We start from the raw sequence: 461,373 nt of genomic DNA on the forward strand, positions 1-461,373 counted from the left end.
TATAGGAGGCCACTTCGGCCCCGCCCAGCGAGATGCTGGGATGGCCGTGCGAAATAACGAGGACACGTAAATCAGTCAACGGCATTGTTGTGGCTCCGCAAATTTGAAACGACCAATGACCAGCGGCGATCAAACGCCCAGCGGTCAAGACGATTGGAAAGTTCCTCCCAGGCAGGGGCTGTGCTTATGGATTGTTCGCTGCCCAGTACTTCGACATCGGGGATCCAGTAGGATGGCGTTCCCGCCATGCGCAGTTTCAGCGCAAGATCGAGACTTTTTTCCCCCGGCCCGATATAGCCACGGGTAAAGCCGTTGCTGTCCTTGAAGGCCTTGCGCGGCAGAATGCAGCATTCCAGGGTTCCGGCACTGACTTCGCTGGGTTCGGCGTCAGCAAGCACCGCGCATGGATAGCCGACATACCGGTCCGACAGATACTGACCGCCATTGGCGTTGCTGTTGATCCAGGTCCCGGCCCAGCGGACAGAATCGTCTTCAAACAGAATGGTTGGCGAAACGAGAACCTTGCTGCCGCGTTTGCTGTAAGCGGCCAGCAACTGATCAAACCAGCCATCATCGCGCGGCAGAATATGCGCTGATACCAGCCCGACTGTTTCGGAGCTGGTGGCATCGACACCAACTTCGAGCGCATCGCAATAATCTTCGACGCCCTCGGCGAACACGATCCGGGTGTTGAGTTTGTAGAAGGCCGCAAGACGCAGGATTTCGCTGCCGACCTGATCGAAACTTTCGACCGGACCCGCAATGACAATCGGCAGATGCCGGGTCGCGCTATCAAGTCCCAGAAGGGCAATGGTGACGCCGATATCATTGATCGTGTCATCAACCCCGACCACAAGGGTCACCGGCGCGTTTTCGTCAAAATCCCCGATATCGTGAATATCGACCGCGTAGGGGCGTTGTGCTGTCATGGACTGCAACATCGGGCCAAATTGACGTTCGATGCTGTTTGATGCCGTCACCGAGCGCGGATCAAGCGATGGCAAAACCCGTGAAAGCGCCTGACGGGCAGAGGCCCGCGTCGGGTTCAGCGGACAGTAGGCCGGGAAAGCATCACGGATGCCCAGTTCAAGATAGGTTGCCTGATCGGAGGGCGGGGTGGCTTCCAGCGGACAAAACACCAGAAAACCGTGATTGTTGCGGGCCGGGTTCATCGCGGAAAACATCGGATCATTGGCAAAGGCATCGGTCACATCAGCGCGTGACTGACGCGTCCAGTGGTCATCAATGCGCACGACTTCACCACCGACACGCAGTGACACATCCTCGACGGCACGGTCGGGATCCAGCATCCAGCCGGAAATCAATATCCCGCTGCCTTCGATCAGAAGGGAGAAATCAATCCCGATGCGAACCGGGCGATCCAGTTCCGAAACTGTGTCGCGACCATCAAAACGATGTGCGGCCATTTTAAGGGTATGGAGGATTTTTTCCGGCGCACGCACACGATCAAGAACCGAACGAATATGGGCCGGGACATCGGGTGGGGCTACCAGAACGCGGTGCTGGTAAACTTCGATCGAGTACCAGGTTTCGCGCCCGCGGAAATAAACCCGTTTGAGTTTTTTCGGATTGATCGGCTTGTTACCGAGCAACAGGCCGGTGACACCCGATGCCTCGTCACCGAGATCATCGCGCTGGAAATCTGCGCTGGTCAGTTCTGCCAGCACCGGGGACTCTTCCATGGCGATGACACGGGTGCGCCCGGTGGGGAAGCCGCTTGACCAGCCCTGGATATAAACATCACCTTCTTCGAGCCCGCCCAGGACTTCGATAAAGCCGTTGCTACGTGCGGCACTTTGCACAAGTGCGGCCACCTTGCTCAGGCGTTTTTTATCCGGATCACCGGCAAGCAGGGCCTCGATCAAACCATCAATAACGGTGGCAAAAGCCGGGCCGGACTGATCTGCGACGGCGGACAGGATCGCTTCGATACGTTGCTGGCGGCTATCAATCCGGTATTCACGCGGTTTGCCAGCCCCACTGAACAGGGCGGTTTTCAAACGGCGCGCGGAAACATTTTTCATCGGTAAAAGCGCGACAAAGCCATAGGCGTTTTCGGGTTCCGCATCATGGCGGCGCCATGAAATGATGGATGCCTGAACTTTGGCGTCGGACTGACTGTTAAGGTAGATATCAATCGTTGCCGGCAGGGCATTCCCGACCCCGACCATCAGCGCCAGACTGTCATCGACCAAGGCGGCGACAACAGTTCTGCCATCAAGTGGCATGCCATTCTGTTCTGTCATTAACCGGCCTCCTTGTATTTGCGCATATGCTTTAAAGCGGATAGGTGCGATGCCATGGTGATCACCAGACGAAGGCGCCGATTGCCAACCCGGCCGTTACACCGATCAGGCAGGACAGGATTAACAACGGGGTTTTGAGATCATTGGTGTGGCGTGCGGTCAGGACGGAAAGGCGTTCGTCAAACCCGCCCAGCGATTTGTCAAAGCGCACCAGAAAGACTTCGAGTTCATCCACCCGGCTTGACAGTTCTTCCTGACCGGTACGGACCAGTTTCACGCCTGCTTCGATACCGTCATCGGCCGAGGCAAGTTCATCCATGCGTTTCGATGCACTGACCAGACGTTTGGCGGCTTCGCGTTGCCCGTTTTGCAGGATGTGCTGTGCCGCAAGAAGCCGGTCCAGCCGGTCCAGAATTTTGCCAAGCGGTGCATTCAGCGCAGTGTGGGCTTCCTGTTCGCTTTGGGTCGGGATACGCAGTGTGATTTCGTCCTTGGTGCCGGGCATGACGGCACAAACAGAAAGGCTGTCGACATTGGCAACAGCTGCATCGGGCAATTCCACCTCGAATGCGTGCTTTCCATCGCCGATACCATTGCGGCGCAAATCGACGCGTTCATTTTCGGCCGTCTCGCGCAGCAATGCATGGCCGTTAAGGCGCACGACCACCTCGATCCGGGCATCCGGGTTTTGCGGCGACCAGACCCAGCCATATAACCGATTCCGGTCAATGGCATCGACCCGCCCTTCCAGGGTCGGCGCAGGTTGCTCGGCGTCTTGTGTGACGCTTGGCGCCGGGGTTTCTTCCATCGTCTGTTTTTCAGCAACAGCCATAGCGGCCTCCTTGTTGAACGTCAGGCGGCAACAAAATCAGGGCGAACCATGCGGCGGATCATCGCCAGATATTCCTGCGCGACATCATCAATCCCAGCCGGCGCCCGGACATGGCCCGACAGTTTTTTCCAGAGTTTCGGATTGGTTGCGCAGTCTTTCATGACGCGGGCCAGCTCGGCCGGGTCATCGGGGTGCACATGGATACCGTCATGGCCATCGCGAACCATTTCGGCCATGCCGCCAATGGAACTGGTGATCACCGGACGTCCATGCTGGAAGGCTTCCTGAATGACCAGTGGCGCATTTTCCCACCAGATCGACGGCACAACGACCCAGTCGACCCGCGCCATCAGATCGGGAATATCTTCGCGCTGATAGGCGCCGATATGGTGCACCTGCGGGCCGCTTTGTTCGACCAGATCGGTAATGCGATCGGTAAACTGGTCGGTCTGATAAAGAGCAGCACCATGGATGCGCAGATTGAAATCGACCTGGTTTTCCGAAAGGATCCGACCGGCTTCAAGCAGAACATCCGCCCCCTTCCAGGGGTTGAGATTGCCGAAATAGCCAAAGACATTGGGCATTCCGGCAGCACCGATATCGCGTTTGGGTGCGGCCGGGACAGTTGGGCGACCATTATTGATCACCGAGATTCTGTCTGGCTCGATGCCCCAGTCGATATAACGATCGCGCAGGAATTCGCTTGGCGAGACAAAATGATCCACCACGCGCAGATGGTTGCGCAGATTGACCGCGCGCATTGCATGTTGATCGGGTGTAAACCCATCAAGCCCGGACAAACACCCGGTGGCGTCGGCCTTGGTATAGCGGTTTCTGGTCCTGCGATGGATCATCAGACCATCATTCGGGCAGATCTGATAATAGTCATGCAGGGTCATGACAATCCGACAGTTCGGCAGAACACGGCGGATCAGCATTGGCAATTCGATGCCCCACAGCACCAGATGATGGATATGCACCACATCCGGGGCCCAGCTTTTCAAAAGGCGTGTGAAATCCGGGGCCACCGCATAAAGATCGGTCTGGGACATGTTGAAGCGATCAAAATGCCCCGCCCAAAACAGCATTTCATCACCAGCATCATTGATGGCCTGAAAACTTGTGCCCGGGCGGCGTTCGCGATGAACATCGTTGGTCGCCCCGATGAACAGCGCTTCGCATTCCGCACGTTTGTAGGCATGAAACAGGTCATGGGCGAAAATTTCCGTGCCCCCCGGATGCAGATCGGGGTGATTGTGGGCAAGCACCATTATCCGCGGGTTCATGCGTTCCTCCGTGGTTTCCGGGCAATCAGGAAATCCTGATAATGGGCGGCTGCCTTGCCGCGCCATGCGCCAAAGCTTTTGGTGTGGATGTCAAAGCCGGCAGTCGTCAGGGCATCATCAAGAAAGGCATCGTCAAACCCGACGGCGGCCATCGGATTTTCGCCACGCAGATGCCAGCAGGGCTGACCGTCGGCCTTTTCGAATGCCTTAAGGCGGGCATCACGGTCCGGATGAGACGGATCATCGTCCGCGCACATGACAAAGGCGGTCAGAAACAGCCGCCCGCCCGGGCGCAGCACACGAAAGACCTCGGAACAATAGGCTTCGATTTCGTCTGGCGGCAGGTGGGTTGCCACCGAGATCATTGCGGTGAAATCGAATGTTCCGTCCTGAAAAGGCAATCGTATGCCGCGCCCGCTGATTTCGCCTTCCGGGTTGTAAAGTGCGTTCCTGATGTCGGCACATTCAAACCGGAAATTCGGATAGGCTGGCGTGATGGCACGCTTGCACCATTCAATGCCGTTGCGCACGGGATCCAGACCACGATAAATCGCCTTTTCGGGGTTCAGGAACTGTGTCAACGGGACGGCAATGCGGCCAATACCGCAACCGATATCAAGAACATCGTCAGTGGTTTTAAGCCCGCCCATGCGGACAAAATGATCAAGGAATTCCGCGCCGATGACCCGATAATCGCCATCGCCGACAAAGACGTCTTCTTCGGGGGGAACCGGAAGAAAACGGTTGGAAATGATTTGCTGGCACAACCAGGCAAGATGGGTTTCGCCAAAATCGGATGTCAGCGGGGATTGGTGTTCAGACAATGCAAGAACCTGGCTCATGCCGCTTCTCCGTCAGTGGTTTTTTGCGACCGGTATTGCGGCACACCGTTGGTGTGAATGTCTTCGAGCACATCCCCCCAGCGCGCAGCATGCAGCCAGGCGTTATATTCGGCAGCCACGCCGCGCATGTAATCAACATGGGTGGAGATGGATTTGCGTTCGAAGTGATAGAGGCTGACATCGGGGACGTATTTGATGTCGAAATCGGCCTTGCGAATTTTCAGGCAAAGATCGCTGTCTTCGTAGTCGCCAATCACATAATCCTCGGTGAAGCCACCGACCGCTTCAAAGGCATCACGATGGATCATCATGCAGGCACCGGTGACACCGGGGACCGAGCGTTCAATATTGGCATCCTTGAACTGGTCGGGCATGCCTTTGTGATAGTGGTAGTTCAGCCATTTGCCGCTTTCATTGCGGGCAAAATACATCCCGGCATGCTGGATCGAGCCATCTTCAAACAGGAGTTTCGGACCGACGACCGCGACTTCATCAGCACCGCCCAATTTGGCGGCCATGCCTTGCGCCCAGCCGGGCGTATGGGGGATGACATCAGAATTGAGCATGGCCAGAAAATGCCCGTGCGCCTGTTCTGCACCGGCATTGCAAGCCCGGGCATAACCGCCATTGCGTGTCATCACCACCAGGCGCATCGGAATGCCATACAGAATATGCAGACCGCGCAGCAAATGTTCGCATTCTTCGGCCTGTTCCGGGGAATCAAGCACAAAGACCAATTCACAATATCTGGCGACCCAGTCATCACAGGCAAACGCCCCGACCTGCGCACGCAAGAAGCCCAGAACACGATAGAGCGGCACAATGATCGACACATCCGGGTCGTCGTGCGGGGTGCCGATTTCAATGACCCGGTCAACCTTGACCGAGCCCATCAGCTTTTGCTGCAGATCCCCAATCACAGGTGCAAGGCAGTTTTCGATAATGTCTGCGGTCAGGTGTTGTGGGGGCACAGCGCGCAGAATGCGCGCGCGCGCCTCGGCGGGGTCGATCGGCTGGGCGGGCGGAACCATCAGATGCCGGTTACCCGATTTCAGGCGCATCAGGCTTCTGGGTTGAAGGATCGGGACCGGGCTTTGGATACCCTGATAGAACCCGACAAAGCCGGTTGCCGGAACTGTCCGGTCATCATCCTGCACGTTGCCATGATATCGATAAAATCCATCCCCGAACGGATGGGCGATACCCTTGCTGTCGAGAAGATCTATGCTGGCAATCATATCGACCGGATCGCGATACCAGCCGCCAATCAGGGTGCCGCGTGCCGTTGTGACCGCAAGATCAACCTCGCCACTTGGAAGCGATCCGCCACCCGACACGCGCTGGCTTGAAAGCGGACAGCGGAGCTGGAATTCAATCGCGGCCTTGCTGGACTTCATGTCAGCACGTGCGAGCGTACCAATGATATATTCGCGCAGATCGGCGTCCGATTTGCCCTGCTTTTGCCACCAGCGGGCCAGTGATGGCAGACCTGATGCATCGGGCAGATGACGCACAGCAAGAGTGCGCATACCGGTAACCACCAGATAAGCCCCTGTTTCGGTGCTTGCCCGATCCGCAATCATATAGGCAATCTTTTGACCGCGCGGTCCGGTCTGGCTGATATGGGGAAGCTGTGTCAGACGCTTGAAACCCGACGGGGCAACAATGAATACCGCCTCGATATCGTTAAAGGCATCAGGCAACGCGGTGGCCAGCAATATCTTTTCATCGGACAGTTTTGCGACAGCTTTGGCCGGCTTTGGCCGGTCGACAATCGCCGCGACGAGCTGACGCAGGAAATTGTTGTAGCTTTTGGACAACCGCAACCGGAACAGGCTTGCCCACATCCCCAAAAGTGTCGACACCAATGAAAGCCGACCGGCGGGCGTCACACCGTTCAAAAGCGTTGATGCACTGGCAAATTCAAAATCGCCATCGGGGTCAATTGTGATCTCGTCCTTGCGGCCCAGCGTTCCGGCCTCGGCCAGAATTGTGACCGGCTCATCCACCGGACGGCGGATGACGCGCAGCAATCGGGTACCGCCCCCGTCGAGCGGCAGACGCAAAGTAGCCTGCGGCGAAATCGCAGCACCATCAATCGTTTCAAGCTTGGGAACTTCCCACAAACGGGTGGGTGTATCCCAACTCAACAACAACGTATCAGGGTTCAGCAGGCAAACACCGGGCGCTTCGCCGGTCGTCCGCACTGCATCGGACGAGGCAAATTCAAGCATGACATTCTTTCACTTACTTGAAGATCAGGACGGGTAGCCCGCAGCCGAAGCTGCGGACGCCCATATTGGATTACTGAACGCTAAAGAAGCTGTCCGGATCGTCCTGGATGTCTTCTGCATCGACATTGTTAAGGGTAATGGAATCACCATTCCCAAGGTCGATGACAGTATTGGCGCCAACTTGCGTTGCACGTGCAGCAACGTCATCGGCGGTTTCAATGCCGGTGTCGTTGATATTGCTGCTAATGGAAAGCATGTCCTCGCCAGCCTGGAAGTCGAGCACGACATCGTTGCCGCCACCCCCGGAGAAGACAAAGGTGTCTGCGCCGGAACCGCCGGACAGAACATCGTCCCCTGCACCGCCTTCGAGGACATCATCCCCGGCACCGCCCAAGAGAACGTCGTCACCTTCACCGCCCTGGAGAACATCGTTTCCAGAACCGCCAAGCATGACATCATCACCGGCACCGCCGAGCATGATATCGTCGCCACCGCCGCCGATCATGACGTCATCGCCAGAACCGCCGTCGAGCACATCGTCACCTGATCCGCCAAGCATGATATCGTCACCCGATCCACCTGACAGAACGTCATCGCCAGAGCCACCTGACAGCAGGTCGCTCCCGGCACCTCCGATCAGTGCATCGACGCCCGACCCACCAAACAGAAGATCATCACCTTCGCCACCAATGGCGACATCGTCGCCTGATCCGCCGAACAAGGCATCATCGCCTTCTTCGCCGAACAGAACGTCGTCATCACCTTGTCCGAAGATTGTGTCGTCTCCGCCACGTCCAAAGATGACGTCACTGAAACGAGATCCGAGAAGCGCATCATCAAAGGCGCCGCCTTCGAGAGTTGCCATGTAATCCTCCTTCGTGTCCCAACATTAATGACATCGCGGGGATGTTTCCCTCGCGAGAGGATGGCCGTTCCCTCAGGGCGGTCTGAGCCCCGCGGATAACGGCCACTCAGAAAACCCTACATTTTTTTACTTATCTACTGGAGGGTATTGTTGTGATTTTATTTTGTCAACATTATGACTTACTTCGATATTGATTGCATATATTCGATAAATACTGTTTTTATTTTACTTATTATTTAATTCAAAATTTGATCTATACTTGCAAAGAAAAGGGTCAATCCCGGTTTTCTGCCGGATTGACCCCAGTTCCGCATCACGCGGGGAGGAATCACTCTTCTCGGAAGGCCTTGTCCATGCTCTGAACGATCGGATCGACCAGATAATCGATTGCCTTGCGCGGTGTTTTCAAAACCAGAATGTTCGCAGGCATGCCCGGGCGCAGTTTGATATCTTCATGCCGGGCAAGTTCCGCCGGATCGATGGCCGCACGCACGATGTAATAGGACGCATCGCGCTGTTCATCGACGGTTTGGTCGGGCGCGACATAGCGTACCTCGCCATTCAGGGGAGCTAATCGGCGCTGACTATAGGCGGTCAGTCGTATTTGCGCCTTTGAGCCGACCTGAACCGAGTCGATGTCCTGTCGGTTGATGCGTGCTTCGATCACCAATGGTTCATCTTCGGGAATGATATCCATGATCGGTTCAGCCGGACTGATCACACCGCCCGGCGTTCTGATCTGAATGTTGGCGACCGTTCCTGCCTGTGGTGCTTTTACCTCAAGCCGGTTCAGGACGTCCGTGCTGGCGCGCATGCGTTGGGTGACATCATTCAGCGCAAGCTGGGCTTCCTGAATTTCGGTCGCAATATCGCTTTGCCATTCCATTTCGATTGAAGCCAGATTGATCTCGGCTTCGGCCTTTTGCTGCTGTGCGGCGGCTTTTTGGGCCTTGAATTCGCCCATATCGCCGACCAGATCCGACCAGTTGTTTTCAATCTCGACCAGTTGGGTTCGGGTGGCAAAGCCCTTCTCGGCCAGTTCACGGATCCCTTTCAGCTGCTCGGCGACAAGCTTTTCCTGACGGGTACGGGCTTTGATTTGCGAATCGAGTGCCTGGGCTTCGGCTTCGAATTGATCGATCTGTTTGGCCTGGGCATCGCGTTTGGCTGCATAGACCTCGTTACGTTTGGCAAACAGGCGCTCCTCGTCACGCAGGATGTCGTCGACATAATCATCCTCACTGGCCATGAGTTCCTGCGGGAAAGTGATGTTTTGCAGACCACGCTGTTCGGCGCGCAATCGCGCAAGCTTTGCCATCAGGCCATAACGTTCACCCCGCAACTGACCCAGTTCGGCCTCGCTGCGCGTTCCATCCAGAAGCGCCAATACCTGACCTGCTTTGACTTTCTCGCCCTCTTCGACCAGAAGCTTTTTCAGGATGCCGCCTTCATAGTGATTAACGACCTTCTTTTTGGAATCGACAATCACCGACCCGGTCGCCACAGCCGCACTATCAAGTTCGGCGGTAAAACCCCAGGTCAGGAAACCGCCAAATCCCAGAATGATTACGGCGAGACCGGCCATGATCGGCTTGCGCAGGCTTTGGCGTGATGCTTCGCGTTCTTCGGACAGAATCTGGTGCCAGGCGACTTGGGGCTCCTCGGCCGGGATCGTTGCCCCGCCTTCATCAAGGTTAATGACACGGTTCATGCCGCACCTCCGTTTTCCTGCTTACGTTTGACCGAAGGCAGGCTTTTGATATCGTCATTTTCATTGGAAAGATTGCGGATCACGTCTGTTCGTTCGCCAAACTGTTTGACCCGCCCGTCCTGCATCACCAGAAGCTTGGTCGCGTATTGCATGATACTTTGACGATGGGCGATCAGAACCACCATGGCCCCGGAATCGGCGGCCTGGCGTACAGCACGGATCAGCGATGCTTCGCCTTCGGCATCAAGGTTGGCATTGGGTTCATCAAGAACCAGAAGCCGCGGCCAGCCATAAAGTGCGCGCGCCAATGCAATGCGCTGTTGCTGGCCACCCGATAGCGTATGGCGCCCGGCACCAATCGGCGTGTCATAGCCCAGCGGCAACCGCCCGATCATCTCATGAACACCCGCCGCGCGGGCGGCCTCGATCACCTTGCGGGGGTTGGCGTCACGCATGCGACTGATATTGTCGCGAATGGTGCCATTCAAAAGCGACACCGATTGCGGCAAATAGCCGACCATGTCGCCAAACGATCCACGTTCCCATAAATAGGCATTATGCCCGTCAAGATAGACACCGCCATTTGCAGGTTTTGACGCGCCAACCAGCAACCGTGACAGGGTCGATTTGCCCGCCGCCGATGGCCCGACAACACCAAGGATGTCACCCGGGGCGAGCTCGAAACTGATTCCGCGCAGAACCGGTACATTTGAACCCGGTGCGGCATAAACCAGATTATCAACAATCAGCGGGCCTTCGGAGCGCGGGGTGGGTTTGATTTCACGTTCAGACTGGCTTTCTTCGAGCATCGATCGGATGCGTTTCCAGGATGAAAATGCCCCGACCCAGGCCCGCCAATCACGCGTGACATTATCGAACGGCAACAACAGCCGTCCCATAATCACCGTGCCGCCGATCATCGCACCCGGTGTGGTTTCGCCCAGAATGACAAGATAGGCGCCCATGGCCAGCACGATGATTTGCATTCCAAAGCGCGCTGAACGCGTAACGGAATACATCCCCTTGCTGCGCATATTGCCGACATCAAGCAGCTCGCTCGCATGGATTTGGGCCTGCCGCCAGCGCAGGGCCAAGGCAGGCATCATGCCCATTGCTTCGATCACCTCGGCATTCGAGACGGTCGATCCGATATCACCGATATTGCGCAGATTGGCGTCGGTTCCTTCCTTGGTGACCTGACGGACCATCAGGTCCCCCAACAGGCTCAGCCCGATCAGGGTCAAGACCGCCACCAGACCGGCAATCCCGTAATAGGGATGCAGTGCAAACATCACAAACAGGAAGATCGGCGACCAGATGGCCTCAAGCGGGGCGGCGATGGTGGTGCCGGTGATGAAGTTGCGCAAATCGGACAGGTCCCGCAGCACCTGGGTTCCGTGCAGGGATCCTTTTTCAAGGGCCACCCGCATGGCCGCCGAAATCGCCGGCAGGTTCAGGCGACGCAAAAGTGACTTTGCCATTTCCTGGAACACAAGCGCGCGCAGGAAATCAAGAATGCCATACAGGATGATGGCCCCGATCGCGATCACCAATAACAGGATCAGCGTGTCGGTGCTTTGGCTGTTGATCACGCGATCATGGACCTGCAGCATGAAAAGCGGCACGGTCAGTTGAAGGATATTGATGAAGCCGCTCATTACGCCGGCCCAGCCCAATCCGCGAACAAAGGTGAATCGGGCTTCACGAATGACGGACCTTGCATCAAGTTCTGGTCGTGCATCCTTGGAAGCGGCATGTTTTGCCAGCTTTTTACGGCCAAATTGCATCGAAAATCATCCAATTAAGCAAAAGTCATAGTTTTTCCGCAATCTAATCACATAGTTGCGATGGCATGATGATCTACAATAAAATCAAATATGTCGATCTCATGTTGACGATTGGACAATGTAAAAACATTAACAACGGAAGTAATTCAAAAATAAAAATACTTTGGAATTACTTCTGAAAAACGAGCAAACTGTGGGAAGTAAAAGGCGTTCTGGAAAATTGTTCAAGAACAACGTCTTGTTATCTTCCCCAACACGAAAATTGTGTCCGGGAAAACCTTCCCTGGCATCAACTCTCGCTTGGGACCAGATAACGGATCGAAAGTTATGACCGTCACGCATCTTGAACTGGCAAATACCGTCGAGCGGATATATCGGCGGTTTGCGGATTTGTTACGGGTAGATCTTATCCGACTCGGAAAGGATGACATCAGCCCGGCGCAAGTGGCGCTGCTTTTTAACATTGGCGAAGACGAACTCTCGGTGCGCGATCTTTTGGATCGCGGCCACTATATGGGTTCAAACGCGTCTTATAATCTCAAACAGCTTGCTGAATCTGGCTATGTCGAACGACAGGTCATGGCACGCGACAGGCGATCTGCACGTCTGAAACTGACGGCAAAGGGTCATGAACTTTGTCAGGCATTGCATGAACTCCACGAGGAATATCACGACGCCCTGACCAGCAATCTTGAAGACCAGCAGGAAATGGAAACAGCGTTGCGTACCTTGCGCAGGCTGGAAGAATTCTGGACACAGACTCTCAGGTACGGGGGTGTTCCCGTCAACGGGTCCGTCGCTGTTCAGGAGGCACGAAACAGAAGATGAAAATTGTCCTCGTTCATCGTCATGGACCTGGACAGTTTGTACATCTTGCCTGTCATCTGGCCAATGCCGGATGGCAGGTATCGTTTCTGTGTGAAGCCATGAATGTGCGACTGCCCGGCATCCGGACACTGCGCCAACCAGCCACCCCACCGCCACCGGCCATGCCCTTTGCCCAATATCATCAGGAAGTGGGCCTGAAGGCTGCCAAAACGCTTGATAGCCTTGTGCGTGAGGAAGGCGTACCGGACATCGTTTACGGTCATATTGGCTGGGGCAGCATGATGTTTGCCCGTGATGTCCTGCCCGAAACACCCCTGATCGGGTATTGCGAACATTACTATCACGCGACAGGACGTGACGTCGGCTTTGCCCCAGATGAAGACATAACACTGGCCAAGCGGACCCAGCTTCGTCTGCGAAATGCCGCACAGTTGGCCACCCTTGACCAGCTTGATGCGGCGATCAGCCCGACACGCTGGCAGAAATCGGCTTTTCCTGTGGCCTATCACCACAAGATCGGTGTCTGCCATGAAGGTGTCGATACCCGTCGATGCCGCCCGAACCCGAACGCCAAGCTAACGCTTCCCGATGGAAGGGTGCTTGGCACTGGCGATCAGGTCATTACCTATGTCGCGCGCGACCTTGAACCATATCGCGGCTTTCCCACGTTCATGCGGGCAGCTGCAAAGCTTGCGAACGAAAACCCCGATGCTGTTTTTGTCGTCGCCGGCGGTGACGGGATCAGTTACGGACAGCCACGCGCCGATGGCCGGAAATGGCGTGATGTCATGTTAGACGAAACCGGGATCGATCGGTCGCGCATTCATTTTCTTGGCCAGATCCCGCATAACCAGCTGATCCGCATGTATCAGATCAGCTCGGCCCATATTTATCTGACATATCCGTTTGTGCTGTCCTGGTCGATGCTCGAAGCGATGGCGTGCGGGGCCCCTGTCATTGCCTCTGACACCGGCCCCTGTCAGGAGGTGATCCGCGATGGACAAAACGGACTTTTTACCGATTTTTGGGACAGCGACACACTGGCCGAAAAGATGGCCTTCTGCCTGACCCGACAAAATGATCTTGGCCGAATGCGTGGACAGGCCCGCAAAACGATTATCGATCACTTCGACCTTGAACTGTGCCTCGACAAACAAACCAGCCTGCTTGAACGCATGGTCTCCGCCGACATGGGGCCGAGTGCAAGGAAGCGAATGTGACTGATCTTTCGGGGATGCATCTTGGCCGATACCGGTTACGCTCCAGTCAGGAACACAAAAGCCGGAGATGAAGGGTGTCCTTCTTCTCCGGCTTTGTGATGTCAGGTCACGATTTTAATCGTGGACTTAATCCTCGCACTTACACGTCGAGGTTTGCGACCTTAAGTGCGTTGGACTGGATGAAGTCGCGGCGCGGTTCGACCACGTCGCCCATCAGGGTCGAGAAGACTTCTTCGGCCTCGTCAGCGTGCGCGACCTTGACCTGCAGGAGCGAGCGGACATTCGGGTCGAGCGTGGTTTCCCACAGCTGATCCGGGTTCATTTCACCCAGACCCTTATAGCGCTGGACCGAGATGCCGCGACGGCCGAATTCCATCACCGCATTGACCAGATCGACCGGGCCGTTGATCTTCCAGGTCTTGTCCTTGGCAACGAATTCCGCGCCCTTTTCAAACAGTTCGCGCAATTCGCCCAGAATACCGGCAATGGCGCGGGCTTCGGCCGAGCGCAGGATATTGCCGTCAATCACGTGGCGCTGTTCGACACCGCGCAACATACGCCAGATGACAATTTCATCGAGCGGTGCTTCACCCTGCCAGCCACGATCGAAATCTTCTTCGAGACTGTCGAGATGTTTGGCGAGAATCTGGGCGGCTTCGAGACGTTTGTTGTCATCATCAAGCAGGGCCGGGTTCAGCGCACCGGCAAGGGTTGCCTGTTCAAGAACCGAGATCGGCAGTTTGATCGACAGCGGCGCCAGGAGGCTTTTGGCCTTGCGCGAGAGTTCAACCACCCGAACCAGATCCGGCCCGGCAAGTTGCTGACCACCGTCAAGGGTCAGAACCGCTTCTTCGGTGCCCTGTGCGGTCAGGTATTGTTCCATCTCGCGGTCGTCCTTGAGATACTGGACCGAGTTACCACGCTTGGCGCGATAGAGCGGCGGCTGTGCGATATAGAGATAGCCGCGCTCGATCAGTTCAGGCATCTGACGATAGAAGAAGGTCAGAAGCAGGGTCCGGATATGCGCGCCATCGACGTCAGCATCGGTCATGATGATGATTTTGTGATAGCGGGCTTTTTCGATGTTGAAGTCATCGCGGCCAATCCCGGTGCCCATGGCGGTAATCAGGGTGCCGATTTCCTGACTTGAAAGCATTTTGTCAAAGCGTGCGCGTTCAACGTTCAGGATCTTACCACGCAGCGGCAGGATCGCCTGGAAACCACGTTCACGGCCCTGTTTGGCCGATCCGCCTGCGGAATCACCCTCCACGATGAACAGTTCGGCTTTGGACGCATCGCGTTCCTGACAGTCGGCAAGCTTGCCCGGAAGCGACGAGATATCAAGCGCACCTTTGCGCCGCGTCAGTTCGCGGGCCTTGCGCGCGGCTTCGCGGGCAGAAGCAGCTTCGACGACCTTGGTCACGATCTTGCGGGCATCGGCCGGGTGTTCTTCAAGCCATTGCTGGAGCTTGTCATTGACGATGTTTTCAACAACCGGACGGACTTCGGATGAGACCAGCTTGTCCTTGGTCTGGGAGGAGAATTTCGGATCGGGAACCTTGACCGAAATCACGCAAGACAGACCTTCGCGGGCATCATCACCGGACAGGGCAACCTTTTCCTTCTTGGCGATGCCGCTTTCCTGGGCGTAGTTGTTGATCTGACGGGTCAGGGCCGCACGGAAGCCGGCCATGTGCGTTCCGCCATCACGCTGGGGAATGTTGTTGGTAAAGCACAGCGTCTGTTCGTGATAGCTGTCATTCCATTGCAGGGCGACTTCGACGGTGATGCCGTCTTTTTCGCCTTCGATGCTGATGGCTTCTTCGATCTGGCGGGCCTTGTTCCGGTCAAGATATTCGACAAAGGCGCGAATACCGCCTTCGTAATGCAGTTTGGTTTCGACCGGATCGCCATGGCGTTCATCACGCAGGGTCAGGATCACGCCCGAGTTCAGGAAGGCCAGTTCGCGCAGGCGGTGTTCCAGGGTGCCGAAATCGAATTCGAGCTGGGTGAAGATTTCACCATCCGGATAGAAGGTGACTTCGGTACCGGAAAGCGGCGTTCCGTCTTCGGTCAGCGGGGCATCACCGACAACTTCCAGCGGCTTGATCGCATCGCCACCGGAAAATTCCATGTAATGTTCTTTGCCGTTACGCCAGATGCGCAACTTAAGCAGGGTCGACAGCGCGTTCACAACCGACACACCCACGCCGTGCAGACCACCGGAAACCTTATACGAGTTCTGGTCGAACTTACCGCCGGCATGAAGCTGGGTCATGATGACCTCGGCGGCGGATACGCCTTCTTCCTTGTGCATGTCGGTCGGAATGCCGCGCCCGTTATCGCGGATGGTCGCGGAACCATCGCCATTGAGCTGCACCCAGACAGTATCGCAATGCCCGGCAAGGGCTTCGTCAATCGCGTTATCGACGACTTCGTAGATCATGTGGTGCAAACCGGTTCCGTCATCGGTGTCACCGATATACATGCCCGGGCGTTTGCGCACCGCTTCAAGGCCCTTGAGAACCTTGATCGATTCTGCACCGTACTCCTGCTGTGCCGGTTCGGCAGTGTTCGGAGTTTCTGTTTCGTTGGTCATAGCGTCACAACCTCGGCATTCACGGAGTGGTTTCCAGGGACAGGGTGGCATCCTCCACACGGAAGAATTGCGCACGACCGTCCAAACCTTCAAACAGCGCCCGGTCCGTGCCTGTCATCCAGGCCTGGACGCCGAGCGCCACGATTTCATCAAACAGGTGCTTGCGCCGTTCTGCATCCAGATGCGCAACCACCTCGTCAAGCAACAGCAGCGGGCCAGCCCCGCGTGCCTTGGTTTGCAGGCGGGTATTGGCCATGATAATCGACAGCAACAACGCCTTTTGTTCCCCGGTGGAACATTGATCCGCCGACTGGCCCTTCGCATCGTGCCAGACCAGCAGATCACTGCGTTGCGGGCCGACAACTGCCCCGCCATAGGTCGCATCACGCGCACGTCCGTCGCGCAATGCAGCCCGCATTCTGTCTTCGACCTCGATCGCCGGATATTTTTCCAGCCAGTCTTCGAGATCCCCCGCCAGCGCCAGACGTGCGGCGGGAAACGGCCCGATGGCCATGGTGCCAGCCCGGCTTAACCGGGCCAGAAGATCGGCCCGGGCCACGGCAACGGCAATGCCGTGACGGACCATCGAATCTTCGATCGAGGCCAGCCATTTGTCATCACCCTTGCCTTCCTTGAGCAATTTGGCGCGTGAGCGCAGGGAATGCTCATAGGCGGCAACGCGGCTGCTGTGATCGGGATCAAGGCCATAGACCAGCCGATCCAGAAAGCGCCGACGTGCCGATGGCCCATCCAGAAACAGACGATCCATCTGTGGCGTCAGCCAGACCGCAGCACAGACCCGCCCCAGGGCAGCCTGCCCACGCTGGGACTGACCATCAATCCGGACAGCCCGGCGTTCGCGCCCCTGTTCAAGGGCAGCGGGATCAAGACCCGATCCGACCTGAAACACCCCGTCAGGGGTTTCGATTTCCGCAGCAACCGCCCAGGCCCGGGTTGCCCCGTTCGGCGCCGGCGGGACGCTGCGTGCGATATCGCCCAGTTTGGCCCGGCGCAATCCGCCACCCGGGGCCAGCAAGGATACCGCTTCGAGCAGGTTGGTCTTGCCCGCCCCGTTTGGTCCCGTCAGCACAACCGGCGCGCCACTAAGGGCCAGACGCAGGCTTTCGTAACAGCGAAAATCGCTGAGCTGGATGCGGGAAACGGCAAGACGGTTTGTCATGGACGCACCGTCTTTTGGCATGAGGTTATTGGCAAGAGCAGCCACAGCTTAATCGTGCTTACCGTCACACACGCATCGGCATCAGAACATACAATGCCGAAAGGTCGTCGGTATCACGCAGGATCGTCGGGCTTGAACCATCCGACATCAGAAGGTTGAGGGTATCGCCCTTGACCTGTTTGGCGATGTCGAGCAGATAGCGCGAGTTAAAGCCGATTTCGATGTCCTCGGCATCGTAGTTGATTTCAAGTTCCTCGGACGCGGTGCCGTGTTCGGGGCTTGAAGCCGAAAGTGTGAGGGTCGTCCCCGACAGCACGACCTTGACCGCACGCGATTTTTCAATCGAGATCGCCGAAACACGGTCAACCGCATCGGCAAAGGCCTTGCATTCGATATCAAGGGTCTTGTCATTGCCCGACGGAATGACGCGTTCGTAATCGGGGAAGGTGCCATCAATCAGCTTTGAGGTCAGGATCGCATTGCCGAATCCGAAGCGGATTTTGGTATCCGACAGGGCGATATCGACCGCTTCGCCGGTTTCTTCGATCAGTTTGCGCAATTCACCAACGGTCTTGCGCGGCACGATGACGCCCGGCATGTTTTCCGCACCATCAGGCAGCGGTGCCTCGACCCGGGCCAGACGGTGACCGTCGGTGGCAACAGCACGCAGGATCTTGGTGCCTTCGGCGTCGGTGGCATGGAAATAGATGCCGTTGAGATAGTAACGGGTTTCTTCGGTCGAGATCGCGAACTCGGCGCGATCAATCAGGCCGCGCAGTTCCGCAGCAGCAAGACCGAAGCTGACCGGAAGATCGCCACCGGACATGACCGGGAAATCATCGACCGGCAGAACCGCCAGATTGAATTTCGAACGGCCCGCAGCCAGAGTCAGACGACCGGCACCCGGTTCCAAGGCGATCTGCACCTGGGAACCTTCGGGCAGTTTGCGGACGATTTCATAAAGGGTATGTGCAGGCGTCGTGGTCGCGCCCGGTTCGGAGACCTCGGCCGTGGTGGTTTCGACCACTTCAAGGTCCATGTCCGTTGCCGTCAGCGAAAGACGATCATTCTCTGCCCGCAGCAAAATATTGGACAGAATCGGGATGGTGTTGCGTCGTTCAACAACACTTTGAACATGGGTCAGCGATTTCAACAGAGCCGCGCGTTCGATGGTCAGCTTCATGCCCGTCCTATCCGTCTGTCAGTATTAGTTTAACAAATTGATTTTTAATCAGTTTTCTCACCTGACCCCCACCCTTTCGGGCAAGGAAGGCGCATTATAACATGCATGACACGAAATCGAAGGATTTTTACGGCTTAAACCCAAGCAAATAAAAGGAGTCGGCACGCCAATTTACGCCTGAAACGCGCAAAGCGGCGCATACTGCGCGACTCGCAGTTTTGTTCATGTATTTCGGGGGAATTTTACCCGCCATTCCGACCCGGAATCCGGCGACCGAACCATGCGGAGTCCGGCCCCGTCAGCACCAAAATTCGATGGCACAGGCATCAAGAAAATCCACGATGCCAGATCGGTCAGACACCGAAACAATCAGCCTTCGAGCATCCGGCGCAGCAGATCGATATCTTCGGAAAGTGACGGATCGGAACTGTGCAGTTCTTCGATCTTGCGCACTGCATGCATGACCGTGGTGTGGTCACGCCCGCCGAATTTCCGACCGATTTCCGGCAGGGAATGGGTGGTCAGCTGTTTGGACAGATACATCGCCACCTGACGCGGGCGGGCAACCGCACGGGCACGGCGGGCGGAATGCATGTCCGACACCTTGATGTTGAAATGTTCAGCCACGCGTTTCTGGATTTCCTCGATGGAGACCCGGCGTTCAGATGCGCGCAGAACGTCATGCAGGACGTCCTGAACCATTTCCAGGCTGATTTCACGACCGACCAGCTGGGAATGGGCAATCACGCGGTTAAGCGCACCTTCGAGCTCACGCACATTGGCCGTGATCTTGTGGGCGAGGAATTCCATGACACGCTGGGGCAGCTCGACACCCTGACGTTCGGCCTTGGATTCGAGAATGCCCAGACGCAGCTCGTAAGTGGTTGCGTGAATATCGGCAACAAGGCCGGAGCCCAGACGCGACCGCAGGCGCTCTTCGATATCTTCGAGATCAGAAGGCGACTTGTCAGCCGAAACAATGATCTGGCGCCCCTGATCGACCAGCGCGTTAAAGGTGTGGAAGAATTCTTCCTGGGTCGAGTCCTTGCCCGAGATGAACTGGACATCATCGACCATCAGAACGTCCACCGAACGGAACTGGTCCTTGAAATCGACCGTGTTTTTGTCACGCAGCGCCCGGATGAAGCGATACATGAATTTTTCCGCCGACAGGTAGATCACCGTGCGGTGCGGCTGCGTGCGGCGGATATGCCAGGCAATCGCATGCATCAGGTGGGTTTTACCAAGACCAACACCGCCATACAGGAACAGCGGGTTGAACGGCACCGATTCGGCTTCGGCCAGACGGCGCGCCGCGGCATAGGCAAATTCGTTCGGCTTGCCGATCACGAAATTGTCGAAGGTGTAACGCGGATCAAGGGCAGCAGAAATGCCGTCATCGGACATGCTGGCAATCGCCGTGCGGCCGGCAGCCTGCGGCTGACAGGGGGCCTCGGCGACCGAGATTTTTCCAGCGCCCGGCTTGGCCTTGGCGGCCGGTTTGGTCGCGGATACATCGCCCGCAGCAGAACCCGATGCCGGGGAAGCGGCAGGGTCAACCTGATTGGCGGGTGCATTGCCATTGGAAACGGAGATGATGTTGATTTCGACGAAATGCACATTGGCATCTTCGGCATGCCAGAAGGCCTGGATCCGGTCGAGATAGTGCTGGGTTACCCAGTCGCGCATGGCACGGGTCGGCGCACCAAGACGCGCCACACCTGCCTCGACACCAATCAGGACAACCGGCTCAAGCCAGTAGCGATAGGCTGTGGCACCGAATTCGGCGCGCAGCTTTTCACGAACGACCTGCCAGATTGCGACTGTATGATCATCAAGTGCTGCCTGCTGGTCACCCTGCATCCCCCCGCTGGTCTGCCCGAGTGCCGATTGCGTTCCCCTCACGGCGTGCTGCACTGTTTGAACCTTCCCCGATATCCCAATTTCAACACATTCAAGACTGCAAAAGACAAAATAGTACTGTGCCGCGTTCATCACAGTAGTGATCAACACGCTGGTCTTCCGCAAAATCCTGGAAGCGTACTCGCGCCTTTTGTTTTTGGTTCTTCGTCACGGGCCACTTTGCGCGGCCTGCGAAGTCCAAACACTGTACTGATGCGACCCACATCAGGCAAGGCGATCTTTAACAGAACGTTAAAAGGATTTCGGCACCAAAACGTTCCTTATTTTCTGCGGTTTCTTGCACCCGCGGAATCAAGGAACAAAAGGTGATTCTCCGAAATCAGGGCAGCGAAAAGGCCGCACCAGAGGTGCGGCCTTCGACTCGCCATCCCGTAAGGGATAAATTAAAGCGCCTTGATACGAGCGGTCAGACGCGAAACCTTGCGAGCAACGGTGTTCTTGTGCAGAACGCCGAGCTGCGCGCCGCGCGCCATTTCCGGCTCGGCGATTTTCATCGCAGCCTGAGCAGCATCTTTGTCGCCAACGTTCAGCGCAGCTTCGACCTTCTTAACGAAGGTACGAATGCGACCGATACGTGCGCCGTTAACTTCTGCACGGGCGGCGTTGCGGCGAATGCGCTTCTTGGCCGATTTATGGTGAGCCATTGCGAACCTGTCTCTTCAAACAAATGTTACGTAATTCGGAGCGCGGCTTATAGCTCTGTCCGAAACCCTCGTCAACCCCCGATGCCGCGTCGATGCCCTAATTTCTGCGGTTTAGGACTCTGTTGGCCTGCAACACAGATATGCAGCGACGGAATCAGGGGTCAACTTACCCCGGGCACCGTGCAATCAACGGTGCTTGAAATCGGCTTTTCTCTTTTCTGTGAAGGCCTTCATGCCTTCGGCACGGTCTTCGAGCGCGAAGGTCGAATGGAATTCGCGACGCTCAAACATCAGACCTTCTGTCAGGGTCATTTCATAGGCCTTGTTGACCGATTCCTTGACCTTCATCGAAACCGGACCCGAGAAGGAGGCGATCTTTTCCGCCGTTTTAAGGGCTTCTTCCAGCAGCGAGTCGGCCGGGACGATTCGCGCCACCAGACCGGAACGTTCGGCTTCCTCGGCATCCATCATGCGCCCGGTCAGGCACATTTCCATTGCCTTGGCCTTGCCAATCGCACGGGTCAGGCGCTGCGTCCCGCCAGCACCGGGGATGGTGCCGATGGTGATTTCGGGCTGACCGAACTTGGCGGTATCGGCGGCAATCATGATGTCGCACATCATGGCAAGTTCACAGCCACCCCCCAGCGCGAATCCGGCAACGGCAGCAATGGTCGGCTTGCGGCAACTGGCAACACGGGTCCAGCCTTTGGTAATGAAGTCGTTCTTATAGACATCCATATAATCGTAATCGGCCATTTCCTTGATGTCGGCACCGGCCGCAAAGGCGCGTTCCGACCCGGTAATAACGATGGCACGAATGTTTTCATCGGATTCGAAATCATCAAGTGCCGCACCAATATCCGTGATCAGGGCAGCGCACAGCGCATTGAGCGCCTGGGGACGGTTAAGGGTGATCAGTCCGACATTGCCCTTTTTCTCGGCGATGATGTTTTCATATGACATGCCTGTAATCCTTATATCCGCGATCTGCCCGGTTTGTGCGGGGCCGATTCGTCTGAAACCATATTTTGATACTGTTTTACCGATTTTGATCCCGCCCCGCAACCGGCACCGCGTGAAAGCATCATGAAAGAAGGCAGGGATCAGACCGTCCGGCTCGCGATTTATGGCTTATGGCTTAAGACTTGTTGCTTATGGCCCGGATATGGGCGGCCAATAGCAGATGCAGCGATCAGGCAGCGAAAGTCGAAGGACGGAATATGACGGTTCCGTCCTTTTCCGGGCATTGCCGGGCATTGCCATGCCTGCGTGTGGGGCGGGCTTATTTCTGACAGGTCGGGCAGAAGAAGGTCGATCGTCCGGCCTGAACGATTCGTCCGATCGTGCTGTCACATCCGTCCGCCACACAGGTTTCGCCTTCGCGACCATAGACGCGGAAATTATGCTGGAAATAACCCAGTTCGCCATTGGTCTGGCGATGATCCTTCAGGCTTGAACCGCCTGCGGCAATGGCATCTTCCAGCACCAGACGGATTTCGCGATAAAGACGGTCAATTTCACCGGGCTTGAGATCCCTTGCCAGACGGTCCGGTGCAATGCCCGAGCGGAACAAAGCTTCGCAGACATATATATTGCCAAGACCGGCCACCAGTTTCTGGTCAAGCAAGGCGGTCTTGATCGGACTGCCGCGACGCGCAAGCCCGTCGGCCAGTACCGCGGCATTGAACGCATTGCCCAGCGGTTCGGGACCGATACCGGCCAGCATCTTGTGGCTGGCGACTTCGTCTGCGGCAATCAGGGTGATCACCCCGAAGCGGCGCGGATCGTTAAAGCGCACAACAGCGCCATCCTGCATGACGAAATCAACATGATCATGCTTGCCCGGTTCGGGAACGGCGACCGCCGGATCATTATGAATGGTCATGCGACCCGACATGCCCAGATGGATCAGCAATACCTGACCATCATCAAGATAGCCCAGAATGTATTTTGCCCGCCGGGTCAGCTGATCGATCTTGCGACCGGCCATGCGATCGACAAAGCCGTCGGGAAAGGCAAAACGCAGATTGGCGCGACGTTGCACCACGTGATCGACAATGCGGCCCTCCATGACCGGTGTCAGACCACGGGTAACTGTTTCGACCTCTGGCAATTCAGGCATATCTGGAACTCGTGCAAGTTAGGGCGACCCACTTTCTAGACCAGAATCGACCGTAAAATAAGGATCAATTTCGATGCTGTGTGCGGGCGATGGCCGGCCATGCGATCTTCGATCTGGACGCAGGCCGCCAAAACCATATGATTGCGGCGCCCGTCGGCATCCCGATGACCCATTCCACCGGATGCACCGGGATTTCCGGTTCCGCGTTGCCCCACCTTTGCGGACATTTCTGTTTTACGAAAGCCACCCGATGGAATTTGGTTTTGATCTTTTAGCGATCCTGTTTGGCGTTGCCGCGCTTGCGGCCTGTGTTGATGCGATTGCCGGCGGCGGCGGCCTGATTACCATTCCGGCCCTGCTTTGGGCGGGCGTGACACCGGCACAAGCACTTGCCACCAACAAGTTGCAGGGAAGCTTTGGCAGCTTTACCGCATCGCTTAACTTCATCCGCAAGGGTCACGTCAATCCGCGCGACATGGTTCTGGCGATTGTTCTGACCTTTGCCGGATCAGCACTTGGCACCGTATTGGTGCAGATGCTTGATCCCGGCATATTGATGACGATCCTGCCCGGTCTTTTGATCCTGATTGCACTTTATTTCCTGTTTTCGCCGCGCGTGGGCGATATCGATGCGCATCAGTTGATCAGCAAGGCGACCTTTGCCTTTACCGCCGGGTTTGGCATCGGGTTTTATGACGGGTTCTTTGGCCCGGGTACTGGGTCCTTTTTCTCGATCGCCTTTGTCGCGCTGCTTGGTTTCAACATGACCAAGGCAACCGCGCATACCAAGGTTTTGAACTTCACATCGAATTTTGCATCCCTTGTGATGTTCATTGCCGGGGGCGAGGTTGTCTGGGTTGTTGGCGGTGTGATGGCGGTTGGTGCACTGCTTGGTGCGCAGATCGGATCGCATCTGGTGATGAAGGTCGGCGCGCGACTTGTGCGGCCGCTTCTGGTGGTTACGTCGATCGCGATTTCGATCAAGCTGATCATTGATCAATATGGCCCCGTGATCAGCCAGACCTATGATCAGATCCGCCACTGGATCGGCTAGGTCCGATCAGAAAACCGCACACAGATATCAAAAACCCGTCAACCGCAAGGCTGACGGGTTTTGTTTTGCAAGGACGATTTTTCCGAGTGATCAGGCGTTGGCCCCACTTTGGGCAAAGACTTCATCGCCGCGATCAAGCAGGTGGCTCCAGACCGTAAACAGCAGCGCCAGCACCGCAATTCCGGCCCCAAGCCATGGGATATGCTGATAGGAAACGCCGTGGGTGATGGCAAGACCACCGAACCAGGCCCCACCGGCATTGCCAAGATTGAACGCCCCCTGATTAAGGGTCGATGCCAGATTGGGGGCCTCGGACGCCTCGTTGACCACACGCATCTGAAGCGGGGATACCAGGGCAAAGGCCACAACTCCCCACAGCATCACCGTGATCACCGCCGGGATGACTTCGGTCAGGGTTTCGGTGAACATGGCCAGAATGACAATCAACAGGACAAAGGCGATAATGATGGCCGGCATCAAACGCCAGTCCCCCAGTCGGCCGCCGATATAGTTGCCCACTGTCAGACCAACCCCGAACAGCAACAGCACATAGGTCACCTGACGCGGGGAGATGCCGGTAATTTCCTGAAGCATCGGGGTGATATAGGTAAAGACACTGAACATGCTGGCCGATGCCAGAACCGAAATCAGCATGGCAAACAGGACCTGGACCTTGCCAAGGGATTTGGCTTCTGCCCACAGGCTTCCGGTTGATGCGGCGATCTTGCGCGGCAAGGCAACATAAAGTGCAAGGGCGGCAACAATGCCAATGGCAACAACCGCCCAGAAGGTCGATCGCCACCCCAGTTCCTGACCAAGGGCAGTACCAAACGGCACACCAAGAACATTGGCCAGTGTCAGCCCCGAAAACATAAGCGCAATGGCCTGTACCCTTTTATGCGGTGCCACCAGGTTTGAAGCAACCACGGCCCCCAGACCAAAGAAGGCCCCATGGCAGAAGGCCGTCACAACGCGGGCCGCCATAAGAAGCCAGTAATCCGGGGCCACTGCACACAGGAAATTGCCGATGATGAAGATCGAAATCAGAAGCAAAAGTGCACGCCTGCGATCCATGCGCGCCGTTGCAATCGCAAGGAACGGCGCCCCGAAAGTCACACCCAGCGCATAACCGGTCACAAGCAACCCGGCATCGGGAATGGTGACACCAAGATCAAGCGCCACATCGGGCAGCAATCCCATAATGACAAATTCGGTGGTCCCGATGCCAAAAGACGCAAGGGCCAGGGCAAGAATCGGTAAGTTCCCGAGAAATCCCGGGCGGGTGGCGGTATCAGTCATGTCAGAAATATCCAGATAAACCCGGGCCGGTTCGACGGATCCGGATTTTGTGCAACTGCGAGATGGCCATATTGCACCAATTTTTGAAACGATTCAATTCTGAGATAAAGCGGGCGATAAAACCATCGCGAAATCCGCATGGCAGCATGCACGACATTCACAGCTGATCTTTATGGGCTGTCCCCCAAAAACAAAGGCCCGGACAATGCCGGGCCTTGATCGCGGGAGTCGGTCCTGTGATCAGGAAAGCTCGGCCACGATGCGTTTGGCGGCTTCGATCGGGTCTTCGGCCTTGGTGATCGGACGACCGATAACCAGAACGTCGCTGCCCATGGCAACGGCATCGGCCGGGGTAACGATGCGTTTCTGATCGTCACTTGATGCCCAGGCCGGACGAATACCCGGCGTGATCAGTTTGAAATCATCGCCAAGGGCACGGCGGACCGGGGTAATTTCCTGTGCCGAGCAGACGACACCGTCCAGACCGGCCTTTTTGGTCAATTCGGCCAGTTTGACGACGCGATCCTCGATCGGGCCTTTGAGCCCGACATCATCAAGGTCAGCCTGGTCCATGCTGGTCAGGATGGTTACAGCGATCACCCAGGGCACTTCGACACCGGCCTTGTCGGCCGCTTCGCGTGCGGCATCCCCGGCACGCTTCATCATCTCGATTCCGCCAGCGGCATGAACATTGACGATTTTAAGCCCCATCGGGGTCACCGCACGAATGGCACCGGCAACCGTGTTGGGGATATCGTGATATTTGACATCAAGGAAGATCGGCATGCCGGTCTTGGCGACCGCGCGGACACCCTGCGGACCGTGGGCAGCAAAGAATTCCTTGCCCAGCTTTGCCCCGCCAATCACGCCCGACAACCGCGATGCCAGATCAATTGCATGATCAAGGTCCGTGGTATCGATGGCACAGAATATGCGGTCTTTTGGGGAAAGGGTCCGGGTCATGATGTCCTCCGCTGCTGGCAATTGGGTCATGGCCCACAATCAGCTGCGCGGACCGGACATGGCTTAGCCGATTTATCCAGAAAGGCCAATGTCAAATAGTACGAGATGACTGCATGGCCCCATGCATCGGGTTCGATCACCGGAAACGGACCAGAAAAAAGGGCTCCGTCAGGAGCCCTTGGGATCAGCTGTGGCCAAGTGCCTTTTGATCGGACTTGGGGGTCGCATCGTCACTTTTGATGCGTTTGAGTTCACTGTCCATGCGCCGGGCAGCACGGCGGTGTTTGCCATGGATCAGCCATTCATAGGCAAATCCGATGCCCAGGCCGACAAGCAGGGCCACCATGATCGGCAGGAACAGCGGCAGGTCGACCTCGTAGGGCAACGGCCAGAGCGACAGCGTCACAAGCGCACGGTTGGACACGGCAAAAACGGCAATCAGGACCGCAAGCGGTATGGAAATAATCCAGTAAAGGATACGCATTCTGGGCTCCTTGTGCCTGACAGGATGGCGGCAGACACCCGACAGATCAGGCGTCCCCCGAATTCAGGCAACAGGTCACGTTCGGGGATTGATGCAACAGTATGGCGCAAAGCGCAGGCAAAAGCCAAGCCACCAGCGACACAGCATGCTGTGTCGTGGCGGTTTTGCGTGACGACCGGCAATCCGATCGTCAATCAATCATCCATCAAACGGAAATCAGTTCAGACGTTCACGGAGCTGCTTGCCGGTTTTGAAATAGGGAACCTTTTTCTCACCAACAGGGACCGCGTCACCGGTACGCGGGTTCCGCCCGACGCGGGCATCACGCTGTTTGACGGAAAATGCACCAAAACCGCGCAGTTCGACCCGGTCGCCACGGGCAAGCGCGTCAGTGATTTCGTCAAAAATCGTTGCAACAATCCGTTCGACGTCTCGCTGATAGAGATGCGGATTCAATTCAGCAAGCCGGGCAATCAATTCAGATTTTGTCATTTCCAGGCCCCATCCTGTTCGTGCTGACAGTCTCACTCAACCGCGAATTAGATTATTTGTTCGGTAACTATCACTCAGGTTGCCAGACAGCTAGCAAACCGTCAAGTTTAAGCCCCTCAGATGACAGCACTTTTCCAAGGTTTCCTTCAAAGAGTGCGCTCATCAAATCGTCCTCCGGGTACTCAATTTCAAGCGGCACGATGTCCGCTTCCGGCGTGACACCAGCTTCGTTTTCAAGCCAGCGCAAGGCTTCACGACGGCCTCCAATTTCATCAATCAAGCCATTGGCAAGTGCTTGCTGTCCGGTATAGACGCGACCATCTGCCAATGTTTTCACCGTGTCGACCGGCATATCACGCCGTTCGGCAACCATTCCGACAAACACGTCAAACATGTCGGAAATCAGGCCTTGCATGGCCGTTTTTGCAGCATCATCAACCGGTTCGAACGGATTCGGTGCCGCTTTGAGCGGTCCGCTTTTGACGGTAAGCGGCTCGACGCCAAGCTTTTCAAGCGTGCCGTTGAAATTCATCGACTGGAAAATAACCCCGATCGATCCGGTAATCGTTCCGCGCCGCGCAATGATATGGTCAGCAGCAATCGCGGTCATATAGCCGCCCGATGCGGCAACCGTGCCCATTTCGGCAACGATGGGGCGGGTTTCCCCGATCCGGCGCAACGCTTCATACAGCGTTTCGCCCCCGACCATGGTGCCGCCCGGGCTGTTGATATGGACAATCACACCGACAACGTCACTGTCTTCTTCGATGGCGGCCAGCGCATCAAGCAAATAGGGATCTTCGGTGATCACGCCTTCGATATTGATTTCAACGATTCTCGGACCGATGCCGCCCAGAACACTGTTCTGCACGCCGGTTCCGGCCAGACCGATAATGATCACGGCAATGACAGCAATGACGGCCACAACGCGCCAGCGGAAGACTGATTTCTTCAAGCGACGTCGATCAAGCAGGATGTCGGCATCAAGCGCCATTTACGGTGCCCCGGTTCTAATTGTTCAATCAAATACTTAGAAGGCTGTCCGCCCAAAAACCTGCCTTTTCAAATGGTTTTTCTCGGCCAAGAAGGCAAGGACAAAAAGCGTTTAAAATCAAAATTTTCGCGAAAAATGGCGAACAGGGCAGCACCGGGCACCAATCCGGGGTCAAAACTCGGATGATATACAATTTCAAAGGCCAAATCCGGCCGGGCTGCCAGCAGATACGAGCGCCCGGAACAACCCGTTTTCTCAACCCCCGCCCCAACCAGATCAGCCATGTCAGCAAGATAGAAAGATCATCAAACGCCCCCGGATCATGAGGCGCGCATCGTACCGGGCGGCTCACCCATATGCCGGTTGGCATGCGCCATCCGAGCGAAGGCCAAAAACAAAACGGGCCGCACAATGTGCGACCCGTCTGTTCGGTCCGAAAAAGATCAGACCGTATTTCGTCGGAGGGTGGCTTATTCGCCGCCTTCCTGCTTTTTGCGCAGAGCTTCGCCGAGGATATCGCCGAGCGATGCGCCGCTGTCAGCAGAGCCGTAATCCGCCATTGCTTTCTTCTCGTCAGCAACTTCAAGAGCTTTGACCGAGAGGGAAACTTTACGGGTTTTGGCGTCGATTGCGGTAACGCGTGCGTCGACTTTTTCACCAACTGCGAAGCGTTCCGGACGCTGTTCCGAACGCTCACGCGCCAGTTCAGCTTTACGGATGAAGCCTTTCAGTTCGGTGTCGCCAACAGCAACTTCGATGCCGCCGTCATTGACTTCGGTGATCTCGCAGGTGACGGTTTCGCCACGCTTGATACCGGTAACTGCTTCTTTGAACGGATCGCCAGCAAGCTGTTTGATGCCAAGCGAGATGCGTTCTTTTTCAACGTCAACGTCAAGAACCTTGGCTTTGACGATGTCGCCTTTTTTGTATTCTTTGATGACTTCTTCACCAGCACGGTCCCAGGACAGGTCCGAAAGGTGAGCCATACCGTCGATACCGCCCATGAGGCCGATGAACAGACCGAATTCGGTGATGTTCTTGACTTCGCCTTCGATCTCGGACTCGACCGGGTGAGCTGCAAGGAATGCATCCCACGGGTTCGAGGTGCACTGCTTGAGACCAAGCGAGATACGACGTTTCTGGGCATCGACGTCGAGCACCATGACTTCGACTTCCTGCGAGGTCGAAACGATTTTGCCCGGGTGGATGTTTTTCTTGGTCCAGGACATTTCGGAAACGTGGACCAGGCCTTCGACACCAGCTTCGAGTTCGACGAATGCGCCGTAATCGGTGATGTTGGTGACACGACCTTCGAATTTCGAACCGACCGGGTATTTGGCTTCGACGCCTTCCCACGGATCAGCTTCAAGCTGCTTCATGCCAAGCGAGATACGCTGGGTTTCGCTGTTGAAGCGGATGACCTGAACTTTAACAGTCTGGCCGATCTGCAGAGCTTCGGACGGATGGTTGATACGTTTCCAAGCGATGTCGGTAACGTGCAGCAGGCCGTCAACGCCGCCGAGATCGACGAATGCGCCGTAATCGGTGATGTTTTTGACAACGCCGTCAAGAACCTGACCTTCCTGAAGGTTCTGGATCAGTTCAGCACGCTGTTCTGCACGGGTCTCTTCGAGAACTGCACGACGCGAAACCACGATGTTACCGCGCGAACGATCCATTTTCAGGATCTGGAACGGCTGCGGGTTGTTCATCAGCGGGGTAACGTCACGGACCGGACGGATATCAACCTGGGAACCCGGAAGGAATGCAACTGCACCCGACAGGTCAACGGTGAAGCCGCCTTTAACGCGACCAAAGATGGTGCCGTCAACGCGTTTGCCTTCGGAGAACTGTTTTTCCAGCTCAACCCAGGCTTCTTCGCGGCGCGCTTTTTCGCGCGACAGAACGATCAGGCCATCTTTGTTTTCATAGCGGTCGACATAAACATCAACGGTATCGCCAATGTTTACTTCGCCTGCGCCAAATTCTTTAAGCGGAACGCGGCCTTCGGATTTCAGGCCGACATCGACGATTGCGTCATCGTCAGTTTTCTTAACGACCGAACCGGTCATTACGCGGCCGACAAAACCTTCGTCTTCAGAACCAAGGGTTTCAGCCAACAGGGCGGCAAAATCTTCGCCGGTCGAGAATTGTGCTTCTTCAGCGGTGGTCATAAACCAGACTTCCTTTCGAGTATCGTCATCATATTCTGGCCAACCGGTTGTGTCCGGTGGTCTTAAACCGCAAAATCGCGGCAAAAATGTCAGTCATTGGGCGAACCCGACATCCATGAAAGGCATGCCTTCCATACACGAAAAGGTGAACGCACAAGTCGTTCACCTTAGGGACAGGTCATATGACCGGCACCTCGGGATCGTTCATCGCCTGACGGTTAAAACGCCCTTTGATCAGTCATCCGCGCCCATATGGGTGTGGATATGTGCCATAACGGCATCGAACACTGCATTGGCATTCAGACGGTCCGTATCAATATGGATTGCGTCTTTTGCCATGGTGAGCGGTGCGACATCGCGAGCACTGTCTCGGGCATCCCGTTCTTCAAGCTCTTTGAGAACGCGCTCGTATATAGCAGCGGGATTTTTTTCCTGCAACTGTTTGAACCGACGGTTTGCACGTTCTTCCACCGAAGCCGTCAGATAAAACTTGATCGGGGCTTCGGGGCAAACGACCGTTCCAATATCGCGGCCATCAAGAACAGCACCGCGTTTTCCGCCAGGCGGCTTGGTTGCAAGGCTGCGCTGGAAATCAAGCAAAACGGCGCGAACCTTTGGAATCGCTGCAACTTTTGAGGCAGCGGTTCCGACTTCTTCGCTGCGGAGCTCTTCGCCGTCCAGATCGTTGGCCGTAAGATTTTCCGCTGCCTTGACGGCTGCTGCTTCGTCTTCGGGGTCGGCATTTGCAGCCAAAACTTTCGCACCGGTGGCACGATATAAAAGTCCGGTATCAAGGTAGGCATAGTCCATTGCGTCTGCGACTCGACGCGCCAACGTCCCCTTGCCCGACGCTGCCGGGCCATCAATGGCGATGATCATATGCTTCGCTCCCTGTCTATATCGCGACTATATATATTGGGTCAGATCGATCAGGAATGCAGCGCGAATTTTGCGCCCATTTCGCCCATCAGCTTTTCAAAGTTCGGGAAACTGGTGGCAATCGGATTGGCATCATCAACCGCAACCGGCTTTTCCGCGCCAAGACCCAACACCAGGAATGACATGGCAATGCGGTGATCAAGATGGGTTTCGACCATGCCACCGCCCGGAACAACACCACCGATCACAATCAGATCATCGCCTTCGATACGGTGAATGACGCCATTGGCTTCAAGTCCGGCGGCGACCGCAGCCAGACGATCCGATTCCTTGACGCGCAATTCTTCAAGATCGCACATCCGTGTTTCGCCCTCGGCATAGGCCGCGGCCACGGCAAGAACCGGATATTCGTCAATCATTGAAGGGGCGCGTTCGGCCGGAACAACGATGCCTTTCAGGCGGTTTTTGCCCGTCACCACCAGATCACCGATGGTTTCGCCGGCTTCTTCGCGTTCATTGGTAATCGTGATATCGCCGCCCATTTCAATCAGGGTGGTGATCAGCCCGGTGCGCAACGGGTTCAGGCAAACGTCGCGAATGGTGACATGGGAGTCCGGATTGATCAGGGCCGCAACCATCGGGAAGGCAGCCGAGCTCGGATCGGTCGGCACCACAATGTCAGCGGCCTTCATTTCGACCGGACCGGTCAGGCTGACGGTACGACCGCCATCGTCATTGACCTTCACATCCACATCGACCCCGAAATGACGCAGCATGCGTTCGGTATGATCGCGCGACGGTTTGGGTTCGATCACGGTCGTCGTCCCGGTCGTGTTGAGACCCGCCAGCATCACAGCCGATTTGACCTGGGCCGATGCCATGGGAAGGGTATAGGTGACCGGTTTGGCTTCGTCCGTTCCGATCACGGCCATTGGCGGGCGACCCCGATCGCGGGTGATGAATTGCGCCCCGAATTTGGAAAGCGGATCGGCAACACGGCCCATCGGGCGTTTGCACAGCGACGCATCACCGGTAAAGAAGGTGGTGATCGGATGGGTGGCAACGATGCCGGCCATCAGACGAATGCCGGTTCCGGCATTACCCATGTCAATCACGCTATCGGGTTCGCGCAGTGCACCGACACCAACCCCGGTTACATGCCAGGTGCCATCCTCATCACGGGTGACGGTTGCGCCGAGTTTGCGCATGGCATCCGCGGTTGCCAGAACGTCTTCGCCTTCAAGCAGGCCGGTGACCTTGGTCGTGCCGATCGCCAGACCGCCAAACATCAGGGAACGGTGGGAAATCGATTTGTCACCCGGCACCCGGATATCACCCGAAATTGGCCCGGTTTTGGCCGATGAAAGCGGGCGTTTGGTCTGCGAAGAACTCATGGAAGCGTACCTGTCCGTAACGATTTGGTTTTCTGTTTTTACGGCGTGGAACCCTGCATATGGTGCAGCCGGGGTTTGGGGCGCTCATGATGCAGGTGGGCCGATGCATCCTGCTCTAGCACAAGCGGTTGTCAGGCACCAGTATCGAACCCAAATTTTGACGTGGCGATTGTACCGATTGCGGGCCTGTTTCACATCATTGGCAGCTCAGATCGCAAAAGGATCAATTTCCTTTTGACAAGCCGCCAACAAGATGGCAATTGGGCCTTTCAGACATTACGCCTTGCGCTGCATCGCAGCACTTTGCGACGAACAGTCTTTTTCTTAGATGATAACGGTAATTAAGAGGATTTGCCGTAATGTCAGCACGCGGTAAGAAACGTCACTGCCTCGCCTGTGGTACCAAGTATTATGATCTGAACCGTACCCCGGTTGTTTGCCCGAAATGCGCTACACCTGATGGCGTGACAAAGGTCAAGAAAGCCGCGGTTGCCAAACCGGCACCGGAAGAAGACGAAGATATCGATGACGTCAACGATCTTGACGATGATGTCGATGCGGATATCGATGACGATATCCTCGAAGATGCTTCTGACCTTGGCGAAGATGATGATGATCTTGGCGAAGTTTATGAGCATGTCGAATCAGACGACGACGATCGCTAAGAATTTTTGAAAAAGGGTCTTGCCAACATTTGGCGAACCTTCTAAATATGCGCCGCGCCGCAGAGAAAGCATCAGCAAATCTGCGACGCGGACTAAAGTGGGGCCGTAGCTCAGTTGGGAGAGCGCTACAATGGCATTGTAGAGGTCGTCAGTTCGATCCTGATCGGCTCCACCATTCAAAACCCGTTGCCTTTGGCGACGGGTTTTGTCGTTTCAGGGTGTTTTTCCCTGAAAATCGCCGGGCAACAGGGCCCGGACACAAAAATATCCTCAAAAAACCAAATGCCCCGCATGGGCGGGGCACCGGAAACGGAAATATGTGCGGGCCTAACGTCCCAGCATATTCTTTTGAACCGTGATCAGATGGGCATGCATGGCATCGCGGGCCTCGCCAGGAAGGCGTTGATTAAGCGCATCGACGATACGGGCATGTTCATCGCAATAGTGCAGGCGACGCTCGTCGGAAAATGACCGTTTTTTCATTTCGAACCACGGCCCCTGATTGCGCAGGAAGGTCAGGATATTGTTGATTTCGCGCAGCAGCTCGTTGCGCGAACAATCAAAGACCAGCTTGTGGAATTCCGTATCCCATTGTTCGAATGTCGGCATATCGATCGCCGACGATGCCTTGAGATGGGCGGCTTCGATATCGGCAAGCTCGGCCGAGGTGGCATTGGTTGCGGCAAAAGCAGCGGCTTCGGGTTCGAGCAACAGACGGATTTCCATCATGTCGGCCGGGCTTGTGCCTTCCATCCGCGCAGCAATATCGGCAAGCGATCCTGATTTGGCCTGGGCCGTTACATAGGTCCCGCGACCGACATACCGCGCCAGAAGATTGTCCTGTTGCAGGATATCACAGGCCCGACGCACGGTATTGCGTGCCACGTCGAATTCCTTTGCCAGATCCCGTTCCGGCGGAATGCGTGCGCCATCGGGCCACAGCCCGCCCACGATCCGCTTGCGCAATTCTTTGGCAATGTCATCGGCACTGATGCCCGTCATAAAGAAATCCTTCTTCCCAACCAATTGTGATCCAATTAACAGATCACAGGCCACAGGTCCAGTCCGATTTGCCCGTTTTCAGCCATTTACCCCCTATAAAAGCCCATTTACCCCCACATTGGTTGACTTGGTTGGATTATTGGTATATCAAAATCGACGAAATTGGCTTAATTGGTATATTAATTTTGGAGATTTGGCTTGAAGATTGCAACGTTCAGGACAAATGGTGCAGTTGGCGTTGGCGAGATTCTTGAAGATCGCGGTGTCATTGTACCGTTCGACATTCCCGCCCAGGACGCCGCCCGCGGTGTGCTTAGCCTGATTGGTCAGGACACATTGCCCGGCCGCAAAGAGCCTGTATCTCTTTCGGATGTGACCTTGCTGGCACCGGTCCCGCGCCCGGTACGCAACATTTTCTGTGTTGGTAAAAACTACATGGAACATGCGCACGAATTTTCCAAAAGCGGCTTTGATTCAAGTGCCGCAGCCGGGGCCGTGCCGAAAAACCCCATCATCTTTTCAAAAGTGCCCGAAACCGTCGTCGCACATGAAAGTGATGTTCTGATCGATAGCAAGGCAAGCCAGGCTGTCGATTACGAGGCGGAGCTTGCCGTGATTATCGGCAAGGGCGGCCGGGCGATTTCGGCCGAGGATGCCTATGACCATGTGTGGGGTTACACCATCGTCAATGATGTCACCGCCCGTGACTTGCAGGGCAAATACAGCCAGTGGCTGATTGGCAAATCGCAAGACACGTTCTGTCCGATGGGGCCATGGGCCGTGACCCGGGATTCACTTGATATTTCCGACACCGCAATCCGTTGTCATGTGAATGACGAATTGCGCCAGGAATCGAACACGTCGCTTCTGATCTTCGATATCCCGACCATTATCGCAACCATTTCTGCCGGTGTCACACTGATGCCCGGCGATGTGATTGCCACCGGCACCCCGGCAGGGGTCGGGATCGGCTTTGAACCACCGCGTTATCTCAAACCCGGGGACAATGTCAGCATCGAGATCGAAGGCATTGGCACCTTGCGCAACAATTTCCGCGCAATCGGGGGCTGATCAACAGTTTCGGGACGGCCACGGCCGTCCCGTTCGGCGCTTCATGCACCGGCACCGGGCTACGACAAAAACAACATAAGCCCAAAACTCTTATAAATCGGGAGGAACATATGTTTCAGAGACTGGCAAATACATTGGCCCTGACCACTTTGGGCACTTTGATTGCAACAACCGCGATTGCACAGAACAAGACCGACATTGCCTGGGGCGGGTCAAACCCCGGTGGTGTGATGTATTACATGGTCGGTGTTGCTGGCACCGAACTTGGCAAGGATTTGCCCGATGTCAACATTACCCAGGTCACGACCGGCGGTTCGACGGAAAATGCCAAACGCCTGATCAAGGGCGAGCTTGATATGGGGATCGTTTACGGATCGCATGTCTATATGTCGCTTCAGCAAACCGGCCCGTTCGCCAATGACGACAAAGGCACGATGCTGCGCGGTGTTGCGATGGCCTATGAAGGGCCGACCTATTTCGTGACCCTTGAAGGTAACGACATCAAATCGCTTTCCGATCTTGCCGACAAGAAGGTTGCACTGGGTCCCCCCGGTTCGGGCACGGTGTTTAACTGCTCGAACATTCTGGGATCACTTGGTCTGCTTGAAGAAATCGAACCCCAGATGATGACATTTGGCGATGCCGGCCGTGCGCTTGCCAATGGTCAGATCGACGCATTCTGCCAGTCATCGGCCCCGGCGGCGGCCGTGACCGAACTTGCCGAAACCAATGATGTTGTCGTCGTGCCCTATAGCGACGAGGAACTGGGCAAGATCAACACCAAATATCCGTTCTATCATACCGGCACCATGCCAGACACGACCTATAAGGGCGTTCCGGCAACCGATATGCCCTATACCACCGTGTATTGGGTGGCCCATGAACGGGTGAATGATGATGTCATGAAGCGCATGCTGGCTGCTGCCTATGCAAAACAGGATGCACTGGCCGCAGGTCACAAAGCCTGGTCGCAGATGAAACCCGACACCAAAAACTTCCTTGGACTTGGCGCACCGATGCATCCGGGTGCCGAGGTCTATTACCGCGAAACCGGCCAATGGGCTGAATAACCTGTTGGCGTGAAATCTGCCCGGTATTGTGCCGGGCAGATCTGTTTTGTCTTGAAGTGGATTGCGGGACCAAATGACAGATACATCCTGGCTTATGCGGGTCGAGGGGGCGAAACGCACCCTGAACGGTTCTCAGGCGCTGGTTTTCAACCTTGTTGCGGCTGGCTTTGCCGGCTTTTATCTTTACACATCCGGATTTGGTCTTGTTTCGACCCAAAGCAACCGGGGCATCTATCTGATGCTGACCTCGGTTCTGGTTTTCATGCTGTTTCCGGCCACACGCAAATCCCCGACCGACCGGTTCAGTCTTTTTGATATCGGGTTTGTGGTTCTGACGGTTGCGGTATTCGGTTACTGGATTGACCAGTATGTCAGTTACGCGATGTTCCGGGTTTCATCGCCCAACCAGACCGATCTGATCATGGGGTCGCTGGCGATCGTGATCCTGCTTGAAACCAGCCGCCGTGCCCTTGGTCCGGTGATTTCGCTGATTGCCATCGCCTTTTTGCTTCAGCTTTTTTACGGGCAGTATCTTCCGGGGCGTCTGTCGCATCCGGGCATGTCGATCGAGCGCATTCTTGAATTCACCTACTCAACACAGGAAGCGATTTTCGGGGTGGTGACCGCGACCTTTGCGACCTTTGTGTTTCCCTTCATGATTTTTGGTGCCTTTCTCGAACGCAGCGGTGCGGGCAAGTTCTTTATGGATCTTGGCACCGCGGTTGCTGGGCGCTGGCGCGGGGGACCGGCCAAGATTGCCGTCATGACCTCGGCACTTTTCGGATCGATTTCGGGGTCCTCGGTTGCCAATGTGGTGACGACCGGGTCCTTTACCATTCCGCTGATGAAGCGCACCGGGTTCAAATCCCATGATGCCGGTGCGATCGAAGCCATTGCCTCGACCGGGGGCCAGTTCATGCCGCCGGTCATGGGGGCAGGTGTGTTTATCCTCGCGACCCTGACCGAGACCAGCTACCTGACCATTGCGCTGATGAATGTCATTCCGGCGTTGGTGTTCTTTATCTTTTTGCTATCGATGGTCGATCTTGAAGCCGCGCGGCTTGGACTTCGGGGCATTCCACGTGAAGAAACGCCGCGTGTACGCGATGTCATGGCAAAGGGCTGGCATTTCTTTATGCCACTTGTGATTGTCATAGGCCTTCTGTTTGCCGGATTTTCCGCAGAATTCTGCGCATTTTGGGGAACGGTATCAGCCGCAGCCCTTTCATGGCGGAACCGCGAAACCCGCATGGGGCCCAAAGCCATCATCCAGGGCCTTATTGGCGGGGCGCAAAGCAACAGCTCGGCCGGGGCAGCGATCGGGACGCTGGGCATCATCATTGGCGGGATTGTTCTTGGCGGGCTTGGCCTTAAATTCTCGTCAGTTCTCATCGATTTTTCGGGTGGGAACCTGTTTATCGCGGTCTGTCTGGTGACCCTGGTATCGATCATTATCGGTATGGGGTCTTCGACTACCGGATCCTATATCATCCTGTCGGTTGTGGCTGCGCCGGCCCTTATTCAGCTCGGTGTTCCGACGGTTGCCGCCCATCTCGCGGTGTTTTATGCGGCATGCCTGTCAAATATCACGCCACCGGTTTGCGTTGCGGCCTTTGCCGGGGCGGCCATCGCCAAGGCCCCGCCCATGCGCACCGGGTTCTCGGCCCTTAAATACGGGGCAACCATCGTTATCATGCCGTTCAGCTTTGCCTATGTACCCGAACTGCTTTTGATCGGGGAATGGCCGGACATTGTTTACAGCAGTCTGCTTTACATGACCGGGGCCATCATGATGGCCATCGCCATTCAGGGCATTGCACCGATTGGTCCGCGTCTTTCGATGCCCAACCGGATATTGTTCGGCGTTTCCGCCGCCCTTCTGGTCTTTCCGGCCAATCTGTGGATCGATGTTGCCGGCATCGCGCTGATGGGTTCGGCAATCCTGATGGCGTGGTTCATGGCCACGCGGCAAAATAACCGGGCGGTCCCGCACTAAGGCCGCCCCTGTCAGAACGGTGATCACATCCGGATGCTGATGGCATCCCCTTCGCGCCCAACCACGTTGATCACCATCCTGATCCACAAAACCCGTTGCCAAAGGCGGCGGGTTTTGGTGTTTGTGGACCAGCTTGTTGCACTAACATGCAAAATCGAACAATCCGTATGGGCCATTGAACCCATCACCATGATCAAACAGGGATAGAAACATGAGTAAGGTCTGGACCGTCTATTTGTCGGGTGAAATTCATAGCGACTGGCGCGAACGCATCGCCGCCGGGGTCAAGGAAGCAGGCCTTCCAGTCGAACTGGTCGCCCCGATCACCATGCATGAAGATTCCGATGATTGCGGTGTTGCCATTTTCGGAGCCGAGGAAAACAAGTTCTGGCATGACCGCAAGGGCGCGCAACTTAACGCCATGCGGACCAAAACCCTGCTGTCAGGGGCCGATCTTGCGGTTATCCGCTTTGGCGAGAAATACAAGCAGTGGAATGCCGCCTTTGATGCCGGCTATGCCGCCGCACTTGGCATTCCCTATATCACCCTGCATCCCGCCGAACATGACCACGCATTGAAAGAAGTTGACGGTGCCGCCAACGGCGTTGCCCGCGAACCCGAACAGGTAGTTGCCGCACTGGCCTATATCATCCGTGGTGACATGCCGAAGGGCTAGAACCGACGACAATGAGAACCGGTGACAACAGGACCGGGTCAGTTTTTGCACAGCGATCTTAATGCAAAGTCTGACCCGATGCCTGATCCGGGTCGCCCGGTGCTACCAGATTGCTGGTGACAAAGGCAAAATCGCTGATGGCACGGGCCACCAGAATGCGGCCTTCGACCGGGGTTCCTTTTTCCTGTCGCAGGGTGCCCAGCGCGTCGGAGACGATTTCAAAGCCGCATTCTTCCATCCATTCGGCGATTGCGCGCTGATGGTGGCGGAAACGTTGGCCCGGGCCGAGATCGAACGGAAAGACATTGCCATGTTCGAGGGTCAGGACCATCAAGCCGCCCGGTTTCATCCGGGCGTGGGCCGCGCGCAGCGCCGGGGCAAGATCGCCAAGATAATTCAGAACATCCGCGGCAACCACAAGCCCGTAGCCGGATCCCAGATCGTCAGGCATATCGGTGATATCGCCCGCCACCAGCGTGCGATAGATGCCCTTGGCCCGGGCGCGGTTGATCATGCGCGGCGACAGGTCGATCCCGTCAATCGCGTCATATTGACCGGCAAAAACTTCACCAACCAGTCCAGTACCACATCCAAGATCAAGAATTTCAAGCGGACGATCCAGGCTTGGCAGAAACGGTCGAACGGCCTCCGACAGAAGTTCCGGCCCGCGATAGGCCAGCCGATCGCGCAGGCTGATTTCAAAACGCGGCGCATAATCATCAAAGAGCGCGCGCACGTAATCTGGTGGCAACCGGTCGCGCATTGCAGCCGCCCCAAGCAGCGTCAGGCGCACTTCGGCCCCCATACGGTCGGACGGATCAAGAACCAGATATTGACGAAATGCTTCGACGGCATTGTCGTTTTCACCGGCCCGTTCATAGATATCGCCCAGGGTAAAATGGGCCTCGTCCCATTCGGGATCGGCAGAAAGGGCCGCACGCGCAACATCAATTGCCGCGACATAATCACCCTGCGCTACCAGCGCCAGCGCAACATCAAGTCGCCGACTGGCCGACAGACGATCCTTGCTCATTTAAGTTTTGAATATCCGAAAAACGGGTTGGCAGGAACAGCCGGAACCACAACCAAAGATGCTGCTATATCTTCCGGAATTGCGATTTTGGCAAGATAGATAAATTCATTTAATTTCAATGTATTAATCGGGATCACCATTTTTGTATCAGGACAAATGATCCGTTCCGGCCGCCGGGCAGCGAATCCGTGCTGCGGACTGGCCCGAATTTGACCGCTGATCGGGCCATCATCAGTCCCGGCAAGATGGGGCAAAGAGACACCGGTTCGTAAAACAGCCCACCTGTTTGAAATCTTGGAGTAATGGTCAGGTAACGCGTACTGGCGTGGGCGCGGATCGGTAAAATCCTATTTTACAGCGAACAAATGTCGATTTTGATTGATAAAATCAATTTATTATCATATTTGAATGTAAAGTCTTTTTATAACGGGAAGTCTGATGGAAAACTTTACCCCTGTCTCGGCCCTTCTGGGTGGCGGACTTATCGGTTTGGCATCGGGGCTGTATCTTTTGCTGAACGGCCGGATCGCCGGGATCAGCGGCATTGTCGGTGGTCTTTTGTCATCGTCAAAGGGCAGCACATCGGCATTTGAACGTCTGGCCTTTGTCATTGGCCTGATTGCCGGGCCGCTGGTTCTGATGACCGGTACGTCGATCGAAGCACAAAGCGTTGTCACAAGCCCGCTTCCGGTGATTGTGATTGCCGGTCTTCTGGTGGGTGTCGGCACCACCATCGGCAGCGGCTGCACCAGTGGCCACGGCATTTGCGGACTGTCGCGGTTTTCGTTGCGGTCGCTGGTCGCGACCCTGTCCTTTATGGCGGCCGGGTTTGTGACGGTGCTGGTTACCCGCCATCTGATCGGGGGTGCATGATGCGCATTATCGTATCGCTGATCTGTGGCACGCTGTTTGGAGCCGGGCTTTATATTTCGGGCATGATCGACCCGCAAAAGGTGCTTGGTTTCCTTGATATCTGGGCGATTACCGATGGTGGCTGGGACCCGAGCCTTGCCTTTGTCATGGGTGGTGGCCTTGTGGTTGCTGTGCCGATTTTCCAGTTTGCCAAATCGCGATCAGATGCGGTTTGTGGTGGTGGAATGGATCTTCCAAGCAACAAGAATGTCACGACCAAACTGATTGTCGGCGGGCTTATGTTCGGAACCGGCTGGGGTCTGGTGGGTTATTGCCCCGGTCCGGCCCTTAGCGCGCTGGCCTTTGGACAAATGGACACCATCATCTTTGTCGCCACCATGCTTGCCGGCATGGCCGGTGCCCGGGCATTGCGCCTGAACAGCTGATGTTTGATGGATAAATCCCCGTGTTAGCTCCCCGGGGGATGATCTGCTGATGACGCGGCCCTCCCGCAGCGGCGTGATCGCAGACCGTGCAACCGCCCGTGCAATTTGCCGGGCGGTTTCGCATTTCTGGCGAAAATTCACCTAAATTCTCGCAGCACCAGACTTGTTTTTGGCGCTAAAATCCCATAACTGACCCTAGAGCCTGCTCTGTTTAGCCTGAAGCGATTTTGTTCGTGTTTGGCGATGTTTGGCAAAGTGGTTCAAGCTAAGCAGAACAGGCCCCGGCGCCACTTTGAAGTCTATGTAAGGTTTCCGCATGAAGATCGGCATTCTTGAACCCGGGTTCGCCCCGGAAGAACTTCGCGACGAGTTTAAAAGTTATCCCAAGATGTTGGAAAAACTCCTTGGCGATGTTGACCCCGGCCTTGAGTTTGAAACCTGGACCGTTCTTGAAGACGAATTCCCAGATTCCATTGCCGATGCAGATGGCTGGGTCGTCATGGGATCCAAACACGGGGTTTACGAAAACGCGCCCTGGATGATCCGCCTGCAGGACTTCCTGCGCGAAGCCGTGGGTGCCGGTCAGCCGGTATTTGGCATCTGTTTCGGGCACCAGATCCTGGCGACAGCGCTTGGCGGCAAGGTTGTCAAATCCGACAAGGGCTGGGGCGTTGGCGTCCATGCATATGACGTCGATGCCAGCAATGCAGACTGGCTGGCTGACAGCCCGTCCACCATTCGCATCAATGCGTTTCATCAGGACCAGGTGGTCGAAATTCCCGAAGGCGCAACCGTATGGGCGAGTTCGGATTTCTGCCCCTATGCCGGTTTGCAATATGGCGCCAATGCCGCATCGATCCAGCCCCATCCGGAATTCATGCGCCCCTATGAGCAGGCGTTGCTGGAATCACGCCATGACCTGATTCCCGAAGATGTGCACAAGGCAGCAATGAAATCGCTTGAAACCCCGATCAGCAGTCCTGATTTCGCAAAATCGATTGTGAAATTCATGACCCGCCAACGGGTGCGCAACGCCGCCTGACATCCCAACCGGTCAGACAACTGAACTTCAGTCACGGGTCGCTGTTTGATACAGCGGCCCGTTTTGTTTGGGCGGTTTTGCCGGGCCTTTGGCGCGGACGCGCCGGATCACTATTTCAGGCAGGATTACAGACATAACTTGTTTATGATTGGACTTCATACTGTCAGGGTTGTTTGGTTAAAACCGTAAACCAAAAGACCGACACAGCATTTGCAACCAGAGTTTGGGCAACCGGCGGGACACAATGATCCAGAATTTGCGATTATATTCAGGGCTGACAATGTTCGCCTATGTCCTGACCCATCTGCTTAATCATGCCGCGGGGATTGTATCGCCCGAATTCATGGAAACGGTTGATGAATTCTCGACCGAGATCTGGCAATTCCCGCCACTTGAAATCCTGCTTTTGCTGTCGCTGATCACCCATTTCATCCTGGCGACCGGCCGCCTGACCAGTCGCCGGTCAATGCGGTTGCGCAAATCGGAATGGGCCCAGATGATCCTTGGTCTGTGCATTCCGTTTTTGCTGTTCCGTCACATTATTGCGACCCGGGTGATTGATCTGGGCTTTGATGTCGGATCACCATATGAACGGGTGTTGCTTGATCTTGCTGTTTTCATTCCGTTTCAGGGCATCCTTCAGGCAATCACGGTCATTGTAGTCTGGACCCATGGCTGTATCGGTATTCATTTCTGGCTTCGGGTCAAACCGTTCTATCCGAAATGGCGCAACGCGCTTGGCACACTTGCCATTCTGATCCCCACACTGTCGCTTGCGGGTTATGGTGCGGCCAGTGCCGAAATCATCCGCCGGGTCGAAGAAGGCGGGCGCAAATATGTTTTTGGCGTACTCGAAGCCGCCGACGTCAATCAGGCGGCCATTACATTTTATGAAAATGCCCTGATACCCTGCACGATCCTGACCATCGCGCTGGCACTGGCACCGTTCGGGGTGCGCCAGATCAGACAGACCATTGACCGGGTCAAGCGCGGACCGATGTTAAGCCTGCCCAACGGGCGGTCGGTGCGCGTGCCACCTGGGGCGACCGCACTTGAAGCCCTTCGCGATGCGGGCATCCCGATGGCATCGGTTTGTGGCGGGCATGGGCGATGCACCACATGTCGGCTGCATTGCGGTTCGGGACTGGATCAGCTGGCAGCACCCGGCCAGATCGAGGCCGCCGCCCTTAAAAGCATCCAGGCGCCACGCGGCATGCGGCTGGCCTGTCAGATCCGTCCGCAAAACGATCTTGCGGTTGCGCCATTGATGCCCCCCAACGCCACCGCACGCGACGGGCGACGCCCCGGCGGCCTTTCGGGCAGTGAAAGACAGGTTGTCTGTATCTTTATCGACCTGCGCGATTCGACCAAACTTGGCGAACGCAAGATGCCCTATGACGTGTTGTTCATCCTCAACCAGTTTTTTGCCGAAATGACCGAGGCCCTGCGCAGTACGGGCGGCTATTACGCGCAATTTACCGGTGACGGATTGATGGCGCTTTATGGACATGAAAGCGAGGATACAGAACAAACCATCCTTCAGGCGTTTGAAGGTGCCGCCGAAATGCTGCGCCGGATCGAGGGGCTGAACATTCATCTGGCGTCGGAATTGCCCCATCAGTTGCGCATCGGGATCGGCATCCATATGGGCAAGGCAATTGTCGGGGAAATGGGCCCGCCGGGCCGCGAAAATATCAGCGCGATCGGGGACACCATCAATACCACCGCCCGGCTTGAAGCCCAGACCAAGGGGCATGGTGTGCCGCTGGTGATTTCAAAGACCCTGTTTGATCATGGCCCGATTCCCTTGCCGGAAAATGCGGTTTTGCACGAAGTGGCATTGCGCGGAAAGGATCAGTCGGTGGCCTACTATGCGCTTGATGCAATGCCTGATCTTTCACAGGTCAGGCGGTGACTCCTTTCTTTCCTGCCAAAGCAGCCTGTGGGCTTCCTGTGTATAAGTTTTGGCGGGCTTGACAGGGGATGCAATGCAGCAGGCAAGTCTTGACTATCGCGCATAAAATCACATTTATTCGAATAGATGGATACGTTCGGTGCCGAACTCGTCGGGTCGAACAAAATGGATGCCCGAAACGCCAAAAGCGTGGGGTCTGAAGATTAATCACACTCGCTCTGACTGAGGAGGTGCTGCAAATGTCACGAATTTCTATGTTTAACAGCCCGTTGCTTCTGGGGTTTGATCAGATCGAACGCGTTCTTGATCAGGTGTCAAAAACCAAGGCAGAAGGCTATCCGCCCTATAACATCGAGCAGATCGGTGAAAACAAGCTGCGCATCACGGTCGCAGTCGCCGGATTTGCCGAAGAAGATTTGTCCGTAACCACAGAAGACAACCAGCTGATCATTCGCGGCAAACATTCCGAAGATGACAGCGAGCGTGTCTATATCCATCGTGGTATCGCGTCCCGACAGTTCCAGCGGTCCTTCGTTCTTGCCGAAGGAATCGAGGTTGTCGGAGCCCATCTGGATAACGGCCTGCTTCATGTTGATTTGAACAGACCCTTGCCAGAACCGGTCGTGCGCGAAATCGCAATCGGATCAAGCAAAAAGAAAGCTGTTCCATCGCGTACCATCGACATGAATGTCGAAGACGAAGACAGCACTGCCGACGATAATAACGGCAAGGCCTAACCAAGGAGTGGTTAACATGACAGACCGCACAGCAAACCACGATACCGAAATCAGCCAGCGCGACGCGCAGGATACCGGCCTGTTGTCGAATGTTGATTTTGCGATGCTTGGCATTCACGACTTTGCCTATGTCCGGCAGGTTCCCAATGCCGAAGAAGACAGTGACGAGCTGGTCTATGGCGTCTTTACCGCCGATGGTACCCATATCGCATCCTTTGAAAGCCACGCAGTGGCCAATGCGGCCATTCGCCAGCACGATATGGAACCGCGCGCGGTTCATTAAGCCCGGACCATCAGGACCGGCTACGCATATATTCCCATTTTCCGATTTGATCGGCGCCCGGACCCCCGGGTGCCGATCATTTTGTTTGGGCCAACGCCCAAAGAGAAGGCGGGATTTACGCGGTGCAGGGCATCGTTCAAGCGGTGTAACGCCGCAAAACATCGCCAAACCGAACCCTGCGGGCCGGCAGATTCTTTTGCCGCGCGGCGTCAAGGATCTTGACCGTAGCACCGCATCGCACGGCGATCCTTTCCTTGCAGGACAGAAGAATGCGCCCAGCAAACCCGTTTCAATCTAGACGAAAACGGCTCTAGCGAATTTCAATGACTTCGCCCGGCACAGCCATCCTGACCTGTTCATTGCCCTGAATGATCTTGGCCATTTCTGCACGGACATCGCGTTTGATGTGATAAAGCCAGAACCGCGCACCGGGCATGTCCGATGCCAGTTGCAGCACGGTTTCCAGATCACAATGCGCGGCATGTTGCGGATCGTGGCGGGTCAGATAGGTTTCCTGAAACACAAGATCCGCACCGGTAAACAGGGCCGCGGTATCGGCGGTGACATTGCCATCCCCGGAATAGGCAAACCCCTTATTGGCGTAGCGCAGCAAAATGGCATGGTTCTGGACGCTATGATCGGAACGGGCGAATTTGCAGTCAAACGGACCGATCATGTCGGTATCAAGAATCGAGTGCCAGATAATCGTAAAGGGCCAGGCCGATCCCAGTCCGGTAAATCCGAGCTCCATCAGTTTTTCAAGATGGGTGCGCAATTGCGGACTGCACAGGATATGCAGCGGTTTCGAACGACCATCATCGCGCCAGTTCAGCATGACCGGCACCAGTCCGAAAATGTGATCGGGATGCATATGGGTAAAATAGATGGCATCAATCGCATCAGGATCGGGAAACTTGCCCATCAGATGCCCAGCAATCGTTGCGCCGCAATCAATCAGCAAACGGAAATCGGCGGCGGTAACCACGACCGATGAATTTGCGAAGTTCGGGTCAAAGGCCTCGCCCACCCCCAGAACATCAATGCGCATGTAATCGCTTGTCATTGCCGTGACCGCCCCGCCTGTCTGTTCCACACAGCTTGCCAATTTCAGGCGGCTATTCTTGCGATTTTGCGCCCTGCAAAGCAAGTTGTTCCGGATTTAGCCCGATCGGCACTGGCAAATTGTCACAGAACTGCAAAGGCAGGGCACATTGGCCCTGCCTTTGATAAGGATTTGATATCAAATCGTATTTCAGTTATCGCGCCAGAACTTCGGCTGCTTCGCGGGTTTTGTAGACCGAGGATGCCACTTCGTCGCTGGTGGCACGGATCACTTCGAGATCACGGCTGAGACCTTCGACCGTGTGGGCCATATCCCGCATATTGACGCTGACATTATCGGTAACGGCGGTCTGTTCGGCCACCGCGGAAGAAATGTTTGTCACATCGTTGCGCACGGTTTCGACCGATCCGCGGATGACTTCAAGCGCGTGGGCAACCTCGGCGGAAATTGACTGGATGCCGGTAATTTCCTGGGAGATATCCTCGGTCGCGCGCGCGGCCTGATTGGCAAGGTTTTTGACCTCGTTGGCGACCACGGCAAAGCCTTTGCCCGCTTCGCCGGCACGCGCACTTTCGATGGTGGCGTTCAATGCCAGCAGGTTGATCTGTCCGGCAATATTGCGAATGACTTCGACGATGCTGCCCATTTCATCAACCACACCTGTCATGCGCTGAGTCATTTCATTGGCGGTTTCGGTCTGATCAAAGGCGCGTTCGGTTTCCGACTGCGATTGCGACATGCTGCGCGAAATTTCGGAAATCGATGCCGCCATCTGTTCGGCGCTGGCGGCGACCGTTTTGGTGAGTTCAAGGGTGTTGGCAGAAACATCAACACCGTTTGCCGTACGCTGATTAAGGTTGGCGATGTTGGTTTCAATCTCGGCAAAGTTGCCATCGATCATCTGTTTGAGGTTAAGCAGAAGTTTGGTCTGTTCGGTGATGTCGGTGGCGAATTTGATCACCTTGATCGGTTTTCCGACCGCGTCCAGAACCGGATTGTAGCTTGCCTCGATCCAGATTTCGCGACCGCCCTTGCCGACGCGTTTGAACTGGCCGGCCTGGAATTTGCCCTGATTAAGGTTCTGCCAGAAGGCCTTGTATTCGGACGATTTGCCATAGTCGCCTTCGACAAACATCGAGTGATGCTTGCCGCGGATTTCATCCATGCTGTAGCCCATCACCGTCAGGAAGTTTTCATTGGCCTTGAGAATATGTCCCTGAAGGTCAAACTCGATCACGGCCTGGGATGCGCTGATGGCTTCGAACACGCTTTGCAAAAGCGCACGTTCGTTACGGCGTTCGGTAATGTCGCTGGCAAATTTGACGATCTTGAGGACCTTGCCCTTATCGTCAAAGATCGGATTATAGGTCGATTCAAGCCACAGAAGCTGACCGTCCTTGCGTTTGCGCGGGAAGGCGCCGCTGGCAAATTCGCCCGCGCCAAGTTTTTTCCAGAACCCCTGATATTCGGCAGAGCGCACGATTTCTTCGGGCACGAACATGGAGTGATGCTGACCAACGATTTCTTCGAGCGAGTAGCCCATCACATTCTGAAAATTGTCATTGGCCCACAGGATGTTTCCCTTTGCATCGAATTCAATGCGCGCCATCGAGCGACTCAGTGCTGCCGAGACCTGTTCCTCGGCCAATGCATGCTTGTTGTCACCTTTGAAGATACCGAAACCCACTTTACACGTCCTTCCGCTCTGCCCAGGCGCATGTCCTGGGCCCCTCTTGCCCGTCCGTTCAGACGGGCAATTCCATAGGCCACCACCTTCGTATAGTTTGCCTGCGCCCGAAGGGCGTTGAATGAGCTGTCGTAAACCCGGATTTCAATTGATAGAAATTAGCCCAAATCCGGGAAAATTTCCTGTCCCAGCACGCAAATGCATAACGACGGAGTTAGCCAGACTGTCACAAGTGCCACGAGAACAACTTGGATACCACACACATACGTATTTGATTATCTAAGATTTGTTGCACGTTTGTTGCGCGTTTGTATGCAGATAATGCCCCATATCGCTGTCAAAGACTCTCTGGCGTCTGATACGCACGGTTTTTACCATCAGATCAAAATGAACAACCATTCATTGCGGGAATAATTGATCAAGGAAATCATATATATACGACAGGATAGCTCAACACAATTTTTTCGTAAAATGGTTTCCCGGCCGACCCGCAAGGCCCCGGATCAGGCAGGCCATTTCACGATATAGCGCGTCAGATCCGGATGGGCGTCATCTTCGGAAATCACCATTCCGCGTACCGACATGCCTGCCATAAATGTAGACTCCCGATTGCCGGTTACAAGAGGATGCCAGTCAGGCAGTCCTTTTCCTTCTGACAACAGACGATAGGCACAGGTCGATGGCATCCAGTTCAGGGTATCGACATTTTCCCTGGAAAGCTGGACACAATCAGGGACATGCACGGTGCGGTTTGGGTAGTCCTTGCACTGGCAGGTTTCGCAATCGAGCAAACGACAGGCAACCGACGTGTAATAGACAAAATCGTCGTCTTCATCCTGCAACTTGTGCAAGCAGCATTTGCCACAGCCATCGCATAGGGCTTCCCATTCCTCGCGCGACATTTCGGCAAGTTTTTTGGTTTCCCAATAGGGCTGTGACGGAAATGTGCCGGAATCGTTGTCGGTCATGGGTTCTCTCATGCGGGCGGTCTTATCTATGCGTGTATGTGCGGGACCATTGATAATACAGTTTAATACAGCCCGCTGCATCCCGCGAACTCACGATATCGGCGCAAATATTCAACTCTTGGCGATCATATGGAAGAACGATCCGAATACCCGCCCGGAAACAAGACCGGCCGGACCAAGATCAGTCCCCAGCGCATTGGTCATACGGCAAAACGGAATCCCGTCTTCCGACAATGTCGTGGCATAGTGAAATTCATGACCGCGCACCGTCATTCCGGCCGGGCCGAACGGGGTCGGAATGCCGATCTTTGCTTCGCGATATCCAAGATGCAGACGTCGGGAGGCAAAGCTGGTTGCCAGCGGCAAAAGACCCAGCATTTCATGATGTGTGCCACCCGCATCAATCAGTTCGGTGCCAAGCGTCATATAGCCACCGCATTCGCCATAGATCACAACATCACGGGCCGGGGCATCGCGCAGTGACGATTTGAACCGATCAGCCGCAGCAAGGGTTGCCGCATGCAGTTCCGGATAACCGCCGGGCAGATAAATCGCATCACATGCGGGGTCCGGGGCCTCGTTGGCAAGCGGGGAGAAAAAGCTGATTTCTGCGCCCGCTGCACGCCATCCATCCAGAATATGCGCATAGCAAAAGGCAAATGCCGCGTCGCGGGCGACGGCAATTTTTTGGCCGAGCGGTGCGATCAGCGGTGGCGTCAGTGGCGGGGTCAGTGGCGGGGTCAGCGTTGAGGTCTCGGCCGTAGTCCCGTCATGTTCACCACCATCCCGTTTCCCTTCGGCCAATGCGGCAAGGGCATCAAGATCGATATCTTCTGCGATAATGTCAGCAGCACGGTCAAGGAATGCGTCAAGTTCGGGATGTTCACCGGCCTGAACCAGTCCGAGGTGACGTTCGGGCAAGCTCAGATCATCGGATCTGCGCACCGCGCCGATGATCGGAAGATCCGGCAGATATTTGGCACAGGCGTCCCTGATCATTTTGGCATGGCGCGGACTGCCGACGCGATTAAGGATCACGGCGGCAACAGTGATATCCTCGCGGAAATTGGCAAATCCCGAAATCAGCGCCGCCGCAGAGGCCGACTGCCCCTTTACATCAACCACCAGCACCACCGGCCAGCCGGTCTGGGCTGCAAGATCGGCGGTCGATCCATCGCCGTTGGCCGCCCCGTCAAACAGACCCATGACCCCTTCGCACATCAGAAATGATTTTCCTGCCGCATGCCCGGCGGCAAGGGACGCGATCTGATCGGGGGTCATCGCCCAAGGGTCAAGATTGATACAGCGGTCGCCACAAGCCGCCGCCTGAAAAGCCGGGTCGATATAGTCCGGACCGGTTTTTGCCGCGGCAACAGATTGTCCCCGGCGGGTCAGCGCGCGCAACATCGCCAGCGTCACAACCGTTTTGCCGCTGTTTGACGACGGGGCGGCAATCAGGATGCCCGGAACGGGGTCTTGCATTTGGTGGTTCTCCGGCACGGATCGGGGCCGGTCTGGGCCCGGTGATCATTGGGTAACAGGGTGGCGACAATAGTCCACCCCGCCCAGCAATCATAGCATTCCGGAAAGATCAGCCGTTCTTTTTAACCGCTTCGGCAATGCCCTTGGCCATGTCTTCGGGGGTTGTGCCGTAATTGAAGTGGCGGATGAACTGGCCGTTGCGGTCCATCAGATAGACAAAGGAAGAATGATCCATCAAATAGGCATCGGTATCTTGCGGCTCGCCTTCGGGGATGGCTTTGGCGTAATAGACCCGGAAGGTCTTGGCAGCCGCCGATGTCTGCGCCACGGTGCCGGTAAGTCCGACCATGCGTTCATGGAAATTGGGGACATAGGCCTTTATGGCCTCGACCGTGTCACGTTCGGGGTCAACGGTGAAGAAGACCGGTGTGACTTCGCTCGCAAGATCGTCCGCCATCAGATCAAGAGCATTGCCCATGACCTGCAATTCGGTCGGGCAGACATCCGGGCAATAGGTATAGCCGAAATAGATCAGCATATATTTTCCGGCGAAGTCTTTTTCCGTGACCGTATTGCCGTCCTGATTGACAAGTTCGAACGGCCCGCCGATCGATGCGGCACCCGATGACTGGGTTTCTGTGCCCATCATCATCAGCCGATAGGTCAGACCGATCCCCAGAACCAGTGCAATCGCCAGAATTGCCAGAAGCGTCTTTTTGCTCACGCGTCCTACCTCTTTTATCGTCGACCGATCCCGATTGGCCGATCTTTAAGCATTCCAAACTGTCCGGGCACTATAAATGCCCTGTTCAATCCTGCAAGGGCAGCGACTGTGGGAAAGCTCACACCCCGGTGCAAAACCATATAAACCCGATGCATTTCGCCCCACCCACAGATGGCCGGAAATCGGGCAAGCATGGTCAAACCACCGCCTGTGCCGCCAGGGCAAACAGGATCAATCCATTGACGATCATCAAGCCACGCCCGACCGGCACCATCAGGCCGCGAAAACGCCGCGCGGCATATTGCCCGACAAAGCCGGTCACAAACAGCATCGGCACCGTGCCCATCCCGAAGACCAGCATCACCACCGCCCCGTTCAATGCGACACCGGTGGCAGCAGCCAGAACAAGGGCACCATAAACCAGCCCGCAGGGAATGAAGCCCAGCATCACGCCAAGGGCATATCCGCGAAACCCGAAAGGTGCGGCAAAAAGCGGACGTAAACGGTCACCAAAAACCCGGTTCCACCACCGGCTGTCCCCCGTCGTCGGCAATAGCCCGCCCAGATGCGGTAACAGGCCCATGATCCCGAAAATCAGGAAAAACACCCCGGCCAGCACCAGCAAAACCGGACCGATCCACCAGATGCGGGTCAATGCCGTGATGCCATCGGCAAAGAACCCGGCCAAGCCACCCAACAGGCAATAGGTCGTCAATCGCCCGAACTGATAGGGCAGTAATGCCGCCCCGGTCAGACGATGCAATTCGGTCATCTTGTCGACCGGCACCTGTTCCATCCGGCTGGTGACCTGTGAAATCACGAACGGCCCGCACATGCCGACACAATGGGTAACACTGCCCACCAAACCTGCGATCAGGGCAGACAAAATCACCCCGCCATCATCGCGCAGGATTTCAGCACATTGTGCCCAGCCGCTTTCAAGGATGCGGATCAATACCTGTTGTTCGTCCATGATCCATCCGGGTCAAATCGATTGGCGCGATTGTGACAAGCACGGGGCTTACGGACAACGATATATATCAATCCATTGGAACGGATTTAATCTGTGCCTTACCCCTGATCCTTTAGCGGATCGGACGGGGTCGAGATCAGTTCGAGCACCTGTTCAAACGGGACATTGCGCACCGATTTGACATCATCCTGGGGCGATAGCCAGTTCAGACGATCACGCAACCCGACCACCTTGCCAAGAATACAGACTGCCGGCGGTTCAACGCCGGCACGTTCGACATCGTCGGCGGCCTTTTCAAGGGTGGTGATCAAAATGCCCTGATCGGGTGTGGTTGCCTGATTGATCACAGCCAGCGGTTCATCCCCGGACCGGCCATTGGTCATCAGTTCGGCAGAAATCCGGCGCAGATGTTTCATCGCCATATACATCACCAGCACCGGTGCACCCTTGGCCAGCGCCGCCCAGTTGATATTGTCCGGCACATCGCCGCTTGATCCATGGCCGGTGACAAAGGTGACCGACGAATTGCAGTCGCGATGGGTGGTCGGAATACCGGCATAGGCCGCCCCGGCGATCCCGGCAGTAATGCCAGGCACCACACGGAAAGGCACATTGTGATCCACAAGGGTCATGCCTTCTTCGCCGCCACGGCCAAACACGAACGGATCGCCGCCCTTAAGACGCAGAACACGCAAACCCTGTTTGGCCAGTTCAACCAGTTGCAATGAAATATCGGTCTGTTTTGAGGACGGACGACCGCCGCGCTTGCCGGCATAGATGCGTTTGGCATCAGCCCGCAAAAGATTGAGAATCCGTTCATCAACCAGGGCATCATACACAACGACATCGGCCTGTTGCATGGCGTTAACCGCATGAAGCGTCAGCAAGCCCGGATCCCCCGGACCCGCACCAACCAGCCATACCCAACCCGGTTCAAATACCGGAAAATCAAGACCAAGAGCCGTCATTATATCATACTTCTGTGCATTGGAATCTGGCCCATCTGTGCAGGACCACTTTGAGAGAATATGTTAAACAGCAATCAAACGATACGTCCAACTTATTTCCGTAATTTTGTCGTATTAATTTTTAAACAACATTAATAATAATGTTTAATTGAATATCCCGTTGCGGCATTGCCCGCACCGATCCATACCGGGATCAGTAGTGAGATTGACAGGAAAAATCAACGTATGGCCAGAAAACCGGACGGACCGCTGCGCAAGGGATGGACAACGGGGGCCTGTGCCACCGCTGCGACCCGTGCTGCGTGGCAGGCTTTGCTGTCCGGGGATTTTCCCGATCCGGTGACCATTACCCTGCCGCGCGGGGAAACGCCGTCCTTTGCACTGGTCAAGGCCGAACGCGGAACGGGCTGGGCGCGGGCCAGCGTGATCAAGGATGCCGGGGACGATCCGGATGTGACCCATGGCGCGGAAATCATCGCAACCGTCCGCCATGGCACACCAGGAAGCGGCATTACATTTCACGCCGGGGACGGGGTTGGCACCGTTACCAAACCGGGTTTACCATTGCCGCCCGGCGAAGCTGCAATCAATCCCAAACCGCGCGAAATGATGATCGGCCAGATCACCGAACTGTGTGAAACGTTCGGGGCAACCGGCGATGTGGAAATCGAAATTTCGATCCCGGGGGGCAAGGAAATTGCAACCAAAACCTGGAATGGGCGGTTAGGCATTGTCGGTGGTTTATCGGTTCTTGGCACCACGGGGATCGTTATCCCGTTCAGTTGTTCGGCGTGGATTCATTCCATTCATCGCGGGATCGATGTGGCCCGTGCCACCGGGCGCATCCATGTTGCCGGGGCGACCGGCAAAACATCGGAGGCCGCCATTCGCACATTTTACGATCTTCCCGAAGAAGCCATTCTTGATATGGGCGACTTTGTCGGCGGGATGTTGAAATATCTGCGCAAGAACCCGGTCGCGTTCATCAGCATCGCCGGCGGCTTTGCCAAGCTGGTCAAACTGGCGCAAGGCCATCTTGACCTTCATAGCAGCCGATCCCAGGTCGATTTTGCCAAACTTGCAGAGACGGTCGGGCTTGCCGGGGGGAACGGTGACCTTCAGGAACAGGTGAAAACCGCCAATACGGCCAAACAGGTGCTGGAACTTTGTCAGGCGGCAAACGTTAATATTGCCAGGACCATTGCGCGTCTGGCCTGTGAGTCCGCGCGCGCCACCCTTGATGGCGCCGGTGCGGTCGAAATTGTCGTTACCGATCGCGACGGGAAGATTATTGCCCGTCACGGCATTGGTGACTTTGACCAGTTCAGGCCCAAAATAACCAACTGATCCATCCCGTGGACCGATCAAAAGAGAATAAGGTACTTGCCCATGTCGCTTTCCCGCCCTGCCAAACGCCCGAAACATATCCTTATTTTTGGGGGCACCGGGGACGCCAACCGCATTGCCGAAGACCTGATGCATGAATTCGGGCGTGACATCCGGTTGCAGCTTTCGCTGGCCGGACGCACCAGCGCGCCAAGCCTTCCGGACGGTGTACCGGTACGGATTGGCGGGTTTGGCGGGCCCGAAGGCATCATTTCCTATATCAGAAGTGAACAGATCGATCTGGTGATCGATGCAACCCACCCCTATGCCATCGAAATTTCCGGCAATGTCGCCCAGGCCTGTCAGGCGGTTGCCATGCCCTGCATTCAATATTACCGGCCGGGTTGGAAAAAAACCGATCGCGACAACTGGATCGAGGTCCGCTCGATCGAGGAAGCGGCACGTATTCTTCCCCATCACGGGACACGCGCGCTGATTGCCTGTGGGGCCAAAAACCTGCATGCGTTCGAAGGACTTGAAAAAACGTGGCTTCTGGTGCGCACCGTTGATGCACCGCGCGATCCGTTCGATCTGGCCTATGGGGAATGGCTGTTCGCCCGTGGCCCGTTCAGTATTGAAAGTGCAACCGAACTTCTTGAACGTCACGATATTGATGTGATCGTTTGCAAAAACAGCGGCGGCGACGCAACCTTTGCCAAGATCGAGGCCGCCCGCAATCTCGGTTTACCGGTCATCATGATTGAACGACCGGGTGCCGAACCGGTAACGCAAGCAACAAGTCGCGAAATTATACTCGAGAGCGTCCAAAAGTTTCTCGATAAATAATAATTTCGCAATATTGCAACGCAAACACCGCTGGACCATTAGTGACTTTGATTCAATAATGCCCGAAAGACGGCAACAAGCCGTCAGGGGCCGAATTCCGACTTAAAACGGGTTCTGACCTCATATAACCAGAACAATCCATAGAGTGGGAATATCATGACCGGCAAAGTTGGTTTGCGCGGTAGGTTAATGGCGGCGATTGTCCCCATTGCCTTACTTGCTGTTTGTGCCGCCGCACTGGCGGTTTTTTCTTTTCGAATGACGGAATCCCAGCAGCGGATCGTCACAGCCCAGGCAATTCCCGCACTTGTCAGCGGTCAGGAACTTTATGTCAGCAGTGACGCGATCATCCAGATTGCCCGCGCGGTTGCCAGCGCAACCAATCTGGACGAGGTCGCCGCTGCCACCGCGACACTTGATGCCGTTGAAAACCAGATGAATGATCGCATTGCGGGTCTGGCCGCACTTGGCGTTGATGGCGCGATCCTTCAGCAGTTTTCCGAACAGACCGGGCATATGATCGTCAATATCCGTCGCCTTGAAGAAACCATGGGTTCGGTATTTGCCAATCGCGACGAATTGAACGCGCTGCTCGACGAAGTCATTCGTGCAGCAAACGCCATTGAAGTCAGTTCGCGTGAATTGTCGACCAATGCGAATATGGCCCTGACCAACAATGCCGGCGAACTTTACAGCCTGGTTGGCAAGGAAGACAAAGAAGGCGAGATCTTTGACCTGCTTGATCAGTTGATTGACGAAGATGCCCTGACCGCACAAAGCATGTCCGAATTAAGGGCATTGGCGCTCAAAATCCCGGATCTGGCGCGTATTGCAAGTTCGGCAACCGATATTGACGGGCTTGACCGGGTCAAGTTCTGGTCCAATCCGATCATCACCCAGATGTCGGCCAGCATCGCCGAAATTCCGGTCGAGGACCTTAAGACCAAGTCGGAAGAAAGTTTTGAAATTCTGGCTGCCGGTCTTGATCCCAATGGGGATACCAACCTGTTTGCATTGCGCCAACGCGCCCTTGAGCAACAGGTTGCCCTGAACGATTTGCTGGCAGAAACCACAACGATTGCCAATGGCATCGGACAGACAGCCGACGAACTTCTGGCTGAAATGCGCACCAAGATCGATGTCGCCAATGCCGATGTCAGCAAAACCATCACGGTTGCAGAAACCGTGATGTTGGCGGTTGCCGCCGCGGCAATCATTATTTCGATCCTGATTGTCTGGCTGTATGTGCAGCGCAATCTTCTGGCCCGCCTGATCGGTTTGAACAGGGCGATGGACCGTCTGACCAATGGCGATCTGCGCACCCCGGTTGCCGACAAGGGCAGCGATGAAATTGCCGCCATGGCGCGCGCGGTTGAAACCTTCCGCGAAAACGCGCTTGAGGCCGAAGAACTGCGGGCCCAGAACAAGGCAAACGAAGAACGCGCCGAACAGAAACGCCGCGCAGCACTTCTGGAAATGGCCGACGGGTTTGAAAGTTCGGTCAATGGCCTTGTCACCGATCTGCTGAGCCAGATCACGGAAATGCGCAACGCGGTTGACCATATGGCATCGAATGCCGGTGAAAACGTTGCGCGGGCTACGGACGTCAGCAGCGCATCACACAATGCGTCGGCAAATGTCAGTTCGGTCTCGTCCGCGACCGAGGAGCTGTCTGCATCGATCGCCGAAATCGAACGTCAGGTCAGCAAGGCCGAAGAAGTTTCACGTTCCGCCGTGGAAGAAGCCCGTCGTTCGGATGTTACCGTGCGCCAGCTCTCGGATACGGCTGAAAAAATCGGCGAGGTGATTGATCTGATCAATACCATTGCCGATCAAACCAACCTTCTGGCCCTTAACGCAACCATTGAGGCCGCCCGTGCCGGTGATGCCGGCAAAGGCTTTGCTGTTGTGGCCAATGAGGTCAAAAACCTTGCGACCCAGACCCAGCGTGCGACCGAGGATATCAGCCGTCAGATCGATGAAATGCGCACGGTTAGCGCATCCGCCGTCGAGATGATTTCAGCCATTGCCGACACGATTGGCGAGGTCGATGCGATTTCAAGTTCGATCGCAGCTGCCATGCGCCAGCAGGGATCGGCCACCGCCGAGATCGCCAACGGTTCCGAAGAAGCCGCACGCGGCGTGCGTGATGTTTCCGAAAACATGACCGAAGTATCGCGCTCGGCCGAAGCCGTCCGGAACCTGTCGGGGAATGCACGCAGCACGGCCGAAGAACTTCTGACCAAGGCCCAGCGCCTTCAGGACGAAGCAAACGGCTTTGTCGCCCGCGTTCGCGCCGGCTAGTCCGTTCTGCCCCGATACCGGGTTTCGATCCGATGAAACAAATAAAACCCCGCCAGATTTCTGGCGGGGTTTTCGATTATTGATCCGGTTTTGATCCGGGTCTGTCATCATCATGCGGTGCCGGGTCGCTGATCCCGGATCCTGCGTCGACGCTGCGTCTTAGACGAAGCGGCGGAATTCGCCGGATTTGCGCGGCGGGCAGAACCGTTTCAGATAGGACGGTGCCACGGCCTCAAGACTGTTGGGGGTAATTCCCAGTTCGGCAAAGCCGGCCGCACCTTCGGAAACGACATTATCAACCTTGAGCAACCGGACCTGATCAGGGGTGATCGGCGGAACTGGCAGGAATTGCAGGAAGAATGCCTTGATCGATGCCAGCCAGAACGGCACGGGCATCAGGATCGCGCGCTGACGGGTGATGCGCAACATGTCGCGCAGAAGACCCATAAAGGAATAGGTTTCCGGCCCGCCCAGTTCAAAGGTCTTGCCCGCAAGGCTTGCATCGCAGACAGCAGCAACAAAGGCATCCGCCACATCGCCAACATAAACCGGCTGGAATTTCGGACCACCGTCACCAAGAATATCAACCTTGCCTTCGCCAAGGTCGACCTTGGGCAGGCCCGGCGCACCGATCACCGGCAGAACCGGCGAGAACCGCGCCATGGTCGCAAATTTGTTCAGGAAATTGTCATTCGGGCCAAAGATCACCGACGGGCGGAAGATCACCGCAGTCGGGAAAACTTCGCGCACCGCATTTTCGCCAGCAAGCTTCGAGGTCGCGTAATTGGCCGAGCTGTTCTTATCAACGCCCAGGGCCGACATATGCACAAAGGTTTTAACGCCGCATGCCTTGGCTTCTTCGGCGATGCGCTTGGCCGCCTTGACGTGAATGTTCAGGAAGTTGCTGCTGCCGCGTTCATAAAGAATGCCCAAAAGGTTGATCACGGCTTCTGATCCGTCAATCGCACCCTTGATGCTGTCTTCGTTGCGGACATCACAATGGACAGGAACGACTTGCCCCAGATACCCCATCGGTTTGAGCTTTTTGACCCGCTCGAAACTTCTGGTCGGAACACGAACGATAAAGTCACGTTCAAGCAGACGTTTGACGATATGACGTCCAACAAATCCGGTACCGCCAAAGACGGTTACGATACGACGTTCCATGCTTGCTCTCTCCTTGCCGGTGACACCAGGTCCGGGATTTTCAGGGACTTGCGGGTGCCAACTGCCGTGACGACCGGTTCAGCAGACCGGCCCGATCCGAATACGATCCTGTGGACAATCATATGGTGCCCATCGCGAAGACGATATGATTGTCCGCAGGCACTTGGGTTATATACGACCCTTAATCCGCGTCAACAATGCGGTTTTGTTAAACAATTTCCTGCTCGGCGTCGATTTTAGCCAATATTCCGTCCAAAAGAGCCATCAGACCCGCCCGGTAATCCGGATAGCGCAGCGTAACTCCCAATTCGTCCTTGATCCGTGCATTGGAGACACGTTTGTTATCTTCATAAAAGCTTGCGGCCATCGGGCTGAGCTTTGCGGTGGCAAAGTCTTCTTCGACCGGGGGATCAACACCCAGCAACCCGCAGGCATAGGCAATTACATCCTGTGGCGGGGCGGCATCGTCATCGCACACATTGTAAACAGCGCCACAATCGGGCTTTCTGATTGATGCCAGAACCGTCTGGGCGATGTCTTCGACATGGATGCGTGAAAAGACCTGACCGGGTTTGACGATCCGGCGTGCGCGGCCCGATCGCACTGTTTCAAGTGCATTGCGCCCCGGTCCGTATATCCCCGCCAGCCGGAAACTGTGCACACAAAGACCGTGCCGACGCCCCAGATCAAACCATGACTTTTCCGCAGCAACCCGGCGACGGCCGCGCTTGCCACTTGGCAGAAGGTCGTCTTCTTCGGTGACTTCGCCGCCATTGCGATCGCCATAAACGCCGGTCGTCGACAAATAGCCGATCCATGTGCCTTCGGGCAGGGCGGCAAGATCGGCGCCATGATGACGGATCACCGGGTCACCATCCCCGCCGGGCGGGGCCGAAACCAGAACATGCGTAACACCGTCCAGTGCCGACCTGATATCATCAACGGGCTGATCATCCCCAAAAACAAATGGCTCGATCCCCTGGGTTGCAAGCAATCTTGCCTTATCTGCACTGCGCGTGGTTCCGGCAATTTTCCAGCCATCTTCGCGCAATTGATCCGCCACAAGACGTGCGGAAAAACCCAGTCCGAAACAAAACAGCTTGTTGGTCATCAAGGCACCTGTATTTGATGGGTGATCGTCCCTGTGCGCACAGTAGCGATGCCAGGCCTGCTGTTCAAAACCTTTTGCCGGGATGTTTCGCGGCCTTGCGCCACAAACCATATACAAGACAATCATTATCTTGCCGTTTTCATCATGTTTGTTGGCGAGATGAGCATTCGGGCATGGTGGATCATTGCCATCGTGCCTATGCTGTTTTCGACCCGATCCTGCCAGAAACGGAGCTTTTGACGCCATGTCACATTTTCGCGGCCTTTCGACCCTTTCGCGCGCCACCGGCACGCTTTTCCTGGCGGGTTTCGTCAGCATCTGGGCGGCCCCGAACCTGTATGCACAATCTGGCAGCGGATCAGATACCAACGGAACATTGTCGCTTGAGGAAAAGCAGCAATATCAGGACTGCATCAAGCTGGCCCAGCTTAAACCCGAAGACGGATTTGAAAGCGCTATTGCCTGGCGCGACATGGGTGGCGGAGAACCGGCACGCCATTGCGTTGCCGTGGCATTGATATCGCTTGGCAAATATGAAGAAGCCGCAACCCGGCTTGATGCATTGGCCAAGGACAGCACGGCAGACCCCGGTGTTGTTGCCGGCATGCTGGCCCAGGCCGGTCAGGCCTGGATGATGGCAAACAATCTTGAATTTGCCTGGCGTGATCAGAGCCGCGCACTCGAACTGGTGCCCAATAACCCGCAATTGTGGGTCGACCGCGCGATGGCGCTTGGCCTTGCCGGGCAGTATTGGGATGCGATCGACGATCTGAACAAGTCGCTTGATCTTGATCCCAATCAGGCAGATGTCCTGATCTATCGGGCGTCGGCATGGCGAATGCTTGAAAGCTATGACCTTGCCATGACCGATGTTGAAAATGCGCTGGTGATTGAACCGAACAACGTTCAGGCCTTGTTTGAACGCGGAAAACTGTACCAGATTGCCGGGAAAAATGACCTGGCGCGACGCGACTGGCTAAATGTCATAGAAAATTCAAACGGAACCCCTGTCGCAGATGCGGCAAAAGCGAATATAGAAAAGATGGATGTTCGTACCGGTTCAGATTAAATGCATCATGCTCCGGGTTTGCCGAAACCAGCATCCTTTGTATATGTCTGGTGATCAGTGATCCCGGATTTGACCGGACACCATTTTGGGGGACGAAATGCGTCGCACGTTTGCCGTGACTGCCATGGCCGCATCTATTGCACTTGTTTCTGTTGTTTCAGCGGCACAGGCACGTGATCAGGTTCGTATTGTCGGGTCTTCGACAATTTTTCCGCTGACCACCAAGGTCGCAGAACATTTTGCCAGAACAACCGGCGAACCGGCCCCGGTGGTCGAAAGCACCGGATCAGGCGGCGGCTTCAAGCTGTTCTGTGGCGGTGTTGGCGAACAATATCCCGATATCGTTGATGCATCGCGTCCGATTTCCGGGTCCGAAACCGCGATTTGCGCAGCCAATTCGGTCCGCAAGATCAGTGAAATCAAGATCGGCTATGACGGTATTGTCTTGCTGGGATCGCGTGAAGCCCCGACCATGTCGCTTACCGCACGCCAGCTTTATCTGGCGCTGGCACGGACTATTCCGGTCAATGGCGCAAGCGTTCCCAACCCGAATGTCAAATGGTCCGATGTCGATCCATCGCTTCCCGATCTGAAAATCCGGGTTTATGGCCCGCCGCCGACATCAGGCACCCGTGACCTGATGGGGCAGCTTCTGCTTGATAAGGGCTGTTCGACCTTTGCCGATATCGCAAGTCTTGAATCATCCGACCCCGACAGCTTCCGTTTGTTGTGCCGGACCATCCGCGAAGACGGTGCCTATATCGAAGCCGGGGAAAATGACCGCCTTGTGATCAGCAAGCTTGAAAAGGATCCGACATCCTATGGGGTGATGGGCTTTAACAATCTTGAGCGTAACCGTGAAAAGCTTCGCGGCATTACCATCAACGGCATTGAACCGGATTATGAAACCATCCTTGATGGCAGCTATCCGGGGTCCCGCGCGCTTTATCTTTACGTCAAGGATGACCACGAACAGCTTGTTCGGTCATTGGGGGCGTTCGTATCGACCTATGTGTCCGAGGCCGTCATTGGCGAGGACGGGCTTCTGGTTGAAAACGGTCTGGTGCCGCTGACCGAAGAAGAACGTCAGGAAACCCTGGCCACATCAAAGAAATTTGCGGCCCACTAAGCGCCGGATTTATCCAAGCATCTCGAAACGGACGGGCATCAGTCCGGCCGTTTTGCCATCCAGACCTGATTGCTGGCATATCGCGGCGGACTGCCGTTGAAATCAGAAAATTCCGTTATCGAAACAAAACCTGAAAGTTCCAGCATCAGTCGCATTTCACTGCGTGTAATCCAGCGCAGATGATGCCAAGCCTCTTCGCGGCGCCGCACATCACCGTCAGGACCGATTTCCTCAAACCGCCAATGTTCGCTGAACCGCTGGGTCAGGGGATCATTGGTGCGTTCCATCGCAGTGATCCGCAATCGGCTGTCGGGCCTACCAACACCATCAGGCATCGGAAAGACCGGCAGTTCGACAAAATCCGGATCGCCTTCGGGCAGGCAATAGCGCAAATCCGGATCCATCAGATCAAGGGCCAGCGCCCCGCCAGGTTTGAGATGGGCAAAGGCACGGTCAAGTGCACGTCTTTGATCGGTGATATCGGTGACTTCCTGAAGCCCGCGAAACGGAATGATGACAAGATCAAAAACCCGGCCCAGATCAAAGTCGCACATATTGCCAAGATGCCAGTCAATATCGGGATAGTTCGCGCGTGCCTGATCAAGCATCGCCGGCGACAGATCAAGCCCGGTTACCGCAATCCCGAGACGCGCAATCGCGGCACTGATACGTCCGGTACCACAGCCCAGTTCAAGAACGCCATGCCCGGTCGCAAGGCTTTTTGCAAGACGGGTATAGAATGGAACGGGATCATCAAAAAACTTGCGATCAAGATCAGCACGATGATCGTAACTTGCCGTATTCAGGCTTCCCGCAGGGTAGAATTCATCTGAATTGGATGAATTCGTCATTCAAAATCCAGTTCGGCATAGTGACTGGATGGCGGGAAACTTGCCTGTCGGTCGGCAAGAATGTCGCGCATTGACGGGCGGCTTTTGATCCGCATGTACCAGTCCTTGGCACGCGGATGTTTGGACCAGTTGATATCGCCCATATAGTCGATCACCGATACCTGTGCCGCGGCCGCCAGATCGGCCATGGTCAGGTGATCGCCGGCAAGCCAGTTCCGGCGTTCAAACAACCAGCCGATATAATCAAGATGATAGGCTGCATTGGTGCGCCCGGCGCGCAGGACCTTGGTATCGGGGGTGCCAGTTGAAAAGAACCGCTTAAGCAGCTTCTCACCAAGCAGATGGTCGGTGACCTCGCGATTGAACTTGCCATCAAACCACGCAACAAGGCGGCGGATTTCCGCACGCTCCTTGGGATTTGATCCAAACAGTCTGGGTTCTTCGTCAGAAATCTCGTCGAGATATTCGCAAATCACGGTCGAGTCACACAGAACGGTGCCGTCTTCGTCCTCAAGCACGGGTACTTCGCCGGCCGGATTGAGCAACAGGAATTCGTCACGCCGTTCCCATACCGGTTCGGCTTTCAGTTCGAATTCTAGTTTTTTCTCGGCAAGGACCAGGCGCACTTTGCGCGAAAATGGTGAGAGCCAAAAATGATATAACTGACGCATAGACGTGAAGATACCCGACCAAGGATGAACGTTTTGCAAAGACCCGCCAGCACTGTGAGGGCATCGGCAATACGGCAATTCATAAAGTTCATTTCAGAACCGGAATTGCGAAATCTGTCAAACCACGCAACAGGGCGGAAGTAAAGGCCTTCCACGCAATTGTTGTGTGATTTTCACCCTTTTGCCAAACAGCACGGATCGAAAGTCCGACAAACGGCTATTTGGTCCGGCTTCTGGCCAATTCAAGCAGGCCATCAAGGTCAAGACAGGCTTCGAGATGATCGGCCAATTCATCAAGGGCAGCATCGACTCCGGCTTCGAAATCATGCAAGGCGACACGATCTTTCCCGCCAAGCGATGCCAGAAGGTTCTGACGAAAGGCGTCACTGCCAAAAAGGCCATGTAGATAGCATCCCATCACGCGCCCGTTCGTGCTGATTGCCCCATCGGGTTCGGAAATCCCGGCCAGTGCCAGCCAGCCCCGTGCCCGATCAGGACCATCGGTTCGGCCCATATGGATTTCATAGCCGGTTACCGCGATATCGGCAGAAAACAACGCCCCGGATGACGGGGCATGGGACATGACGGTCAGTCCATCAGTCTTGCGTAAGGTCTTGTCACCAGCCATGACGGTTTCAACATCAAGCAATCCCAGACCGGTTTCACTGCCCGGTTCGCCTTCGACACCGTCGGGGTCATGAACCATGCGTCCCAGCATCTGATAGCCGCCACAAATGCCGATAACCGCCCCGCCGCGCCGGTGGTGGGCCAGAATGTCGATATCCCAGCCCTGTTCCTTTAAAAAACGCAGATCGGCCATGGTCGATTTTGACCCGGGCAGCAGCACCAGATCGCAATCAGCCGGGATCACCTGACCCGGTTTGATCACCAGAAGTTCGACATCTGCCTCGGCAGCAAGCGGATCAAGATCGTCAAAATTGGCGATGCGCGGCAAATGCGGCACGGCAATGCGGATCACAGGACCAGACACACCATCTTGCTTACGTTGATATTTCCCGGCCTTTTCAAGCGCCACGCCATCTTCGGCGGGCAATTTATGGGCACCGGGCCAGTACGTTGCGATACCGTAACTTTTTAAGCCGCAGGTCTGTTCAATGATGTCGGTTGCCGATGCAAACAGTGACACATCACCGCGAAACTTGTTGATGACATAGCCACACAGCCATTCGCGATCACTATCCGACAGCAGGGCATGGGTCCCGACGATCGATGCAATCACCCCGCCGCGATCAATGTCGCCAACCAGAATAACCGGCACACCGGCGGCCTCGGCAAAGCCCATATTGGCGATATCGGATGCCCGCAGATTGACCTCGGCCGGGGAACCGGCACCTTCGACCAGAACAAGATCGGCATCATTTGCCATGATCTCGAAACTTTGGATCACCTTTGGCAGAAGATCGCGTTTAAGGCGGTAATAGTCGCGGGCCTTGGCACTGGTCAGCACTTTGCCCTGCACCACGACCTGGGCGCCAATATCGCTTTGTGGTTTGAGCAAAACCGGGTTCATATGCACCGTGGTCGGCACACCGGCGGCCCGGGCCTGAAGCGCCTGCGCACGGCCGATTTCCCCGCCATCGTCGGTGACCGCAGCATTGTTGGACATGTTTTGCGGTTTGAACGGACGCACACGAAGCCCGCGACGCGCAAAAGCACGGCACAATCCGGCCACCAGCATTGATTTGCCGACATCCGATCCGGTCCCCTGAAGCATCAAAGCAGGAACAGATTGCGCGTTCATTCCGGTTTCAAAACTTTCATCATTGCCGTTTGAAACGACAGATCATCACACTGCGGATCAGAATTCGACACCGATCTGCGCCTTGATCCCCTGTTCGCGGAACGGATGTTTGATCATGGTCATTTCAGTTACCAGATCGGCTGCTTCGATCAGGGTATCTGGTGCGTTGCGCCCGGTCAGGACAATATGCTGATCGGGCAGCTTGTTTGACAGCGCATCAAGCACATCATCAAGCGGCAGGAAGTCATAGCGCAGGACGATATTGATCTCGTCAAGGATGACCATGGAAAAGCTTGGATCACGCAGCATTTCCAATGCCTTGTTCCAAGCTTCACGCGCCAGTGCCACATCCTGTGCCCGGTTCTGGGTTTCCCAGGTAAAGCCCGCCCCCATGGCGTGGAATTCACAAAGATCGGGGAATTTTTTCAAAAGCTTTGCCTCGCCGGTTTCCCAGCCGCCTTTGATGAACTGCACCACGCCGACCTTCATATCATGACCGACACAGCGCATCGCCATGCCAAAGGCCGAGGATGATTTTCCCTTGCCCTTGCCGGTATGGACAATGATCAGGCCTTTTTTATCTATCTTCTGGGCCATCATCTTGTCGCGCGCGGCCTTGATTTTCTTCATTTTTTCATCGTGGCGCGCGTTGATATCGACGTCAGGCTGGCTTTTATCGGTCATGTTTTCTTCCCTTTGATATGCGCCCCCACAATGCGGCGAAAGCGCATCTTTGATCAAGGGCAGTTTTGCGGGGTTTGATCAAGTTCAAGACTTGCAATCACACCCTGAAAGCCATGGTTGCGGGCTGCCGGACAAAACCGGGCGGCATTGGCGCCTTCTTCGCGATATTCCACGGCAAAGACCGGTTTGCCATGCGCAATATAGGGATCAAACGCATCCATGAAGCCCAACCGAAAGGCCGATTCAAGGATGGCAAAATCCATCTGATCAACCAGATCACCGACCAGTTCGGGGGCATTTTTCTGTCCGATAGCAAGACCGCGCTGATGGGCAAGATCAATCAGCCACCGGGTATAGCGCAGCTGATCGGTTCGTTTCAGGTCAAACCCGGTTGCCTTGTTGGAAAGGTCGGCCTCGTAGCCGTCAATATTATCGGGTTCAACACCAAGAAACCCCTTGTCCCGGCACAGATCAAATCGCGCGGTCATGACATTGGCAAAATGTTCAAACCGGGCGATATCAAGCCAGTATTCCCCGTCCCATCCCCAATAAGCATTGCCGATCACATGTTCGGGAAAATCGACGTAATCATCGCGCCAGTCTTCAAGCGCACCAACATTGATATAACAGACCGGAAAAAGCCCGGCTTCCCGCCAGTCGCGTATTTGTGCTGCGGTGACTTCATAAAGATCCGCACCGATGATTTTTGAACCTGTGACATCATCGGCAATTTCGCCCTGCAATTGCCAGTGAAATGGCCCGAACGGAACAGCAGTCCAGCTGTTCTTTTGGGTTGCAACCGCATCAGATGCCATGGGTCCGATACCAGCCACCAGCAATCCCGACAGCCAAATGCCCAGAGTAAAGATTTTCAGGCCAAACATTTTATGTGCGCGCGTCATCCGGTGCCCCGTTGTGTCAGGCGCACTTTGCCCAGCAATGATCGGGATGACAACATCACAGCACATCGAACAGGATGATCATTGGAAGAATATCTGATGACCCACCATAAGACCCGACACAAGAAAAGTGCGGCCCGATGACCGCACTTTTCCGCTGCCTTTGGCAGCTTCCCCCACCCACGAGACGGCTTTGCCATCCAGGGCAATGTCAAAATCCCGGAAAAGTCAGCACATGGTGCCCTGATTGGGGGACAGGCCAAGGTCACCAGTTACCAGATCGGCCCATTTGTCGGGTTCGCGCATATCGATATTGCGCAACTCCGGGCGACGCATCCGGGCCTTGTTAAACAGTTGAAGCCGATCACCGGGGGACATGCGTTTCAGCCGCATCAGTGCCTTGCGCACGGTTTCATTTTGCAGGGAAACCGGGGCCTGGAAGCTGTGTTCAACCACTTCAAGACGGCGTTCAAGCCAATCACGACTGATGACGACTTCTTCGATCAGGGATTTGAATTCGCGGACCACCGGGAAATGGTCAAGCGCGATATGGGCAACTGAAATCGCGGTGCGCCAGACCTGACGTTCCACGCCCTGCAAATAGCGCCAATAGATTTTGACCTTGGCATCAATTTCAAAGCGGGTCTGGTCGGGACCGGGCAAATGATGGGCAAGCTCGGTCATGCCATCATGGAATTCTTCGAAGCTGACAGGGCGATGTTGCCCGTTAAAGCGTTCGCGGACATCCAGCACGGCGCGAATGGCCCCGCGGGCGGGACGATACCGGCCCTGACCGTGCAAATCTTCGCGCAGCCAGTCGGGCATGTCGCAATCAGCAAGCAGGAAGTCGATAATATCTGCATGCCCTTTGTGGGCAGGCAAGGGAGTTTGCAAATAGTCAGGCAAACGAACGTTTGTCTTGTTCTCCATCGCGGCCTCCTATCCTTGTGATCACCCTGCTTCCCGGCAGGTGATCCAACAGGGGTGCCCCGTCCCTCACAACTTATTAACAGTTGGTTAATTGAGATATGGTGCGAAAACGAAACGTTTCAACTGCCCGTCTTGTTCCGGTGGTAAAATTCTTGTGAATCAAAGGACACGGCAAGAAGTGCGTCACGCCCGATCAAGAAGGTCGGATGAAACGCTGTTGCGGCGCGGCTGCCAAAGCCCGCGTTCAATTGCCTCGCGCAGGCGATCGCGAATATCACGCAGCGCATCGGGGTTATGGGCTTCGATAAAATCACGAACCTTGGGATCATCAAGATAGGCATCATAGACCAAGTCAAAGTGATGATCGGCCACACAGCGTGCAGTCGCGGCAAAGGCAAACAGATAATCCACCGTTGCCGCCATCTCGAACGCCCCCTTATAGCCATGGCGCATCACCCCATTGATCCATTTGGGATTGACCACACGCGCCCGGACCACACGGGCGATTTCTTCTTCAAGCGTGCGGATTTTGGGACTTTCGGGGCGGGAATGGTCGCTGTGGTAAACCGTCGGCTGCTTGCCTGACAGGTTCCGTACCGCCGATGTCATTCCGCCTTCGAACTGATAATAATCGTCAGAATCCAACAGGTCATGTTCACGGTTATCCTGATTATGGATAATCGCATCGACATTGGATAACCGGGTTTCAAACAGCTTGCGCGCAGCAACACCTTCGGCCCCGTTGCCATAGGCGTAGCTTCCCCATGCCAGATAAGCATCGGCAAGATCGGCTTCGTTTTCCCAAAGCTTTTCGTCAATCATTGCCTGCAAGCCCGCACCATAGGCGCCGGGTTTTGATCCAAACACGCGGAATGCGGCCTGCTGGCGGGCCTGATCGGCTGTCATGCCCTGATCCCTGAGCTTTACGGTTTCACGGGCAATGCGCGCGGCAATCGGATTGATGTCTTCGGGTTCGTCTGTTTGATCCGCGACCGCCCGGACCGCACTGTCAAACAGGTCAATCAGGCCCGGAAAGGCATCGCGGAAGAAACCCGAAATGCGCAAGGTCACATCAACCCGCGGACGGCCCAGAAGCGATGCAGGCATGATTTCAAACCCGGTCACCCGGCGCGACGCACTGTCCCAGGTCGGACGCACCCCCATAAGCGCCAAGGCCTGGGCAATGTCGTCACCGCCCGTGCGCATGTTGCTTGTTCCCCAGACCGAAAGACCCAGCGCACTTGGCCATTCACCATGATCCTGAACATGGCGTTCCAACAACAATTCGGCCGATTTCCAACCCAACTGCCAGGCCGCAGGCGTCGGCACTGTACGGGTATCGACCGAATAGAAATTGCGCCCAGTCGGCAACACATCGGGTCGCCCACGGGTGGGTGCACCCGACGGTCCGGGTTCGACAAATTTGCCGGCAAGTCCCCGCAGAATGCCGGAAATCTCGGCCGGACCACAACCGGTTACGGCCGGGCGAATATTTGTTTCGATATCGGAAATAACATCCCTAACTGCACCCCATGACGGATCAACCGTGACGGTGCCATTGACCAGAGCCCGCGCCAGAAGCTCGATCCGTTCCACCGTATCGCCGGTTGTCCGCCACGGGCCAATATCGCTGTCATCCTTTGTGCCATAGGCAGCAAGGATATCGGGTTTGGCACCGGGCCAAAATTCAGCAAAGGCGCAATCAAGGGGATCAAATTCCGGGTCGGCCAGGATATCCTTGGCAATTGCGCGATGCAGGGATGCCTTCGGCCCGTGATCAGCACCACGTGGCAAGCGGGCCAGCGCGACCAGAAGATCGGTCAAAAGATCGCCTTCTGGTGCCTTGCCAAAGATATGAAGACCATCGCGGATCTGAAGTTCCTTAAGCTCGCACAGATAGTTATCAAGCTTTGCCAAGGCGCTTTCTTCGTCCTCATCCGCCTCGATCCCGCAATCACGATCAAGACCAATGCGAATGGCCAGCTCAAGAATGTCGCGTTTCAGGATCGTCAAACGGCGCGGATCGACCGCAGCAGCATCATAATATTCATCGACCAATGCTTCGAGATCTTTGAGCGGCCCGTAACTTTCCGCGCGAGTCAGGGGCGGGGTCAGATGGTCAAGAATGACCGCCTGGGCACGGCGTTTGGCCTGTGTGCCTTCGCCCGGGTCATTGACGATAAAGGGATAGAAATGCGGGGTCGGGCCAAAGACTGCTTCGGGGAAGCAATCCTCGGAGAGTGCCAGTGACTTGCCCGGCAACCATTCCATATTGCCATGTTTGCCAAAATGAATGATCGCATCGACGCCAAACACATGCCGCAGCCAGATGTAAAAGGCGAAATAGTTGTGCGGCGGCACCAGATCGGGCGAGTGATAGCTTTCAAGCGGATCAATGTTGTAGCCACGCGCGGGCTGCAAGCCCACGACCACATTGCCCATCGGCAGGATCGACAGGGCAAAGCTTTCCTGATCGGGCAGATAAAACGGATCGGTTTGGGGATCACCCCAGGCCTCGATCACCTGGCTTCGGATCGATTTGGGCAGCGCGGCAAAGGCGGTTTGATAATCCGCCAGGGACAGCGTTACCCGTATCTCACGCGTGGCAAGGGACTTGAAATCGTTGGTCGGCCCGGCCTTGATCGCGGCAATCAGGGCATCGCCGTCTGCCGGCAAATCGGTGATGGCGTATCCGTCTTCAAGCATGGCGCGCAGGGTTTCGATCATGCCAGCCGGCGTATCAAGCCCGACACCATTGCCCAGACGGGCATCCTTGTTGGGATAGTTGGCCATGACCATGGCGATCTTGCGATCTGACGGGGCAGATTTGCGCAACCTGATCCAGTTGGCGGCAAGTTTTGCGGTGAAATCGACCCGATCGCGCACCGGGATATATTTGACGAGATCGATCTGGGTCAGGTCATCCTTACCCGCCGATCCCTTGAACGAAACGGCCCGGGCCAGAATACGACCATCGACCTCGGGCAAGGCGACATTCATCGCGATATCACGGGCGGCAAGCCCGTTTACACCATCGCGCCATGCATCTTCGCTGCCACCGGACAAGACCACCTGAAAGACCGGCGCATCAACGGCATCAAACGGCCCGTCATATCGTTCCGATCCCGGAACGGAAAGCGCAAACCCGGTCGTATTCAAAATCAGATCGGCATTCGTTTCCGCAAGCCAGTCTCCGACCAGCGCACTTGCCACCGGGTCCTTGAGGCTGGCGACAAAAATCGGCAACGGATTGAGATGGTTGTCGCACAATGCAGCAACCAGCGCATCTATGACGTCAAGATTTCCCGCCTGGACAAGTGATCGATAAAAAATGATCGGGGTGACCGGCTGATCGGTTTTCCAGTTTGATCTGATATCATCAAGACCGGCCTGTGACATGCCCGGCCAATATCCGCCAGCCTTGACCAACGGAGCGGCTGGCGACCAGTTCCACCGCACATCTGCGTTCAGTTTTTCATAGATCAGACGCAGCAAATTTTCGGCATTTTGCGGGCCACCTTCGATCAGGTAGCGCCAGATATGCTGATATTCAGCACCCTTGACGGTGGATAGCGACAGAAGTTCGGCATCGGGTTGATCATCACCGGGCAACAGCACCATCGGGATATCACGCGACCGCGCCAAGGCGACCAGCTGCTCGACACCATATTCCCAATAACCGCGCCCGCCCAAGATCCGCACGATGATGAATTTGGCATCACAAAGCACATCATCGACATAAAGATCGACCGACATATTGTGACCAAGCTGCAAAAGACTGGCCAAACGCAAAGACGGAACATCATCACCAAACGCATCCGCCAGACGTGCCTGTGCCCCGGCAAGGCAGGCAAGCTCGGACTCGGCCGCAGACAGGATGACGACATCGCCCGGTTCCTGACCAAGATCGACCGCTTCGCTGCCATCGGTGACCATGCCGGGCTGTGCTGCCAAAAGATGCATTTGAAATTCCGTCTGTTCTGTCGTCAAAAGCACCGATACCGGACGCAAAACATCCGGTATCGGTCATATGGTTTTATGTGTGCCCAATGGGCTTAGGCTGCCTTGATTGCGGCCTCGATCGCGGCACGGTCCATACCATGCAAGCCGATCACCACCAGTTCGGAACGGCGGTTTTCCTTATCGGCCCAGGGACGGTCAAAGTAACGCTGGAAACGTTCGCCGACCCCTTGAACCACATGGCGCATCGGTTTGCCCGGAACATCAAGGAAACCCTTGATGCGCAGAACATCATATTGACGCACGATGTCGATCAGGCGTTTTTCAAGGACCGCCGGATCATTGACCGCATCAAATGAGACAACAAAACTTTCAAAATCATCATGATCATGTTCATGACCATCATCATGATGGCTCGGGCGGCTATCGAGGTCATCCTCGGCCGCAGCACCAAGGCCCAGCAAAATGGCGTTTTCAACACGGGAATGCTCGGTCGCGATGATTTTGACCGACGGCTTTTTAAGTTCAGCGCGGATATCGGCTTCGACCTTGGTGCGTTCTTCGTCGGTCAGAAGGTCGGTCTTGTTCAGAACCACCATATCGGCGCAATGAAGCTGTTCTTCAAACAGTTCTTCAAGCGGGCTTTCATGATCAAGGTTTTCATCAGCCTCGCGCTGGGCCTGAACCGCATGATGGTCATGGGCAAACAGCCCGTCGCGCAATGCCGCACCATCAAGAACCGCGACAACCCCGTCGACAGTCACGCGCGACCGTACTTCGGGCCAGTTGAACGCCTTGACCAACGGCTTGGGCAGGGCCAGCCCGGATGTTTCGATTACGATATGATCAGGCGGCGTATCGCGATCAATCAGGCCACGAATCGTTGGCAGAAAATCATCCGCAACCGTACAGCAGATACATCCGTTTGCCAGTTCAACCACATCATCCTCGGCACAGCCTTCGATACCGCACCCGTTGATGATGCCGCGATCAACGCCCAGATCGCCAAATTCATTGATGATCAGGGCAATGCGTTTGCCATTGGCATTTTCCAGCATGTTGCGGATCATGGTTGTCTTGCCGGCCCCCAAAAAGCCGGTAATGACGGTTGCCGGGATTTTACCCAATTGTGCCATTTTCAAATTCCTTGAAATTCAATCATTTAAATTGTCATTTGACCTGCATCGGAATGCCGGCAACGACAAGCGTCACCCGTTCAACCAATGCGGCAATACGTTGATGGAGACGTCCGGCATGATCGCGAAAAGCGCGCGCCATTGCATTTTCCGGTACAATCCCGAAACCGACTTCGTTTGATACCAGCAACACCGGAATACCCAGCCCAGGCAAGTGATCACAAAGCCGGTCGATTTCAGCATCAATATCGCGATCTTCAAGCATCAGGTTGGTCAGCCACAAGGTCAGGCAATCGACCAGAACCGGTTTGCCGTCCGGCTGATTGCAGGTGTCGAGTGCACCGCAAAGATCAAGCGGTTCCTCGATCGTTTGCCAAAGATCGCCACGCGATTGTTTATGAAGGTCGATGCGGTTGACCATTTCATCATCCCATGCCCGACCGGTCGCGATATATATGCCGCCGCCAGCCGCATTGATGATGTTTTCGGCGAACCGGCTTTTGCCAGATCGCGCACCGCCAAGAATCAGATGTGTCCCGCAAGGCGGGTCAGTCCGGGTCATATTCTATTCCTCGCCATGGCCTCCCACCGAGGCCCGATTGCGTCGCCATCATTTGAGATGATGACACCATTCGGCTGGTTTCCTGGCTGCGGGCATGAAAGCAATCCGCCTTCCCGGTTTCCCGGTGGCTGGTGAATGGCAATACATCCACCCGGATCACCCAACCCGATACAGTTGCGGGGGCAGCATCGGCATCGCACCGATTTCCCATCACCGAACGGTGCGCCGAACCTAACAGGTTTGCCCTTGAACCCAAAGGGCATTCTCTGTCCGAACGGGTCAGCTAACCGGAAGGTCAGTATTTGTAAGAATTGCCTGCTTGAGGCCGGCCCTCCTTTAAGGGAACATAATATTATCAAGCTGGAATTAGAGTGGTAACAAATCACCTTCCAGCAAGATCACCGGGACAAAAAACATCAAAACCGGTGGGCCGCATAATTGCGGCACCAAACTCTTGGGGTTAACTGGAATTTTGCAAAATCAGATGGCAGTTTCTGCACAACTATCGAAAATCCGAAATCCGAACACACCAACCTGGACCACATCCTCGCGCAAGGATATGTGGCTTGGTCTGCTTGAACGCCTGAATTCCGACAATCGGGCCTTTCAGACGTTTCTGGAAGAATATGCGACCGGTGCGGACATTACATTGTCGCGCCGCGATGTGCGCAGCATCTTTGCTCTTGATGCTTCCAAAGGGGTGATCGGCACCATCATCTGGTCCCATGCGCGTGGCATCCGCGTCAATGCGCTGTCGCTGCTCGTGCGTGATCTGCCGACGCTCATCACGTTGATGTCGATTTCGGATTTCGGCCAGGAAGAATTGAACGAATTGCTTTCCCAGCCGGGGATATCGGTCCCCACCGCCAGCAAAATGCTGTCAGCCTGTGGAAAGACCTATCGCAAGATGCCCGCAGCCATCATTGATGACAACGTCATCCAGGCGATTGAGAATACGGCTCTTTGTGAAGATTTCCCGCATGTCGCCAAATTGCGCAACAAGTCACGCAGCCGCCCGCTGCCCTATTACGAAGCCTATTTGAAAGACGTGACTGCGATCTGCGAAAAGCATGACATTACCGCAGATATGCTTGATCGCTATCTTGCTGAACATGCACTTGAAGATCTTCCCTTGAATTCCGAGCTGCAAACGGCCTGATTGCCGCGGACAGGGCGGTCTATGGCACGGAAATGGTCACGACATCCACATCCTGACGGCATCGTTCCACAGCGGGTCGATGCCGTTTTTATTTTCTGTCAAAATCATCCGAAGCTTTGATTGACCGCGGTCACACGCCAGCCGGGCTGATCCACACCGTCAATATATTCCAGTCTGGTCAGACTTAGCGTATCGATATGGAATGACAATGCCGCTTCAAGTGACAGTCCCAGCGCATTGGCCATGATCGCGCGGATGGTACCGCCATGGACCACTGCAACAATGTCACGGCCCGCCCAGTAGCTGGTGGCGTGGGTGAAAACCGGACCGACCCGCTCGACCATATCGGCAAAGCTTTCACCATTTGGCGGCTGCTGTCGGGCGAAATCGGTCCAGAATTGTGTGGTTTCGCCTTTCGGAAGGTCGTTCCAGCGCTGAAGCTCCCAGGCCCCGAAATGTTGCTCGGCAAAGCCGCTTTCGCGGGTCGGGGTGATGTCCTCGTCGATCAGTTCCTGAAGCTTGAGCGCGGTATCAAGCGTCCGTGACAGATGGCTGGTCATCCAGACCGCATCGCGGGGCAAGTGCCGCGCCACCGCACGCAGTTTTTTTTCATCAGACAGATCAACCTGCATGTCACTTCGGCCATAGACCAGACGTTCCGGGTTTTGCACCGGCGCATGACGCACCAGCCACCAGCGCGTTGTCTTGATTTTGGTCATGCTTTCCCCGGTTTGTTCGGACATTGGCAGTCAATCATGGTCGTTTTGAGCGATCAGCAAAGTTCCTGGCTATGCCATTACGGCAATGAATCCGATACCGGCAAACAGTTCGGCACAGATTTGGGTTGCCCCCAACACATCACCGGTCTGGCCACCGATTTGTGATCTGGCAACCATTGCGACGATCAGGATCGCGATCATCACACCGACGATTACCGCAAACATCGCACCGATACCGCCCAATACCAGAACAATGGCGCTGGCAATGGCAAACCCGACCAGAACCGGAAGCCATCCGGGCCGCCCGGCCCCTTTGCCCAGTCCGTTATCCCGCGCTGGCGGCAATATGCGCATAACAACCGGCATTGCCGCACGGGAAATAACCGCCATGATCAGAAACAGGATACCGGCCTGTCCGATATCCGCCGCAGCCGTAATCAGAACCAGCCGCAAACCCAGCGTCAAAATCAGCATGACAACCGCATAGGTCCCGACAGTGCTGTCGCGCATGATTTCAAGTTTGCGGTCGCGGTCCATCCCGCCGCCAAAGCCGTCAGCACAGTCGGCAATGCCGTCTTCGTGCATCGCGCCGCTCAGCAATACCATCGCTGCAATGGCAAAGATCGCATAGACAAGGGGGTTTCCCGTCAGAAAATCGACAAGCATCGCCGGCAGCAATGCCAGGCCCGCCAGAACCAGCCCGACAAGTGGCCAGCACCAGACAGATCGCGCGATCAGAGCCGCCCGGAAATCACCAACCGGGGGCAACGGCACCCGGCTGAGCAATGCCATGGCACGCCAGAAATCGGATAAAACCGACGCATCAACAGACGTTTTATCCGCATCATCATGCGGATCACCTGTCGGTGTATCTGTGCTTTGCATGTTTGTTTCGTTTTGGTTATGATCTTCGGACACCATGAAATTCCGATTTTCGAACTGGCAATCTGTTGCGCATAGGCCTAGTTTGGGGCCGATTTTATTGGGGTTCTTCAGTCCACCGCGAAACCGAAGCCATCCCGGATCCGGGACCGGCAGACCGTTGGCCGATACTGAAACACACCAATTGATTGGTTTCTGACCCTAATCCTTACCATTCCAGAAGCCAAGCGGAACACGCTTTTTGACGATTTGCCGCCAGCCGGAGACCACAATGTTCAATCCCAAGCACCCGCCCCAAAGCCTTGATGAAATTCGCAGTCTTCTGGCCGATTTGCCGGCCGTTGACGCAGAGGCACAGGCTGCTGTTGCCAACCGTGAGCCGACCCTGACCAAACCGGCCGGGTCACTTGGCCGTCTCGAAGATTTCAGTCTTTGGCTGGCAGGCTGGCAGGGAACATCACGCCCGCGGATGTCTCGGCCCCGCGTCACTGTCTTTGCCGGCAGTCATGGCGTTGTGGCACAGGGCGTGTCTGCATTTCCGCCAAGCGTAAACCAGCAAATGGTAGAGAATTTCATCAATGGCGGGGCTGCCATCAACCAGATTTGCAAATCGGTGGATGCGGAACTCCGCGTGATGGAAGTCGCACTTGAAATCCCGACCAACGATTTCAGTCAGGAACCGGCGATGGATGATGAGGGCTGTGCAGAAGCCATGGCCTTTGGCATGAGCGCGATTGAAAAGGGCCTTGATCTTTTTGTGCCAGGCGAAATGGGCATCGGCAACACCACCGCCGCAGCGGCAATTGCCCATGCACTTTATGGCGGCAATCCCGGGGACTGGACCGGGCGGGGAACCGGTATTGATGACGCGACCCTGACACTCAAGACCCGGGTGGTTGGCGATGCCATCATCTTGCATAAAAACCAGATGCATGACGGGCTTGATGTCTTGCGCTGTGTTGGTGGGCGCGAAATTGCCGCCATGGCCGGGGCGATTATTGCTGCGCGCTATTCACGGGTGCCGGTATTGCTTGACGGATATGTTTCCTGTGCGGCGGCGGCGGTTCTGGCCGCCATGCGAGCTGATGCACTTGATCACTGTCTTGTCGGCCATGTTTCAGCAGAGCCGGGGCATATTCGCCTGCTTGAAAAGCTTGGCAAAAAGGCATTGATCGATTTCGGCATGCGCCTTGGCGAGGGGTCGGGTGCAGCATTGGCGATCCCGCTGCTGCGCTCGGCTGCTGAATGCCATAACGGCATGGCGACATTTGAAAAAGCCGGCATTGACGGCAAGGAACAGGCTTAAGCGGCCAAATTGCTTTTCATCGAAGCTTTCAGACAACCATCACAGCGTCGGGCATCACACCGTCGGGAAGCCCGGCGCTATTTTTTTGTCCGCTCGCTCATCAATTGTTCAACGTGGCGACCCTGGAACATGGTGATGTTGATCGAATGGCCGAATTTGATCGCGCGTTCATCGTCGCAACGGCACAGAATCACACGTGTATCACCTGATTCCGCGACTGCTGCGCGCATGGCTTCGCGATGGGCATCATCCATGCTTTCCATATCCGGATCCCAGATCATCTTGATCATATCAACGCCCAGCTTGTTGCGGTTGATATAGGGCAGGGAAAGATGGCTGATACCGTCAATGCAAATGCGATAGCCTCGGTCACGGCAAAAATCGCGGGCAAAGAAGAAAGCACCCAGATCGGCAAAGATATCAATCTTTTGCAGTTCAAGAACGATGGTGCCCCGCTGACCGGCTTTGACATTGCTGTCAAAAGTCAGGAAATCGGGTGACAGCAAGGTCGACACATTAAGATTGATACTGACAGACCCGGTCACGGACGCATCGTTTGACCGGGTCAAAAGCGACAGCATCCGCCGATCAAGAATTTCCGTCAGATGCTGAAACAGCCAGCGGTTCGACAGAACATTGACATCGGGCAGAAGTGTTTCCTGCAAATCCTTGATTGAAATGAACAATTCATGGAAAACCGGTGTCGGGTTGGCATCCCCGACCACCGCACAGATCGCCTGGCGGCGCATCAGGTTTGACAAGTCGGCACGGCGCAGCGATTCATCAATCCGGCCCAGAATTTTCGGGGTCAGCGGGGCGCGATCATCCCCGTAATCGGGATGATCGTTATGGCGCTCGGCCGCCTTGCTGACCACCCGGGGGCGGTTGGCATTGGCACGCACCAGCATCTGAGTCAGATGCAGGAAGTCCTTATATTGCTGCCCGACATCGTAAAAGTCGGTGAAGCTTGCCGGCGCACCGCTTTCATCCTTGCCGTCACTGATCAGCGGATCATCGTTGAACAGGAATTTCAGACGAAAGATGACGGCATTGACCTCGTCAATCTCGGCTGCATCAAAAATGAAAATCAGGTCCTGATTGGACAGGGTAAAGATACGCCCGGTGACTTCCGGGGCGATTTCTTCAAAGGCAACGATCGCCGTGCGGATATGGTGGTCGCGACGGTTGAATGCCTGCAATTTCGAGAAATGCACATGGATAGCACCCACACCTTCCTTGCGCCGCTCAAGGCGTCGCACATAGTCGACCAGAAAGGCTTCGGGCGATGGAAGTGAGCTATCAGACATTAATGCAATAACCAGATTATTGTTTTACCGGAACCAACCCCGATACCAAGCCCGTTCCATAATAGAGCCTGTCGATTAACAGGTTATGTATTTATCATTCATACCTATTGAAACCAAACGTGAAAATCGGACAATTTCAGACATCGGGCAAAACAGATAAGTCGTAGCTTTCCGCCATCCAAGCTGCTAGTTTCAGCCCGATTTGACATGTCAGGTAAAAACATCAATCAACACATAGCGATGATGTAAAACCATTCCAGATTCTTGTTTGAACAAGGGACCCTGTTTAAACAGCCTGATCACAATACATGACCTACTGCGGGATTTCAGAGCGCAATGGATATCAAAGCCTTTTTCGATGCCGAGTTTGACGAGCATCTTGATCTGGTAAACAAAACACGCGAAGCCACCCGCGATGCGTTTGTCGAGCTTGTTGAAATTTGCACCGATGCGCTCAATGACGGTAACAAGCTTCTGTTTTTCGGAAATGGCGGATCAGCTGCGGATGCGCAACATATCGCCACCGAATTCACGGTTCGCTACATCCATGACCGTCGTGCACTGCCGGCGATTGCCCTGACCACAGACAGTTCTGCACTGACTGCGATCGGCAATGATTTCGGGTTTGACTACCTGTTTTCGCGCCAGATCGAAGCGCTTGGCAATCCTGATGATGTTGCGATCGGCATTTCGACATCGGGCAACAGCAAGAACGTCAATCTTGGTCTGGCCAAGGCCAAGGAAATGGGCCTGATTGCAACCGGCTGGACCGGCAAGACCGGTGGCGACATGGTCGATCTTTGCGATCCGCTGATGATTGTGCCCAGCAACACCACCGCCCGGATCCAGGAAATGCACATTCAGCTCGGTCAGATGCTTGTCGGTGCGCTTGAGCATACCCTTGGCCTGACTAAAAAATAATCGGCCAATAGGCTGCCAGAACACAATTTAGAACGACAGAACAAAGATACGAACAAATGACCGATCTCAGCCATCTGGCCCGACAGGTAGAACAACTGACCAACGCCAAGGTCCTGTGCATTGGTGATGTCATGCTTGATCGCTTTGTCTATGGGTCGGTCAATCGTATCTCGCCCGAAGCACCGATCCCGGTCATCCGGGTCGAACGCGAAAGTGCAATGCTTGGCGGGGCGGGCAATGTCGCGCGCAATGCCACCGCCCTAGGCGCATCGGTTCAGTTCCTGACACTTGTCGGAGATGATTTGCCGGGCCGCGAAGTCATGGAATATGTCGCCAATGACAAGGGGGTCGAGCCCTATATCCAGACCGAACGCAACCGGCCGACCACCATCAAAACCCGTTATATCGCAAGCGGCCAGCAATTGTTGCGATCTGATAACGAAACCACATCGGACATCACCCCGGCCACCATCAGCAACCTTTCCGCCCTCGCAGGCCAACTTGCACCGGATGTGGCGGCAATCATTCTGTCTGATTACGGCAAGGGCGTTTTGCATGCCGATGTGGTTGCCGCGGCGATCAATGCCGCGCGCAAGGCCGGAAAACCGGTCATTGTTGACCCCAAGGGCAGTGATTACACCATCTATCGCGGGGCAACCGTGGTAACCCCGAACCGCGCCGAAGCACAGGCAGCAACCGGGATTGCCGTCAATAGCGACGAAGAAGCGGTTGCGGCCGCCACCAAGATCATTACCGAATGCGGCATTGATAACGTTCTGCTGACGCGCAGCCAGGATGGCATGACCCTTGTCACCAAAGATGGCGAAGCCATCCACCTGCCGACCGAGGCCCGCGAAGTTTTTGACGTATCGGGGGCCGGTGATACCGTGGTGGCCTGCCTTGCATCCGCGGTTGCGGCGGGATCAAGCCTTGCCGATGCCGCGCGCATTGCCAATGTTGCGGCGGGCATTGTGGTTGGCAAAATCGGTACGGCCATTGTTTATCCAGACGAGCTGGTATCGGCCCTGCATCACCATGATCTGATGATTGGCGAAGCCAAACTGATGCCGCTTGATCGTATGGTGGATCGCGCAGAACGCTGGCGCCGCAAGGGCTATAAAGTCGGCTTTACCAATGGTTGTTTTGACCTTTTGCATCCGGGCCATCTCAGCCTCCTCAAACAGGCGCGCGCAAATTGTGACCGTCTGATTGTCGGCCTGAATTCCGATGCGTCGGTCAAACGGCTTAAAGGCGAAAGCCGCCCGGTCCAGTCCGAAGCCGCCCGCGCAGCCGTTCTCGGATCGCTTGAAACTGTAAGCGGTGTGGTGATTTTCGGTGAAGATACGCCGATCAATCTGATCGAAGCGATCAAGCCTGACATTGTTGTCAAAGGGGCTGATTACACCATCGACAAGGTGGTTGGGGCCGATATTGTGCAAAGCTATGGCGGCAAAGTGGTGCTGGCCAATCTGGAGGACGGTTTTTCGACCACCTCGACCATTGCACGGATGAATGAAGGCAATAGCTGACGTCCATTTTGATGGCTCAATCGTCGTCCATATCCGCATCGCCGCCCTTAGCCCACGGCATGACATCAAGATGCGGCCAGATGTTTTTCCATCTGGCAACTTTCGCAGCATAAACCGACGCGATGGGGAGCACCTTGTTCGGGATGACCTGGCCGTCAAGGGCAGCTTCAACCCCGAACGGCGCATAAAGTCGGTAATCGCCGTCAAGTTCCCTGCGAAGGCCGATCGCCGTAGTTTGATAGGCAAAGCGATCAATGCCGTCGCTTGCTGACTGAACCGCGCCATATTCCAGACCGAACTTTTGGCGATACCAGATCGGTACCCGGGCCTGGTTTCGAAGCTCGATCCGGATCGGGAGATCCGAAAACAGATGAGCGCATCTGGAAATCAAATGATCCTCGGCACCCCAACTTGTGTCGGGATCGAAATAAAAAAGATCATAATCCTCAATCCCGGTTTCAGGCGCCTTTCCGGCTTTGAGGTTCCAGATGGTCTGCGCCAGACACCCCGCCGTAAGCCACCAGTCGGTGAAGCCCAGCAATCGGGTACGGTCAAGGATTTCGGCATTAAAACGGTTTTGAAGCACGGCAGCCAAAAATTCCGGCCCCCTTGGGCACGCATCAATCGCGCAACCAACACTCATAACCCGATCCAAAATGCCTTGATCAGAACCGGCCAAGCCGCATTGATCAAACAGGCCCCGACATAAAGCGACAATGCCCGGTCAATATCAGCCGCCCCGGCATCGCGTCGACCAGACCCGATATAGGGATCATCAACGATTTCATCGCCATATTGGCGTGGCCCGGCAAGAGCCAGATCAAGGGCGCCGGCAAAGGCTGCTTCCTGCCATCCGGCATTGGGGGATTTATGTTTTCGGGCATCACGCCAAAGCGTCTGCCAGGCAGCTTTACCGCTGGTCTTGGCACCAAGCACGGCAGCCAGACAAATCACGCCTCCGGCAATCCGGGCCGGGATAAAATTGGCAACATCATCAAGCCGGGCCGCAAACCGCCCGAAATACAAATACCGCTCGTTGCGGTGACCGATCATCGAATCAAGGGTGTTGATCGCCTTATAGGCGCAAATACCAACCGGTCCGGCGACCACATACCAGAAAAGCGGCGCGACCACCCCGTCCGAGAAATTTTCAGCACAGCTTTCAATTGCGGCCCGGCTGACACCGGCTTCATCAAGCTTGTCCGGGTCACGGCCAACAATCATCGAAACCGCCTTGCGTCCGCCGGCAAGTCCATCGGTTTTAAGGGCTCTCGAGACCGCTTTGACATGTTGATAAAGGCCCTTTTGCGCGATCAGGATCGCCACAAGGAGGATCTCGAACAGCCAGAAGACACCGCCAAGGACCGACAGAATCTGGATTACGCCACCGGCCATCCCGGCCACGAAAATGACCGCCAGACTGGTGACCATGCCGCGCAGGATCAAGTCCTCATTACCAAGCCCCTTGCGATTAAGGCGCTTTTCGAACCACGAAATCAGATTGCCAATCCAGACCACCGGATGGGAAATGCGTGAAAACAACCATGGGAAATCGCCAAAGATCGCGTCCAACACCAGCGCCAACACCAGTATTGTGAAAAGTGGTCCGGAAAAGCCGGAAGCCGGAATAAGAAAATCTGCAAGATCGGGTTCCATCGGCGCAATGTGCGACCTGTACAGCAAACCGTCAATGCCAATGACACGGGCACGGGACAAGGCCCTGTTGCGACACCATCATTTGCCAAGCCTGACCCGATTTGATAGAAGAAATTCATACGATTTTTATTTTTATCATACGATTGATCGTCACAACAGCATGCATCCCCCGTAAGATCGCACCGCCCCACAAGATATTCGATATCAACGACCCGCCCGCCCACCATAAGTAGTATTTTCGCCTCTGATCCCGCCTTCGATATTTCTTCTGTTACCTGCCGCTTGCATTCCGCAGGCCAATCGGTGAAAACGGGGGTGGCATCGGGTACCGCGATGGCAAAAGTCATCGCGAAGAACACCAAAAGAGAGACAAAGGAGCAGCCTTTTATGTCCCCCAAAGGCGCAGTAATGATTTGCGGTCACGGTTCGCGTGATGAACGCGCAGTTTCACAGTTCAACGCCATGGTTGAAACGATGAAACAGACCCATCTGGCCGACTACGATGTCGAAAGCGGCTTTCTAGAATTTGCGCACCCGATCCTGCGTGATGGCTTTGAAAAGCTCAAAGCCATGGGCCACAAAAAGATCTATGCCCTTCCGGGTATGCTGTTTGCCGCCGGCCACGTCAAAAATGACCTGCCGAGCGAGGTAAACAATTTCGCCCACGACAATCCCGATATCGATGTCAAATTCGGTCGTGATCTGGCGATTGATCCCAAACTCCTGATCGCGGCCAAAGACCGTATCGAAGAAGCCCTTGCCGATGCGGATGACAGCGTATCGCGCAAGGAAACCCTTCTGATGGTCGTCGGGCGGGGCACCAATGACCCGGATGCAAATTCAAACGTTTATAAAGTTGCCCGCATGCTTCAGGAAGGCATGGGATTTGGCCGTACCGAAATCAGCTATTCCGGTGTTGCCCATCCGCGCGTGAATGCGGGTCTGCGTGAAGCCATGAAACTGGGCTACAAACGCGTTGTGGTTTTCCCCTATTTCCTGTTTGCGGGTATCCTGATCGACCGTATCTATACCCACACCGACGAAGTCGCAGCCGAGTTCGGCGATGTCGAATTCATCAAGGCCGGTTACCTTAAAGATCACCCGATGGTGCTTGAAAGCTTTGCCGAGCGCCTGGCCGAGATTGACACCGGCGACAACAACATGAACTGTCAGCTGTGCAAGTACCGCGAACAGATCATCGGATTTGAAGGTGATGTTGGCACCCCGCAGGTCGGCCACCACCACCATGTGATGGGGATCGGCACCGACGGGCACAGCCATGGTCATAGCCACGGCCATCATCACCATCATGGTCACGGACACAGTCACGGGCATCACCACGGCCATAGCCACGATCACGGTCATGACCACGCACACGATCACAGCCATAATCACGACCATGGGCACAGCCATTCTCATGATCATGGTGATGCGAACAAATCGACCGGTTCCTGACCGGTCGATCCCCGAGTTCTGAAAGGCGCGGCAATGTTTGACTATCTGCGTGATCCGCAGGAAATCTATGCCAAAAGCTTTGCCACGATTGAGGCCGAGGCAGACCTTGCGCGCTTTTCAGAGACCGAGCGTCCTGTTGCCATCCGTATCATCCATGCCTGTGGCATGGTCGAAATGGCGGGTCAGATCGCCTTTGGCGGTGATCTGTGTGGAGCCGCCACACAAGCATTACGAACAGGCAAACCCGTCCTTTGTGATGCGGAAATGGTCCGCCATGGCATCATTTCCCGCCTTTTGCCCGCGGAAAACCCGGTTTTGTGCACCTTGAATGATGGTGATACCCACGGCCTTGCAGCCCAGCTTGGCACCACCCGTTCTGCCGCCGCGGTCGAGGCATGGATAGATCATATCGAAGGCGCAATAATCGCGATCGGCAATGCGCCCACCGCCCTTTTCCATCTGCTCGAAGCCATTCATAAGGGCCGACTGCCAAAGCCCGCCGCAATCATCGGCATGCCGGTCGGATTTGTCGGGGCAGCTGAAAGCAAGGATGCCCTGATCGAACATGCCGGGGATATTCCCTTTGTCACCTTGCGCGGCCGGTTTGGCGGCAGTGCGGTGACCGCCGCCACAGTCAATGCATTGGCACGTCTGGCACGCGATGACGAAACGACACCCGATGGCACCCTTGATCGCAAGAAGGCGGGCCTGTCATGAATGAACAATCCCCGCTTAAAAGGCGCATCACAGTAATCGGCATTGGTGAAGACGGCTATGACGGCCTGTCACCGATGGCGCGCAAAATCATTGAAAATGCCCGCATCATTTTTGGCGGTACGCGCCATATCGCCATGTTGCCCGGGTCAAACACCGCAACCCAAAACAAATGGATCACACCATTTGAAGCCAACCTGCCGCTGATCGAGGATTGCCTTGATCAGAACCCGGTGGTTCTGGCCAGTGGCGATCCGATGTATTTCGGGGTTGGCAATACGCTGATTAAATATTTCGGACCCGAACCGATATATGCAATCCCGTCCCCATCAAGCATTTCACTGGCCGCATCGCGGCTTGGCTGGCCATTGGCGGAATGCGATGTGATTACCCTGCACGGACGGGAACCCGAAACCCTGCGCGCCCATTTGCGCCCGCATGGCAAACTGATTGCACTAAGTGCCGACGGGTCAACCCCGGCACTGGTCGCGGTCATGCTGTGCGAAGCCGGTTTTGATCAAAGCCGCATGTCGGTTTGCGAACGCCTTGGCGGCCCCGAAGAACGGATTACCACCCAGACGGCACGTACCTGGCAATCAACCGCCACTTCGATGCCTGATGTCAAATCGGTCGATCCGCTTAATCTGATCATGATTGATCTTGAAGCCGGCCCCAAAGCCAATCCGTTACCCATGGGACCGGGTTTGCCCGATGATGCATTCATTCATGATGGCATGATCACCAAATCGGAAATCCGTGCGCAAACGCTTTCTTCCCTTGCGCCGTTTGCCGGGGGCGTTTTGTGGGATCTGGGGGCCGGATGCGGTTCGATTTCCATTGAATGGATGCGATTGCAGGGCAAGGCGGTGGCGATTGAACGTGACGCTGAACGTTGTGCAATGGTCAAAAAGAATGCGCTTCGTCTGGGCGTACCGGGACTGGTCATTGAACAAAGCACGATTGAAGATGCAATCGCCTTTGCCGACCGCTTGCCAAGGCCTGACGCCATTTTTATTGGCGGCGGGATCACCGGCAACGGGTTGCTTGAAGCCTGCTGGAAACTGCTTCCTGCACATGGGCGGCTGGTGGCCAATACGGTCACGCTGGAAGGCGAAGAAAAGTTATTACGATTTTATAATGAAAACGGTGGCACGCTCTCGCGCCTGTCGGTATCCCGATTGGTTCCGCGCGGCAATTTCAGGGGCTGGAGCAACCTTGCCCCTGTCACCCATTACCTCGGAGTAAAAGCATGAGCAGTGCGGATCTTCCCGCATCAAACGGCCTTCCGGTTGCCGGAACCGCCTATGGGCTTGGCATCGGACCGGGGGAGCCCGATCTGATCACGCTTAAGGCCTATAACATCCTGCAACAGGCCGATGTGATTGCCTATCCGGCCCTGGAAGACGGTGTCAGTCTGGCCCGCCAGATCGTCGATCCGCACATTCCCGAAGGCCGGATTGAAATTGCCATCCGCATCGAAATGGGCAAACCCGCCGACCCGATCTATGACACCGCCGCCATCGAGATTGGCGAATATCTGGCAGCGGGCAAAACCGTTGCCGTGCTGTGCGAAGGCGATCCGTTCTTTTATGGCAGCTTCATGTATCTGTTTGGCCGCCTGGCCGAGGCCGGATATCCGGTCAAAACCGTGCCCGGTGTCAGTTCCATGATGGCCTGCGCCGCCCAGCTTGGCGCGCCGCTTGCCGCCAAGAACGACGTTTTGCAAGTCATCCCCGGTCCGCTTGATGCAGATCGCCTGCGCACCCAGCTTGCCAGTACCGATGCGGCTGCCATCATCAAGCTTGGCCGTCATTTCGCCAAGGTGCGTGATGTCATCAACGAGCTTGGCCTGACAGATCGGGCGCGCTACATCGAACGCGCCACCCTTGAAACCCAGAAAATGGTGCCGCTGGCCGATCTTCCGGCTGATGCCAAGGCACCTTATTTTTCCATGATCCTGATCCACCGTCGCGGAGACGCATGGCGATGACCGCCCATAACAGCTCGAACAGCCCGGCATTGCCGACCAACCCGATTGCCCCGATAGCGGTGATTTGCCTGACGCAGCGCGCCCTTCCGACCGCGCGCAAAATCGCCAGCAACCTTCAGGGTGCCAGCGTCCATGGCCTGCGCACCCGCGTATCGGTCAAGGATGTCGATGTTGCCTTTGATGATACCATTGCGCATCTGCAACAAACTTTTTCATCTGATCACGTGATCATCGGCGTCTGTGCCGCCGGCATTCTGATCCGCGCCCTTGCGCCGCTCCTGGCCGGTAAATGGCAAGATGCGGCCGTCATTGCCGTTGACGAAGCCGGGGATACATTCATCCCGCTTTTGGGCGGGCATCATGGCGGCAACCGCCTTGCCCGTGATCTGGCCGAACGGCTTGGCGGCAATGCTGCAATCACCACGCCGGGTGATGCGATGCTGGGTCTTGCCCTTGATGAACCGCCTGCGGGCTGGAAACTGGGCTCGCCCGAAACCGTCAAACCGGCCACCGCCGCCCTTTTGGCTGGCGCATCGGCACGGATTGAGGTCGAAGCAGGATCAAGCGCCTGGCTGACCAACAGTGCCATTTCCCAATCTGAGGATGGCAGCGTACTGATCACTGCGACCGCCCGCGAGGGCGCCGATGACGATGCGATCAGTGATGGTGCAGAAACCGCCATCACCTATCACCCGCCGGTTCTTGCCCTTGGGGTTGGTTGTGAACGCGGCTGCCCGACTGATGATCTTTATGATCTTGTCATGGAAACACTGGCCGGTCAGTGCCTGAGCCCCAAGGCCATCGCCTGTGTGAGTTCGATTGATCTCAAGGCCGACGAAGCATGCGTCCATGAACTGGCCCGTCGTCTTGGTGTTCCGGCCCGGTTCTTTGATGCCCAAACCCTTGAGGCCGAGGCAAATCGTCTTGTGATGCCCTCTGATGTTGTCTTTGCCGAAACCGGCTGTCACGGCGTTGCCGAGGGTGCGGCCCTTGCTATCGTCGGCCCGAATGGCAAGCTGATCGTGCCCAAGCACAAAACCAAGAAATCCACCTGTGCCATCGCCCTGTCACAGGATGACATCATCCCAGAGCAGGTTGGCAAGGCACAGGGCAAATTGTCGATTGTCGGCATTGGCCCGGGTCAGATCGGCTGGCGCAGTCCGGAAGCCACCGCCCTGATCGGTCGCGCGACCGATATCGTTGGTTATCAGATGTATCTTGATCTGCTCGGTTCGCTGATTGATGGCAAGGATTGCCACCATTCCGACCTTGGCGCCGAAGAAGCCCGTGCGCGCCATGCCCTTGAACTGGCTGCAACCGGCAAGGATGTTGCCCTGATCGGATCGGGGGATGCGGGTATCTATGCGCTTGCCACCCTGGTGTTCGAGTTGCTGGACCGCGAAGATCGCGCCGACTGGAACCGGGTTGCGGTTCAGGTTTCCCCGGGCATTTCCGCCCTTCAGGCTGCGGCATCGCGTATTGGTGCGCCGCTGGGGCATGATTTCTGTGCGATTTCGCTCTCGGATCTTTTGACCCCGCGTGAAGATATCCTGCGCCGTCTTAAGGCCGCGGGCGAGGGCGACTTTGTCATTGCCTTCTATAACCCGGTATCCAAACGCCGCCGCGACTTGCTGGCCGTTGCACGTGATATCCTGCTTGAACACCGACCGGCTGATACCCCGGTGGTTCTTGGCCGTCAGCTGGGCCGCCCGGACGAGGAAATCACGGTCGTTCCGCTTTCGAAACTTGAAGTCGATATGGTGGATATGCTGACCACGGTTCTGGTCGGATCAAGCAACAGCCGCCATATCACGCGCGGTGAAAACGAATGGGTTTATACCCCGCGCGGCTATGCCAAAAAGGGTCCGGATGCCGCCAAAGCCCCGGTTCTCAGCACCTCGAAAAACGACAAGGCAGAATAATGACTGTTCATTTTATTGGCGCCGGCCCCGGTGCCCCGGACCTGATCACCGTACGCGGTTTGCGTCTGATTGAAAAATGCCCGGTCTGTCTTTATGCCGGATCGCTGGTGCCCGAAGAAATCGTCACAAGCGCACCAGAAGGCGCACGCGTGATTGATACTGCTTCGATGCACCTTGATGAAATCATCGCTGAGATTGAAACAGCCCACGCCAAGGGCCAGGACGTGGCACGTGTGCATTCCGGTGATCCGTCGATTTACGGGGCAATTGCCGAACAGATCCGTCGCCTTGATGATCTTGGCATTCCCTATGACATCACCCCAGGTGTTTCGGCCTATGCCGCGGTCGCGGCTGAAATCGGTGCGGAATTGACCCTGCCCGATATTTCGCAAACCGTGATCCTGACCCGTACAGCCATGCGGTCATCGGCGATGCCCGACGGCGAAAGCCTTGCCGAACTTGGCAAAGCACGGGCCACCCTTGCCGTGCATCTGTCGATCAACAACCTGGCCAATGTGGTGCGCGATCTGACCCCGCATTACGGCGAAGAATGCCCGGTGGTGATTGCCTATCGCGCCACCTGGCCCGATCAGCAATATATCTTTGGCACCCTTGGTGACATCCGCGCCAAGGTCAAAGGAAGCGGCATTACCCGCACGGCACTTATCATGGTCGGAGAAGTGTTCGGACGAAAGGATTTCACCGATTCCCGGCTTTATGCCGCCGACCATACCCATGTGTTGCGCCCGGCCAAGGCATGACACCGCCCGGGCGGACGCCAAGTCCGCCCGTTTTTTGACCAAACACCCCAAGCACCGAGTTTATTTTTTCAGCACAACAGATTTTTGCCGAAAAATCTGTCATTTCAACCCTGAACATCCTTGACCATGCCACCCCCGGACGCCTTTAATCGAAAGGTAAATAAGGGGAGTATGCATGTTCAACGAGATGACGATGGACGACCAGGTTCGCGAACCTTATCGCGCGCTGGTTGACTGGATGGAAGCAAACGGCCCCGAGGTCCTCGAACAGAAGCGCCTTGAAGCTGAAACGCTGTTTCGCAAAATCGGCATTACCTTTGCCGTCTATGGCGAAGGCGGTGACCCGGAACGGTTAATCCCGTTCGATCTGATCCCGCGCATTTTTACATCAAGCGAATGGCGCAAGCTCGATCGTGGTGTCAAACAGCGCGCCCGGGCACTCAACACGTTTCTCTATGACGTTTACCACAATGCGGAAATCATCAAGGCCGGGATCATTCCCGCTGATCTGGTGTTTAAAAATGACGCCTTTGAACCGGCCGTAATCGGGATTGATCCACCGCGCAAGGTCTATAGCCACATCGTCGGCGTCGATATTGTCCGCACCGGCCCCGAAGATTTCTATGTGCTTGAGGATAACTGCCGCACCCCGTCCGGCGTGTCCTACATGCTTGAAAACCGCGAAATCATGATGCGGATGTTCCCGGAACTTTTCAAAAACCTGCGTATCGAGCCGGTTGAAAGCTATCCGGACATGTTGCTCAAAACCCTGAAAAGCATCGCACCGCCCAAATGCGACCGCGACCCCAATATTGTTGTCCTGACACCGGGCGCAATGAACAGCGCCTATTACGAACATTCCTTCCTGGCCGACCAGATGGGGGTCGAGCTGGTGGAAGGACAGGATCTGTTTGTATCGGAAGACCGCGTTTACATGCGTACCACCCGCGGCCCGGCCCGGGTTGATGTGATTTACCGCCGCATTGATGATGCCTATATCGATCCGCTGTGCTTCCGACCGGACTCGGTCCTTGGCGTGCCGGGACTGATGAATGTCTATCGATCAGGCGGGGTTGCCATTTGCTCGGCACCGGGTGCCGGGGTCGCCGATGACAAGGCGGTTTATACCTATGTGCCCGATATGATCCGTTTCTATCTGGGGCAGGAACCGATCCTTAATAACGTTCCGACCTGGAAGTGCGGCAAATCCGATGACCTGAAATATGTGCTTGAGCATCTCGGCGAACTGGTGGTCAAGGAAGTTCACGGTTCGGGCGGATATGGCATGCTGGTCGGACCCGCATCGACCAAGGCAGAACAGGCCGCCTATGCCGAACGCATCAAGGCCGATCCGGGCGATTTCATCGCCCAGCCGACATTGGCACTTTCGGCCTGTCCGACCTTTGTTGAAAGCGGTATTGCGCCGCGCCATGTCGATTTCCGACCGTTCTGTCTTGTCGGTGATGACATCCGCCTCACACCCGGCGGGTTGACCCGTGTGGCGCTGCGCGAAGGGTCGCTTGTCGTGAACTCGTCACAGGGTGGCGGGGTCAAGGACACCTGGATCATGAGCGATTAACAAGGGAAAGGGTTGAAAGATGCTTAGTCGTACCGCAGACAACCTTTTCTGGCTGTCGAGATATGTTGAACGGGCCGAAAACATGGCCCGACTGATGGAGATGGGCTATCGCATGGCGCTGATGCCCGCTGTTGGCGATGGCAACCGGTCCGAATGGGAATCGGTTCTTTCGGCGTCCGGCTGCATGGCGGGATATGATCCCGATGCGCCGTTGCGCCAGGAAGAAGTCGCCAATTACCTGATTTTCAATCGGGATAACCCGTCATCAATCATCAATTGTTTTGAATATGCGCGCGCCAATGCACGCGCCATGCGTACGGCGATTACCGCAGAAATGTGGGAAGCACTGAACAATGCGCTGATGGAGCTTCGCCGTCCGTCGATGCACAATCTGGCCAAGAATGAACTGCCGGAATTCATCGACTGGGTCAAAAAGCAGGGCGCGCTGTTTCGCGGGGCAACGGATTCGACCATTTTGCGTAATGATGGCTATGATTTTATCCGTCTGGGCACTTTCATCGAACGTGCCGATAACACTGCCCGCCTTCTGGACGTGAAATATTACGTGCTTCTGCCCGAAACCAGCATGGTCGGCGATGGTGTGGATAACTATCAATGGACGACCGTTTTGCGGGCGGCATCGTCGCTGCGTGCGTTCCACTGGGTTTATCGCGATGATTATTCACCGCACCGGATCGCGCATTTTTTGATCCTTAATCCGTTCAGTCCGCGGTCCCTTGCCCATTGTGCGGAACAGATCACCCAGCATCTGGAACGGCTGGCGCGCCATTATGGCCAACGCCACCCGGTGCACGGGCAGGCGGTCGAGATGTATTCGCTTCTGACCCAAAGCGAAATGGACGAAATCTTTTCGACCGGGCTGCATGAATTCCTCAATGATTTTCAGGCCCGCAATGGTGCGCTGTCCAATGCCATTGCCGACGCCTATTATTTCGGGGGGCAATAAGATGCGCCTGACGGTCGAACACAGAACCAATTACCGCTATGAAATGCCCGCACGTCACGTCGTGCAAAGCCTGAAACTCACTCCGGCGCAGTTTGACGGGCAAAAGATCCTGAACTGGTCAATCACCGCCGAGGGATGTGTGATCGGATCGGAATTCACCGATGGCAATGGCGATGTCATCAGCACGCTTACCGCTGGCGGCCCGGTCGACGCAATCGAGATTGTGGTTCGCGGCGAAGTGGAAACAACCGACACCGCCGGTGTTTTGCGCGGCCACAAGGAACGCGCCTTTCCGGGGGTGTTCCTGCGCACCACACCAATGACCAAATCCAGTGCGGCCATCCGCAAACTGGCCGACAAGGTCGCCAAAAAGACCAAGGATGTCGCGCTTCTTGATCGCGCGCATGCCCTGGCCAAGGCGATATCGGATGCCATCGAATATGCACCGGGCTCAACCCATGTGCATACAACCGCCGCCGATGCATTGGCCGACGGCAAGGGGGTTTGTCAGGACCACGCCCATGTTCTGATTTCGGCCGCCCGGCATCTGGGCATTCCTGCACGTTATGTGTCGGGATATCTGTTTGCCGATCAGGATGGCAACCCGCACGAAGCATCCCACGCCTGGGCGGAATTGTATCTTCCGGATTTCGGATGGGTCGGGTTTGACCCGGCAAACCGGTGCTGCCCGACCGATTATTATATTCGTCTCGGGGCTGGACTTGATGGCCAGGTGGCAACACCTATACGGGGTGTACATACTGGTGGCGCGAACGAAAATTTGGATGTAACAGTCATCATCGCGCAATCACAACAATAGCCGGGCCAAAACGAAAATGACCTATTGTGTCGGTTTGATGCTGAACGAAGGGATGGTTTTCCTTTCCGATACGCGGACCAATGCGGGGCTTGATAACATTTCGCGCTATCGCAAGATGTTCACCTGGGAAGTGCCCGGTGATCGCGCCATTGTTGCCTTGTCAGCCGGGAACCTTGCCATCACACAAGCGGTGATGAGCACCCTTTTTGAGGCCATCGACGACCCGAATACCGAACCGGGAAACTGCATCCTGAGTGCGCCCAGCATGTTCCGCGTTGCCGAACTATTTGGCGAAGCAATGCAAAAGGTTCAGAACAAATACCACGACACGCTTGAGCAGCATCACGAAAGCAGTGCCGCATCCATCATGGTCGGCGGGCAGCGCAAAGGCGGGGAACAGCGTCTGTTTCTGGTCTATGCGGCGGGCAACTTCATCGAAGCCACCACTGATACGCCCTATTTGCAGATCGGCGAACATAAATACGGCAAGCCGATCCTTGATCGGGTGATTACCCCGGAAACCCCGATTCAGGACGGGGTCAAGGCCGTGTTGCTGTCGATGGATTCGACCCTGCGATCCAACCTGTCAGTTGGCATGCCGCTTGATCTCGCCGTCCTGCCCGATGACACCTGTGCATTTTCAGAACTGCGCCGGATCGAAGCCGATGATCAGGGATTTCGTGCACTTTCCGATGCATGGTCGAATGCATTGCGCGACGCCTTTGCCGATATGCCAGACGAGCATTGCGACCTCGCGGCCGAATAGTCGGCCTGCATATACCGCCAAACCCGAAGCCGGGCCCACGTTTTTGGCCCGGCTTTTTCGCGACCGGGTTTGCCGTGTTTGCGGTTTGGATTGTTTGACCCGGCCACGAACTTTCCAGTGACAAATCCCGCCGGTCAAATTATCTATAAAATCATGACCCAAAAGACCGACACCACCGTTACCGGGCGGATCACCCGCGCCTTGGCCGATCGCATCATTGCCGGTGAAATTGCACCGGGCACAAAGTTGCGACAGGATCACTTTGCCGAGGAATTTGGTGCAAGCCACGTCCCCGTGCGCGAAGCGTTCCGCAGGCTTGAAGCACAGGGTCTTGTTGTCAGTGAACCCAGGCGCGGTGTCCGGGTCGCAAGTTTTGATATTGCCGAGGTTCGCGAAGTCGCGGAAATGCGGGCGTCACTTGAAGTTCTGGCCTTGCGCCATGCCGCCCCGAACCTGACCAGTGCGATCCTGGATACCGCCGAAGACATCAACCGGGCCGGTGAAAACGCCAGGGATGTCCGCGAGTGGGAAGACGCCAACAAGGCGTTCCATCGCATCATTCTTGCGCCGTGCAACATGCCGCGCCTGATGGCCAGCATCGATGATCTTCATGCCGCCAGTGCGCGATTCCTGTTTTCGGGCTTCCGGATGGAATGGGAAGCCCCGACCGATCAGGATCACCGCGCCATCTTGCGGGCCCTGCGTGAACATCAATTTGATGTTGCGGCCGCGACCCTTGCCCGGCACGTGAAATGGATCGGCACCAAGCCCGGCAAAAACAGCCGGAAATTGTCGGCGATCTGATCAAAAATCCAAAATTTCTGGTCTGATGATTGGCAATCGGGTGCTGCTGCGCCCCGATATCGCCTTTGCGCGTCTATAATTTCAAATTTTATAGATAATTTTTACATAATAATTACAGATACTTAACTAAAAATTGTCCGAATTCTTGTCCAAATCCTCCGATTTGATGATTTTTGGATTGCTTTTGATCCCGGATGACGTCGTAATTAATAGATCAGATTCAATTTTATAGATAATTATAAAACAACCGCCAAAGGAACCCGTCATCATGGTCCATCCTGTTACCCCCGACAGCCCTGCTGCGATCGACAATCCGGTTTTCAAAGCCGTCAAAAACAGCGTTGCGGTTTTGGCCGGTGTGGCCCTGATCACGGCAAGCGCCAAGACCACGGTTCCGTTCTGGCCGGTCCCGATGACGCTGCAAACCATGGCGATCATGGCAATCGCCCTTGCCACAGGCCCCCGCGTGGCAGTTGCCACCATGCTGACCTATCTTGCCGCCGGGGCCGTGGGGCTTCCGGTTTTTGCCGGAACACCTGAACGCGGCATCGGCATTGCCTATATGATGGGGCCGACGGGCGGATATCTGGCCGGTTACCTTGTTGCGGCCGGGTTGGTCGGGGCGTTGGCGCGCGGCCGCGGGGCATTTGGGCGCTTTGTTGTCATGATGGGGGGCATGGTGCCGGTTTACCTGCTGGGGCTCGCGGGGCTTTCGGCCTTTGTTCCATCAGAAAAGGTTCTGGCACTTGGTTTTACCCCGTTCATTCTGGGTGACACGATCAAGATCGCGCTGGTTGCACTGGGCTTTGCGACGATAAGCCGCCTGAAAAACCGCAATGTGGCAGGCTGATCCGATGGCGGTCACGCAATCCGATATGCCCCAACCCGATATGGTTTCGCCCGCCACGGGCACCATTCGTCATGACTGGACCGTCGAGGAGATCGAGGCGATCTATCGCAGTCCGCTTCTGGATCTGGTCGGGCAGGCCAATGCCGTGCACCGCGCCCATCACGATCCGTCACATGTGCAAAAGGCCAGCCTGCTTTCAATCAAGACCGGTGGTTGCCCCGAAGATTGCGCCTATTGCCCGCAATCAGCCCACCATCGCGAGGTCAAACTGGGCAAGGAACAGCTTCTTGACCCGGGATCGGTCATTGACATGGCCAAACGCGCCAAGGATGCCGGGGCTGATCGGTTCTGCATGGGGGCGGCGTGGCGTCGGGTGCGCGACGGGGCGGCGTTTGACGCGGTACTTGAAATGGTGCGCGGCGTTGATGCACTGGGGCTGGAGGCCTGCGTCACACTTGGCATGCTTGAACCCCATCACGCCAAGCAACTGAAGGACGCCGGACTGACGGCCTATAACCATAATCTTGATACCAGCCCGGAATTATACGGAAAAATCATCACCACCCGGACCTATCAGGATCGGCTCGATACGCTTTCTGCGGTGCGGTCGCACGGCATTGATCTGTGCTGTGGCGGGATCATTGGCATGGGTGAAACCATTCGTGATCGGGCATCGATGCTTGCGGTTCTGGCCGGATTTGATCCCCATCCGGAAAGCGTGCCGATCAATGCGCTGGTGCCGGTGGCCGGAACGCCGCTTGCCGGGCGTGATCCGATTGATCCGCTGGAGCTGGTGCGCATGGTGGCAACGGCCCGCATTACTATGCCGAGATCAATGGTGCGGCTGTCAGCCGGACGCACGGAACTGAACCGCGAGGCCCAGATCATGTGTCTGATGGCCGGGGCCAATTCGGTGTTTTACGGCGAGAAGCTTCTGACCACGCCAAACCCGGAAGAAAACAGCGACAGCGCATTGTTTACCGCCCTTGGCCCCATCGCGGCCTGAGCGACAAATACAAGTTCAACCCCCGAATCCGTGCCGCCCGCACGGGTTCAGAGCGTGCCAGGCGCACGCTTCCAACTGGCGAAGCTCTCTATCTGCGGGAGCTTCGCCATTTCTGTTTGCGGAATGCTGTGCTGGAAATGGCCTAGTTGGCCTGCGCAGTTTCTTGCGGCTGATAGATAAAGCCATGCGCAGGATAGACACTGCCAAATGTGCCAAGCGTATTCATCATGCGCACTTCCGACCAGTCATTGTTGGGCGAAACATCGACCACCGGCTGACGGTAATGGACCTTGCCACGGGTGCGCGAATCACTGCCCCAGTTGGCGTGATTGACCAGAATCTTGCGGTTATCAAGAATTGCCGAAACCACGGCAACATGGCCAAGCTTCAAACGCGACGTCTTGCGCAAGGCCAGAACAGCACCGACTTGCGGGCGATTGCCACGCTGGAAATTCTGTTTGCCGGCCTGTGCCCACCACGTCCATGCATCACCATAAATCTCGATCCCGGAAACTTCGCGGGCATAGGGTACGCATTGCAGGAATTTGTTGGTCGGCGCAAAAGAATTAAGCCGCGAGCTTGGCACATCGACGCTGGCAAGCACTTTGACCGTATCGCTTGGCATGGGGCCGGTTGACTGGGTTGCGGAATTGCCCGTGCTGAAACACGCGGAAAGCACCAAACATAGACCTACAATCCCCAGAAACCGCATCTGAAATTTTCCCCAAATGACTCGCGTTCGCCCACCATAGGGGGCCATGCCTTAATAATCCTTTACTGCACCGCATCCGAAGATGGCGCAGACCGGCGACCAGATGCACCAATCCGGTAAAGCCGCCACAGTCCGGCACAAGCCGCACACAGGATCAGAATGCCCGAACCGCGCGCGGTGTACTGGATGTTTCCGGCTTCGGATATGGCACCAAGCATGGTCCCTCCTAGCGCCATACCACCAAAACTCGTCGCACTCCAGAAGCTCATTACACGGCCGCGCAATTTATTATCGACCGTAAGCTGCAAGGCGGTTTGCGATCCCACACCGACCGCCGTCAACCCGAACCCGGTCAGCGCAATCAACCCCACCGCAAGCTCGTACCAGGGCGACCATCCAAGTCCGAACATGCCAATCGCGGCTGCAAAAGCACCGACAATGGTAATGCGTTGAAAATCAGCAGCATTTGATTTGACCCGCGACAACATAAAGGTCGATGCCACGGCCCCGATCCCGCCTGCCGAGGCCATCATGCCAAGTCCAGTCACCCCGCGTTCATAGACTGCTTCGGCGAAAACCGGCATCAGTTCGATCATGCCCGTACCAACCAGTGACACAAAGCATGATAGCGCCAACACCGAACGGATCATCGGGTGATGGATGGCATAACTGGCGCCATCAACAAGAGCGGCCAGGATTCGCCGGCTTTTGGCATCGGGGGCGCGGTCCTGATGAATGGTCACAACCGAAATGACAAACACCATCGGCAAATAGCTGATGGCATTCAGCATAAAGGCCGCCCCCGTCCCCCAGGTCGCAATCACCACCCCGCCAACCGCCGGACCGACAAGGCGCGAAATATTGAAATTCATCGCGGCATAGGCCACCGCACGACTCATGAATTCACGCGGGACAATCACCGGCACCAGCGACAAGCGGATCGGGGTCATTGCACTGCCCAATATCCCCATCGACGCCGCAAGCATGATCATCCAGGGCAAAGTCATCATCCCGGCATAGGACAAACCCATCAGAACAAAAGACACAGTGGCCTGCCCAAGATTGAGCAACATCGCCGTCCGGCGCAAATCAACCCGGTCGGCCATGACCCCGAAAATCGGCCCCAAAAAAAAGGCCGGCGCAAAATTCAGTGCGGCAATCAAACCGGTCCAGAATGCCGATCCCGTTAACGACCAGGCCAGCCAGGACATGGCGATTTTCTGAATCCACAGACCTTGTGTCGTGATGCATTGCCCGACCAGAAACAGGATGAAATTGCGATCCGAAAAGATCGAGCGCGCCTTTTCCTGCGATGGTGCGGGATTTTCGGACCGTTTCGGTGTTTGCGGATCTGGGGCGGTTGTCGACACGGGAGCTCCGGCGATGAGTCAGAGAGTCAGAACAGGAAGCCGGCCATCGGCCTGTCGGGAAATACAGGATGGAACGGCAGAAAGCCGTGATGGCAGACATTGGCAAGCGCGTGGCCAGACGAAAGTCATCAAGGCCACGACTGTCGCGACAGAGTTACACGCAGCACATTAATTCTTCGCAAATTACTTGTAGCATACCTTCCAAAGGCACGCATAAAGACACATATCAAAATGACAAAACAATCGGCACAGAACCGATAAAACGTCCTTGAAACCATTGCCTTAGGCAAACCGGGTATCGCATCACATGCCACATGATTTCCGCGATATCGAACGTGAAAAGTTCGCGATCAATGCCAAAACGTGCGAATGGACCATTCGCGCGATGACCGCCCTTAGGGCCAATATCGACATCAATATCAAGATGCACGGCCCGCGCGACCATCTCGCGCAAGGCGACATTTTCATGTTCAACCATTTTGCCCGGTTTGAAACCTTTATTCCGCAATTTCTGATCGCGCTTGAAACCGGGGTCTATTGCCGGTCGATCGCATCGGGCGAGTTTTTCGTGCAGGACAATACCTTTTCACGCTATTTGCGCGCGCTTGGCGGTGTTCCCAATGACTATGAACGCCTGTTGCCGTTTCTGGCCGAAGAAATCCTTCGTGGTGGCAAGGTGGTTGTCTTTCCCGAAGGCGGCATGGTCAAGGACCGGCGTGTCCTTTCGGAAGAACGCCCGCACCCAAAGCGCCCTGATTACAGCGTCTATTCCCGGTCGGCCGATACAAGACGCGCCCATCATACCGGGGCGGCGTTGCTTGGTCTTTGTATTGACGGTTTCAAAATCGGGCTGTCGACGCTGATTGAAAAGGGCAAGCGCGATGAATTGTCGCGCTGGGCCGAGATTCTGGACTGCAGCGAAGATGCTCTTCGAACAACCATTGCCAAACCGACACTGATGTTCCCGGCCAATATCACGTTTCATCCGCTTCGGGTGGATCAGAACCTTCTGGCACGGGCAGCCGACATGTTTACCGGTGGCTTAAGCCCCAAGATGGCCGAAGAACTGATCATTGAAGGCAATCTGATGTTCAAGAAGACCGATATGGACATCCGCCTTGGCGGTCCGGTCGATCCGCGCATGCATTTCAACTGGCTGGACCGGCGCATGCTGGCAAGACGGGTGGCACAGGCCGGCGCGATTGATGATCTGTTCAAACCGGCACGGACACTTGAAAAGGTGACGGATCGGGTGACGCAATATGCCCTGACCCGCCACATCAAGCCGCTGCGCGATCATTGCATGGCGGTGATGTATTCCAACCTGACACTCAATGTCAGCCATCTGGCATCACGCCTGATCATGATGTGGCTTGAAGACGGGGTGACCGAAATCGATATCGGTCATTTTGACAGAACCCTGTATCTGGCAATCAAGAACATCCAGCAGGCCGAAAACGTCCATCTGCATCGCGGCATGAAAAACCCGGCTGATTATGTCGGTATCTTTGAACTGAATTGTCCGCAAATCCGGTTCTTTATCGACAGTGCTGTTCAGCTTGGCCTGATCGAACGCCGGGATCAGAAATACTGTTTCCTGCCAAAATTGCAGGACCAGGCCCATTTCGACCAGATCCGCATGGACAATCCGATCATGGTCTATGCCAATGAAATGGCCCCGATTCATGCCGCCTGGCAGGCACTGGAGCGCGCCCGGGTCGAAGTCGATCATCTAAGCCCGGTCGACATCGCCCATCGCCGTTTTGATGATGAAGTCCGGGCATGGTCCTGGAACCGGGCCAAGTTCAAGGACCCGAAATACGACGCAATCAATCAGCAGGAAACCGCAACCGCGGACAGCCGTCCCTATTTGCTTCTGCCCAACGGGCAGACACGGTTTGCCTGCGGGGTGCTGCTTGTCCATGGGTTCCTGGCGTCCCCGGCCGAACTGCGCGAACTGGGTGATAAACTGTCCGCACGTGGCTATGCGGTGATGGGGGTACGGCTGTCCGGCCATGGAACATCCCCCCATGAATTGCAAAAACGTACCTGGTCGGATTGGCTGGCATCGGTGCGACGCGGATACGAAATTCTGTCACCATTTTGCGAACAGGTGATCATTGTCGGTTTTTCAACTGGTGGGGCCCTTTCGGCCATTCATGCGGCAAACCACCCCGAAAAGCTTGCCGGGTTGGTTCTGGCCGCAACACCGCTTAAATTCCGCAATCGCAATCTGATGTTTGTGCCGTTGCTATACGGGGCAAACAAATTGATGGGATGGATGCCATCAGCACAGGAATTGCTGAGTTTCCGGCCCAACGACTCCGAACATCCCGACATCAATTACCGCAACATTCCGATCGGCGGCCTGCATCAGTTGCGGCAAGCGGTTGCTGAAATGCAGCGCCGTTTGCCAGACCTTGAATGCCCGACACTTGTTCTTCAGGGCGATGGCGATCAGGTTGTCGACCCGGCCAGCGCAAGCATGATCCGTCGCCTTGCCTCCAGGGCAACGGAAATCGATGTTCAGATGGTCACATCCGGACGCCACGGTATCGTGACCGAAGATATCGACAACACCCAGAACCGGATCATTGATTTCATCACCGATCATTGCGCCATCCGCGAGGGCGAAGCGCGCGCCATCCCCGCAGAATAAACGCAACCTGATCAAATCGTACCAACCCCGCATTCAGACAAAAACCCACCCACGTGACGGGTCGGGAACAGGGAAAAATCGGATAACGGAGCAAACATCCGATAAGCTCAGCACGTTTCTGCGGCGACCCATTTTTCAGGGTGCAACCGCGGTTGCGGCTTGACTTTGCGATAAAATCCACACAGTTTGGATCCATGGATACAAACATTATCGCCCAGACCCTGGAAACCGAAATTCAGTCTGGCCATCTTGGCCCCGGAACGATCCTGAAACAGGAAGAACTGGCCGCCCGATTTGGCGTCAGCCGCCAGCCGGTGCGCCATGCACTTGAACGGTTGCGGACATCCGGCCTGCTTGAAAAGCGTCCTGACAGAAGTCTTGCCGTGGTCGGACTCCGGGCGAAAGACGTTCGTGAACTCAGCCAGATCCGCATTGCGCTTGAACAAAATGCACTGATGCTGTCCGCACCGAACCTGACGGCCAGCAATCTGCGCAAGGCGCGCCGCCTGAACGAAGACCTTTTCGAAGAAGAAGACCCCGAAACCCTTGCCGAGTTGGACCGCGATTTCCACCAAACCCTGTATGGTGGATGCGGCAATGAAAGGCTTTTGAAAATGATTGCCGATCTGCGCAACGAAGCAAGGCGTGCCTATGCCCTGCAACCGATCGGATCACAGCCACGCCGCGTCTTTTACGAAGAACACAACCGCATACTTTCCGCACTCGCAGCCGATGATATCGCGGCTGCCTGTGACGTTCTTTCAACCCATATCGGAATTACGGCCGGCACATTGATCCCGATCGACGGTACATCGGGGCAAAATCCGCATCCGACATCGGACAGGACCCCGTCATGAGCAGCTTTGGTGCAAATGTTGTCTGGCAACGCGCAGAAACCGAAAAATTCACTGACCGGCGCTATTCACGCGGCCATATCTGGCGGTTTGATGGCGGGCTTGAAATCCCGGCATCTTCATCACCGCATGTGGTGCCGTTGCCCTATTCGGTTGCGGAAAATGTTGATCCGGAAGAAGCCTTTGTCGCAACCCTTTCAAGTTGCCACATGCTATTTTTCCTTCATTTCGCATCCGATGCCGGACTGGTAATTGATCGTTATGCCGATGATGCTGTCGGCATCATGAAAACCCGCAATGGCAAAACCATGATCACCAGGGTCGTTCTGCGCCCTGACGTTACCTATGCCGGGTCGCGCCCCGACACCGACACCGAGGACGATTTGCATCACCGCGCCCATGAAGCCTGTTTCATTGCAAATTCGGTGATAGCAGATGTCGTCACCGAACCGGTGCGTCACACATAAGCGCGATCGTTAACCTGCAACCGGTTTTTGCGCGCAAATCGCATAGCGATGCTGCGCCCCGCGTTCCAGCCCCTTGGCAAAACTGATATGTTTTTTCTGGGCGGCATGGATCTGGCGCAGATCGAAATCGACAACAACCGGATCAAACCCGGTTCGGGCCAGCATGGCCGAAACATCATTGGCGCGCGCACCTTCGGAAAAATGCACACGGGCAAGAATGTCGCGATGGGTTTGCATATGCGCCACCGACTCGGTCGGCTTGCGCAACCCGATCGATTCGAGAAAACCCGACATCGCCTTGTTCAGTTTTGTTGCCCATGTCGGCGATACAAAATCACCATCGACAACAAGAAGCTTTCCACCCGGCTTTAAAACCCGGAACCATTCCGCAAAGGCCGCCGCCGGATCAACCAGCGTCCAGACGAGATGACGGGTGACAATCACATCGTAACTGTCATCGTCTTCCAGGGTATGTTCCGCATCCCCCAATAAAAACCGGATGTTCGATCCCCGAAGCCGCGATTTTGCCCGCGCCTTTTCAAGCATCGCCTCGGACCAGTCCATACCGGTCACGGCAAAGCCAAGATCATGCATCAGATGGCTGATCACGCCGGTACCGCTTGCCAGATCAAGTGCCTTGCGGCCATCGGCAACCCCGAAATGCCTTTCAAACAGCGCGTGCCAGGCACTGCGTTCAGCATCGGAAAAGATTTCGTGGCCGGGCTGTTCATCAAATGTTGCCGCCCGCATCGACCAATATTCCTTGATCTCGTCACGCAAATTGTAATTGCTGGCCTGGCTCATGATTTGTGGTTCTCTCTGGGTCTTCTCTGGCGGAGAATGGCAGTTTTCTGCGGTTTTTATCTAATTAAAAGGTGAATATGACACCTTTCTGATAAATCAATGATTTTATTTTTGCGAAAAATATTGATTTGCATTCTCAATAACTGATAATCCGTGCCTCGGGCAATCCTAATTTGAGGGAACGGGAATGAAATTTTATGGTGCTATTGCTGCCTTGGCCATGATGGTCGCGGGAACCGCACAGGCAGCAGACTCGGTCAAGGTAACGGATGTTGCCGGCCGTGAAGTGACCGTCGAACTGCCGGTCGAACGCGTCATTCTGGGGGAAGGTCGCCTGATTTATGGTCTGGCAACGCTTGATAGCGAAGATCCCTTTGCACGTGTTGTCGGCTGGAAAGACGATCTGAAAAAAGCCGACCCGCAAACCTATGACATCTATGCTGCGAAATACCCGCGCATTGATGACATCCCGACCTTTGGCGGCATGAAAGACGGCACGTTTGATGTCGAACAGGCCATCGCGCTCAAACCCGATGTCGTCATCATGAACCTTGAAGCCAAGGGCGCGACCGAAGATGGCGGCTATGATGACAAACTGGCTGCTGTCGGTATTCCGCTGGTCTATATCGACTTCCGCGAAGCCCCGATGAAAAACACCGAAACCAGCATGAAGATCCTTGGCCAGCTGACCGGCAAGGAAGACCGTGCTGCGGAATTCATCAAGTTCCGTGCCGATCACATCCAGAATGTGCTTGATCGCATCGCCAAGGCAAACCCGGAAAAGCCGCAGGTCTTTATCGAACGCGCGGCTGGCTATTCCGAAGAATGCTGCATGTCCTTTGGCAACGAGAATTTCGGCACCATGGTTGAAATGGCCGGTGGCGTGAATATCGCGGCCGCGATCATTCCGGGCACCTTTGGCACCATCAACCCAGAACAGGTTGTGGCATCCAATCCCGATCAGTTCGTTGGCACCGGTGCCAGCTGGGAAGCCTATTCCCCGGGCGGCGCATGGGTCGGTCTTGGCCCGGATGCCGATATGGTCGAAGCACGCCGCAAACTGGTTGGCCTGATGGAACGTCCGGCATTCACCGGCATCAAGGCTGTTGAAAACGGTCAGATTCACGCTGTTTGGCACCAGTTCTACAACAGCCCGTATCAGTTCGTTGTCATCGAAAAGATGGCCAAATGGTTCCACCCGGACCTGTTTGTCGATCTTGACGCCGAAGCGACCTTCAAGGAATTGCATGACCGCTTCCTGCCGCTTGATTACCAGCCGGGCTATTTCATCTCGGTTACGGATTCCGCGACAAACTGATGACCACCAAACAAATTTCTATTGAAGCCGGGAGCGCGCATTACAAAGCGCGCTCCTTGCGTCGTTTTTTGATCCTGGTTGCCATGGGCTGCGCACTGTTTCTGTCCTTTGCGATTGATCTGGCAACCGGACCTGCGAATTATCCGTTATCGGACGTGATTGCCACCCTGATTGATCCATGGTCGGCCAGTGATCAGCTGCGTGTTGTGATCTGGGATATCCGCATGCCGATCGCACTGATGGCCTTGACCGTGGGGGCGGCTCTTTCCACTGCCGGTGCCCAGATGCAGACCATTCTTGCCAACCCGCTGGCCAGCCCGTTTACGCTGGGCATTTCGGCTGCTGCCGGATTTGGTGCGGCCCTGGCGCTGGTGCTTGGCGTGGCTTTGCTGCCGGCATTTGTTGATTTAATTATTCCGATCAATGCCTTTGTCATGGCCATGGCAACCGCACTGATCATTCATTTCTTCAGCCGCCTGCGCGGGGTTACGGTTGAAACCATCGTGCTTTTGGGTATTGCGCTGGTCTTTACCTTCAACGCGCTTCTAGCATTGCTGCAATATCTTGCCAGTGAACAGGCACTGGCCGCTGTGGTGTTCTGGACCATGGGCAGTCTGGTCAAGGCAACCTGGACCAAGGTTGCGGTCACCGCGATTGCAGTTGCGATTGCACTACCGCTATTCGTGCGCCAGGCATGGGCCCTGACTGCCCTTCGACTTGGTGATGCCAAGGCAGAAAGCTTTGGCGTGAATGTGCAGGGGCTTCGTCTGCGCACCATGCTGATTGTCAGCATGCTGGCCGCAATTCCGGTTTCCTTTGTCGGCACCATCGGCTTTATCGGCCTTGTCGGTCCGCATATTGCCCGCATGCTGGTGGGCGAAGATCAACGCTTCTTCCTGCCGGCATCGGTTCTGTGCGGGGCCCTGATCCTGTCGGCGACGTCGGTTTTGTCAAAACTTCTGATCCCGGGTGCGATCCTGCCGATCGGGGTGATTACCGCCCTTGTTGGTGTGCCCTTCTTCTTCTCGCTGATTTTCGCAAGTCGGAGGAAATCATGGTAACGCTTCGCCTTAATGACATCGGCACCCGATATGGCAAGGTGCAGGTGGTATCAGGGATCACCACACCGGTCATTCAGCCAGGAACCGTTACCGCCGTGATCGGCCCGAATGCGGCAGGCAAATCAAGCCTGTTCAAACGCATTGCCGGTCTGGCAAAGGGGACGGGATCGGTTGATCTTGGCGCGATTGCCAAAGAACGCAACACGATCTGCTATATGCCGCAAGACACCGGATCAACAGCTGTGCTGTCGGTTTACGAGTCAATCATTCTGGCCGCCAAGCAGGGTTCCAGCCTGCGGGTAAAGGCCGATGAACTGGCACGAATTGATGAAATTCTGGCGGCCTTGCGCATTTCCAATCTGGCGGGTCGCAACCTTGGGGAACTCAGCGGCGGGCAGCGTCAGCTGGTCGCGATTGCCCAGACACTGGTGCGTGATCCCAAGATACTGTTGATGGATGAACCGACATCCGCCCTTGATCTTCATCGCCAGATGGAAGTCCTGTCTTTCATGCGCGACGTTGCCAAGGGGCAGAACATTATTGTTCTGATTGCCATTCACGATCTGAACCACGCATTGCAATATTGCGATCAGGCCATGGCCATCTGTGATGGCAGGATGGTTGCCTATGGCCCCTGTGCCGATGTGATCGACAGTGATCTTCTGCGTGATGTCTATCAGGTTGACGGCCATGTCGAGCTTAATTCGCTTGGTCATCGCCATATCGTTTTGCGTGGCCCCAGTGACCAAGCCCAAAGCCGCCACAGCACGGCAATCCTTCACGGTCCGGGAAATGAAACACCGCTTGCTGCCCAATAGGCAGGCGCTGTTTCTTTGTGATTAAAAACTTTGCATTTGGGGAATTTTCTGTTTCCATAGAAGCATCATGATCACCCGTTGCGGCATCCATTGGGATGATGCCGTAACCGCATGATAACAAGCATAAAAATATCATGTGATGCGATCGATGCTTCAGGAGACAGAACTTGCAGACCGGCGCGCCATTCAGTTTCGAACGCTTTACATTTCCCGATCTCAAGACCCTGTTGGCAAAGGCAAGCCCGCTTAGATCCGGCGATGTGCTTGCCGGGCTTGCGGCCGGGTCGGATGAAGAACGGGTTGCTGCGCGCTTTGCACTGGCGGATGTACCATTAAAACGCTTCCTGTCAGAAGCACTGGTTCCCTACGAGGATGATGATGTCACGCGCATGATCATCGATGATCATGATGCCGATGCCTTTGCACCGGTCGCATCCCTGACAGTCGGGGAATTTCGCGACTGGCTTCTGGGCGATGACGCAACCCCCGAAGTTCTCAAAAACCTTGCGCCCGGTCTGACGCCCGAAATGGTGGCGGCTGTTTCCAAACTGATGCGTAATCAGGACCTGATTGCCGTTGCCCGGAAATGCCATGTCGTGACGGCCTTTCGCAATACAATCGGGCTTCCCGGCCATCTGGCCGTCCGTTTGCAGCCCAACCATCCGACCGATGATCCGGCCGGTGTGGCGGCATCGATCCTTGATGGTCTGATGCATGGCAGTGGCGATGCGGTGATCGGTATCAATCCGGCAACGGACAGCCCCGAAGCCATGATCGATCTTTTGAAACTGATCGATGAAGTCCGCGAACGCATCGATATTCCCACCCAATCCTGCGTTCTGGCCCATGTCACGACGGCCATTGACGTGATGGCCCGCAATGCCCCGGTCGATCTGGTGTTTCAATCGATTGCCGGAACCCAGAAAGCCAATGAAAGTTTTGGCATTACCCAAGCCATGCTGGCCGAGGCCGAAGATGCCGCCAAGGGACTGAAACGCGGCACGGTGGGCAATAATGTGATGTATTTCGAAACCGGGCAGGGTGCAGCTTTGTCCGCCGATGCCCACGAAGGGGTTGATCAGCAAACCGTGGAAACCCGCGCTTATGCGGTTGCCCGCAAATATTCCCCCCTTCTGGTCAATACCGTCGTCGGTTTCATCGGGCCGGAATATCTGTTTGATGGCAAACAGATCACGCGCGCCGGTCTTGAGGACCATTTTTGTGGCAAATTGCTTGGCGTGCCGATGGGCTGCGATGTTTGCTATACCAATCATGCCGAAGCCGATCAGGATGATATGGATAACCTTCTGACCCTGCTTGGCGTTGCCGGGTGCAATTTTGTCATCGGGGTTCCCGGGGCCGATGACATCATGCTGAATTATCAAAGCACCAGTTTCCATGACGCGATGTATCTGCGTTCGGTTCTTGGACTCGAACCGGCACCGGAATTTGCCGCATGGCTGCACAAGATGGAAATTCTTGATCAGAATGGCCGTACGCGCCCGCAGCTTGACGGGCAGGCTGCCCAGAATCTTCTGGCATGGTCGGGGGCCGCGTGATGAGCAAGCTTGCCAACAAAAAAATTCCAAGCGGCCTCGACCCCTGGAACGCCTTGCGGGTTCATACCGATGCACGGATCGGTCTTGGCCGGGTCGGTGACGGGTTGCCAACAGCCCGGTTGCTTGAATTCCAGATGGCCCATGCGCGGGCCCGGGATTCCGTCCACATGGCGTTTGAGCCAGACCGCGTACGCAGTAAGCTCGGATCGCTTGACCTTCCCGTTCTTGATGTCCATTCCGCAGCCCCGGATCGGGCGACCTATTTGCAGCGCCCCGACCTTGGCCGGTTGCTTGATGATGCGTCGCACGACACCCTGTCAGGCCACAAGGGTACGTATGATGTTGCCTTCATTCTGGCAGACGGTCTTTCGGCGCGCGCCACCCATGATCATGGTGCCGGCACCCTGTCGCTGATCCTTGATCGATTGGGGGACAGCTGGTCGATTGCCCCGATAACCCTGGCAACCCAGTCCCGGGTCGGGCTGGGCGATGAAATCGGCGCGGCATTGGGCGCCAGACTGACCGTTATGCTGATCGGGGAACGGCCGGGATTATCAAGTGCAGATTCGCTTGGCGCCTATCTGACCTGGGGGCCAAAGCGTGGTAAATCCAACGCGGATCGCAATTGTGTGTCCAATATTCGCCCGGCCGGGCTGGTCCCGAAAAAGGCCGCTGAAAAGATCGCCTATCTGATGCTTGAGGCCCGCAAACTCGGCCTTTCCGGTGTGGCGCTCAAGGATAATTCATCCAATCCGGCGTTGATCGACGGATAAGCTGACCGGCACGGCAACCCTACGCGATCAGGTCCCCGAACCCGACATCCGTTCGAGCAACCGTTCAATGCGTTCGGCATGGGCGGCTTCGCCACGTGCCACACTTTCAAACCAGGCTGCAATGTCTTCAAGCCCTTCCTCGCGGGCAATCCGGGCCATTTCGGGATAGTGTTTTTCGGCTTCGTCCTTTTCCTGCATCAGGGCGGCCTCAAGATTGAGTTTGGTCGTCCCGAGCTCCTTGCCTGTCAGCGGGTCCCCACAGGTTTCAAGAAATTCCAGATGGCCGAAAGCATGGCCTGTTTCGGCCTCGGCCGCAGTTCTGAAAAGTTCTGCCGCGTCGCTCTGGCCTTCGATATCGGCCTGCTGGGCGAAATACAGATAACGACGGTTTGTCTGGGCTTCTGCGGCAAAGGCCGCACGCAGATTTTTCTCGGTCCGTGTACCCTTGAGCGCCATGTGCGCTGTCCTTTTTTATTGTTGGCGATCGGTTGTGAACTAACCACGCGAAAGGCGTAAAAATAAGGCGGCGGGACATGGCATCCCGCCGCCTTCTTATGTGTCTTGAAATTCGACATCGTCAACCGCTACAGGGGCAATTTGCACCGGTCAGAATGCGGATTTCATCTGCCTGTTACGCACCGGATTGCGCCGCCAACAGATCAAAATTCCGGTATCAGCCGGCCTATGCCGCATCCTGTGCAGAACAATTGCGCCGCAACCGGAAAACCAGATCAACCGATGCCAGCTCGGTGCCGTTTGGCATGTTCGGAATGCCTTCGATCTGTACCGTTTCCGCCGGAATATCGGACAAAAGCCCGTCTTCCTCGCAATAGAAATGGTAATGCGGCGCGGTATTGGTATCGAAATAGGACCGGCCCGGATCAATCACGATTTCGGTCAGCAATCCGGCATCGGTAAATTGATGCAATGTATTGTAAACGGTTGCCAGCGACACCTTGATGCTGTTGCTCATGGCTTCGGAATGCAGCTGTTCGGCCGTGACATGGCGATGCCCGTTTTCAAACAAAAGCCGCGCAAGTGCCAGACGCTGACGCGTCGGACGCAAATTGGCATCTTTAAGCCGGTTCAGGGCGTCGGTGAATGGACGCGATGTGGTTCTCATAGTCTGCCCCTATAGTTTCCCGGGAACAGGTCCACACCTGTTCCGTTAATTCCCACGATCAGACTAGAGAACCCGGGCGCACGATTCCTTGATTTTGATCAACTCCAATAAGATGGAGAAATCAGCCCTTCCCAAACAAAAAAGGGCCGGAAAACCGGCCCTTTTCAGATGTTATCGCGAAATCAATTCGGAGATTTTTCAGAACCGCTGAACATACCTGTCCCCCGCAAAATCGCGGCTGCACCACCCAAACCGTCAGCGCCATCACCCGAAACGTACACTTCGGGGACAAGCTTTGATACCAGCTCAACTAGCTGAGGTTTTCGTTCCAGTGTCGCCAGGAACTTCTCGAGAGCCTGCAACATAACCACGCGATCCTCGCCCAAAACCTGTGCTTGGGCCATCTGCCCATCAGCCAAAGCCGTCAGATAGCTTTTTTCTGCTTCGCCAAGGTTTTTGCGCTCAAGCTTTCGCTTTTCTGAAATCTCAACATCAATCTCTGCTTTGACCAGCTCTGACTGCTGATTGGCTGTAGCACGGGATTTTTCTGTCTTGATCCGTTCATCCTGCGACAGTTTTTCCTGCTGGTAGGCCGCGGCAAGCTGGCTTGCCAGCTGCTCTCGCTGACGTGCGACCAGAAGCTCGGGCGGGATAACCGGTTCGCCAAGCCTTACTTCCTTGATGTTGATGCCTGCCTTGTCGCCTTCGACACGGACCTTCCGCTCAATGGTATTTTGCAAAGCCTCTCGATTTTCAATCAGATCAAGAACTCGTGTTTTTCGAACGGCATATCCGCTGCCGCCATCGACCCTTGGCAACTGGATCGAGCCACCAGCAACATCGCGTACAATCGAACGAATTGTTGGGGTAAGGACCCGATCTTCTATTTCGCGCAAGCTGCCAACAGACGCGACAACATAAGGCGCGTTTTCACGTGTTACCTGAACAAGCACGCGAACTTCCTGCGGTATTTCCCAACCTTCGACCTTGACCACAATTGCACGGTCAGCGTCATCGTTTGGGTTAAATACAACCTTGTCTGTAGTTTCAGTCTGACCGATCTTGCCTTGTTGATCGACATTCAGCTTGATGGAACGCTTGACGTAACCGCCACGATATTTCCATGTCTGAACCCTCGTATCAACGAGGGTCACATCATAGGCCTCGCGGTTGATGTAATAAGCATCAGGGTTGAGAACGGACTCCCAGATTCCCTTGCATCCGCGAGGTACCAACGCGACGCTCAAAGCACTTACATCGCTATTTGTGATCTCCTTGCATTCAGATCCGGGACGTTCCTGAACGTTTGATTTGACCACACCAACAAACCCGGCAGGGATTTCAGTAATCAGGGTGTCGGTTGACCCGTCTGCATCGGTACGACCTTCAAGGTCATAAGTAACCTCGACATTTCCTTCACCTATTTTCACCCTGAAAAGATAAAGATTAAGCGGATAAACACCCGGTTTCAGGACAGTCGTCTGAAGACCTTTCTGCCCGCCATTTTGCAGAAAGTATGACGCATCAAGCATGTCCTTGACTTCATCTTCAGGCCAAGGGGCAGCAAAGGCCGCACCGGACGGCAACGGGTTCCCGTCGCGCGCTTCTATCAACCCGTAAAATCCCGGTGGAACCTCAACCATCGGAAGAACACTGACATCGTTGATAACAGTCAGGAGCGGCTCAAAATGGAAGCCCGGAGACAGAATTCTGGACTGAAAACCGTTTTCTCCCGAAAGTGCAATCAAACGGCCTGCTGGAAGCGAACTGCCACCATAAATGCGTTTTAAATGGGCAACCTGATTACCCCCGACATACACATAAGACGTCGAAGCAAAACAAATAAGAGCAACAAAAAGCAATGTCACTGATGCCACTTTACCGATCACCGGACGGCTTGGCGGAAGCCCTTTAACAAATATAACGACTGCAACAAGCAGAAAAATCAGACCAAGAACGAGCCAAATCATACATATCTCCCAAACAGAACGCTGCAATATCCCCGGTTAATGCAGCTTCGGTTTGCCATGTTACCCAAGATTGCAAGGCAGGCATGTGATTTTTCGCACAAATAGCAAAAAGGGGCCGGAAATCCGGCCCCTTTTTGGTTTGTTTTGCAGTCAGGCAAATCAGTCGCCAGTCATGATCCGATCGACCAGTTCCTTGACGGTCGGGATGTGACCATTGGCATAGAACGGGTCTTCGCCGAACTTGTAGGCATTGTGACCTGCAAACATCAGTTCGTTTTCAACCGCTGCGCCATGGGCGATGTTCTGAAGCGTCTTCTGAATACAGAAGGACCGCGGATCAGCACGCTTGCCGGTCGTGCCTTCATGCTGTTCCCAGTTGGAGAACTGGCACTGTGACAGGCACCCCATGCAATCGATCTGGTCTTTTTTGATCGTCAATGCGCTTTCGGGCGTGACAAAGACCATGGTGTCATCCGGGGTCGGCATGCCTTCGGTGTACCCGGCGTCAAGCCATGCCCGGACCTTATCCGCATCGTCTTCGCGCACATAAATCGGACGGCCACGACGACCCAGCGGAATACCGACATGCAGGTCGGCCTCAGCCGTACGGGAATAGCGGACCTGACGATCGGAACGCTGATGCAGATCTTCAAGGAAGTCGTTGCGCACAGCTGAGCTGTAGAAGCCCGTCGGACTGAATTTATGCAGCGACACATCACCGTTCTGAAGACGGGTCAGACGCTGTTTCCATTCGTCGGAAATCTCGCTTTCCTGGGTCAGAAGCGGACGGGTCCCGAACTGGAAGGCCACCGGGGCAACTTCCGGATTGTCGATCCAGTCTTCGAAATCACGCAGGAACCAGACCCCGCCGGCCATGATGATCGGAACATCATTCAGACCAACCGAATTCATGAATTCACGCAGTGCCGCGACACGCGGGAACGGATCTTCGGGCACCAGCGGGTCTTCGGAATTCGACAGGCCGTTATGGCCACCGGCACGCCACGGATCTTCATAGACCACGCCGCCCAGCCATTCCGGGGTCTTCTTGTATGACCGCAGCCACAATGCACGGAAGGCACGGGCCGATGACACGATCGGATAGTAATGGACACCATACTGGGCCGAAATCTGGGCAATCTTGTATGGCATGCCCGCCCCACAGGTTACCCCGTGAATCAGGCCTTTTGCACCTTCAAGCACACCATGAAGGATCGGTTCGGCACCACCCATTTCCCACAGCACGTTCATATGCAAACGGCCTTCGCCATTGCGCATTTCATGTGCGATCTGGGCCTGGGCAATACCGCCGCGGATACCATAGGCAATCAGTTCCTGATGGCGGTCACCGCGGGTTTTTCCTGCATATTCGATCGGAACCAGATTGCCGTTCTCGTCATACGAGTCGGCATTCACAGCGGAAAAAGTCCCGATACCGCCGGCAGCAGCCCATGCGCCGGAACTTTTACCCGTCGATACAGCAACGCCTTTGCCACCTTCGATAACCGGCAAGACTTCTTTACCCGACATGACGAGCGGATTAAGGGCTTTCAACTTCGTCTCTCCCATTCGGCATTTGCCAGCGACACCACGGTATCGCTCAGAGTGCCGGGCGACGTCTTGTTTTTATCGTCGCCCGGCATACCGTTCAGCTTATTCGGCGTCGCCTGCTTCGAGGTCGGCACCGGTTTCCTGATCGACACGTTTCATCGACAGCTTGATTTTGCCGCGATCATCGAAACCGATGACCTTGACTTTAACCTGGTCGCCTTCTTTCACGATATCCGAAACCTGTTTGACACGCTCAGGTGCCAGTTCGGAGATGTGAACAAGACCGTCGCGGGCGCCGAAGAAGTTAACGAACGCACCGAAATCAACAGCCTTAACGACCTTACCGTCATAGATATGGTTCAGTTCAGGTTCTGCAACGATGGATTTGATCCAATCCACAGCCTGCTTGCCTTTTGCACCGTCGGTATGTGCGACAGTGATCGAACCATCGTCTTCGATGTCGACTTTTGCACCGGTTTCTTCGCAGATTTCACGAATGACCTTGCCGCCCGAACCGATGACGTCACGAATTTTGTCTTTCGGGATCGAGAACTGGGTGATGGTCGGCGCATTGCCCGAAACTTCACCGCGTGCTTCCGGAAGGGCCTTGGCCATTTCGCCAAGAATATGCAGACGACCGTCACGGGCCTGTTTCAGCGCGATCTGCATGATGTCTGCGGTCACCGAGGTGATCTTGATGTCCATCTGAAGCGAGGTGATGCCGTTTTCGGTACCTGCAACCTTGAAGTCCATGTCGCCAAGGTGATCTTCGTCACCCATGATGTCGGACAGAACGGCAAAGTCGTCAGCTTCCTTGATCAGGCCCATGGCGATACCGGCAACCGGACGTGCCAGCGGAACACCGGCATCCATCATGGCAAGCGAGCTTGCGCAAACGGTTGCCATCGACGAAGAACCGTTCGATTCGGTGACTTCGGAAACGATACGGGTGGTGTAGGGGAAGACATCCTTGCTCGGCATCAACGGATGCAGGGCACGCCATGCAAGTTTACCGTGACCGATTTCACGACGGCCAGGCGAACCCATACGACCAGCTTCACCGACCGAGTAGGGCGGGAAGTTGTAATGCAGCATGAAGCTTTCACGGTATTCACCGTCAAGCGCATCAACGATCTGCTCGTCCTGACCGGTACCAAGGGTAACAACAGCCAGTGCCTGGGTTTCACCACGGGTGAAGATCGACGAACCGTGCGAGCGCGGCAGAACCGAAACTTCGCCCATGATCGGACGAACGTCAGCACCGGTACGGCCATCAATACGTTTGCCGGTTTTCAGGATCGCACCGCGAACGATGTCTTTTTCCAGATCCTTGATGATCGAGGAAACCTTGCCTTTGAGTTCGTCAGGAACTTCATCGCCAAGTTTCTCGACGATTTCTGCCTTGGCAGCGGCAACAGCGGCCGAACGTTCCTGTTTGACGACATTGGCATAGGCAGCGGTCAGGCTATCAGTGCCAAGGGCTGCGATTTTTTCGACCAGCGCATCGTATCCGTCCGGAAGTTCTGCAACTTCGCGCGGTTCCTTGGCAGCTTCCTCTGCCAGTTCGATGATCAGGTCAAGAACGCCCTGGAACTGGTCATGACCAAACTTGACAGCGCCAAGCATGATTTCTTCGGACAGTTCGGATGCTTCGGACTCAACCATCATCACGCCGTCGCGGGTACCGGCAACAACAAGATCAAGGTCGCTTTCCTTGATGGCTTCGGTCGACGGGTTCAGAAGGTATTCACCATCCTTGTAACCAACGCGCGCAGCACCGATCGGGCCGAGGAACGGCAGACCGGAAATGGTCAGTGCTGCCGAGGTACCGATCATGGCAACCACGTCCGGATCGTTTTCCATGTCGTGCGACAGAACGGTACAAACGATCTGGGTGTCGTTGCGGTATTGCGGGTGGAACAGCGGACGGATCGGACGGTCGATCAGACGCGAAACCAGGGTTTCCTTTTCCGACGGACGGCCTTCACGCTTGAAGAAACCACCCGGGATTTTGCCAGCGGCAAATGCTTTTTCCTGATAGTTGACGGTCAGCGGGAAAAAGTCGACATCCGGGCGCGGCTGCTTGGCGCCAACAGCAGTACAAAGAACGACGGTTTCACCATAGGTTACCTTGACGGCACCATCGGCCTGACGGGCAATCTTACCGGTTTCGAGAACCAGTTTGGCATTGCCCCACTGCATTTCCTTACGGACGACATTAAACATTATTTTCTCTTCCTCTTACAAACCTCTGGCGGACCCGGAATACTACACGAGTTCCGAACACATTAATTATGAGGCTTTGATAACAGCGTCATAATTAATGGGTCCGGCGCAAGCATCGGGTCGGCCCATCCGACCCTGCTTCTCGTGTCCCGATCCACCGGAACAATAAAAAACGACGGCGGAGGTCACCCTCCGCCGCAGTTTGAAATCAGCGGCGAATACCGAGGCGTTCGATAACGCTCTCGTAACGCGACTGGTCTTTGCGCTGCAGATACTTCAGCAGGCGGCGACGCTGACCAACCATCATGAGAAGACCACGACGGCTATGGAAGTCGTGGTTATGTTCTTTCATGTGCTCGGTGAGGTTCTTGATCCGCTCGCTCAGGATTGCAACCTGGACTTCGGGGGAACCGGTGTCACCGTCTTTCTGAGCGTATTCTTTGATCAGCTCAGCTTTGCGTTCAGCAGTAATCGACATCAGGCATCCTTTCGCCTTTAGAGATTAAAAACACGCACAGGCCGTATTTCGCCACCATTGATCTCCGCCAACGCAACCGCGCGGTCATGGAGCATGGCACAGACGATTTCGTCCTGCACGACGGGGTTTTCGAGAGCATTGCGCTTTGCGACCGGCAACAGCCCGACAGGCTGGCCAGACGAAAGGCGTTGCGCCTCGACTTCGGTCAAGGCCAGCGCCGGGATGTCGTCCAGCGCGGTCTCAACCGGAAGCATTTTCTTCATCACCTCTTCGGGGTCCATCTCCAGCAATTCCTGCAGGGGGATGGCGTTTTCCTCCGAAAACGGCCCCGCCGATGTCCGGCGAAGCGCGGCGATATAGCCGACAGTGCCAAGGCGCAGCGCAATATCGCGCGCCAGTGATCGCATATATGCGCCTTTGCCCGATACAACATCGAACACGGCGTGATCGCGATCCGGCATTTCGACCAGTCGAAGATCCTTGATCAGAATCGGACGCGGCTTCAACACCACGTCTTCATCGCGACGCGCAAGATCATAGGCACGCTTGCCATTGACCTTGATCGCCGAAAACTTTGGCGGCACCTGCTGGATTTCACCGATAAATTCACCCAGCACAGCCTTGATTTCGTCTTCAGTCGGACGGTGGTCGGAGGTTTCGATAACCTCGCCCTCGGCATCGTCCGTGCTGCGTGCCTCGCCGAATTTCAGCGTTACACGATAACTTTTGCTGCCATCCATGACATATGCAACCGTTTTGGTTGCTTCGCCAAAGGCAATTGGCAGAACGCCCGATGCCAGCGGATCAAGCGTTCCGCCATGTCCGGCCTTGTTGGCATCCAGCAGGCGACGCACCTGATTGACCACCGTTGACGAGGTGATCTCCAGGGGCTTGTCGACCGCCAGCCAGCCATTAATGCTTTTACCGCGACGGCGACGCGCCATCAGTCGTCCTCATCTTCCTGGTCACCAGACCGGCCATCCACCAGATCCTGCGCGACATGCGGATCACGCAGCAGGGCGCCAATATGGTCGGCGACATCAAAACTTTTGTCTTCGACAAAACGCAATGCCGGCACGTATTTCATGTGCACCGTATGGGCCACATGGTTGCGCAGGTGTCCTTTCTGACGCGTCAACGCCTTAAGCGACGTTTCGGCCTCACCGCCGCCAAGCGGGGTAAAGGATACCATAGCATTGCGCATATCCGGTGAAAGATTGACGCCGGTAATGGTTACCGGGCGACGGGTCAGGTCCGGATCGTAAATATCTCCACGCTCCAGCGCCTGCGACAGCGCCTGACGGATTTCTTCCGCCACTCGGAGCTGTCGCTGACTTGGTGCTTTGGCTGGTTGCTTCGCCATTTCAGTTCCTCACCGTCTTACAGTTCGACGGCAATTTCCTCGTTCTCGAAGCACTCGATCATATCGCCAACCTGGAGATCGTTATATTTGGCGAACGACATGCCACATTCATAGCCTTCGCGGACTTCTTTGACTTCGTCCTTGAAGCGACGGAGCGTGGACAGCTCGCCAGAGTGAATAACGACATCGTCGCGCAGCAGGCGGACACCCGCGCCGCGTTTGACAATACCCTCGGTGACCATACAACCGGCGATCTTGTTGCCAGAGATGGTGAAGATGTCGCGGATTTCTGCATAGCCCAGGAACTTCTCGCGAACTTCCGGAGACAGCATGCCCGACAGCATCTTTTTGATGTCATCAGCAACATCATAGATGATCGAATAGTAACGAATATCAACGTTGTCGCGGCGGGCCTGTTCACGGGCCTGCTGGTTTGCACGAACGTTAAAGCCGATGATCAGTGCATTGGATGCACGGGCCAGCGTCACGTCGGATTCGTTGATACCGCCAACACCGCTATGCAGAACGCGAACCGAAACTTCCTCGTTACCGAGTTTCTGAAGCGTCCCGATAAGGGCTTCGACAGAACCCTGCACGTCACCCTTGATGACGATCGGCAGCTCTTTGACGTCACCGCTCTGCGAGAACATGTTCTCAAGCGCGGATTTCTTCATCGCGGCAGCCTGGGTTTCACGAATACGGCGCTGACGGAAGTCGGAAACTTCGCGGGCCTTGGCTTCGTTTTCAACGACCACAAAGTCATCACCGGCAGACGGAACACCGTTCAGACCGGTTACCTCGACCGGCATGCCCGGAATTGCTTCCTGGACACGGGTACCGTGATCGTCAACCAGCGCACGGACACGACCCCATTCCGGACCGGTGACAAAGATGTCACCCGTACGCAGGGTACCGCGCTGAACCAGAACGGTTGCGACCGAACCACGGCCTTTTTCCATGCGGGCTTCAACAACAACACCGTCGGCAACACGCTGCGGGTTGGCCTTAAGGTCAAGAACCTCTGCCTGAAGAAGGATTGCTTCTTCAAGTTCGGTCAGACCGGTGCGCTGTTTGGCCGAAACTTCGACCGCCTGAACGTCACCACCCATTTCCTCGACCACGACTTCGTGCTGAAGCAGTTCGGTCTTGACCTTGGACGGGTTGGCACCCGGCTTGTCGATTTTGTTGATCGCGACAATCATCGGAACACCAGCGGCCTTGGCATGGCTGATGGCCTCAATCGTCTGCGGCATGACCGAGTCATCGGCAGCAACAACCAGAACCACGATATCGGTGACCTTCGCACCGCGCGAACGCATTTCGGTAAATGCGGCGTGGCCCGGGGTATCGATGAAGGTGATCTTCGAACCGGTTGCCATGGTGACCTGATAGGCACCGATATGCTGGGTAATGCCACCGGCTTCGCCGCCGGCAACGTCAGTTGAACGCAGCGCATCAAGCAACGAGGTTTTACCATGGTCAACGTGGCCCATGACGGTCACGACCGGCGGGCGACCGACCAGCTGCTCTTCGCTGTCATCTGCAACAACCAGTGCTTCTTCGACGTCTGCATCGGAAACACGTTTTACATTGTGACCGAATTCTTCGACCACGAGCTGTGCCGTATCGGGATCCAGGCTCTGGTTGATGGTCGCCATGACGCCCATGCTCATCAGAGTCTTGATCACGTCGGCTGCACGTTCAGCCATACGGTTGGCCAGTTCCTGAACGGTGATAACGTCCGGGATGGTCACGTCACGCACGATTTTCTCTTTCGGTTTCTGCGGGCCCATGGCACGGGCTTTGGCTTTGGCCTGCTGGCGCTTGATCGATGCCATGGAACGACGACGGCCACCTTCGTCACCGGTCATTGCATTGGCGATCGACAGCTTGCCACGACGGCGACCATCATCAGCCTTGCCACGGTTTGCACGGCCCTGGGCTTCTTCTTCGGCGCGCTTGCGCGCGGCCTTGCGTGCATCTTCCTCGTCCTGCTCCTTGCGGCTTTTCGGCTTGGCAGTCGCAGGGGCAGCGCGACGACGTTCTTCGGGAACCAGCGGTTCTGCCGGTTCGCCCATGATCACATCGTCTTCCTTGGCTTTCGGCGTAGCAGCCGGTTTCGGCTTCGAGGTCTTGCCTTTGGCTGTCGAGGCAGCAAGCTGCTTTTCAACATCTTCAACAGAAACTTCGTCCTTGTCCTTGGCTTCTGCTTCTGCGGCTTTGGCTGCTTCGGCAGCCTTGGCTTCCTCGGCCTTGCGGGCTTCTTCCTCTGCGGCCTTGCGGGCAGCTTCTTCACGCGCACGGATTTCGGCGTCGGCCTCTTCCTGCTTGCGGCGCTCTTCAGCAGCCTTCAAAGCAGCCATACGGGCAGCACGCTCGCTATCGGTCAGGTTGCCGTGATCTTCGGCAGCCGGGCGCGATTTCGGCTCTTCGACCGGTTCCTTCTTGGCTTCCGGTGCCGGCGTTTCAGCCGGTGCCTGTTCAGCAACGATATCCTTCTTCACTTCACGGAAGCGACCGGATTCGTTCTTTTCGAATGTACGCTTCTTACGCACTTCGACGGTCACAGATTTGGACCGTCCATGCGAGAAGTTTTGGCGAACCTGCCCTGCCTCGACCGTCTTGCTCAATTCAAGCTTCGATCTGTTGAGGCTCAGCGGTTTCTTCTCCTGATCGCGATCACTCATAATCCGTCCAACTTCCTCATTTCCTGCGGGATCGACTTCCAATGCCGACCCTGTCCTGTCCGTCCGGCGCCTGTCTGATGTCAGACTGCGCGAAATCCTTGCAGCCGTTTCAGGGAACGGCCCAGCCGTTTGGCCAGACCACCTGGCGCAACAGCCACATGTACTGCTTTTTCACGGCCAAAGGCCGCGCCGATTTCAGCAGCATCCAGAACGGAATAAATCGGCAGATCCCGGGCCTTGGCCTCGATCTTGGATTTTCCGTCCGCAGCACCATCGCGTGCTGCCAATATCAGAGCCGCACCCTCGGCAATCTGGGCGCGGGCCTTTTCAAATCCGGCAACCGCCTGACCGGCGCGGCGCGCAAGCGACAACAGATCAAGACATTTCTGCGTCAGCAGCTGTTCGATCCGGTCTGCAAGCGCGGCGTCGACCACGACTTTTTGCCGCGCCGCCTTGGCAAAAGCGTTTTTTGCACAGGCGGTATTTATCACATCCCGCGACGGGCACAACCATAATCCCCGTCCCGGTAGCCGTTCCTCAAGATCGGGTACAACCGAACCATCCGGCCCGATCACAACCCTGAGAAGATCTTCCTTGTTCCGGGTCTCGCCGGTGACAATGCACCGGCGTTCCGGAACCTCGGCTACCTTGCCGCCTTTGCGATGCGACATGGTGTCCTCCGATCGGCCTTAAGCCTCTTCGCCTTCGGCTGCTTCTTCGGTCTCTTCTTCAAGACCATCGAACCAGCCCAGCTTGCGACGCGCTTCCATGATCAGATCATTGGCCTGATCCATGGTCATGTTGTCGGCATCACCGATATATTCGATCAGCTCGTCACTTGCCAGATCGGCGAAATCTTCAAGGTTTTTGACGTCGTTTTCACCAAGGCGAACAACAACTGCCAGCGACAGGCCATTGAATTCGACCAGATCATCGGCAACCTTGAGCTCTTCACGACGCTTCTGAAGACGTTCGGCTTCTTCGGAAAGGAAGGTACGTGCACGGTTGCGCAGTTCTTCGGCGATTTCTTCCTCGAAACCTTCGATCTCGGCCAGTTCTGCCAGCGGCACGTAACCGACTTCCTCGATCGAGGTAAAGCCTTCGGCGACCAGGAGATGGGCGATAACTTCGTCAACATCAAGGGCCTTGATGAACATTTCCGCACGCTTGCGTGCTTCTTCCTGACGACGTTCGCTTTCGTCTTCCTCGGTCAGAATGTCGATATCCCAGCCGGTCAGCTGCGATGCCAGACGCACATTCTGACCACGACGGCCGATGGCGAGGCTAAGCTGATCGTCCGGAACGACGACTTCGATACGGTTGGTTTCTTCGTCCAGAACAACCTTGGTGACTTCGGCCGGGGCCAGTGCGTTCACAACAAAGGTTGCCGGGTCTTCCGACCACTGGATGATGTCGATTTTTTCGCCCTGCAGTTCGGCAACAACGGCCTGAACACGCGAACCGCGCATACCGACACAGGCACCGACCGGATCGATGGAGCTGTCTGACGACAGAACCGAAATCTTGGCGCGCGAACCCGGATCACGGGCAACCGATTTGATTTCGATGATGCCGTCATAGATTTCCGGAACTTCCTGGGCAAACAGTTTTGCCATGAAGGTCGGATGGGTACGCGACAGGAAGATCTGCGGACCACGCTGTTCGCGACGTACATCAAGGATCAGCGCACGAACGCGATCGCCCTGGCGGACGGTTTCACGCGGGATCAGTTCTTCGCGGCGCAGGATTGCTTCGGCACGGCCGATATCAACAAGAACGTTGCCAAACTCGACACGCTTGACGACGCCGTTGATGACTTCGTCGGTGCGGTCTTTGTATTCTTCGAACTGACGTTCGCGCTCGGCGTCGCGGACCTTCTGCACGATAACCTGTTTTGCGGTCTGTGCAGCAATACGGCCAAAGTCGATCGGCGGCAGCGGATCAATCAGGAATTCACCCAGATTGATGTTTTCATCACGAATACGCGCCTGTTCGAGCGACATCTGGGTGAAATCGTTCTCGATCTCATCGGTTACTTCGATGAAACGTGCAAGTTTGATTTCGCCGGTTTTGCGGTCGATATGGGCACGAATGTCGTGCTCATGGCCATATCTGGAACGACCAGCCTTCTGGATGGCCTGTTCCATTGCGCCGAGAACCTCGTCACGATCAATGCCCTTTTCACGGGCAACGGCATCAGCGACCTGCAAGAGTTCCGGCCGCGGCATTCCCGAAGTTGCTTCCATATCCAACCTCTATTCTGCGTTATCGTCAGAGCGGCGATTGCCGGTGACATGCGCGATCAATTCATCCGTCAGAACCAATTTCGACTTTGCGATATCGGCCAACGGCAACAAGACACGTTCGCCATCGACAATCAGGGCGACCGCATTATCTTCAATCCCATCCAGCAAACCGCTGAAACGGCGACGACCATTGATGGCCATCACCAGTTCGACCTTTGCCTCGAAACCTTTCCACACTTCAAAATGCGTGGCACGGGTCAGCGGGCGGTCGATCCCCGGAGAACTGACTTCAAGGTGATAGGCACCCGAAATCGGATCTTCGACATCCAGAAGGGCAGAAACCGTACGGCTGATTTCGGCGCAATCTTCAACATTGATGCTGCCTTTCGCGTCCGGGCGATCTGCCATGATCTGCAGGATATTGTGGTCCTGTCCCGTCATGGAAACACGGACCAGCTCGAACCCCAGCGCATTGATCGACGGCTCGATAATTGCCGTGATTTTCGCCATCAACGGGTCTTTCAACTGTTGTCCAATCAGCTCAGCCATAAAGCGATGCCATACCCCAAAAAGCACAAAAGAGCGGGCGCGAGGCCCACTCTTTGTCAGAATTTACAAAAAGCTTGGCGGCTTTATACAGCCGGTTTGCGCAGAAATCAAGTGAGGATACAGGGCTCCCGCGCCATTCAACCCAAGGATTCACAAAGACCTTACTGCAATGGCAGATTGCCCATCAGATTCCGGAAATAGGCAAAGGCCGCCACCGCACCATTGCGCACAGCGATCTCTTTGTCGTCGCTCAGCTCCAAGTCATTGACCTGTTCGACAAATTCGCGCCAATGCTTGCCCCGGCCATCCGGATGACCGGCCAGATGACGGGCCCCGAATGCATCCCCAAGTCCGATATTGGCAGCAGCCTTCAACAGGAATGCCGCGCCAAGCGACGACCCCTCGCAGACATAAAGCCAGCCGATCCGTTCGGCATCCTGTGCGGAAATCTCGAAGCGACTCCCGATTTCGGGGCGTGCGCATTCCAGATCTGCAAGATCGTCACAAACGGCCTTGTACCGGCTGCGCGCGGCCAGACCCGGAATGACACGGTTAAGGTCCTCGGCGTCATATAGCGGTTTCATCCGGGCGTGAAAGACATATTGCAGGGTCAAAAAGCGCATATAGTTGTCGCGGTTATCGAACGGCGCCATTTCCATGACCATATCATCAACCGACTGATGCGCACTGCGTGTAGATTGCCGGAGGTCTTCCATCCGGGTCACAGTGGCGGTGTCTGCCCCGTAAATTGCGTTCATTGCTACCTCGTTCCTGGTCAGTTCGTGCCGATATCGGACACGACTCATTAAGTCTGAAACGATCAACACCGCCCGATATCCGAAAATGTCCGGATTTCAATTTGATCAATCTTCGCGAAACGCGCGGGCAAACTGATCGGAAAGCGGCTTAAGAAGGTAGCTGAGCGCCGTGCGCTCGCCGGTCGCAAGGAAGGTTTCCACCGGCATTCCCGGCACCAGATCGCGACCATCAAGCTTGGCAACTTCGCCTGCCCCGATTCTGATGCGCACGATATAATATGTATCACCAGTCAATTCGTCGCGTTCAAGATCGGCCGCCACGAAAGAAACCCGCCCGAACAGCTCAGGGGTGGTTCGCTGATTGAAGGCGGTGAATCGCAATACCGCTTCCTGACCGGGAACGACCTGTTCGATATCGCGCGGATTGATATGGGCTTCGATCACCAGCTCATCCTGATCAGGCACAATACCCATAATGCGATCACCCGCACCAATCACACCCCCGACTGTATGCACGGCAAGCTGATAAACCGTTCCGTCATAGGGTGCGCGAATGTCAATGCGGCGCAGCTGGTCGCGCAGGGCAATCTGTTGCTGCATCAACTGGGCGATCTGCTGGTCAATATCGGTCAGTTCACCAAGAACTTCGGTTTGGCGCACACGATCAAGCTGCAATATCTGCATTTCCGTTTCCGATATTTGCATCCGGGTCGCGGCAATCTCGGCCGTCAGTTCCCCATGCGTCCCGTCAAGGCTTGCCCGTTCACGGCGCAGGGCCGCCACACGGGTAATCGGAACCAGTTGCTTGGCAAACAGACCTTCCAGCCCGGTCAATTCATCTACGATGTGGCGGCGTTCTTCTTCGTTGGCTGTTTTCTGGGCGGTCAGGCCGGTAATGGTTTCTGAAAGCTGGGCGCGCTTCTGAACAAGCTGCTGCTTTTCACCTTCAAGACTTTCGCGGCGCGCATTGAACAAATTGCGTTCCGCGGCAATCAGTTCGGCAATCGCCGGATCATCAAGACGATCCGCAAAGGCATCCGGAATGCGAAGCTCCGTCAGATTGTCCCTTTCCCCGGTCAGGCGCATGCGCCGTGCTGTCAAAGACGACAATTGCGTCTCGACAATGCCAAGACTGGCCCGTGCCATGGTGTCATCAAGCCTGATCAAAAGATCACCGGCCGACACCCGATCACCGTCACGGACATGGATTTCACCAACGATACCGCCGTCCGAATGCTGGACATCCTTGACGTTGCTTTCGACAACCAGCTTGCCCGATGCGACCACCGCACCGGACAGCTCGGCAAATGTCAGCCAAAGCATCAATCCGGCAAACAGGGCCACCACCACACCGCAACCAATGATGATATGGCGGCGCAAGGTTGCCTGTGCGGCGGATAAACGCGCACCGCGACCGGGTCTGATGGATGGTGCCATGCGCCCGCGTGACAGGAGTTGCAAGCTGGTCATGCGGATTCTCCTACCTGGCGAACGGTTCGGCGCAAAATATCGTCACGTTTGCCAAAGGCAATCTGATGGCCATCCTGAATCACGGTGGCCAGATTGACCGTGGCAAGGGCGCTGGGACGGTGGGCGATCAGCACAACAATCGCCCCGCGGGCACGTGCGGATTGCACTGACTGCAACAATGCCTGTTCGCCATCGCTGTCAAGGCTGGCATTCGGTTCATCAAGCACGATCAGGAAGGGATTCCCGAACAACGCCCGCGCCAGGCCGATCCGCTGGCGTTGGCCGCCCGACAAAACAACACCACCCACCCCGATACGCGTGTCATACCCGTTGGGCAGCGACAGAATCATATCGTGAACACCGGCCGACTTTGCGGCCTGAACGATGTCACTCGACGATGCACCGTTCTGCAATCGCGCAATGTTGCGTGCAACCGTATCGTCAAACAGTTCCACATCCTGTGGCAGATAACCGATATGCTTGCCCAGTTCGTCGCGATCCCAGTGGGACAATTCCGCCCCGTCGAGACGGATCTTGCCGCCACGCATCTTGCCAATCCCGACCAATGCACGACCCAGGGTCGATTTCCCCGATCCGCTCGGCCCGATAACACCCAATCCGTCCCCGGCACTGAGCGTCAGGGCATTGATCCGCAACAACACCTTGCTTTGGCCCGGTGCATTTCCGTCCTGCGTTCCGACCACAAGATTGGATACCGTCAGATTTCGTGACGGCGCAGGAAGACGGGTACGCGTATCTTCGCTTTGTCCTTGTGTGACCAGCATTTCATCAAGACGCCGCCGGGCCTGTCGGGCGGCAACAAAACCGCGCCAGTTGCCAATCGCCTGTTCTACCGGCGACAAGGCACGTGCAGTCAGGATCGAAGCCGCAATCATTGTGCCCGGCGTGACTTCCTGATGGATTGCCAGATACGCCCCCAGCGCCAGCACCCCGGACTGCAAGGCCAGACGAATGACCTTGATATAGGCCGAAAAGGTAGAATTGACGTCGCCAACCGCAGTGTTGTCGCGCAAATAGCGATTATTGAGTTTTGCCCAGCTTTGGGAAAAGGCCTTTTCCATGCCCATGGCCCGCAAGGCTTCGGCGTTGCGCCGACCGGCTTCGACCAGACGATCGCGCTGGACGGTCTGGCTGTTCATGGTGGCGACCTTTTTGCGGGTTACGACTTCGCTGATCAAAGTCAGGACAACCAGCAACGCCCCGCCGACAAGTGCCAGAACACCAAGCCAGGGATGGAAAACAAAAACAATGGCCAGAAATACCGGCATCCACGGCAAATCGCAGATTGCCACCGGGCCCGCACCCCCCAGAAATTGCCGGATCTGATCAAGATCATGCAAAGGCTGATTATTGGCGCGGGCATTGCGCAGTCCAAGGTCAAAGGTCTGCATCAATGCGTCCGGACCTATTTTTTCATCAACCCGCCAGCCAATCCGGATCAGCATGCGGGCGCGAAGGGCGTCGACACTGCCCAGAAACAGATACAGAAAACCCACAAGCCCGCTCAATGCGACCAGTGTGGGAACATTCTGGCTGGCCAGGACCCGGTCATAAACCTGAAGCATGAAAAGCGGGCCTGTGAGCATCAGGATATTGGACACACCACTAAGCGCTGCGACTGCAACAAACGCACGGCGCAAGGATGAAATTGCTTCAGAGAGCGGCCGGGATTTACCGGTTCGCATATCTGATTTCGAAGATGCCTGTCCAAACACGCTTTTTATATTCCAGAAAAATCGGGTAGGGTGAGGTGGGTGCTGCTGTTGCGCAGCACCCTGGATCAAAGACCTTGGGCCCGTTCCGCACCTTGCGGGATGGGCCGTCTTCGTTAAACGAAGTCGTTCTGGTCAATGTCGGCGTAATCGACACCGGTCAGCGTCACGGTACCATTGGCATGGGTGATCAGAGCATTGCCTGCACCGTCGTCAGAGACGGTCACTTCGCTGTAATCAAGATCAATCAGATCCGTGCCATCGGTGAAATCGATAACAGTGTCATCGCCAAAGTCCGACGCGCTGTCGAATTCAAAGATATCCGCACCGCCATTGCCGGTAAGAACATCATCACCAGCCCAGCCGCCAATGACGTCGTCACCGGTGCTGCCGTTGATTTCGACACCGGAATCAAGGACAGATTCCAGCGTGTCGGTGCTGCCCGAATAGATGTCAACAAGGACGCCATTGGTGTCACTGTTCGACAGGTTCAGTCCCGAGATATCAACAGGCGAATCGGTGAAATCAAATTCGGTTCCGTTGTCCGCAACACCAAGGGTGGTGCCAAAGGACAGTTTGTCGAGATTGCCCGTGATCGTGTGCGTGTTGATGTCGTAGGCAAAGTCAGAGCTTCCCGCAGTCGCAAGCACAGAACCGGTGTAGCTGCTGCTGCTATCCTGGTCGGTCGCCAGGAACTGCGAACCACCGTAATAGCTCGACGGTGCAAAGCCATCATAGAAAGTACCGTGGTTGCCCGAACCAAGCGAAAAGTTGTTGTTGAAGTCTTCAAGAACACCATGCAGGTCCACACCAGCACCCGAAGACGCCGCGTTGAGATCAATCGTAATAGTCATGTCAGTTTCTCCTGTCATTAAGCTACCCATTTAGCGAGTAGCATCATGAGAATGACTCTTATTATCTTTACGAGTCAATGGAAAAATTGTTTATTATCAATACGTTAATCTGAACAGCGCGAAAGCCCAACCAGGCGTATGCCTGGTTGGGTTCAACATCTAGCCGATGCGGCGTTACGTTAGAAATTGCCGCTAAAAGTCAGTATGGCGGTTCGTCCTGGTGCCGGAGCGAATGTTCCGCCTGTCCCCTGCACATAAGCTTCATCAAGCATGTTGTTCACCGCAAATCTCAGTGTGAGATTTTCGTTGATTTCATATGAGCTGTAGAAATCAAACACCCGGTACTTGAAATACTTCGAGACGATCGAGGACGAGTTGCTGCTGCCAAAGTTATCCTGCGGATAAACAAATGAAGCTCGCATTCCAAGAACCAGGTCCTGATCAAACAGTCTGAACCCGCCATCAACCGTGTATTTTCGCTTTGGAATTGCATAAATCCCGAAAAGCCGATCAGCGGTCCCATAATTTACATCGCTGTAGGAAAGATAGGTTGCACCCAATTGCGTATAGTTTACCGCAGCAAAGGGATCATATGCTGTGTCGAGAACATATGGGTTGTGGTTGCCTGACAGATCGGTATCGGAGATCGAAATCGTACCACCGAGATAGAATTCTCCAGCATCGTAAGACAGCTCGGCTTCGGTACCATTGATATATACCGGGTCAGTCAAATTGACGATTGCCTCGGCCTCGACAGAAGTATTCGTAATAACCCCAAGGTTCGTCCTTTTCGGAGTTGGCTGCGGGACATTGGCCAAGGTGATGTAGTTATCAATTGCGGTCCGATAGTAAGCAACCTTTGCCCTGAACCCGTCTCCTTGGCGAAGCACATTGTCAAAGCTGAAGTTGACACCAACTTCTTTCGTCTCGCTTTCTTCGGGCTTCAGGTTTGCGTTGGAGTAAAACGGCAACCCGGCATTGTCACCGATATGATCGCCCTTGATCATTGATTCCATGATGGTTGGGGCACGCATGTTCCGGCGATAATTTGCAAATAGCTGAATTCCCGAAGTCACATTGAAACTGGCACCAACCGATGGCGAAAACGCATCTTCGCTGAGATCAATGTTCAGTGGTGTGCCACCATCCTCACAGAGGTTGGCGGAGTTCTGTTCCTCGCACCAATAGGAATCGCCGGTCAGTGAGTACCGGTCATAGCGAAGGCCGCCCCGGAGCTCGAACATGTTGTCAAAGTCATAAGTGGCGGCGACAAAGCCCCCGGAAACGTCGCGTTCGCCAGCTGGCGTGCCACCTTCAATTTCATATGCTGCACCCGCGCCGCCAAGACCGCCAAGCTCGGCACTTGTTTTGGCCTTGTCCTGAAAATACTCGACACCGTAATCAAGACCGAGATGACTGGAGACATCGCTGCTCAGGTCAAAGTCAAAGCTGCTGCTGTTTGACACCTCACCACCCAACGTATCGAGCGTATATTGGTTATCAAAGGAGTCCGTCGTGACGGCACCGCCGGCATTGTATCGCGCCGGTCGGAACTGGTGGTTCTGTGTCCTTGTCCAGTAGACGCCGCTATTCATGGCAATCAGATCTGATTCCGGGTTCCAGACATGCTTAGCGGTTACGGTATGAACGTCAGTTTTATTGTGATCCTGGTAGTTGTTCGTCGAATCACTCGACTTTGTGTATGAAGTGCTGCTTCCGACGTAACCAAGATTTATCTCCTGATCTTCCGTCAGAAAAAGGTTCGCCTTCACCAGCCCCGATGTTTGCCGGACATAACTGTATTCCGGACGCGAACTGTAAACATCGACATACTTTGGTGTGCTATCGATTTCCTGATAAAGGCCCGGGTTATGCGTCCCCGGGCGATAGTCTCCGACGACTTTTCGGCTCACTGCGGCAGATAGATCAAACTTTGGCGAAACACGTGCACCAACGGCAACATCACCCGCAAAGTCATACTGGTTTGTACCGCGGCTAAGATTGACTTTGCCGCCCCATTCCTCGTCTGGATCGACAATATCCTGCGTATTGAGCGTCCGCATGGTAACGATACCGGCAGATGTACCCGCACCACCATTCTTGGCCAGATCAGACTTCTCGACCTCAACCTGGGCCAGAAGTGCCGGATCGACATAAACACGCGATGCCGTGCCATGGGTCAACTGATTGTAGTTCTGACGCGCACCATCAATATTGACGTTTACCCGGCCCATTTCCTGCTGACCACGCACATTGACCGTCAGACCAGGATCTTGCGCATCGTTTGCAACATCCACACCGGCAACATTGTTGAAAATCTCGCGTGCTTCACGTACCGGCGCTTTGCGCATGCTTTGCTGGGTGATGACCGATACCGAACCCGGGGTGGAGTACACTTCATCGGGAACCCCGTTTGGCCCCAACGCACGATTTGTGGCAGTGACGATCACCGGCAAGGTTTGCGCGCCATTTTCCCCCGATATGTCCGATGCCGGGATAATTACCGAGATGGTTGTACCGTTAAGCACGACCCACTGAAACGGGGTCTGCGATGTCAGGATATCAAGCGCAGCAGATGGCGACATGGCGCCTTTTACGGCCGGGCTGATTGTGCTTTCGGGCAATACGCCATCAACAACAACATCAATCCCGGAAATACGCGAAAAGGCAACCAGCGCCGCACCTATCGGCTGGGCTGCAATATCGAAGTCATAGATTTCGGAAGACAGCTTGACCTGTGCGACTTCCTCGGTCTGCACAACTGTCGCATTATCCCGCATTTGCGCCATTGCTCCGACAGGCATCATCGCAATCATGGCACTGCCGATTGCAGTGGCAGTGACAAAACGTACTCCCCCCAAGGAAGTAGCAGCAGGCAGTTTTTTGTTGGCCGCGAACATCGTGCGACCGCCCCCGTTAGACAGCATTTCATTCTTCTCCTGATTTCACGAAATGCAAATGCCTCGCATTCGTTTTTCGTTACTTTCTGAGACGAAGTGAAAATTCATTTATCTGAAAATAAATGGTTTTTTATGAAAATAATTTTTATTCGCATTAAACAGCCTGCACCAAGAGGCACGCAAAGAGACACACCACGACGTCAGGCGGCGCGAATAACCGTCAGATAATCGGTAAACTGGTCAATCTTTAGCGACAAGGCACCCGCAAGGGTTGGCAACACGTCGCGGGTGCGATCAAGATCAACACTCATGGTTACCTTGCGACTGGCGACATGGTCGCCGATGACAATGATCTTTCCGGATTGCCAGCGTTCAAGAATGCGCGCCACATCCCCCAGCTTGTCGCCAACAAAGACAAGCCGGCCATCGCGCCAGGCAAGGGCATTGGCGATATTGACATCATGAACCGCGCCCATTTTTCCATCATGATAAGTGACCGCCTGTCCCGGCGATACCAGTCGGGCCTGATCGGCGAGTTTCACCGCAACACTGCCTTGTTCAACCGTGACAGTCGCTTGATCATCGTATCGGGCCACATCAAAACTGCCGCCACGCGACCAGCTTCTTGCACCGGACGCAGCAACAAAGAAATCACGATTGCCTTTGCTGTGATCAAACCAGACTTCGCCTTCATGCAGTTCAACACCTGCAAGACCCTGTCCCGATACAAGCGACATGGTCGTCCCGCTTGCCAAAAGTGCCCTCATACCGCCAGGCAAAGTGAGTTCCCGCCGTTCACCGGTTGCCGTTCGGAAATCGGCTGCCGGGTGATAACGCTGCACACCCCAACCGGTCGCCAGAATACCGGCCACGACAGTGCCGCCCAAAAAGGCGCGCCGTCCGACCTTGTTATTGGCCGCCAGATGCAGACTTGAACTGCCGCTCCACAGCCGCTCCACCTCGTTAAAGGCCGTCATGTTGCGTGGGTCTTTTTCAATCCAGGACGCAAATGCACGGCGGTCTTCTTCGGTTTCACTGCCATCAAGAAGCAGCGCAAACCAGTACGCAGCCTGTTCTGTCGGCGTCTGAAAGCCACTGTCCGGGTTTGGAAAACGGGTCATATCAGCATGTCTGTCAATTACATGAATGCGGATGATCCCGTCCAGAATCCATGGGCAAACAGACGGGCTCAATCATAGGACGAACGGGATTTGGATTTATCTGATTGCAGATCTGTTTTTTTCGTCCTGCTCCATCGCTTCCTTTACGATGGTAAGCGCCTTGACCATGCGGCTGAACGCTGTCTGGCTTGGAATGCCGAGTTTTTTGCCGATATCGACATAGGTTTCCCCGCCCACACGCGCCAGTATGAAAACGTCACGCAAATGGCGCGGCAAAGCATCAAGAGCGGTCTGCAACCGGCGGAGCTCCTGCCTTGACCAGGCGATTTGTTCCGGATTTGGGGCGTCATCTGCAATCAGTTCAAACGCCATATCCGGATCCGACACAAATGACAGGATCCGTTCACGGCGGAAATGATCGATTACCAGATTGTTCGCAGTCCGATACAGGTAAGACTGCGCAAAACGCTGTTCGGGCAAAGATGGCGTTGCCACGACGCGTAAAAAGGTGTCCTGAACAATGTCATCGGCAAGATGCCACGACAATTTTCGGCGCTGGACAAATTGAAGCAACCGGCGCCGATAGGTTCTGAACAATGTATTGACATCCCAGTGTGTCACGGCTTGGACCTCTGGCTGTTTTCGCCTGTATATGCGCCGGAAAAGTGGGGCGTTTGGCGCGGCATTGTTGTGACTTCAAGTCATTAACGTGCTTGTTTTATCGCACATGACAATCATTCGCAATATTTTGTTATATTTCTGTACGTGAGTATAAGTCAAAACTGCAATTTAAGATTGCCGCATTTCCGATCATCATCGGCGTCCGGCCTTTGGATATGGAAATGCCCGACGCATCGATTACGAACGCCGGGCATTGATAAAATCCGAACCGGATCAGCAGGCAAACCTGTATGTCAGACCTGACGCGGCTTGCGACGGAACCGCAGATAGTTGCATTTCTTGCCCTGGCGAAGGGCTTTTTGTTCGTATCGGGTTTTGACCCAGTCCACGGGCGGGCTGCGCCAGTCATCCGGGCCTTCGGCCAACCATTCAAAGTCGGGATGGTTGTGCATATGCTGCAAGGTCCAGGAGATATATTGCATATCGTCACTGGCCACCCGGAATTCCGCCCCGTCTTTTAACAACCGTGCCAAAAGTGCCAGGTTCTTCGGCCCGATAAAGCGACGTTCGGCGTGACGTTTCTTTGGCCAGGGATCAGGGAACAACAGAAACGCGCGATCAAAGCAGGCATCAACCAGCTTATAAAGAAGCGGGCGCGAATCATCGGCCACCACACGCACATTTCCAAGGCCGCGCTCATCAAGATGGCGCAGCAGGCTGCCAACCCCATCCATGAAGGGTTCCGCCCCGATGATCCCGATATTCGGATTGGCTTCGGCCTGACCGGCAAGATGTTCCCCGCCGCCAAATCCGATTTCAAGCCACAGCTGATCCGGATCACCATCAAAATAGCTTTTGGGATCGACCCCTGCGACGTCCGGATAGCTGATCCCGATTTTCGGCAGCATGGTATCAACCAGCGCCTTGCGGGAGTCCTTGAGCGGTCGGCTTCCGCGGCGGCCATAGAAATTCGGGCGATCGGGTGTCGGAATCGGGCGTTCTTTGTTGCGCATGGTTGTATCAGTTGATCAGGGTCGGGACAAACTCGGTCAAAGTGACAGATCCGCAAGGCGAAACACGTCACGTAAATCAAAACGGGCGGCCCGAACATCCGGGTCGCCCGCCTCATATCATGTCGTGCGCATTTGGCAAATCGCACTTTTGCAATGCTGCTGCCTGATGATCAGGCGCCGAATACCGATTTCAGTTCACCCACAAGATCGGTACGCTCCCAGGAGAAGCCACCATCTGCGGTCGGCTGACGGCCAAAGTGACCATAAGCAGAGGACGGGGTGTAAATCGGACGGCACAGCGAAAGATGTTCACGAATGCCGCGCGGGCTGAGATCCATCAGCTGACGCAAGGTCGCGCCAAGCTTAAGCTCGTCAACATTGCCGGTATCGTGGTTGTTGACATACAGTGCCAGCGGCTTGGACACGCCAATCGCATAGGCAAGCTGAATGGTGCAACGTTCTGCCAGACCGGCAGCAACCACGTTTTTGGCCAGGTAACGCGCAGCATAGGCTGCCGAACGGTCAACCTTGGTCGGGTCTTTCCCCGAAAACGCGCCACCACCATGCGGTGCGGCACCGCCATAGGTGTCGACAATGATTTTACGTCCGGTCAGGCCGGCATCCCCATCGGGACCGCCAATGACGAAACGACCCGTCGGGTTGATATAAATTTCATCAGCAGCCGGCATCCAGCCTTCCGGCAGGGCTGCTTCGATATAGGGCAGTACCAGGCCGCGGACATCTTCCTGCGACAGGCCTTCGGCATGCTGGGTCGAAACCACAACCGACGTTGCGCCAACCGGTTTGCCATCGACGTAACGCAGGGTTACCTGGCTTTTCGCATCCGGGCCGAACTGTGCTGCTTTGCCGGAATGACGATCTTCGGCCATTGCGCGCAGAATACGGTGTGAGAACTGGATCGGTGCCGGCATCAGTTCATCGGTTTCGTTACATGCGTAACCGAACATGATGCCCTGGTCACCGGCGCCAAGGTCCTTCTCACCAGCGGAATCCACACCCTGTGCGATGTCAGCAGACTGTTCATGCACGTGGCATTCGATTTCAGCAGTTTCCCAATGGAAACCGTCCTGCTCATAACCGATCGCGCGGATGGCTTCGCGCGCTTTTTCGATCATGACGTCTTTGGTCACGCTTTCAGGACCGCGCACCTCACCGGCAAGAACCACACGGTTGGTGGTCGCAAGCGTTTCAACGGCAACGCGCGAATCTTCATCAGCAGCAAGGAACGCATCAACGATGGAATCGGAAATGCGGTCACAAACCTTGTCCGGATGACCTTCCGAGACGGATTCACTGGTAAAAAGATATTCGGAAAGAGACATTAAGACCTTCTCCGGTAATGGGTTTCCAAAACTGGACCGGAGGGCTCTCAACACCGGGTTGGTGTCGATAGCGCCCACTTAGCCTTTTTTTGTGTGGTGGCAAGCGGTCCAAATCCGTCCACATATCTCTGCCGTTATGACGGCTGCATGACGCTTTTGCCTGATCGGTTTTTACAGGTCAAGCATCATTGACGCAAAATGGTAACCGGAAAATTGCATAGCCCGGCCACCCGATTGCGCAGAAAGAAAAGGCGCATCCCGTCATCCACGAAATGCGCCTTCTTTAACGGCTTGTCAAAGCGCGATTATTTCTGGTCGGCATCGCCGGCCTGCAAGGCCCCCATCGACTTGACCAGCTCGAAGATTTTCTTGCGCTGGTTGGGGTCGGTGATCCGGTAATAGGCACGAACCAGTTCAAGGGTCTCGCGACGGTTCATCGGATCATTGTCAAACGGATCCGGGCTTTCGGACATTTCGCGACGTTCATGGACCGATTTCGATGAAATTTCATCAGGCATATCGTCAAAGAAGAACGAAACCGGTACTTCAAGAACACGCGACAAATCATACAGGCGCGATGCGCCAACACGGTTTGCACCGCGTTCATATTTCTGGACCTGCTGGAATGTAAGGCCGATTGCCTCACCCAGTTTTTCTTGGCTCATGCCAAGCAGGGTACGACGCAGACGGACGCGTGCGCCAACGTGAATATCAACAGGATTCGGTTTACCACTGGCAGTCCGGCCACGACCGCGACCACGGGTGTTTTTCACCATCGCGCTATCATCCTTGGGCGACATTGTTTTTTCCTTCTCTCACTCCGACCTACCCGTCCTTATTAACTGGGACAATTTGTGGACGGTTCGGTGCCTTTAACAGCCGCCTAGAGGGATTTTAATCGACGATTATATCCCATAACGAGAACGGCAAAGAAGGTAACAATACCGTAAAATAGAATATCACGCCACAAATAATATACTGTAGTATGGTTTTTATCACTCAAAAGTGGGTGAACCATGATATTACTTGCACTTAAGGGCAGGTCGGCCAGTTTACGCCCGTAGGAGTCGAAGAAAACCGATACTCCGGTATAGGCCGCACGCACCAATGGAAGCCCTTCTTCAACCGCACGAAAACGTGCGGCTGCCATATGCTGATATGGGCCCGCGCTTTTGCCAAACCAACCGTCATTGGTAACATTCAACAACCAGTCGGGACGATTATCAGGATCGGTCACCGCACCGGGGAAAATCACCTCATAGCAAATCAGCGGTGAAAATCCCGGCAGGCCATGCACGGACAAGGTCTGCGGACCGGGTCCGGCTGAAAAATCCGTCCGTCCGGCCGTCAGCTTGGGAAATGGCAGGATCGATCGGAACGGGACATATTCGCCAAACGGCACAAGATGGAATTTATCAAAACTTGCAACGATGCGCGCCGATGCATCAATCACCTGAATGGAGTTCCAGACCTTGTATTCATCGGTATCGCGCGGATAGGTGCGCGGGGCACCGGTGATCAGGATATCATCAGGGCCAAGGGTCTCGGCCATCTGCATGCGCGCGACATCCTGGGTTTCGACAAAAAACGTCGCCGCTGTTTCCGGCCAGATCACAATGCGTTTGCGCGCCGGATCCAAACCGGCGGGACGGCGCGACATTTCAACCAGCTTGGTGAAATGCTGACGCTGCAATTCCGGACGCCATTTGTCTTTTTGCGGAATGTTTGGTTGCACGATCTGAACAACCGGCACGTCTGACGGCAATTCCGACAATGGCAGGGTCGAGCTGTCCGGCCCCGCAAGTGACAGGCGCACAGCACCGCCGCCCCACAGCAAAACAGCAATCAAAACACCACCCAAAGCGGCCATTTTTCCACGGCGATCGCCAACCACCGCGGCAGGAAGGGTCGCAAATAGCGCCGTCACAAACGAAAGACCATAGACCCCGACAACCGATGCAAATTGCATCGGCGCAGCATCAATTGCCCAGACGTGACCCAGAAGATTCCAGGGAAATCCGGTCAAAAGATGCCCGCGCAAATACTCCGCCACCGCCCAGAACACGGCAAGCAATACCGCACGACGCACCAGCCCGTCTGTCAGACGCCACGAAGCCCAGACCGCAACCATCGGAAAGATCGCCAGTCCGCCACCAAGCCCCGCAAGTGCAAAGGGTATCATCCAGCCGTAAATTTCCGGCTGCACCAGAAACGCGTGACTGACCCAATAAAACCCGGCGGCAAAATGCCCGGTCCCGAACCACCAGCCCGCCGAAAGCGCACCTTTGTTGCAACGGACCCCTTCCAGGCTCCACAGCAGAATGGCAAAACTGATCGGCAAAACCGGAATAAAAAAGAAGGGCGGCAGCGCCAAAACCGCAACCGCCCCGGAAAGCAACCAGACAAAACGCCTGCGCCAGCCTGAAAGTCCGGCCAGGCGCGTCGCCATCGTCTTAATCATCCGTTTTTTCCTGATTTTTGGTGTCTTCGGCCGGGGCTTGAACTTCGCGGCGCACCATATGGATTCGCAACCGGCGAATTCTGCGCGGGTCTGCATCAAGGACTTCGAACTGAATGCCGCTTGGATGTTCGATCAGCTCACCACGCGCGGGAACCCGCCCGGCCAGCGAAAAGACAAGCCCGCCAAGCGTATCGATATCTTCGTCTTCATCCTCGTCCAGCAGACTGAAAGACAGTTTTTCTTCCAGATCCTCAACCTCAAACCGTGCATCGGCGATGTAACAGCCGTCCGAGAGCCGGATCAGTTTCGGCGTCTGGTCGATATCGTGTTCATCATCGATTTCGCCAACGATTTCCTCAACCAGATCCTCAATGGTGATCAGGCCATCGATCCCGCCAAATTCATCAACCACCAGCGCCATATGTGTGCGCGACAAACGCATTTCCGACAAAAGATCAAGAACGCGGATCGCGGGCGACACAAACAGAACCCGGCGCAAAAGCGCCTGAAGGCTGAATTCACGACCCGCTGCAACACAGCCCAGAACATCCTTGATATGAACCATGCCGGCAATATCGTCGAGCGTATCCCCATAGACCGGAAGGCGCGAATGGGCCTTTTTGACCATCACCTCGACCAGTGCTTCAAGTTCGATGGTTTTGGGAACAGCCACAATATCCGCACGCGGAATCATGACGTCTTCTGCCGTCATGTCACGCAGGGCAATGATATTTTCAAACAGGGAACGTTCGTGCAGCGAGACCGGTTCGTCGTCTTCTTCGGTCCGCTCAGCCAGTTCTTCAAGCGTATCGGAAAGAGAGGCCTCGCCATTGCGCGGCTTGCCACGCCGGAGCCCGAGGGCAGAGGCCACATTATCCCATAAGGAGCCGTTCTCGGTCTCCTGATTTGCATCCTCGCCGCTGCGAGGGCGCGTACTGTCGTGGTCGTCGTCGCGTTGACTTATGTCGTTCATGGGTCGGTTTCGACATCCTTTGATTCAAAAAAAGCCTTACGGCTAAACCGGCTCGTCTTCAATCGGTTCATAGGGATCATCAATCCCGAGTCCGGCAAGAATTTGACGTTCAAGTTCTTCCATCTCTTCGGCTTCATCATCAACCATATGATCGTAACCGACAAGATGCAGCGTGCCATGAACGGCAAGATGAACAAGATGATTTTTCAGCGACTTGTTCTGCTCGACCGCTTCGCGCGCACAGGTTTCCCGTGCAATCACAATATCACCAAGCATCAGCGGCATATCCGGTGCCATCATGAAAGCATCCGCATCATCGGCACTTTCAAGGGCGGCAAAGGACAGAACATTGGTCGGTTTGTCCTTGTCACGATAGTCGCGATTAAGGATGCGCACCGACGCATCATCAGACAAACGCACCCCGACCTCGATCACCGGGGCCACAGACAAAAGCGACGCCCCGTCCCCTTCATCAGGGGTTCCGTCGGTCGGATGTGCGTCATCATCCCAAAGCGCACCATCGTCAAGCGCACCATCAAGGGCCGCAATAATCGCGGCCTCGATCGCGGCTATTTCTTCTTGCTGCCAGTCGCCTGCTTCGACCTCAAGATCAAGATCAAGCGGTGCCGTCATGGTCGGTTTCCTTGTTTGCGCTATCCTTTTCGCCGCGATAGCCCTTTTTCAGCCGGTCGCGCAGCGCATCGGCCGCGTCATAGGCCTGAACGATCTTGGTCACCAGATGATGGCGTACAACATCGCGCTGATCAAATTTGACCGTCGCCACCCCTTTGACATCGCCAATGGTCTCAAGCGCGTCACGCAACCCCGATTTGGTACCATCGGGCAAGTCGATCTGGGTCATGTCCCCGGTCACCACCATGCGTGATCCTTCCCCAAGACGGGTCAAGAACATCTTCATCTGCATCGGGGTGGTGTTCTGGGCTTCGTCCAAAATAACAAAAGCATGCGAAAGCGTCCGGCCACGCATGAAGGCCAACGGGGCAACTTCGATCTCGCCGCTTTCCATGCGCTTGATCACGACATCCCCCGGAAGCGTGTCATGCAGCGCGTCATAAAGCGGGCGCAGATACGGATCGACCTTGTCTTTCAGATCACCGGGCAAGAAGCCAAGCCGTTCGCCGGCCTCGACCGCCGGACGCGACAGGATGATGCGATCAACCTGACCCAGGATGAAGGCCTGAACCGCCATCGCCACCGCCAAATAGGTCTTGCCGGTACCGGCCGGCCCGATGCCAAAGATCAGTTCGTTATCAAGGATCGCCTCGACATAATCCTTCTGACGCTTGGAACGCGGCGAAATACGACGCTTCTTGGTCTGGATGGTCAGGCGCGATCCGCCAAACATATCCTTGGTCTGTCCATTCCAGGGATCGGCATCATCAGGTTCGGAAAGACGAATGGCACCGTCGACTGTTTCGACATCGATATGTTCGATTTCCTTGTCACGCAGACGCGCATAAAGCTGCGACAGCACCTTTTTGGCCTGGGCAACCTTGGCAGGTTCACCATTAAGCATCACGACAAGGCCGCGGCTTGAAACCTGCACGCCGGTGCGTTCGGACAATCGCGTCAGGTTCTCTGCCTGCGGCCCGTATAAAAGCTGGGCCAGCGCATTGTCCTGAAACTCGATCTTATCGGAATCCTTGGGGGCGTGTTTAACTTTGGTGGTGGGTTTGTTCTTTGTCGGGGTGCCGCTCACGCAACGTTCCTTTCCGATTTCTGGCCGTTTGTGGTGGCATCGACCAGTTCGCCGCCAAGGGAATTAGGCAGCGCTTCCGTGATTTTCAACCGAACGATCTGACCAAGTGCCGATTCCGGCAGGCCGGAAACATGGACCGGCTGCATATAGGGGCTTTTCCCGACCAGCTGGCCTTCATATTTGCCACGCCGTTCAAGCAGCACATCCATTTCCTTGCCGACAGAATTGCGGTTGAATTCAAGCTGTTGCTCGGCCAATAGCGCCTGAAGGCGCATGATCCGTTCGGTTTTGACTTTTTCGGGCACCTGCAGTTCCATTGCCGATGCCGGGGTACCCGGGCGCGGGCTGTATTTGAAGCTGAAAGCCTGAATGAAGGTGACATCGCGCACGATATCCATCGTGTCTTCGAAATCCTTGTCCGATTCACCGGGGAAACCGACAATGAAGTCCGATGACAATGCCAGATCCGGGCAGGCATCCTTGAGCCGTTTGGCAATTTCGCGGTAGTCGGCGTTTGTATGTTTGCGGTTCATTGCCTGCAAAACGCGATCTCCGCCCGCCTGAACCGGCAAATGCAGGAATGGCATCAGCTTTTTGATGTCCCGGTGCGCAGAAATCAGATCATCATCCACATCGCGCGGATGGGATGTGGTGTAACGAATGCGATCAAGCCCATCAATTTCGGCCAGCTCACGCAACAGACGTCCAAGCGTCCATTCACCGCCATTCGGCGCGTCGCCGTGATAGGCGTTCACATTCTGGCCAAGCAGGGTCAGTTCACGCGTGCCATGCGCAACAAGCTGACGGGCTTCGTTGATCACATCCATGGCCGGGCGCGAATATTCCGCCCCGCGGGTATAGGGCACGACACAAAACGTACAGAATTTGTCACAGCCTTCCTGAATGGCCAGAAACGCCGAATATCCCTGACTTGAAACCTGTGCGGGCAGGTGGTCGAATTTTTCCTCGGCCGGGAAATCGGTATCAATGATCCGGTTGCGGCCAATCGCACGGTTGGCACGTGCCACCATTTCCGGCAAGCGATGATAGGTCTGCGGGCCAAACACCATATCGACCATCGGTTCGCGCCGCATCAGCTCGGCCCCTTCGGCCTGGGCAACGCAACCGGCAACAGCAACAATCATCTTGTCACCGCCATTGGCTTCTTTGGCTTCCTTGTGCTTGCGCACGCGTCCAAGATCGGAAAACACCTTTTCTGCGGCTTTTTCACGAATATGACAGGTATTGAGGATCACCATATCCGCGCCCTCGGCGCTGTCGACCGACTGGTACCCCAGCGGCGCCAGGACGTCCTGCATGCGCTGGCTGTCATAGACATTCATCTGACAGCCATAGGTTTTTACAAAAAGTTTCTTCGGTTCAGTCACGTAAGATCCGTTTCGCTCTCTCAAAACGCCGAAAAGCGGTGTGAATAAGTCACACCGCGCTTGAGTTCCGCATAATCGCCAGACCGGAACTTTCGGACATCTCGTTATCTGAATTTCCGGTCAGGTGAAACCCAATTTCACATCAACCGGTGCATTATACGGCAAAACGATCAGGAGCCGAACTGTCGATCGGGACCAAACAGTCGAAAATCCTCGGAAATGATTGCCAGGGGCGACCGCCCGATCAGTTCCCCGGACAGACCGCTGTCGATCAACTGGACCGGAACCCCCTGATGCAAGCCACGCAACGCTGCCTGATGTCCTTCGGCAACACGGGCTTCGCAAATCCGGGCAAGTTCCTTGCGCGATCCGGCCGCATCCGCCAGCGTGACCGGCGCATGGACAACAATCTCGACCGTCACCTTGCCGAGCGCGAGAAACTGCCACAAATGCGGGGCCAAGTCCATATCCCCGTACCAGGAATAGAATGCCCGCAAATCGCGCCCAATCGGGGCACCATCAAGACGGGTCGCGGCAATTGAAACCGGCTGGAATTTCACCGGCGATCCATCGGGCATCGCCCGTTCAGCCGATGCAAAAAGCGTCGACTTGAACGGCAACACCCGGTTGCCGTCATTGCTTGTGCCTTCCGGGAACAGGATCAGCTTGTCACCGTTTTGCAGACGTTCGCTCAGTTGTTCGTTCTGTTCGCGTGAACGGACCGCACGACGTTCGACAAATGTTGTGCGTGAAAGCTTAGCCAGCACGCCGAAAACCGGCCAGCTGGCGACTTCGGTCTTGGCAATGAAACTGCCATGGGTCAGCGCACCCAGAACCGGGATATCAAGATAGGACGCATGATTGGCCACAATCACGCCCGGCCCATCCATCAGATCAACACCCGATACCCGGACCTCGATATGAAGGATGCGCAGGCAAAGCGCGTGATAGAAACGCGGCAATTCATCTGCCAGACGCAACCGGCATGCAATCGCCACCACCTGAACAGGCAGCAGCACAACAGTCAGAAGCACATAGGCAATCAGCCGGATTGCGGCGCAGACATAGCAGTTCACGATACCCTCGCGGTCCGTTCGTAATGCTTGTAATAGCGATCGGTTACCTTTTCCGTCGGTAACACAATGCAAATGTCCGTGGTATTGAACTGATGGTCAACCACAGCCCCGTCCCCGACAAAACCGCCAAGACGCAGATATCCCTTGATCAGTGGCGGAAGATCACGCAGCGCCTGACGCTGGTCAATGCCGTCGATCTCGGCGCGCAGCATCGGCTCGTAACGTTCCTCAATCGCGCGCGGGCGCATGTCTTCGGGGGCAAGGTGGTTGTGATGCAGATAGGTCAGAACATCCTTGAAGGCATCCGGGTCGGTGCCATGGAACGATGCGCAACCAAACATCAGTTTGATGTCGTATTTGAAGACATAGGCAGCAATACCCTGCCACAAAAGCTGAAGGGTCGGCATCGTGCGGTAATCGGCTTCGACACAGGAGCGGCCAAGTTCCATGATTTCGCCGGTTTCCTTGACCGCATTGAGCATGGACTCGATATGATATTCATCGGCACTGTAAAAACCGCCATGCTCGTTGGCAACCGACTGGCGCAGCAGGCGATAGGTCCCGACAACCGCATCCGCACCGGCACCGCGATTGTGATCAAGCACCAGAAGATGGTCGCATAGCGGGTCATAATGATCGAAGTCGCGTTTTGCCGCGGCCATTTCGGCGGTCGGCTTCGCACCACGTTCTTCGTAAAATACCTTGTAGCGGAGTTTCTGGCTGGCGAGAATCTCGTCCTCGGTTTCCGCAAGGCGGACCTCAAGCCGTTGAAGCTGTCTTTCGTCGCGCATGACAACACCCTTTTGTTCATCTGCCCGGATTTTGCGCGTGAATTGCGTGAAGGGCGAGTGAAGGGTTTGTGAAGAACGCGTAACAAAAATATGAAGGCCACTTGCCCGAATGAGCAAGTGGCCCTGATTTTCGTCGATCAGCAGTGCGGTTGAAAACCGGACTTATTTTTCGTCTTTCAAAGGAACACCATAAAGCTCAAGACGATGACCAACCAGTTTGTACCCGAGTTCCTTGGCGATCTCTTCCTGAAGCTTTTCGATTTTCTCGTTCGAAAACTCGATCACATTGCCTGAACGCATATCGATCAGGTGATCGTGATGCTCCTCGGTCAGCTCCTCGTAACGGGCGCGCCCGTCGCCAAAATCATGTTTCTCGAGAATATCCGCCTCTTCAAAAAGGCGAACCGTACGATACACGGTTGCGATCGAAATCTTGGGATCGATATCGGTTGCCCGACGATAGACCAGTTCTACGTCCGGGTGATCTTCGGACTCTGACAGCACACGGGCGATAACCCGGCGTTGGCCCGTCATTTTAAGGCCCGCGTCGACGCATTTCTGCTCGATGGTTGATTCTGCAAGCATTGTCTTATCTCGTTTCCGTTTCCGGTTCCGCCTGTCCCCAGCCAGGACTTACCCCTAGGCTCTCTACTCTCTGTGGCTAAATATTGAAAAATCCGCCACATATCGCAAGGTTCAATTCGCGATAAATTCGTCAATCCGCGATCCTCAATGCCAAAGCACCGGAAATCGCCAAAAACCGGCTTCTGGTCGTGACCACTTGCCACCGCCGTACAAGGGCGCTACTTCACACTTGCGCACCAAGCCCGGAGACAGACATGGCCACCAGCACCCCCGACCAGAAAATCGACATCACATCCGATGTCTGCCCGATGACATTTGTTCGTACCCGGCTGAAACTTGAAACCATGACATCGGGTCAGGTTCTCGAAGTCATTCTGGGTGCGGGCGAACCGCTTAAAAACGTTCCGCGCTCGGTCACCGAGATGGGTGACGAAGTCATCGATCTGGTCGAAATCGCCGATGCACCTGGTACTTTCCGGTTAACCATCCGCAAGGCATAGCATAACCGCCAGCTCCAATGCAGGCTTACACTACAACAGGTTGATGCGCAAAACCACACTATTTATGTGGATATACCAGATTAAAATGCGTCCAACTTGCGTAACTGCATGACGGCAAAATAGATTTGCCGTCCAAAACAATTTTGTCTATTCGCCCCAGCCCAGTGCGCAATATCCAAGACTGCGTTCCATCACCAGCGCATCACATGTCCGCCCCGATTTGCGGCGATAGTAATTCTTGCGACGGCCGATCTCGGTAAATCCGGTTTGCTGATAAAGGGCAATGGCCGGGGAATTGTCTTCGGCGACCTCAAGCAGCAGCCGCCCGATGCCGTTTTCACGCAACCGGTCACTGACCGCTGCCAGCAATTTACGGGCGACGCCGCATTTGCGGGCCTGTTTGGCGACAACAATGGTGTTGATCTCGGCCTCATCAAGCACCGACTGGATCAGAACAAACCCCAGCGGCACATCATCACGGTTTTCCGCCTCGTCCCCTGGGGCATAGGCCAAAATGCCAAAGGCACCGGGCACATCAAGCAACCGGATAATGGAATCGGCATCCCAGCAATCCTCGAACCCTTCGGCATGCAGGGCTGCTGCAACCGGTGCAAAGGCCGCCGTCAGCGCGACCAGCTCAATTTGCGTTGCCGGGATTTGGGACGATTGCCGGGCCATTATTTTTTACGCGGCCCCTGATCTTCGATACGGCGCGCATCGGGCGCACGCAGATACATCGGAACCGGCGCCAGATTTTCACCGCGTTCCCACCGTTCGGCAGCAATTCTGGCGACATTGCCCGCGCGCGGCAAACCGGGCGCGGTACAGTCATAAAAGGCATCGGGCGCATGGGCCGCGGCCGTCAGAAGACGCGGGGTCGCATCCCCGGCAAGAAGCGTATCGCCCGGGGGCGCCATCATAAGCGCCTGGCGCGGTGCGACACATTCCGGTGAACTCAATGGACGTTTCTTGCCATCAAATGCTTGGGCAAAAATCTCGTTTCGTTTGCTATCAAGGGCGACCAGAATGTTGCGCCCCTGCTGATCGCGTTCGGACACGCCATAGGCCACGGCTTCAAGCGAACTGACACCAACAACCGGGATCTTGCGCGCCAGACCAAGGGCGCGTGCCGTTGAAAGACCGATCCGCATGCCGGTAAAGGCACCCGGTCCGACCGTGACCGCAATACCATCAATATCGTCAAAGGTAACACCGGCCTTATCAAGGGTTTCGCCAATGAATCCGATCAGATGTTCGGCCTGACCGCGTTCCATATCTTCATAAAGCTCGCCCTTGACCACACCATTGATCAGAACCGCCGTCGAAAGCGATGTCGAGGCCGTATCAATGGCCAGAATCGTCGGTCCGGACTTTTCCGCATCTGGCGAGGAAGTTTGCGATGCGTCATTTTCTGCGCTATCTGATGAGCGCGACTGTCCAGTCAGCATCTTCTTTATGTAATCGGTGAACGACAAGAACAGGGAGCCTCCGGCGATGGCGCTGGTCGAAATTACGCCACAAGAATATGATGTCGAAATTGATATCGTCTATGCCACGGATCGGAATATCACCGGGGCACCAATCTATACACGACCTGCCTGCTATCTTCACGCGGATGCGGCCGCCTGCCTGAAAAAAGCCGCTGCCATGGCAAAACGTCAGGGGGTAAAGCTGCGCATTCTTGATGCATTCCGGCCCCAGGAAGCCCAACGCGCGCTTTGGAACCATTCGCCAAACCCCGATTTCGTCGCCAATCCGGATTTCGGATCGCCACATGGTCGTGGTGTGGCCATTGATCTAACCCTGATTGATCAAAACGGCAAGGAACTGGATATGGGGGCAGGGTTTGACGAAATGCATAGCCGCTCCTATCACGGCTCGGAGCTGATCTCCAAACAAGCCGAAGCCAACCGTTTGCTGCTGCTGGGCATCATGGTCAGTGCCGGGTTCGAATATTACGATCATGAATGGTGGCATTATCAGCTGCCCGATGCGGCGCGCAAATACCCGCTATTTTCCGATAGCGCACTGGCACAGCCAATGATGCGCCGCTGATGACTAAAACCGGCAATGCAAAACGGCGGAGCATTTCTGCCCCGCCGCTGCAAGCTGTCATCACGTGATGCAATCGTGAAACAGCCCAGGGATTCTGTGGCATTTCCGGGAAAATCCCGGCCCATCGGGCCCGGTCAGGACCCAAGAAGCGCCTGACCGCTTTGCGGGTCAAACAGGGTCATGCGCGCCCCGTCGACCAGAATTCTGGCATCGCTTCCCGATTTGAAAATCTGTTCCGGCCCGCTGCGGGCTGTCAGTTCCGAACCGGCAACCGCAAGACGGACATATTGATCCGGCCCGGTCGGTTCGGCCAAAAGCACGCGCGATGAAATACCCGCATCATCAAACACCATATGTTCGGGACGCGCGCCCAGAGTCATCGGGCGCCCGATCAGATCACGAATTTCGGCCGGAACATTGATCAGCGGCAGGCACCCCGAACCGCTGTCAAAGACGACATCATCGCCATCGCACGTCAGCTTGCCATCGATGAAATTCATCGTCGGCGCGCCGACAAAACTTGCGACAAAGCGGTTTGCCGGACGCCGATACACGTTTTCCGGGGTATCAACCTGCTGGATGCTGCCCTTATCAAGCACCACGACCTTGGTCGCCAGTGTCATGGCTTCGATCTGGTCATGGGTGACATAAACAATCGTGCGGCCCAGCCGTTCATGCAGGCGTTTGAGTTCAATCCGCATGTCAGCACGCAATTTGGCATCAAGGTTTGAAAGCGGCTCGTCAAACAGGAAGACAGAGGGCTCACGCACCAGCGCACGTCCAATCGCCACACGCTGTTGCTGCCCGCCGGAAAGCTGCGATGGCTTGCGATCCAGAAGCGGGGTGATCTGCAACAGCTCGCCAACCTCGGCAACCCGCTTTTCGATCTCGCCCTTGGCCATGCCCCGCATTTTCAATCCAAAGCCGATATTACGGCGCACCGACATGGTCGGATACAGGGCATAGGACTGAAACACCATCGCGATATCGCGTTCATCGGGTTCCAGCCCGGTGACATCCCGGCCATTGATATGAATGCTGCCACCTGTGGTCGGCTCCAGCCCGGCAATCATGTTCAGCAAGGTCGATTTGCCACATCCAGACGGCCCCAGAAGAACAAGGAAATCACCGTCAGCGATCTGAAGATTGATATTCTCCATCACCGTCAAACCGGCATAGGCCTTGGTTACATTACGAAGTTCAACGCCGTTCATTCCCGTTACCCTTTCACCGCACCAGCAGCAATCCCGCGCACAAACATCCGCCCCGAAAGCAGATAAACCGCAAGTGTCGGCAAAGCCGTCAGCATGGTTGCAGCCATATCAACATTGTATTCCTTCTCGCCGAATTGCGATCCGACAAGGTTGTTAAGCGCAACCGTCATCGGCTGCCCCGCACGCCCGCCAAATGTCAGGCCCAGCAGGAAATCGTTCCAGATATAGGTAAATTGCAAAATCATCGCGACACCAAGGATCGGCAGCGACAAGGGCAACATCACATGCCAGAACAGCGGCCAGAATCCCGCCCCGTCGATCCGGGCTGCCTTTAGCAAATCCTCGGGGACGGTTTTGAAAAAGTTGCGAAACATCATGGTGGTAAAGGCAACACCCCAGATCACATGCACAAGGATCAATCCCGGGATGGTGCCAAATATCCCCAATTCCCGGATCATGATAATCAGGGGATAAAGTGTCACCTGTGGCGGAATGAACATGCCGACCAGAAGGGCCGCAAACATCACATTGGCGCCCTTCATCTTCCAGGCCGCCAGCGCATAACCGGTAATCGCCCCAAGCCCGACTGACAAAAACAGCGCGGGAATAACGATTTTGACCGACGTCATGAATGACGATGACAGACCACCGCAAGTGTCCCCCAGCGTCTTGGCACAATCGCCAAACCATGCCTTTCCCCATGCGGCAAAACCGGGATCGGCGGGCAGGGTAAAGATGCTGCCATTGCGGATTTCATCCATCGATTTCAGCGATGTCGAAATCATGATGAAAACCGGCGACAGGATCATGATTGCGGCGATGCCAAGCAATCCGTAAAGGGCAAGACGATTATAGCGCATCCTCAATGCCCCCGACCGCTGCGTTCTTTTTGCAGCTCGAAATAGATATAGGGCGCGATCACGGCAATCACCGTGCACAGCAGGACAAATGCGCCCGCCGCCCCCAGTCCCAATTCCTGCCGGTTCAGAATATGGTCGACAACGAAACGGGCTGGAAGATCCGATGAAAAGCCCGGCCCGCCGCCGGTCAGGGCGACCACAAGGTCAAAGGCCTTCATGACAATCGCACTCATCAGGATGAAAACCGTGAAGAACACGGTGCGCATCATCGGGGTAATGATGTGCAAATAGACCCGCCAGACCGGAATGCCGTCGACACGCGCGGCCTTCCAGATATTGGGATCAATATTGCGCAGACCGGCCAGAAACAGCGCCATACACAACCCGACCTGTTGCCAGATCCCGGCAATGGCAAGCGTGTAAATCGACCGGTCGGGGCGGACGATCCAGTTAAATTCAAACCCGGCCCACCCCAGCGCACGCACCGCTTCCTGAAGACCAAGCCCCGGATTCATCACCCATTGCCAGATGACACCGGTCACAATGAATGACATCGAAAGCGGCAGCATGAAAACCGTACGAAACAGGCCTTCTCCCTTCACACCGCGATCAATCAAAATCGCCAGCAAATAGCCCAAAACGATACAGCCGCCGATAAACAGAAATCCGTGAATCGCCAGATTCTGCATCGCTGTCCACCAGCGTTCATTGGCAAACAGCCGGCCATATTGATCAAATCCGGTGAATTTATAGACCGGCAATAATCGCGACCGGGTCAGCGAAATCACAAAGGTCCAGATGATAAAGCCATAAAAACAGAAAATCGTGATCGCCATGGCAGGGATCAGCGCCATTCTGGCGGTCCATTGCGGACGCCAGCGCCGTCTGCCTTTTTGATGCGCATCTTGCGGTGTCGCGGAACAATGCAACACGTCTTGTGCCGGATCGGGCATGAACATACTCGCTTCTTTGTAAAGGCGCCGCTGCCACCGCACAAAGCGGCCCGCAGCGGCGCATCCCTGCAAAGTCTCTGGAATTTCGCCTTATTTGGCGTTGGAGATCGCTTGATGGAACTGCGCCTGGCCCTCTGCCGGGCTCATATCCGTACTGTTCCAGAAATTCGAGATGCTGTCATCAATTGCCCCCGAAACCGCACTTGGCACACCGAAAAGTCCGGTGCTGACAAGGTGGGTCTTTTCGTCCTGAAGGGTCCTGATCGCAGTCTGTGCACAGCTGTCAAAACTGTCAGCAGGCACGTCCAGACGGGCCGGGATGGATCCCTTTTTCTTGTTAAAGGCAATCTGCACATCAGGTTCAAGCATCACATGCGCCATTTTGGCCTGCGCAGGGGTGGCTTCCTCGCCATCCATCGCCGAAAAGGCAAAGGCATCAACGGTCATGATATAGGCGGTATCGATCGCGGGGGCGAAGGCGCATCCGACCGTGGTTCCAGGCTCGATCCCGGCGGCAATGATTTCACCCTTGGCCCAGTCACCCATGAACTGGAACGCAGCATCGCCCTTGATCACCATGCTGGTTGCTTCGTTCCAGTTGCGGCCCGGGCTTCCTTCATCGACAAAGGGCTTAAGCGCGGCAAAGGTTTCAAACACTTTGCGCATGGTATCGGAATCCAGCAGATCATCATCAAGCGTGCTGTAAAGCTTGGCATAAAACTCGCGACCGGCAACGCCCAGAAGCACACTGTTGAACATGATGCGTTCCTGCCAGGGCTGCCCGCCCAGACCGATCGGAATAATACCGGCATCTTTAAGCTTCTGGGCTGCGGCTACAAAGTCATCCCAGCTTTTGGGCACGTCCACACCAGCCTTTTCAAGGGCTGCCTTGTTATAGAACATCCAGTTTTCGCCATGGATGTTGATCGGGGCGGCGATGTAGTCGCCATCATATTTCGCTGCCTTGACGATCAGCGGCGGCAGCTTTTGGTCCCAGTTTTCTTCACTTGCGACCTTATCGACATTGGCAAGCAGTCCCTGATCTGCCAATTCACGCAATTGCTGACCGATCGAGAACTGGAAAACAGCCGCCGGATCACCACCAAGCATCCGGTTGACTGCCGCAGCACGGGCATTGCCACCCCCGGCAATCGGGGTATCGACCCATTCGCCACCGCTTGCCTCGAACACCTTGCGAACCTCGGCAAGGGCGGCCTGTTCGCTGCCCGATGTCCACCAATGCAGAACCTCTGCAGTCTGGGCATGAAGCGCACCGGCAGAGACACCTGCGCTCAGAAACGCCGCAAGGGCTGCGACTTTGGAAAATTTCGTCATAACCGATGTTCCTCCCTAATGGATACCTTCACGCCCGACTTCTTCTTAAACGGAAAATCGTAACGTTACGATTTTTTTTGATAAGCGCTTTATTCACCCTTGTCAATCAACAAAACCCAATGATAATAGGGGAAACAGGTGGCGAATATATTTTTTTGCCAAAATTTTCGAAACGTTACGATTTTGGATGCATTCAACAAGAACATCCGATCAGGGTAAGGAAGCAAACATGACGAAATCATTCCCCGACGGGTTTCGATGGGGTGTCTCCACCTCAAGCTATCAGATCGAAGGCGGCGCAGATGATGACGGACGCGGCGACAGCATCTGGGACACCTATTGTGCCACACCGGGGCGTGTCGCCAATGGCGACAATGGTCGTGTTGCCTGTGACCATTATCATCGCTGGGCCGAAGACCTTGACCTGATCAAGGGGCTGGGCGCGCAACATTACCGCTTTTCTGTCATGTGGCCGCGGGTTTTGCCCGATGGCACCGGCCGGGTTAACGAGGCCGGAATTGATTTTTACAGCCGCCTGATTGATGGCATGCTTGAACGCGGAATTGATCCGTGGCTGTGCCTGTATCACTGGGACCTTCCGCAGGCGCTTCAGGATCGCGGCGGCTGGACCAATCGCGATGTTGTCGACTGGTTTGGCGACTATACCGAACTTCTGGTCAGCCGGTTGGGCGACCGGGTCAAGGCCTGGGTCACATTCAATGAACCCAATGTGGTGGCCTGGGTCGGCCACGAAGAAGGCCGCCATGCGCCGGGCATCACCGACCCGCGTGCCGCCATGCGGGTAACCCATCATCTTAATCTTTGTCATGCGCGCGCCACACGCATCATCAAACAGCACCATCCGAAGGCCCCGGTCGGATTCGTTTTGCCGATGCACAAGGGATACACATTGCCCCATCGCCGCGAACAGGACGCCCATCTGATCGATCTTTTCGAAGCCAAGTGGAATGGCGCGTTTCTCGATCCGGTTTATTACGGGCGCTATCCGGAACTGATCATGGACCGGATGGAACCCCATATCCGGGCAGGCGACCTTGAAGCAATCCGAACCGAGGTCGATTTTCAGGGGCTGAACCAGTATTTCCCAAGCTATATCCAGGCCGCCGAAGGCAAGGCATGGCCGTTCCGGCATGCCGAACCGCCAAAATATTTCCGCAGGACGGAAATGGGCTGGGCCATTGACGGGGATTGCTTCTATCGCACCATGAAAATCCTTCAGGAAAATTACGGCAATCCGCCGGTTTTCGTCACTGAAAACGGGGGTGCCTTTACCGATATTCCGGGCCATAACGGCTATATTGATGATCAGGATCGCATTTCCTATTACCGCGAATATCTTGGCGCGCTTTTGCGTGCCGTTTCCGAAGGTGCCAATGTACAGGGATACATGCCCTGGTCGCTTCTGGACAATTTCGAATGGGCTTATGGCTATGAAAAGCGGTTCGGGCTTGTCCATGTCGATTACACCACCCAAAAACGCACCCCGAAGGCATCCTATGAATTCATGCGCAACGTGATTGCACAGAACGCATTGCCATAGGACGCCGCGGACGCTTACATTGTCCGAAAGAACATAAGAACGGACCTGACATGCCTGCTTCTCGCCCCAACTTGCGCACGATTGCCGACCGGCTTGGCCTGTCGGTTACAACTGTGTCGCGCGCCCTTAAAGACGGACCCGAGGTCAAACCCGACACGGTCGCCAAGGTCAAGGCAGCAGCAGCGGAAATCGGCTATCGCCCGGATGCACGGGGCGTCATGCTGCGCACCGGCAAAACCATGCAGGTCTGTTCGATCCTGTATTCCCCCGAAGTCGGCGATTACGGCGATCCGGGCTTTCTTGCCCAGGTCGAAAGTCTGGCACAGGGGCTTGAAGCTGATCATTATTCGCTGGTGGTGCTGGCCCAGACCAGTGCCGAAGATCCGCTTGAACCGGTACGCAAGGTCCATACCCAGCGCATGGCCGATGCGGTGGTGTTTTCACGCACCACGCTTCAGGACAAGCGCGCCAAATACTGCCTTCAGCATGATTTTCCATTCGTCAGTTTTGGCCGGACAGAACTTTTGACGCCACATGCCTTTGTCGATCACGATGATGAACAGGCCGCCTATGATGCGATTACGCGCCTGATCGAAGACGGCCATCGCAAGATCGCCATGATCGATCCGCCCGAAAACCTGACCTTTTTTGGCTATCGCAAACGCGGTGCGCGCCGCGCCATGGTCGATGCCGGACTTGATCCCGACAGCCTTGTTCTGATGCCCTCGGACGTTTCGGTGCGGGCTGCACGTGACGCAACCAACCGGCTTTTTGGCGATCAGCATGATGCGACCGCCATTGTGTGCGCCAGTCAGATGACCATGATCGGCGCACTCGAAGCCTTGATGGAACTTGGTATGGATACCATCCGCGATGGCATCGGGGTTGTCGGGTTTGGCGGGATGCCGTTTCGAATGCTGTCCAAACAGAAGCTGGCCTATTATTACCAGCCCCAGCGTCACGTCGGCGAAGTCCTTGCCCGCCATCTGCACGATCTGATGAACGGATCAGACGTCGAACAGCTGCAAACCTTGCTGCCCTATCGGCGGATTGATGATTTGGCTGCCTTCCGCGAGGGTGAGGACTTTTAGCCCACCCAAAACCCCTGCAATACAAATCCGGGATCGAACGCGCCCGGCACCGGTCTTTAACCCTGCGCCTTGCGATGTTCGGGATTGTCACCGTTTTCGGCATCCCCGGCCCCGATCAACCGGACCAGAAGCACCTCGATCGGCTTAAGCACGATCAGAACGATAAAGGTCAGCACCGTGGCGATCACCACGATATGCCAGGCTGCAAGTGCACAGGCAATACCAAGTGCCGCTGTTATCCAGACCGTCGCCGCCGTTGTCAGGCCCGAAACCGACATGCTTTTGGGCTGACGCAAGATCACACCGGCACCGATAAAGCCGATCCCGGTCAAAACGCCCTGCAAAATGCCCTGAACCACACGTGACAGGGCATCGGGATGATCAATCATGTCCTGAAAATGAACCGCCACCACTGAAACGACAGCCGCCCCCAATGCAACAAGGGCCAGAGTCCGCATCCCGGTCGGCTTGCCATTCACATCCCGGTTAAGCCCGATCATCATGCCAATGACCGTGGCCGCACACAGACGCGCCACCATATCGATAATTCCGATATCGAAATATTTTTCGGCCGTCGCGAAATAGGGCAGATCGGTCAGCATGCTGGGCGCCTTTAAGGTTTCAGGGACTCCCAGAACGCCCGACATTCGATCAATGTTCCGGTTCTCGCACCCCAGTCCCGGAACCAAGATGGCTTTCCATCCCCTGTGCCATCATCATCAGCCAGTCAAAAAACAGGGCAATGCGCGGGTCACGATCCGGCCGATCAAGTGTGATCAGAACATAATCGCATCCGGTCGATGCCATCCCGTGCGGGGCAATCAGCCGCCCGGCGGCCAGATCATCACAAACCAGCGGCAACGGACCAATCGCTGTGCCCAGCCGGTTGACGGCTGCCTGAAGGGCAAAAAAGAAATGGTCGAAATATTGTTCGCTTGCCGGGCTCACATCCAGCCCGCTGGCCCGTTTCCAGTCATCCCACGCGTCGGGCCGGGTGCGACTATGCAGCCAGCGTGCCTTTGACAAATCGCGATCAAGGATATTTTCCCAGCAATCCGGATCACATACCGGTCCCGCAAGTTCGGCCCAAAGACGGGTGGTGACGTAATCTTCGGAAATGCCGTAATCGGCCCTGCGAATGGCCACATCACAGCCATCGGAAAGCAAATCAACCGGCCCGCCAGCAAGGCGCAGGTCAATATTCAAATCAGGATTGGCTTGCCGGAAATCACCAAGACGCGGCATCAGCCAGCGCATGGCAAGACTTGGCTCGCACGACACCGTCAGGATCGGCGACGTTCCGGCGTGGCGGTGGATATCCTCGATCGCCTGATCAAGACCGTCCAGCGCCCCGGTCGTTGCCTTCAGCAACCGCTCGCCCGCCGATGTCAGCCAGACCCGGCGGTTACGCCGCACAAACAGATCAACGCCCAGGCGGTCTTCGATCTGGGCCACCGCCCGGCTGATGGCCCCGTGGGTCAGGTGCAATTCCTCGGCCGCGCGTGAAAAACTTTGATGACGGGCAGCGGCTTCAAAGGCCGGAAGGGCCGCCAATGGGGGCAGGCTGCGTTTTTTGTGAATATTACTCACAATATTTCCCGGAATTTTTCGATTTTCTGGCAACGGGTCCAGTTTGATACTCAATCAGCTCACAGATCAATCGGTTTCTTTAAGCTTTCAGGATCACAGACCATGCCGGAAATATCCCCCCATCTGCCATCAATGGAAATCATTGCCGTTGCCATCATCACCATTCTGGCAGTTATCAGCCCGGGGCCGGACTTTGCCATGGTCACGCGCATCGCCCTGTCACGGGGCAGACGGGCCGGTATTTTATGTGCAATCGGTATCGGAAGCGGGGTTTCCGTCCATCTGACCTATACCCTGATCGGTCTGGGCGTGGTGTTTGCCAGCAATGTCTGGGTTCTGACGGCGTTGCGTTATCTTGGGGCGGCTTATCTTATCTGGCTTGGCATGTCGGCCCTGTGGCCGGATATCCGCGCCATGGTGACCCGACGTAAACCCCTGAAAGAAATGGGTGTTAGCGCTAACATCGTCAGCACTGCTTCGGGCACGGATCAAAACAGGAACGCCCCTGATCGCAATGCATTCTGGATCGGCTTTGCCTGCAATGCGCTTAATCCGAAAACAATGCTGTTTATCGTATCGCTGTTCAGTCAGGTGATTTCACCTGGCATCCCGATCCTTCAGGAAATCGGATACGGCATCTATATTGCGGCCTGCCACATGGGCTGGTTTGGGCTGGTTGCGGTTGCACTTACGCTTCCGGCCGTGCAGGCCCGGATTGCCGCGATCAAGGTCTGGATCGAACGGGCTGTCGGGCTGTGCCTTGCCGGTCTTGGCATCAAACTTCTGGCAAGTTAAGGCTGCATAGCCCGGCAATGGAACGAACAGGCAACCGGGATAGCAGATCAGATAAACAGCATCTCGCCATTCTGTCTGGCATCGTTCAGGAACGTCACAACGCCGCCGGTTTCGATGGAAAGCTCATCGCGGGTGGCGTCGTTTTCCAAACCAAGTGCGCGCAGGCCCATTTCACAGACCATGAATTTCGCGCCAAGCGACGCACAGGCCGACAGAAGCTCTTCAAAGCTGCCAATACCGCGGGTGGAAAAGCTTAGATCGATCGAGGTCGCAGTCGCACCTTCGGCCTCGGTGCGCAAATGCCGCCAGCCCGATGGCGCCAAAAGCGCCCGGCTGGCATCCATGGTAAAGAACAGTGTGACTTCGCGCCCGGTCGCCAAAGCCGCCGACGCCATTACGAGTGCGTAATGAACCTTTTCAAAGCTGCCGGAAAAGATCACCAGCGACAGTTTTCTCGGGCTTTCCGTCTCAGTGCTCATGGATTGAAAGATCCTTTATGGTCGCATTTTCGGAACAGGTCGGGCAGCCGGGGTCGCGCGGCACCCGGATTTTGCGGAACGATGCCGACAGGGCATCGATGATCAAAAGTTGCCCGGAAAGACCGTCACCAATGCCCATCAATTCCTTGAGCACCTCGGTCGCCTGGATGCCGCCAATCATGCCAACAACCGAACCCAGAACACCCCCCTGTGCACAGGACGGGATGGCATCTTCGGGCGGCGGGGCATGATAAATACAGCGATAGCACGGATTGGGCGCCCCCAGATGGGCCTTGAAGGTCGATACCTGACCATCAAAACGAAGTGCCGCCCCCGATACCAGCGTCTTGCCCGCCAGGTAGCAGGCATCGTTAAGCAAAAAGCGCGTCTCGAAATTATCCGAACCGTCGGCAATCACGTCATAACCGGCAATCAGATCCATTACATTGGATGCATCAAGGCGGTCATTATGGGCATGCACCGTAATTTCCGGGTTCATATCAAGCATGGTCGATTTTGCACTATCGACCTTGGCGGTTCCGAGATCCTTCATGCCATGCGCGATCTGGCGCTGAAGGTTGGACAGCTCCACCGTATCGGCATCAACAATCCCGATGGTCCCAACCCCGGCGGCTGCCAGATACATCGCAAGTGGTGAGCCAAGCCCGCCGGCACCGACGATCAAGACACGCCCGCGCTTAAGCTTCATCTGGCCGGTACCGCCAACATCCTTAAGGACGATATGGCGGGCATAGCGCTGTACTTCATTTTCGCTGAAATCGAAATCACTCACGCGGGCGGGTTTCCTGTCAGGACGGAACTATGGTGCTGGTTTCTGGATATAGCTTGCGGGTCTGGTCTCTCAAGGAAAAGATTTGATTTTCCACCGAATTGTCCGGGTGATGCACCGTTCGGGCAAAGAGCAATCCGAACCGAAATGCGATCGGAATGCTTATCTTTCCCGCCGCATCCCTTATAAGTTTCGACATCGCAATAAAATCAGGCCACATAAAAAGGCCCGGCGCAATGCACCGGACCTTTTGCTCGGATCATCTGGATATCCGGACTGCTGACCAAGGCTTATTGCAGGCCTTCGAACAGCGCGGTCGACAGATAACGTTCGGCAAAGCTCGGGACGATGACAACGATGCGTTTGCCGGCATTTTCCGGTTTCTGGCCAAGTTCGATACCGGCGGCAACCGCCGCACCCGACGAAATGCCGGTCGGAAGACCTTCGATGCTTGCCAGTTTGCGCGCGGTGGCAAAGGCTGTCTCGTTGCCGATGGTCATGACGGTGTCGATGACATCGGTATTAAGGTTGCCCGGAATGAAACCGGCACCAATGCCCTGGATTTTGTGCGGACCCGGCGCGCCGCCGGAAATGACCGGGCTGTCTTCGGGTTCAACAGCAACGATCTGGATGTTCGGATTATGCTTTTTAAGCACTTCACCCACACCGGTCAGCGTCCCGCCCGTACCGACACCGGCAACAAAGATATCAACCTGACCGGCGGTATCCTTGAGGATTTCCTCAGCCGTGGTGTTGCGGTGAACTTCCGGGTTGGCCGGGTTGTCAAACTGCTGAAGCATGATTGCACCGTCGATTTCGGCAACCAGCTCCTCTGCGCGGGCAACCGCGCCTTTCATGCCCTTGGCGGCCGGGGTCAGGTCGATCTGTGCGCCCAGAAGCATCAGCATCTTGCGACGTTCAAGCGACATGCTTTCAGGCATGGTCAAAATCAGCTTGTAGCCCTTGGCAGCAGCAACAAAGGCCAGCGCAATGCCGGTATTGCCCGATGTCGGCTCGACCAGGGTTGCGCCCGGCTTGATCTTGCCGGCTTTTTCGGCGGTTTCAATCATCGCCAGACCAATACGGTCCTTGACCGAGGCCAGCGGGTTGAAGAATTCAAGCTTGCCAATCAGGTCGGCTTTGACACCTTCGGCTTCGGCCAGACGCGAAAGGCGCACCAGCGGCGTTGCGCCAATGGTGTCGATGATGCTGTCGTAAATCTTGCCGCGAAACTCAGTCATGTTTTCCTCGCACGTTTCTGTATTTTTGCCATCAAGCACATGATCTACCTGTATTTATCCTGCGATCCCACAAGGTCAAATGGATAGCGCAAATTTTTACAAGCAATGGTGCCTGCGGCATTCGTGATGCCTGTAGTTTAATTCAAATTGCAGCGGAATCATGTTGAATAAGGATACATCACTCCGCCACCAGCCCAGAAGACTAAATAATGAAATCCGGGGACTCTTCGATGCCACTGCGCAGGCCCGCATCGCGTGCCCGGTTGCACAGGTCTTCGACCGTGATCTTTTCAAGCTGCTTCATCATTTCGTCCTGCAATTCCCGCCAAAGGGGACGCACGACTTCCTTGCCCAGCGGCGATCCGGCCGGATCTTCGATCGGATCATCGGATGTTTCCATCGACCGGATGACCGAAACAATATCGGCAAGCGTGATACGACGGCGTTCACGCGCCAGACGATACCCGCCCCGCGGGCCGCGCACCCCAACCAGAATATCGGCACGCACCAACTGCTGAAGGGTTTGCTCAAGGTACCGTTTCGGGATTCCCTGACGCGCGGTAATATCGCGGCTTTGGACCGGTTCGCCTGCTGCGTTATAGGCAATATCGACCACCGCCTCGATCGCAAACAGCATCTTTTTTGAAAGCTTTAACATCGTTTCATCTTACTCCCCTCTTGGTTCGGCCATCCCCCCAGACGGCATGCAAACCTGGTTTCGCCAGAGCAATCAAATCTCGCAACCAAAATCACGACCGTCACGGCAACCACCCGCCATAACCGTCATGTGACCATCAGATCGCGTTGCGATCTGATGGCAAAAACTTATTTGACCGGGCTTGCCGTCCCGGTCGATCCGAACCCGCCCGCACCGCGCGCAGTCTCATCCAGATCATCCACCGCATGCCAGGAAACCTGGGTTACCGGGGCAACCACAAGCTGGGCAATGCGCATGCCGCGTTCAATTTCAAACGCCACGTCGCCGTGATTGATCAGGATAACTTTGATCTCGCCGCGATAATCGGCATCGATCGTGCCCGGGCTGTTCAGAACCGTGACACCGTTCTTGGCAGCCAACCCCGAACGCGGGCGTACCTGGGCTTCGAACCCGGCGGGCAGGGCAATGGCAATGCCGGTTTCAACCAGCGCACGCTTGCCAGGTTCAAGAACCAGCTTGCCGTCAATTGCCGCCTGCAAATCGACCGCCGCCGACTGGGCAGTGGCATATTCAGGCAACGGCAAATCCGCCCCGTGCGGAAGCTGTTTCAAATCAACACTCAGAGCCGACATATTCCATCCTTGTCTTCTTCCCGGTCATCAGACCGGGTTTGTTCTTGCAATCCGTGTGTCCGCGACACATCAGGAAAAATGTTTGATGATCCGGGCACAAAGTGCCCCGGCGATGCCGGTTTTGCTTTGGCGCGACCAATGTTCGTCAGCGCCCGCATCATCCCCTGAAATCAGGAAGACCTCGTTCAGATCCCCGCCAAAGGTCCCGGTATCGGGCGCCACATCATTGGCAAGAATCCAGTCGCATCCCTTGCGCGCGCGCTTGGCACGGGCATGTTCGGTGACTTTTTCGGTTTCTGCGGCAAAGCCGATCACAAGCCCCGGGCGCGATGCCCCGGACTGGCTGATGGTTGCCAGAATGTCGGGATTTTCCGCAAGTTTAAGATCGGGAATAATCCCCGACCCATCCTTTTTAAGCTTCTGACCGGCTTCATCGGCAGTACGCCAGTCGGCAACAGCAGCGGCACAAACCGCAATATCCGCCGGAAGGGCATTTTGAACCGCGGCAAGCATATCGCGCGCTGTTTCAACCCGTACAACCGTTACCCCGACCGGATCGGGCAGGGTCACAGGACCGGACACCAGCGTCACATCCGCACCGGCATTGGCAAGCGCCTGGGCAATTGCATGGCCCTGTTTGCCCGATGACCGGTTGGCGATGTAGCGCACCGGATCAATCGGCTCGTGGGTCGGGCCGCTGGTCACGACCGCCTTTTTGCCGGCAAGCGGCTTGGGCGCAGACTGGTCTTCAAGGAAATCAAGCACGCTTGCGATAATCTCGGCCGGTTCGGCCAGACGCCCCGAACCGGTTTCGCCACAGGCAAGATCACCGGCAGATGGCCCCACCCGGATCACACCGCGGCTTTCAAGCGTTGCGATATTGGCCTGTGTCGCCGGATGGTTCCACATTTCCACATTCATGGCAGGCGCAATCATCACCGGCTTGTTGGTTGCCAACAGCGCGGTTGTCGCCAGATCACCGGCCTGTCCGGTTGCCATTTTTGCAAGGATATCGGCACTTGCCGGGGCGACCAGAACAAGGTCGGCCTCACGCGACAGACGGATATGGCCCATCTCGGCTTCGTCGGTCAGGGAAAACAGATCCTGATAGACCTTGTTTTCCGTCAATGCCGCCACAGACAACGGTGTCACGAACTGTTCGCCACCCTTGGTCAGGATTGCGCGGATATTGATTTCGCGGTCTCTGAGCCGACGGATCACCTCAAGAACCTTATAGGCCGCAATGCCGCCCGAGATGATCAGAAGGATATTCTTGCCTGCCGACACTGTGATTACCAATTAATTACGGTTTAAAAGTGTGGTTAACCTACATTGTCTCATTATGGGACGCAAGCGCCCATAACCGAAATGGCAAACGCCGCGGTCCGGAAAGGATCGCGGCGTAGTGTTTTGGAGTGCTTTGAAATACCAAAAAGCAACGGCATCAAAGGTTTCACGGAACGGTGTAAAGCATCCCGAACCATTGCCAACGGGAATCCGGGCCCATCGCCGTGCAATTGATGCGCCAGCGTCCCGATGCGACCGGCCCGTCGAGGCGAATTTCAACGCGTTCATCGCCAAGGCGGCTCATGGTTGCGTCACCATCGGACGGATAACAGGCGATATTGGCTGTCGGCTCCTTAAGGGTAAAGCCGAATGCAGGCGGATTGCGCGTCAGGGTATAATCCCCCGGGGTCACGTCGCTGACCCGCAATGGCAACGAATTTGCCGCCAATTTGAAGCGGTCCATTGCGCCATAATGCTCGTTCAGCGCAAAGCGCGGCAGATACATGAAATCGGATTCCGTGCTCATGGCACCGCTTTGCTGACCAAACGCGGCCTTGTATCCGGCCTCCTTGACCGCACTGATGACGTCTGCATTCGCCTCGCCATAGGGATAGGCGAAGATATCAGGCACAAAGCCAAGCTCTTCCTTGAACCGTTTGGCCGAATGATCCAGTTCGGCCTTGACGGCCGCAATATCAAGATCAGGCAGGTGGGAATGATGCTGGCTGTGACCCCCAATGGTGACCCCCGCCTTTACCAGATCACGCACCATGTCCCAGGTCATGTAATTGGAAAAGCCGTCATCGATCTGTTGGGTCGAAACAAAGACCGTAAAGGGCATATTGTGGGCCTTGAAGATCGGCCAGGCCTGTTCATACACAGAACGATAGGCATCATCGATAGTGATGCCGATGGTACGATCAGGCAAACCGCCACCATTTTCAATCGTCGTGACGATCTGTGGCAGCCCCATAACCGTGTATCCGCCGCTGGTCAGTTCGGCGATATGTTCCTTGAACTGGTCGATCTTGATGTTGGTCGACGGATATTCATCTTCGCCAAACCGATGATACATGAAAACAACCGCCGAGGTGGCATCACCTGCCGGTGCTGCTGCCGGCTTTTCGGCAACAATGGGATCAGCGGCCGGATCATCAGCCTGATCAACGGCCGGTGCTTCGGGTTGCGGCACGTCAGGAGCCGCTGTTTCGGATGCTGTCGCCCCGGGTGCTGCTGATTGTGCCGACATGTCGGGATCAGCCGCACTGTCGCTTTGCGCAGACGGCTCGGCAACCGGCATGGTGGCCGGTGCAGTGGTTTCGGTTTCAACTGACTGGGCGCTGCCCTGACCGACACCGAATGTTAACCCAACAGCAAACGACATCCCGAAAACCATACCGCGCAGCATGGAGCCGGGGGAAAGCAGATCGGTTACCGATGATGACCTTTGCCCTTTGGTCTCGAATTTCATAATTGTTTCCAGTCTTCTACCAACCACTCCAAACAGGGCGACATATGGGGGTCGGCCCTGTGCACCGGACATGCTGTTTTCACCGTCGTCCGGGTGCAGCGTCCCGTTTGCCGGGATCGTTTTGCAAAAGCAAAAATACCAGCGAACCAATTGTTTTTCCATATTTCATATAGATGGTTGCGAATTGGTTCATCAGGGTTACCTTTGAAACAGACGTATAACCCAAACTGATGAGGCCCCATGCTTGATTCTGATGCTCTTGGTCTTCTGTTCCACAATGCGCGCACCTTCAATAACTGGCAGGACCGTGATGTCGATACCGGTTTGCTCAAACAGGCATGGGATCTGACAGTGCTGGGCCCGACCAGCGCCAATTGCGAACCGATGCGCATTACCTTTGTAAAATCGGATGCCGCCAAAAAGCGCCTTAAACCGTTCCTTTCCGAAGGCAATGTCGACAAGACAATGAACGCCCCGGTGACCGCGATCGTGGCCCAGGACATGGAATTTTACGAAAAGCTTCCTGATCTGTTTCCCCATACCGATGCGCGGTCATGGTTTGCCGGCAAGGATGACGCGATCAAAGCCACCGCTTTTCGCAACAGTTCGCTTCAGGCCGGTTATTTCATTCTTGCCTTGCGTGGTCTTGGGCTTGATTGCGGTCCGATGTCGGGATTTGATGCGGCGGGATTGGATGGCGAATTTTTTGCCGGTACACCGCTTAAGACCAACCTTCTGATCAATATCGGTTATGGCGACCGCGACAAATTGCCACCGCGCAGCCCGCGGCTCAGTTTTGATCAGGGGGCTGAAATCATCTGATTTCGCAAAACCCATCCTCGATCTTCCAGAAGGCCTCCGACAGTCGGGGGCCTTTTTTATATTTCAGGGTTGTGATTTTCTGATAAAGCACGGCCGGGCCATGCTTCGACGGATTTTTTCAATCGGCTGAGCAACTTGAAAACTGTCATCAAACTTTTATTTGATCTTTACTGGCCCATAACCATTTTAGGTCCACTTTTACAAACGCGTGCACCGGATCACCGCAACCCCCGTAAACAGGAGCGTTAATTGGGCTTCCGCCAATTGATACTTACAGCTTTGGCCATCGCCTTTCCGGCGGGCATTGTCTTTGTCGTCCTTGCGGCGATGGAGCTGCTTGGCTGGGGCACGGCGATCCTGTCTGCCACGCTGTCCTGGCTTGGCATCACCGCAATGCTGCGCATCTATTTCGGCGATTTGCGCCGGGTGGCGCGCTATGCCACGGATTTGCGCGACCGGTTCAAGGGTACCCCGCCGCAACATATTTCATTTGGTGCTGCGGCTGAACTTTCATCGCTTTATACCCAGATTGCTGCGGCCTTCCGCGATCGTATCGCGCTTCTTGAAGCACAAACCAGCACCGATGCCGAAATCCTTGATCACCTGCCGAACCCGGTGGTGATGGTCAACCGGCACCGGGTTGTGACCGGCTTCAACCAGGCGGCCAAGGGGCTGTTTCACAATCTTGAAACCGGGCGCGATCTGACACGGTTTATCCGTGACCCGATCCTTCTGGACGCATTTGATGACGTCGCCAATGCCCGCGAAACCATGAAGCATGCCGAATTTGTTCTGGCCAGCGACGCGCACCGTCATTACGACGTGCTCACCGCGCGACTGCCCGCCGCAACCGGGGACCGGAACTTTGTGCTGAGTTTCTCGGACCTGACCGAGCTTCGCAAACTGGAGCAGATGCGGGCCGATTTCGCCACCGACGCCGGTCATGAATTGCGTACCCCGCTTTCGGTGTTGCTGGGCTTTATCGAAACGCTTGAAGGCCCGGCCAAGGATGACCCCGATGCGCTCAACCAGTTCCTGCCGGTCATGCGCGATCAGGCCCTGCGCATGCAGCATCTGATCGAAGATTTGCTGTCGCTGGCGCGGATCGAACTGAATGAACATACCCCGCCATCCGAAGAATGCGATGTTGGCAAGATCATCGGCAAGGTTGCCGAAAGTCTGACCATGAAGGCGCAGGCAAAGGGCATGAACATCCGTGTGACCAGCGCACTCGACAACACCGAAATGGTCGGCGAGGAAAAGGAACTGACGCAGGTCTTTGTCAATCTGGTCGAAAACGCCATCAAATATGGCCATGCCAATACCGATGTCGAAGTTTCGATCAGTCTGGTCAAAAACCCGCCCGGCGCGCTGGCGCGGTTCCGCCATGACCGGATCATGGCCGTTGCCATCCGCGATCATTCCGACGGCATTGCGCGCGAACATCTGCCGCGTCTGACCGAACGGTTCTATCGGGTTGATACCGCACGATCGCGCGCGGTTGGCGGTACCGGTCTTGGTCTTGCCATCGTCAAGCACCTTGTCCAGCGCCACCGCGGCACCATGCAGATCGAAAGCGAACAGGGCGTCGGTTCGGTCTTTACTGTCTATCTGCCGGCCAAAACCGGCGATAATGTGCGGAAACTGCATTCCGCCTGATCTGCTTTGGATAGCAGTCAGATATCCTTGCAAAACAGGATTTCATGACCTGCTGCCGCGGTATCCGTATCTCTTCGATCAATTTCGCGGAAACCGAATTTTCGATACATCTCGGCTGCGCTTCCGGCTTGCCGGTAAATAATATCGATACCAAAACGTTTTGCTTCTTGCAGGATGCCTTCTACAAGCTTTTTTGCAATGCCCAGTCCACGATATCGATAAAGCGTATAGACGGCAGCAACCCAAGGGGTTTTATCTGGCCATCCTTCACCGTCCCGAGGCCAAAGGCTGATCATCCCTATCGGCAAGTTGGTATCTTTGTTGATTGCCAAAAGCGTTAGGGGAAGATCATCCTTTTGACAGCATTGAGCAAAGTACGCTCTGGCTTTTTCAAGGCTGCTGTCAGGCTTTTGCACGCCCCAACGCCCATATGCCCAAGCTGCACAGGCGTCTACGCAATCAGGTCTGTCTGCCAGATAAACAACGTCATAAGGCATGGGCGCGCCCCCGAAATCGATACATTCCCAAGGCATGACCATAGGCCAGATTGCGGCGGCTGAGGGTTAAATAAAAAAGGCCAGCAACATCGTGCCGGCCTTTTGCGCCTCTGATCTGAATCTGATTCGCTAGAACGTTTCGATTACAGAATAAACTTCGAAAGATCGGCATCCTTTGACAGATCTTCGACCTGTTCGCGGACATAATTGGCATCGACCTTGAACGTTTCGCCACCACGATCGGTCGCGGTAAAGCTGATATCATCAAGCAGCTTTTCAAGAACCGTATGCAGACGGCGCGCCCCGATATTTTCGACCGTTTCGTTCACATTGGCCGAAATGCGGGCGATTTCATCAATCGCATCATCGGTAAAGTCCAGAGTGACATCCTCGGTCTTCATCAGCGCGATATACTGCTTGATCAGGGAGGCTTCCGGTTCCATCAGGATGCGGCGGAAGTCACCTTCGGTCAGGGCTTTCAACTCAACCCGGATCGGCAAGCGACCCTGCAATTCCGGCAGCAGGTCCGATGGTTTGGCCAGATGGAATGCGCCTGAACAGATAAACAGGATATGGTCGGTCTTGACCGTGCCATGCTTGGTCGAAACGCTGGTTCCTTCGATCAGCGGCAACAGATCACGCTGAACACCTTCGCGCGATACATCGCCACCGCGCTCGGACCGTGCGGTGATCTTGTCGATCTCGTCGAGGAACACAATACCGTTCTGTTCGACATTCTCGATCGCCTCGGCGGTGACCTTGTCCATATCCAGAAGCTTGTCGCCTTCTTCATCGATCAGGCGCTCGAACGCTTCTTCGACGGTCATGCGTTTTGGCTTGGTATTGCCGCCAAATGCCTTGCCGAACATGTCATTCAGGTTCAGCATCCCCATCTGGGCACCGGGCATGCCCGGGATATCGATGGTCGGCATCGAGGCCGAGCTGCTTTCCTGAACGTTTATTTCGATTTCTTTTTGCTGAAGTTCGCCTTCGCGCAGCATCTTGCGGAATTTCTGACGGGTGTCAGAAGACGCATTTTCACCGACAAGCCCGTCAAGAATGCGTTCTTCGGCCTGCATTTCGGCCTTGGCGCGGACTTTTTTGCGCATGCTTTCGCGCGTCAGATCAATCGAAACTTCGACCAGATCACGCACGATCTGTTCGACATCACGCCCGACATAGCCGACTTCGGTGAATTTGGTTGCCTCGATCTTGATAAACGGCGCATCGGCAAGCTTCGCCAGACGGCGGGCAATTTCGGTTTTACCGACACCGGTCGGGCCGATCATCAGGATGTTTTTGGGCAGAACTTCATTGCGCATGGTGTCGTCAAGCTGCTGCCGGCGCCACCGGTTGCGCAACGCAATGGCGACCGCGCGCTTGGCCTCTTTCTGCCCGATGATATGACGATCGAGTTCAGAAACAATTTCGCGCGGGCTGAAATGTTGGGTCATGATTTATTCCGTATCTTATTGCGACAGATGCAGCGACAGGGCCCGGATTGGCGCCCTGCTTATTTCGCATCCTCGATTTCAATCTTTTCCAAAAGGACATTGCCGTTGGTATAGACACAAATCTCGCCGGCAATCGCCATGGCCTTGCGGGCGATTTCCTCAGCACTGAGGTCCTGGTCAATCAGGGCGCGCGCCGCGGCCAGTGCGTAGTTCCCGCCCGATCCGATGGCAATGATGCCGTCTTCGGGTTCAAGAACATCACCTTGCCCGGTCAGCACCAGCGACACATCCTTGTCGGCAACCGCCATCATGGCTTCGAGCTTGCGCAGATAACGGTCAGTACGCCAATCCTTGGCAAGTTCAACACAGGCACGCATGGTCTGCCCCGGATGGCGGTCAAGCTTTGCTTCGAGCCGCTCAAGCAGGGTAAAGGCATCCGCCGTTGCACCGGCGAAACCGACCATGATCTCGCCTTTCTGGCCGATCCGGCGGACCTTGCGGGCATTGCCCTTGATCACGGTCGGGCCAAGCGATACCTGACCATCACCCGCCACCACGACTTCATTGCCCTTGCGCACCGACAGAATTGTCGTGCCATGCCAGCTTTGTTGTTCGCTCATGAATTATCCTTGAATCTCATCGATTGCTTCGCCCAAGAGTTAGCACGGCAGACGCCCCGGTCAAGGGCAGAAGCCACCAGACAGACCGCATCGAACCTTTGCTGTGATGCAAACACAGTTTCAACGCCCATATGCATAAAAATTCAAAGCACACCGGCCCCACATGCTTTAGGCTTGATCGTCAGAAAAGAATTTCAAGAATACAGGACCAGACATCATGAGCAGCACCGATCTTTCCCAAACCCATCTTGGCAAATGCATCCTTGCCGGTCAGGGCAAGATCAAGGCCGATCTGGTTTTGCGCAATATCGGGTTATTGGACGTCATCACAGGATCGGTAACACAAACCGACATTGCCATTGTCGGCGACCGCATTGTCGGCACCCATGATAGCTATGAAGGCCGGGACGAGATCGATTGCACTGGCAAATTCGCAGTCCCCGGCTTTATCGATACCCACCTTCATATTGAAAGCTCGCTGGTCACCCCGCTTGAATTTGATCGCTGTGTCTTGCCGCATGGCGTGACCACGGTTTTGTGTGATCCGCATGAAATCGCCAATGTGCTGGGCTCCGATGGCATCAAATATTTCCTTGATTGCGCTGAACAGACAATCATGGATGTGCGGGTCAATCTGTCATCCTGCGTGCCGGCCACGGCGTTTGAAACCGCCGGCGCGCGGCTTGAAATCGAAGACCTGCTGCCGTTCTGCGACCATGAAAAGGTCGTCGGCCTTGCCGAAATGATGAACTATCCCGGTGTGCTCAACCTTGATCCGGGCATCATGGCCAAACTTGAAGCGTTTCAGGATGGCCATATTGATGGTCATGCGCCGCTGGTGCGCGGCATGGATCTGAATGGCTATATGGCGGCGGGCATCCGCACCGATCACGAAGCCACATCGGCCGAAGAAGCCCGCGAAAAACTTGCCAAGGGCATGGCGATCCTGATCCGCGAAGGATCGGTTTCCAAGGATCTCGAAGCCCTGGCCGAAATTCTCGATGAAAACAGTTCAAGCTTTGTGGCCCTTTGTACCGATGACCGCAACCCGCTTGATATCGGCGAGGAAGGCCATCTTGATAGCCTCGTGCGCCGCCTGATCGGGCATCTCAAGGCACGCAATTGTCCGATCCATCATGCCTATCGCGCCGCATCGCATTCCGCAGCCCGTATTTTCGGTCTGCGTGATCGCGGGTTGATCGGGCCGGGCTGGCGGGCCGATATCGCCATTCTGGATGATCTTGAAACCTGCGATGTTAGCGCTGTCATCGCCGGTGGCCGGGTGGTCAGCGACGATCTGTTTGCCGGGCGCAAAACCATCGCGCCTGTCGGACTAAGCTCGATGAAAGCCAAACCCGTATCGGCCGAGGCATTCGCCTGTGATCCGAAACCGGGTCAAAATCAGACGCCGGTGATCAAGGTCAAGCCGGGGCTTATCCTGACTTTCCGCGATGAAGCCACCCTGGAGATTGGCGAGAATGGCCTGAAACCCGATCTTGCCAATGACGTGATCAAGGTCGCGGTCGTCGAACGCCACGGGATCAATGGCAATATCGGACGCAGCTTTGTACGTGGTTTTGGCCTGAAACGCGGAGCGATTGCATCATCCGTCGGCCATGACAGCCACAATATCACAGTGGTCGGGGCCAATGACGCCGACATGGCCGCAGCCGTCAATCGCCTGATTGAAATGGGCGGCGGCTTTGCCGTTGCCGATGGCGGCAAGGTGACCGCCGAACTGCCATTGCCGGTCGCCGGATTGATGAGCCTTGAGCCGTTCGAGGTTGTTGAAAAAGACCTGATCAAACTCCGCGCAGCCGCCAAGGATCTGGGATGTGTTTTGCCCGAACCGTTTCTTCAGGTCGCCTTCCTGGCACTTCCGGTCATTCCGCATCTTAAAATGACCGATCGCGGTCTGTTTGATGTCGATAAATTCGACTTTGTCTAAGCCGGCATTCTGGTGACCGGATCACTGTAATGGCCATGGGTCTGCCACAGGTGGAACTTGCGGCCATTACGTAGCCACCTAAAACTGGCTTTTCCACGGGTTTGTTGCTACATACGGTCCATCATATGCATCAATATCTGCAGGAAAGGAGCTTTGCATGCGCAAGGCCCGCGTTGAGCGTAACACAAACGAAACCCAGATCATGGTTGAACTGAACCTTGACGGGACCGGCATCTATGATGTCGAGACCGGGGTCGGTTTCCTTGATCACATGCTCGAACAGCTTTCGCGTCACAGCCTGATGGACCTTAAGGTCCGGGCCAAGGGCGACCTGCATATTGATTTCCATCACACGACAGAAGATAGCGGCATCGCGATTGGCCAGGCCTTTGCACAGGCACTTGGCGATAAAAAGGGCATTACGCGTTATGGCAGCTGCCTGCTGCCGATGGACGAGGCATTAACCCGTGTCGCCCTTGATATTTCAAGCCGTCCCTATCTGATCTGGAATGTCAATTTTACCCGCGACAAGCTGGGCGATATGGACACCGAATTGTTCCGCGAATGGTTCCAGGGCTTTGCCCAGGCAGCCGGCATCACGCTGCATGTCGAGAACCTGTATGGCGAGAACAATCACCATATCATCGAAAGTGCCTTTAAGGCGCTTGCACGGTCCTTGCGCGATGCGATCGAAATCGATCCGCGCAAATCCGATGCCATTCCGTCGACCAAGGGGACCCTTGGCGGTTCGCTTTAAGCGGGTCAGCTTGATCTGATCGAAAATTTACCGGTGCTGTTGCGAGAACACCGGGACCAGAAAATCGGTTTTCGATGAAGGTTTACACAGTACATATCCATCCCGGCGATGCCGAACCGATGGAAAACGCCATCCTGATCCGCGAAGGGTTCAATTTCTGGGCCTTTCTGCTGTCAGGTCTTTGGGCGTTGTATCATCGGCTGTGGCTGGGATTCTTTGGTCTGGTCGTTGTTTCCATTCTGTGCAGTCTTGCGGTCATGTTCTTTGATGGCGGGCCGGAAATGGATTTCGCCCTGGCGCTTGTTACCGGGATCGGCTTTGGCCTGATTGCCAATGATCTGCGCCGGCGCAAACTGGCGGCACAGGGCTGGAAAATGACCGATATCGTTGCTGGTAAAACCCAAAGCGATGCCGAACATCGCTGTTTTGAGCGTTTGACCATATCGAAACTGCGCGTCCCACAGATGCAGCAAACCACCATATCAACCCCCTCAACCGGGAGCCCATCCTACCCATGAGTGTTGCGATTATTGATTACGGTTCAGGCAATCTGCGCTCTGCTGCCAAGGCGTTCGAGCGTGCCGCCCGCGAAACCGGCTTTTCCGATGCGATCATTGTCACCGATGACCCGGAAAAGGTCCGCAACGCCAGCCATATCGTACTTCCGGGTGTTGGTGCCTATGCCGATTGCCGGGCCGGACTTGATGCCGTGACCGGCATGGTTGATGTTCTGAACGAACAGGTGATCAAGGGCGGCAAGCCGTTCTTTGGCATCTGTGTCGGCATGCAGCTGATGTCATCGGTTGGCCGTGAATTTGCCGATACCCCCGGCCTTGACTGGATCGCGGGCGAGGTGGTTGCGATCGAACCCAGCGACCCGACCCTGAAAATCCCGCATATGGGCTGGAACGAGCTGGTGCTTGATCCCGCTGGCAAATCCCATCCGGTCCTTCGCGGTATTTCGGACGGGGATCACGCCTATTTCGTGCATAGCTATCACATGCATGTAGCCAATCCGGATCAGCGACTGGCATCGGTCTCCTATGGCGGGGAACTGACGGCGATGATCGGGCGTGACAATATGATCGGCACCCAGTTCCACCCGGAAAAAAGCCAGAAAACGGGGCTTACCATCATTGGTAACTTCCTGGGATGGAAGCCATGATCGCACCATCCGATACCATTCAGCCCGGCGTTGTTGCCGAATGCGTGACTGAGCTTTCAGCAGGCGAGCTTTCCGACATCGTCGATGCCTGCACCCAGGCGATTGTCGAGGGTGGCGGATTTGGCTGGCTGACGCCGCCCGATCGCCCGGATATGGAAAAATACTGGCGTGGCGTGTTGCTGATGCCTGGACGGCATCTGTTTGTGTCGCGCGTTGATGGCGTGATTTCCGGTGCGGCACAGCTGATTGAAACACCAGCCAACCTTGAAGCCCAGCGCCATTCCGCCCAGATCACTGGTCATTTCGTGGCCCCTTGGGCCCGCGGGCGCGGCAATGGCAAGGCGATCGTGCGTTCGATTGAATATTTCGCCCGTCAGGCGGGCTATAACGTTTTGAAACTGGACCTTCGCGAAACCCAGAAGGCCGCCATCGCGCTTTATAACGGGCTTGGCTATGTCCGTTGGGGCATCAATCCCTATTATGCGATGATCGACGGCAAAATGGTCGAAGGTTACTATTACACCAAGAAATTACAGGACTCTGATCAGTGAATCTTTATCCCGCAATCGACCTTAAAGACGGCGCATGTGTGCGCCTTTTGCGCGGCGACATGGACAAGGCCACGGTATTCAACAATGACCCCGGCGCACAGGCCGGTGAATTTGTTCAGGCGGGCTGTCACTGGGTCCATATTGTTGATCTGAACGGGGCCTTTGCCGGCGAACCGGTTAACGGTGCGGCGGTTGATTCGATCCTGGCGGCTGTTGACGGCAAAGCCCAGACCCAGCTTGGTGGCGGCATCCGCACCATGGAAACCGTTGATTACTGGCTTAACAAGGGCATCACACGCGTGATCCTTGGCACCGTAGCCCTTCGCAATCCGGATTTTGTCAAGGAAGCCTGCGCGAAATGGCCGGGTCGGGTTGCGGTTGGCATTGATGCCCGTGATGGCTATGTCGCGGTTGAAGGCTGGGCAGAAACGTCGGAAGTTACCGCCCTTGAACTTGCCAAAAAGTTCGAGGATTGCGGGGTTGCCGCCATCATCTTTACCGATATTGACCGCGATGGCGCGATGGGTGGACCGAACATCGAGTCCACCGTCGCACTGGCGTCTGAAATCTCGACCCCGGTGATCGTGTCGGGCGGGGTATCGTCGCTTGATGATCTGATTGCGGTGAAAAAGCATACGAGTGCCGGCATTGACGGTGCGATTTCGGGCCGCGCGCTTTATGACGGGCGTATTGACCTGGCCGAAGCCATCGCAGCCCTTGCGTAATCGAGCAAAACAGGAAACCGACCATGTTAAAAACCCGTGTCATTCCCTGTCTTGACGTCAAGGACGGACGTGTTGTCAAAGGGGTCAATTTCGTTGATCTGATTGATGCCGGTGATCCGGTCGAACAGGCGCGGATTTACGATGCCGAGGGCGCGGACGAACTGTGCTTTTTGGACATCACCGCATCATCTGATAACCGCGACACCATCTTTGACGTGGTTGCCCGCACGGCCGAGGCCTGCTTTATGCCGGTTACGGTTGGCGGCGGTGTGCGATCGCTTGAAGATATCCGCAAGCTGTTGCTGGCCGGTGCCGACAAGGTTTCGATCAATACTGCCGCGGTGAAAAACCCCGATTTCGTGCGCGAAGCCGCGCGCAAGTTCGGATCGCAATGCATCGTGGTTTCCATCGACGCCAAATCGACCGGCCCGGACAAGTTTGAAATCTTTACCCATGGTGGCCGCGAACCGACCGGCATCGATGCCGTTTCGTTTGCAAAACAAATGACCGAATATGGTGCGGGTGAGCTTCTTGTCACTTCGATGGATCGCGATGGCACCAAGTCGGGCTTTAACATCCCGCTGACCCGCACGATTGCGGATTCCGTCCATGTTCCGGTGATTGCATCAGGCGGGGTGGGTACCCTTGACCATATGGTCGAAGGCGTGACCGAGGGTCACGCATCAGCCGTTCTGGCCGCGTCGATCTTCCATTTCGGCACCTATCGCATTCGCGAGGTCAAAGACCACATGAAGGCCGCTGGCATCCCGGTGCGTGAGGAGTAAGTTATGGCTGATCAACACATCCTGGATGCACTTTACGCCACTGTCGCCGCCCGCAAGGGTGCCGACCCGCAAACCAGCTATACCGCAAAGCTGTTTGCCAAGGGCACAGCCAAAATCGCCCAGAAAGTCGGCGAAGAAGGCGTTGAAACCGTGATTGCAGCTTTGGCCGAAACCCCCGATAAGGTCGCATCGGAAAGTGCCGATCTTCTTTATCACCTGACGGTTCTTTGGGCCGATCAGGGGGTAAAACCCGAAGATGTCTGGCAAATTCTGGCCGAGCGTCAGGGCATTTCAGGCATTGCAGAAAAGGCATCGCGCAAGGCTGATTAATCCTTTGTCCTTGCCGTAAAACATATTGCCCTGATCCCCGCATTCCACCCCGCAACGCCCGAACAAGGCCTGTGGCCGCGAAGGTTGGGACGGGCATCGTGCTTTGTGATCATACTTTGGGCTTCATGGTCCGGGCAGGATTGTCGATTTCAGCCCGGAATGACAAAGATGCAAAACCGGCAGAAATTCAAAAATCGAAATTGCACCTGACGCCAAGCCTGTCCAATATGGCAGCCATCGTCAGATTATATCGATCAGGAGCCCCAAGATGGCCGTTCAGCCTTACGATCCGGAAAACATCTTTGCCAAAATCCTGCGCGGCGAAATCCCGTGCACCAAGGTCTATGAAGACGACCATGTGCTGGCCTTCAACGATATCGCCCCACAGGCCCCGACCCATATTCTGGTCATCCCCAAGGGCGCCTATACATCCTATGACGATTTTGCCCTGAATGCGTCGGATGCTGAAATCGTTGCCTATACCCGCGCGATCGGCAAAATCGCCAAGGAAGCCGGTGTGCTCGAAGACGGCTACCGCCTGATCGCCAATACCCGCGACCATGGTCGCCAGGACGTACCGCATCTCCATGTCCATATCATTGGCGGCACCAAGCTTGGCCTGATGTTGCCAAAGGCATAAGCCCCTCCGATACGCAATATACTGACACGCAACATAAAAGGCAGGGTGACCGTATCGCGACCCTGCCTTTTTTATCCCGATCAAAATCAATCCGAATGCCGATGAATACAGCCACGCCCAATGCATCCGATATCTTTGCTGCCCTGGCCGGGAACTGGTCACTGGTGCGCGATCTGGGTGATGCCGGACAGTTTACGGGCAAGGTGACATTTCACGCCGCCGATCCCGATAAACCAAACGTCCTGCGCTATCGCGAAGAGGGGTTTCTGACCCGCACCGATGGCAAACGGTTTGACGGCTACCGCGAATACGACTTTGTGTTGCACGAGGACCCGGCCGCGATCGAGCTTCTGTTTCGGGATCCCTTAAGTTTTGGCAATCGCTATGTGATGCTGCACTTTGGCGAGGATGCGACGGATGGGTTGTGCGCACGTGACATTCATCCGTGCGGCGAGGATTTCTATCATCACTGCATGATCTGGCAGAACGATGATCATTTCGAAACAAAAATAAAAATCACCGGCCCCAAGAAAGACCATCTGCTTCACAGCATCTATCGCCGCAGGCAAGGCGCGTAAGCCGTCAAAAATCCCCAGAAACCGGGAATTTTCGCCAGATCAGACTGGAGTATTGTCCGCGACTTCGCGCAGCAGCCAGTCGCGAAATGCACCAACTTCGGGGGCGTCGATCCGGTTTTGCGGTGTGATCAGGTAATAGGCGCCGGGATTTTGCAAGGTTGCATCACAGACGATCTCAAGCGTCCCGTCGGCAAGCGGCCCTTCGATCAGAACGCGCGGCAAAAGGGCAATACCCATCCCGGCCTTTGCGGCCTCGATCAGCATGAAGAAATGCTCGAACCCCGGTCCGGGGGCCCCCGATATGGTCACCCCATGCGCCTGTCCCCAATCATGCCAGGCCTTGGGCCGGGTGGTGTGGATCAGGCGGGTCTGACCCGAAATCAGGGTTGTCAAATCATCTGACGGATCGGATGCGATGGTTCCGGGTTTGGCGACAACCACCTGAATTTCATCAAAAAGTTTATCGGCACGCGCGTCTTTCCAAGCCCCGTCACCAAAATAAAGCCCGACATCCATCTGGCGTGTTGCAAGATCGGGACTGCGTTCCGGGGTCGCGAAATTAAGCGCCAATGTCTCGATCACCGGGCGGATATCAGGGTGTTCGTTTTGAAATCGTTTCAATCTTGGAATCAGCCAGGAGCTGGCCAGCGTATGCAATGCCCCGATCACCAGACGGCGTTCACCAACTCCGTGGGTGACCAGATCAAGGGTGGCGGCCTCGATCTCGTCCAGGGCACGGCGCAAACTGGGCAAATAGGCCCGTCCGGCTTCGCGCAAAGCCAGTTTCGGGCCATTGCGATCAAACAGCACCATGCCCAGGCTGGCTTCCAGATTGGCGACCTGTTGGCTGATCGCGCCCGGTGTGACCGAAAGTTCGTTTGCGGCACGGGCAAAACTGCCCAGGCGGGCGGCGGCCTCAAACGCGCGGAGCGCATTGAGCGGCGGGGTGGTCGGGCGCAGCGCCATATCAATAGATTTCCTTATGATAAGGGCAGAACTTCTGATTTTGACCGCAATATTATGCTGATTTAAACTGTTTCTAACAACAAAGCATTAGATTATCTAGGAGATTCCCATGTCACTGCCCCCGTTCCATCTGGCCTTCCCGATCAAATCGATTGCCGATACCCGCGCCTTTTACATCGACATTCTTGGCTGTGCCGAAGGACGTTCGACCGAGGCATGGATTGATTTTGATTTCTTTGGTCATCAGCTGTCTGCCCATGTCCGCCCCGAAGCCGGTCAGAACAAGGGTGCTGGCACTGTCGATGGTGATGCGGTTCCGATCCCGCATTTCGGTGCGGTTCTGGAATGGGATATCTGGCATGACCTTGCCGATCGCCTTAAAGCCGCCAATGTGCCGTTCCTTCTCGAACCGAAAATCCGCTTTAAGGGTGAACCGGGTGAACAGGGCACGTTCTTTGTCGAAGATCCGGCTGGCAATGGTCTTGAATTCAAGACGTTTCGTGATCCGGCGATGATTTTCGCCCACTAAACCGAACCGGTCGATCCCGAAACGGGTGATCAAACACCTGCCAATCTGTTCACACGGGTTCGGCAAACGGACAGGCCAGATGCCCTGATACCGGAAATGCACCCGGTCACGACCGGCAAATGCCCAAATAAATGCCCGGTCAATCACACGCCAATTGATTGACCGGAGATGGCAATAGCTGCCATCAATAGACGCGTCAGACTTTGCAAAGGAACGCTTTGCGATCTGGCGCGTTTTACATACTGAAACCTTTGCATATCCCGCCACCAGACCCGTTCGTCCCCCAGGTATCGGGCACCGGAAAATCAGGAGAACACCATGTCAGCCGCCAACAATGCCCCCAATATCCTTATTTCCGCCGCCGGCGAAGACGCCGCTTGGAAAGAGGCAATGGTCGCGCGGCTTCCCGGTGCCAAGATCGTCACCGGCGACGAAAATTACGATCCAGAAACGATTGATTATGCCCTGTTCTGGAAACAGCCACAGGGACTGATCAAGACGCTTTCCAATCTTAAGGCCATTTTCTCGCTCGGTGCCGGGGTTGACCATGTGGTGTCTTCGCCAAGTCTTCCGGCCGATCTGCCGGTCATTCGTCTTGAAGATGCCGGGATGGCGGATCAGATGGTGCAATATCACCTTTATGCCGCCCTGCATTTCATGCGTGATTTCGACATTTACAGCGACCAGCAGGCCAAGGCCGACTGGACCCAGCACCCGGTTGCCCGCATTTCCAAATGCCGGATCGGGGTGATGGGTCTTGGCGCACTGGGCGCAGCAGTTGCCACCGCGCTTTCCTCACTTGGATTTGGCGTATCGGGCTGGAGCCGCTCGATGAAGGCGATTGACGGCATTACCACCTTTGCCGGCAAGGAAACGCTGGGTGAGTTTCTGGGGCAGTCCGACATTCTGATTTGTCTGCTGCCGCGCACGACTGAAACGGAAAATGTCCTTAACAGCACGACGTTGTCCTTTTTGCCCAAGGGGGCTGCGATCATCAATGCCGCACGCGGGGCCATGATCAATGAGGCCGACCTGCTGCGTGCGCTTGATACCGGACATCTGCGCGGGGCGTTTCTTGATGTGGCGGTGACCGAACCGCTGCCCGAAAGCCACCCGTTCTGGGACCATCCGAAAATCCGCATCACCCCGCATATTGCCGCAGAAACCCGGATTGAGGAATCCGTCGAACAAATCGCGGAAAATATCGACCGGATCAATCGTGGTGAAACTCCGCGCGGGCTGGTCAACCGGGAAACCGGTTACTAAGCCACCCACGCGGGAACGCGCAGCCCATCAAACAGCTATACGGGATCTGTATCTCGTACGCCTTTGCGCGGCATGGATCGCAGCATTTCGGTCACTTCGCCCCCTTTGGGCGCGTCGCAATCGGTGGTTTTTCTTGTCGGCGGACGCAAATTCTGAAAAGAAGGGTTTCCGCCCGCAAGGCCCCCGTTCAGACAGGAATTTCAATGTCGGCCAAGACCTTTGTCGCCCTTCGCGTTGACTGTGATCCCCAAACGGCCTTTGACGTTTTTACCAAAGATATTGATCACTGGTGGAAACAGGGACCGCGCAACCGGCTGATTGGCAATCGGCCGGGCATCATGCAGTTTGCCGAAAAGAACGGGACGATTGTCCTTCAGGAAGCAGACAAGCGCCGCCCGGATTTCGTGGTTGAAGCAGGCAAAGTCATCAGTTTCGAGCCTGGCAAACGGTTACGGTTCGAATGGCGCTGGCCGATGGCCGACAGGAACGAGCCGGTGACGATTGTCGATATCGGTTTTGCCCCGGCTGGCCAGCAATGCCGCATTACCCTTGAACATATTGGGCTTGAACGCCTTTCGGCTGGGCATCCAGGCCGCAACGGGCTCAATGACAACCGGTTCAAACCAATGATGACCCATTACTGGCAGGCCCATATGGTTTCATTGCGAAACCGGATCAAAAACATTTGCGGTGCTTCCAGCACGTCGTCCTGACTGCCGCTTTCAAAGATCGGTTTTGGCAAACAGATCCGCCAGCCAGTCGACAAAAACCCGTACACGTGTCGAAAGCTGGCGGTTTTGCGGATAAAGTACTGAAACCGGCATCGGATCGGGTGGGAAATCGGGCAAAACTTCCACCAGCCGACCCGCCCGCAAATCATCCGCCACCCGATAGCGCGGCACCTGAATCAGGCCAAGCCCGGCACTGGCACAGGCCGCATAGCTGTCCGCCCCGGTGACTGAAATGCTTGCGGGCAGGGTGATTTCACGCACTTTGCCATCCACCACGAAATCAAGCGGGATCGGTTTGTCATCCGCGCCAGACAGGAAACTGACCATTTCATGACTCTGGCTTTGCAAATCATCTATGGTGCGCGGTGTCCCGAAACGCACCAGATAATCGGGGCTTGCGATCGTTACTTCATGCAAAAGCGCCAGTCGCCGCGCGATCATGGATGAACTGGCCAGATCGCCACTGCGCAAAACGCAGTCATATCCTTCGTGGATCAGATCGACATACCGATCACCATCGGCAATCACCAGATCAATCCCCCGATAGCGTTCCCGAAAGCCCGAAATGGCCGGAATGACAAAGGTACGCGCCAGCGTCCCCTGAAGATTGACCCGCAAAAGCCCCTTGGGATCGGGATTGGTAAAGCTGGTATCGGCATCTTCAAGATCGGCCAGAATCCGCACACAGCGCTGATAATAGGCTTCGCCATCGCGGGTCGGTTTGACCGTCCGCGTGGTACGTTCAAGCAACCGGGTGCCCAGCCGGTCTTCAAGACGCTGAATGGAATTGGACATGGTTGCGCGCGGGATCAAAAGATCACCGGCCGCCTTGGTAAAGCTTTTGCGTTCTACCACGCGGACAAAGTTGCGCATGTCTTCGAACCGGTCCATCCATACCCCTTATTGTTAATAATTTTCGAACAGTCAATTCGAATATAGGGCAATTATCCGAAAAGTCATCCAAGGCATAGTGCGGGCATCACAGTTAACCAAGGAGACTTTCGATGTCTGCCACTGAAAACAGAACCGCAATCATCACCGGCGCGTCGCGCGGGATCGGCGTTGCCCTTGCCAAACGGCTTGCTGCGGACGGTTTCGCCGTTGTCATCAATTATGCAAGTTCGGCCCAACCGGCCGAAGAACTGGCCGAAAGCCTTAAGGCCGACGGGCATAAGGCAATTGCAATCCGGGCCGATATTTCGCGGCCCGATGCGGTCACCGCCTTGTTTGACAAAACCATTTCCGAATTTGGCGGGGTGGATGTCATCGTCAACAATGCCGGTGTCATGACGACCCAGCCGATCGCCGAAATGGATGATGCCACCTATGACGCGATGATGGATATCAATGTGCGTGGCACCTTCAACATGCTGCGCGAAGGGGCAAAGCATCTGCGCGATCATGGCCGGGTGATCAATTTTTCGACCACCGCCCTGCATCTGAAATTGCCGGGTTATGCGGTCTATAACGCCACCAAGGCCGCGGTCGAGGCCATGACGGCCGTTTATGCCAAGGAACTGCGCGGCCGTCACATCACCGTCAATGCGGTCGCACCGGGTCCGGTTGCAACCGAACTGTTCCTGAATGGCAAAACCGACGAACAGATCGCCCAGTTTTCCAAAATGCCGCCGCTTGAACGTTTGGGTCAGCCCGAAGATATCGCCGGTGTGGTGTCCTTCCTGGCCGGGACCGACTCCGGCTGGGTGGATGGTCAAACCATCCGCGCCAATGGCGGCCTGGCCTGATCTGACGGCTTTCTGGTCCCCCGATCGTCTGGCCCCGTGATCCAGTCACTGATCCAGCTGCCAGTTTCGGCGTGTGATGGCAACCTCGCACGCCGTTTCCATATCAATATATTTGACTTAGTCCATTATTTATTGGACAAAGTCAAATATGAGCACAGATGGCAGGAGCACGGGATATGGATGTCAGACAGATTGACGAGATACGGGCATTCAACCGGTTCTATACCCGACAGGTCGGACTGCTGAGCGAAGGGCTGCATAAAAGCGCCTTTTCCCTGACCGAGGCCAGGGTGCTGTTTGAACTTCATGCCGGTGGTGCGCAGGTGGTTGGCAAGCTTGCAACCACACTGGCGCTTGATCCGGCCTATCTCAGCCGGATACTGACGCGCTTTAAAAAGGCCGGTCTGATCACGCTTTCAACCGACAGCAAGGATCGCCGGGTGCGGGTCGCGGAATTGACCAAACAGGGTCAGGAAATCTATGCCGGGCTTCAGGCGGCCTCGCGCGATGACATTGCATCGCTGATGACGCCGCTTTCAGACAGCCAGCGTGACCAGCTGATCGCTGCGATGAAAACCATCCAGTCGCTTTTGGGATCCGATGATGACATCAAGGCCGCGGACCGTAACAAGCCGGTCCTGATTCGTGACCACCGCCCGGGTGATCTTGGCTGGATCGTGCAACGTCACGGGGCGCTTTATACCGCCGAATATCAATGGGACAGCACGTTTGAAGGGCTGGTAGCAGAAATCGCCGCCAAATTCCTGGCCCATCATGACCCCCGCAAAGAAGGATGCTGGATTGCCGAACATGACGGCAGGCCGGTTGGCGCCGTCATGCTGGTTGGCGAAAGCGATACGGTCGCCAAATTGCGTGTCCTGTTTGTCGAACCCGACGCACGTGGTCTTGGCATCGGCAAACATCTGGTTGATCACTGCATTTCCTTTGCCAGACGGGCCGGTTACGCCCAGATCACGCTTTGGACCAATGGCAATCTGCATGCGGCGCGCAAGATCTATGAGAAGGCCGGATTTGTCATGGTCGCCGAAGAACCCCATCACAGCTTTGGCCATGATTTGATTGGACAAACCTGGACGCTCGGTCTTTAAAGTCCCGCCAGGATCACATCGCCAGTCACCATCGGGGAATGCCATGACCGCCCAATCAGACATTACTTTCCGCTATGCCAATCGTGCGGATCTGCCCGCCATTGTCGCCCTTTTGGCCGATGATGAAAAAGGCAAAACCCGTGAAGAATTCACCGATCCGCTGCCCGATGCCTATTATGCCGCCTTTGATGCCATGGAATCCCAGTCAACAAAGGCACTTCCGAACAAGTATCTTTTGGCGATGTCTGGCGATGATGTTGTCGGCTGTTTGCAATTGACCCTGATTGCCGGGCTGTCGCGCCGCGGCCAGTTGCGTGCCCAGATCGAGGGTGTTCGGGTATCAAGCAAGGTGCGCGGACAGAAGATCGGTGAAAAGCTGATCGAACAATCCATTTCGATTTCGAAATCACTTGGCGCGCATCTTGTGCAATTCACCACGGACAAGACCCGCAAGGATGCCCATCGTTTCTACGAACGGCTTGGCTTTGTCGCCAGTCACGAAGGCATGAAAATGACCCTGGATTGATCCCTGGCCTGGGAATTCATGTGTTGAATTGAGCTTGCGCAATCACATTGCCAACGATTTCTGCTAGACTATTTCTATTCCAGTCAGCACTTGATCGGAGCAATATCATGAACTTGATCGAATTGCAGGATATGGCCCGCGAACGCGGCTTTACCCATATTTTCAGTGCCCGTGACAACCATGTGATCTGCGACGGCCAGGAAGTCAGATACCATGCCGATGATCTGACCATTGTCGATTTCCGAAGTGTCGATAACGGTACCGACCCGGGCGATGATGCCACCCTTTACATGATCGAGGCCAAGGACGGTCTGCGCGGTATGCTGATCGTGCCTGACAGCTTTCACACCGATCCGGACAAGGCGGATCTGGTCGATCATTTGCGCCGCAATCAATCCTGAAATAAGGGTTGGTGATTCCGGTCCGGAACATTCCTGTGGGGTATGACGTTCTGTCGATATCAGGAAAATTTCGATCACGGAGATTCCAATGACCCTCGCAGATCTTCAGGCAAATGCAAAAGAACATGGTTTTACCCATCACTTCATGTGTGAAGACGGTGGCGTGCGCAGTGACGGTACGGGTCACCTGTATAATGCGGATGAGCTGCGCCTGGTACATTCCAGCAGCACCGACCACGGTACTGATCCCGGCGATGATGCGACGATTTTCATGATCGAGGCCAAGGACGGCACCAAAGGCGTGATGATTGTCGCCGATGCCTTTCACGCCGACCCGAACAAAGCCGAAATCATTGATCAGCTGCGCCGTAACCGCGCGACTTACTGACCATGATTAAGTGGCGATGGTTTGATCATTGCCACCAGAATACCGACCAGGGCCCTGAACTAACGGCGATAAACCATCTGCCGATAGTTCAGGGCCTCGGCAATATGGGGGCGTTTCACGGCTTTGCTATCGGCAAGATCGGCAATCGTGCGCGCAACGCGCAGGATACGGTGATATCCGCGGGCCGAAAGCTTCATCTGACGGGCGGCATCCTGAAGCAGACCACGCCCGTCCTCATCAAGCGATGCCGCCTGTTGCAAAACGTCGCCATCGGCCACTGCATTGGTTGATATCGGTTCGTTTTTATATCGCAACATTTGTACTTCGCGCGCCCTGAGCACCCGGTCACGAATCACCGCACTTGTTTCCCCGCTGGCTGGCAGATCAAGTTCTTCGGGCTTGACCGCCGGGACTTCGATCTGAATATCAAAGCGATCAAGAAGCGGTCCTGACAGTCTTGCCTGATAATCCTCGCCACATCTTGGTGCACGGCTACAGGCCAGATCATTATCCCCCAGATAGCCACAACGGCATGGGTTCATCGCCGCCACCAGCTGCACCCGTGCCGGATAGGTCACATGTGCATTGGCACGTGCGACCGAAACCTGCCCGGTTTCAAGCGGCTGACGCAGGGCATCAAGCACATTGCGTTGAAATTCCGGCAATTCATCTAGAAACAGCACACCGTTATGGGCCAGTGAAATTTCGCCCGGCCGTACACGATGCCCGCCACCCACAAGGGCCGGCATCGATGCTGAATGGTGCGGGGTTCTGTAGGGACGGCTGCGGATAAGCCCGCCAGCCGGCAACATCCCCGAGACCGAATGGATGACAGTGGTTTCAAGCGCCTGTCTGGCATCAAGATCGGGCAGGATACCCGGCAACCGGGCCGCCAGCATCGACTTTCCCGATCCGGGTGGCCCCGACATCAAAAGGTTATGGCCGCCGGCTGCTGCGATCTCAAGCGCGCGCTTGGCACTTTCCTGTCCCTTAATATCGCGCAGATCACCATGAAATTCGTTGATTTCCCCGTCATCGCGCCGGGTCGGACGGGCAAGGATCTGGGTGCCCTTGAAATGATTGATCAGGCTAATCAGTGTTTTGGGCGCCAGAATTTCCAGATCACCGGCCCAAAGGGCCTCGGCCCCGTTGTCATGCGGGCAAATGATCCCGCAATCACGTGTCGCGGCCTCCATCGCTGCGGGCAGAACCCCGCCAACCGCGGTGATCCCGCCATCAAGGCCAAGTTCGCCAAGTACCAGAAACTGCGCGATATCTTCATGCCCGATCACATCCATTTCGGCCAAAAGACCAAGTGCGATCGGCAGATCGAAATGCGATCCTTCCTTAAGCAAATCAGCCGGCGCGAGATTAATCGTGATCCGCTTGGGCGGCAGGGCAAGCCCCATGGCAGAAAGTGCCGAACGCACCCGTTCGCGGGCCTCGGACACCGCCTTATCAGGCAGGCCAACCACGGTAAAAGCCGGAAGGCCACTTGCCATTTGCACCTGAACGTCAACTGGGATGGTTTCAATCCCGGCAAAGGCGACTGTCGTGACCCGTGCTGTCATGTTGGCTGATCCCCATAACCCCAAGTTGCAATACTTTGACGGGAAATGGGGATCAGGGCAACAAATCGTTTATCAACAGGGAATTAGGACCACCATCACGCACAGCTTGCCATGTCGTCCGACGACATTTCGGTATTGATCATCCACGGCGTTCCGAACTTGTCGACAAACATGCCATAGCCGGGTGACCAGAAGGTTTTGTCAAACGGCATGGTAACCACACCATCAACGGATAAACGGTCAAAGATGGCTTTTGCCTGTGCGGCGGTATCAAAGTGGAGGGATGCTGTCATGCCCTGCATTTTGTTGAAATAGTCGGGCGGACAATCAGATCCCATCACCTGCCAGCCATCGCCGATCAGGCAGGCATGGGCGATCTTGTCGTTATGTTCGGGCATGTCACCGGCCATCGGCGTATCGCCATAGGCCATCATGATCAGTTCGCCGCCCAGAATGGTCTGATAAAATTCGAATGCCGGACGGCAATTGCCGTCAAAGTTCAGATACGTGATCAATTTCATCGCGGTGATCCTTAAATCAAAGGGGTGGATGACGCAGATATCCTGGCTTATGGCGCCAGATCGAACTGGGCAGCACAATTTTCATAGTCAAACGGTACCGAGAAATGTTCATGCACGATGCGCCAGTGCCCGCCCTGTTTTTCAAGTTGCTTTGTCGCGCGCATCCAGCTGGCCTGTTCACTGCCATCATCGTGGCGCAACCCGCACCGAATCAGGAAATGCACCACCGCAAGATCACCTGACACCCGGATGGAAGGGTCAAGCGGCTGGAAAAAGACCGTGCCCCTTTCGGGCATGCAGCGATGCCAATGGGTGCGATATTGCGCATGACCACGCACTTGCAGCGGCCCGATCGCGTCAAAGGAACAGATATCGTCGCTATAAAGTGCCATCACGGCATCGACATCCTTGTTGCTGGCAAATGTGATCCAGCGGTCAAGAAGATCCAGAATGGCCTTGTGGTCGTCAGATCGCGGATTGGTCATCAGACGGATCCTTTGATGATGCACAGTGCCCCGGCCTATCGTCGGGCGGGGTCATAAACACGGTCGGATGCTCGCTCGGTCGGTCGATCGGTTGCAACACAAACCATAGATATTCAATGGTCACGACTGGCTGCTGAAAACCGGGAAACAGATCAGCGTTTTATGCTTTTCCCGTTTGACAAATACGTTGATATCAACATAATTAATTCATGTCAAAAAAAGAATTCAACCATAACGATCAGACGGTTCCGTTTGCCAATACCCTTATGGTACGGGACTCGTGTCTTTGCCTGCATGTCAGGCGGGCGGCCAGAACAATTGCCCGGCGATTTGATGATGCATTTCGTCCGCTTGATCTGACCAGCGGGCAATATTCATTGCTGATGTCGCTCAACCGTCCTTCGCCACCGCATATGAAGGATGTCGCCGATCTTCTGGCGATGGATCGCACCACACTTACCGCCAATCTCAAACCGCTGGAACGGCGCGGGCTTGTGGAAATTACCCCGGATCCCAAGGACAAGCGCGGCCGTTTGCTCAGCCTGACCAGGGATGGCATGGCGCTTTTGGCGCGTGCCTTTCCAATCTGGAAGGAAACACAAAATCAGCTCGAAAGTCTGGTCGCCGACTCCAATGCCCGACAACTTCTGGCCGATCTGATCAGCCTGTCGCAGGACCCGGAAAAATAGGCGCATCATTTGCACCGGTCTCAAGCCGATATCGCAAAAACTGGCCGCCGTCATGCATAACCGGGCCGTCAAACACTGCCCCGATGCGTTTTAACGCGCCAAGTCTGGTCCGGGTCGGCGGCAACAGGAAGGTAACCCGGGGAATACGCGGATCCGCGCGCGCAAATTCCAGTGCCTTTCGGGTGATTGCCATGCCCAGGCCAAAACAGTCGGCCTTCAATACCAGCCCGAAATCCCAGTCATTTCCTTCCTTCTGGAATCCGCCCCAGCCCACATAGACACCATCACACAAAATTGCCCAGTGGCCGAGCCCGTCACGGGCCCAATATCGGGTTTTGATCATGATAAACCGGTCATAGGCCGCCCGGTCCCAAGGGCCGGACAGTAACGGCATATGCACGCGCAGACGCCGATCAGACATATGCGTAATGATCATGGCCGGATCGATATCGCGCAGATCGACAAAATCGATCTCGGGTCCTGTGGCCGGACGCATCGCATCATGTGACATTCAGTTCTGCCAGCTCGAAAAAGAAAAAGGCGCAAAGGTATCGCACCCATTGCGCCGTCTGGCCGATCAATTGTCAAATCAAGGCAGATCACAACCGATCACATCTGCCCAAGCCCGACCTTGCGGGCCGCGTTCAGTCAGTCAGTCAATCAATCTTCGTCTTTATCGGTTGCTTCGCGCGGCGGAAGGAATTCCTTGCGGCACGGAACGGCTTCTTCATCAACCACGGTCCAGCCGAAATTGCGAAACTTGCCAAAGCTTTCCTTTTTCATGGTGATGCCGCTGGCTTCGTGTTTGCGCACCACACTTGCATCTTCACCATCAATCTTGGCGGCACGGGCCCAGGCGCGTTCGCGCATGGCTTTGGTGATTTTCGGTTCGGGCATCGGAACTCTTTTTTCTAGAAATGCGACAATACCGCACTATAACGCAATTTCGGGCAAGCACGTGCAGTTTGCGATGGCATTACCCCATGCCCGGATATCAGGCAATCGACTTTTGATCATTGTCGTGGGGCAGGTGGAAGACAGTTTCGGTCAGGGATTCACGTTCGGACATGATCGCCATCCAGTCGCGTACCCGCACCGGAATATCAAATCGCCGGTCCGGCCAGCGGAAATCGATATAATAAAGCCCGACCAGAACCGACCAGGTCCCAAGATTGGGTTCCTCGGTCCGCAATTGCGGCAATCCTTCAAGGATGGCATCAATCGCACTTTGAACCGCGGTTGCCTGCCGGTCCATTACGAAATCGGAACGATCAGTTTCTGCGCGCTTTGAATCGGCAAACAGCCGGCCGGTTGCCGTCATCATACCATCGGCCAAACCTTGCCATTTCAGGGCATTAAGGCGATCAATCCCGTCCTGGGGAATAACGCCATCCGATTGTCCGGTCGATCGGGCCAACTGGTCGAGATAGTCACAAATCACAGCTGATTCAAAAACCGCCATCCCGTCTTCAAGGATCAGGGTCGGGACCTTTGCCAGCGGGTTATGTTCGCGCAAGGCCGCATCGGTCCAGGGATCAATCAGGATTTCACTGACCTGCTTTTCCAGACCGAGTTCGCGCAAAACGACCCGTACCTTGCGTGAAAAAGGTGATGTTGGCGAATAGTAAAGTTGCATCATGGTCCAAAGCCCCTTGCCGGTTTCAGGCGTTTTTCACTCTGCAACGCCCTATATCGTCAAATCCGCTGTCCAGCCGATCCCTTCAAGATGCCAGTTCGCATCCCAGTTTTGTCCTTTGCGGTCCAGTGTAAGGTAATTTCGCGCCGCACAATAGGTCCCAATACGCCCGGGCAGCGGTTTTAGCTTGGTCGGGCGATCCGGAAGCGGGTTGTCGCCAATCCAGGCCAGCAACCCAAGACAACGGGCAAAGGCCACCGGCGGTGCGGTATGCGAGATCCCCGATGCCACCAGCTGATGGATGGTTTTTCCCTGTGTTTCAAAGGTGCCGCGCGTGGCGACATGAATTTCGCCTGACAGGATCGTGATGTCGTGATCGTGGTCATTGGCAATCCGTTCAAGCAATTCAAGGAACCGGCACCATTCGCGGCGGTGCCAGCGGCTTTGCCATTGGTCACGCAGGTCGTCTTCGTATTTTTGCGCCCGCGGCAGCATATGCAAAAACATCTCCACCAGTGACAGGCGCGGACCGATCACCGGCACGCTCGACATCAGAAGAATGCGATTGCCCTTTGATACCGTTTCAAGTGCCCCGGGAAGATCACGCCAGCCATGATCGCCCATAATATCATTCGGGGTGCGCTCGGATCGCAGATCCGGCGCGACAAGGCTGATACCGGGATATTCGACCTTCCAGGCAAGACTTTTGCCCCCACGGTCAAGAACCATGTCGGGCAGGGTCTTGTCACTGCCATCGGGACTTGCCGCAAGCTGCATCAAACAGAAGGCCGCACGCGCGCAGGCAAACATACCGCGCGCCACTTCCGATCCCTGGAACCATTTCTTGTGACTGCCCCAGCCATCAAAAATATCGTGGTCATCCCACATCATAAGTGACGGCACACGCGCCAGCATGTGGCTGATCTGTGGCTGTCCGTATATCGCCAGATAATGATCAAGATAGAATTTCAGAACCGCATCGCGCATGTCCTCGGAAAATGCGCTCGACTGTTTGGTGCGGCGGCGCGCCTTGGTCCATCGCACGATGTCGGGATGGCATTCCCAGACACCATCGGCGTAAATCTGATCCCCGCCATGCAACAACAGCGCAAAGGGCCGGTTTTGATGTTCACGGCCAAGATCGGTCCATAACGCATTGCGGTCTTCAAGCGGCCGGTCAAGATCGCCTTCTTCCTGACCATTACAGGACACAAAGCCGATCCGTATGTCCGAACTGAAATCACTGAACACCGTGAATGTTTCAGCATCGAAATGATAACAGGCATCGGGTTTCGCCGGCAGATCAAAATCAAACCGCCAATATGTCCGGCCAAACAGGGTTGCAAGTTCGACCGGTGATACTGCCGCGGCCCCCATCGGGCGTAATTCGGGAATTTCCATCCCCTCGGGCGCAACCACAAGCGCAGCCAACCTTGAAACCCGGTCATCCCCGCCGCGGGCAAACAAAAACGGCCCGAACAGGTCGTTGCCTTTGATTATCTTGGCCTTGCGATCGGTCATGCGGGCGATGTTCCTGCTGTGGAAATGATATGTCCTTGATACGTCTGGTGCGGGTTTTGGTTCCCCGTACCGGCAGTTCAGCAAATCAATCGGCACAAAAAAGGGCAAGCGACCCTGATCACTTGCCCTTTTGTCATTTTGTCATCACCCGATGATCCCGATCAGGAAAGCCGGGTTTCGATCGCATCCCAGATCAGGCTTTCAAGTTTCGACCCGTCAAAACGGTTCACTTCCTGAAGGCCGGTGGGCGAGGTGACGTTGATTTCGGTCATATAATCGCCGATCACATCGATCCCGACAAAGATCAGATCGCGCTTTTTAAGCTCCGGCCCGATGCGTTCACAGATTTCCAGTTCACGTTCGGTCAGCATCGATTTTTCGGCCACACCGCCAACATGCATGTTCGAACGTGCTTCACCTTCGGCCGGAACGCGGTTGATCGCACCCACCGGTTTGCCATCGACCAGAATGATGCGTTTGTCCCCTTTGCGCACGTCAGGCAAATAGGCCTGCACCATCAATGGTTCGCGCGACTGGGCCGCAAACAGTTCAAGCAGGGAATTGATGTTTTCGTCCCCGGGCTTGAGATGGAAAACACCGGCCCCGCCATTGCCAAACAGCGGCTTGACGATGATGTCCTTGTATTCTTCGCGGAAATCGCGAATGCGGGCTGCCGACCGGGTGATCAGGGTCGGGGGCATCAGATCGGGGAATTCGGTGACAAAGATCTTTTCGGGCGCATTGCGGACATGGCCCGGATGATTGACAACAAATGTTTCCGGATGGACGGCTTCCAGAAGGTGGGTGGCCGTGATGTAATTCATGTCAAAGGGCGGGTCCTGACGCATCAGGATCACATCGGTCTCCTTTGCCAGATCAATGATTTTGGGTGCACCCAGATCATAATGATTGCCCTGTTCATAGCGCAGAGTCATCGGGCGGACTTCCGCCTTGATATGACCGCGGTCATAGAACATGTCGTCCGGATGATAATGCAGAAGTTCATATCCGCGCGCCTGGGCTTCGAGGCCCATGACAAAGGTGGAATCCCCCTTGATATCAATTGATTCAATCGGATCCATCTGGATGGCGACGATACGGCTCATTAAACGCGTTCTCCTGTTCACCGGGGCGGTCTGCCCTGACCTGCAAGTCGACAATTGTGGCCCAAAACGGCCAATTGTGATCATTTGCGGGCATTGCTTGACCCGGCTGGCCTTCCCGGCCAAATGATGCGATATGTAAGATGTTGCGATTACATTTGGCAGGATTTTTATCATCCGCCATTCAACTTCCGCAATCGCGATCAATTATTTGTTTTGACGACCAGGCAAGCACATGACGTTTACCCGCAAAAATACGAAGGCATCCTTGAAACATGCTGGCAAGAAATCCCGTTCGGCGATTGCCGCGGGCATTCTGGCCACTGCCATCGGTCTTGGTGCGGTAAGCAGCATGGCGTTTCTGCCCCAGGCAGCCCACGCCCAGTCATCATCGTCGCAGATCAGCCCGGAAATGATCAGCAAGATTGAAAACTATCTTGCCAATATCACCACGCTCAAGGCCGACTTTGTGCAGATTTCATCGGATGGCGGTGCAGCCGAGGGCGAACTTTTCATGGAACGTCCGGGCAAGATGCGGTTCGAATATAACCCGCCGGCCCAGATCCTTCTGGTCTCGACCGGGCATGATTTCATCTATTATGATAAGGAAATCAACGCCCCGACCTATTTCGATATCGACGAAACCCCGGCCGGCATCATCCTGGCCAAGGACATTTCGCTGACCGACAAGGTCAAAATCGTCGATTATCGCCGCACGGCGGAAACCATCCGCGTTGAAATGGTGCGCAAATCCGATCCGGGCGCGGGCAGTGTCACGCTGGTCTTTGGTGAAAAACCGATGCAGTTGCGCCAGTGGATCGTCACAGATCCGACCGGGATTGAAACCACAGTGACCCTTTTCAACACCGAAGAAGGTGTCACCCTTGATCCCGAGCTGTTCAAGTTCGATCGCATCTGGCCGCAAAAGGGCAACTGATCACAAAATTTTTTCATTCGTCGTACCGGATGTGAAAGTGCGTGGCGAACTTCGCCTGTGACTAATTATTTTGTGATTCAAGCCCTTGTCGACATTGGGGTTTCGTAATGAAAATTCCCATTGTTCGGAATCCCTCAAACCTTCGTGAAATGGCCGAAATTTCGGACCGGATGCTATGGCGGAGACCCCGTCTGCTTCCTATATGAGAGTCTGTCACAAGGTTCCCTAAAATGATGGGAACCCGGTGTGAGGAAAAGGTCTCCCCTACCTTTCCTCACGCTCCAGATCATCGGAGCGCTGGCGTCCGGTTCTCCCCCCTGGCCGGACGCCTTTTTTTTGCCCAAACGCTCGGCTAAGATCTACGTCACCCTTGGCATCACTCATGGCATCATCAATGGCATCATCCACGGTATCGCCCGTGGCGGATTTATGAAAGTTGCCTTGCATGTTTGATGATTTCACGGGCTGTTAATTTTAATTGCGTACGACTCTCAGGCATGATTCCCTTATGGATCAGGATCACCCAATGACAGGACAGGATCGACACGTTCGATGATCAACGACTTTCTGAAATCCATCGCACAATTTTCCGACCCGCGTTTTCGCAAGGTCGTTCTGATCGGGGTTGCCGGTGCATTGGCCACCATTGTCGCGCTGTGGGTATTGATCTGGTTCGGTCTGAATTCCATCACCTTTTTCACCGATGGCGGCTGGCTTGAAAGTGCGGTTGACTGGGTGCTTGGCATTGGTCTGACGCTTCTGGTCATTTTGCTGTTTCCCGCAGCCACGGTTCTGATTTCAAGCCTGCTGCTTGATCAGATTGCCGATGCGGTCGAAGACAAGCATTACCCGACCTTGCCCGATACCCGCCCGCAACCGATCCACGAAGCCCTGATCAGCGGTCTTAAATTTGCACTGACCGCGCTTGCGCTTAACATTCTGATTTTGCCGCTGCTTCTTGCGGGGCCGCTTTATGTCATCGCCTTCTACACGATGAACGGGTATCTTCTTTCGCGTGAATATTTTGAACTGGTTGCTGCACGCCGCTATGATGCGCGTACCGTCGAATCCATTCGCAAAAGCCGCCAGAAAAAGCTTTGGGTTGCCGGGATCGGCCTGACCTTCCTGATGACCATTCCGGTGGTCAATCTGGTTGCGCCGATCATCGCGACAGCCTTTATGGTCCATTACTCCGTGCGTCTTGGCACCTTTGTGCCGCAAACTGCATAAACCGGTTTAAAGACATACGGACAACGGACCCCTGAACCGAAACTGCAATACAAGGATCTGGTCATCCAATGTTTGGAAAGAAAAAAGCCAATAAAACAGTCGACAGCAGTGCGGCTTCGTCAGATACATCTGTCAAAGATGGATCAGGCACACTTTCCGGGACCACGACCAAGGCCACCGCGATTGCAGCTGATCACGCCACCGGCATTGCCGAAAAAACAGAAAAACGAAGTGAGCCGCAGCTCTTCACCCGGCCGCGCACAAAGGATGAACCGCAAATGTCCAGTAAACCGCATTCCACCAGCTTCCGCCCGGAAATCCCGAAACGCCCGCTTGAAATTCCGACCCGTGGCAATTCGGGCCGTCCTGCAAGTGCCGGCAACAATGCCGAGGGCAAAAAGCTGACGGTTGGCCGCGATATCACCCTGAAAGGTGAAATCGGTTCCTGCGATATTCTGGTCGTCGAGGGCGTTGTTGAAGCCCAGATCAAGGAATGCACCCGTCTTGAAGTTTCCGAAGGCGGTTCCTTCATCGGATCGGCACAGGTTGATGAAGCCGAAATCAGCGGCAAGTTCGAGGGCGATCTGAATGCCCGCCGCGTGACCGTCATCCATTCGGCCGAAATCAGCGGCAAGATCACCTATGGCGCGCTGCATGTGGAAAACGGTGCGCGCATCAAGGGTGAACTTGATTATGTCGAAGGCAGCGACGACGGACTGGCGCGCGGCGGCAATACCGCGGCAATCACCATCCCGCGCAAATCAGACGATTCCTGATTACCGTGCGCGCACCCGGTTTGACCATACAAACACCCCGAACGGACACGACCCGTCTGTTCGGGGTGTTGTTCATTATGGCCATGATTACCATTGGGCTGAGTGCCTGTGGCGGGAATGCCGTTCCCCCGGGCAGCACAAATGCCAATTACGGTGAACTGAGCAACAGCGGTGCGATCAAGACCACCCGCCCGGTCACCCGCAAAAAAACCGAAAGCGCAAAGTCGCCCAAGTCGCCCAAGGTTACCGCCATTCCGTTCAAGCCAATTCCAACAGACACCCTTAAGGGCCTGTCGGAAGAAGCCTTCGAGTCCCGGATTGGCGCCCCGGAAATGATCCGCGGCGAAGGCGAAATTCGCGTCTGGCAATACCGGTCCGAACAATGTTCGTTCGACGCGTTCTTTGTCCCCAAGGCCGAAGGTGGTGCGCGTGAATTGCGCCACATGCTTGCGCGGATGCGCCGTGGCAATACGGCAATCACGGTTCAGGACTGTCTTGATCAGGTCGTCAAACAAAAGCTTGCACAAGGCTGAGGCCCAAATACCCGAAGCCCGGAGCATGATACCGATGCCTGGCTCCCGACATCGGCCCCCAGAACTGCACCGATCGCACCGATCGCAGCAACCTCGCCTCTGGACCACAGCCCCCCGATTAACCCGCCATCCCCTGGCAGGTACGTGACGCTGTTAACCCGATCACATTCCACCAGCGGCCTGTCGGCGGCAAAGCCCCGCCAATTTCCCCGAACAAGGGGACTTAACCGCCCGAAAAGTCCCGGAAAGCACGGTAAAAACGCAATTTTTGCCGGATCGGACAGATTTCCTTGGTTTAATCTTTACCTTTTATTGGCAGGCTCCGATAAGCGACCTCATAAATTTGCCATATCCGATGGCTTTATTACCTTTTCCCGGCCCTCAACGGGCCTGTCCCGAAACTTCAGACACGATACGCGACCTCATGAAAAAACACGCCCATCGTCTCGTCAGAACTTCGATCGCCGCTGCTCTGTCAGCATTTGTCTATGTGATTGCGATCAGCATTCCTGCCACCAGTGCACAGGCGCAAAATGCGCCCAAGCTGATTGACGTCTATGGCAAATGGGAAGCTTACACCTATTCCGAAGAAGGCCAGAAAGTCTGCTATATGGGCAGCCAGCCGACATCGGCCAAAGGCGATTACACCCAGCGCGGCAAAATTTACGTGATGGTCACCCATCGGCCGAGCCTGAAACTGGTCAATGAAGTCAGCTTCATTACCGGTTACACCTATAAGGACAAAAGCACGGTCGATCTTCGAATCGATTCCAAGAAGTTCAGCCTGTTTACCCATGCTGATTCCGCATGGGCCGTCGATGCCGAAACCGACCGCAAGCTGGTCAGTGCAATGAAGTCCGGATCGACCATGGTTGTTGTCGGCTATTCTTCGCGTGGCACCAAAACCACCGACACCTATTCACTGTCGGGCTTTACCGCCGCCTATAACGCGATTTCAAAGGCTTGCAACACGACGCCGGTCAACTGATCGCGGCTGTTTCGAACCGATAGGTGATGCTGCGTTTGCGCCATCTGCAACCCTGATTGCATAGGTGCGATAGCAGCAATGTGAAATTTATCGTTTCTAATTTTGTCCGGCCCCGCTATATGCGGGGCCAACAGTTTTATGTGCCCGACGCATTCCGGCGCATTTTCTGGTATAGTCCCGCTGTCACCAGAAACGCATATTGCGCCAGAACCGATCGGCAATACCACCAGAACCCAAAAAGAGAGAGCCCGGGATGACCGACGTCCTGACCGAAAACGCACCCCAGACCAACGCATCCGTCCGTCAGGACGGGCCGTCGCTGTCCGATTTCGTCACGCGCGCCGCCAATGGGCAGGCTGCCGACGGTCGGCGCGACCTGGTCGGGATCACCCGCGAAGAACTGACCGAGCTTATGGCTGGCATGGGTGAAAGCAAGTTCCGCGTCAAACAGCTTTGGAACTGGATCTATAACCGCGGTGTCACCGACATCGAGGATATGACCAACATTTCCAAAAAACTGCGTGATCGCCTGTCCCAGGATTTCTATATCGGCCGTCCGGTTCTGACCGCCGATCAGAAAAGTTCGGACGACACCCACAAATGGCTGATGAAGTTCCATGACGGCAACGAGGCCGAGACGGTCTATATCCCCGATCGCAACGAAGACCGTGGTGCAGTCTGCATTTCATCGCAGGTTGGCTGCACGCTGACCTGCAAATTCTGCCATACCGGTACCCAGCTTCTGGTGCGCAACCTGACACCGGGTGAAATTGTCAGCCAGTTCATGGTCGCACGTGACAGCTATGGCGAATGGCCGACCCCGGCCAATGGCATCCGTCGCCTGTCAAACATCGTCATGATGGGCATGGGCGAACCGCTGTTTAACTATGAAAACGTGCGCGATGCGCTGCGCATTGCCATGGATGGCGAAGGCATTTCGATCTCGCGCCGCCGTGTCACACTGTCGACATCCGGTGTCGTGCCGGAAATCGTCCGCTGTGGCGAGGATCTCGGTGTGGGTCTGGCGATTTCGTTGCATGCGCCTGATGATGATCTGCGCAATGAAATCATGCCGATCAACAAGAAATACCCGCTTAAGGAACTGATGGATGCCTGCCGTCATTATCCGGGCATGTCCAACTCGCGTCCGATCACCATGGAATATGTGATGCTCAAGGGCGTGAATGACAAACCCGAACATGCGCGCGCATTGGCCAAGCTTGTCAAAGGTGTTCACTGCAAATTCAACCTGATCCCGTTCAATAAATGGCCGGGCTCGGATTACGAATGCACGCCGACCAATGACATCAAGAAATTCGCGCAGATCCTGCTTGATTGCGGCTACGAAGCCCCGATCCGCTGGCCGCGCGGCCGCGATATTCTGGCCGCCTGTGGTCAGCTCAAATCCGAAAGCCAGCGCCAGCGCAAATCGCGCGTCTCGGGCTGTGGCAAATCGGGTGCCGGCACCAGTGACGAAGGCGTGGTTGCGGCACAGTAACGCAAAGTAACCCCGTCTTACCTTTCGGTCCCGCTCATTTGGGCACACCCGAAATGATTTTGAACAACACCGGATGGCCCAGCTGTCCGGTGTTTGTCATTTCCGGCATGTTTTCATGTTCTTGCGCAAAATTGTCGCCATGACATTGTTTTGATTGTCGAACTGCCGTGACAGGCATAGCGTGATTTTTCCCCACGAAATTATCGCAAGGTCACAAGCCGCATGTCCGTTGGTCAGTTTTTCGCAATTTTGCTGGTCGTCACCATCTGGGGTGCGAATTTCACCGTGATCAAGCTGGGCCTGGGTGAAATGCCACCGATCCTGCTGTCATCATTGCGGTTTGCCTTTGCGGCCCTGCCGGCTGTGTTCTTCCTGCCGCGACCCAAATGTCCCTGGAAATATGTGGTCGGCTTTGGCGTAGTGCTTGGCTGTATCAAGTTTTCCCTGCTGTTTCTGGGCATGGATCTTGGATTGTCGGCGGGGATTTCATCGCTTGTCCTGCAATTGCAGGCCTTCTTCACACTGATTTTGGGCGTGTTTTTGCTTGGCGAAAAGATCGGACCGCATCGTATCATCGCCATGCTGGTGGCGTTTTGCGGCGTCGGGTTGCTTCTGTTTGTTTCGGATGGGTCCATCACCGTCATCGGGCTGGCGCTTGTGATTGCCGCCGCCGCGGCCTGGGGGATAGCCAATATCATCATGAAGCGCGCAGGATCGGTACAGATGCTGTCCTTTGTGGTCTGGGCCAGCCTTGTTCCGCCGATCCCGCTTGCCATTCTGTCCTTCCTGACCGAAGACCGGGCAAATCTTGCAAACCTTGGTGACCAGATCAGCTGGATCGGTATCGGGTCAATCCTGTATCTGGCCTATCCGGTGACGTTGCTGGGCTTTGCGATCTGGGGTCGTTTGCTCTCAACCCTTCCGGTCGGGCTGGTCGCACCGTTTACGCTGCTTGTTCCAATTGTCGGAATGGCGACATCTGCGCTTGTTCTGGGTGAGGATTTCGGACCAATCAAAATCATCTCGGCAATCCTTGTGATGACCGGGCTGATAATTAACGTATTTGGCGGGAAGCTTATGTCGGTATTTTCCCGCCCTGATACCGGAAAAATATAAATATAAGGACTATTTGATAGTCCTATATATCAAACCCAGCGCAGTTGGGGCTTCCTGTCGGGGTTTTTATCCGGGGTGCGGATATCGTCGATATCGATATTCATCACCAGAATACCGCCCAGTCCGCCAACCGTGATTTCCGACAATCTGCTGCCCACACGGTCGCCGTCAAGTTCCGCAAGATAGGCATCGCGGGCCTGTTCATCGACAAAGTCGATGTTGAAACCATGGGTGAAGCCTTGGCTCAATCCGCTGCCGGCTTTCTTTTTGCCACCGCAGAACGCGACCATACCGGGTACAGACATGGCCGCCTTTGCCAATTGATCAATCAGCGTTTCGACCTGGTCGGGATTGACATGATCGGCAACCTGCAAAAGTACAATATGACGCAGCATGAAGGCGCTATTCCTTTTTGGCGGCCAGGATCAAATTGGCACAATTCCGACAGGTACGGACCCCTTTGACAAAGGTCCGTGATAATCAGGATTTCTGATCCCCAAGATCAAGATTCATCGATAAAATTCCCCCCAATCCGCCAACGGTAATATCGGTTAGCCGCCAGCAGGTTTCATCCTGATCAAGTCGATCAAGATACTCATCGCGGGCTTTTGTATCGACGAAATCAATCGTAAAGCAGTGGGTAAAACCCTGATTAAGGCCACTTCCGGGCATGTTTGCCCCGCCGGCAAAGGACAACATGCCAGGCGTGTTCGACGCAATTTTTGCAATCGCATCAAGAACATTGCGGCATTCCGTCCGATCCACAGATCCTGAAATCTGCAGCAATACGACATGGCGTATCATGGCGTGGTTTCTTTCACCCAATTTGCAGGGTCGATCACATCGGGCAACAGAACGTATTTCTGGCCCTTTCTGTTCATATGTCCTGCAAACAGGGCCGCGTCATCCCCGGGGCCAAAAAAGATGTCGCCGCGAACCGGACCGCGAATGGCACCACCTGTATCCTGGGCGATCATCAACCGGTGAAACTGGCGATCGGTATTCATCGGGTCCGTTGTTTCAAGCCAGACCGGAACCCCCATCGCATGGAAACGGCGATCAACCGCAAGCGACCGACCGGTTTCAAGTGCAACCCCCTGGGATCCAAGCGGACCGGCCGTCGGATCATCCGGATCGGATTTAAGGGGGCGGAAAAACACAAAGGATGCGTTGGTGTTCATCACCTCATCGGCCTGATCGGGATTGTCATGCAACCATTTGCGAATGGTCTGAAGCGACACGGTTTCGCGTGTCAGGACCCCGCGATCAATCAGTTCACGCCCGATGGCAAAATAGGGATGGCCGTTTGTCGCGGCATAGCCGATCCGCAACACACTGCCATCGGGCAGGACAACCCGCCCGGATCCCTGGATTTGCAGGAAAAACGCGTCAACCGCATCATCAACCCAGACCATTTCAAGATCACGGCCCGCAAGCGCCCCTTTTTCAATCTCGGCACGATCATAATAGGGTTTAAGATTGCTTCCGGTCAGCCGCCCGACCAGCTTCTTGCCTTTGAATTCGTCGCTGAAATCACCAAGATCGACCGAAATCATGTCGTCGGGTTTCAGATAAATCGGAGTCTGGAACGGGCCTTCCCGGGTCAGGCTGCCACGCAGTTCGGGCTCGTAATAGCCGGTAAACAGGCCTTCGGGATTGTCCCTGTTGCCGCTGAGATACGGTTTGAAGCCGCTTTCGAAAAAGGCACGCGCATCTTCCTTGCGCAGGGCATCGATATTGATCGATACCGCCTTTTCGCAGACGGCCCGCCATTGTCCAATCGTGCCCATTCGCGGGTCCGGACCGACAGGCTTGTCATCATCGCGTCGAAGCATCGCAGCACATGACCGGGCAAAGGCCCGGATCGCCGGACGCATATCATCCTGTTGCCAGCCATCAAGCTCGGAAAATGACGTCGGCCGCAATGTCAGTTTGTCTTCGGCTTCTGGCGCTGTTTCGATCTGACCGGTGATTTGTGGCCAGTACATCCAGATCAAGGCAGCGCCGGCACCAACCAAAATGGAAATAATCGAAAGGCTACGCGATAAAACCAGACGTCGTTTCAAGATAAAACCCGTTATTTGACAAGGCAAAAGGCCACTTCGGACCCGTGAAATCCAGATCGCGATTTTGCCCGCCACATGCTTAACAAGCCGATAATTCAGGGGCGGCAATTGCCAAATTGGCCTCGCAGATCCTTGTCACGGGTTTTAGCCGCCGTCAGGTTGGAAAATCTCTTCAATTGATACTGAAAACAGACGCGCAATGCTGAATGCCAAGGGAAGGCTGGGATCATATCGACCGCGTTCAAGCGCATTAACCGTCTGGCGCGATACCTTCAGCAAGGCCGCAAGATCGGCCTGTGACCAGTCCCTGTCCCGACGCAGTTCTTGGATACGGTTTTTCATCTGAACCGTATCCGTCCGATCATCACCCCGATAAACCAAAGTGCCGCCATGATCGGCCAGACAACAAACATCGAAACTTTCGGCAATCCCGACCCTTCCAGAAAGCCGTAACCAAATGTGATCAACGCCGTTCCGGCAAAGGCCATCGCAAGTGCTTCGAATTGCAATTTACGCTGCATTTCATCCATCTGGCGAATGGTCCGAACAATCACGGCACAGATAAAAATCGCCGGCAGCATTGGTAATAGCGAAATCATCGCCGCGATCATTGTCCGTTCAATCCCGTTGGACAACACGATTTGGGAAAAGACCAAAAGCGCGACATAGGCCGCCAAACCGGCACATAGCAAGACAAGATTGCGCATTTCTAAACCCCAAATGTAAAACATGTTTTACATAAGAAGCTTGGCACCAGAATGTCAAGCAACCTTGACATTGCAATCGGAATGTACGCCCAAAGAATACAGCCCAAAAACAAAGGGAAGCTTCCGATAGACGGAAACTTCCCTGATGCAAAACCGGAACGGAAATAAGCCCGAACCGGTTGATATCATTGCCGGACGAAGGTGCCTTACTGTGCTTCTTCTGCTTCCGGCGTCTCGGTCGCAACCAGCTGCCAGTTCGGGTCGCGGCTTTCGATATTGCGCGCAAAGGTCCAAAGGTCTTCGGCCTCGATCACCTTGTTGGGATCGCCGGAAACCACTTCGCCATCCGCATTGCGGATTACCGATACTTCTTCGGATACGAATTTCACCGTGACATAGGCGGTGCGGCCTTCGAGGCTGGCATCATGGATGGTCGCACTTTTGATCCCGACCAGGGTGGTTTCCTCGTGCTCGCCTTTTTCGGCGCGCGCATCAATGGCAGCAGCAAAGTTTTTGTAAACTTCGGCCGAAAGCAGGGGATTGAGCCCGTCCTTGTCGCCCTTGGCGAAATATTCGACGATCATCTCAAACGCCATGCGGGCGCCATTCAGGAAATCCTGCTGGGTAAAGTTCGGATCGGATTTCTGAATCTTTTGCAGGGTCGCAAAGGTGCCCGACGGAACATTTGCCGCATCCTGACCGTTAGCAGAGTCCGGCAGGCGATAGACATTGTCCGTCTTTGATGCCGGCTCGTTCTGGGCGCCATTGGCGTCCTGGTCATGGGTCTGACGGCCAAAGATGTCGGATGGCCCCTGTTTTTCGTTGCCGGTGCGACGGCCAAGTACGCCGCGCAAACGCAGCACAAGAAAAACAGCAATCAGTGCGAATAGAAAGATATCGAAATACTGCAAGACCGATCTCTTGATCCTAATGGTTTCAAACAGGCAGGATTTGCATCACAACCGTGGTCGAGAGATGGTATGAACCCAACCAAATGCAAGGGCAACCAATGATCACATTCCTTCATGTGATCGTCTTCACCATCATATGGCGACGAAGAAGGCATTCTGCCGCATTTTTGTCGTCTTGGGATACTAGTTTCCCGACCAATACCTGTTGCAGATTAATGGGAAATCACTGAAATCCAAGTTGTTTTCTGCAAATGTTTAAGCACATTGTCAGGAATGACGTTAAAATGCAGCGCAATCATTGATGAAATCTGCGGTCAGACTGACCAAGGAACGGAGTAAAAATGGGTTTTTATTTCCTCGCGATATTCGTCGCAATGCCGATCATTGAAATCGCGGTCTTTATCCAGGCCGGCGAACTGATTGGCCTGTGGCCCACCATCGGCGTTGTCATTTTGACGGCAATTCTTGGAACGACGCTGATGCGGGCACAGGGATTACAAACCCTTGCCAAGGCCCAAAGCCAGATGGATCAGGGCGAAATGCCCATTGGGGCAATGTTTGACGGGATCTGCATCCTTGTTGCCGGTGTGCTGTTGCTCACACCGGGCTTTGTCACCGACACCATGGGCTTTTTGCTTCTGGTGCCGCCGCTGCGTCAGCTGGTCGGGGCAAAAGTGATCATGAAGCTGGTCCAGTCAGGCAATATCCGCACAAGCTTCAGCGGCGGCTTTTCAAGCCGTCCGGGTGGCCAGACCGGGGCAGGCGGTTCCGGTGGCATGGGTGGCCAACATCCCCGTGGTCGCGGTCCGATCATTGATGGCGATTTCGAAGATGTCAGTGGCAATGGCGCGGATGATCCGGCAAACCGATCAGATACAGACACGTCAGATCCCCAAAACCCGCGCAATTTGCCGCCACACGACTGATCTGAACCCCGCCTGAAATTCACGGGAAAATCACATTTTCAAAGGGTTGGCTTTGTTATCGGGCCAACCTTTTTGTCTGTTGGTATGGATAACACCAACATTTCGGCAGAGGATTTGAAAATGCTTTGTCATGGCAATCATCCAAACCCGCAGAAATATGGGTTTTGGGCCGGTTGTGATTGGCTTGCCCATGTCTGTTATCCGTGCTAGGCCAATTCATCTGCCGCAGTTAGGCGGCGTCAGAAACAAGCATTTTGGCCGGTTCGCGCCCCGACATTCATCATGGATTTGACAGGGGTGCTATCACAAACGATCCGGCTGAACGCTTTTTTCTGACTAGGATTACAAGACTCAAGGGAGCTAGACTTTAATGGCCGAGAATACCACCGGTGCAGAAGGCGGCGCACAACAGCAGCAGCCGGCCGCAAATCCGATCACGATCCATACCCAGTACATCAAGGATCTTTCGTTTGAAAATCCGAATGCACCGGAAAGCGTTGCCCTGCAGCAGCAGCCGAAAATCAACATCGATGTCGATGTCGAGGCACGCACCACCCAGGATCAGAAACTTCATGAAGTGACCATCAAGATCAATGTCAAAGCCGACGTTGGTGACAAGGTCGCTTTCATTGCCGAACTGCAGTATGGCTGTGTCGTCACCCTGAATGTGTCTGACGAACATCGCCTGCCGGTTCTGATGATCGAAGTTCCGCGCCTGCTGTTCCCCTATGTGCGCAAAATCGTCGCTGACCTGACTGCGGATGGTGGCTTCCCGCCGCTGATGATGCAGCAGATTGATTTTGCTGATCTTTTCCGCAAGAAATTCGCCAAACAGATGGAAGGTCAGCCGGCTGGAAATGCCTGATTGACCCTGCAAACATCTATTTGGTTCGATACCAAAACAAAGGCCGCCGGTTTGGCGGCCTTTTTATTTTAAAATCGAAACGTTTTTGAACTAACGGGTAGCGAGCCCGTCAATCAGAACGGGCGGGCGATCACCATAAAGACGACAATGATCATCAGGATTGTCGGTACTTCATTGAGAATACGGAAGAATTTCTGCGATTTCTCGTTGGCGTCCGCTTCAAACGCGCGGCGATAACGCGCCATCATCATGTGTGATGCGGTCATCAGAACAACGCATAACAGCTTCACATGGAACCAGCCGTCCGACATCACACCAGCTGCATGTACCAGATATCCGCCAAACAGCCAGGTCGCGATCATTGCCGGGTTCATGATCGCCCGCAACAGGCGGCGCTCCATGATTTTGAACTTTTCACTGGCTTCCGAGCCCGGTGCCACTTCGCAGTGATAAACATAAAGACGCGGCAAATAGAGAAGGCCCGCCATCCAGGCGATCACGCTGATGACATGCAGGGACTTGATAATGCTGTATGTATCCATCTCTCTCTTTTCTCTGATCTGGCGGGTGGATCCGGATCGGCAAAGCTTCGGGTTTGCGGGATTCCTTGCCGTAAGATCGCCCGGAAAATTTTTCAAACCATAACAGCAATCAGGCCAGTTTCGAAAGGAAACCGGCCTGAAATCATTGATCTTTTATCCTAGATGCCAGCCGGCTTAAGACCGGGTTGCTTGGCCGTCGCACAGGAATGTTCATCCGGGCACCACCAGCCGCGGCTTTCGACCTTGTAATCATCCGGGCCTTTTTGATCGAGTTCATCCTGCGTTTGTTTCACAACCGAAACAAGACCGTTGATGAATTTCGGATGCGAGCAAACGGTGCGGACCCGCTCGTAAACCGGAACATGTTTTTCATGCGCCAGTTCACCATATTCGATATCAAGCTCGACCAGGGTTTCCGAGTGTTCGGTCACAAAGGCAATCGGAACAACGACAATCGCCTTGTTTTCTTTGCCGGCACGTTCAATTTCGTCTTCGGTTGACGGTCCGATCCATTCCATCGGCCCGACCCGGCTTTGATAACACACATTCCAGTCAAGGCCGTCGATCGCCATCTTTTCGACCACCGCCGCCGACGTTTTTTCAATCTGCGACTGATAGGGGTCACCGCGCTTGGTGATCACCGCCTTGGGCACGCCATGGGCAGAAAACAGGATGCGCGGCTTATCAATGCCAAGTTCGTTGGCCTTGGCCAAGGCCCGGTCATAGCCCGCGCGGATCATTTCAGCCGATGCTTCAACAAAGCCCGGATTGGTCGGATAACAGCAGGCCGTCTTGATCGGGGCACTCAGCCCGACCTTGTGGCAGGCACGTTTCCAGTCCTTGACCGACGATCCGCTGGTTGTCGTTGAGAATTGCGGATAAAGCGGCAGCAATATCTGTTCATCCGCCCCCCACGCCTTGACGGCCTGGGCAGTATCATCGGCAAACGGTTTCCAATAGCGCATGGCGATGAAACAGCGGTTTTCATAGCCGTCATCTTCGGCATTCAATGCAGCCTCAAGCGCATCTGACTGTTCCTGGGTCAGTTCCAGCAACGGCGATTTGCCGCCGATATGATCATAGATCTCGCGGGCAATCGGTGCACGACGGCGCGAAATCAGTTTTGCCAGCAAAAACCGGAACGGATTGGGCAGGCTGATGATCGCCGGATCATTGAACAGATTGAACAGAAACGGTTCGACAGCTTCGGGGCTGTCCGGTCCGCCAAGATTGAAAAGAACAATGGCGCGTTTCTTGCGCGTCGTTTCGGACATTTGGCTATCCTTCATGGCACAGCGTGTTTCAACCGGTTCCCGACAAACCGGAAATTTTATAAATCCATCGCGCTCCGGGGCCTATTTTGGTCAAACAGGTCCGAAGCGCAACAAACTTAGCCCACTATACGCATTGAATTTTTCAATCGATTTGATTGATTTCAAAAATCACAAAATAAAATGCAGCAATTGCCGACATTTATCCTTTGTAACTGCGGATGAAATTCACCAGCTTCTCGACATTTTCCGGCGGCGTTTCCGGTGTGATGCCGTGGCCCAGGTTAAAGATGAAAGGCCCGTTGCCCAGCGTATCAAGAATGCGCTTGGTTTCATCAAGCATCGCATCGCCACCGGTGATCAGATACATCGGATCAAGATTGCCCTGCACCGGCCCCAGTTTCTGAAGATTTTGGGCAACCCAATCAAGTGGAACACCACTATCAAGGCCGACACCCGTCACGCCGGTCTGTTTTTTGAAATCAATCAGATGCAGTCCGGCCCCGCGCGGGAAGCCGATAATCGGCAAATCAGGATGAACAGCACGCAAATTGGCAACGATCTGTTTGGTCGGCTCGATCACCCAGCGTTTGAAACCGGTTTCGGACAAAACCCCGCCCCAGGTTTCAAACAACTGAATGCATTCTGCACCGGCTTCAACCTGTTTGAGCAGATATTGCGTGGTTGCCTCGACCAGAATGTCGATCAGCTGGCCAAAGCCGTCCGGATCGCCATAGGCAAAGCGACGGATATTGGCAAAATCCTTGGACCCTTTGCCTTCGACCATATAGGTCGCCACCGTCCATGGCGCACCGGCAAAGCCGATCAGGGCCGTGTGGGACGGAATGGCTTCTGACAGCTTTGAAACCGTCTCATAGACCGGTCCAAGCGTGTTATGAATGCCATCAACTGATAGCTTGCCAAGGCCTGAAGCATCGCGGATGGCCTCAAGCTGTGGGCCTTCACCCTGCTTGAATGCCAAATGTTGTCCAAGTGCCTGCGGTATAACGAGGATATCGGAGAACAGAATAGCCGCATCGAAATCATAGCGTCTGAGCGGCTGCAAAGTGACTTCGCAGGCAAGATCGGGATTATAGCAAAGATCAAGAAATGAGCCTGCTTCGCCGCGTGTTGCACGATATTCCGGAAGATATCGACCTGCCTGGCGCATCAACCAGATTGGTGGCACCGGAAGGGTTTCACCGTTCAGGGCGCGCAAGAAAGTCTTCGTCATGTTGGGCATCTGGTTTCCTGTTCGTCTGTCCCGATCGCTTTTTTATCTGGTTCCGGTCTTTGACCCGAGGACCTGGAGGCCAGTTTCGTTCACGTGAATTTTGTCCTGAGACCTGTGCCAGGACGTTTTCCACGTTCTGCCTAACAAAACCTTATTTAATAAAAAAGGATGTTGTTTGTAGGTGGTTCCCTGTGGATAACAGGGATTAAATTTAGTGCACAGTTTATTCACATTCCGACTCGGGAAAAATGATTCATCTCAAACCGGTTTGGGGAAAACTGTGTACGACTCCGAACGACTCCCAGACCTGAGCTTGGGAAAAGCCGATTTTGAATAATGGGGATAAGGTGAATAAGGCTGGTTTTTGCCGTCTTATCCCTGCTATTACGGGAAAAAATGATCACTTATCCCGCACGGGACATCTGGTTTGAGAAAGTTTGTATGAGGGGGAGGATAATTCCTGTGGAAAAAATCGGGCCGGAGTCGCTCCCGTTATCCACAATTGTCCACAGGCCCGACTCCACCCCTCTAACTCCGGGTTGGGCGAATGGGCCTTATCCATCCGGGTAGTGATCGAAATTTTGAACACCAAAATCCGGGTTTTAAAAAAGTTTGAAAAATCGCTTGGTGTGCAAAAAGTGGAAAAAGCAGGCTTGCATCGCCGGAATTTGATCGGAAACACGGATCGCTGATGGTCGACACAGACAATATTTTTCATCTTCATCTGGTTTCGGATTCAACGGGGGAAACCGTTGACGGTGTTGCGCGTGCCTGCATTGCCCAGTTTCCTGATGTCCGTGCCCATGAACATGTCTGGTCACTGATCCGGACCGAGGCCCAGCTTGCCCGCGTGCTTGCCGATATCGAACGCAATCCCGGTATCGTGCTTTACACCGTGTTTGACAGTGACATTCGCCGCAAACTCGAAGAAGGATGCCGCCGGCTTCAGGTACCCCACAGCCACGTTCTTGATAATACCGTCACCATGATGGCCGGTTACCTTGGCCAGCAATCGCGCGGCCGGACCGGTGCGCTTCATAAGATGGACGAGGAATATTTCAGCCGGATCGAAGCGATCGATTACACGCTTTCCCATGATGACGGGCAATCTGGCTGGGATCTTGAAGAAGCCGATGTGGTGATTGTCGGGGTGTCGCGCACGTCCAAAACCCCGACTTCGGTCTATCTGGCCAATCGCGGTATCAAGACCGCCAATATTCCCTTTGTCCCGGGATGCCCGTTACCGCCCGAGCTTGATAAACTTAAAAAGCCGCTGGTGGTCGGATTGATCAAGGATGTCGATCAGCTGGTATCGATCCGCAAAAACCGTCTGCGCCAGATCGAACGCGGTGAGGGCGGGGATTATGTCGATCCGGTTGCTGTGCGTGATGAAGTCCATCAGGCAAGACGCTATTTTACCGATCGCGGATGGAAGATTATCAATGTTACCCGCAGATCGATCGAAGAAACCGCTGCCATGATCCTGGCAACCATGTATGACCGTCGCGGTCACTGATGAAATTTCAAACAGGATATAAAGACGCATGAACCATCGGCTTATTTTGGCATCCAGCAGCAAAGCCCGTCACACCATGTTGAAAAATGCCGGTGTCGATTGCGAAGCCGTGGCCTCGATGATTGACGAGGAAGGCTACAAGCAATCGATGAAGGCCGAAGGTGCCAGTGCCGCCGAAGCCGCCGAAACCTTGGCGGAAATGAAGGCATTGCGCATGTATCGTCAGCAACCCGATGCGATTGTGATTGCGGCTGATCAGATGCTTGAATGCAATGGTATCTGGTTTGACAAGCCACGCGACCGCGACAATACCAGGGCCCAGCTTATGGCCCTGCGCGGCAAGACCCATCAGCTGGTTTCGGCCGCTGTTATATATAAAGAGGGATCGCGCATTTGGGGCACCATTGATACGGCCCATCTGACCATGCGCAACTTTACCGAAGAATGGCTTGATGAGTATCTTGATGCCGCCGGCGACGAGATTTTCAATTGCGTTGGCGGTTATCAGCTTGAAGGTATTGGTGCGCAGCTGTTTACCGAAGTGCGCGGTGACTATTTCACGGTTCTTGGTTTGCCGTTATTGCCGTTGATCGGTTTCTTGCGTGATCATGGCGTGCTGAAAGCATAGAAAGACAACATTACCCGATCGTTGTTATGCATCGTCCGGGCAATGCCACTTGCTAATTGCGCCATATTTGAAATCAAAGAACCACAAAGACAAAACTCCGTCAGGCAGGAAACACCGCACAATGACAGCCCGCAAACCTTATCGGACACTTTCTGGAACCTCGCGCCTGGCCGGTGTGATGGGGTGGCCGGTATCGCATTCCAAATCACCGCGTCTGCATGGCTACTGGCTGGCCAAATACGGGATCGATGGCAGCTATATGCCGCTTCCGGTCGAACCGGAAAACTTTCAGGCGGCTTTGATTTCATTGCGCAATCTTGGTTTTTCCGGGGTTAATGTCACCATTCCGCAAAAGGAAATGGCCATGCCGGAATGTGATGAACTGTCAGATCGTGCGCGCCGTATCGGGGCAGTCAATACCGTTACCTTTGCCAAGGATGGCCGGTTGCTTGGCGATAATACTGACGGGTTCGGCTTTATTGAAAACCTGCGTCAGGAAGCCCCGGACATTGATTTTACGTCTGGTCCGGCGGTGGTTCTTGGAGCCGGGGGCGCATCGCGGGCCATTTTGGTTGCCTTGCTTGATGAAGGCAGCCCGGAAATCCGTATCGCCAACCGGACCCGTGCCCGGGCAGAAGACCTTGTGCGGGAATTCAATGATCGGCGCCTGACGGTAATTGATTGGCCGGTATCGCCAGATGCCTTGTCTGATGTTTCCCTTTTGGTAAATACCACAAGCCTTGGCATGGTTGGTCAGCCGAAGCTTGATATTGATCTGGACGGTTTGCCGACATCGGCACTGGTTACCGACATTGTTTATGCCCCGCTGATAACGGGCCTTTTGCAGCATGCAAAAGACCGTGGAAATCCGATTGTTGACGGGCTTGGCATGTTGCTTCATCAGGCGCGCCCGGGTTTTCATCGCTGGTTTGGCATTGATCCCGAAGTGACCCAGGAACTGCGCGACTTTGTCCTTTCACCTGATTAAGTATGCAAAGGTGATCTTATCATGGTGATTTTGGGGTTAACCGGTTCGATCGGCATGGGCAAATCGACCGCTGCGGCGATGTTTCGATATCTTGGCGTGCCGGTCCATGATGCGGATGCGACCAACCATCTTCTGATGGCACCTGGCGGTCCGGCCTTTGATCAGGTGATTTCAGCTTTTCCAGAAGTTTTGCGCGATGGACGGATTGACCGGCAAATGCTGGGCAAGATTGTTTTTGCCGATGCGCGCGCGCTTAAAAAGCTTGAATCGATATTGCATCCGCTGATCCGTGCCGCAGAGATTCGCTTTTTGCGCAGCCAGCGGATGCTCGGACGTAAACTGGTAGTACTCGACATCCCGCTTTTATATGAAACGGGCGGTGAAAAGCGCTGCGATATCGTTGCAGTTGTTTCAGCGCCAGGGTTTATTCAACGCCAGCGTGTTCTTGCGCGACAGGGGATGACGGATGAAAAATTTTCCGCCATTCTGTCCAAACAGATGCCGGATATGGAGAAACGGAAACGGGCCGATTATGTCATCCCAACAGGGTTGGGTCGGGCTGTGACTTTTCAATATATTCAGGGCATTGTTGATCATCTGAGTTGACCACCGGATCCAAGAATACATGCGTGAAATCGTCCTCGATACAGAGACCACTGGCCTTGATCCCTATGCTGACCACCGTCTGGTAGAAATCGGGTGTATCGAACTGGTCAATCACATGCCGACCGGTCGCCAATATCACCAATATATCAACCCGGAACGCCCGATGCCCAAAGAGGCGTTTGACGTTCACGGTCTGGGTGATGACTTCCTGAAAGACCAGCCGGTCTTTGCCGAAGTTGCCGATGATTTCCTTGAATTTATCGGTGATGATTCGGTCCTGGTCATTCACAATGCCGCCTTTGATATGAAGTTCCTGAATGCGGAACTTGAATGGCTTAACAAGCCGCGGATTGCCATGGAACGTGCGCTTGATACGGTTCAGATGGCGCGCAAAAAGTTTCCGGGATCGCCGGTAAGCCTTGATGCGCTTTGCCGTCGGTTCAAGATCGATAACTCCAACCGTACCCTGCACGGGGCACTGCTTGACTCCGATCTTCTTGCGCAGGTTTACCTGGAACTTCTTGGTGGACGTCAGCATGGTCTGTCGCTTGATCCCAATGCCCAGGATGCAGACAGCTCTGGCGGGAATGTCGGCCGGCGGGTTCTGGGGCCGAAATCCAACAGGCTGGAACCGCGCCCCCATGTGATCAGCGAAGAAGAACTGGCCGCCCATCAGGCCTATATCGAAAGCAAGGTCAAAGACGCCATCTGGTTAAAGAAGCAAGAGGCGTGACATGAAAAAACGGAATTGCCTGAAATTCCGTTCGCCACACCGGCGCCTTGCGACCCGCTTCTATTTGCTATTTCTGCTTGTTGTTTCGCCTTGCATCCCGATTTTGTTTCCGACAGCGTCTTTTGCGGATGACGTGGCGGGAACGGTACAGTCGGACGCGGTTTCTGCGGATTTTGACGGGCGCTATATCATCCATCTTTCGGAAAATCCGCGGGTCCGGTCGTCAGACCGGCCTGAACCGGGCTATTTTGACAGTCTTGCCATCGAACTGTTTACCCAGGCCGGCATTTATGCGGAAATCGTGCCGCAAATGCCCTGGAAACGGCAGATGGAACTGGCCGAGCGCGAGGCCGGTCATGTGATTTATCCAACGACCCGATCCGATGACCGCGAAGACAAATTCAAATGGGTCGGGCCGGTCAGTCGCACCATCTGGAACCTTTACGGATTTGAAGACCGCAATTGGTCGGATACCGGTTTTGAAGACATTCTTGAAAGTGCGCGTATCGGCACCCTGATGGGATCAGCCCGCGAAGCCTATTTGCGCGAACGCGGTGCCAAACAGATCGTAATTGTCCCGCGCGAAGAACTTTTATTGCCGATGCTGCTGGCCGACCGGATTGATCTGATTGCAATCGGTGGCAACGTGCTGCGTCACTATATTGACGAGATTGAACAAAAGGAAACCGGCGCAAACGTTCCTAAAATCGACGGGGCCGTGTCATATCGAAGCTGTTATCTTTATATCGCGGTCAGTGGCGATGTGCCTGATGAGGATATTTCACGTCTTCAGGGCCAGCTTGACACATTCAAACGCAACGGCTTTTTTGTGAAAAACCGCCAGACGCACGGCTTGTCGACCAACCTTGATGGCAGTTTCCTTAAGGCGATGCTTGATCTTTCCAATAACGGGGTCAGATGCATTGATCTTGCCGGAAGCGACGATTAGGCCTTGGGCGGTGTTTGGATGCCGGTCGGGGATTGGATCGACTAATTCATCGCATTCTGTTTGAATAAAATGTTTAAACAGACGTGGTATCGATAAAGGAAAGGCTTTATGCCTTTTGAAATTGATACCGGGTCTTGGGCGATGTTTTATGGCAAACCCAACGGGCTGCGTTCGATTAATCGGTGGCGGGTGTTTCATTCCCCTGGAACCCAGGGGGCTTTGGCGGAAATCCTCCTGTCCACATATTAATCGAGTGCGGCAGAACGCGTTTAATTGGTCGATCTAGTTCCCAATGACACAGAAAAAAGCAAATAAACGACGCCGTACCGTCAGTGACGAGGAAAAGACCCTGTGGGAGGTTTTTACCCGTGACGTCAAACCCTTGCGCAGTAAAAAGCGCAAAGGCGATGAAGTGGTATTTGATCCTGACGATGACATCCACACCAGCGATACTGCCATTCCCCTGCCTGATACGCTTGGTGAAAGTCTGGAACGGTCCGAAGAAAACCGTGCTGCGCGCAATTTGCCTTCGGCGCGCAATGCTGATCGCGGACCACAGGTCAAAAAACAGAGCCTTGCCGATTTGAAACCGGGTGTGACGGACGGGATTGACCGGTCAACCGCCAACAAATTCCAGAAAGGCAAAATGACAATCGACGGGCGCATCGACCTGCATGGCATGACCCAGGATGTCGCCCATAATGCGCTTAATGCCTTTATTGAAGAAAGCTGGCGGGCCGGGAAACGTTGCGTTTTGGTGATTACCGGCAAAGGATCGCGCGCCGATGAATATGGACGCACCGGCCTTCTGCGCAGCCGCACCCCGCAATGGCTGAGTGCGCCGCGCCTGCGCAATCGTATTCTTGCCATCAATCAGGCCCAGATCCAGCACGGTGGAGCAGGGGCCTTTTATGTTTTGTTGAAACGGAGACGCCCGTGACACCTTTTGGCAATCGCATCAGGGAATTGCGGGCCCGCAATAATGTGACGTTGACCGATATGGCAACGGCGTTGCAGTTGTCGCCGGCCTATCTTTCAGCACTTGAACATGGCCATCGCGGTCGCCCAAGCCCCGGTTTGGTGCAGCAGATTTGTGGTTATTTCAATCTGGTATGGGATGAAGTTGACGATATCAAACGTCTGGCCCAGCTGTCGCATCCCAAAATCACCGTCGATACGGCGGGGCTTGAGCCCGAAGCAACCGAGCTTGCCAATCTTTTATCCGAACGGATTGCCGGGCTGAGTGATGATCAGCTTGGGCGGATGCTTGAAATTCTTCGTGAACGCCATCCATAAGACCCGCCCGCGATCGCAAAACAGGTCAAATACAGTCATTTCTAATATTGGGATCGGAAATTTGCGGGGTCAAACCGGTTGTTGAACCTGTTAATTGCAGGTTTTGTGCCCATATATCCGAAGTCTGGCGGCAGAATCGTGTTTTTTACACAACGCTGCGGGCAAAATAGCTGCATTGCGTGAAACACGGTTTGACTATTCCCGTTTTCGAGGTTATCAATCGGGGGTGTTTCGATCCAGAAACATGAAAAGCCCTGCCTTTCTTGCAACTACAAGGTTTGGAACCGTCCGCACGCCCCAGCATTTGACTGAGTGCCTTGCCTGACGGTCAACCGCATATCTTCTTCTTATCCCATAAAATCTTCGCCCTTCCGGCAACCACAGATCATTAAACGCACATATGCATCTTCAGGAACTCAAAAAGAAATCTCCGACCGAGCTGCTTGCCCTGTCTGAGGAACTCGAAATCGAAAATGCCAGCACGCTCCGCAAACAGGAGCTGATGTTTGCCATTCTCAAACAGTTGGCCGAGAACGACCATGCCATTTTTGGCGAGGGGGTTCTCGAAGTGCTGCCCGATGGTTTCGGCTTCTTGCGTAGCCCCGAGGCAAACTATCTTGCCGGGCCCGATGACATTTATGTCAGCCCAAGCCAGGTTCGCCGTTTTGGTCTGCGGACCGGTGATACGGTCGAAGGCCAGATCCGTTCGCCCAAGGAAGGGGAACGCTATTTCGCGTTGCTCAAGGTCGACAAGGTCAACTTTGATGCGCCGGAAAAAGTCCGTCATCGCATCAACTTTGACAACCTGACCCCGCTTTATCCTGATCAGCCGTTGCGCATGGAACGTGAATCCGATCAGGAAGGCAACAAGGATACCACCAACCGCGTGATCGAACTGGTATCACCGCTTGGTAAAGGTCAGCGTGCCCTGATCGTCGCACCGCCGCGTACCGGTAAGACCGTGATGCTGCAAAATATTGCGCACGCGATCGAGGAAAACCATCCGGAAGCCTATCTGATCGTTCTTCTGATTGACGAACGCCCGGAAGAAGTGACCGACATGGACCGTTCGGTGAAGGGTGAAGTTATCAGCTCTACCTTTGACGAACCGGCGCAGCGTCACGTTCAGGTCACCGAAATGGTTCTGGAAAAGGCCAAACGTCTGGTCGAACACAAGCATGATGTTGTCATTCTGCTTGATTCCATTACCCGTCTGGCCCGTGCCTATAACACGGTCGTGCCAAGCTCGGGCAAGGTTCTGACCGGTGGTGTCGATGCCAACGCCCTGCAACGTCCGAAACGGTTCTTTGGTGCGGCCCGTAACATCGAAGAGGGCGGGTCGCTGACCATCATCGCAACCGCCCTGATCGATACCGGTTCGCGCATGGACGAGGTCATCTTTGAAGAATTCAAAGGGACCGGTAACTCCGAACTGGTTCTGGATCGCAAACTGTCTGACAAACGTATCTTCCCGGCGATTGATATCCTTAAATCGGGTACCCGTAAGGAAGAGCTGCTTGTCGACAAGGGCGTTCTGTCCAAGATGTGGGTGCTGCGCCGTATCCTCAACCCGATGGGGCCGCAGGACGCGATGGAGTTCCTTCTGGGCAAACTCAAATCGACCAAGAACAACGACGATTTCTTCGATTCCATGAATGGATAATCGAAATCCGGCGTAAACGGCCGGATACAGATAATTGTCTGATGATTAAACGGGGCCGGATTGGCCCCGTTTTTTATTGTCTGATGATTGGCGATCAGGCGGTTCAATATGCGCCGGCTGAATAGGTCAGCTCGTAGCTGTGGCTATAGATTTCAAAGACATTGCCGAACGGGTCTTCAACATAAACCATGCGATAGGGTTTTTCGCCGGGATAATAGTGGCGGATCGGCATGCGTTGTTTGCCGCCATGGGCCTTGATCTTTTCCACCAGACCTTCGACATCGGGATCCTGGACACAGAAATGGAATGTTCCGGTTTTCCAGTATTCCAGATTGTTGTCCGGGCGTTGGTTATCGGGAAATTCAAACAGTTCGATGCCAACACGATCGCCGGTCGACAGATGTGCGATGCGGAACGATTTCCAGTTCGCGCCAAAGACATCGGTGCACATCTGACCGATATCACTGTCATCTTCGGTGATGGTGGTCGGTTCCATGATGACGTACCAGCCAAGAACTTCGGCATAGAATTTTACAGCGGCCTCAAGATCGGGGACCGAGATGCCGATATGGGAAAAGGTGCGCGGATAATGTGATGACATTGCTGTGCTCCTGAAATGTGAAAGGTTGGGCACAGCTTTGATCGGTTATGGTATAAGTAAAATAGACGAAAACTTATTTATTCAATAAAATATCGTTATGAATATATCGCCAATCTGGTTGAAAACATTTTGCACGGTGTGTGATTCGGGCTCCTTTACCCGCGCCGCCGATCGCCTCGGCCTGACCCAGGCCGCAGTCAGTCAGCATATCAAGCATATCGAACATGTTGTCGGCCCGGTTTTCCTGCGTCAGGGGCGCAAAATCGAACTGATGCCGGCGGGCAGGGCGCTTTTGCACTATGCGGCCGAGGTCGATGCGGCCGCCCACCGGCTGGCCCGTCGGGTATCACCGGACCAAAGTCATGCCGGGGCAGTCAAAATCGCCACACCGGGCAGTTCGGGACTTGGCATTTATGCAGCCCTTCTTGATCTGCAGGACCAACATCGTGACATCGCCATACATCATCGCTTTGCCCCGACAGATGATATCGTTGATGCGGTTCTTGATAACAAGGTGGAGCTTGGCGTTGTCACCCAGCGTCCCGATGATCCCAGGCTTCGCGCCGAGAAAATCGGGATTGAGCCGCTTGAACTGATTTTACCTGCCGGGGTGAAGATCACGGAATACCAGGCTCTTGTTGAAATCGGGTTCATTGATCATCCCGATGGCCCGTCGATGGCGACCCGGTTGCTTGGTCAGGTGTTTCGCGAGTTTTCCGGTGTAAAATCAATTCCGTGCCATGGATTTTCCAACCAGATTACCCTTATTCTTGAGCCGGTTGCCCGCGGGCTTGGATTTACCATTCTGCCGGCCTTTGCCCGCGAGGCGTTTCGCGATCAGTCGAAAATCACGGTGTATGATCACGACCCGAAAGTTTTCGACACCCTTTATATCATATCGCGGGCCGAATGGCCGCTATCGGCCCTTGCCCGAACCATCGTCAACGAGATCCGGGCGGTCATCAGCGCAAAACAAGCGTAATTTCAGCAAGCGCACCGTCAAGTTTCTGACTTTCGATCACCGCATCGCCCGGTTCGACGCTGAAAGTGCCATTGCCCAAATGAATGCCGATATGATGCGTGCCATAACGCATGGTAATCGCCAGTTCGCTTGTTGTTTCAATCTCGCAGGTTCTGGCCTGATTGGCATCAAGATGATGGGGCGGATCGGATTTCCAGCCATCGCGAGGGGCAAAACTGGTCAAATGAAGGGGATTTTGGCTGCTTTCATTTCGCAAGGTCAGTTTCAATTGCATGTCCTGTGACAAATCCTGTGTCCTCCTGCGCCAATTTCATTGCTGATTTCTATGTGGGGACGGTTTTTCGGTCCCGACAGGGGATGAAGGCTTGAAACCATGCAAAAGCCGTGTGAATCTGGGGATCGTCGTTCACTACCAGATCGCGCTTGATGCAGCTTTTACTCAAATCCGTTGATTTTGCCGCCCGCGCCCATCGGGATCAGCGCCGCAAAGGCCCGGCCGAGGAACCCTATATCAATCACCCGATCGAGGTTTCCCGTCTGATTGTCGAATGTGAACCGCATACCGACGAAGACATTCTGTGTGCCGCAGTGCTCCATGATGTGATCGAGGATTGCGGTGCAACCCGCGACGAAATTGCGTCCTGTTTTAACGACGCCATTGCTGACATCGTACTGGAAGTCAGCGATGACAAGGCATTGCCGCGTGACGAGCGCAAGGCAAAACAGGTCGAAAACGCGCCCAACCTGACAGAAGGTGCCAAACTGGTGCGTCTGGCTGACAAGGTCGCCAATGTCGGGGCGATGCTGACCGATACCCCGATTGGCTGGGACGAAGAGCAGATCCTGGCCTATGTCGACTGGGCAGAGGCGGTGGTCGCTCCGTGTCGCGAAGTCAGTTACGGGCTTTCGGAGCGCTTTGATGCCATTGCGCGTGATGTGCGTGCATTTCATCAGGATCGCCAGGAATTGGTCGGCAAGTAACCCGCCCGGTTTGATCGGCGGACCGAAATGAACAAAGGCAGGGAATGCACCCTGCCTTTGTCAGAAAATCTTTTGATATCAAACCACAATCGGATTTATCCGATCAATCAGACCGTAAAGACAATCGATCCGTTGGTTTTGCGGCCTTCAAGATCATCATGGGCCTTGGCGGCATCGGCAAGCGGATAGGTCGCGGTGATGTCGATCTTGACCACGCCCGATTTCAGGACGTCGAACAGCTCACCGGCCGATGCCAGAAGCTCTTCACGGGTGGCGTTATAGGTGAAGATGCTTGGGCGGGTCAGGAAATAGGCGCCCGGCGCAAGCTGTGCCAGGGTAACCGGCGGGACCTTGCCCGATGACTGGCCGAAACTGACCATCATGCCCAGACGTTTCAGGCATTTAAGTGAATCTTCGAACGTGTCTTTGCCGACGGAATCATAAACAACTTCAACGCCCTGGCCATTGGTGATTTCCATGACCCGTTCGGAAACCACCTCGTCACGATAAAGGATCGGATAGTCGCACCCCTTGGCCTTGGCGATTTCGGCCTTTTCCTTTGATCCGACCGTCCCGATCACGGTTGCGCCAAGATGCTTTGCCCACTGGCAAACAATCTGGCCAACACCGCCGGCCGCCGCATGGATCAGGATGGTATCGCCCTTTTGCACCTTATAGGTCCGGCGCAAAAGATATTGCGCGGTCATGCCCTGAAGCATCGCAGCGGCAGCCAGTTCAAAACTGACATCATCAGGGATTTTGACCAGTCCCTTGGCCGGCATCACGCGGGCTTCGGCATAGGCACCAAGCGGCTGGGCGGCATAGGCAACCCGGTCGCCGACCGCAAGATCGGTGACACCTTCGCCAACCGCCTCGATCACGCCGGCCCCTTCAAGCCCAAGCCCCGATGGCATGGCGGGGGCCGGGTAAACACCGGAACGGAAATAGATATCGATATAGTTCAGGCCGACAGCCTTTTGCGCCAGGCGGACTTCACCGGCACCCGGTGCGCCAACTTCCACATCTTCAAAGCGTAGCACATCGCTGCCGCCTGTTTCGTAAAAGCGGAATGCTTTGGTCATGGATGACCTCCCATTGTGTCGTTCTTTTGAACGTCTGTTTCATCAATGGGTTGAGTGTAGGTCAGAAAATCGGGATTTGCAGCAGGGGAGTTATGTATTTCGCTGGGTGAAATTGCCGGGTCAAATTCGCCGGCAAAAGCCATCGGTCGGCCTAAAGGTCAAAGCTTCCCTGATCATCGCCGATGACAAGTTCGACCCCTTCGATCTTGAGCAAATCACGCTTGGTTTCCAATCCACCCTGGCCGGAATAGCCACCCGGCTTGTCACCGCTGGCAAGAACACGGTGGCAGGGGATGATAATCGGGATCGGGTTCATTCCGCATGCCGTTCCGACCGACTGGAAGGCCTTGGGCGATCCGGCCGCGGTCGCCAGCTCCTTGTAGGTTGCGGTTTTGCCCTTGGGGATCTTGCACATGGCGTCCCAGACGGCCTTCTGGAAGTCGGTACCATCGGGTGCCAAAGGCAGGTCAAAGGCATCCAGCTGCCCGGAAAAATAGGCATTAAGCTGCTTTTTGGCTTCTTCGAGGACCGGACTGGTTTCCATCTCGTCGACAAATCCCCAGTCAAGGGCGACGATCTGACCATCAAATTCGAAAATCGTGATCGCGCCAACCGGGCTGTTCATCGAAATCTGGGGCATGGAACATACTTTCAGATACTGGTGGCACTTGTTGCTCGTACTTATCGGTCGTACTGGCGCGGCGCCAAGTGCAGACTGTGATTATGATGGCGACTTATGCCGGGTTGGCAGGCAGTCCGGCAAGCAGTTTGGCAAGATCTTCTGCGTTCGTTACAGGTTCGGAACAAACCGGACCCTGACAGACATAGGCGGTTTCCCTGCCACCGATCGCGGTTTTTCCCTCGGCCGGATGTCCGGCGGGCAGGGGATCACCATTACCAAGGATGGTAATCGCCCGGTTGGGCAGATATTGGCCAAAAATCGCCCGGCGCATATCAAGATATGTTTGGCTGCGTTCCTTGGCGATCAGCACAATCTGAACCGGGTTTTGCAACATTTCGGCGGCCAGAAGCAATCCGGGCATGTTGGGGAACTGTTCGGCAATGCGCCCGCCAAAGGCCGAAAGGGTGATTTCGGCACGATCACGGTATTTGGTGTCGCCGGTCAGCGCATATAGCTTCGCCAGGTTTTGGGCCATGATCGCATTGCCCGACGGCACGGCATTATCCATGAACGGTTTTTGACGGACCACCAGATCGCTGGCATCTGAGGCCGACTGGAAATAGCCGCCCTTGGCGTCGGCAAACAGGTCTTCGACCGTTTCCGACCAGGCAATCGCATCGCGCAGATAGGCATCCTCGCCAAAGCATTCAAACAGACGCAGGGCTGCGCGGATCATATGGGCATAATCTTCGAGCATCCCGGCATGCTGGGCACGGCCTTCGCGGTAGCTGTGCAGGAAGCGACCATCCTTCATCAGGCTGTTGGTGACGAAATTGAAGGCAAGCTTGGCGTAATCGAGCCAGTCGGCACGGTGGAAGGTCATGGCCGCCTCGGCGAGGGCGGCGATCGTCATGGCGTTCCAGTCGGTCAGCGCCTTGTCATCCCAGCCCGGACGAACGCGGTAGGCCCGTGCGGCAAGAAGCTTTTCACGCAATTGCGCAAGCTTTGTCTCGGTTGCGTCATCGGCAAGCGCAAGCCCCGATTTGGTGCGGTTCAGGATATTGTGATGTTCCCAGTTGCCACGGGCAGAAACATCATAGAATTTTTTGAAAAGCGCGGCATCATCGCCAAGAAGGTCATCGATCTCTGCCTCTGACCAGACATAGAACTTGCCTTCGACCCCTTCGCTGTCGGCATCAAGACTTGCAGTAAAGGCCCCGCCGGGAATGCGCATTTCGCGCAAGATCCAGGTAATGGTTTCCTCGATCCGGCGGGCATAAAGTGGATTGCCATCGACGCGCCAGACATCGCACAACAGATCAATCAGCTGGGCGTTGTCATAAAGCATCTTTTCGAAATGCGGCACCAGCCATTGATCATCAACCGCATAGCGGGCAAACCCGCCGCCCAGATGATCATAAATGCCGCCCTGGCACATGCGATCAAGGCTGTGTTTGACGATCCGTTCAAGATCGGCGTCGCCGGTTCGGACCCCGGCGCGCCAGATCAGCGATAACAGGCTTGGCTGCGGGAATTTTGGTGCACCGCCGGTACCGCCATTTTCCCCGTCCATAATCTGCAAGCAGCCATGCCCGCAGCGATCAATCATTTCAAGACCGGGAACAGACCCGGTCGCACCGCTGTTCATTTTGATCAGGGCGTTTGATATCTGGGTGACGTTGTGGCGGACGTCATCGGGCTTGTCGGTATAGATCTTTGACACGGTTTTGAGCACATCATCAAACCCGGGCCGACCATAGCGGGCTTCTTTCGGGAAATAGGTCCCGCCCCAGAACGGTTCACCATCGGGTGTCAGGAACATGGTCAATGGCCAGCCGCCCTGTTGGCCCAGAAGGGCCAGCGCATTCTGATAAATCGCATCAAGGTCCGGGCGTTCTTCCCGGTCGAGCTTGATATTGATGAACAGGTCATTCATCAGGGCAGCCATGTCATCATCTTCGAAACTTTCATGGGCCATGACATGGCACCAGTGACAGGCGGCATAGCCGATCGACAGCAGGATCGGCTTGTTGGCTGCCTTGGCTGCGGCCAGAACTTCGGCGCTCCAGGGTTGCCAATGCACCGGATTGTCAAGGTGTTGCAGAAGATAGGGGCTGGTTTCCGACCCAAGATTGTTCCGTGTAAGTTCCATGTCGTGTCCTGTGCCACCGGTTGGCTCTATATCAGCGGGGCGGCATTATCGTTGTGGCGTGCCCGATGGTGATCGAATGACGAACAGATCACGACGGACATTGCTGTTAAGAGGGACTCTAAGGCCTATGGGATCATTCATAAAGGCAATTGGCAGTAATCTTTGTCTCAAATTCGTGATATTGCCGGGAAATGATCCAATATGCTGCCAATATGGTTATTGTGATTGAGATGGCAGGCAGGCGCGCCATAATGATGCGGACAAAAATCAGAAAATAAAAGGAGATCAGGGCGATGAAAGTAACCGTGAACATTGATTGCACCCCCGAAGAGGCCCGCACCTTCTTTGGGCTTCCTGATGTTCAGCCGATGCAGAAGGCCATGATGAAAGAGGTCGAAGACCGCATGAAGGCCAATTTGGCGGCAATGGATCCGGAAACCATGCTTAATACCTGGCTCCCGCAGGGTATCCAGAATTGGGAACAGCTTCAGAAGGCGTTCTGGGGACAGTTCAACGGATCAACCGGCGGAAGCGGTGACAAGGACTGAACCAAGTGACTGACCACTACTATCAGGCGCATGTTTTTGTGTGCCAGAACGAACGCCCGGCTGGCCATGAGCGGGGCTGTTGCAATTCCAAGGGCGCGACCAAGCTTCGCAATTACATGAAAGTCCGCGCCAAGGAACTCGGCATTCCGATGACCCGGATCAACACGGCCGGATGTCTGGACCGATGCGAGTTGGGCCCGGTGATGGTGATTTATCCGGAAGGGACCTGGTATCGGTACGAGACGATGGAAGATATTGACGCCATTCTTGATGATCACCTGGTCGGTGGTCAGGTGGTCGAAAGATTGCAGCTTTCGCCGGATCAATAAGAATTCAAACGGTCCCTTTGTCGGGGCCGTTTTCCTTTGCACTGTTAAAACCCTGTTGGTGAAGACTGCGCTAGGTTGACCTTTGCGCGCGACTGAACGATATCGACAGCACGAACCGAAACCACAAGATTGAACGATCCATCATGATTGCAAGCCGAGAAACCATCTTTGCCCTGTCATCCGGGGCCGGGCGTGCCGGTGTGGCCGTGATCCGCCTTTCGGGGCCGTTATCCGGGCAGACGCTTTGTGCGCTTTTGGGGCGCGATACGCTGCCCAAGCCACGCCATGCGGTTTACGCGCCGATCCGTGATCCGCAATCGGGCGAGCGTCTTGATGATGCGGTGGCGATCTATTTTGCCGGCCCGGCAAGCTTTACCGGTGAAGATGTGGTTGAGCTGCATGTTCATGGCGGACGTGCCGTGATCGAAGGCGTTCTTGATTGCCTGTCGCGTCAAAACGGGCTGCGCATTGCCGAGCCGGGCGAATATACGAGACGGGCCTTTGAAAACGGCAAGATGGACCTGACATCGGCCGAAGGGATCGCTGATCTGATTGATGCGGAAACCGCGGCACAGCGTCGCCAGGCCGTGCGTCAGATGGCCGGTGAGCTTGGTACGCTTTATGAAGGCTGGCGTGCGCGCCTGATGAAGGCATTGGCCCATATCGAGGCCGATATTGACTTCCCTGATGAAGATCTGCCAGACGGGATTGTGCCGGTTGTGCATGGCGATCTGCGTGCTGTGAATGACGAGGTCAAACGCCATCTGGCTGATAACCGCCGGGGCGAACGCCTGCGCGAAGGGTTCCAGATCGTCATTCTTGGTGCGCCCAATGCCGGCAAGTCGAGCCTTCTTAACCGTCTGGCACAGCGCGATGCGGCAATTGTTTCCGAGATTGCCGGGACCACGCGCGACATGATCGAGGTTCATCTTGATCTTGGTGGTTTCCCGGTGACCATGGTCGATACTGCGGGCCTGCGCGAAAGCGGTGATGTGATCGAAAGCGAAGGGGTGCGTCGTGCGACCGAGCGGGCAGAGAATGCCGATCTCAGACTTGTTGTTGTCGATCGTGCCGACTGGCCCCATATCGATCCCGAAGCCGCCCGGCTGATTGATGCAAAGACCATCATCCTGATCAACAAGGTCGATGGCAGCGATGCGGATGATATCCCGACCGTCTGGCAGGGTGCTTCGGTTGAAGGGGATCGCCTGGAGCTTCCCGTTTTGGCCATATCGGCCATGACCGGGCAGGGGGTCGAAAGCCTCTTGCAACTGCTGGAAACTCGCGTAAAAGAGGGGCTCGATTTTGCCGGGCCCGTGCCTTTGACAAGGCTGCGACACCGGCGTGCACTTGAAAGTGCCAGCGATCATCTTGATCGCGGATTGCAGACCGAAATCGCAGAACTTGCTGCCGAGGATGTTCGCCTGGCAGTACGCGAGATCGGCAAGATTACCGGACGTGTCGATGTGGAAGACTTGCTCGATATTATTTTCGGGGACTTCTGTATCGGAAAATAAGATCAGGGAAGAGTCGCTATAGATCGAGCCCTGCGATTGTTTCACGTGAAACATTGGTCCATTGACCGGACCTGATAAGCCTATTCGAACCGCAAAGGTTCAAACCCGCCACATATGGGTGTGGGGATTGAGTGAGGAATTCGATGTCACAGAATGTGTCGCACAACCGTTTTGATGTGATTGTTGTTGGTGGTGGCCATGCCGGCTGCGAGGCTGCGGCTGCTGCTGCGCGCATGGGGGCAGCAACGGCGCTGGTGACCCATCGTGCTGATCGCATCGGTGAAATGTCCTGCAACCCGGCCATTGGCGGTTTGGGCAAGGGACATATGGTGCGCGAAGTTGATGCGCTTGATGGTGTGATGGGTCGCGCCATTGACCGTGCCGGCATTCAGTTCCGTATGCTCAACCGTTCAAAGGGACCGGCGGTACGGGGTCCGCGCGCACAGGCCGATCGCAAGCTTTATCGCGAAGCGGTTCAGGATATCCTCGCTAATCAGGAAAACCTCACGATCCTTGAAGGCGGGGTTGAAGACCTGATCATTGATGAAAACAATCGCGTGGCCGGTGTCATCACGGGCGAGGGCATTGAATATCGTGCCGGTGCGGTGGTGCTGACCACGGGTACCTTCCTGCGCGGTCTTATTCATATTGGCGAAAAGACTACGCCGGCCGGGCGTATTGGTGATGCCCCGGCAATGGGTCTTTCCGAGACGTTGGAAAAATATGATTTCAAACTGGGCCGATTAAAGACCGGTACGCCGGCACGTCTTGATGGCCGCACCATCGATTGGGCAAGTTTGCAGGAACAGCCTGGCGATAATCCGCCGGATCCGTTTTCCTTCCTGACCAAGGAAATTACGGTGCCCCAGATCCCGTGTCATATGACCTGGACGACCGAGGCCACCCACGAAATCATTCGCGCCAATCTGCATCGCGCCCCGATGTATAGCGGCCAGATCAAAAGCAGCGGTCCGCGTTATTGCCCGTCGATCGAAGACAAGGTCGTGCGCTTTGCCGAGAAGAACCAGCATCAGATTTTCCTCGAACCCGAAGGGCTCGACGATCCGACCGTCTATCCGAACGGCATTTCGACCTCGCTTCCCGAAGAAGTGCAGCTGGCCATGCTCGCCACCATTCCGGGTCTGGAAAAGGTCGAGATTTTCCGCCCGGGTTATGCTGTCGAATATGACTTCGTTGATCCGCGCGAATTGCGTCATACGCTGGAAACCAAAAAAGTCGCCGGTCTGTTCTTTGCCGGACAGATCAATGGCACGACCGGCTATGAAGAAGCAGCCGGGCAGGGTTTGATTGCCGGGGTCAATGCGGCATTGGTTGCCGATGGTGGCGAACGTGAATTCGTGCTCGATCGGGCGGATGCCTATATTGGTGTGATGATCGATGACCTGGTGACCCTGGGGACCCGCGAACCGTATCGCATGTTTACATCGCGTGCGGAATATCGACTGATGCTGCGCGCCGATAACGCCGATCAGCGTCTGACGGATCGCGGTCTTGATATTGGCTGTATTGCGTCAACCCGCGAACAGGTGTGGGGGGCAAAGAAAGCTGCCCTGCAATCCGCAAAGGATGAAGTTTCGACCCTGACGGAAACGCCCAATGGTCTGGCCAAGTTTGATATCAGGATCAATCAGGACGGCGTGCGGCGATCTGCATATGACCTGCTGGCCTATCCCGATATCGATTTTGATACCTTGACCCGCGTGTGGCCGCAGCTTGGCGATCTTGATCCGGCGATCAAGGAACAGGTGGCGATCGATGCACAATATAAAGGATATCTTGACCGGCAGGCCGCAGACATCGCTGCGTTCCGGCGAGACGAAGAATTGCGTTTGCCGCGTGGCCTTGATTTTGATTCTGTCGGAAGTCTGTCTGCTGAAATCCGGTTGAAGCTCAAGGAAATTCAACCTGAAACGATTGGGGCTGCGTCCCGTATTCCGGGCGTAACCCCGGCAGCGGTAACAGCATTGCTTGGCCATATCAAAAGCCACAAGCATCGTGGCAGCGATGACAAGGCGGCCAAAAGCGCCTAGTAACATCTGATCAAATTCATTCTGCAAGGGCCCGGTTGAGCAATCAGCCGGGCCTTTTTGCGTTCTTCTTTCTGAATAACTGCGTGACGTTCTTTCTTGGGAGTCGCATTAGGACATCTTAATTGGCAGCGCCTCCTGATCGGGCGGGGATGCCGGACAGTTATTTAGCCGAAAATCCGACACTATTGATCTAACAGATTGGCACGTATCTGCACCGCGAAATGGGACTAATACACGACGGGGCCGCATAACTTTGTGGGTGGTTTTTGGATGAAGTACGAGCAGGGCGCTTGCGGTGATTAGGGCAGATCTGGTGAATTTAGGGTTATTGTTTGGGTGCGCTTTGTCGGCTTGGGTTGGTGCACAACCTGGAAGGCGGGATGCGTATAGTAGTGTTTCACGTGAAACATTCTTTGGTGCAGCTACTAAGCCAAGGTTGGGCAGGGACGTATTGTCGAGTGAGGCGGCAGGCGATGGCCATGATATCAAGTCTATCTTTTCACCATCTGTCCTCTCGATTTCTGATAAATGATGTTTCACGTGAAACATTCGAGCCGACTTTTATCGGCTTTTTGCGCCGCAACGCGATGAAAAACGCAAAACGTCAAAAATCAAGTCTGGTGTGTTTTTCAAACTGGACGTATAAATCATTTATGCAATCCATTTCCGCACCCGTAAAAACGTGGTTCGAACGCGATTTGAATGTTTCACGTGAAACATTGGACCGTTTGAACCAATACGCAGACCTTGTCGTTAAATGGCAGCCACGTATTAACATCGTTGGCGCCAGTACGGCTGAAGACGTTTGGGGACGTCATTTGCAGGATTCTGCGCAGCTTTGGCCATATCTGCAGGATGTTGCTGCAGAGGGTAAAATCGTTGATTTCGGCTCTGGCGCCGGATTCCCGGGCATCGTTTTGGCCATTCTTGGGGCGGGCAACGTCACCATGATGGAATCCAATACCAAAAAAACGGTGTTCCTGATGGAAGCAGCCCGGGTTTGTAATGTTTTGGCACAGACGGAAATTGCCCGCGAACGGATCGAAGCCGCAGCACCGCGCGCGGCCGATGTGATTACGGCACGAGCCTTTGCACCGCTGCCAAAATTGCTGGAATTGGGACAAAGACATTTGAAAGCCGGTGGCCATTATGTGCTGCTGAAGGGACGTGCCTTTGAGGATGAGCTGGCGGATGCGCGAAACGCTGGTTGGTCGTTTGATGTAACCACGCATGCCAGTCTGGTGGATCCGGACGGAGTCGTGATGATCTTAAAAGGAGTTGGCCGGTGACTGATGTAATTGACTTGCCGCTTTCCGCCCAGTCACAAGGGGCAGGGCATCGTCCGCGTATCATTGCGGTTGCCAACCAGAAGGGGGGCGTTGGTAAAACAACCACCACCATCAATCTGGCGACGGCGCTTGCTGCGGTTAATCAGCGTGTTCTGATTGTTGACCTTGATCCGCAGGGCAATGCCAGCACCGGTTTGGGGTTGCGTCCTTCGGATCGTCAGATCAGTTCCTATGATGTGCTGATCAATGGCAACTCGCTGGAAGAAGCGCGTCAGGAAACCGCGATCCCGCGTTTGACGATTGTGCCGTCCGGCATGGACTTGTCCGGTGCCGAGATCGAACTGGTCGATTTTGAACGTCGCGAGATGCAGCTGAAAGAATCCCTGGGCAAGTTGCCGCAGGATGTCGATTACGTCCTGATCGACTGCCCGCCGTCGCTTGGCCTTTTGACCTTGAATGCGCTGGTGGCGTCTGATGCGGTTCTTGTGCCGTTGCAGTGCGAATTCTTTGCCCTTGAAGGGGTCAGTCATCTGGTGCGCACCATCAAACGTGTCAAAAAGGCATTTAACCCGGATCTGGAAATCCAGGGCATTGTTCTGACCATGTATGACAAGCGCAACAACCTGTCGGCACAGGTTGCCAATGACGTACGCGACTATTTCGGGGACGTGGTGTATCGCACTGTTATTCCGCGCAATGTTCGTGTCTCCGAGGCCCCCAGTCACGGGACGCCGGTTCTGGTTTACGACATGAAATGCCCGGGATCACGGGCCTATCTCAATCTGGCAAGCGAAGTCCTGAAACGCGAAGGGGTTAAAGCATGAGCGAAGCAAAAAAACGCGGCTTGGGGAGAGGACTGTCTGCACTTCTGGGTGAAGATGACGAAGATGTCGGCGTTGCAGTTGCCGCAGGCGGTGAAGCATCGGCTGGTGGCCATCCGGGGCCGGGCGGCACCACACAGCTGATTGCCATTACGGATTTAAAGCCGTCACCATTCCAGCCGCGCAGCAATTTTGATGACGAAGCCATTGATGATCTGGCTGCCTCGATCCGCGAAAAGGGGATCATTCAGCCGATTCTGGTGCGTGCGTCTTCTACGGGCGAAACCACCTATGAAATCATCGCGGGTGAGCGTCGCTGGCGCGCGGCGCAGCGGGCACAATTGCATGAAGTTCCTGTGCTGGTGCGTGATTTCGATGATCGCGAAACAGCTGAAATTGCCCTTATCGAGAACCTTCAGCGTCAGGATCTGTCGCCGCTTGAAGAGGCCGAAGGCTATAACCGCCTGATGAACGAGTTCTCGCACACCCAGGAAGCACTGGGTCAGGCGCTTGGCAAAAGCCGTAGTCACATTGCCAACAGCTTGCGCTTGTTGGGACTGCCAGCTCCGATCAAGCAAATGCTGTCTGACAAGGTTCTGAGCTCCGGCCATGCCCGGGCATTGTTGGGGGCGGAAAATGCTGTCGAGCTTGCAGCCCAGATTGTCAAAAAGGGATTGAATGTTCGCCAGACAGAAAAGCTTGTGAAAACCGACGGCGGCAAGGCCTCCCGGCCCAAAAAGGCATCTGGTGGGGCTTCTGCGCACAAAGACCCAGATACTGTGGCTCTTGAACGTGACCTTAGCAACATGTTGGGGTTGGCGGTAAATATTGATTTTGATGGCGCAGCCGGAAAAATCTCTATTCGCTATGAAACGCTTGAGCAGCTTGATGACATTTTGCAACGGCTTACACATGGCAAGGCCCATGATCTGACCGGAGATGAAGACAGTTCGGCAATATCCGACTCGGACGAGAATGAATTCGATTCGATGTTTATCGAAGACGATGACCCGGCCGCAGACGACGAAGATCCCGAAGAGAAACTGACCGCGGAACTTGAAAGCATCGCCGATGCTACTTTGCCGGAAAGTGATGGCGAGGATGACGGGATTGATCTTGATGCCGTCGTCGATGGACCGGAAGGCGACACGCCAATCGAATCCGATGCGATCGATGAAAACGAGCTTGATGAGTTGATCATAACCGACAAGGCATGACGGGTGTTGTCGGTTACTCGGCGACAAAGATCATCTCACCACAAAAAAACGGGCCCCCGATCGGATGGCCCGTTTTTAATTGGTATTAATAAAATATTCGATGAACGCAGTTATCGTCGCGCCTGCTTCTGGCGGGCGACGGCAACCTTGATCATGGCGCGATGGGCAATGGTTTCCGGGATCGCCAGGCCACTTTTGCAGTCCTTTTCGGCCTCAAGCAGAATTTGCAGGGCACGTTGCAGGTTATTTACCGCCCAATTGTTCAGATTGGCACGAAACTGGTCTGCTGCCTTGAAAAACAGGGGCGGGCGCAGGGACTTCATTGCCTGATCGGCGTTGGTACCTTGGGCAACCAGTCCCTTTACCAGATGCAATTTCTGGAAATAGCTGATCATCATGCGCAACGCGCCGACCGGGTTGAGACCTTCTTCCACCAGTCGGGTCAGTGCTGCATCAAGATTGACGACATTGCCCTGTGAAACAGCCTGAATGACATCGTCATAATGGCGGGCGGAACTGTCGCCGACACAGGCCATCGCATCGGCCAATGTGACCTGGCCGTCTTTGAGCGCATAAAGTGCAAGTTTTTCAAGCTCGCTTCGTGAAATCATGCGGTCGGATCCGAGATTTGCCACCAGATAGCGGGTGGCATCACGATCGATCCGCAATTTGTGTTCTTCCATGATCGACTGGATCAGGGTTTCGATGTCGCGACCACTATCGGCATAACAGGGCAGGGCCATGCCATTGCCTGCCTTTTCGACCGCCTGACGCAGTTTGGATTTCGAAGCAAGGCTACCGGCTTCAATAACAATCAGGGCATCACCAGCCGGATCGGCCAGAAAGTCTGCGATAATCGGGGCTTGTGCTTCGCCAATATCGCGGATGCGGATCACCCGCCGTCCACCGCCAAAGCTGATCGCGGCGGCCTCATCACGAAGGCGTCCGGCATCTTCCTTAAGCTGAGGGATACCAAGTTCGATCACCCGAAACGGATCCTTGAGATCCTCGACAACGGTTTTGGCCAGGCGCACGGCCCGTTCGCGCACAAGGCCTTCATCCTCACCATAGATCAGGATCAGCTGTGCCTTGGCATCGGGACTGCGCAAAAAGGTTTCGACTTGGGCTGCCTTGAGCTTCATGAAGCGTCTTGGTTATCCTGGTATCGGGTGCAGAAATGACAGAACGGGATTTATTGCGATCTCAGGCCAATTGCGACCTGGTTGGCAAGCTGATTGGCCAAAGTCCGTGCGGCATCGGCCTGGGCGGCGCTTTCGGCTTCGATGGTTGCGAAATCGGAATCGACAATATTGTAACTGGTACGGGTTCTGACATTGCCCTTGCGCAGGACCTTTGAATCCTGCCGGCGCGTCAGTTCATAGGTCGCCGTGATCAGGTAATCGGCGATTGTCGCTTCGTTGTCTTTGGTAAAGCCCTGTTCACTGGTCGATTCGCTTAGTGTGACTTTAAGGTCATACAAGGGGGTCTTGCTTTGCCCCCGCGGGGTCAGGGTCTCGACCAAGGCATTGCGCGTGACCTGACCGACACGGTCATTAATCAGGGCAACTTTGACAAGTGCCATGTTTGCAGCGGTGTTGTAATTGTCGCCCCCTGTTGCGTAAAGCGGCCGGAAGCCGCAGGCACTCAGGGTTGTCAGGGCAACAAGTGCCAAAACCGGAAGAATCGCGCGCATTTTCATTCAATCAAGCCTTCTGTCTTTCGGGCCAGCGATCAGGCCTTGCCGCCACAATAGTTCGGTTCCGATAAAAGGGCAAAACAGAGTTAGATTGGCAAGAAAAGAATGGTGCGTCCGGTTTGATCGTGCCGACGTGGAATTATCCTCCGACTCGAGGTCGCGGAAGCTTTGACGCAACAGGGCAATTGCCAGATTGTTTCGGCCTTCATCAATGGCCGTGATGATTTCCGGGGTTGGGGATTCTTTGATGCCGTCGTGGGGCATTGTTTCGGAAAAAGTCGCACATGTTCGCCAAACCTGACGCAGCCAGCGCCAATGACCAACCAGACTGTTGTGATTTATTTGCAATGGACGGTGGATGGCAACATCCGCCAGCAAAGCCAGTGACAGGGTATCGAGACCAACTTCGCTATATAGCTGTCGCGCATCGGGGCTCACCGACTCCGTCGTGACCTTGGCATCATTTCGCAAAGCGGGCTTCTTTTCCTGGTCACTATGGTTTTGGGTGACCGTTGCTTGTGCGATGACATGATCAAACAATGCACGACGCAACGCTGAAAGGTCTTTTGACAGGGCAGCGTACAGCGCAGGGTACTGGCTGCGCATGACGAACCCCCAATCGCATTCAAGCGAATGGGGGTTGAATTCGGGCGATATATATAAGGTGTCCTGTGCCATTAACCCTATTGGGCGTTTGCACTGTCGATGCGCAGCTGGCGGGCACGGGTCAGGATCGCATCTTCAAGAGAGGTAACCGTTCCTGCTTCGACCACCGCATCCTGCCACTGATTCGGACCGACATTGACCTGACGGAAGACCGAAACCTTGATGGCATCGGATCGCAATGCTGTACCAAGAATATATGCGGTCAGCTTGAAGCGTTCATTGGGGGTCTCTGCCGGCGAATACCAATCGGTAATGATCACACCGCCAAACGGGTCTGCAGAATTAAGGGGCATGAATGACAGGGTATCAAGTGTGGCACGCCACAAGAAGCTGTTGACGCCGATGCCGGATCCTTGACCCTGTTTTGAGTCTTCTCCGCCGAAAATGTTCAAGCCATCTTCACCAAATAACGTACCTTCCTTCTTAAGGTCGGCACGTGTCGCACTTCTACCATTTATTTTTCGGTCTCCGGGCGCTGAGCCGGGAAAACTATCGTAGTCGGCTTCAGTTCCTGCACAACTTGCCAAAAAAACGGAAAGTGTAGCGATAGTTAGAATTTTGGCGAAAGAACTGTTCACGGTGTGGCCCTTAATGTCGAGTGTCGTTCAGCAGTTGCCCGCACTATAAGGCGGATGGCGCGCCGGGCAAATAAAAACATGTGTGGTTTTTGTGCAACATGATGTGAAAAATGTCGCATTTTGATCACGGTATCGTTGACGGCAGCAAAAAATACTGGCTCCATAGCGTCGAACCGAGCGGTAAAAACAAAAAAGCTGCTCACCTAATTTTGTTATGCGCTCAAGCGCATTTGCAAAGACGTTGAGGGAAAAGATGAAAAAGATTCTGGTAGCTTCCAGCGCACTCGTCGCTGTTGCTTTCGCAGGCCAGGCACAGGCTTCTGAAAAGATCAGCCTGTCGGTTTCTGGTTACATGGAACAGTGGATTGGTGTTGCCGATCAGGACAACAACGCTGTTGATAACGTAAACGCTTTCCAGTCCGACACCGAAGTTCACTTCAAAGGTGCAACCACCCTTGATAACGGCATCGAAGTTGGTGCTGCTATTGAATTTGAAGGTGAAGGCGGCAACTCCGGTACCATGGTTGACGAACAGTACCTGTACGTTAACGGTGGCTTCGGTCAGGTTAAACTCGGTGCCGAAGACGGCGCTGCAGCTGACATGGGCATCTCCGCTCCGGCAGTTGGCCCGGTTGGTGCAAACGACGGTGACATGCCGAACTGGGTTACCCTTGCTGTCACTCCGGACACCGTTCCGGCTGGTGGCGACTCCAAGCGTCTGACCTACTACACCCCGTCGCTCGGTGGTTTCAAAGCTGGTATTTCCTATGCTGACGATGACAGCTCGGAAAACAATGATAAAGTAACCTCCGGTGATAACCGCGTGTCCGGTGGCGTTGAGTACTCTGGTGATTTCGACGGTGTTTCGGTTGCTGTTGCTGTTACCGGTGAGCACATGGGCGAAGGCGAATGGTACAGCGTTGGTACGAAGGTTGGCTTTGGTGCATTCACCATCGGTGGTTCGGCTATGCGTCGTGACGCAGAGTTCGGTTACGGCCAGAACGTAACCGCGAACATCGGTACCGGTACCGGCGGTAACCGTACCACCGCTGACGATGACAAGCATTATGACATTGGCGTTTCTTACGCAATGGATGCTGCTTCTGTCTCCCTGACCTATGCATATGCTGAAGATGACTCGTCCAACACCTCAACTGGTTCGGATGAAGTGAGCGCAATTGACCTCGGTCTTGCTTACACCCTCGGCGCCGGCGTCACCTGGAAGTCTTCTGTCTTCTGGTTCGACTCTGAAGGCCAGGATGCTGGTACCGCAGACGACAACGAAGGTTACGGTGTTGTTACCGGTCTTGCTCTCTCCTTCTAATCCTTACTGGATTAGCTGAAGAATTGAAGGAGGCGGATTTTCCGCCTCCTTCTTTTTTTAACTGAATTTTGGATATTTGAAGTCGAAAGCTCCTTAATCTATCCTCTCCGACTGAAAACCTGTCGGACTTCTGAAGTTGGGCTTTTCTTGAAGCTATAACTTGGCTCTTCAGAGCAATATCTGTGTTTGAACCGATACTGTCTTGGTGTTGCTGGATGGTGGGACTTTGGCAGCGCGGTCATCATTACGGACTATCGGCCAACTGGTCGCTTTGCAGTATGCTAGGAGAAATAAATGACCTAAGGATATTTATAAAATTATATGAATAAATACACACTTCATTATCTCCATATTGTGACCTATGGCCATTGTAAACCTATATATATAATCCGAAAATCAGTGTTCTAACTAGAAAGTGTGCTTAAAATGCCACATTTCGATATTTAAACGACCATTGGTCGCTTATGATAGTTGACCATAAGTCATTAACAGGTTTTTATGTCCCTCGACAGATTGAAGGGCCGCTCGGTTCAACCCCTTCATTCCCGAAACGTCATTCTTTGAGGGTAAAGATGAAAAAGATTCTTTTTGCTTCCAGCGCGCTCGTCGCTGTAGCTGTTGCAGGTTCCGCACATGCTTCTGAAAAAATCCAGCTTGAAGTTGGTGGTTACATGGAGCAGTGGGCTGGTGTCGCTGATCAGGACGTCGGCGAATCCAAAAACGCATTCCAGTCCGACACCGAAGTTCACTTCAAAGGTAAAACCACCCTTGATAACGGCATCGAAGTTGGTGCAGTGATCGAACTCGAAGGTGAAACTTCTGATGACCAGATCGACGAACAGTATCTGTTCGTAAACGGTGGCTTCGGTCAGTTCAAACTGGGTAAAGACGACTCGGCTGCTGACTCGCTTGGCATCACCGCACCGTCGGTCGGTCCGGTTGGCGTTAACGATGGCGACCTGACCAACTGGGTTGACGCATACCTGATCGATACCGTTCCGTCGAGCGGCGACCAGAAACGCGCTACCTACTTCACCCCGAACATGGGTGGTTTCCAGGCTGGCGTTTCCTATGCTGACGACAGCGGCTCGAACAACAACGACAAAGCAACCGAAGGCGACAACATCGTTTCCGCAGGTGTTAGCTACCAGGGTGACTTCGACGGTATTTCCTTCGGCGTTTCTGCTGTCGGTGAAAACCAGGGTGAAGGCAACTGGTACGGCGTTGGTGCAAACGTTGGCTTTGGCAACTTCGTAGTTGGTTCGTCTTGGGGCCACATCGAAGACGATTACGCACAGGGCGAAAACTCCAAAACCGCTGGTGACACCGACGCTTATGACATCGGCGTTTCCTATGCGATGGACGCTGCCAAAGTTTCCCTGACCTATGGTTATGCTGAGTATGGCAACCGTAAAGTTGGTTCGACCTCGGCAACGAGCACCGGCGAAATCAGCACGGTTGATCTTGGCCTCGCTTACACCCTCGGTGCAGGCGTGACCTGGAAATCCTCGATCTTCTGGTTCGACGACGAAGCTGACAACGCTGCGATCGCAGACAATGACGGCTACGGCGCTGTTACCGGTCTGGTTCTGAGCTTCTAATTCTTCGGAATTGGATACAGACGTGGAAAGGGTGGCTTATGCCACCCTTTCTTTTTTGTTCTATCGGGTTTGTTGCGATTTTCCGATGCTGTGAAGCATCAGCTGTCCAGCGATAGCTCTGTCTTGAGCAGCGATAAAATCGCATCGCTTTTTTGGCCAAGTTCGGCAACGCAGGGGACGGGGTTTTCGGTTACCAAAGTACGGGCGAGGGCCGGATCGCTTTTTTGCGGTAGTTCGCTTAACGCACTGGCTGCAACATTCAGGCTTCCCATACAGCCGATTTTGCCATCGGGCGTCGCACGCAACTTCGCAAGTCCGCATGGCGCCTGACAATAGGGGCCGACAAAGCCGCTTTGCCAGCTGCGCAAATTCTGATGGCGTCCCTGAAGTGTTTTGGCAGAAGCCGAACTGTAGATCCCAAGCCCCGGTGTCTGAAAAAGCTTGGTAATATGCGCCGGGCCGCTATCGGCAACCACCATGTAATCCTGCCTCGAAACAAACTGCACAAGATCGCCGATCGTCTTAAATCCATCGACGATCCGTATGTTGGGTTCGGCCAGATCGCCAAGTGCCGCTTTATAGGCCTTCATCACCCCTTGGTAGGCATTCAGAACAATCGTGACATTGGCATCATGTCGGGCAAAAAGCGTGCTGATTTTCCCGACAAGCTCCGGTGGTAATGTCCTAAGTGGGGAAGAGGCCATCGGGACAATGCCGATATTGATCCCGGGTTTGAAACTGACATCGCGTTTTTCAAGCGGAACCGGCGCCAGTTCAAAGGTTTCGCAAAGGGCTTCTTCCGGGTTGACCGGCATGGTGGCGATATTTTTCCATCCTTCCATCTCGCTCAGATCAATCACATATTCAAACTGTGCGAGGTTCCGCGCAGAAATGAACAACTGAAAAATCGCAAGATCGGGGATCAGGCCAAAGATATCAGAAGCCGCGGCACTGTTGAGAACCGCTGTTTTCGCATGTGGATAGCGTTGAAGAAATGCCCTGAGAAACAGAGTCATACCAACACAATCGCCAAGCGCATCGTCGGGGATCAAAAACAGAACAGAACTTTTGGAAAAGTCGGCTTTTCCCCAGCGATCACGCGGCAGCACCTGAAACCGGAAGGCATCGGATTTGATGGTAACTCCCTTGGCGTTGCCAAGAACCTGTTGACGCAAAAGCGAGTTCGTACGCGTGAAATAAACAGGACTGTTGTCAGATGCCTGAGCAAGTTCCGGGCTGACATTGGGCAGGCCGAACTGAAAGGGTTGTCTGGAGGCGAAACGCGCAAAAGTCTTGCGCGATGGATGCAGGTGGCGGGGCATTGCGGGGCTTATTCTCCAATCACCGAAAGGTGCGGTTCACTCAGAAGAAAACCCTATCCCGGCCAAAGAAGCAAGGGCGGAAGACCGCAGGTTTCTGCATGTTTTCCGGTTAATTCCACCCAGTCCGACCGGGGTGATGCCAAGCGTGTGACAAAGCATTGCCATCTGTTGGACTCTCTGAAGTGAAAGGCCCGACCTACCGGGGTGACTTTGGGTGGAAAATACCGGTGAAATCAACGCTCCGCTTGGTCGATTACGTGATGGAAGGAGCGCCATGTGGCGCAGGGTTTTGATCCCGTGGCAGGCGGATGTCGTAATCATCCCTGTCGGAATTTGATGATAAATTCCAGGCGTTTGGAGAATGCGATATTCCGGAAGATGAATTCCGTCAGCAGAAATTTCAAGCGCAAGCCCAAGGTCATTTGCAACCAGAAACCGGATTTGGCGCAGGCGGCAAAGCTGCCGGAGTGATGCCGCAAGTTTTGGTCGGTCAGGATGGTTGTAATGACGAAAAATCACCATGCTGTTAGGAGGCAATTGCTTGATCGCTGACCGCGGATCGGGCAAACGGTGATCGTCGGTCAAAAGTATGACCGGCGGAAAAACAGACCCCGGGCGGCTATTGCGCAAATTGAGTTGGTGAGCCTGCTTTAACAGGGTGTCATCCATTGTTATGATCCTGATCTTCGTCTGCCACCGATTAAGGGCCTATCATCCATGAGCCAGTCTGATCTGTCATCCGACAAGAGCGATGTTGCTGAAAACCTTTCCGAAATTCAGAGAAATATCAATGCGGCCTGTATTGCCGCAAAGCGTGATCCGGCTGAAGTCACCCTTGTTTGTGTCAGCAAAAATCACGAAGCCGATCATGTGCGCAAGGCCCTGCTTGAAGGAAGGCGGGTTTTTGGTGAAAACCGGGTCCAGGAAGCGGCAGGGAAATGGCCGGGGTTGCGTGAAGAGTTTCCCGATATCGAACTTCATCTTATCGGGCCGCTTCAAACCAATAAGCTGAAAGATGCGGTCGCACTGTTTGATGTGATTGAAACCGTTGACCGTCCGAAACTTGCAAATGCATTGGCAAAGCACCGTGATAAAACCGGTGACTGCCCGGATTTGTTCATTCAGATCAATACGGGCGAGGAAGAGCAAAAAGCCGGGATCGCGCCAAAGGATGCTGATGCATTCATCAGGATGTGTCGCGAGGAGCTTGAGCTGCCGATCAAGGGGCTGATGTGCATCCCTCCTGTTGATGAGGAACCGGCCCCGCATTTTGCCCTGCTTGGCAAGATTGCCCAGAAGCATGGACTGAAAATCAAAAGCATGGGAATGAGCGGTGATTACGAGGCTGCAATCGCCATTGGGGCTACTCACGTGCGGGTTGGGACAGCCATTTTCGGGTCGCGAGGCTATTGATTCTCAAAAATACGGTGATTTTTTACCCGAAAATGCCGATTTAAGGGGTAAGTTTTGTCATTTCACCGATTTTTTTGCCGAAATCATGTGTTTTGGACGGATTTTCGAGTAAGGCGCATTTTTGTGGATAACCAGCCGAAAGACAATGACGGTTTCATCCGTTCTTTGTGAAAAAAAATCCCGCCAGAAGCGGGATTTTTTTTATTCATGTCGAAAACCTGACTAAGGGATCAGTTTGTATCCGCCGGGCTCGGTGATCAGGATCGCGGCATTTGACGGGTCTTTTTCGATTTTCTGACGCAACCGGTAAACATGGGTTTCAAGCGTATGGGTCGTCACCCCGGCATTATAGCCCCATACCTCATCAAGCAGGGTTTCCCGGGTAACCGGCTTGTCGCCGGCACGGAACAGGAACTTCAGAATCGAAGTTTCCTTTTCTGTCAGTCGAACTTTTTTCTCGGTTGCGGTTTCAATCAATATCTTGGCACTTGGCTGAAAGCTGTATGGCCCGATTACAAAAACGGCATCCTCGCTTTGTTCATGCTGGCGGATATGGGCGCGAATGCGTGCCAGCAGGACATTGAGCCGGAAGGGCTTGGTAACATAGTCATTGGCACCGGATTCAAGGCCAAGGATGGTATCTGAATCACTATTGGCACCAGTGAGCATGATGATCGGTGACTTGACGCCCGCCCGACGCATAAGTTTGCACACGTCACGCCCATCCATATCGGGAAGCCCGACATCAAGCAGGATCACATCAAAATAGGATTCCTTGGCAGCATCAAGTGCATCTGCACCGCTTTTCGCGACCACGCATTCAAACTCTTCATGCAGGCGAAGCTGTTCAGTCAGCGACTGGCTCAAAGCTGCATCATCTTCGACCACAAGAACCTGTTTACCTGTCGACATTCACCATCCCTTGCTGCTTGCGCGATCCGGTCTATATATTGGGCCGTATCAAATACCGGGTGTTACCTTGTTTTCTGGAACTTCCGGTCCGGCCCGCCATATATAAAGTACTCAATCTAGGATCAGCGCCTTAAAGTGCATTTTCAAGAACAAACTGTTTTCGCATTAATCCTGTGCAGGATGCGTATTACTTAATACAGTCACCCGGTCGGGTTTATCCGGTGTGCATTGCTGTAAAATCTTGAAAGATGTCTATCTTCCTGCGATTTTGCGCAGCGCTTGGAATGAAACCTGACTGACCAATGCGGTTATATTAATTAATTCGGGTCCTTATCCAGCCCCATACCCACCAGATCGCGATGTTGTGATCATAAAGACAAGATAACGATGACCCAAAGTTCTGTTGCCCCGGCCCAAAATGACAGCAATCTGATCCCGGCCACTGATCTTGTGACTGTATCACGCGCTGTGGCCGATTTGCGCCGTGGCGAAATCGTTCTGGTGCAAGGCCATCAGGACGGCGAAGCCCACAATGTGGCTGTCATTGCCGCAGAACCGTTGTCGCAACTTGGTTTTGATCGTTTGTGTGATATCGCAAATGGCAACGCAGCCCCGGCAATCGTTATTCCGCGTGTTCGCGCCAAATCACTGGGACAGGCGTGCAAGGATGATCCGTTTATCGCCTTTGTCAGCGCGGAGCGATCCGCGATCAATGCAGATCGGCTGGGCGAGATCGCCAACCCGTTGCTTGATCTTGAAAAATTGCCAACAGGTGACTGGCGCCCGGTTTCAATGGCCGAAAGTGCGGCCATTCGATTGGCAAAACTGGCAAGACTGTTGCCGGCCGTTGTGACGGTCCGGGTTGGCGCCGATCAACTGGAAAATCTGGCACGGGCGCAAAATCTTTTGGTGCTGCAATCAGACAGCATCAATGGGTATGAAAATGCGTCTGCCGCAAGTCTGCGCCAGGTGAGTGAAGCACGTGTTCCGCTTGAAGATGCCGAAAATGCGACTGTCATTGCCTTCCGTCCCGAAGACGGTGGACAGGAACATCTGGCCATCGTCATTGACGAACCGGCAAAGGACAAACCGGTGCTGATCCGCTTGCATTCGGAATGCTTTACCGGTGATCTGATCGGATCGTTGCGTTGTGATTGCGGCCCGCAACTGCGCGGCGCAATTTCCGAAATTTCGCGCAGCGGACAGGGTGGCATCGTTCTGTATTTGCGCCAGGAAGGGCGTGGGATCGGCCTGGTCAACAAATTGCGTGCCTATGCACTTCAGGATCGCGGCTTTGATACGCTTGACGCCAACGAAGAACTTGGATTTGACGCCGATGAACGCGTTTACCGGCCAGCCGCCGAGATGCTCAGACAGATGGGTTTTGAGACAGTGCGTCTTTTGACCAACAACCCTGAAAAGCTGACCGGACTGGAAAGCTGGGGCATTCAGGTGTCCGAACGCGTTCCCCACAAATTCCCTTCGAACGGTCACAACGAATTTTATCTGCAAACCAAGAAAGATCGGGCAGGGCATCTGTTCTGATTGTGCCAGGATGGGATCCCGTAACCCGGCAGAAGATTCCGACAGGCAGCTTTGTCCAAAACCGTTCCCGAATAATATGATTATTTTTCAACGTCTTACATGACCGCCAAACTGGCACTCCTTTTGCAAATTATCAGGCAAGAGGAGGACAGATATGTCGATTGGAGCAAATTGGCGGCAAATTTCGCCCGGTAACGTGCCGGGCGTCGCAGGAGACGGGGCAGGAAGCAAGTTTGCCCAGTCGAACGCGGCTGACCAGCTTTCCGAAACATCGGAAGGCCGCAGTTTTTCCGAATATATGTTCGGCCAGGACGGCTTCGAGTTCTCCGATGTGCTTGATGTTATCAATCCTTTGCAGCACATACCCGGCGTTGGCATGATCTATCGGTCACTTACCGGGGACGAGCTCGGTAACGGGGCCCGGGTTGTTGGTGGCGGATTGTTTGGCGGGGTATTCGGTCTGGCCGGGGCCGCAATCGATGCGGTTGTCGACGCCGTGACCGGTGAAGATACCGGCGCCCATGTCATGGCCTTTGTCGAAGACAGCTTTGGCGGTGGTGACGAGAACGGGACTGCGATCGCCGATGCATCCGAAAATAGTTCCGATTCCGAAATGAGCCTTGCTGCGGCGGACGGCAGCTATCAGGGTGATCTTGTTCTGCCATGGATGACCGGTTCGCAGTCCATGCAGCCCTCACGACAGGCAGCACCACAGGCCGAGCAGGAAACCATCGTGCAAAACGCGCCTGTTGCACCAGTGGATCAAACTGTTCTGGCGTCCAACGCAGCCGTGAACCCGGTTCGCGACGGTATCAAGGCAAGTGATCTGAACGTTCCGTGGGCGCAAAGCAACAGGCCGGCGCAGTCGATGAACCCTCAGTTGCAAGCCCAGATGACTGCCAACATGACTGGCCCAACCAGGACAAACGATACAGTAACGCCAGCAGCACCTGCAACCGATCCGGCGGAACTGACCGTTGCCATGGCATCGGCCCAAACCGGCAATCCGGCATCATCAGGTCTTGCCCAGACCGTAGCAGCCAACTCCGCATCACATGAAACCATGCGCCGGCCGATATTGACCAGCGACGGCGGGAACACGGTTTGGGCCCGGGCGCAAAGCAGCGGACGTGTCAGCCGTCAGGGATCAAGCTTTGCCATTTCACCTGAAATGGCGGCCCATGAAGCGCGCACGGCAAAACTGAACACAGCCAAAGAAAACGGGTCGGCATCAAAATCGGAAAATGCATTCCATGATGGCAATACACCGCTTTCGGCCGCTGAAATGGCCGCGCGGTTTAACGCAGCCCTTGGTCGTGACAAAGCCCAGACCATGGCCGCTGATGCAGTGGCCAGTACCAATGCCGTTGCGGATCAGGACCGATCTGTCAGTCAGAATGCCAGAAATTCCAGCGATGTTAGCGCTAACACGGCAGGAGATATCGCACCGAATTCTGACGCTGAATCCCATCCCTTGATGCAGCGTGCGTCAAATCATCTTGGCGGGGATGAACCTGTCGGGGCGTGGTTTAGTCAGACAATGATGGATGGTTTGAAAAAGTATCAGGCGATGCAACAGCAAAACCAGGCCCGGCCATCGGGTAATGCCATCTGATCACAGCATGATACTCATCAAAAAGCCCGCCTGTTTATCACTGGCGGGCTTTTTGTTTTTTAACTTCGGGTCTGATTAGCTGTTAAGGAAACCGACGATTTCCTTGACCTCGCGCAGGATCGGCTGGGCAATGGCATTTGCCCGCTCGGCTCCTTTGGCCAGAACGCTGTCAATATAGGCGTGATCGGCATTGAGCTTTGCCATTTCTTCGGTGATCGGTGCCAGTTTATCAACAACCACGTCGGTCAGCGCCTGTTTGAAGCCCGAGAATTGGGTGCCGCCATGCTCAGCAAGAACCGCATCGACCGTGCTGTCGGTCAGCGCAGCATAGATGGTGATCAGGTTCTTGGCTTCCGGGCGGCCTTCAAGACCGGCGGCTTCGCTTGGCAGCGGTTCCGGATCGGTTTTGGCCTTGCGGATTTTTTTCGACAGCGTATCGGCATCGTCGGTCATATTGATGCGCGCCATATCCGATGCATCGGACTTGGACATCTTTTTCGCACCGTCACGCAACGACATCACACGCGTAGCCGGGCCAAGAATAAGCGGCTCGGGCTGCGGGAAGAAGTCTTCGACGCCGTAATCATTGTTGAATTTCAACGCAATATCACGGGCCAGCTCAAGATGCTGTTTCTGATCTTCGCCGACCGGAACATGGGTCGCCTTATAGGTCAGAATGTCTGCCGCCATCAGGCTTGGATAGGCATAAAGGCCAAGGGACGCGTTTTCGCGATGCTTGCCGGCCTTTTCCTTGAACTGGGTCATGCGGTTCATCCAGCCGATGCGCGCAACACAGTTAAAAATCCAGGCCAGTTCGGCATGGGCGGAAACCTGGCTCTGATTGAACAGAACATGTTTTTCCGGATCGATGCCCGATGCAATCATGCTGGCAGCAAGTTCGCGAATGTTGGAACGCAGTTCGTGCGGGTCCTGCCAGACCGTGATGGCATGCATATCAACAACACAGAAGATGCATTCATATTGCTTCTGCAATTCGACCCAGTTGCGGATCGCGCCGAGATAGTTGCCAAGATGAAGGTTACCGGTGGGCTGGGCGCCCGAAAACACACGTTCCATTGGTGTCGTCCATTTCAAATGATGATCAATAAAGCCTGCATACTCCGCCAGGTTTTGGACACCCGCCGGCGGACGAGCATGCAAGCAAGCAGCGCGGAGTTAAGCCGCCCTGACAGGTCAGGTCAAGCAGCTTGTCGGCATATGACCGGATTTATTGCTGCTAGGCGGCTTTTCCGCGTTTGAAAGTGGCCTTGAGTTCGGAAAGGCTGGTCGCCCCAAGCAGTTGGGCAGCGATGCCATAGACAGCCAATCCCCCGATGACACAGAAAGTCATGATGGTTATTCGCGTGACTGAAAGGGCGTCATTTTGCCAGAAAATGTCGGTCGCCATCCAAAGAGCCGCCCCCATCAGAACAGACGCCAACAGAATGCGCGGTAACCGTTTGACAAGCCGGTCATCAAATACAAGATCGCCCCTGCGATGGAGCAGGAAGCAAAGCGATCCGGCATTGACCCAGACGGAAACCGATGTCGCAGCCGCAATGCCGAGATGCCCGAACAGCGGCATCAACGCAACAATCAGCGCGATATTAAGGATCATGCACGAAATGCCGATCCGGATCGGGGTTTTGGTATCTTCACGTGCAAAGAAGCCCGGTGCCAGCACCTTGACCAGAACCGATGCCGGAAGGCCAAAGGCAAAGACGATCAGGGCAAGACCGGTCATGCGGGTTTCTTCGGCCCCGAACGCCCCGCGTTCAAACAGGACATTGATCACCGGAAGCCCCATGACACCCAGTGCAACCGCCGCCGGAAGGGTCAGCAAAAGGGCGATTTCAATGCCGCGATTCTGGCTATACATCGCGGTTTTCGGGTCATCGCCCTGCAACTGGCGTGAAAGTGTTGGCAAAAGAGCCGTGCCAATCGCAATGCCGATCACCCCAAGCGGCAGCTGTTGCACCCGGTCGGCATAATAAAGCCAGGATACCGCACCATCGGATACCAGTGATGCCAGCATGGTATCGATCAGCAGGTTAAGCTGATAAACACCGGCCCCGATCATGCCCGGGATCATGCGTTTGCCAAGAAGTTTGACCCGGTCATCAACCTTTGGAAGTTGCCATTTGATGGCAAAACCGGCGCGTTTGCAGGCAATGACCAGACAGACAAATTGCGCAACCCCGGCTGCGGCAACCCCCCATGCCAGCGCATGGGCAGGGGTTTCGGTCATCGGTGTCAGGCCAAGCAGGGCGGCAATCAGACAGATATTAAGGATGATGGGTGCGCCGGCCGCAGCGGCATAACGATGAAGGGTATTGAGAACCCCCGACATCAGCGCAACGGCGGAAATGAAAGCAAGATAGGGGAAAGTGATCCGCGACAATTCGATCGCAAGATTGAACTTTTCGGGGTTTTCCGCAAAGCCCGGCGCAAAAACATACATCGCCCAGGGCATCAGAATTTCGATGATGGCCACCAGAAAACCGGTGATCAGAACCAGCATCGACATGGCGCGCGCGGCAAATTCGCGGGCCGCATCCATACCGCGTTTTTCAATGTCACCAGCCAGAAGCGGAATGAAGGCCGCGGAAAAGGCGCCTTCGCCGAACAGTCGGCGAAACAGGTTGGGGAATTTGAACGCGACAAAGAATGCATCGGCCATGCCCCCGGCACCCAGCATCCCGGCAATCAGAATGTCGCGGCAAAATCCCAGCAGGCGGGACAACAAGGTGAAACCACTAACCGTAGCGATGGAGCGAACAAGCGACATTCAATAGCGTTCCGTATCAAGGAGGCATCAGGCTTTGTGTGATGATCGCCAATTGCGGCAATGATCAGGCCGGAGCGACAAAACTGACAGCTGAAGGTGAAGAAGTCGTAATGACACCTTAAAAACGGGCTGGGCTATATCACAAAAATATGAAAGTCGTTGAATCAGGTGATTTTTTTTCGATGATTGTGACAGCCGTCACAGAAACTGGATTGTAACGGGCATAAATTCCATCTCGCTGAGGATTCGTTGGGACGCGAGCCTCATTATTGGACGGGCGGGGAAACAAGGGAATCCACCTCAACCTGCTGCACTCCGAGGACAACGACATCGCGAATAACAGGTCTCGATGTCGGGTTTGGTTTTTACCCTTCCTCGTCCGTCACAATTTTCCAGAAAGACAATAATACCGTTCTGATCGCGGAGATTGGAACTACCGGATTGATCCGTACCGTGGTGGTATTGATGATGCCACATGGGTATTGGATCGATCCGGTTTGTCTTTGTGCACCAAGCCCAAATGCCCCGCCAAAAAACGGTGCGAGGCAGGCCGTCAATTGTTCTGGATGGCCTGGGTCAGGGTTTCCTTGACCTGGACAAATTTGGTGCGGCTGTCGATTTTAAGGCCAAACACGTCCTTCACGTAAAATACGTCAACCGCACGTTCGCCAAAGGTGGAAATACGGGCTGATGCGATCTGCAAGGACAGGTCACGCAAGGCACGGGTAATGTCATAAAGCAGACCAAGCCGGTCGCGCGCGGTAATTTCAATCACCGTATGGGTGCGGCTGGCCTTGTTGTCGATGATGACGTTCGGTTCGACCTTGAACACCGCGGTGCGGTGTTTGTTGTCCTTGGTCTGGCGACGTTCGATTTCATGACTGGGGCGCAGACGCCCGGAAATCACCTGTTCAAGAGTTTCACGCAGCTTTTCGAGTTTGGCCGTATCGTTAAAGGCCTCGCCATTGGTGTCCTGGACAAAGAAAGTGTCCAGCGCCATGCCGTCGGCAAGGGTCAGGATCTTTGCATCGACAACGTTGGCACCGCACAGCGCCATCGAACCGGCAATCTGGGAAAACAGACCGGGATGGTCGGTGGTGTGAACGGTGATTTCGGTGGCGTCAATTTCGGTATCGATGCGGACATCGACCGTGATTTCCGCACCGGTTTTCTTGGCCTCGCGGGTCAGATGGGCATGATGGACATGAACATCGGTATCGAAACTGAGCCAATAGGACGGATAACCGCGATCGATGAAATCTTCGATATCGTCAGTGGGCCAGTCAACCAGTGCTTCGCGGAGCGCCATCTGGGCATTGGCAACGCGCGAATCGCGGCTGTCGGCATTCAGGCCACCCGACAGCAAATCATCGGTGGCAAAGTAAAGTTCACGCAAAAGCGTTGCTTTCCAACCGTTCCAGACATTGGGTCCGACCGCACGAATATCGGCCACGGTCAGACAGAGCAAAAGACGCAAACGTTCCTGTGACTGCACCAGATCCCCGAACGCCTTGATCGTGGTCGGGTCATTAAGGTCGCGTTTGAATGCGGTCAGGCTCATCCAGAGATGGGCCTTTACCAGCCAGGCAACAGTTTCGGTATCGGCAGGCGACAGGCCCAGACGCGGACAGAGCTTTTCGGCGACTTCGGCACCAAGTTCGGAATGGTCGCCGCCACGTCCCTTGGCAATGTCATGAAGCAGGACGGCGACATAAAGTACCCGGCGCGAAATCACCTTGCCCATGATCCGGGTCGCGACCGGTGCATCTTCGGCCAGTTCGCCACATTCGATCTGATTGAGAATGCCGATCGCGCGGATGGTATGCTCGTCCACGGTATAGGTGTGGTACATGTCATATTGCATCTGGGCAACCACACGCCCGAAATCGGGGATAAACCGGCCAAGAACACCGGCTTCGTTCATTTTGCGAAGCGCGACATCCGGGCTGTTGCGCTGGGTCAGGATTTCAAGAAAGACCTCGTTGGCGACCGGATCATTTTGCAGTTTGTGATCAACAAATTTCAGGCTTTGCGTCACCCAGCGCAGGGTTTCGGGGTGAATGCCGACACCGTTCTGATGCGCAACCAGAAACAGGCGCAAGATCTTGATCGGGTCTTTTTTGAAGACATTAAGGTTTTCGACCGTCAGGCGATCATTGCGCAACTCGAACCCGTCGATTTCCTTGGTGCCGAAAAGCTTGCCCGGGAACCGGATCAGCGGGCGGCGCTGATGGCGTTCTTCAAGGGCGGCACAGAAGATCCGCGTCAAGTTGCCGACATGTTTAACCATCAAGTAGTAGTGCTTCATGAAGCGTTCGACACCCGATGCCCCGGCATGGTCGGTATAGCCAAGGCGTGATGCGATTTCGCGCTGCATGTCAAAGGTCAGGCGGTCTTCTTCGCGATCCGAAAGGTAATGCAGCCAGCAACGCACCGCCCACAGGAAGTTCTGGGCCTTGAGGAAGCCTTGCGCTTCCTTGCGGGTCAGAACCTTAAGGTCGACCAGTTCCATCGGGGAATTGACGCGATACAGATATTTGCCAATCCAGAACAGGGTATGAAGATCGCGCAGGCCGCCTTTGCCGTCCTTGACGTTGGGTTCGACCACATAGCGTGAATCGCCCATGCGAACATGGCGTTCATCGCGTTCGTTCAGTTTCTTTTCGATAAATTCAAGACCGCTGCCCTTGACCAATTCGTCCATGAACCGGGCGCGAAAGACATTATAGGTATCCTCATCCCCCCAGACGAACCGGCTTTCAAGCAGGTTGGTACGAATGGTGATGTCCTGTTTGCCCATACGCAGGCAATCATCAACCGAACGGGTGGCATGACCGACCTTAAGGCCAAGATCCCACAACATATAAAGAATGAATTCGACGACCTGTTCGCCATGGGCGGTTTGTTTGTAGGGGAACAGAAACAGGATATCGACATCCGAATGCGGCGCCATATCACCGCGACCATATCCGCCAACCGCAACCACCGACATGCGCTGTTCATTGGTCGGGTTATGCAGGGGATAGACGAAGCTGACGGCAAAATCATGGATCAATCGGACGACCTGATCCATCAGGAAGCTGTTGGAAAACACCGTTTCCTGGCCGGAATTGCTGGCTTCGAAACGGGCGCGAATGACAGTGCGACCGTCTTCCATGACCGATTTCAGCTTGTTCAGGACAGCGGTGCGCTGTTTGAAACTTTTCAGCTCCGGGTCCTTTGCGATGGCTTCAAGCTCGGCAAAGACTTTTTTCCGGTCAATGATTTCGCGCTGCTTCTTGATCTTGTAGGTCACGTTGGTCGGTTTCCTTGGCGCTGGTCTGCGGTCTGAGTGCCGTATTCGGGGCCGTTATCCAAATACAATAACGGCAAAGTTTTGCATCCGCATCATATGCATGTGCCATGCCGGAACGCAGGTTTTGGCCAAACGCCGAAAAACCCGCACCATCAGGCCCAAATGAAAACAGGCACCTGCCTCATATAGGGGCAAGGTGCCTGTTTTTCATGCGTTTATATTCGATCAGCTGTTGATTGATCGCAGACGATACAACGCGTCCAGTGCTTCGCGCGGTGTCATATTGTCGGGATCAAGTTCGGCTACGGCGTCCAGAACCGCTTTTTGATCATCAGACAGGGCAGGGGTGCTTGCGCGTTCTTCCTTGGCGGCCTGTTCGATGGCAACGGCAAATAGCGGCAAGTCATCGGCAAGTTTCGAAACAGCACCGCCCTGTTCGCCTTTTTCAAGGGTCTTGAGAACCTGCTCGGCGCGCTTGATGACCGGTTTGGGCAGGCCAGCCAGCTGGGCGACATGAATACCGTATGACCGATCCGCACTGCCGGCCCCGACTTCGTGAAGGAACACGACCTCGCCCTGCCATTCCTTGATCAGCATGGTGTGGCAGGACAAATGGTCAAGCTTGGCGGCGAGGGCGGTCAATTCATGATAGTGGGTGGCAAACAGACCGCGGCATTTGTTGATTTCATGCAGGTTTTCAACAACCGCCCAGGCGATGGAAAGCCCGTCAAAGGTTGCCGTACCACGCCCGATTTCATCAAGAATCACCAGCGACCGGTCGGTGGCCTGATTAAGGATCGATGCGGTTTCAACCATTTCGACCATGAAGGTCGATCGGCCACGGGCCAGATCATCAGCCGCACCCACGCGTGAAAACAGCCGGTCGATCACCCCGATATGGGCCTTGGCGGCCGGAACAAAGGCACCGATCTGGGCCAATACCGCAATCAGCGCATTCTGGCGCAGGAAGGTCGATTTACCGGCCATGTTCGGACCGGTAATCAGCCACAGGCTTTGCGCATCTTCAAGGCGGCAGTCATTGGCAACAAACGGTGCATCGCCATTTTCGCGAAGGGCCGCTTCAACCACCGGATGGCGACCGCCACGGATGTCAAAGGCAAGGCTGTTGTCAATGGTCGGGCGGACACAGCCCTGATCACGGGCAAGTTCGGAAAGGGCGGCTGATACATCAAGTCCTGCCAGGGCTTGTGCACATTTTGCAATCTCGTCTGCCTTGGCAAGAACGGCTGCTACCAGTTCATCGAACAGTTCAAGTTCAAGGGCAAGTGCCTGATCACCGGCCTTGGAAACCTTGCTTTCGAGTTCGGACAATTCCACGGTCGTAAAGCGCACGGCATTTGCCATGGTCTGACGGTGGATGAATTCGTCTTCTTCCATCATCTTGTCGGCGGATTTGGCCGATACTTCGATGAAATAGCCCAGAACGTTGTTGTGCTTGACCTTGAGATTGCTGATCCCGGTCTGTTCGGTATAGCGGGCCTGAAGATTGGCGATCAGCTTTTTGCTTTCGCTTGAAAGCATGCGCAATTCATCAAGCGGCGGGTGATATCCCCCGGCAATAAAGCCGCCGTCACGGGCCAGAAGCGGCAGATTTTCCGAAAGCGCCCGGCGCAAAAGGTCAATCAGATCGCCATGATGCCCCATTGCCGTCAAGTGATCGCCGAGGGCTTCTGGCTGTGTGGTCAGACCATCATTGCCACCATCGGGTTTGGCCAACAAATTGCCGATCGCAAAGGCACAGGACAAACCGTCACGCATTGCCGCCAGATCACGCGGGCCACCACGCCCGACCGACAGACGCGAAAGCGCGCGTTCAATATCGGGACATTCGCCAAGGGCTGCGCGCAGATCGGATCGCAACGCATCGCGATCATGGAAATATTCGACCAGATCAAGGCGTTTGTTGACTTCATCGGCATTGGTCAGCGGGGCCGACAGGCGTGCGGCCAGCAAACGTGCCCCGGCGCCGGTTTTGGTGCGATCAATAACCGAAAGAAGCGATCCCTTGCGCTCGCCCGACTGGGTCTGGATCAGTTCCAGTGACCGGCGGGTGGCGGCATCAATTTCCATTGCGGCCCCCTCTGCCACACGGGTCGGGGGCGACAGGCGGGGCATCTGGCCTTTCTGGGTCAGATCGACATAATCAATCAGTGCGCCGGCGGCAGAAAGTTCGGCAACCTCAAACCCGCCAAAGGCATCAAGGGCTTCGACCTGATAAAGCTTTTTCAGGCGCAGCTGCGCGTTTTCGGGATCAAAACGTGCGGTCGGCTGCGGGGTGATGATGTTTTTGTATTCGGCATATATGTCAAACACGTCCGCACGGTTCAGCATCTTTTCCGAAAACAGGATTTCACCCGGATCAAGCCGGGCCAGGGCCGCAGGCAGGCCGACCATATCACAAGGCTGAACAAAAAAGTCGCCGGTCGACATATCAAGCCAGGCCAGGCCGACCTTGCCGCGCACTTCCGATACGGCTGCCAGATAGTTATGGCGCCGCGCATCCAGAAGGCTGTCTTCGGTCAGGGTGCCTGGCGTGATCAGGCGGACAACGCCGCGTTTGACCACGGATTTGGCACCGCGTTTCTTGGCTTCGGCCGGGTCTTCCATCTGTTCGCAGACCGCAACACGGAACCCCTTGCGAATAAGACGCTGAAGATATGTTTCGTGACTATGGACGGGAACACCGGCCATGGGAATTTCGTTACCCTGATGCTTGCCGCGTTTTGTCAGGGCGATATCAAGGGCTTCGGCTGCTTTGACGGCATCGTCAAAGAACAGCTCGTAGAAATCGCCCATCCGGTAAAACAGCAAGCAGTCCTGATACTGTTCCTTGATTTCAAGGAACTGCATCATCATGGGTGTTGCGCCCTCTTTGGAAAAGGAAGGCGCGGTCGGTGTGGTGTCGGATGTATCAGCGATCTTGTTCATGACGACTGTGATAGCAAACCCTGAAGGCATTGACGAGAGGTGGCAAAGTGCGAAGTCATAGTTTTTGACCTATGCCATTGCAACGCCTGAATTTCCGTAAAATATATAACCATATGGCCGGGCAGGACCTGCGATGGTCATCGCAGAATCTTGTACCGGAAAACATCCCCCAAGGAGAGCGCAAAATGGCAGCAGAACAGACCACCTCGCAGGCCCCCGAACTGGTCGGGTTGTTCGACACAAAAGACAGTTTCGATGCCGCTGTGCGTGAATTGCGGGAAAGCGGCTTTTCGCGGACGGACCTTTCGGTGCTGAGTTCACATGAATCAATCGATGTTGCCGGATCTGACGGCCGGTCCTGGTCCGATGTGCTGACAGCATTGGTGGGTGAAGTGAAATATGAAGTGCCGCTGGTGGCATCGGGTGCCATCGCCCTGTTTGGCGGGGCGGCAACGGCACCGGCTGCGATTGCGATTGGTGCCGGGGTTGGCGCCGTGGCACTTCGTGAATTTATCGACGAAGTCACATCCACCCCCCATACCGAGGATTTCGCCCGTGCGGTTGATGCCGGCTCGGTTATTTTGTGGGTGCGTATTGATCCGGCAAATGAGGGCGCAGAAGCCAAGGCAAAGGCGATCCTTGAAAAGAACGGCGCAACCAACATTCACCTGCATGTGGGCAAATAGGGCCGACCGCCGGACCGTGTCGTAAATCAACCCGTCCGGCAAAAGCCGGATGTGCAAATGCCTCTGGTTGCCTCCAGCACTGACCTGGCGGTGGCCGAATTGGATCGGCGACCGCCATCTGCCTGATCGGGCAGGTTTGATCGGACCGGCACCGGGCTTGGTAATCTGTCAAAAGTGCTGCTGTTGTGGGGGACTTTCGGTTTTTTCGGATCGTGGAAAAGGTGCTTTTGATGCGAAATCCGATGGTTTTTTGCGCGCTGCAAACTGATTGCTGTTGGCAGGTCCGGCAGACGGATCGGTATTTACGTTACTGAAAAATCACGTCTATTCCTGTTTTCAATCCCCATCATCGCAAAAAAATGGCCCATTGCCGGATGGAAAACCGGTTCTGGAACGGTGCAACCGCCGGTGCATTGTTGCGTCGCAACATACGGAAAACGCTACGTAATTTTGCGGTTGCCGTTAACGTCGCCTTTGACCCGGGGCAAGAAGCCTGATTTATTGGGCGGTCCGACATGACGGTCCCACACCGATTTTATGTCGAACAGGATAAACTACACACTTTGCTTTCCAACCCACCACGCAAGCGTCAGTGAAAACATAATGTCAGATAAAGAAATCAAGGTTCGTGACCGCGAAGCGCTGCTGTTTCATTCCAGCGGCCGCCCGGGCAAAATCGAAATCACCGCATCCAAGCCGCTGACCACACAGCGCGATCTGTCCCTGGCGTATTCGCCGGGCGTTGCGGTGCCCTGTCTTGAAATCGCCAAGAATCCTGCCACCGCGTATGATTACACCTCCAAGGGCAACATCGTTGCGGTGATTTCCAACGGTACTGCCGTTCTGGGGCTTGGCAATCTTGGTGCGCTGGCGTCCAAGCCGGTGATGGAAGGCAAGGCGGTTCTGTTCAAACGCTTTGCCGATGTTGACGGGTTCGATCTTGAAGTATCGACCGAAGACGTCGACGAGTTTGTCAATTGCGTGCGCTTCCTTGGCGCGTCGTTTGGCGGCATCAATCTTGAAGACATCAAGGCACCGGAATGCTTCATCATTGAACAGCGCCTGCGCGAAGTGATGGATATTCCGGTCTTCCATGATGACCAGCACGGCACCGCCATCATCGCGGCATCGGGTCTGATCAATGCCTGTGATCTGACCGGTCGCAAACTTGAAGACATCAAACTTGTGATCAATGGTGCGGGTGCTGCGGCAATTGCCTGCTCCGAACTGGTCAAAAGCATGGGTGTGTCGCCTGACAATGTCATTATGTGTGACTCGCGCGGGGTCATCTACAAGGGCCGCGAAGATGGCATGAACCAGTGGAAATCGGCCCATGCTGCCGATACCGATGCCAGAACCCTTGAAGAAGCCATGGATGGTGCCGATGCGTTCTTTGGCCTGTCGGTCAAAGGTGCGGTGACTGCAAAGATGGTCAAATCGATGGCCAAACAGCCGATCATCTTTGCGATGGCCAATCCGGATCCGGAAATCAGCCCGGAAGAAGTGGCCGAAATCCGCAGTGATGCAATCTGTGCGACCGGTCGTTCGGACTATCCGAACCAGATCAACAACGTGCTTGGCTTCCCCTATATTTTCCGTGGTGCGCTTGATGTCCAGGCATCAACCATCAACGAGGAAATGAAGATCGCGGCCGCTCATGCGGTGGCATCGCTTGCCCGTGAAGATGTTCCGGACGAAGTGGCGGCTGCCTATTCCGGCCGTCGTCTGCAATATGGTCCGGAATACATCATCCCGGCCCCGTTTGATCCGCGTCTGATCATGGCTGTGCCCAAGGCGGTTGCACAGGCCGCCATGGATAGCGGTGTTGCCCGCCGTCCGATCATTGACATGGAAGAATACGAAAATCAGTTGCGCGGTCGTCTGGACCCGACGGCAGCACATTTGCAGCTGATTTCCGATTATGTACGCGCACATCCCAAACGCATCGCCTTTGCCGAGGGCGAAGAAGAAACCGTCATTCGCGCGGCTGTTGCCTATCGCAACTCGGGCTATGGCACGCCAATCCTGATCGGGCGCGAAGACCGCATTCATGAAAGTGCCAAGAAGCTTGGTATCGACAGCCTTGAAGGTGTTGAAATCAACAATGCCGCACTTTCAAAGCACAATGCCGAATATGCGGAATTCCTGTATGCGCGCCTGCAGCGCAAAGGATATCTGTGGCGTGATTGCCAGCGCATGGTCAATCAGAAGCGTAACGTCTTTGCCTCTGTCATGGTGGCCAAGGGACATGCAGATGGCCTGATCACCGGCCTTACCCGTAACTTCAATCGCAGCTTCACCGATGTTGCCGGTGTGATTGATGCCAAACCGGGTGAAATTCCGATGGGTCTGTCGATTGCCATCGCCAAGGGCCGTACGGTGTTCATTGCCGATACCCGTGTGCATAACCTGCCCAATGCCGAAGAACTGGCTGAAATCGCCATTCAGGCGGCTGAAAAGGCCCGTCAGCTTGGTCATGAGCCGCGCGTTGCGATGGTGTCGCATTCGACCTTCGGGAACCCCTACAGCGACGATACCGATCGTATCCGCGAAGCAGTTGGCATTCTTGAACGCAGCGATGTCGATTTCGAATTCGATGGTGATATCGCGGTTGATGTCGCACTCGATACGGAACTGCTGAAGCTTTATCCGTTCTGTCGCCTGTCCGGTCCGGCCAACGTTCTGGTGATGCCGGCCCTTCATGCGGCAACCACCGCATCCAAGCTGCTTGACAAGCTTGGCGGTGGCACGGTGGTTGGTCCGGTGATGATCGGTCTGGAAAAACCGGCCCAGATCGCACAGATGGGCTCGACCGTGAACGATCTGGTCAACCTGGCAGCACTTGCCGCGCACGAGGCAGAGCACGGCTAATCGCCGTCTCGGACTGAATATCAAAAAATGGCGGAGCTGATTCTTCAGTTTCCGCCATTTTTGATTTGGCCATGATGTGGTCGCCGGGCATTTCTAGTGACCAGCAATGTGAGGTTATTCGACCGGCTGACCAAAGAGTGCAATCACCGCACCCAATGTTGCCAGCATCCCGTAAAACCCGACCCGTTGCCACCCGGTATTCTGCCGGGCCGCGATCACCGCGCCAAGGGCGGCCTGCAATCCGTAATAGATGGCAAAGCCGCGCGACGCGTAATTTACAATGGCATAGATATTCGCCGACCAGGTCAGGGCAACGCCGATTACCGCCAACAGAAGATAGGCCTGCCGTTCGGTGATCCGATCGCGTGACAGCTGGGCAAACAGCCCGCCTGATCCGCTGGTATCGGCAACTGCCGCGCTGAACTGTGATGCCAGTGCTGCTGCGACCAGCAAAAAGGGCAAAATCGGCGCGACAATCTGCATCATGTTGATGATGCCGGTTTCTGATGACGACATCTGGTCGGGTCGAAACACATAGGAAATCAGAAGAATATAAACCAGATAGATCGCCGTTGATAACCATTGGGCAAGACGCATGGATTTGATGCGGGTTTGCGCGTCATATTCCGATCCGAGATAGCGCGATGTCTCAAACCCCTGCACGGTAATCAAAAGACCGAATGCCAGGGTAAGTGCAGACCAGCCGCCAAGTTTCGGCGGATTGAAGATCAGCGCGTCATCAAGCGCCCGATGACCGAAATGTGCCATCAGTCCGATCAGCAGTCCCGCAATGATCGCCAGTTTCAGACTGACCGAAACATATTCCATTTTCTCAAGGCTTTTGAACCCGCGCGACCATCCGACAAACACAATGATGAAGAAGACACCGGTGGTCAGAAGTTTGGCATCGAGATCGGAATTGAATGGCGTCAGGCTAAGGGCGAAAGCACCCAGAAGATTGAGGTAATAGGACACCGAAATGATATAGGCAAAGGCCAGCGCCCAGGATGACAGCGTTTCGATGCGGATTGCCAGCGCCCCGTAGTCACCGTTCTGAATGGCCTGTTCGCCGGCAGCCATATTGAAGCGGATCACACCGCCAAACAGGAAGGCGACAAAACAAAGAGCAATCATGATCAGCGGTGCATAACCGCCATATCCGATATTGAGAATCGGACCCAGCAGCAAAAACCCACTGCCAATGATCGACGCAAGCGGTGTGACAACGGCCCGCCACAATGGAAAATGCGCAACAGAACGTTTTGAAAGAACAAAGGCAACACATGCGGTTGCCAGGGCAATGATCAGATCGAAAGTCACGGTGTCATTCCAGGGCGGTTATTCGTAGCGCATTGATTTATAAGCGATGAAACATCCGTTTATGTCCAGAATATAGTCGTCGGTGCCTTCGGGCCATGCGGCACCCTGTTGGCAAGCGGCACTATCAGGTTTGTGACCAGACATTCCGGCGTAATGGATGCATGGCTGATGTGTTAGGCTTGATGTCATGAAATGTCATGGGATGATCACGACCCGATTTTCGCCACATGGTTTGGGCATATGGCTGATATGTCTGCGAAATTGTACAAAAATAGGAACTTCTCGATGGGCCAGTTGACCCGACTTCTCGCTGTTTTCATGTTTTTCCCGATGCTTGCGGCCTGTGAAGATGAACAAATCAGCGGCCCGACTGCCGATGAAATCACCACCGCAGTCATCGAGCGTTTCCGTGCCGATCCCTATGCCAAGGTCGGGCATGTCGAAAATGTCACCAAGACCAACAGCATCCCCAAAGGCGACGACGAGATCATTGTCATGGTGCGCTATGATCTGGTGTTTGATCGCTCAATCGCCGATTTCGCAGATGACGTGACGGAAAAGGGCAAGGCTGCCGGTACAATGGATGATGTCGGCAACACGGTCAGTGATGCGATTGATCTGGTGAAAACCAAGATGCTTGCCATGAAGGATGGCGAGTTCAAGGCTGGTGACCGTCGCACGGTTGAAAATGAAATCCGCCTGCTGAAATCTGAAAAAGGCTGGATCTATCGCGGCGACCGATAACGGCTTTGACCGTTTGGGCGCTACTGCTGCGACATCATGAAAAAAGGGACCCGATCGGGTCCCTTTTGCATATTTGTGCCGGGCAAAGATGCCTGGTCTTCATGCCTAGTCTTCGAGGGATGCCAGCACTTTGGGCGGCGGCGGAATCTCACCGGCTGCGAATGTCAGGCCATCAAGCTCGTTCAGGCCGTTGGCCCGCATGATCGTATGCAGGCTGTCGACATATTCCTCACCGCGTTCGGAATATTTGGTCAGGGTTTCGGCAAGATCCCAGCCATTGATCAGATGACCTTCGGCCCGCAGGACCGAACGGCGTTCACGCAGGGTCTGATAGGCCGGATGGGAATTGATGTTGCGCGCATAGGCACGCACGCTGTCCATCAGGCTGCCAAATGATTTGATGACGTGGGTTTTGCCTTCTTCGCGGTCTTTCGGAACGATGCCTTCGTCATCGCCCCAGGCCCACTGACCGAACAGGGCATTGCCCGTCCGGACAAAGCGCGACGTGCCCCATCCGCTTTCCTCGGCCGACTGGGCCAGGATCAGTGACGGCGGGATGATGTCGATGCGTTCGAGCAGGGCGGTAATACCGCCATCGGTAACGCGGTAACGCTTCATCAGCTGATCAACCCATTGCTGATCGGCTGCACTGACCGGGGTGCCGGAAATACCTTTGGCCTGAATGGCCATCAGACGTTCGCGACGTGCACCGATTTCTTCATTCACCCGCATGGCCAGCGGCAACATGATGCGCAGGAACAGTTCCTTGCGCTCTTCGACCGATGCCAGCTCGCCAAGTCCCTTTGGAACGCGCTTGATATAAACGCGCGGAACTTCGGTCATGCTGCCAAAGCTGTAACCGATGCTTTTGAAATACTGGTTCAATGCGACGACTTCGGGGCCACGCCGATAGACCGGCTTTTTCTTTGTCGCAGCGATTTCTTTCGGGGTCATTGCAGGGATGTCGGTGCCAAACCCGGCGGGGGTTGGTGACACATCAACTCCGGCAAATATACCAATATACAATAAACCGATTGCTCCGGTGACCGAAGCAAGCGCAATTTTCCGGTAATTTCCTGTCTTTGCGCTAGTCATTCTTGTCTCTCCAGGATCAGTATCATTGTTGATTCACTGTCCATCCCAAGTGGAAGATATCTATGCCTGTCAGCGCCGCGGATCGCAACGGACAATATTTCCACAAGTTGAAAACGCCGCGTAAACCTTCTCGTTTGCGCAAAATAATAACGCCCGGCGCAGGCAAAAGTTTGCGCCGGGCTAAAGATTTTCTTAACGACTCGGGAAATCAGTCGGCCATGACCGGTTCGACGGCCTGAACTTCCGGCACGTAGTAACGCAGCATGTTCTCGATCCCCATTTTCAGGGTCGCGGTGCTGCTCGGGCAACCCGAACATGCGCCATGCATCTCAAGATAGACGACACCGTCTTCAAACTTGTGAAAAACGATATCGCCGCCATCCTGGGCCACGGCCGGGCGAACACGGGTATCAAGCAGTTCCTTGATCTGGCTGACCAGTTCGTCATCGCCTTCTGCGGCGGTGCTGGCGCCGGTTGCGGCACCGGAATTCTGGTCCAGAACCGGTTGTCCGGACGTGTAATGTTCCATGATGCCGCCAAGAATCTGCGGCTTTAGGGTCTGCCAGTCCTTGGAATCGTCCTTGGTGATGGTGATGAAATCACCGCCAAGAAAGACACCTGCGATGCCATCAACTTCAAACAGCTTGCGCGCCAGCGGCGATTTGACGGTTTCGTCACCTTTGACGAAGTTCGCAGTGCCCAGACGGCCCATGACTTCCTCGCCCGGCAGGAATTTAAGTGTGGCCGGATTTGGGGTTGGTTCGGTCTGAATGAACATGGTCGGCTTGTCCTCTCACTCTGATTGCCGGGGCTTATGCTGCCCGCTCGGCAATCCGCATTTCATTTGGTTAGGCCCTAAATGGGGCAAAAAACAGAAAAGATCAAGTCGCAGCGCGCAAGTCAGGTATTCCGCCCAAGCGTATATATGACGGAAATCACGATTAACGTTGCAGGATACTGCTGATCTCGCGCATCTGGGTGCGGGCGCGCAACAGATAGAAGCCCAATCCGGCCAGATGGTTGGGGAAAATGATCCCGTCTGCCGATCCGTTGACCACCACCAGCGGGTCCAGTGCGGCTGCCGATTGCAGGGACCCGATCATTTCGGCCCATGCCGGAGCAATTTGCCGTTCATTGATGATCTGCTCAAAATCGGTGCCAAGATCACGCAGGATCAGGCTATAGGCATAAAGACGCCCCTTGGTGGCATAGAACACATCGTCTGCGGTGCGATCAAACAGGGATGGATCGTCGACCTTGTCATCAATCAGGGCGGATGCCGAACCAAGATCATTGGCAAAGCGGTTGAGCGTTTCCTGAAGGTTGTCGGCCCGGCGTTCAAACACTGCATTCCCGGTGGTCAGGCGCGTGTTGTAATTTTCAAGAGCACGAATGGCCTGGCGATATTGCTGTTCGGACGTCACACCGGGCAGCAACGAAACGCTTGGATCAAACACCCATTTGTCGCCGCGGAACTTCAAAAGGCCGGCCGCATCGTCAAGATCAGGGTCGACCTGGCTTGATCCGCGGGTTCGGCCGATCTGATCGGACAGCTCGATTGAAAAACGCGACAGGGCATAGATAATGCCGGTCTGGAAGTTCGGCATATTGTCAAGTGCTGCCCCGGGCAGGAAGAACGGATCATTTGCCGTCCAGCGGTTCTGATTGACCTCGCGATCAATCAGCCCTGCTGCGGTGCTTACGGCGTGACTGCCACCCTGATAATTGCCGACAAAGTCCGGATTGTCGTCAATACGGTGAACCAGCGCCATGCCCGCCGGATAATAGATCAGTGCAATCAGAACGATTATGCCAAAACCACGAATCCAGAATTTCCGCGATCCGAAAACGGCTTTCAGACGCGATCCGAAACCTGAAATTCCGCCTTTTTTGTACAGATAATCGTCTTCAATCATGACTTGTCCTGTGAATTGATCCGGCAATAGAACCTAGGACGTCGGTGCCCAAACGGCAAGTGCATGATTTCACTGCTCGATAGAGATATAGGTATCATATTGCGCCAGACCCAGCAGGGTTTCCAGATCCTGTTCGGCCAAGGCAATGCATCCTTCGGTGCCACTATAGTCCGGTTTGGCGATATGCATGAAGATCGCCGAACCTTTTCCCGGAACGGGCGGGCTATCATTATGCCCAAGTACGACAACAATGTTGTAGAGCCCGTCATCACGCCACAGTTTTTCATGACTGCCCTTGAAGGGCAGTCTGACCGGACAGTTATAGGACGGATGTGCCGGATCGTCACACCAGCCATCGGAAAAGGAAATGGTCGTTACAGGCAGTCTGGTTTTCGGGCACGACCTGCGATCGGCGCGATACATGACATATCGCAGTTTCCATCTACCGGCGGGTGTCTTGCCATCACCTTCGGTTTTGCTGTCGGCATCAGTGATGCCATTGACGCCGAATGCGCACCGGAATTCCCGATCGCCGACGCGCAAATTTCCCGTTGCCGAGGCCTTAATCTCAAGCGGTTGGGGAACGGAATGTGCAGTTGCGTCGCTTTGCATTCAGCAGGTGCCTTCTTGGAACTGGTGCAGGGCATGTTCGAGATGCCCGCGCATGGAGTGTGAAAAACAACAAAGGTAAATTTGTGGCATCGCGGCGGTTTCGCCAGCCCATTCACAAATGGTTGATACGGCGATTTTGGCTGCCTGGTCTTCCGGATAGCCAAATATTCCGGTTGAAATGGCCGGAAAGGCGATCGAATGCAGACTGTGCTGCGCGGCAATAACAAGTGAATTGCGATAGCAGGCGGCAAGCAATGCTGCTTCGCCGTTTTGTCCACCGTGCCATACAGGACCGACTGTATGGATGACGTGGCGCACCATAAGCTCAAATCCCGGTGTTATTCGGGCTTCGCCGGTCGGGCAGGGTGCAAGCGACCGACATGCGGCGGCCAGTTCCGGCCCGGCCGCAGAATGGATGGCACCACAAACCCCGCCGCCCGGCAGCAAGGCCGTATTGGCAGCGTTGACAATGGCATCGGTGTCCAGCGCGGTGATGTCACCTTCTATGATTTTTATGACGCTGGTGGTTTTTTGATCATCTTCTTTTTTGACGGGCACAGATCCACTCCCAAAATGTGTGCTGAGCCCCCGACAGTTCCATTGTCGCGTTTTTTGTAAAAAAGTCAAAAAAAACAACGCCCTGCAAAGAGCAGAGCGTTGCTTGAAAATTGATTTCGTCCGTTATGCCAGTTACTTGGCCAGACGTGCGACACCTTCTTCGACCAGGCTTGCTGCTTTTTCAGCACCTTCCCAGCCGGTGACCTTTACCCATTTGCCTTTTTCGAGGTCTTTGTAACGCTCGAAGAAGTGCTGGATCTGGTCACGCAGGATCTGCGGCAGATCTTCATGCGACTTGATGTCGGTGTAGTACGGGTCGATCTTGTCATGGGGAACGCAGATCAGTTTTTCATCCTGACCGGCTTCGTCTTCCATCATCAGAACGCCGATCGGACGTGCCCGGATAACCGAACCGGCAACAACCGGCTCACGGAACATGACCATCGCATCAACCGGATCACCATCTTCGCCAAGGGTGTTGGGGATGAAGCCGTAATTGACCGGATAATACATCGAGGTATGCAGGAAACGGTCAACAAAGACAGCACCGGAGTCTTTGTCTACTTCGTACTTTACCGGTCCGCCCTGCGGAATTTCGATGACGACATTTACGTCCCACGGAACATCTTTGCCGACGGCAATCTTGCTGAGATCCATCTGGGAAAATCCCTTTCGCTTCTATAAAGGCATGCCCCGGCATGCCGGGACGGCTGTAATCGGCTTCGAAGATGCGAAAACGCACCCGAAGGAGAATGATGCCGCCCTTTTATCGCGAATTGTCGCCGCTTCCAAGGGGGTGCACATGCATCCTTGGTCGAAAATCACGCTATCTCTTTTGCGGCTGCGAAAGAAGACGCAGTTTCCGGGTGTTTTGACTGTGCGGCAATACCTGACGGCAAAAACCTGTTCTGATCACGCAAAAGGTCTTCGTTAAAGAGATGCCAGTTGGAAACTGCGTTGCTGGTTTGATGGCGCTGCGGAATTTTGCGGTCGTGATATAGGTGCAATACCGGTGAGCAATATTCGACATTTTTGCGGCGCAGACCTGATCGCAGAAGGCGCAGTACAAAGTCTGAATCTTCCCAGCCGTGACCTTCATATGCCTCGTCAAAGCCGTGAATACGATCGATATCCGCTTTGAACACGGCAAGATTGCAAGTCTGGGCCTTGCGCCAGCAGTTTTCATGTTCCCAAAGCCAGGGGCCCTTATGCGGCAGACGGATAAACTGGAACGGGCGGTTGCAGAAACCAAAAAGCGAAACGCCAAACAGGGCTGCGCGGGGCCATTTGTGGAAGGCCCATTTGCGCTTCAAAAGCATATTTGTCAGGCGTTCCTTGATGAATACGCGTTTGCCCGACACAAAACATCCGGCTTCCGCCGCTTTGCGGTGGCGATTGACGAAGTCGGGCATGACACAGCAATCGCCGTCAATGAAGACAACAAGATCGCCTTTGGCCATCGCAATTGCTCCGTTTCGTGCCTTTGCGACCCGAAAGCCGTTATCTTCATGCCAGTAATGTTTCACCGGAACAGGACAGGTGGCTGCAAAATTTTCAATGACACGCGTCGTCGCACCGGCAGATCCGTCATCGGCAATGATGATTTCGAAATTGCGGTCCTTCTGATCGGCGAGCGAGTTGAGCACCAGTGACAGTGCTTCCGGCCAGTTATAGGTCGTGACAACGACCGACACCAAAGATGTCATCTTCCCCAAATTACCCCGTCTTTTTCGCAGCATTGCCCGCTATTGTTAACCGAGCCTACCCTTACGAATCCTTAAGGGCAATTGACAATTCGCTTACATGAATTTCTTGCGTGCGAGTGATGCGGTTTTCGGATTGATCAGTTCGCGGATCCAGTTGGCGGCTTCGATCACGACCGGGTCCTTCTGACGCGCCGGGCGGATCAGAAGGCGGTACCACCAATGCGAAATGAAATCCGGGAAATTCAGCGGGACCAGTTCACCACGTTCGACATAGTTGCGGGCAACAACGTCGGTGCTGGCAACGATCCCCTGACCGGCACGTGCCGCTTCGAGCGCCCAGATATGATGGCTGAAGGTCCAGCAATCAGCGAGGGAGAACTTGCCGGCCTTGAACCATTGTTCGATCTGGGAAAACTGTTCACTGTCACTGTCGATCAGCAAGATATCCCGCGGGCCGAGCTCGGCAACATTGATGTTGCGGGCATCAAATCCGCGTTTTGCCAGCCATTCGGGGGCGGCAAAGGCGGTGTAGACTTCGGGGGTCAGAAGTTCAGTTACCCAGTCTTCCGGGCCTGGCAGGTCCTTGGGGGCGATTTGCAGGGCAAGATCAATTTCAAGCGGATCAAGCCCGTCATCAAATTCGATCTTGCGGAACTGGACAGGAATATCACCCGGCAGCCGGTCACGCAGGTTATCAAGTTCATAAAGCAACACGGTCAGGGCCGGTGTTGCAAGCGCACCAATACGGATCGCCTTGCCCTTGTCGGGACCAACTTCGCCGGTGATGTCGGCAATGCCGTCCAGGGCCTCGGTCAGGCGCGGCAACAAAAGTTCGGCCGATTTGGTCGGGCTTAGTCCGCGGCCTTTGCGGGTGAACAGGACAACACCAAGATTTTCCTCAAGCTGGCGCAGCTGATGGCTGATGGCACTTTGTGTGACATGCAGTTCTTCGGCCGCACCCTTGACGCTCTGATGGCGGGCGGTGGCTTCAAAGGCGACAAGTGCGCGTAAAGGGGGCAGTTTCCGGCGCATTTTGTATTTCCATACCAGCTGTTTCCTTCGTCGTACCTGTCTATCAGGAGTGATCGGAAAATGGGGCAAAAAAAACTCAACAATGGCTGAAAACTCTTCATTCGTATTTTTCAAAACAAGCGGGCAATATCATCGGCATAAAGGGTTTCCGGCCGTAGATTTTCCGATGTCTCCTTGCGCCACCTCGTAAGCCAGTCTCCCTGACTGCCGGAAACCCCCCAAACAACATCAGAACATGGAAACGATCATGACCGAGACGCTGATGCGGCAAGAGCATTCAGCATCAAGTCCAACCCGTGTTGCCCAAAGCAACCAGATGTTCCGCAATAAGGTGGTCGCAGAGTTTGGCGGCGCAAAGGTCACGGTCATCGATGTTGCGGAAAGAACGGGTGCCCGGCCCGAAGGGTTGGGTGCGGACGTTTTTCACAGCGTCACATTACGTGAACGATGCCCCGCATCGCCCCAGCGCAACGTTCCTTGCCAGACAACGCGCCAATGACAAACAAAATGGATTGGATTTGATGTTGAGTGCTCTAAGCGGAAATGTCCGCGGCGTTTTATGGATGACGGCTGCAATGGCATCGGGCGTTTTTGTCGATGTCTGTGCCAAGCTGGTATCCCATGACGTTCCGACGGCTCAAATCCTTGCCATGCGGGCAATAACGACGGTTGCGGTGTTCCTGATCATCCTGATGTTTGTCGGTACCCGTTCAATCCGCACCCGCCGTCCGGTGGCCCATGTTGCGCGTGGTGTTTTGTGGTACGGGTCGCTGTTTTTCGTGTTCTTTGCGCTTCGTCAGATGAGCATCGCCGAGGTCAATGCCTATTTGTTTATCGAGGCATTGCTGACCGTGTTGCTGGCGGTTGTGATCCTTGGTGAAAAGCTGACAGCACGCAAAATGATCGCAACCGTTCTGGGTTTGATCGGGGTTTGGGTGATGTGTGCGCCACGCATGGACGGGTTCGGTGTGCCGCTTGGTGTGGCTGCTGCCCTGATCGGTGCTTTCTGTTTTTCGGCGCAAACCCTGTTTGCCAAGGTGATGACGCGCACCGAGACCAATTTTTCCATGTTGTTCTGGCCGCAAATCATTGCAGTCGTGATCTGGGTGCCGATTGCCCTGATCTCCTGGCAGCCGGCGTCATTTGCCGATTGGGCCTATTCGGCGGGGGCAGGGTTCTTTGCCATGATGACCAACTATATGGTTTTGCGTGCCGTACGGGTTGCAGATGCCAGTGTTGTATCACCAGCAGCCTATACCGCACTGCCATTTTCAGTCGCGATGGACCTGATTTTCTTTGATATGTTGCCGGTGCCGGTCATTTTCATCGGGGCGGGTATTGTTATTCTTGCGGTGATGCTTCTGGATTACAAAGGCGGGGCGAAGCCGCAGCAGGAAACAGGTATTGAGGAAATCGGGGATGATGAAACATCCCCGAAACCGGCAGAAGCATGATTGATCCACTTATGCCGATCTAGTCACGGTCATGGCGTGATCGGGAATCGTCGGGTGCCTGATGGCGTTCAAACATGCCGTAATCCCGGATAACAGCGGCAACCCGCAAACGGTAATCTTTGAAAATTCCGGTTCGGCCTTGGGTCTGCGCAGAACGGTGTTCCGCCAGATTGCGCCAGGCTTTCACGGCATCCTCGTCACGCCAGAATGACAGTGACAGGATTTTCACCGGCGTGCTCAGACTTTGAAACCGTTCGATCGAAATGAAGCCATCCATGGTTTCAAGCACCGGTTTGAGATCACCCGCAATGGCAAGATAATCGTCATAGCGCGCCGTGTGAGGTGTGACTTCGAAAATGACCGCGATCATGGTTTGATCAGCTCCGCATGCGGGGTGGACGCCAGTTTGAGAAACTGTCGTTCTTCGCGCAGGATGAATTTTTCGCGTTGGGAAAACGCATAGTTTTCCCGGCCCAGCGGATCGTCCTTTAACCGGGCGCGATAGGCCTCATAAGATGCCAGATCGGGCAAATGATAGATACCATAGGCGGTCGATACCGATCCTTCATGCGGGGCGAAATACCCGACAAGATCAGCCCCGCAACGCGGAATGGCCTGCCCCCAGTTTCGGGCATACTGGATGAAGGCATCCTTTTTATAGGGATCGATTTCATAGCGGATGAAGCAGGTGATCATGGCGGTCTTCCTTATGTAAATGGTGACGAAACCGGTGAAGGTTCCGGTATTTGTCGGAGATAGCGCATATGATCGCCCTGTTGCTTCGATACGGATCGAACTATGGGCAATTACAAGAAGCGACAGCAAAGAACGTGACGGGGCATGGACAGATGTGAAAAAGGACGCTATTAAATGTTACGTTATAACATAACATTTAATAGGAGCGTTCGTTGTTCAAACATGTGGTTCAGGCCGCGATTATAAGTGGTGCGGTTCTGATGCCGGTCTTGGGTGTCTCTGTTGCCCGGGCCGATGATGAAACCAAACAGTCATGGCGTCTTTTTGTTACCGACCAGCAAGAGGGCGGGGTAACGGTCCTTGATCTGGAACAGAAATCGGTGATCGACCGGTTTGCCACCACGGGCTATGTCACGCATCTTGTCCCAAGCCAAAGCGGCAGAACCCTGGCCGCTGTTCAGATGGATCATGATGTCGTCCACATGATCGATAGCGGTATTGAGTTGTCCTCGCACGGGGATCACAGCGACCTTGAAATCCATGATCCGGCATTGCTGCCCATAACCTTTGCGGGCAAACGCCCGGTCCACGCCGTGCCCGATCATGGCGCATTCTATATATTCTTTGATGGTGAGGGTGCGGCAAAGGTCTTTGATGAGGGAGATCTGATTGCCGGAAAATCCGTGCATAAAACAGTTGCAGGTAGTGCGCCCCATCATGGCGTTGTTGTGCCAAAGGGGAACTATCATCTGATCTCCGAGCCAAATCTTGCTGTTGAAACCAAGCCGGGCAGTCTGCCGCCGCGGCTGGGCCTTAAGGTTCTTGATCAGGATGGAAAACAGGTTGGTCCTGTTCATACCTGCACCGGCCTGCATGGCGAAGCATCGTCTGCCGGTGTGACGGCCTTTGGCTGCGAGGAAGGGGTGATCATCGCCTATCAGAATGGTGATGATGCGCCGACAGTTGAAATGCTGCCCTATGGCAAGGACATGCCGGAAGGTCGTGTAGGACATCTGGCCGGTGGCAAGGCGATGCAGTTCTTCCTTGGCGATTACGGTTCAGACAAGCTGGTCTTTATTGATCGCACCGACCAGAACCCGTTTCATCTGATTAACTTGCCGGTCCGATACGTGCACTTCATCCTTGATCCGGCACGCGTGACCATTGCCTATGTCTTCACCGAGGATGGCTATCTTCATGCGGTGGATTTGCTGGATGGCAAGATTGTCCGGTCTGCCCAAATCACCAAACCCTATAGCAAGGATGGCCACTGGCGTGATCCGCGTCCGCGCATTGCTGTTGCCGGTGACGTGATTAGCGTGACCGACCCGCGCGAACATCTTGTCCGACTCGTTGATGCCGAGACTTTTGCAAACAAAGGTGAAATCCCGGTCGACGGGCTGCCATTCAATATTGTTGCGTTGGGTGGTTCGGGCCTGTCCCACTGATCAGCGACAAGAACCAATTCCAGTGATTAAGGAAAAGGCGGGCAGGTATCTGTCCGCCTTTCGCTTTGCTGGTTGTTGTTTGGTGATCACATTTCGATTACTATCGAAGGATGAAAGAAGGACCCGATATTGCCCGTGTGGCCGCATTGCTTGGTGATCCGGCGCGCGCAAATATGCTGACCGCGCTTATGGGCGGTCGGGCATTGACGGCCGCCGAACTGGCGCAGGAAGCCGGTGTTACCCCGCAAACCGCAAGTTCCCATCTGGCGAAACTAGAAGCCGGGCAGATTGTTGTGCCGCGCAAACAGGGGCGACATCGTTATTTCACGTTGTCGGGTCCCGATATTGTCGAGGCGCTTGAGGTCCTGATGGGGATTGCAAACCGGGTTGGACATAACCGGGTGCGGACCGGGCCGAAGGACCCGGAACTGCGCAAGGCACGCGTTTGCTATGACCATCTGGCGGGGGACATGGGGGTTGCCCTGTTTGACGGTTTGATCAAAGGAAAGCTGATCGAAAATACCGTAAATGGCGTGGTGCTGACCGATGCCGGCGTGGCATTTGCTGACAAATTCGGCATTGATCTTGAAGCCTTGCGTCGCAAACGCCGTCCACTTTGCCGGGAATGTCTGGACTGGAGCGCGCGGCAATCGCATTTGGCCGGTTCATTCGGTGCGGCAATGTTGGACCGATTTTATGAGCTGGGTTGGGCCAGGCGGGTTGCGGAGTCGCGCATTGTACGGTTTGAACGTGATGGCGAACGCCAGTTCCGTGATCTTGTGAATTTCTAATCGCCGAGCAAGCGTGCGACAAAGGCTGGCACCAGATCGGTCGCCGACCCGTATGCACTGTGTTCAAACAGCGTCGCACCCGAACTTGGTTCAAGATTGAGCTCGACCGTTTCCGCCCCGGCTTCTTCATGGGCGACTTGAACAAACCCGGCAGCCGGATAGACATTTCCCGATGTCCCGATCGAGATAAAAAGCCCGCATTCGCCCAAGGCGGCGTAAATGCGTTCCATCTCAAGGGGCATTTCGCCAAACCACACGACATGCGGACGAAGCCCGCCAGCCTTGCCACAGGACGGGCAGGGGGTTTTCGTGGCAAGATCATCAGACCAGTGGGCAAGAAGATCACAATGGTTGCAGCGGATTTTCAAAAGCTCGCCATGCATATGGATCAGGTTTTTTGATCCGGCCCGGTTATGAAGATCATCAATATTCTGCGTCACCAGCAGCACAGGCCCCGGCCATTCGGCTTCAAGCCGGGCAAGGGTAATGTGGGCGGCATTGGGTTGAACCGCAGGGTCAAGCAATCCGGTTCGGCGGTCATTATAGAAATAATGCACCAGATCAGGGTTGTTAACGAAGGCCTCGGGTGTGGCGACTTCGGAAATATCGTATTTCGCCCAGATACCGTCAGGATCGCGAAATGTATGCAGGCCGCTTTCCTTGGAAATGCCCGCACCGGTCAGAATGACAATCGGGGCGGCTTCGTCACGCAGGATTTCAATCAGATCGGGGCGGAGCGGCATCTTAGTGATCCTTGATTGGCAGGGGACTTTTGCCCGACAGCCTAATGCAAACAAAACACCCCCGCCAAGTATGTCTGGCAGGGGTGGTTGCTAAACCCGATCCGCTAAAACCGGTTTATCTGAATATTGTGGCGATCAGGCCGAGGTGTCGACATTGCTGCCCGGGCCGTCTTCCTTGGCCGGGGCTTCGCCGGCCGGATTTTTGGTCACACCGACCATTGCCGGGCGCAGCAAGCGGCCCTTAAGCACGTAACCGGCCTGCATGACCTGTGCGACATGACCGTCCGGATATTCCGGGTTCGGCATTTCAAACACGGCCTGATGTTTGTTCGGATCAAGCTTTTCACCAAGCGGTTCAAGCTTTTCGATACCGTTCTGTTCCATCGCCTTGAGCAGCGCCTTTTCGGTCATCTCGACACCGTCAACCAGCGTTTTCATCGCCGGGTCAGCATCGGATGTATCACCGGCTGCTTCGAGTGCGCGGCGCAGGTTGTCGCCCACATCCAGAAGGTCACGGGCAAATTTCGTGATGGCGTAGTTGCCGGCATCCTCGACGTCTTTTTTTGCACGACGGCGGGTGTTTTCCACCTCGGCGGCCTGACGCAACAGACGGTCTTTCAGTTCTGCGACTTCGGCTTCAAGGGCTGCGACCGGATCTTCGATAACAACTTCTTCGCTTTCTGCCTCGGTCGCCTCTGCTGCGACGTCTTCAGCTGCGGTTTCCTCTGCGGCATTTACATCCTGCAGATCTTCCGGATTGTTTTTTGCGGTTTCCGACATGGCTAACCTTACTACTTTCACGTTGTGCGGCCTGACACGCAGCGCCGCGATTTATCCAATCAGTCGACCGACCAGCTTGGCGGTATAATCGACCAGCGGAATGATCCGGGCATAATTGATCCGGGTCGGTCCGACAACCCCGATTGCGCCCACAATGCTGCCTTCTGCATTCTGATAGGGCGAAATCACCATCGACAGACCCGATCCGCCAAACAGTTTATTTTCCGACCCGATGAAAATCTGAACGCCCTGGGCATCCGTCGTCACATCGAGCAATTCAATCATCTGATCACGGGCCTCAAGCACGTTAAACAGGCGGCGAACGGTCTCAAGCTGTTCTATCGTATCGATATTTTCAAGCAGCTGGGACTGTCCCTTAACGATCAGAGACGATCCCTTGACCCCGCCGGCCCATGTCGCAAGGCCCGCATCAATCAGATTGGCCGAAAGATCATCAAGCTCCTGCTTGAGCTGATCGCGTTCCTTTGTGATCAGTACTCTTGCATCATCAAGTGTCTTTCCAGCCAACCGGGTATTTAGATAATTCGCCGCCTCTGTCAATGCCGAGGCAGGCAAATCGACCGGTACATCCAGGATTCGGTTTTCAACCGTGCCGTTCTGCGACACCAGAACCGCAAGCACTTTTCCGGGCGAAAGTGCAACAAATTCAATCTGTTTAAGCCGGATGCCATCGGTTTTCGGTGCAACCACAAGGCCTGCGCAGCGCGACAGGCCAGACAGCATTGTGGTCGCCTCGCCCAGCATCTGATCAAGCGAATAGCCCGCCTGTTCGCAATTCTTGGTCAACTGGTCGCGTTCGGCATTGGGAAGATCGCCGACTTCCATCAGGGCATTCACAAACAGCCGCAAACCCTTTTCACTGGGAAGGCGGCCGGCTGAAACATGCGGTGCAACCAGAAGACCCATGTCTTCAAGATCGGACATGACATTGCGAATGGTTGCAGCCGAAAGATTTTCGGACATGCGCCGGGCAATGGACCGCGACCCGATCGGTTCGCCGGTTTCGACATAGGCATCGACAATCTGGCGGAACACTTCACGTGACCGCGCATTCATATCGCCCAGCAATGTATCGTCAAAATGCGCCATTTGTTCTGTGCCAACCGGTTCAGACAAAGCTGTCTCAATGCTTTTGAGAATTTAGTCAGGCAAGGCGATGGCGTCAATCACACCGCGGGGCCACACGTGGTGAAAGCTGCATTGCTTCAAGCCCTTGGTTTGAAAACGTTGTTTGCCGACCGGGTCATTGATGTGCGAATCGGACGCAATTTTGACGGGGAAACTGCTGGACCTTTGGCGGGTGGCGCCGTACTTTGGGCCAAATTTTCAGACAGTTCGCCTTTGTTGCTTTGTCACAAGGGCCTGACCTTACAAACAAGAGGTTCCCACTCATGCGCCCATCCGGCCGTACCCCCGATCAGCTTCGTGACGTAACCATTGAAACCGGTGTTTCGAAATATGCCGAAGGGTCCTGCCTGATCAAATTCGGCGACACCCACGTTATTTGTACCGCCACGGTCGAAGACAAGGTGCCTGGCTGGATGCGCAATTCCGGCAAAGGCTGGATCACCGCAGAATACGGCATGCTGCCGCGTGCCACCGATTCGCGTATGCAGCGTGAAGCTGCGCGTGGCGGCCAGTCGGGCCGTACCCAGGAAATTCAGCGTCTGATCGGTCGTTCGATCCGTGCTGTGGCCGATATGAAAGCCATGGGCGAAATGCAGATGCGTCTGGATTGTGATGTCATTCAGGCTGATGGCGGTACCCGTACCGCATCAATCACCGGTGCCTATGTCGCGGCCCATCTGGCATTTCAGGGCGTGCGTCGCCTTGGCCTGATCAAGGAAATCCCGCTGACCCAGCCGGTTGCTGCCATCTCATGCGGTATTTATGAAGGCGAGGCCGTTCTTGATCTGGATTATGCTGAAGACAGCAATGCGGGTGCTGATGCCAACTTTGTGCTGGCGGGCAATGGTGGCATCGTCGAGGTGCAGGCAACTGCCGAAGACGTGCCGTTTGATCGTGACTCTTACGACAAGATGTTCGCGCTGGCGGAAAAAGGCTGCAAAGAGCTGTTTGCCAAACAGCGCGAGGCCCTTGGCCTTTAAGCTGGAATTGCAGTTTGCGGCAGGCATCTCACCTGCCGCTTTTCACATCTGACCCTTATTGTATCCCAGGCAGAAAAATGGCGCGTCGTTTTACGGAAAAGAAACTGGTGATTGCCAGCCATAACAAAGGCAAGATCAAGGAAATTGGCGAATTGCTCGCCCCGTTCGGGATCGAGGTATTTTCAGCCGGCGAACTTGATTTGCCAGAGCCCGAAGAAACCGAAAAGACCTTTATCGGCAATGCGCAGCTGAAATCGATGGCCGCGGCAAAGGGGGCCAATCTTCCGGCACTGGCCGATGACAGCGGCCTTGCGGTTTCCGCCCTTGATGGTGCACCGGGGATCTATTCGGCGCGCTGGGCCGGTCCGGACAAGGATTTCGACATGGCGATGGAAAAGGTCCAGAACGGGATCGGCAACCACCCGGATCGCCGGGCGTCCTTTATCTGTGCGCTGTCACTGGCCTGGCCCGATGGGCATGTCGAGAATTTCGAAGGCAAGATCGATGGCGAAATCGTCTGGCCGAAGCGCGGTCGTCACGGATTTGGCTATGACCCGATCTTCCAGCCCAAGGGATATGACGAAACCTTTGGCGAAATGGACCCGGCCAAAAAGCATGAAATGAGCCACCGTGCCGATGCCTTTGCCCAGCTGGTCAAGGCCTGCTTCGAATAAGCCTTTCACAGGTCCAAACCCTGCATTGAACATATGCACGCATCGCTGATGTCATGATCGGCGGTGCGTGTTAGTTTATGGCCCTTCTTCCCGCATTTAAAAGAGTTCCGCGTGTCCGCACCCCTTGTCGAAACCGTGCCGTTTGGCATCTATATCCACTGGCCGTTCTGTCTGTCGAAATGCCCCTATTGCGATTTCAACAGCCATGTGGCGAACAGTGTCGATCATGCCCGCTGGCGCAAGGCGCTGCGCGCAGAGCTTGCTGCGGGTGCCGCACGTCATCCGGGGCGCGTTGTCGGGTCGGTTTTCTTTGGCGGTGGTACGCCGTCGCTGATGGATCCGGAAACCGCGGGCGCGCTGATTGCCGATATCAAGACCTTCTGGCAGGTCACGGACGATCTTGAAATCACGCTGGAAGCCAATCCTGGCACGGTCGAGATTGACCGTTTTTCGGCCTTTGCGGCGAATGGCATCAACCGGGTATCGATCGGTATCCAGGCGCTTAATGACCGTGATCTTAAATTCCTGGGCCGTGTGCATTCCGCCAAGGAGGCGCTGCGCGCCCTTGATGTGGCGACCACGGTGTTTGATCGCTTTTCATTCGATCTGATCTATGCCCGTCCGGAACATGATCCCAAGGCCTGGCGCAAGGAGCTGCGCGAAGGGCTTGATATCGCCAATGGTCATATCTCGCTTTATCAGTTGACCATCGAGCCGGGCACACAGTTCTATACCCTGCATCAGCGCGGCGAACTGGTGGTGCCCGACGAAGACCTTGCCACCGAACTTTACGAAATCACCCAGGAAGAAACCGAAGCGGCCGGTTATCGCTGTTATGAGGTTTCCAACCACGCCAAGCCCGGTCAGGAAAGCCGTCATAACCTCGTTTACTGGCGCTATGGCGATTATCTGGGCATTGGCCCGGGCGCACATGGCCGCGAAGCCGTGATTCAACCCGATGGCAGCACCATCCCGATGGCAGTGCGTCGCCACCGTGCGCCGGAAATCTGGCTGGATCGGGTGGAAAAGCATGGCCATGGCACGCAGGAAGAAACCGTGCTGGATGCGGATGAACGCCTGCTTGAAATGGTGATGATGGGCCTGCGGCTTAATGAAACCATTCCGGTATCGCGGTTTGATCGGATCATTGGCAAGGCACCACGTGATGTGCTGGATTCGGAACGGCTCGAAACCCTGATCGCGTCGGGTGATCTGATCTGTGATTCTGCGGGCCTTCGGGCAACCCAGCAGGGCAGAAACCGGCTGAATGGTGTTCTGGGCTATTTGTTCGACCATTCGGCGTGATGTGAAAATCCGCGAAAACCAAGGAAAATCCGTGTGTTTTCGGCCCAAGGCGGCTTTGCGCGATTTAGTTTCACCAAACCATCAAAAAGTTGGTTGACACTTTAAGCTGACCGCGTATATTCCGCCCCGTTCCGGCGGACACCGCCCGAACAAAACCAGATGCCCCTATGCCCAGGTGGCGGAATTGGTAGACGCGCTGGCTTCAGGTGCCAGTGGCCATTAGGTCGTGGAAGTTCGAGTCTTCTCCTGGGCACCATACCCCAAAAACATAATGTTTTCAAAGGCTTCTCAGCCTGGGGTTTGCTGTTTGTACTACATAAAAGTACTACCGATTTTCCTTCCCTGCTGACTAACATTTCAGACACAAATCTCGTTCTACACGAGCTGACTGTCGAGTTGAAGACCCAAAAGGTTTTGAGCGCCATTTGGGCCTGTTGAAAAGGCCTTCAGTCGTCCTTTCGCCTTCTCGCAGACCAACCCTTGGGCCATGGCCGAGAGGGCCTTCCTTGCTCGTTAAATCGCTTCTGGACGAACGTTGAGATGTCACCGATACGGTGATCTACCAACAGCTCACTTGTCTCTGCCAGTTGGCGACCAATGTGTCTCAAGACGCGTCCACGAGGGCGGGGGTAGACGTGCAGTTCAGTCGTCCGCGTCATTGCGCTGGTGCTGTTTTGTGTGTCCCACTTCTTGTGGGTACCTGAAGCCATCTTATGAATGAGCTTCGCACCTTGGACTTGCTTAAATTCTGATGTGAGTACCGGCTGAGGGTCATCCTTTACGACCAGCTCGATGGCCAACCACGAAGCGATGACAAGCAAAGGGTCAATTCCGTGGTGCCGTAGTCTTGCCCATGCAGCTTTTGCACGATCTGACGGGGATAGGCCGCGAAGTCGGAATGCCTCGATGTTGCGCCCTGAACGCTGATACAGGCCCCTCACACGACCGATGGCGTCTGTGACCCAAACATCATCAGTATTGGCCAGAAGCCATTCTAACGCCGCGTGGCGATAAGGATTTACATCCCGCGCAGTATAGCTGCCCTTGACCACACTTCCGTGACGCTGGAAGTGTTCATAATGGGAGCGGCAGTACTTCTTGTCCAAACCATCATTGGTGCCTGCACGAGCAGGTTTTCCACAGCCGATGATGCGGCAGTAACCGTACATGTGGTTCGGAGTTTTGGCGCGTTGCTTGATCTCCGATTGACGTCTAATAAATCTTTGATAATCATTCATTTTTTATGAGTCCCTCATTTGGAAAGCGGAGGCTCTCCTTAAGGATATACACCAGCCTCAATTCCCCTTCTCAATACTTACCAGTCCATCAATACCAGTGTGTGCTTTGAAGGTAGAGAGCATCACTTCCCTGACCTGGTCTTGTGAAGAAGAAGGAACAATCAAAGCATCGTGAATAGGCAAAGCAACGATGTTCATTTCCTTGAGACGAAGAAGGGTGTCGATCAAGATTTCACTCTCGATGAACTGAGTATCATGACCAATGCCAGTATAGAATTTGGAGCTGATAGCAGGGTGAGCTGCCTCGATTGCTTTACATACATCGGTGATGTGATGGTCTCTGGCAAAACTCTGGCGTACCCCCTTGGGCATCCTGGTCAGAGGTTTGGTGCTGAAGAGCATTGCATTCATGACCCGCTTAATCCCTGACCTGTGATTGGCAAAGCCTGGGACAGAATATAGGTCGTCTGCGGGTGGTTCTTCCTCCAGCATTCCGTAGATGATGCGTGGGGTCATCTGACCGTAGTCGAGTTCCACGACAAACTCATCACCGATCATGAGACTACCAAAGCGGTCTTTCTTCTTAAGTCGTTGCCAGAAGCCGCCAAAGAGGCGTCCACCACTGTCAAACCGTTCTTGGGTGAATATCCTGCGCAAGCGACGGTCGTTGGAGTCTATGAACCTTTCACCTTCATTCAGCATTGCTTCGTCAAAGCTGAGGTCAGCACTATCCAACCAACTGTTGATGTCTCGTACCTGTTGTCGATAGAGGATAGTTTCAGGCGTATCGTCGTATTCGATGTCTTCACCTTCATCCCAGAAATCCTCCTTCTTGCTGCGCAGAATGATGACTTCCTGATCATCAGCAAGACCGAAATCCTCGATGGAGAGGTCATGCTCATGAATTCTCCTCAATGCCCTCCAGCCTGCCTTGATAGTCGTTCTCCGAGCAGGTCCAAAGTAACCCTGATGGCCCACTTCGAGTGTGATGTAATCCATCTCAGGCGCGATCATCATATCTAGGATGGCTGGGAGCTTCTTGTTCAGTGCATCTGGGCGATAGCGACTCTTCCGCCCAAGAACCTGGTTGGAGCGGGTGATGAATATGTCGCCTATATCACCGGTGAGATGGTGATAAATCGCATCGCAAAGGATGGCTGAAACTGTTCGTTCAAAAACGGTTTGGTCAGCAGGACGGCGAGTACGTTTCCGAAGCTTGTAGTAACGTTCGTAGCTTTCAAGGAGCTTGATTGCTTCTTCAACAACTTGCTTTGCTTTGTCGGTGATGGGGATGCGCCAAGGGTTGAATGGGCGGTCGTCAAGTTTCTGTTCTTTTTGGTCTTCTGTATCAGTCATTCTGGTGGTCACAACATAGCCACCCCTCTCGTGCAGGGGCAAACATTGGCGGATAAAGGGAAATTAGTGGAGCGTAGAGTAAATGCTCGCCCCACCGCCAGAGTAAGAACTGAAGATGTGGGCAAATGCGGCATGGCATTTATCTTCGTATATCGTCTCGTCGTATACTTCTGGAAGGCCACGGTCCAGTTCGATCTCAATGGCCTGTCTCACAGCGCCCCTGGTGGCTGCTTTCTCTCTCCAGTCCAGAACCAGCTTTTCAGCCTTAAGCTTCTCCAGCAGGCTCTTACAGACCTTCTTGACCTGTTCTCGTTGTTTGTCGGTCAATGCGGGTTCTGGTTGCGTCAGAATGTCAAAGACAGCCAATTCCTCTTCGGTCAGGCCTTCACGCATGGCGCGTTGGTCTTCTTCATTGGTTGACGCAGCAAGGTCAAGCAACTGGTCGAAAAGCTCGTCAATGTTGGCACTGCCGGAGTTGTATCTTGCAATCAGTTTCTCGAACTTTTCGAGGAAGTCGGCGCGTGACGGATTAAGCTTTGCCATCTGGACCAGCTTCTCGTTCAGCAACGCCTTCAGCTTTTCAGCCTCGGTCCGTTTCCGACCCTTGGCGAACTTTTCCTTGAGCTTCTCGAAGTCGATCTTGCCCAGGTCGTAAAGTTTTTCATCAGGCGTTTCGTGGATAAGGTAAGGCATTGGTGCGACAGAGCGGTCGAGCAAGTCTTCAACCTGGTCCATGACTGCCGAGATGTCGATAGGAGGGGCTTTTTTCTTGATCTTGATTGCTAACACCGAGATCAAAACTGCGTCGGCTACAACTTCATTGGCGATTTTATCAGGAAGAATGGCCCGGTACACGCGTGAGACAGAGGACGCCATGCTAAGGAACGTTCGTTTCTCGTCGTCGTTTTTGATTAGCTTCTCAAGTGCATCATCAACGAGGGCAATTTTTTCGAAACCCTTTGCCTCTTTGATCTTGGTGGGGTCAATTTCCCTTTCGACCATATAGCCTATCGCTGGTGCGATCAGCTTCTTGAGGTGTTCGACAAGTTCACTCTTGTCTTTGATCGGCTGTTCGCCACCGCTTCCGGCCTCTCCTCCATAGATCGACAAGGCTTCCTGAAGCTTCCTGAAGACGCCCACATAGTCGACAATCAAGCCCGCTTCTTTGCCTGGATACTTGCGGTTTGCCCTGGCAATTGTTTGCATCAGGGTATGGTTCTTCATCGGCTTGTCGAGATAGATGGTAGAACAAGACGGGACATCAAACCCGGTAATCCACATCGCACAGACAAACACAAGGCGCAGCGGATTGGCAGCGTCTTTGAATTCCTCGTCAATATCGCCTTCGACCATCCGTCTGCGGTGAGGCAGAATGTCCAGACCCTTGGCTTCCATCTCGGCGATTTCATTCTGCCCCTGGGAAACAACCACCGCCATGTCCGTTTCTTCCATGCGTTCAATGGTCGCCTGCATGGCTTCGCGTTCTTCCTCGGGGACTGTGGGGAGCTTGGCTTTTAAACGCGTCAGGTGGTCTTTCCAGTGGGCCTGAACCTTGTCATACATCTTGATGGCAGTTGCCTTGTCGATGCAGACCATCATCGCTTTGCCCTGATACCCTCGACCGGTGAAATGCTGCACAAGGTCCTCAGCAATCGCTTCCAGGCGTTCGTCGCGGGTAATCAGATGATATTCCTTGGCGAAAACCTGCTGAACCTTGCGTTCCTGGTCGCTATCCAGCTCGGCATCTTCAAGGATTTTCTGAAGGTCGTCTGACAGGGTCTCGTTGGTGAGCTGAAGTTCGGGAATACGGTTTTCATAATACAGAGGCACCGTTGCCCCATCAGCAATCGACTGACCAAAGTCATAGACCGAGATGTAGTCACCAAATACCTCTTTGGTCTTCTCTTCGCCCGCAATCAACGGGGTACCTGTAAAGCCAAGGAATGCCGCATTCGGCAGTGCAGAGCGCATGTTTAGCGCCAGCGTGTCATATTGTGAGCGGTGGGCCTCGTCCGTGATGACGATGATGTCTTGGCGGTCTGACAGCTTCGGGTAAACCTCACCCTGTGCCGTGCCGAACTTGTGGATGAGCGTGAAGACATAGCGGTGGTCTTCGGTCAGCAATTGCCTCAGATGGAGGCGACTGGTCGCATGGGCTTCTGCCTCGGTGACCGCACCGGTGGCCGCAAAGGTCTTATATATCTGGCTATCCAGTTCGTCTCGGTCAGTAACGATCAGGAAGGTCCAGTTGCCGGGAACGGTGCGCAAAATCTTTTGGGTGAAGAACACCATTGAAAGCGACTTGCCCGACCCTTGGGTGTGCCAGAAAACCCCAAGCCGACCGGCTTCATCAGCAGGACGTTTGCTGACTTTCTCCAGCTCCTTGATGGCTTTGTTGACACCAAGATACTGATGGTTCTTCCCAACCTTCTTGATCAAGCCACCCTTGGCTTCCTCAAACACCGTGAAGTTTTCAACGATGTCGAGCAGACGTTCAGGCGTTGCCGTCCCTCTGATCATTGTATCAAGGGAAACCACACCGGTTTCACCTTCGTCGTTTATGCGCTTCCACTCAAAGAAATGCTCCCAGGCGGCAGAAGTGCTTCCCATCACGCTTTTGGAGCCGTTGGAGAGCATCAGGAAACCATTGTAGGTGAACAACTGGGGAATGGCGTTGCGGTAGTCTGTGAGGTTGCCGTCGAAGGCCGCTTTCAGCGTGTTGTGGCTGGCTTTCAGCTCAATGAACAACAACGGAATGCCATTCACAAAGCCGACCAAGTCACAGCGACGATTATATAGATCACCACGCACCCAGAATTGAGACGCCAGGAAGAAGTCGTTATTCTCTGGGGTGTTCCAGTCGACCACACGGACAAGCTCGCTGGTCGGTCGTCCGTGTTCATCTTGAACCTCGACCCGAACACCATGCTTCAGCAGTCCATAGACTTCCTGATTGGCGTTCACCGCAATCATGGTCGAACGATCACGGGTTAGCGTTTCGATTGCCTGGTCAAATGCATCGTTGCCGAGCTGCGGATTTAACCGAACCAGTGCCGAGCGAAGGCGGGCAACTAGCACCACTTCATGATCGTTCTTTCTGCCCTCGCTGGACGCACCATTCGCCCACTCACCATAAAGGTTTGCAATCTCCCAGCCCAATGCCTCGAACAGGCGCAGAGCATCTTGTTCAAGCGCGTCTTCAGAGTATTCGTAGGCGGGAGACAGTGGGGTCATATCACTTTGGCTCCGCTTTCAGGTTTGAAAGGTGCTTTCGTAGCTCAGGGTCAATCGTGAGTTCGGCTTGGGGTAGTTTTAGAGATACCCCCTCGACAGTTACTGTCTTTCTAAGCGGCAGGACGATACGTGGGGTGCTATCTCTGGTCATTCGTAATTCATACAGCGGACGCCATTTCGAGGGTGGTTCGGAAATAGGACGCCAGACCAGCAGGAAATCATTACGATGCTCAATAAAGGCGGTTTCAATCTTTCGGTCTTTGTCTTTCTCATGCGAATAGAGTAGGCGCTCAATTGTTTGATTGCCTATTTCAACGCGCCCCCAGTTTTTTAAAGAACGCCGAACGATTTGTTGTCCTCTAGAAATCATGCCACGGCGTTCTCCAAGCTGTTTTCACCCTCCCTCACAGTAATCTCACCAGAGATCAGTTTGGGTAGCAGAAGGTCACGTTGGGCGCGGAGGTTTTCACTCTTGCGACGCAGTTTTCTGACCAAATCATAAAGGGGCTTGCAATGAAGTGTGAACTTCTCAAGCAACTCATCTGATGGCTTCAAGAAAGGCAAAGCATAAGCTTGATTTCGGTTCAAACCAGGTACAGCAGCATCATTGTTCAAGAAATTCTGTGTCTGCAAATTGAAGAAAACATACTCGAGTGGGAGTTCTGTTTTTACATAGTAAACTGTGTCAATTGGAAAGAAAGATTGTTCTGTCCAGTGAACACTGCCGACGTTCCCTTTTCGACCCAAGATAATGCCCGGCCCCTCGACGAGATAGTTCTTGTGCGTGCCCACAATTCCGCTTGAGCCAAAAACAGGATATGGACCTTCTTCTCTGTCAGCAGCTTTTAGTGCTTTCCCGTAAGCAAGTTCAATGAAGTCCTGAAGACGATTATATTTCCACCCCTCCGGCACCCTTCCATCTTCGGTTTCGATGAACGTCGCGTCCTCATGCCCAGGGAAGCGGAAATGCACGAACCATTCCTCGTAGAGCCGCCGAGCCATTTCTTCCAGAATTGCAATGCGTCGCGTGTTGTTCTCGATCAGGTCGTCATAGGCGGACAGGATGGAGGCGATGCGGCGTTGGGTTTGAAGGTTTGGCAATGGAGGTACAACAAGACCTCGTATGTCTGCCATATTTAAATGGGGTACGGTTGCTCCGACGGAAACGCCTTGGAACTGCCCTTGGACATATTCGCCAAGCATGAAATAGCATAGAAACTCTGGGTAAACTTTTTTGGGGTCAGGTCGCACTAAAACGGTTCTTTGTCCTAGGCAAACCTGTTGTCCAGCCCTGATTATCGCAACGTTTCCTACAGGAGCTTCACGAGCAATTATAAGGTCGTCGGTTCGAGGGACTGCTCTGCGCGTCCATCTATCATAAGTGTTCTGGTCTACCCGGTTTGCACCTTCAAGTATCAGCCGCCCTCTTCCCACGTTTGGGGTGCGAATTGAAGGAAAACCCTGTGGGCTTTTGGGCGCGGTTTTGTGTTCACAATCCACGATCAGTTCGCAAAGGTCGTTCAAGACTGTCACGAATTTGCCTCCAACACAGAGGCCACATTCAGGGCAATCTGGTCTTCCAGTTCCCGCGCTTCGGAATTGAGGACTTCCAGTTCCTCGTTAAGTTCTTCCAACCGTTCGGTGAAGTCCACGTCCTCTGCATGTATCACCGCAGACCCAACATAGCGGCCAGGGTTGAGGGACCAGCCTTGGGCTTCGATCTCCGCCCGCGTTGCAACTTTGCACAGACCAGGGACGTCCAAATAACCGTCACCAAGTCCCTTGTCGGTCAAAAGGCTTGCGCTGCCTTGCTCCTGCTCGACGGGTTCACCCCGGTACAGGCGCACAATATTTGCCAAGAACTCGATCTGCTGCGGCGTGAAGTCACGATGGGCGCGGTCGATTTGGTTGAAGATATGCCGTGCATCAACAAAAAGGACCTTGTCTTCATTTTCCTGACCGATCTTGCCCTTGTCGAAGAACCAAAGGGTGCAGGGCAGAGTGACGGTGTAAAAGAAGTTCGGACCAACCGAGACGATCACATCCACCGCGCCGCTTTCGATCAGCTTTTGACGGATGGTTTGTTCCGAACCTCGGGCGTCACCAGCGGAGTTTGCCATAACAAAGCCAGCTCGTCCGGTTTCGTTCAAGGCGTTATAGAAAAGCTGTATCCACAGATAGTTGGCGTTATCTGTCTTCGGTAGACCGAGTGAAAAGCGAACGTCACCTTCGAGCCGTTCCTTGTCGACACCCGATACATTGAATGGTGGGTTTGCCATGATGAAGTCGAAGCGGCCACCAAGCTTGTCCACCGAGTTGTGGGGGTCTTCATAGAAGGTGTTGGCCACACGGACATCACCTGACAACCCGTGGACGGCAAGGTTCATCTTGTTAAGGTTGACTGTGGTCTGGTCTTTCTCCGTCCCGAAGATCGAGATTTCATCCATCGCCGACTTGTGGTGGCGTTCAACGAAGTCAGCCGAATGCACGAACATACCGCCCGACCCACATGCTGGGTCATAGATACGGCCATGATAAGGTTCGATGATTTCGACAATCAGCTTCACGATGGCTTCAGGGGTATAGAAAACACCGCCCTTCTGGCCTTCCTTCATCGCGAAGTTGCCGAGGAAGTATTCGTAGACTTTACCGAACGCGTCACCGGAAAGGTCAATCGGTGCCAACAGACGCAGAAGCTCGATCAGCACCTTATTGTCGATGCGGGTATAGTTGCGCGGAAGAGCGCCTCTGAGATCAGGGTTTTCCTCCTCAATCGCCTTCATCGCCTCGTTGATTGACTTGCCGATATTGTCACCCTCGGTCAGGGCCTGGAGATACGAGAAGCGGGCTTCAGGCGGCAGGAAGATGACGTGTTCGGCTTCGTAATCTGCCTTGCTGATCTTACGGCGACCACCTGTGCCAATGGGACCGAGCTTGGCTTCGGCTTCAGCATATTTCTTCTCAGCATAGCGCAGGAAAATCAGCCCTAGGACTGGTGTTGAAAACTCTGCTGGCTTCAGGTCAGAGTTTGCCCAAAGCTGGTCCGCTGCCGCCCAAAGGCGCTTTTCGATTTCCCCGTTAACCACGTAATACCCTTTTGGTCTTCTGATGTTTTGCAAAGATTACCCGGAATGGGTGTAAGACGCCACTGCTTGATTAATCAGAGCGCGAGTTGATCAAGGCGGGACAATAGATTTTTCACCGACGACTTGTGCCACTGCCCACCGCGAGGCGTCAACATGCCGCGCTTGTTGAGGATGCTTGCGATTCCGCCGAGGCTTTCAACGCCTTCTGATCGAATGCTTTCAATCACTGGTGCAAGGTCCTTGGCGTGATCATCAGCGGCTTGCTTGATAGCCTTTACGCCCGCCATATTTCCCTTTCCAGCACGTCTCAGGGCGGCTGCACCGTTTGGATTGCCAAGTTTGGTTCCTCTTGCCTTGGCCGCTGCTAGGGCCTCTGTAGTGCGCTTCGAGATGGCTTCACGTTCCTGCTGGGCGACCAAGGCCATGATGCCCACGGTCAGCTCGTTTGCATCTGGCATGTCTGCGGCAATGAATTTCACCCCACTGTCTCGAAGGGTCAGCAGGAAGGCAGCGTTGCGTGAAAGTCGATCAAGCTTGGCGATGACCAGGGTTGCACCAGTGACCTTGGCAAGGTGAAGGGCCTTTTGCAGTTCAGGCCTATCGTTGTTCTTCCCGCTCTCAACCTCGGTAAAGGTTCCGGTAATGGTTGCGTTCCTTGCGGTGGAGAAGTCATTGATGGCCTTCGTCTGAGCTTCCAACCCCAGGCCGCTGCTGCCTTGACGGGCGGTGGAGACGCGATGATAGGCAACGATTTTCATGTTGTTTACCTTGCAGTACAAAATCACGTAATGGACGTTAGGTAATTTTGTACGCATTGTCTAGTTACGTAATCTCGACTTGACCAAACTAGAAGGTGCTGATTCAAATGTGTTTTTCGTCAATTTAGCCTACGAGTGACACATGAATTTGAGCGACGGATTTTTGTATCTGGCTAAACAAGCCCAAGAGCGAGCAGATATTCCTGGACAGTTTCCGACGATTATGGCCGCTGCTGAAGCCGGTTACGGCATCAACAAGGCAAACTACGAAGAGTTCCTGTCTGAGCGAAATCGTGTGCCAGGAATAGTGCCGAAGATTATCTTGTATGCGAATTGTAACCAGCTAGGGAATCTTACGGTCACTTGGCGGAGTGCTGTTGAGAGCGTCTACAGAACAACGATGACCAACGAAGAGATTGCGCAACAGACGGGCTTTGTTGCGGAGTATTTGGGATATTGCCAAAACGTAGGCGCTTATGCTGGGCGTCGACCCGCAAATGAACTGATGTGGTTCAAGGGCTTTGGGACTTTAACTGCTCTCAGTCACTTTCCCACAGATAGTCCTCTCGTTCCTTTGGCGTTTGGGGTGCAGGCAGCTTACGAAAGCTTCTGCTGTGAGCTCAGCAAGTCATGCGAGATCGTCAGTGCGCCAAGGCTTGAAGTGGAATTTAAAAATGACCGCCCGGATGCACTAACAATTCATCACGAATGATGGGATATGGGGGGGAATTGCACGATAACTTAATATCAATTCCCCTCTCACATTTTTTCGGAAAAATCATTCCGGGTTATCGTCACGTCCAATTGATGATTTAATTGTGCGAACAAAATCTCGGTTCAACGCCAAATGCTCTGCGGCTTTGCGCAAGTTCACATATGTGCCTTTTGAATAAGTACCGATTGTAAGGTCGGTTCGCTTGTGCCCTACGAGCAATTTGATGGTTCCAAGCGGGACTTCCTCGCCTTCCAAAAGTTCAATGTATGTTCGACGCGTTGAATGGATGCCTTGGCGGCGCGTGTTCGGAAGGTTCAAAAGGCGACGCTTTCTATTGATTTCTTTGTTGATATACCGTGCTCGGTCCCGCTCATTGGACCATTCTTTATCCTCATACAAGGGGATGAGATAGCCATCGGTCGTTTCGTTGATAAGGCTCTCGATAAACTGGTCGAACGCTCTTGGTATCGGAACTCTGCGGTGGGCGCTTTTTGTCTTGGTCCCGTGAATGTCGAGCCAGTACCCATCCTCACGCAAAGATAAGTGGTCACGCTTAGCATTTGCGATCTCAGAACTCCGGGCACCGGTAATCAGTGCAAGTGCGATCAACTGCTTGAAACCGACTGGCTTAAGTTCTCTCAGTAAAGTCCGAATGTCATCAAAGGAAAATGGCAGTTCCGACTGGTCATCGGTCTTAATCTCGCCGGTGCCGATTTTCATTCGGTCGTTATAATTGTGGTTGCTCCAGATAGTCGATTTGTCTTCAGTCCAGCCCACTGTGAATGCGTGGTCCCAAACACCGCGAAGACCACCAAGGGCGAGCTTTACGGTTTTACCGCTGCGACCATGGTAACTTTCACTGACAAACTCGCGCACAGTCTTTCGGTCGAACTCGTGAATGAACCGAATGTCTCGGGATTTGCTCCAAGTCAGAAGGCGTTTGATCGCTCGTTCATATTCTTCCTGAGTACTCTTAGATAGCTGAGGCTTGAGGTCATTCCGCCATGCTTCAATGACATTCTTTATCAGGACTGCTTTTGTTGTCGCCTGAGGTGCTGGGTTGGCAGCTTTCTGGAGTTCCTGCTGTGCTTCTTGCTTTGGTTCTACCGCAAAGGGCGACTGCGTGAGCCGTTGTTTGAGTTTGGTGACTTCAAGGATGACCTCAACGACTCGTGCAGGGTAGCGACTCGCTGCTTCTTGGCGATCACCTGTTGCGAGCGTTCGATACAATGCAGGGGTCTTTAGGGCGACCCGAAGATCAGCGGGGAGCGGATAGAAGATTTCCCAGTTGTTCCGGCCTTTTCGCTTTACCATACGTACCATTCTGCGTTCCCTTTCGGATAAACGCAGGGTCGGTCATCGGTTTCCCTTGAATGTACTACAAGCTTGTACTACAAGCGGCCCCGTTCCGGCGGACACCGCCCGAACAAACCAGATGCCCCTATGCCCAGGTGGCGGAATTGGTAGACGCGCTGGCTTCAGGTGCCAGTGGCCATTAGGTCGTGGAAGTTCGAGTCTTCTCCTGGGCACCATTCTCCCGCGTATCCTAGAGATACCGGGAACCTCCCGAAAACAAACGGTTATTCCTCACCAAACTGGTACACAATGGTGGGGAACAATGCTTTTCCGGTTGGTCCGTCCGATGCGGCGTAAAGATTCAAGCATCCTGTACTTTGTTCAGCGTATCCCGGCTGACATACGTCCGAAGATTTCTGGTACAAAACTTTCGATTCCTGTGGGTGACAAAATCGTCTCTCGTACGGTTAGTGCATCTGCATCGGTCGTCAAGGTGTCGCTTGGCACTCGTGATCCCCATGAAGCCAAAATAAGACAGGCACAGATTGCTGCTTATCTCGAAGGGGTTTGGCAGTCGGTTCGGAACGGGCCTGTAAAGCTGACGATGAAACAGGCCGTTGCACTTGCCGGTGAAATATACAAGGTTTTGGTAGGCGTACTTGAAGACGATCCGGGTTCCCCATCGTTATGGGAGAGGGTAAGGGCTGATAACAAAGCTGCCCAGCGTGGTGAGTTTGGCGTGGCCCAGCTGATGATCTCTAGTCCCTCTAAGACCAGAAAAAGCCTAGAAGATCGTTTTGGTGCATTTGCGGACGTTGCGTTATCCAAGCGTGGGCTTATTGTCGATGATGATAGCCGGTTAAAGCTGCTAGAGCAGGTTGCTGTTGCGATGGACCTTGCAGCAGAAAAACTGCAACGTCACAGCTTTGGTGATTACACACCTGACAGTTACGAATCTCGTTTTCCAGACTGGGAAGACCTTACGGCTCCTGAGACAAAGGCCGCGCCCCAAGTTACCATCACCCAGCTTTTGGAGGGCTGGTGGAAAGAGGCTGGCCGAGATGGTGGTCGCTCCGTAAGTACATACGAGAGTTATAGCAAAGCCGTTCGATACTTTATCGACTACCTTGGACATGATGACGCAACCAAGGTAACGCCTCGTGATGTTGTCGGTTACAAGGACAAACGACTTTCAGATGTAAACCCCCGAACTGGAAAGCCGATCTCAGCACGGACAATCAAGGATTCTGAGTTGGCAGGTTTGAAGTCCGTCTTTAACTGGGGTGTAAGTCAGCACCTGATCGCAGATAACCCTGCCAAGGGGGTGACTGTTGCTCTGCCGAAGGTCAAACGTAGTAGGCCCAAAGGCTTTACCGAAGCTGAGGCCGTGGCTTTGTTGCGTCATTCCCTGAACTATTCTCGGACACAGCCAAATGAGACGCAAAGGCTTCTCAATGCAAAGCGGTGGGTGCCTTGGGTCTGCGCTTATACAGGGGCACGGGTTGGTGAGATTGTTCAGTTACGCAAGTCTGATCTGATCGACCATGGAAAACATTTCGCGATCCTCATAACGCCTGATGGGACAGTAACTGTGAAGGATGGCGAATACAGAGAGGTCCCACTACACCCCCACCTTGTCGAGACCGGTTTCATTGATTTTGTGCGGTCTCAGGACGACGGCTATTTGTTTCTTAAGCCAAATGCCAAAGGTGAGATCAGAGGGTCGTGGAACTCTGCAAAGAACAGGTTACGGGAATTTGCACGGCAGGTCATTACAGACCCGAATGTGAAGCCTAATCACGGGTGGCGGCATCGTTTTGTTACGATGGCGCGTGAATACGGTATGTCTCAGGAACTGCGTCGTATGATCACAGGTCATACAGGTGCTGGGGTCGATGAGCGGGAGTATGGTGATCCCGCCGGGCTTTACCGGGAAATCTGCAAGATACCCCATTATCAGGTCTGAATACCCGGAGCCCAACCAAGAGATTCTTGGGGCTCTGGGGTAGCTGCATGGATGGATTCAAATATCAGCTCGGCCCCTGTCGTATAGTAATGTTGAGAGGTATCATTGTTGCCTTTCTGTATTTACGGTCTCGGGCAACTATCACCATTTTGGTTACAGTCGAGAGCAGCACTTATCAGGAAACCAAAAAACAACATAAATGTGGATTTTGTCGCCACTGGTGGCCGGTAACCTTTTTCTTGCTACGTAACGGTATCAAAATCTAAACCCTCTGTACGGTCAAATTATAGGCCTCTACGGTCATGTTGATTGGGTACCTCCATAGATAGATAGCCCAATCACACTTTGCTTGACTATGGAGGTTTATGATGACCCGAGGTACCAACACCGCAGTTGCAATCGCGCCACTATCCCTCAGCGCCCAAACAATCAACACCCACCACAAGAACATCCTTGAGCATGGCAAGGGGATGCTCCGTGAGGCGAAAGCTGCTGGTGAGGAACTGCTCCGTGTGAAGAAGACTTTGAAGCACGGGGAGTTCAAGCCGTGGATCGAGGAGAACCGCCGTTTCTCCTACACACAGGCCAAGCGTTACATGCAAGTCGCCAAAAGGACCGTAGACGAGCCTTTTGATCCAGATGCCACGATTGACAGTGTTCTGGATACCAACGCTCACAAGCGGAAATCCAAAGCCCACCTTCAGTTCTTCTCACAGACAGACGCTGAGTATGCACAGAAGCTACATGCAATGGCTGTGCGTGGCACTGAGCATGAGCGTGAGGTTGCCAAGGGAAAACTCGAAGCCTTCGCGCTGCCGAATAGTCGGCCTGTATCGGCTGGATGAATAACAAATCAAAAATGACGACGATGATAACTAACAACCAGATTACGATTTACACCGATGGTTCATGTACCGGGAATCCGGGTCCGGGAGGGTACGCTGCTATTATCTGCGAGGGTGATCGTGAGCGTATCATTACCGGGAGCGAGACCGAGACAACGAACAATCGAATGGAGTTAAGTGCGGCTATTGCTGCGCTCAAAGCACTCGACCGAAGTCGGTCAACCGTTCGGGTAGTGACTGACAGCCAATATCTGAGCAAGGGCATGACTACTTGGATAAGTGACTGGAAAACCAAGGGGTGGCGTGGATCAAACGGAAAGGCTGTTAAGAATACAGACCTCTGGCGTGAACTGGATGAACTCAGTTCCCTACACGATATAACGTGGGAATGGGTTAGGGGGCATTCGGGCGATGAACTAAATGAACGAGTTGATGCACTTGCGTCGAGAGCAATTGGAATAGGCATCAATCCTTGATGTCTGAAAGTTCCGGGTTGGGAGAGAAGGGTTTCATCTTCGATTTTCTGACCCGGAACGATGAAACTGAAACCCCAGTGTTTCTGCGGGTTTCATATTTGGTTCCACCATAGAAGGAAGAGGCACATGCTATATGGCTGTGGTTTTACTTCCTGTGATGACATGCAAGATTACCTGGGTCTTACTTAAAGACGACTCTAGGACACTCTGAATACTGGTTCTTCTTTCCTTCCTTGTTTGAGGGTCTCAGAAACCATAAACAGCCAAAGCAGACTTAGGATGACTAAAGGAATTCTTTAGGAGTACCTATGGGGGGAAGGGGGGCTTTTTGATTATATTAATTATATTTAATATAAAATTGTTGTCCCATTGTGTCGGTCGGATGCGGATGTTTTGGGGTCACAAATCTGATCAGGCATTCATATACGAGCTAACGCAAACTTCCCCCCATAGGGTGGTCCCGGTTATTACCTGAGCCTTGTCAGTCTTCACGGTCCCTAACCAACGGCTACCCCTTTTTGTTACAAACACAACGAACGTTGACATTTGTAACAAACCGATTTAACTGGCAATTACAAACCAGTTAGCAAGGGCAAGCTTATGGAACGTTACGTCATCTACAAGCGGGTAAGTACAGCAGACCAAGGGCGCAGTGGATTGGGTCTTGAGGCTCAGGCGAGGGACTTGGCCCTGTATCTTGAGACATACAGCCCTGAACCGTTCGAGGTCATTGCAGAATACGTTGATGTGCAATCCGGCAAGGATGATGACCGTCCAGAACTGACCAAAGCAATTGACCATGCCAAACGAGATAAAGCTGTTCTTCTGGTTGCAAAGCTCGACCGCCTGAGCCGTAAGGTCTCCTTTATATCGCAGCTCATGGAAGACAAGAGGCTTGATTTCCGGGTGGCATCAATGCCTTCGGCTGACAAGTTCCAGCTTCATATCTATGCAGCATTGGCGGAGCAAGAACGTGACTTTATATCGCAAAGGACAAAGGCGGCTTTGAAGCAAGCCAAGCTGCGTGGTCAAAAGCTAGGTGGAATCAGAGACAAGACCATGAAACGCAATGAGGCTCTCAAGGCACAAGCAGATATTAGGGCACACAAGCTAGAAGGCATTGTGAAGCCGCTCAGGGAACAAGGGGCAACCCTTCGTGACATTGCCGCGTCTTTGAATGCAGCAGGAATTAGCACACCGCGCGGTGGTGATTGGCAGGCTGTGCAGGTCAAGCGTTTGTTGGAACGTCTTCAAAAGAAATAAGAAATGGGCATAGTCCGACCCTCATAGCCTACGGATTCTATGCTTATCTGTTTGCATCCATCTCAATACGAGAGTCGTGCCCATCAGAATCTCGCTATGATGGCATTTTTTCCCGCAAACTATTGCTTAAAATGACAATCAAGATATTGTTCGGCATAGCATATTTATGAGGTGAAAAAGACGTTCGGGGGAGCATTGGCTATGAAGATGTCTGAAGCCGATGTGAAAACCAAACTCATCACACCGGCAATCAAGAAAGCAGGCTGGGATATTAACAGCCAAATGCGGGAAGAAGTCACGTTCACCGCTGGGCGCATCATTGTGCGTGGTAAGATGACGGCACGTGGCAAAACCAAGCGTGCTGACTATATCCTTTATCACAAGCCGAACATTCCCCTCGCCATTGTCGAAGCCAAAGATGATTCCCACACTGTCGGCTCAGGAATGCAACAAGCCCTTGAATACTCGGATATGCTGGACATTCCGTTTATCTTCTCATCCAACGGTAAGGGATTTTTGTTTCACGACAAATCGGGAACTTCGGAGAAGCTGGAAACCGAACTTACCCTAGATGAATTCCCATCCCCTGATGTACTTTGGCAGAAGTTCAAAGCCATGAAGGGTCTTTCCGACACTGCCGCAAAAATTGTCTCCCAAGATTACTATGATGATGGCAGTGGTCGTGCTCCCCGCTATTACCAATCCATAGCCATCAACAGAACCATCGAAGCCATTGCCAAGGGGCAAAACAAGATTCTTCTGGTTATGGCGACGGGAACAGGCAAAACCTACACGGCATTCCAAATCATCTGGCGTTTGTGGAAAGCCAAACAAAAGAAACGCATCCTTTTCCTTGCTGACCGCAACATCCTTGTTGACCAGACCAAACAGCAGGACTTCGCCCCTTTTGGCGACAAGATGACGAAGATTCATAATCGGACAGTAGACAAGTCCTATGAAATCTATCTGTCTCTGTATCAGGCAGTCACAGGGACCGAGGAAGAGCAAAACATATACAAGCAGTTCTCCCCGGATTTCTTTGATTTGATTGTCATTGACGAGTGCCACCGTGGAAGTGCATCTGAAGCCTCTGCATGGCGACGAATCCTCGATTACTTCTCAAGCGCGACCCATATCGGTTTGACGGCAACGCCAAAGGAAACCAATGACGTTTCCAACATCGCTTACTTTGGCGAACCCGTTTACAGCTATTCCCTGAAACAAGGCATCAGCGATGGCTTCCTTGCGCCTTACAAGGTCATTCGCATTGATTTTGATAAGGACCTAGAGGGCTATCGCCCTGAAAAGGGCAAAACGGACAAGTTCGGCAATCTGATTGAAGACCGCATCTATAACACCAAGGACTTTGACCGAACCCTTGTTCTTGAAAAGCGCACAGAAAGGGTTGCTCAAAAGGTGACGGAGTTCCTCACGGAAACAAACCCCTATGACAAGACCATCATATTCTGTGAAGATATCGACCATGCCGAGCGCATGAGACAAGCAATTGCCAACGCCAACCCAGAGCGCATGGCAGAAAATCACCGTTACGTCATGCGGATTACAGGCGACAATCCTGAAGGCAAAGCCGAGCTGGACAATTTCATCAATCCTGAATCCAGATACCCCGTTATTGCTACCACCTCAAAACTGATGACCACTGGGGTGGATGCCAAAACCTGTAAATTGATTGTCTTGGACCAACGTATCCAATCCATGACCGAGTTTAAGCAAATCATAGGTCGTGGCACACGGGTCAACGAAGAGCACGGTAAAAAGTTCTTCACCATCATGGATTTCAAAAAAGCCACTGAGCTTTTTGCGGACCCTGATTTTGATGGGCAACCCGTTCAAGTCTATACCCCAGAACCAGATGCTAATGTTGTCCCTGACGATGGTGAAACGCCAGACAATGTAGATGATAGTGGGCAGGAAATCCCCCCGGATGTCACATGGGACAACCACGAAGACAACGAAGGCCAGCAGAAATACTACATCAATGATGTTGAAGTGGATGTCCTTTCAAAGCGGGTTCAATATCTCGATGCCGACGGCAATCTGATAACGGAATCCTTGAAGGACTATTCCCGCAAGAGCATCACCAAGGAGTTTGAAACCTTGGATGCCTTTTTGCGTCGCTGGAACGAAGCAGACAAGAAGACCGCTATCATCAAGGAACTTGAGGAACAGGGTGTTCCCGTCAACGTCTTGCGCGAAACCGTTCCCAATGGCGAGTCTTACAGCACCTTTGACTTGATCTGCCATGTCGCTTACGGACAGCCCCCACTGACTCGGAAGGAACGTGCCGAGAAAGTCAAAAAACGAAACTATTTTGCCAAGTACGAGGACAAAGCCAGAGCAGTTTTAGAAGCCCTACTTGATAAATATGCCGATGAAGGTTTGACGACATTGGAGGACAACAAAATCCTCATGATGGCCCCCTTCCCGCAAATCGGTACCCCCACTGAAATCATTAAATCTATTTTCGGCGGTAAGGCTCAGTATGGCAAAGCCATCAATGACCTTGAAACCGAGCTTTTTAAACAGGACCAACCTGCATGAGTAACGTATCGGGCATCATCAAATCCATCCAAGACATAATGAGAAAAGACGTTGGTGTGGATGGTGACGCTCAAAGGATTAGCCAGCTCGTCTGGATGTTCTTTCTGAAAATCCTTGATGACCGTGAAGAGGAGCTTGAGCTCCTTGATGATGACTTCACTTCCCCCATGCCAGAAAACCTGCGCTGGTGTAATTGGGCGAAGGATGCTGAGGGCATTACAGGCGATGCCTTGCTTGATTTTGTCAACAACGAGCTTTTCCCCAAACTGAAAGAACTGCCGTCAACGGGTGCAGAAGGGCAACGTGCCACTGTCATCAAAAACGTGTTTGAGGATGCCTACAACTATATGAAGTCTGGCACCCTGATGCGCCAGGTCATCAACAAAATCAACGAGATTGATTTTAACGCAAGTGATGACCGCCATACCTTTGGCGACATTTACGAACAAATCCTCAAAGACCTTCAAAGTGCCGGAAACGCAGGTGAGTTCTACACGCCACGGGCCGTCACCCAATTCATGGTGGATATTCTTGACCCGAAGTTGGATGAAAAGGTCTTTGACCCTGCCTGTGGAACAGGTGGTTTCTTAGCCTGCACCATTGACCACAAACGCGCTCAGTACGAGAAAAGTGCCGAAGACAGAGAAACTTTGCAAAAGTCTATCTTTGGCGTTGAGAAAAAGTCTCTCCCCCACTTGCTTGCCGTTACCAACATGGTTCTGCATGGCATTGATGTTCCCACCAACATTCGACACAGCAACACCTTGTCCCGTCCTTTGGTGGATTACTCAGAGTCTGACAGGGTTCAAGTGATCCTGACCAACCCGCCTTTTGGAGGTATGGAAGAAGACGGCATTGAAAATAATTTCCCCGCCAGCTTCCGAACCCGTGAAACGGCAGACCTCTTCCTTGTGCTGATTATCCATCTTCTGAAAGATGGTGGCCGGGCTGGCGTTGTTTTGCCTGATGGCACTCTCTTTGGCGAGGGCATCAAAACCCGCATCAAAGAAAAGCTCCTGACGGAATGCAATCTGCACACCATTGTCCGATTGCCGAACGGTGTTTTCAATCCATATACGGGCATCAAAACCAACCTATTGTTCTTCACCAAGGGCGAACCGACAAAAGACGTTTGGTTTTATGAGCATCCGTACCCCGAAGGCTACAAAAGCTATTCAAAAACCAAGCCCATGAAGATTGAAGAGTTCGAACCTGAAAAGGCTTGGTGGGATAACAGGGAAGAAAACGACCACGCTTGGAAGGTGTCATTTGAAGACATCAAAGCGAACAACTTCAATTTGGACATCAAGAACCCCAACATTCAAGATGTCACGCATATGGACCCTGCCGAACTGTTGGAAAAGTTCAACAAGAACCAGCAGGACATGACAGCAACTCAGGACAAGCTGAAATCCATTCTCGCTGAAGCCTTAAATCGTTTGGCGGGAGAATAACTATGGATAAAGAAATCTTTCTAACCGAGTTCGGCCACCTCGCCCAAGGACCCGATGGGGTTAAGAAGCTCAGAGACTTGATTTTGCAGTTGGCTGTTCAAGGGAAATTGGTAGGGCAAGACTCAGATGATGAGCCTGCTAGTGTGCTTTTGGAGAAAATTGAGGCTGAAAAGAAAAATCTGATTGCCAAAGGTGTATTTAAAAAATCTCGCCAAAAGCCTAAAGAGATTTCACCACTATTTCTAATTCCAAAAAGCTGGAAATGGATTTCTATGGCAGAAACTGGTCACGAATGGGGCCAAGAAAAACCGTCTCAAGATTTTTTGTATATTGATGTCAGCGTTATCGACAATGTTCTGGGTAAAGTTGGCAGTAATGTTCCTCTTATTACTCCTGAAGATGCTCCGTCTCGAGCAAGAAAGCTGGTCAAACCTGGAACCGTTATATATTCGACCGTTCGCCCCTATCTGAAAAACATTGCTGTGATTGAACAGGAATATTCTCCAAAACCTATAGCAAGCACAGCCTTTGCAGTAATCGCGCCTTTTTCAGGCATAGATGCAACTTTCATCAAACATTATCTCAGAAGCCCTGATTTTGTTGGGCACGTCGAAAGTCAAATGATGGGAATGGCATACCCTGCAATTAACGATTCAAAGTTCTTTGCTTCTCCCTTTCCTCTCCCCCCCCTTGCCGAACAAAAACGCATCGTTGCCAAGGTCGATGAATTGATGGCTTTGTGTGATGAGCTGGAAGCATCTCAAGAAACCAATGTCACCCTTAAACGTGACTGTGTTGCCTCCACCCTTCATCATCTATCCGAAGCCAGTGACAAAGATGAAATCAAATCCAATTGGTCTATTGCTGAGAACAATTTTGGCAAATGGTTTGATGACCTCGAAACGGTCAAAAATCTGAGGGCAACAATTCTTCAATTGGCTGTGCAGGGAAAACTGGTTGAGCAGGACCCGAATGATGAGCCAGCTAGTGTTTTGTTGGAGAAGGTTAAAGCTGAAGGTATATGCGCCAAAAACAAATACCAATCGTCAAATCAACAAGTTGACGCGCAATTACCTAGAGGCTGGGCGCGCACTGAATTGGGAAATCTTATTTCGATTAGATCAGGGGATGGTCTGACAAAAGCTAATATGGAGCTTGGTTCAATTCCTGTTTTTGGCGGGAATGGCATCACAGGGTACCATTCTTCATCAAACGTCATTGAACCTACTTTAGTTATTGGCAGAGTAGGATTCTATTGTGGCAGTGTACATATTACTCCCGCGCAAGCGTGGGTCACAGATAATGCCTTTATCACCACGTTTTCCGAATACTGTTTCGACATTGAGTTTTTGTATTGGTTGTTGAGGACCACAAACTTAAAGGAAAGAGATTCTGCGACGGCCCAACCAGTTATATCTGGAAAAAAAGTATATCCGATAATCGTAACCGTGCCTCCCAAGGGAGAACAAAAACGCATCGTCGCCAAAGTCAATCAACTCATGACTTTGTGTGATGAGCTAGAAGCACAAATCCTATCATCCCAAACCCTGAATCAGAGTCTTATGGCGTCCCTCTGCCATCACATGACCGTGAACTGATATGATAAATAGCTGGGAACCGATGAGGGGGACTTCGATTCTTCGTTTGCTCATCGGTAACACTACTGGTAAACAAATCTAAATTTGTGAGGAAATATCCATAGGTTTTCTGCGGTTCTCAGGTGATTTTTGTTCAATCTTCTCCTGGGCACCATACCCCAGCACATTTCTGATGTGCTGGGGTATTGTCGTTTTGGGCCGAATTTGCGCTGTTCGGGCTCAGAAAACGCGGGGAAATGCGTGAAAAACCCCACAAATGGCATGACTTTTGCGATGCGAGCGGCGGTTCGCTGTGTTAAGAACAGGCAAATTCTGACATTTGGAGAACCGCGATGACCAATTTCCTCCATCTCGGAGATCTGCCGGACGATCTTGACCTTGGCAAGGTGGTGGCGATCGACAGCGAAACCATGGGCCTGAACCCGCACCGCGACCGTCTGTGTGTCGTGCAGCTTTCAAGCGGGGATGGCAATGCCCATCTGGTCAAGTTCGATGGAGAAGATTACAGCGCCCCGAACCTGAAAAAACTGCTGGCCGATCCGTCGGTATTGAAGCTGTTTCATTTCGGGCGTTTCGACATTGCGGTCATGGACAAATATCTTGGTGTGCGGTGCGCGCCGGTCTATTGCACCAAAATCGCTTCCAAACTGATCCGTACCTATACCGACCGCCATGGTCTTAAAGACCTTCTGCGCGAACTGGTCGGGGTCGAGATTTCCAAGCAGCAGCAAAGTTCCGACTGGGGGGCCGCCGAGCTTACCAAGGAACAGATCGATTATGCGGCGTCCGATGTGCTGTATCTGCACAAGGCCAAGGAAGAGCTTGATCGTCGTCTGGCCCGTGAAGGCCGTACCGAGCTGGCCCAGGCCTGTTTTGACTTCCTGCCGACCCGTGCGACGCTTGATCTGTCGGGCTGGGAAGAAACCGATATTTTTGCCCATTAATCATTGCGGTTAACCGCCTGTGAAGAATGGCGGTGTATGGGGTTCAATAAAATTGACCCCTACACCTGTCAGGTTCATAGTTTCGGCTCATTGGTCTTGCATAAGGGGCCTTGTGCCTTATCTCCGGGCAGGAAACGCAAACAAGAAACAGATGACAGTGACCTCTATCGCTCCCACCTCAAAAAATGCTCCCGCACCGGCGTCTGATGCCGATCTTGCGATTGCGCGCCGGGTACTTGATATCGAAGCCACGGCACTGCGCGAACTTGCAGACTCGCTCAATGGTGATTTCTGCAAGGCGATTGACCTGATCGAAGGCCTCAAGGGCCGTCTGGTGATTACCGGCATGGGCAAAAGTGGTCATATTGCCAAGAAAATCGCGGCAACCTTTGCCTCGACCGGCACACCGTCCTTCTTTGTCCATCCGGCCGAAGCCAGCCACGGCGATCTTGGCATGATTGGCAAGGATGATGCGGTTCTGGCCCTGTCCAATTCCGGTGAAACCCCGGAACTGTCCGATATCATCGCCTTTACCCGGCGCTTTAACGTGCCGCTGATCGGCATGACCCGTAAACCGGAAAGCTCGCTTGCCAAGCAGTCCGACTGTCCGCTGGTTTTGCCGGCAAGTCCGGAAGCTTGCCCGAACAAACAGGCTCCGACGACCTCGACCACGGCGATGCTGGCCCTTGCCGATGCGTTGGCGGTGACCTTGATGGAGCGCCGCGGCTTTAGCGCCGATGATTTCCGTACTTTCCATCCCGGCGGCAAGCTGGGGCAGCGTTTGCTGCATGTTCACGACGTCATGCATGATGCAGACAGCCTGCCGCTGATTGCGCGCGACGCGCTGATGTCAGAGGCCCTTGTGACCATGACCAGCCATTCCTTTGGCTGTGTCGGGGTGCTTGGCGATGATGGCGCGCTGATCGGGATTGTGACCGATGGCGATTTGCGCCGTCATATGGCTGACAATCTGGTGGCGATGAAGGTTGGCGATGTCATGACCGCCGGGCCCAAGGTGACCCATGCCGATGCGCTGGCGGTCGAGGCCCTGGCAATCATGAATGATCGCAGCATCACCGCCTTGTTCGTTCTGGATGAAAACAAGGTGCCGGTGGGGCTTGTCCATATCCATGATCTTCTGCGTTCGGGAGTGGCATAAGCAATGAGTATCGAAGGCACGCCAAAGGTCGCCTCGCAAAGGGCCGAAGGCCTTTCGCGCGACCGGCTGCCTTCCGGTCGCCGTGAGGTGCGCATCAATCCGTTGCGACGGATGATTGTCACCATGCTGAAATTCGTTCTGCCGATGATTGCGCTGGCGCTGATGGCGCTTGTGGTGCTGTGGCCGCAGATCGAACAGGTTCAGGATAGCGGCTTCCGCCTTGGGTTTTCGACATCCCCCGAAGATCTGATGGAAAATGTTGCCATGAGCAACCCGCGTTTCTTTGGTGTGGATGGCAAAAAGCAGCCCTTTACCGTGACCGCACGCGAAGCCATCGAAACCCCGGAAACCCAGGAACGCAACGAACATATCTATCTGGATGCGCCGCAGGCTGACATCACCCTGCAAGACGGATCCTGGATCGCGCTTACCGCCAATGAGGGGTTCTATACCGAAGAAAACGGGATGCTCGATCTTGTTGGTACGGTCAATATGTATCACGATAACGGCTTTGAAATTCACACCGAAGAAGCTGAAATCGCTATGAATTCCGGTTCTGCAAGCGGGGCGGTGCCGGTCGATGGCCAGGGGCCGTTCGGCACGATCAAATCCGATTCCGGGTTTGAACTGGAAAACAAGGGGGCGGTGATCCGGTTTCTCGGGAAGTCCAAACTGGTGATTTTCGATAGCGCATTGAAAGGGAAGTCATGATCGCAATGGGGCATCTGAGCCGAAAAACCGGAACGCTTGTTGCGGCCCTGATGCTTGGTGGTGCTGTGCTGGCTCTGTCGGGTCTGCCAAACGGTGCAAAGGCCAATCCGCTGGGGCTGGCGCAAAATGGCAGTGGCGGTCTTGAAGTCGAATCCGATAACGGCATTGAATGGCGTCGCAACGAACAGGTCCTGATTGCCCGCGGCAATGCCGTGGCCAAGCGCGGGACATCGCGCGTCGATGCCGATGAGCTTCAGGCGCTTTATCGTGATCGTGACGGCAATAGCGAGATTTACCGCATCATTGCGATCGGCAATGTCAAACTGTCGTCGGATACCGATGTCGCGACCGGCGACAAGGCAGTTTATGACATCGATCAGGCGGTGGTGGTTCTGACTGGTGATAACCTTAAATACACCACGCCAAAGGAAACCCTGACGGCGCGTGACAGCCTTGAATATTGGGAGACCGAGCGGATTGCAGTGGCCCGTGGCAACGCGGTTGCAACCTCCGAGGACCGGACCCTGCGTGGTGATACGCTGACAGCACGGTTTGAACCGGGCAAGGACGGTGCAAACGAGTTGCGCCGCATTGATGGTCAGGGCAATGTGAATATTCGCACATCCACCGACTTTGTCGTGGGCGATCAGGGCGTTTATGATGCGAAAACAGGTATCGCCACATTGATCGGATCGGTTAAGATCACCCGCGGAGAGAACCAGTTGAACGGGGATCGCGCGGTTGTTGATCTGAATACCGGTGTCAGTCGTCTGACGGCAAATGGCAATGGTGACGGCAAGGCCCGGGTTCGCGGCCTGCTGGTTCCTGAAAAAGATGAAAATAAAAGCCCGGCCGGTGCCGGGACCGGTAACTGAGGAAAGGTCGGTAATTTGTTCTGGTCGCGCAAGGGCGTAAAATCCGATGACGCAAAGACGCAAGGCGCGTCTGCCGGTGCACAAGCATCCTCAGGGGCGGGGACCGCAGGTGGTCCGCGGCTGATTACGACCAACAAGGGGCTTGTGGCGCATAATCTTGGCAAAAGCTTCAAGAAGCGCCCGGTTCTCAAGGATGTATCTGTGTCTGTTCAGCGCGGCGAGGCCGTCGGCCTTCTGGGGCCGAACGGTGCTGGCAAGACGACCAGTTTCTATATCATTACCGGGCTGATTTCATCGGATCGCGGGACAATTTCCCTTGATGGGCGCGATATTACGGCAATGCCGATGTATCAGCGTGCGCGCCTTGGAATCGGCTATTTGCCACAGGAAGCATCGATTTTCCGTGGTATGACGGTCGAACAGAACATCATGGCGGTCCTTGAGGTGGTCGAAGATGACCGCATCAAGCGCGAACAGAATCTTGAAGATCTTCTGGCCGAATTTGCCATCGAACATTTGCGCCGCACGCCGGCACTTGCGCTGTCGGGCGGGGAGCGCCGTCGTTGCGAAATCGCCCGCGCCCTGGCAGCACATCCGAACTTTGTTCTACTTGATGAACCACTTGCCGGGATTGACCCGATTGCAGTGGGTGATATCCGTGATCTTGTCCGCCATCTGAAAGATCGTGGCATTGGGGTCTTGATTACTGACCACAATGTGCGCGAGACTCTCGACATTATTGACCGGGCATATATCTTGCATGACGGTCGGGTTTTGATGGAAGGTGGTCCTGACGAAATCGTCAGAAATGATGATGTTCGAAGGGTTTATCTGGGTGATCGTTTCAGTCTTTGATCACGATACCAGACGAAAACACCAGACAGACATAACAGTCTTGGGGGAGTTCGGATTGACACGGGGTAGTGCATAAATGGCCCTGAAGGCGCGGCTCGATTTACGTCAGTCCCAGTCTCTTGTCATGACGCCCCAGCTGCAGCAGGCGATCAAGCTGCTGCAATTCAATAATATTGAGCTTTCCAATTTCATCGACAGCGAACTTCTGGAAAACCCGTTACTGGAACGGGCCGACCCCGGTCAGACCTTTGCCGAGACCGGTGACGGGGCTGTTGGCAATGGCGATGACGGTATCGACAGCCGATCCAGTGACAATTTCACCGACCGCGAAGACCGGTTTGGCACGGATCGCCTGACCGCAAGTGAAACCATGGGCGGGGATGACGGCCCGCTTGATGTGTCAAGCGACGCGCTTTACGACGGTGAAGGCGAAATTTCACGCAATGGCGAGCCGGTCGCGGGCAATCACGACTATGCGTCCCCCTATGGCGGCGGGGCCGGTGGATCCGGGGCGGGCAGCAGCGATGATCTGCCCGGTCTTGAACAGACCCTGGCCGACGAGGCGACGCTGCGCCAATCTCTTGATGATCAGCTCAATATCGCCTTTGCCGATGCCATGTCACGGATGATCGGGTCCTATCTGATCGATATGCTTGATGAAAACGGCTATGTCGGCGGTGATCTTGATGAGGTGTCCGAGGCGTTGGAATGCCCGCTGGCGGAGGTCGAGCGTGTTCTTGGCATCATGCAGGGGTTCGAGCCGGTCGGCATTTTCGCCCGTGATCTTGCCGAATGTCTTGAATTGCAATTGCGCGAAATGAACCGGTTTGATCCGGCAATGTCGGCATTGCTTGCCAATCTTGATCTGCTGGCAAAGCGCGAATTTGATCGATTGCGTCGGGTCTGCGGTGTTGATGCCGACGATCTTCACGACATGATCGCCGAGATCAAGACACTGGATCCGCGCCCGGGGCGCACCGCCGATGGCGAGGTGGCAACCCCGGTCATCCCCGATGTTCTGATGCGATCGGCGGGGAATGGCAACTGGCATCTGGAACTGAATTCCGAAGCCCTGCCGCGTGTTCTGGTCAATGAAGATTATGTCGCCCAGATCGGATCGGGCCTGCGCGACCGCGAAGAACGCAGCTTCATGAGTGAAAAGCTGCAAACCGCGAACTGGCTGGTCAAGGCACTGCATCAGCGTGCGACCACCATCATGAAGGTCGCCAGCGAAATTGTCCGCCAGCAGGACGGGTTCTTTACCCACGGGGTATCGCATCTGCGGCCGCTTATTCTGCGTGATATTGCCGAGGCCATCGGCATGCATGAAAGTACGGTGTCGCGGGTGACCAACGGCAAATTCATGGCGACACCGCGCGGCATGTTCGAGCTGAAATACTTCTTTACCACGGCAATTTCGTCATCTGATGGCGGGGATGCCTATTCGTCCGAAGCTGTTCGACACCGGATCAAGTCATTGATTGATAACGAAGATCCGAAAAAGATTTTGTCTGACGACAAACTCGTTGAGTTGCTCGGGAAGGAAGGGATCGACATTGCCCGCCGAACAGTGGCAAAATACCGTGAAGCGATGCGCATTCCTTCGTCGGTCCAGCGTCGGCGCGAAAAAAAATCACGTGCTTCCTAGCATCGTTTTTTCGAAAATTTGTACTGTAACGTACTGCAATCAAAGGAAATATACCCATATCTTGACTTGGCAATGACGAGGGAATATGGTGCGGCCTCCTGATTGAGGGGCACCAAACATCCATATGTACTGGGAAGTCACTCAACTGGGGATAGGCGATCCATGCAAATTACGGTTATCGGTAAGCAACTTGACGTTGGGGATGCTCTTCGGCAGCACGTCGTCGAGACCTTGGACCCTGCGGTAGAGAAATATTTCGATCACGCGATCGAAGCCACGGTGACGATCACCAAACAGGCACATCTCTATCAGGCACAAATTTCGGTCCATGTTGGCAAGGGCATGATGGTACAGGCAAAGGCGTCGGCGGATGAAGTCTATCCGGCCTTCGATTCAGCCTGTGACAGAGTGGCCAAGCAGTTGCGGCGCTATAAACGGCGCCTGCGTGATCATCACGCAAGCCGGGACCATCACGAGCAGGCTCGTCTTGAAGCGATTCACTATGTGATCGCACAGGAAGATGACGATCATTCGGATGACGATCACGTAAACGGGTTTGAACCGGTGATTGTCGCCGAGACACCGGATCGCATTGATACGCTCTCTGTCGGAGAAGCTGTCATGCGGCTCGACTTGGGGGACATTCCGGCACTGATGTTCCGGAATGGCAAACATGGCGGGTTGAATGTTGTGTACCGTCGCGCGGATGGCAATATCGGTTGGCTTGATCCAAACGATAAAGATGCTGGTGGCGCGTGACGAACACGGATTCCGAGCCAAACAACGCAACGCGAAAAATGGACATATCATCTATACTTACCCCGTCCGGGGTCATTCCGGCACTGCGGTCCGGTGCGAAAAAGGCTGTGCTTGAGGAACTTGCCGAAAAAGCAGCCGAAGTTACCGGACGCGACGCAAGCGAGATTTTCTCTGTCCTGCTTGATCGTGAGAAGCTTGGCAGCACTGGCGTAGGCGGTGGTGTCGCGATTCCGCATGGCAAGCTCAATGACCTTGATCGGCTCTACATGGTCTTTGCCCGTGCTCAGAACCCGATCGAATTCGATGCGGTTGATGAACACCCGGTCGACCTTTTCTGCATGCTGATCGCACCCGAAGAAGCCGGTGCCGATCACCTGAAGGCACTGGCGCGGATTTCGCGTCTGCTGCGTAATCAGGGCATGTGCGACAAGCTGCGCGGGGCGGGTTCCGCCGACGCGATCTATGCATTGCTGACCCAGGACGAGGCCGAACAGGCCGCTTGAAACGGTCAGTGAAAGGCGGGTAGTCCCCGTAATGCAGACGGACCAGATTTAAAAAACCGGACGCTTTGCTGGCGTCCGGTTTTTCTTTTGGGTAGACCGATTGTGATCAAAGGGCATCTGCGCCAGATCAGCATCAGGTTTCAGTATAAGGCACCGATATCAGGCACCGATATCAGGCATCCTGGGCTGAGGCATCGGTTTTGGTCGTGTCTTTGGTATCGGTCATGCGACCGGCCAGCACCACAAGCCAGAGAACCGGGATGCCGATCACAGCGGTGCCGACAAAGAACCAGCTATATCCGACCGCATCCACCACGGTGCCCGAGAAACCGGCAAGGATTTTCGGGAACAGGGTCATGATCGAACTGAAGATCGCATATTGCATGGCGGTAAAGGAAATGTTGGTCAGGCCCGACAGATAGGCGATGAAGGCCGCTGTTGCGAGACCGCCAGACAGATTATCGGCCATGATCACGACGACAAACATCGTGGTATCCGGACCAAGCTGCGCCATAAAAGCAAACAGGATATTGGTAATGGCCGAAAGCAGGGCGCCAAGAAACAGGATCTTGACCACGCCATAACGTACCGACAGGACGCCGCCCAGGAAACTGCCGCCAATGGTCATGAACAGGCCGAATGTCTTGGAGACGGCGGCAATTTCTTCCTTGGAAAATCCAAGGTCGGTGTAAAACACGTTGGCCATCACACCCATGACAATGTCGGCAATGCGATAAACCCCGATCAGGGCAAGAATGATGATCGCAACCTTGCCATAACGGTCGATGAAGTCCTTTACCGGCGAGATATAGGTTTCCTGCACCATTCCGGTCGGCGTCAGGCCGACCCGTGTGGTCAGCCAGGCAACCAGAATGGCAAAACCGACTGCGATCGCAAGCTTGAGCGTCCCGGCAATAAAGCCGGACAGCTCCTTGATCATCCCGGCATCGGTCAGGCCGGTCTTGAGCGGGTCGGTAAGGTCGCCTGCATAGATATTGGCAAGGATAAAGGCGATGACGGTGAGCGCAAACATCGCCAGGAAACGAAGATAGTCTGACGTTTCATGGAAATATTTGCTTTGTGTTTTGGGCGCATCGGGTTCACGCACCAGAAGCGTGGTGATAACGCCAACACACATGGCAAGCGCCATACAGCCATAGGCAACGGTCCAGGCAAAGTGCTGATAGGTGCCTTCGGCCTCAAACAGGCCGGCAATCGTCAATGCACCGGCACCGGCGACAATCATCCCGATCCGGTAGCCGCCAATATAGGCCGAGCTCATCATTGCCTGAAGGTCGGCATCGGCGGCCTCAATCCGGTAGGCATCAATAACGATGTCCTGTGTGGCCGATGCAAAACCAAGAGCCACGGCCGCAAAAGCCATCATGGTCAGGTTTTCGGCCGGATCGGTCAGGCCCATCCACAGGATGGCAGCAATGATGCAGGCCTGCGCAATGATCAGCCAGCTGCGCCGACGGCCCAGAAGACCGTGCAGAACCGGAAAAGGCAGCCGGTCAATCAATGGCGCCCAGACAAACTTGAAGGAATAGCCAAGGGCGGCCCAGCTGAAATAGGTGACGGTCGACCGGTCAACGCCGGCCTCGCGCAGCCAGATCGAGAGGGTAGAGAAAATCAGAAGGATGGGAATGCCCGCCGACAGGCCCAGAAACAGCATCGTAATGACGCGTGGATGAATAAAGGCGCCAAAGGCTTCACCCCAGCTTCGCTTTTCTGTGCTGTGCATCGATTCCCCCAACTTGAAACACGCTGCGAAGAAGCTAGTGCAAACAGGTTAATGAATAGCCAATTCGCTCAGCACCGCCGGGCGGGTGGCAAAGGTCCGGTCTGCCATGAAAAAAGGGCCGATCCACTGGACCGGCCCTTTTGAAATCTGTTGCTAGAAGGAAGGCTTAGCCTTCTTTCTTGCGGCTTTCGCGCTTACGAACGTTCGGATCAAGGTGCAGCTTGCGGATACGGACGCTCTGCGGGGTGACTTCGACCAGTTCGTCGTCCTGAATGTAGGACAGGGCTTCTTCAAGCGACATGCGGCGCGGCGGGGTCAGGGTAACAGCCTCGTCCTTGCCCGATGCACGAACGTTGGTCAGCTTTTTGCCCTTGAGCACGTTCACTTCCAGATCGTTGTCACGGTTATGTTCACCGATGATCATGCCCTGATAGACGCGTTCGCCATGTTCGATGAACATGATGCCACGATCTTCAAGACCGAACAGTGCATAGGCCACGGCATCGCCCTGATCGTTGGAAATCAGTGCGCCGTTACGACGGCCTGCAATCGCTCCCTTGACCGGGCCATAGGAATGGAACACGCGGTTCATAACGCCGGTACCGCGGGTATCGGTCAGGAATTCACCGTGATAGCCAATCAGGCCACGCGACGGCGCAAGGAAGATGATACGGGTCTTGCCGCCACCGCTTGAGCGCATGTCGGTCATTTCAGCCTTGCGCAGGCTCATTTTCTCGACCACGACGCCGGAATATTCTTCGTCAACGTCAACCTGGACTTCTTCGTACGGCTCGGACATTACGCCGTCGATTTCCTGGAACAGAACGCGCGGACGTGAAATCGAAAGTTCAAAACCTTCGCGGCGCATGGTTTCAACCAGAACGCCGAGCTGAAGTTCGCCACGACCGGCAACTTCGAATGCATCCTTGTCGGCGGTTTCGCCGATCTTGATCGCGATGTTGCCTTCGGCTTCGCGTTCCAGACGGGCACGGATCATGCGCGAGGTAACCTTGTCACCTTCCTGACCGGCCAGCGGCGAATTGTTGACCGAGAAGGTCATCGCCAGGGTCGGCGGATCGATCGGCTGACTTTCGATGGCGGTGTTGACGTCGGTTGCACAGATGGTGTCGGCAACGGTTGCCTCGGTCAGGCCGGCAATTGCGATGATGTCACCGGCAACAGCTTCGTCCTGCGGGACACGTTCCAGACCGCGGAAGCCCATCAGTTTGGACAGACGGCCGGTTTCAACCGTGCCATCGCCACGAAGAACCTTCACCGGCATGTTGAGTTTCGCACGGCCCTGATAGACACGACCGGTCAGAATACGACCCAGGAAGTTGTCAGCATGCAGCATGGTTGCCAGCATCGCGAACGGGGCATCGACATTGACGTCCGGTGCCGGAACGTGGTTCAGAACCAGTTCCATCAGCGGGGTCAGGTTTTCTTTCGGGCCTTCCGGGCTTTCAGCAGCCCAGCCGTCACGACCCGATGCGTACAGAACCGGGAAGTCGAGCTGTTCTTCAGTTGCTTCGAGCGATACGAACAGATCGAAAATCTCGTCAAGGACTTCTTCGGCACGCTGGTCAGGACGGTCGATCTTGTTGATGACAACGATCGGTTTCAGACCAAGTTTAAGCGCCTTGCCCAGAACGAATTTGGTCTGCGGCATCGGACCTTCGGCCGAGTCAACAAGCAGAACAACGCCTTCGACCATGGACAGGATACGTTCGACCTCACCGCCGAAATCGGCGTGGCCCGGGGTATCGACGATGTTCACGCGGGTATCACCCCACTGAACAGCCGTCGGTTTTGCAACGATGGTAATGCCGCGTTCACGTTCCAGATCGTTGCTGTCCATTGCGCGTTCATCTACGCGCTGGTTGTCACGATAGACACCGGACTGACGGAACATGGAATCGACCAGCGTGGTTTTGCCGTGGTCAACGTGGGCGATGATGGCGATATTGCGCAAGCTCATGGGCGCGGACTCCAGAAATAAAAATGCCGCGCGCCGGGGCTTGCCCATGCGCATCGGTCAGTAAAACGTTTCAAGGCCAGTAGATATTCAGCAGCCTTATGACCGATGCTGTTCGGTCATCCGCGCAACTCTAGAACACGGCATATGCTGAATGTTTACTGGTCCGGGCATTGTGTATCTTGCCCGAAGGCCGCCCTGTCATAGCCAATGTGGAGGCGAATGACCAGCTTTGTGCGCGCCATGCGGGGTTGATTTTTCTGCAATGCGGGCTGTTTGCGCTAAACTTTGTATAAAGTCAATGTTTGTGTTGCGCTGCAATGCCCGGAAATCGGGGTCTTTGGTAACGTAAAACGGGACGACAACGGATTGTTGCCGTCCCGTGAAATCTTTGCAGATGGCGCTGAATGCCACCAGTTTCCGGTCAGATGACCTTTGCGGTCAGTTCCTTAAGGTCCGCATCCGGGCGCGCGCCCATATGCGAAATCACCTCGGATGCGCAAATCGCACCAAGCTGCCCGCAAACCGGAAGTTCGTGACCCTGGGTATAGCCATACAGGAAGCCTGATGCGAACAGATCGCCGGCACCTGTGGTATCGACCACCTTGGCGACCGGTTCGGCGCTGATTTCGTGAAGTTCGTTCTCGGCAACGATAACCGCGCCTTTTTCACCACGGGTCAGGGCTGCGACCTTGCAATGTTTGCGAACTTCGGCCAGTGCCTCTTCAAAGGTGTCGACTTCGTAAAGCGACTTGATTTCTTCTTCGTTGGCAAACAGCACGTCGATATGGTGATGAACCAGATCGCGGAATGAATCGCGGTGACGGTCAACACAGAATGAATCAGACAGGCTGATGGAAACCTGTCGACCGGCCTCATGGGCGACCTTGGCCGCTTTGACAAAGGCTTCCTTGGCTTCGGGGCGATCCCACAGATAGCCTTCCATATATGTGACTTTGGCCGACTTGATCAGATCTTCGTCGATATCTTCCGGGCCAAGCTCGGTGCAGGCACCAAGGAAGGTGTTCATGGTGCGATGACCATCCGGGGTGACAAAGATCAGGCAGCGCGCGGTCGGCGAACCGGCCGTGGCCGGTGCGGAATTGAACTGAACGCCAATTGCACGGATATCGTGGCGGAAAACCTGGCCAAGCTGGTCGTCGCGGACCTTGCCGATATAGGCACCCTTGCCGCCAAGGGCTGCGATGCCGGCCATGGTGTTGCCTGCCGACCCGCCGGACATTTCCATGCCCGGGCCCATCTGTTCATACAGACTGTCTGCGGTTTCCGCGTCAATCAGGGTCATGGAGTTTTTGACAAGCTTCAGACGGGTCAGGTCTTCTTCCTTGCAATGGGCAAGGACATCAACAATGGCGTTGCCAATACCGACGACGTCGACTGTGGTGTCGTTCATATAGTTCATTCCTGCAATTTGTTCGGTTTGAACGGCACCGTATTGAACCCGGTTGACCGCACAGGCGGGCCAATCTGGCAGATGGCCATGATCAGGCGCCTAAAAACTGACTGGCGCGGAGTATATGCATTGCTGTTCACGGTGCAAGTGTCGCGACCGTTTCGTGGCCGGTTGTTTAACCTGCCGTTAACAACCGAAAAAACTGCAAAAGATGTTTTTTTAAGGCGCTGTCACCACGAAATTCGATCTGAATCCGGTTTCAATTTCGTTCTTCGGGTCGATGACGGTTACGTCGGTCCGGTCGCCATCGCATGTCTATGGTCAAAAGCCCCGATTTCCGGGGCTTTGCGCATTCTTCAGGGTTTTCTGATGCACGAAGTGGTCAGATCGCCGAAATTAGGCAAAAAATACCGAAACAAGCATTTTTTGATGATTTTGTGCCCTATAATCACCGGCATTCAGTGATCTTGAAAAACCGGACGGACCAGTTTGTTTGTATTTAGATTTAAAAATAATAGCCTAATTAATAATTTATAGGATTATTTATTTAATTCTATATCGGAAAATAAGCCATTTCACATGGATTTTCATGATCCGAGCTTATAAAGGTCGTGCAAGGCCAGATGACGGAATCTGGCCGCATTTCACCCGACGAGCACAGGTGATTTTGGGGAAATCAGGAATTCAGATCGGGGAAAAGCGGGATCGGCGCGTTGGATTTTTGCTGTGGATCGCTGCGCGATTGATCGGAACTTTCCGATGGTGCGGAAATCCCGGTCGGATCATCCTGATTGGCGACTTCCCGTTCAAGCCGTTCGCGCAATTCTTCGATCACGGCTTCGATCCGGGCGCGATGAAGCGGGTCGTCACAACGCATGACAAACTGTTCAAACGCGCCAAGTGCCATATGGTCCTGATCAAGACGCGCATAAAGCGCACCAAGCTGATGCCAAAGCCCTTCATGGTCGGGCGCGATCAGCAAACTGTGTTCGATCACACGGGTCGCAAGGGCCAGTTCACCTGCGCGCAGGGCCCGGACCTTTATATTGTTTTGAAGTCGTAACAATATATCGACATTGCTTGTCGGGCGATAGTGGCGGGGCTCAAGTTCGGCATCAAGCCCGCTAAAGGATTTCAGCAATTCGCGCAATTCTGCGGGTCCAAGGGTAATGCCCCCGTGGAACGGATCGATCATGCGGCGTTTGCCATTGGCCTGGACCCGCAACAGGAAATGGCCGGGGAAATCGATCCCGGTGATGGTAATGCCGCATCGTTCGGCCGCATGGATGTAAAGCAATCCCAGTGCAACCGGCAGGCCGCGTTTGCGTTCAATGACTTGCAACAGGTCGGCATTGGCCATGTCATCGTAATTTTCCATGTCGCCCTGAAAGCCGTTGCGTTCGGCAATCACTGTCTGAAGGCCTTTGACCACCTGTTCAATGGTCGGTTCGGCTTCCTTGTCGTCGACCGGAAGGCCCGCAATATCGGACAATGTGACAAAGTCCGGTTGCAGGGTTATGCGGGCCAGTTCGGCCCGCAGCTGGTCGGCAAGGTCATCGAGATGACGAAGATATGGCGCGATATCGCGTTTCTGACCGTCTTCTGCCAGATTGAGCCGGGCAAAATGAAGGGCTGCCTCCGCCACGCTGGCGTCAGGTTTTTGGCCCTTGGCGTAATCGACAAGCCATTGGCGGTCCGGATCGGTCGGTGCGATGATGTGGCTTACGGTACTAATTGATCAGGTCCCTTGCCGGTTGATGTCATCTTTCAGGCGGATGTGACTGACCACGCGTTTTACATAGCTGGTTTCACGCGCATGCGAAATAACCCGTTCACGTTCGCGTTCGTTCTGGGCAATGCCCATCAGATGCACTGTACCGTTTACGGTCTCGATGCTGTAATTGATCGCGAAAACATCGCCATCAAACATCAGCGCGGTCTTGATCCGTGTGGTGATGATCAGATCGCCGGCACTGTCCATCAGTGACATGCCCGATCCGACATCAATTTCGTTGATGACGCTTCTGACGCCATCGACCTGCCAGCTTAATCGTACCGCTTCAAGCTGATCTGCGACGGACGGTACACGACCGGCCAGCAGGACTTCGCCTTCGACAACTTCGATTTCGATATCGAGAAACAGTTTCTCATCTTTTGACAGAAATTTCTGCCAGATTTCTGCGGTAATCGCGGTGTCACTGACGGCACCGTCAAGACCACGTTCCTGAAGGGCTGCAACCCCGGCCGTGGCCCCGGCACCGATTACAAGCGATGTGCATCCCGACAACGGCAAAAGACAGAACCCGGCCAATACCAGATACCTGACCGCGCGCAAATGACGGTTGGCATGATCTGGCGGTCTGGTGGTCAGATGCCATTCAATGTCCGTTTCTGACGACATATGGTGATGTCTCGCCCCCGATTCCCTCAGTCTTCCGGGTGCAATCATCGCGCCTTGGGGTTAAAGAGTTTTAAAATCCCGACCAGTTTATCAGCAAAAATGCATCTTTTTGCATATTGATCGGAACGGGATGGCTTCAATGCGCCCTTTTCGCGATCAATCCGGCCCAGCGTCCGGGTGTCACGCCATAGGTCTGGCGAAAATGCCGGTTGAAGTGGCTTTGATCTGAAAACCCGGTTTCGGCCGCAATCCCGGCCAGCGGTTGCCCCAGAACCATCAATGCCCGGGCCTTTTGCAGGCGGCGCATCATCAGATAGCGATACGGGGTCGTGCCAAACCGGGCCCGGAAATGCCGGATCAGGCGATAGCGGTCCATATCGGCAATCTGTTCAAGTTCATCGGACTGGACCGGTCGGTCAAAATTGTCTTCCAGAAAGGCGCGGACCTGATCCATGCGTGCAGCGGCGTTAAAGCGCGGCTGCTTTAACGGTGATTTGCCATGAAGTGACAGGCGCTGGGCAATATCGGCGACAAACTGGTCACGCAGCATGGGATCAACATCGCAATCAAGTTCGCCCAGAACCGATGCCAGAACCGACCATAAAACCCGATCATTGATCACCGGTTCACCGACAAAGGGCAGGGGATCGGACTCATGATCCAGACCGCTGCGCAAAAGCGCCGGTTCAAGATACAGCATGCGGTATTGCAATCCGTCTTCGGTGCCCGCCCCGCCATCATGAATTTCGTCGGGATGCAGGATAATGACATTGCCCGGATTGCTGGCGCGAAATTCCCCGCGATAGTTAAAGGTTTGCACACCCTGCATGGTGATGCCCAGCGCATAGGTGTCATGGCGGTGCGGGCTGAACATATTGCCATAAAACCGAGCTTCGATCCGTTCGATCCCGTCGCTGGTCGGGGCGGCGATAAAGCGTTCATGCTTTTTGCACAAACGTTCAATACCGGGATCGGTGCTTTGATCTACTGCTTCTTTCATCACCTGATTATCCGACCCGTTGGAGAACGCATATGTTTGACACCAAAGTCGCGCTGGTCTTGCGCAATGATCTTGAAGCCTGGCAATCGCTGAATGTGACGGCCTTTCTGATGAGCGGCATCGTCGCCCAGACGCCCGATATCATCGGCGAACCCTATATCGATGCGAAGCAAAATATTTACAATCCGCTATCGCGGCAACCGGCGATTGTTCTGGCCGCAGACCAGGCGACCCTGACCAAAATCCATCGCCGGGTGCTTGATCGCGGTGTCAGGGCATCGGCCTATATCGAAGAAATGTTTGCCACCGGCCATGATGCGGCCAATCGCGAAGTATTTGCCGCTGTAGATCCCGAACAGGCCAAATTTGTCGGCATCGGCATTCATGCTGATAAGCGCATTGTCGATAAAATCACCAAGGGCGCAAAGATGCATCCCTAGGGGCATGACGACGGTTGTAGCTAGCTGGCATGCCAGGCATTGCTAAGATGTTCGACCCGCACAAGACCGTGCACCATCATCAGATCGAACCGAAGATCGCCGTCATGGCCAATTTGCCCGGCATAGCTTTCAAGGGCGCGGGCAATTCGGACCTGCTGACGGGGACGCAGTGCAAACAGCGATGTTTCCCGGTCGGGCCGGTTTTTGACTTCGATTGCAATCAGGACTTTGCCGCGCCGGGCGATGATATCAATTTCTCCGACCGGGCTTTTATGGCGCGTTGCAAGGATGCGATATCCCTTCAGACGTAGAAACAGGGCACACAGCATTTCTGCGCGGCGTCCGGCCTTTTCCGCCCGCTTGCGACTTGATTGTTGATCAGGTGCGCGGCGGGTCCGGGGCATGGCTACTCCGTCTTGGCCAGTTCAAGGGCGCGATTGTAAAGATCACGCTTCTTAAGGCCGGTTTCGCGGGCCAGGATATCGGCGGCATCCTTGGTCCGATGAGTTTTGATCAGATCAAGCAGCCGCGCATCAATGTCTTCGGGGCTGGGTTCGTTATCCGCATCATTGGCCGGGCCGACAATGATCACGATTTCGCCTTTTGGGGCGCCGGCTTCTTCGTAATGGGCGGCAAGTTCATCAAGGGTGCCATTACGGACTTCCTCGAACATCTTGGTCAGTTCGCGGGTCACAGCGGCTTCGCGTGATCCGCCCAGAACCCGGGCCATATCGGCAAGGCTTGCAGCAAGACGTTTGGGACTTTCAAGAAAAATCAGGCTGCCCGGAATGGCGGTAAAACGGGACAGTTCCTTTTGCCGGGCCATGGTTTTGGGCGGCAGGAAACCGGCATAAAAGAAATGATCGCTTGGCAATCCTGAAAGGATCAACGCGACAATTGGCGAAGATGCGCCCGGTGCGGCCGTGACGTTAAAGCCTTCTGCTTTGCAATCGCGTACAAGCTTGTAGCCCGGATCATTGATCAGGGGCGTTCCCGCATCGGAAATCAGCGCCAGTCCCTGACCCTTGCCAAGGCGCTCCATGATTTCCGGGCGCATCTTGGCGGCGTTATGTTCGTGATAGGCGATTCGCTTGGTCTTGACGCCATAGCGTGACAGCAATTTGCCCGATGTCCGGGTATCCTCGCACAGGATAACATCGGCCCTTTTAAGGATTTCGAGCGCCCTGAACGTAATATCGCCCAAATTTCCGATTGGAGTAGCGACAAGATAAAGACCCGATGAAAGTGGCAAATGGCTTTCATCATGTTTACTTGCATCCTCGCCCGCATTACCCTGCGTGCGAAACGACTTATCTGGAGGTGAGAGTGGGTTGTCCGAAACGTCATCCGTCACAGAATCGGATGCAGAACGAGGCGCTGCCGCGTCAGGCGTTGCAGAATCTGAATGGGGGTTCGACCTGGGGCCGGATTGCACGCCGGACGGCATCAGTTGTTGTCCTCTCTGTCGGGCTTGCCGCATGTAATGCGACCACGAGTATCACGGACCTGTTTGGTACGCAACGTGGCGCCCCGGTCGAAACAGCCAATCAACCCGCTGTCGACCCGACAGGCGCCCCTGATCAGGGGCTGATCCCTGATGCCAATCCATGGCCAAGTGACGCCGCCCTTCCCGAAGGCGAGGGTGTCGAGCTTCCGACCCTTTATAACGATGAAGCCGCAGTCTTTGAAAAGCGGGTTGCGCTTTTGCTGCCGCTTTCCGGGCAGCATGCCGATCTTGGTCGTGCCATGCGCCATGCGGCCGAACTTGCAATGTTTGACATTGCCGGGGATGATTTTGTCCTGATGCCGATCGATACGGCGGGTACCTATCAGGGCGGGCAAAATGCCGCACGCCAGGCGGTTGATGCCGGTGCGAAAATGATCCTTGGTCCGCTGTTTTCCGAATCGGTCAGCGGGGCCAGCGAAGTTGCCAAGGCCGCCAACGTTCCGGTCATTGCCTTTTCCAACAACCGGCGTGTTGCTGAAAACGGTGTTTGGGTCAGTGGCCTGATCCCTGAAGACCAGATTGCGCGTGCTGTCGGATATGCCACAACACAGGGCCATTTCCGGTTCGCCGCCCTGTTGCCGCAAAATGATTATGGTCGCCAGATCGCCAGTGCCCTGAACGGGGTGGTGTCGCGTGTTGGCGGATCGCTGGGACGGGTGGCGTTCTATCAGCCCGGCTCGGAAAGTCTGCAACAGACCATTCGCGATTTTGCCAATTACGATGCGCGTCGCGCCAATCTGCGCGCCCACAAGGCCCAGCTTGAAGCTGATGGCAGTGCCGGGGCAAAGCGGGCGCTGCGCCGTCTTGAAGGCGTCGACACCTTTGGCGAGCTTGATTTTGATGCGTTGATCCTGCCGGCAACCGGTGGCGATCTGCGTCAGGTATCGGCCCTTCTGGCCTATTTTGATATTGATCCGTCGGTTGTTCAGTTCATCGGGACCTTTGGCTGGAATGATCCCGGCCTGTTTGCGGAACCGGCCCTTAAGGGTGGTATTTTTGCCGCCCCCAATCCGGAAAACTGGAACCTGTTTGCCAACCGGTTTGAACGCACCTTTGGCAGCCAGCCGCCGCGCATTTCAAGTCTGGCCTATGACAGTGCTGCACTGGCGGCATTGATGGCACGTGATGAAAACGGGATTACGCGCGATGCGCTGACCAACCCAAGCGGCTTTGTCGGGGTTGATGGGATTTTCCGTCTGACGGCTGATGGCCAGTCCGAACGCGGCTATGCCATCATGCAGATCCAGCCGGATGGTGCAAAGGTCATTGCGCCGGCGCCGGCAACCTTTGACCAGGTATTCTGATCTTCTGATCTGATCGCTGCCTGGCCTGTTTTTAAACGCCTGCCGGATTATGCTTCGGCAGGCGTTTTGTCTTTGAAATTGCACAGATCATTGACGATGCAGTCGCCACAGCGCGGCTTGCGCGCCTTGCAGATATAGCGCCCATGCAGGATCAGCCAGTGATGGGCATGGGTCATGAAGCGTGCCGGCACCTTTTTCAAAAGAGCCTTTTCAACAGCCAGAACCGTTTTGCCATTGGCCATGCCGGTGCGATTGCCCAGCCGGAAAATGTGGGTATCAACTGCCATGGTATGTTCGCCCCAGGCGATATTGCGCACGACATTGGCGGTCTTGCGCCCGACACCGGGTAATTCTTCAAGGGCTTCCTGATCATTGGGAACCACCCCGCCATGCTTTTCGACCAGAATTTTGGCTGCTGCCATGACGTTCTTGGCCTTGCCGCGATAAAGCCCGATCGTCTTGATATGATCAATCAGTGCTTCTTCGCCCAGATCAAGCATGTCTTGGGGTGTTTCAACGATCTGAAACAGCTTTTTGGTCGCCTTGTTGACCCCGACATCGGTTGCCTGTGCCGACAGGGCAACAGCCACAAGCAGGGTATAGGGATTGGTGTAATCGAGTTCGCCTTTGGGTTCGGGATCAGCATCGGACAGACGCTGGAAAAATTCTTCAATGGCGGCTTTGCTCATCGGGCGGGCCATGGACTTTAGCTCTCTTTTTTGGCGGGCTGTTTTCAGCCGATTTGGGGATGCACATGTGTCAAAGCATGGCGTCCCTGATCCGATCTCCTGTGCGGACATTATATATAAGGGATAAGACGAAAAATCGAATTTTGATTACACGACATCCTGTGCTGTACGCACCATATAAGGAAAACAGCAGCAGGCCCGTTCAGATATACAGGTAAGTGAAATGCCCGCCGTCCCGCGCAGTGCCAAGCCGATCTATCGGGTGGATTTGTTTCCGCCGCGGTCGCTTTCGCGCCGGGCTGCGCGCAATATTGTCCTGATGCTGGCTGCGTTGACGACAAGTATCGGTCTGGTTTTCTGGTCGGTCGGGGCCTGGCCGGTGATCGGGTTTCTCGGCGTGGATGTGGTGTTGCTGTCGTTGGCCTTTCATTTCAGCTTCCGCTCGGCCCGGCAGGAAGAACGCATCGAACTCAGCCCGGCCAATCTTCGCGTAACCCGCATTTCGGTCCGGGGCGATCGTCAGGAATTTGATTTTCAGCCCTATTGGCTGCGCGTTGTTCTGGAACGCGGCGAAGACGATCAATGTGCGCTGTTTTTGCAAACACATGGCAAAAGCTTCGAAATTGCCGGCTTTTTGGGGGCAGATGAAAAGGCTGATCTGGCCTGTCAGCTCGAAGCGGTATTGCGCCATACCCGCTGTAATCCCTCGGATATTCCGCTTCAATCCCCGTAAAATTCTGTGATTTGACGGAATTGCAACCCGGTTATGAGCGATTTGAAAAGCCCGGTTTTGACACTGAAAATCGGCTCGAAATCGCCCAAATGGCGTGGCAATCGCGATGATATTGCCCGCGATTGGATAAAAATTGCATTTTTAAGGTAAAAAACACCCAAGATTCCACTCTTTGACCGCTTGCGACTTTGTGGGGACTTTCATATATAGGTGCGCGGGGTCATGCAGAGACCCCAGAAAAATTACGTGTATTACAACCATTGGTCCCAGGAGGTCCTGCGCGGCGCTTCGGTTTGAAGGCTGCGGGACGGACCGGCCGCTAAAAGAGGAACTTACTATGGGCAAGATTATTGGTATCGACCTTGGCACCACCAACTCGTGCGTTGCAGTCATGGATGGTAAAGAAGGCCGTGTGATTGAAAACAGCGAAGGTGCCCGTACCACCCCGTCAATGGTCGCTTTCACCGACGATGGTGAACGCCTTGTCGGTCAGCCGGCGAAACGCCAGGCTGTGACCAACCCGGAAAATACCCTGTTTGCGATCAAGCGTCTGATCGGCCGTCGTTACGGCGATCCGGAAGTCGAAAAAGACAAAGACCTCGTGCCGTACAAAATCGTCTCGGGCGAAAACGGCGATGCATGGGTTGAAGTCAATGGCGAGAAAATGGCACCGAGCCAGATCGCGGCCATGGTTCTTCAGAAAATGAAGGAAACCGCAGAAGCCCATCTGGGTGAGCCGGTAACCGAAGCCGTGATTACCGTTCCGGCATATTTCAACGACTCCCAGCGCCAGGCGACCAAAGACGCCGGCAAGATTGCGGGTCTTGAAGTCAAACGTATCATCAACGAGCCGACCGCGGCGGCCCTGGCCTATGGCCTGGATAAGAAAGACGGCGGCACCGTGGTTGTGTATGACCTTGGTGGCGGTACCTTCGACGTTTCTGTTCTTGAAATCGGCGATGGCGTCTTCGAAGTCAAATCGACCAACGGTGACACCTTCCTTGGTGGTGAAGACTTCGACAAACAGATCATTGATTACCTTGCTGACGAGTTCAAAAAGGAACAGCAGATCGACCTGCGCAAGGACCGTCTGGCCCTGCAGCGTCTGAAAGAAGCTGCTGAAAAAGCCAAGATCGAGCTGTCCTCGTCGATGCAGACCGATGTGAACCTGCCGTTCATCACCGCTGATGCATCCGGTCCGAAGCACCTGAACATCAAGCTGTCGCGTGCGAAGCTTGAAGGTCTGGTTTCCGATCTGATCGAACGCACCATGACCCCGTGCAAAGCGGCTCTGAAAGACGCCGGTATTACCGCAGGTGAAATCGACGACGTTATTCTGGTCGGTGGCATGACCCGTATGCCGAAGGTCCAGGAACGCGTTAAGGAGTTCTTCGGTCGTGAACCGCACAAAGGTGTGAACCCGGACGAAGTTGTTGCCCTTGGTGCCGCAATTCAGGGTGGTGTTCTGCAGGGTGACGTCAAAGACGTTCTTCTGCTCGACGTGACCCCGCTGTCGCTTGGTATCGAAACGCTTGGCGGTGTCTTCACGCGCCTGATCGACCGTAACACCACGATCCCGACCCGCAAGTCGCAGACCTTCTCGACCGCTGAAGACAACCAGACGGCCGTGACCATCCGCGTCTTCCAGGGTGAACGTGAAATGGCGGCTGATAACAAGATGCTCGGCCAGTTTGATCTGGTTGGTATCCCGCCGGCACCGCGCGGTGTTCCGCAGATCGAAGTGACCTTTGACATTGATGCCAACGGTATCGTCAACGTGTCGGCCAAAGACAAGGCGACCAACAAGGAACAGCAGATCCGCATTCAGGCATCTGGTGGTCTTTCGGACGACGAAATCGAAAACATGGTCAAGGATGCGGAAAGCAACGCCGAAGCCGATAAGAAGCGCAAGGCACTTGTCGAAGCCCGCAACCAGGCAGAAGCCGTCATTCATGCCACCGAAAAGAACCTGAACGAGCATGGCGACAAGGTTGATGACTCAACCAAGTCCGACATCGAAAACGCTCTGTCGGCTTTGAAAGAAGCCAAAGACGGTGACGATGCCGAAGCCATCAACGCCAAGGTCAATGAACTTCAGCAGGCTGCAATGAAACTTGGCGAAGCCATGTATCAGGCACAGCAGGCCGAAGAAGGTGCCGAAGGCGATGCAGGCGCATCCGCGTCCCAGGCCGATGACGGCGTTGTTGATGCCGACTTCGAAGAAGTCGATGACAACAAAAAAGACAAGTAAGACGACCGCAGAGGTCGTCTTGAACGACGCCCTGTAAAGAAAAATCGGGCCGTTCCGGACGCAAGGATTGCGGGAACGGCCCGACCGTATTTCGGAGTTACAGATGGCGAAAGAAGATTTTTACGAGCTGTTGGGTGTTTCGAAAGGCGCCAGCGCAGCGGAGCTGAAAAGCGCCTATCGTAAAAAAGCGATGCAGTATCACCCGGACAAGAACCCGGGCGATGCCGAAGCCGAAGTAAAATTCAAACAGGTCAACGAAGCGTACGAAGTTCTCAAGGACGACGAAAAACGCGCAGCCTATGACCGTTTTGGTCACGCAGCCTTTGAACAGGGCGGCCCCGGTGGCGGTGGCGGCTTTGGCGGTGGCTTCGGTGGCGGCGGGTTTGCCGACGTCTTTGACGAGATCTTTGGCGCGATGGGCGGTGGACGCCGTGGTGGCGGGTCATCGCGCGGGGCGGACCTGCGCTATAATATGGCGATCACGCTTGAAGAAGCGTTCGAAGGCAAAAAAGCCGAGATCACCATTCCAGGTTCGGTTTCCTGTGAAAAATGCGATGGCACCGGTGCCGAAGCAGGTTCGCAGCCGGTCAATTGCCCGACCTGTAACGGTCACGGCAGGGTCCGCGCACAGCAGGGCTTCTTTACCATTGAACGCACCTGCCCGAGCTGTCATGGCAAAGGCAAAATCATCAAGAATCCGTGCAAATCCTGTCACGGTGTTGGTCGCGTTGAAAAGGAAAAGACCCTTCAGGTCACCATTCCGGCCGGTGTCGAGGATGGTACGCGCATCCGTCTGGCGGGCGAAGGCGAAGCAGGAACGAACGGGGCACCTCCGGGTGATCTCTATATCTTCCTTGATATCGCCCATCATCGCTTCTTCCAGCGCGAAAGTGCCAACCTTTATTGCCGGATTCCGATCCCGATGAGCAAGGCTGCCCTTGGCGGTACCATCGAGGTCCCGACAATCGAAGGCACGCGCACGCGGATCAACATTCCCGCCGGGACCCAGTCGGGTCAACAGTTGCGTCTGCGCGGCAAGGGCATGACCATCCTGCGTTCGCAGGCCCGCGGTGATATGTTTGTTGAAATCAGTGTCGAAACGCCGGTCAATCTGACAGAACGTCAGAAGGAACTGCTTGAAGAATTCGACGAGATTTCCCGCGAAGAGGGCTCAAGCCCGGAAAGCGAAGGCTTCTTTTCCAAGATGAAAGAAATCTGGAAAGATCTGACGGACTAAGGTCAGCATCGCTTCAATGAAACGACATGATCAAAACCCCTGACATGCCGGTCAGGGGTTTTGTTTTGCCTGACCGGGGGCTTGTGATAAAGCAAAGGCATAATTTGCAAGCTTTGTTGCTAGGAGACCGGAAATGAAGATCGGGATTGTTGGATGTGCGGGCCGGATGGGCCGGATGCTGGTGAATGAAACTGCCAAAACCAAGGGCTGCGAAGTCGGTGGCGGTACGGATCTTCCCGGAAGTCCGTTCATTGGCAAGGACATCACCCTGATTGCCGGTCTGGAAGAAAGCGGCGTTCTGGTCGGCGATGACGCCAGGGCCTTGTTCGAAGCCGTCGATGCGGTGATTGATTTCACCGCCCCGGCCGCAACCATGAAACACGCGCAGCTGGCTGCTGAAACCGGGACGATCCTTGTGATCGGAACCACCGGGCTTTCCAATGATCAAAAGGACGAGCTGAAAGTTGCCGCCCAGAAGGCCCCGATCATCTTTGCGCCGAATATGAGTGTCGGTGTGAACCTTGCCTTCGCACTGGTCGAAAAGGTTGCAAGTGTCCTAGACAAGGATGTGGCCGATATCGAAATCGTCGAGATGCATCACAAGCACAAGGTCGATGCGCCTTCGGGCACAGCACTTGGCCTTGGCGAGGCCGCGGCAAAAGGCCGGGGTGTCAAACTTGACGATGTGGCGGTTCGCACCCGTGACGGCCATACCGGGGCGCGTGAAGACGGTACCATCGGCTTTGCAACGCTTCGCGGGGGCGATGTGGTTGGCGATCACACGGTTGTCTTTGCCTGTGAAGGCGAACGCATCGAGATCACCCACAAGGCATCATCGCGCGAAGTCTTTGCCAAGGGTGCAGTGCGCGCCGCCAAATGGGCCGAGGGCAAGGCACCGGGCCTTTATTCCATGCGCGAAGTTCTGGGCCTTTGAAGTGTTGGGCCTTTAAGGTTTTACAATCGTCAATCAATCAAAAAGGCCGGGGATATCCCCGGCCTTTTTGCGTTTGGGTTCGGTCTGAAAACGCCGGTTAATGCGCATCCGCCCAGCTATCGCCGATGCCGGCGTCGGCAATCAGCGGTACGGACAGATGGGCCGCATTTTCCATGACGTCACGGATGACCTTGACGGCTTTTTCTGCCTCGTCTTCCGGGGCTTCAAAGATCAATTCATCGTGGACTTGCAACAGCATGCGGGTCTGGAGGCCGGCATCAAGCAGCGCACCGGGTACCGCGATCATCGCGCGTTTGATGATGTCGGCAGCACCGCCCTGAATCGGGGCGTTGATCGCCGCACGTTCGCCAAAGCTTCTGCGCATGCCGTTTTTGTCATTGATGCCGCTGATATGGATATGGCGACCAAACAGCGTACGGACAAAACCATGTTTGGTGGCAAATTCCTTGGCCTGATCCATATAGTCGCGAATGCCCGGATAAATCTCGAAATAGGCATCGATAAAGGCCTTGGCCTCTTTTTGCGGAATGCCAAGCTGGTTGGCCAGACCAAAGGCCGAAATGCCGTAAATGATGCCGAAATTGATCGCCTTGGCCTTGCGGCGGACCATCGGGTCCATGCCTTCGATTGGCACGCCAAAGACCTTGGACGCGGTCGCGGCGTGGATATCCTCGCCGTTTTTGAAGGCTTCGCGCAGGGCGTCGATTTCGGCCACATGGGCAAGAAGACGCAATTCGATCTGCGAATAGTCGGCAGAGATCAGCTTGTGACCCGGTTCCGCGACAAAGGCGGTACGGATTTTACGGCCTTCTTCGCTTCGGATCGGGATGTTTTGCAGGTTCGGATCATTGGATGACAAACGCCCGGTATTGACGTTGGTCTGACCGTAACTGGTGTGCACACGACCGGTTTGCGGGTTGATATGGTTGGCAAGCGCGTCGGTATAGGTGCTTTTGAGTTTCGAAAGCTGACGCCATTCCAAAAGCTTGGCCGGAAGATCATGCCCCTGTGCGGCCAGGGCTTCCAGAACATCTGCCCCGGTTTGCCAGGCACCGGTTTTGGTCTTTTTACCGCCCGGCAGGCTCATTTTATCAAACAGGATTTCGCCGAGCTGCTTGGGACTGCCAAGATTGAACGGCTCCCCGGCCATTTCATGGATGGTAACCTCAAGACTTGCCATGCGTTTGGCGAAATCATCCGACAGTTTTTTCAGGATTTCAGCATCGACCTTGACGCCCAGGCTTTCCATCTTTGCCAGAACCGGCACCAGCGGCCGGTCAAGGGTTTCATAGACACTTGCCATATGTTCCTGTGCGATGCGCGGCTTCAGCAGGCGGTGCAGACGCAATGTAATATCCGCATCCTCGGCCGCGTAATCGAGCGCCTTGTCCAACGGTACCTGATCAAAGGTGATCTGGGTTTTGCCCGATCCGCAAACATCGGAAAACTTGATCGGTTTATAATCAAGATGCAGTTCGGCCAGTTCGTCCATGCCGTGACCATGGCTGGTCCCGTCAAGCACATAGGACAGAACCATGGTGTCGTCCATCGGTGCGACATCGATGCCATGGCGGGCCAGAACGATCATGTCATATTTCAGGTTCTGACCGACCTTGAGCACGCCGGGGTCTTCGAGCAGTGGTTTGAGAAGTTCTATCGCGCGTTCAAGCTTGATCTGCTTGGGGGCGTCGCTGCTTTGTTCGGGGGTGTCGCCGAAGTCAAAGCCACCCTGTGCTTCGCCGCTGACATGGCCAAGCGGGATATAGCAGCCATTGCCCGGCTCAGTCGAAAGCGAGATGCCGACAAGTTTGGCCTGATGGGCATCAAGTGATGTGGTTTCGGTATCAACCGCCACGGTGCCAAGATATTCGGCCTCCGCAATCCAGTGCTTTAGACGTTCTTCATCCTGCACCAGTTCATATTCGGCCTTTTCGACCTTGATATCATTGACACCAATGCCGGGTTGGGTCGGGCTTTCAAATTCAACATCGCCGCCAAACTTGGCTTTTACTTTAGAAAGCAGTGATTTAAAGCCGTGACTTGCGATGAAGCTTAAAAGAACTTCCGGATCGGGTTCTTTCAGGTCGAAATCATCAAGGTCCTCGACCACGGGCACGTCGGTTTTAAGGGTCACCAGATCGCGTGAAATGCGGGCAAGTTCGGCATTCTCGATCAGCTTTTCGCGACGCTTGGGCTGTTTGATTTCGCCAGCGCGCTCAAGTAGAGAATCAAGATCACCATATTCATCAATAAGTTGGGCGGCGGTTTTGACACCAATGCCCGGTACGCCGGGTACGTTGTCAACGGAATCGCCCGCAAGTGCCTGAATATCAATGACCTTATCTGGCGCGACGCCGAATTTTTCCATGACTTCGGCAGCCCCGATGGTGCGATTCTTCATCGCATCAAACATTTGCACCTTGTCTGTAACAAGTTGCATCAGGTCCTTGTCCGAAGACACGATAATCACATCAGAACCCTTTGCCTCGGCCTGGCGGGCATAGGTGGCGATCAGATCGTCGGCCTCATAGCCTTCGAGCTCGATCGAGGGCAGGTTAAAGGCGCGCGTCGCGTCACGGATCAAACCGAATTGCGGTACCAGTTCTTCGGGGGGCGGCGGGCGGTGGGCCTTGTAGTCGGCATAGAAATCGTTGCGGAATGACTTGCCCTTGGTGTCGAAAATGACTGCCATATGGTCAGGCTTGGTATCTTCGCGCAGCTTCATCAACATGGTGCAGAAGCCATATACCGCATTGACCGGGGTCCCGTCGGGACTTGTCATCGGCGGCAGGGCATGGAAAGCGCGGAAAATAAAGCCGGAACCGTCAACCAGTACCACACGGCGCGGCGGATTGCCGGCGGATGTATTGGTGTTGGACGGGGCAGATTCAGTCATACGTTTCGTGCTCTTGTCTGGAGGAAAATCATGCTTCGCAGAATGCCCGATCCGCGCCGCCAAGTCGAGCATAGCCTGTGGGCATTGGCCAAAAAGCCCGGGGCTCCTGACACGTACTGGCATCAGTATTGTATGATGATTGTTCAGGCAATCCGATAATATTTCGATATCAAAACAAATAAGATAACGTGCGGATTTCCGAAGATTTATTCGCGACGGTCTGTTTGTGCTTATCAGGGTCGGTCGGGATTGCTATGGTAAGTTGAAAAGTTAATCCCAAGGGACATGGGAGAACGGGTTCGTGGCCCGGAAATCAGCCAAACCGATTTTTACCCCCAAGGGTATCGGGGTAGAAACCGCCGGTCCGGTGCGTGAGCTTTCAGAAGATATGAAGCTTTCCTCCCGGCAGCGGAAAAAAAACAAATCAGGTCGCCGCGGCAGCGCGGGCGAGACGGGATGGCGCAAGTTTTTTCGCGTCAGTGTCTGGCTGCGTTTTATCCTGACATTTGGCAGTTTCGGCCTGATCGTGCATGGCCTGTTCACGGCTTTTGGCATTTATGAACGCAATCAGAAGCTTGCCAATTTTGATCATTTCATTTTGCTGATCAAACTCGTGGTGTTTGTCGCGCTGATGTATCTGTTTTATGCCATGCTGATGCATTACGGACCGATCCGTCACAAGGTGCGCAGCATCTTTTTCCTGGCACTTGCCCCGGTCGCAGCCCTTTGTATTTTCATGATTTATGGCGGCGGTCAGGTGTTCGGAAGCTTTGTTCCGGTTGTGCAATTCCTGACCCTGACCATCGGGGTCGGGGGATTTTTGCTTTATGTTCTGGGATATACCTGGGTGACCGGCCAGAAGGTAAAGCGTGAAAACGCAAAATATGGTGACCTTGACCGATCACGCGATGGCCACAACCATGGTGGCGACAATGGCCTGCCCCCGCCGCTCAAGGGGGACCGTCGACAGACCTACAAGGCGGGAAATCTGCGGTTGCGGCGAACCGATGGCGGCAATGATGATGGCAGTGCGCGGTCCGCGAATGGCGCCGGTCCAAAGGTTCGCCTGCCGGATGTCTGATGCCGGGCTTTGGCGACCTGCCGTATCGTCAAATTTTCCCGGTCGATAACGATTTATCGACCAGCAGGGCAAGGAGGCCACAATGGGCCGTGACCTGGTTTTCATTCACAGTGCCGGTCCCCAGGGCGGGGACAATGGCAGTACACGGTTTGTCGCGCGGCTGAAAGACCGGCTGGGTGGAAACTTCACCCTGTCAGCCCCGGTGATGCCCGATCCCGAACGCCCCGATATCAATCAATGGCTTGGCGGGATCGAAAAGGCCGTTTCACAGGCAGCCCCGGGGCTTGTTTTGGTCGGGCATTCGCTTGGCGGGTCGACAATCTTGCAGTTTCTGGCACGCAATCCGGAAATCTGGCGGGAAAACAGCCATTTATCAGCTGTTTTCATCATCGCATCGCCATTTTGGGGCCTAACAGACTGGGAAATAGATGAATTCACCCTGACCAAGGATGAAGTTCGTATTTTAGGTGATTGTAAAGTAATCCATTTCTGTCACAGCCGTGATGACCGGATTGTCGGGTTTGACCATTTCCAAACCTATGTAAACCGGCTGCCAGCGGCCGGGAAAATCGTCCTGGAATCGGCTGGTCACTTGTTGTTGGATGGTGATATTGACAGTCTGGTTAAGGAAATTCTGATATATGGCTGATCAGCCATGATTTTCAAGAATCAGGCCCGCCAGATATAGCGATCCAAGGATCAATACCCGTTTCGGGGCGGGGCAGGTCGACAGCAATGCTGCCACCGCATCACCGAAATCATCACAGGCATAGGCCGCATCGATACCGCAGGTCTTGGCAGCATCGCGAAGTGTTGCCGGCAGATGTGCCTGATGTTCACCGGGGATCGGCACACCGGCAAGTGCTGTAATCTGCTTGGCAAGCGGTTTTAGAAACGCCACCGCATCGCGGTTATCAAGCATCCCCATCATGATGACGGTATCGCCAGCGTCCTGACGCGACAGCCAGTCGGAAATGGCTTCTGCGGCGGCGATATTATGCCCGCCATCCAAAATCAGTTCACACCCGTCAGGAAGCGCATCAAAGAGCGGCCCCGAAGTCAGTTTCTGCAACCGGGCCGGCCAGCGTGCCGTTGTCAGGCCACGGGCCAGAATATCGACATTCTTGCCATCGCAGCCGGGAATGCCGGCCTTGCGCACTGCGGCAATCGCCGTTGCGGCATTGACGAACTGATGACGCCCCGGCAATGCCGGCAACGGAAGGTCGATATGATCGCCTTCGATGCGCATGGTAAACCCGTCGGCGCGTTCATCCGATACTTCGAAATTGCAAAAGACCGGGGCCTTGATCGCATTTGCGTGGGTGACAAGGGTGTTGAATGCTTCAAGCATCTGTGGCGCCAGAATGCTGACCACACCGGGTTTCATGATCCCGGCCTTCTCAAAGGCGATTTTGGCAATGGTATCGCCAAGGAATCCCTGATGATCAAGCGATACCGGCGTAATGACCGTCGCAGCAGGCTTGTCAATCACGTTGGAGGCATCAACCCGCCCGCCAAGTCCGGTTTCAAGGATCAGGACATCAGCAGGGCTGCGCGCAAATGCAAGGAATGCGGCGGCCTGGGTGATTTCAAAGAATGTGATGGATTCGCCGTCATTGACCGTTTCGACTTCTTCAAGAAGGTCACACAGCGCATCTTCGGAAATCATGTCACCGGCAAGGGTGATGCGTTCATGGAAACGCACCAGATGCGGGGATGTCGAACAATGGACCTTAAGTCCGGCGGCCTCATAGATGGCGCGCAGATAGGCTTGGGTGGAGCCTTTGCCATTTGTGCCGGCAAGATGAATGACCGGCGGCAAGGAAAGGTGCGGATTACCCAGCTTGTTCAGAAGCCGGGTAATCCGCCCTAGCGAAAGATCAATGACTTTCGGGTGCAGCTTGCCAAGGCGAGCAAGAATTGCGTCGCTTCGGGCCAAGTTACTTGTCCGCGTTCGAAGTCTTGGACTTGGACGTCTTGGCTTTGGCGTCCTTGATCGGAACGATGCTTGCACCCGGTTTGGTGCGGCGGATCATGTCGATCAGGCGGCCAAAGGTCGCGTTCAGTTCATTGCGCGGAACGACCATATCGACCATGCCGTGTTCCAGAAGGTATTCGGCGGTCTGGAAATCATCAGGCAGCTTTTCGCGGATGGTGCTTTCGATCACGCGACGACCGGCAAAGCCGATCTGTGCGCCAGGTTCAGCAACCTGGATATCGCCCAGCATGGCAAAGGATGCCGAAACACCGCCGGTGGTCGGATCGGTCAGCAGCACGAAATAGGGCAGGCCCTTTTCCTTGACCTTTTCGATGGCGGCCGTGGTACGGGCCATCTGCATCAGGCTGAGAATGCCTTCCTGCATACGTGCACCGCCCGATGCCGGAACAATGATCAGTGCCGCATCCTGAACGGTTGCCAGTTCGGCGGCGGCAACAATGCCTTCGCCAACGGCAATGCCCATCGACCCGCCCATGAAGGAGAAGTCAAACACGGCAATCACGGTCGGATGACCACCAACCTCACCATGGGCAACCGCCAGCGCATCCTTGAAGGTTGCCTTGGCCTGTGCCGCCTTGAGGCGATCGGTGTATTTTTTCTGATCACGGAATTTCAGCGGATCGACCGGAACATTCGGCAGTTCGATGGTCTGGTATTGACCCCCATCGAACAGGAGCTCAAGACGGTCCTTGGCGGAAATACGCATGTGATGACCGCAATGCTGGCAAACATGATTGTTCTTTGCCAGATCACGGTGAAAGATCATCTGTTCGCACGATTTGCATTTATGCCAAAGGTTCTCTGGCACATCTGGACGGCGAACGAGTTTCTGAATCTTTGGACGGACGAATTCAGTCAGCCACGACATATCGGATACTGATCCTTGGTTCTGTCTATATCGGTTCTTTCAAAACGCACCGCACTATTTGCGCGCGTTTCTGACCCCGTTTGCAAGTTCGCGCACAAGGCCGGTAACCATAGAGGCGGTCTTATCGGTGGCCTTGCCGTTTTCGTCAAGACTTTCGGCAATTTTTGATACGATTGCGGACCCGACCACAGCTGCATCTGCCTGCCGGGCAACATCAGCAGCCTGTTGTGCGGTTTTGATGCCAAAGCCCACAGCAATCGGAAGATCGGTATGGCGACGCAGGCGTCCCATTGCTTCGACAATCTGATCATTGCTGGCCGATCCGGCACCGGTAACACCCGCAACCGATACATAATAAACAAAGCCGGACGTATTCTGAACAAGTTTCGGAAGGCGCTTGTCATCCGAGGTCGGCGTGGTCAGGCGGATGAATGAAAGACCCTTTTCCACGGTCGGAACGCACAGTTCGGCGTCTTCTTCGGGCGGAAGATCCACCACAATCAGGCCATCAACCCCGGCATTGCGCGCATCTTCAAGGAATTCTGCAACGCCATAGATATAGATCGGGTTGTAATAGCCCATCAGAATGATCGGCGTTTCGTGATCAAGATCGCGGAAGCCACGCACCAGCGACAGGGTCTTGCGCATATGCATGCCTGCGGCCAATGCACGGTTCGATGCTTCCTGGATGGCGGGGCCATCGGCCATCGGATCGGTAAACGGCATGCCCAGTTCGATGATATCGGCACCTGCTTCAGGCAGGGATTTCAGGATTTCGAACGATGCCTCGGGATCGGGGTCACCCGCGGTGATAAAGGTTACAAGACCCGCGCGGCCTTCTTCCTTGAGCTTGGCAAAACGTTTGGCGATGCGGTCCTGGCCGCCGATGATAGCGTCGCTCACAACTTAACTCCCAGTGCTTCGGCCACGGTAAAGATGTCCTTGTCACCCCGGCCACTCAGACACATGAGGATGATCTTGTCCTTGCCCATCTTGGGCGCTTCCTTGACGATTTGCGCGATCGCGTGGCTGCATTCCAGCGCCGGAATGATGCCTTCGAGCTCCGAACAAAGTTTAAAGGCATCAAGGGCCTCTGTGTCGGTGATCGGTTCATAGCGCGCCCGACCGATATCCTTGAGCCAGCTGTGCTCCGGCCCGATGCCCGGATAATCCAGACCCGCCGAAATCGAGTCGGCTTCCTTGATCTGCCCATCGTCATCCATCAGCAAATAGGTGCGGTTGCCATGCAGCACGCCCGGCTTGCCGGCTGACAGGCTGGCGGCATGTTTGCCGGTATGAACACCGTGACCGGCGGCCTCGACACCAACCACCTCGACACCCTTGTCATCAAGGAACGGATGGAACAGGCCGATGGCGTTCGATCCGCCACCGACAGCGGCAATCACCTGATCGGGCAGGCGGCCTTCGGCTTCAAGGATCTGTTCCTTGGCCTCGTTGCCAATCACCGACTGGAAATCACGAACCAGTTCCGGATAGGGGTGCGGGCCGGCTGCGGTGCCGATGATATAGAAGGTATCTTCCACATTGGTTACCCAGTCACGAAGCGCCTCGTTCATTGCGTCTTTCAGCGAACGGGAACCCGAAACGACCGGTTTGACTTCAGCACCGAGCAAACGCATGCGGAAGACGTTGGGCGACTGGCGTTCAATGTCCTTGGAACCCATATAAACCGTGCAGGGCAGGCCGAAACGCGCGCAAACCGTTGCGGTCGCAACCCCGTGCTGTCCGGCACCGGTTTCGGCGATGATGCGGGTTTTGCCCATGCGTTTGGCCAAAAGAATCTGGCCGATGCAGTTATTGATCTTGTGCGCGCCGGTATGGTTCAGATCCTCGCGCTTGAAATAGATCTTTGCACCGCCGAGTTCTTCGGTCAGGCGTTCGGCGAAATAAAGCGGGTTCGCACGGCCAACATAATGACGGAGATAATAATCCATCTCCTTTTTGAAGGCGGGGTCGCTTTTGGCGTCTTTATAGGCCTGTTCGAGCTCAAGGATCAGCGGCATCAGGGTTTCGGCAACAAAACGACCGCCGAAATTGCCGAAATGTCCATCCGGGTCCGGCAGCGCGCGGTAACTGTTGAGCGTGGGCGATGAAGACGTCATGAAAGTTCCCCGTGGATTTGGCCGTGATGGCGTTCACGACAGCATAGGCAGGCGAAAGGGTGTCAATCCGCGAAAGCCTGCGACAGATAGGGGGCGGTTGGCCCCCGCGCAATGCTTGTACTCACGAACGCGTGGTGCGGATCAATGTGCTGCGTGATCAGCCTGGGATTTGTCGAAGATGTATTTTTTCGAGCAGTACGGGCAGACCACCTCGCCCTTGTCCTCGAGATTGAGGTAAACCGTCGGGTGACCAAGGTGGCCTTTACCGCCGTCGCAGGCAACATTGAGGGTGCCGACTTTGATTTCTTCGGTGATCTTCATATATCCAGTTCCAAGTTTGCCTGTTTCAGGCTTGTGTGACCATCGGGATTGGCCGCGTGCTGTGCTCAGCATTGACCCCGGTTTCCCGGGAATGATACCGATTGGGCATATTCAATCAATACTTCCGCATCGCATGGCGCCCCATCGTCTTAGCGCAAACCGGCGACGTGGAAAAGAGTGGAGATCACTGACTTATGACTGCAATGCCCGACTATGCCATCGAAGTCGAAGGGCTGACAAAGGTCTATACGGGATCAAATGGCGAAAAACTTGCCCTTGATAACGTATCCCTGAAAATTCCGCGCGGTTCGTTTTTTGCCCTTCTTGGGCCGAACGGCGCGGGAAAGTCGACTTTTATCAACATCCTGGCGGGACTGGTGACCAAAACCGGCGGGACCGCAAAAATCTGGGGCCATGATATCGAAGCCGAAATGCGTGCTGCACGCTGTTCGATCGGGATCGTACCCCAGGAACTGAACCTTGATGCATTTTTCACCCCGCGTCAGGTGATGGAATTGCAGGCGGGCCTTTATGGCGTGCCAAAATCCGAACGCCGCACCGACGAAATTCTGGCCGCCCTTGGCCTGTCGGACAAGGCAGACTCGTACGCCCGGTCACTTTCGGGGGGCATGCGCCGCCGGCTTCTGGTGGGCAAGGCGATGGTTCATACGCCGCCGGTTCTGGTTCTTGATGAACCGACCGCCGGTGTCGATATCGAACTGCGCCAGCAGCTTTGGGCCTATGTCAAAGAACTGAACAAGGCCGGTGTGACGATTGTTCTGACCACGCATTATCTAGAAGAAGCCGAAGAACTGTGTGATGAAATCGCCATCATCAACAAAGGCAACGTGATCGCCCATGAAGACAAACGCAGCCTGCTGCGCCGGATCGATCACAAGACGCTTGTTCTGACCGTGAATAACGAACTGAATTCGGTCCCCGATGTCTTTGCCCAGTGGGGTGGGGAACTTAAATCCGAAAATCAGATCGCCCTTCATTATCGTCCCAGCAACACCCAGATGGCCGAAATCCTTCAGGCCGTTCAGGGCAGCGGGCTTGCGATCAAGGACCTGTCGACCGAGGAAGGCGACCTTGAAGACATCTTCCTGATGCTGACCCGCGATAATGACAAGCTTCGCGCAGGCAAAGCAGCCTGATCAGGATCAGGGGCATATCCCTGTTGGCCCGATTGCGCCATGAACCGACAAAACCCCGCAAAGGCTTGCGGGGTTTTTGTTTTTGGTCTTAGGGTCATGTTTGAAAACGGATTTTTGTCACGTATCTGGATGCCCCGTCCCATGTTTCGATCTTTGCTGCGTCTAAGTGCGGTTGTTCTTTTTTGTGCGGCGGGGGTAACCGGCTGTGCGCCGAAAATCGTCCCTGCCGGTCCGCCGATTGCGCAGATATCGCTTGATGATAACGTCTTTCACGCCAGTGACGGGACGGTACTTCCATTGCAACATTGGGGGAATATCGAAAATCCCGATGCGGTGATCCTTGCCCTGCACGGGATGGGGGATTACGCCAATGCGTTTATGGAACTGGGCGACGCACTTGGCCCGGCCGGGATTGCGATTTATGCCTTTGATCAACGCGGTTTCGGACGCAGTCCGTCCCGGCCGTTCTGGGCGGGGATCAGCAGTATGGTCAATGATGCCAGCGATGTGCTGAGCCTGTTGCGTGCCAGATATCGGAAAAAACCGGTTTATCTTCTGGGCAATTCGATGGGCGGGGCGGTTGCAATCGTGACAGCAGCCACGCGCGGACATCTGATGGATGGTCTTGTTCTGGTGGCCCCGGCGGTCTGGAACCGTGATCGCATGCCCTGGTATCAGACGGCCCCGCTTGCAGTCATGTCGCACAGCTTGCCATGGTTGCCACTGACCGGTCGCGGGCTTGATATCTGGCCGTCGGACAATATCGAAATGCTCCGTCGTCTGTCGCGGGATCCGCACATGATGTCAGCGGTAAGGGTCGATCTGATTGCCGGGGTGGCCGATTTGATGGATCTGGCGCGCGTTCGGGCATCTGACATCCGGGTTGCGACTTTGTTGCTGTCCGGCCAACAGGATCAGGTCATTCCGCCAGATGCGATTGATGCCCTTGATCGTGATTTGCAGGCCGCTGGAATGGCATCCTATCACCGGTGCCTGTATCAGGCCGGGTATCACATGTTGTTGCGTGATTTGAACGGGCCGGTGGTGATTGATGACATTCGCCGCTGGATCGCGGGCGGGGGTGGTGTTGAAAATTATTCCTGCACGCGATCTTGATTGCTTTTTGACCGTTGATCAGTGATCAGGTAGCATTTTTAATCGGTTGCAGAGCATTTCGCGGGTTGTCTAAACGTGTTGGAACCCCGATATGCCAGCAGTAAACGGAATTTCGGAGGATCAGGACCGCCATGCTAAGGACCATTCGGGCAAAGTTCCTGGGTGTCGCGGCCTTCTTTGTCGTTTGGCTGTTCGTGGCAACCGGTTTTTCGGTGATCCAGTCCCTTGGCATCAATGGTGATCTTGAAGCGGTGTCGCGCTATGTCACACCGGTCAAGGATGCGCTGTCGGATGTCCGTGCCCGCCAGCTTGAACAAATCTCGCTTCTGGATCGCTATATGCGGGTGGTCGAAAATGACGGACCGCATGCGCCGCTTCTCAATGGCATTGAAATCGAAATCAATGCCAAGCAAACCCAGATCGAACAGGCCTATCGCAAGACATTCACCTTTGCCGCCCTTGGTCGTGCACAGGCATCAGGCCATTTCGACAATGGTGTGTTGCTTGATCTTGACGTGCGCATGCGCGAATTCGCCGATGTCTCTGCACAATTCGCCCTTGGTGTCGAACGGTTGCTGGGGCGGGTACGTGATGGTGATCTTCTTGATGCACAGCGTCAGGAAAACATCGTCCGCGGCCTTCATCGCAATATCGTTCTTGATCTGCGCAACGAAATTCTTCTGTTGGAAAAATATGCGGCCGATACTGTCGAAAGCGTTTCGCGCAGTGAGGATTTCCTGATCCAGGCCGAATTCATCATGATGCTGGCTGCGATCATCATCGGGGTATCGCTGGCCTACTATCTGGCCCATGCGGTGGTGGTGGCCGTACGCCAGACCACCAATGCGCTTAATGGCATCCAGTCGGGCAAACTCGACACAAGCCTTGATTTCAAGGGCAAGGGCGATTTCGCCCGTCTTGCCGATGCCTTCAACCGGATGTCGCGCGAATTGCGCGTGCGGTTCCGGATGCGCGAACGATTTGGCAAATATGTTGATCCCAAGGTTATCAACAATCTGATCAATCAGGAAACCGCGCTTGAAAACTCCGAAAAGCGCGTGATGACCGTCAGTGTTGTCAACCTGACCGGGTTTGACTGGCTGGCCGAACATACCCCGCCCGAAAAGCTGGTCGATTTCCTCAATGACTATCTGACCGCAATGACCGAACCGATCGCCAACCACAGCGGCATCATCGACAATTTTGTCGGGGACCGCGTGATCGGATTCTGGGGCCCGCCATTTTGCGGGGAAAACGCCCATGCGCGTCATGCCTGTCAGGCGGCCCTTGAACAGGTGGCGCGCTTTAACGCGCTCAAGACCAAATATGCTGACCTGATTGGCGATCACGGGCTTGATATCCGCATCGGCATTGCCACCGGCGAGGTGGTTGTCGGCTCCATCGGGACGGACAAATCACGTGCCTATACCGTGGTGGGCGATTGCGTGAACTATGCCAACCGTCTGGAAAAGGCCAACCGTGTATATGGCACGCAAATTCTGGCCTCCCATGAAACGGCCAATATGGCAGCCGGCGAGATCGAAATGCGTGATCTTGACCATGTGGTGCTTCTGGGGACGGAACATGAAGTTTACCTCTATGAGGTGCTTGCCCTTGGCGGTCAGCTTAGTGAGGAGCGTCGCGACTGGCGTTCCAAATATGAAACGGCGATGACCCATTACCGCGAAGGCGCGTTTGATCAGGCCAAGCCGCTTTATGAGGCCGTCCGTGAACTGGATGACAGCGACTTTGCCGCCCAGCTGATGATGAACCGGATGGAACGTCTGCAACGGCGTGAACAGGACCGTGAATGGAACGGGACCTGGGTTGTGCGCGATCCCTATGACCGGCGTGACGTTGAAAGCTGATTGCACTGCTTTGGGTGCAAGGTTACGTTAACCCGGCATGGTGATAATGCTGTAACGGCATGGGGGTCAAAAACCCTTGCCCGTTCGGGTCAAAACCTGTATCACCCATCGCACTCGGGCCACTTGATCCAGTTGTGGCCCCTATATTGCGCACCCGTAGCTCAGCTGGATAGAGCGTTGCCCTCCGAAGGCAAAGGCCACAGGTTCGAATCCTGTCGGGTGCGCCATTTTCCCAAAAGAAGACCATCATCGCGTTGTTGTCCGGTTTCCTGTTTTAGTGGGTGCCAAATCGTATCCGCGTCGTTAATCTGCCCTTTCTGATTTTAACCAACGGGTACTCGAAAATGCGCGGATATCTCCACAACCTTTCTGGCCATGATGTACTGTTTTGTATGGCAGCACCGGCGGAATACGGGGATTTCCTCAAAGCGCGTTTTACGCCGCTGATGATCGGGGTTGGGCCGGTGGAGGCTGCGATCAATCTGACCGCGGCTTTGACCGAGTTAAAGCTTTCTGATGATTTGCCCGATCTTGTGGTCACACTGGGTTCGGCCGGGTCGCGGACCCTGGAGCAGGCCGAGGTTTATCAGGCGGTTTCTGTGTCTTACCGCGATATGGATGCGTCTGTGTTGGGATTTGAAAAGGGCTGCACGCCGTTTGTGGATTTCCCGGCTGAAATTCCGATGGAGTTGCGCATTCCGGGCATTCCCGAGGCGCGTCTTTCGACCGGGGCCAATGTGGTTTCGGGTGCGGCCTATGACGTGATTGATGCCGATATGGTCGATATGGAAAGCTTTGCCATCTTGCGGGCCTGCCACAAATTTGATGTGCCGCTGATCGGGCTTCGCGGCATTTCAGATGGCAAGGAAGAGCTTAAGAAGCTTTCGGACTGGACGGCCTATCTGCATGTGATTGACGAAAAGCTGGCCGTTGCGGTCGATGCCCTGAAGGCTGGGCTTGAAAATGGCGAGATCAGCATTCCCAAACGCTGATCCCGCCTGTTTTTCAACAATTCATATTTTCGTTTCGATCACGAACCAGACCGGATTTGATCAAGGGTCTTGATCGGGGTCAGGGCCTGCGGGTCGACCTGGACCTCGATGATGGCGGGTTTGCCACTGGCAACCGCGCGGTCAAAGGCCGGGCCGAAATCCTCGGTCCGTGTAACGGTTTCCCCATGTCCGCCAAAGGCCACCGCATAGGCGGCGAAATCCGGGTTATGAAGTTCGGTACCCGAAACACGACCCGGATAGTTGCGTTCCTGATGCATGCGGATGGTGCCGAACATGCCGTTATTGACCACAATCGTGATGATATTGGCCCCATATTGCACGGCGGTGGCGAATTCCTGTCCATGCATCAAAAAGCATCCGTCACCGGCAAGGCAGACGACAGTGCGATCCGGATGGGCAAGCTTGGCCGATACCGATGCCGGAAGACCATAGCCCATCGATCCCGACGTTGGCGCCAGTTCAGTGCGATAGTCGCGATAACGGAAGAAACGATGCAGGAAGGCGGCATAATTTCCCGCCCCGTTGGTAACAATGGCATTATCGGGCAGTTTTTCGCGAAGTTCGGCAACCACATGGGCCATTTTCACATCGCCTGGCGTATCAAGCGGGGTGGAAAAGGCGATGTAATGGGCGTGTGCGGTTTCAATCATCTCATCGCGTGCCGATCCGTCAACCGGCTCCATCATGGCGATGGCACGCAGGAAGGATCGTTGTGACGCGTTGATCGCGATATCGGGGCGGTAAACCCGGCCCAATTCATCGGGTCCGGCATACACATGGACCAGTTTCTGTTTCGGACAGGGGATATCAAGCAGGCTATAGCCGCTGCTGGTCATTTCACCCATGCGCGATCCGACCAAAATCACCAGATCGCTGTCGCGGATAAATTCGGCAAGTTTGGGATTAATCCCGATGCCGACATCGCCGACAAAATGGCTGTGCGTGTTGGGGATATAGTCCTGACAGCGGAAAGACGTCGCGATCGCAACATTGTTACGAAGTGCAAACGATTTAAGGTTTTCAGTCGCCTCACGGGTCCAGCCGCCACCTCCAACGATCATGATCGGCTGTTTGGCCTTTGACAGGGCATCGCGGAAACGCGCGACATCTTCGGGGGCGGTTTTGGCCTCGATCGGGACATAGGGTTTGGCGTCCGCGACCTCGGCACTTGAAGACAGCATGTCTTCGGGCAGGGCCAGAACAACCGGGCCGGGGCGACCCGATGTCGCGATGTGATAGGCGTGGCTGATATATTCCGGGATGCGGTTGATGTCATCAATCTGGCCGACCCATTTGGCAAGCGGTTCGAACATCTTGCGATAATCGACTTCCTGGAACGCTTCGCGATCGACCATGTCACGCCCGATCTGCCCGACCAGCAAGATCATCGGTGTGCTGTCCTGATGGGCGACATGCACGCCCGCCGATGCGTTGGTGGCACCGGGGCCGCGCGTGACCATGCAGATGCCGGGCTTTCCGGTCAGTTTGCCATAGGCCTCTGCCATGATGGCGGCACCGCCTTCCTGACGGCAGATGACGGGATCAATGGCGGGATGATCCACCAGACCATCCAGAACCGCCAGATAGCTTTCGCCAGGCACCAGAAAGACGCGTTCCGCGCCATGCAGGGCCAATTGATCAACCAGAATACGACCGCCGTGACGCAGTTCGCGATTTTCCGTTTTCCCGGACATGTATGAAGAACTCCGTATGGTGGGGCAAAATACGTGATTTGCGTTGTTCATTTTTGGCGCGGTGGATGCGCAAACACGATTTCATCACGAATTCAGGGCCCAGGTAAAGGTGTCAGCACGATCAATTGGCGGAAAATCGAACATCGGGTTTAACGGTTCTAAAAGCTGGCTTTTTTGCCAGCACGGGCACAGCATGATGTTCTGCGGGAATGCGGCATTGCAGCATTAGATTTGCAAAAACTGAAACTCCCGTTTGACAAGTTGGAAATTATTGTTACCGTTATGTTGTCCTTCGGGGCGGAATTTATCAAATAGCGGCAACAAATCGCCGCATGCCAATCAAGGCCTGCTGTTTCTTTGCACTGCAAAGAAGCGCGGGTTTTTTTTGTTTTAGGGGCTTTTAGTTTTGGGCGAGACGCATTCCAACCCGGTTTACCGGGTCGGCTTTCTGTATTCCGTGACCGGACCGTACCGGACCATCGCGCAGGATCTTTATGATGGCGCGCGCATGGCCCTGGACGAGGTCAATAACGACTCTGCCTTTGCATTTCGCCTGGTGCCGGAATTTCGCGATCCGGCCGGTGTGCCTGAACGTTATACCGAATTTTGTGACAGTCTGATCCGGCGCGACGGGTGCAAACATATCATCGGCACCATCACGTCGCTGGCGCGCAAGGAAGTGCTGCCCACTGTCGAAAAATTTGACGCCTTGTTGTGGTATCCGTGCCCGTATGAAGGTTTCGAATGCAGCGAAAATGTCATCTATACCGGGGCCAATCCTAATCAGCATATCCTGCCGCTGTTTGAACATGTTGTTCCGAAATTCGGGCGGCGGGTTTATCTGACCGGGTCGAACTATATCTGGGGCTGGGAAACCAACCGCATCGGGCGCGAACTGATTCAGGCCTGCAATGGCGAAGTGCTCGGCGAAAAGTACCTGCCGATCGACAGTGTCGATGTCGATCACATCATCGAAGATATCAAGGCCAAGAAGCCCGACTTCATCCTTAATAACCTGATTGGCAATTCAAGCTATGCGCTGTTTCGCGCCTATCAGAAACTGGGTCAGGAAGATCCGGAATTTGCCGCTGCCAAACGCCCGATCGTCAGTTGCAATCTGACGGAATGCGAATTGGGCCAGCTTGGCGAAGCGGGGATCGGGCATCTGAGTACGGCGATCTATTTCGCCAATCAGACCGATGCCGAAAACACCGAATGGCTGGCCAGATTCCATGAATTTGCCGGGGCTGATCGTATTCCGTCGGCCTTTGTCGCCCAGGGATATGCCACGGTCAAAATGCTGGCCCAGTCGATCCGGCGGGCCGGGAATGATGATGTTCCTGCGGTGCGCCATCACCTGATGCGCAAACCGGTACAGACACCGTTTGGCATGGTTCAGATCGATGCGACCAACAATCATGCCGCCCTGACTCCGCTGATTGGCGAGATCGGCGAAGCGGGCTGGTTCAAGATCGTGTCGCGCGCGGATCATGCGGTCGTGCCCGATCCCTATCTTGTGCATTTTGATGCCGATGATTTCCGGCGCAAGGTCGGCAAACCCGGTGCAGGCAATTTGCGGGTGGTCAGCTGATGAAACGCACCAATCGTATTCCGAACTTCCGAGGTTGGCATGTCTGGGTCCTGCACCGTCCAAGTGCGGCGATCGATCCGTTATTGCGCCATCTGGAACGTCTCGGGATGACGGTTGACCGCTATTGGCCGGAATTGCCGCGCGGCGATGATGCGAATGTGAAGGCGGCCGATATCCTGTTTTTCGATGCCGATATGGGGATGGATGAACAGTTCCCCTGGACGCCCGATCAGACCCCGATGCCAAGTGTCGCCCTGATCGGGTCGGAAGCACCGGGGCGTCTTGAATGGGTTCTCAGCCGTCAAAGCGGGGCCCATTTGCAAAAGCCGGTTTCAACAGCCGGTGTTTTCAGTGCGGCGGTTCTGGCGGTTCATGCCTTTGAACAGCAACAGAAATTGCGGGCTGAGATTTGTGAATTGCGCAGGCGGCTGAAACTGCGCCCGGTCGTGGCCAAGGTGCTGATGACCGTGATGCTCAGCCACAATATCGACGAGCACGGCGCCCTTAAGGCGATCCGCGCCGAAGCGATGAAAAAACAACAAACGATCGAAGACTATTGCGCGGCAATCGTTGCGTCGGGCCGGACCGGTTCGGGCGACGGTGCACCGATTGTCACGAACTAACGAGACAGGGTGGGTATGCTTGTTCTTGCCGAACTGGCCAAAAGAAAACTGGCGCTTCTGGGGCTGATTATCATCGTGGTGATCGCGGGTTCAGCCCTGCTTGCGCCGTGGATCGCGCCATATGATCCGCAAAACCAGATGTTTGACGGGCTGACCATCGAAGGCGCGCCGATGCCGCCCGGCGGGCAGTTCTTGCTGGGAACCGATTTGCTGGGCCGTGATTTGCTGTCCCGTCTTATGTATGGGGCACAGACATCGCTGATCATCGGGATTGTCGCAAACGGGGCGGCGGTCCTGATCGGTGCCCTTGTTGGTGTCACGGCCGGGTTTTTCCGGGGCTGGATCGGAACCATCCTGATGCGGGCAACCGATCTGATGATGGCGTTTCCCGCCCTGTTGCTGGCGATTGTGCTGGCGGCAATTTTCAAACCCAGCCTGTGGATTGTTGCCATGGTGATTGCCATGGTCAACTGGGTCCAGGTTGCACGCGTGATCTATACCGAAACCCGGTCCCTGTCCGAGCGCGAATTCATCGAGGCCGAATGGGGCATCGGGGCCAGCCGGTTCCGTATTCTTTTCAAACATATGTTGCCGCATCTGTTGTCGACCATGGTGGTGTGGGCAACCCTTGGAATTGCGACCACGGTGCTGCTTGAAGCGACCCTTTCCTATCTTGGTGTCGGGGTGCAGCCGCCAACGCCGAGCTGGGGCAACATCATCTTTGAAAACCAGACTTATTTTACTTCGGCCCCTTGGCTGGTGTTCTTCCCGGGTATTGCGATCATTCTTCTGGCACTGGCCTTCAATCTGGTGGGTGACGCCCTTCGTGACATTCTTGATCCGACTCAGAAGGGGCGCCACTGATGATTGCCTATATTCTTCGCCGACTTGTCCAGGCCATCCTGATCCTTCTGGGCGTCAGTATCGTGACCTATGCGTTGCTTTACATGCTGCCGGCCGATCCGGCGCGCCAGATTGCCGGGCGTTCGGCAACCGCGGAAACGGTTGCCAATATCCGCGAACAGCTTGGCCTTAATCTGCCATTCTATGAGCAATATCTGCGCTATCTGGGCAATCTTCTGACCGGTGATTTCGGTCGGTCCTATCTGCAAAAGACCGAGGTTGGCGAACTGATTGCGGCCCGTCTTCCGGCGACCCTTTTGCTGATGGCCGGTGCGATTTTCTGTGAACTTCTGTTCGGACTGACGGCCGGTGCAATCGGGGCGATCAAACGCAATACACCGCTTGATCGCGGTTTGATGGTGGCATCCTTTGTCGGGGTATCGGCACCGCAATTCGTGGTCGGCATTCTGATGCTGTATCTGTTTGCGGTGGTGCTCGGCTGGTTCCCGATTGGCGGGTACGGCACGTTTGCGCATCTGGTGTTGCCATCGGTTTCCATGGGGTTCCTCGGGGCGGGGTGGTATTCGCGCATGATGCGGTCATCGATGCTTGATGTTCTGCGTCAGGATTATGTGCGCACCGCGCGCGCCAAGGGCCTTGGACGTGCCCGGGTATTCTTCGTTCATGCATTCCCCAACGCGCTTTTGCCGATCATCGCAATGATCGGCATCGATATCGGCATGTTCATGAGCGGCATTGTCGTTGTCGAGTCCGTATTTGGCTGGCCGGGCATCGGTCAGCTGGCCTGGCAGGCCATTCAGCGGGTCGACATTCCGATCATCATGGGTGTGACGCTGGTCTCGGCCTGCGCCATCGTGCTGGGCAATCTATTGGCGGATTTGGTGGCGCCGTTCATCGACCCGCGCATCAAGCTGCGCTGATGCAAGGCCAAAAGACGCAGCAAAATCAGGAAGGAAACTTATGGAAGTTTATATTCACAGGGAGAATATCAACAATGTTTAGCAAAGCACTGAAAGGTGTTGCACTGGCAGCACTGATTGCCGGTGCCGGCATGACGACGGCGCACAACGCCGCTGCTGGCGAAGGCAACATCACCGTGACCTACAAGGACGATGTTTCGACCCTTGATCCGGCGATCGGCTATGACTGGCAGAACTGGTCGATGATCAAAAGCCTGTTTGACGGCCTGATGGATTACGAGCCGGGCACCACGACGCTCAAGCCTGATCTGGCAACCGGCTATACGGTTTCTGATGATGGTCTGACCTATACCTTTACGCTGCGCAAAGGGGTCAAATTCCACAATGGCCGCGAATTCAAGGCATCTGATGTCAAATACACCCTTGAACGCGTTGTAAATCCGAAAACCCAAAGCCCGGGTGCCGGTTTCTTTGAAACCATCAAGGGCTTTGCCGAAGAATCCGCGGGTGAAACCGAAAGCCTTTCGGGTGTTGAAGTTGTCGATGATTACACCGTCAAATTCACACTGAGCCAGCCTGATGCGGCCTTCCTGCATAAAATGGCGCTTAACTTTGCGCATATCGTGCCCAAGGAAGAAGTCGAAAAATGGGGTCAGGATTTCGGCAAACATCCGGTTGGTACCGGTGCCTTTGCCCTTGAAGACTGGACCCTTGGCCAGCATCTGATTTTCAAGGCCAACCCGGACTATCACATTGCCGGTATCCCGAAGCTTGATACCATTACGGTTGAAGTCGGTCAGGAACCGGTGGTCGCACTTCTGCGCTTGCAGCGTGGCGAAGTTGACATTGCCGGTGACGGGATTCCGCCGGCAAAGTTCCTCGAAGTCATGAATGACCCGGAATACAAGGATCTGGTTGTATCGGGCGAGCAGCTTCATACCGGCTATATCACCCTGAATACCAACATTCCGCCATTCGACAATGTCAAGGTCCGTCAGGCCGTCAACATGGCGGTCAACAAGGATCGTATCGTTCGCGTAATCAATGGTCGTGCCGTTCCGGCCAACCAGCCATTGCCGCCGCTGATGCCCGGCTACAACACCGATTACAAGGGTTATGCCTTTGATCCGGAAAAGGCCAAGTCCCTTCTGGCCGAAGCCGGTTTTGCTGATGGCGTTGAAACCACCCTGTTTGTTGCCAATACCGATCCGCAGCCGCGTATCGCCCAGGCCATCCAGCAGGATCTTTCGGCAATCGGCATGAAAGTCGAAATCAAGTCGCTGGCACAGGCAAACGTGATTGCCGCTGGTGGTGAAGCCGATCAGGCCCCGATGATCTGGTCGGGTGGCATGGCCTGGATTGCCGACTTCCCGGATCCGTCGAACTTCTATGGCCCGATTCTGGGTTGTGGCGGTGCGGTGCCGGGTGGCTGGAACTGGTCGTGGTACTGCAACGAGGAACTTGATGCCGAAGCATCAAAGGCCGACGCGCTTGCCGATCCGTCCCAGGCCGATACCCGCATTGATATGTGGCGCGACATCTTTACCAAAGTCATGGCCGACGCACCGTGGGTACCGGTGTTCAATGAACAGCGTTACACCATTCGTTCGCCGCGCCTTGTGGCCGATGACGCGATCCTCGTCGATCCGGTCCACATTCCTGTTCACTATGACTACATTGCGGTGAAATAAACATGTGCAAATGTGCGGATTACACGATCCACTCCGCGCACTGTCATCACGGGTGGGATCATTCGATCCCGCCCGCATTGACGGTCGCGCCCGGTACCACCATTGAATTTGAATGCGTCGACAGTGCAGCAGGCCAGTTCAATGCAAACAGTACGGTTGCGGATGTAACCGCACTGGATTTTTCCAAAATCAATCCGGTGTCCGGTCCTGTCTTTATTGACGGGGCAGAGCCCGGTGATGCGGTCAAAATCACCATCGAAGGTTTCAAACCGTCGGGCTTTGGCTGGACGGCAAATATTCCGGGATTTGGTCTTTTGGCCGATCAGTTCGAAGACCCGGCCCTGCATATCTGGAAATATGATCCCGATACGCTGGCCCCGTCGCTGTTTTCCAAATACGGCAAAGTGCCGCTGAAACCGTTTGCCGGTACCATCGGCCTTGCACTGGCCGAACCGGGCCTGCATTCGGTCGTGCCGCCAAGGCGGGTTGGTGGCAATCTTGATATTCGCGATCTTGCAGCAGGGACCACACTTTATCTTCCGGTCGAGGTTGCCGGTGGCCTGTTTTCGATTGGCGATACCCATGCCGCACAGGGCGATGGCGAAGTTTGCGGAACGGCGATTGAAAGCCCGATGAACGCAACCGTGACCCTTGATCTGGTCAAGAATGCCCAACTTGAATCGCCGCATTTCACCACGCCCGGTCCGGTGACCAGCCATCTCGACAGCAAGGGATATGAATGCACCACCGGGATCGGAAGTGATCTTATGACCGGTGCGCGAGATGCCGTACGTCGCATGGTGGACTGGCTGTGCAAGACACAGGGCATGTCGGCGGTCGACGCCTATATGCTGTGTTCGGTCTGTGGGGATCTGCGCATCAGTGAAATCGTTGATCAGCCCAACTGGGTTGTCTCGTTCTATTTCCCGCGCATCGTATTTGACTAAGACGGCTTTTCGGGGCGGAGCGATCGAGTTGTTCTGCCCCGGATTTTAAAATCAATAAATTACAGACTTTCTCAGGGTTGGCAGTATGACCGAACAGGGCAGTAAAGCGGTGGAAAAGATCCTTGAAGTACGCGATCTGGTGACACAGGTGGCAACACCAAGCGGACCGAAAACCGTTGTCGATGGATTAAGCTTCGATCTTTGTCGTGGCGAGACGCTGTGTATTGCCGGGGAATCGGGTAGTGGTAAATCCATGACGTCACTGTCGATCATGGGGCTTCTGCCCGAACCGATGGCACGGGTTGCCAGTGGGGAAATCCGCCTGAACGGCACGGATCTCCTGACCCTGTCTGAACGGGCCATGCGCGACATTCGCGGCAATAAAATCGCGATGATCTTTCAGGAACCGATGACATCGCTTAATCCGGTTTTGACGATCGGACGCCAGTTGGGCGAAGCCATTTCAACCCATAATCCGATGCCCGGATCCCGGGTTCGGGCGCGTGCGCTTGAGGTTCTCAAACAGGTTCGCATTTCCGAGCCGGAAAAGCGGCTTTCGCAATATCCCCATGAATTGTCGGGTGGCATGCGCCAGCGGGTAATGATCGCCATGGCACTTGCCTGTAATCCCGATGTTCTGATTGCGGACGAGCCGACCACGGCCCTTGATGTCACCATCCAGGCCCAGATTCTGGGACTGATGCGCGATCTGCAACGCGAAACCGGAACCGCGATCATACTGATTACCCATGACATGGGTGTTGTTGCCGAAATGGCGAACCGCGTCATTGTCATGAACCAGGGCAAGGTGGTCGAAAGCGGCACTGTTACCGATGTGTTTGAAAAACCCGATGATCCCTATACCCGCGGGCTTTTGGCCGCTGTGCCGCGACTGGGCGCCATGACCGGCACAGAAGGCCCGGCCAGCAGCGATGGCAAGGCGCTTGAACGCGGTTTGGCCAAACCCCTGGTATCGGTCAGGGACCTTACCGTGCGTTTCGATATTCGCGGCGGTCTTTTGCAGCGCGTGCAGAAACGCGTGCATGCGGTCGAACAGGTCAGTTTCGATATCTTTGCGGGTGAAACATTGTCGATTGTCGGTGAAAGCGGCTGTGGCAAATCGACAACCGGTCGGGCGTTGATGAACCTTATTCCCTGGAAGGGGGAAGTGGTGATTGACGGGCGCGAGATCGATGCCAATTCCCGCATCCAGACCCGTGAAGTTCGCCGCAATATCCAGATGATTTTTCAGGATCCCTATGCGTCCCTTGATCCGCGTATGACGGTCGGGGAACTGGTGGCCGAACCATTGGTGATCCATGGTCTGGCATCGGGATCGGAACTTGATGACCGGGTCGAATATCTGTTCAGGCGGGTCGGACTTCCCGCAGATGCGGCAAAACGGCATCCGCACGAATTTTCCGGCGGTCAGCGTCAGCGCATCTGTATTGCGCGCGCGCTCAGCCTGTCGCCCAAGGTGATCATTGCCGACGAATCGGTTTCGGCACTTGATGTATCGGTGCAGGCACAGGTTCTTGATCTTCTGGGGGAATTGCAGGCTGAAAGCGGGCTTTCATATCTGTTTATTTCGCACGATATGGCCGTGGTCGAACAGATCAGCCACCGGGTGGCCGTCATGTATATGGGGCAGATTGTGGAAATCGGGCCGCGTCAGGCAGTTTTTGAAAACCCGCAGCATCCCTATACCAAAAAACTGATGGCCGCAGTCCCGATCCCCGATCCGCGCAAACGTCGTCAGGATTTCAGCCTGATCACCGGCGAAGTTCCAAGTCCGGTTCACGGGCTGGATTACCAGCCGGAACTTGCTGATCTGCAACAGATCGCAGCCCATCATTTTGTCGCGAAGTCAGCAATGGAAACCGCGGCATAGGAAAAATGGCAGCAGCGGCATGGAAAGCGGCGGGCGGATCAGAAATACCGTTCGGCGATCCGCACGATGTCACCGGGCATGACAATGGTTGCCAGATTGGCCGGGATCGAAACCCGCGCTGTATCATTACCGCGCAGGATTTCGATATCGTCCTCGTCCCCGCGATAGGTCATGCCCCCGCCAATCGCAATCGCATTTAAAACATTCATGCCCGGGACAAAGCTGTATGACCCGGGCTGATTGACTTCGCCAACGATGAAGAACGGGCGAAAGGCAACGACATCGACCGCTACATCAGGATGGCGCAAATAGCCGTCGAGATAGGCGTCATGAATGGCGGTGCGGGCCTGGCTGGTTGTCATGCCCCTTACAAAAACCGGCCCGATCAGTGCAAGGTTCAGTTTACCCTGTGCATCGATGCTGAAATCACCCGACAGGTCCGGCTCACCAAATACCGTGACCCTGACCAGATCGCCGCTATCAAGCGAATAGATGGTTTGGGCAGTTCCGGAACGTGAAAGCGCGACGATCCCGACAAGCATGATCAGCACAATCGCAAGCAATCGGGTGCGGGCTGTGACGGATGTGACAATGCCGGTCATTTACATCTCCAGCTTCAGGCTGATCTGGCTTTGTAGGCGGGCGTAATCTTCGCCGTTGCTGGTTGATTGGCGAATTTCGTGGCCAACGGTGCTGTTGATCCTGGCAAAGCGATTCAGCTGATAATCAAGGTCAAGGCCGATCGAACGTACCCTGTCGGTGCGTGTGGTTTGTTGAAAGGCATCATTGCGATAACGGGCATTGGCGCCGATCTGTAACGTGCGCAGCAATTCATGGGTTACTCCGATGCCCGTTTCAAATGCCAGAATGCCGCTGGCACCTTGGACGGTGGTTTCGCGCACCGCCCGCGCAGCGGTAAATGAAAGGCTGGTCAGCCGGGTAACGGACCAGTCGATATCGGCCCGCAGCGTATAGTCGTTGATATTGCCAAATGCCGGATCGACATAGCTTTGGCTCATCCAGCCGGCCGCAAGATCCGCCCGGATCAGGTCGGTCAAATCAAACCGCAGGCCACCATAAATCTGGTATCCGGCAGAATCGCGAACCCGCCCGCTATCATCGGGGGTTCTGTCATATTGCCGCTGATTAAGCGTGATTTCGCCATACGCTTCGCGTCCCTGATCAAATGGCATCACAGCGCGCAGGGTTTCACGGGTTTCAAGGCGGTCGCGATCGTCATTGCGGATCGCATTGCCATTGATGGCGGTGCTGTCTTCGAAATCAAGACGACGCAAAGACAACCGCGATTCATATTGCAAGCTTCTGGTGGCATATCGCCCGCCAATATGGGCGCGGACATCACGATAAATCACGGGTTCCCGTGCGCCAGTCGGGACATCATTGCTTCCGCGCGGGTCATGCTGACGATGCCATTCGATTGCGCCATCAACCGATGACGGACCAAGCTCAATGCTTCCGGCGGCCTTGGCCTCAGCATCCTGATAATTGTCCTGATCGGATTTGGCAAAAAATCCAAGCTCCCCGCCGATCGTCATATGCATACGAAAGAACGGCCAGTCGCCGCTCAGATGAAGGCGCGGGGCGATCGTGGTGATGACATCCGATTGCGCATTGTCATCAGATAAAAAGATGTTGTCGTCATGTGTTGCGCGGCTGGTGACTTCCGGGGCCAGAACAAACCGTCCAAGGCGCATATGGGTGTAATCCTGTGACCGGGTGGGTTTCGGACCGGTTGACGCGCCAGGTTGGGCAATAGAACGCGTTGGGGCCCAAAGCCCGGTCAGGAATATCGCACAGCACAACATCATGGGGACTTTGCCGTGACCGGTGACGGTCCTGGCGACTGCTTTGGTGATTGTGCAGAAATGCCTGATCATCAAACAAGCCGCTGGTCATGACGAAAAATGTGACCCTGTCCCGGCCTCTGCCCGTTATGGTCCGCTTGACGGGCAGGCAGTCGCGATGTCGATGATCTGCGCAACGGCAAAAGAACGGTTGCAAACAGAATGATCCCGTCACGTAGCGGGTTCTGATCAGCGATATAATCCAGATCGCATCCCGTGCGCGCCCGAAGATGATGATGGCAGTCAACCGGGCCCCGCCACCCACGAATTTGCGCCAATCCCGTGATGCCCGGACGCATGGCCAGGCGGGCGTCATAGCCGGGCAGGGACGTGGCAAACAGGGCATGATCGGCAACACTGTGCGGGCGCGGTCCCACCAGCGACATCTCGCCGCGGATCACATTGATCAATTGTGGCAATTCATCCAGCCCGCTTATGCGCAGCCACCCGGTAAACTGGTCTGAAAGCCGGATGATCGGCGCCGATGACCGCCGACAGGTCCGGTCACGCAAGGTCCGGAATTTGAAAATGGTGAACACCGTTGCATGTCTGCCGACACGTTTCTGACGGAAAATCGGGTGGTGGAATCCAAGTCCGATCAGGACTATGGAAATCGCAATCATCACTGGCGCAAGGGCAATGATCGCCAGCAATGAAATCAACAGATCACAAAGGCGTTTGAGGCCGTAATGGCGATCGGCATTCACCCGGGAAAAGTCGGACAGGATTTCTGGTTTGTGATTTTCCCCGGTCAACCGCGATGCCCCCACATCTGGATGGTTATGTCAGCTCACATAACTCAGGGTAGATGTATTTTGCCGCTGATCAAGTAAATATATTGTGGTCTTTGGTTGGTAGGGGGTTGTTTCTATTGGTTTTCCCGTCGCTTATCGCAAAGACGGTATTGATGAAAGGACCGTCTTCATCAATTGCGGCTGGCGGTTGACGCCGGTCTTGGAAAAAATGGTTTTCAAATAGGTTCTGGCCGAACTGTGCGAGATGCCGACAAGTTCCGCTGCCTGATCAAGGGCAAGACCTTCTGCCAGTTTCTGGGTCAGTTTTGCCTCGGACCGGGTCAGACCGAACAGATCCATCAGATCGTCAATCGCGGGTGGTTTTTGCTGTGCGGGATCAACAAGGATCACCATAAAGGTTGATTTGCCATCGGTCTTTTTGGGCACTCGCCGGATCAGAACAGACAGCTTTTCGCCGTCACGTTCGATCGCATAGCTTTGATGTTTGCGCGGCGCCATCTTTGCTGGCGGGTTCAGGAAACTTTCCAACCCCTCCGGAACGGGTTCGATGATCAGGCGCCCCTGACTGCCCGAATGAACAAGTGATGATCCACGCATCAATTCGGCTGCCTGGGCATTCATATGCAAAATCGAAAGATCGGCATCAACGGCAATCACGCCAAGCTCGAACAGATCAAGGAAATCGGTAGGAAGGGTATCTTCTGCCTGTCCCTGGCGGGCTTCGATTTCTGTTTCCAGTCCTTCAAGAATGGTCTGAAGATTTGTCGGCTTGGGATAGAACCGAAATACCCCCAGCTCGTTAACGGCAAGCAAGGCCGACTGCAAATCGGCATATCCGGTCAGGATCACAATCAGCAGATCATGGCGAACGGTGCGCAATTCCGCAGCCAGTTCCAGCCCCGACATGCCCGGCATATGGATATCCAGAACAGCAGCCCCGATTGACGGGTCGGCGGCAATGGCATCGCGTGCCGTTATCGGATCATTGAAATAGACCGCCCCCCATTGGGGCCGCAAGCGCGCAAAGTTGCGCCGATGTGATGACAACAGATGTTCGTCATCATCGACAAAGGCAATCCGCACCGGCGTTTTTTCGGTCATCAAAAGTGCCCTCCACAAATGGGGATATTGGACAATGGCAGTCTGACACTATTCTGCAATCGTTCAAAGCCCCGCCTTTCGTCATATGCGCAAACTCGCCGGGCCAAATAACAAGAATTTCAGGACTTAGCATCATTCCGGAGTTGCCCATTAATGGATGTGGTCAATACAAAACGCCCCGTCATTCTGATGGTAGATGATGATGAAAAACTGTTGGCAGCGGTGCGGCGCACCCTTGCGACCAGTTTTGAATTTGTCACATTTTCCGACGGGCAGATGGCACTTGATTGGTTGTCGCACAATCGCGAACGCACCGATCTTGTCATTGCCGATCTGATCATGCCGACTCTTGATGGTATCTCGTTCCTGAAACAGGCCGCCCGCATCGCGCCGATGGTCAGCCGCATGATGTTGTCTGGCAATATTTCGACCATTTCCCTGCGCGAAGCCATCAGTCAGGCCATGGTCACGCGTGTATTGGCCAAGCCGGTTTCGGTTTCTGTTTTGAAAGACGCCATTGACCGGGTCATCCAGACCAACAAACCGGCCGAAAAGCCGACATCGCGCGTGACGCCGATGATGGTCAATTCAACGATTGATCAGGCCAAATTTTCCACGGTTCTTCAGCCACGATTTGCGGCAAGTGACCTGGGTCTGTGCGGTGTTGAGGTTCTGTGCCGCATGCCGTCGCTTGAAAAGGATTTCGGGGTTGATGAAATCTTTGAGGCATGCCGCGATCATCCGGTAATCAATCGGCTGACCAGCCAGTTGATGGCGGTGATGATTGATCAGGCGCCGCGATATCGTGCCTTACTGGGCGATTCCAGCAACCTTGCGGTCAATATTTCTGCCTATTCGCTCAAAACGCCGGAATTCCTCGATCTTTTGATCCGCTTCTATGAAAAGATGCGCATGCGCGGTGTCGTCGTGACATATGAAATTCCCGAACGCCAGCTGGTTCCGGATGATCAGGAATTGCTGGGCAGTGTTTCGCGCCTTCGTGAACGCGGCATTGCGGTACTGATTGATGATTTCGGGTCGGGCAACAATTCGCTTGAACTGTTGCGTCACGAAGTCTTTGCCGGGATCAAGCTGGACCGTGAGCTTGTCCGCGGAATCATGACCGATTTCCTTGACGATGCCTTTGTCGAATGGATCGCGCAGGTCTGCTGGAAAATGGGGCTGTCAATTTCGGCCAAGGGTATCGAAAGCGGTGCGGTTGTCGAAAAACTGCAAGTCTATGGCATCACCGAATTGCAGGGATTTTATCTTGGCAGCCCGGAACCGCTTGATGTCTGGGAAGAAAAGACAGCAACAGCCATGAGCGCGTAAAAGTGCTTGTGTCTTTGACTAAATTCACCTGTTAGTTATTGTTAAATCAACATGCTGTGACCACTCTTTAAGGCATGGTAGGGAGCATGGATATGAATATGAAAAGCTTTGCAAAGGTGTTGGCCCTTGTGGTCGCCATGGTGGGCTTCGTTTCTGCGGGGGCATCGGCCGGCGGGTCATTGAAGCTGACAAAACCCGATGGCGAGGTGGTAACGGTTTCCATGGAAAAGCTCATGGAAATGCCTGCGGTCGAGTTTTACACATCGACCCCCTGGACAAACGGGGTGCAGAAATTCCAGGGCGTTTCCTTTGACCTGCTGCTTGAGACCTATGGCCTTGATGCCGATATGGTACGTGTCGCTGCCCTGAATGATTACAGCGTCATTGTCCCGACCAACGTATTGCGAAATGACGGTGCCATTCTGGCCTATCACCTTAATGACGCGGAAATGTCGGTGCGTGAAAAAGGCCCGTTCTGGGTTGTCTTCCCCTATGACAGGGATGTGCGTTTCCAGACAGATACCTATTGGGCATATTCGGTCTGGCAGGTAAAATCTGTTGATGCAAAGAATTAAGGCGTTTTTTTTCAACCGTTCAGGCCGTGCCATGTTCTTTGGACTGGTGCTGTTTGTCGGTTTGTATGCGGTTCTGTCCGGGGCGATTATTCGCCAGCTTGAAGACGAGCGGTTTACCTATCGGGAAAATTTCGTCTGGGCGGTGTTTCAGATCCAGCGCCAGCTTTTCATCATTCAACGCGACATAGAAGCCGCCTTTGGCCGTGCCGGTCTTGATGACCAGGCGGTCGAAGACATCATGCTTGAATATGAAATCATGGTCAGCCGCGTATTTCTGTTGCGCGATGGCGAAGGTTTCCGCGTGCTGTTTTCCGTGCCCGAAGTGGCGGCATCCATAGACGCTCTGCAAAACCGGATCGATGAAGTCGATATCGCGCTGGAAAATGCCACGGATCCAAGGTCAAAATTACAGGAACTCTATCGGCTGCTTGAACCGATGGGCGAACCGCTGCAACAGGCGGTGGTGCGGACCACGAACTTTGTGTCGGTCTATAACGCTCAGAATATCCAGACCGTGAAGCGCAATATTGAATTTCTGACCTATTTGTTCTTTGTCGGTGTTGTTGCAATGGCGGTGCTGGGGGCATTCATGATCCGTCAGCGCCAGCGTGTTTTTGCGGCGGATATTGCCGCCCAGAAAGCCCGACAGGAACAGGAAGTCATCGAAGAGGCCGCCGATTACGCCAAGCTGCATGCTTTGGGGACGCTGGCAGGCGGGGTCGCGCATGAAATCAACACCCCGGCGCAATATATCCAGAACAATCTTGAATTTCTTTCTGACAGCTTTTCGGGTCTGGTCGATGCAGTGCGCCGCCAACAGGCCGACCCGACGGCAAAGGTCGATTTTGACCAAAGCAAAATCGATTTCCTGGTGCAGGAAGTGCCGCTTGCGATCGATGAAAGTATCCAGGGACTTGAACGGATTGCGGAAATTGTCCGGGGGATTCGCAAATTTGCCCATCCGGCCAATGACGCAATCGAACTGATTTCCATTCCCGAAGAAATCGAAACGGCGGTTACCCTGACCCGCAACCAGGTCAAACATGTTGCCGATCTTGATGTTCATATCCAGTCGGATGTCACCGAGGTCAATGGACGACGCAACCATCTGTCACAGGCGCTGATCAACCTGATCGTCAATGCATCGCAGGCCATCAAGGAAACCGGCCAGCGGCGCGGCCGCATTGATCTGACGGTGACATCGGACGACGACAATGTGTTCATCCGTCTGCGCGACAACGGGTCGGGTGTGCCGGAAGACCTGCGCGATCGCATCTTTGATTATTTCTTTACCACCAAGGAACGCGGTGTCGGCACCGGTCAGGGGCTTCCGATTTGTCGCAAGCTTATCCAGGACGATTTCGGTGGTGATCTGACCCTGTCAGAGGATTATGTCGACGGGGCCGAATTCGTTATCCGTCTGCCCAAAATCAATCCATCCTATAACGCACATTCGCAAAATGATGTCATGCAGGGGCCAAGCGATCTTGGTGCGTTGCTGCGTTAGCCCGCTGAATGGAACATCTGGCCGGGATATGGTTTTTCGATACCGTGCGGCAGGTGGTTTTCGATGCAGCTGCGTTCCCAGACCGGCCAGATGTCATCGGCACCGCATCGTGAAATGAACCCGCTGGCAAGGTCATATTTGGCGGCGCGTTTCATGCCGTCCTTGCCAACGATGCGGGCAAAATATTGCGCAGCATAGACAATCAGCAGGGTCCTGGAATTCGGGGTCGGTGCAACTTCGGGCCTGTGATGGAACGCGATCTGTTCAACAACTTCGTGCGGGAATCCCCAATAGGCACAAATGGATGCCGATACTGCCGGATGGGCAAATCCCATTTCGGCAACTTCGGCGGAAATAATATCGCATTCATCGCGATCGGCCCGATCACGGCTGGCCTTGTAGCCATCGGGCATCACCCGTTTGATGATGATTTCCCCGATATGACACAAAAGGGCCGCCGCACGGACCTGATCAACCGTTTCAAAGGGCAGGTTTTGCAACCGGGCAATATTGGCAGCCATCTGTCCAAGAACCAGTGGTCGGTGCAGTTCAATGGCCGGCACGTTCGGGTCAAACTTGGCGGGCTGACCCAGTTCTGACCACAGAATGCACAATGCCTTGATCGTCTCGATGCCAAGCAGTTTCACAAGACCGATCAGGCCGGTCTGGCTATCGGCGGCGACAAGTTTTTCCCGTCGCGCCAGATCCCGTGCCAGAAATGTCAGTGCGGGATGATCGGCGGCAAATTCATTAAGCTCGTCGCGGCTTTTGGGGCCGGTGAACTGCAATATCGTGTGCAGGCGTTCAAAGGTTGCCGGCCATGCCAGTTCCCTGGGAATCCGTGCCAGAAGATCAACCAGCATCGGATCATGCAAATAACGCCGCATGACCAGACCGCGCTCGACCGCGTGAATGATGTCGGTATCCTTGCAGGGCTTGGTCAAAAAGTGCTGGGTTGCGGTGGTGCCGTTTTGAATGGCGATTTCGTCGGCATAGCCGGAAAGCAATATGCGGGATGTCTGGGGATAACGATTGGCAACAATCCGCAGGAATTCGGCCCCGTCCATTTCGGGCATCCGCATGTCGGAAATCACCACATCTGCCTGTTCTTCTGCAAGGCCGATCAGCGCACTTTCAGCACTTTCAAAAAACCGCAGCGACCAGTTCGGGCGTTGGCTCATCATACGGCGACGCAATCCGCGCAACACGTTGGGATCGTCATCAACAAATATGATCGAAATATCTTCGTACATGGTTCGGTCAGACAGATCTGGCTTGGGTTATCATAAAGAACCAACAAACCGCATCTTCGGGATGCAGCCTGTCGGGCCATTCAGTGCGACCGTACTTTGGCTGTTTTATCTGATCTCCAATATCCTCATATGAGGAGCCATAAAAAAACGGGCTGCTATTGTATCAGCAACCCGTTTGATCGGTGCGCTTAAGGGCGGGTCAGATCAGAATTCGTAGCCGATCTTGCGATCGACCGAGAATTTGCCACCACCCTGGATCAGAACCGTCAGGGCAAGCAGACCCCACATCAACGGCATTTCAAAGCCGCCATTGTTCCAGAAATAGCCAGCCGGGATATGGGTTGAAACGGCAACAGCCATGAAAACCAGAACCGCGGCGGCAACCGGACGGGTCAAAAGACCGACTGTCAGCATCAATCCGCCAACAAATTCAAGAAGGCCGATCAGAAGGGCAAAGACAAAGCCCGGGGCAAAGCCGATGCTTTCAAGCCAGCCAGCCGTACCTTCAAGGCCATAACCGGCAAAGGCACCAAACAGTTTCTGCGCACCATGCGGAACCATCAAAAGGCCGGTGGTAACACGGATGATCACCGGGGCAAGCGGTTGCAGGGCGGACGTAACATTGCCAATAGCGGGGATGATCGAACGGGGTTTGTCACTGGTAAGCGAGGTCATGATTTTTCTCCTCGGGATGGGGGAGCGCGGTTTTCGCAGCTCAGGCCACCATGTCAAAAACAAGGGCTTCGGCATTGTCGGCATCAGAGAAGACAAGTTCGTCTTCATCCCGGATCGCCGCACCGTCACCGGCAGTAAGGGTTTCGCCATTCACTTTGACCGACCCGCGGGCCACCTGGATCCAGGCGATGCGGCCTTTTTCGATGCTGTGCTGTGCGGTTTCGCCATTGTTAAGGTGCGCAACATACAGATCGACATTCTGGTGAATGGTGATCGAATTCTCACGGCCATCGCGGCTGCCGATCAGGGTAAGCCCCGATCCCGTATCGCGGCGTGCGATTTCCTTTTCTTCGTAACCCGGTTCCAGTCCGGCGGCTTCCGGAATGATCCAGATTTGCAGGAAATGAACCGGATCGGATTTTGAATGGTTGTATTCCGAATGACGGATGCCGGTGCCAGCCGTCATGCGTTGCAGGCGGCCCGGACGGATCACAGATCCGTTTCCGATGCTGTCCTTGTGTTCAAGGGCGCCATCAAGAACATAGGAAATGATTTCCATATCCTTGTGGCCATGGGTGTCAAAACCGGCACCGGGAATGACACGGTCTTCGTTAATGACGCGAAGCGGTCCCCAGCCCATCCGGTTGGGATCGTAATAATGACCGAACGAAAAAGTATGGTTGGAATCAAGCCAGCCAAACTGTGCGCGGCCACGGGTGTCTGCATCTACTTTGATCAGCATTTGTCTGTACCTCCATGAGGATGTCTTCTGTTGGAGACAGAATACGCTTTTCATAAAATGAGACAATTATCGCAATAATGCCCACAGTGTTGCGTTTAATGCGACAATAAGCCTATCATCGCGTCATATGATGCATCCCCAACCGCAGCCCAGGGATATTGCCCGTGGATAAAATGGCCAGTTTGCAAAGTTTCATCCGTGTGGTCGAGGAAGGCAGCTTTGCCGCCGCGGCGCGGGCCATCGGGCAGTCGCGATCGCAGGTCAACCGTGCGGTGGTCGCGCTTGAAGATGATCTGGGTGTGCAATTGCTGAACCGCACAACACGTACCGTTTCGGTAACGCCAAGCGGGCAGGCGTTTTATCAGCGGGCCAAGGCCATTCTGACGGACCTGACGGATGCCGAAGACTCCATTCGCGAGAACCCGGAAAAGCCGGCTGGTGACATTCGCATCAATGCACCAATGTCATTTGGCACCCTGCATCTTGGCCCGGCACTTGTCGATTTTGCCCGCATGTATCCCGATATCAGGATCGAATTGGCCTTGAATGATCATTTCATCGATCCGGTTGCCGATGGTTTTGACATGACGGTGCGCATCAGCCGCCCGACCGAAACCCTGGCGCTGATTGATCATGAAATTATTCCGATCCGGCGCGTGATTTGCGCGGCACCCGATTTCTTGCAGAAACATGGTGAACCAACCGATATCCGCGATCTGGCGACTTTGCCCTGTCTGCATTATGGCAATCTTCCGTCGGGTTCGACCTGGAAGCTGACCGGCCCGAACGGACCGGTTTCGGTTCAGGTCAATGGCGTGTTTTGCTGTAACAATGCCGAAGTTCTGCGTGACGCGGCGGTGGCCGGTCTGGGCTTGGCGGAAATGCCGACTTTCATTGCCGGGCCGGAATTGCAAACCGGGCGTCTGGTGACGGTGTTATGTGATTATACCCCGCCCGAGATTTTTCTTTATTTGCTCTATCCGCCCAGCCGGCAGCTTTCATCGCGTATCCGGCTTCTGGTTGATTTCATGCATGACCGGTTTGGCGGTCAGCCGCGCTGGGATCTGGTGCAATAAAACCCAAATCAGAACCGGATTGTTGCGATCCAAAACCTTGCATCCTGCGTACTGGATACTAGGTTTTTGCATGAACGCATAACGGGACTGGTCGCAATGTCTGATTTCGAAATGCCAACATTGATGATGGTGTCGCACGGTAATAGCGGCAATGGCGGGGACCCGGCAGGGGACCTTGCCCGGTCCGTTGCGGCTGACTGGAACGGACCGGTGTCGCATGGCTATATGCGAAGCAATCCGTCACTGCCCGATCAGCTCGCTTCCCTCAAACGGTCGGGACATGCCGAGCGCCTGATCATTTTCCCGCTGTTTTTCAGTGAAGGGTATCTGGTGTTCGAAGAACTGCCGCGCGATCTTGAGCGTGCCGGATTGGGTGATGCAGTTGTTCTGCCGCCGGCCCTTAATCTTCCGGGCTTTGATGACCTTGTCGCCAGCAAAATCCGGGCAGCCGCCGCCAATCGGCGGTGGCGACTGGATGAAATGTCGGTATTTCTGGTGCCGCATGGCTTGAAAACCCTGACCGCACCATTGCCGGAAACGGTCCGTTTTGCCCGCCAGGTTCAGGGGCTTTGCGCCGGGCCTGAAATCTGCATTGGCAATATCGAAGGCAAACCGTCGCTTGCCGATTGGCGCGACCTTTCCACGCACAAGAAAACCCTGATCATTCCGATGCTGGCCGGTGGTGGCACACATGCGCGCGACGATCTGCCCGAATTGATCAGTGCCCGCGACGATGAAGAGATCGAAATTCTTGATCCGATCGGACAGTGGCCGGAACTTCCCGGTCTGGTGCTTGATGAGGCCGGGCGTCATGTTGCCCGTCTTGCCGGTATGGCGGTGCCGCTGGGGCCGACAGGCGGTGATATCTGGGCCGAACGAATGGCAAGATCCGCCTGACTGCAAAGGTCGCCAGATTAGCCCAGAACCGGTTTGAAGCTTGTTTCCGATGATTTCTTGAGAAGATAGTCGCGAAACAGACGTGCGGCACTGGTCAGGTTGGCATCACCATCATGGGCGATCAGCAACTGGCGTTTGGCCCAGTCATCGGCAATCGGTGCGCCGGCAATATTCATATGGCCGATATATCCCGCAACCGAACTTTTCCGCAAAAAGCCGATCCCAAGTCCCGCGGCAATCATCTGGCGCAGGGACCCGAAACGCACGACCTTGATATGGGGATGCATATCGAGCTTCATTTTCGATGCGGCTTCGGAAATCAGGTCATCAATCACCCCGCCTTCATGCAGGGAAATGATGTCATATTTGGCGGCTTCGGAAAATTTGACCGGTTTGGGGGTGTCTGCATTGGGGATCAGCGGGTGACCTTTGGGGGTGACAACCCAGATCGGATCATCGCAAAACACATCATGGGCCAGATCGCCAAGCGGACTGTTATCGGCCAGGATCGCCAGATCAGCACGCCCTTCGCGGACGGCTTCGGCACTTTCGCGCGATGTCAATTCGCGGACATCAACAGTGATGTGGGGGAAATCGCGTTCAAAATCGGCCAGAAATGATGGCAAGCCGGTCAGAATCGCAGACGTCACCGCGGCAAGATAAATCTTGCCCTTTTCGCCGGCATTGAAATCGCGAAGCTCGTTGGAAAGATGGTTCAGATCGCCCAGAAGCTTTTCGCCATAGCGGGCAAAGATCGTGCCTTCTTCGGTCGGTTCGACCCCGCGCGGCAGGCGGCGAAGCAGTTTGACACCCAGCATGGCTTCGAGTTCGCCAATGCGGCGTGACACGGCCGAGGTCGCGATATGTTCGCGCCTTGCGGCTTCATTGATGCTTCCGGCGCGCACGATGGCGACGAAAAGCCGAATGGTCACGATATCAAACTTTTGCATGGAACCGTTGTCGGTGGTTCAGCCCGAAGCGTCAAGAAGTTTGAGGGTGCGGCAGATGTGCAGATCGTCGCACCAACCTCAAACGAAGGCGGCGGATGCCTTAACCTTCAACCTGACGCCATGCCTTGTTCCAGTCCGCAGTCAGTTCTGCGTGGGTTTTGGCCTGGGATGCTTTCATGATTACGGCAACCTGAAGGGCACGGACAAAACTGGTGAACCAGCCGGTGCGGACTTCACGTTCGATGCTGGTTGCGTCTTTGTAAGCAATCGTCGTCATGGCTCTAATCCTTTGCGACATCATCTGTCTTTGCGATGAATTCAGAGATACCAGACACCCTGCTTTGCGACTATTCTCCTTTCACCGCTATCCCGTTCTTGTTTGGAGAACGGTACTATTAACTATTTGAAAATAAACATTTATTCGATGTTGCGATGCGCAATAAGTCTTGGGGTTCGCGTGATTTTCGGCTTGGCGCGGCGGTTTTGTGCGCCAAGGTCGCTGCGACTCAGGCTAATCCGTGATCGGCGGTCCTGTGTGTTTTTCGGGGTGGCAAATATCTGCTATAGCTTGGGAAATTTTCACAATCAGGGTCGTTGATATGACCGATACAATCGATAATCTTGCCTATGAACAGGCCCATGGCAGCGCGGTTCAGGACCATCTCGGATACAGGCTGGTGGAATGGGCAGACGGCCACGCGGTCGTCGAGCTGGAGATGAAGGATTTTCACCGTAACCGTGTTGGGATCCTGCATGGCGGGATCTTGACCACGCTGATGGATACGGCATCTGGCTATGCGGTGTGTTTTTGCCCGGTTGCGGGGAACGTGCGCAAAACCATGACGCTTTCACTGACCACCAATTTCATTGGTATGGCCAAGGATGGGCTGGTGCGTGTGGTTGCCCGCAAACAGGGCGGGGGACGCAAGATCGTCTTTACCGAGGCAGTGGCCTATAACGCCGATGGCGATGTGATCGGAACGGCAACAGGAACATTCAAATATCATCGCGGCAGTGATGATTCCCAAGGCGTTCCTCGTGACCAGCCATCCTGATGAGGTTATGCAGGAAAGTGGTGGTCTGCTCGGTTTTACTTTGGTCTTGACTATTTTCATGGCTTCGCGTTTTCTAGGCACATGGGGAAACGCGAACTCCCCACGAGGCGACAGCTGAAGATCGCGTTCCAATTCAAGCCTGCAAAGGAGGAACGCACATGCCTGCGCCCAACTCAATTTCCAGTGACAAACTTTCCAAAATTATCGGCACACCTCGGGTGCCGCTGCTTCTTGACGTTCGTTCCGAGGAAGACTTTAACGCTGATCCGCGGTTGGTTCCCGGTGCGATCCGGGTGGACGATACCGCCTTGCCCGAACTGGCGTCACGCATCGCCAGGACAAGTTCAATTGTGATATGTCAGGCAGGCCATAAACGGAGTCAGGGAACTGCCGCATGGTTACGTGCCGAAGGATGTCCGTCGGAATATCTTGAAGGCGGGTTCGAAGACTGGGTGTCAAGCGGGTATCCGGTCATTCACCCGGAAAAGCTGCCTGCCCGCGATATTCAGGGCCGTACCGTCTGGGTTACAAGGTCCCGCCCGAAAATTGATCGTATTGCCTGTCCCTGGTTGATCCGGCGGTTTCTTGATCCGCGTGCTGTCATTCTGTTTGTCGCCCCGGCAGAAGTTCTTGGCGTGGCGGAGCGTTATCAGGCCGCACCATTTGACATAGAAGGTGTATTCTGGAGCCACCGCGACGAACGATGCAGCTTTGACGTGATGTTGGCGGAATTTGGTTTGTCTATACCGGCCCTTGATCGCCTTTCCGTCATTGTGCGCGGGGCCGATACCGCCCGACTTGATCTGGCCCCGGAATCGGCGGGGCTTCTGGCCGCATCACTTGGATTGTCACGCATGTATTCCGATGATCTTGAACAGCTTGATGCCGGAATGCTGCTATATGATGCGTTTTATCGCTGGGCGCGTGACGCCACGAATGAAAGCCATAACTGGCCAACCAACAAGCCACAGGTATGACATGTACAAATCTGATTATCCGACCCTTGGCGAAGCCTTTAAGGTCTGGGCCCGGATCGGTCTTTTGAGTTTCGGGGGGCCAGCGGGCCAGATTGCCCTGATGCATCAAATTCTGGTCGAAGAACGCAAATGGCTTGGCGAGAAGCGGTTTCTCCATGCTCTTAATTATTGCATGCTGTTGCCCGGACCCGAGGCACAGCAGCTGGCGGTTTATATCGGTTGGCTGATGCATCGGACTCTTGGCGGTGTGATTGCTGGCGTCCTGTTCGTTCTGCCCGGTGTCGTCGCGATTATGGCGCTGAGCTGGATCTATGCGATCTGGGGCAATGTCGGAATTGTTGAAGCGCTGTTCTTTGGTCTGAAAGCAGCCGTTTTGGCAATTGTCGCCCAAGCGGTCTGGCGGATCGGAAAAAGGGCGCTTAAAAACAAGGTCATGATCGCAATTGCAGTTGCGGCCTTTGTGGCGATTTTTGCCTTTGGGGTTCCTTTCCCCGTGATCATTCTGGTCGCCGGACTGATCGGATATGTTGCGGCACGCCGGGACATTGCGGCATTTCGAAGTGGCGGTGGTCATGGGAAAATCGGCGCAGTTCAGGTTGCCGATGCTGACACTCTGCTGGGTGAAGAATCCCCGGACCATACGCAGGTCAATCGGGCGTGGGCCTTTCGCGTTTCAGCGATCCTGCTTGGCCTTTGGTTGGTGCCGGTTGCGGCGCTGTTCCTGATGCTGGGCCCGGTCCATGTTTTTAGCCAGATTGCCGGGTTTTTCAGTATGATGGCAGTGGTGACATTTGGCGGTGCCTATGCGGTTCTGGCCTATGTCGCACAGGAGGCGGTGCAAAACTTCGGCTGGCTGGCAGCAGGTGAAATGTTGGACGGTCTGAGCATGGCTGAAACCACACCGGGACCGCTGATCATGGTCACGCAGTTTGTCGGCTTCATGGGGGCATTACGCGATGCTGGAACCCTGCCGCCGCTGATGGCGGCAACGCTTGGCGGCCTGTTGACGACTTGGGTGACCTTTACACCCTGTTTCCTGTGGATTTTCCTTGGAGCTCCCTTCATTGAAAGGCTGCGCGACAATCATCACCTTACGGCGGCACTCAGCGCAATTACCGCTGCGGTGGTCGGCGTGATCCTTAATCTTGCGGTGTGGTTCGGACTTCATGTGGTGTTTGCCGAGGTCAAACCGCTGGAAGGAATGGGGCTGGATTTGCTGGTGCCGGTCTGGTCGTCGATGAACCTTGCTGCCGCAGCACTGACCTTGCTTGCACTGGTTGCCGTTCTCTGGCGGGGGATGGGTACGATACAGGTTCTGGTCTTGTGTGCCGCACTTGGTGTTGTCGCGAGACTGACGGGTATTGCCTGATCGCGTCGGCAAGCTGTTTGTCTGGATATACAGAGGGCGCGACCATTTGCTGGTCGCGCCCTTTTTTGGCTTGGCCTCTGGGCTGTCTTATGTCGGCATCTGCCACTTGCCATTGACCAGACGCGGGATATTGAGCGGGTTGGCATCCTTGATTGCTGCCGGAAGCAATGCATCCGGGAAGGCCTGATAGGAAACGGGACGGACAAAACGCTTGATGGCGAGTGACCCGACCGAGGTCGAACGCGAGTCGGTGCTTGCCGGGTACGGACCGCCATGAACCATCGAATGGCAGACCTCAACCCCGGTCGGCCAGCCATTGATCAGAATACGGCCTGCACATTTTTCAACTGCCGGACGCAGGGCATTTGCCAGATCGGCATCGCCATCGACCATGTGGATGGTTGCGGTCAATTGTCCGATCAGTGTCGATGACAGCGCTAACATCTCATCAATGCTGTCGCACTCGACAATGATCCCGGCCGGGCCGAACATTTCCTCGGCCAGTTCCGGGTTGGCTTTCCAGTCGGCGGCCGTGGTGCGGAAGATTGCCGGGCTGCCTTCGAATTTGCCATCAGAGTCGCGACGTTTCAGCGGGCAGGTCACCTTGGCATGTTTGCTCATGGCGTTGGTGACGTCGTGATAGGCGCTTGATACGCGATCAGTCAGCATGGCGGCACCACCGACCTGGCCCAGTTCGGCAGCTGCGGTTTCGATAAATGTTTCAAGATCGGCCCCTTTAAGCGCGATCAGAAGACCCGGATTGGTGCAAAACTGGCCCACACCCATGGTCAGGGATCCGACCCAGCCCTTGGCAATGTCGGCGGCTTTTTCGCCCATGGCTTTGGGCAGAAGGAAGACCGGGTTGTTGGAACCAAGTTCGCCATAGAACGGGATCGGTTCCGGGCGGGATACCGCGATATCGAACAAAGCACGGCCACCACCGGTCGACCCGGTAAAGCCAACCGCCTTGATCAGCGGATGGGCCACCAGTGCCTGACCGACCTTGCGCGTGCCACCATGGATCAGGCTGAAGACGCCCTTGGGCATGCCGGTTTTGATGATGGCGGCCTCAATCGCCTTGGCGACCAGTTCGGACGTGCCGGGATGGGCGGCATGGCCCTTGAAAACTACCGGGCAACCAGCAGCCAGTGCTGATGCGGTATCGCCGCCCGCGGTCGAAAAGGCCAGCGGGAAGTTGGATGCGCCAAATACGCCAACCGGACCGAGCGCCTTGTTCATCACTCGGATGTCGGGTTTTGGCAGTGGCTGACGGTCCGGCTGTGCGGTTTCAATGCGGGCTTCGAACCAGGATCCTTCTTCGATCCAGTCAGCAAAGAAGCGCAGCTGACCAACCGTACGACCGCGCTCGCCGGTCAGGCGTGCAGCAGGCAGGGCAGATTCAAGGTTGCCGATTTCGGTAATTGCATCGCCGCGCGCATCGATTTCATCCGCAATGGCGCGCAGGAATTCCGCACGTTTGGTCGGCAGCATGGCGGCGAATTCTTCGGCACAGGCCTGGGCTGCTTCGACCGCCTGATTGACGATTTCCTCGGTGCCGTGCTGGAACTTGGTCGGGAGCTTTTCACCATTTGACGGATTGTCGGCCTGAAACACGTCCGGGCCATTCAGCCACTCGCCTGCGATGTAATGCTGTCCACTAAGCATGTGGGTCTCCTGTGGGGTTATGTCCTGTGCCGGATGGGCCAGCGCAATGCTTTTTGATCGATCCGATCCGCATGTGTCATGTGCAAACAATTGCGCATGGTTCAAGCCGGTCGGAACGCCCAAATGGCGCAGCCCTGATAAACTGTGCGCAGCTTAGAGTCCGGGTCGGCAGATGTAAACATCATACAATATGATAATACTGCGACGATCCGCCGGAAGCCGCTTTTCGGGGACCTTAGCAGAGCGGACCGAACCAGTCGAATATTTTATACAATCATGAGAAAAGAAAGCTTTGAGAGCTGCAAAGCCTTGTAATCGATGGGTCTAACGCAAAAAAGGCGGGGAGTTCCCCGCCTTTTTATTAGTCATACTATTGCTTCGAGAGTTTAGAACGTGCCGTTCAGGCTCAGGAAGAAGTTACGCGGTGCGCCGTAATAGTTGAATGTCGAGGTCGACGCGACACGGCTGTAATATTTCTCATCAAGAATGTTGTTGGCATTGAGTGCCAGCGATAGGTTGTCATTGATCTGATAAGCAACGCGGGCATCAACAACGGTGTAGCTTGGTGCTGCAATCGTGTCGTTAAACACCCAGCCATCCGACCAAGTGACGCCACCACCAACACTAAGGCCGTCAACGGCACCCTCGTCGAAGGTGTAATCCGTCCAGGACGTAATGTAGTGTTTCGGCGCATAAGTCCGGTAAGAGCTGTCAGACTGACTGCCGATATCGGTGCTGTAGATATAGGTATAACCAACGAAACCTTGCCAGTTATCCATGATCTCGCCGCTCAGTTCTGCTTCGATACCACGGGTACGGATCTGACCTGCGGCGACACTGGCATTGGTATCATTGGGGTCGGTAACCGCGCGGTTTTCATCTTCCATCTGATATGCGGCGATGTAAGAGTTCAGCAGTCCGCCGAAATGTTCGCCTTTGACGCCGATTTCAAACTGTTCACCGGTACGTGGCTCGATCTGTGAACCGGTTGTGGTGGTTTCACTTTGCGGGTCATAAATCGAGGTGTAGCTGAAGTAGGTCGAGAAATCTTCAGTCAGGTCGTAAACCACACCGGCAAACGGCGTGAACACAGCATCATCAGATGTGTTGCTGTCGCCGTTTGAACCATTCACCAGGCCTTTTTGAATGGAGTTGTACCAGCTTGTACGGCCACCAAACGAGAAGGTGACATCATCAAATGTCTGGAGTTTCAGCTTGGCATAGGTACCGAATTCGGTGGAATCCTGATCATAGTCGCTGCGCGTGCTCAAAGACGTCGGAATGCTGAGCGACGGACTGGAAATGCTTGCAGTACCAAGGTTTGCAAGTTTCTGAACATAAGAAAAGTCGGTGTTTTCGATATCTGCACCGACCGTCAGGGTCTGTTCATAGCCAAACAAATCGAAGTTGTGATTTACATATGCATCCGCAGCAATTGCCTGTTCATCGGATGCCAGATCAAGTGCACGGTAGGATGCGGTATTTGACGCCGACGCCGTTGAGATCGTGTAGGCGTAGAACGCATTCATGTTTCGGTTGGAGAAACGAAGCGAGAATGCACCTTCGGTGTCGTCAGAGAACTGATGTTTCAGATCAAGGTAAACATCGTCCATGGTGTTTTCGAAGGTGTTCCAGTCCGCACCGGCAAAGGTTGAACGCGATACATTCAGCAAACTGCCATCGGATGCAGCCGGAAGGCCGTTATGGGGAACCTGGTCCTTGTGCTCATGGGAAAAACCAAGGGAGACAAAGGTGTCATCGCTGATATCCGCATCAAAGGTGACATATCCGAGTTCGTTGTTGTTTTCCTCAACATCAACAAAGCTGTCACGATAATCAGCAGACAGAATGGCCCGGGTGCGAACACTGCCATCTTCTGTCAGCGGTACGGAGACGTCACCCATCGCGCTATAGTGGTTCCATGAACCGTACCCGACCGAACCCGCACCACTGAATTCGTCATTTGCCTGTTTGCGGATCAGGTTGATGGTGGCAGATGGCTCGCCCGAGCCGCCATACAGTCCAGCCGGGCCACGCAGAACTTCGATGCGGTCATACATCGCAAGGTTTGGCAGGGTGCCATCGCGACTTGAAAGTGGCACCGAGACACCGTTGGTTTGAACATCTGCGACTTCGTAACCGCGTGAGAACAGGGACGAACGACCAGCAGTATTTTGGGCAACCTGTACGCCAGTGGTGTAACGCATTGCGTCATCAAGATACTGGAAGTTCTGCTGTTCTATGCGTTCGCTGGTGACAACACTTGCCGTCTGCGGCAGTTCGCGAAGTGATTCGTTCCCTTTTGAACCAACGCTTGCCACAGTGGTGGTAAAGCTGCCGGTGCCTTCTGTGGCGGCCGGGTCGCCCGGGTTTGATGTGCCCTGGGCTTCGACAACAACCGGGTCGAGCATGGCGTCGCCGCCGGCAACCAGGGTGACGGAATTGTCGTCGGTGAAGCTGTATTTGACGTCGCTGCCTTCAAGCAATTTTCCAAGTGCTTCGGCTGCGGTCATTTTGCCGTTTACCGCGGTGCTGGTCAGGTTTTCGACCTGCGCGGTATCATAGAAAATCTGAATGCCGGTCTGCTGGGCAAACGCCAGAAGCGCATCATTGAGGTTTTGAGATGCAATGGCGAAGTCGAAGGTCGCACTTGCCTGGGCAATTTCGGTCTTGTTGCCGGTCTGTGCGTTCTGTGCGGCTTGTGCAGCCTGTGCATCAGCCGGTGCAAACAGCATCATCGCCCCAAGCGACATTGCGGTACCGGCCAGAAGTTGTTTGGCGATGCTGCGCTGTGATGCGCGCATATTACGATGATCGGCAACACGCGTTGCCGAGGTTCCCCTTTTGGAGGCCATTTAGCCATCTCCCCTAGGTCTTCACATTAATTGATAATGCAAGTAGGTCGCATTATCTCTGTCCTACAGGAGAAGACGCGCCGGTTTTCCGATCCGGTAAAAATATCCGAAATTTTTTTTGAAAATTTTCAGATACAGAATTTCCGATCCCTGATCCCGTCAGAAAATGGCGGTTTTCTTGGGTCTATTCGACAAGGAATGTCGCAACATGCGGTATGCTGTAGCTTGAAGCACCAAGGCCCTTGCTGATGACATCGACTGCCTGATCGATCTTGTCGATCCGGAACATGCCGCTGACCTCACGATTGGCAAGATCGCCGCTGGCAATCAGGATCGGACCGCTGGCATAACGATTAAGCGTTCGTGTAACGTCCGAAAGGCGGGCATGGTCAAAAATCAGGAAGCCGTTTTGCCAGCTGGTGCTGGTTGCCAGATTGATCTGTTGTACCGCGATATCCGAAGCCCCGGCGCGGATTGAAATGCGTTCACCCGGTGACAGAACCAGACTGGTATCGGCCTGTGCGACATCGGGGGTTACCATGATCTGATGTTCGATGGCGGTCACGGTCAGATCATGACCGTCATCGTCATCGCCAAATTCAACATCAAATTTGGTCCCGAGTGCGCGTGTGGTGCTGTTTCCGGCATGGACGACAAAGGGCGGAACCGTGTCACTTGCCGGGGCGACATCAAAGCTTGCCCGCCCGGAAATCAGGGTGACGGCGCGTTCGGTATCGCTAAATGCAACATCGATTGCCGATGCGGAATCAAGAAGCACGCGACTGCCATCAGCCAGCGTCAGTGTGGTTATTTCCCCATGCGCGGAGCTGTGATCGGCAAAGGATCGCGCCATCAGGTCGGGCAATTCAATGCCGCCAATCACCGCAAGCAAAATGGTCGCGGCGATCGCAACAATATGCCAACTGCGTTTGGCGTGGCCGGAGCTGGCATCGTTTGCGGCCGGTCCGGGTTGTTTCAGGTCTTCCGGATCAATCAGGGCAAGGTCATCCCAGACCGATTGCGCGTTTTCATAGGCCTCGGCATGGGCCGGGGTGTTTTGGATCCATTCGCGGCTTGATGCGTGGCCGGATTGCCGGGCGGCATCGGATGGCGACTGTTTGCCGGTTGTGGCCACAGCATGATCATGGATCACCCACGCGGCTGCGTGCTGGTCCATTTCATCAATTTCGGGTTTGTTTTTGCCCTGTGCCACGAACTGCTTCCTGAATTTCGGTCTGTTTATTATGACGTTTCACATCGTGAAAAACGTACATCTTTTTCATTCGGCCTGATGTTTTTTGAGTTTGGTTACCGCATGGGCCAGCGCAGTTGCCAGATGTTTCTGGACCGTGCTTTCCGACACCGACAGTTTCTGTGCGATTGCGCCATAACTGTAACCTTCAATCCGTCCGAGTACAAAAATTTCCCGGGTGCGCGGCGGCAATTCGGCGATCGCCTGTTGAAGGATTTTCAATCTCCGCCGGTCACCGGTCTGGGTTTCGGCATTCGGGCGATCATCGGCAATCAGCGCCATGGTATCGTGATCTGTGGGATCGGTACGCCGCCGGCGTTGCGCCCGGATATGGTCGATCGCCAGATTGTTGGCCGTTTTGTAGATAAAGGCGCGGCCATCCTCGATGATGATGTCGCTATCGATCCGGAGCAAACGCGCAAAAGTTTCCTGAGTCAGATCTTCGGCAGTATCCGCACATGACAATTTGCGGGCAAGGAAGCGTCGGACTTCTTCGCCATATTGCCGGAATAATTGCTGGGTATCGGGCTTGCTCGCCATGGGATCAGTAGCTGTTCAGGGTGATTTCCATGATAATCATTGTGATAATCAATCGCAACTATATTGATCAGGAGATCAAAAACATGGCTGATTACCTGTTGCGTCCCGGCCACTAAATCGTGGCCCGTTTGGTGGCGACTGTGTCGATAACAGGTCGCACCAATAAATTCGCAGCAGTGTTTCGGGCATGTCTTGTGGTGCGTCGCCCCAGGTGTGCAGTGATCTGGCCCTGTCTGGTCTTGGTTGGCGTGGGTATATTCCCGAAGGTACTGGTTGCCCCGGGTTGCCTCGGGCACCGGTCAGCTTGCTGCTGATTTTGGTGTGCGGCCAAAGATGCTGGCAAAGTCCGTTTTGCCGGGTTTGGGGCGCTGAAGTTGCAGTCGGTCGCGAATGGCATCGAGATGGCGCGACATTTCGGCTGCTGCAATATCCGGATCGCCGCTTGTCAGTGCTTTTAGAAGATCGTCATGTTCGGTATGTGAACAATCGACAGGTTGCGGGCTTTCATACATGGCAATGATCAGCGATGTGCGCAGGATCAGGCGTTCCAGAAATTCTTCGATCACCAGATTGCCGGTCAGGCGGGCCAGAAGCAGATGAAACTCGCCCGACAGGATGATGGCAGCACGATGATCGCCGCGATGATGGGCATCATGTTCCCGGTCCAGATGGCTTTTGATCTGGGCGGCGCGCGCGTCCGTCATGGAAACCGCAACCTTGCGGGCAACGCCGTCTTCGATCATGCGGCGGGCTGAAAAGACTTCGATGGCCTCGTCGATGGTTGGTTCGGCAACAAAAGCCCCGCGATTGGGCACAAGGTTGATCAGCTTGTCATGGGCCAGTTGCAGGAACGTGGCGCGAATGCGTGCGCGGCTGACGCCAAAGGTCTTGGCCAGGTCTTCTTCGACCAGTTTCATGCCCGGTTCAAGACGGCGATCAAGGATCGCGTCGAGCATTTCCTGATAGATCATTTCCTCCGGGCGCAGCTTGCCACTGCCTTTATAGCTGCCGGTTTCTTCGGCCTTGGCCATCTTGACGATGCTTTCCGTCGTTTATGTTTTCGCGCGATATATTCTTTCTACAAAATTGTTGACGATTTGGACAATAAAAAATCACCCTATCGAATGAATGTCATGCGCAGAAATTGCATTTAAATTGACCACGTAAACCATAGTGCGCAAAAAATGCACAATACGTGAGCATAAAACAAGCAGCATTCCCGCCATGTTGGACGGGATAGGCCGGGCGTCCCGCACAAAACCGCCAATAAAAACAAGTGGCACGCATTTTGCCTGCAATCGACAACAGGATTGTTAACAATTTTGCATGCAGTGACGGGTGAGCGGATGAAGGGCAACGGAGCCATCGAACTAATTGCTGTCAGTAAGTTTTATGGCAGCACGCAGGCGGTCAAGTCCATTGACCTGCAAATTCCCGCAGGGGCGTATTGCTGTTTGATTGGCCCGTCGGGCTGTGGCAAGTCGACGACATTGCGCATGATCGCCGGCCACGAAGTGATCAGCGAAGGCGATCTTTTGATCGGGGATCGCAATGTGACCGAATTGCCGCCGGTCAAGCGTGGCACGGCGATGATGTTCCAGAATTACGCGCTTTTCCCGCATATGACCTGTGCGGAAAATGTCGCCTTTGGCCTGAAAATGCAGGGCGTGTCGCCAGCCGATCGCAAGGAACGGGCGATGGAAATGCTGACGCGGGTGCAGATGGCCCAGTTTGCCGATCGCAAACCCGATCAGCTTTCCGGTGGCCAGCAGCAACGCATTGCACTGGCCCGTTCATTGATTACCGAACCATCCGTTCTGTTGCTTGACGAGCCGCTTTCAGCACTTGATCCGTTTTTGCGTGCACGCATGCGCGACGAGCTGCGTCGTTTGCAGCAGGAACTCGGCATTACCTTTGTCCATGTGACCCACGCCCAGGACGAGGCCTTGGCGCTTTCGGACATGGTGGTGGTGATGGAAGACGGCATCATCCGTCAAAAAGGCACACCGCAGGAAATCTTTAACCAGCCAAAATCGCGCTTCATCGCCAATTTCATGGGCGGTCAGAACATTTTCAAAGGCACGGTTTCGGAATCCGGTCCTGCGGGCACGTTGCTTGAGCGGGGGCCGGACAGCTTTTTCCTGCCGGGCTTTGCGGATGGCAAGGCGGGCGAGGAACTGGAATTCACCATTCGGACCGATCTGATCGGTCTGGATGAAACGGCCCCGCAAGAGGCCCAAAACGGGCAAATCCCTGTCGAGATTACCACGGTCGAATATCTCGGCCTGTGGGTAAGGATCGTCGCGACCACAAGCGACGGCAAGGAAATAACCCTGATGAAGACCGAAAGCGAATTTCGGCAGGCGCCAGTAAGGCGGCAGGACAAATACATCGCCTATTGGAAGCCCGAGCATGCCCATGTTCTGGCGTGAATAACCAACCAAACCAAAACAATCTATCAGGAGTGCTTCACATGACGATCGAGACCAAGAAGTCAAAGAATTTGCTGAGCGATGCCGGTGTATCGCGCCGCGGTTTTGTCAAAGGGGCGGCTGCCGTAACCGGTGCCGCGATTGGTTCTGGTGCCATCACCGGGTTCCCGACCATCTGGGCGCAGAACATCAAGAATGTGACGCTGCGACAGTTCGGTACCGGTGTTTCGAACATCAATGCGGTTGCTGACAAGGTCAAAGAAGATCTTGGCTTTACCCTTCAGATGACGGCCCTTGATTCTGATGCGGTTGCCCAGCGCGCCGTGACCCAGCCGAACTCGTTTGATATTGCCGATATCGAATACTGGATTTGTAAGAAAGTCTTCCCGGCCGGCACCATGCAGCCGATGGATACGACCAAGCTTAAGAACTATCAGTACATCTCCAAGCTGTTCATCGATGGCAAACTGACGCCTGATTCCGAAATTGCACAAGGCACCGCACCGCATACGGTCGGCTTTGTTGAAGGTGCGGACAGCACCACATTTGCATCGGCACCGACCCAGTGGATGACCCTGATCCCGACCATTTATAACGCCGATACCCTTGGTATCCGCCCGGACCTGATCAGCCGTCCGATCACCAGCTGGGCCGATCTGCTTGATCCGGAATTCAAGGGCAAGGCATCGATCCTGAACATCCCGTCGATCGGCATCATGGATGCGGCGATGGTTTGCGAAGCCATGGGCGAAGTTACCTATGGCGACAAGGGCAACATGACCCAGGAAGAAATCGACAAGACCATCGCGGTGATGATTGATGCCAAAAAAGCCGGCCAGTTCCGCGCCTTCTGGAAAAGTTTCGATGAGTCGGTCAACCTGATGGCATCGGGCGAAGTTGTCATTCAGTCCATGTGGTCACCCGCGGTTGCGGCCGTTCGTTCCAAGGGCATCGCATGCACCTATCAGCCGCTCAAGGAAGGCTATCGTGCATGGGGTGGCGGTATCGGCCTTGCCAAGCATCTTTCGGGTCTCGAGCTTGAAGCGGCTTATGAATATATCGACTGGTACCTGTCGGGCTGGGTTGGTGCGTATCTTAACCGTCAGGGTTACTACAGTGCGGCACCGGAAACCGCGAAGAAGTTCATGTCCGAAGACGAATGGGGCTTCTGGATGGAAGGCAAGGAAGCCCAGGGCGATATCCTTAGCCCGGATGGCAAGGTCATGGAAAAAGCCGGTGCGGTTCGCGATGGCGGTTCCTACGAAGAGCGCATGGGCTCGGTCGCGTGCTGGAACTCTGTCATGGACGAGAACAAGCACATGGTCCGCAAGTGGAACGAATTCATCGCAGCCTAAGCGTGGGTTCAAAGATTTTGATCGGGCGCGGTTTTGGCCGCGCCCGGCACCCCGGTTTAATAATTTCAGTTGTCCGGTTGATCCGTGTGTGCGGCAGTTTTTGCGCCAGACAGCGATGTCAAAGCACCGCGGCCAGAGCTTTTAGGGACAGATAATGGCTTTTGATACGTCCAAACGATCGTCCTATTTTCTGATCACGCCGATGGCGGCGATCTTTGCGGTCTTTCTTGTCATACCGCTTCTGACCATCGTGATTGTCAGTTTCTGGGACTATGACGAATACCGGATCCTGCCCGATTTTATTTTGGAAAATTACAGCTATTTGCTCGGGTCGTCGGTGACCTGGAAAATTTATCTCAATACGTTGAAATATGCAGCATTGACCTGGGTCTTTACCTTGTCGATCGGCTTTACGGTTGCCTATTTCCTGGCGTTTCATGTGCGCAGTCTGACCTGGCAGATCGTGCTTTTCATGCTGTGTACGATCCCGTTCTGGACGTCAAATATCATCCGGATGATTTCGTGGATTCCATTCCTTGGCCGCAATGGCCTTTTGAATTCGGCACTGATCAATCTGGGAATTGTCGATCAACCGCTTGAGTTCCTTCTGTTTTCCGATTTCGCAGTCGTGCTGGCAGATGTGCATCTCTATACGCTTTTCATGGTGGTGCCGATTTTCAACTCCATGATGCGGATTGATCGTTCCCTGATTGAGGCGGCGCGCGATGCCGGGGCCAGCGGGTTTGAAACCCTGAAATCGGTCATCGTGCCGTTGTCAAAGCCGGGCATTGCCATTGGTTCGATCTTTGTCATCACCGTGGTGATGGGGGATTTCATCACGGTGCGTTTGATGAGTGGCGGGCAGAGTGCGTCGGTCGGTTTGCAGATTTCAAACGAGATCGGGCTTTTGCAATACCCGGCCGCGGCGGCAAGTGCGGTGGTGCTTCTGATCACGGTGTTGCTGATTGTGACCGGGCTTTTGCGCCTTGTTGATATCCGGAAGGAGCTGTGATCATGGCAATCACGCGTGAACGGCGCCCGACAAGCTTTTATATCCTTGCGGCCTTTTTCACCCTGTTCGTTCTGTTCCTGTACGGGCCGATGCTGACCATCTTTATCCTGTCATTCCAGGGGGAAAATGGGGGCCTGACCTTTCCGATGAACGGGTTTTCGTTCCATTGGTTTGGCAATCTGTTTGAACAGCAGGCCGTGGGTGATTTTGGCGGATCATTTACCCGATCACTGAAGCTTGGCCTGATTGTCATGGTCGTGACTGTGGTGGTTTCGTTCATGGCCGGCCTGGCATTCCGCAAGCGCTTCCGTGGGGACAGTGTGATTTTCTATTTGGCGATTGCCAGCCTGATTGTGCCGTCGATCCTGATTTCACTGGGGATCGGGTTGCTGTTCAATATCATCGAATGGCAGCCGCAATGGTTTACATCTGCCCTTGGTGCGCATCTGACATGGACCTTCCCGTTTGGTCTTTTGATCATGTTTGCGGTGTTTAACCGGTTTGATCCGTCTTACGAGGAAGCCGCACGTGATTTGGGGGCGAGCAACTGGCAGACGATCCAGTATGTGGTTCTGCCAATGGTGGGGCCGAGCCTGATCGGGGTTGCGATGTTTTCCTTTACCCTGTCTTACGATGAATTTGCCCGCACCTTGATGACGGCCGGGGCGCTTAATACCTTGCCGCTTGAGATTTATGGCATGACAACCAATGTCACGACGCCGGTTCTTTATGCACTTGGTACAGTAACCACCGGTTTCTCGTTCCTGGTGATCGGAATTGCCTTGGGATCGGTCATGATCCTTCGGCGCCGCAAGGGGCAAAAAGCATGAGCCGGATTGCTGTCATCAATCCCAACCTGTCGACGGGATTCACCAAAAAGGTCGGTGATCAGGCAAAACGGATTGTGGCGGACGGTACCGCCGTGCTTGCCCTTAATCCGCAATTTGGTCCGGACAGCATCGAAGGCTATTACGACGAGGCCTTTGCCAGTGTCGGGCTGTTGTCAGTTATTCGTGATCTTGAAGCGGCGCCCGAACAGCTTGCCGATCCGGTTGGTGGTTATGTGGTGGCGTGTTTTGATGATACGGGGGTTGATGCGGCACGCTGTTTGACTGCGGCCCCGGTGATGGGATTGTGCGAAGCAGCTCTTCGCATGGCAGCGGTTGTTGCATCGCGCTTTGCAATAGTGACCCCGATGCCGGTTTCGGTGCGTCCGCTTGAACATCTGGTGTCGAAATACGGGGCTTCATCGCAATGCGTGGTGCGTGCCGCAGGTGTGCGGACCCTTGATTTCGAAGGTGAAAATGCCGCCATGGCCTATGGCGCGTTAAAGAAACAGGCCGAGATTTGCCTTGCCAATGACCATGCCGAGGCAATTGTTCTGGGCTGTGCGGGCATGACCGATATTGCGCAGCGTCTTCAGGTGGAGCTTGGCGTGCCGGTGATTGACGGGGTCAGTGCGGCGGTCAAGATGATCGAAGCCCTGGCAATGCTGGGCATTCGCACCAGCAAGGCCGGGGCCTATGCCGTGCCGCCATCAAAGGCCTATCACGGGGTGTTTGCGGGGTTTGCGCCGCAAGGCTGATTGGGTGTTTCCGCCTGCCACAATCAACAAAGGCCCGCACAGTGACGGGCCTTTTTTTATGTTTGGGCAAAGCCGATATTTTGCCGGTCAGCTTTGTTTCAGGGCCTGTTCGACCTGTGCGAGGTGGCGGCGCATGGCTTCTTCGGCGCGTTTGGGGTCGCGCTGTTCAATGGCATTGACGATGTCGCGGTGCTGGGCGCTGAGATCATTGATCAGACTGTCGGAATGGCTGCTTTCGCGCATGCGGGCCCAGGCAGCGTCACGGCGAACGGCATTTACGGCTTCGAACACGGCAAGAAACAGTGTGTTCTTGACCGATTCGGCCAGTTTCTGATGAAAGGCCGCATCCCATTTTTCATATTCGCCCTGGGTGGTGGCGCGTGCGGCATTTTCGACCATGGTGCGCATGGCATCAATGTCGCCCTGGGATGCGCGCAGGGCCGCAAACCGTGCCATGGACGGTTCGATTTCCTGACGGACTTCCATGATTTCGAACGGGCTTGTTTTGGTGGCGATGCCTTCAAGCTTGCGCAGGCGTGGTGTCGGGGGCGTGCCGACAAAGGTTCCCTGACCCTGACGGCGCCATATCAGGCCTTCTGCCTCAAGCAGATCAAGTGCCTTGCGCAATGCCCTGCGTCCGACATCAAGCTGTTCGGCAAGGTTGCGTTCGGCAATGACACGGCCGTCTTTGACAAATTCGCCGCGGGCAAATCCGGATTTGAGCTTTTCAGCCAATCCGTTGGTCACAAGGTCATTCATGGTCTTTGTTCTTTATTATGGCGTTCCCTGTATCCGAACCAATCTGCACCGGTTTTTTGTGGTGCCATCTCCCAGAAGACTGGTTCGGATCGCAAGTCTTTGTTTCTGATATCAGTTAATCAGATCATAGAACATTCGCAATGATGTGATGGCCAGAAACAGGCCGAAACACATGCGCAATGCACGTCGCGGTATGGTGTGGGCAATGCGTGCCCCGATCGGTGCGCACAGAACCGTCATCGGGATCAAAAGGGCTGCCGCCAGAACGTTGACATAGCCAATCGAAAATGGCGGACGACCGTCAACACCGATCCCCGACATCGCATAGCCGATGGTCCCGGGAAGGGCGATGATCAGACCGATCGCAGCCGCCGTTCCGACCGCACGGCGAATGTCATATCCCAGGAAATTGAGCACCGGAACACAGATGGTTCCCCCGCCAATTCCCATCATTGCCGACAGGCTTCCGGCCAGGACGCCCAGAACCGCCCAGACCGATTTCGGCGGGTTTTTGGCCTCGTCCGTTTCGCGGTCCTTGACCAGCATCATGTTTGCCGCAACCAGAATTGCCACCACGGCAAAGACGATGGTCAGGACGCGACCATCGGCAAGGCCGCCAATCGCGGTGCCGATAATCACCCCGACGACAATTGCCGGACCCCAGTGTTTGAGAAGGGCAATATCGACCGAACCTTTTTTATAGTGGCTGCGAGTCGACGAGATCGCGGTTGCAATGATTGTCGTGAGCGAGGTGGCCACGGCGACCTGCATGCGCAACGATTCATCAACGCCCATGGTGGTCAGAAAATGGTAGAGCACCGGGACAATCACGATCCCGCCACCCACGCCCAGCAGGCCAGCCATAATGCCGCCGACAACGCCGGCAAACAGCATTGCAGCGCCCCAGATCAGATAAAGGCTCATGGTGCCTTCGATTTCAATCATCTTGAACCAATCCAAACCAATTTTTACGGTTATATGTTATTGGTAGTAACGCCAGTCCTATCCATTTGGCAATGATTTTGCGCCTGAAATCCATAAATATGGCGAAAAATACGTAGTTTCGCGTTTTTGGGGTTGCGGATGCCAAGTTACGATGACAACAATATGTCGACAAAATGAACGAACCAAAAAATAATTGGTTTTAATTGATCCAGTAGATTTATCAGGAGGCATTGACATGTTCCGCAAGATTGCTGTTGCCGCTGGTCTGATGGCGGCTGCCATTGCAGGACCTGCACAGGCGCAGGACTATCCCGAAAAACCGATTGAATTCATCGTTCCCTGGGGTCCGGGTGGCGGCAGTGACACGCTGATGCGTCTGGTCGCACAGGGTCTTGCCGAAGAAACCGGTCAGGCTGTTCCGGTCATCAACATGCCGGGCGTTGGCGGCAATGTTGGTCTGGCAGAATTCGCAAAGCGTCCGGCTGATGGTTACACCATTTCGCAGATCCACGAAGGCCTGCTGATTTCCAATGGTACGGGCATCACCGACCTGAACTGGGACAGCTTCATGCCGATCGCGCTGGTGACGTCGTCGCCGCAATATCTGACCTTCTCGAAGAACGAGAACTTCTCGACCTTTGAAGAAATGGTTGCCTTTGCCAAGGATCATCCGGGTGCGGTTCGCGCCGGTGTTACCCTTGCAGGTGTTCCGCACCTTCATATGGCGATGATTGAAGACGCATTTGGTATCCAGTTCTCCTATGTCGGTTACGAAGGTACCGGTCAGCGTATCCGTGCCCTGGTTGGCGGCAATATCGATGTTGCCATCGGTGATGTTTCCTCGGCTGGTCAGTTTGTTGAAAACGGCGATCTGATCTTTGCTGCTGTCGGCATGCCGGAACGTACCGCTGATGAGCCTGATGTTCGGACCTTTGCCGAACTTGGTCATGATCTTGATCTGGCTGTGACCCGCGGTGTTGTTCTGCCCAAAGGCACCCCGCAGGATGTTGCAGATGCGCTTGAAGCACATCTGGAAAAAGTCATGCAGAACGAAGACGTTCGCGCGAAAATCAAGAATGTCGGTTCCGAGCCGGTCTTCCTTGGCCAGGATGCCTACAAGGCATATCTCGGCAAGCTGTCTGACACGGTTAACCGTCTGGTCGGCAAGCTCGCAGGATGACGAACGGGGCTGAGAAATCAGCAGCAGCGGGTGCATCGGCACCCGCTGCTTCTCGTGCAAGAACAGAATTTGCGCGGCTGGTTTCCTATATCGTTTTCGGAACTGGTTCGGTTTATTTGTCCCTGCGGGCAGGTGAATTGCCGACCTCGCGCTGGGAACCACTGGGTGCCGGGTCTTTCCCGCAGCTGGTCTTTGGCGTTCTTGCAGGTCTTTGCCTGATTGCAGCCATCCGGGCGATTATTGATATCCGCAAGGCCGGTCAGCTTGACGCGCTTGGCGAAGCGTTGAGCAGCTGGGTCAAGGTCCGCCGGATATCCTTTGCGCTGTTTGGCTTGCTGGTTGTCTATCTTGGCGCATTGCCCTTTGCCGGCTTTTCGCTGGCGACCTTTGTTTTTCTGCTGATCAGCCAGCTTATGATCGCAGGCATTTCGAAAAAGACCGTCATACAGTCCGTGATCGCCGCCCTGATTTTCTCGGTTGGCTTGAATCTGCTGTTTGCCGAAGTCTTTAACGTGTTTCTCCCGCGCGGCATGCTGTTCGCGGGCTAACAGAAGTTTACGATCATGTTGGATGCATTTCTTGCCGGTGCCCATCAGGTTTTCGCATTCGATACCCTGATTTACATGCTGATCGGTTCCGTTGCCGGGATCGTTGCAGCGGCCATTCCCGGTTTTACCGTGACCATGGCCATCATTCTGACCTTGCCGCTGACCTTTACCATGGAACCGCTTCAGGGGGTTTCGGTGATGTTGTCGGTTTATGTCGGTGGTTATACCGGCGGTCTGATCAGTGCAGCGTTGCTTGGTATTCCCGGAACGCCAAGTTCGGTGGCCACCACTTTTGATGCCTTTCCGATGGCGCGCGGGGGCGAACCCGGACGTGCATTGTCGCTTGGTGTCTGGGCGTCGTTCTTTGGCACGGTGATTTCCACAATCATTCTGATTGTTGCAGCCCCGCCACTTGCGCTGATTGCGGTCAAGCTTGGTCCCTGGGAATATTTTTCGCTGATCGTGTTTGCCCTGACGATTGTCGCAAGCCTGGTCGGCAATTCATTGATGCGCGGCCTGATTGCCGGTGTCATCGGTCTTGGTCTGGCAACGATCGGTCCGGACCCGATGATGGGCCGCCCGCGTCTGACCTTTGAGTCTGATATTCTGATGCCGGGCTTGCCGTTCCTGATTGTTCTGATCGGTATTTTTGCCATCAGTCAGCTGATGGGCGAAGTCGAGGACCATGGCAAGAATGACAACAAGGGTGCGCTGATCCCTGATGTGATTGAATTCAAGACCTGGGCTGTGATGCGCGAAGTTCTGATGCATCCGGTCAATCTGGTGCGCTCATCGCTGATCGGTGTGTTTATTGGCGCACTGCCCGGTGCTGGCGGGTCGATTGCCAACCTTTTGGCCTATGACCAGGCCAAGCGCAGCTCCAAAACCCCGGAAGAATTTGGCAAGGGCACGCCAAATGGTGTGATTGCGTCTGAAGCCGGGAACTCTGCCACGGCCGGTGGCGGTTTGATCCCGATGATTGCGCTGGGTATTCCGGGGTCGGCGGTTGATGCGATCCTGATGGCGGCCCTTATGGTGCATGGCATTTCGGTTGGTCCGCGCCTGATCATGGATCATGCCGATCTGGCCTATGGCATGTTCGTTGCCATGGTTGTTGCATCATTGATGATGCTGGTGGTTTGTGTTCTGTCGATGCGCCTGTTCCTGCGGGTGACCGACATTCCCAAACAGTTCATTGTGCCGACCGTGATGATCTGTTGTGTGATCGGGGCCTTTGCACTCAATAACCGGGTAACCGATCTTTATCTGCTTGGTGCGATCGGGCTTGTCGGATACGGGCTGAAATCGCTCGATTATCCTTTGGCGCCGCTGGTTCTGGGTGTGATCCTTGGACCGATTGCCGAAACCAACCTGCGCCGTGCATTGATGAGTGACGGGGACTGGACGGTATTCTTTACCCGTCCGATTTCGGCTGTATTGCTGGCGGCTGCTGTTCTGACTGTTATTTTCAGCGTCCGTTCGGTTCTCAAGATGCGCCGAAAAGACCGTCCTGCCACCGATGAACAAGATGGCGACTAGGCCACTGCTTTGAGGAGACTCCTATGAAACTTCGTCATGACGCGCTTTATGCCTCACGCCGGTCACCGGTTCTGGCGCGCAACATGGTTTCCACATCCCAGCCATTGGCCGCACAGGCAGGCCTGCGCATGTTGCTGGCAGGTGGCAATGCCGCCGATGCGGCCTTGGCGTCGGCCATCGCCCTTACTGTGGTTGAGCCGACCGGTAACGGACTTGGTTCGGATGCCTATGCCATCATCTGGGATGGTAAGGAACTGCATGGGCTTAATGCATCGGGTCGCGCACCGGCGGCCTGGAACCCCGAACGGTTTTCTGGCGCCGACAAGATGCCCCAGCGTGGTTGGGAATCCGTAACCACCCCGGGTGCGGTTTCCGCATGGCAGGAAATTTCCACCAAATTTGGCAAATTGCCGTTCGAAAAGCTGTTTGAACCGGCCATCGAATATGCATCGCGCGGATTTGCGGTGTCGCCGATCATTGCCACCCTTTGGGAAAAGGGTGGGGAATTGCTGGGCAAGCAGCCGGGCTTTGCCGAGGCGTTTCTTCCGAATGGCAAGGCCCCCAAGGCGGGCGAGCTGTTTGTAAACAAGGCCGCTGCCGACAGTCTGATCGACATTGCCGAAACCAAAGGTGAAAGTTTCTATCGCGGCAAGCTTGCCACGAAGATCGCAGCTTTTGCCAAGGAACATGGCGCTGCCTTGTCCGAGGATGACCTTGGCAATCACAAGGCCGATTGGGTCGGCACGATTTCACAAAGCTTCGGCAAGGTGAAGCTGCATGAAATCCCGCCAAATGGTCAGGGGATTTCGGCCCTGATTGCGCTGGGCATTCTGCGTCATACCAATATCACTGATTATCAGCCCGATTCGGCCGAGGCCCTGCATCTTGAGATCGAGGCCATGAAGCTGGCCTTTGCCGATATGCGGGCCTATGTCGCCGATCTTGATTACATGACCGATGTTACGGTCGAACATCTTCTGTCGGATGATTATCTGAAATCCCGTGCGGCATTGATCGATGCCAACAAGGCACAGGATTTCAAGGCCGGTGCGCCAAAGCATGGCGGGACGGTTTATGTGACCGCAGCCGACGAAAACGGCATGATGGTGTCGTTCATCCAGTCGAACTATATGGGCTTCGGTTCCGGTGTCGTGGTGCCGGGGACTTCGATCAGCCTGCAAAACCGTGGTCACGGTTTCAGCCTGAAAGACGGTCATCCCAACCTTGTCAAAGGTGGAAAACGTCCGTTCCAGACCATCATTCCGGCATTCCTGATGAGCGACACCGGCAATCCGATCATGAGCTTTGGCGTGATGGGTGGCCCGATGCAGGCCCAGGGGCATCTGCAAATGACCCTGCGCACCCAGCTTTGGGGGCAGGATCCGCAAACTGCGGTCGATGCACCACGCTGGCAGGCACTGTCGGGGCTTGATGTTGCGGTTGAAGCATCGCTTGGTCTTGAGGTCATTGATGCGCTTAAGGCCAAGGGCCATGCGATCAAGGTCGAAACGCCAGACAGCACCAATTTCGGTTTTGGCGGCGCCCAGTTGATTGCCAAGACCGAGGCCGGATATGTCGCCGGTTCCGACCCGCGCAAGGACGGATGTGCCGTCGGCTATTGATGAAAGAACAGATTTTCGGATCGGCATTCGCAGTCATCTGAAAGCAGGGTCGGCCCAGTAATGGGCCGGCCTTTTTCTTTGCGCATGGCCGGGACGACTCAACATACAGGGCCCCTTGGGATTTCCGTCATCTGTCAAGATGGAAAGTGCCGCATTTCAGGGGGATAGCCCATGCAAAAATGACGCTTCGTACAGGCCATCGACAGGTATAAAGCGATCAGTTATGGCAGGGGGCCTTGTCAGGTTTTGCGGATTCTTTCCCTGATGGCGACACATTCCTGCCCTGTTTTTTGTGCACAAGCACACTGAACAAATCGAAAAAATCCAATGGTTGGTAGCGTATAGAGGCATGACGCATCATTTTCCGCGGCGCACGGCGCTGGTTTTAAAGCATGTCCTTCTGGTTGCAATCGCGACCGGAACAGTCGTGTTTGGCACCCCGTTACAGGCACAGGCACAGTCAAATGACCCGGCAGCGGCACAGCCCGCCAATACGGATGTTGCGCCCGCGCCCGCATCAGAGGCACAGGTCAAACCCGTTGCGCCGGTGGCAACCCCCGACGCGCAGCCTGCGACCGACAATGACGCAACCGCCGCGTCCGAACAGACATCCGAAGAACAGGCCGACAATGCCGATCAGGCAGACAGCCAGAAACCGGCAGTCAGCGCACCGGTCATGTTTGATCCGGCCATGGTGATTGAACGGGCACGTGCACTTGCGAATGCGCCGTTTGAAAACCCGCATCGTGAATTGCCCGATGCACTGGCCAATCTGAGCTCGGATGCGTATGACCAGATCCGCTTCAAGTCGCAGCGCGCCTTCTTCAATCCGGATAATTCGGACTTCTCGCTTGAGCTGTTTCACCCGGGCAACATGTATGATGTGCCGGTCGCCATCAATCTGGTGCGCGACGGTGAAATCCAGGTCATTCCGTTTTCTGCCGGTCTTTTTGATTTCGGCAAGACCGGACTTTCGGGCAATGATTTCTCGACCCAGGGCTATGCCGGGTTCCGGTTGCGCTATCCGTTGTCGAATGTCGGCAGCAGCGATGAGCTGACCCGCTTCCTCGGTGCGTCCTATTTCCGTCTTCAGGGCGAAGGACAATCGATTGGCCAGATGGCACGTGGACTTGCCATTGACCTTGCCGGCCCGACTGGCGAAGAAATCCCGGTATTTCGCGAATTCTGGATCGTCGAGCCGAAAAAGGGCGATCAGACGATTACGGTCTATGGCCTGCTTGACAGTGCGCGGGTAACCGGTGCCTTCCGGTTTGAAATCAATCCGGGCACGCGCAGCCAGGCCGATGTCAAAGCCAATCTGTTTTTCCGTGATGGTGTCGAAAAGATCGGTATCGCGCCGCTGAACGGCATGTTCCTGTTTGGTGAACAGCGTCGTAGGTCCTTTGACGATTATCGTGGCGAAGTTCATTCCAGTGACGGGCTTCTGATCAATAACGGACGTGGCGAATGGTTGTGGCGACCGCTTGATAACCCGGTTCACCTACAGATGAGCTCGTTTCTCGATGAAAATCCGATCGGCTTCGGGCTTTTGCAGCGGGATCGTAATTTCGATCATTACCAGGATCTTGAACGCCGGTTTGATCGCCAGCCCGGTTACTGGGTCACCCCCAAAGGCAATTGGGGCAAGGGCCATGTCGAACTGGTGGAAATTCCAAGCCCGTCTGAAACCAATGACAATATCGTTGCCTATTGGGTGCCGGAAACCAAACCGGTGGCCGGTGGCGAGATGGAAATTGAATACAGCATCACAGCGACCCGTGATGGCGGCGGTTTGCACGATCTGGCCCAGGCGACCGATACGCGGATCATGCGCATCGCATCCCAGGGCGATGATGATGCCGGTCGTACCCGGTTTGTCTTGAACTTTGCCGGTGGTGATCTGGACTATTTCATTGGCGATGCCAAAAACATGCGGGCAGATGTCAGCGCGTCCGAAGGCAAGATTGAAAATATCCGTGTGATGCCGGATTCGGAAAACGGCGGTGTGCGCGTGTTCTTTGATCTGGTCAATGATGGCGAGGCGCGTTCAAGCAACCTTCGGGTATTTCTTCTTCACAAGGATAAGGTCCTTAGTGAAACCTGGACCATGCCGTGGGTTTTTTGATCCCGGATTTTCCGGACCGTGCCGTTCACACAGATGCGACATTCAGGTAGATGCAGATGAGTCAGAAGTCTGACCATAGAAACGAAAACATTTCAGAGACCCAGTATGACCCGACGGTCCAGTTACGTGGCCCCGGTGTTGGTCAGCGGCGTCTGTTTTTGTTCGGAGCGTCGATTGCTGCCACGGCCTATGCCGCATGGCTGATGACAGATGTTCTGGGTGCCGATCAGCTGACCATCATGGAAATGGTGGTGGTGGCATTCTTTACCATCAACTTTGCCTGGATTTCGCTTTCGTTCTTTACCGGGATTGTCGGGTTGATCCTGCGCGGGCTCAAGCTTGATGCCATCACGTTAAAGCGCCTGAAACCGATCGTGCGCAAGGGACCGCTGCGTTCCAAAAACGTTGTCGTGATTCCGGTTTATAACGAGGATCCCAACCGGGTCTTTGCCGGTCTTCGGGCCAGCTATGAAAGTCTTGCCAAAACCGGCGAGCTTGATGCCTTTGACTTTTTTGTTCTGTCTGATACCCGCGATCCCGATATCTGGATCGCCGAAGAACTGGCATGGGCAAAGGCCTGTACGGATTTGAATGCGCGCGGGAAAATCTTCTTCCGCCGTCGTCCGGAAAACACCGAACGCAAATCGGGCAACCTCAAGGAATTCTGCGAAACCTATGCGGCAAATTACGATCACATGATCGTTTTCGATGCCGATAGTGTGATGTCGGGCGAGGCCATGGTGAATATGGCCTATCTGATGGAAAACAATCCGGATGCCGGCATTATTCAGAGTCCGCCGCAACCGACCGGTCGTCAGACCCTGTTTGCCCGTATCTTGCAGTTCATTTCGCGTGTGCATGGTCCGACCATGTCGGCGGGTTTGTCATTCTGGTGCATGGGCAGTTCGAACTATTGGGGCCATAACGCGATCATTCGCACCAAGGCGTTCATTGAATGTTGCGGGCTTCCTGTTCTGTCGGGCAAACCGCCGATGGGTGGCCATATCCTGAGCCATGATTTCGTCGAGGCCGCCTTCATGCGCAAGGCAGGCTGGCGATGCTGGCTGATCCCGCAGCTTGAAGGCAGCTGGGAAGAATTGCCGCCCAACCTGATCGATTTTGCCATCCGTGACCGTCGCTGGTGCCAGGGCAATATGCAGCATGCGCGTCTGATGGTCGCACCGGGTTTCAAACCGCTTAGTCGTTTGCACTTCTTTATGGGGGTGATGAGTTTTGTCTCATCGCCGCTTTGGCTGTTGCTGTTGCTGAGTTCGACCATTGCGACGTTGCAAAACACACAGCTGACCTACAGCTTCTTTCCGGGGCATTTCACCATGTTCCCGCAATGGCCGGTGGACCGGTCGTTCGAGATGCTGGTGTTGCTGATCTTTACCATCGGGATGCTGGTTTTGCCGAAAATCATCTCGATCCTGATGGTGTGTCTGGGCCGTGACCGCAAGAAGTATGGCGGGGTCATGGTTTTGTTCAGTGGCTTGTTCGAAACGATCTATTCGGCCTTGCAGGCCCCGATCATGATGATGCTGCATTCCCAGTTCGTGTTTTCGGTTTTGACCGGCAATCAGGTTGGCTGGGATGCGCAGGAACGTGACGATGCCGGTGTGCCTTTCAAGGCGGCGCTTAAAACCCATCGGACGATCATTGTCATCGGTCTGGTCTGGGGGGCGGTTGCCGTCTTTGTCGATACGGCGTTCTTCTGGTGGCTGTCGCCGATTCTGGCTGGTCTAGTTCTGTCGCCGTGGCTGACCCATTATTCGAGCAGTCTTGCAATCGGCAAGGCCGCACGCCGGATGAAGCTTTTCCTGACACCGGAAGAATATGACAGCCCCGAAGAACTGCGCGGTCTGGCACGGATCAGTGCCGAGCTGGCTGACGGGGACGTCAAGGATGGGCTGATGCGGCTGATCGAGGACCCGTATGCCAATGCCCTGCATTCGGCATTGCTTCCGGTCCGCAAACCCGATGCGCGGACCACGATCGAGATCGGCATCATCTATGAAAAGCTTGCCCGGCTGGGCATTGAAAGTCTGACACGTGATGAAAAAATCCTGATCCTGTCCTGGCCGGTCAAACCGCTTGACCAGATCATGGCGGGCCGGGATGTCAACGGGTCCTGATTTTCAAAAGCGCTTTGTCTAACCAATTGTTTTAAAAGAATCTTGTGCGCCACAAAAACGCCCAGATTCGAGCAAATTATCCCGCGTTTTTTCAGCGATGCTTATCCTTAACGAAGCGTTAATCGCCGATGATCGTTTACTGCCCGGAGGGCCAAACACATGACTGATATGACCGTTGCATCACAGGGTTTTTCCTATGCCGCATTTGAGTCGGCCGCAATGACCCGTCTGATCGAAGACACAGCACGCGCCTGGCTTCGGTCATTTGGAATCATGTCCGATGCACAGGCCAATCAGCGTCTGATCAATGCCCTGCGCGATGCGCTGGCCGCAGACAGTGTTGCAAGTCATGACCGGGCAAGCATGCAGGATATCCTCGATCAGGCCGCACATGATGCGATTGCCGGATGGCTTGCCCGTGTAACCGGTCAGCAGGATTGCTATGGATCGGCGTCATTTTCCATGTTGCGCTGCGCTTTCCTGTCGGCAAATCGTGACGGCATCTGGTCGAGCCGGTTCCTTGATCAGGATGGTGATCATCGTGATCTTGCCATGGCACTTTCGGTTCAGATGATGCTGCCGACACCCAGCCTTAAGGCCTGTGAGATGCCGCGCCAGACACTGGAAAAACGGGCACTCGAACGCCGGGCATCGTAACCCAGTAAATCCTTCGCCCACGCTTTTTCATCTTTACCCTCAACGTTAATGCGTTTTGCGAAGGTAGACACCGCCAGCAATTTGGCGGTGTCTTTATGTGTATCGGCCAAAGATTTTCAAAAAAAAGAACCCGCCCCAAAAGGGCGGGTTTAGTTCAGCGGGCGAGAGAGCCCGATTTTCCGTGTGGGGTTTCCACGCTCGTCAAATCAGGCCCCTACCAGACGCCGGGACACACACTTCCCCGACGCCAAATCGTCAGGCTGCTTTGTGAAAGCGGCCCAGTTTTTCAAGAAGCCCTGCAACTGCGGGATCGTTCTTTCCGTTGCGATCAAGCTCAAGGAAGAAATCCGGATAGGGCGCCTTGCCCGGTGTCAGGTTGTAGGGTTCGAAATCGGTAATTCCGATGGCTTCAAGCACGGATTCATCGGTAAAGAAGCCGCCGGTCACTTCGCGTGCGGGCGCGGTCAGGATGGCGTGCGCGGCATCGGCCAGAATTTGCGGGGTGCGCGCGCGACCCTGCTCTAGTCCCGGGATCATATTAAGGGCGGCAGTTTCAATCACGGTGACCGGCCAAAGCGAATTGACGGCCACCCCGTCATCAGAAAATTCTGCCGCCAGACCAAGGGTGACCAGGCTCATGCCGTATTTCGAAATGGTATAGGCCGTGTGATTGGCAAACCATTGTGGTGACAGGTTGGGCGGTGGCGACATGGTCAGGATATGCGGGTTATCCGACTTCAAAAGATGCGGCAGGCAGGCCTGTGCGCAGGCAAAAGTCGCCCGTGTATTGACCTGATGCATCAGATCAAACCGCTTCATGGGCGTTTGCAAGGTCGGGGTCAGATTGATCGCGCTGGCATTGTTGATCAGGATATCGATGCCACCGAATGTTTCGACCGTTTTTGCAACAGCGTCGGCAATCTGTTCTTCGTCGCGAATGTCTGTCTTAAGGGCCAGGGCCTTGCCACCCGCTTCCTCGATCTCGGCAGCAGCCGAATGGATCGTGCCGGGAAGTTTGGGGTGGGGTTCATCGGTTTTGGCGATGATCGCTACATTGGCACCGTCGCGGGCTGCGCGAAGGGCAATTTCCTTGCCGATACCGCGCGATGCACCGGTGATGAACAGTGTTTTGCCTTTAAGACTAGTCATCGTTTATTTCCCTGGGTTCTTTTTATGATTTGCCAAAGCGCGGATTGCGTTTTTCAACAAAGGCGGTAACGCCTTCGCGGAAATCGGCACTGACGGCGCATTCGGCAAATGATTTGGCTTCGGCTGTCAGTTGTTCTGTAAGGGTTGCCTGGGGGGCGGCATTCAGAAGCGCCTTGGTACGTGCAATGGCACCACGCGGACCGGATGCCAGACGGGCGGCATAATTCGCCGTCGCCGATGCCAGTTGATCGGCGGGCACAACCTTGTTGATCAGGCCGCAATCATGGGCTTCGTCCGCGCCGAAACGATCACCGAACAGGGCAATTTCCTTGGCCTTTTTCATGCCGACCAATCGGGTAAGCGAATGGGTCGAACCGCCATCGGGCGAGGTGCCGATATGGATATAGGCCAGGGTGAAAACGGTTTCTTCCGCAGCGATGGCAAGATCGCAGGCATTCATCAGGCTGATGCCAAACCCGGCAACCGCACCTTCAAGCTTGGCAATCACCGGACAGGGAAGGGCGGTCAGGCGGATGACAATGTCGTGCACGCGGCTGATCATGGCATCAATCACCGAACGGGTTTCCTCGGCAGATGATTGCGTCATCTCATAGAAGAATTTGACATCGCCGCCTGCCATGAAAGTGCCACCCGATCCTTCAAGGATCACAGCACCGATCTGGTTGCTTTGAGCTTCGATCTTGTCAAGCGCATCGGAGAAACCGTCGATCATTGCGTGATCAAGCGCATTCATCCGGTCAGGCCGGTTTAGCGTGATCGTCGCGATGTCATCGGTGATGTTCAGCAATACGGCGTCGGTCGATGTCATGTGATTTCCTCCCGCGGGGTTGCCGCTTTTTTTGTTCCCGCTATCGGGGATTGGGCCGGTGTTAAATCGCTAGCCGGGCTTCTATTGCGCTTTCCATATCGGGCCAGCCCGATAGCCAGTCGGGCATGACAGGCGAATTCTGGTCCGCCCCCACCAGACGACAGACTTCTTGCGGGGTGACGATACCTTCCGGACCGACAAACACGGCCTTGACCACGCCAAGTGCCAGGGTTTTGCCACCAGAAACAAAGCGTTGTTCAAGATAAAACCCCTTGTCATCCCAATAGAGTGCCTGGGTTTCGAGGGCGAATTTCTGGAACGGCTTGATCGCGCGCTTGAACCGCATTGTTGATCCCGACACCACCGGTTGCCATTTGCGTTTCAACATCTGTTTGGCGATGCCATTGCGGACAATAAGTTCGGTCCGGCCCAGATCCATAAGCGCGAAATAGCGCGAATTGGTCATATGGACATTGATATCAAGATCCAGTGGCCATGCCCGGAAATGCAGGCAGGATGGATCAAGCGGATGCAGGCGGGGCCGCAACAGCGACAGGATCACCACACGGATCAGCCGGAAAATCAGGTTCACGACATGTCTCCGTTTTCTGATGTGGTCTGACGATTTATGCGGCCCGCAGCCATGATCAGAACAGCTCCTCGTCGAGTGCCATCATGGTCGAAGACCCTGACATCATCTGACTGAACAGCGCACCTGATTGCGGCAGGATACGTTCCATATAGAACTTTGCTGTGATCAGTTTGGCCTTATAGAAGCCGTCCGGGTCGTCATCCTGTTTTGCCAATGCGACTTCGGCCATCCGGGCCCACATGAAGCCAACTGCCACCAGACCGAACAGACGCAGGAATTCGGTTGCGGCGGCACCGGCTTCGTTCGGGTTTTTCATGCCGCGCTGTGCCAGTTCGCCGGTGGCCTGTTGCAGGCGCATGAACGCCTTTGCCAGCGGTTGGACAAAGTCGCCAAGGCCGTCCTTGGAGACATTGGCTTCGATATATTCCTGAACCGGGTGGAAGAAACGGCGAAGATAACGGCCGGCCTTTGTCGGCATTTTACGACCGACAAGGTCAAGCGCCTGAATACCGTTTGTGCCTTCGTAAATCTGGGCGATACGGGCGTCACGGACATATTGTTCCATGCCCCATTCGCGGATGTAACCGTGACCGCCAAAGACCTGCACACCAAGGTTGGTATTGTCAAAGCCCCAGTCGGTGAACAGTGCCTTGACGATCGGGGTCATCAGCTGGACGAATTCGTCGGCTTCTTCGCGTTTGACCGGGTCTTCATGATGTTTGGCGGTATCAAGGGCACGGGCAACCCACATGCCCATCGCACGGCAGCCTTCATTGGTGGCCTTCGCGGTCAGGAGCATACGGCGCACATCGGGATGCACGATGATGGAATCGGCGGCCTTGTCGGGCGATTTCGCACCGGTCAGAGCACGGCCCTGAAGGCGGTCCTTGGCATAGGCACGCGCGCCCTGATAGGCGGCTTCGCCAAGACCAAGTCCCTGAATACCCACCGAAAGCCGTTCCTGGTTCATCATGGTGAACATGGCGGGCATGCCCTGATGGGGTTCACCGACCAGATAGCCGATTGCGCCGTCAAAATTCATGACACAGGTGGCCGATGCCTTGATACCCATCTTGTGTTCGATGGAGCCGCATTTTACCGCATTTCGATCCCCAAGCGATCCGTCATCATTGACCATGAATTTCGGAACAAGGAAAAGCGAGATGCCCTTGGTGCCCTTTGGGGCATCGGGTAATTTTGCCAGGACCAGATGGATGATGTTTTCCGTCAGGTCATGTTCACCTGCGGAGATGAAAATCTTGGTTCCCGTGATGGCATAGGACCCGTCATCGAGCGGTTCGGCCTTGGACTTGATGATGCCAAGATCGGTACCGCAATGGGGTTCGGTCAGACACATCGTCCCGGACCAGGTGCCTTCGACCATTTTCGGAAGGTATTTGTCCTTAAGTTCGTCCGATGCATGGGCATGCATGGCGGCATAGGCGCCAAATGACAGGCCCGGATACATCCCGAATGACAGGTTGGTCGAACAAATCATTTCCTCGACCAGGGCATTGATCGATTTCGGTGCGCCCTGACCACCATAGGCCGGGTCACAGGCAATGCCGGTCCATCCGCTTTCGGCAAAGGTCTGATAGGCTTCCTTGAACCCTTTGGGGGTGGTGACAACGCCGTCATCCCAGGTGCAGCCTTCCTCGTCGCCCGACCGGTTGATCGGGAACAGGATTTCTTCACAGACCTTGGCGGCTTCTTCGAGAACGGCGTCAACGACGTCGGGGGTGAAATCCTCGCAACCGGGCAACTGATTGATATCGTTGTAATCAAACAGTTCGGTCAGGACGAAGCGCATGTCGCGCAGGGGTGCTTTATATTCAGCCATTTTACTTTTCCTCCTGGACCGGTTAGTTGCGCAACGGCTTGCCGGTCAGAAGCATATGCTCCACCCGGGCCATGGTGCCTTCGTTGCGGACCAGACGCATGAAACCTTCGCGTTCCAGTTCAAGAATGTCGTCTTCGGACAGTTCCTCGGTCACGTCGGTGTCACCACCGGCAAGAACCTTGGCCAACTCACCGGCCACCACGCGGTCATAATCGGTTGCCTTGCCAAGACGATGGAAACCATCAACGGCCATTTCAAAGGCAACCCGGGCAGACTCGCCCGGCAGGCGATAGGTGAATTCTTCGGGGGCCTCATAACCATCGACCATCGAAAGCGCGCGTTCCTTGGCATCGGCCAGCAAACGGTTCCGGTTCATGGTGATGCCATCCGTTTCGCGGAAGAACAGGTTTTCCTTTGCTTCCATTGCTGATTTGGCAACGGTTGCGACCGAGATGATTTCAAACGCCTTGGCACTCGGAGCCATCGGGCCTTTGACGAATTTCGGATTTTCCGCCCAGCGACGGATCATTTCCTTACACCCGCCCCAGGCCGGGATCAGACCAACACCGGGTTCAACCAGCCCGATATAGGTTTCCCCGTGCGCCTGAACCGCATCGCAATGAAGCAGGACTTCGCAGCCGCCCCCAAGGGCAAGACCACTTGGCGCGCCAACAACCGGGAAAGGCGAATATTTCAGCGCTTTGTAGGTTTCTTGACCGGTTTCAACGAGGTTTTCGATTTCCGGCCATGCGGCGATATTGGCGGCAAACAATGCCAGACCAAGGTTTGCACCGGCCGAGAAATTGCTGGCTTCGTTATAGATCACCATGGCCTTGAACTGCTTTTTCACAGTCCGGATCGATGTCTTGATCGCACCAAGAACGTCTGCATCAAGTGCATTCATCTTGGTATGGAATTCAAGGCAGGCAACACCATCGCCAATATCCCAAAGCGATGCCGCACGGTTACCGGCAACCGGTTCGGATTTGCGTTTGATGTCTTCAAGCAAAAGAACGCCGTCCGGGCGGGTAACCTTGGTGTAGTCGCCATCAAAGCCGAAGTAATAAAGTTCACCGTCTTCGACCTTGTAGAACGATTTGCCAGCAGCCTTTTTCAGCAGGGCAGGGACTTCAATGCCGTCTTCTTCCAGCATTGAAATCAGGGTATCCACGCCAATCGCGTCAATCAGCTCGAACGGGCCGGTTTTCCATGCGTAGCCAAGCTTCATCGCGTCATCGACATCAAGGATGGAGTTTGCTGCGGACTCTGCAATGAAGGCAGCATAGGCAAGGGTTTTACCCATAACGGCACGGCCATATTGACCGCCCTTGTCGGTTGCTTCCATCATCTTGCGCGGGTCTTTGCCAGCGGCGCGAACACTGCTGATGCGGGCCTTTTCAGATTTGGAAAATTCGCCGGTTTGCAGATCAACCGATTCCTTGATCTTTTCACCACCATCACGGTTCAGGCGATAGAACCCGCCTTTGCCCTTACGACCGGTATAACCATCGGCAATCAGTTTGGAAACCAGTTCACTTTCGCGGTAAATGGCATGGAACGGATCGGATTTATCGAGAAGCCCCGCCATGCTCGATTGCACATGAGGCATCAAATCCAGACCCACCAGATCCATCAGGCCAAACACACCGGTTTTGGGAATGCCAAACGGGCGGCCAATAACGCTGTCGGCTTCCTCGACGGTCAGTTTGCGATCCATGGCTTCGACCATGGCAGCCTGAATCCAGTAGACACCCAGACGGTTGGCAATAAAGCCCGGTTCGTCATGGCAGTTGACGCAAGTTTTGCCCAGTTTGCGATCAGCAAAATCGGCAACCATGTCAATAACGCCATCACGGGTGACACCCGATCCAACCAGCTCAAGCAAACGCATATAGCGCGGCGGGTTGAAGAAGTGGGTGATGATGAAGTCCTGGGCAAAGCTGTCATCCATGCCGCCAAGCAGGGTGGCAAGCGGAATGGTCGATGTGTTGGACGACACGACCGAGCCCTTGGCGCGGACGGCATCAATCTTGCGATACAGATCCTGCTTGATATCAAGGCGTTCAATGACGGCCTCGATGATCCAGTCACATTTGGCGATTTTATCAAGATCATCCTCGATATTGCCGCATGTGATCAGCTTGGCGACCCGTTTGGACATGAACGGGGCCGGATCGGTTTTCAGCATTTTGGCAACCGCACCCTCGGCAACCGCGTTGCGGTTTTTTGCCCCGTCGGGAACGACATCAAGCAGCAGGACCGGGGTCCCGGAATTGGCGATATGGGCAGCGATCCCCGCGCCCATCACACCGGCGCCGATAACGGCAACCTGTTTGATGGTGGTCATTACATCGCCTCCAGAATGGTCGCGATCCCCTGACCCCCGCCAATGCATTGCGAGGCCAGCGCATATTTGCCGCCGTCACGTTTCAGGATGCTTGCCGCCTTGCCGACGATACGGGCACCGGTCGCCCCCAGCGGATGACCGATGGCCAATGCACCGCCATCGATATTGACCTTGGCACCATCAAGTCCGAGATCGGAAATGCTTGCCATTGCCTGGGACGAAAACGCTTCGTTCAGTTCGGTAACGTCAATATCCGCCGATGTCAGGCCGGCACGTGCCAATGCCTTTTTCGACGCGCCAACCGGACCAATGCCCATGAGTTCGGGCAGGCAACCGTCAACCGCAACCGATTTGATGCGGGCAAGCGGGGTCAGACCGTTTTTGGCTGCAAATTCTTCGGAACATACCAGAACCGCAGATGCACCATCGGTCAGTGGCGACGAGGTACCGGCAGTCACCACACCATCAGCCCGGAAGGCCGGTTTCAGGTCTGCGAGACCTTCGGCCGTTGTGTCACCACGAATGCAGCCATCTTCGGAAACAACGCCATCCTTGGTCTGGATCGGGATGATTTCATCAACGAACTTTCCAGCAGCCTGCGCGCTTGCCGCGCGTTTGTGGCTTTCGACCGCAAAAGCTTCCTGATCGGCACGGCTTAGGCTGTATTTGGCGGCAACGTTTTCGGCGGTATCGCCCATGCCCATATAGGCTTCGGGCATGGTCTTATAAAGTTCCGGGTTGGGAAGCGGGTTAAAGCCCATCATCGGGACACGGGTCATGCTTTCAACACCGGCACAGATAAATGCTTCGCCTGCACCAATGGCAATTGCGCCGGCAGCCTGATGGATCGATTGCATCGACGATCCGCAGAACCGGTTGACAGTAACACCGGCAACAGAGCGCGGAAGACCTGCAAGGAAGGTGACCAGCCGGGCCACGTTGAAGCCCTGTTCGCCTTCCGGAAAGGCGCAGCCAAGAATCAAATCTTCGATTGCTTTGGGATCAATGCCGGTCTTTTCGACCAGACCTTTTACGACCTGTGCCGCCAGGTCATCAGGACGGACCTTGGCAAGGGCCCCTTTGCGGGCCGGGGTGAATGGCGACCGGACATATCCGGCAATAACGGCGTTGGTCATGGCTATGTCTTCCTTCCTGAGCTGTCCTCTGATCCGGGGATCTTGTTACGAATCCGGATTGATTCCTTTTTCTTCAAGCGCATCAATCGATTGTTGTTCGATGTCGCGCAATTCATCCAACGTGACGTCCAGTGCCTGGCGCTGTTCCTCCAGATCGGAAATCCGTCCCCGGACACGACGCAGCAACATTTTGATCTGTTCTGCCTGTGTGGGATCCGCGCCATAGAGATCCAGATAATCTGCAATCTCGTTCAGGCTGAACCCCAGTCGTTTGCCGCGCAAAATGATCAGAAGCTTCGCGCGGTCCTGGCGGGTATAGACCCGGGTGGTGCCGGCACGCTGCGGATTTACAAGGCCCTTTTGCTCGTAAAACCGGATGGTGCGCGGCGTGATCCCCAAATCCTTGGCCAGTTCGGGAACGGTGTAAAACCGGTCATCAAGTTTGGTCATGTTTCGCCCCTAATCGTATATATTTTTATCTTAACGTCAATTAGTTTACGTTAACGTCACTTGGATTTTTTCCAGTGTGTGTTTGATGACGCTAACGCACTGCAACTAAGACGTTTTTCCCTCTCGCTTTAGGCGTTCTTCCTCGACCAGTTCTTTTTTCGACAGTTTGCCGACCATGGTTTTTGGAAGTTCCTCGCGAATTTCGATTTCGCGGGGCATCTCGATTCTTGAAATCTTGTCATCCAGAAAGGCACGCAAATCATCAGGGGTCACATCGGTGACACCGTCTTTCAGCCGGACAAAGGCTTTCGGGGCCTGACCGCGATATTGGTCGGGAACACCGATACAGGTGACTTCGGCGATCTGTTCATGCAGATACAGTGCTTCCTCAATCGCACGAGGATATACGTTATAGCCGCTGCACAGAATGACATCCTTCAGCCGATCAACAAGGAAAGTATATCCCTGATCATCCTGATATCCGACATCGCCGGTTCGGAGCCATCCGTCGATGAAGGCATCTTGTGTTGCGGCGTTGTTCTGCCAGTAACCCGGCATGACCTGTGCACCGCGAATGCAGACTTCGCCTTTCTCGCCGACCGGCATGGTCTGGGACGGGTTGGCAAGTGACCTTATTTCGATCTCGGTCCCCGGCAATGGCAAGCCGATGGACCCTTCCTTGTTTTCGCCTTTGACCGGGTTGCAGGTGCAAACCGGGCTGGCTTCGGTAAGTCCGTATCCTTCAACCACTTTCGAGCCGGTGATGTCTTCAAAGCGGTGCTTGACCTCTACCGGCAAGGGGGCACCACCGGAAATGCAGCACCGGATATGTGACAGATCGTGTTTGGGTGTTTCAGGCGAATTGTTGATCGCCGTATAGATGGTCGGAACTCCCGGGAAGATGGTGACCTTTTTCTTGTCTAGCGACTTCAGAAGGGCGCCGAGTTCAAACCTTGGATGCAGTACAAGTTCTGCCCCAAGATTGATTGAAGTATTGAGTGCCACTGTCATTGCGAACACGTGGAAAAACGGCAGAACACAAAGCGTGACTTCGTGTCCGGGATGGGCATCGGGCATCCAGCGGGTCAGCTGATCGACATTGGCGCTCAGATTGGCGTGGGTCAGCATTGCCCCTTTGGGACGACCGGTGGTTCCGCCGGTATATTGGAGAACGGCAAGGTCTTCGACCGACACATCGGCAACAGTTTCAACCGGCTTGCAGCCAATGACCCGCTCATAGGCAATATGACGCAGATCATTCGGGACTTCGGCCAGTTCGCTGCGTTTGAACAGCGAAAACAGAACGCTTTTGACCGGTGGCAGGATGTCGCTCATCTCGCAAACAACAATGCGTTTGAGACAGGTTTCATCCAGGCAGGCAGCAACCTTGGGGTAAATCTGTTTGAGGTTCAGCGTCACCATCATGCGACAGCCGGAATCCTCGATCTGATAGGCAATTTCGCGCTTGGCATAAAGCGGGTTGAAATTGACCACCACGCCGCCGCATTTCAAAATCGCGTAATAACATACGACATAATAAGGCGTGTTTGGCAGGCAAAGGCCGACCTTGTCGCCTTTGCGCACGCCCAGTTGTTTGAACCCTTCGGCGGCACGATCAACCTGCTCGGCGATGGTTTTGTAATCATAGATCCTTCCCAGAAAATCCAGACACGGGCGTTGCGGAAACCGCTTGGCCGCGGAATCAAAAATCTCGTGAACCAGACGCGTCTGAATGGGCGTGCTGACATCAACGCCGTTTATCAGGATAGGGGATTCTTGAACGTTTACTTTGTTCACTTGCGTTAACTCCATTACGTTAACGTCACTTTGCGGGCAAAAAAAAGCAACCCGGTCGGGGCGGCTATCGCCGCCCCGTGCCAGGCATTATAGCAGATCAGAACTTGAAATTCGCCTGCAGAGCGATGATGTCGACATGGGCTTCGTAGTCGGCCCGGAACGTACCGAAATTTGAGGTTGTGTGATCAACGCGGGCTTCATCAGCAAAGATGTGGGTATAGCCGAGACTGACCATCGCCCAATCAGAAACCTGATAAGAAGCGCCCAATGATGTCCAATACCGGTTAGAGTCCGGAAGGCGTACATTGCGATATTGGGTTTTGATAGGTGTTTCATCAAAAGCAATGCCGCCGGTAAATGCCCAGTTTTCGTCATGCTGGTAGCGGGCACCAAGCGACCCGAACCAAGCGCTTCCCCACTTGTATTCGTCAGAGCTAGAGTTTGAAGTTGCAGAAGCAGCGTTCGTCAAACCATCAAATTTGAAGGTCAATGTGTCAATCGTGTTCCAATTGGTCCATTGGGCATCTGCCATTACGGTCCATTGATCGTCTAACTTTTGAGCAATACCAAACGTAATTGACTCGGGGGTTGAGACAGTTGCCGTCGCATTCCTGTCTACATAAGGTGCAGCAAATCCCTTTGCCGCACTATCGAACTCAATCTTGCCTTTAAGTTTGTGTTCAACTTCGGAAATGTAAGACAGACCAAGTGTCGTAGATGGCGTCATCTCCCAGTTGATGCCAGCAGTCCAGCCATAGTCAAGCGAGTCGCCGCTTACTTTGCTGCTGCCTTCACCTGTTCCCGCAAGATTGTCGACTGCTTTTGAAAGCGCAGCATCCATGTACTGGATCTGCGGTCCTGCGCCGATCGACAAGCCGTTATCAAAACGATATCCGAGTACTGGTTTTATGTTGATAGTCTTAATAGAAGACGTCGTTCCGTAATATCGACCTGCGAAATCACCCTCGTAATCTGTTACAAGGCCCCAAGGCGATGTTATGGATACTCCCAAGTTCATTTGTTCACTTAGTTGCCAAACAGCATGTGCATTTGGGACAACAGCGTCATTCGCCATATCCTCGTCACTTGGACTGCTAAAATTCTGTGCATTGTTTAGCGTGCCACCTGAAGCAGATACGTTCTGTGCTCTGGCTACAGGTCGAATGACGGTAACACCTGCGCTGTAAGTCGTTTCTTTGTACTGCCCGACCGAACCGGGGTTGTAGGACATTGTGGAAGCATCGGTGGTCAGTGTCGACATCCCTGCAAAGCTTGACCCTTGCAGTGTGCCGCTGGTTTCGCGGACCTGGAAACCCGAAGCGTGTGCAGTGCCGATGGTTGCCAATGCACACAGAATTGCAGTACCCGAAGCTGCCCCCCAGAGGCAGCTCATCTTGAGCTTTGACATCAGTTTCTCCCTTAATCTTAAACGCTTCAAATTCTTAATTCGAAACGCCCGCTTTTATTTGTGAAGGCTCATCGCATCAACCCGAATGAAGTCGATGTCGTAACCCTTTCGTTTGAAGCTGGTTTTCAGCAGTTTTTTGTCAGGACCGTACCAAAGGTCGCGCTGGACATCCCCTGACATGATGTAATGTGTCGCCGGTGTTTCCCGGTTTTCGATCATTACATTTTCTGTGCCGACCTTCCGGATTTCTACGCCATAAGGTTCGGCATCAATGACGCTATAGAGGCTGGTTTTGGTTGTGACGTCTTCGGACCACAAACTTAGGGGCCAGGCACCGTCACATGCGTCGCGTTTTCCGACACCCTTGCCGACAAGCTGGTAACAATCACCATCATAGCTTGCCTGCCAGCTATAGTGTGTGCCGTCATCATTGGTGGTGGTTTCGACCGAAGCCAGCGCGTCGTTTTGCCAAATCTCGGTGCGCTGATGGTCGTAATGGAACTTCAGGAACAGCACGCTGACATCGGTCAGGGTTTCTATCCTGACGGTATGTCCCGTATCTGTCGGTGTGATTTCGACTGTCTCGTGACCAATCGGTTCGCCGTCCTTGAGGACGCGAAAATTAAGGGTCTCGCCTGCTGATGCCATTGAAACAATGGCGGATTGGGCGAGTATGCCTGCTATCAACCCCGATACGGTGCGCTTCCAGTTGTGTTGGCGCATGTTTCCCCCGCAGAACGGATCATCCGGCCGCGTCAATCCAGCATGGATGACAATTTTGCCGCTATTCCCATGGATCCCTTGATTTTGAGTTTGCCAAGCGTGAAGGCAAGCATCGGGTCAAGTTTTCCGGCGATCAGTTTTTCGAGGTTGGCTTTTTTGATTTTCAAGATGCAATCCGCATCCGAAAGATCATCATCGCTGATGACCGGCTCGTCACCGGTGGCATCGACAACAATATGACCGTCATCCCCGCAATCAAATGCGACAACGGCATTAAGTCCGCGAAGCTGTGGCAGCTTTTGTTTTACGGTTTCGAGGATGTCATCCACGAACGCCTCCCTCATTTGGACGTATTTTTCTTATGATTGTGATCAGACTGTAATACAAAGTGACGTTAACGTAAATCAAATTACGATATGGACACTTCGTCGCCGAATAAGGCATTGATTTCAAGTGATTTTAAGATGCGTATTTTCAAGGGCTGAATATAAAAAAAGACCCGGAAATACCGGGTCTTTGCATGTTTGGTGATCAGGTTTTTAGAAGAAGGATGCGCCGCACATTCAGGAAACAATTTGCCAGGATCCGTCAGCCTGACGGCATGCAGTGCCATAGGTTTCGTGCGGTGTTCCGCCAATATCTGCGGTTGCAGTATATTCACGGCAATAGCGGCCATCGCTGTTTTGCCAGCTTCTTGTCGGCACAACGTTATAGCTGTTCCCCGACTCCGGATTAAGCCACCGCACCGGCCGCCCATCGGGCACAGTTTGCAAGGTATACCCGGTACAGGCCACATCGCTTTGATCAAGGGTCTGACCAATATTATAGCCGCCGAGCATTCCCAGAATAGCCCCGCCAATCATCGCAGCAGTACGACCGTCACCCTTGCCGATGGTTGAGCCGAGCGCCGCACCGGACCCGGCTCCGATCACCGCACCGATCATGTCGCGGTTGCAGCGCAGATAGCTGCCATTGGACACAAAGATGTCCTGATCGGGTCTTTGTTTGGGGTGATGTTTGTCGCCACGGCCATCATGGTGTTTGGCGCGATAACCATGCGCCGGGGCCCATGGCGGTGGATCAGCCCTGGCGATGTCGGCAATACCGACCGGTATCGCAAGGCCCAGTGCCGCAGCGATCATGATGGATTTTCTGATCATTTCCGGGCCTGTTCGTTTTCATGCATGATGTAACCGACACCGGTACCTACCGCACCGCCGATCACGGCACCACAGGTGACGCATCCACCAGTGATAACGGTGCCGACTGCACCAACACCGGCACCGATGGCGGCACCACTTAGCATTTTCTGATTTCGGTCATTCAATCCGCTACAAGCTGAAAGCCCCAATGCGCTTGCAACGGCCAAGACGATGGCTGCCTGTCGCATTTCCCGTGTCCTTTCCGTCATATTGGAACAGATCGTTTGAAAGCCTGTCTCCTGACTGGATCGTGATCGACAATTGCGAGAGAGGTTTGACCTTATTGGGGGATAATTCGGGCAGATATGACAATAAAAAGGCATCAAACCCCGGTAACGCGGCGGTTTGATGCCTTATATGGTCGGTTTTCTCAAAAAAGCCGGGCACTTATCGTTCAAAAGTACCACGCAACAGCCGTTCCTTGCCGATCATTGCCACTTTGCCGCGCGCAATAACCGTTTCAGGTGCCAGTGCGTCATCAAGAACCAGAATATCGGCATCATGCCCGCACCCAAGGTACCCTTTTGACCGGTCAAGCCCCAGCATCCTTGCCGGATTGCAGGTAATCGGCGCAAGTGCGGTGGGGATATCAAGCTTTTCGGATTCGACAAGATCGGCAAATTCACGCCCGACAGTGTCAAATCCGGCCACCGAAAGTCCGATCATTTTGCCGTTCTTGTCGAACTCAGGCAAAGAACCGTTTCCGTCCGAGGTCATGGAAATACGATCAAGTGGCACGCCATCTGCCAGGCATTCTGCAATGCCGGCTGATGTCTTGACCGACCCGGCCGGATCGCTTTCGGCATCAATCCCGGTTGTGAAATCGATATTGCCACCACGTTTGGCCCAATCCTTTGCGGCATCGAGCAGGGCGCGTTTGCGGTTTACGTGGGTTGGAATGAACTGGCCAATCGGGATTTCAGTATTTTCAATCACCCCGATCAATGGATCAAAGTGTCCGTCGCCATCGCCAAGATGAACGACCACGGCGCCGGATTTTCCCGATGTCATGCCGCCAATACGTGATTGGGATGCGATGCGGGCCAGTTCGTCAACGGTGCTTTGACTGCTGCGATGGTCCGAAATTGCGGTCTTAAGGCCGATACAGGCATCAAGGAATGTGACGTCATCGCCGATATTTCCGGTCAGCGTTGGCGATGGAACACGATACCCGCCGGTAAAGAACCAGGCCGAAAGGCCTTCGGTGCGCAGGGCTTTGGTTTTGGCATAAAGGGACGCGATATGGCGGGTTGCGGCATCGGTGCCCAGCAGCCCGCAAATTGATGTGATACCGGCTTCGATCAAGTCGCCAATCGCCACTTCGGGGGTGCGGGTGGCAAATCCGCCTTCACCGCCACCGCCAATCAGATGTGCATGACCGTCAATGAAGCCCGGTACTGTCGTTTTTCCCCGAAGGTCAATCGTCCTGATTTCGGCCGGAACCGAGACCACAAGATCAGGGGCAATGGCGATAATCTTTTCACCACAGATCAGGATGTCATTGATCCCGAGTGCGGCAGGGGCGAACAGATTGGCGTTTTTAAGCAGCAGAAACATCGTTTGAAACCGTCTTTTGCGGGGAATTCCCGGTCATGTGCAGGGTGGCGCAGTCGGGCATCATAGCGACACTTCATTTCCGTTGAAACGGTTCTGCCAAGTATATAGCTTTGCAGGCAAACAAGGCGGGACCCAAGCCCGCGCCACCAAAAGGAAACGTCATGAGTTTTGCCGCCTGGTTGTCTGTGGCAACCATTTGTGTTCTGGGTGCGATGACCCCGGGGCCGAGTCTGGCTGTTGTTCTGCGCTATTCGGTCGGGCAGTCCCGTCAGGCAGGTTTCGCCTGTGCATTTGCGCATGGTCTTGGTATCGGCTTTTATGCCGTGATCACCATGACCGGGCTTGGCATCCTGTTTCAGACCGTACCGGTATTTCACAATGCAGTCAGCATTCTGGGGGCGCTTTATCTGATCTGGCTTGCGATCAAGGCATGGCGTGCGGCGGGATCTGGGGAAAAGTTCAATGTTGACGGGACAGCCAAGCTTTCCGGGTCAATCGGGCAGGCCGCGCGTGACGGGTTTATGATCGCGTTTCTCAACCCCAAGATCGCGCTGTTTTTCCTGGCCTTGTTTAGCCAGTTTGTATCCCCCGAATTCGAATGGAGCGGCAAGTTCCTGTTGGCATTTACCGCAGCTGCAATTGATGCGGGCTGGTATTGCCTGGTGGCGATCGGTTTGTCCCATGGTGCGGTATTGCCATGGCTGCGCGATCATGCTGCCTGGATTGAACGAATTATCGCCATTCTGTTTGTGCTGATCGCCCTTCGGGTTTTGTGGGGTGTTACCGCATTTGGATAAAGAACGGGTTCTGTCGACCTGTAATCAAGATGATCAGATCGTGCCACCATCACGACGTAACGCGGATCGTGTGTGATCCAGACGGAGTTTTCCGATGACTGACAAAACTGCCCCGACCAGCGATCCAGCCCATGATGCGGGACGCGGGTTTAACCGCCTTGGTGCGCATATCGGCTTTTTGCTGGCTGTCTTGCTTTTGGCGGCCAATATGCGTGGAAGCATCGTCGGGCTTGGCCCGCTCGCCGAAATTATCGGCACCGATTTGTCTCTTTCGGGAACGGAGCTTGGCCTGTTGACCACATTGCCGGTTCTGAGCTTCGGCGTCTTGTCGATCTTTGCGCCGCGTCTGGGCCAGAAATTCGGTCTTGAGGCAACCTTGATGACCATGTTGCTGTTCATTGCGGTGGGACAGGGTCTTCGGGCCAGCGGGGCCTATGACATCATGGTGATCGGGACCATCATTCTGGGTGCGGCGATCGCGGTGATGAATGTTCTTACCCCGTCACTGGTGCGGCGAAGCTTTCCGACCCATGTGGCTTTTGTGACAGCCCTTTATACCTTTACCATGTCGACCGGGGCCACTGTCGCTGCATTCATTTCTATTCCGATCCGCAATGCAGCAGGCGGGGATTGGCGCTGGTCGCTTGGCGTTTGGGCGGTGTTTGCGGCAATCGCCTTTGTGTGCTGGTTGCCGATGCTGCGATACCGGCACAAGGCTGCTGCACCGGCATTGACGGCCAAAATATCGCTTTGGAAAAATGTAGAAGCCTGGTGGCTTGCCCTGTTCTTTGGTTGTCAGTCCCTGATGTTTTATACAGGGGTCGCATGGCTTGCGAAGGTCTTTATTGATCACGGGATCACCGAGGCCGAGGCCGCGACACTTTTGTCGATCTTTAACGTATTTGGCATTCCCGCAGCCTTTGCCGCACCGCTGATCTATTCGAAAATTGCCAACAAGAAGCTGGCAATGCTGGTGTTGCATATCCCCTTGATCATCGCCATTCCCGGGTTCGTTTTTGCCACAACCGAACTTCCCTATGTATGGGCGGTATGTCTTGGTCTGGGGCAGGGCAGCATGATCAGTATTGCACTCACCCTGGTGGGGATGCGCGGCGCGGACCCGCAAACATCGGCACGTTTGTCGGGCATGGCGCAATCGGTCGGATATCTGTTTGCGGCGATTGGCCCGGTATTGTTTGGCGCCCTTCACGACCTGCTTGGGGATTGGCAGGTCGCGCTTTATTTCCTGTTTGTTGTCGTGGCGATTCAGCTTGTGGCATCGATGCGTGCCGGGTCACCAGACAAAATCGGCGAAGCCTGAGCGCGCAAATCAAACGACCAAAAAGGTCCTGATCCCGATCATGAGGCTGCATTTCCTGTGTGGAAATGTGTCCTTTTTCACATTGAGCCGGCTTTGGGGATGTAAGTTGCGAATTCGACGCAATTGCGCAGTTGACTTGCTTTCGCAAAATTCTATAAGAATGCAAATCATTATCAATTAAGGTGTCATTTGGACAAGGAGTTTGCGATGCCTGACATCGCAGCCAAATCAGAAAAGCCGGGAAAAACCGGTCAGGCAAGACAGATCCAGGTGGAAGATCTGATGGGAATGGATCGCGAGATCATCATTCTTCATCAGGGGGATGAATACCGCCTGCGCATGACGTCAAACAACAAACTTATTCTTACGAAATAGGCGTCGCCCGACGCCCGACAATCAAATCACCAGATTTGCCAGCCAGCGCGCCAGTGCCCTGCACAAGCCAGCCAGCCAGCCGAAATCGGAAAAAGCTGCCTTAGGGGAAGATCATGGCTCTTAGCAATTCTGCGCGCCTGCTTATGGCGACAGTATCCACATTTGCGCTTGCAACAGCGGCCCAGGCCCAGGACGCGGCATCGCCCACAACCGGCCAGCCGACCGAAACCGAAACGACAGCGGAAACTTCCGCGCAAACCGGAACAGTTGCCGTCGTCGCACTTGATGCCATCACGATTACCGCCAACAAACTGGAAACGTCGGTTATTGATGCCCCGGCATCCATTTCTGTGGTTGATGAAGAAGAACTTGAACGCCGTCAGGCATCTGATCTTTCCGATATTTTGCGCGGAATGCCGGGGGTTGAAATTCATGGTGGTCCGCGCAGCACCGTACAGGAACCGATCATTCGCGGATTGACCGGTGACCGGGTTGTTGTGCGCGTGGATGGTGCACGCGCCAATATGAGTGTCGGTCACAAGGGGCGGTTCTTCTTTGATCCGGAAGTTCTGAAATCGGTCGAGGTGTATCGCGGTGCGGCATCGACCATGCAGGGCACCGGGGCACTGGGGGGTGTGATCGCTCTGACCACCAAAGATGCCAACGATCTTCTTGATCCCGGTCAGACATTGGGTGCGCGGGTAAAGGTTGGCTACGCATCGGTTGATCACGGCCTGACGACCAATGGCATGGCGTATGGCCGCCCGACCGATAACACCGATCTTCTTGTCAGCGTGACCCGCGAAAGTACGGGCAATTTTGAATCTGGTGATGGCGACAAGCAACCCTACACCGATGATGACTACATCAACGGGATGCTCAAAGGTGGTATCGACATCAATGATGCCAGCCGGCTGACCCTGACCGTGCAGCGTTATAACGATGACCATCGCCTGCCGTCGGCACCCGATAGCGGTGCTGCACTGAGTACCAGCAACTATCTTGTGAATCGCGAAAGCGAAGAAACATCAATGGTGCTTGGCTATCGTTACCATGACTCCGCAAATGACTGGATTGATGCCAATGTGAATGCCTATGGCATGCGTACGGACCTGGATGAAAAACGGGTCAGTGACGGTCGTCACGATGAACGCACCCTTGATACCATTGGTCTGGATGGCAGCAACACATCGCGCTTTGATCTGGCGGGACGCGATCTGGCGGTGACTGTCGGTGGTGAAATCTATCAGGATTCCCAGGAAGGCCGCCGTAACGGTGTCGCCGTTTCCAACCTGTTTCCGGATGCCGAAATGACCATTTATGGCGTCTATGTCGATAATGCATTGGCGCTGACCGATGCGCTTGACGTGACCGCCGGGGTTCGTTTTGACTCCTATGATCTTTCAGCGGACGGGCAGCGTGCCCGCGAAGACAGCGCCATTTCACCGCGCTTTTCGGCAAGTTATCGCCTGACATCCTGGATGCAGCCATATGTCAGTTATGCCGAGGCGTTCCGTGCGCCGGCAATGACTGAAATGTATGCAAGCGGCTATCACTTCCCGGGGAACAACTTTGTCGCCAACCCCGATCTCGAAGCTGAAAAGGCCAAAACGTGGGAATTCGGGACGAACTTCAAAACCGACAATCTGTTGACGCATGGTGATGCGTTCCGCGCCAAGGTCGCCTATTTCCACAACGAAATCGAAGACTATATCGAACAGCAAGGTGCGACGTTTGGCAGTTCGGAAACCAAAAGCGTCAACGTTCCCGAAGCCGAGATTCAAGGTTTCGAAGCAGAGCTGACTTACGATACCGGTGTGATCTTTGGCGGATTGGCTGCATCGCGCATTCGCGGGGAAAATACCCGCACGGGTGCAAATCTTTCCGACATTCCCGCTGACAAGGTTGCCTTGTCAGGCGGCTACCGTTTCCAGGATCACGGTGTCGAGCTTGGTGGACGGGCCAATCTGGTTGATCGGTTGACCCGGATCGCATCGGGCAGCGAGGTTCCGGGATATGCAACCTTTGACGTTTTTGTCAGCTGGGATGCGCATGAAACAGTGCCCGGCCTGACCGTCAATGCCGGGATCGATAACATTCTTGATCACAATTATCAGACAGCTGATCAGGGCCTGTATGAGCCGGGCCGCAATCTGAAAATTTCTGCAAGCATGAAATTCTGATGTCACGGGATCAGACGATGCAGCTTTTGCATCGTCTGATCTTTGAGGAGGTATTTAAACGCCATGAGTGAAAACAATTTCAAAACACCGCTTGAAGCCTGGTCGGCCTTTTCTGCCGGGGAGGCAAAGGGCTATGCGGTGGATATCGCAGCCGAGCTTGGCCTGACCGAAGGTGAGCTGGTTGCAGCGGGTATTGGCAACAATGTCGTGCGTCTGGATGCTGATTGGGGGGATCTGATCAAGCGCCTTGAAGAACTGGGCGAGGTCAAGATCCTGACCCGCAATCCCAGTGTTGTTCATGAAAAGATCGGAACCTTTGGCAAGGTCAGCATCAATGGCGAAATGGGCCTTGTCCTGAACGGGGATGTGGACCTTCGCCTGTTTTTGGGGCGCTGGGGGCACGGATTTGCGGTTGAAACCAACAGTCCGCGCGCAGGGCGTCGCCGCAGCTTGCAGTTCTTCGATCATGAAGGCAAAGCGATCCACAAGATTTTCCTGACCGACAACTCAAACGCAGCGGGTTACGAGGCGCTGATTGCGGAATTCCGTGCCGGGAATCAGCAATCGGGTATCGAGACCCTGCCGCCATTGCCCAAGGCCGTGACCCGCAAGGATGAAGATGTCGATGTCGAGAACCTGCGCGCCCACTGGCGCAAAATGACCGATGTGCATCAGTTCCACGGTCTGCTTAAGGATTTCAATGTCGGGCGTCAGCAGGGCATGCGTCTTGTCGGCACCGAGTTTGCCGAACGACTGACCAACGATTCCCTTAAAACCATGCTGGAATCGGCATCCGAAAGCGGTTTGCCGATCATGGTGTTTGTCGGCAATGCCGGTGCGATCCAGATTCACACCGGCCCCGTGAACACCATCCGTGAAATGGGGGACTGGATCAATGTCATGGACCCGCGTTTCACCCTGCATCTGCGCATGGATATGATCGCCGAAGCCTGGATCGTGCGCAAACCGATCCGCGAAGGTGTGGTGACCACTGTTGAATTGTATGACGCGGACCTTAACAACTTCGCGATCTTCTGTGGTGAACGCGCACCAAAAGAACCCGAAAATCCTGCCTGGCAGAAACTGGCGGAAGGACTTCCGCGATTTGATGCCGCTAAACAAGCTGTTGCGGAGTAACTGATGCGTCGTTTTATCGCATTCCTGATTGTCCTGACGGCCGGTGCCGGTCTTGCTGTGCCAAGCCATGCCGACGAGCGTCCGGCGCGTGTCATTACTGTCGGTGCACCGGCAACTGAAATCGTCTTTGCACTTGGTGCCGGGGACAGCGTGGTTGCAATCGACACCACCAGTACCCGACCCGATCCCGTACCGACCTTGCCCAAGGTTGGCTATATGCGGCAACTGGCATCAGAAGGGATCATCAGCCTGAAGCCCGACCTTGTTGTTGCTGTTGAAAAATCCGGACCCGAAAACGTGTTGCAGGAACTTGGCAATCTGGGGATACCGGTTGTCAAATTGCCGTCTTTGGACGAGATCAAGAACCTGCCAGATGCAATCGCGGTTGCGGGCAAGGCTCTTGGGCGCGATGAAGATGCGAAGTCACTGATCCAGAAAGTCCGTAACGATATTTCAGGTCTTGCTGCACGCGATGAAGCCGGACGCCCAAGCATCATCTTTCTGATGGCGGTTGGTCATGGCAAACCGCTTTCGGCAGGAAGCCACACGACGGCTTCAGAAATCATCGATCTGATTGGCGGGACCAATCCGATGGCAAGCTTTGACGGGTTCAAGCCGGTTTCACCGGAAATCATTGCTGCCGATCAGTCTGATTATGTGCTGGTGCCGCAGTCGACGGTTGATCATTTCGGTGGCCTGGAGGGTTTGAAAACCGACCCGGTTCTTGGTCTGAACAAGGCGGTTGCCAATGGCAAGGTTTTGACGGTTTCGTCTTCGACCATTCTTGGTTTCGGACCGCAATCGGCGTCAGAAATCCGTGATGTGGCGAAATCCCTTCATCAACAAGAACACGGTCAATGAAGTCTGTGAAGCAGGTGGAAACATCGCTTCGGCAATACTGGCAAATCAATCGGCCGGTGATGGTTCTTGTTCTTTTGATGGTTGCGCTGCTGGTCCTGGTGGTCATTTCGCTGGGCACCGGCGGGGCACGCATCGAACTTGGTGATGTGGTTGCACATATCGCGCACCGGATTGGTGTCGCAGGTGTCGGCATTGATGCATTTGATGCGCGTGTACTTGATACCTTGCGGTTGCCCCGGATTGCGCGCGCGATTGTGATTGGTGCGGGACTTGGTCTTGCCGGGGCGGTGATGCAAAGTCTGTTTCGCAATCCGATCGCGGATCCGGGCATCATCGGGGTATCTGCCAGTGCGGCCCTGGGGGCGGTTGCAATGATCGTGACCGGCCATATCATTCTGGGCAGTTATTATCCGGTTGTCGGGCCTTATGGTGTTCCGGTCGCGGCCTTTGGCGGGGCGGTGATCGCAACCGCCTTCATCCGAATTCTGTCACGTCAGGATGGCCAGACAGATGCCGCAATCATGTTGCTGATCGGGGTTGCCATCAATGCGATGGCCTTTGCGGGTGTCGGTGTCTTTACCTATATGGCCGATGACGCCCAGTTACGCAGCCTGACCTTCTGGCAGATGGGGGCACTTGCCGGGAACGGTCCGACCGATACACCAGCACTGTTCATCATGGCACTGGGCATTGCCTATCTGATGACGCTTGGCACGCCGCTCAATCTGTTTTTGCTGGGCGAGGCCGAAGCACGTCATCTTGGGGTCGAGGTCGAACACCTTAAACGCCGGGCGACGGTGGTAACGGCCCTTGTGGTCGGTGCAGCCGTGGCTGTTTCGGGCATTATCGGATTTGTCGGGCTGGTGGCGCCGCATCTGGTGCGGCTGGTTACCGGGCCTGATAACCGTTATGTCCTGCCGGCATCGGCAATTTGCGGGGCGATCATGCTGACCGGGGCTGATGCGGTTGCACGGATCATTGTTCTTCCGGCGGAACTGCCGATCGGTCTTGTGACCGGGATTGTCGGCGGGCCGTTTTTCCTTGGATTGCTGATGCGTGAAAAGAAAAGGCGTCGCCTATGAGTTTGGTGGCACAAGACGTTAGCTTTGTGGCGCGTGGCCGTTATTTGCTGCGTGATATTTCGCTTGAAGTCACACCGGGCGAGGTACTGGCCGTGTTGGGGCCAAACGGAGCGGGCAAATCGACCCTGCTTCGGGTATTGGCCGGTGAATATCGGGCAACCAAGGGGTCCATACGGCAAAGTGGTCAGGACATCACGGCAACCACTGCATTGGCGCTGGCCCAGTCGCGCGCTGTGATGCCACAGGCCGCCTCGATGACCTTTCCGTTTGCGGTGCGCGATGTGGTTGCGCTGGGTCGTGCACCATTTCGCAAGATATCAACCAGGCAACTTGACCAGAAGCTGGTCCGTCATGCGATCAGGCTTGCCGATATCGATCACCTTGCTGACCGTGCCTATCCGGCCTTGTCGGGCGGGGAAAAACAGCGTGTGCATCTGGCCCGTGCCTTGGTTCAGGTCTGGGGAATGGATGGGCCGGAACGCAATATGGTTCCCAAAACCGGTGATGAGGATCGTGACCGGTTTTTGTTGCTTGATGAGCCGACATCGGGTCTGGATGTTTCCCATCAGCACGCGTTGCTTGGCGTTGCCCGGCGCGAAGCCCATCAAAACAAGGTTGGTGTTCTGATGATCTTGCATGATTTCAATCAGGTCACGGCCTATGCCGACCGGGTTGTTGTTTTGCAAAACGGGGAAATGGTTGCAAAGGGTGCGGTTGACGATGTCATGCGCCCGGATTTGTTGTCGGCCGTGTTTAAAAGCCCGATCCGCGCGATCCCTGATCCCGAAGGGGGTAGCGTTCTGGTCAGTCAGCCCGGTTGACCGGTTTTTTCGTCAGGTGCTGCTTTTTGAAACTGTTTGCGATGCTTCATCAGCAAGTTGCTTAAGGGCTGCAAGCACATCGGTCGTTGCGGCCTCCATCCTGGCAAAGGCCGCTTCGGCAGCCGGAATGTCATTATTGGCATAGGCCGCAATTGCGTCATGCCCGGCTTTGTGCTGATTTTCATGGGGTTGGCGCACGGCGGCAAATCCGGGCAGGTCCCGGAAGGGTTTGCTGGCGTCGCTGTCATACCATTTGCCAAACCGGCAACTGGTGGCGGCACCGATTTCAACATTGGCAGGATCGGCAAGCCCGGCCAGAACTTCGGCGACGGCCTTGAAATAGACGGCGTGCTCGGCCCGGGCACTTCGGATGGTGCGGTTGGGAATGTCATACCGCACAAGTTCGGAAACCTGTTGTTCGATCAGTTGTTCGACTTCCCCAACGGTTGCGATTGCCGATTTGATGGCCGTAACCTGTCCGCCGGTCTGGTTGGCAATGCCACTGATGCCGGTGCGTACGGCATCGGTGGCGCGGTTTTGTTCATCAAGAATGTTGGAAATGTCGGCAATGCGTTGGGTGGTGTCTTCCATTTTGTTGCCAATTTCACTGATGTCATGGGCGACCTCACCCATGACTTCCTGCCCGCGCGATACTGCTTCGGTCCCGAGATTCATCGCATCGACAATGCCGCGCGTTTCGTCCTGAAGGTTGGTGATACGGGTGCGGATTTCCTCGGTCGCACGTGCGGTTTGCTGGCTCAGTGCCTTGACCTCGTTGGCGACAACGGCAAATCCCTTGCCGGCTTCGCCAGCACGGGCGGCTTCAATCGTGGCATTAAGCGCCAAAAGATTGGTTTCCGATGCAATGGCTTCGATCGACTGGACAATTTCCCCGATCTTTGCCGACGCATCGGCCAGAATATCGACCCGGCGCGACGCATCCTGAACCGCGTTGGCAATGGCATTCATGCTGTCAACTGCGCCATTGACGGTTTCCTGACCGTTGCGGGTGACATTGATGGCGTCTTCGGCATTGTCGGCAGCAACCCGACCGTTTTCCGCAATGTGACTGATGCCCGATACCATCTGATCGACCGCTGCTGAAATCGACTGGGCTTGCCGGTCGACATCGCTGATCACGTTCATCATCCGTGCATTTGAAATTGCACTTTCATTGATCGCGACTGACAAATCCATCGTGCGGTCAAGCTGTTGATCGGCAAAGGCGTTTTCCGATGCCTTATGCCGGTTTTCAGCACTGGCATCGCAATAGGCCGTCAGGGTCAATTCGATATCAAGCAGCATGACTGATGTCAGGGCCGTGACGATTTTCCCGGCTTCGCCCGCACGCCAGCGGAATTTGACAATAATGGTTTCGATCAGCGCATCGGTAACCGCGTTATAAGCGGAAATATAAAGTTTGGGGGTGATGCCGTATTCTTCGTGGCATTTCCCGATGGCAATGGATTGCCGCACAAAATCATCATCAATCTTGCCATCAAACAGCTTTTGCCAGTGGGATTGAAGGGCGTCGGTCAGCTGTGCTGTCACGCTATCGGAAAGGGAGGGCTGATCAGGACCGGCTTTTTGGGCGATGATCTTGTAAAATGTCCTGGCGCGTTTGGCCGCCCCATCGTGAATGTCCTTGGATGCCTTGCGCAAAATGCCAAATGTGGCTGGCAAGACGTCGTAGCGTTCCAGGCGGTCTTCAAGTAACGACACGGATTGAATTCCCTTCTCCCACCCCCGGCCAGCTTGCCGGACTGCTCCCGAATATGCTTTTGAAAGCATTTTTCTATATGGGGATTGCGCGCAAAAATGCGGCCCCGACCCCGGATGCGGAAACTTTAGGGATCGCTGGTTCAATCGGCAATCAATTTTCTGTCCACAAGAATAGTATCTGGGTTTTGTTCGGGTGGGATCAGCCCGGGCGGGCTTCCTGTTCGGTTTTGCAGGTCGCGATCAACCAGTCCCGAAAAGCCCGCACCGCAAAGTTGTTTTCCTTTTCCTTGGGATAGACAACGTAATAGGCGTGCTGATTGGGGGTCGAGACATCAAAGGGCGCAACCAGACGACCGCTTTCGAGTTCTTCGCGCACCAGAAATTCCGGCAATAATGCCAGACCCAGTCCGGCGACCGCAGCCTGGATGACCATGTGGAAATGCTCAAACCGTGGCCCGGCCAATTCATCGACCACCGCCACCCCGGTTGCGGCCAACCAGTCCTGCCAGGCGCGCGGGCGGGTGGAATGTTGCAACAACGTGCAGTTGCGCACCCGTTCGCGCGCAATCGGCAGATCGTCATTTTCCTTAAGCAGTTTGGGGGCGCAAACTGCAATAAGCGTTTCACCCATCAGGCGATGGGATACACAGCCGGGCAGATTGTCATCCCCGAAATGGATGGCAATATCGATGCCTTCGCGGTCGAAATTGAACTCGCGCGTCTGGGTGATCAGATTAAGCTGGATATCAGGCCAGGTTGCCTTGAAATCCCCAAGGCGCGGGACAAGCCAGCGCGCACCAAATGTCGGTAAAGTCCCGACATTCAGCATCCCGCCGGCATCGGAATAAGCCATGACCTGAAGGGTGGCGGCTTCTGCCCGGTCCAGAAGATCGCGAACCTGTGCGGCATAGGCTTCGCCCGCAGCAGTCAGTTTCAGGCGTTTTTTTACCCGGCGAAACAGATCACGACCCAGATATTCCTCAAGCGCACGGATCTGGCGGCTGATTGCGCTTTGCGTGACGTTCAGTTCCTCGGCAGCCCGGGTAAAGGACAGATGGCGGGCCGAACTTTCAAAGAATTGCAGGGCAGTCAGCGATGGCAGGACGCGACGCATAAAGAATCCAGTTCATAACAAAATGGAATGATGTGGTGCGAATATATCGTTTGTTTGCTGTGCAGCCAAGGCGTAACGTTTTAAACGGTTCCAAGCCTCCTTGCGCCACCATATGAAGCGTTCAGGCCAAGAGCCATCGCGCTGGATTGCCGTCAGTTTGTAATGTTTCGGAAGGATGTCTCCCCCGTTTTGGATATGGATGGCATCCAGCGCATAAAAACAAAAATGTCCGGGAAGAAGGCGTTCGGCCATTGGCCAGGGCTTCAACAATTTATCGGGTAGAAGGCAAGAATGGGTTCTGTTGACGCAAATTATGATGTGATCATTGTCGGTGGGGCGGTTATTGGCAGCTCCATCGCGTGGCATTTGACCGGTCGTGATGATTTCACGGGCCGGGTTCTGGTGATAGAAAAAGATCCCAATTACGAATTCTGCTCAACCGCCCTTTCGGCGGCATCGATCCGTCAGCAATTCTCGACCCCGGTGAATATCGAAATGTCGGCCTATGGCATCGATTTCCTGCGCAATCTGAAACGTGACCTTGATCCGGATGTCGACATTGCCCTGCATGAAAAGGGTTATCTGATTCTGGCAACGGATCAGGGGCGCGATATCCTGAAACAGAACCACGCGACCCAGATCGAATTCGGTGCGGAAATCGTCTGGATGGAGCCCGATGAACTGGCCGCCAAATATCCGTGGATGAATACATCCGATCTGTCTGCGGGGTGCTGGGGCCGAACGGGTGAAGGCTGGTTTGATGCCTATTGCCTGATGCAGTCATTCCGCAAACAGGCCCGCCGGCGCGGTGCAGAATATATCGACGGCGAAGTTGTCGAACTTACCCGTCAAGGCGATCAGATTACCGGGGTTGTCCTGAAAGACGGGCGCAGGTTTGGCTGTGGAACCCTGATCAATGCGGCGGGAACCGGTTGTTCGAAAGTTGCCGCAATGGCGGGACTTGAAATCCCGGTCGAGCCGCGCAAACGCTGCATCTTTGTCTTCAATTGCCGGGATGCCGAAGACATCAGTGCGTCCTGTCCGATGCTGATTGATCCAAGCGGGCTTTATGTCCGTCCCGAAGGTGAATTCTTCATCACCGGGATCGCCCCGCCCAAGGATCGTGACCCGGAATGCTGGGATTTCGAAGTTGATCACAGCCTGTTTGACGACATCATCTGGCCGGGCCTGTATGAGCGCTGCAAACGGTTTGAGGCGATCAAGGTCGTCAATGCCTGGGCTGGTCACTATTCCTATAATCTGCTCGATCAAAACGCGATTTTGGGGCGTCATACCGATGTGAAGAACTTCGTCTTTGCCAACGGGTTCTCGGGCCACGGGTTGCAGCAAAGCCCCGCCGTTGGTCGCGGGATTGCCGAACTTGTCACCACGGGCAGTTATCAGACCCTTGATCTGTCGGTATTCGGGTATGAGCGCATCCGCGATAACGCCCCGGTTTTCGAGCTGAATGTTATTTAATTCGATTTCGTAACGATAATGCGAAATCAACATGTTAAACCAATTGTCGGAGCAGGCCCCAATGCCCCGTGATGATGCCAACAAAACTGCTGAAACGCTTGGCGCTTCCATTCGTGACCGTCAGGCCGTCTCGGTTTCAAGCGGGGTGCGCAATGTGCACCCGGTCTATCTTGATCGGGCACTGAATGCCGAAGCCTGGGACAGTGATGGCAATCGCTATATCGATTTCGTTGGCGGGATCGGTGTTTTGACTGTCGGCCATCGCAACCCGGTTGTGATGGACCGTGTGATTGCCCAGTGTGACCGTTTTACCCACAGCTGTTTTAACGCGCTGCCCCATGAACCCTATGTCGCGGTGACCGACTGGCTGGCGGCGAACTGCCCGATTGAAGGTCCGGCAAAATCGATGCTGACCAATTCCGGGGCCGAGGCAATGGAAAACGCCCTGAAACTGGCCCGCGCCTTTACCGGCCGGACCGGGGTGATTGCATTCGAAGGGGCCTTTCATGGCAGAACGCTTGCGACCCTGGCACTGACCGGGAAAACCAAGCCCTATAAAACCGGTCTTGGGCCGCTTCCGGGGCCGGTCTGGCATCTGCCATATCCTTGCCCGGAAACAGGTATATCGGTTGAGGATGCAATGGCGGCTATTGCCAAGCTGTTTTCGGTATCTGCCGATCCGAAATCGGTTGGCGCCATCGTGATCGAACCGGTTCAGGGCGAGGGCGGTTTTCGTGCCTGTGACGGTGAATTCCTTGTCGCATTGCGCCGCCTTTGTGATGAAAACGGCATGGTTCTGATTGCCGATGAAATCCAGTCGGGCTTTGCCCGTACGGGCAAGATGTTTGCCATCGAACATGCCGGTGTTGCACCTGATATCCTTGTCATGGGCAAGGGGATCGGCGGTGGTTTCCCGCTGGCCGCGATCACCGGGGCAGAGGACGTGATGAGCGCGCTGGCACCCGGTGGCCTTGGCGGAACCTATTCGGGTAATCCGGTTGCCTGTGCGGCGGCAAAAGGTGTGTTCGAGGTTCTGGAAAAAGACAACATTCTTGGTCGTGCCAAGCAGCTTGGCGAGAAATATGCGACCCATATCGCATGGTTGCGTGATCTGCCCGGCGGGCATGTGATCGGCAATATGCGCGGAATTGGCGCCATGCGCGCGTTCGAGGTGATTGCAGATGACGGCAAACCGTCACCCAAACGTCTGCAAAGCTTGTTGCAACTGGCCCGTGAAAGCGGGCTATTGTTAATGCCAAGTGGTGAACACGCCAATGTGGTGCGCCTGCTGGCACCTTTGACCATTCCGTTTGATCAGGTTGATGAGGCCTTTGCCATCATCGCCAGACTTCTGCCCAAAGTGGCGCAGGTAACGCAATAGGTATCACGGGAAATGCCGGTGGGATCACCGGAAAGTTTAAAAAGAAGGGAGTTTTACTGTGAGTTTCAAATCCATCCTGACCGAGCTTGGTCTGTCTGACGCCGAGATCGCCAATGGCACGCTTAAGGTCCAGACCCCGGTTGACGGTTCGGAAATCGCATCTGTTGCCGAAACCGATCCGGCGGCAATGACCGACATCATCGGCAATGCCAAAAAGGCATTCGGTGAATGGCGTCAGGTTCCGGGTCCGCGTCGCGGTGAACTGGCCCGTCTTCTGGGCGAAGAATTGCGCGCAGCAAAAGAACCGCTGGGCCGTCTGGTGTCGCTTGAATGCGGCAAAATCTATCAGGAAGGTCTTGGTGAAGTTCAGGAAATGATCGATATCTGCGACTTCGCAGTCGGTCTGTCGCGTCAGCTTTACGGTCTGACCATCGCATCCGAACGCCCGGGCCACAAAATGATGGAAACCTGGCATCCGCTGGGCGTTGTTGGCGTGATCTCTGCGTTTAACTTCCCGGTTGCTGTCTGGTCCTGGAACACCGCGCTTGCGCTTGTGTGCGGTAACTCCGTGATCTGGAAACCGTCGGAAAAGACCCCGCTGACCGCCCTTGCCTGCCAGAAAATCTTTGAAAAGGCACTGGCGAAATTCGGTGATGCACCCGAAGGCCTGCATCAGGTCGTGATCGGCGATCGCAAAATCGGCGAAGCCATGACCGACAGCCATGACGTGGCTCTGGTTTCGGCAACCGGTTCGACCCGTATGGGCCGCGAAGTTGCCCCGCGTGTTGCCGAACGTTTCGGGCGTACCATTCTGGAACTTGGCGGCAACAACGCCATGATCGTGACCCCGTCGGCCGATCTTGATATGACCGTTCGCGCGGTTGTGTTCTCGGCTGTTGGCACCTGTGGTCAGCGTTGTACCTCGCTTCGTCGCCTGATCGTCCATAAAGACGTCAAGGATCAGTTGCTTCCGAAAATCATAGCCGCTTACAAGTCGGTCAAAATTGGTGATCCGCTTGCCGATGGCACCCTTGTTGGTCCGCTGATCGATGAAGACAGCTTCAACAACATGCAGACCGCCCTTGCCAATGCCAAAAAGGATGGCGGCGTTGTTCATGGTGGCGAACGTGTGCTGGAATCCGAATATCCGAACGCCTTCTATGTCACCCCGTCGGTCGTTGAAATGCCGGGTCAGACCGATACCGTGCGCAACGAAACCTTCGCGCCGATCCTGTATGTCATGACCTATGAAACCCTTGAAGAAGCCATCGCGCTTCAGAACGGCGTGCCGCAAGGGTTGTCTTCGTGCATCTTCTCGACCGATGTGCGCGAAACCGAACTGTTCCTGTCGGCTGTTGGTTCCGATTGCGGTATTGCCAACGTCAATATCGGCCCGTCGGGTGCAGAAATCGGCGGTGCGTTCGGTGGCGAGAAGGAAACCGGCGGCGGTCGTGAATCCGGTTCGGACGCCTGGAAGGCCTATATGCGCCGTGCAACCAACACCATCAACTATTCCCGCGAGCTGCCGCTGGCTCAGGGTATCAAATTCGACATCTGATCACTCGCCCGATCAGGTTCGATCCAAACCCCGTCGGTTCGCCGGCGGGGTTTTTCTTTGTCTCTGATTGCGATAGAATACGTTGTATTACATCGCAATCATAAGGTCGGTCATGAGCAAAGATACAATGGCGGTGCGTGTTGATGCAGATCTGCGCAAGCGGCTTGATAAACTTGCGGAAGCCTTCGGGCAGACACGTTCAAGCATCATCAATGATGCCCTTCGCCAGTATGCTGATCATCAGGAATGGCAAGTGAACCTTATTGCGGACCGCGCGCGCAGCATTGCCGAGGGTCGTGCAACACTGATTGATCATGAAGATGTGCTTGCCACGTTTGAGCAACGTTTTGCAGACAAGCACTCCTGATGCGTATTCGCTGGGACAGTCGGGCTATCGATGACCTGCGCGATATCCTTGATTACATAGAGGATCGCAATCCAACAGCAGCCCTTAGAACCTATCAGCTGATATCAGGTTCTGTTTCCCAGCTTGCCAGCCATCCCTTTATCGGTCGCACCGGGCGGGTGGAACAAACACGCGAAATGATTGTGAATGGCACGCCCTATCTTGTTGCCTATGGCCTTCAAGAAGATACGGTGACCATCATTGCGGTATTGCATGCCGCACGACGCTGGCCTGACGAGTTTTAAAAAGAAAGCGGTCCCCGAAGGGACCGCTTTCTTTAATCTTGTCTCAAAGCCGGGCTGATTAGCCAGCTTTGGAGAAGCGCTCTGCGACATATTCCCAGTTAACCAGGCTGTCGAGGAAGGCTTTGACATAGTCCGGGCGCGCGTTGCGGTAATCGATGTAGTAGGAGTGTTCCCAAACATCGCAACCGAGCAGCGGGGTCTGACCGTGAACAAGCGGGTTTTCCGCGTTCGGGGTCTTGGTGACAACCAGTTTGCCGGATTTGTCGAGTGCCAGCCAGCACCAGCCCGAACCGAACTGGGTAACGCCAGCCTGAATGAAGGCTTCTTTGAAGGCATCAACAGAGCCGAAATCTTCGACGATTTTCTTTTCCAGTTCACCCGGAATGGCACCGCCGCCGTTGCCTTTCATCATTTGCCAGAACTCGATGTGGTTCCAGTGCTGGGCAGCGTTGTTGAACAGGCCGGCTTTGGATGCGTCGCCGTAAGATGCAACAACGATTTCTTCAAGCGACTTGCCTTCAAGGCCCGAACCTTCGAGCAGCTTGTTGCCGTTCACAACATAGGCGTTGTGGTGTTTGTCATGGTGAAACTCAAGAGTTTCAGCCGACATGACCGGCGCAAGTGCGTCATATGCATACGGAAGTGCTGGGAGTTCAAATGCCATGATACAGTTCCTCGACTTTCATTATTGGTCTGTGCGGTAACGCAACATATCCCTTTTTCCACCTTTGGTGAAAGTGAAAATCCCGTGCAACCTGTTGGAAACCTTTGTTGCAGGGCCACTTCACCGGGCAGGGAGGGGTGCCTCTGGGCCATAATCTAGGTCGGCTGGCATTTTATGCAATGCGCCGTTTGGCAATATGATATTGCCTGGCCCTGTTCACTGAACATCCCGGCCGGGAAAACGTTCCGGGGACTCGCCAAAAAAATCGGTGTCCCCGGTTATTCCTTATACAGGCCGGTGCGATGTTCGATATCCGTCCCGTTGCGGATCATGACGTCATATTCGCCCTTTGGCAGGGACGAAATATCCAGTTTGCACGGGAAGGTATGACAGTCACGATCAAGCGCAATGGTACCGTCCTGATGCGTCAGAATGACTTCACCAGCCGGCTTTTCAGAGCTGATAGTAACACTGTCGGTCGTCGGTTTCGGGGCAATCCGGATGGCTGCCACAGCCGCGGTCGTTCCGGTCAGGATACAGATCAGGGCGATGGCGACCGGTTTGCTGCGCATAGATTTCAACATGATATCCCTCGCGCTTGTGTGCATCGATCTCATGGAAACAAGATGCACCCCGAAGCCGGAGAATTAGCGGCGCAATTGCGGCATTTCCGTGCGGTTTGCTGCGCGGGGCGGGGGACAGCCATGCGTCACTGCCATCAAAACCCCCGCCAGACCGGAAGTTCGGGCGGGGGATTTTGACGATGAATTTCGGGTCAGGTATCTGATTAACCGGTTATTTCCGGGCTTTGATGGCATCAGAAATCTTGCGGGTAGCGCTTTCGGGGTCGGGTTGGCCGCAAATTGCCGATACAACCGCAATGCCGTTCGCACCGGCTTCAAATACCGGCTCGACGTGATCGCGTTTCAATCCGCCGATCGCAACGGATGGCAAACCGGCGATCCGAACCAGACTGGCAAGGCCATCAAACCCGATGGCCGGTTTGTGATCGGGTTTGGTCGGTGTGGCAAAGACCGGTCCAATGCCGACATAATCGACAATCGACCGATCAACCTTGCTGGCGACAGTTTCGTCTTCGATCGACAGGCCAATGATCTTGTCCGGGCCAAGCCGGTCGCGCGCCGTTTTTGTCGGCAGGTCATCCTGACCGACATGCAATCCATCAGCACCAATGGCGATTGCGGCGTCGATATCGTCATTTACAATCAGCGGTACACCGGTACCGCGCATCGCATCCATCAGTTCGCGCCCGATGCGTATCAGACCTTCGGTACCGGCTCTTTTGTCGCGCAACTGGACGATGGTTGCACCGCCAGCAATCGCTGCCAGGGTGGTTTCGACCATCGAATGGGTTCGGCACAGCTCGGGATCAAGCACCAGATAAAGGGACAGATCAAAGGATGTCATAGGACCTCGATACGCGCAGTGCCGGCAAAGGTTGCAGCATCAAGATTATGCAGCCCGTCAACAAAGGCCGTCATGAAGGATGCCGGACCGTTGGCTGATTTTGCCGCGATGCTTCCCGCAACGGCAAAATTGGTCAGGGCCGCGATGGTGGCTTCAAATGCCTGATCTTTGGCGATTGCGGTATAGGCGCCAACAAGTGCGGTCAGCGAACAACCCATGGCCGTGATTTTCGGCATCAGGTCCGAACCACCGGCAATGCGGACATTGCGCGTTCCATCTGTGACAAAATCAACCTCGCCCGTGACGGCAACAATGGCCTTCTGCGCGGTGGCAAGGGTGCGGGCGGCTTCTTCGGCCTGTTCGACCGGATCGCCACTGTCAACGCCCTGACCGGCACTTTGGCCGCCGCCAAGGGCGATGATTTCGGATGCGTTACCGCGAATGACAGTCGGGTTCAATTTCAGCAACCGGGCAACCGTATCGCGGCGATATGTGGTTGCGAAATGTGCCACGGGATCAAGAACCCATGGCTTGCCCGCATCATTTGCCGATTTGGCCGCGGCAATCATGCCTTCGACCCAATGGGGCGACAGGGTGCCGATATTGACAGTCAGTGCGCCTGCGATTGCGGCAAATTCCCCGGATTCTTCGGGTGTATGGACCATTGCCGGTGATGCGCCCGCCGCCAGAAGGACATTGGCAGCATAATTCATCGCAACATAGTTGGTGATGCAATGGACCAGCGGATTGGTCGCACGCATTTTTTCAAACAGCCCGGTCGCGGTGGTGGAAAGATCAGTCGTCATGTCGAGGCTCCAATGCAGCAAACTCAAGTGCGTTTGGAGACCCAGTTCGAAGTCGGAAAGATGGAGAACGCCAAGGATTTCGCGTTCACACCGTCCCTACGCCAGTATGAACTGGATCAGGTTCAAAGGGTCACTGCGCGGCAGTTTCTCAGCCCCCTGACGGGGCTCCCCTTGGTGAATGCCCAAAATGGGTTTTAATGTGCTTTCTGTCAATTCATCCTGTCGGTCACAGCATGATCAGGGACCAGAATGCAAACGGCGGGGCAGCTTGCGCCATCCCGCCGTTTGAAAATGTCGTTGGTTCGTCGTGATTATTTGCGACGTTCCATCGCAGCCTTAAGGGCGGCAGCCATCGCACCGCCGTCGCCGCCCGAATTTCCGCCGGCATTACCGCGATTCCCGCCGCCAGATGTATGTTGCGGGCGACCGCCATGACCACCGCGTGGTGCCTGCCCACGGTTATCGGACCGTTTTTCACGCACAGCTTCGTAATCCGGGGCCGATTTCATCGAAAGCCCGATACGTTTGCGGGGCGCGTCGACTTCCATCACCGTCACCGAGACGATCTGACCGGCCTTGACCACCTGGCGCGGATCTTCGACGAATTTGTCGGCCAACTGGGAAATGTGAACCAGACCGTCCTGATGGACTCCGATATCGACAAATGCCCCAAAATTGGTGACGTTGGTGACCGTTCCTTCAAGCTTCATGCCGGTGCGAAGGTCTTTGATTTCATTCACACCATCGGCAAATTTCGCGGTCTTGAATTCCGGGCGCGGATCGCGGCCGGGTTTGTCAAGTTCGGCCAGAATGTCGCGGATGGTCGGGACACCAAACGTGTCGTCAGCGAAATCTTCGGCGCGCAGGGTCTTGATAAAGGCCGAGTCGCCAATCAGGGTCGCCAGCGGTTTTGATGCCTTTGCACTGATTTTTTCGACCAGCGGATAGGCTTCCGGGTGCACGGCCGATGCATCAAGCGGGTTCTGGGCGCCACGAATACGCAAGAAGCCGGCACATTGTTCAAACGCCTTTGGTCCCAGACGTTCGACCTTTTTAAGGTCGGCACGGGACTGGAACGCACCGTTTGAATCGCGATAGCTGACAATATTGCGCGCCAGCGTTTCGGTCAGACCGGCAACACGGGTCAAAAGCGGAATGGATGCAGTATTCAGGTCAACACCAACACCGTTCACGCAATCCTCAACCACGGCATCAAGGGACCGCGCCAGTTTGGTTTCCGATACATCGTGCTGATACTGCCCGACACCAATGGATTTCGGTTCGATTTTGACCAGTTCCGCCAGCGGGTCCTGCAAACGCCGGGCAATTGATGCTGCTCCGCGCAGGGATACGTCCAGATCGGGGAATTCTTCGGCTGCGAATTGCGACGCCGAATAGACCGATGCGCCGGCTTCGTTAACGATGACCTTGGTGGCCTTAAGGGCCGGGAAGCGTTTGAGAAGCTGACCGGCAAGTTCATCCGTCTCGCGCGAGAACGTGCCATTGCCAATCGCGATCAGTTCGATCTTGTGACGTGCGGCAAGGGCGGCAAGGGTATTAAGCGCCCCTTCGAAGTCATTGCGCGGCTGGAACGGGTAAACTGTTGCGGTATCGACCAGTTTGCCGGTGGCATCGACAACCGCGACCTTAACCCCGGTACGAACCCCCGGATCAAGACCCATGGTGGCCTTTTGCCCGGCCGGTGCGGCCAGCAGAAGATCCTTGAGGTTATCGGCAAAGACCTTGATTGCGCCTTCTTCGGCGCTGTCGCGCAAGGTGCCAAACAGATCAAGCTCGATCGACAGCGACAGTTTGACGCGCCAGGTCCAGCGTACCGTATCAAGCAGCCATTTGTCGGCTGCCCGGCCCTTATCGGCAATACCAACATGGGCGGCGATCATGATTTCGGCCCGGCCCGGCTGACTGCGCGGACGGTCTTCGTCCTCTTTGCCAAGGGTCAGCTTCAACTGAAGGATATCTTCGTTGCGACCGCGGAAAAGTGCGAGCGCACGGTGCGACGGGCAGGTTTTGATTTTTTCGGAATGTTCGAAATAGTCGGAGAATTTCGCGCCTTCGGCCTGTTTGCCTTCGACCACCGTTGCGGTGATTTCGCCTTCGTTCCACAAATGGTTACGCAGTTTGGCGACAAGGTCGGCATCCTCGGCAAAGCGTTCCATCAGGATCTGACGGGCGCCATCAAGGGCGGCCTTGGTATCTTCGACGCCCTTTTCGGCATCAACAAACTTGGCGGCCTCGGTTTCCGGATCAAGGGTCGGATCATTGAACAGGCCATCTGCCAGCGGCTCCAACCCTGCTTCGCGGGCGATCTGGGCCTTGGTACGACGCTTTTTCTTATAGGGCAGATAAAGATCTTCCAGACGCGTCTTGGTATCGGCTTCGTTGATCTGAGCTTCAAGTTCCGGGGTCAGTTTTTCCTGTTCACGGATGCTTTCAAGTACCGATGCACGCCGTTCTTCAAGCTCGGTCAGATAGCGAAGGCGTTCTTCCAGCGTACGCAATTGGGTGTCATCAAGCCCACCGGTCTTTTCTTTGCGGTAACGGGCGATAAACGGAACGGTAGAGCCTTCGTTAAGCATCTCGATGGTGGCAATGACCTGTTCCGGACGAACCGAAAGTTCTTCGGCGATACGCTGGGGAATTGGACGCATGGTTTCTCCTTGTTTTGCTCGTATGCCTGAAATAGCGGCTTTGGGCGTGATCGAAAAGAGCCAGTTTTTCCAAATTTTTCCCAAAGTCCGGATCAGGATTCCGTGTTTGATTCCAAAGGACTGAAATCCAATGTCTTTTGACCGGTTCGATCGCCCGGCGCCAAGGCTTGCGAGTGGTGGCCGATGACGTTATTTCTTTGGCAAATGTGATTTCAGGGGCGATGCGCCCAAGCAGGAGAATTCGGATGGCCGGCAAATTCCGCGAGACCGTCATTCATAACGTAGAGCCCAAAGAAAAAGCAGAACCGCAAACCGATGCGGCTGCAGATAGCGCAGCCGACGAAATCGCAGGTGCCGACACAGCGCCGCAATTGTCGCAAGATGCGATCAATGCGCTGGCCGAAGCAAAGGCCTTCAAGGAAGCGGCTGCCAAGGCCCGGGAAATCGGTGGCCCCAAAGGCCCGGAACCGACCCGCTTTGGCGATTGGGAAAACAAGGGCCGCTGCATCGATTTCTGATGCGACCTTACTACCCGGCCGGGCTGTGGGGCGGTAGGTCCGCGTTGTCTGGGCCTGCACGGCCGGTTGTTGGTAGATAATGGGTGCGCAACGTGCGTGCATCGCGCTTGGTCACGGTTAACAGATCGCCTGACTGCACAAGCGCATTAAGTTCCCGCAATACAATGGCATGCGCCATCCCGAAAAGCCGGGCAAAGGTTCGGCTGTCACGTGCGATATCTTCACGTGCTGCGACAAGAATGCCCGCTTGAACGGGGGTAAGTTCCGGCTGCGTTGCCATCACGCGTTCGACCAGATGCAGAAACATCGCTGCATCCGGTGCAAGATCGCCATCCACGGGATTTCGGGCGTGGTTGTTCAAACCCGGTTTTCCGGGCGGAACGAAACCATCACCGATTTGGATGTCGGTGTATCGCTTTGTTCACCAGCACTGCCAAGCGGCACAAGAACGTTCAGTTCCGGGTAATAGCCGGCAACACTGCCACGCGGAATGTCATAGGAAACGAACCGGAAATCATTGGCAATCCGTTCGATCCCGTCATCATATTCACAAATGACATCAACGCGATCACCAGCCTTGGCACCCAGATTGGCAAGATCATCTGGATGGATGAAAATGACCTTTCGTTCGCCGTAAACCCCGCGATACCGGTCATCAAGACCATAAACGGTCGTGTTGTACTGATCGTGAGAGCGGAATGTCTGCAAGGCAAACCGCGATTGTGCGGCAGATGCGGGGCGGGTCTGGCGTGCCTGCTGGTGGACGGTTTGCTTGGGAAGCGGCGCATTGGAAAATGTCGCCTTGCCAGCGGGGGTATTCCATTCCCGGTGTGCTGCATCATTGCGCAGATGGAAGCCGCGCGGTCTGCGCAGACGGGTATTATAATCGGTAAAGCCCGGAACGGTGGCCTCGATATGGCTGCGGATCAGCTCGTAATCATCGGCAAGTGCCGCCCAGGATACGATGTCGCTTCCAACCGTTGCTTCGGCAATTCCGGCAATGATGCCAACTTCGGACAGGAGATGCGGTGAAGCAGGACGGTTGATACCAGCCGAACCGTGCACCATGCTCATGGAATCTTCGACGCTGACCACCTGGGACTGACCACGGGAATTCAGGTCAATCTCGGTCCGGCCCAGACAGGGCAGGATAAAGGCGGTTTCGCCGGGCATAAGATGCGAATGGTTGGGCTTGGTTGCGATGTGAACCGTCAGTTTGAGGTTCTTCATCGCCTTTTGGACAAGGGCGCTGTCGGGCGTGGCCCGGGCAAAGTTCCCGCCCAGCCCGATAAAGGCCTTGGCACTGCCATCAAGCATCGCACCGATCGCGCCAAGAACATTGTGCCCGTGTTTGCGCGGTACCGTGAAACCGAATTCCTTTTCCAGCGCATCGAGAAAGGCCGCTGGCGGCTTTTCATTGATGCCGACGGTACGGTCGCCCTGAACGTTGGAATGTCCGCGGACCGGGCACAAACCGGCACCCGGTTTGCCGATATTGCCGCGCAGGAACATGAAATTGGCAATTTCACGAATGGTCGGTACGGAATGAAGGTGCTGGGTGATGCCCATTGCCCATGTGCAGATGACCCGCTCAGCCGACAGATAGACATTGGCGGCCTGTTCGATTTCCTGGCGGCTCAGCCCCGACTGATCTTCGATTTCCGACCAGCTGGTGGCGTCAACCACAGCACGGTAATCGGCAAGTCCGGCGCAATGTTCATCAAGGAACGCGTGATCAAGAACAGAAGGTTCGCCCTTGGCAATCGCGGCATCGTCGGCGGCAAAGACCGCTTTGCTCATGCCGCGAACGGCGGCCATGTCACCGCCAAGGCAAGGCTGGAAATAATGGCTGGCAATCTCGGTAGATCCGCCATGCAACATTTCAAGCTTGTCCTGCGGGTCGGAAAACCGTTCAAGTCCGCGTTCACGGATCGGGTTGAAGACCACGATCTTTGCACCACGCATTGCCGCCCGGCGCAAATCGCCCAGCATGCGCGGGTGGTTGGTGCCCGGGTTCTGTCCAAGTACGAAAATGGCATCTGCCTTTTCGAAATCTTCAAGAAGAACCGTTCCCTTGCCCACGCCAATGGCCTGACGCAGGCCAACGCCGCTTGCTTCGTGGCACATGTTCGAACAATCAGGGAAATTGTTGGTGCCAAAGATGCGGACAAACAGCTGATAGAGATAGGCTGCTTCGTTGCTTGCGCGGCCTGACGTGTAAAACTCGGCCTCATCGGGGGTATTTAACCCCATAAGGATGCTACCGATTTCAGCAAAGGCATCTTCCCACGCGACAGGTTGATAGGTATCGCTTCGCCGATCGTAGCGCATCGGGTGGGTGATGCGCCCGTTCAGTTCCAGTTCGTAATCGCTCAGTTTGCTCAGTTCGGTTACGGTATGCTTGGCAAAAAATGCCGGCGTCGCACGCTTTTCGGTTGCTTCCCATGAAACGGCTTTGACCCCGTTTTCACAGAATTCAAAAGATGACCCGTGCTCGGGATCTCCCCATGCACAACCCGGGCAATCAAAACCGTCAGGTTGATTGGCCTTAAGCATCGTGCGTGCGCCGTTAAACGGGCTGCCGCTTTGCAACAGTTGCTTGCCGCAACTTTTCAGCGCACCCCAGCCACCGGCTGCCGACGATTTTTTTCCAATAAAGCTTTCATTCATGCAGGCATCTATTTGCCAGAACCGAAATTAGGTCAAGTATGCACACCTAATCGGTCGATAGAAAAAATTTATCAAAGAGTTCCGGCAATGATTTGAATGTGTTCAAAATGCAATCGGGGCCGGAACCCTGTGGTGGTTCCGACCCCGAACAATCATTGATGCTGCCTTTAACGCAGATTACGCGCCGCGAATAGCCTTGATATTGTTGGCATATTCCGACGGACCGCCTTTGAAGGTCGCAGAACCGGCAACCAGAACGTTGGCGCCTGCTTCGATGACCTGCGGGGCGATTTCCGGGTTTACGCCACCATCGACTTCAAGATCGATATCGCGGCCGGTCGCATCAATCATTTTGCGAATGCGTTTGATCTTCTCAAGCTGGCTTGGGATGAATTTCTGGCCGCCAAAGCCCGGGTTCACAGTCATGACCAGAACCAGATCAACCAGATCCATGACATATTCAATGACACTTTCCGGAGTCGACGGGTTCAGAGACACACCGGCTTTTTTACCCAGTGATTTGATCAGTTGAAGCGAACGATGCAGGTGCGGGCCTGCTTCGGCATGGATGGTGATGATGTCGGAACCGGCATTGGCGAATGCTTCGATATACGGATCGACCGGCGCGATCATCAGATGCACGTCAAACACCTTGTCGGAATGCGGGCGCAGTGCTTTGACCACATCCGGTCCGATGGTGATGTTGGGCACGTAATGGCCATCCATCACATCAATGTGGATATAGTCGGCGCCTGCTGCGTCAACAGCGCGGACATCAACGCCCAACTGGGCGAAATCGGCCGAAAGGATCGAAGGTGCGATTTTAATGTTCGACGTGGTCATGCGTCACGGGTCCTGAAGCAATGCGGGATATGGGAAATTCGCGCATCTCATAACGTAAAAAGGCAGCCCTGTCACCCGAATGGGGCTCATGGCTGCCTTGTTTGCAGGTTGGACGGCTATCCTGACGTGAAATCAGGACTTTTTGACAAGCCGGGCGCAGAAAAAACCATCCATGCCGCCGAAATCGGCCATATGGATCGGCAGAACCCGCAATTCACCATCCTTGTTGATGGCCTCATCCCAGCCACCAAGTTCGTCCGCCGTGATCGGTTTGCGTTCGTAATTGGGATGGTCGGCCAGGAACGATTTGACCTGATGTTCGCCTTCGTCGGGCTGCAGGGAACAGGTGCAATAGATCAGCTCGCCACCAACATTCAAAAGCTTGTCGGCCTGATTAAGCAGCTTGGTCTGGATCGGCAGCAGCGACCGCATCAATTTGTCATTTTGACGCAGCAGAATGTCGGGGTGACGACGAATGGTACCGGTTGCCGAGCAGGGTGCGTCAAGAAGGACCGCATCCGCACGCGGGGTATCGGGTGCAAGATCGGTGGCATCCCCGGTGACAACTGCGGCACCAAGGGACACGCGCTCAAGATTCTCAAACACGCGTTTCAGGCGGCCCTCGGATTTATCGACGGCGATCGCACTGGCACCAAGGGATGCCAATTGCATGGTTTTGCCACCGGGGGCAGCACAAAGATCATAGATCGTTTTGCCCTGATAGGCGGAAAACAGGGTTGCCGGAATGGCCGCGGCTGCGTCCTGAACCCACCAGTCACCATCGCGATAGCCCGGAAGATCACGAATGCGACGACCACTTTCAAGGCGGACCGAACCGGTCGGCAGGACAAGGCCATCCATCTTTTCCGCCCAGTCGGCCGATGTGCTGCGATCCTTGATCGAAAGGTCGAGCATGGCATGGCCAAGGCATGCCTCGGCAATGGCTTGACTGATTTCCGCCCCATAGGCCTTTTTCCATGACCCGCGCAGCCATGCCGGGATGTTAAGCTGCCAGTCTTCGACACCTTCGGGCCATTCAAATCCATCACGCTGCAATCCACGCAGCACGGCGTTGATCAGTTTGGTGTATTTATGCAGGCCTGCGTCGCGGGCCAGATTGACCGTACTGTCGACCGCACCGTAATCGGACGTATCCATGAAGAACAGCTGTGCGACGCCAAGACGCAGAATATTGGTCAGGCGGGCGGCAACGCGGTCTTGCGGTGGCTGATAACGCGGGGCCAGAACCGCATCGATTTCACCCAAATGGCGCAATGTGGTGCCAAGCAGCTGACGCAGGAAATTGCGATCAAGCGATGGCAGGCCATAGCCATGTTTTGACAGAAGTTCGTCCAGGGTCACTTCACCGCCACGCAGTTCCTGCAAGGTTTTGAGCGCAAGCATCCGCGGATCGGGTGTCTCGACCGGCTGTTTGCGCGGGGCGTTGCGATGTGCTGGACGGGAACGGCGTTCTGTCAAAGGGATATCTCCGGTTTCGTGTTATGAAGGTTAGTTAAGCGTCGCGTGGCAAAGTGTAAAGCACCAAGCACCCGAATAGGTGGCATGGCTGCCTTGTGTTATCGGGCAGATGAGGGGGCAGATTACCTTGCTTAGGGTTTGAAAAGCCTTGCGATGGATGTGCGGTCCGGCTAATCCAGACGGATCATTTGACGTCGATAGTGACAGGAACGCCAGAACCATGACTTTCACCGGCCTTGCGACCTTTTCGAGCATCTTTCTGATTGGCTCGATGTTGCTGACCTGGGTGGTTTTGAACTATCTGCGACGCAAGGCGATCCTTGATATGCCCAACCACCGGTCCAGCCATGCGGTGCCGACGCCGCGCGGTGGCGGGCTTGCGGTCACACCGCTTTTGATCCTTTTGGTTGCGGTTGTGTTTATCCATACCGGGGTCACTTCGGTCAGTCATTGGTTGATGCTGGCAGCAGCAGCCGGGCTTGGATTGCTCAGCTGGCTTGATGATCGTCACGATCTTTCGGCTGCCATACGTTTTGCCATGCAATTTGTTGCGGTGATTGTCGGCGTGTTTGCCATCGACAAGCCGGTTTTGGGTGGTCTGGTGCCTGTGTGGCTCGATCACGTTCTGGTGGTATTTGCCTGGGTCTGGTTTATCAATCTGTTCAACTTCATGGATGGCATTGACGGCATTTCCGGGGTCGAAGCCGGCTCGATCGGGCTGGGGATTTTTATTCTGGCGCTTCTGATGCCATTGCCGCAATTCATCGGGCTTGGCTATATCGGGCTTGGTATTCTGGCCATCATGATCGGGTTTCTGATCTGGAACTGGCATCCGGCCAAACTGTTTCTGGGTGATGTCGGATCCGTGCCGCTTGGCTTTGTTCTGGGCTGGGTGTTGCTTAAGACAGCGTCAGAAGGGGCATGGGTCGTCGCGCTGATTCTGCCATCCTATTATCTTTTTGATGCGACCTTTACCCTGGTTAAACGTGCGCTTCGTCGTGAAAAAATCTGGCAGGCCCATCGCGAACATTTCTATCAGTTGGCAACCCAGCGCGGCTTTTCCCATGCGCGGGTTTCGACCATGATTGCAATCAGCAATCTGATCCTGATTGCGGTGTGTTTTGCACAAAGCGAAACGCCCGGCTGGATGCGGGTATTTGCTGCCCTGATTGTGGTGTTGTCACTGGTCGGAATGATGGTGCGGATGCCGGTCAAGGGACGCACGGACAGTTAAGTATCGCACGGAAGTTGCGCATTGCTTGACTTGTGCCCGGACGGGCGCGAAAAGAATGCCTTGTCCGTCTTTTGGGCAGACAGGTATATCCTTTTAAAAACAGAAAACTGCCACTAGGGACCGCATGTCGCGCATTTTACAGCGAAGCCATATTGCCTTTGTCCATGATGTCTTCATGGCTGCGATTTCGTTCCCGTTGGCCCTTTATCTTCGGGTTGGCGATGGTGTGCGGTTTTATCAGGCTGACAACATCCTGTTTTCGGCTGCCTTGTTTACCCTGATTGCAGCGGCATCATTCTGGTATTTCGGGCTTTATCGCGGCATCTGGCGCTATGCGTCGCTTAATGATCTGACCCGAATTGCCAAGGCGGTTTCGGTTGCCGTGGCGGTTTTGTTCCTTGTGCTGTTTCTGACCACGCGTCTGGACTGGATGCCCCGTTCAGCACCGATAATCCAGTGGTTCCTGCTGATGGCGTTGCTGGGTGGATCGCGGCTGACCTACCGGATTGCCAAGGATAAATCCACCGCACGTGCACTGATCCGTCAGGGAACAACGCGTCTGCCTGTTTTGCTGATTGGTGCCGGTGACGAGGCCGAGGCCTTTATTCGTGAAACCGAACGATCGGCAGATACCCCGTTCAAGGTTGTCGGCATTGTGTCCCTGACCGAAGGACGGGTCGGACGCAACATGCATGGCGTCGATGTGCTTGCGACTGTTGATAAACTTGAAGACGTTATCAAAAAACTGGAAATGAGCCGCCATGGCCTTCCGCGCCGTCTTGTCCTGACCGGTGATGCGCTGCGCCACGAAGACAATGTCAAATGGGTGGAAATTGCTGATCGTTACGGCATGACGCTGGCGCGTTTGCCGAAACTCGGTGATCTGCGCGAAGGTCTTGCCGATCCGCTGCAAATTCGCCCGGTCGCCATCGAAGATTTGCTGGGCCGGCCACAAGCGCGTCTGGATCGTGATCGTGTGCGTGAAATGATCGGGGGCAAGCGGGTTCTGGTAACCGGCGCGGGGGGCTCGATCGGGTCGGAACTGGTGCGCCAGATTGCTTCTTATGGTCCAGCCAGCCTGACCCTGGTCGATGCGGGGGAATATAATCTTTATGCCATCGACATGGAAATGGCAGAAAAGTTCCCTGATCTGCCACGCGAAAGCATTCTGGGCGATGTTCGTGATCGTGTCCGGATCGGTCAGGTATTTGATCATGTGGCACCTGAAATCGTGTTTCATGCAGCAGCCTACAAGCATGTCCCGCTGGTCGAACACAATCCCAATGAAGGTATTCTGACCAATACCCTTGGCACCCGAAATGTTGCCGAGGCCTGCCGTGCAGCCGGTGTTGCGACCATGGTTCTGATTTCGACGGACAAGGCGGTAAACCCGGCCAATGTCATGGGGGCGTCCAAGCGTCTGGCAGAATGTTATTGTCAGGCGTTGGAGACATTGCCACTTGATCAGCGCGGTCCGACCCGTTTTGTCACTGTGCGGTTTGGGAATGTTCTGGGATCGACCGGATCGGTTGTACCATTGTTCCGCCGCCAGCTTGAAGCCGGTGGGCCGCTGACCGTAACGCATGAAGGCATCACCCGGTATTTCATGACCATTGCCGAGGCTGTCGAACTTGTCCTGCAATCAGCGGAACTTGGTCGCCATGGCGTGACCGATGGCGGAAAGATTTTCGTTCTTGATATGGGGCGTCCGGTCAAGATCATTGACCTCGCCCGTCAGATGATCCTGCTTTCGGGACTTCGTCCGGGCAAGGATGTCGAGATCAAGGTTACCGGTCTGCGCCCGGGTGAAAAGCTGTATGAAGAATTGTTCCATGACAGCGAACCGCCGGTTCCCACCGAAACCGATGGCGTCATGCTGGCAAGCCCGCGTGTGGTTGATTATGCCGAAATCAAACAGGTTTTCGATGCGCTTGAAGACAGTGCAACCAACCGCAATACCCACCAGACACTCGAACTGATCAGCAAGCTGGTGCCGGAATTCCAGCCGCCCGAAATTGGTGTCAAATCGATCTTTGCCGACACCCCGGCGGAAACGGCCAATCAAGTGACCGGTGATACGGCCTAGTTATCGGGCCATTTCAATCACGCATAGCCGAGCAATGGCGACGCATGTTCATTCATTGAAGGAATGAACTCGTGCGGAATTGTCGTTTGTCATTGCCAAATGCGGGCCATATCTTGCGCTCAGAATGACAAATCGGAATGACCTTGTTGATGGTTCACCGATTTTCCTGACGATCCGTCTATTGGAGGCCCCGCATGTCGGCAGATGCTTTTGTCCACCCTGATGAAATCCGTTCGATGTTTTCCGGCGCGATGTCGGACATGTACCGTGCCGAAGTGCCGCAATACGGCACCCTGATGGAACTCGTTTCGGACATCAATCAGGAAAGACTTGCTGCTGATCCCGTGCTTCGTGACGGACTTGTACGCAGTGATGACCTTGATCGTATTGATCTTGAACGTCATGGCGCAATCCGGCTGGGCAAGCCCGAAGAACTGTTCAATATGCGCCGCCTGTTTGCGGTGATGGGCATGCATCCGGTCGGGTATTACGATCTGTCGGTTGCCGGTGTGCCAGTGCATTCAACTGCATTTCGCCCGATTGATGACGATGCCCTGCGCCGCAATCCGTTCCGTGTTTTCACGTCGCTCCTGCGCCTTGAACTGATCGAGGATGCGCAACTGCGTACAGAGGCCGAAGCAATTCTGGCAAAGCGTGAAATCTTTACCCCAGATGCGCTGAAACTGATTTATCTGGCTGAAAAGAACGGCGGGCTTGATCGTGTTCAGGCCGAACAATTTGTGACCGAGGCACTGGAAACTTTCCGCTGGCACAGTGATGCGACGGTGTCACTTGAAACCTATCAGAAGCTTCATGATGCGCATCGCCTGATTGCCGATGTTGTTTGCTTCAAGGGGCCGCATATCAACCATCTGACCCCGCGGACCCTTGATATTGATGCGGTTCAGCGTGCCATGCCCGAACGCGGCATTTCGCCCAAGGCTATTGTCGAAGGTCCGCCGTCACGCAAATGTCCGATCCTTTTGCGCCAAACCAGCTTCAAGGCGCTCGAAGAACAGGTCTATTTCGCCGGGAGCAATCCGAAGGGAACGGCGGGCACCCACACCGCACGCTTTGGCGAGATCGAGCAGCGCGGTATTGCCCTGACCGCCGAGGGGCGCAAACTTTACGACACGCTTCTGGCATCGGTGCGCCACGCGGTCCAGGTTAGTGCGGGCGGATCAAACGCACGCGATTATGAAACCGAACTGGCCGAACGTTTTGCCGCCTTCCCCGATGATTACGAGACGCTCCGTGTCGAAAAGCTGGCTTTCTTCCGCTACAGCGTGACGGATGCTGGTCGCGATACAGCGGGTAAGGTTGATCGTGATGTTTCGGTAGACGAGCTGGTTGATCAGGGATTCCTGCATGCAGACCCGATCATCTATGAAGATTTCCTGCCGGTCAGTGCGGCGGGCATCTTCCAGTCGAATCTTGGCAGTGACGAACAGAAAAACTACGCCGAACAGTCCAATCAGGATGTGTTCGAGAAATGCCTTGGCGCATCTGTTGCCGATGAATTAGCGCTTTATGCCGCCCATCAACAGGCATCTATTGATCAGGCGTTCGAAACATTGGGTATTCGGAAAAACGTCGCCTGATCCGATAGTTGGCAAAAGCGATACGGGGTGGTCATTGGATCGCCCCGTTTTCAGTATCGGATGCCAAGACAGGTGGCGGGTTTGCAAAAGGCGGCCATGCAAGAATTCGGGGTCCACATTTTGCGCCGCACATGATAAAGCTCCGCGCGAAACATGGTTCGGACTCATTGATCATGTGTCGGCCCGGATCGAAATGATGTCATTTCTGTCCCGTTAAAAGGCCGGTTTTGCCCGCAACACTGTCACGTCGCATGCACGAGCAGCCATGCGCATTTCTGATATTGTGGGCCGATATATCATCAATGGGTCCGCAACCTTCATCACATTGATGCATGAAAGCGAACCCAATGACTGCTCGTATTGCGCGCGCGCTTATTTCCGTTTCCGACAAGACCGGTCTGGTCGAATTTGCCAAATCACTTCACGCCCAGGGTGTTGAAATTCTGTCGACTGGCGGCTCCGCCAAGGCGATCGAAGCCGCTGGTGTACCTGTTAAGGAAGTTGCCGATCACACCGGTTTTCCCGAAATCATGGACGGTCGTGTCAAGACTCTTCATCCGAAGATTCACGGCGGCCTTCTGGGCCGCCGTTCTCTTTCCAGCCACATGCAGGCGATGGAAGATAACGACATTTCCCCGATCGATCTGGTATGTGTGAACCTCTATCCGTTCGAAGAAACCGTTGCCAAGGGTGCCGATTTCGACACCTGCATCGAAAATATCGATATCGGCGGTCCAAGCATGATCCGCTCGGCGGCGAAAAACCATGAATCGGTTACCGTGGTTGTCGATCCGTCCGATTATGACCGTGTTGTCGCCGAAATGAATGACAATGCCGGTGCCACCACCGCTGAAACTCGTCGTGTTCTGGCCGCCAAGGCCTTTGCCCGCACCGGCGCTTATGACTCGGCGATTTCAAGCTGGTTTGCCGGTCAGCTTGGCGAAACCTTCCCGCAGCGCCTGAATGTTTCTGCCGAACTGAAACAGACCCTGCGTTATGGCGAAAATCCGCACCAGCAGGCCGCGTTCTACACCAACGGGAAAAACCGTCCGGGTGTGGCAACCGCGACCCAGCTTCAGGGCAAGGAACTGTCGTTTAACAACCTGAACGACACCGACGCTGCGTTTGAACTGGTATCCGAGTTTGACAAAAAGCCGGCTGTTGCGATCATCAAGCACGCCAACCCGTGCGGTGTTGCCGAGGGTTCAACCCTGATCGAAGCCTATAACAAGGCGCTGTCTTGTGATCCGGTTTCGGCATTTGGGGGCATCATTGCGGTCAACCGCACCCTTGATAAGGAAACTGCCGAAGAAATCGCCAAACTGTTTGCCGAAGTCGTGATTTGCCCGGATGCAGACGATGCCGCCAAGGAAGTTCTGGCAGCCAAGAAGAACCTGCGTCTGCTGGTAACCGGCGGCATGGCCGATCCGGAAGGCGAAGACATGACGCTTCGTTCGCTGGCGGGTGGTTATCTGCTTCAGAACCGTGATGCAGGCCGTGTGAAGCGCGAAGAACTGAAAGTCGTCACCAAGCGCAAGCCGACTGATGCCGAACTTGATGATCTTCTGTTTGCGTTCCGCGTTGGCAAGCACGTCAAATCAAACGCCATCGTTTATGTCAAAGACGGCAAGACCGTTGGTGTTGGTGCGGGTCAGATGAGCCGCGTTGACAGCTCGCGCATTGCCGCCTGGAAAGCAGAAGAAGCTGGCAAAAATGCCGGTGAAGCCGAACTGCGCACCAAGGGTTCGGTCGTATCGTCTGATGCGTTCTTCCCGTTTGCCGATGGTCTTCTGGCCGCGGTCAAGGCCGGTGCAACGGCTGTGATCCAGCCGGGTGGCTCCATGCGTGACGAAGAAGTCATTGCCGCAGCCGACGAACATGACATTGCCATGGTCTTTACCGGCATGCGTCACTTCCGCCACTAGGCGCGGTTGGGATCACGTCGAGATCAAATTGAAAAACCCCGGGAACTTCCCGGGGTTTTTTGTTGGCTATTTGATGCCAAGATGATCAGCAAGGGTATGACCGGAATACTCGGTGCGGAAAAGTCCGCGTTCCTGCAAACCCGGAACCACTTGATCAAGAAACAGGTCAACCGACTGATGTGACCCGCTGGGCAAGGCAATGATGCCGTCACCGGCATTGATATCAGCCCATGCCGCAATTTCGTTGATCGCATCCTCGGGCGTGCCGACCACGATCCAGTGCGATGACCCCATGACTTCCGGACGGGTCAGAAGGTCCTTGACCGTTGGTTGGTCGCGTTCAATCAGACGACGGACAAGGTCGCCATGGGTCTTGCTGCGCACCACCGTATCAGCGGGGGGCAACATGTCGGCAGTGACACGTGCATCCATCGGATGATCTGTCAGATCAAGGGCAATCAGTACCTTGACCTTGGCAATCATGCGGCGTGGGTCCATGCGGGCGTGGGTTTGGGCGAAAATTTCGCGGGCTTCTTCGCGGGTCGGGGCCAGATACATGTTAAGCCCGGGCAGGATGCGAATATCATCGGGGTCGCGGCCTTTGCTTGCCGCGCGTTCTCGCAAGTCACTGCGCAGTTCGCGCGCAACTTCCGGGTCCGGGGTGGCGGCAAAGATCGCATGGGCAACGGACGCAGCAAAGTCACGTCCGGCCGGCGACGCCCCGGCCTGAAACAACGGGACTTTGCCATTGCCAAAGGCCGGTGTGTTAAGCGGCCCGGCAACATCATAAAACTCCCCGTGATGATCAATCCGTGTCAGGGCGTCCGGGGTGCCATAAGTCCCACTTTCGCGGTCCGCAATGATGGCATTGGAAGGATAGCTTGCCCAAAGTTTGTGAACCACATCGCTAAATTCGGCAGCCTGTCGATAGCGATCCTCGCTTGATGGCATTTCCGAAATTCCGAAATTCTCGTTGCCATCAAGGGATGTGACGATGTTCCAGCCAACCCGGCCCTTGGACAGGATATTAAGCGACTGGACCTGGCGGGCGACGATATAGGGCGGATAAAAAGTCGTGGACGCCGTCGTGACCAGTCCGATCTTGCTGGTGTGTTCGGCCAGTGCCGCAAGCTGGATCGTCGGATCGAGACTGGAAAACCCGGGGGAACCGGCAATCATTTCCGGTTTCATGAAAAGCGTATCAGGACGAAACAGGAAGTCGATCTTGGCCTTTTCCGCGCGTTTGGCAATCTCGACAAAAAAGTCTGTGGAAAAGACATTTTCGACATTGCTGTCATCACGGCGCCAGGCATCATTCATCAACCAGGTCGGGGCGACGGACAAACCGATATGGATGTGCTTGCGGGTCGTCATGGCGGGCAGAATTCCTTTGATCGTCGTCTGTTGTATGCTTGATAATATGAATGAATATCATTTGCAGCATAAAACGCCTTGATCTATGTTCTGGTCAGGATTGAAAAACCGGACCTTTGAACGTGCTGTCTGCCCAAAATCTTGTTGTTTCCTATGGAAAATCACCGGTCCTGAACGGACTTTCGGTGCAGTTCGACACAGGCGGTGTGACGGCACTGGTCGGGCCAAACGGATGCGGGAAATCGACACTGCTCAAGGCGATCCTTGGTCTTTTGCCAAAATCAGCCGGGACCATCACCCTTGATGATGTTCCGATCGACGATATTCCGCGGCGAACCCTGGCACGGCGCATCGCCTATTTGCCACAGGAAAACCATTGCCCGGATTATATCGTTCTGGGTGAGCTGATCGAACTTGCCGGATATGCACGCTATTCCCTGTTTGGCGGGCCAAGTGCACAGGACCGGGCATTGTTTGCAGATGTTCTTCGCACCGTTGGGCTATCCGATATGGCCCATGTGCCGGTCAATTCACTTTCGGGCGGGCAACGCCAGCGGGCCTGGATCGCCATGGTTCTGGCACAGGATGCCGACATCATTCTGATGGACGAGCCGGTCAATCATCTGGATATGAAATACCAGTATGCCGTGCTTGATCTGGTGCGCCGTCTGGGTCAGGAGCATGGCAAAACAATCATCACGGTTTTGCACGACCTTAATCTGGCATCGGCATTTGCCGACCATGTTGTGATGGTCCGTCAGGGCAAAGCAGGTATTTGCGGCCCGACCAAACAGGTGATCACACCGGAAAACATCCGCATGGTCTTTGATTTCGATGCCGATGTTTTCATGCGCGAAGATCGTCTTGTCTGTTTGCCGCGTCAGGACGCACAGATGCGGGCTCGCGCAGAATGACCGGACGTGCAAAGGTCTTTTCGGCCTTCATTCTGATCCTGATGGCAGCATTTTTTGCCAATCTGTCACTTGGGGCGACCAATATTGCACCCGAAGACATCATTTTGGCGTTTTTCAGCTTTGATGCGGATAATTACGACCATTTTGTCGTGATCTATCAACGTCTTCCACGGGTATTGATTGCCGTTTTTGTCGGTTCGGTGATGGCATGCAGCGGTGCTGTGCTTCAGGGATTGATGCGCAATCCCCTCGCATCACCCGCACTTTTGGGGATCAATGCCGGTGCGACCCTGTTTGTGGTTGGCGGGGTGATATTTTTCGGGATTTCATCCGCATTTCAGGGAATTGCGGCGCTGACTGGCGGGATTTGCGGATTTGGCGCCTGTCTGATGGTTGCACGTATGTCGGGCATGGATGGCAATCCGCGGGGGTTGTCGCTTATTCTGTCCGGGGCGGTGGTTTCAATGCTGTTTATCGGCATTGCCAATGCCTTGCTGTTATCGACGCCGGAACTTCGAAACGAGTTCCTTGGCTGGGTAACGGGCAATATCAACCATGTCTATATCGACCGCCTTTATCAGATGTGGCCGGTTGGCGTCGGTGGTGTGGTCGTGCTTCTGATCTTGTCGCGCGCGCTGACCCTTATTGCCCTTGGCCCGGAAAAGGCGGCATCTGCCGGTGTGAATATTGTCCTTGTGTCGCGTCTGGCAATTGCATCCGTGGTTCTTTCAAGCAGTGCGGCGGTCGCAATTTGCGGCCCGATCGGGTTTGTCGGTCTGGTTGTGCCCCATATCGTGCGACCACTGGTCGGGGCAAAGCAGACAATGATCATTCCGGGCTGCATTTTGGTCGGGGCCAGCATTTGTCTGATTGCCGACATGGTTGCGCGACTGGCCTTCAGCCCGTTTGTTCTTCATACCGGCGTGATGATGGACCTGTTCGGTGGCGTTGTTTTTGCCTTTGTCGTGCGGCGCTATTACCTGACCCCCGGATTGCGGAGGTCATTGTAATGCGTTTGACGACCGGTCTTCATGGATATGTTGTTCTCAGATTTTCCGGTGGTTTGGAAATCCGTCTGCATAATCTGACCTGTGCGGTGATCCTGATGATGGTTGCTGTGGTCGGTGGTGTGGCGCTTTTGACCACAGGATCAACCGACAGCACATTTTCCGACCTTGTCGGATTGTTTGATGGCGATGCTGTCTCTGGTGATGTCGCATTTGCAATTGCAGATATCCGTCTGCCCCGCATTCTGATGGGGTTCATGGCAGGCTGGTGCGTTGCGCTGACCGGGGCGATGTTGCAATCACTTGCCCAAAATCCGCTGGCGGATCCGGGTCTGCTTGGGCTGAGCCAGGGGTCGCTTGTGGTCATCATGCTTGTTCTGGTTCTTTTTCCCGGATTGCCGTTGATCTTTACCCCCCTTGCCGGATTTGCCGGTGGGTTGGCGGTGGCCGTGCTGTTGATGGTACTGGTCGGGCGTCATCATTCCGGGGGGCTTGGCATTTTGCTGATGGGGATTGCGGTTGAAACCACTTTGTCATCGGTGACATCGATCCTGATCCTATATGCGCCGCCCGAACAGTCACACGCGATTTCAAGCTGGCTGGCCGGGTCGCTTTTCCATTCCGACTGGTCGGCTGTTGGCAGTTTTGCGGCATGGTTTGTTATCTCCATTCCGGCAATTCTGGTGATCGGTCGCAAATTGCGCAGTCTTGACCTTGGTGACCATATGGCGCTGGCCCTGGGGGAGGCCGTTCATATCACCAAGCCGGCCATTCTGATTGTTGCCGTGCTGTTGACGGCCGCGGCGACCGCCGCGGTCGGACCATTGGTGTTTCTGGGTGTGATGGCCCCGCATCTTGCCGGTTTCATATCCCCGGCAAAGGGGCGGGCGCGACTGTTTCTGGCGGCGATGACCGGGGGTGTTCTGGTGGTGGCGGCCGATGGATTGACGCGTCTTGGCCCTGATCAGGTGGCACTGCCGACCGGGCTTGCCATCATGATGATCGGGGCCCCGATTTTTATCATTTCCCTGCGTCTTCGGACCATTTCACAGGCCCGAACAGGTTGATACCCGATTGATTGGAGTTCCCATGCACAAGCTGTTTTTGACCCTGGCGCTGATTGTTGCAAGCGGACTGGCACATGCACAAAGTCACGATGTGCAGGATGATCGCGGGCGTACCGTGCCCATGCCCGATAGGCCCGAACGTATTGTTGTCTTGCAAGAACCGCTATTGGGGATTCCGATCCTTGAACTTGGGCTTGATATTGTCGGGTCTTACGGGCGCAACGATGATGGCAGTTCGATGTTGCGGGTCGATTTCATCAAGACCGTTCTGGGCAAGGATGGCGCTGATCTGGGGATTTCTGGTATCGGTCCGCTGGGGAATATTGACCTTGAAAAACTGAGTGCCCTGAAACCGGACCTGATCATTGGCGGGGAAAGTGACGCGGATAAGGCCGATATCCTGTCATCTGTCGCACCGGTTTATCTCAAAAACATCCGGACCCCGGATATCACCGGGTTCAGCACCCAGCAAAAACTGGCAGATCTTCTGGGCGTATCGGATCATTTCGATGCCCTGATGGCCGATTATAAAAGCCAGCTTGATGATGTGCGTGCCAAATTGCCCGAAGCCCCGGACGGAAAGACGTATCTGGCGGTGATCATTTATGACCAGATCAATGTCGTCAGCAACATGTCCGGTGTCATTCAGGCGATCGAGGATCTGGGATATCGTCGTGCAGACCTTCAAGGCAGTGGCAAGGCATCGGGCTATGGCCAAGGCTTCGCCGTGCCCCTGAGTTCCGAACAGTTCGCCCGCCTTAATCCTGATATTCTGATTATTATGAACAGTTATGTCAGTGCGGATCGTGGTCAGGCTGCCATTCGTGACCGGTTGAATGCCATTGTGCCCGGATGGGATCGTTTCCTGCGCCCCCACAAGGAAGGCCGGGTTCTTTATCTTGATTCGGTTGCCGTAACCACGCCAACGGTCGCCAGTGCGCGGCACACGCTTGATGCAATCGAAGCCTGGGCGACATCGAAATAGCATGGCTGATATAAACCAAACCCCCGCAACATGGTTGCAGGGGTTTGTTTCTTTGTCCGGGCCAGCACGATTTTAAATCGCGGGCTGGTTGCCTTTTGACGGCTGATCGGTCGGGGACGGGGCATCGTCATTATCATGGTCAATGACGGTGCCATCCTGTTCCAGTGCGACCGGATCTTTTGCACGGGTGTCAGGTGATTTGGCTGTGTTGTCCTGATGGACGCGCAGCGGGGCACGCCAATCTACGCTGCCAAATGAATGGCAGGACGGGCAGGATACGACCCAGCGATCAGTTTCCGCACCACACGCCCCGCAACGCCAATCCGGATCAGGATTGGCGTGGCTGGCCTTGATCAACAGATCGCGGGCCTTTGCGCCATCCTGATTTTCACGCAATTCCAGATCGGCCAGAAGCCGGTAATGGCGTGCCTCGGCTTTTGATGCCATTGCCTTTTCAAGGTTGCTGCGCGCAACCCCCCAAAGGTCCGCTTCAAGGGCGGCTTCGGCAAGGACGATCTGGCTTTCAACATGTTCGGGATTGGTTGCCACCAGCTTCTCAACCGATTTGACCTGTATCAGCGGGTCGCCGGTCAGGGTTTCACGATAAATGGTGCCCAGTGCTGCTGACGGCGCAACACGCCAGCTTTGCATGACAACGTCACGGGCCTTGGCATCCTGTTTGAGGTCACGATAAAGACCCGCCAGCAGGACGGCCGCGCCGGTGAATTCGGCGGATGCGCTTAATGCCTTGCGCAGGAGTTTGATCGCCTCGGCATTTTCACCAGCCGCAATGGCGTCTTCGGCCTTGGCTGTGATCAAAAGGGCGCGACGACGTGTCAGTTCCTGTTCATCGAACACCGATGCCTTTTGCGCATCCACCAGCAGGCTTAATGCACGGTCCCAACGTCGCGACGTCAGCAACAAGTCAAACAGGGTCACGATTACCGCCGGGTTGCGCGGACGCAACCGGTGGGCCCGTTCGGCGTAATCAAGTGCCGCTTCGCGGTCATCGGCCTTAAGGGCCAATTGCAACAGTCCACGCAGCCCGAAAAATGCCGAGTCCGGCTTTTCAAGCATCGCTTCGAACTGGCGTTTGGCAGCGTCGTTATTGCCATCCAGTTCGGCGGCCTGTGCTGTCAGAAGACGGGTCAGGGTGTCATCTTCAAGATAACGGTCAACCGCACGGGTATGTTTCAGGGCCTGACGCACATCGCCCGATGCCAGTTCAAGCAACCCCATGGTCAATGCCTGTTGGCCCTTTTTGCGGCGACGACTGCCAAGCAAACGCCCGATCCAGCCCGGCGAATTTGCAATCATTGTCCAGCCACGCCAGACCAGCACCATCACCACGGTCAAGGCCAGAAGGCCAAGTGCAACCATGCCGATCGACCCGTCAAACCGGTATCCCAGCCAGACAATCGTCATGTTGCCCGGGTTGTCGGCAAACCAGACGGTGCAGAAAACCAGAACAGCCGTGATCAGAATAAAGGTCAGAAGACGGATCATTGGCTGTCCTCCGCCCCGGTCAGAAGGCCGATGGCGTGGGCGCTAAGGGTTGCAATCGACGCGTTAAGGGTCTGACGGCGTTTGGCTGCATCAAGCCAGTCACGCACAGCAGCCTGTGCATGTTCACCTTCGACGCCGCTAAGTGCCGCGACCGCGCCATCCAGGTCATCTTGCGCCAGGGCGTTTTCTGCCAGAACAAGACGTCCCTCAAGGGATTCTTCGCCTGCGGCATCGACACGGCGGATCGGAACCAGCTTTTTGATGTTGGCCCAGGTCGCATCAAGGACACTCCCCGAATGATCGTCGGTCGCGGCGGCAACGGCTTCTTGCGCCATGATAGGGAAAGACTGACGCAGTTTTTCGATGGTTGGTGCACCCTGTTCGGCAAGTGGTTTAAGGGTTTCGATCTGATCAAGGATCACGGCGTCATCGCCGGCACTGCGTTCAAGCTGATTAAGGGCAATCATGAACGGTCCACCCCGCTGAAGCGCATCACGCAGGATGGTAACGGCCATGGCGATGGCCTGACCACGGCTTTCGACGCGAAGGCCGGTGGTGGCACGAACTTCTTCTTCCATGGTCGACAGGCGGGCGGACAGTTCACGCATTTCATTGGCCACACCGGCCAGTTCGCTTTCGACGCGTGCCAGTTCCTCGATCGGGGCGGTACGGGTCTCGATCTCGGCCATGCGGCGGGCAACCGTATTGTTAAGTGTGTCGCCACGTTCGCTGTTCAGTCGTTCACGCAGCGCATTGATCGTTCCTTCAAGACGCGACAGTCGTTCGGTCAAATCCGGATCGACCACAACCGCCCCGTCCGGGATCGGTGCTGCGTCGGCTGTTTCGCTGTCCATGCCGGTTACGGTCGGACGGGGTTCTTCGTCGGTTTTGACTTCGGCGTCATCCTTTTCGGCCATTGCGGCATCTTCGCTTGGTGCCGGAATGGTGTTTTCTTCTGATCCGCCTGCGGCTTCCGGCGCGTTGGTGACTGTGATTTCACCACTTTGCGGATTGTCTGCGTCAAAGCCGTCCGGTGCAATTTCAGCCAGAATATCGTTGGGGACAAACTGTGCCAGATGCGGCTGGGCATCGCGCCACCAGATTGCGCGGGTCAACCAGCCAGCTGCCAGGCCGCCAACAATGATCAGGACAAAGATGACAATTGCCTTGCCACCGGCACCCTTGCGGGCTGCTGTGCTTGCCGGTTTTTCGTCCTGTTGCTTTGCACCCGTTGATGTGGAGCCAGGCTTGGTGGCATCCGCCTTTGCCGGATTTTCGGCCTTGGGACTGCTATCGGGTTTCTTTGCCGAATTGTCGGACGGGCCGGGTTTTGATGCGGGGGTTGCATCTGCTTTTTTGGGGTCCGGGCTGGCATTGCCCTTGCTGTCAACGGAAATGGTTTCAGTTGGCTTTTCCGTATCGGTCGACTTTGCGGAAGCGTTGGTTTTTGGCGTTTCTGGTGTTTTCACGATCGGACCATTGCAGTTTGCGGTTATTCCCAAAACGGCGTCAGGTACGGCAAGCCGTTACGACGGACCCTAATAAGGAAAGAAGGTATTCTTGTGTCGGTTGTGATGCAACGTGCGTTCTATGCCATGTAAGGTCTGAGATCTTCGATTGCACTGCCGGGCTGAGGCAAATTGCATTCACCCCGGCCAGGTCACCTTCAAGTTTATAGCTTTGAACAAGCTTAACAAAGGTTTCCGCAGTGCGGGGAGAGAAAAATAAAACTGCATCAATGTGATGACTGCGAATGGCCGTCAGTACATCTTCGGGCAGTTCATCACTTGCGATTGCTTCATAAACTGTCTGGCGATCGATTTCATACCCGTCATCGCGCAGCATCGCGCCAAGATCGCCGGCTGTTTTGCGTGCCGCAGGATGAAAAAGCGGCCCATCAGATGCCATGACTTTCTGACGAATAAGGGTCGCAAGGTCATGAATGTCGCCATTTGCCGAATGAACGGAATTGAAACCCGCCTCCTGGCACATGCGTGCCGTGGCATCGCCGACACAAAATGCCGGTAAAGTGCGCTCGTTGCTAAGGCCGATAAAGGCACGCACACCATTGGCAGATGTGAAAATCAGCCCCTGATAGTGGCTGATATCAAGTGGATTTTGTCGTGCCGGGAACGAGATATGCAGCATCGGAGCAGACAGATGGCGGTAGCCGCGCGCATCAAGCGCGGCCACAAGGTCGGCAGAATCGGTTTCGGGCCGGGTATTTAACACCAAGGGTCCCATCTGCGTTCCCGTCCATTTATGGGATTAGGCCGAAATAAAGTCGGGCCCGCCACGTTGCTTCAATTCTTCACCGGCATCTGTGCCGGCTGCTGCGGCGGATGCCATATCGGGTTTGGCAATCAGGCGTTCGGTATCAAGTCGTTCACTGCCATCCGGGCGCACAATGCTGACACGCAAGCGCATGCTGCCATCGTCATTGAATTCTGCCAGTGCGGCAATCGGGGTGCGGCATGAACCGTCCAGTGCCTTGAGTGCGGCACGTTCGGCCGCCACGCGAATGGCCGATTTTTCACAATGAAGGGCGGCAAGCCAATCTTTGGTCTGGTGGTCTTCTTCGCGGATGGTAATGCCAATCGCACCCTGTGCGACTGCGGGCAACATGTCATCTTCGGCGATCGGTGCGGTTGCGATCTCCGGCTGACCCAACCGGTTAAGTCCGGCCATCGCAAGCAGGGTGGCATCAACCTGTTCCTCGCCCAGCTTGCGCAGGCGGGTCTGAACATTGCCACGGAATGTCACGACTTTCAGGTCCGGATATTTGTTCAGGATCATTGCCTGACGGCGCAGGGACGCCGATCCGATGACAGACCCCGCCGGCATTTCGGCAAAGCTTTTATATTTCAGCGAAATAAACGCATCGCGGACGTCTTCGCGCGGCAAAATGGTCGGCAGGATCATGCCATCGGGCAGGACTGTCGGCACATCCTTCATGCTGTGAACGGCAAGGTCAATTTCGCCCCCCATCAGGGCGTCATCGATTTCCTTGGTGAAAAGGCCCTTGCCGCCAATTTCGGACAAGGCACGATCAAGGATCTTGTCGCCGGTCGTGGTAATCACGGTAATGGCGATTGCACCGTCTTCTGCAAGTTCGGGATGCGCTTTTGCCAGTTTGTCACGGACCTCATGTGCCTGGGCAAGAGCCAAGGGTGAACCACGGGTACCGATGCGAAGTTTTGCTGTATCTGTCATGGCAGGAGTCTTAGTCGTAAAATCGTTTGGAAACAAGGTTCGCCAGCGGAAATCGGGTGCGAATTTTCCGTTCTGTCCACGGTGATGATAGCAACTGATTGGTTGTGCGCATTGACTTATATCGCGCGTGCCGTGGTGTCGGCGATCCGGGGGATTTGGATGAAAATTGCAGAAGTTGGGCGTGAAGCGCGATAACTGCATATGGCAAATGCGCCCGTCGGGGGTGGAAAGCAGGCAAACTTTCCGCTACATCATCGCCAGGCGTATTATTGTATTCCGATTGCCGACTGTTTGGCACACCCTGACCGGATCAGACCCATGATCGTACTTGGTATCGAAACAAGCTGTGATGAAACGGCCGCTGCTGTCGTCAATGACAAGCGCGAAATTCTGGCAAACCGTGTTTTGTCCCAGCTTGACGATCATCGTCCCTATGGCGGGGTTGTGCCCGAAATTGCCGCGCGCGCCCATCTCGAACATCTTGACCGGCTGGTCGCTGAGGCCATGGATGATGCCGGTGTCGATTTCGACGATCTTGATGCGGTTGCCTGCACCGGCGGGCCGGGGCTTATCGGCGGGGTGATGGTTGGCACCATGACGGCCAAGGCCATTGCCTTTGCCGCCAACAAGCCGTTTCTGGCGGTCAATCATCTTGAAGGTCATGCGCTTACCGTGCGTCTGACCGATGATGTTGCGTTTCCCTATTTGCTGTTGCTGGTCTCCGGTGGTCATTGTCAGGTTCTGATTGTCGAAGGTGTCGGCAAATACAAACGGATCGGCACAACCATTGATGATGCGGTCGGCGAAGCTTTTGACAAGACTGCCAAAATGATGGGCCTTGGCTATCCGGGCGGTCCCGCCCTGGAAAAGATCGCGGCAAAGGGCGATCCGGATCGTTTTGGCCTGCCGCGCCCGTTGCGCGGCCGCCCGGGCTGTGATTTTTCGTTTTCCGGGCTCAAGACCGCTGTTCGCACATATATGGACGGTTTTCCTGTCGATCAGCAAACAGACGAAGTCAAAGCCGATCTTGCCGCATCTTTCCAGCGTGCTGTCGGTGATACGCTGATTGATCGGGCGCGCAATGCGGTGTTTGAATTCATGCGCGATTACCCGACGGGCAAAACGCTGGTTCTTGCCGGCGGGGTTGCCGCCAACAAATATCTGCGCGGCCGTCTGACGGAATTGACAGATCAGGCGGGGATGCAGCTTGTTGCGCCGCCACTTGATCTTTGCACCGATAATGCCGCGATGATCGCCTGGGCCGGGTTGGAACGGTTCCGGCTTGGCGAACGCGATGATCTTGATTTCAAGCCGCGTCCGCGCTGGCCACTCGACCCCGAAGCCCCCAAAAGACCCGGTGCCGGCGTCAAGGCCTAGTAGCTCTCGGGGCGGGTTACCACGATACGAAACGACTTCATTTTTGCCGGAACAATGAACATGAAAAAGCGCATTACAGTTGTTGGTGGCGGTGCCTGGGGAACGGCTCTTGCGGTGCAGGCGGTGCGTGCGGGCGAAGATGTCGAACTGATCTTGCGCAATCCCGACCTTGCGGACCGGATCAACAATAACGGCGAGAATGACTTTTACCTGCCCGGTATTTCGTTGCCAGGCGCGCTTCGCGCGACAACAAACTATGACGGTATTCGCGATTCAGATGCTGTGCTTCTGGTCACGCCAGCACAGCATTTGCGTGAAACCCTGACCCGGTTTGCCGCGCATTGGACGGATAATCTTCCGGCGGTGATTTGCTGCAAGGGAATTGAAAAGGAAACCGGTGCCCTGATGGCGCAGGTGGTCAATGAGACCCTTGGCAATGTGCCGGTTGCGGTGCTTTCCGGGCCAACATTCGCACAGGAAGTCGCGGTTGGCCTGCCCGCTGCGATCACGCTTGCCTGCGAAGATCGGGTGCTTGGAAAGCGACTGGTCGATCTTATCGGGACCCCGGAATTCCGTCCTTATTTCAGCACTGATGTTGCCGGTGTCGAAGTTGCAGGCGCAATCAAGAACGTCCTTGCGATTGCAAGCGGTGTGGTTGCCGGGCTCAAGCTTGGTGACAATGCGCGCGCGGCCCTGATTACACGGGGAATTGCTGAAATGTCGCGCCTTGCTGTTGCGATGGGCGGACGGGTTGAAACCATGATGGGGCTGGCGGGTCTTGGTGATTTGACCCTGACCTGTACCGGTACGCTTTCGCGCAATTACACCTTTGGCGTTGCCCTTGGCGAAGGCCGCAAGGCCAAGGATATTCTTGCAGAACGTCGTTCCGTGACCGAGGGCGTTCATACCGCTGCGTCCATTACGGCGGTTGCGGCAAAATACGGTGTTGAAATGCCGATCTGTGCCGCGGTCGATCAGGTCGCAAACCATAATGCCGATCTGCGCAGCACGATTAACGCCCTGTTGCAACGTCCGTTCCGCGATGAACTGGAAAGTGCCGGCTGACGCCGGGCTGCTGTTTGTGCGAGCCTTGTCGTCCCGATTGGTTCGGCTTGAGAATGTCGGGTGGTTCTGTCACTTTATGGCTATTGACCCCATAAAGAAGCAGGAAACAGTCCATGCATTTCTATATCCGTTGCGTTGACAAGCCCGGTCATCTTGATGTCCGTAAGGCCAATCGTGATGACCATCTTGCCTATATCAAGGGTGGCTTTGCTGATCGTATTGTTGCGGCAGGTCCGACCCTTGATCCCGATCTTGAGGGCATGAATGGTTCGGTCTTTATCATCGAGTTCGATAAAATCGAAGATGCCCGCGAATTTGCGGCCAATGACCCCTATGCCAAGGCCGGGCTTTTTGAATCGGTTGTTATCCGCCCGTTCAAGAAGGTGTTCTGATCCATGGCATATTGGCTGGTCAAAACCGAACCGGGAAGCTGGTCGTGGGACGACCAGGTCAAGAAAGATGTCGAAGGCTGGGACGGTGTGCGTAACCATCAGGCCGCGAAGAATTTGCGCACCATGAAAATCGGTGACAAGGCGTTCTTTTATCATTCGGTGAATGAAAAACGCATTGTTGGCATTGTTGAAGTGGTGCGCGAATTCTATCCAGATCCGACCGATGCGACCGGCAAGTTCGTGCAGGTTGATTTCAAGACGGTCAAGCCGTTCAAAACGCCGGTGACCCTTGCCGATATCAAGGCTGATCCGCGCTTTGCCGAGCTGTCATTGCTTAAACAGTCGCGCCTGTCTGTGATGCCGATTGATGATGCGTCCTGGGCGGCGATCTGTGAAATGGGCGGGGTGACACCGTGATCAGTCTTCCGGAATCCGGGACCGTTTTATGCGCGCTTTCTGATCTTGATGCGACCGGTGCCAAAGGCATCAATCTTGCCGGCACCGGTATCTTTGTCGTTCGAAGCGGCGGTGATGTGTTTGGGTATGTAAACAGCTGCCCGCATATCGGTGTGCCGCTTGAAATGGAACCGGACGAATTCATTAGTGATTTCGGTGAAGAAATCATCTGTTCAACCCACGGCGCACGGTTCCGCATCGAAGACGGGGAATGTGTTTCGGGTCCTTGCACCGGTGATGTTCTTGAACCGGTCGCAGTTAAGATCAAAGGCGAGAACGTGGTTCTCGCCTGATCGCAAAGTTGATGTTTTAATGCGATCGAAACGGCGATCCTAGGTTCCTTGGGACGCCGTTTTTGCAATCACGTCATCCAGATGACCGGTAATGACAGCAAGCTGATCGGGTTCGGACAAGCGATGATCACCGGTCTTGATCAGATCAACCCGAACATCATCGCCGACCAGTGCCTCGGTCAGGCGAATGGCGGTTTGCCAGGGCACATCGGGGTCTTGCATGCCTTGTACCAGCCGGACCGGACAGCAAAGATCAATCGGCTTGCGCAGCAAAAGCTGGTTGCGGCCATCCTCGATCAGATCACGCGTGATGGTATAGGGATCATCTCCGTATTCCGTGGGTTCGATCAGCGCACCGTCTTCAAGGATCGCTTTCTTCTGGTCTTCACTGAATTTTGCCCACATCAGATCTTCTGTGAAGTCCGGCGCTGCTGCAATCCCGACCAGGCCTGCGACCCGTTCCTTGCGTGCTAGCGCGGTCAGAAGCATGATCCATCCGCCCATTGATGATCCGACCAATATCTGCGGGCCGGTTGTGATTTCATCAAGAATGGCAATGGCATCGCTGGCCCATTTGCCGATCGTCCCGTCTGCGAATTTCCCCGACGATTGTCCGTGACCGGAATAGTCAAAGCGGGTATAAGCCACCCCCTGCCGAACGCAGTGTGCCTCAAGGTGCGTGGCCTTGGTGCCGGTCATGTCCGACATGAAGCCGCCAAGGAACATCACGCCGGGAGTATTGGGGGCCTGTACGTCAGATGGCTTGCCCGGCACGTGATGGTATGCGATTTTTAACCCGTCAGGTCGGTCAAGAAATTGGGGCTTTTCACGCTGTGGCGTCGGCATGTCATGTGTCATCCGGGGCGGGATCCTTGGGTGTTGATGGTTGGAGTTGCATGAGCGCGTCAGAAGTAATGACAGAAACAGTCTATCGAACCGAGCCCCGAGTGCAAGACGGGGACTATCGTCCTGCCGTGATTCTGCAAGTGCTGCCCGAACTTGATGCCGGCGGGGTGGAGCGCGGTACCGTCGATATTGCGCGTGCCATCGTCGATGGTGGTGGCAAGGCTCTTGTCGCATCGCAAGGCGGGCGCCTTGAGCGTGAACTGGCCCGTTTTGGCGCCAAACACATTAACCTGCCGCTCAAATCCAAAAACATTCTGGTGATGCGCAGAAATATTGACGCGCTGGTAAAGCTGATCCGGGAAGAAGGGGTTGATATCATTCACGCCCGGTCACGGGCGCCTGCCTGGAGCGCGTATTTCGCGGCACGCAAGGCCGGCATTCCGTTTGTCACGACGTTCCACGGCACCTATTCCGGCTATACCAATCCGTTCAAGCGCCGTTACAACGCGATCATGACCATGGGCGATCAGGTGATTGCGATTTCCAAGCATATCGCCAATCACATCAACAAATATTACAAGGTTGACCCGGATCGGCTGAACATTGTGCCACGTGGTACGAATGTTGATCTGTTTAATCCGGAAAATGTCAGTCAGGAACGCCTGATTGCGCTCTCGACCCAATGGCGTCTGAATGGTGAAGAATATGTCATCATGATGCCAGGTCGGATCACGCGCTGGAAAGGGCACAGTTTCCTGATTCGTGCCCTGCCGGCCGTCCTTGAAGAGCTGGGCCACCGAAAGGTGCGTTGCCTGATTGTCGGATCGGACCAGGGGCGAACAGCCTACCGCGAGGAAATCCTGCAATTGACCCGCAAGCTCGGTGTTGAGGATGTGGTGCATATCGTCGACCATTGTGCCGATATGCCTGCTGCTTACATGTTGGCAGATGTTGTTGCGTGTCCGTCAGTAGAACCTGAGGCTTTCGGTCGTATTCCATCCGAGGCCCAGGCCATGGGGCGGCCGGTTGTTTCAACAGCCCATGGTGGCGCGATGGAGACGGTCTTGCCTGGCGAAACCGGTTGGCTGGTCAGTCCGAACGAGGTCGATCAGCTATCCCGAGCATTGATTCAGGTCCTGAGCCTGACGCCGGAAAAACGGGCAATTCTGGCGAGCAAAGGACGCAATCACGTGATTGCGGAATATTCGCTTGAACAGATGGCTGAGCGGACCTTGCGGGTATACGCCAAGGCGCTCAAGCGCGTTACCAGGAACGCAGTATGACCGATCAAAAAATTGAAACCGGCCAGGATCCTGCGATTTCTCTCGCGGTTGACGATGGTGCTGTGTCTGCACCAGAACCGCATCGAGAGAGGATTCTTGTTATCAAGCTGTCGGCGCTTGGGGATGTCATCCTGGCCTTGGGGCCGTTTGCGGCCATCCGGGCAGCACATCCTGACGCGCATATCACCGTTTTGACCACCCGTCCCTATGTCGATCTGATGAAGGCAAGTGGTCATTTTGACTCCATCGCCATTGATCGCCGCCCCAAACTGAGCCAGCCACGTGAAGTTCTGGCACTGCGCCGTTTTCTGCGCAATGGCAGGTTTGATCGGGTGTATGATCTTCAGACATCAGATCGCAGCGGTTTTTATTACAAGCTGTTCTGGCCGGGCCCGAAACCGGAATGGTCGGGGATCGCCAGAGGCTGTTCGCATCCTCACGCCAATCCGCACCGGGATTCGATGCATTCAATTGATCGTATGGCCGAACAACTGCATGACGCGGGCATTTCCGATGTGCCGCTTCCTTATATTCAGGGTCCGGATATTGATCTTGAACGGTTCGGTATTCGAAGCCCGTTTGTCCTGATTTGTCCGGGCGGGGCGCCACATCGTCCGGCAAAGCGCTGGCCTGCTGAACGATTTGGTCTGTTGGCCAAGAAGCTTGCAGACTACCGTTTGACGCCGGTCCTGATTGGAACAGACAAGGAAAGCGACGTTCTTAAAAAGATTGATCAGATGTGCCCCAAGGCCAGAAACCTTATGGGACGGACTGATTTCCTTGAAATTGCATCGCTTGCCGCGCGTTCGGTGCTGACCATTGGCAATGATACCGGGCCGATGCATATCGCGGCTGCTGCGGGGGCACCGTCCATTGTGCTGTTTTCCCGCGAATCTGATCCGAAACTCAGTGCGCCGCGCGGACTTTCAAAGGATGCTGTCAGTATTATCCGCGAAAGTGATCTGCGTCAGTTGACCGTCAACCGGGTGATGGATGAAGTACGTCACCGTCTCGATCTGACAGATTAGGTGTCTTGCGCAAATGCCGTTACAGGGGCTTGTGAATAAAAGGCGCAGAAAATGGCGCTTTGCGTCCGGTTTAATTGCCTAAAAACATTGCTTTCTGAACGCACGCGGATATGCTAGGTGAGGTCGGAACGAAAACACTGTCGGATCAAGCGGTGCTTTTCGTCGTTTCTGTTTGTGACCGATTTGTTTGATTACCATAGGAGATTATCCATAGCACGACCACGCAAACCGATGCAGCCGACCAAGGAAGGTCCGCGCGTCAATGAGGATATCAAAGCCCGTTCCATCTGTGTTGTCGATGCCGAAGGCAATATGTCGGAGCCGATGACGGTGCGTGAAGGCATTGAAATGGCAGCGGAAGTTGGACTCGACCTCGTCGAAGTCGCGCCGAATGCTGAACCGCCTGTGTGCAAGCTGATCGACTACGGCAAGTTCAAATACGAACAAAGCAAGAAGCAGAACGAGGCCAAGAAGAAACAGAAGGTGATCGAGGTCAAGGAGATCAAACTCCGTCCGAACATCGACACCCATGACTACAATGTCAAACTGCGCGCCGCGCAGAAGTTTCTTGGCGGTGGAGACAAGGTGAAAGTCACGCTGCGGTTCCGCGGACGTGAAATGGCTCACCAAGATCTCGGTCTTGGCATGCTGCAACGTTTTTCGGGGGATCTCGACGATCTCGCAAAAGCGGAAATGATGCCAAAGATGGAAGGCCGTGTTATGATTATGGTGCTGGCGCCGCGTTAAGACGCGGCGTTTTGCCGTTTTGCCCCAAGGTCCAAGCCAAAGAGGGAATGCCATGCCAGCTGGAAATGATCTTCTGATCGTTGGTGTCGATGACGATCCCAAGAGTCTGGTTCTGCTCAAACGAATCGTCGAAAGCGGCGGTTTCTCGTTTGTCGGTGTTTCCTCTGGCGCGGAGCTTCTCAAGCTTCTGAAGACCAAGCGCCCCCGTATCATTCTGATGGATATCATGATGCCGGACATGAACGGGTTTGAAACCGCGCTGAATGTGCGTACCCAGTTCCCGGATCTGGCCTGTGCCATCATTTATGTAACAGCCCGTCAGGGCGAAGAAGATCTGCGCGGCGGTGTTGCTGCGGGGGGCAATGATTTTGTTCTCAAACCGGTCAATCGCGAAAAACTCATGAGCCGAATCGACAAGTGGATCGGCCGCGCCCACACCATCAAAACCGCTGTTTGATCCAATCACCGGGATCAGGCTGTAAATTTTCCTGTTAAAGTCCGTTTCGCGAAAATCAGATCGCAGTGCACGTGATGTTGCCCCGTTTAAGTCGGGCGGGGCTAGGGTGCTATGTGTTCAAGCACGCCAATGATCGGATCGATATAGAGCGAAAAGATCGAAAACGTAATCACACCCAATGCTGTCGTTACCAGCACAATCGATGAGCTGCGGACGATATATCGGTCATAGGTCGTCGCCACGACAAAAACATTGCCCGCAGTCGGCAATGCGGCCAGCAGAAATACAGCCTTTGCTTCAAGTGCACTAACCGTCCCCACCAGATAAAAGCCGACAAAAACGATCAGTGGATGGACCACCAGTTTGGCGATCGACATGGCCGCAAGCTCGGCACGTTTTTCGGCAATCGGCCGACCGACAAGGGCAACACCAATTGCAAACAGGGCAGCGGGCCCGGCACTTCGTCCAAGCAATTCAAGCAGATAGTCAACACCATCGGGCCAGCGAATATCCATCAGGCTGGCAAACACGCCAGCCATGATCGCCAGGACAACCGGGTTGGTCAGCGTCCCGCGAATAATTTTGCCAACCGATTTGCTGCCATTGGCATGTTTGGCCCCTTCCAGTAGCAAAAGGGACAGCGACAACATCACGATCAAATCAAAGGCCAGGGCGACGATCAGCGGAACAGTGGCCTCGGGCCCCAATAACCCGATAATAAGCGGCAATCCCATAAAGCCGACATTGGACATCGTTCCGGCAAAGGCAAACAGGGTTTGGCTGGTCGGATCGAGATCAAAGATTTTGGCCGCCATCAGACGGATAAGCCCATAAACCACAAGTGTCCCGCCGCCATAAGCCAGCAGAATGTCTGGTTGCCAGATTTCTGCCGGCGTGCGGGTTGCAAGCGCGCGGAACAAAAGGGCAGGCAGGGCAAAATAAAAGACAAACCCGTTAATGCCGCGCATGCCTTCAGGCGTGACAATTTTGAACTTGCCGCCAATCCAGCCCAGACCGATCAGGGCAAAGAACGGCAAAATGATAGACGTGATTTGTGACATATGATCAGTCAGATAGCTGAAATCAGGACGCTTGCTGAGTGGATAAACAAACAAGCCTGCGCACAATGGCGGGTCAGAGCCGCAAAAAGCAAGGGGAAAGGGGCGAATTGGCCCTTGAAAAAGGCAATCCCGGAGTCTATAACCACCCGTCCCCAAAACAGGTGGTGAGGCTGGAAGGTCTGTAATGGTCCTTCAGGGCATGCCCAGCCGCCGAAGGGGATTTCGTTTTCATTGCTTATGCAAGGATAGAAAAATGCCCAAGATGAAGACCAAATCGAGTGCGAAAAAACGCTTTCGCCTGACTGCAAGCGGGAAGGTTCGTCACAACGTGGCAAACAAGCGCCACCTTCTGACTGCAAAACCGACCAAGATGAAGCGCCAGGCTCGTGGCACGGAGATCCTCTGTGACGCAGATGCCCGCATCGTCAAAAAATTCCTGCCGTACGGTTAAGGTTGAAGGAGAGTTAAATGGCTCGTGTAAAAGGGGGCGTGTCTTCACACGCTCGTCACCGCAAGGTTATTAAGGCTGCCAAGGGTTACCGCGGTCGCCGCAACAATACTTTCCGCACCGCCGTTCAGGCTGTGGAAAAAGGTCTGCAGTATGCATACCGCGATCGTCGCGTTAAGAAACGCCAGTTCCGTTCGCTCTGGATCCAGCGTATCAACGCTGGCGCACGTGAGAACGGCCTGAGCTACTCGCAGTTCATGAACGGCCTGAAGAAGGCTGGTGTTGAACTGGACCGCAAGGTGCTCGCCGACATCGCAGTGCGTGAACCGGAAGCTTTCAAAGCTCTGGTCACCCAGGCGCAGGCTGCACTCGGCTAATAAACCTTTGTCAAAAGGTTTAATCGGCACTTGCCTGATTTGATCGGGGGCGGCCATATTGGCCGTCCCCTTTCTTTTTCTTTATGTACTTTTTTAAACCCAAGCCAAAGCGTCGGAAGTTATGGAAAACATCGAAGCATTGCGCGAAGAGGTTCTGGCGGAAGTCGAAAAGGCAGTTGATCTTGCTGCTCTTGAAGAAGTCCGCATCAGCGCCCTTGGCAAGAAAGGCCGCATTACCGGCCTTATGAAAAACCTTGGCAAGATGGACCCGGATCAGCGTCGTGAATTTGGTCAGACGCTGAACCTTGTCAAAGACCAGGTAGCAGGCGCAATCGACACCCGCAAAACCGCCCTCGAAGATGCAGCCCTTGAGGCGCGTCTTGCCGGCGAACGGATCGACGTCACCCTGTCGTCGCGCCCGGATGAAACCGCAGGCCGCATTCACCCGATCAGCCAGACGATTGATGAAATTGTCTCGATCTTTGGCGAGATGGGCTTTGCCCTGGCCGAGGGGCCGGACGTCGAAGACGACTTCCATAACTTTACCGCATTGAACATTCCGCCGGAACATCCGGCGCGTGAAATGCAGGACACCTTCTATCTGCCTGAACAGGAAGATGGATCGCGCCTTGTGCTGCGGACCCATACATCCCCGGTTCAGATCAGAACCATGCAGAGCAAAACCCCGCCGATCCGTATCATTGCGCCGGGTCGCACCTATCGTTCCGATAGCGATATGACCCATACGCCGATGTTCCATCAGGTCGAAGGTCTGGTCATCGACAAGAAAACCCATATGGGTCATCTGAAGGGCTGCCTGCTTGAGTTCGTCAAAACCTATTTCGAACTTGATGACGTGCCGGTCCGTTACCGTCCGAGCTTCTTCCCGTTCACCGAACCGAGTGCCGAAATGGATATCGGTTGTTCGCGCAAAGGCGGCGAGCTGAAAATCGGTGAAGGCGATGACTGGCTGGAAATTCTCGGTTGCGGCATGGTTCACCCGCGCGTTCTCGCGGCTTGTGGTCTTGATCCGAATGAATATCAGGGCTTTGCCTTTGGCATGGGGATCGAACGTATCGCCATGCTGAAATACGGCATTCCCGATCTTCGCACCTTCTTCGATACCGATCTGCGCTGGCTGAAACATTATGGTTTCGTGCCGCTGGATGTACCGAACATGGTAAGGGGCTGAGATTATGAAATTCACACTGAATTGGCTGAAACAGCACCTTGATACCGATGCATCGATCGAGGTGGTTGCCGAAAAACTGACCGATATCGGTCTGGAAATTGAAAGCGTCACCGACCGCGCAGCAGCCCTTGCTGACATTCGTGTCGCCTATATCGAAGAAGCAGGTCAGCATCCCGATGCCGACCGTTTGAAACTGTGCCGGGTCAATACCGGTGACAAGATGATCCAGGTCGTCTGTGGTGCGCCGAATGCCCGAACGGGCCTCAAGGTTGCACTGGCACAGCCCGGCGCGATCATTCCGATCGACGGTTCCAAGCTGAAACCGGGCAAAATCCGTGGTGTCGAAAGCCAGGGCATGATGTGCTCCACCCGCGAGCTGTGCCTGGGCGAAGATCATGACGGTATCATCGAACTTCCCGAAGATGCTGAAATCGGTGCACCGGTTGCAGCTGTTCTGGGGGCGGATGATCCGATCATTGAAATCGGTCTGACCCCGAACCGCCCCGATTGTACGGGTGTGCGTGGTATTGCCCGTGATCTGGCGGCTGCCGGTATCGGCACCCTTAAGGCGGATCCGCGTCAGGAAGCGGTTGCAGGTTCGTTTGACAGCCCGATTGGCGTGACCATTTCTGGCGAGATCGCAACAAACAACGCGGTCCCGGCATTTTATGGGCGTTATATCCGTGGCGTGAAAAATGGTGAAAGCCCGGACTGGCTCAAAGCCCGTCTTGAAGCCATCGGTCTGCGTCCGATTTCGGCACTGGTCGACATCACCAACCTTGTGACCCACGATCTTGGCCGCCCGTTGCACGTCTTTGATGCCGACAAACTGTCGGGCGATATCAATGTCCGCTATGCGACCAATGGCGAAAAGATTGCTGCCCTTGATAACAAGGAATACGAGCTGTCTGACTCCATGGTTGTCATTGCCGATCAGGCAAAGGCACTGGGCATTGGTGGCATCATCGGTGGTGAAGAAACCGGCTGCCTTGATGAAACCGTCAATGTGTTTGTCGAATGCGCGCTGTTTGATCCGATCAGCATCGCCAAGACCGGCCGTAAGCTTCAGATCAATTCCGATGCCCGTTATCGGTTCGAGCGCGGCGTTGATCCGCAGTCGATCGGTTGGGGTATGGAAGTGGCCACCCACCTGATCACCGAAATCTGTGGTGGTGAAGTTTCCCACGTTGTTAAGGCGGGCGAAGTTCCCAATCCGCGCAATGCCTTTGATCTGCGCATTGACCGGATTCTTGAACTTGGCGGTGTTGCTGTTGAGGCCGACCGTGCAATTGAAATCCTGACCGCACTTGGCTTTGACGTCAGCGGATCGGCCCCGGTTATTACCGCGGTTGCACCGACCTGGCGTCCGGACATCATTGGTGAAGCCGATCTGGTCGAGGAAGTCCTGCGTATCGTCGGCTATGACAAGATCCCGACTGTTGCGCTGGAACGTGAAACCAGCCTTCCGGTTCCGGCCCTGTCGCCGATGCAAAAGCGTGTCGGTCTGACCCGTCGTGTTCTGGCATCGCGTGGTCTTTATGAAACCGTGACCTGGTCCTTTACCGACTCGCGCTGGGCAAAGCTGTTTGGCGAACTCAAAGAAGGTCTGTATCTGGCAAACCCGATCAGCTCCGATCTCGATGTCATGCGTCCAAACGCATTGATCAACATGATCGCCGCCGCGGGACGCAACCAGGCGCGCGGCTTTGCCGATCTGTCGCTGTTTGAAGTTGGTCCGGAATTCTTTGGCGATCAGCCCGGTGATCAGCGTCTGGTCGCAGCGGGTCTTCGCGCCGGTTCAACAACCCCGCGCAGCTGGACCGGTTCGCGTCGTGATGTCGATGTCTTTGATGTCAAAGCCGATGTCGAAGCACTTGTTGACGCCCTTGGTACCAATGCGGCCAACCTTCAGGTAAATACCGAAGGCGCGCCGGCCTGGTATCATCCGGGTCGATCGGCTGCCTTGCAGTTGGGGCCGAAAAACGTGCTTGGTTATTTCGGCGAACTGCACCCCAAAGTGCTCAAAGCACTTGGTGTCAAAGGCCGCGTCGTGGCGTTTGAGCTGTTTGTTGAAAACATTCCGATGCCCAAGAAAAAAGGCACCGCACGTCCGGCATTGAATGCATCGAGCTTCCAGTCGGTCGAGCGTGACTTTGCCTTCCTGCTTGATGACGATGTCAAAGCCGAAGCCATCGTCAAGGCCGCACGCAGTGCCGACCGTGCTTTGATCACGGATGTGACGATCTTTGACCTTTATGCGGGCAAGGGCATTGAAGACGGCAAGAAGTCACTTGCCTTCTCGATTACCTTGCAGCCGACCAAGGCAACCCTGACCGAAGAAGAAATTGAAGCGGTCAGCAAAAAGGTTGTCGAAGCCGTTCAAAAGGCAACTGGCGGATCGCTGCGCGCTTAAGTACCGCAGACCATGTAAAATCAAAACGGGCCGCGCATTGGAAAATGGGTGGCCCGTTTTCTTTTGGAAATTCCGACGGTGTGATAAACGCCGACCGGACAATATTTACCGACCCGGCCGTTTGCGCAGGATGGCATATTCTTCCTCGTCCAGATCAAGCGCAATCAAATCGGGACCGTTGGTATAGACATGCCATTCCATATCGGTGTCGTCGCATTCGATCGTCAACTGATCCATCATGGTGTTCCAGGCGCACCGTTCGCGATCATCGTCGGCTTCAAGGCGGCCTTCGCCATTGTCATAAAGATGCATGACCAAAAGCTGTTCATCTTCATCAATTGAGTAGATGGAATATGTTTCGTTTGCAAAACGGTAATTGATTTCCCGGCCGTCCAATCGTCTCCAGCCGCGGGGCAACGGTTCGCCCGGTTCATGTTCGGCAAAGAAATAGGCCAGTTTTTGCATGTGGCTGTTATTCATGGTGCGCATGTCCGAGCCACAGGCGCTTATGGTCAATGTACCGAGCATCACAAACAGGATGCCAAGACGGGGGCGGGACAGGGCCGAAAATCTGAACATGCGTCACTCCATTGCCACAACAGGGCAGCTTTTTCCCGGCAGCCCCGATACCCCGATATCAAAGCAATATGCTTGCCATCCGGTGTGACGTTCTGGCGATGCGACGTATTTCTGGAGTCTTCGGGATGCCCCGGCGGGCAATTTCCCGATCAGTCCGGCCGGTTGACCCGTAATGTAAAGATGATGGTCGTGCCCGGGTCGCTGACCGGACGGCTGGTATCAAGCCAGATACGACCGCCATGCTGTTCCACGATTTTCCGGCATAATGACAAACCAAGTCCCGTACCGGAAAATTCATCCTTATGAAGGCGCTGGAACAGCCGGAAGATGCGCTGTGCATGTTCGGGATGAATGCCAATCCCGTTATCGCGGATCGAAAACCGCCAGAAATCACCCATGACCGGGTCCGGTTCGACGGTGATTTCGATATGCGGCGGCACGCCCTGACGGCGGTATTTGATGGCGTTCGACAGCAAATTCTGGAACAGCCGCGACAATGCGATCCTGTCGCCCTTGATGATCGGCAAATCGTCATGGGTAATGGTGGCATGTTCCTGACTGATCACGGCTTTCAAATCGGCCTGTGCTTCGTTCAGAACAAGATTGCAGTCGATTTCGGTGAAATCTTCGCTGGTGCCGGTTTTGGCATATTCAAGCAGATGACTGATCAGCTTGTGCATCCGTTTGGCGCCATCAACGGCATAATCGATATATTCGTCGGCTTCCTGATCAAGAGTTCCGCCATAACGGCGTTTAAGCAACTGGGTATAGCTTGCCACCATGCGCAATGGCTGTTGCAGGTCATGGGATGCAACATAGGCAAACTGTTCAAGATCTTCGTTGCTGCGCTTGAGCTGATCAAGGGTATCACGCAACTTGTTGGCGTTTTCGACAAACTCGGTCACGTCGCGCGCACTGGCAAAGATCATGCCGTCAATCGGCCGCGTACCGCGCCAGGCCAGCCAGCGCACCTGGTTGTGATGATCACGCACGCGCAGTATGGAATTGCCATCCCCGATCATATGTGCCGGGCCGCGGTCACGAAACGCGGTCATGGCAGATTGCTGATCATCCGGCTCAAAGATCTTGAAGAAATGTTTGCCGATCACTTCGTGCAATTGCAATCCGACAAGCTCTTCGAGTGCCGGACTAAAGCCGCGTAAAATCCCGTCCTGATCAATTGCGATGGATGGTTCGGGCGTGTGACGCAAATAGGTTTCAAACGGATGGCAAAGTTCCTGGTGGCTTGCCGTTTCAAGCAGCAAAACCGAAATGGTTTCGTGATCATCTTCCTGAACGCGTTGTGCCATCAGATAGAAACGCTGCAACTGGCTCCCCGAAACCCGCAGATCGACCATCGCGCCAATCCGCTCGTCGGGCCATTTGTTCTGAATAAGGGGGCCTTGCAATCTGGCCCTTGATGCCGGCGACAGCCGATCAAGAAAATCGGTCATGAACGGGCCAACTGTTTCGTCGGTGGGGCCAAGGATTTCCGGCCAGTTCAATTGTGTGGAAAGCTTGCCATCATTGCTTTCGACCGGCCAGCTGATGACAGCACATCCGCATTCCGAAAGCGTGTTTTCCGTTTCGCTGAAATGCTCTGTCAGGTTGATCGCCCGCAGATGCTGGCGTTTAAGGCGCTGCCAAAGCCAGATCGACAATCCGCACATGATCACCAGCGCCATGACAAACATCAGGGCATGCAGGATGATGGCTTCGCGCCAGCTTTCCATCAGGATGCTGCGCGGCGTATAGGCCACTACAATGCGGTCAAGTTCGGGCAATTTGCTGTATGCCAGAACCATGACCTGCTGACCGTGCACGCAAATCAGCGAATCACGATCATTATTCTGATGGCTGATATAGTCCGCCAGATCACCGATCAGATGCGGCGGGATAAACCCCTTGATCTGATTAAGATGCTGATCAAGAACCCCGACGGTGATGGTGGAATTGTCATTAACGATCTGTTGCAGATCGACATCGTCATGTTGCAACAACATCGAGCCCAGCCGGTAGGCCGTTGCTTCAAGCTGGGCACTGGCATGTTCAACCGCACTGTCATAAAGCGTCTTCTGGATAAAGAAGAACGAAAACAGCAAGACAAACACACCGGTAAGGGTCAGGGCCGCCAGCCTTTTGCGCAATTTCACCAGGCTGCGCCGTGACAGGGACGGCTCGATCGACGTCATGAACATGTTCTTCGCGTATCCCCGGCTGTCCCTGTCAGGAAGGTTGTTGTTTTTACTCTTTAAAACCTATGTTCTTTTCATGCGGTTGAAAAGATGACAAACAGATGAATTCATAGGTACTGCAAAAGAAAAAGCCTTCAACTGTGCCTGTTTGCGTGATCGGGTGATGCTTTGGCACCCGGTTGCGGTGTTCTGTTGATATGGGGTGCGTGTCTGGCATGTGAATTC

429 protein-coding genes, 4 tRNA genes and 2 riboswitches (1 of these 435 running past the window's edge) are annotated in these 461,373 nt (G+C 54.8%); of the genes, 207 read left to right on the forward strand and 226 right to left on the reverse strand.

Going from position 1 to position 461,373, the window contains the following annotated elements; genetic code table 11:
* The 9 genes from SIB88_RS00825 to SIB88_RS00865 all read right to left on the reverse strand — a co-directional run.
* Positions 1-85, reverse strand: partial view of a glycosyltransferase family 4 protein gene (locus tag SIB88_RS00825; RefSeq protein ID WP_412559087.1) — the 5' portion only. The gene continues 1,238 nt to the left of window position 1, outside the view; only the first 85 of its 1,323 coding nucleotides appear in the window; its start codon is at positions 83-85; its stop codon lies off the left edge, out of view.
* Positions 72-2,267, reverse strand: a complete 2,196-nt coding sequence (locus tag SIB88_RS00830) for a glycosyltransferase family 2 protein (protein ID WP_412559088.1) — start codon at positions 2,265-2,267, stop codon at positions 72-74. The genes SIB88_RS00825 and SIB88_RS00830 overlap by 14 nt, the downstream gene beginning before the upstream one ends.
* Positions 2,268-2,328: 61 nt before the next feature.
* A complete protein-coding gene (locus tag SIB88_RS00835; protein ID WP_206926359.1) occupies positions 2,329-3,099 on the reverse strand; it encodes a hypothetical protein in 771 nt (256 codons plus the stop codon).
* A gap of 20 nt (positions 3,100-3,119) precedes the next feature.
* A complete protein-coding gene (locus SIB88_RS00840) occupies positions 3,120-4,385 on the reverse strand; it encodes a glycosyltransferase family 4 protein (RefSeq protein ID WP_412559089.1) in 1,266 nt (421 codons plus the stop codon).
* Positions 4,382-5,227, reverse strand: coding sequence for a class I SAM-dependent methyltransferase (locus tag SIB88_RS00845; protein ID WP_287464695.1), 846 nt, complete (start codon positions 5,225-5,227; stop codon positions 4,382-4,384). Before SIB88_RS00845 ends, SIB88_RS00840 begins: the two co-directional genes overlap by 4 nt.
* Positions 5,224-7,461, reverse strand: coding sequence for a glycosyltransferase family 2 protein (locus SIB88_RS00850; protein ID WP_412559090.1), 2,238 nt, complete (start codon positions 7,459-7,461; stop codon positions 5,224-5,226). The genes SIB88_RS00845 and SIB88_RS00850 overlap by 4 nt, the downstream gene beginning before the upstream one ends.
* Before the next feature lie 70 nt (positions 7,462-7,531).
* A complete protein-coding gene (locus tag SIB88_RS00855; RefSeq protein ID WP_101246857.1) occupies positions 7,532-8,326 on the reverse strand; it encodes a calcium-binding protein in 795 nt (264 codons plus the stop codon).
* Positions 8,327-8,654: 328 nt separating this feature from the next.
* On the reverse strand, positions 8,655-10,037 hold the full coding sequence (locus tag SIB88_RS00860) for an HlyD family type I secretion periplasmic adaptor subunit (RefSeq protein ID WP_412559091.1): 1,383 nt from the start codon (positions 10,035-10,037) through the stop codon (positions 8,655-8,657).
* Positions 10,034-11,824 (reverse strand): type I secretion system permease/ATPase, encoded by a 1,791-nt coding sequence (locus SIB88_RS00865; protein WP_101246855.1) that lies wholly within the window; start codon positions 11,822-11,824, stop codon positions 10,034-10,036. Before SIB88_RS00865 ends, SIB88_RS00860 begins: the two co-directional genes overlap by 4 nt.
* Before the next feature lie 327 nt (positions 11,825-12,151).
* Between SIB88_RS00865 and SIB88_RS00870 the strand changes: the two genes are divergently transcribed.
* Entirely contained in the window at positions 12,152-12,652 is a 501-nt protein-coding gene (locus tag SIB88_RS00870) for a MarR family winged helix-turn-helix transcriptional regulator (RefSeq protein WP_114112240.1), read from the forward strand.
* Entirely contained in the window at positions 12,649-13,872 is a 1,224-nt protein-coding gene (locus tag SIB88_RS00875; RefSeq protein WP_412559093.1) for a glycosyltransferase, read from the forward strand. The genes SIB88_RS00870 and SIB88_RS00875 overlap by 4 nt, the downstream gene beginning before the upstream one ends.
* 139 nt (positions 13,873-14,011) lie before the next feature.
* Here SIB88_RS00875 and gyrB read toward each other — a convergent pair whose 3' ends face one another.
* From gyrB to mutM, 7 genes are all read right to left on the reverse strand, one after another.
* The gene (gene gyrB / locus SIB88_RS00880) at positions 14,012-16,471 is read right to left on the reverse strand and encodes a DNA topoisomerase (ATP-hydrolyzing) subunit B (protein ID WP_101246852.1); all 2,460 of its coding nucleotides are present in this window, start codon (positions 16,469-16,471) and stop codon (positions 14,012-14,014) included.
* A gap of 19 nt (positions 16,472-16,490) precedes the next feature.
* Positions 16,491-17,651, reverse strand: a complete 1,161-nt coding sequence (recF, locus tag SIB88_RS00885; protein WP_101247044.1) for a DNA replication/repair protein RecF — start codon at positions 17,649-17,651, stop codon at positions 16,491-16,493.
* 64 nt (positions 17,652-17,715) lie between these two features.
* Positions 17,716-18,834, reverse strand: a complete 1,119-nt coding sequence (gene dnaN / locus SIB88_RS00890) for a DNA polymerase III subunit beta (protein WP_101246851.1) — start codon at positions 18,832-18,834, stop codon at positions 17,716-17,718.
* A 369-nt stretch (positions 18,835-19,203) separates the two neighbouring features.
* Complete coding sequence (gene dnaA, locus SIB88_RS00895; protein ID WP_412559391.1) at positions 19,204-20,697, reverse strand: chromosomal replication initiator protein DnaA; 1,494 nt, start codon at positions 20,695-20,697, stop codon at positions 19,204-19,206.
* 443 nt (positions 20,698-21,140) lie between these two features.
* Positions 21,141-21,401, reverse strand: a complete 261-nt coding sequence (gene rpsT, locus SIB88_RS00900) for a 30S ribosomal protein S20 (protein WP_101246850.1) — start codon at positions 21,399-21,401, stop codon at positions 21,141-21,143.
* Between the two features lie 186 nt (positions 21,402-21,587).
* On the reverse strand, positions 21,588-22,364 hold the full coding sequence (locus SIB88_RS00905) for an enoyl-CoA hydratase (RefSeq protein ID WP_101246849.1): 777 nt from the start codon (positions 22,362-22,364) through the stop codon (positions 21,588-21,590).
* A 319-nt stretch (positions 22,365-22,683) separates the two neighbouring features.
* Positions 22,684-23,523 carry a bifunctional DNA-formamidopyrimidine glycosylase/DNA-(apurinic or apyrimidinic site) lyase gene (mutM, locus tag SIB88_RS00910; protein ID WP_412559094.1) on the reverse strand — a complete coding sequence of 280 codons (840 nt, stop codon included), beginning with the start codon at positions 23,521-23,523 and terminating at the stop codon, positions 22,684-22,686.
* Positions 23,524-23,773: 250 nt separating this feature from the next.
* Here mutM and SIB88_RS00915 point away from each other — a divergent pair, with 250 nt between their 5' ends.
* Positions 23,774-24,577 carry a TSUP family transporter gene (locus tag SIB88_RS00915; protein WP_101246846.1) on the forward strand — a complete coding sequence of 268 codons (804 nt, stop codon included), beginning with the start codon at positions 23,774-23,776 and terminating at the stop codon, positions 24,575-24,577.
* 90 nt (positions 24,578-24,667) lie between these two features.
* Here SIB88_RS00915 and SIB88_RS00920 read toward each other — a convergent pair whose 3' ends face one another.
* From SIB88_RS00920 to aroA, 9 genes are all read right to left on the reverse strand, one after another.
* Positions 24,668-25,876: an MFS transporter gene (locus tag SIB88_RS00920; RefSeq protein ID WP_114112228.1), complete on the reverse strand. Its 1,209-nt coding sequence runs from the start codon at positions 25,874-25,876 to the stop codon at positions 24,668-24,670.
* Between the two features lie 240 nt (positions 25,877-26,116).
* On the reverse strand, positions 26,117-26,839 hold the full coding sequence (pyrF, locus tag SIB88_RS00925; protein WP_206926375.1) for an orotidine-5'-phosphate decarboxylase: 723 nt from the start codon (positions 26,837-26,839) through the stop codon (positions 26,117-26,119).
* Positions 26,840-27,023: 184 nt separating this feature from the next.
* Positions 27,024-27,323 carry a lipopolysaccharide assembly LapA domain-containing protein gene (locus SIB88_RS00930; RefSeq protein WP_412559095.1) on the reverse strand — a complete coding sequence of 100 codons (300 nt, stop codon included), beginning with the start codon at positions 27,321-27,323 and terminating at the stop codon, positions 27,024-27,026.
* 216 nt (positions 27,324-27,539) lie between these two features.
* The gene (gene ihfB, locus SIB88_RS00935) at positions 27,540-27,815 is read right to left on the reverse strand and encodes an integration host factor subunit beta (protein WP_101246842.1); all 276 of its coding nucleotides are present in this window, start codon (positions 27,813-27,815) and stop codon (positions 27,540-27,542) included.
* Positions 27,816-27,885: 70 nt separating this feature from the next.
* Positions 27,886-28,809, reverse strand: coding sequence for a signal peptide peptidase SppA (gene sppA, locus SIB88_RS00940; protein ID WP_101246841.1), 924 nt, complete (start codon positions 28,807-28,809; stop codon positions 27,886-27,888).
* A 68-nt stretch (positions 28,810-28,877) separates the two neighbouring features.
* Positions 28,878-29,093, reverse strand: a complete 216-nt coding sequence (locus SIB88_RS00945) for a hypothetical protein (protein ID WP_412559096.1) — start codon at positions 29,091-29,093, stop codon at positions 28,878-28,880.
* A 186-nt stretch (positions 29,094-29,279) separates the two neighbouring features.
* Positions 29,280-30,983 carry a 30S ribosomal protein S1 gene (rpsA, locus tag SIB88_RS00950; RefSeq protein ID WP_101246839.1) on the reverse strand — a complete coding sequence of 568 codons (1,704 nt, stop codon included), beginning with the start codon at positions 30,981-30,983 and terminating at the stop codon, positions 29,280-29,282.
* A gap of 234 nt (positions 30,984-31,217) precedes the next feature.
* Positions 31,218-31,862, reverse strand: a complete 645-nt coding sequence (gene cmk, locus SIB88_RS00955; RefSeq protein ID WP_101246838.1) for a (d)CMP kinase — start codon at positions 31,860-31,862, stop codon at positions 31,218-31,220.
* 50 nt (positions 31,863-31,912) lie between these two features.
* On the reverse strand, positions 31,913-33,256 hold the full coding sequence (gene aroA, locus SIB88_RS00960) for a 3-phosphoshikimate 1-carboxyvinyltransferase (RefSeq protein ID WP_412559097.1): 1,344 nt from the start codon (positions 33,254-33,256) through the stop codon (positions 31,913-31,915).
* A gap of 359 nt (positions 33,257-33,615) precedes the next feature.
* On the opposite strand from aroA, the gene SIB88_RS00965 reads away from it, so the two are divergent.
* Both SIB88_RS00965 and SIB88_RS00970 read left to right on the forward strand, forming a co-directional pair.
* On the forward strand, positions 33,616-33,921 hold the full coding sequence (locus tag SIB88_RS00965) for an FYDLN acid domain-containing protein (RefSeq protein WP_101246836.1): 306 nt from the start codon (positions 33,616-33,618) through the stop codon (positions 33,919-33,921).
* Positions 33,922-34,020: 99 nt separating this feature from the next.
* A tRNA-Ala gene (locus tag SIB88_RS00970) sits at positions 34,021-34,096 on the forward strand.
* A gap of 152 nt (positions 34,097-34,248) precedes the next feature.
* Here the strand turns inward: SIB88_RS00970 and SIB88_RS00975 are convergent.
* A complete protein-coding gene (locus SIB88_RS00975) occupies positions 34,249-34,923 on the reverse strand; it encodes a FadR/GntR family transcriptional regulator (RefSeq protein WP_412559098.1) in 675 nt (224 codons plus the stop codon).
* Positions 34,924-35,121: 198 nt separating this feature from the next.
* Between SIB88_RS00975 and SIB88_RS00980 the strand changes: the two genes are divergently transcribed.
* From SIB88_RS00980 to SIB88_RS00995, 4 genes are all read left to right on the forward strand, one after another.
* Positions 35,122-35,994 carry a fumarylacetoacetate hydrolase family protein gene (locus SIB88_RS00980; protein WP_412559099.1) on the forward strand — a complete coding sequence of 291 codons (873 nt, stop codon included), beginning with the start codon at positions 35,122-35,124 and terminating at the stop codon, positions 35,992-35,994.
* Between the two features lie 110 nt (positions 35,995-36,104).
* Positions 36,105-37,064 carry a TAXI family TRAP transporter solute-binding subunit gene (locus SIB88_RS00985; RefSeq protein ID WP_412559100.1) on the forward strand — a complete coding sequence of 320 codons (960 nt, stop codon included), beginning with the start codon at positions 36,105-36,107 and terminating at the stop codon, positions 37,062-37,064.
* Between the two features lie 73 nt (positions 37,065-37,137).
* Positions 37,138-39,060: a TRAP transporter permease gene (locus tag SIB88_RS00990; RefSeq protein WP_412559101.1), complete on the forward strand. Its 1,923-nt coding sequence runs from the start codon at positions 37,138-37,140 to the stop codon at positions 39,058-39,060.
* 211 nt (positions 39,061-39,271) lie between these two features.
* On the forward strand, positions 39,272-39,736 hold the full coding sequence (locus SIB88_RS00995; RefSeq protein WP_206926380.1) for a YtoQ family protein: 465 nt from the start codon (positions 39,272-39,274) through the stop codon (positions 39,734-39,736).
* Positions 39,737-39,794: 58 nt separating this feature from the next.
* On the opposite strand, the gene SIB88_RS01000 is transcribed toward SIB88_RS00995, so the two are convergent.
* Together SIB88_RS01000 and SIB88_RS01005 are read right to left on the reverse strand one after the other, a co-directional pair.
* Positions 39,795-40,769, reverse strand: a complete 975-nt coding sequence (locus SIB88_RS01000; RefSeq protein WP_412559102.1) for a methyltransferase domain-containing protein — start codon at positions 40,767-40,769, stop codon at positions 39,795-39,797.
* Positions 40,766-41,023 carry a hypothetical protein gene (locus tag SIB88_RS01005; RefSeq protein ID WP_412559103.1) on the reverse strand — a complete coding sequence of 86 codons (258 nt, stop codon included), beginning with the start codon at positions 41,021-41,023 and terminating at the stop codon, positions 40,766-40,768. Before SIB88_RS01005 ends, SIB88_RS01000 begins: the two co-directional genes overlap by 4 nt.
* Positions 41,024-41,207: 184 nt before the next feature.
* Between SIB88_RS01005 and SIB88_RS01010 the strand changes: the two genes are divergently transcribed.
* The 6 genes from SIB88_RS01010 (at position 41,208) to SIB88_RS01035 (ending at position 46,044) form a co-directional block, all read left to right on the forward strand.
* Positions 41,208-41,642, forward strand: a complete 435-nt coding sequence (locus SIB88_RS01010) for a YeeE/YedE family protein (RefSeq protein WP_286889722.1) — start codon at positions 41,208-41,210, stop codon at positions 41,640-41,642.
* On the forward strand, positions 41,639-42,067 hold the full coding sequence (locus SIB88_RS01015; RefSeq protein WP_412559104.1) for a DUF6691 family protein: 429 nt from the start codon (positions 41,639-41,641) through the stop codon (positions 42,065-42,067). The genes SIB88_RS01010 and SIB88_RS01015 overlap by 4 nt, the downstream gene beginning before the upstream one ends.
* 316 nt (positions 42,068-42,383) lie before the next feature.
* A complete protein-coding gene (locus SIB88_RS01020) occupies positions 42,384-43,109 on the forward strand; it encodes a glutamine amidotransferase-related protein (RefSeq protein WP_114112213.1) in 726 nt (241 codons plus the stop codon).
* 280 nt (positions 43,110-43,389) lie between these two features.
* Complete coding sequence (locus tag SIB88_RS01025; protein ID WP_228194977.1) at positions 43,390-45,024, forward strand: adenylate/guanylate cyclase domain-containing protein; 1,635 nt, start codon at positions 43,390-43,392, stop codon at positions 45,022-45,024.
* 239 nt (positions 45,025-45,263) lie between these two features.
* On the forward strand, positions 45,264-45,761 hold the full coding sequence (locus tag SIB88_RS01030; protein WP_101246825.1) for an Hsp20 family protein: 498 nt from the start codon (positions 45,264-45,266) through the stop codon (positions 45,759-45,761).
* Between the two features lie 16 nt (positions 45,762-45,777).
* The gene (locus SIB88_RS01035) at positions 45,778-46,044 is read left to right on the forward strand and encodes a DUF1150 family protein (RefSeq protein WP_101246824.1); all 267 of its coding nucleotides are present in this window, start codon (positions 45,778-45,780) and stop codon (positions 46,042-46,044) included.
* A 310-nt stretch (positions 46,045-46,354) separates the two neighbouring features.
* Here the strand turns inward: SIB88_RS01035 and SIB88_RS01040 are convergent, their stop codons facing one another.
* The 7 genes from SIB88_RS01040 to cobA form a co-directional block, all read right to left on the reverse strand.
* Positions 46,355-47,107, reverse strand: coding sequence for an MBL fold metallo-hydrolase (locus tag SIB88_RS01040; protein ID WP_101247041.1), 753 nt, complete (start codon positions 47,105-47,107; stop codon positions 46,355-46,357).
* A gap of 193 nt (positions 47,108-47,300) precedes the next feature.
* Positions 47,301-48,794 carry a methyl-accepting chemotaxis protein gene (locus SIB88_RS01045; protein WP_101246823.1) on the reverse strand — a complete coding sequence of 498 codons (1,494 nt, stop codon included), beginning with the start codon at positions 48,792-48,794 and terminating at the stop codon, positions 47,301-47,303.
* A gap of 503 nt (positions 48,795-49,297) precedes the next feature.
* Positions 49,298-49,762, reverse strand: a complete 465-nt coding sequence (locus tag SIB88_RS01050; RefSeq protein WP_114112210.1) for a YcgN family cysteine cluster protein — start codon at positions 49,760-49,762, stop codon at positions 49,298-49,300.
* 111 nt (positions 49,763-49,873) lie between these two features.
* Positions 49,874-51,244 (reverse strand): cobyrinate a,c-diamide synthase, encoded by a 1,371-nt coding sequence (locus SIB88_RS01055; protein ID WP_412559105.1) that lies wholly within the window; start codon positions 51,242-51,244, stop codon positions 49,874-49,876.
* Positions 51,245-51,353: 109 nt separating this feature from the next.
* Positions 51,354-51,968, reverse strand: a complete 615-nt coding sequence (locus tag SIB88_RS01060; protein WP_412559106.1) for an SCO family protein — start codon at positions 51,966-51,968, stop codon at positions 51,354-51,356.
* A gap of 196 nt (positions 51,969-52,164) precedes the next feature.
* Positions 52,165-52,941, reverse strand: coding sequence for a sulfite exporter TauE/SafE family protein (locus tag SIB88_RS01065; protein WP_412559107.1), 777 nt, complete (start codon positions 52,939-52,941; stop codon positions 52,165-52,167).
* Positions 52,942-53,039: 98 nt separating this feature from the next.
* Positions 53,040-53,909 carry a uroporphyrinogen-III C-methyltransferase gene (cobA, locus tag SIB88_RS01070; RefSeq protein ID WP_101246818.1) on the reverse strand — a complete coding sequence of 290 codons (870 nt, stop codon included), beginning with the start codon at positions 53,907-53,909 and terminating at the stop codon, positions 53,040-53,042.
* Between the two features lie 225 nt (positions 53,910-54,134).
* Here cobA and SIB88_RS01075 point away from each other — a divergent pair, with 225 nt between their 5' ends.
* From SIB88_RS01075 to SIB88_RS01085, 3 genes are all read left to right on the forward strand, one after another.
* Positions 54,135-55,256, forward strand: a complete 1,122-nt coding sequence (locus SIB88_RS01075) for a cobalt-precorrin-5B (C(1))-methyltransferase (protein WP_412559108.1) — start codon at positions 54,135-54,137, stop codon at positions 55,254-55,256.
* A gap of 42 nt (positions 55,257-55,298) precedes the next feature.
* Positions 55,299-56,081 carry a cobalt-precorrin-6A reductase gene (locus tag SIB88_RS01080; RefSeq protein WP_412559109.1) on the forward strand — a complete coding sequence of 261 codons (783 nt, stop codon included), beginning with the start codon at positions 55,299-55,301 and terminating at the stop codon, positions 56,079-56,081.
* A gap of 258 nt (positions 56,082-56,339) precedes the next feature.
* On the forward strand, positions 56,340-58,385 hold the full coding sequence (locus SIB88_RS01085) for a methyl-accepting chemotaxis protein (RefSeq protein WP_228194972.1): 2,046 nt from the start codon (positions 56,340-56,342) through the stop codon (positions 58,383-58,385).
* Between the two features lie 159 nt (positions 58,386-58,544).
* Here SIB88_RS01085 and SIB88_RS01090 read toward each other — a convergent pair whose 3' ends face one another.
* On the reverse strand, positions 58,545-59,552 hold the full coding sequence (locus tag SIB88_RS01090) for a complex I NDUFA9 subunit family protein (RefSeq protein ID WP_206926389.1): 1,008 nt from the start codon (positions 59,550-59,552) through the stop codon (positions 58,545-58,547).
* Positions 59,553-59,760: 208 nt separating this feature from the next.
* Positions 59,761-60,663, reverse strand: a complete 903-nt coding sequence (locus SIB88_RS01095; protein ID WP_412559110.1) for an SDR family oxidoreductase — start codon at positions 60,661-60,663, stop codon at positions 59,761-59,763.
* A 244-nt stretch (positions 60,664-60,907) separates the two neighbouring features.
* On the opposite strand from SIB88_RS01095, the gene SIB88_RS01100 reads away from it, so the two are divergent.
* Positions 60,908-61,732, forward strand: coding sequence for a tetratricopeptide repeat protein (locus SIB88_RS01100; RefSeq protein ID WP_250280975.1), 825 nt, complete (start codon positions 60,908-60,910; stop codon positions 61,730-61,732).
* A gap of 97 nt (positions 61,733-61,829) precedes the next feature.
* Positions 61,830-62,861, forward strand: coding sequence for a substrate-binding domain-containing protein (locus SIB88_RS01105; RefSeq protein WP_114112201.1), 1,032 nt, complete (start codon positions 61,830-61,832; stop codon positions 62,859-62,861).
* Between the two features lie 38 nt (positions 62,862-62,899).
* On the opposite strand, the gene SIB88_RS01110 is transcribed toward SIB88_RS01105, so the two are convergent.
* The 9 genes from SIB88_RS01110 to cobU all read right to left on the reverse strand — a co-directional run bounded on the left by SIB88_RS01110 (position 62,900) and on the right by cobU (position 74,316).
* A complete protein-coding gene (locus SIB88_RS01110) occupies positions 62,900-63,712 on the reverse strand; it encodes a class I SAM-dependent methyltransferase (RefSeq protein ID WP_412559111.1) in 813 nt (270 codons plus the stop codon).
* A complete protein-coding gene (locus SIB88_RS01115; RefSeq protein WP_101246809.1) occupies positions 63,709-64,383 on the reverse strand; it encodes a glutathione S-transferase family protein in 675 nt (224 codons plus the stop codon). The genes SIB88_RS01110 and SIB88_RS01115 overlap by 4 nt, the downstream gene beginning before the upstream one ends.
* Positions 64,384-64,600: 217 nt before the next feature.
* On the reverse strand, positions 64,601-66,145 hold the full coding sequence (locus SIB88_RS01120; RefSeq protein ID WP_412559112.1) for a cobyric acid synthase: 1,545 nt from the start codon (positions 66,143-66,145) through the stop codon (positions 64,601-64,603).
* A gap of 57 nt (positions 66,146-66,202) precedes the next feature.
* The gene (gene cobO / locus SIB88_RS01125; protein ID WP_101247040.1) at positions 66,203-66,829 is read right to left on the reverse strand and encodes a cob(I)yrinic acid a,c-diamide adenosyltransferase; all 627 of its coding nucleotides are present in this window, start codon (positions 66,827-66,829) and stop codon (positions 66,203-66,205) included.
* Positions 66,830-66,882: 53 nt separating this feature from the next.
* Positions 66,883-67,731 (reverse strand): endo alpha-1,4 polygalactosaminidase, encoded by an 849-nt coding sequence (locus SIB88_RS01130; protein ID WP_412559113.1) that lies wholly within the window; start codon positions 67,729-67,731, stop codon positions 66,883-66,885.
* A gap of 225 nt (positions 67,732-67,956) precedes the next feature.
* Positions 67,957-68,658: a hypothetical protein gene (locus tag SIB88_RS01135; protein ID WP_114112198.1), complete on the reverse strand. Its 702-nt coding sequence runs from the start codon at positions 68,656-68,658 to the stop codon at positions 67,957-67,959.
* 183 nt (positions 68,659-68,841) lie between these two features.
* Positions 68,842-72,621, reverse strand: coding sequence for a cobaltochelatase subunit CobN (cobN, locus tag SIB88_RS01140; RefSeq protein WP_412559114.1), 3,780 nt, complete (start codon positions 72,619-72,621; stop codon positions 68,842-68,844).
* Between the two features lie 92 nt (positions 72,622-72,713).
* Positions 72,714-73,754, reverse strand: coding sequence for a cobalamin biosynthesis protein CobW (gene cobW / locus SIB88_RS01145; RefSeq protein WP_412559115.1), 1,041 nt, complete (start codon positions 73,752-73,754; stop codon positions 72,714-72,716).
* 34 nt (positions 73,755-73,788) lie between these two features.
* Positions 73,789-74,316: a bifunctional adenosylcobinamide kinase/adenosylcobinamide-phosphate guanylyltransferase gene (cobU, locus tag SIB88_RS01150; protein WP_412559116.1), complete on the reverse strand. Its 528-nt coding sequence runs from the start codon at positions 74,314-74,316 to the stop codon at positions 73,789-73,791.
* Between the two features lie 54 nt (positions 74,317-74,370).
* Positions 74,371-74,561, reverse strand: a riboswitch (cobalamin riboswitch).
* A gap of 239 nt (positions 74,562-74,800) precedes the next feature.
* Between cobU and SIB88_RS01155 the strand changes: the two genes are divergently transcribed.
* Positions 74,801-75,475, forward strand: coding sequence for a hypothetical protein (locus tag SIB88_RS01155; protein WP_101246804.1), 675 nt, complete (start codon positions 74,801-74,803; stop codon positions 75,473-75,475).
* A gap of 104 nt (positions 75,476-75,579) precedes the next feature.
* On the opposite strand, the gene SIB88_RS01160 is transcribed toward SIB88_RS01155, so the two are convergent.
* Together SIB88_RS01160 and cobS are read right to left on the reverse strand one after the other, a co-directional pair.
* Positions 75,580-76,194: a histidine phosphatase family protein gene (locus tag SIB88_RS01160; RefSeq protein WP_412559117.1), complete on the reverse strand. Its 615-nt coding sequence runs from the start codon at positions 76,192-76,194 to the stop codon at positions 75,580-75,582.
* A gap of 69 nt (positions 76,195-76,263) precedes the next feature.
* The gene (cobS, locus tag SIB88_RS01165; protein ID WP_412559118.1) at positions 76,264-77,079 is read right to left on the reverse strand and encodes an adenosylcobinamide-GDP ribazoletransferase; all 816 of its coding nucleotides are present in this window, start codon (positions 77,077-77,079) and stop codon (positions 76,264-76,266) included.
* Between the two features lie 268 nt (positions 77,080-77,347).
* Here cobS and cobT point away from each other — a divergent pair, with 268 nt between their 5' ends.
* Positions 77,348-78,382, forward strand: a complete 1,035-nt coding sequence (gene cobT / locus SIB88_RS01170) for a nicotinate-nucleotide--dimethylbenzimidazole phosphoribosyltransferase (protein ID WP_412559119.1) — start codon at positions 77,348-77,350, stop codon at positions 78,380-78,382.
* 77 nt (positions 78,383-78,459) lie between these two features.
* Here cobT and SIB88_RS01175 read toward each other — a convergent pair whose 3' ends face one another.
* Positions 78,460-79,689: a hypothetical protein gene (locus SIB88_RS01175; RefSeq protein ID WP_101246801.1), complete on the reverse strand. Its 1,230-nt coding sequence runs from the start codon at positions 79,687-79,689 to the stop codon at positions 78,460-78,462.
* Between the two features lie 336 nt (positions 79,690-80,025).
* Between SIB88_RS01175 and SIB88_RS01180 the strand changes: the two genes are divergently transcribed.
* Together SIB88_RS01180 and rfaE1 are read left to right on the forward strand one after the other, a co-directional pair.
* Entirely contained in the window at positions 80,026-80,610 is a 585-nt protein-coding gene (locus SIB88_RS01180; protein ID WP_101246800.1) for a D-sedoheptulose 7-phosphate isomerase, read from the forward strand.
* Between the two features lie 56 nt (positions 80,611-80,666).
* Positions 80,667-82,139, forward strand: a complete 1,473-nt coding sequence (gene rfaE1, locus SIB88_RS01185) for a D-glycero-beta-D-manno-heptose-7-phosphate kinase (protein ID WP_412559120.1) — start codon at positions 80,667-80,669, stop codon at positions 82,137-82,139.
* Positions 82,140-82,155: 16 nt separating this feature from the next.
* On the opposite strand, the gene SIB88_RS01190 is transcribed toward rfaE1, so the two are convergent.
* Together SIB88_RS01190 and cbiB are read right to left on the reverse strand one after the other, a co-directional pair.
* Complete coding sequence (locus SIB88_RS01190) at positions 82,156-82,725, reverse strand: nucleotidyltransferase family protein (protein ID WP_412559121.1); 570 nt, start codon at positions 82,723-82,725, stop codon at positions 82,156-82,158.
* Between the two features lie 53 nt (positions 82,726-82,778).
* Positions 82,779-83,855: an adenosylcobinamide-phosphate synthase CbiB gene (cbiB, locus tag SIB88_RS01195; RefSeq protein ID WP_412559122.1), complete on the reverse strand. Its 1,077-nt coding sequence runs from the start codon at positions 83,853-83,855 to the stop codon at positions 82,779-82,781.
* Positions 83,856-84,182: 327 nt separating this feature from the next.
* Here cbiB and SIB88_RS01200 point away from each other — a divergent pair, with 327 nt between their 5' ends.
* From SIB88_RS01200 to bioB, 13 genes are all read left to right on the forward strand, one after another.
* Entirely contained in the window at positions 84,183-85,250 is a 1,068-nt protein-coding gene (locus SIB88_RS01200) for a sirohydrochlorin chelatase (protein WP_206926405.1), read from the forward strand.
* A 33-nt stretch (positions 85,251-85,283) separates the two neighbouring features.
* Positions 85,284-85,967, forward strand: coding sequence for a precorrin-8X methylmutase (locus SIB88_RS01205; protein WP_412559123.1), 684 nt, complete (start codon positions 85,284-85,286; stop codon positions 85,965-85,967).
* Positions 85,964-87,217, forward strand: coding sequence for a precorrin-6y C5,15-methyltransferase (decarboxylating) subunit CbiE (gene cbiE / locus SIB88_RS01210; protein WP_412559124.1), 1,254 nt, complete (start codon positions 85,964-85,966; stop codon positions 87,215-87,217). The genes SIB88_RS01205 and cbiE overlap by 4 nt, the downstream gene beginning before the upstream one ends.
* Entirely contained in the window at positions 87,214-87,954 is a 741-nt protein-coding gene (gene cobI / locus SIB88_RS01215; RefSeq protein ID WP_412559125.1) for a precorrin-2 C(20)-methyltransferase, read from the forward strand. Before cbiE ends, cobI begins: the two co-directional genes overlap by 4 nt.
* On the forward strand, positions 87,945-89,876 hold the full coding sequence (gene cobJ, locus SIB88_RS01220; RefSeq protein ID WP_412559126.1) for a precorrin-3B C(17)-methyltransferase: 1,932 nt from the start codon (positions 87,945-87,947) through the stop codon (positions 89,874-89,876). Before cobI ends, cobJ begins: the two co-directional genes overlap by 10 nt.
* Positions 89,876-90,637, forward strand: coding sequence for a precorrin-4 C(11)-methyltransferase (cobM, locus tag SIB88_RS01225; protein WP_101246792.1), 762 nt, complete (start codon positions 89,876-89,878; stop codon positions 90,635-90,637). The genes cobJ and cobM overlap by 1 nt, the downstream gene beginning before the upstream one ends.
* A 175-nt stretch (positions 90,638-90,812) precedes the next feature.
* Positions 90,813-92,216, forward strand: a complete 1,404-nt coding sequence (locus SIB88_RS01230) for a circularly permuted type 2 ATP-grasp protein (protein WP_101246791.1) — start codon at positions 90,813-90,815, stop codon at positions 92,214-92,216.
* A gap of 19 nt (positions 92,217-92,235) precedes the next feature.
* Positions 92,236-93,183 (forward strand): alpha-E domain-containing protein, encoded by a 948-nt coding sequence (locus tag SIB88_RS01235; protein ID WP_101246790.1) that lies wholly within the window; start codon positions 92,236-92,238, stop codon positions 93,181-93,183.
* A 1-nt stretch (position 93,184) separates the two neighbouring features.
* Positions 93,185-94,003 carry a transglutaminase family protein gene (locus SIB88_RS01240; RefSeq protein WP_412559127.1) on the forward strand — a complete coding sequence of 273 codons (819 nt, stop codon included), beginning with the start codon at positions 93,185-93,187 and terminating at the stop codon, positions 94,001-94,003.
* Positions 94,004-94,019: 16 nt separating this feature from the next.
* Positions 94,020-94,769 carry a proteasome-type protease gene (locus tag SIB88_RS01245; protein ID WP_114112182.1) on the forward strand — a complete coding sequence of 250 codons (750 nt, stop codon included), beginning with the start codon at positions 94,020-94,022 and terminating at the stop codon, positions 94,767-94,769.
* 153 nt (positions 94,770-94,922) lie between these two features.
* Positions 94,923-95,573 carry a GntR family transcriptional regulator gene (locus SIB88_RS01250; RefSeq protein WP_114112376.1) on the forward strand — a complete coding sequence of 217 codons (651 nt, stop codon included), beginning with the start codon at positions 94,923-94,925 and terminating at the stop codon, positions 95,571-95,573.
* Between the two features lie 268 nt (positions 95,574-95,841).
* Complete coding sequence (locus SIB88_RS01255; RefSeq protein WP_412559128.1) at positions 95,842-96,423, forward strand: biotin transporter BioY; 582 nt, start codon at positions 95,842-95,844, stop codon at positions 96,421-96,423.
* A 4-nt stretch (positions 96,424-96,427) separates the two neighbouring features.
* The gene (gene bioB / locus SIB88_RS01260; protein WP_412559129.1) at positions 96,428-97,429 is read left to right on the forward strand and encodes a biotin synthase BioB; all 1,002 of its coding nucleotides are present in this window, start codon (positions 96,428-96,430) and stop codon (positions 97,427-97,429) included.
* A 142-nt stretch (positions 97,430-97,571) separates the two neighbouring features.
* Here bioB and SIB88_RS01265 read toward each other — a convergent pair whose 3' ends face one another.
* Positions 97,572-98,054: a CHAP domain-containing protein gene (locus tag SIB88_RS01265; protein ID WP_233433073.1), complete on the reverse strand. Its 483-nt coding sequence runs from the start codon at positions 98,052-98,054 to the stop codon at positions 97,572-97,574.
* 149 nt (positions 98,055-98,203) lie between these two features.
* Positions 98,204-99,511 (reverse strand): MFS transporter, encoded by a 1,308-nt coding sequence (locus SIB88_RS01270; protein WP_412559130.1) that lies wholly within the window; start codon positions 99,509-99,511, stop codon positions 98,204-98,206.
* Between the two features lie 307 nt (positions 99,512-99,818).
* Between SIB88_RS01270 and SIB88_RS01275 the strand changes: the two genes are divergently transcribed.
* The 3 genes from SIB88_RS01275 to SIB88_RS01285 all read left to right on the forward strand — a co-directional run bounded on the left by SIB88_RS01275 (position 99,819) and on the right by SIB88_RS01285 (position 103,491).
* A complete protein-coding gene (locus SIB88_RS01275) occupies positions 99,819-102,170 on the forward strand; it encodes an alpha/beta fold hydrolase (protein WP_412559131.1) in 2,352 nt (783 codons plus the stop codon).
* Between the two features lie 194 nt (positions 102,171-102,364).
* Complete coding sequence (locus tag SIB88_RS01280; RefSeq protein ID WP_114112177.1) at positions 102,365-103,027, forward strand: GntR family transcriptional regulator; 663 nt, start codon at positions 102,365-102,367, stop codon at positions 103,025-103,027.
* Positions 103,024-103,491, forward strand: coding sequence for an OsmC family protein (locus tag SIB88_RS01285; protein WP_412559132.1), 468 nt, complete (start codon positions 103,024-103,026; stop codon positions 103,489-103,491). Before SIB88_RS01280 ends, SIB88_RS01285 begins: the two co-directional genes overlap by 4 nt.
* A 9-nt stretch (positions 103,492-103,500) precedes the next feature.
* On the opposite strand, the gene SIB88_RS01290 is transcribed toward SIB88_RS01285, so the two are convergent.
* The gene (locus SIB88_RS01290) at positions 103,501-104,295 is read right to left on the reverse strand and encodes a class I SAM-dependent methyltransferase (RefSeq protein WP_412559133.1); all 795 of its coding nucleotides are present in this window, start codon (positions 104,293-104,295) and stop codon (positions 103,501-103,503) included.
* A gap of 187 nt (positions 104,296-104,482) precedes the next feature.
* Between SIB88_RS01290 and SIB88_RS01295 the strand changes: the two genes are divergently transcribed.
* The 5 genes from SIB88_RS01295 (at position 104,483) to eutC (ending at position 109,824) form a co-directional block, all read left to right on the forward strand.
* The gene (locus tag SIB88_RS01295; protein ID WP_412559134.1) at positions 104,483-105,613 is read left to right on the forward strand and encodes an ABC transporter substrate-binding protein; all 1,131 of its coding nucleotides are present in this window, start codon (positions 104,483-104,485) and stop codon (positions 105,611-105,613) included.
* Positions 105,613-106,674, forward strand: a complete 1,062-nt coding sequence (locus SIB88_RS01300; protein WP_101246779.1) for a FecCD family ABC transporter permease — start codon at positions 105,613-105,615, stop codon at positions 106,672-106,674. The genes SIB88_RS01295 and SIB88_RS01300 overlap by 1 nt, the downstream gene beginning before the upstream one ends.
* Complete coding sequence (locus tag SIB88_RS01305) at positions 106,668-107,492, forward strand: ABC transporter ATP-binding protein (RefSeq protein WP_206926417.1); 825 nt, start codon at positions 106,668-106,670, stop codon at positions 107,490-107,492. The genes SIB88_RS01300 and SIB88_RS01305 overlap by 7 nt, the downstream gene beginning before the upstream one ends.
* 167 nt (positions 107,493-107,659) lie before the next feature.
* Positions 107,660-109,051 carry an ethanolamine ammonia-lyase subunit EutB gene (locus tag SIB88_RS01310; protein ID WP_412559135.1) on the forward strand — a complete coding sequence of 464 codons (1,392 nt, stop codon included), beginning with the start codon at positions 107,660-107,662 and terminating at the stop codon, positions 109,049-109,051.
* Positions 109,051-109,824 (forward strand): ethanolamine ammonia-lyase subunit EutC, encoded by a 774-nt coding sequence (gene eutC / locus SIB88_RS01315; protein ID WP_288350281.1) that lies wholly within the window; start codon positions 109,051-109,053, stop codon positions 109,822-109,824. Before SIB88_RS01310 ends, eutC begins: the two co-directional genes overlap by 1 nt.
* A 27-nt stretch (positions 109,825-109,851) precedes the next feature.
* On the opposite strand, the gene SIB88_RS01320 is transcribed toward eutC, so the two are convergent.
* The 30 genes from SIB88_RS01320 to SIB88_RS01465 all read right to left on the reverse strand — a co-directional run bounded on the left by SIB88_RS01320 (position 109,852) and on the right by SIB88_RS01465 (position 144,824).
* Entirely contained in the window at positions 109,852-110,280 is a 429-nt protein-coding gene (locus SIB88_RS01320) for a rubrerythrin family protein (RefSeq protein WP_206926420.1), read from the reverse strand.
* A gap of 226 nt (positions 110,281-110,506) precedes the next feature.
* Positions 110,507-110,947, reverse strand: a complete 441-nt coding sequence (gene irrA / locus SIB88_RS01325; protein WP_101246775.1) for an iron response transcriptional regulator IrrA — start codon at positions 110,945-110,947, stop codon at positions 110,507-110,509.
* Positions 110,948-111,129: 182 nt separating this feature from the next.
* The gene (locus SIB88_RS01330) at positions 111,130-112,917 is read right to left on the reverse strand and encodes an SPFH domain-containing protein (protein ID WP_101246774.1); all 1,788 of its coding nucleotides are present in this window, start codon (positions 112,915-112,917) and stop codon (positions 111,130-111,132) included.
* 159 nt (positions 112,918-113,076) lie between these two features.
* A complete protein-coding gene (locus SIB88_RS01335) occupies positions 113,077-114,471 on the reverse strand; it encodes an NAD(P)H-dependent flavin oxidoreductase (RefSeq protein WP_101246773.1) in 1,395 nt (464 codons plus the stop codon).
* Between the two features lie 99 nt (positions 114,472-114,570).
* Positions 114,571-116,694: a polyribonucleotide nucleotidyltransferase gene (gene pnp, locus SIB88_RS01340; protein ID WP_101246772.1), complete on the reverse strand. Its 2,124-nt coding sequence runs from the start codon at positions 116,692-116,694 to the stop codon at positions 114,571-114,573.
* 208 nt (positions 116,695-116,902) lie between these two features.
* On the reverse strand, positions 116,903-117,172 hold the full coding sequence (gene rpsO, locus SIB88_RS01345; RefSeq protein WP_101246771.1) for a 30S ribosomal protein S15: 270 nt from the start codon (positions 117,170-117,172) through the stop codon (positions 116,903-116,905).
* A gap of 17 nt (positions 117,173-117,189) precedes the next feature.
* Positions 117,190-118,116, reverse strand: coding sequence for a tRNA pseudouridine(55) synthase TruB (gene truB / locus SIB88_RS01350; RefSeq protein WP_101246770.1), 927 nt, complete (start codon positions 118,114-118,116; stop codon positions 117,190-117,192).
* Positions 118,116-118,535 carry a 30S ribosome-binding factor RbfA gene (rbfA, locus tag SIB88_RS01355; RefSeq protein ID WP_101246769.1) on the reverse strand — a complete coding sequence of 140 codons (420 nt, stop codon included), beginning with the start codon at positions 118,533-118,535 and terminating at the stop codon, positions 118,116-118,118. Before rbfA ends, truB begins: the two co-directional genes overlap by 1 nt.
* Positions 118,536-118,552: 17 nt before the next feature.
* A complete protein-coding gene (gene infB, locus SIB88_RS01360; protein ID WP_101246768.1) occupies positions 118,553-121,222 on the reverse strand; it encodes a translation initiation factor IF-2 in 2,670 nt (889 codons plus the stop codon).
* A gap of 80 nt (positions 121,223-121,302) precedes the next feature.
* On the reverse strand, positions 121,303-121,893 hold the full coding sequence (locus tag SIB88_RS01365) for an RNA-binding protein (protein WP_101246767.1): 591 nt from the start codon (positions 121,891-121,893) through the stop codon (positions 121,303-121,305).
* 18 nt (positions 121,894-121,911) lie between these two features.
* Positions 121,912-123,468 carry a transcription termination factor NusA gene (nusA, locus tag SIB88_RS01370; RefSeq protein WP_101246766.1) on the reverse strand — a complete coding sequence of 519 codons (1,557 nt, stop codon included), beginning with the start codon at positions 123,466-123,468 and terminating at the stop codon, positions 121,912-121,914.
* Positions 123,469-123,477: 9 nt separating this feature from the next.
* Complete coding sequence (gene rimP / locus SIB88_RS01375; RefSeq protein ID WP_228194935.1) at positions 123,478-124,017, reverse strand: ribosome maturation factor RimP; 540 nt, start codon at positions 124,015-124,017, stop codon at positions 123,478-123,480.
* A gap of 161 nt (positions 124,018-124,178) precedes the next feature.
* The gene (locus tag SIB88_RS01380) at positions 124,179-124,775 is read right to left on the reverse strand and encodes a biliverdin-producing heme oxygenase (RefSeq protein WP_412559136.1); all 597 of its coding nucleotides are present in this window, start codon (positions 124,773-124,775) and stop codon (positions 124,179-124,181) included.
* Positions 124,776-124,880: 105 nt separating this feature from the next.
* Positions 124,881-126,245: an HlyD family type I secretion periplasmic adaptor subunit gene (locus tag SIB88_RS01385; RefSeq protein ID WP_412559137.1), complete on the reverse strand. Its 1,365-nt coding sequence runs from the start codon at positions 126,243-126,245 to the stop codon at positions 124,881-124,883.
* Complete coding sequence (locus tag SIB88_RS01390) at positions 126,242-127,906, reverse strand: type I secretion system permease/ATPase (protein ID WP_412559138.1); 1,665 nt, start codon at positions 127,904-127,906, stop codon at positions 126,242-126,244. The genes SIB88_RS01385 and SIB88_RS01390 overlap by 4 nt, the downstream gene beginning before the upstream one ends.
* Positions 127,907-128,094: 188 nt before the next feature.
* On the reverse strand, positions 128,095-128,832 hold the full coding sequence (locus tag SIB88_RS01395) for a calcium-binding protein (protein WP_412559139.1): 738 nt from the start codon (positions 128,830-128,832) through the stop codon (positions 128,095-128,097).
* Positions 128,833-129,011: 179 nt separating this feature from the next.
* Entirely contained in the window at positions 129,012-131,759 is a 2,748-nt protein-coding gene (locus tag SIB88_RS01400) for a TonB-dependent receptor domain-containing protein (protein ID WP_412559140.1), read from the reverse strand.
* A 173-nt stretch (positions 131,760-131,932) separates the two neighbouring features.
* Positions 131,933-132,853, reverse strand: coding sequence for a FecR family protein (locus SIB88_RS01405; protein ID WP_412559141.1), 921 nt, complete (start codon positions 132,851-132,853; stop codon positions 131,933-131,935).
* A 96-nt stretch (positions 132,854-132,949) separates the two neighbouring features.
* Positions 132,950-133,474, reverse strand: a complete 525-nt coding sequence (locus SIB88_RS01410; RefSeq protein ID WP_233433069.1) for an RNA polymerase sigma factor — start codon at positions 133,472-133,474, stop codon at positions 132,950-132,952.
* Between the two features lie 293 nt (positions 133,475-133,767).
* Positions 133,768-134,487: a tRNA (guanine(46)-N(7))-methyltransferase TrmB gene (gene trmB, locus SIB88_RS01415; RefSeq protein ID WP_412559142.1), complete on the reverse strand. Its 720-nt coding sequence runs from the start codon at positions 134,485-134,487 to the stop codon at positions 133,768-133,770.
* Between the two features lie 170 nt (positions 134,488-134,657).
* On the reverse strand, positions 134,658-135,830 hold the full coding sequence (gene metK, locus SIB88_RS01420; RefSeq protein WP_412559143.1) for a methionine adenosyltransferase: 1,173 nt from the start codon (positions 135,828-135,830) through the stop codon (positions 134,658-134,660).
* Positions 135,831-136,135: 305 nt separating this feature from the next.
* Positions 136,136-136,630: a helix-turn-helix domain-containing protein gene (locus SIB88_RS01425; RefSeq protein ID WP_371833735.1), complete on the reverse strand. Its 495-nt coding sequence runs from the start codon at positions 136,628-136,630 to the stop codon at positions 136,136-136,138.
* A gap of 83 nt (positions 136,631-136,713) precedes the next feature.
* Entirely contained in the window at positions 136,714-138,291 is a 1,578-nt protein-coding gene (lnt, locus tag SIB88_RS01430; protein WP_412559144.1) for an apolipoprotein N-acyltransferase, read from the reverse strand.
* Complete coding sequence (locus tag SIB88_RS01435) at positions 138,284-139,264, reverse strand: hemolysin family protein (protein ID WP_289078585.1); 981 nt, start codon at positions 139,262-139,264, stop codon at positions 138,284-138,286. The genes lnt and SIB88_RS01435 overlap by 8 nt, the downstream gene beginning before the upstream one ends.
* 42 nt (positions 139,265-139,306) lie before the next feature.
* A complete protein-coding gene (gene ybeY / locus SIB88_RS01440) occupies positions 139,307-139,897 on the reverse strand; it encodes an rRNA maturation RNase YbeY (RefSeq protein WP_101246756.1) in 591 nt (196 codons plus the stop codon).
* The gene (locus tag SIB88_RS01445) at positions 139,881-140,984 is read right to left on the reverse strand and encodes a PhoH family protein (RefSeq protein WP_101246755.1); all 1,104 of its coding nucleotides are present in this window, start codon (positions 140,982-140,984) and stop codon (positions 139,881-139,883) included. The genes ybeY and SIB88_RS01445 overlap by 17 nt, the downstream gene beginning before the upstream one ends.
* A complete protein-coding gene (gene miaB / locus SIB88_RS01450; RefSeq protein ID WP_114112160.1) occupies positions 140,981-142,372 on the reverse strand; it encodes a tRNA (N6-isopentenyl adenosine(37)-C2)-methylthiotransferase MiaB in 1,392 nt (463 codons plus the stop codon). Before miaB ends, SIB88_RS01445 begins: the two co-directional genes overlap by 4 nt.
* A 170-nt stretch (positions 142,373-142,542) precedes the next feature.
* Positions 142,543-143,448: a lysophospholipid acyltransferase family protein gene (locus SIB88_RS01455; protein WP_101246753.1), complete on the reverse strand. Its 906-nt coding sequence runs from the start codon at positions 143,446-143,448 to the stop codon at positions 142,543-142,545.
* Positions 143,445-144,239 carry a GNAT family N-acetyltransferase gene (locus SIB88_RS01460; RefSeq protein WP_101247028.1) on the reverse strand — a complete coding sequence of 265 codons (795 nt, stop codon included), beginning with the start codon at positions 144,237-144,239 and terminating at the stop codon, positions 143,445-143,447. Before SIB88_RS01460 ends, SIB88_RS01455 begins: the two co-directional genes overlap by 4 nt.
* Positions 144,240-144,401: 162 nt before the next feature.
* On the reverse strand, positions 144,402-144,824 hold the full coding sequence (locus SIB88_RS01465) for a Fur family transcriptional regulator (RefSeq protein WP_101246752.1): 423 nt from the start codon (positions 144,822-144,824) through the stop codon (positions 144,402-144,404).
* Between the two features lie 254 nt (positions 144,825-145,078).
* Here SIB88_RS01465 and SIB88_RS01470 point away from each other — a divergent pair, with 254 nt between their 5' ends.
* Positions 145,079-145,324 carry a sulfurtransferase TusA family protein gene (locus SIB88_RS01470; protein WP_101246751.1) on the forward strand — a complete coding sequence of 82 codons (246 nt, stop codon included), beginning with the start codon at positions 145,079-145,081 and terminating at the stop codon, positions 145,322-145,324.
* Positions 145,325-145,471: 147 nt separating this feature from the next.
* On the opposite strand, the gene rimI is transcribed toward SIB88_RS01470, so the two are convergent.
* Both rimI and tsaB read right to left on the reverse strand, forming a co-directional pair.
* The gene (rimI, locus tag SIB88_RS01475; RefSeq protein WP_412559145.1) at positions 145,472-146,002 is read right to left on the reverse strand and encodes a ribosomal protein S18-alanine N-acetyltransferase; all 531 of its coding nucleotides are present in this window, start codon (positions 146,000-146,002) and stop codon (positions 145,472-145,474) included.
* Positions 146,002-146,772, reverse strand: coding sequence for a tRNA (adenosine(37)-N6)-threonylcarbamoyltransferase complex dimerization subunit type 1 TsaB (gene tsaB / locus SIB88_RS01480; RefSeq protein ID WP_228194922.1), 771 nt, complete (start codon positions 146,770-146,772; stop codon positions 146,002-146,004). The genes rimI and tsaB overlap by 1 nt, the downstream gene beginning before the upstream one ends.
* Before the next feature lie 46 nt (positions 146,773-146,818).
* On the opposite strand from tsaB, the gene ddpX reads away from it, so the two are divergent.
* Entirely contained in the window at positions 146,819-147,379 is a 561-nt protein-coding gene (ddpX, locus tag SIB88_RS01485) for a D-alanyl-D-alanine dipeptidase (protein WP_101246748.1), read from the forward strand.
* Between the two features lie 134 nt (positions 147,380-147,513).
* Here the strand turns inward: ddpX and SIB88_RS01490 are convergent, their stop codons facing one another.
* The 4 genes from SIB88_RS01490 to SIB88_RS01505 all read right to left on the reverse strand — a co-directional run bounded on the left by SIB88_RS01490 (position 147,514) and on the right by SIB88_RS01505 (position 151,741).
* Positions 147,514-148,593 (reverse strand): ABC transporter ATP-binding protein, encoded by a 1,080-nt coding sequence (locus SIB88_RS01490; protein ID WP_412559146.1) that lies wholly within the window; start codon positions 148,591-148,593, stop codon positions 147,514-147,516.
* Between the two features lie 5 nt (positions 148,594-148,598).
* Complete coding sequence (locus SIB88_RS01495; RefSeq protein WP_101246746.1) at positions 148,599-149,453, reverse strand: carbohydrate ABC transporter permease; 855 nt, start codon at positions 149,451-149,453, stop codon at positions 148,599-148,601.
* A gap of 2 nt (positions 149,454-149,455) precedes the next feature.
* Positions 149,456-150,307 carry a carbohydrate ABC transporter permease gene (locus tag SIB88_RS01500; protein WP_412559147.1) on the reverse strand — a complete coding sequence of 284 codons (852 nt, stop codon included), beginning with the start codon at positions 150,305-150,307 and terminating at the stop codon, positions 149,456-149,458.
* A 189-nt stretch (positions 150,308-150,496) separates the two neighbouring features.
* Positions 150,497-151,741, reverse strand: a complete 1,245-nt coding sequence (locus SIB88_RS01505) for an ABC transporter substrate-binding protein (protein WP_412559148.1) — start codon at positions 151,739-151,741, stop codon at positions 150,497-150,499.
* Positions 151,742-151,970: 229 nt separating this feature from the next.
* Here SIB88_RS01505 and SIB88_RS01510 point away from each other — a divergent pair, with 229 nt between their 5' ends.
* Positions 151,971-153,302, forward strand: coding sequence for a GH1 family beta-glucosidase (locus SIB88_RS01510; protein ID WP_412559149.1), 1,332 nt, complete (start codon positions 151,971-151,973; stop codon positions 153,300-153,302).
* A 50-nt stretch (positions 153,303-153,352) separates the two neighbouring features.
* Positions 153,353-154,393: a LacI family DNA-binding transcriptional regulator gene (locus tag SIB88_RS01515; RefSeq protein ID WP_101246744.1), complete on the forward strand. Its 1,041-nt coding sequence runs from the start codon at positions 153,353-153,355 to the stop codon at positions 154,391-154,393.
* A 56-nt stretch (positions 154,394-154,449) separates the two neighbouring features.
* Here the strand turns inward: SIB88_RS01515 and SIB88_RS01520 are convergent, their stop codons facing one another.
* Positions 154,450-154,995 (reverse strand): MgtC/SapB family protein, encoded by a 546-nt coding sequence (locus tag SIB88_RS01520; protein ID WP_101246743.1) that lies wholly within the window; start codon positions 154,993-154,995, stop codon positions 154,450-154,452.
* 49 nt (positions 154,996-155,044) lie between these two features.
* A complete protein-coding gene (locus tag SIB88_RS01525) occupies positions 155,045-155,983 on the reverse strand; it encodes a LysR substrate-binding domain-containing protein (protein WP_412559150.1) in 939 nt (312 codons plus the stop codon).
* 102 nt (positions 155,984-156,085) lie between these two features.
* On the opposite strand from SIB88_RS01525, the gene SIB88_RS01530 reads away from it, so the two are divergent.
* A complete protein-coding gene (locus SIB88_RS01530) occupies positions 156,086-156,778 on the forward strand; it encodes a LysE family translocator (protein ID WP_412559151.1) in 693 nt (230 codons plus the stop codon).
* A gap of 47 nt (positions 156,779-156,825) precedes the next feature.
* Here SIB88_RS01530 and SIB88_RS01535 read toward each other — a convergent pair whose 3' ends face one another.
* From SIB88_RS01535 to SIB88_RS01565, 7 genes are all read right to left on the reverse strand, one after another.
* Positions 156,826-157,257 carry a DsrE/DsrF/DrsH-like family protein gene (locus tag SIB88_RS01535; protein WP_412559152.1) on the reverse strand — a complete coding sequence of 144 codons (432 nt, stop codon included), beginning with the start codon at positions 157,255-157,257 and terminating at the stop codon, positions 156,826-156,828.
* Complete coding sequence (locus tag SIB88_RS01540; RefSeq protein WP_114112154.1) at positions 157,247-158,050, reverse strand: HesA/MoeB/ThiF family protein; 804 nt, start codon at positions 158,048-158,050, stop codon at positions 157,247-157,249. The genes SIB88_RS01535 and SIB88_RS01540 overlap by 11 nt, the downstream gene beginning before the upstream one ends.
* A 287-nt stretch (positions 158,051-158,337) precedes the next feature.
* Positions 158,338-159,288, reverse strand: a complete 951-nt coding sequence (gene cysK, locus SIB88_RS01545; RefSeq protein ID WP_101247025.1) for a cysteine synthase A — start codon at positions 159,286-159,288, stop codon at positions 158,338-158,340.
* Between the two features lie 202 nt (positions 159,289-159,490).
* Complete coding sequence (locus SIB88_RS01550) at positions 159,491-159,946, reverse strand: RrF2 family transcriptional regulator (RefSeq protein WP_008888834.1); 456 nt, start codon at positions 159,944-159,946, stop codon at positions 159,491-159,493.
* Positions 159,947-160,113: 167 nt separating this feature from the next.
* A complete protein-coding gene (gene dut / locus SIB88_RS01555; RefSeq protein WP_412559153.1) occupies positions 160,114-160,578 on the reverse strand; it encodes a dUTP diphosphatase in 465 nt (154 codons plus the stop codon).
* Positions 160,579-160,647: 69 nt separating this feature from the next.
* Complete coding sequence (gene coaBC, locus SIB88_RS01560) at positions 160,648-161,865, reverse strand: bifunctional phosphopantothenoylcysteine decarboxylase/phosphopantothenate--cysteine ligase CoaBC (RefSeq protein WP_250281076.1); 1,218 nt, start codon at positions 161,863-161,865, stop codon at positions 160,648-160,650.
* 166 nt (positions 161,866-162,031) lie between these two features.
* A complete protein-coding gene (locus SIB88_RS01565; RefSeq protein ID WP_412559154.1) occupies positions 162,032-163,336 on the reverse strand; it encodes a polysaccharide deacetylase family protein in 1,305 nt (434 codons plus the stop codon).
* A 240-nt stretch (positions 163,337-163,576) separates the two neighbouring features.
* Between SIB88_RS01565 and SIB88_RS01570 the strand changes: the two genes are divergently transcribed.
* The gene (locus SIB88_RS01570; protein WP_412559155.1) at positions 163,577-164,158 is read left to right on the forward strand and encodes a malonic semialdehyde reductase; all 582 of its coding nucleotides are present in this window, start codon (positions 163,577-163,579) and stop codon (positions 164,156-164,158) included.
* A 249-nt stretch (positions 164,159-164,407) separates the two neighbouring features.
* A complete protein-coding gene (locus SIB88_RS01575; protein ID WP_412559156.1) occupies positions 164,408-165,817 on the forward strand; it encodes an ATP-binding protein in 1,410 nt (469 codons plus the stop codon).
* 17 nt (positions 165,818-165,834) lie between these two features.
* On the opposite strand, the gene SIB88_RS01580 is transcribed toward SIB88_RS01575, so the two are convergent.
* The 3 genes from SIB88_RS01580 to hslV all read right to left on the reverse strand — a co-directional run bounded on the left by SIB88_RS01580 (position 165,835) and on the right by hslV (position 168,388).
* Positions 165,835-166,314: a GNAT family N-acetyltransferase gene (locus tag SIB88_RS01580; RefSeq protein WP_412559157.1), complete on the reverse strand. Its 480-nt coding sequence runs from the start codon at positions 166,312-166,314 to the stop codon at positions 165,835-165,837.
* A gap of 143 nt (positions 166,315-166,457) precedes the next feature.
* Complete coding sequence (gene hslU / locus SIB88_RS01585) at positions 166,458-167,768, reverse strand: ATP-dependent protease ATPase subunit HslU (RefSeq protein ID WP_412559158.1); 1,311 nt, start codon at positions 167,766-167,768, stop codon at positions 166,458-166,460.
* A 59-nt stretch (positions 167,769-167,827) separates the two neighbouring features.
* Entirely contained in the window at positions 167,828-168,388 is a 561-nt protein-coding gene (hslV, locus tag SIB88_RS01590; protein ID WP_101246732.1) for an ATP-dependent protease subunit HslV, read from the reverse strand.
* 217 nt (positions 168,389-168,605) lie between these two features.
* On the opposite strand from hslV, the gene ade reads away from it, so the two are divergent.
* The 10 genes from ade (at position 168,606) to SIB88_RS01640 (ending at position 175,867) form a co-directional block, all read left to right on the forward strand.
* Entirely contained in the window at positions 168,606-170,336 is a 1,731-nt protein-coding gene (gene ade / locus SIB88_RS01595) for an adenine deaminase (RefSeq protein ID WP_412559159.1), read from the forward strand.
* A gap of 157 nt (positions 170,337-170,493) precedes the next feature.
* Positions 170,494-171,093 carry an imidazoleglycerol-phosphate dehydratase HisB gene (hisB, locus tag SIB88_RS01600; RefSeq protein ID WP_101246729.1) on the forward strand — a complete coding sequence of 200 codons (600 nt, stop codon included), beginning with the start codon at positions 170,494-170,496 and terminating at the stop codon, positions 171,091-171,093.
* Positions 171,094-171,167: 74 nt separating this feature from the next.
* Positions 171,168-171,611: a DUF2628 domain-containing protein gene (locus SIB88_RS01605; RefSeq protein WP_101246728.1), complete on the forward strand. Its 444-nt coding sequence runs from the start codon at positions 171,168-171,170 to the stop codon at positions 171,609-171,611.
* Complete coding sequence (hisH, locus tag SIB88_RS01610; protein WP_101246727.1) at positions 171,608-172,258, forward strand: imidazole glycerol phosphate synthase subunit HisH; 651 nt, start codon at positions 171,608-171,610, stop codon at positions 172,256-172,258. The genes SIB88_RS01605 and hisH overlap by 4 nt, the downstream gene beginning before the upstream one ends.
* Positions 172,255-172,809, forward strand: coding sequence for a GNAT family N-acetyltransferase (locus SIB88_RS01615; protein WP_228194908.1), 555 nt, complete (start codon positions 172,255-172,257; stop codon positions 172,807-172,809). The genes hisH and SIB88_RS01615 overlap by 4 nt, the downstream gene beginning before the upstream one ends.
* Positions 172,806-173,534, forward strand: a complete 729-nt coding sequence (gene hisA / locus SIB88_RS01620; RefSeq protein ID WP_114112145.1) for a 1-(5-phosphoribosyl)-5-[(5-phosphoribosylamino)methylideneamino]imidazole-4-carboxamide isomerase — start codon at positions 172,806-172,808, stop codon at positions 173,532-173,534. Before SIB88_RS01615 ends, hisA begins: the two co-directional genes overlap by 4 nt.
* Positions 173,535-173,557: 23 nt before the next feature.
* The gene (gene hisF / locus SIB88_RS01625) at positions 173,558-174,319 is read left to right on the forward strand and encodes an imidazole glycerol phosphate synthase subunit HisF (RefSeq protein ID WP_250281091.1); all 762 of its coding nucleotides are present in this window, start codon (positions 173,558-173,560) and stop codon (positions 174,317-174,319) included.
* Positions 174,320-174,322: 3 nt separating this feature from the next.
* Positions 174,323-174,649 carry a phosphoribosyl-ATP diphosphatase gene (locus SIB88_RS01630; RefSeq protein WP_289078596.1) on the forward strand — a complete coding sequence of 109 codons (327 nt, stop codon included), beginning with the start codon at positions 174,323-174,325 and terminating at the stop codon, positions 174,647-174,649.
* Positions 174,650-174,917: 268 nt separating this feature from the next.
* Positions 174,918-175,289: a histidine triad nucleotide-binding protein gene (locus SIB88_RS01635; RefSeq protein ID WP_101246722.1), complete on the forward strand. Its 372-nt coding sequence runs from the start codon at positions 174,918-174,920 to the stop codon at positions 175,287-175,289.
* Between the two features lie 101 nt (positions 175,290-175,390).
* The gene (locus tag SIB88_RS01640; RefSeq protein ID WP_412559160.1) at positions 175,391-175,867 is read left to right on the forward strand and encodes a DUF6314 family protein; all 477 of its coding nucleotides are present in this window, start codon (positions 175,391-175,393) and stop codon (positions 175,865-175,867) included.
* 39 nt (positions 175,868-175,906) lie between these two features.
* Here SIB88_RS01640 and SIB88_RS01645 read toward each other — a convergent pair whose 3' ends face one another.
* Positions 175,907-176,833: a LysR substrate-binding domain-containing protein gene (locus SIB88_RS01645; protein WP_412559161.1), complete on the reverse strand. Its 927-nt coding sequence runs from the start codon at positions 176,831-176,833 to the stop codon at positions 175,907-175,909.
* Positions 176,834-176,942: 109 nt separating this feature from the next.
* On the opposite strand from SIB88_RS01645, the gene SIB88_RS01650 reads away from it, so the two are divergent.
* The 3 genes from SIB88_RS01650 to SIB88_RS01660 all read left to right on the forward strand — a co-directional run bounded on the left by SIB88_RS01650 (position 176,943) and on the right by SIB88_RS01660 (position 179,341).
* Positions 176,943-177,362 (forward strand): VOC family protein, encoded by a 420-nt coding sequence (locus tag SIB88_RS01650; protein WP_101246720.1) that lies wholly within the window; start codon positions 176,943-176,945, stop codon positions 177,360-177,362.
* Between the two features lie 318 nt (positions 177,363-177,680).
* The gene (locus SIB88_RS01655) at positions 177,681-178,628 is read left to right on the forward strand and encodes a 2-hydroxyacid dehydrogenase (RefSeq protein ID WP_286885547.1); all 948 of its coding nucleotides are present in this window, start codon (positions 177,681-177,683) and stop codon (positions 178,626-178,628) included.
* A gap of 203 nt (positions 178,629-178,831) precedes the next feature.
* The gene (locus SIB88_RS01660) at positions 178,832-179,341 is read left to right on the forward strand and encodes an SRPBCC domain-containing protein (RefSeq protein WP_412559162.1); all 510 of its coding nucleotides are present in this window, start codon (positions 178,832-178,834) and stop codon (positions 179,339-179,341) included.
* Positions 179,342-179,350: 9 nt separating this feature from the next.
* Here the strand turns inward: SIB88_RS01660 and SIB88_RS01665 are convergent, their stop codons facing one another.
* Positions 179,351-180,250, reverse strand: a complete 900-nt coding sequence (locus SIB88_RS01665; protein WP_412559163.1) for a LysR family transcriptional regulator — start codon at positions 180,248-180,250, stop codon at positions 179,351-179,353.
* A 113-nt stretch (positions 180,251-180,363) separates the two neighbouring features.
* On the opposite strand from SIB88_RS01665, the gene SIB88_RS01670 reads away from it, so the two are divergent.
* The 5 genes from SIB88_RS01670 (at position 180,364) to SIB88_RS01690 (ending at position 183,528) form a co-directional block, all read left to right on the forward strand.
* Entirely contained in the window at positions 180,364-181,104 is a 741-nt protein-coding gene (locus tag SIB88_RS01670; RefSeq protein ID WP_412559164.1) for an SDR family oxidoreductase, read from the forward strand.
* A 176-nt stretch (positions 181,105-181,280) separates the two neighbouring features.
* Positions 181,281-182,213 carry a GNAT family N-acetyltransferase gene (locus SIB88_RS01675; RefSeq protein WP_412559165.1) on the forward strand — a complete coding sequence of 311 codons (933 nt, stop codon included), beginning with the start codon at positions 181,281-181,283 and terminating at the stop codon, positions 182,211-182,213.
* A gap of 43 nt (positions 182,214-182,256) precedes the next feature.
* Positions 182,257-182,739 carry a GNAT family N-acetyltransferase gene (locus SIB88_RS01680; RefSeq protein WP_412559166.1) on the forward strand — a complete coding sequence of 161 codons (483 nt, stop codon included), beginning with the start codon at positions 182,257-182,259 and terminating at the stop codon, positions 182,737-182,739.
* 107 nt (positions 182,740-182,846) lie between these two features.
* Positions 182,847-183,140, forward strand: a complete 294-nt coding sequence (locus SIB88_RS01685) for a phosphoribosylpyrophosphate synthetase (protein WP_101246714.1) — start codon at positions 182,847-182,849, stop codon at positions 183,138-183,140.
* A gap of 88 nt (positions 183,141-183,228) precedes the next feature.
* A complete protein-coding gene (locus tag SIB88_RS01690) occupies positions 183,229-183,528 on the forward strand; it encodes a phosphoribosylpyrophosphate synthetase (RefSeq protein ID WP_101246713.1) in 300 nt (99 codons plus the stop codon).
* A gap of 59 nt (positions 183,529-183,587) precedes the next feature.
* Here the strand turns inward: SIB88_RS01690 and SIB88_RS01695 are convergent, their stop codons facing one another.
* From SIB88_RS01695 to SIB88_RS01705, 3 genes are all read right to left on the reverse strand, one after another.
* Entirely contained in the window at positions 183,588-185,099 is a 1,512-nt protein-coding gene (locus tag SIB88_RS01695; protein ID WP_412559167.1) for a YifB family Mg chelatase-like AAA ATPase, read from the reverse strand.
* Positions 185,100-185,194: 95 nt separating this feature from the next.
* Positions 185,195-185,620: a VOC family protein gene (locus SIB88_RS01700; protein ID WP_101246711.1), complete on the reverse strand. Its 426-nt coding sequence runs from the start codon at positions 185,618-185,620 to the stop codon at positions 185,195-185,197.
* A 47-nt stretch (positions 185,621-185,667) separates the two neighbouring features.
* Entirely contained in the window at positions 185,668-186,105 is a 438-nt protein-coding gene (locus SIB88_RS01705) for a YybH family protein (protein WP_286885565.1), read from the reverse strand.
* A 209-nt stretch (positions 186,106-186,314) separates the two neighbouring features.
* Here SIB88_RS01705 and SIB88_RS01710 point away from each other — a divergent pair, with 209 nt between their 5' ends.
* Complete coding sequence (locus SIB88_RS01710) at positions 186,315-186,794, forward strand: MarR family winged helix-turn-helix transcriptional regulator (RefSeq protein WP_286885568.1); 480 nt, start codon at positions 186,315-186,317, stop codon at positions 186,792-186,794.
* Here the strand turns inward: SIB88_RS01710 and SIB88_RS01715 are convergent.
* From SIB88_RS01715 to gshB, 5 genes are all read right to left on the reverse strand, one after another.
* Positions 186,766-187,305 (reverse strand): GNAT family N-acetyltransferase, encoded by a 540-nt coding sequence (locus SIB88_RS01715; protein WP_286885571.1) that lies wholly within the window; start codon positions 187,303-187,305, stop codon positions 186,766-186,768. The two genes, SIB88_RS01710 and SIB88_RS01715, sit on opposite strands and share 29 nt — an antisense overlap.
* A gap of 149 nt (positions 187,306-187,454) precedes the next feature.
* Complete coding sequence (locus SIB88_RS01720; RefSeq protein ID WP_101246708.1) at positions 187,455-187,691, reverse strand: hypothetical protein; 237 nt, start codon at positions 187,689-187,691, stop codon at positions 187,455-187,457.
* A gap of 97 nt (positions 187,692-187,788) precedes the next feature.
* Positions 187,789-188,433 carry a glutathione S-transferase gene (locus SIB88_RS01725; protein ID WP_101246707.1) on the reverse strand — a complete coding sequence of 215 codons (645 nt, stop codon included), beginning with the start codon at positions 188,431-188,433 and terminating at the stop codon, positions 187,789-187,791.
* Positions 188,434-188,481: 48 nt separating this feature from the next.
* Entirely contained in the window at positions 188,482-189,951 is a 1,470-nt protein-coding gene (locus tag SIB88_RS01730; protein WP_412559168.1) for an alkaline phosphatase D family protein, read from the reverse strand.
* 161 nt (positions 189,952-190,112) lie between these two features.
* Positions 190,113-191,057 carry a glutathione synthase gene (gene gshB / locus SIB88_RS01735; RefSeq protein WP_101246705.1) on the reverse strand — a complete coding sequence of 315 codons (945 nt, stop codon included), beginning with the start codon at positions 191,055-191,057 and terminating at the stop codon, positions 190,113-190,115.
* A 232-nt stretch (positions 191,058-191,289) separates the two neighbouring features.
* Between gshB and SIB88_RS01740 the strand changes: the two genes are divergently transcribed.
* The 7 genes from SIB88_RS01740 (at position 191,290) to SIB88_RS01770 (ending at position 198,132) form a co-directional block, all read left to right on the forward strand.
* A complete protein-coding gene (locus SIB88_RS01740; RefSeq protein WP_101246704.1) occupies positions 191,290-191,991 on the forward strand; it encodes a LolA family protein in 702 nt (233 codons plus the stop codon).
* Positions 191,992-192,543: 552 nt separating this feature from the next.
* Entirely contained in the window at positions 192,544-193,221 is a 678-nt protein-coding gene (locus SIB88_RS01745) for an EI24 domain-containing protein (RefSeq protein WP_114112132.1), read from the forward strand.
* Positions 193,222-193,499: 278 nt separating this feature from the next.
* The gene (locus tag SIB88_RS01750; RefSeq protein ID WP_233433062.1) at positions 193,500-193,997 is read left to right on the forward strand and encodes a bactofilin family protein; all 498 of its coding nucleotides are present in this window, start codon (positions 193,500-193,502) and stop codon (positions 193,995-193,997) included.
* 77 nt (positions 193,998-194,074) lie between these two features.
* Positions 194,075-194,530: a hypothetical protein gene (locus SIB88_RS01755; RefSeq protein ID WP_412559169.1), complete on the forward strand. Its 456-nt coding sequence runs from the start codon at positions 194,075-194,077 to the stop codon at positions 194,528-194,530.
* Positions 194,531-194,954: 424 nt separating this feature from the next.
* The gene (locus SIB88_RS01760; RefSeq protein ID WP_101246700.1) at positions 194,955-195,518 is read left to right on the forward strand and encodes an invasion associated locus B family protein; all 564 of its coding nucleotides are present in this window, start codon (positions 194,955-194,957) and stop codon (positions 195,516-195,518) included.
* A 253-nt stretch (positions 195,519-195,771) separates the two neighbouring features.
* Complete coding sequence (gene rlmN / locus SIB88_RS01765; protein WP_101246699.1) at positions 195,772-197,016, forward strand: 23S rRNA (adenine(2503)-C(2))-methyltransferase RlmN; 1,245 nt, start codon at positions 195,772-195,774, stop codon at positions 197,014-197,016.
* A gap of 222 nt (positions 197,017-197,238) precedes the next feature.
* Positions 197,239-198,132 carry an EamA family transporter gene (locus SIB88_RS01770; protein ID WP_412559170.1) on the forward strand — a complete coding sequence of 298 codons (894 nt, stop codon included), beginning with the start codon at positions 197,239-197,241 and terminating at the stop codon, positions 198,130-198,132.
* Between the two features lie 29 nt (positions 198,133-198,161).
* Here SIB88_RS01770 and SIB88_RS01775 read toward each other — a convergent pair whose 3' ends face one another.
* The 6 genes from SIB88_RS01775 to SIB88_RS01800 form a co-directional block, all read right to left on the reverse strand.
* Positions 198,162-198,527, reverse strand: coding sequence for a Dabb family protein (locus SIB88_RS01775; protein ID WP_287464578.1), 366 nt, complete (start codon positions 198,525-198,527; stop codon positions 198,162-198,164).
* A gap of 85 nt (positions 198,528-198,612) precedes the next feature.
* The gene (locus SIB88_RS01780; RefSeq protein WP_206926461.1) at positions 198,613-198,936 is read right to left on the reverse strand and encodes a Dabb family protein; all 324 of its coding nucleotides are present in this window, start codon (positions 198,934-198,936) and stop codon (positions 198,613-198,615) included.
* A complete protein-coding gene (locus tag SIB88_RS01785; protein ID WP_412559171.1) occupies positions 198,933-200,198 on the reverse strand; it encodes a murein transglycosylase A in 1,266 nt (421 codons plus the stop codon). Before SIB88_RS01785 ends, SIB88_RS01780 begins: the two co-directional genes overlap by 4 nt.
* 144 nt (positions 200,199-200,342) lie before the next feature.
* Positions 200,343-200,540: a helix-turn-helix transcriptional regulator gene (locus SIB88_RS01790; RefSeq protein ID WP_287464576.1), complete on the reverse strand. Its 198-nt coding sequence runs from the start codon at positions 200,538-200,540 to the stop codon at positions 200,343-200,345.
* Positions 200,537-200,905, reverse strand: a complete 369-nt coding sequence (locus tag SIB88_RS01795; RefSeq protein WP_114112124.1) for a hypothetical protein — start codon at positions 200,903-200,905, stop codon at positions 200,537-200,539. Before SIB88_RS01795 ends, SIB88_RS01790 begins: the two co-directional genes overlap by 4 nt.
* A 206-nt stretch (positions 200,906-201,111) precedes the next feature.
* Positions 201,112-201,816, reverse strand: a complete 705-nt coding sequence (locus tag SIB88_RS01800; protein WP_412559172.1) for a Tim44/TimA family putative adaptor protein — start codon at positions 201,814-201,816, stop codon at positions 201,112-201,114.
* Between the two features lie 341 nt (positions 201,817-202,157).
* Between SIB88_RS01800 and SIB88_RS01805 the strand changes: the two genes are divergently transcribed.
* Both SIB88_RS01805 and secB read left to right on the forward strand, forming a co-directional pair.
* Positions 202,158-202,742, forward strand: coding sequence for an FxsA family protein (locus SIB88_RS01805; protein WP_341650528.1), 585 nt, complete (start codon positions 202,158-202,160; stop codon positions 202,740-202,742).
* 370 nt (positions 202,743-203,112) lie between these two features.
* A complete protein-coding gene (secB, locus tag SIB88_RS01810) occupies positions 203,113-203,607 on the forward strand; it encodes a protein-export chaperone SecB (protein ID WP_101246690.1) in 495 nt (164 codons plus the stop codon).
* 113 nt (positions 203,608-203,720) lie between these two features.
* Here the strand turns inward: secB and hemJ are convergent, their stop codons facing one another.
* From hemJ to hemE, 3 genes are all read right to left on the reverse strand, one after another.
* Positions 203,721-204,149 carry a protoporphyrinogen oxidase HemJ gene (gene hemJ, locus SIB88_RS01815; RefSeq protein WP_101246689.1) on the reverse strand — a complete coding sequence of 143 codons (429 nt, stop codon included), beginning with the start codon at positions 204,147-204,149 and terminating at the stop codon, positions 203,721-203,723.
* 158 nt (positions 204,150-204,307) lie between these two features.
* Positions 204,308-205,423 (reverse strand): ferrochelatase, encoded by a 1,116-nt coding sequence (gene hemH, locus SIB88_RS01820; protein ID WP_101247020.1) that lies wholly within the window; start codon positions 205,421-205,423, stop codon positions 204,308-204,310.
* A 199-nt stretch (positions 205,424-205,622) separates the two neighbouring features.
* Positions 205,623-206,663 (reverse strand): uroporphyrinogen decarboxylase, encoded by a 1,041-nt coding sequence (gene hemE / locus SIB88_RS01825; protein ID WP_412559173.1) that lies wholly within the window; start codon positions 206,661-206,663, stop codon positions 205,623-205,625.
* Between the two features lie 682 nt (positions 206,664-207,345).
* Between hemE and SIB88_RS01830 the strand changes: the two genes are divergently transcribed.
* The 9 genes from SIB88_RS01830 to rho all read left to right on the forward strand — a co-directional run bounded on the left by SIB88_RS01830 (position 207,346) and on the right by rho (position 215,033).
* Complete coding sequence (locus tag SIB88_RS01830) at positions 207,346-208,170, forward strand: pyruvate, water dikinase regulatory protein (RefSeq protein WP_101246687.1); 825 nt, start codon at positions 207,346-207,348, stop codon at positions 208,168-208,170.
* 28 nt (positions 208,171-208,198) lie between these two features.
* The gene (locus SIB88_RS01835) at positions 208,199-208,798 is read left to right on the forward strand and encodes a Maf family protein (protein WP_114112121.1); all 600 of its coding nucleotides are present in this window, start codon (positions 208,199-208,201) and stop codon (positions 208,796-208,798) included.
* A 121-nt stretch (positions 208,799-208,919) separates the two neighbouring features.
* A complete protein-coding gene (locus SIB88_RS01840; RefSeq protein ID WP_412559174.1) occupies positions 208,920-209,786 on the forward strand; it encodes a shikimate dehydrogenase in 867 nt (288 codons plus the stop codon).
* Positions 209,787-209,807: 21 nt separating this feature from the next.
* Positions 209,808-210,392: a dephospho-CoA kinase gene (gene coaE / locus SIB88_RS01845; RefSeq protein WP_412559175.1), complete on the forward strand. Its 585-nt coding sequence runs from the start codon at positions 209,808-209,810 to the stop codon at positions 210,390-210,392.
* 7 nt (positions 210,393-210,399) lie between these two features.
* A complete protein-coding gene (gene dnaQ, locus SIB88_RS01850; RefSeq protein WP_258548129.1) occupies positions 210,400-211,125 on the forward strand; it encodes a DNA polymerase III subunit epsilon in 726 nt (241 codons plus the stop codon).
* A gap of 1 nt (position 211,126) precedes the next feature.
* Positions 211,127-212,074: a substrate-binding periplasmic protein gene (locus SIB88_RS01855; RefSeq protein ID WP_412559176.1), complete on the forward strand. Its 948-nt coding sequence runs from the start codon at positions 211,127-211,129 to the stop codon at positions 212,072-212,074.
* Between the two features lie 292 nt (positions 212,075-212,366).
* A complete protein-coding gene (locus SIB88_RS01860; RefSeq protein WP_412559177.1) occupies positions 212,367-213,014 on the forward strand; it encodes a Smr/MutS family protein in 648 nt (215 codons plus the stop codon).
* Positions 213,011-213,370, forward strand: a complete 360-nt coding sequence (locus SIB88_RS01865) for a helix-turn-helix domain-containing protein (RefSeq protein WP_101246680.1) — start codon at positions 213,011-213,013, stop codon at positions 213,368-213,370. Before SIB88_RS01860 ends, SIB88_RS01865 begins: the two co-directional genes overlap by 4 nt.
* Positions 213,371-213,770: 400 nt before the next feature.
* Entirely contained in the window at positions 213,771-215,033 is a 1,263-nt protein-coding gene (gene rho, locus SIB88_RS01870; protein ID WP_101246679.1) for a transcription termination factor Rho, read from the forward strand.
* A gap of 103 nt (positions 215,034-215,136) precedes the next feature.
* Here rho and SIB88_RS01875 read toward each other — a convergent pair whose 3' ends face one another.
* Positions 215,137-215,634: a lactoylglutathione lyase family protein gene (locus SIB88_RS01875; protein ID WP_101246678.1), complete on the reverse strand. Its 498-nt coding sequence runs from the start codon at positions 215,632-215,634 to the stop codon at positions 215,137-215,139.
* 97 nt (positions 215,635-215,731) lie between these two features.
* Between SIB88_RS01875 and SIB88_RS01880 the strand changes: the two genes are divergently transcribed.
* Positions 215,732-216,616 (forward strand): LysR family transcriptional regulator, encoded by an 885-nt coding sequence (locus SIB88_RS01880; RefSeq protein WP_412559178.1) that lies wholly within the window; start codon positions 215,732-215,734, stop codon positions 216,614-216,616.
* Here the strand turns inward: SIB88_RS01880 and SIB88_RS01885 are convergent.
* A complete protein-coding gene (locus tag SIB88_RS01885; protein ID WP_412559179.1) occupies positions 216,597-216,890 on the reverse strand; it encodes a hypothetical protein in 294 nt (97 codons plus the stop codon). The genes SIB88_RS01880 and SIB88_RS01885 overlap by 20 nt on opposite strands.
* A 152-nt stretch (positions 216,891-217,042) precedes the next feature.
* Between SIB88_RS01885 and SIB88_RS01890 the strand changes: the two genes are divergently transcribed.
* A complete protein-coding gene (locus tag SIB88_RS01890; protein ID WP_412559180.1) occupies positions 217,043-217,597 on the forward strand; it encodes an HD domain-containing protein in 555 nt (184 codons plus the stop codon).
* Between the two features lie 107 nt (positions 217,598-217,704).
* On the opposite strand, the gene SIB88_RS01895 is transcribed toward SIB88_RS01890, so the two are convergent.
* From SIB88_RS01895 to SIB88_RS01905, 3 genes are all read right to left on the reverse strand, one after another.
* A complete protein-coding gene (locus SIB88_RS01895) occupies positions 217,705-218,679 on the reverse strand; it encodes a quinone oxidoreductase family protein (RefSeq protein WP_114112114.1) in 975 nt (324 codons plus the stop codon).
* Between the two features lie 151 nt (positions 218,680-218,830).
* The gene (locus tag SIB88_RS01900; protein ID WP_114112113.1) at positions 218,831-219,319 is read right to left on the reverse strand and encodes a methylated-DNA--[protein]-cysteine S-methyltransferase; all 489 of its coding nucleotides are present in this window, start codon (positions 219,317-219,319) and stop codon (positions 218,831-218,833) included.
* A 94-nt stretch (positions 219,320-219,413) separates the two neighbouring features.
* Positions 219,414-221,453 (reverse strand): thioredoxin domain-containing protein, encoded by a 2,040-nt coding sequence (locus SIB88_RS01905; RefSeq protein ID WP_412559181.1) that lies wholly within the window; start codon positions 221,451-221,453, stop codon positions 219,414-219,416.
* A 293-nt stretch (positions 221,454-221,746) separates the two neighbouring features.
* Here SIB88_RS01905 and SIB88_RS01910 point away from each other — a divergent pair, with 293 nt between their 5' ends.
* The 7 genes from SIB88_RS01910 (at position 221,747) to SIB88_RS01940 (ending at position 229,225) form a co-directional block, all read left to right on the forward strand.
* On the forward strand, positions 221,747-222,001 hold the full coding sequence (locus tag SIB88_RS01910; protein ID WP_101246671.1) for a DUF6489 family protein: 255 nt from the start codon (positions 221,747-221,749) through the stop codon (positions 221,999-222,001).
* Between the two features lie 5 nt (positions 222,002-222,006).
* On the forward strand, positions 222,007-222,330 hold the full coding sequence (locus SIB88_RS01915; RefSeq protein WP_101246670.1) for a (2Fe-2S) ferredoxin domain-containing protein: 324 nt from the start codon (positions 222,007-222,009) through the stop codon (positions 222,328-222,330).
* Between the two features lie 143 nt (positions 222,331-222,473).
* Positions 222,474-223,847, forward strand: a complete 1,374-nt coding sequence (gene mnmE / locus SIB88_RS01920; protein WP_412559182.1) for a tRNA uridine-5-carboxymethylaminomethyl(34) synthesis GTPase MnmE — start codon at positions 222,474-222,476, stop codon at positions 223,845-223,847.
* A 143-nt stretch (positions 223,848-223,990) separates the two neighbouring features.
* Positions 223,991-225,898: a tRNA uridine-5-carboxymethylaminomethyl(34) synthesis enzyme MnmG gene (gene mnmG / locus SIB88_RS01925; protein ID WP_412559183.1), complete on the forward strand. Its 1,908-nt coding sequence runs from the start codon at positions 223,991-223,993 to the stop codon at positions 225,896-225,898.
* Between the two features lie 473 nt (positions 225,899-226,371).
* Positions 226,372-227,187: a 16S rRNA (guanine(527)-N(7))-methyltransferase RsmG gene (gene rsmG, locus SIB88_RS01930; RefSeq protein ID WP_412559184.1), complete on the forward strand. Its 816-nt coding sequence runs from the start codon at positions 226,372-226,374 to the stop codon at positions 227,185-227,187.
* Positions 227,184-228,011 carry a ParA family protein gene (locus SIB88_RS01935; RefSeq protein WP_101246667.1) on the forward strand — a complete coding sequence of 276 codons (828 nt, stop codon included), beginning with the start codon at positions 227,184-227,186 and terminating at the stop codon, positions 228,009-228,011. Before rsmG ends, SIB88_RS01935 begins: the two co-directional genes overlap by 4 nt.
* Positions 228,008-229,225 carry a ParB/RepB/Spo0J family partition protein gene (locus tag SIB88_RS01940; protein ID WP_412559185.1) on the forward strand — a complete coding sequence of 406 codons (1,218 nt, stop codon included), beginning with the start codon at positions 228,008-228,010 and terminating at the stop codon, positions 229,223-229,225. Before SIB88_RS01935 ends, SIB88_RS01940 begins: the two co-directional genes overlap by 4 nt.
* 110 nt (positions 229,226-229,335) lie before the next feature.
* Here the strand turns inward: SIB88_RS01940 and holA are convergent, their stop codons facing one another.
* The 4 genes from holA to SIB88_RS01960 all read right to left on the reverse strand — a co-directional run bounded on the left by holA (position 229,336) and on the right by SIB88_RS01960 (position 232,165).
* On the reverse strand, positions 229,336-230,367 hold the full coding sequence (holA, locus tag SIB88_RS01945) for a DNA polymerase III subunit delta (RefSeq protein ID WP_101246665.1): 1,032 nt from the start codon (positions 230,365-230,367) through the stop codon (positions 229,336-229,338).
* A gap of 50 nt (positions 230,368-230,417) precedes the next feature.
* Complete coding sequence (gene lptE, locus SIB88_RS01950) at positions 230,418-230,924, reverse strand: LPS assembly lipoprotein LptE (RefSeq protein ID WP_101246664.1); 507 nt, start codon at positions 230,922-230,924, stop codon at positions 230,418-230,420.
* Entirely contained in the window at positions 230,925-231,527 is a 603-nt protein-coding gene (locus SIB88_RS01955) for a hypothetical protein (RefSeq protein WP_412559186.1), read from the reverse strand.
* Between the two features lie 77 nt (positions 231,528-231,604).
* Positions 231,605-232,165: a DUF3576 domain-containing protein gene (locus tag SIB88_RS01960; RefSeq protein ID WP_258548104.1), complete on the reverse strand. Its 561-nt coding sequence runs from the start codon at positions 232,163-232,165 to the stop codon at positions 231,605-231,607.
* A 253-nt stretch (positions 232,166-232,418) separates the two neighbouring features.
* Here SIB88_RS01960 and SIB88_RS01965 point away from each other — a divergent pair, with 253 nt between their 5' ends.
* Both SIB88_RS01965 and SIB88_RS01970 read left to right on the forward strand, forming a co-directional pair.
* Positions 232,419-233,489 (forward strand): porin, encoded by a 1,071-nt coding sequence (locus tag SIB88_RS01965; RefSeq protein WP_412559187.1) that lies wholly within the window; start codon positions 232,419-232,421, stop codon positions 233,487-233,489.
* Between the two features lie 572 nt (positions 233,490-234,061).
* Complete coding sequence (locus SIB88_RS01970; protein WP_412559188.1) at positions 234,062-235,090, forward strand: porin; 1,029 nt, start codon at positions 234,062-234,064, stop codon at positions 235,088-235,090.
* Between the two features lie 98 nt (positions 235,091-235,188).
* On the opposite strand, the gene SIB88_RS01975 is transcribed toward SIB88_RS01970, so the two are convergent.
* Positions 235,189-236,412 (reverse strand): lipopolysaccharide heptosyltransferase family protein, encoded by a 1,224-nt coding sequence (locus tag SIB88_RS01975; protein WP_412559189.1) that lies wholly within the window; start codon positions 236,410-236,412, stop codon positions 235,189-235,191.
* Between the two features lie 36 nt (positions 236,413-236,448).
* Positions 236,449-237,081 (reverse strand): thiamine phosphate synthase, encoded by a 633-nt coding sequence (locus SIB88_RS01980; RefSeq protein WP_412559190.1) that lies wholly within the window; start codon positions 237,079-237,081, stop codon positions 236,449-236,451.
* A 48-nt stretch (positions 237,082-237,129) separates the two neighbouring features.
* Between SIB88_RS01980 and SIB88_RS01985 the strand changes: the two genes are divergently transcribed.
* Positions 237,130-237,825, forward strand: a complete 696-nt coding sequence (locus SIB88_RS01985) for a YggS family pyridoxal phosphate-dependent enzyme (protein WP_412559191.1) — start codon at positions 237,130-237,132, stop codon at positions 237,823-237,825.
* A gap of 222 nt (positions 237,826-238,047) precedes the next feature.
* Here SIB88_RS01985 and SIB88_RS01990 read toward each other — a convergent pair whose 3' ends face one another.
* Positions 238,048-238,737, reverse strand: a complete 690-nt coding sequence (locus SIB88_RS01990) for a response regulator transcription factor (RefSeq protein ID WP_101246657.1) — start codon at positions 238,735-238,737, stop codon at positions 238,048-238,050.
* A 387-nt stretch (positions 238,738-239,124) separates the two neighbouring features.
* On the opposite strand from SIB88_RS01990, the gene ribA reads away from it, so the two are divergent.
* Complete coding sequence (gene ribA, locus SIB88_RS01995; RefSeq protein WP_412559192.1) at positions 239,125-240,282, forward strand: GTP cyclohydrolase II; 1,158 nt, start codon at positions 239,125-239,127, stop codon at positions 240,280-240,282.
* Between the two features lie 154 nt (positions 240,283-240,436).
* Positions 240,437-241,897 (forward strand): hypothetical protein, encoded by a 1,461-nt coding sequence (locus SIB88_RS02000; RefSeq protein ID WP_412559193.1) that lies wholly within the window; start codon positions 240,437-240,439, stop codon positions 241,895-241,897.
* Between the two features lie 75 nt (positions 241,898-241,972).
* Here SIB88_RS02000 and trpS read toward each other — a convergent pair whose 3' ends face one another.
* From trpS to mutS, 4 genes are all read right to left on the reverse strand, one after another.
* Positions 241,973-242,974 carry a tryptophan--tRNA ligase gene (gene trpS / locus SIB88_RS02005; RefSeq protein ID WP_101246654.1) on the reverse strand — a complete coding sequence of 334 codons (1,002 nt, stop codon included), beginning with the start codon at positions 242,972-242,974 and terminating at the stop codon, positions 241,973-241,975.
* A gap of 160 nt (positions 242,975-243,134) precedes the next feature.
* Positions 243,135-244,685, reverse strand: coding sequence for a murein biosynthesis integral membrane protein MurJ (gene murJ / locus SIB88_RS02010; RefSeq protein ID WP_412559194.1), 1,551 nt, complete (start codon positions 244,683-244,685; stop codon positions 243,135-243,137).
* A 553-nt stretch (positions 244,686-245,238) separates the two neighbouring features.
* Positions 245,239-247,980: a [protein-PII] uridylyltransferase gene (locus SIB88_RS02015; protein ID WP_101246652.1), complete on the reverse strand. Its 2,742-nt coding sequence runs from the start codon at positions 247,978-247,980 to the stop codon at positions 245,239-245,241.
* A gap of 225 nt (positions 247,981-248,205) precedes the next feature.
* On the reverse strand, positions 248,206-250,929 hold the full coding sequence (mutS, locus tag SIB88_RS02020) for a DNA mismatch repair protein MutS (protein WP_412559195.1): 2,724 nt from the start codon (positions 250,927-250,929) through the stop codon (positions 248,206-248,208).
* Positions 250,930-251,114: 185 nt separating this feature from the next.
* On the opposite strand from mutS, the gene SIB88_RS02025 reads away from it, so the two are divergent.
* Both SIB88_RS02025 and SIB88_RS02030 read left to right on the forward strand, forming a co-directional pair.
* Positions 251,115-251,615: a hypothetical protein gene (locus SIB88_RS02025; protein ID WP_101247017.1), complete on the forward strand. Its 501-nt coding sequence runs from the start codon at positions 251,115-251,117 to the stop codon at positions 251,613-251,615.
* A gap of 603 nt (positions 251,616-252,218) precedes the next feature.
* Positions 252,219-254,486 carry an NADP-dependent malic enzyme gene (locus tag SIB88_RS02030; protein WP_114112097.1) on the forward strand — a complete coding sequence of 756 codons (2,268 nt, stop codon included), beginning with the start codon at positions 252,219-252,221 and terminating at the stop codon, positions 254,484-254,486.
* Between the two features lie 114 nt (positions 254,487-254,600).
* Here the strand turns inward: SIB88_RS02030 and SIB88_RS02035 are convergent, their stop codons facing one another.
* Positions 254,601-255,806, reverse strand: coding sequence for a hypothetical protein (locus SIB88_RS02035; RefSeq protein WP_412559196.1), 1,206 nt, complete (start codon positions 255,804-255,806; stop codon positions 254,601-254,603).
* 285 nt (positions 255,807-256,091) lie between these two features.
* Here SIB88_RS02035 and SIB88_RS02040 point away from each other — a divergent pair, with 285 nt between their 5' ends.
* Positions 256,092-256,550, forward strand: a complete 459-nt coding sequence (locus SIB88_RS02040) for a hypothetical protein (protein ID WP_412559197.1) — start codon at positions 256,092-256,094, stop codon at positions 256,548-256,550.
* A gap of 105 nt (positions 256,551-256,655) precedes the next feature.
* Here the strand turns inward: SIB88_RS02040 and SIB88_RS02045 are convergent, their stop codons facing one another.
* The 8 genes from SIB88_RS02045 to SIB88_RS02080 form a co-directional block, all read right to left on the reverse strand.
* On the reverse strand, positions 256,656-257,546 hold the full coding sequence (locus SIB88_RS02045; RefSeq protein WP_228194854.1) for a glucosaminidase domain-containing protein: 891 nt from the start codon (positions 257,544-257,546) through the stop codon (positions 256,656-256,658).
* 307 nt (positions 257,547-257,853) lie between these two features.
* Positions 257,854-258,423, reverse strand: a complete 570-nt coding sequence (locus SIB88_RS02050) for a NifU family protein (RefSeq protein WP_101246646.1) — start codon at positions 258,421-258,423, stop codon at positions 257,854-257,856.
* Positions 258,424-258,586: 163 nt separating this feature from the next.
* Positions 258,587-259,561: a DUF2333 family protein gene (locus SIB88_RS02055; RefSeq protein WP_101246645.1), complete on the reverse strand. Its 975-nt coding sequence runs from the start codon at positions 259,559-259,561 to the stop codon at positions 258,587-258,589.
* A gap of 69 nt (positions 259,562-259,630) precedes the next feature.
* Positions 259,631-260,173 carry a L,D-transpeptidase family protein gene (locus tag SIB88_RS02060; protein WP_412559198.1) on the reverse strand — a complete coding sequence of 181 codons (543 nt, stop codon included), beginning with the start codon at positions 260,171-260,173 and terminating at the stop codon, positions 259,631-259,633.
* The gene (locus tag SIB88_RS02065) at positions 260,174-260,809 is read right to left on the reverse strand and encodes an O-acetyl-ADP-ribose deacetylase (protein ID WP_412559199.1); all 636 of its coding nucleotides are present in this window, start codon (positions 260,807-260,809) and stop codon (positions 260,174-260,176) included.
* Between the two features lie 54 nt (positions 260,810-260,863).
* Positions 260,864-261,388, reverse strand: a complete 525-nt coding sequence (gene ppa, locus SIB88_RS02070) for an inorganic diphosphatase (RefSeq protein WP_101246643.1) — start codon at positions 261,386-261,388, stop codon at positions 260,864-260,866.
* Positions 261,389-261,552: 164 nt separating this feature from the next.
* Complete coding sequence (locus SIB88_RS02075; RefSeq protein ID WP_412559200.1) at positions 261,553-262,437, reverse strand: glycosyltransferase; 885 nt, start codon at positions 262,435-262,437, stop codon at positions 261,553-261,555.
* 93 nt (positions 262,438-262,530) lie between these two features.
* A complete protein-coding gene (locus tag SIB88_RS02080) occupies positions 262,531-263,469 on the reverse strand; it encodes a LysR family transcriptional regulator (protein ID WP_101246641.1) in 939 nt (312 codons plus the stop codon).
* Positions 263,470-263,716: 247 nt separating this feature from the next.
* Here SIB88_RS02080 and SIB88_RS02085 point away from each other — a divergent pair, with 247 nt between their 5' ends.
* Both SIB88_RS02085 and SIB88_RS02090 read left to right on the forward strand, forming a co-directional pair.
* Positions 263,717-263,968, forward strand: a complete 252-nt coding sequence (locus SIB88_RS02085; RefSeq protein WP_412559201.1) for a hypothetical protein — start codon at positions 263,717-263,719, stop codon at positions 263,966-263,968.
* Positions 263,969-263,990: 22 nt separating this feature from the next.
* The gene (locus SIB88_RS02090; protein WP_412559202.1) at positions 263,991-264,923 is read left to right on the forward strand and encodes a DMT family transporter; all 933 of its coding nucleotides are present in this window, start codon (positions 263,991-263,993) and stop codon (positions 264,921-264,923) included.
* A 19-nt stretch (positions 264,924-264,942) separates the two neighbouring features.
* Here the strand turns inward: SIB88_RS02090 and SIB88_RS02095 are convergent, their stop codons facing one another.
* Both SIB88_RS02095 and SIB88_RS02100 read right to left on the reverse strand, forming a co-directional pair.
* Positions 264,943-265,293 (reverse strand): antibiotic biosynthesis monooxygenase family protein, encoded by a 351-nt coding sequence (locus SIB88_RS02095; protein WP_412559203.1) that lies wholly within the window; start codon positions 265,291-265,293, stop codon positions 264,943-264,945.
* Positions 265,290-265,619 carry an NIPSNAP family protein gene (locus tag SIB88_RS02100; RefSeq protein ID WP_412559204.1) on the reverse strand — a complete coding sequence of 110 codons (330 nt, stop codon included), beginning with the start codon at positions 265,617-265,619 and terminating at the stop codon, positions 265,290-265,292. The genes SIB88_RS02095 and SIB88_RS02100 overlap by 4 nt, the downstream gene beginning before the upstream one ends.
* A gap of 212 nt (positions 265,620-265,831) precedes the next feature.
* On the opposite strand from SIB88_RS02100, the gene SIB88_RS02105 reads away from it, so the two are divergent.
* Entirely contained in the window at positions 265,832-267,067 is a 1,236-nt protein-coding gene (locus tag SIB88_RS02105; protein ID WP_412559205.1) for a hypothetical protein, read from the forward strand.
* Positions 267,068-267,177: 110 nt separating this feature from the next.
* Positions 267,178-267,858: an ArsR/SmtB family transcription factor gene (locus tag SIB88_RS02110; RefSeq protein WP_114112090.1), complete on the forward strand. Its 681-nt coding sequence runs from the start codon at positions 267,178-267,180 to the stop codon at positions 267,856-267,858.
* Here SIB88_RS02110 and SIB88_RS02115 read toward each other — a convergent pair.
* From SIB88_RS02115 to hrcA, 3 genes are all read right to left on the reverse strand, one after another.
* A complete protein-coding gene (locus SIB88_RS02115) occupies positions 267,855-268,601 on the reverse strand; it encodes an NAD-dependent deacylase (protein WP_412559206.1) in 747 nt (248 codons plus the stop codon). The two genes, SIB88_RS02110 and SIB88_RS02115, sit on opposite strands and share 4 nt — an antisense overlap.
* A gap of 135 nt (positions 268,602-268,736) precedes the next feature.
* Positions 268,737-269,381: a nucleotide exchange factor GrpE gene (gene grpE, locus SIB88_RS02120; protein ID WP_101246636.1), complete on the reverse strand. Its 645-nt coding sequence runs from the start codon at positions 269,379-269,381 to the stop codon at positions 268,737-268,739.
* A 51-nt stretch (positions 269,382-269,432) separates the two neighbouring features.
* Positions 269,433-270,491: a heat-inducible transcriptional repressor HrcA gene (gene hrcA, locus SIB88_RS02125; protein ID WP_101246635.1), complete on the reverse strand. Its 1,059-nt coding sequence runs from the start codon at positions 270,489-270,491 to the stop codon at positions 269,433-269,435.
* 302 nt (positions 270,492-270,793) lie between these two features.
* Between hrcA and rph the strand changes: the two genes are divergently transcribed.
* The 4 genes from rph (at position 270,794) to SIB88_RS02145 (ending at position 273,745) form a co-directional block, all read left to right on the forward strand.
* A complete protein-coding gene (gene rph / locus SIB88_RS02130) occupies positions 270,794-271,510 on the forward strand; it encodes a ribonuclease PH (RefSeq protein WP_101246634.1) in 717 nt (238 codons plus the stop codon).
* Positions 271,511-271,587: 77 nt separating this feature from the next.
* Entirely contained in the window at positions 271,588-272,184 is a 597-nt protein-coding gene (gene rdgB / locus SIB88_RS02135; protein ID WP_101246633.1) for an RdgB/HAM1 family non-canonical purine NTP pyrophosphatase, read from the forward strand.
* Between the two features lie 111 nt (positions 272,185-272,295).
* Entirely contained in the window at positions 272,296-273,489 is a 1,194-nt protein-coding gene (hemW, locus tag SIB88_RS02140; protein ID WP_412559207.1) for a radical SAM family heme chaperone HemW, read from the forward strand.
* A 169-nt stretch (positions 273,490-273,658) separates the two neighbouring features.
* Positions 273,659-273,745 (forward strand) — tRNA-Leu (locus tag SIB88_RS02145).
* 190 nt (positions 273,746-273,935) lie between these two features.
* Here SIB88_RS02145 and SIB88_RS02150 read toward each other — a convergent pair.
* The 7 genes from SIB88_RS02150 to SIB88_RS02180 all read right to left on the reverse strand — a co-directional run bounded on the left by SIB88_RS02150 (position 273,936) and on the right by SIB88_RS02180 (position 283,161).
* Positions 273,936-274,727, reverse strand: a complete 792-nt coding sequence (locus SIB88_RS02150) for a hypothetical protein (protein ID WP_412559208.1) — start codon at positions 274,725-274,727, stop codon at positions 273,936-273,938.
* A gap of 57 nt (positions 274,728-274,784) precedes the next feature.
* Positions 274,785-276,083, reverse strand: coding sequence for a hypothetical protein (locus tag SIB88_RS02155; protein WP_412559209.1), 1,299 nt, complete (start codon positions 276,081-276,083; stop codon positions 274,785-274,787).
* Between the two features lie 63 nt (positions 276,084-276,146).
* A complete protein-coding gene (locus SIB88_RS02160; protein ID WP_412559210.1) occupies positions 276,147-279,317 on the reverse strand; it encodes a type I restriction endonuclease subunit R in 3,171 nt (1,056 codons plus the stop codon).
* Position 279,318: 1 nt separating this feature from the next.
* Positions 279,319-279,687, reverse strand: coding sequence for a hypothetical protein (locus SIB88_RS02165; RefSeq protein ID WP_412559211.1), 369 nt, complete (start codon positions 279,685-279,687; stop codon positions 279,319-279,321).
* A complete protein-coding gene (locus SIB88_RS02170; RefSeq protein ID WP_412559212.1) occupies positions 279,684-280,850 on the reverse strand; it encodes a restriction endonuclease subunit S in 1,167 nt (388 codons plus the stop codon). The genes SIB88_RS02165 and SIB88_RS02170 overlap by 4 nt, the downstream gene beginning before the upstream one ends.
* Positions 280,847-282,403, reverse strand: a complete 1,557-nt coding sequence (locus SIB88_RS02175; protein WP_412559213.1) for a type I restriction-modification system subunit M — start codon at positions 282,401-282,403, stop codon at positions 280,847-280,849. Before SIB88_RS02175 ends, SIB88_RS02170 begins: the two co-directional genes overlap by 4 nt.
* 74 nt (positions 282,404-282,477) lie before the next feature.
* Positions 282,478-283,161, reverse strand: a complete 684-nt coding sequence (locus SIB88_RS02180) for a recombinase family protein (RefSeq protein ID WP_412559214.1) — start codon at positions 283,159-283,161, stop codon at positions 282,478-282,480.
* 142 nt (positions 283,162-283,303) lie between these two features.
* On the opposite strand from SIB88_RS02180, the gene SIB88_RS02185 reads away from it, so the two are divergent.
* The gene (locus tag SIB88_RS02185) at positions 283,304-283,873 is read left to right on the forward strand and encodes a hypothetical protein (protein ID WP_412559215.1); all 570 of its coding nucleotides are present in this window, start codon (positions 283,304-283,306) and stop codon (positions 283,871-283,873) included.
* Positions 283,874-283,939: 66 nt separating this feature from the next.
* Here the strand turns inward: SIB88_RS02185 and SIB88_RS02190 are convergent, their stop codons facing one another.
* On the reverse strand, positions 283,940-285,199 hold the full coding sequence (locus tag SIB88_RS02190) for a tyrosine-type recombinase/integrase (RefSeq protein WP_412559216.1): 1,260 nt from the start codon (positions 285,197-285,199) through the stop codon (positions 283,940-283,942).
* A 122-nt stretch (positions 285,200-285,321) separates the two neighbouring features.
* Here SIB88_RS02190 and SIB88_RS02195 point away from each other — a divergent pair.
* From SIB88_RS02195 to ptsN, 16 genes are all read left to right on the forward strand, one after another.
* Positions 285,322-285,408, forward strand: a tRNA-Leu gene (locus SIB88_RS02195).
* A gap of 110 nt (positions 285,409-285,518) precedes the next feature.
* Complete coding sequence (locus tag SIB88_RS02200) at positions 285,519-287,138, forward strand: DUF6538 domain-containing protein (protein ID WP_412559217.1); 1,620 nt, start codon at positions 285,519-285,521, stop codon at positions 287,136-287,138.
* Between the two features lie 368 nt (positions 287,139-287,506).
* Positions 287,507-287,983 (forward strand): DUF3102 domain-containing protein, encoded by a 477-nt coding sequence (locus SIB88_RS02205; protein ID WP_412565925.1) that lies wholly within the window; start codon positions 287,507-287,509, stop codon positions 287,981-287,983.
* Positions 287,984-287,997: 14 nt separating this feature from the next.
* On the forward strand, positions 287,998-288,459 hold the full coding sequence (rnhA, locus tag SIB88_RS02210; protein WP_412559219.1) for a ribonuclease HI: 462 nt from the start codon (positions 287,998-288,000) through the stop codon (positions 288,457-288,459).
* Positions 288,460-289,059: 600 nt separating this feature from the next.
* A complete protein-coding gene (locus SIB88_RS02215) occupies positions 289,060-289,722 on the forward strand; it encodes a recombinase family protein (RefSeq protein WP_412559220.1) in 663 nt (220 codons plus the stop codon).
* A gap of 201 nt (positions 289,723-289,923) precedes the next feature.
* Positions 289,924-292,284, forward strand: coding sequence for an EcoAI/FtnUII family type I restriction enzme subunit R (hsdR, locus tag SIB88_RS02220; protein WP_412559221.1), 2,361 nt, complete (start codon positions 289,924-289,926; stop codon positions 292,282-292,284).
* Positions 292,281-293,738, forward strand: coding sequence for a class I SAM-dependent DNA methyltransferase (locus SIB88_RS02225; RefSeq protein WP_062957017.1), 1,458 nt, complete (start codon positions 292,281-292,283; stop codon positions 293,736-293,738). Before hsdR ends, SIB88_RS02225 begins: the two co-directional genes overlap by 4 nt.
* A gap of 2 nt (positions 293,739-293,740) precedes the next feature.
* A complete protein-coding gene (locus tag SIB88_RS02230; RefSeq protein WP_062957016.1) occupies positions 293,741-295,336 on the forward strand; it encodes a restriction endonuclease subunit S in 1,596 nt (531 codons plus the stop codon).
* 332 nt (positions 295,337-295,668) lie between these two features.
* On the forward strand, positions 295,669-296,280 hold the full coding sequence (locus SIB88_RS02235) for a ribonuclease D (RefSeq protein WP_101246631.1): 612 nt from the start codon (positions 295,669-295,671) through the stop codon (positions 296,278-296,280).
* A gap of 151 nt (positions 296,281-296,431) precedes the next feature.
* Entirely contained in the window at positions 296,432-297,439 is a 1,008-nt protein-coding gene (locus SIB88_RS02240; RefSeq protein ID WP_101246630.1) for a KpsF/GutQ family sugar-phosphate isomerase, read from the forward strand.
* Between the two features lie 3 nt (positions 297,440-297,442).
* Complete coding sequence (gene lptC, locus SIB88_RS02245; protein ID WP_412559222.1) at positions 297,443-298,150, forward strand: LPS export ABC transporter periplasmic protein LptC; 708 nt, start codon at positions 297,443-297,445, stop codon at positions 298,148-298,150.
* Positions 298,147-299,025, forward strand: a complete 879-nt coding sequence (locus tag SIB88_RS02250; RefSeq protein WP_114112084.1) for an LptA/OstA family protein — start codon at positions 298,147-298,149, stop codon at positions 299,023-299,025. The genes lptC and SIB88_RS02250 overlap by 4 nt, the downstream gene beginning before the upstream one ends.
* 15 nt (positions 299,026-299,040) lie before the next feature.
* Positions 299,041-299,880 carry an LPS export ABC transporter ATP-binding protein gene (gene lptB, locus SIB88_RS02255; protein ID WP_114112083.1) on the forward strand — a complete coding sequence of 280 codons (840 nt, stop codon included), beginning with the start codon at positions 299,041-299,043 and terminating at the stop codon, positions 299,878-299,880.
* Between the two features lie 76 nt (positions 299,881-299,956).
* Positions 299,957-301,528, forward strand: coding sequence for an RNA polymerase factor sigma-54 (gene rpoN / locus SIB88_RS02260; protein ID WP_412559223.1), 1,572 nt, complete (start codon positions 299,957-299,959; stop codon positions 301,526-301,528).
* Between the two features lie 162 nt (positions 301,529-301,690).
* Complete coding sequence (gene hpf / locus SIB88_RS02265; RefSeq protein ID WP_101246625.1) at positions 301,691-302,287, forward strand: ribosome hibernation-promoting factor, HPF/YfiA family; 597 nt, start codon at positions 301,691-301,693, stop codon at positions 302,285-302,287.
* A gap of 38 nt (positions 302,288-302,325) precedes the next feature.
* Positions 302,326-302,790, forward strand: a complete 465-nt coding sequence (gene ptsN, locus SIB88_RS02270) for a PTS IIA-like nitrogen regulatory protein PtsN (RefSeq protein ID WP_028791622.1) — start codon at positions 302,326-302,328, stop codon at positions 302,788-302,790.
* A gap of 172 nt (positions 302,791-302,962) precedes the next feature.
* Here the strand turns inward: ptsN and SIB88_RS02275 are convergent, their stop codons facing one another.
* From SIB88_RS02275 to SIB88_RS02285, 3 genes are all read right to left on the reverse strand, one after another.
* Positions 302,963-304,534 carry an AmpG family muropeptide MFS transporter gene (locus SIB88_RS02275; RefSeq protein WP_288350365.1) on the reverse strand — a complete coding sequence of 524 codons (1,572 nt, stop codon included), beginning with the start codon at positions 304,532-304,534 and terminating at the stop codon, positions 302,963-302,965.
* 166 nt (positions 304,535-304,700) lie between these two features.
* Positions 304,701-306,512 carry a translational GTPase TypA gene (typA, locus tag SIB88_RS02280; protein ID WP_101247013.1) on the reverse strand — a complete coding sequence of 604 codons (1,812 nt, stop codon included), beginning with the start codon at positions 306,510-306,512 and terminating at the stop codon, positions 304,701-304,703.
* Positions 306,513-306,933: 421 nt separating this feature from the next.
* Positions 306,934-307,923, reverse strand: a complete 990-nt coding sequence (locus SIB88_RS02285; protein WP_114112359.1) for an adenosine kinase — start codon at positions 307,921-307,923, stop codon at positions 306,934-306,936.
* 27 nt (positions 307,924-307,950) lie between these two features.
* On the opposite strand from SIB88_RS02285, the gene SIB88_RS02290 reads away from it, so the two are divergent.
* On the forward strand, positions 307,951-308,388 hold the full coding sequence (locus tag SIB88_RS02290; protein ID WP_412559224.1) for a hypothetical protein: 438 nt from the start codon (positions 307,951-307,953) through the stop codon (positions 308,386-308,388).
* Between the two features lie 211 nt (positions 308,389-308,599).
* On the opposite strand, the gene SIB88_RS02295 is transcribed toward SIB88_RS02290, so the two are convergent.
* The 3 genes from SIB88_RS02295 to SIB88_RS02305 all read right to left on the reverse strand — a co-directional run bounded on the left by SIB88_RS02295 (position 308,600) and on the right by SIB88_RS02305 (position 311,324).
* On the reverse strand, positions 308,600-309,568 hold the full coding sequence (locus SIB88_RS02295; RefSeq protein ID WP_286886536.1) for a SirB1 family protein: 969 nt from the start codon (positions 309,566-309,568) through the stop codon (positions 308,600-308,602).
* Between the two features lie 93 nt (positions 309,569-309,661).
* The gene (locus tag SIB88_RS02300) at positions 309,662-310,324 is read right to left on the reverse strand and encodes a BON domain-containing protein (RefSeq protein WP_412559225.1); all 663 of its coding nucleotides are present in this window, start codon (positions 310,322-310,324) and stop codon (positions 309,662-309,664) included.
* Positions 310,325-310,460: 136 nt separating this feature from the next.
* Positions 310,461-311,324, reverse strand: coding sequence for an AraC family transcriptional regulator (locus SIB88_RS02305; protein ID WP_412559226.1), 864 nt, complete (start codon positions 311,322-311,324; stop codon positions 310,461-310,463).
* A gap of 32 nt (positions 311,325-311,356) precedes the next feature.
* Between SIB88_RS02305 and SIB88_RS02310 the strand changes: the two genes are divergently transcribed.
* Positions 311,357-311,764: a DUF2000 family protein gene (locus SIB88_RS02310; protein ID WP_286886541.1), complete on the forward strand. Its 408-nt coding sequence runs from the start codon at positions 311,357-311,359 to the stop codon at positions 311,762-311,764.
* A gap of 20 nt (positions 311,765-311,784) precedes the next feature.
* Here SIB88_RS02310 and SIB88_RS02315 read toward each other — a convergent pair whose 3' ends face one another.
* Complete coding sequence (locus SIB88_RS02315; RefSeq protein WP_412559227.1) at positions 311,785-312,168, reverse strand: YraN family protein; 384 nt, start codon at positions 312,166-312,168, stop codon at positions 311,785-311,787.
* A 2-nt stretch (positions 312,169-312,170) separates the two neighbouring features.
* A complete protein-coding gene (gene rsmI, locus SIB88_RS02320; protein ID WP_287464538.1) occupies positions 312,171-313,016 on the reverse strand; it encodes a 16S rRNA (cytidine(1402)-2'-O)-methyltransferase in 846 nt (281 codons plus the stop codon).
* 74 nt (positions 313,017-313,090) lie between these two features.
* On the opposite strand from rsmI, the gene SIB88_RS02325 reads away from it, so the two are divergent.
* Entirely contained in the window at positions 313,091-314,575 is a 1,485-nt protein-coding gene (locus SIB88_RS02325; protein WP_228194828.1) for a penicillin-binding protein activator, read from the forward strand.
* A gap of 47 nt (positions 314,576-314,622) precedes the next feature.
* Here the strand turns inward: SIB88_RS02325 and nth are convergent, their stop codons facing one another.
* Positions 314,623-315,264 (reverse strand): endonuclease III, encoded by a 642-nt coding sequence (nth, locus tag SIB88_RS02330; RefSeq protein ID WP_101246618.1) that lies wholly within the window; start codon positions 315,262-315,264, stop codon positions 314,623-314,625.
* A 223-nt stretch (positions 315,265-315,487) separates the two neighbouring features.
* Here nth and SIB88_RS02335 point away from each other — a divergent pair, with 223 nt between their 5' ends.
* The 4 genes from SIB88_RS02335 to dapB all read left to right on the forward strand — a co-directional run bounded on the left by SIB88_RS02335 (position 315,488) and on the right by dapB (position 320,419).
* Entirely contained in the window at positions 315,488-315,997 is a 510-nt protein-coding gene (locus tag SIB88_RS02335) for a DUF2244 domain-containing protein (protein ID WP_114112075.1), read from the forward strand.
* Positions 315,998-316,334: 337 nt separating this feature from the next.
* Entirely contained in the window at positions 316,335-318,248 is a 1,914-nt protein-coding gene (gene dnaK / locus SIB88_RS02340) for a molecular chaperone DnaK (protein ID WP_101246616.1), read from the forward strand.
* A 103-nt stretch (positions 318,249-318,351) separates the two neighbouring features.
* Entirely contained in the window at positions 318,352-319,485 is a 1,134-nt protein-coding gene (gene dnaJ, locus SIB88_RS02345) for a molecular chaperone DnaJ (protein ID WP_412559228.1), read from the forward strand.
* A gap of 133 nt (positions 319,486-319,618) precedes the next feature.
* Entirely contained in the window at positions 319,619-320,419 is an 801-nt protein-coding gene (gene dapB / locus SIB88_RS02350) for a 4-hydroxy-tetrahydrodipicolinate reductase (RefSeq protein ID WP_412559229.1), read from the forward strand.
* A 97-nt stretch (positions 320,420-320,516) separates the two neighbouring features.
* Here dapB and polA read toward each other — a convergent pair whose 3' ends face one another.
* Positions 320,517-323,336 carry a DNA polymerase I gene (gene polA, locus SIB88_RS02355; protein WP_412559230.1) on the reverse strand — a complete coding sequence of 940 codons (2,820 nt, stop codon included), beginning with the start codon at positions 323,334-323,336 and terminating at the stop codon, positions 320,517-320,519.
* Positions 323,337-323,637: 301 nt separating this feature from the next.
* Between polA and SIB88_RS02360 the strand changes: the two genes are divergently transcribed.
* Together SIB88_RS02360 and SIB88_RS02365 are read left to right on the forward strand one after the other, a co-directional pair.
* Entirely contained in the window at positions 323,638-324,417 is a 780-nt protein-coding gene (locus SIB88_RS02360) for a hypothetical protein (protein ID WP_206926517.1), read from the forward strand.
* 82 nt (positions 324,418-324,499) lie between these two features.
* Entirely contained in the window at positions 324,500-325,066 is a 567-nt protein-coding gene (locus SIB88_RS02365; protein ID WP_412559231.1) for an alpha/beta hydrolase, read from the forward strand.
* Here SIB88_RS02365 and SIB88_RS02370 read toward each other — a convergent pair whose 3' ends face one another.
* The 5 genes from SIB88_RS02370 to SIB88_RS02390 all read right to left on the reverse strand — a co-directional run bounded on the left by SIB88_RS02370 (position 325,067) and on the right by SIB88_RS02390 (position 329,728).
* Positions 325,067-326,356: a bifunctional folylpolyglutamate synthase/dihydrofolate synthase gene (locus tag SIB88_RS02370; RefSeq protein ID WP_412559232.1), complete on the reverse strand. Its 1,290-nt coding sequence runs from the start codon at positions 326,354-326,356 to the stop codon at positions 325,067-325,069. It lies immediately after the preceding gene.
* Between the two features lies 1 nt (position 326,357).
* Positions 326,358-327,284: an acetyl-CoA carboxylase, carboxyltransferase subunit beta gene (gene accD, locus SIB88_RS02375; protein ID WP_101246609.1), complete on the reverse strand. Its 927-nt coding sequence runs from the start codon at positions 327,282-327,284 to the stop codon at positions 326,358-326,360.
* 54 nt (positions 327,285-327,338) lie between these two features.
* On the reverse strand, positions 327,339-328,187 hold the full coding sequence (gene trpA, locus SIB88_RS02380; RefSeq protein WP_101246608.1) for a tryptophan synthase subunit alpha: 849 nt from the start codon (positions 328,185-328,187) through the stop codon (positions 327,339-327,341).
* On the reverse strand, positions 328,184-329,407 hold the full coding sequence (trpB, locus tag SIB88_RS02385) for a tryptophan synthase subunit beta (protein WP_101246607.1): 1,224 nt from the start codon (positions 329,405-329,407) through the stop codon (positions 328,184-328,186). Before trpB ends, trpA begins: the two co-directional genes overlap by 4 nt.
* A gap of 141 nt (positions 329,408-329,548) precedes the next feature.
* On the reverse strand, positions 329,549-329,728 hold the full coding sequence (locus tag SIB88_RS02390; RefSeq protein ID WP_101247009.1) for a zinc-finger domain-containing protein: 180 nt from the start codon (positions 329,726-329,728) through the stop codon (positions 329,549-329,551).
* Between the two features lie 194 nt (positions 329,729-329,922).
* Here SIB88_RS02390 and SIB88_RS02395 point away from each other — a divergent pair, with 194 nt between their 5' ends.
* The 5 genes from SIB88_RS02395 to SIB88_RS02415 all read left to right on the forward strand — a co-directional run bounded on the left by SIB88_RS02395 (position 329,923) and on the right by SIB88_RS02415 (position 334,861).
* On the forward strand, positions 329,923-330,885 hold the full coding sequence (locus SIB88_RS02395) for an ABC transporter ATP-binding protein (protein ID WP_101246606.1): 963 nt from the start codon (positions 329,923-329,925) through the stop codon (positions 330,883-330,885).
* A gap of 141 nt (positions 330,886-331,026) precedes the next feature.
* A complete protein-coding gene (locus tag SIB88_RS02400) occupies positions 331,027-332,001 on the forward strand; it encodes an alpha/beta hydrolase (protein ID WP_412559233.1) in 975 nt (324 codons plus the stop codon).
* 131 nt (positions 332,002-332,132) lie between these two features.
* Positions 332,133-333,869: an adenylate/guanylate cyclase domain-containing protein gene (locus SIB88_RS02405; RefSeq protein ID WP_101246605.1), complete on the forward strand. Its 1,737-nt coding sequence runs from the start codon at positions 332,133-332,135 to the stop codon at positions 333,867-333,869.
* 150 nt (positions 333,870-334,019) lie between these two features.
* Positions 334,020-334,096: transfer RNA gene (locus SIB88_RS02410), tRNA-Arg, on the forward strand.
* Positions 334,097-334,213: 117 nt separating this feature from the next.
* Positions 334,214-334,861: a 5'-methylthioadenosine/S-adenosylhomocysteine nucleosidase gene (locus SIB88_RS02415; RefSeq protein ID WP_412559234.1), complete on the forward strand. Its 648-nt coding sequence runs from the start codon at positions 334,214-334,216 to the stop codon at positions 334,859-334,861.
* A gap of 38 nt (positions 334,862-334,899) precedes the next feature.
* On the opposite strand, the gene SIB88_RS02420 is transcribed toward SIB88_RS02415, so the two are convergent.
* Positions 334,900-336,576, reverse strand: a complete 1,677-nt coding sequence (locus tag SIB88_RS02420; RefSeq protein ID WP_412559235.1) for a thiamine pyrophosphate-binding protein — start codon at positions 336,574-336,576, stop codon at positions 334,900-334,902.
* Between the two features lie 406 nt (positions 336,577-336,982).
* Here SIB88_RS02420 and SIB88_RS02425 point away from each other — a divergent pair, with 406 nt between their 5' ends.
* The 7 genes from SIB88_RS02425 to SIB88_RS02455 all read left to right on the forward strand — a co-directional run bounded on the left by SIB88_RS02425 (position 336,983) and on the right by SIB88_RS02455 (position 345,103).
* A complete protein-coding gene (locus tag SIB88_RS02425) occupies positions 336,983-338,167 on the forward strand; it encodes a transporter substrate-binding domain-containing protein (RefSeq protein WP_101246602.1) in 1,185 nt (394 codons plus the stop codon).
* The gene (locus tag SIB88_RS02430) at positions 338,167-338,790 is read left to right on the forward strand and encodes an ANTAR domain-containing response regulator (protein WP_101246601.1); all 624 of its coding nucleotides are present in this window, start codon (positions 338,167-338,169) and stop codon (positions 338,788-338,790) included. The genes SIB88_RS02425 and SIB88_RS02430 overlap by 1 nt, the downstream gene beginning before the upstream one ends.
* Positions 338,791-338,805: 15 nt before the next feature.
* Positions 338,806-339,654, forward strand: coding sequence for an ABC transporter permease (locus SIB88_RS02435; RefSeq protein ID WP_101246600.1), 849 nt, complete (start codon positions 338,806-338,808; stop codon positions 339,652-339,654).
* Entirely contained in the window at positions 339,654-340,574 is a 921-nt protein-coding gene (locus SIB88_RS02440; RefSeq protein WP_101246599.1) for an ABC transporter permease, read from the forward strand. The genes SIB88_RS02435 and SIB88_RS02440 overlap by 1 nt, the downstream gene beginning before the upstream one ends.
* Positions 340,575-340,648: 74 nt before the next feature.
* Positions 340,649-342,265, forward strand: a complete 1,617-nt coding sequence (locus tag SIB88_RS02445; RefSeq protein ID WP_101246598.1) for an ABC transporter substrate-binding protein — start codon at positions 340,649-340,651, stop codon at positions 342,263-342,265.
* Between the two features lie 2 nt (positions 342,266-342,267).
* Positions 342,268-343,212 carry an acetamidase/formamidase family protein gene (locus SIB88_RS02450; protein ID WP_101246597.1) on the forward strand — a complete coding sequence of 315 codons (945 nt, stop codon included), beginning with the start codon at positions 342,268-342,270 and terminating at the stop codon, positions 343,210-343,212.
* 85 nt (positions 343,213-343,297) lie between these two features.
* Positions 343,298-345,103, forward strand: a complete 1,806-nt coding sequence (locus SIB88_RS02455) for an ABC transporter ATP-binding protein (RefSeq protein ID WP_412559236.1) — start codon at positions 343,298-343,300, stop codon at positions 345,101-345,103.
* A 38-nt stretch (positions 345,104-345,141) separates the two neighbouring features.
* On the opposite strand, the gene SIB88_RS02460 is transcribed toward SIB88_RS02455, so the two are convergent.
* From SIB88_RS02460 to SIB88_RS02475, 4 genes are all read right to left on the reverse strand, one after another.
* Positions 345,142-345,705, reverse strand: coding sequence for a polysaccharide biosynthesis/export family protein (locus SIB88_RS02460; protein WP_412559237.1), 564 nt, complete (start codon positions 345,703-345,705; stop codon positions 345,142-345,144).
* Positions 345,706-346,818 carry an outer membrane beta-barrel protein gene (locus SIB88_RS02465; RefSeq protein WP_412565926.1) on the reverse strand — a complete coding sequence of 371 codons (1,113 nt, stop codon included), beginning with the start codon at positions 346,816-346,818 and terminating at the stop codon, positions 345,706-345,708.
* A 182-nt stretch (positions 346,819-347,000) separates the two neighbouring features.
* The gene (locus tag SIB88_RS02470; RefSeq protein WP_181848869.1) at positions 347,001-347,723 is read right to left on the reverse strand and encodes a sugar transferase; all 723 of its coding nucleotides are present in this window, start codon (positions 347,721-347,723) and stop codon (positions 347,001-347,003) included.
* Between the two features lie 132 nt (positions 347,724-347,855).
* Positions 347,856-348,824, reverse strand: a complete 969-nt coding sequence (locus SIB88_RS02475) for a DNA-binding response regulator (RefSeq protein WP_101246592.1) — start codon at positions 348,822-348,824, stop codon at positions 347,856-347,858.
* Positions 348,825-348,977: 153 nt separating this feature from the next.
* Here SIB88_RS02475 and SIB88_RS02480 point away from each other — a divergent pair, with 153 nt between their 5' ends.
* The 3 genes from SIB88_RS02480 to SIB88_RS02490 all read left to right on the forward strand — a co-directional run bounded on the left by SIB88_RS02480 (position 348,978) and on the right by SIB88_RS02490 (position 352,238).
* Complete coding sequence (locus SIB88_RS02480; protein ID WP_206926527.1) at positions 348,978-350,156, forward strand: EAL domain-containing protein; 1,179 nt, start codon at positions 348,978-348,980, stop codon at positions 350,154-350,156.
* Positions 350,157-350,254: 98 nt separating this feature from the next.
* Positions 350,255-350,731 (forward strand): molybdopterin-dependent oxidoreductase, encoded by a 477-nt coding sequence (locus tag SIB88_RS02485; protein WP_250281288.1) that lies wholly within the window; start codon positions 350,255-350,257, stop codon positions 350,729-350,731.
* Positions 350,718-352,238, forward strand: coding sequence for a sensor histidine kinase (locus SIB88_RS02490; protein ID WP_412559239.1), 1,521 nt, complete (start codon positions 350,718-350,720; stop codon positions 352,236-352,238). Before SIB88_RS02485 ends, SIB88_RS02490 begins: the two co-directional genes overlap by 14 nt.
* Here SIB88_RS02490 and SIB88_RS02495 read toward each other — a convergent pair.
* The 3 genes from SIB88_RS02495 to SIB88_RS02505 form a co-directional block, all read right to left on the reverse strand.
* Complete coding sequence (locus SIB88_RS02495; RefSeq protein ID WP_114112062.1) at positions 352,235-353,491, reverse strand: response regulator; 1,257 nt, start codon at positions 353,489-353,491, stop codon at positions 352,235-352,237. The two genes, SIB88_RS02490 and SIB88_RS02495, sit on opposite strands and share 4 nt — an antisense overlap.
* Before the next feature lie 204 nt (positions 353,492-353,695).
* Positions 353,696-354,166 carry a DoxX family protein gene (locus SIB88_RS02500; RefSeq protein ID WP_412559240.1) on the reverse strand — a complete coding sequence of 157 codons (471 nt, stop codon included), beginning with the start codon at positions 354,164-354,166 and terminating at the stop codon, positions 353,696-353,698.
* A 40-nt stretch (positions 354,167-354,206) separates the two neighbouring features.
* On the reverse strand, positions 354,207-354,908 hold the full coding sequence (locus SIB88_RS02505; protein WP_114112061.1) for a pirin family protein: 702 nt from the start codon (positions 354,906-354,908) through the stop codon (positions 354,207-354,209).
* Between the two features lie 173 nt (positions 354,909-355,081).
* Here SIB88_RS02505 and SIB88_RS02510 point away from each other — a divergent pair, with 173 nt between their 5' ends.
* Positions 355,082-355,984, forward strand: coding sequence for a LysR family transcriptional regulator (locus SIB88_RS02510; RefSeq protein WP_228195141.1), 903 nt, complete (start codon positions 355,082-355,084; stop codon positions 355,982-355,984).
* A gap of 96 nt (positions 355,985-356,080) precedes the next feature.
* Positions 356,081-356,881: a sirohydrochlorin chelatase gene (locus SIB88_RS02515; protein ID WP_412559241.1), complete on the forward strand. Its 801-nt coding sequence runs from the start codon at positions 356,081-356,083 to the stop codon at positions 356,879-356,881.
* A 17-nt stretch (positions 356,882-356,898) separates the two neighbouring features.
* On the opposite strand, the gene SIB88_RS02520 is transcribed toward SIB88_RS02515, so the two are convergent.
* Positions 356,899-357,831: a LysR family transcriptional regulator gene (locus SIB88_RS02520; protein WP_101246583.1), complete on the reverse strand. Its 933-nt coding sequence runs from the start codon at positions 357,829-357,831 to the stop codon at positions 356,899-356,901.
* Between the two features lie 100 nt (positions 357,832-357,931).
* Positions 357,932-358,108, reverse strand: a complete 177-nt coding sequence (locus tag SIB88_RS02525) for a hypothetical protein (RefSeq protein ID WP_170310186.1) — start codon at positions 358,106-358,108, stop codon at positions 357,932-357,934.
* Between the two features lie 322 nt (positions 358,109-358,430).
* Between SIB88_RS02525 and SIB88_RS02530 the strand changes: the two genes are divergently transcribed.
* From SIB88_RS02530 to chrA, 3 genes are all read left to right on the forward strand, one after another.
* Positions 358,431-358,886, forward strand: coding sequence for a PaaI family thioesterase (locus SIB88_RS02530; protein ID WP_412559242.1), 456 nt, complete (start codon positions 358,431-358,433; stop codon positions 358,884-358,886).
* Positions 358,887-359,044: 158 nt separating this feature from the next.
* Positions 359,045-359,863, forward strand: a complete 819-nt coding sequence (locus SIB88_RS02535) for a chromate resistance protein ChrB domain-containing protein (protein WP_114112057.1) — start codon at positions 359,045-359,047, stop codon at positions 359,861-359,863.
* Between the two features lies 1 nt (position 359,864).
* On the forward strand, positions 359,865-361,232 hold the full coding sequence (chrA, locus tag SIB88_RS02540) for a chromate efflux transporter (RefSeq protein WP_114112056.1): 1,368 nt from the start codon (positions 359,865-359,867) through the stop codon (positions 361,230-361,232).
* A gap of 87 nt (positions 361,233-361,319) precedes the next feature.
* Here chrA and SIB88_RS02545 read toward each other — a convergent pair whose 3' ends face one another.
* From SIB88_RS02545 to SIB88_RS02565, 5 genes are all read right to left on the reverse strand, one after another.
* Positions 361,320-362,897, reverse strand: a complete 1,578-nt coding sequence (locus SIB88_RS02545; protein ID WP_412559243.1) for an aldehyde dehydrogenase (NADP(+)) — start codon at positions 362,895-362,897, stop codon at positions 361,320-361,322.
* Positions 362,898-363,283: 386 nt separating this feature from the next.
* Entirely contained in the window at positions 363,284-365,752 is a 2,469-nt protein-coding gene (locus SIB88_RS02550; RefSeq protein ID WP_412559244.1) for a TonB-dependent siderophore receptor, read from the reverse strand.
* 184 nt (positions 365,753-365,936) lie between these two features.
* Positions 365,937-366,965, reverse strand: a complete 1,029-nt coding sequence (locus SIB88_RS02555; protein ID WP_412559245.1) for a FecR family protein — start codon at positions 366,963-366,965, stop codon at positions 365,937-365,939.
* Between the two features lie 66 nt (positions 366,966-367,031).
* Positions 367,032-367,544: an RNA polymerase sigma factor gene (locus tag SIB88_RS02560; protein WP_101246579.1), complete on the reverse strand. Its 513-nt coding sequence runs from the start codon at positions 367,542-367,544 to the stop codon at positions 367,032-367,034.
* Positions 367,545-367,843: 299 nt separating this feature from the next.
* Positions 367,844-368,575, reverse strand: a complete 732-nt coding sequence (locus tag SIB88_RS02565) for a GntR family transcriptional regulator (protein ID WP_101246578.1) — start codon at positions 368,573-368,575, stop codon at positions 367,844-367,846.
* Positions 368,576-368,890: 315 nt separating this feature from the next.
* Between SIB88_RS02565 and SIB88_RS02570 the strand changes: the two genes are divergently transcribed.
* The 5 genes from SIB88_RS02570 (at position 368,891) to SIB88_RS02590 (ending at position 373,928) form a co-directional block, all read left to right on the forward strand.
* Positions 368,891-369,976, forward strand: a complete 1,086-nt coding sequence (locus SIB88_RS02570) for an ABC transporter ATP-binding protein (protein ID WP_412559246.1) — start codon at positions 368,891-368,893, stop codon at positions 369,974-369,976.
* A 41-nt stretch (positions 369,977-370,017) separates the two neighbouring features.
* Positions 370,018-371,331 (forward strand): ABC transporter substrate-binding protein, encoded by a 1,314-nt coding sequence (locus tag SIB88_RS02575; RefSeq protein WP_101246576.1) that lies wholly within the window; start codon positions 370,018-370,020, stop codon positions 371,329-371,331.
* A gap of 154 nt (positions 371,332-371,485) precedes the next feature.
* Positions 371,486-372,343: an ABC transporter permease gene (locus SIB88_RS02580; protein ID WP_101246575.1), complete on the forward strand. Its 858-nt coding sequence runs from the start codon at positions 371,486-371,488 to the stop codon at positions 372,341-372,343.
* 2 nt (positions 372,344-372,345) lie between these two features.
* Positions 372,346-373,173, forward strand: coding sequence for an ABC transporter permease (locus tag SIB88_RS02585; protein ID WP_206926538.1), 828 nt, complete (start codon positions 372,346-372,348; stop codon positions 373,171-373,173).
* On the forward strand, positions 373,170-373,928 hold the full coding sequence (locus SIB88_RS02590) for an aspartate/glutamate racemase family protein (RefSeq protein WP_341653891.1): 759 nt from the start codon (positions 373,170-373,172) through the stop codon (positions 373,926-373,928). The genes SIB88_RS02585 and SIB88_RS02590 overlap by 4 nt, the downstream gene beginning before the upstream one ends.
* Before the next feature lie 87 nt (positions 373,929-374,015).
* Here SIB88_RS02590 and SIB88_RS02595 read toward each other — a convergent pair whose 3' ends face one another.
* Positions 374,016-374,687, reverse strand: a complete 672-nt coding sequence (locus SIB88_RS02595) for a FadR/GntR family transcriptional regulator (protein WP_206926540.1) — start codon at positions 374,685-374,687, stop codon at positions 374,016-374,018.
* 111 nt (positions 374,688-374,798) lie between these two features.
* Positions 374,799-375,632, reverse strand: coding sequence for a sulfite exporter TauE/SafE family protein (locus SIB88_RS02600; protein WP_114112351.1), 834 nt, complete (start codon positions 375,630-375,632; stop codon positions 374,799-374,801).
* A 235-nt stretch (positions 375,633-375,867) separates the two neighbouring features.
* Between SIB88_RS02600 and SIB88_RS02605 the strand changes: the two genes are divergently transcribed.
* The 7 genes from SIB88_RS02605 to SIB88_RS02635 all read left to right on the forward strand — a co-directional run bounded on the left by SIB88_RS02605 (position 375,868) and on the right by SIB88_RS02635 (position 385,438).
* Positions 375,868-376,812, forward strand: coding sequence for a tripartite tricarboxylate transporter substrate binding protein (locus SIB88_RS02605; RefSeq protein ID WP_101246572.1), 945 nt, complete (start codon positions 375,868-375,870; stop codon positions 376,810-376,812).
* Entirely contained in the window at positions 376,809-377,360 is a 552-nt protein-coding gene (locus SIB88_RS02610; protein WP_412559247.1) for a tripartite tricarboxylate transporter TctB family protein, read from the forward strand. Before SIB88_RS02605 ends, SIB88_RS02610 begins: the two co-directional genes overlap by 4 nt.
* 15 nt (positions 377,361-377,375) lie before the next feature.
* A complete protein-coding gene (locus tag SIB88_RS02615) occupies positions 377,376-378,899 on the forward strand; it encodes a tripartite tricarboxylate transporter permease (protein WP_412565927.1) in 1,524 nt (507 codons plus the stop codon).
* Positions 378,900-378,922: 23 nt separating this feature from the next.
* On the forward strand, positions 378,923-380,521 hold the full coding sequence (locus SIB88_RS02620) for a gamma-glutamyltransferase family protein (RefSeq protein WP_412559248.1): 1,599 nt from the start codon (positions 378,923-378,925) through the stop codon (positions 380,519-380,521).
* A 349-nt stretch (positions 380,522-380,870) separates the two neighbouring features.
* The gene (locus SIB88_RS02625) at positions 380,871-382,646 is read left to right on the forward strand and encodes a glucan biosynthesis protein (RefSeq protein ID WP_412559249.1); all 1,776 of its coding nucleotides are present in this window, start codon (positions 380,871-380,873) and stop codon (positions 382,644-382,646) included.
* A gap of 56 nt (positions 382,647-382,702) precedes the next feature.
* Positions 382,703-384,781, forward strand: coding sequence for a glucans biosynthesis glucosyltransferase MdoH (gene mdoH, locus SIB88_RS02630; protein ID WP_412559250.1), 2,079 nt, complete (start codon positions 382,703-382,705; stop codon positions 384,779-384,781).
* Between the two features lie 159 nt (positions 384,782-384,940).
* Positions 384,941-385,438 (forward strand): hypothetical protein, encoded by a 498-nt coding sequence (locus SIB88_RS02635; RefSeq protein ID WP_101246567.1) that lies wholly within the window; start codon positions 384,941-384,943, stop codon positions 385,436-385,438.
* A 255-nt stretch (positions 385,439-385,693) separates the two neighbouring features.
* Here SIB88_RS02635 and SIB88_RS02640 read toward each other — a convergent pair whose 3' ends face one another.
* The 14 genes from SIB88_RS02640 to iadA form a co-directional block, all read right to left on the reverse strand.
* Entirely contained in the window at positions 385,694-386,587 is an 894-nt protein-coding gene (locus SIB88_RS02640; protein ID WP_412559251.1) for an SDR family oxidoreductase, read from the reverse strand.
* A gap of 22 nt (positions 386,588-386,609) precedes the next feature.
* Complete coding sequence (locus SIB88_RS02645) at positions 386,610-387,416, reverse strand: enoyl-CoA hydratase/isomerase family protein (RefSeq protein WP_412559252.1); 807 nt, start codon at positions 387,414-387,416, stop codon at positions 386,610-386,612.
* Between the two features lie 61 nt (positions 387,417-387,477).
* The gene (locus tag SIB88_RS02650) at positions 387,478-388,008 is read right to left on the reverse strand and encodes an acyl-CoA thioesterase (RefSeq protein WP_228194800.1); all 531 of its coding nucleotides are present in this window, start codon (positions 388,006-388,008) and stop codon (positions 387,478-387,480) included.
* Between the two features lie 55 nt (positions 388,009-388,063).
* Positions 388,064-389,848, reverse strand: a complete 1,785-nt coding sequence (locus SIB88_RS02655) for an acyl-CoA dehydrogenase C-terminal domain-containing protein (protein WP_412559253.1) — start codon at positions 389,846-389,848, stop codon at positions 388,064-388,066.
* A 22-nt stretch (positions 389,849-389,870) separates the two neighbouring features.
* Positions 389,871-392,195: a 3-hydroxyacyl-CoA dehydrogenase NAD-binding domain-containing protein gene (locus SIB88_RS02660; RefSeq protein ID WP_412559254.1), complete on the reverse strand. Its 2,325-nt coding sequence runs from the start codon at positions 392,193-392,195 to the stop codon at positions 389,871-389,873.
* Positions 392,195-393,331 (reverse strand): thiolase family protein, encoded by a 1,137-nt coding sequence (locus SIB88_RS02665; protein ID WP_412559255.1) that lies wholly within the window; start codon positions 393,329-393,331, stop codon positions 392,195-392,197. The genes SIB88_RS02660 and SIB88_RS02665 overlap by 1 nt, the downstream gene beginning before the upstream one ends.
* A gap of 45 nt (positions 393,332-393,376) precedes the next feature.
* Positions 393,377-393,781 (reverse strand): MerR family transcriptional regulator, encoded by a 405-nt coding sequence (locus SIB88_RS02670; protein ID WP_101246560.1) that lies wholly within the window; start codon positions 393,779-393,781, stop codon positions 393,377-393,379.
* A 105-nt stretch (positions 393,782-393,886) separates the two neighbouring features.
* Positions 393,887-395,578 carry a long-chain-fatty-acid--CoA ligase gene (locus SIB88_RS02675; RefSeq protein WP_412559256.1) on the reverse strand — a complete coding sequence of 564 codons (1,692 nt, stop codon included), beginning with the start codon at positions 395,576-395,578 and terminating at the stop codon, positions 393,887-393,889.
* 97 nt (positions 395,579-395,675) lie between these two features.
* The gene (locus tag SIB88_RS02680) at positions 395,676-396,986 is read right to left on the reverse strand and encodes an OmpP1/FadL family transporter (RefSeq protein WP_412559257.1); all 1,311 of its coding nucleotides are present in this window, start codon (positions 396,984-396,986) and stop codon (positions 395,676-395,678) included.
* Between the two features lie 54 nt (positions 396,987-397,040).
* Positions 397,041-397,709, reverse strand: coding sequence for a DUF6134 family protein (locus SIB88_RS02685; RefSeq protein WP_101246558.1), 669 nt, complete (start codon positions 397,707-397,709; stop codon positions 397,041-397,043).
* 32 nt (positions 397,710-397,741) lie between these two features.
* Positions 397,742-398,038 (reverse strand): SCP2 sterol-binding domain-containing protein, encoded by a 297-nt coding sequence (locus SIB88_RS02690; RefSeq protein ID WP_412559258.1) that lies wholly within the window; start codon positions 398,036-398,038, stop codon positions 397,742-397,744.
* A 234-nt stretch (positions 398,039-398,272) separates the two neighbouring features.
* Entirely contained in the window at positions 398,273-398,869 is a 597-nt protein-coding gene (locus tag SIB88_RS02695) for an RT0821/Lpp0805 family surface protein (protein WP_114112040.1), read from the reverse strand.
* Positions 398,866-399,099 carry a hypothetical protein gene (locus SIB88_RS02700; protein WP_101246555.1) on the reverse strand — a complete coding sequence of 78 codons (234 nt, stop codon included), beginning with the start codon at positions 399,097-399,099 and terminating at the stop codon, positions 398,866-398,868. Before SIB88_RS02700 ends, SIB88_RS02695 begins: the two co-directional genes overlap by 4 nt.
* 199 nt (positions 399,100-399,298) lie before the next feature.
* Positions 399,299-400,468, reverse strand: coding sequence for a beta-aspartyl-peptidase (gene iadA, locus SIB88_RS02705; protein WP_412559259.1), 1,170 nt, complete (start codon positions 400,466-400,468; stop codon positions 399,299-399,301).
* Between the two features lie 161 nt (positions 400,469-400,629).
* Between iadA and SIB88_RS02710 the strand changes: the two genes are divergently transcribed.
* From SIB88_RS02710 to SIB88_RS02745, 8 genes are all read left to right on the forward strand, one after another.
* Positions 400,630-401,265 carry a LysE family translocator gene (locus SIB88_RS02710; protein ID WP_412559260.1) on the forward strand — a complete coding sequence of 212 codons (636 nt, stop codon included), beginning with the start codon at positions 400,630-400,632 and terminating at the stop codon, positions 401,263-401,265.
* A 94-nt stretch (positions 401,266-401,359) separates the two neighbouring features.
* On the forward strand, positions 401,360-402,586 hold the full coding sequence (locus SIB88_RS02715) for a CynX/NimT family MFS transporter (RefSeq protein WP_412559261.1): 1,227 nt from the start codon (positions 401,360-401,362) through the stop codon (positions 402,584-402,586).
* A gap of 207 nt (positions 402,587-402,793) precedes the next feature.
* Positions 402,794-402,961, forward strand: a complete 168-nt coding sequence (hemP, locus tag SIB88_RS02720) for a hemin uptake protein HemP (RefSeq protein ID WP_101246552.1) — start codon at positions 402,794-402,796, stop codon at positions 402,959-402,961.
* Positions 402,962-403,074: 113 nt separating this feature from the next.
* Entirely contained in the window at positions 403,075-405,144 is a 2,070-nt protein-coding gene (locus SIB88_RS02725; protein ID WP_412559262.1) for a TonB-dependent hemoglobin/transferrin/lactoferrin family receptor, read from the forward strand.
* A 63-nt stretch (positions 405,145-405,207) separates the two neighbouring features.
* A complete protein-coding gene (locus SIB88_RS02730) occupies positions 405,208-406,281 on the forward strand; it encodes a hemin-degrading factor (protein WP_412559263.1) in 1,074 nt (357 codons plus the stop codon).
* A 3-nt stretch (positions 406,282-406,284) separates the two neighbouring features.
* Positions 406,285-407,142 (forward strand): heme/hemin ABC transporter substrate-binding protein, encoded by an 858-nt coding sequence (locus SIB88_RS02735; protein WP_412559264.1) that lies wholly within the window; start codon positions 406,285-406,287, stop codon positions 407,140-407,142.
* Positions 407,139-408,224: a FecCD family ABC transporter permease gene (locus SIB88_RS02740; RefSeq protein WP_412559265.1), complete on the forward strand. Its 1,086-nt coding sequence runs from the start codon at positions 407,139-407,141 to the stop codon at positions 408,222-408,224. Before SIB88_RS02735 ends, SIB88_RS02740 begins: the two co-directional genes overlap by 4 nt.
* Positions 408,221-409,045 carry a heme ABC transporter ATP-binding protein gene (locus SIB88_RS02745; protein ID WP_412559266.1) on the forward strand — a complete coding sequence of 275 codons (825 nt, stop codon included), beginning with the start codon at positions 408,221-408,223 and terminating at the stop codon, positions 409,043-409,045. The genes SIB88_RS02740 and SIB88_RS02745 overlap by 4 nt, the downstream gene beginning before the upstream one ends.
* Positions 409,046-409,057: 12 nt before the next feature.
* On the opposite strand, the gene SIB88_RS02750 is transcribed toward SIB88_RS02745, so the two are convergent.
* From SIB88_RS02750 to SIB88_RS02760, 3 genes are all read right to left on the reverse strand, one after another.
* Positions 409,058-410,767 (reverse strand): methyl-accepting chemotaxis protein, encoded by a 1,710-nt coding sequence (locus tag SIB88_RS02750; RefSeq protein WP_412559267.1) that lies wholly within the window; start codon positions 410,765-410,767, stop codon positions 409,058-409,060.
* A gap of 199 nt (positions 410,768-410,966) precedes the next feature.
* Entirely contained in the window at positions 410,967-411,881 is a 915-nt protein-coding gene (gcvA, locus tag SIB88_RS02755; protein ID WP_412559268.1) for a transcriptional regulator GcvA, read from the reverse strand.
* Positions 411,882-411,893: 12 nt separating this feature from the next.
* Complete coding sequence (locus tag SIB88_RS02760; protein ID WP_412559269.1) at positions 411,894-412,133, reverse strand: hypothetical protein; 240 nt, start codon at positions 412,131-412,133, stop codon at positions 411,894-411,896.
* A 39-nt stretch (positions 412,134-412,172) separates the two neighbouring features.
* On the opposite strand from SIB88_RS02760, the gene SIB88_RS02765 reads away from it, so the two are divergent.
* The 5 genes from SIB88_RS02765 to SIB88_RS02785 all read left to right on the forward strand — a co-directional run bounded on the left by SIB88_RS02765 (position 412,173) and on the right by SIB88_RS02785 (position 416,950).
* On the forward strand, positions 412,173-413,360 hold the full coding sequence (locus tag SIB88_RS02765; protein WP_412559270.1) for an NAD(P)/FAD-dependent oxidoreductase: 1,188 nt from the start codon (positions 412,173-412,175) through the stop codon (positions 413,358-413,360).
* A 61-nt stretch (positions 413,361-413,421) separates the two neighbouring features.
* The gene (locus SIB88_RS02770; protein WP_412559271.1) at positions 413,422-414,741 is read left to right on the forward strand and encodes an aspartate aminotransferase family protein; all 1,320 of its coding nucleotides are present in this window, start codon (positions 413,422-413,424) and stop codon (positions 414,739-414,741) included.
* A gap of 58 nt (positions 414,742-414,799) precedes the next feature.
* A complete protein-coding gene (locus SIB88_RS02775; RefSeq protein WP_101246542.1) occupies positions 414,800-416,299 on the forward strand; it encodes an aldehyde dehydrogenase family protein in 1,500 nt (499 codons plus the stop codon).
* Between the two features lie 112 nt (positions 416,300-416,411).
* Positions 416,412-416,666: a CopG family ribbon-helix-helix protein gene (locus SIB88_RS02780; RefSeq protein ID WP_206926563.1), complete on the forward strand. Its 255-nt coding sequence runs from the start codon at positions 416,412-416,414 to the stop codon at positions 416,664-416,666.
* Positions 416,666-416,950: a type II toxin-antitoxin system RelE/ParE family toxin gene (locus SIB88_RS02785; protein WP_114112025.1), complete on the forward strand. Its 285-nt coding sequence runs from the start codon at positions 416,666-416,668 to the stop codon at positions 416,948-416,950. Before SIB88_RS02780 ends, SIB88_RS02785 begins: the two co-directional genes overlap by 1 nt.
* Positions 416,951-417,008: 58 nt before the next feature.
* Here SIB88_RS02785 and SIB88_RS02790 read toward each other — a convergent pair whose 3' ends face one another.
* From SIB88_RS02790 to SIB88_RS02810, 5 genes are all read right to left on the reverse strand, one after another.
* Entirely contained in the window at positions 417,009-417,614 is a 606-nt protein-coding gene (locus SIB88_RS02790) for a superoxide dismutase (protein WP_101246540.1), read from the reverse strand.
* Between the two features lie 278 nt (positions 417,615-417,892).
* Positions 417,893-418,198: a hypothetical protein gene (locus SIB88_RS02795; RefSeq protein WP_114112024.1), complete on the reverse strand. Its 306-nt coding sequence runs from the start codon at positions 418,196-418,198 to the stop codon at positions 417,893-417,895.
* Between the two features lie 211 nt (positions 418,199-418,409).
* Positions 418,410-419,042, reverse strand: coding sequence for a thiamine phosphate synthase (gene thiE, locus SIB88_RS02800; protein WP_412559272.1), 633 nt, complete (start codon positions 419,040-419,042; stop codon positions 418,410-418,412).
* Positions 419,039-419,848, reverse strand: a complete 810-nt coding sequence (gene thiM, locus SIB88_RS02805; RefSeq protein ID WP_287464493.1) for a hydroxyethylthiazole kinase — start codon at positions 419,846-419,848, stop codon at positions 419,039-419,041. The genes thiE and thiM overlap by 4 nt, the downstream gene beginning before the upstream one ends.
* Positions 419,849-419,924: 76 nt before the next feature.
* A riboswitch (TPP riboswitch) is annotated at positions 419,925-420,030 on the reverse strand.
* A 129-nt stretch (positions 420,031-420,159) separates the two neighbouring features.
* Positions 420,160-422,517, reverse strand: a complete 2,358-nt coding sequence (locus SIB88_RS02810) for a Tex family protein (protein ID WP_412559273.1) — start codon at positions 422,515-422,517, stop codon at positions 420,160-420,162.
* A 245-nt stretch (positions 422,518-422,762) separates the two neighbouring features.
* On the opposite strand from SIB88_RS02810, the gene SIB88_RS02815 reads away from it, so the two are divergent.
* On the forward strand, positions 422,763-423,035 hold the full coding sequence (locus SIB88_RS02815) for a DUF1674 domain-containing protein (protein WP_412559274.1): 273 nt from the start codon (positions 422,763-422,765) through the stop codon (positions 423,033-423,035).
* 10 nt (positions 423,036-423,045) lie between these two features.
* On the opposite strand, the gene SIB88_RS02820 is transcribed toward SIB88_RS02815, so the two are convergent.
* From SIB88_RS02820 to SIB88_RS02835, 4 genes are all read right to left on the reverse strand, one after another.
* Positions 423,046-423,396: a hypothetical protein gene (locus SIB88_RS02820; RefSeq protein ID WP_412559275.1), complete on the reverse strand. Its 351-nt coding sequence runs from the start codon at positions 423,394-423,396 to the stop codon at positions 423,046-423,048.
* Complete coding sequence (locus SIB88_RS02825) at positions 423,393-425,705, reverse strand: FdhF/YdeP family oxidoreductase (RefSeq protein WP_412559276.1); 2,313 nt, start codon at positions 425,703-425,705, stop codon at positions 423,393-423,395. The genes SIB88_RS02820 and SIB88_RS02825 overlap by 4 nt, the downstream gene beginning before the upstream one ends.
* 177 nt (positions 425,706-425,882) lie before the next feature.
* Entirely contained in the window at positions 425,883-426,548 is a 666-nt protein-coding gene (rpe, locus tag SIB88_RS02830) for a ribulose-phosphate 3-epimerase (protein WP_101246533.1), read from the reverse strand.
* A 132-nt stretch (positions 426,549-426,680) separates the two neighbouring features.
* A complete protein-coding gene (locus tag SIB88_RS02835; RefSeq protein WP_412559277.1) occupies positions 426,681-428,027 on the reverse strand; it encodes an RsmB/NOP family class I SAM-dependent RNA methyltransferase in 1,347 nt (448 codons plus the stop codon).
* A gap of 220 nt (positions 428,028-428,247) precedes the next feature.
* On the opposite strand from SIB88_RS02835, the gene SIB88_RS02840 reads away from it, so the two are divergent.
* The 4 genes from SIB88_RS02840 to purH all read left to right on the forward strand — a co-directional run bounded on the left by SIB88_RS02840 (position 428,248) and on the right by purH (position 434,873).
* On the forward strand, positions 428,248-429,261 hold the full coding sequence (locus SIB88_RS02840; protein WP_114112018.1) for an MraY family glycosyltransferase: 1,014 nt from the start codon (positions 428,248-428,250) through the stop codon (positions 429,259-429,261).
* 124 nt (positions 429,262-429,385) lie between these two features.
* Entirely contained in the window at positions 429,386-431,347 is a 1,962-nt protein-coding gene (locus tag SIB88_RS02845; protein WP_288349072.1) for a polysaccharide biosynthesis protein, read from the forward strand.
* Between the two features lie 194 nt (positions 431,348-431,541).
* Entirely contained in the window at positions 431,542-432,948 is a 1,407-nt protein-coding gene (locus SIB88_RS02850) for a VOC family protein (protein WP_412559278.1), read from the forward strand.
* Between the two features lie 347 nt (positions 432,949-433,295).
* Complete coding sequence (gene purH / locus SIB88_RS02855) at positions 433,296-434,873, forward strand: bifunctional phosphoribosylaminoimidazolecarboxamide formyltransferase/IMP cyclohydrolase (RefSeq protein ID WP_412559279.1); 1,578 nt, start codon at positions 433,296-433,298, stop codon at positions 434,871-434,873.
* Positions 434,874-434,939: 66 nt separating this feature from the next.
* On the opposite strand, the gene SIB88_RS02860 is transcribed toward purH, so the two are convergent.
* A complete protein-coding gene (locus SIB88_RS02860) occupies positions 434,940-436,247 on the reverse strand; it encodes an NtaA/DmoA family FMN-dependent monooxygenase (RefSeq protein WP_412559280.1) in 1,308 nt (435 codons plus the stop codon).
* Between the two features lie 122 nt (positions 436,248-436,369).
* On the opposite strand from SIB88_RS02860, the gene SIB88_RS02865 reads away from it, so the two are divergent.
* From SIB88_RS02865 to SIB88_RS02880, 4 genes are read left to right on the forward strand one after another with little or no spacing between them, the layout of a single operon-like run.
* Positions 436,370-437,161 carry an ABC transporter ATP-binding protein gene (locus SIB88_RS02865; protein ID WP_412559281.1) on the forward strand — a complete coding sequence of 264 codons (792 nt, stop codon included), beginning with the start codon at positions 436,370-436,372 and terminating at the stop codon, positions 437,159-437,161.
* Positions 437,158-438,171 carry a FecCD family ABC transporter permease gene (locus tag SIB88_RS02870; protein WP_412559282.1) on the forward strand — a complete coding sequence of 338 codons (1,014 nt, stop codon included), beginning with the start codon at positions 437,158-437,160 and terminating at the stop codon, positions 438,169-438,171. The genes SIB88_RS02865 and SIB88_RS02870 overlap by 4 nt, the downstream gene beginning before the upstream one ends.
* Entirely contained in the window at positions 438,171-439,235 is a 1,065-nt protein-coding gene (locus tag SIB88_RS02875) for a FecCD family ABC transporter permease (protein ID WP_412559283.1), read from the forward strand. The genes SIB88_RS02870 and SIB88_RS02875 overlap by 1 nt, the downstream gene beginning before the upstream one ends.
* A gap of 22 nt (positions 439,236-439,257) precedes the next feature.
* Positions 439,258-440,220 carry an ABC transporter substrate-binding protein gene (locus SIB88_RS02880; RefSeq protein WP_412559284.1) on the forward strand — a complete coding sequence of 321 codons (963 nt, stop codon included), beginning with the start codon at positions 439,258-439,260 and terminating at the stop codon, positions 440,218-440,220.
* 72 nt (positions 440,221-440,292) lie between these two features.
* On the opposite strand, the gene SIB88_RS02885 is transcribed toward SIB88_RS02880, so the two are convergent.
* The 4 genes from SIB88_RS02885 to hemC are packed head-to-tail and all read right to left on the reverse strand — an operon-like array spanning position 440,293 to position 444,939.
* Positions 440,293-441,726, reverse strand: coding sequence for a heme biosynthesis protein HemY (locus SIB88_RS02885; RefSeq protein WP_412559285.1), 1,434 nt, complete (start codon positions 441,724-441,726; stop codon positions 440,293-440,295).
* Positions 441,723-443,195, reverse strand: coding sequence for a mitofilin family membrane protein (locus SIB88_RS02890; RefSeq protein ID WP_412559286.1), 1,473 nt, complete (start codon positions 443,193-443,195; stop codon positions 441,723-441,725). Before SIB88_RS02890 ends, SIB88_RS02885 begins: the two co-directional genes overlap by 4 nt.
* Positions 443,196-443,235: 40 nt before the next feature.
* Entirely contained in the window at positions 443,236-443,970 is a 735-nt protein-coding gene (locus SIB88_RS02895) for a uroporphyrinogen-III synthase (RefSeq protein ID WP_412559287.1), read from the reverse strand.
* Positions 443,971-443,994: 24 nt separating this feature from the next.
* Positions 443,995-444,939 (reverse strand): hydroxymethylbilane synthase, encoded by a 945-nt coding sequence (gene hemC, locus SIB88_RS02900; protein WP_114112007.1) that lies wholly within the window; start codon positions 444,937-444,939, stop codon positions 443,995-443,997.
* 318 nt (positions 444,940-445,257) lie between these two features.
* Between hemC and tsaD the strand changes: the two genes are divergently transcribed.
* From tsaD to SIB88_RS02925, 5 genes are all read left to right on the forward strand, one after another.
* On the forward strand, positions 445,258-446,316 hold the full coding sequence (tsaD, locus tag SIB88_RS02905; RefSeq protein ID WP_114112346.1) for a tRNA (adenosine(37)-N6)-threonylcarbamoyltransferase complex transferase subunit TsaD: 1,059 nt from the start codon (positions 445,258-445,260) through the stop codon (positions 446,314-446,316).
* A gap of 60 nt (positions 446,317-446,376) precedes the next feature.
* A complete protein-coding gene (locus SIB88_RS02910; RefSeq protein ID WP_114112345.1) occupies positions 446,377-447,381 on the forward strand; it encodes an NAD(P)H-dependent glycerol-3-phosphate dehydrogenase in 1,005 nt (334 codons plus the stop codon).
* Positions 447,382-447,494: 113 nt separating this feature from the next.
* Positions 447,495-447,773: a YciI family protein gene (locus tag SIB88_RS02915; RefSeq protein WP_101246519.1), complete on the forward strand. Its 279-nt coding sequence runs from the start codon at positions 447,495-447,497 to the stop codon at positions 447,771-447,773.
* Positions 447,774-447,776: 3 nt separating this feature from the next.
* On the forward strand, positions 447,777-448,190 hold the full coding sequence (locus tag SIB88_RS02920) for an EVE domain-containing protein (protein WP_101246518.1): 414 nt from the start codon (positions 447,777-447,779) through the stop codon (positions 448,188-448,190).
* Positions 448,187-448,522: a Rieske (2Fe-2S) protein gene (locus SIB88_RS02925; protein WP_228194763.1), complete on the forward strand. Its 336-nt coding sequence runs from the start codon at positions 448,187-448,189 to the stop codon at positions 448,520-448,522. Before SIB88_RS02920 ends, SIB88_RS02925 begins: the two co-directional genes overlap by 4 nt.
* 39 nt (positions 448,523-448,561) lie before the next feature.
* Here the strand turns inward: SIB88_RS02925 and SIB88_RS02930 are convergent, their stop codons facing one another.
* Positions 448,562-449,380, reverse strand: coding sequence for an alpha/beta hydrolase (locus tag SIB88_RS02930; RefSeq protein ID WP_412559288.1), 819 nt, complete (start codon positions 449,378-449,380; stop codon positions 448,562-448,564).
* Positions 449,381-449,496: 116 nt separating this feature from the next.
* On the opposite strand from SIB88_RS02930, the gene SIB88_RS02935 reads away from it, so the two are divergent.
* The 4 genes from SIB88_RS02935 to SIB88_RS02950 all read left to right on the forward strand — a co-directional run bounded on the left by SIB88_RS02935 (position 449,497) and on the right by SIB88_RS02950 (position 452,883).
* Positions 449,497-450,651, forward strand: a complete 1,155-nt coding sequence (locus tag SIB88_RS02935; RefSeq protein WP_348656572.1) for a glycosyltransferase family 4 protein — start codon at positions 449,497-449,499, stop codon at positions 450,649-450,651.
* Positions 450,648-451,679, forward strand: coding sequence for a glycosyltransferase family 9 protein (locus SIB88_RS02940; RefSeq protein ID WP_412559289.1), 1,032 nt, complete (start codon positions 450,648-450,650; stop codon positions 451,677-451,679). Before SIB88_RS02935 ends, SIB88_RS02940 begins: the two co-directional genes overlap by 4 nt.
* 231 nt (positions 451,680-451,910) lie before the next feature.
* The gene (gene infC / locus SIB88_RS02945; RefSeq protein ID WP_101246514.1) at positions 451,911-452,426 is read left to right on the forward strand and encodes a translation initiation factor IF-3; all 516 of its coding nucleotides are present in this window, start codon (positions 451,911-451,913) and stop codon (positions 452,424-452,426) included.
* 52 nt (positions 452,427-452,478) lie between these two features.
* Positions 452,479-452,883, forward strand: a complete 405-nt coding sequence (locus SIB88_RS02950) for a response regulator (protein WP_101246513.1) — start codon at positions 452,479-452,481, stop codon at positions 452,881-452,883.
* 101 nt (positions 452,884-452,984) lie between these two features.
* Here SIB88_RS02950 and SIB88_RS02955 read toward each other — a convergent pair whose 3' ends face one another.
* Entirely contained in the window at positions 452,985-453,944 is a 960-nt protein-coding gene (locus SIB88_RS02955) for an AEC family transporter (RefSeq protein ID WP_412559290.1), read from the reverse strand.
* A 253-nt stretch (positions 453,945-454,197) separates the two neighbouring features.
* On the opposite strand from SIB88_RS02955, the gene rpmI reads away from it, so the two are divergent.
* The 4 genes from rpmI (at position 454,198) to pheT (ending at position 458,374) form a co-directional block, all read left to right on the forward strand.
* Positions 454,198-454,395 (forward strand): 50S ribosomal protein L35, encoded by a 198-nt coding sequence (gene rpmI, locus SIB88_RS02960; protein ID WP_044829755.1) that lies wholly within the window; start codon positions 454,198-454,200, stop codon positions 454,393-454,395.
* 17 nt (positions 454,396-454,412) lie between these two features.
* On the forward strand, positions 454,413-454,769 hold the full coding sequence (gene rplT / locus SIB88_RS02965) for a 50S ribosomal protein L20 (RefSeq protein ID WP_101246511.1): 357 nt from the start codon (positions 454,413-454,415) through the stop codon (positions 454,767-454,769).
* Positions 454,770-454,890: 121 nt separating this feature from the next.
* Positions 454,891-455,961, forward strand: a complete 1,071-nt coding sequence (pheS, locus tag SIB88_RS02970) for a phenylalanine--tRNA ligase subunit alpha (RefSeq protein WP_101246510.1) — start codon at positions 454,891-454,893, stop codon at positions 455,959-455,961.
* A gap of 4 nt (positions 455,962-455,965) precedes the next feature.
* Complete coding sequence (gene pheT, locus SIB88_RS02975; RefSeq protein ID WP_412559291.1) at positions 455,966-458,374, forward strand: phenylalanine--tRNA ligase subunit beta; 2,409 nt, start codon at positions 455,966-455,968, stop codon at positions 458,372-458,374.
* Positions 458,375-458,479: 105 nt separating this feature from the next.
* Here pheT and SIB88_RS02980 read toward each other — a convergent pair whose 3' ends face one another.
* Both SIB88_RS02980 and SIB88_RS02985 read right to left on the reverse strand, forming a co-directional pair.
* Positions 458,480-458,953, reverse strand: coding sequence for a hypothetical protein (locus SIB88_RS02980; RefSeq protein ID WP_412559292.1), 474 nt, complete (start codon positions 458,951-458,953; stop codon positions 458,480-458,482).
* A 149-nt stretch (positions 458,954-459,102) separates the two neighbouring features.
* Positions 459,103-461,145, reverse strand: a complete 2,043-nt coding sequence (locus SIB88_RS02985) for a sensor histidine kinase (protein ID WP_412559293.1) — start codon at positions 461,143-461,145, stop codon at positions 459,103-459,105.
* Positions 461,146-461,373 lie beyond the last annotated feature (228 nt).

It is taken from the genome of Thalassospira sp. MIT121401, from assembly GCF_047125595.1.
Lineage (GTDB): Bacteria > Pseudomonadota > Alphaproteobacteria > Rhodospirillales > Thalassospiraceae > Thalassospira > Thalassospira povalilytica.

Bases quoted from the DNA above. Each gene is read 5' to 3' on its own strand.
- SIB88_RS02515 (WP_412559241.1), top strand. From the start codon at position 356,081: ATGTCTGATTTCGAAATGCCAACATTGATGATGGTGTCGCACGGTAAT.
- SIB88_RS02595 (WP_206926540.1), bottom strand. From the start codon at position 374,687: ATGAATGACCTTGTGACCAACGGATTGGCTGAAAAGCTCAAATCCGGA.
- SIB88_RS01780 (WP_206926461.1), bottom strand. From the start codon at position 198,936: ATGATACGCCATGTCGTATTGCTGCAGATTTCAGGATCTGTGGATCGG.
- SIB88_RS01875 (WP_101246678.1), bottom strand. From the start codon at position 215,634: ATGTCATCACATTATCCGCGCACCTTTTCCCATATCGGCATCTCGGTC.
- SIB88_RS02460 (WP_412559237.1), bottom strand. From the start codon at position 345,705: ATGACCGGCATTGTCACATCCGTCACAGCCCGCACCCGATTGCTTGCG.
- ddpX (WP_101246748.1), top strand. From the start codon at position 146,819: ATGGCGCTGGTCGAAATTACGCCACAAGAATATGATGTCGAAATTGAT.
- SIB88_RS02930 (WP_412559288.1), bottom strand. From the start codon at position 449,380: ATGACACATGACATGCCGACGCCACAGCGTGAAAAGCCCCAATTTCTT.
- ybeY (WP_101246756.1), bottom strand. From the start codon at position 139,897: ATGACGGCACCGCTTGATCTTGATCTTGAGGTCGAAGCAGGCGACTGG.
- nth (WP_101246618.1), bottom strand. From the start codon at position 315,264: ATGAGCAAAGCCGCCATTGAAGAATTTTTCCAGCGTCTGTCCGATGCT.
- SIB88_RS01040 (WP_101247041.1), bottom strand. From the start codon at position 47,107: ATGACAAGCGATTACATGCGCATTGATGTTCTGGGGGTGGGCGAGGCC.
- SIB88_RS02250 (WP_114112084.1), top strand. From the start codon at position 298,147: ATGATCGCAATGGGGCATCTGAGCCGAAAAACCGGAACGCTTGTTGCG.
- SIB88_RS02640 (WP_412559251.1), bottom strand. From the start codon at position 386,587: ATGACTAGTCTTAAAGGCAAAACACTGTTCATCACCGGTGCATCGCGC.
- SIB88_RS02505 (WP_114112061.1), bottom strand. From the start codon at position 354,908: ATGCTGATCAAAGTAGATGCAGACACCCGTGGCCGCGCACAGTTTGGC.
- SIB88_RS00995 (WP_206926380.1), top strand. From the start codon at position 39,272: ATGAGTAAGGTCTGGACCGTCTATTTGTCGGGTGAAATTCATAGCGAC.
- SIB88_RS02415 (WP_412559234.1), top strand. From the start codon at position 334,214: ATGCGCGGATATCTCCACAACCTTTCTGGCCATGATGTACTGTTTTGT.
- SIB88_RS00930 (WP_412559095.1), bottom strand. From the start codon at position 27,323: ATGCGTATCCTTTACTGGATTATTTCCATACCGCTTGCGGTCCTGATT.
- metK (WP_412559143.1), bottom strand. From the start codon at position 135,830: ATGTCTCTTTCCGAATATCTTTTTACCAGTGAATCCGTCTCGGAAGGT.
- SIB88_RS02570 (WP_412559246.1), top strand. From the start codon at position 368,891: ATGAAGGGCAACGGAGCCATCGAACTAATTGCTGTCAGTAAGTTTTAT.
- SIB88_RS02050 (WP_101246646.1), bottom strand. From the start codon at position 258,423: ATGTTCATTCAGACCGAACCAACCCCAAATCCGGCCACACTTAAATTC.
- SIB88_RS02285 (WP_114112359.1), bottom strand. From the start codon at position 307,923: ATGAACGACACCACAGTCGACGTCGTCGGTATTGGCAACGCCATTGTT.
- SIB88_RS01860 (WP_412559177.1), top strand. From the start codon at position 212,367: ATGACACAGAAAAAAGCAAATAAACGACGCCGTACCGTCAGTGACGAG.
- SIB88_RS02055 (WP_101246645.1), bottom strand. From the start codon at position 259,561: ATGATTGAAGACGATTATCTGTACAAAAAAGGCGGAATTTCAGGTTTC.
- SIB88_RS01655 (WP_286885547.1), top strand. From the start codon at position 177,681: ATGTCAGCCGCCAACAATGCCCCCAATATCCTTATTTCCGCCGCCGGC.
- gyrB (WP_101246852.1), bottom strand. From the start codon at position 16,471: ATGACCAACGAAACAGAAACTCCGAACACTGCCGAACCGGCACAGCAG.
- SIB88_RS01010 (WP_286889722.1), top strand. From the start codon at position 41,208: ATGGAAAACTTTACCCCTGTCTCGGCCCTTCTGGGTGGCGGACTTATC.
- SIB88_RS02435 (WP_101246600.1), top strand. From the start codon at position 338,806: ATGCTTGTTCTTGCCGAACTGGCCAAAAGAAAACTGGCGCTTCTGGGG.
- pheT (WP_412559291.1), top strand. From the start codon at position 455,966: ATGAAATTCACACTGAATTGGCTGAAACAGCACCTTGATACCGATGCA.
- hemC (WP_114112007.1), bottom strand. From the start codon at position 444,939: ATGACAGATACAGCAAAACTTCGCATCGGTACCCGTGGTTCACCCTTG.
- SIB88_RS02080 (WP_101246641.1), bottom strand. From the start codon at position 263,469: ATGCGCCGGAAACTGCCCCCTTTACGCGCACTTGTCGCCTTTGAAGCC.
- SIB88_RS02585 (WP_206926538.1), top strand. From the start codon at position 372,346: ATGGCAATCACGCGTGAACGGCGCCCGACAAGCTTTTATATCCTTGCG.
- SIB88_RS01965 (WP_412559187.1), top strand. From the start codon at position 232,419: ATGAAAAAGATTCTGGTAGCTTCCAGCGCACTCGTCGCTGTTGCTTTC.
- SIB88_RS00875 (WP_412559093.1), top strand. From the start codon at position 12,649: ATGAAAATTGTCCTCGTTCATCGTCATGGACCTGGACAGTTTGTACAT.
- SIB88_RS01205 (WP_412559123.1), top strand. From the start codon at position 85,284: ATGTTTGACTATCTGCGTGATCCGCAGGAAATCTATGCCAAAAGCTTT.
- SIB88_RS02550 (WP_412559244.1), bottom strand. From the start codon at position 365,752: ATGGCCTCCAAAAGGGGAACCTCGGCAACGCGTGTTGCCGATCATCGT.
- hslV (WP_101246732.1), bottom strand. From the start codon at position 168,388: ATGAGCGAACAACAAAGCTGGCATGGCACGACAATTCTGTCGGTGCGC.
- SIB88_RS01830 (WP_101246687.1), top strand. From the start codon at position 207,346: ATGGTCGACACAGACAATATTTTTCATCTTCATCTGGTTTCGGATTCA.
- SIB88_RS00835 (WP_206926359.1), bottom strand. From the start codon at position 3,099: ATGGCTGTTGCTGAAAAACAGACGATGGAAGAAACCCCGGCGCCAAGC.
- SIB88_RS02665 (WP_412559255.1), bottom strand. From the start codon at position 393,331: ATGACCAACGCCGTTATTGCCGGATATGTCCGGTCGCCATTCACCCCG.
- SIB88_RS02920 (WP_101246518.1), top strand. From the start codon at position 447,777: ATGGCATATTGGCTGGTCAAAACCGAACCGGGAAGCTGGTCGTGGGAC.
- SIB88_RS02910 (WP_114112345.1), top strand. From the start codon at position 446,377: ATGAAAAAGCGCATTACAGTTGTTGGTGGCGGTGCCTGGGGAACGGCT.
- SIB88_RS01855 (WP_412559176.1), top strand. From the start codon at position 211,127: ATGAAAAAACGGAATTGCCTGAAATTCCGTTCGCCACACCGGCGCCTT.
- SIB88_RS02525 (WP_170310186.1), bottom strand. From the start codon at position 358,108: ATGACGACGATTGCTTACAAAGACGCAACCAGCATCGAACGTGAAGTC.
- SIB88_RS02735 (WP_412559264.1), top strand. From the start codon at position 406,285: ATGCGTCGTTTTATCGCATTCCTGATTGTCCTGACGGCCGGTGCCGGT.
- SIB88_RS01015 (WP_412559104.1), top strand. From the start codon at position 41,639: ATGATGCGCATTATCGTATCGCTGATCTGTGGCACGCTGTTTGGAGCC.
- SIB88_RS01255 (WP_412559128.1), top strand. From the start codon at position 95,842: ATGGTCCATCCTGTTACCCCCGACAGCCCTGCTGCGATCGACAATCCG.
- SIB88_RS00840 (WP_412559089.1), bottom strand. From the start codon at position 4,385: ATGAACCCGCGGATAATGGTGCTTGCCCACAATCACCCCGATCTGCAT.
- mnmE (WP_412559182.1), top strand. From the start codon at position 222,474: ATGATTGCAAGCCGAGAAACCATCTTTGCCCTGTCATCCGGGGCCGGG.
- SIB88_RS00975 (WP_412559098.1), bottom strand. From the start codon at position 34,923: ATGACGGGCATCAGTGCCGATGACATTGCCAAAGAATTGCGCAAGCGG.
- SIB88_RS01520 (WP_101246743.1), bottom strand. From the start codon at position 154,995: ATGCTGACCGATCTGCCCTATTTCGCGACGGCCGAAAAATATTTCGAT.
- rplT (WP_101246511.1), top strand. From the start codon at position 454,413: ATGGCTCGTGTAAAAGGGGGCGTGTCTTCACACGCTCGTCACCGCAAG.
- SIB88_RS02490 (WP_412559239.1), top strand. From the start codon at position 350,718: ATGCAAAGAATTAAGGCGTTTTTTTTCAACCGTTCAGGCCGTGCCATG.
- SIB88_RS01000 (WP_412559102.1), bottom strand. From the start codon at position 40,769: ATGAGCAAGGATCGTCTGTCGGCCAGTCGGCGACTTGATGTTGCGCTG.
- SIB88_RS02625 (WP_412559249.1), top strand. From the start codon at position 380,871: ATGACGCATCATTTTCCGCGGCGCACGGCGCTGGTTTTAAAGCATGTC.
- SIB88_RS02000 (WP_412559193.1), top strand. From the start codon at position 240,437: ATGTCGATTGGAGCAAATTGGCGGCAAATTTCGCCCGGTAACGTGCCG.
- SIB88_RS01515 (WP_101246744.1), top strand. From the start codon at position 153,353: ATGCCTGCTTCTCGCCCCAACTTGCGCACGATTGCCGACCGGCTTGGC.
- SIB88_RS02395 (WP_101246606.1), top strand. From the start codon at position 329,923: ATGACTGCAATGCCCGACTATGCCATCGAAGTCGAAGGGCTGACAAAG.
- SIB88_RS02700 (WP_101246555.1), bottom strand. From the start codon at position 399,099: ATGCGACAGGCAGCCATCGTCTTGGCCGTTGCAAGCGCATTGGGGCTT.
- SIB88_RS01975 (WP_412559189.1), bottom strand. From the start codon at position 236,412: ATGCCCCGCCACCTGCATCCATCGCGCAAGACTTTTGCGCGTTTCGCC.
- SIB88_RS02235 (WP_101246631.1), top strand. From the start codon at position 295,669: ATGACCAATTTCCTCCATCTCGGAGATCTGCCGGACGATCTTGACCTT.
- SIB88_RS02740 (WP_412559265.1), top strand. From the start codon at position 407,139: ATGAAGTCTGTGAAGCAGGTGGAAACATCGCTTCGGCAATACTGGCAA.
- dnaA (WP_412559391.1), bottom strand. From the start codon at position 20,697: ATGCAGGGTGACCAGCAGGCAGCACTTGATGATCATACAGTCGCAATC.
- SIB88_RS00870 (WP_114112240.1), top strand. From the start codon at position 12,152: ATGACCGTCACGCATCTTGAACTGGCAAATACCGTCGAGCGGATATAT.
- SIB88_RS01065 (WP_412559107.1), bottom strand. From the start codon at position 52,941: ATGGACGAACAACAGGTATTGATCCGCATCCTTGAAAGCGGCTGGGCA.
- SIB88_RS01075 (WP_412559108.1), top strand. From the start codon at position 54,135: ATGGCCAGAAAACCGGACGGACCGCTGCGCAAGGGATGGACAACGGGG.
- SIB88_RS01265 (WP_233433073.1), bottom strand. From the start codon at position 98,054: ATGCCAAGCGATACGGTCAAAGTGCTTGCCAGCGTCGATGTGCCAAGC.
- SIB88_RS01400 (WP_412559140.1), bottom strand. From the start codon at position 131,759: ATGCTGTCTAACGGGGGCGGTCGCACGATGTTCGCGGCCAACAAAAAA.
- hemE (WP_412559173.1), bottom strand. From the start codon at position 206,663: ATGCCCAACATGACGAAGACTTTCTTGCGCGCCCTGAACGGTGAAACC.
- rbfA (WP_101246769.1), bottom strand. From the start codon at position 118,535: ATGGCGAAGCAACCAGCCAAAGCACCAAGTCAGCGACAGCTCCGAGTG.
- SIB88_RS02950 (WP_101246513.1), top strand. From the start codon at position 452,479: ATGCCAGCTGGAAATGATCTTCTGATCGTTGGTGTCGATGACGATCCC.
- SIB88_RS02710 (WP_412559260.1), top strand. From the start codon at position 400,630: ATGAGTTTTGCCGCCTGGTTGTCTGTGGCAACCATTTGTGTTCTGGGT.
- SIB88_RS02810 (WP_412559273.1), bottom strand. From the start codon at position 422,517: ATGCGTCCAATTCCCCAGCGTATCGCCGAAGAACTTTCGGTTCGTCCG.
- SIB88_RS02495 (WP_114112062.1), bottom strand. From the start codon at position 353,491: ATGTACGAAGATATTTCGATCATATTTGTTGATGACGATCCCAACGTG.
- cobU (WP_412559116.1), bottom strand. From the start codon at position 74,316: ATGACCCGGACTGACCCGCCTTGCGGGACACATCTGATTCTTGGCGGT.
- SIB88_RS01180 (WP_101246800.1), top strand. From the start codon at position 80,026: ATGGATATCAAAGCCTTTTTCGATGCCGAGTTTGACGAGCATCTTGAT.
- rho (WP_101246679.1), top strand. From the start codon at position 213,771: ATGCATCTTCAGGAACTCAAAAAGAAATCTCCGACCGAGCTGCTTGCC.
- SIB88_RS02485 (WP_250281288.1), top strand. From the start codon at position 350,255: ATGAAAAGCTTTGCAAAGGTGTTGGCCCTTGTGGTCGCCATGGTGGGC.
- SIB88_RS01640 (WP_412559160.1), top strand. From the start codon at position 175,391: ATGAATACAGCCACGCCCAATGCATCCGATATCTTTGCTGCCCTGGCC.
- SIB88_RS01705 (WP_286885565.1), bottom strand. From the start codon at position 186,105: ATGACCAATCCGCGATCTGACGACCACAAGGCCATTCTGGATCTTCTT.
- SIB88_RS00865 (WP_101246855.1), bottom strand. From the start codon at position 11,824: ATGCAATTTGGCCGTAAAAAGCTGGCAAAACATGCCGCTTCCAAGGAT.
- dnaN (WP_101246851.1), bottom strand. From the start codon at position 18,834: ATGAAGCTGACCATCGAACGCGCGGCTCTGTTGAAATCGCTGACCCAT.
- SIB88_RS02335 (WP_114112075.1), top strand. From the start codon at position 315,488: ATGCCCGCCGTCCCGCGCAGTGCCAAGCCGATCTATCGGGTGGATTTG.
- SIB88_RS02670 (WP_101246560.1), bottom strand. From the start codon at position 393,781: ATGACCAAACTTGATGACCGGTTTTACACCGTTCCCGAACTGGCCAAG.
- SIB88_RS01660 (WP_412559162.1), top strand. From the start codon at position 178,832: ATGTCGGCCAAGACCTTTGTCGCCCTTCGCGTTGACTGTGATCCCCAA.
- SIB88_RS02780 (WP_206926563.1), top strand. From the start codon at position 416,412: ATGAGCAAAGATACAATGGCGGTGCGTGTTGATGCAGATCTGCGCAAG.
- SIB88_RS01985 (WP_412559191.1), top strand. From the start codon at position 237,130: ATGAGCCAGTCTGATCTGTCATCCGACAAGAGCGATGTTGCTGAAAAC.
- SIB88_RS01510 (WP_412559149.1), top strand. From the start codon at position 151,971: ATGACGAAATCATTCCCCGACGGGTTTCGATGGGGTGTCTCCACCTCA.
- SIB88_RS01645 (WP_412559161.1), bottom strand. From the start codon at position 176,833: ATGGCGCTGCGCCCGACCACCCCGCCGCTCAATGCGCTCCGCGCGTTT.
- SIB88_RS02100 (WP_412559204.1), bottom strand. From the start codon at position 265,619: ATGATCACCTGCTTCATCCGCTATGAAATCGATCCCTATAAAAAGGAT.
- SIB88_RS01770 (WP_412559170.1), top strand. From the start codon at position 197,239: ATGTCCGTTGGTCAGTTTTTCGCAATTTTGCTGGTCGTCACCATCTGG.
- SIB88_RS02030 (WP_114112097.1), top strand. From the start codon at position 252,219: ATGTCAGATAAAGAAATCAAGGTTCGTGACCGCGAAGCGCTGCTGTTT.
- nusA (WP_101246766.1), bottom strand. From the start codon at position 123,468: ATGGAAGCAACTTCGGGAATGCCGCGGCCGGAACTCTTGCAGGTCGCT.
- thiM (WP_287464493.1), bottom strand. From the start codon at position 419,848: ATGACGACTGATCTTTCCACCACCGCGACCGGGCTGTTTGAAAAAATG.
- SIB88_RS01550 (WP_008888834.1), bottom strand. From the start codon at position 159,946: ATGTTAAAGCTTTCAAAAAAGATGCTGTTTGCGATCGAGGCGGTGGTC.
- SIB88_RS02305 (WP_412559226.1), bottom strand. From the start codon at position 311,324: ATGAAAGAAGCAGTAGATCAAAGCACCGATCCCGGTATTGAACGTTTG.
- SIB88_RS01905 (WP_412559181.1), bottom strand. From the start codon at position 221,453: ATGGAACTTACACGGAACAATCTTGGGTCGGAAACCAGCCCCTATCTT.
- SIB88_RS02580 (WP_101246575.1), top strand. From the start codon at position 371,486: ATGGCTTTTGATACGTCCAAACGATCGTCCTATTTTCTGATCACGCCG.
- SIB88_RS01295 (WP_412559134.1), top strand. From the start codon at position 104,483: ATGAAATTTTATGGTGCTATTGCTGCCTTGGCCATGATGGTCGCGGGA.
- SIB88_RS02310 (WP_286886541.1), top strand. From the start codon at position 311,357: ATGTTTGACACCAAAGTCGCGCTGGTCTTGCGCAATGATCTTGAAGCC.
- cobJ (WP_412559126.1), top strand. From the start codon at position 87,945: ATGGCGATGACCGCCCATAACAGCTCGAACAGCCCGGCATTGCCGACC.
- SIB88_RS00845 (WP_287464695.1), bottom strand. From the start codon at position 5,227: ATGAGCCAGGTTCTTGCATTGTCTGAACACCAATCCCCGCTGACATCC.
- SIB88_RS00860 (WP_412559091.1), bottom strand. From the start codon at position 10,037: ATGAACCGTGTCATTAACCTTGATGAAGGCGGGGCAACGATCCCGGCC.
- SIB88_RS01405 (WP_412559141.1), bottom strand. From the start codon at position 132,853: ATGACCCGTTTTCCAAACCCGGACAGTGGCTTTCAGACGCCGACAGAA.
- SIB88_RS02770 (WP_412559271.1), top strand. From the start codon at position 413,422: ATGCCCCGTGATGATGCCAACAAAACTGCTGAAACGCTTGGCGCTTCC.
- SIB88_RS01085 (WP_228194972.1), top strand. From the start codon at position 56,340: ATGACGGAATCCCAGCAGCGGATCGTCACAGCCCAGGCAATTCCCGCA.
- SIB88_RS01100 (WP_250280975.1), top strand. From the start codon at position 60,908: ATGTCACATTTTCGCGGCCTTTCGACCCTTTCGCGCGCCACCGGCACG.
- grpE (WP_101246636.1), bottom strand. From the start codon at position 269,381: ATGTCGGAAACCGCAAAAAACAATCCGGAAGATCTGCAGGATGTAAAT.
- rlmN (WP_101246699.1), top strand. From the start codon at position 195,772: ATGACCGACGTCCTGACCGAAAACGCACCCCAGACCAACGCATCCGTC.
- SIB88_RS01320 (WP_206926420.1), bottom strand. From the start codon at position 110,280: ATGGCGCTCAAGGGTACACGGACCGAGAAAAATCTGCGTGCGGCCTTT.
- SIB88_RS01880 (WP_412559178.1), top strand. From the start codon at position 215,732: ATGAATATATCGCCAATCTGGTTGAAAACATTTTGCACGGTGTGTGAT.
- SIB88_RS01715 (WP_286885571.1), bottom strand. From the start codon at position 187,305: ATGTCACATGATGCGATGCGTCCGGCCACAGGACCCGAGATCGATTTT.
- SIB88_RS01490 (WP_412559146.1), bottom strand. From the start codon at position 148,593: ATGAACGGCGTTGAACTTCGTAATGTAACCAAGGCCTATGCCGGTTTG.
- SIB88_RS02840 (WP_114112018.1), top strand. From the start codon at position 428,248: ATGACTTTCACCGGCCTTGCGACCTTTTCGAGCATCTTTCTGATTGGC.
- lptC (WP_412559222.1), top strand. From the start codon at position 297,443: ATGAGTATCGAAGGCACGCCAAAGGTCGCCTCGCAAAGGGCCGAAGGC.
- SIB88_RS01910 (WP_101246671.1), top strand. From the start codon at position 221,747: ATGAAAGTAACCGTGAACATTGATTGCACCCCCGAAGAGGCCCGCACC.
- infB (WP_101246768.1), bottom strand. From the start codon at position 121,222: ATGAGTGATCGCGATCAGGAGAAGAAACCGCTGAGCCTCAACAGATCG.
- SIB88_RS01650 (WP_101246720.1), top strand. From the start codon at position 176,943: ATGTCACTGCCCCCGTTCCATCTGGCCTTCCCGATCAAATCGATTGCC.
- SIB88_RS02600 (WP_114112351.1), bottom strand. From the start codon at position 375,632: ATGATTGAAATCGAAGGCACCATGAGCCTTTATCTGATCTGGGGCGCT.
- SIB88_RS01030 (WP_101246825.1), top strand. From the start codon at position 45,264: ATGTCACGAATTTCTATGTTTAACAGCCCGTTGCTTCTGGGGTTTGAT.
- SIB88_RS01775 (WP_287464578.1), bottom strand. From the start codon at position 198,527: ATGCTGCGTCATATTGTACTTTTGCAGGTTGCCGATCATGTCAATCCC.
- hslU (WP_412559158.1), bottom strand. From the start codon at position 167,768: ATGACCCAACATTTCAGCCCGCGCGAAATTGTTTCTGAACTCGATCGT.
- dut (WP_412559153.1), bottom strand. From the start codon at position 160,578: ATGTCGGCTCTGAGTGTTGATTTGAAACAGCTTCCGCACGGGGCGGAT.
- hemH (WP_101247020.1), bottom strand. From the start codon at position 205,423: ATGTCCGAAACGACGCGCAAGAAACGCGCCATTGTTCTTTTCAATCTT.
- hisH (WP_101246727.1), top strand. From the start codon at position 171,608: ATGAGTGTTGCGATTATTGATTACGGTTCAGGCAATCTGCGCTCTGCT.
- pyrF (WP_206926375.1), bottom strand. From the start codon at position 26,839: ATGACCCGGACCCTTTCCCCAAAAGACCGCATATTCTGTGCCATCGAT.
- SIB88_RS01690 (WP_101246713.1), top strand. From the start codon at position 183,229: ATGACCCTCGCAGATCTTCAGGCAAATGCAAAAGAACATGGTTTTACC.
- SIB88_RS01095 (WP_412559110.1), bottom strand. From the start codon at position 60,663: ATGACCAACAAGCTGTTTTGTTTCGGACTGGGTTTTTCCGCACGTCTT.
- hrcA (WP_101246635.1), bottom strand. From the start codon at position 270,491: ATGGCGCATTTTGACGATACATTGCTGGGCGATATGAATGCGCGGTCA.
- SIB88_RS02565 (WP_101246578.1), bottom strand. From the start codon at position 368,575: ATGGCCAAGGCCGAAGAAACCGGCAGCTATAAAGGCAGTGGCAAGCTG.
- SIB88_RS02040 (WP_412559197.1), top strand. From the start codon at position 256,092: ATGGGCCAGTTGACCCGACTTCTCGCTGTTTTCATGTTTTTCCCGATG.
- tsaB (WP_228194922.1), bottom strand. From the start codon at position 146,772: ATGCTGACTGGACAGTCGCGCTCATCAGATAGCGCAGAAAATGACGCA.
- SIB88_RS02605 (WP_101246572.1), top strand. From the start codon at position 375,868: ATGTTCCGCAAGATTGCTGTTGCCGCTGGTCTGATGGCGGCTGCCATT.
- SIB88_RS02300 (WP_412559225.1), bottom strand. From the start codon at position 310,324: ATGTCGTCAGAAACGGACATTGAATGGCATCTGACCACCAGACCGCCA.
- dnaK (WP_101246616.1), top strand. From the start codon at position 316,335: ATGGGCAAGATTATTGGTATCGACCTTGGCACCACCAACTCGTGCGTT.
- SIB88_RS01130 (WP_412559113.1), bottom strand. From the start codon at position 67,731: ATGACGCGCGCACATAAAATGTTTGGCCTGAAAATCTTTACTCTGGGC.
- SIB88_RS01680 (WP_412559166.1), top strand. From the start codon at position 182,257: ATGACCGCCCAATCAGACATTACTTTCCGCTATGCCAATCGTGCGGAT.
- SIB88_RS02915 (WP_101246519.1), top strand. From the start codon at position 447,495: ATGCATTTCTATATCCGTTGCGTTGACAAGCCCGGTCATCTTGATGTC.
- SIB88_RS01615 (WP_228194908.1), top strand. From the start codon at position 172,255: ATGATCGCACCATCCGATACCATTCAGCCCGGCGTTGTTGCCGAATGC.
- SIB88_RS00920 (WP_114112228.1), bottom strand. From the start codon at position 25,876: ATGACTGATACCGCCACCCGCCCGGGATTTCTCGGGAACTTACCGATT.
- cobN (WP_412559114.1), bottom strand. From the start codon at position 72,621: ATGCATCTTTTGGCAGCACAGCCCGGCATGGTCACCGATGGCAGCGAA.
- SIB88_RS01500 (WP_412559147.1), bottom strand. From the start codon at position 150,307: ATGGCGCTGATCCCTGCCATGGCGATCACGATTTTCTGTTTTTATGGC.
- SIB88_RS01970 (WP_412559188.1), top strand. From the start codon at position 234,062: ATGAAAAAGATTCTTTTTGCTTCCAGCGCGCTCGTCGCTGTAGCTGTT.
- ihfB (WP_101246842.1), bottom strand. From the start codon at position 27,815: ATGACAAAATCTGAATTGATTGCCCGGCTTGCTGAATTGAATCCGCAT.
- pnp (WP_101246772.1), bottom strand. From the start codon at position 116,694: ATGTTTAATGTCGTCCGTAAGGAAATGCAGTGGGGCAATGCCAAACTG.
- SIB88_RS01470 (WP_101246751.1), top strand. From the start codon at position 145,079: ATGGCCACCAGCACCCCCGACCAGAAAATCGACATCACATCCGATGTC.
- SIB88_RS01290 (WP_412559133.1), bottom strand. From the start codon at position 104,295: ATGAGCCAGGCCAGCAATTACAATTTGCGTGACGAGATCAAGGAATAT.
- SIB88_RS01020 (WP_114112213.1), top strand. From the start codon at position 42,384: ATGAAGATCGGCATTCTTGAACCCGGGTTCGCCCCGGAAGAACTTCGC.
- rnhA (WP_412559219.1), top strand. From the start codon at position 287,998: ATGACGACGATGATAACTAACAACCAGATTACGATTTACACCGATGGT.
- rpsA (WP_101246839.1), bottom strand. From the start codon at position 30,983: ATGACCACCGCTGAAGAAGCACAATTCTCGACCGGCGAAGATTTTGCC.
- SIB88_RS02845 (WP_288349072.1), top strand. From the start codon at position 429,386: ATGTCGCGCATTTTACAGCGAAGCCATATTGCCTTTGTCCATGATGTC.
- SIB88_RS01050 (WP_114112210.1), bottom strand. From the start codon at position 49,762: ATGACCGACAACGATTCCGGCACATTTCCGTCACAGCCCTATTGGGAA.
- SIB88_RS02815 (WP_412559274.1), top strand. From the start codon at position 422,763: ATGGCCGGCAAATTCCGCGAGACCGTCATTCATAACGTAGAGCCCAAA.
- SIB88_RS01710 (WP_286885568.1), top strand. From the start codon at position 186,315: ATGTCAAAAAAAGAATTCAACCATAACGATCAGACGGTTCCGTTTGCC.
- SIB88_RS02225 (WP_062957017.1), top strand. From the start codon at position 292,281: ATGAGTAACGTATCGGGCATCATCAAATCCATCCAAGACATAATGAGA.
- SIB88_RS02590 (WP_341653891.1), top strand. From the start codon at position 373,170: ATGAGCCGGATTGCTGTCATCAATCCCAACCTGTCGACGGGATTCACC.
- SIB88_RS02060 (WP_412559198.1), bottom strand. From the start codon at position 260,173: ATGCAAAGCGACGCAACTGCACATTCCGTTCCCCAACCGCTTGAGATT.
- sppA (WP_101246841.1), bottom strand. From the start codon at position 28,809: ATGGCGCTTGATGCCGACATCCTGCTTGATCGACGTCGCTTGAAGAAA.
- SIB88_RS01720 (WP_101246708.1), bottom strand. From the start codon at position 187,691: ATGCCCGAACCGAAAATCACCAAAGCCATGCGCGAACGCGCCTGGGCC.
- infC (WP_101246514.1), top strand. From the start codon at position 451,911: ATGCAGCCGACCAAGGAAGGTCCGCGCGTCAATGAGGATATCAAAGCC.
- SIB88_RS01035 (WP_101246824.1), top strand. From the start codon at position 45,778: ATGACAGACCGCACAGCAAACCACGATACCGAAATCAGCCAGCGCGAC.
- hpf (WP_101246625.1), top strand. From the start codon at position 301,691: ATGCAAATTACGGTTATCGGTAAGCAACTTGACGTTGGGGATGCTCTT.
- lptE (WP_101246664.1), bottom strand. From the start codon at position 230,924: ATGAAAATGCGCGCGATTCTTCCGGTTTTGGCACTTGTTGCCCTGACA.
- SIB88_RS01580 (WP_412559157.1), bottom strand. From the start codon at position 166,314: ATGCCTTATGACGTTGTTTATCTGGCAGACAGACCTGATTGCGTAGAC.
- SIB88_RS02860 (WP_412559280.1), bottom strand. From the start codon at position 436,247: ATGACGACCCGCAAGCACATCCATATCGGTTTGTCCGTCGCCCCGACC.
- SIB88_RS02240 (WP_101246630.1), top strand. From the start codon at position 296,432: ATGACAGTGACCTCTATCGCTCCCACCTCAAAAAATGCTCCCGCACCG.
- SIB88_RS01055 (WP_412559105.1), bottom strand. From the start codon at position 51,244: ATGCAAGACCCCGTTCCGGGCATCCTGATTGCCGCCCCGTCGTCAAAC.
- SIB88_RS01105 (WP_114112201.1), top strand. From the start codon at position 61,830: ATGCGTCGCACGTTTGCCGTGACTGCCATGGCCGCATCTATTGCACTT.
- SIB88_RS01115 (WP_101246809.1), bottom strand. From the start codon at position 64,383: ATGCGTCAGTTATATCATTTTTGGCTCTCACCATTTTCGCGCAAAGTG.
- SIB88_RS01385 (WP_412559137.1), bottom strand. From the start codon at position 126,245: ATGACCAGCTTGCAACTCCTGTCACGCGGGCGCATGGCACCATCCATC.
- rdgB (WP_101246633.1), top strand. From the start codon at position 271,588: ATGGCGCGTCGTTTTACGGAAAAGAAACTGGTGATTGCCAGCCATAAC.
- SIB88_RS02390 (WP_101247009.1), bottom strand. From the start codon at position 329,728: ATGAAGATCACCGAAGAAATCAAAGTCGGCACCCTCAATGTTGCCTGC.
- SIB88_RS01740 (WP_101246704.1), top strand. From the start codon at position 191,290: ATGACGTTTACCCGCAAAAATACGAAGGCATCCTTGAAACATGCTGGC.
- rpe (WP_101246533.1), bottom strand. From the start codon at position 426,548: ATGACCACGTCGAACATTAAAATCGCACCTTCGATCCTTTCGGCCGAT.
- SIB88_RS02165 (WP_412559211.1), bottom strand. From the start codon at position 279,687: ATGATTTCTAGAGGACAACAAATCGTTCGGCGTTCTTTAAAAAACTGG.
- SIB88_RS02440 (WP_101246599.1), top strand. From the start codon at position 339,654: ATGATTGCCTATATTCTTCGCCGACTTGTCCAGGCCATCCTGATCCTT.
- SIB88_RS01900 (WP_114112113.1), bottom strand. From the start codon at position 219,319: ATGCCCCAGATTTCGATGAACAGCCCGGTTGGCGCGATCACGATTTTC.
- SIB88_RS02895 (WP_412559287.1), bottom strand. From the start codon at position 443,970: ATGGGACCCTTGGTGTTAAATACCCGGCCCGAAACCGATTCTGCCGAC.
- SIB88_RS01245 (WP_114112182.1), top strand. From the start codon at position 94,020: ATGACCTATTGTGTCGGTTTGATGCTGAACGAAGGGATGGTTTTCCTT.
- SIB88_RS02685 (WP_101246558.1), bottom strand. From the start codon at position 397,709: ATGCGCCAACACAACTGGAAGCGCACCGTATCGGGGTTGATAGCAGGC.
- SIB88_RS01025 (WP_228194977.1), top strand. From the start codon at position 43,390: ATGTTCGCCTATGTCCTGACCCATCTGCTTAATCATGCCGCGGGGATT.
- SIB88_RS01760 (WP_101246700.1), top strand. From the start codon at position 194,955: ATGAAAAAACACGCCCATCGTCTCGTCAGAACTTCGATCGCCGCTGCT.
- SIB88_RS02620 (WP_412559248.1), top strand. From the start codon at position 378,923: ATGAAACTTCGTCATGACGCGCTTTATGCCTCACGCCGGTCACCGGTT.
- rpsT (WP_101246850.1), bottom strand. From the start codon at position 21,401: ATGGCTCACCATAAATCGGCCAAGAAGCGCATTCGCCGCAACGCCGCC.
- cysK (WP_101247025.1), bottom strand. From the start codon at position 159,288: ATGACTGAGTTTCGCGGCAAGATTTACGACAGCATCATCGACACCATT.
- SIB88_RS02190 (WP_412559216.1), bottom strand. From the start codon at position 285,199: ATGGTACGTATGGTAAAGCGAAAAGGCCGGAACAACTGGGAAATCTTC.
- SIB88_RS01980 (WP_412559190.1), bottom strand. From the start codon at position 237,081: ATGGATGACACCCTGTTAAAGCAGGCTCACCAACTCAATTTGCGCAAT.
- SIB88_RS00830 (WP_412559088.1), bottom strand. From the start codon at position 2,267: ATGACAGAACAGAATGGCATGCCACTTGATGGCAGAACTGTTGTCGCC.
- polA (WP_412559230.1), bottom strand. From the start codon at position 323,336: ATGACTGAATCTGCCCCGTCCAACACCAATACATCCGCCGGCAATCCG.
- rimP (WP_228194935.1), bottom strand. From the start codon at position 124,017: ATGGCTGAGCTGATTGGACAACAGTTGAAAGACCCGTTGATGGCGAAA.
- SIB88_RS01725 (WP_101246707.1), bottom strand. From the start codon at position 188,433: ATGATGCAACTTTACTATTCGCCAACATCACCTTTTTCACGCAAGGTA.
- SIB88_RS02545 (WP_412559243.1), bottom strand. From the start codon at position 362,897: ATGCTTAGTGGACAGCATTACATCGCAGGCGAGTGGCTGAATGGCCCG.
- cobA (WP_101246818.1), bottom strand. From the start codon at position 53,909: ATGACGGCTCTTGGTCTTGATTTTCCGGTATTTGAACCGGGTTGGGTA.
- SIB88_RS02110 (WP_114112090.1), top strand. From the start codon at position 267,178: ATGAAAGAAGGACCCGATATTGCCCGTGTGGCCGCATTGCTTGGTGAT.
- SIB88_RS02025 (WP_101247017.1), top strand. From the start codon at position 251,115: ATGGCAGCAGAACAGACCACCTCGCAGGCCCCCGAACTGGTCGGGTTG.
- SIB88_RS02180 (WP_412559214.1), bottom strand. From the start codon at position 283,161: ATGAAAATCGTTGCCTATCATCGCGTCTCCACCGCCCGTCAAGGCAGC.
- hemJ (WP_101246689.1), bottom strand. From the start codon at position 204,149: ATGGATACATACAGCATTATCAAGTCCCTGCATGTCATCAGCGTGATC.
- SIB88_RS00985 (WP_412559100.1), top strand. From the start codon at position 36,105: ATGTTTCAGAGACTGGCAAATACATTGGCCCTGACCACTTTGGGCACT.
- SIB88_RS00945 (WP_412559096.1), bottom strand. From the start codon at position 29,093: ATGGCTGATCTGGTTGGGGCGGGGGTTGAGAAAACGGGTTGTTCCGGG.
- SIB88_RS01435 (WP_289078585.1), bottom strand. From the start codon at position 139,264: ATGAACGACATAAGTCAACGCGACGACGACCACGACAGTACGCGCCCT.
- SIB88_RS01630 (WP_289078596.1), top strand. From the start codon at position 174,323: ATGGCTGATCAACACATCCTGGATGCACTTTACGCCACTGTCGCCGCC.
- rph (WP_101246634.1), top strand. From the start codon at position 270,794: ATGCGCCCATCCGGCCGTACCCCCGATCAGCTTCGTGACGTAACCATT.
- SIB88_RS01365 (WP_101246767.1), bottom strand. From the start codon at position 121,893: ATGTCGCATCGCAAAGGCGGCAAGGTAGCCGAGGTTCCGGAACGCCGG.
- SIB88_RS01745 (WP_114112132.1), top strand. From the start codon at position 192,544: ATGATCAACGACTTTCTGAAATCCATCGCACAATTTTCCGACCCGCGT.
- pheS (WP_101246510.1), top strand. From the start codon at position 454,891: ATGGAAAACATCGAAGCATTGCGCGAAGAGGTTCTGGCGGAAGTCGAA.
- thiE (WP_412559272.1), bottom strand. From the start codon at position 419,042: ATGACATCCTTTGATCTGTCCCTTTATCTGGTGCTTGATCCCGAGCTG.
- SIB88_RS02940 (WP_412559289.1), top strand. From the start codon at position 450,648: ATGACCGATCAAAAAATTGAAACCGGCCAGGATCCTGCGATTTCTCTC.
- rpoN (WP_412559223.1), top strand. From the start codon at position 299,957: ATGGCCCTGAAGGCGCGGCTCGATTTACGTCAGTCCCAGTCTCTTGTC.
- SIB88_RS02155 (WP_412559209.1), bottom strand. From the start codon at position 276,083: ATGACTGATACAGAAGACCAAAAAGAACAGAAACTTGACGACCGCCCA.
- lnt (WP_412559144.1), bottom strand. From the start codon at position 138,291: ATGATTAAGACGATGGCGACGCGCCTGGCCGGACTTTCAGGCTGGCGC.
- SIB88_RS01240 (WP_412559127.1), top strand. From the start codon at position 93,185: ATGCGCCTGACGGTCGAACACAGAACCAATTACCGCTATGAAATGCCC.
- SIB88_RS02150 (WP_412559208.1), bottom strand. From the start codon at position 274,727: ATGAATGATTATCAAAGATTTATTAGACGTCAATCGGAGATCAAGCAA.
- SIB88_RS01570 (WP_412559155.1), top strand. From the start codon at position 163,577: ATGCTTGATTCTGATGCTCTTGGTCTTCTGTTCCACAATGCGCGCACC.
- SIB88_RS01155 (WP_101246804.1), top strand. From the start codon at position 74,801: ATGGCAGTTTCTGCACAACTATCGAAAATCCGAAATCCGAACACACCA.
- ptsN (WP_028791622.1), top strand. From the start codon at position 302,326: ATGGACATATCATCTATACTTACCCCGTCCGGGGTCATTCCGGCACTG.
- SIB88_RS01110 (WP_412559111.1), bottom strand. From the start codon at position 63,712: ATGACGAATTCATCCAATTCAGATGAATTCTACCCTGCGGGAAGCCTG.
- SIB88_RS01135 (WP_114112198.1), bottom strand. From the start codon at position 68,658: ATGGAGAACAAGACAAACGTTCGTTTGCCTGACTATTTGCAAACTCCC.
- tsaD (WP_114112346.1), top strand. From the start codon at position 445,258: ATGATCGTACTTGGTATCGAAACAAGCTGTGATGAAACGGCCGCTGCT.
- SIB88_RS02655 (WP_412559253.1), bottom strand. From the start codon at position 389,848: ATGGCTGAATATAAAGCACCCCTGCGCGACATGCGCTTCGTCCTGACC.
- SIB88_RS01750 (WP_233433062.1), top strand. From the start codon at position 193,500: ATGTCCAGTAAACCGCATTCCACCAGCTTCCGCCCGGAAATCCCGAAA.
- mdoH (WP_412559250.1), top strand. From the start codon at position 382,703: ATGAGTCAGAAGTCTGACCATAGAAACGAAAACATTTCAGAGACCCAG.
- SIB88_RS01635 (WP_101246722.1), top strand. From the start codon at position 174,918: ATGGCCGTTCAGCCTTACGATCCGGAAAACATCTTTGCCAAAATCCTG.
- SIB88_RS02870 (WP_412559282.1), top strand. From the start codon at position 437,158: ATGACCGGACGTGCAAAGGTCTTTTCGGCCTTCATTCTGATCCTGATG.
- SIB88_RS01505 (WP_412559148.1), bottom strand. From the start codon at position 151,741: ATGACGAAATTTTCCAAAGTCGCAGCCCTTGCGGCGTTTCTGAGCGCA.
- SIB88_RS02745 (WP_412559266.1), top strand. From the start codon at position 408,221: ATGAGTTTGGTGGCACAAGACGTTAGCTTTGTGGCGCGTGGCCGTTAT.
- SIB88_RS01730 (WP_412559168.1), bottom strand. From the start codon at position 189,951: ATGACCGATCGCAAGGCCAAGATAATCAAAGGCAACGACCTGTTCGGG.
- irrA (WP_101246775.1), bottom strand. From the start codon at position 110,947: ATGAGAACCACATCGCGTCCATTCACCGACGCCCTGAACCGGCTTAAA.
- SIB88_RS02095 (WP_412559203.1), bottom strand. From the start codon at position 265,293: ATGATCGCGGTCATTTTCGAAGTCACACCTCACACGGCGCGCTATGAC.
- SIB88_RS01955 (WP_412559186.1), bottom strand. From the start codon at position 231,527: ATGCGCAGCCAGTACCCTGCGCTGTACGCTGCCCTGTCAAAAGACCTT.
- rimI (WP_412559145.1), bottom strand. From the start codon at position 146,002: ATGGCCCGGCAATCGTCCCAAATCCCGGCAACGCAAATTGAGCTGGTC.
- mutS (WP_412559195.1), bottom strand. From the start codon at position 250,929: ATGAACAAGATCGCTGATACATCCGACACCACACCGACCGCGCCTTCC.
- SIB88_RS02725 (WP_412559262.1), top strand. From the start codon at position 403,075: ATGGCTCTTAGCAATTCTGCGCGCCTGCTTATGGCGACAGTATCCACA.
- SIB88_RS02400 (WP_412559233.1), top strand. From the start codon at position 331,027: ATGTTTCGATCTTTGCTGCGTCTAAGTGCGGTTGTTCTTTTTTGTGCG.
- SIB88_RS01200 (WP_206926405.1), top strand. From the start codon at position 84,183: ATGTCCCCCAAAGGCGCAGTAATGATTTGCGGTCACGGTTCGCGTGAT.
- SIB88_RS02760 (WP_412559269.1), bottom strand. From the start codon at position 412,133: ATGGCCGAACGCCTTCTTCCCGGACATTTTTGTTTTTATGCGCTGGAT.
- SIB88_RS01665 (WP_412559163.1), bottom strand. From the start codon at position 180,250: ATGGACCGGTTCGAAGACATGCGCAACTTTGTCCGCGTGGTAGAACGC.
- SIB88_RS02275 (WP_288350365.1), bottom strand. From the start codon at position 304,534: ATGCACAGCACAGAAAAGCGAAGCTGGGGTGAAGCCTTTGGCGCCTTT.
- SIB88_RS02230 (WP_062957016.1), top strand. From the start codon at position 293,741: ATGGATAAAGAAATCTTTCTAACCGAGTTCGGCCACCTCGCCCAAGGA.
- SIB88_RS02520 (WP_101246583.1), bottom strand. From the start codon at position 357,831: ATGCAAAAGTTTGATATCGTGACCATTCGGCTTTTCGTCGCCATCGTG.
- iadA (WP_412559259.1), bottom strand. From the start codon at position 400,468: ATGTTTCTGCTGCTTAAAAACGCCAATCTGTTCGCCCCTGCCGCACTC.
- trpS (WP_101246654.1), bottom strand. From the start codon at position 242,974: ATGGAACGTGTGTTTTCGGGCGCCCAGCCCACCGGTAACCTTCATCTT.
- accD (WP_101246609.1), bottom strand. From the start codon at position 327,284: ATGTCGTGGCTGACTGAATTCGTCCGTCCAAAGATTCAGAAACTCGTT.
- mnmG (WP_412559183.1), top strand. From the start codon at position 223,991: ATGTCACAGAATGTGTCGCACAACCGTTTTGATGTGATTGTTGTTGGT.
- SIB88_RS01685 (WP_101246714.1), top strand. From the start codon at position 182,847: ATGAACTTGATCGAATTGCAGGATATGGCCCGCGAACGCGGCTTTACC.
- SIB88_RS01460 (WP_101247028.1), bottom strand. From the start codon at position 144,239: ATGCGCGACGAAAGACAGCTTCAACGGCTTGAGGTCCGCCTTGCGGAA.
- SIB88_RS02530 (WP_412559242.1), top strand. From the start codon at position 358,431: ATGACCGATACAATCGATAATCTTGCCTATGAACAGGCCCATGGCAGC.
- SIB88_RS02885 (WP_412559285.1), bottom strand. From the start codon at position 441,726: ATGATCCGTCTTCTGACCTTTATTCTGATCACGGCTGTTCTGGTTTTC.
- chrA (WP_114112056.1), top strand. From the start codon at position 359,865: ATGTACAAATCTGATTATCCGACCCTTGGCGAAGCCTTTAAGGTCTGG.
- SIB88_RS02955 (WP_412559290.1), bottom strand. From the start codon at position 453,944: ATGTCACAAATCACGTCTATCATTTTGCCGTTCTTTGCCCTGATCGGT.
- SIB88_RS01670 (WP_412559164.1), top strand. From the start codon at position 180,364: ATGTCTGCCACTGAAAACAGAACCGCAATCATCACCGGCGCGTCGCGC.
- SIB88_RS01495 (WP_101246746.1), bottom strand. From the start codon at position 149,453: ATGCGCTATAATCGTCTTGCCCTTTACGGATTGCTTGGCATCGCCGCA.
- truB (WP_101246770.1), bottom strand. From the start codon at position 118,116: ATGGCGCGTCGCCGTCGCGGTAAAAGCATTAATGGCTGGCTGGCGGTC.
- SIB88_RS02085 (WP_412559201.1), top strand. From the start codon at position 263,717: ATGACCGAGACGCTGATGCGGCAAGAGCATTCAGCATCAAGTCCAACC.
- recF (WP_101247044.1), bottom strand. From the start codon at position 17,651: ATGACAAACCGTCTTGCCGTTTCCCGCATCCAGCTCAGCGATTTTCGC.
- SIB88_RS02090 (WP_412559202.1), top strand. From the start codon at position 263,991: ATGTTGAGTGCTCTAAGCGGAAATGTCCGCGGCGTTTTATGGATGACG.
- SIB88_RS02825 (WP_412559276.1), bottom strand. From the start codon at position 425,705: ATGAATGAAAGCTTTATTGGAAAAAAATCGTCGGCAGCCGGTGGCTGG.
- SIB88_RS01835 (WP_114112121.1), top strand. From the start codon at position 208,199: ATGAACCATCGGCTTATTTTGGCATCCAGCAGCAAAGCCCGTCACACC.
- SIB88_RS01605 (WP_101246728.1), top strand. From the start codon at position 171,168: ATGAAGGTTTACACAGTACATATCCATCCCGGCGATGCCGAACCGATG.
- SIB88_RS02420 (WP_412559235.1), bottom strand. From the start codon at position 336,576: ATGTCCGGGAAAACGGAAAATCGCGAACTGCGTCACGGCGGTCGTATT.
- SIB88_RS00850 (WP_412559090.1), bottom strand. From the start codon at position 7,461: ATGCTTGAATTTGCCTCGTCCGATGCAGTGCGGACGACCGGCGAAGCG.
- SIB88_RS01700 (WP_101246711.1), bottom strand. From the start codon at position 185,620: ATGAAATTGATCACGTATCTGAACTTTGACGGCAATTGCCGTCCGGCA.
- SIB88_RS02875 (WP_412559283.1), top strand. From the start codon at position 438,171: ATGCGTTTGACGACCGGTCTTCATGGATATGTTGTTCTCAGATTTTCC.
- SIB88_RS02455 (WP_412559236.1), top strand. From the start codon at position 343,298: ATGACCGAACAGGGCAGTAAAGCGGTGGAAAAGATCCTTGAAGTACGC.
- SIB88_RS02160 (WP_412559210.1), bottom strand. From the start codon at position 279,317: ATGACCCCACTGTCTCCCGCCTACGAATACTCTGAAGACGCGCTTGAA.
- SIB88_RS01990 (WP_101246657.1), bottom strand. From the start codon at position 238,737: ATGTCGACAGGTAAACAGGTTCTTGTGGTCGAAGATGATGCAGCTTTG.
- SIB88_RS02575 (WP_101246576.1), top strand. From the start codon at position 370,018: ATGACGATCGAGACCAAGAAGTCAAAGAATTTGCTGAGCGATGCCGGT.
- cobI (WP_412559125.1), top strand. From the start codon at position 87,214: ATGAGCAGTGCGGATCTTCCCGCATCAAACGGCCTTCCGGTTGCCGGA.
- SIB88_RS02880 (WP_412559284.1), top strand. From the start codon at position 439,258: ATGCACAAGCTGTTTTTGACCCTGGCGCTGATTGTTGCAAGCGGACTG.
- rsmG (WP_412559184.1), top strand. From the start codon at position 226,372: ATGGCCATGATATCAAGTCTATCTTTTCACCATCTGTCCTCTCGATTT.
- SIB88_RS02450 (WP_101246597.1), top strand. From the start codon at position 342,268: ATGTGCAAATGTGCGGATTACACGATCCACTCCGCGCACTGTCATCAC.
- SIB88_RS02405 (WP_101246605.1), top strand. From the start codon at position 332,133: ATGCTAAGGACCATTCGGGCAAAGTTCCTGGGTGTCGCGGCCTTCTTT.
- hisB (WP_101246729.1), top strand. From the start codon at position 170,494: ATGCGCAAGGCCCGCGTTGAGCGTAACACAAACGAAACCCAGATCATG.
- SIB88_RS01695 (WP_412559167.1), bottom strand. From the start codon at position 185,099: ATGACAGCACGGGTCACGACAGTCGCCTTTGCCGGGATTGAAACCATC.
- SIB88_RS02315 (WP_412559227.1), bottom strand. From the start codon at position 312,168: ATGCCCCGGACCCGCCGCGCACCTGATCAACAATCAAGTCGCAAGCGG.
- SIB88_RS00855 (WP_101246857.1), bottom strand. From the start codon at position 8,326: ATGGCAACTCTCGAAGGCGGCGCCTTTGATGATGCGCTTCTCGGATCT.
- SIB88_RS01175 (WP_101246801.1), bottom strand. From the start codon at position 79,689: ATGTCTGATAGCTCACTTCCATCGCCCGAAGCCTTTCTGGTCGACTAT.
- SIB88_RS01160 (WP_412559117.1), bottom strand. From the start codon at position 76,194: ATGACCAAAATCAAGACAACGCGCTGGTGGCTGGTGCGTCATGCGCCG.
- SIB88_RS02075 (WP_412559200.1), bottom strand. From the start codon at position 262,437: ATGACATCTTTGGTGTCGGTCGTTGTCACGACCTATAACTGGCCGGAA.
- hisF (WP_250281091.1), top strand. From the start codon at position 173,558: ATGTTAAAAACCCGTGTCATTCCCTGTCTTGACGTCAAGGACGGACGT.
- SIB88_RS02765 (WP_412559270.1), top strand. From the start codon at position 412,173: ATGGGTTCTGTTGACGCAAATTATGATGTGATCATTGTCGGTGGGGCG.
- SIB88_RS01840 (WP_412559174.1), top strand. From the start codon at position 208,920: ATGACAGCCCGCAAACCTTATCGGACACTTTCTGGAACCTCGCGCCTG.
- SIB88_RS02850 (WP_412559278.1), top strand. From the start codon at position 431,542: ATGTCGGCAGATGCTTTTGTCCACCCTGATGAAATCCGTTCGATGTTT.
- SIB88_RS02560 (WP_101246579.1), bottom strand. From the start codon at position 367,544: ATGGCGAGCAAGCCCGATACCCAGCAATTATTCCGGCAATATGGCGAA.
- SIB88_RS01275 (WP_412559131.1), top strand. From the start codon at position 99,819: ATGCCACATGATTTCCGCGATATCGAACGTGAAAAGTTCGCGATCAAT.
- SIB88_RS01795 (WP_114112124.1), bottom strand. From the start codon at position 200,905: ATGCGCAATCTTGTCTTGCTATGTGCCGGTTTGGCGGCCTATGTCGCG.
- SIB88_RS01675 (WP_412559165.1), top strand. From the start codon at position 181,281: ATGGATGTCAGACAGATTGACGAGATACGGGCATTCAACCGGTTCTAT.
- ade (WP_412559159.1), top strand. From the start codon at position 168,606: ATGAGCAGCACCGATCTTTCCCAAACCCATCTTGGCAAATGCATCCTT.
- SIB88_RS01885 (WP_412559179.1), bottom strand. From the start codon at position 216,890: ATGCAATTGAAACTGACCTTGCGAAATGAAAGCAGCCAAAATCCCCTT.
- cobO (WP_101247040.1), bottom strand. From the start codon at position 66,829: ATGACCGATAAAAGCCAGCCTGACGTCGATATCAACGCGCGCCACGAT.
- SIB88_RS02785 (WP_114112025.1), top strand. From the start codon at position 416,666: ATGCGTATTCGCTGGGACAGTCGGGCTATCGATGACCTGCGCGATATC.
- SIB88_RS02730 (WP_412559263.1), top strand. From the start codon at position 405,208: ATGAGTGAAAACAATTTCAAAACACCGCTTGAAGCCTGGTCGGCCTTT.
- SIB88_RS02985 (WP_412559293.1), bottom strand. From the start codon at position 461,145: ATGACGTCGATCGAGCCGTCCCTGTCACGGCGCAGCCTGGTGAAATTG.
- ppa (WP_101246643.1), bottom strand. From the start codon at position 261,388: ATGGATCTCAGCAAGATTGCCGTCGGCAAAGATGTTCCGTGGGACGTA.
- SIB88_RS00915 (WP_101246846.1), top strand. From the start codon at position 23,774: ATGGAATTTGGTTTTGATCTTTTAGCGATCCTGTTTGGCGTTGCCGCG.
- SIB88_RS01250 (WP_114112376.1), top strand. From the start codon at position 94,923: ATGACCCAAAAGACCGACACCACCGTTACCGGGCGGATCACCCGCGCC.
- ribA (WP_412559192.1), top strand. From the start codon at position 239,125: ATGACCCAAAGTTCTGTTGCCCCGGCCCAAAATGACAGCAATCTGATC.
- coaE (WP_412559175.1), top strand. From the start codon at position 209,808: ATGGTGATTTTGGGGTTAACCGGTTCGATCGGCATGGGCAAATCGACC.
- aroA (WP_412559097.1), bottom strand. From the start codon at position 33,256: ATGAGTTCTTCGCAGACCAAACGCCCGCTTTCATCGGCCAAAACCGGG.
- SIB88_RS01280 (WP_114112177.1), top strand. From the start codon at position 102,365: ATGGATACAAACATTATCGCCCAGACCCTGGAAACCGAAATTCAGTCT.
- SIB88_RS02660 (WP_412559254.1), bottom strand. From the start codon at position 392,195: ATGACCACCATCAAACAGGTTGCCGTTATCGGCGCCGGTGTGATGGGC.
- SIB88_RS01895 (WP_114112114.1), bottom strand. From the start codon at position 218,679: ATGACCAAAGCATTCCGCTTTTACGAAACAGGCGGCAGCGATGTGCTA.
- purH (WP_412559279.1), top strand. From the start codon at position 433,296: ATGACTGCTCGTATTGCGCGCGCGCTTATTTCCGTTTCCGACAAGACC.
- cobT (WP_412559119.1), top strand. From the start codon at position 77,348: ATGTTCAATCCCAAGCACCCGCCCCAAAGCCTTGATGAAATTCGCAGT.
- cobW (WP_412559115.1), bottom strand. From the start codon at position 73,754: ATGGCACAATTGGGTAAAATCCCGGCAACCGTCATTACCGGCTTTTTG.
- SIB88_RS01235 (WP_101246790.1), top strand. From the start codon at position 92,236: ATGCTTAGTCGTACCGCAGACAACCTTTTCTGGCTGTCGAGATATGTT.
- SIB88_RS01230 (WP_101246791.1), top strand. From the start codon at position 90,813: ATGTTCAACGAGATGACGATGGACGACCAGGTTCGCGAACCTTATCGC.
- SIB88_RS00965 (WP_101246836.1), top strand. From the start codon at position 33,616: ATGTCAGCACGCGGTAAGAAACGTCACTGCCTCGCCTGTGGTACCAAG.
- SIB88_RS02535 (WP_114112057.1), top strand. From the start codon at position 359,045: ATGCCTGCGCCCAACTCAATTTCCAGTGACAAACTTTCCAAAATTATC.
- mutM (WP_412559094.1), bottom strand. From the start codon at position 23,523: ATGCCTGAATTGCCAGAGGTCGAAACAGTTACCCGTGGTCTGACACCG.
- gshB (WP_101246705.1), bottom strand. From the start codon at position 191,057: ATGAGCCGTATCGTCGCCATCCAGATGGATCCGATTGAATCAATTGAT.
- SIB88_RS02480 (WP_206926527.1), top strand. From the start codon at position 348,978: ATGGATGTGGTCAATACAAAACGCCCCGTCATTCTGATGGTAGATGAT.
- typA (WP_101247013.1), bottom strand. From the start codon at position 306,512: ATGAGCTTGCGCAATATCGCCATCATCGCCCACGTTGACCACGGCAAA.
- rpmI (WP_044829755.1), top strand. From the start codon at position 454,198: ATGCCCAAGATGAAGACCAAATCGAGTGCGAAAAAACGCTTTCGCCTG.
- SIB88_RS01890 (WP_412559180.1), top strand. From the start codon at position 217,043: ATGCAGCTTTTACTCAAATCCGTTGATTTTGCCGCCCGCGCCCATCGG.
- SIB88_RS01285 (WP_412559132.1), top strand. From the start codon at position 103,024: ATGAGCAGCTTTGGTGCAAATGTTGTCTGGCAACGCGCAGAAACCGAA.
- dapB (WP_412559229.1), top strand. From the start codon at position 319,619: ATGAAGATCGGGATTGTTGGATGTGCGGGCCGGATGGGCCGGATGCTG.
- SIB88_RS01755 (WP_412559169.1), top strand. From the start codon at position 194,075: ATGGCCATGATTACCATTGGGCTGAGTGCCTGTGGCGGGAATGCCGTT.
- SIB88_RS02115 (WP_412559206.1), bottom strand. From the start codon at position 268,601: ATGCCGCTCCGCCCCGATCTGATTGAAATCCTGCGTGACGAAGCCGCC.
- SIB88_RS02500 (WP_412559240.1), bottom strand. From the start codon at position 354,166: ATGACCTCGCTTACCAGTGACAAACCCCGTTCGATCATCCCCGCTATT.
- SIB88_RS01530 (WP_412559151.1), top strand. From the start codon at position 156,086: ATGCCGGAAATATCCCCCCATCTGCCATCAATGGAAATCATTGCCGTT.
- murJ (WP_412559194.1), bottom strand. From the start codon at position 244,685: ATGTCGCTTGTTCGCTCCATCGCTACGGTTAGTGGTTTCACCTTGTTG.
- SIB88_RS01790 (WP_287464576.1), bottom strand. From the start codon at position 200,540: ATGAAAAACCGTATCCAAGAACTGCGTCGGGACAGGGACTGGTCACAG.
- SIB88_RS02645 (WP_412559252.1), bottom strand. From the start codon at position 387,416: ATGACATCGACCGACGCCGTATTGCTGAACATCACCGATGACATCGCG.
- SIB88_RS02475 (WP_101246592.1), bottom strand. From the start codon at position 348,824: ATGACCGAAAAAACGCCGGTGCGGATTGCCTTTGTCGATGATGACGAA.
- SIB88_RS02635 (WP_101246567.1), top strand. From the start codon at position 384,941: ATGACTGATATGACCGTTGCATCACAGGGTTTTTCCTATGCCGCATTT.
- hemP (WP_101246552.1), top strand. From the start codon at position 402,794: ATGCCTGACATCGCAGCCAAATCAGAAAAGCCGGGAAAAACCGGTCAG.
- SIB88_RS02680 (WP_412559257.1), bottom strand. From the start codon at position 396,986: ATGTCAAAGCTCAAGATGAGCTGCCTCTGGGGGGCAGCTTCGGGTACT.
- SIB88_RS02430 (WP_101246601.1), top strand. From the start codon at position 338,167: ATGAAACGCACCAATCGTATTCCGAACTTCCGAGGTTGGCATGTCTGG.
- SIB88_RS01565 (WP_412559154.1), bottom strand. From the start codon at position 163,336: ATGAAATTCGAGACCAAAGGGCAAAGGTCATCATCGGTAACCGATCTG.
- SIB88_RS01465 (WP_101246752.1), bottom strand. From the start codon at position 144,824: ATGCTTGCAGAATCAACCATCGAGCAGAAATGCGTCGACGCGGGCCTT.
- cbiE (WP_412559124.1), top strand. From the start codon at position 85,964: ATGAATGAACAATCCCCGCTTAAAAGGCGCATCACAGTAATCGGCATT.
- hsdR (WP_412559221.1), top strand. From the start codon at position 289,924: ATGAAGATGTCTGAAGCCGATGTGAAAACCAAACTCATCACACCGGCA.
- SIB88_RS02695 (WP_114112040.1), bottom strand. From the start codon at position 398,869: ATGATCAGAAAATCCATCATGATCGCTGCGGCACTGGGCCTTGCGATA.
- SIB88_RS01535 (WP_412559152.1), bottom strand. From the start codon at position 157,257: ATGAGCACTGAGACGGAAAGCCCGAGAAAACTGTCGCTGGTGATCTTT.
- trmB (WP_412559142.1), bottom strand. From the start codon at position 134,487: ATGCGCAACAAAGAACGCCCGATTCCGACACCCGATCGCCCGAATTTC.
- dnaJ (WP_412559228.1), top strand. From the start codon at position 318,352: ATGGCGAAAGAAGATTTTTACGAGCTGTTGGGTGTTTCGAAAGGCGCC.
- SIB88_RS01330 (WP_101246774.1), bottom strand. From the start codon at position 112,917: ATGATTTGGCTCGTTCTTGGTCTGATTTTTCTGCTTGTTGCAGTCGTT.
- SIB88_RS02615 (WP_412565927.1), top strand. From the start codon at position 377,376: ATGTTGGATGCATTTCTTGCCGGTGCCCATCAGGTTTTCGCATTCGAT.
- eutC (WP_288350281.1), top strand. From the start codon at position 109,051: ATGAGCAAGCTTGCCAACAAAAAAATTCCAAGCGGCCTCGACCCCTGG.
- SIB88_RS01300 (WP_101246779.1), top strand. From the start codon at position 105,613: ATGACCACCAAACAAATTTCTATTGAAGCCGGGAGCGCGCATTACAAA.
- SIB88_RS02365 (WP_412559231.1), top strand. From the start codon at position 324,500: ATGGGCCGTGACCTGGTTTTCATTCACAGTGCCGGTCCCCAGGGCGGG.
- SIB88_RS00990 (WP_412559101.1), top strand. From the start codon at position 37,138: ATGACAGATACATCCTGGCTTATGCGGGTCGAGGGGGCGAAACGCACC.
- SIB88_RS02205 (WP_412565925.1), top strand. From the start codon at position 287,507: ATGACCCGAGGTACCAACACCGCAGTTGCAATCGCGCCACTATCCCTC.
- SIB88_RS01080 (WP_412559109.1), top strand. From the start codon at position 55,299: ATGTCGCTTTCCCGCCCTGCCAAACGCCCGAAACATATCCTTATTTTT.
- SIB88_RS02445 (WP_101246598.1), top strand. From the start codon at position 340,649: ATGTTTAGCAAAGCACTGAAAGGTGTTGCACTGGCAGCACTGATTGCC.
- trpB (WP_101246607.1), bottom strand. From the start codon at position 329,407: ATGACGTCTTCATCGCCCACGCTCAACAGTTACCGCGCGCTGCCGGAC.
- rfaE1 (WP_412559120.1), top strand. From the start codon at position 80,667: ATGACCGATCTCAGCCATCTGGCCCGACAGGTAGAACAACTGACCAAC.
- SIB88_RS02465 (WP_412565926.1), bottom strand. From the start codon at position 346,818: ATGCGCCTTGGACGGTTTGTTCTGGCCCCGGAAGTCACCAGCCGCGCA.
- SIB88_RS02215 (WP_412559220.1), top strand. From the start codon at position 289,060: ATGGAACGTTACGTCATCTACAAGCGGGTAAGTACAGCAGACCAAGGG.
- SIB88_RS00905 (WP_101246849.1), bottom strand. From the start codon at position 22,364: ATGTCATATGAAAACATCATCGCCGAGAAAAAGGGCAATGTCGGACTG.
- SIB88_RS01940 (WP_412559185.1), top strand. From the start codon at position 228,008: ATGAGCGAAGCAAAAAAACGCGGCTTGGGGAGAGGACTGTCTGCACTT.
- SIB88_RS02715 (WP_412559261.1), top strand. From the start codon at position 401,360: ATGACTGACAAAACTGCCCCGACCAGCGATCCAGCCCATGATGCGGGA.
- SIB88_RS02610 (WP_412559247.1), top strand. From the start codon at position 376,809: ATGACGAACGGGGCTGAGAAATCAGCAGCAGCGGGTGCATCGGCACCC.
- SIB88_RS02790 (WP_101246540.1), bottom strand. From the start codon at position 417,614: ATGGCATTTGAACTCCCAGCACTTCCGTATGCATATGACGCACTTGCG.
- SIB88_RS01090 (WP_206926389.1), bottom strand. From the start codon at position 59,552: ATGGAACGTCGTATCGTAACCGTCTTTGGCGGTACCGGATTTGTTGGA.
- SIB88_RS01305 (WP_206926417.1), top strand. From the start codon at position 106,668: ATGGTAACGCTTCGCCTTAATGACATCGGCACCCGATATGGCAAGGTG.
- rpsO (WP_101246771.1), bottom strand. From the start codon at position 117,172: ATGTCGATTACTGCTGAACGCAAAGCTGAGCTGATCAAAGAATACGCT.
- gcvA (WP_412559268.1), bottom strand. From the start codon at position 411,881: ATGCGTCGCGTCCTGCCATCGCTGACTGCCCTGCAATTCTTTGAAAGT.
- SIB88_RS01380 (WP_412559136.1), bottom strand. From the start codon at position 124,775: ATGAACGCAATTTACGGGGCAGACACCGCCACTGTGACCCGGATGGAA.
- cmk (WP_101246838.1), bottom strand. From the start codon at position 31,862: ATGATCATCGCCATTGATGGCCCGGCAGCGTCGGGCAAGGGGACGTTG.
- SIB88_RS02185 (WP_412559215.1), top strand. From the start codon at position 283,304: ATGAATTTGAGCGACGGATTTTTGTATCTGGCTAAACAAGCCCAAGAG.
- SIB88_RS01425 (WP_371833735.1), bottom strand. From the start codon at position 136,630: ATGTCGCCCAAGGATGATAGCGCGATGGTGAAAAACACCCGTGGTCGC.
- SIB88_RS01120 (WP_412559112.1), bottom strand. From the start codon at position 66,145: ATGAACGCGCAATCTGTTCCTGCTTTGATGCTTCAGGGGACCGGATCG.
- secB (WP_101246690.1), top strand. From the start codon at position 203,113: ATGGCCGAGAATACCACCGGTGCAGAAGGCGGCGCACAACAGCAGCAG.
- cobM (WP_101246792.1), top strand. From the start codon at position 89,876: ATGACTGTTCATTTTATTGGCGCCGGCCCCGGTGCCCCGGACCTGATC.
- cobS (WP_412559118.1), bottom strand. From the start codon at position 77,079: ATGCAAAGCACAGATACACCGACAGGTGATCCGCATGATGATGCGGAT.
- bioB (WP_412559129.1), top strand. From the start codon at position 96,428: ATGGCGGTCACGCAATCCGATATGCCCCAACCCGATATGGTTTCGCCC.
- SIB88_RS02200 (WP_412559217.1), top strand. From the start codon at position 285,519: ATGCGGCGTAAAGATTCAAGCATCCTGTACTTTGTTCAGCGTATCCCG.
- SIB88_RS02980 (WP_412559292.1), bottom strand. From the start codon at position 458,953: ATGTTCAGATTTTCGGCCCTGTCCCGCCCCCGTCTTGGCATCCTGTTT.
- SIB88_RS02510 (WP_228195141.1), top strand. From the start codon at position 355,082: ATGGCCAGTTTGCAAAGTTTCATCCGTGTGGTCGAGGAAGGCAGCTTT.
- holA (WP_101246665.1), bottom strand. From the start codon at position 230,367: ATGAAGCTCAAGGCAGCCCAAGTCGAAACCTTTTTGCGCAGTCCCGAT.
- SIB88_RS01805 (WP_341650528.1), top strand. From the start codon at position 202,158: ATGGGTTTTTATTTCCTCGCGATATTCGTCGCAATGCCGATCATTGAA.
- SIB88_RS02795 (WP_114112024.1), bottom strand. From the start codon at position 418,198: ATGTTGAAATCTATGCGCAGCAAACCGGTCGCCATCGCCCTGATCTGT.
- SIB88_RS01395 (WP_412559139.1), bottom strand. From the start codon at position 128,832: ATGACTATTACGATTGATCTCAACGCGGCGTCTTCGGGTGCTGGTGTG.